Annotated in this window: 389 protein-coding genes, 3 tRNA genes, 4 rRNA genes, 1 other RNA gene, 3 pseudogenes, 4 riboswitches and 1 other annotated feature; of the genes and pseudogenes, 102 read left to right on the top strand and 298 right to left on the bottom strand. The window is 47.5% G+C overall.

The window, feature by feature from the left end; genetic code table 11:
* Positions 1 to 281: 281 nt before the first annotated feature.
* Together ACKTT9_RS36420 and ACKTT9_RS36425 are read right to left on the bottom strand one after the other, a co-directional pair.
* Positions 282 to 512, bottom strand: coding sequence for a hypothetical protein (locus tag ACKTT9_RS36420; RefSeq protein WP_090826664.1), 231 nt, complete (start codon positions 510 to 512; stop codon positions 282 to 284).
* 156 nt (positions 513 to 668) lie between these two features.
* The gene (locus tag ACKTT9_RS36425; RefSeq protein WP_164819777.1) at positions 669 to 1,280 is read right to left on the bottom strand and encodes a stage II sporulation protein M; all 612 of its coding nucleotides are present in this window, start codon (positions 1,278 to 1,280) and stop codon (positions 669 to 671) included.
* A 111-nt stretch (positions 1,281 to 1,391) separates the two neighbouring features.
* Between ACKTT9_RS36425 and pdaB the strand changes: the two genes are divergently transcribed.
* The gene (gene pdaB, locus ACKTT9_RS36430) at positions 1,392 to 2,174 is read left to right on the top strand and encodes a polysaccharide deacetylase family sporulation protein PdaB (protein WP_407869829.1); all 783 of its coding nucleotides are present in this window, start codon (positions 1,392 to 1,394) and stop codon (positions 2,172 to 2,174) included.
* Positions 2,175 to 2,200: 26 nt separating this feature from the next.
* Here the strand turns inward: pdaB and ACKTT9_RS36435 are convergent, their stop codons facing one another.
* The gene (locus ACKTT9_RS36435) at positions 2,201 to 2,797 is read right to left on the bottom strand and encodes a KinB-signaling pathway activation protein (protein ID WP_407869830.1); all 597 of its coding nucleotides are present in this window, start codon (positions 2,795 to 2,797) and stop codon (positions 2,201 to 2,203) included.
* A gap of 135 nt (positions 2,798 to 2,932) precedes the next feature.
* Here ACKTT9_RS36435 and gerD point away from each other — a divergent pair, with 135 nt between their 5' ends.
* Positions 2,933 to 3,706: a spore germination lipoprotein GerD gene (gerD, locus tag ACKTT9_RS36440; protein ID WP_407869831.1), complete on the top strand. Its 774-nt coding sequence runs from the start codon at positions 2,933 to 2,935 to the stop codon at positions 3,704 to 3,706.
* A gap of 47 nt (positions 3,707 to 3,753) precedes the next feature.
* Here gerD and ACKTT9_RS36445 read toward each other — a convergent pair whose 3' ends face one another.
* The 63 genes from ACKTT9_RS36445 to ACKTT9_RS36755 all read right to left on the bottom strand — a co-directional run bounded on the left by ACKTT9_RS36445 (position 3,754) and on the right by ACKTT9_RS36755 (position 50,841).
* Positions 3,754 to 4,860 carry a P-loop NTPase gene (locus ACKTT9_RS36445; protein WP_407869832.1) on the bottom strand — a complete coding sequence of 369 codons (1,107 nt, stop codon included), beginning with the start codon at positions 4,858 to 4,860 and terminating at the stop codon, positions 3,754 to 3,756.
* Positions 4,861 to 4,917: 57 nt separating this feature from the next.
* The gene (gene cwlD / locus ACKTT9_RS36450) at positions 4,918 to 5,679 is read right to left on the bottom strand and encodes an N-acetylmuramoyl-L-alanine amidase CwlD (protein WP_157326741.1); all 762 of its coding nucleotides are present in this window, start codon (positions 5,677 to 5,679) and stop codon (positions 4,918 to 4,920) included.
* Positions 5,680 to 5,750: 71 nt separating this feature from the next.
* Positions 5,751 to 6,923: a sulfate adenylyltransferase gene (sat, locus tag ACKTT9_RS36455; RefSeq protein ID WP_407869833.1), complete on the bottom strand. Its 1,173-nt coding sequence runs from the start codon at positions 6,921 to 6,923 to the stop codon at positions 5,751 to 5,753.
* Positions 6,924 to 6,953: 30 nt separating this feature from the next.
* The gene (locus ACKTT9_RS36460; RefSeq protein ID WP_407869834.1) at positions 6,954 to 7,646 is read right to left on the bottom strand and encodes a phosphoadenylyl-sulfate reductase; all 693 of its coding nucleotides are present in this window, start codon (positions 7,644 to 7,646) and stop codon (positions 6,954 to 6,956) included.
* A 265-nt stretch (positions 7,647 to 7,911) separates the two neighbouring features.
* Positions 7,912 to 8,304: a 30S ribosomal protein S9 gene (gene rpsI, locus ACKTT9_RS36465; protein WP_090826682.1), complete on the bottom strand. Its 393-nt coding sequence runs from the start codon at positions 8,302 to 8,304 to the stop codon at positions 7,912 to 7,914.
* Positions 8,305 to 8,322: 18 nt separating this feature from the next.
* Entirely contained in the window at positions 8,323 to 8,760 is a 438-nt protein-coding gene (rplM, locus tag ACKTT9_RS36470; protein WP_127457525.1) for a 50S ribosomal protein L13, read from the bottom strand.
* Positions 8,761 to 8,932: 172 nt separating this feature from the next.
* Positions 8,933 to 9,694 (bottom strand): tRNA pseudouridine(38-40) synthase TruA, encoded by a 762-nt coding sequence (gene truA / locus ACKTT9_RS36475; RefSeq protein ID WP_407869835.1) that lies wholly within the window; start codon positions 9,692 to 9,694, stop codon positions 8,933 to 8,935.
* A gap of 108 nt (positions 9,695 to 9,802) precedes the next feature.
* A complete protein-coding gene (gene rplQ, locus ACKTT9_RS36480; RefSeq protein WP_057304263.1) occupies positions 9,803 to 10,168 on the bottom strand; it encodes a 50S ribosomal protein L17 in 366 nt (121 codons plus the stop codon).
* Between the two features lie 24 nt (positions 10,169 to 10,192).
* The gene (locus tag ACKTT9_RS36485) at positions 10,193 to 11,137 is read right to left on the bottom strand and encodes a DNA-directed RNA polymerase subunit alpha (RefSeq protein ID WP_029196443.1); all 945 of its coding nucleotides are present in this window, start codon (positions 11,135 to 11,137) and stop codon (positions 10,193 to 10,195) included.
* 126 nt (positions 11,138 to 11,263) lie between these two features.
* A complete protein-coding gene (gene rpsK / locus ACKTT9_RS36490; protein ID WP_028557470.1) occupies positions 11,264 to 11,659 on the bottom strand; it encodes a 30S ribosomal protein S11 in 396 nt (131 codons plus the stop codon).
* Positions 11,660 to 11,677: 18 nt separating this feature from the next.
* Positions 11,678 to 12,046: a 30S ribosomal protein S13 gene (gene rpsM / locus ACKTT9_RS36495; RefSeq protein ID WP_145669519.1), complete on the bottom strand. Its 369-nt coding sequence runs from the start codon at positions 12,044 to 12,046 to the stop codon at positions 11,678 to 11,680.
* 19 nt (positions 12,047 to 12,065) lie between these two features.
* Positions 12,066 to 12,179, bottom strand: a complete 114-nt coding sequence (gene rpmJ, locus ACKTT9_RS36500; RefSeq protein WP_029196444.1) for a 50S ribosomal protein L36 — start codon at positions 12,177 to 12,179, stop codon at positions 12,066 to 12,068.
* Positions 12,180 to 12,286: 107 nt separating this feature from the next.
* Entirely contained in the window at positions 12,287 to 12,505 is a 219-nt protein-coding gene (gene infA, locus ACKTT9_RS36505) for a translation initiation factor IF-1 (protein WP_009676800.1), read from the bottom strand.
* A gap of 2 nt (positions 12,506 to 12,507) precedes the next feature.
* Positions 12,508 to 12,813, bottom strand: coding sequence for a KOW domain-containing RNA-binding protein (locus tag ACKTT9_RS36510; protein ID WP_157326744.1), 306 nt, complete (start codon positions 12,811 to 12,813; stop codon positions 12,508 to 12,510).
* 10 nt (positions 12,814 to 12,823) lie between these two features.
* Positions 12,824 to 13,576 carry a type I methionyl aminopeptidase gene (gene map / locus ACKTT9_RS36515; RefSeq protein WP_157326745.1) on the bottom strand — a complete coding sequence of 251 codons (753 nt, stop codon included), beginning with the start codon at positions 13,574 to 13,576 and terminating at the stop codon, positions 12,824 to 12,826.
* Positions 13,576 to 14,226 carry an adenylate kinase gene (locus ACKTT9_RS36520; protein WP_127457530.1) on the bottom strand — a complete coding sequence of 217 codons (651 nt, stop codon included), beginning with the start codon at positions 14,224 to 14,226 and terminating at the stop codon, positions 13,576 to 13,578. Before ACKTT9_RS36520 ends, map begins: the two co-directional genes overlap by 1 nt.
* 85 nt (positions 14,227 to 14,311) lie before the next feature.
* Positions 14,312 to 15,616, bottom strand: coding sequence for a preprotein translocase subunit SecY (gene secY / locus ACKTT9_RS36525; RefSeq protein ID WP_157326746.1), 1,305 nt, complete (start codon positions 15,614 to 15,616; stop codon positions 14,312 to 14,314).
* Positions 15,616 to 16,056: a 50S ribosomal protein L15 gene (rplO, locus tag ACKTT9_RS36530; RefSeq protein WP_127457532.1), complete on the bottom strand. Its 441-nt coding sequence runs from the start codon at positions 16,054 to 16,056 to the stop codon at positions 15,616 to 15,618. Before rplO ends, secY begins: the two co-directional genes overlap by 1 nt.
* Positions 16,057 to 16,092: 36 nt before the next feature.
* Positions 16,093 to 16,281, bottom strand: a complete 189-nt coding sequence (rpmD, locus tag ACKTT9_RS36535; RefSeq protein ID WP_079417994.1) for a 50S ribosomal protein L30 — start codon at positions 16,279 to 16,281, stop codon at positions 16,093 to 16,095.
* A gap of 11 nt (positions 16,282 to 16,292) precedes the next feature.
* Entirely contained in the window at positions 16,293 to 16,790 is a 498-nt protein-coding gene (rpsE, locus tag ACKTT9_RS36540) for a 30S ribosomal protein S5 (RefSeq protein WP_029196451.1), read from the bottom strand.
* A gap of 28 nt (positions 16,791 to 16,818) precedes the next feature.
* Positions 16,819 to 17,187 (bottom strand): 50S ribosomal protein L18, encoded by a 369-nt coding sequence (gene rplR, locus ACKTT9_RS36545; protein WP_157326747.1) that lies wholly within the window; start codon positions 17,185 to 17,187, stop codon positions 16,819 to 16,821.
* Positions 17,188 to 17,287: 100 nt separating this feature from the next.
* Positions 17,288 to 17,830 carry a 50S ribosomal protein L6 gene (rplF, locus tag ACKTT9_RS36550; protein WP_315955990.1) on the bottom strand — a complete coding sequence of 181 codons (543 nt, stop codon included), beginning with the start codon at positions 17,828 to 17,830 and terminating at the stop codon, positions 17,288 to 17,290.
* A 29-nt stretch (positions 17,831 to 17,859) separates the two neighbouring features.
* Complete coding sequence (gene rpsH, locus ACKTT9_RS36555) at positions 17,860 to 18,258, bottom strand: 30S ribosomal protein S8 (protein ID WP_029196454.1); 399 nt, start codon at positions 18,256 to 18,258, stop codon at positions 17,860 to 17,862.
* A 32-nt stretch (positions 18,259 to 18,290) separates the two neighbouring features.
* Positions 18,291 to 18,476 (bottom strand): type Z 30S ribosomal protein S14, encoded by a 186-nt coding sequence (locus tag ACKTT9_RS36560; protein WP_029196455.1) that lies wholly within the window; start codon positions 18,474 to 18,476, stop codon positions 18,291 to 18,293.
* A 36-nt stretch (positions 18,477 to 18,512) separates the two neighbouring features.
* Positions 18,513 to 19,055 (bottom strand): 50S ribosomal protein L5, encoded by a 543-nt coding sequence (gene rplE, locus ACKTT9_RS36565; protein ID WP_157326749.1) that lies wholly within the window; start codon positions 19,053 to 19,055, stop codon positions 18,513 to 18,515.
* Between the two features lie 33 nt (positions 19,056 to 19,088).
* Positions 19,089 to 19,442: a 50S ribosomal protein L24 gene (gene rplX, locus ACKTT9_RS36570; protein WP_209856245.1), complete on the bottom strand. Its 354-nt coding sequence runs from the start codon at positions 19,440 to 19,442 to the stop codon at positions 19,089 to 19,091.
* 51 nt (positions 19,443 to 19,493) lie between these two features.
* Positions 19,494 to 19,862 (bottom strand): 50S ribosomal protein L14, encoded by a 369-nt coding sequence (gene rplN, locus ACKTT9_RS36575; protein WP_028557485.1) that lies wholly within the window; start codon positions 19,860 to 19,862, stop codon positions 19,494 to 19,496.
* A gap of 35 nt (positions 19,863 to 19,897) precedes the next feature.
* Complete coding sequence (rpsQ, locus tag ACKTT9_RS36580; RefSeq protein WP_157326750.1) at positions 19,898 to 20,161, bottom strand: 30S ribosomal protein S17; 264 nt, start codon at positions 20,159 to 20,161, stop codon at positions 19,898 to 19,900.
* A 27-nt stretch (positions 20,162 to 20,188) separates the two neighbouring features.
* The gene (rpmC, locus tag ACKTT9_RS36585; protein WP_028557487.1) at positions 20,189 to 20,386 is read right to left on the bottom strand and encodes a 50S ribosomal protein L29; all 198 of its coding nucleotides are present in this window, start codon (positions 20,384 to 20,386) and stop codon (positions 20,189 to 20,191) included.
* Complete coding sequence (gene rplP / locus ACKTT9_RS36590; RefSeq protein ID WP_157326751.1) at positions 20,376 to 20,810, bottom strand: 50S ribosomal protein L16; 435 nt, start codon at positions 20,808 to 20,810, stop codon at positions 20,376 to 20,378. The genes rpmC and rplP overlap by 11 nt, the downstream gene beginning before the upstream one ends.
* A 3-nt stretch (positions 20,811 to 20,813) precedes the next feature.
* Positions 20,814 to 21,476, bottom strand: coding sequence for a 30S ribosomal protein S3 (rpsC, locus tag ACKTT9_RS36595; RefSeq protein ID WP_167067701.1), 663 nt, complete (start codon positions 21,474 to 21,476; stop codon positions 20,814 to 20,816).
* Positions 21,477 to 21,489: 13 nt separating this feature from the next.
* Positions 21,490 to 21,822 (bottom strand): 50S ribosomal protein L22, encoded by a 333-nt coding sequence (gene rplV, locus ACKTT9_RS36600; RefSeq protein WP_028557490.1) that lies wholly within the window; start codon positions 21,820 to 21,822, stop codon positions 21,490 to 21,492.
* A gap of 31 nt (positions 21,823 to 21,853) precedes the next feature.
* Entirely contained in the window at positions 21,854 to 22,132 is a 279-nt protein-coding gene (gene rpsS / locus ACKTT9_RS36605; RefSeq protein WP_029196461.1) for a 30S ribosomal protein S19, read from the bottom strand.
* A 48-nt stretch (positions 22,133 to 22,180) separates the two neighbouring features.
* Entirely contained in the window at positions 22,181 to 23,011 is an 831-nt protein-coding gene (rplB, locus tag ACKTT9_RS36610) for a 50S ribosomal protein L2 (protein WP_315955991.1), read from the bottom strand.
* 30 nt (positions 23,012 to 23,041) lie between these two features.
* On the bottom strand, positions 23,042 to 23,332 hold the full coding sequence (gene rplW / locus ACKTT9_RS36615; RefSeq protein WP_127457540.1) for a 50S ribosomal protein L23: 291 nt from the start codon (positions 23,330 to 23,332) through the stop codon (positions 23,042 to 23,044).
* Positions 23,329 to 23,955 (bottom strand): 50S ribosomal protein L4, encoded by a 627-nt coding sequence (rplD, locus tag ACKTT9_RS36620; protein WP_127457541.1) that lies wholly within the window; start codon positions 23,953 to 23,955, stop codon positions 23,329 to 23,331. The genes rplW and rplD overlap by 4 nt, the downstream gene beginning before the upstream one ends.
* A gap of 16 nt (positions 23,956 to 23,971) precedes the next feature.
* On the bottom strand, positions 23,972 to 24,595 hold the full coding sequence (rplC, locus tag ACKTT9_RS36625) for a 50S ribosomal protein L3 (RefSeq protein ID WP_029196463.1): 624 nt from the start codon (positions 24,593 to 24,595) through the stop codon (positions 23,972 to 23,974).
* Positions 24,596 to 24,640: 45 nt separating this feature from the next.
* Positions 24,641 to 24,949: a 30S ribosomal protein S10 gene (rpsJ, locus tag ACKTT9_RS36630; protein ID WP_028557496.1), complete on the bottom strand. Its 309-nt coding sequence runs from the start codon at positions 24,947 to 24,949 to the stop codon at positions 24,641 to 24,643.
* A gap of 239 nt (positions 24,950 to 25,188) precedes the next feature.
* The gene (tuf, locus tag ACKTT9_RS36635) at positions 25,189 to 26,379 is read right to left on the bottom strand and encodes an elongation factor Tu (RefSeq protein ID WP_145669490.1); all 1,191 of its coding nucleotides are present in this window, start codon (positions 26,377 to 26,379) and stop codon (positions 25,189 to 25,191) included.
* A gap of 39 nt (positions 26,380 to 26,418) precedes the next feature.
* On the bottom strand, positions 26,419 to 28,494 hold the full coding sequence (gene fusA, locus ACKTT9_RS36640) for an elongation factor G (protein WP_315955992.1): 2,076 nt from the start codon (positions 28,492 to 28,494) through the stop codon (positions 26,419 to 26,421).
* Positions 28,495 to 28,533: 39 nt separating this feature from the next.
* Positions 28,534 to 29,004 carry a 30S ribosomal protein S7 gene (gene rpsG, locus ACKTT9_RS36645; protein WP_127457544.1) on the bottom strand — a complete coding sequence of 157 codons (471 nt, stop codon included), beginning with the start codon at positions 29,002 to 29,004 and terminating at the stop codon, positions 28,534 to 28,536.
* 44 nt (positions 29,005 to 29,048) lie between these two features.
* A complete protein-coding gene (gene rpsL / locus ACKTT9_RS36650; RefSeq protein WP_028557500.1) occupies positions 29,049 to 29,468 on the bottom strand; it encodes a 30S ribosomal protein S12 in 420 nt (139 codons plus the stop codon).
* Between the two features lie 162 nt (positions 29,469 to 29,630).
* The gene (locus ACKTT9_RS36655) at positions 29,631 to 29,882 is read right to left on the bottom strand and encodes a ribosomal L7Ae/L30e/S12e/Gadd45 family protein (RefSeq protein ID WP_145669483.1); all 252 of its coding nucleotides are present in this window, start codon (positions 29,880 to 29,882) and stop codon (positions 29,631 to 29,633) included.
* A 174-nt stretch (positions 29,883 to 30,056) separates the two neighbouring features.
* Positions 30,057 to 33,677 carry a DNA-directed RNA polymerase subunit beta' gene (gene rpoC / locus ACKTT9_RS36660; RefSeq protein WP_407869836.1) on the bottom strand — a complete coding sequence of 1,207 codons (3,621 nt, stop codon included), beginning with the start codon at positions 33,675 to 33,677 and terminating at the stop codon, positions 30,057 to 30,059.
* A gap of 69 nt (positions 33,678 to 33,746) precedes the next feature.
* The gene (gene rpoB / locus ACKTT9_RS36665; RefSeq protein ID WP_407869837.1) at positions 33,747 to 37,286 is read right to left on the bottom strand and encodes a DNA-directed RNA polymerase subunit beta; all 3,540 of its coding nucleotides are present in this window, start codon (positions 37,284 to 37,286) and stop codon (positions 33,747 to 33,749) included.
* 380 nt (positions 37,287 to 37,666) lie between these two features.
* Positions 37,667 to 38,263 carry a class I SAM-dependent methyltransferase gene (locus ACKTT9_RS36670; RefSeq protein WP_407869838.1) on the bottom strand — a complete coding sequence of 199 codons (597 nt, stop codon included), beginning with the start codon at positions 38,261 to 38,263 and terminating at the stop codon, positions 37,667 to 37,669.
* A gap of 134 nt (positions 38,264 to 38,397) precedes the next feature.
* Positions 38,398 to 38,763 carry a 50S ribosomal protein L7/L12 gene (gene rplL / locus ACKTT9_RS36675; RefSeq protein ID WP_127457549.1) on the bottom strand — a complete coding sequence of 122 codons (366 nt, stop codon included), beginning with the start codon at positions 38,761 to 38,763 and terminating at the stop codon, positions 38,398 to 38,400.
* Positions 38,764 to 38,826: 63 nt separating this feature from the next.
* Positions 38,827 to 39,333 carry a 50S ribosomal protein L10 gene (gene rplJ, locus ACKTT9_RS36680; protein ID WP_145669473.1) on the bottom strand — a complete coding sequence of 169 codons (507 nt, stop codon included), beginning with the start codon at positions 39,331 to 39,333 and terminating at the stop codon, positions 38,827 to 38,829.
* A 65-nt stretch (positions 39,334 to 39,398) separates the two neighbouring features.
* Positions 39,399 to 39,552: a sequence feature (ribosomal protein L10 leader region), on the bottom strand.
* A gap of 54 nt (positions 39,553 to 39,606) precedes the next feature.
* Positions 39,607 to 40,299, bottom strand: a complete 693-nt coding sequence (gene rplA / locus ACKTT9_RS36685) for a 50S ribosomal protein L1 (RefSeq protein WP_127457551.1) — start codon at positions 40,297 to 40,299, stop codon at positions 39,607 to 39,609.
* A gap of 115 nt (positions 40,300 to 40,414) precedes the next feature.
* On the bottom strand, positions 40,415 to 40,840 hold the full coding sequence (gene rplK, locus ACKTT9_RS36690; protein ID WP_029196472.1) for a 50S ribosomal protein L11: 426 nt from the start codon (positions 40,838 to 40,840) through the stop codon (positions 40,415 to 40,417).
* Positions 40,841 to 40,929: 89 nt separating this feature from the next.
* On the bottom strand, positions 40,930 to 41,463 hold the full coding sequence (nusG, locus tag ACKTT9_RS36695; RefSeq protein WP_126144113.1) for a transcription termination/antitermination protein NusG: 534 nt from the start codon (positions 41,461 to 41,463) through the stop codon (positions 40,930 to 40,932).
* Between the two features lie 24 nt (positions 41,464 to 41,487).
* Positions 41,488 to 41,700, bottom strand: a complete 213-nt coding sequence (gene secE, locus ACKTT9_RS36700) for a preprotein translocase subunit SecE (RefSeq protein WP_127457552.1) — start codon at positions 41,698 to 41,700, stop codon at positions 41,488 to 41,490.
* A 19-nt stretch (positions 41,701 to 41,719) separates the two neighbouring features.
* Complete coding sequence (gene rpmG / locus ACKTT9_RS36705) at positions 41,720 to 41,869, bottom strand: 50S ribosomal protein L33 (protein ID WP_079418041.1); 150 nt, start codon at positions 41,867 to 41,869, stop codon at positions 41,720 to 41,722.
* A gap of 232 nt (positions 41,870 to 42,101) precedes the next feature.
* Entirely contained in the window at positions 42,102 to 42,746 is a 645-nt protein-coding gene (gene sigH, locus ACKTT9_RS36710; RefSeq protein ID WP_028557511.1) for an RNA polymerase sporulation sigma factor SigH, read from the bottom strand.
* A 118-nt stretch (positions 42,747 to 42,864) separates the two neighbouring features.
* Positions 42,865 to 43,377, bottom strand: a complete 513-nt coding sequence (locus tag ACKTT9_RS36715; RefSeq protein WP_407869839.1) for an NYN domain-containing protein — start codon at positions 43,375 to 43,377, stop codon at positions 42,865 to 42,867.
* Between the two features lie 5 nt (positions 43,378 to 43,382).
* Complete coding sequence (gene rlmB / locus ACKTT9_RS36720; protein ID WP_127457554.1) at positions 43,383 to 44,123, bottom strand: 23S rRNA (guanosine(2251)-2'-O)-methyltransferase RlmB; 741 nt, start codon at positions 44,121 to 44,123, stop codon at positions 43,383 to 43,385.
* A 54-nt stretch (positions 44,124 to 44,177) separates the two neighbouring features.
* Positions 44,178 to 44,609 (bottom strand): Mini-ribonuclease 3, encoded by a 432-nt coding sequence (locus tag ACKTT9_RS36725; RefSeq protein ID WP_407869840.1) that lies wholly within the window; start codon positions 44,607 to 44,609, stop codon positions 44,178 to 44,180.
* Positions 44,606 to 46,006: a cysteine--tRNA ligase gene (cysS, locus tag ACKTT9_RS36730; RefSeq protein WP_407869841.1), complete on the bottom strand. Its 1,401-nt coding sequence runs from the start codon at positions 46,004 to 46,006 to the stop codon at positions 44,606 to 44,608. Before cysS ends, ACKTT9_RS36725 begins: the two co-directional genes overlap by 4 nt.
* Positions 45,987 to 46,658 (bottom strand): serine O-acetyltransferase, encoded by a 672-nt coding sequence (cysE, locus tag ACKTT9_RS36735; RefSeq protein ID WP_157326758.1) that lies wholly within the window; start codon positions 46,656 to 46,658, stop codon positions 45,987 to 45,989. The genes cysS and cysE overlap by 20 nt, the downstream gene beginning before the upstream one ends.
* A gap of 346 nt (positions 46,659 to 47,004) precedes the next feature.
* Positions 47,005 to 48,459 (bottom strand): glutamate--tRNA ligase, encoded by a 1,455-nt coding sequence (gene gltX / locus ACKTT9_RS36740; RefSeq protein ID WP_407869842.1) that lies wholly within the window; start codon positions 48,457 to 48,459, stop codon positions 47,005 to 47,007.
* A 30-nt stretch (positions 48,460 to 48,489) separates the two neighbouring features.
* Positions 48,490 to 48,975 carry a 2-C-methyl-D-erythritol 2,4-cyclodiphosphate synthase gene (ispF, locus tag ACKTT9_RS36745; protein ID WP_157326760.1) on the bottom strand — a complete coding sequence of 162 codons (486 nt, stop codon included), beginning with the start codon at positions 48,973 to 48,975 and terminating at the stop codon, positions 48,490 to 48,492.
* Complete coding sequence (gene ispD / locus ACKTT9_RS36750) at positions 48,972 to 49,676, bottom strand: 2-C-methyl-D-erythritol 4-phosphate cytidylyltransferase (protein ID WP_407869843.1); 705 nt, start codon at positions 49,674 to 49,676, stop codon at positions 48,972 to 48,974. The genes ispF and ispD overlap by 4 nt, the downstream gene beginning before the upstream one ends.
* Before the next feature lie 97 nt (positions 49,677 to 49,773).
* Positions 49,774 to 50,841 carry a PIN/TRAM domain-containing protein gene (locus ACKTT9_RS36755; protein WP_127457561.1) on the bottom strand — a complete coding sequence of 356 codons (1,068 nt, stop codon included), beginning with the start codon at positions 50,839 to 50,841 and terminating at the stop codon, positions 49,774 to 49,776.
* Positions 50,842 to 50,997: 156 nt separating this feature from the next.
* Between ACKTT9_RS36755 and ACKTT9_RS36760 the strand changes: the two genes are divergently transcribed.
* Positions 50,998 to 51,393 carry a DUF1573 domain-containing protein gene (locus ACKTT9_RS36760; protein WP_127457569.1) on the top strand — a complete coding sequence of 132 codons (396 nt, stop codon included), beginning with the start codon at positions 50,998 to 51,000 and terminating at the stop codon, positions 51,391 to 51,393.
* Positions 51,394 to 51,480: 87 nt separating this feature from the next.
* Here the strand turns inward: ACKTT9_RS36760 and pssA are convergent, their stop codons facing one another.
* From pssA to rpoE, 28 genes are all read right to left on the bottom strand, one after another.
* Positions 51,481 to 52,230, bottom strand: a complete 750-nt coding sequence (pssA, locus tag ACKTT9_RS36765; protein WP_127457562.1) for a CDP-diacylglycerol--serine O-phosphatidyltransferase — start codon at positions 52,228 to 52,230, stop codon at positions 51,481 to 51,483.
* An 86-nt stretch (positions 52,231 to 52,316) separates the two neighbouring features.
* Complete coding sequence (gene disA, locus ACKTT9_RS36770) at positions 52,317 to 53,396, bottom strand: DNA integrity scanning diadenylate cyclase DisA (protein ID WP_407869844.1); 1,080 nt, start codon at positions 53,394 to 53,396, stop codon at positions 52,317 to 52,319.
* A 40-nt stretch (positions 53,397 to 53,436) separates the two neighbouring features.
* Positions 53,437 to 54,804, bottom strand: a complete 1,368-nt coding sequence (gene radA / locus ACKTT9_RS36775; protein WP_157326762.1) for a DNA repair protein RadA — start codon at positions 54,802 to 54,804, stop codon at positions 53,437 to 53,439.
* A 156-nt stretch (positions 54,805 to 54,960) separates the two neighbouring features.
* Complete coding sequence (gene clpC, locus ACKTT9_RS36780; protein ID WP_157326763.1) at positions 54,961 to 57,402, bottom strand: ATP-dependent protease ATP-binding subunit ClpC; 2,442 nt, start codon at positions 57,400 to 57,402, stop codon at positions 54,961 to 54,963.
* Between the two features lie 59 nt (positions 57,403 to 57,461).
* Positions 57,462 to 58,481 carry a protein arginine kinase gene (locus ACKTT9_RS36785; RefSeq protein WP_157326770.1) on the bottom strand — a complete coding sequence of 340 codons (1,020 nt, stop codon included), beginning with the start codon at positions 58,479 to 58,481 and terminating at the stop codon, positions 57,462 to 57,464.
* 66 nt (positions 58,482 to 58,547) lie between these two features.
* Positions 58,548 to 59,060: a UvrB/UvrC motif-containing protein gene (locus ACKTT9_RS36790; protein WP_127457567.1), complete on the bottom strand. Its 513-nt coding sequence runs from the start codon at positions 59,058 to 59,060 to the stop codon at positions 58,548 to 58,550.
* A gap of 13 nt (positions 59,061 to 59,073) precedes the next feature.
* The gene (locus ACKTT9_RS36795) at positions 59,074 to 59,535 is read right to left on the bottom strand and encodes a CtsR family transcriptional regulator (RefSeq protein ID WP_127457568.1); all 462 of its coding nucleotides are present in this window, start codon (positions 59,533 to 59,535) and stop codon (positions 59,074 to 59,076) included.
* A gap of 466 nt (positions 59,536 to 60,001) precedes the next feature.
* Positions 60,002 to 60,118: ribosomal RNA gene (gene rrf, locus ACKTT9_RS36800) — 5S ribosomal RNA — on the bottom strand.
* Positions 60,119 to 60,258: 140 nt separating this feature from the next.
* Positions 60,259 to 63,173 (bottom strand): 23S ribosomal RNA (locus ACKTT9_RS36805).
* 196 nt (positions 63,174 to 63,369) lie between these two features.
* Positions 63,370 to 63,445: transfer RNA gene (locus tag ACKTT9_RS36810), tRNA-Ala, on the bottom strand.
* Between the two features lie 12 nt (positions 63,446 to 63,457).
* Positions 63,458 to 63,534, bottom strand: a tRNA-Ile gene (locus tag ACKTT9_RS36815).
* Between the two features lie 82 nt (positions 63,535 to 63,616).
* Positions 63,617 to 63,733, bottom strand: a 5S ribosomal RNA gene (rrf, locus tag ACKTT9_RS36820).
* Between the two features lie 122 nt (positions 63,734 to 63,855).
* Positions 63,856 to 65,391, bottom strand: a 16S ribosomal RNA gene (locus ACKTT9_RS36825).
* Together the 16S, 23S and 5S rRNA genes with 2 tRNA genes alongside form the textbook arrangement of a ribosomal RNA operon.
* A gap of 292 nt (positions 65,392 to 65,683) precedes the next feature.
* A complete protein-coding gene (locus tag ACKTT9_RS36830; protein WP_407869845.1) occupies positions 65,684 to 65,953 on the bottom strand; it encodes a pro-sigmaK processing inhibitor BofA family protein in 270 nt (89 codons plus the stop codon).
* A gap of 2 nt (positions 65,954 to 65,955) precedes the next feature.
* Positions 65,956 to 66,243, bottom strand: coding sequence for a DUF2508 family protein (locus tag ACKTT9_RS36835; protein WP_127457619.1), 288 nt, complete (start codon positions 66,241 to 66,243; stop codon positions 65,956 to 65,958).
* A 142-nt stretch (positions 66,244 to 66,385) separates the two neighbouring features.
* Positions 66,386 to 66,982 (bottom strand): recombination mediator RecR, encoded by a 597-nt coding sequence (recR, locus tag ACKTT9_RS36840; RefSeq protein ID WP_127457620.1) that lies wholly within the window; start codon positions 66,980 to 66,982, stop codon positions 66,386 to 66,388.
* 45 nt (positions 66,983 to 67,027) lie between these two features.
* Positions 67,028 to 67,339 (bottom strand): YbaB/EbfC family nucleoid-associated protein, encoded by a 312-nt coding sequence (locus ACKTT9_RS36845; RefSeq protein WP_127457621.1) that lies wholly within the window; start codon positions 67,337 to 67,339, stop codon positions 67,028 to 67,030.
* 25 nt (positions 67,340 to 67,364) lie between these two features.
* Complete coding sequence (dnaX, locus tag ACKTT9_RS36850) at positions 67,365 to 69,101, bottom strand: DNA polymerase III subunit gamma/tau (protein ID WP_407869846.1); 1,737 nt, start codon at positions 69,099 to 69,101, stop codon at positions 67,365 to 67,367.
* A 174-nt stretch (positions 69,102 to 69,275) separates the two neighbouring features.
* Positions 69,276 to 69,539: signal recognition particle sRNA large type (ffs, locus tag ACKTT9_RS36855), an RNA gene on the bottom strand.
* A gap of 67 nt (positions 69,540 to 69,606) precedes the next feature.
* Positions 69,607 to 70,020 carry a hypothetical protein gene (locus ACKTT9_RS36860; RefSeq protein ID WP_127457623.1) on the bottom strand — a complete coding sequence of 138 codons (414 nt, stop codon included), beginning with the start codon at positions 70,018 to 70,020 and terminating at the stop codon, positions 69,607 to 69,609.
* 91 nt (positions 70,021 to 70,111) lie between these two features.
* The gene (gene rpmE, locus ACKTT9_RS36865) at positions 70,112 to 70,309 is read right to left on the bottom strand and encodes a 50S ribosomal protein L31 (protein ID WP_029197218.1); all 198 of its coding nucleotides are present in this window, start codon (positions 70,307 to 70,309) and stop codon (positions 70,112 to 70,114) included.
* Between the two features lie 128 nt (positions 70,310 to 70,437).
* A complete protein-coding gene (locus tag ACKTT9_RS36870) occupies positions 70,438 to 71,712 on the bottom strand; it encodes a radical SAM protein (RefSeq protein WP_407869847.1) in 1,275 nt (424 codons plus the stop codon).
* Between the two features lie 43 nt (positions 71,713 to 71,755).
* Complete coding sequence (rho, locus tag ACKTT9_RS36875) at positions 71,756 to 73,060, bottom strand: transcription termination factor Rho (protein ID WP_157318257.1); 1,305 nt, start codon at positions 73,058 to 73,060, stop codon at positions 71,756 to 71,758.
* A 69-nt stretch (positions 73,061 to 73,129) separates the two neighbouring features.
* Positions 73,130 to 74,389: a UDP-N-acetylglucosamine 1-carboxyvinyltransferase gene (locus ACKTT9_RS36880; protein ID WP_127457668.1), complete on the bottom strand. Its 1,260-nt coding sequence runs from the start codon at positions 74,387 to 74,389 to the stop codon at positions 73,130 to 73,132.
* A gap of 273 nt (positions 74,390 to 74,662) precedes the next feature.
* Complete coding sequence (gene fba, locus ACKTT9_RS36885; protein WP_157318258.1) at positions 74,663 to 75,517, bottom strand: class II fructose-1,6-bisphosphate aldolase; 855 nt, start codon at positions 75,515 to 75,517, stop codon at positions 74,663 to 74,665.
* Positions 75,518 to 75,649: 132 nt separating this feature from the next.
* A complete protein-coding gene (locus tag ACKTT9_RS36890; protein WP_079418635.1) occupies positions 75,650 to 76,042 on the bottom strand; it encodes a response regulator in 393 nt (130 codons plus the stop codon).
* A 156-nt stretch (positions 76,043 to 76,198) separates the two neighbouring features.
* On the bottom strand, positions 76,199 to 77,803 hold the full coding sequence (locus ACKTT9_RS36895; RefSeq protein WP_181646500.1) for a CTP synthase: 1,605 nt from the start codon (positions 77,801 to 77,803) through the stop codon (positions 76,199 to 76,201).
* A 327-nt stretch (positions 77,804 to 78,130) separates the two neighbouring features.
* Positions 78,131 to 78,712 (bottom strand): DNA-directed RNA polymerase subunit delta, encoded by a 582-nt coding sequence (gene rpoE / locus ACKTT9_RS36900; protein WP_407869848.1) that lies wholly within the window; start codon positions 78,710 to 78,712, stop codon positions 78,131 to 78,133.
* Between the two features lie 389 nt (positions 78,713 to 79,101).
* Here rpoE and ACKTT9_RS36905 point away from each other — a divergent pair, with 389 nt between their 5' ends.
* Entirely contained in the window at positions 79,102 to 80,280 is a 1,179-nt protein-coding gene (locus ACKTT9_RS36905; RefSeq protein WP_407869849.1) for a S8 family peptidase, read from the top strand.
* A gap of 55 nt (positions 80,281 to 80,335) precedes the next feature.
* Here ACKTT9_RS36905 and argS read toward each other — a convergent pair whose 3' ends face one another.
* The 4 genes from argS to speE form a co-directional block, all read right to left on the bottom strand.
* Complete coding sequence (argS, locus tag ACKTT9_RS36910) at positions 80,336 to 82,009, bottom strand: arginine--tRNA ligase (RefSeq protein ID WP_157318261.1); 1,674 nt, start codon at positions 82,007 to 82,009, stop codon at positions 80,336 to 80,338.
* Between the two features lie 5 nt (positions 82,010 to 82,014).
* Entirely contained in the window at positions 82,015 to 82,425 is a 411-nt protein-coding gene (locus ACKTT9_RS36915) for a DUF1934 domain-containing protein (protein ID WP_407869850.1), read from the bottom strand.
* A gap of 217 nt (positions 82,426 to 82,642) precedes the next feature.
* A complete protein-coding gene (locus ACKTT9_RS36920) occupies positions 82,643 to 83,146 on the bottom strand; it encodes a DinB family protein (protein WP_407869851.1) in 504 nt (167 codons plus the stop codon).
* 1,154 nt (positions 83,147 to 84,300) lie between these two features.
* Complete coding sequence (gene speE, locus ACKTT9_RS36925) at positions 84,301 to 85,128, bottom strand: polyamine aminopropyltransferase (protein WP_407869852.1); 828 nt, start codon at positions 85,126 to 85,128, stop codon at positions 84,301 to 84,303.
* A gap of 284 nt (positions 85,129 to 85,412) precedes the next feature.
* Between speE and ACKTT9_RS36930 the strand changes: the two genes are divergently transcribed.
* Positions 85,413 to 87,515 carry a transglycosylase domain-containing protein gene (locus ACKTT9_RS36930; RefSeq protein ID WP_407869853.1) on the top strand — a complete coding sequence of 701 codons (2,103 nt, stop codon included), beginning with the start codon at positions 85,413 to 85,415 and terminating at the stop codon, positions 87,513 to 87,515.
* A 182-nt stretch (positions 87,516 to 87,697) separates the two neighbouring features.
* Here ACKTT9_RS36930 and ACKTT9_RS36935 read toward each other — a convergent pair whose 3' ends face one another.
* On the bottom strand, positions 87,698 to 88,189 hold the full coding sequence (locus ACKTT9_RS36935; RefSeq protein WP_407869854.1) for a YwhD family protein: 492 nt from the start codon (positions 88,187 to 88,189) through the stop codon (positions 87,698 to 87,700).
* A 250-nt stretch (positions 88,190 to 88,439) separates the two neighbouring features.
* Here ACKTT9_RS36935 and ACKTT9_RS36940 point away from each other — a divergent pair, with 250 nt between their 5' ends.
* From ACKTT9_RS36940 to ACKTT9_RS36955, 4 genes are all read left to right on the top strand, one after another.
* Positions 88,440 to 90,395 carry a M1 family metallopeptidase gene (locus ACKTT9_RS36940; RefSeq protein WP_407873184.1) on the top strand — a complete coding sequence of 652 codons (1,956 nt, stop codon included), beginning with the start codon at positions 88,440 to 88,442 and terminating at the stop codon, positions 90,393 to 90,395.
* A 57-nt stretch (positions 90,396 to 90,452) separates the two neighbouring features.
* A complete protein-coding gene (locus ACKTT9_RS36945) occupies positions 90,453 to 91,271 on the top strand; it encodes a hypothetical protein (RefSeq protein ID WP_127457636.1) in 819 nt (272 codons plus the stop codon).
* 168 nt (positions 91,272 to 91,439) lie between these two features.
* Positions 91,440 to 91,578: riboswitch (cyclic di-AMP (ydaO/yuaA leader) on the top strand.
* Between the two features lie 3 nt (positions 91,579 to 91,581).
* Positions 91,582 to 92,055, top strand: coding sequence for a C40 family peptidase (locus tag ACKTT9_RS36950; protein ID WP_127457637.1), 474 nt, complete (start codon positions 91,582 to 91,584; stop codon positions 92,053 to 92,055).
* Between the two features lie 130 nt (positions 92,056 to 92,185).
* Positions 92,186 to 92,288: riboswitch (guanidine-I (ykkC/yxkD leader) on the top strand.
* 94 nt (positions 92,289 to 92,382) lie between these two features.
* Positions 92,383 to 92,703: a multidrug efflux SMR transporter gene (locus ACKTT9_RS36955; RefSeq protein WP_127457638.1), complete on the top strand. Its 321-nt coding sequence runs from the start codon at positions 92,383 to 92,385 to the stop codon at positions 92,701 to 92,703.
* Positions 92,704 to 92,740: 37 nt separating this feature from the next.
* On the opposite strand, the gene ACKTT9_RS36960 is transcribed toward ACKTT9_RS36955, so the two are convergent.
* Positions 92,741 to 93,634, bottom strand: a complete 894-nt coding sequence (locus ACKTT9_RS36960; protein WP_407869855.1) for a methyltransferase domain-containing protein — start codon at positions 93,632 to 93,634, stop codon at positions 92,741 to 92,743.
* Between the two features lie 178 nt (positions 93,635 to 93,812).
* Here ACKTT9_RS36960 and ACKTT9_RS36965 point away from each other — a divergent pair, with 178 nt between their 5' ends.
* The gene (locus ACKTT9_RS36965; protein ID WP_407869856.1) at positions 93,813 to 94,409 is read left to right on the top strand and encodes a hypothetical protein; all 597 of its coding nucleotides are present in this window, start codon (positions 93,813 to 93,815) and stop codon (positions 94,407 to 94,409) included.
* A gap of 60 nt (positions 94,410 to 94,469) precedes the next feature.
* Here the strand turns inward: ACKTT9_RS36965 and ACKTT9_RS36970 are convergent, their stop codons facing one another.
* The 3 genes from ACKTT9_RS36970 to ACKTT9_RS36980 all read right to left on the bottom strand — a co-directional run bounded on the left by ACKTT9_RS36970 (position 94,470) and on the right by ACKTT9_RS36980 (position 98,656).
* Positions 94,470 to 95,426 (bottom strand): hypothetical protein, encoded by a 957-nt coding sequence (locus ACKTT9_RS36970; RefSeq protein ID WP_407869857.1) that lies wholly within the window; start codon positions 95,424 to 95,426, stop codon positions 94,470 to 94,472.
* Positions 95,423 to 96,499 (bottom strand): ABC transporter permease subunit, encoded by a 1,077-nt coding sequence (locus ACKTT9_RS36975; RefSeq protein ID WP_407869858.1) that lies wholly within the window; start codon positions 96,497 to 96,499, stop codon positions 95,423 to 95,425. The genes ACKTT9_RS36970 and ACKTT9_RS36975 overlap by 4 nt, the downstream gene beginning before the upstream one ends.
* 441 nt (positions 96,500 to 96,940) lie before the next feature.
* Positions 96,941 to 98,656, bottom strand: a complete 1,716-nt coding sequence (locus tag ACKTT9_RS36980; protein WP_407869859.1) for an ABC transporter ATP-binding protein — start codon at positions 98,654 to 98,656, stop codon at positions 96,941 to 96,943.
* 136 nt (positions 98,657 to 98,792) lie between these two features.
* Here ACKTT9_RS36980 and ACKTT9_RS36985 point away from each other — a divergent pair, with 136 nt between their 5' ends.
* From ACKTT9_RS36985 to ACKTT9_RS36995, 3 genes are all read left to right on the top strand, one after another.
* Entirely contained in the window at positions 98,793 to 99,572 is a 780-nt protein-coding gene (locus ACKTT9_RS36985) for a lipase family protein (protein WP_407869860.1), read from the top strand.
* 91 nt (positions 99,573 to 99,663) lie between these two features.
* The gene (locus ACKTT9_RS36990) at positions 99,664 to 100,167 is read left to right on the top strand and encodes a hypothetical protein (protein WP_407869861.1); all 504 of its coding nucleotides are present in this window, start codon (positions 99,664 to 99,666) and stop codon (positions 100,165 to 100,167) included.
* On the top strand, positions 100,164 to 100,685 hold the full coding sequence (locus ACKTT9_RS36995; RefSeq protein WP_407869862.1) for a hypothetical protein: 522 nt from the start codon (positions 100,164 to 100,166) through the stop codon (positions 100,683 to 100,685). Before ACKTT9_RS36990 ends, ACKTT9_RS36995 begins: the two co-directional genes overlap by 4 nt.
* Before the next feature lie 58 nt (positions 100,686 to 100,743).
* Here the strand turns inward: ACKTT9_RS36995 and ACKTT9_RS37000 are convergent, their stop codons facing one another.
* Both ACKTT9_RS37000 and ACKTT9_RS37005 read right to left on the bottom strand, forming a co-directional pair.
* A complete protein-coding gene (locus ACKTT9_RS37000) occupies positions 100,744 to 101,205 on the bottom strand; it encodes a DinB family protein (protein ID WP_407869863.1) in 462 nt (153 codons plus the stop codon).
* A 28-nt stretch (positions 101,206 to 101,233) separates the two neighbouring features.
* Complete coding sequence (locus ACKTT9_RS37005) at positions 101,234 to 101,743, bottom strand: HugZ family protein (protein ID WP_407869864.1); 510 nt, start codon at positions 101,741 to 101,743, stop codon at positions 101,234 to 101,236.
* Positions 101,744 to 102,615: 872 nt separating this feature from the next.
* On the opposite strand from ACKTT9_RS37005, the pseudogene ACKTT9_RS37010 reads away from it, so the two are divergent.
* Positions 102,616 to 103,898 (top strand): annotated as a pseudogene (locus tag ACKTT9_RS37010) (putative bifunctional diguanylate cyclase/phosphodiesterase).
* Positions 103,899 to 103,958: 60 nt separating this feature from the next.
* Here the strand turns inward: ACKTT9_RS37010 and cysK are convergent.
* Positions 103,959 to 104,891: a cysteine synthase A gene (gene cysK, locus ACKTT9_RS37015; RefSeq protein ID WP_407869865.1), complete on the bottom strand. Its 933-nt coding sequence runs from the start codon at positions 104,889 to 104,891 to the stop codon at positions 103,959 to 103,961.
* Between the two features lie 226 nt (positions 104,892 to 105,117).
* On the opposite strand from cysK, the gene ACKTT9_RS37020 reads away from it, so the two are divergent.
* On the top strand, positions 105,118 to 105,873 hold the full coding sequence (locus tag ACKTT9_RS37020; protein ID WP_407869866.1) for an exodeoxyribonuclease III: 756 nt from the start codon (positions 105,118 to 105,120) through the stop codon (positions 105,871 to 105,873).
* Positions 105,874 to 106,022: 149 nt separating this feature from the next.
* Here the strand turns inward: ACKTT9_RS37020 and ACKTT9_RS37025 are convergent, their stop codons facing one another.
* Complete coding sequence (locus ACKTT9_RS37025) at positions 106,023 to 106,817, bottom strand: VOC family protein (RefSeq protein ID WP_407869867.1); 795 nt, start codon at positions 106,815 to 106,817, stop codon at positions 106,023 to 106,025.
* A 279-nt stretch (positions 106,818 to 107,096) separates the two neighbouring features.
* Between ACKTT9_RS37025 and ACKTT9_RS37030 the strand changes: the two genes are divergently transcribed.
* Positions 107,097 to 107,675: a TetR/AcrR family transcriptional regulator gene (locus tag ACKTT9_RS37030; protein ID WP_407869868.1), complete on the top strand. Its 579-nt coding sequence runs from the start codon at positions 107,097 to 107,099 to the stop codon at positions 107,673 to 107,675.
* A gap of 95 nt (positions 107,676 to 107,770) precedes the next feature.
* Here ACKTT9_RS37030 and ACKTT9_RS37035 read toward each other — a convergent pair whose 3' ends face one another.
* The 3 genes from ACKTT9_RS37035 to ACKTT9_RS37045 form a co-directional block, all read right to left on the bottom strand.
* Entirely contained in the window at positions 107,771 to 108,607 is an 837-nt protein-coding gene (locus ACKTT9_RS37035) for a sulfurtransferase (RefSeq protein ID WP_407869869.1), read from the bottom strand.
* Between the two features lie 522 nt (positions 108,608 to 109,129).
* Complete coding sequence (locus tag ACKTT9_RS37040; RefSeq protein WP_407869870.1) at positions 109,130 to 109,603, bottom strand: N-acetyltransferase family protein; 474 nt, start codon at positions 109,601 to 109,603, stop codon at positions 109,130 to 109,132.
* A 75-nt stretch (positions 109,604 to 109,678) separates the two neighbouring features.
* The gene (locus ACKTT9_RS37045) at positions 109,679 to 110,350 is read right to left on the bottom strand and encodes a hypothetical protein (RefSeq protein ID WP_407869871.1); all 672 of its coding nucleotides are present in this window, start codon (positions 110,348 to 110,350) and stop codon (positions 109,679 to 109,681) included.
* Between the two features lie 39 nt (positions 110,351 to 110,389).
* Here ACKTT9_RS37045 and ACKTT9_RS37050 point away from each other — a divergent pair, with 39 nt between their 5' ends.
* Positions 110,390 to 110,893, top strand: coding sequence for a GNAT family N-acetyltransferase (locus ACKTT9_RS37050; protein ID WP_407869872.1), 504 nt, complete (start codon positions 110,390 to 110,392; stop codon positions 110,891 to 110,893).
* Here ACKTT9_RS37050 and ACKTT9_RS37055 read toward each other — a convergent pair.
* From ACKTT9_RS37055 to ACKTT9_RS37065, 3 genes are all read right to left on the bottom strand, one after another.
* Positions 110,890 to 111,198 (bottom strand): 4a-hydroxytetrahydrobiopterin dehydratase, encoded by a 309-nt coding sequence (locus tag ACKTT9_RS37055; protein WP_407869873.1) that lies wholly within the window; start codon positions 111,196 to 111,198, stop codon positions 110,890 to 110,892. The genes ACKTT9_RS37050 and ACKTT9_RS37055 overlap by 4 nt on opposite strands.
* Before the next feature lie 65 nt (positions 111,199 to 111,263).
* On the bottom strand, positions 111,264 to 113,072 hold the full coding sequence (gene recQ, locus ACKTT9_RS37060) for a DNA helicase RecQ (protein ID WP_407869874.1): 1,809 nt from the start codon (positions 113,070 to 113,072) through the stop codon (positions 111,264 to 111,266).
* A gap of 35 nt (positions 113,073 to 113,107) precedes the next feature.
* On the bottom strand, positions 113,108 to 113,401 hold the full coding sequence (locus ACKTT9_RS37065; protein ID WP_157318283.1) for a hypothetical protein: 294 nt from the start codon (positions 113,399 to 113,401) through the stop codon (positions 113,108 to 113,110).
* Positions 113,402 to 113,592: 191 nt separating this feature from the next.
* On the opposite strand from ACKTT9_RS37065, the gene ACKTT9_RS37070 reads away from it, so the two are divergent.
* A complete protein-coding gene (locus ACKTT9_RS37070) occupies positions 113,593 to 115,185 on the top strand; it encodes an SWIM zinc finger domain-containing protein (protein ID WP_407869875.1) in 1,593 nt (530 codons plus the stop codon).
* Positions 115,173 to 118,046, top strand: coding sequence for a DEAD/DEAH box helicase (locus tag ACKTT9_RS37075; RefSeq protein WP_407869876.1), 2,874 nt, complete (start codon positions 115,173 to 115,175; stop codon positions 118,044 to 118,046). Before ACKTT9_RS37070 ends, ACKTT9_RS37075 begins: the two co-directional genes overlap by 13 nt.
* A gap of 611 nt (positions 118,047 to 118,657) precedes the next feature.
* Here ACKTT9_RS37075 and ACKTT9_RS37080 read toward each other — a convergent pair.
* Both ACKTT9_RS37080 and ACKTT9_RS37085 read right to left on the bottom strand, forming a co-directional pair.
* Positions 118,658 to 119,773: an IS110 family transposase gene (locus tag ACKTT9_RS37080; RefSeq protein ID WP_407869224.1), complete on the bottom strand. Its 1,116-nt coding sequence runs from the start codon at positions 119,771 to 119,773 to the stop codon at positions 118,658 to 118,660.
* Between the two features lie 302 nt (positions 119,774 to 120,075).
* The gene (locus ACKTT9_RS37085) at positions 120,076 to 121,263 is read right to left on the bottom strand and encodes an EAL domain-containing protein (protein WP_157318286.1); all 1,188 of its coding nucleotides are present in this window, start codon (positions 121,261 to 121,263) and stop codon (positions 120,076 to 120,078) included.
* A gap of 217 nt (positions 121,264 to 121,480) precedes the next feature.
* On the opposite strand from ACKTT9_RS37085, the gene ACKTT9_RS37090 reads away from it, so the two are divergent.
* The 3 genes from ACKTT9_RS37090 to pyrH all read left to right on the top strand — a co-directional run bounded on the left by ACKTT9_RS37090 (position 121,481) and on the right by pyrH (position 126,821).
* Positions 121,481 to 124,390: an ATP-binding protein gene (locus tag ACKTT9_RS37090; protein WP_407869877.1), complete on the top strand. Its 2,910-nt coding sequence runs from the start codon at positions 121,481 to 121,483 to the stop codon at positions 124,388 to 124,390.
* 157 nt (positions 124,391 to 124,547) lie between these two features.
* Positions 124,548 to 125,843 (top strand): MFS transporter, encoded by a 1,296-nt coding sequence (locus ACKTT9_RS37095; protein WP_407873185.1) that lies wholly within the window; start codon positions 124,548 to 124,550, stop codon positions 125,841 to 125,843.
* A gap of 237 nt (positions 125,844 to 126,080) precedes the next feature.
* Positions 126,081 to 126,821 carry a UMP kinase gene (pyrH, locus tag ACKTT9_RS37100; RefSeq protein WP_127456781.1) on the top strand — a complete coding sequence of 247 codons (741 nt, stop codon included), beginning with the start codon at positions 126,081 to 126,083 and terminating at the stop codon, positions 126,819 to 126,821.
* A 114-nt stretch (positions 126,822 to 126,935) separates the two neighbouring features.
* Here the strand turns inward: pyrH and ACKTT9_RS37105 are convergent, their stop codons facing one another.
* Positions 126,936 to 127,835, bottom strand: a complete 900-nt coding sequence (locus ACKTT9_RS37105; RefSeq protein ID WP_407869878.1) for a GNAT family N-acetyltransferase — start codon at positions 127,833 to 127,835, stop codon at positions 126,936 to 126,938.
* Positions 127,836 to 128,005: 170 nt separating this feature from the next.
* Here ACKTT9_RS37105 and sigY point away from each other — a divergent pair, with 170 nt between their 5' ends.
* Genes sigY through ACKTT9_RS37120 form a run of 3 tightly spaced genes read left to right on the top strand, consistent with a single transcriptional unit; the run spans position 128,006 to position 129,119 of the window.
* The gene (sigY, locus tag ACKTT9_RS37110; RefSeq protein WP_407869879.1) at positions 128,006 to 128,527 is read left to right on the top strand and encodes an RNA polymerase sigma factor SigY; all 522 of its coding nucleotides are present in this window, start codon (positions 128,006 to 128,008) and stop codon (positions 128,525 to 128,527) included.
* A complete protein-coding gene (locus tag ACKTT9_RS37115; protein WP_407869880.1) occupies positions 128,528 to 128,905 on the top strand; it encodes a DUF5345 family protein in 378 nt (125 codons plus the stop codon). It abuts the gene before it with no gap.
* Positions 128,895 to 129,119: a sigmaY antisigma factor component gene (locus ACKTT9_RS37120; protein ID WP_127456785.1), complete on the top strand. Its 225-nt coding sequence runs from the start codon at positions 128,895 to 128,897 to the stop codon at positions 129,117 to 129,119. The genes ACKTT9_RS37115 and ACKTT9_RS37120 overlap by 11 nt, the downstream gene beginning before the upstream one ends.
* A gap of 55 nt (positions 129,120 to 129,174) precedes the next feature.
* Here the strand turns inward: ACKTT9_RS37120 and ACKTT9_RS37125 are convergent, their stop codons facing one another.
* Complete coding sequence (locus tag ACKTT9_RS37125; RefSeq protein ID WP_407869881.1) at positions 129,175 to 129,975, bottom strand: DUF6597 domain-containing transcriptional factor; 801 nt, start codon at positions 129,973 to 129,975, stop codon at positions 129,175 to 129,177.
* Between the two features lie 92 nt (positions 129,976 to 130,067).
* Between ACKTT9_RS37125 and ACKTT9_RS37130 the strand changes: the two genes are divergently transcribed.
* A complete protein-coding gene (locus ACKTT9_RS37130; RefSeq protein WP_407869882.1) occupies positions 130,068 to 130,517 on the top strand; it encodes an SRPBCC domain-containing protein in 450 nt (149 codons plus the stop codon).
* Between the two features lie 52 nt (positions 130,518 to 130,569).
* On the opposite strand, the gene ACKTT9_RS37135 is transcribed toward ACKTT9_RS37130, so the two are convergent.
* The 7 genes from ACKTT9_RS37135 to ACKTT9_RS37165 all read right to left on the bottom strand — a co-directional run bounded on the left by ACKTT9_RS37135 (position 130,570) and on the right by ACKTT9_RS37165 (position 138,069).
* A complete protein-coding gene (locus ACKTT9_RS37135) occupies positions 130,570 to 131,241 on the bottom strand; it encodes a GNAT family N-acetyltransferase (protein WP_407869883.1) in 672 nt (223 codons plus the stop codon).
* Positions 131,242 to 131,258: 17 nt separating this feature from the next.
* Entirely contained in the window at positions 131,259 to 131,957 is a 699-nt protein-coding gene (locus tag ACKTT9_RS37140; protein ID WP_407869884.1) for a GNAT family N-acetyltransferase, read from the bottom strand.
* A 26-nt stretch (positions 131,958 to 131,983) separates the two neighbouring features.
* Complete coding sequence (locus ACKTT9_RS37145; protein WP_157318295.1) at positions 131,984 to 132,841, bottom strand: carbon-nitrogen hydrolase family protein; 858 nt, start codon at positions 132,839 to 132,841, stop codon at positions 131,984 to 131,986.
* 59 nt (positions 132,842 to 132,900) lie between these two features.
* Positions 132,901 to 133,890, bottom strand: a complete 990-nt coding sequence (locus tag ACKTT9_RS37150) for an acryloyl-CoA reductase (protein ID WP_407869885.1) — start codon at positions 133,888 to 133,890, stop codon at positions 132,901 to 132,903.
* A gap of 404 nt (positions 133,891 to 134,294) precedes the next feature.
* Positions 134,295 to 135,875: a UDP-glucose--hexose-1-phosphate uridylyltransferase gene (locus ACKTT9_RS37155; RefSeq protein WP_407869886.1), complete on the bottom strand. Its 1,581-nt coding sequence runs from the start codon at positions 135,873 to 135,875 to the stop codon at positions 134,295 to 134,297.
* 25 nt (positions 135,876 to 135,900) lie between these two features.
* Entirely contained in the window at positions 135,901 to 136,887 is a 987-nt protein-coding gene (gene galE / locus ACKTT9_RS37160) for a UDP-glucose 4-epimerase GalE (RefSeq protein ID WP_157318298.1), read from the bottom strand.
* A complete protein-coding gene (locus ACKTT9_RS37165; protein WP_407869887.1) occupies positions 136,888 to 138,069 on the bottom strand; it encodes a galactokinase in 1,182 nt (393 codons plus the stop codon).
* A gap of 198 nt (positions 138,070 to 138,267) precedes the next feature.
* On the opposite strand from ACKTT9_RS37165, the gene ACKTT9_RS37170 reads away from it, so the two are divergent.
* On the top strand, positions 138,268 to 139,125 hold the full coding sequence (locus ACKTT9_RS37170) for an AraC family ligand binding domain-containing protein (protein WP_407869888.1): 858 nt from the start codon (positions 138,268 to 138,270) through the stop codon (positions 139,123 to 139,125).
* A 503-nt stretch (positions 139,126 to 139,628) separates the two neighbouring features.
* Here the strand turns inward: ACKTT9_RS37170 and ACKTT9_RS37175 are convergent.
* From ACKTT9_RS37175 to ilvA, 6 genes are all read right to left on the bottom strand, one after another.
* On the bottom strand, positions 139,629 to 140,612 hold the full coding sequence (locus ACKTT9_RS37175; RefSeq protein ID WP_127456797.1) for an ABC transporter permease: 984 nt from the start codon (positions 140,610 to 140,612) through the stop codon (positions 139,629 to 139,631).
* Between the two features lies 1 nt (position 140,613).
* Positions 140,614 to 141,693, bottom strand: coding sequence for an ABC transporter permease (locus tag ACKTT9_RS37180; RefSeq protein ID WP_157318301.1), 1,080 nt, complete (start codon positions 141,691 to 141,693; stop codon positions 140,614 to 140,616).
* A complete protein-coding gene (locus ACKTT9_RS37185; protein WP_407869889.1) occupies positions 141,686 to 143,227 on the bottom strand; it encodes an ABC transporter ATP-binding protein in 1,542 nt (513 codons plus the stop codon). Before ACKTT9_RS37185 ends, ACKTT9_RS37180 begins: the two co-directional genes overlap by 8 nt.
* A gap of 127 nt (positions 143,228 to 143,354) precedes the next feature.
* Positions 143,355 to 144,425 carry a BMP family protein gene (locus tag ACKTT9_RS37190; RefSeq protein WP_407873186.1) on the bottom strand — a complete coding sequence of 357 codons (1,071 nt, stop codon included), beginning with the start codon at positions 144,423 to 144,425 and terminating at the stop codon, positions 143,355 to 143,357.
* 265 nt (positions 144,426 to 144,690) lie between these two features.
* Positions 144,691 to 146,220 (bottom strand): putative bifunctional diguanylate cyclase/phosphodiesterase, encoded by a 1,530-nt coding sequence (locus ACKTT9_RS37195; RefSeq protein ID WP_407869890.1) that lies wholly within the window; start codon positions 146,218 to 146,220, stop codon positions 144,691 to 144,693.
* Positions 146,221 to 146,306: 86 nt separating this feature from the next.
* Positions 146,307 to 146,395, bottom strand: a riboswitch (cyclic di-GMP riboswitch).
* A 70-nt stretch (positions 146,396 to 146,465) separates the two neighbouring features.
* The gene (gene ilvA / locus ACKTT9_RS37200) at positions 146,466 to 147,722 is read right to left on the bottom strand and encodes a threonine ammonia-lyase IlvA (RefSeq protein ID WP_315954518.1); all 1,257 of its coding nucleotides are present in this window, start codon (positions 147,720 to 147,722) and stop codon (positions 146,466 to 146,468) included.
* Between the two features lie 171 nt (positions 147,723 to 147,893).
* On the opposite strand from ilvA, the gene ACKTT9_RS37205 reads away from it, so the two are divergent.
* Entirely contained in the window at positions 147,894 to 148,055 is a 162-nt protein-coding gene (locus ACKTT9_RS37205) for a hypothetical protein (protein ID WP_186456555.1), read from the top strand.
* A 162-nt stretch (positions 148,056 to 148,217) separates the two neighbouring features.
* Here ACKTT9_RS37205 and ACKTT9_RS37210 read toward each other — a convergent pair whose 3' ends face one another.
* From ACKTT9_RS37210 to ACKTT9_RS37220, 3 genes are all read right to left on the bottom strand, one after another.
* Positions 148,218 to 150,575, bottom strand: coding sequence for an S-layer homology domain-containing protein (locus ACKTT9_RS37210; RefSeq protein ID WP_407869891.1), 2,358 nt, complete (start codon positions 150,573 to 150,575; stop codon positions 148,218 to 148,220).
* A 153-nt stretch (positions 150,576 to 150,728) separates the two neighbouring features.
* Positions 150,729 to 151,457, bottom strand: coding sequence for a 23S rRNA pseudouridine(2604) synthase RluF (gene rluF, locus ACKTT9_RS37215; RefSeq protein ID WP_407869892.1), 729 nt, complete (start codon positions 151,455 to 151,457; stop codon positions 150,729 to 150,731).
* A 145-nt stretch (positions 151,458 to 151,602) separates the two neighbouring features.
* Positions 151,603 to 152,709: a hypothetical protein gene (locus tag ACKTT9_RS37220; RefSeq protein WP_407869893.1), complete on the bottom strand. Its 1,107-nt coding sequence runs from the start codon at positions 152,707 to 152,709 to the stop codon at positions 151,603 to 151,605.
* A gap of 185 nt (positions 152,710 to 152,894) precedes the next feature.
* Between ACKTT9_RS37220 and ACKTT9_RS37225 the strand changes: the two genes are divergently transcribed.
* Entirely contained in the window at positions 152,895 to 153,515 is a 621-nt protein-coding gene (locus tag ACKTT9_RS37225) for an NAD(P)-dependent oxidoreductase (RefSeq protein WP_407869894.1), read from the top strand.
* Positions 153,516 to 153,844: 329 nt separating this feature from the next.
* Here ACKTT9_RS37225 and ACKTT9_RS37230 read toward each other — a convergent pair whose 3' ends face one another.
* From ACKTT9_RS37230 to ACKTT9_RS37240, 3 genes are all read right to left on the bottom strand, one after another.
* Positions 153,845 to 154,150, bottom strand: coding sequence for a hypothetical protein (locus ACKTT9_RS37230; RefSeq protein WP_407869895.1), 306 nt, complete (start codon positions 154,148 to 154,150; stop codon positions 153,845 to 153,847).
* Positions 154,151 to 154,271: 121 nt separating this feature from the next.
* Positions 154,272 to 156,326 (bottom strand): ABC transporter ATP-binding protein, encoded by a 2,055-nt coding sequence (locus tag ACKTT9_RS37235; protein ID WP_407869896.1) that lies wholly within the window; start codon positions 156,324 to 156,326, stop codon positions 154,272 to 154,274.
* A gap of 43 nt (positions 156,327 to 156,369) precedes the next feature.
* Positions 156,370 to 158,115, bottom strand: a complete 1,746-nt coding sequence (locus tag ACKTT9_RS37240) for an ABC transporter ATP-binding protein (protein WP_407869897.1) — start codon at positions 158,113 to 158,115, stop codon at positions 156,370 to 156,372.
* Between the two features lie 543 nt (positions 158,116 to 158,658).
* On the opposite strand from ACKTT9_RS37240, the gene ACKTT9_RS37245 reads away from it, so the two are divergent.
* A complete protein-coding gene (locus tag ACKTT9_RS37245) occupies positions 158,659 to 158,835 on the top strand; it encodes a hypothetical protein (protein WP_181646511.1) in 177 nt (58 codons plus the stop codon).
* Between the two features lie 254 nt (positions 158,836 to 159,089).
* Here the strand turns inward: ACKTT9_RS37245 and ACKTT9_RS37250 are convergent, their stop codons facing one another.
* The 3 genes from ACKTT9_RS37250 to ACKTT9_RS37260 form a co-directional block, all read right to left on the bottom strand.
* Positions 159,090 to 159,629: a DUF2231 domain-containing protein gene (locus tag ACKTT9_RS37250; RefSeq protein WP_407869898.1), complete on the bottom strand. Its 540-nt coding sequence runs from the start codon at positions 159,627 to 159,629 to the stop codon at positions 159,090 to 159,092.
* A gap of 87 nt (positions 159,630 to 159,716) precedes the next feature.
* The gene (locus ACKTT9_RS37255) at positions 159,717 to 160,559 is read right to left on the bottom strand and encodes a M56 family metallopeptidase (protein WP_407869899.1); all 843 of its coding nucleotides are present in this window, start codon (positions 160,557 to 160,559) and stop codon (positions 159,717 to 159,719) included.
* A gap of 2 nt (positions 160,560 to 160,561) precedes the next feature.
* Positions 160,562 to 160,981 carry a BlaI/MecI/CopY family transcriptional regulator gene (locus ACKTT9_RS37260; protein WP_157318316.1) on the bottom strand — a complete coding sequence of 140 codons (420 nt, stop codon included), beginning with the start codon at positions 160,979 to 160,981 and terminating at the stop codon, positions 160,562 to 160,564.
* A 163-nt stretch (positions 160,982 to 161,144) separates the two neighbouring features.
* Between ACKTT9_RS37260 and ACKTT9_RS37265 the strand changes: the two genes are divergently transcribed.
* Positions 161,145 to 161,924 carry a pirin family protein gene (locus ACKTT9_RS37265; protein ID WP_407869900.1) on the top strand — a complete coding sequence of 260 codons (780 nt, stop codon included), beginning with the start codon at positions 161,145 to 161,147 and terminating at the stop codon, positions 161,922 to 161,924.
* A gap of 694 nt (positions 161,925 to 162,618) precedes the next feature.
* Here ACKTT9_RS37265 and ACKTT9_RS37270 read toward each other — a convergent pair.
* From ACKTT9_RS37270 to ACKTT9_RS37290, 5 genes are all read right to left on the bottom strand, one after another.
* Positions 162,619 to 162,873: a hypothetical protein gene (locus ACKTT9_RS37270; RefSeq protein WP_157318318.1), complete on the bottom strand. Its 255-nt coding sequence runs from the start codon at positions 162,871 to 162,873 to the stop codon at positions 162,619 to 162,621.
* 66 nt (positions 162,874 to 162,939) lie between these two features.
* Positions 162,940 to 163,416: a VanZ family protein gene (locus ACKTT9_RS37275; RefSeq protein ID WP_407869901.1), complete on the bottom strand. Its 477-nt coding sequence runs from the start codon at positions 163,414 to 163,416 to the stop codon at positions 162,940 to 162,942.
* A gap of 114 nt (positions 163,417 to 163,530) precedes the next feature.
* The gene (locus tag ACKTT9_RS37280; protein ID WP_407869902.1) at positions 163,531 to 166,038 is read right to left on the bottom strand and encodes a S1C family serine protease; all 2,508 of its coding nucleotides are present in this window, start codon (positions 166,036 to 166,038) and stop codon (positions 163,531 to 163,533) included.
* Between the two features lie 95 nt (positions 166,039 to 166,133).
* Positions 166,134 to 166,955, bottom strand: coding sequence for a formate dehydrogenase accessory sulfurtransferase FdhD (gene fdhD, locus ACKTT9_RS37285; protein WP_407869903.1), 822 nt, complete (start codon positions 166,953 to 166,955; stop codon positions 166,134 to 166,136).
* A gap of 5 nt (positions 166,956 to 166,960) precedes the next feature.
* Entirely contained in the window at positions 166,961 to 169,318 is a 2,358-nt protein-coding gene (locus ACKTT9_RS37290; protein ID WP_407869904.1) for an FdhF/YdeP family oxidoreductase, read from the bottom strand.
* Positions 169,319 to 169,555: 237 nt separating this feature from the next.
* Here ACKTT9_RS37290 and ACKTT9_RS37295 point away from each other — a divergent pair, with 237 nt between their 5' ends.
* Positions 169,556 to 169,828: a hypothetical protein gene (locus ACKTT9_RS37295; RefSeq protein WP_407869905.1), complete on the top strand. Its 273-nt coding sequence runs from the start codon at positions 169,556 to 169,558 to the stop codon at positions 169,826 to 169,828.
* Between the two features lie 308 nt (positions 169,829 to 170,136).
* On the opposite strand, the gene ACKTT9_RS37300 is transcribed toward ACKTT9_RS37295, so the two are convergent.
* Entirely contained in the window at positions 170,137 to 170,499 is a 363-nt protein-coding gene (locus ACKTT9_RS37300; protein ID WP_127456818.1) for a DUF2294 domain-containing protein, read from the bottom strand.
* A 367-nt stretch (positions 170,500 to 170,866) separates the two neighbouring features.
* Here ACKTT9_RS37300 and ACKTT9_RS37305 point away from each other — a divergent pair, with 367 nt between their 5' ends.
* From ACKTT9_RS37305 to dgoD, 10 genes are all read left to right on the top strand, one after another.
* On the top strand, positions 170,867 to 171,313 hold the full coding sequence (locus tag ACKTT9_RS37305) for a MarR family winged helix-turn-helix transcriptional regulator (RefSeq protein ID WP_407869906.1): 447 nt from the start codon (positions 170,867 to 170,869) through the stop codon (positions 171,311 to 171,313).
* Between the two features lie 33 nt (positions 171,314 to 171,346).
* On the top strand, positions 171,347 to 173,104 hold the full coding sequence (locus ACKTT9_RS37310) for an ABC transporter ATP-binding protein (protein WP_407869907.1): 1,758 nt from the start codon (positions 171,347 to 171,349) through the stop codon (positions 173,102 to 173,104).
* Positions 173,097 to 174,878, top strand: a complete 1,782-nt coding sequence (locus ACKTT9_RS37315; protein WP_407869908.1) for an ABC transporter ATP-binding protein — start codon at positions 173,097 to 173,099, stop codon at positions 174,876 to 174,878. The genes ACKTT9_RS37310 and ACKTT9_RS37315 overlap by 8 nt, the downstream gene beginning before the upstream one ends.
* 883 nt (positions 174,879 to 175,761) lie before the next feature.
* Entirely contained in the window at positions 175,762 to 177,111 is a 1,350-nt protein-coding gene (locus ACKTT9_RS37320) for an ABC transporter substrate-binding protein (protein WP_407869909.1), read from the top strand.
* A gap of 98 nt (positions 177,112 to 177,209) precedes the next feature.
* Positions 177,210 to 178,094 carry a carbohydrate ABC transporter permease gene (locus ACKTT9_RS37325; protein WP_407869910.1) on the top strand — a complete coding sequence of 295 codons (885 nt, stop codon included), beginning with the start codon at positions 177,210 to 177,212 and terminating at the stop codon, positions 178,092 to 178,094.
* Complete coding sequence (locus ACKTT9_RS37330; protein ID WP_157318326.1) at positions 178,091 to 178,906, top strand: carbohydrate ABC transporter permease; 816 nt, start codon at positions 178,091 to 178,093, stop codon at positions 178,904 to 178,906. The genes ACKTT9_RS37325 and ACKTT9_RS37330 overlap by 4 nt, the downstream gene beginning before the upstream one ends.
* 120 nt (positions 178,907 to 179,026) lie before the next feature.
* Complete coding sequence (locus ACKTT9_RS37335; RefSeq protein WP_407869911.1) at positions 179,027 to 180,787, top strand: sensor histidine kinase; 1,761 nt, start codon at positions 179,027 to 179,029, stop codon at positions 180,785 to 180,787.
* Entirely contained in the window at positions 180,784 to 182,400 is a 1,617-nt protein-coding gene (locus tag ACKTT9_RS37340; protein ID WP_407869912.1) for a response regulator, read from the top strand. Before ACKTT9_RS37335 ends, ACKTT9_RS37340 begins: the two co-directional genes overlap by 4 nt.
* A gap of 18 nt (positions 182,401 to 182,418) precedes the next feature.
* Complete coding sequence (locus tag ACKTT9_RS37345; RefSeq protein WP_407869913.1) at positions 182,419 to 183,051, top strand: bifunctional 4-hydroxy-2-oxoglutarate aldolase/2-dehydro-3-deoxy-phosphogluconate aldolase; 633 nt, start codon at positions 182,419 to 182,421, stop codon at positions 183,049 to 183,051.
* Between the two features lie 32 nt (positions 183,052 to 183,083).
* Complete coding sequence (gene dgoD, locus ACKTT9_RS37350; RefSeq protein ID WP_407869914.1) at positions 183,084 to 184,232, top strand: galactonate dehydratase; 1,149 nt, start codon at positions 183,084 to 183,086, stop codon at positions 184,230 to 184,232.
* Positions 184,233 to 185,602: 1,370 nt separating this feature from the next.
* Here dgoD and ACKTT9_RS37355 read toward each other — a convergent pair.
* The 6 genes and pseudogenes from ACKTT9_RS37355 to ACKTT9_RS37380 form a co-directional block, all read right to left on the bottom strand.
* The gene (locus ACKTT9_RS37355) at positions 185,603 to 185,704 is read right to left on the bottom strand and encodes a hypothetical protein (RefSeq protein WP_181646528.1); all 102 of its coding nucleotides are present in this window, start codon (positions 185,702 to 185,704) and stop codon (positions 185,603 to 185,605) included.
* Between the two features lie 896 nt (positions 185,705 to 186,600).
* Positions 186,601 to 187,017: pseudogene (locus ACKTT9_RS37360) on the bottom strand (S-layer homology domain-containing protein); the annotation flags it as partial.
* Positions 187,018 to 187,068: 51 nt separating this feature from the next.
* Positions 187,069 to 188,634 (bottom strand): DHA2 family efflux MFS transporter permease subunit, encoded by a 1,566-nt coding sequence (locus tag ACKTT9_RS37365; protein WP_407869915.1) that lies wholly within the window; start codon positions 188,632 to 188,634, stop codon positions 187,069 to 187,071.
* An 11-nt stretch (positions 188,635 to 188,645) separates the two neighbouring features.
* The gene (locus ACKTT9_RS37370) at positions 188,646 to 189,962 is read right to left on the bottom strand and encodes an efflux RND transporter periplasmic adaptor subunit (RefSeq protein ID WP_407869916.1); all 1,317 of its coding nucleotides are present in this window, start codon (positions 189,960 to 189,962) and stop codon (positions 188,646 to 188,648) included.
* 21 nt (positions 189,963 to 189,983) lie between these two features.
* Positions 189,984 to 190,643 (bottom strand): efflux RND transporter periplasmic adaptor subunit, encoded by a 660-nt coding sequence (locus tag ACKTT9_RS37375; RefSeq protein WP_127456831.1) that lies wholly within the window; start codon positions 190,641 to 190,643, stop codon positions 189,984 to 189,986.
* A complete protein-coding gene (locus tag ACKTT9_RS37380; RefSeq protein ID WP_181646513.1) occupies positions 190,640 to 191,077 on the bottom strand; it encodes a MarR family winged helix-turn-helix transcriptional regulator in 438 nt (145 codons plus the stop codon). The genes ACKTT9_RS37375 and ACKTT9_RS37380 overlap by 4 nt, the downstream gene beginning before the upstream one ends.
* Positions 191,078 to 191,274: 197 nt before the next feature.
* Here ACKTT9_RS37380 and ACKTT9_RS37385 point away from each other — a divergent pair, with 197 nt between their 5' ends.
* Complete coding sequence (locus ACKTT9_RS37385) at positions 191,275 to 191,721, top strand: MarR family winged helix-turn-helix transcriptional regulator (protein WP_127456833.1); 447 nt, start codon at positions 191,275 to 191,277, stop codon at positions 191,719 to 191,721.
* 66 nt (positions 191,722 to 191,787) lie between these two features.
* Here the strand turns inward: ACKTT9_RS37385 and ACKTT9_RS37390 are convergent, their stop codons facing one another.
* A complete protein-coding gene (locus tag ACKTT9_RS37390; RefSeq protein WP_407869917.1) occupies positions 191,788 to 192,621 on the bottom strand; it encodes a DUF72 domain-containing protein in 834 nt (277 codons plus the stop codon).
* Positions 192,622 to 192,693: 72 nt separating this feature from the next.
* On the bottom strand, positions 192,694 to 193,188 hold the full coding sequence (locus tag ACKTT9_RS37395) for a CBO0543 family protein (RefSeq protein WP_407869918.1): 495 nt from the start codon (positions 193,186 to 193,188) through the stop codon (positions 192,694 to 192,696).
* A gap of 162 nt (positions 193,189 to 193,350) precedes the next feature.
* Here ACKTT9_RS37395 and ACKTT9_RS37400 point away from each other — a divergent pair, with 162 nt between their 5' ends.
* Positions 193,351 to 194,460 carry a winged helix DNA-binding domain-containing protein gene (locus ACKTT9_RS37400; protein ID WP_407869919.1) on the top strand — a complete coding sequence of 370 codons (1,110 nt, stop codon included), beginning with the start codon at positions 193,351 to 193,353 and terminating at the stop codon, positions 194,458 to 194,460.
* 304 nt (positions 194,461 to 194,764) lie between these two features.
* Here the strand turns inward: ACKTT9_RS37400 and ACKTT9_RS37405 are convergent, their stop codons facing one another.
* The 4 genes from ACKTT9_RS37405 to ACKTT9_RS37420 all read right to left on the bottom strand — a co-directional run bounded on the left by ACKTT9_RS37405 (position 194,765) and on the right by ACKTT9_RS37420 (position 199,732).
* Positions 194,765 to 195,673 carry a hypothetical protein gene (locus ACKTT9_RS37405; protein WP_407869920.1) on the bottom strand — a complete coding sequence of 303 codons (909 nt, stop codon included), beginning with the start codon at positions 195,671 to 195,673 and terminating at the stop codon, positions 194,765 to 194,767.
* Between the two features lie 93 nt (positions 195,674 to 195,766).
* Positions 195,767 to 197,155 carry a sensor histidine kinase gene (locus ACKTT9_RS37410; protein ID WP_407869921.1) on the bottom strand — a complete coding sequence of 463 codons (1,389 nt, stop codon included), beginning with the start codon at positions 197,153 to 197,155 and terminating at the stop codon, positions 195,767 to 195,769.
* Entirely contained in the window at positions 197,149 to 197,853 is a 705-nt protein-coding gene (locus ACKTT9_RS37415) for a response regulator transcription factor (protein ID WP_407869922.1), read from the bottom strand. The genes ACKTT9_RS37410 and ACKTT9_RS37415 overlap by 7 nt, the downstream gene beginning before the upstream one ends.
* Before the next feature lie 217 nt (positions 197,854 to 198,070).
* Entirely contained in the window at positions 198,071 to 199,732 is a 1,662-nt protein-coding gene (locus ACKTT9_RS37420; RefSeq protein ID WP_407869923.1) for a glutamine--tRNA ligase/YqeY domain fusion protein, read from the bottom strand.
* An 84-nt stretch (positions 199,733 to 199,816) separates the two neighbouring features.
* Between ACKTT9_RS37420 and ACKTT9_RS37425 the strand changes: the two genes are divergently transcribed.
* Positions 199,817 to 201,046 carry an aminopeptidase gene (locus ACKTT9_RS37425; protein WP_407869924.1) on the top strand — a complete coding sequence of 410 codons (1,230 nt, stop codon included), beginning with the start codon at positions 199,817 to 199,819 and terminating at the stop codon, positions 201,044 to 201,046.
* 76 nt (positions 201,047 to 201,122) lie between these two features.
* Here the strand turns inward: ACKTT9_RS37425 and ACKTT9_RS37430 are convergent, their stop codons facing one another.
* Positions 201,123 to 201,959 (bottom strand): hypothetical protein, encoded by an 837-nt coding sequence (locus ACKTT9_RS37430; RefSeq protein ID WP_407869925.1) that lies wholly within the window; start codon positions 201,957 to 201,959, stop codon positions 201,123 to 201,125.
* Between the two features lie 86 nt (positions 201,960 to 202,045).
* Positions 202,046 to 203,494 (bottom strand): amidase family protein, encoded by a 1,449-nt coding sequence (locus tag ACKTT9_RS37435; RefSeq protein ID WP_407869926.1) that lies wholly within the window; start codon positions 203,492 to 203,494, stop codon positions 202,046 to 202,048.
* A gap of 131 nt (positions 203,495 to 203,625) precedes the next feature.
* Here ACKTT9_RS37435 and ACKTT9_RS37440 point away from each other — a divergent pair, with 131 nt between their 5' ends.
* The 5 genes from ACKTT9_RS37440 (at position 203,626) to ACKTT9_RS37460 (ending at position 207,379) form a co-directional block, all read left to right on the top strand.
* Entirely contained in the window at positions 203,626 to 204,165 is a 540-nt protein-coding gene (locus tag ACKTT9_RS37440) for an NUDIX hydrolase (RefSeq protein ID WP_407869927.1), read from the top strand.
* Positions 204,166 to 204,181: 16 nt separating this feature from the next.
* Positions 204,182 to 205,117, top strand: coding sequence for a helix-turn-helix transcriptional regulator (locus ACKTT9_RS37445; protein ID WP_407869928.1), 936 nt, complete (start codon positions 204,182 to 204,184; stop codon positions 205,115 to 205,117).
* Positions 205,118 to 205,186: 69 nt separating this feature from the next.
* Positions 205,187 to 205,687, top strand: a complete 501-nt coding sequence (locus tag ACKTT9_RS37450; RefSeq protein ID WP_407869929.1) for a DinB family protein — start codon at positions 205,187 to 205,189, stop codon at positions 205,685 to 205,687.
* Positions 205,688 to 205,754: 67 nt separating this feature from the next.
* Positions 205,755 to 206,606, top strand: coding sequence for an SDR family oxidoreductase (locus tag ACKTT9_RS37455; protein ID WP_407869930.1), 852 nt, complete (start codon positions 205,755 to 205,757; stop codon positions 206,604 to 206,606).
* A 50-nt stretch (positions 206,607 to 206,656) separates the two neighbouring features.
* Entirely contained in the window at positions 206,657 to 207,379 is a 723-nt protein-coding gene (locus tag ACKTT9_RS37460; protein ID WP_407869931.1) for a DUF421 domain-containing protein, read from the top strand.
* A gap of 37 nt (positions 207,380 to 207,416) precedes the next feature.
* On the opposite strand, the gene ACKTT9_RS37465 is transcribed toward ACKTT9_RS37460, so the two are convergent.
* Both ACKTT9_RS37465 and ACKTT9_RS37470 read right to left on the bottom strand, forming a co-directional pair.
* On the bottom strand, positions 207,417 to 208,007 hold the full coding sequence (locus tag ACKTT9_RS37465; RefSeq protein ID WP_407869932.1) for a TVP38/TMEM64 family protein: 591 nt from the start codon (positions 208,005 to 208,007) through the stop codon (positions 207,417 to 207,419).
* 224 nt (positions 208,008 to 208,231) lie between these two features.
* Entirely contained in the window at positions 208,232 to 208,771 is a 540-nt protein-coding gene (locus ACKTT9_RS37470; RefSeq protein ID WP_407869933.1) for a GbsR/MarR family transcriptional regulator, read from the bottom strand.
* A 251-nt stretch (positions 208,772 to 209,022) separates the two neighbouring features.
* Here ACKTT9_RS37470 and ACKTT9_RS37475 point away from each other — a divergent pair, with 251 nt between their 5' ends.
* Positions 209,023 to 210,726: a hypothetical protein gene (locus tag ACKTT9_RS37475; RefSeq protein ID WP_407869934.1), complete on the top strand. Its 1,704-nt coding sequence runs from the start codon at positions 209,023 to 209,025 to the stop codon at positions 210,724 to 210,726.
* 306 nt (positions 210,727 to 211,032) lie between these two features.
* Here the strand turns inward: ACKTT9_RS37475 and ACKTT9_RS37480 are convergent, their stop codons facing one another.
* The 5 genes from ACKTT9_RS37480 to ACKTT9_RS37500 form a co-directional block, all read right to left on the bottom strand.
* A complete protein-coding gene (locus tag ACKTT9_RS37480; protein ID WP_407873187.1) occupies positions 211,033 to 212,736 on the bottom strand; it encodes a glycerol-3-phosphate dehydrogenase/oxidase in 1,704 nt (567 codons plus the stop codon).
* A 149-nt stretch (positions 212,737 to 212,885) separates the two neighbouring features.
* Positions 212,886 to 214,385, bottom strand: coding sequence for a glycerol kinase GlpK (gene glpK, locus ACKTT9_RS37485; RefSeq protein WP_157318354.1), 1,500 nt, complete (start codon positions 214,383 to 214,385; stop codon positions 212,886 to 212,888).
* 17 nt (positions 214,386 to 214,402) lie between these two features.
* Positions 214,403 to 214,966, bottom strand: coding sequence for a glycerol-3-phosphate responsive antiterminator (locus ACKTT9_RS37490; protein WP_407869935.1), 564 nt, complete (start codon positions 214,964 to 214,966; stop codon positions 214,403 to 214,405).
* A gap of 197 nt (positions 214,967 to 215,163) precedes the next feature.
* Entirely contained in the window at positions 215,164 to 215,595 is a 432-nt protein-coding gene (locus ACKTT9_RS37495; RefSeq protein ID WP_407869936.1) for a hypothetical protein, read from the bottom strand.
* Positions 215,596 to 215,622: 27 nt separating this feature from the next.
* Positions 215,623 to 217,164, bottom strand: coding sequence for a GTP-binding protein (locus ACKTT9_RS37500; RefSeq protein WP_407869937.1), 1,542 nt, complete (start codon positions 217,162 to 217,164; stop codon positions 215,623 to 215,625).
* A gap of 106 nt (positions 217,165 to 217,270) precedes the next feature.
* Between ACKTT9_RS37500 and ACKTT9_RS37505 the strand changes: the two genes are divergently transcribed.
* Entirely contained in the window at positions 217,271 to 218,014 is a 744-nt protein-coding gene (locus ACKTT9_RS37505; protein WP_407869938.1) for a DNA-3-methyladenine glycosylase family protein, read from the top strand.
* Between the two features lie 293 nt (positions 218,015 to 218,307).
* Here ACKTT9_RS37505 and ACKTT9_RS37510 read toward each other — a convergent pair whose 3' ends face one another.
* Complete coding sequence (locus ACKTT9_RS37510) at positions 218,308 to 218,877, bottom strand: TetR/AcrR family transcriptional regulator (protein WP_407869939.1); 570 nt, start codon at positions 218,875 to 218,877, stop codon at positions 218,308 to 218,310.
* 20 nt (positions 218,878 to 218,897) lie between these two features.
* The gene (locus tag ACKTT9_RS37515) at positions 218,898 to 219,623 is read right to left on the bottom strand and encodes an MBL fold metallo-hydrolase (RefSeq protein ID WP_407869940.1); all 726 of its coding nucleotides are present in this window, start codon (positions 219,621 to 219,623) and stop codon (positions 218,898 to 218,900) included.
* Positions 219,624 to 219,777: 154 nt separating this feature from the next.
* Here ACKTT9_RS37515 and ACKTT9_RS37520 point away from each other — a divergent pair, with 154 nt between their 5' ends.
* The 3 genes from ACKTT9_RS37520 (at position 219,778) to ACKTT9_RS37530 (ending at position 221,847) form a co-directional block, all read left to right on the top strand.
* Positions 219,778 to 220,854 (top strand): M42 family metallopeptidase, encoded by a 1,077-nt coding sequence (locus tag ACKTT9_RS37520; protein ID WP_407869941.1) that lies wholly within the window; start codon positions 219,778 to 219,780, stop codon positions 220,852 to 220,854.
* A 119-nt stretch (positions 220,855 to 220,973) separates the two neighbouring features.
* Positions 220,974 to 221,411: a GNAT family N-acetyltransferase gene (locus ACKTT9_RS37525; RefSeq protein ID WP_407869942.1), complete on the top strand. Its 438-nt coding sequence runs from the start codon at positions 220,974 to 220,976 to the stop codon at positions 221,409 to 221,411.
* A 43-nt stretch (positions 221,412 to 221,454) separates the two neighbouring features.
* The gene (locus ACKTT9_RS37530) at positions 221,455 to 221,847 is read left to right on the top strand and encodes a DUF2500 domain-containing protein (protein WP_407869943.1); all 393 of its coding nucleotides are present in this window, start codon (positions 221,455 to 221,457) and stop codon (positions 221,845 to 221,847) included.
* A 510-nt stretch (positions 221,848 to 222,357) separates the two neighbouring features.
* On the opposite strand, the gene ACKTT9_RS37535 is transcribed toward ACKTT9_RS37530, so the two are convergent.
* Positions 222,358 to 223,437 carry a sensor histidine kinase gene (locus ACKTT9_RS37535; RefSeq protein WP_407869944.1) on the bottom strand — a complete coding sequence of 360 codons (1,080 nt, stop codon included), beginning with the start codon at positions 223,435 to 223,437 and terminating at the stop codon, positions 222,358 to 222,360.
* Positions 223,434 to 224,111, bottom strand: a complete 678-nt coding sequence (locus ACKTT9_RS37540; protein ID WP_407869945.1) for a response regulator transcription factor — start codon at positions 224,109 to 224,111, stop codon at positions 223,434 to 223,436. The genes ACKTT9_RS37535 and ACKTT9_RS37540 overlap by 4 nt, the downstream gene beginning before the upstream one ends.
* 172 nt (positions 224,112 to 224,283) lie before the next feature.
* Here ACKTT9_RS37540 and ACKTT9_RS37545 point away from each other — a divergent pair, with 172 nt between their 5' ends.
* Positions 224,284 to 224,769, top strand: a complete 486-nt coding sequence (locus ACKTT9_RS37545) for a hypothetical protein (RefSeq protein WP_407869946.1) — start codon at positions 224,284 to 224,286, stop codon at positions 224,767 to 224,769.
* Between the two features lie 16 nt (positions 224,770 to 224,785).
* On the opposite strand, the gene ACKTT9_RS37550 is transcribed toward ACKTT9_RS37545, so the two are convergent.
* Complete coding sequence (locus ACKTT9_RS37550) at positions 224,786 to 225,328, bottom strand: PadR family transcriptional regulator (protein ID WP_407869947.1); 543 nt, start codon at positions 225,326 to 225,328, stop codon at positions 224,786 to 224,788.
* Positions 225,329 to 225,483: 155 nt separating this feature from the next.
* On the opposite strand from ACKTT9_RS37550, the gene ACKTT9_RS37555 reads away from it, so the two are divergent.
* Positions 225,484 to 226,920 carry a DHA2 family efflux MFS transporter permease subunit gene (locus ACKTT9_RS37555; RefSeq protein WP_407873188.1) on the top strand — a complete coding sequence of 479 codons (1,437 nt, stop codon included), beginning with the start codon at positions 225,484 to 225,486 and terminating at the stop codon, positions 226,918 to 226,920.
* Between the two features lie 598 nt (positions 226,921 to 227,518).
* Here ACKTT9_RS37555 and ACKTT9_RS37560 read toward each other — a convergent pair.
* The 4 genes from ACKTT9_RS37560 to ACKTT9_RS37575 all read right to left on the bottom strand — a co-directional run bounded on the left by ACKTT9_RS37560 (position 227,519) and on the right by ACKTT9_RS37575 (position 231,563).
* Complete coding sequence (locus ACKTT9_RS37560; protein WP_127453829.1) at positions 227,519 to 228,313, bottom strand: ABC transporter ATP-binding protein; 795 nt, start codon at positions 228,311 to 228,313, stop codon at positions 227,519 to 227,521.
* Positions 228,313 to 229,227, bottom strand: coding sequence for an ABC transporter permease (locus ACKTT9_RS37565; RefSeq protein ID WP_407869948.1), 915 nt, complete (start codon positions 229,225 to 229,227; stop codon positions 228,313 to 228,315). The genes ACKTT9_RS37560 and ACKTT9_RS37565 overlap by 1 nt, the downstream gene beginning before the upstream one ends.
* Positions 229,228 to 229,334: 107 nt before the next feature.
* The gene (locus ACKTT9_RS37570; RefSeq protein WP_315954448.1) at positions 229,335 to 230,384 is read right to left on the bottom strand and encodes an ABC transporter substrate-binding protein; all 1,050 of its coding nucleotides are present in this window, start codon (positions 230,382 to 230,384) and stop codon (positions 229,335 to 229,337) included.
* A 192-nt stretch (positions 230,385 to 230,576) separates the two neighbouring features.
* Complete coding sequence (locus ACKTT9_RS37575; RefSeq protein ID WP_407869949.1) at positions 230,577 to 231,563, bottom strand: Gfo/Idh/MocA family protein; 987 nt, start codon at positions 231,561 to 231,563, stop codon at positions 230,577 to 230,579.
* A 171-nt stretch (positions 231,564 to 231,734) separates the two neighbouring features.
* On the opposite strand from ACKTT9_RS37575, the gene ACKTT9_RS37580 reads away from it, so the two are divergent.
* Positions 231,735 to 232,349 carry an FMN-binding negative transcriptional regulator gene (locus tag ACKTT9_RS37580; RefSeq protein ID WP_407869950.1) on the top strand — a complete coding sequence of 205 codons (615 nt, stop codon included), beginning with the start codon at positions 231,735 to 231,737 and terminating at the stop codon, positions 232,347 to 232,349.
* Positions 232,350 to 232,672: 323 nt separating this feature from the next.
* Here ACKTT9_RS37580 and ACKTT9_RS37585 read toward each other — a convergent pair whose 3' ends face one another.
* Both ACKTT9_RS37585 and ACKTT9_RS37590 read right to left on the bottom strand, forming a co-directional pair.
* Entirely contained in the window at positions 232,673 to 234,499 is a 1,827-nt protein-coding gene (locus ACKTT9_RS37585) for an ABC transporter ATP-binding protein (protein ID WP_407869951.1), read from the bottom strand.
* A 159-nt stretch (positions 234,500 to 234,658) separates the two neighbouring features.
* A complete protein-coding gene (locus ACKTT9_RS37590; protein WP_407869952.1) occupies positions 234,659 to 235,054 on the bottom strand; it encodes a VOC family protein in 396 nt (131 codons plus the stop codon).
* Positions 235,055 to 235,193: 139 nt separating this feature from the next.
* On the opposite strand from ACKTT9_RS37590, the gene ACKTT9_RS37595 reads away from it, so the two are divergent.
* The gene (locus ACKTT9_RS37595) at positions 235,194 to 236,357 is read left to right on the top strand and encodes an iron-containing alcohol dehydrogenase (protein ID WP_157318368.1); all 1,164 of its coding nucleotides are present in this window, start codon (positions 235,194 to 235,196) and stop codon (positions 236,355 to 236,357) included.
* Between the two features lie 152 nt (positions 236,358 to 236,509).
* Here ACKTT9_RS37595 and ACKTT9_RS37600 read toward each other — a convergent pair whose 3' ends face one another.
* Positions 236,510 to 238,825, bottom strand: coding sequence for an ATP-dependent DNA helicase (locus tag ACKTT9_RS37600; protein ID WP_407869953.1), 2,316 nt, complete (start codon positions 238,823 to 238,825; stop codon positions 236,510 to 236,512).
* An 84-nt stretch (positions 238,826 to 238,909) separates the two neighbouring features.
* Here ACKTT9_RS37600 and ACKTT9_RS37605 point away from each other — a divergent pair, with 84 nt between their 5' ends.
* Positions 238,910 to 239,944 carry a potassium channel family protein gene (locus ACKTT9_RS37605; RefSeq protein WP_157318370.1) on the top strand — a complete coding sequence of 345 codons (1,035 nt, stop codon included), beginning with the start codon at positions 238,910 to 238,912 and terminating at the stop codon, positions 239,942 to 239,944.
* Between the two features lie 67 nt (positions 239,945 to 240,011).
* On the opposite strand, the gene ACKTT9_RS37610 is transcribed toward ACKTT9_RS37605, so the two are convergent.
* The 3 genes from ACKTT9_RS37610 to ACKTT9_RS37620 form a co-directional block, all read right to left on the bottom strand.
* Positions 240,012 to 241,412 carry a M23 family metallopeptidase gene (locus tag ACKTT9_RS37610; protein WP_407869954.1) on the bottom strand — a complete coding sequence of 467 codons (1,401 nt, stop codon included), beginning with the start codon at positions 241,410 to 241,412 and terminating at the stop codon, positions 240,012 to 240,014.
* A 104-nt stretch (positions 241,413 to 241,516) separates the two neighbouring features.
* On the bottom strand, positions 241,517 to 241,744 hold the full coding sequence (locus ACKTT9_RS37615) for a cold-shock protein (RefSeq protein WP_157318371.1): 228 nt from the start codon (positions 241,742 to 241,744) through the stop codon (positions 241,517 to 241,519).
* Between the two features lie 94 nt (positions 241,745 to 241,838).
* Entirely contained in the window at positions 241,839 to 242,039 is a 201-nt protein-coding gene (locus ACKTT9_RS37620; RefSeq protein ID WP_127453854.1) for a cold-shock protein, read from the bottom strand.
* A 339-nt stretch (positions 242,040 to 242,378) separates the two neighbouring features.
* Here ACKTT9_RS37620 and ACKTT9_RS37625 point away from each other — a divergent pair, with 339 nt between their 5' ends.
* Positions 242,379 to 244,532 (top strand): multicopper oxidase family protein, encoded by a 2,154-nt coding sequence (locus ACKTT9_RS37625; protein WP_407869955.1) that lies wholly within the window; start codon positions 242,379 to 242,381, stop codon positions 244,530 to 244,532.
* 94 nt (positions 244,533 to 244,626) lie between these two features.
* Positions 244,627 to 244,726: riboswitch (purine riboswitch) on the top strand.
* A 70-nt stretch (positions 244,727 to 244,796) separates the two neighbouring features.
* Positions 244,797 to 246,137, top strand: a complete 1,341-nt coding sequence (locus ACKTT9_RS37630) for a 5'-deoxyadenosine deaminase (RefSeq protein ID WP_407869956.1) — start codon at positions 244,797 to 244,799, stop codon at positions 246,135 to 246,137.
* Between the two features lie 52 nt (positions 246,138 to 246,189).
* Here the strand turns inward: ACKTT9_RS37630 and ACKTT9_RS37635 are convergent, their stop codons facing one another.
* A complete protein-coding gene (locus ACKTT9_RS37635) occupies positions 246,190 to 247,302 on the bottom strand; it encodes an amidohydrolase family protein (RefSeq protein WP_407869957.1) in 1,113 nt (370 codons plus the stop codon).
* A gap of 420 nt (positions 247,303 to 247,722) precedes the next feature.
* Between ACKTT9_RS37635 and ACKTT9_RS37640 the strand changes: the two genes are divergently transcribed.
* Positions 247,723 to 249,492 carry a methyl-accepting chemotaxis protein gene (locus ACKTT9_RS37640; protein ID WP_407869958.1) on the top strand — a complete coding sequence of 590 codons (1,770 nt, stop codon included), beginning with the start codon at positions 247,723 to 247,725 and terminating at the stop codon, positions 249,490 to 249,492.
* A gap of 329 nt (positions 249,493 to 249,821) precedes the next feature.
* On the top strand, positions 249,822 to 250,895 hold the full coding sequence (locus ACKTT9_RS37645) for a YncE family protein (RefSeq protein WP_407869959.1): 1,074 nt from the start codon (positions 249,822 to 249,824) through the stop codon (positions 250,893 to 250,895).
* Positions 250,896 to 251,095: 200 nt separating this feature from the next.
* On the opposite strand, the gene ACKTT9_RS37650 is transcribed toward ACKTT9_RS37645, so the two are convergent.
* From ACKTT9_RS37650 to ACKTT9_RS37685, 8 genes are all read right to left on the bottom strand, one after another.
* Complete coding sequence (locus ACKTT9_RS37650) at positions 251,096 to 251,866, bottom strand: hypothetical protein (RefSeq protein ID WP_407869960.1); 771 nt, start codon at positions 251,864 to 251,866, stop codon at positions 251,096 to 251,098.
* Positions 251,867 to 251,914: 48 nt separating this feature from the next.
* The gene (locus tag ACKTT9_RS37655) at positions 251,915 to 252,838 is read right to left on the bottom strand and encodes an FTR1 family protein (protein WP_407869961.1); all 924 of its coding nucleotides are present in this window, start codon (positions 252,836 to 252,838) and stop codon (positions 251,915 to 251,917) included.
* An 89-nt stretch (positions 252,839 to 252,927) separates the two neighbouring features.
* Positions 252,928 to 254,409, bottom strand: a complete 1,482-nt coding sequence (locus ACKTT9_RS37660; RefSeq protein ID WP_407869962.1) for a copper amine oxidase N-terminal domain-containing protein — start codon at positions 254,407 to 254,409, stop codon at positions 252,928 to 252,930.
* A 44-nt stretch (positions 254,410 to 254,453) separates the two neighbouring features.
* A complete protein-coding gene (locus ACKTT9_RS37665; protein ID WP_407869963.1) occupies positions 254,454 to 255,527 on the bottom strand; it encodes a hypothetical protein in 1,074 nt (357 codons plus the stop codon).
* Between the two features lie 107 nt (positions 255,528 to 255,634).
* A complete protein-coding gene (locus tag ACKTT9_RS37670) occupies positions 255,635 to 257,170 on the bottom strand; it encodes a nucleoporin-interacting protein (RefSeq protein ID WP_407869964.1) in 1,536 nt (511 codons plus the stop codon).
* The gene (locus tag ACKTT9_RS37675; protein WP_407869965.1) at positions 257,167 to 257,916 is read right to left on the bottom strand and encodes a glycosyltransferase family 2 protein; all 750 of its coding nucleotides are present in this window, start codon (positions 257,914 to 257,916) and stop codon (positions 257,167 to 257,169) included. Before ACKTT9_RS37675 ends, ACKTT9_RS37670 begins: the two co-directional genes overlap by 4 nt.
* Positions 257,909 to 259,369, bottom strand: coding sequence for an alkaline phosphatase family protein (locus tag ACKTT9_RS37680; RefSeq protein ID WP_407869966.1), 1,461 nt, complete (start codon positions 259,367 to 259,369; stop codon positions 257,909 to 257,911). The genes ACKTT9_RS37675 and ACKTT9_RS37680 overlap by 8 nt, the downstream gene beginning before the upstream one ends.
* Positions 259,366 to 260,337: a YbhN family protein gene (locus ACKTT9_RS37685; protein WP_407869967.1), complete on the bottom strand. Its 972-nt coding sequence runs from the start codon at positions 260,335 to 260,337 to the stop codon at positions 259,366 to 259,368. Before ACKTT9_RS37685 ends, ACKTT9_RS37680 begins: the two co-directional genes overlap by 4 nt.
* Positions 260,338 to 260,558: 221 nt before the next feature.
* On the opposite strand from ACKTT9_RS37685, the gene ACKTT9_RS37690 reads away from it, so the two are divergent.
* The 5 genes from ACKTT9_RS37690 to ACKTT9_RS37710 all read left to right on the top strand — a co-directional run bounded on the left by ACKTT9_RS37690 (position 260,559) and on the right by ACKTT9_RS37710 (position 267,252).
* Entirely contained in the window at positions 260,559 to 261,521 is a 963-nt protein-coding gene (locus ACKTT9_RS37690; protein ID WP_407869968.1) for a carbohydrate ABC transporter permease, read from the top strand.
* Positions 261,518 to 262,369 (top strand): carbohydrate ABC transporter permease, encoded by an 852-nt coding sequence (locus tag ACKTT9_RS37695; protein WP_157318378.1) that lies wholly within the window; start codon positions 261,518 to 261,520, stop codon positions 262,367 to 262,369. Before ACKTT9_RS37690 ends, ACKTT9_RS37695 begins: the two co-directional genes overlap by 4 nt.
* A gap of 87 nt (positions 262,370 to 262,456) precedes the next feature.
* Entirely contained in the window at positions 262,457 to 264,208 is a 1,752-nt protein-coding gene (locus tag ACKTT9_RS37700; protein ID WP_407873189.1) for a sensor histidine kinase, read from the top strand.
* Positions 264,186 to 265,784, top strand: a complete 1,599-nt coding sequence (locus ACKTT9_RS37705; protein WP_407869969.1) for a response regulator — start codon at positions 264,186 to 264,188, stop codon at positions 265,782 to 265,784. Before ACKTT9_RS37700 ends, ACKTT9_RS37705 begins: the two co-directional genes overlap by 23 nt.
* Before the next feature lie 151 nt (positions 265,785 to 265,935).
* The gene (locus tag ACKTT9_RS37710) at positions 265,936 to 267,252 is read left to right on the top strand and encodes an ABC transporter substrate-binding protein (RefSeq protein WP_157318381.1); all 1,317 of its coding nucleotides are present in this window, start codon (positions 265,936 to 265,938) and stop codon (positions 267,250 to 267,252) included.
* 389 nt (positions 267,253 to 267,641) lie between these two features.
* Here ACKTT9_RS37710 and ACKTT9_RS37715 read toward each other — a convergent pair whose 3' ends face one another.
* From ACKTT9_RS37715 to ACKTT9_RS37800, 18 genes are all read right to left on the bottom strand, one after another.
* Positions 267,642 to 267,842 carry a cold-shock protein gene (locus ACKTT9_RS37715; protein ID WP_126140957.1) on the bottom strand — a complete coding sequence of 67 codons (201 nt, stop codon included), beginning with the start codon at positions 267,840 to 267,842 and terminating at the stop codon, positions 267,642 to 267,644.
* Positions 267,843 to 268,012: 170 nt separating this feature from the next.
* Positions 268,013 to 268,231, bottom strand: a complete 219-nt coding sequence (locus tag ACKTT9_RS37720) for a helix-turn-helix transcriptional regulator (RefSeq protein WP_315954431.1) — start codon at positions 268,229 to 268,231, stop codon at positions 268,013 to 268,015.
* A 24-nt stretch (positions 268,232 to 268,255) separates the two neighbouring features.
* Complete coding sequence (locus tag ACKTT9_RS37725) at positions 268,256 to 268,651, bottom strand: HAD family hydrolase (protein WP_407869970.1); 396 nt, start codon at positions 268,649 to 268,651, stop codon at positions 268,256 to 268,258.
* A gap of 65 nt (positions 268,652 to 268,716) precedes the next feature.
* Positions 268,717 to 269,259, bottom strand: a complete 543-nt coding sequence (locus tag ACKTT9_RS37730; protein WP_407869971.1) for a C40 family peptidase — start codon at positions 269,257 to 269,259, stop codon at positions 268,717 to 268,719.
* A gap of 179 nt (positions 269,260 to 269,438) precedes the next feature.
* Positions 269,439 to 270,614, bottom strand: coding sequence for a response regulator (locus ACKTT9_RS37735; protein WP_407869972.1), 1,176 nt, complete (start codon positions 270,612 to 270,614; stop codon positions 269,439 to 269,441).
* 4 nt (positions 270,615 to 270,618) lie between these two features.
* The gene (locus tag ACKTT9_RS37740; RefSeq protein WP_407869973.1) at positions 270,619 to 272,442 is read right to left on the bottom strand and encodes a histidine kinase; all 1,824 of its coding nucleotides are present in this window, start codon (positions 272,440 to 272,442) and stop codon (positions 270,619 to 270,621) included.
* A gap of 84 nt (positions 272,443 to 272,526) precedes the next feature.
* The gene (locus tag ACKTT9_RS37745) at positions 272,527 to 273,369 is read right to left on the bottom strand and encodes a carbohydrate ABC transporter permease (RefSeq protein WP_127454106.1); all 843 of its coding nucleotides are present in this window, start codon (positions 273,367 to 273,369) and stop codon (positions 272,527 to 272,529) included.
* Positions 273,370 to 273,425: 56 nt separating this feature from the next.
* On the bottom strand, positions 273,426 to 274,316 hold the full coding sequence (locus ACKTT9_RS37750; RefSeq protein ID WP_181646517.1) for a carbohydrate ABC transporter permease: 891 nt from the start codon (positions 274,314 to 274,316) through the stop codon (positions 273,426 to 273,428).
* 100 nt (positions 274,317 to 274,416) lie between these two features.
* Positions 274,417 to 275,763, bottom strand: a complete 1,347-nt coding sequence (locus ACKTT9_RS37755; protein ID WP_407869974.1) for an extracellular solute-binding protein — start codon at positions 275,761 to 275,763, stop codon at positions 274,417 to 274,419.
* A gap of 744 nt (positions 275,764 to 276,507) precedes the next feature.
* Positions 276,508 to 278,811 carry a DUF4962 domain-containing protein gene (locus ACKTT9_RS37760; protein WP_407873190.1) on the bottom strand — a complete coding sequence of 768 codons (2,304 nt, stop codon included), beginning with the start codon at positions 278,809 to 278,811 and terminating at the stop codon, positions 276,508 to 276,510.
* Positions 278,812 to 278,828: 17 nt separating this feature from the next.
* Entirely contained in the window at positions 278,829 to 280,841 is a 2,013-nt protein-coding gene (locus ACKTT9_RS37765; protein WP_407869975.1) for a heparinase II/III family protein, read from the bottom strand.
* The gene (locus ACKTT9_RS37770) at positions 280,838 to 281,605 is read right to left on the bottom strand and encodes an SDR family NAD(P)-dependent oxidoreductase (RefSeq protein ID WP_407869976.1); all 768 of its coding nucleotides are present in this window, start codon (positions 281,603 to 281,605) and stop codon (positions 280,838 to 280,840) included. Before ACKTT9_RS37770 ends, ACKTT9_RS37765 begins: the two co-directional genes overlap by 4 nt.
* A gap of 477 nt (positions 281,606 to 282,082) precedes the next feature.
* Positions 282,083 to 283,930 (bottom strand): sensor histidine kinase, encoded by a 1,848-nt coding sequence (locus ACKTT9_RS37775; RefSeq protein ID WP_407869977.1) that lies wholly within the window; start codon positions 283,928 to 283,930, stop codon positions 282,083 to 282,085.
* Positions 283,927 to 284,967 (bottom strand): response regulator, encoded by a 1,041-nt coding sequence (locus tag ACKTT9_RS37780; RefSeq protein WP_407869978.1) that lies wholly within the window; start codon positions 284,965 to 284,967, stop codon positions 283,927 to 283,929. The genes ACKTT9_RS37775 and ACKTT9_RS37780 overlap by 4 nt, the downstream gene beginning before the upstream one ends.
* A gap of 92 nt (positions 284,968 to 285,059) precedes the next feature.
* Positions 285,060 to 286,643, bottom strand: coding sequence for an extracellular solute-binding protein (locus ACKTT9_RS37785; RefSeq protein WP_407869979.1), 1,584 nt, complete (start codon positions 286,641 to 286,643; stop codon positions 285,060 to 285,062).
* A gap of 161 nt (positions 286,644 to 286,804) precedes the next feature.
* The gene (locus tag ACKTT9_RS37790) at positions 286,805 to 287,686 is read right to left on the bottom strand and encodes a carbohydrate ABC transporter permease (protein WP_127453910.1); all 882 of its coding nucleotides are present in this window, start codon (positions 287,684 to 287,686) and stop codon (positions 286,805 to 286,807) included.
* Between the two features lie 18 nt (positions 287,687 to 287,704).
* Positions 287,705 to 288,637 (bottom strand): sugar ABC transporter permease, encoded by a 933-nt coding sequence (locus ACKTT9_RS37795; RefSeq protein ID WP_246238890.1) that lies wholly within the window; start codon positions 288,635 to 288,637, stop codon positions 287,705 to 287,707.
* Between the two features lie 870 nt (positions 288,638 to 289,507).
* Positions 289,508 to 290,539 (bottom strand): fatty acid desaturase, encoded by a 1,032-nt coding sequence (locus ACKTT9_RS37800; RefSeq protein WP_407869980.1) that lies wholly within the window; start codon positions 290,537 to 290,539, stop codon positions 289,508 to 289,510.
* 269 nt (positions 290,540 to 290,808) lie between these two features.
* Here ACKTT9_RS37800 and ACKTT9_RS37805 point away from each other — a divergent pair, with 269 nt between their 5' ends.
* The 7 genes from ACKTT9_RS37805 (at position 290,809) to ACKTT9_RS37835 (ending at position 298,756) form a co-directional block, all read left to right on the top strand.
* On the top strand, positions 290,809 to 291,483 hold the full coding sequence (locus ACKTT9_RS37805; RefSeq protein ID WP_407869981.1) for a response regulator transcription factor: 675 nt from the start codon (positions 290,809 to 290,811) through the stop codon (positions 291,481 to 291,483).
* Positions 291,484 to 291,486: 3 nt separating this feature from the next.
* The gene (locus tag ACKTT9_RS37810; protein WP_407869982.1) at positions 291,487 to 292,923 is read left to right on the top strand and encodes an ATP-binding protein; all 1,437 of its coding nucleotides are present in this window, start codon (positions 291,487 to 291,489) and stop codon (positions 292,921 to 292,923) included.
* A 43-nt stretch (positions 292,924 to 292,966) separates the two neighbouring features.
* Positions 292,967 to 293,752 carry a DUF3919 family protein gene (locus ACKTT9_RS37815; RefSeq protein WP_407869983.1) on the top strand — a complete coding sequence of 262 codons (786 nt, stop codon included), beginning with the start codon at positions 292,967 to 292,969 and terminating at the stop codon, positions 293,750 to 293,752.
* Between the two features lie 24 nt (positions 293,753 to 293,776).
* The gene (locus ACKTT9_RS37820) at positions 293,777 to 294,811 is read left to right on the top strand and encodes an ABC transporter substrate-binding protein (protein ID WP_407869984.1); all 1,035 of its coding nucleotides are present in this window, start codon (positions 293,777 to 293,779) and stop codon (positions 294,809 to 294,811) included.
* Positions 294,812 to 294,909: 98 nt separating this feature from the next.
* On the top strand, positions 294,910 to 296,568 hold the full coding sequence (locus ACKTT9_RS37825) for an ABC transporter permease (protein WP_407869985.1): 1,659 nt from the start codon (positions 294,910 to 294,912) through the stop codon (positions 296,566 to 296,568).
* Positions 296,569 to 296,582: 14 nt separating this feature from the next.
* Positions 296,583 to 297,665 (top strand): ABC transporter ATP-binding protein, encoded by a 1,083-nt coding sequence (locus ACKTT9_RS37830; RefSeq protein ID WP_407869986.1) that lies wholly within the window; start codon positions 296,583 to 296,585, stop codon positions 297,663 to 297,665.
* Positions 297,666 to 297,745: 80 nt separating this feature from the next.
* Positions 297,746 to 298,756 carry an extracellular solute-binding protein gene (locus tag ACKTT9_RS37835; protein ID WP_407869987.1) on the top strand — a complete coding sequence of 337 codons (1,011 nt, stop codon included), beginning with the start codon at positions 297,746 to 297,748 and terminating at the stop codon, positions 298,754 to 298,756.
* Positions 298,757 to 299,829: 1,073 nt separating this feature from the next.
* Here ACKTT9_RS37835 and ACKTT9_RS37840 read toward each other — a convergent pair.
* The 4 genes from ACKTT9_RS37840 to ACKTT9_RS37855 all read right to left on the bottom strand — a co-directional run bounded on the left by ACKTT9_RS37840 (position 299,830) and on the right by ACKTT9_RS37855 (position 305,098).
* Positions 299,830 to 301,356 (bottom strand): DHA2 family efflux MFS transporter permease subunit, encoded by a 1,527-nt coding sequence (locus tag ACKTT9_RS37840; RefSeq protein ID WP_407869988.1) that lies wholly within the window; start codon positions 301,354 to 301,356, stop codon positions 299,830 to 299,832.
* Between the two features lies 1 nt (position 301,357).
* Positions 301,358 to 301,894, bottom strand: a complete 537-nt coding sequence (locus tag ACKTT9_RS37845; RefSeq protein ID WP_407869989.1) for a PadR family transcriptional regulator — start codon at positions 301,892 to 301,894, stop codon at positions 301,358 to 301,360.
* A 145-nt stretch (positions 301,895 to 302,039) separates the two neighbouring features.
* The gene (locus tag ACKTT9_RS37850; RefSeq protein WP_407869990.1) at positions 302,040 to 303,179 is read right to left on the bottom strand and encodes a glycoside hydrolase family 88 protein; all 1,140 of its coding nucleotides are present in this window, start codon (positions 303,177 to 303,179) and stop codon (positions 302,040 to 302,042) included.
* Between the two features lie 23 nt (positions 303,180 to 303,202).
* Positions 303,203 to 305,098 carry a heparinase II/III family protein gene (locus tag ACKTT9_RS37855; protein WP_407869991.1) on the bottom strand — a complete coding sequence of 632 codons (1,896 nt, stop codon included), beginning with the start codon at positions 305,096 to 305,098 and terminating at the stop codon, positions 303,203 to 303,205.
* 238 nt (positions 305,099 to 305,336) lie between these two features.
* On the opposite strand from ACKTT9_RS37855, the pseudogene ACKTT9_RS37860 reads away from it, so the two are divergent.
* A pseudogene (locus ACKTT9_RS37860) lies at positions 305,337 to 306,567 on the top strand (MFS transporter).
* 111 nt (positions 306,568 to 306,678) lie between these two features.
* Here ACKTT9_RS37860 and ACKTT9_RS37865 read toward each other — a convergent pair.
* The 8 genes from ACKTT9_RS37865 to ACKTT9_RS37900 all read right to left on the bottom strand — a co-directional run bounded on the left by ACKTT9_RS37865 (position 306,679) and on the right by ACKTT9_RS37900 (position 317,096).
* The gene (locus ACKTT9_RS37865; RefSeq protein WP_407869992.1) at positions 306,679 to 309,921 is read right to left on the bottom strand and encodes an Ig-like domain repeat protein; all 3,243 of its coding nucleotides are present in this window, start codon (positions 309,919 to 309,921) and stop codon (positions 306,679 to 306,681) included.
* Positions 309,922 to 310,053: 132 nt separating this feature from the next.
* Entirely contained in the window at positions 310,054 to 310,665 is a 612-nt protein-coding gene (locus ACKTT9_RS37870; RefSeq protein ID WP_407869993.1) for a flavin reductase family protein, read from the bottom strand.
* A 25-nt stretch (positions 310,666 to 310,690) separates the two neighbouring features.
* Positions 310,691 to 311,299, bottom strand: coding sequence for an alpha/beta hydrolase (locus ACKTT9_RS37875; protein ID WP_407869994.1), 609 nt, complete (start codon positions 311,297 to 311,299; stop codon positions 310,691 to 310,693).
* The gene (locus ACKTT9_RS37880; RefSeq protein WP_407869995.1) at positions 311,296 to 312,249 is read right to left on the bottom strand and encodes a ring-cleaving dioxygenase; all 954 of its coding nucleotides are present in this window, start codon (positions 312,247 to 312,249) and stop codon (positions 311,296 to 311,298) included. The genes ACKTT9_RS37875 and ACKTT9_RS37880 overlap by 4 nt, the downstream gene beginning before the upstream one ends.
* A 70-nt stretch (positions 312,250 to 312,319) precedes the next feature.
* Complete coding sequence (locus ACKTT9_RS37885) at positions 312,320 to 312,721, bottom strand: DoxX family protein (RefSeq protein WP_157318409.1); 402 nt, start codon at positions 312,719 to 312,721, stop codon at positions 312,320 to 312,322.
* Between the two features lie 98 nt (positions 312,722 to 312,819).
* Positions 312,820 to 313,263, bottom strand: coding sequence for a MarR family winged helix-turn-helix transcriptional regulator (locus ACKTT9_RS37890; protein ID WP_157318410.1), 444 nt, complete (start codon positions 313,261 to 313,263; stop codon positions 312,820 to 312,822).
* Between the two features lie 319 nt (positions 313,264 to 313,582).
* The gene (locus ACKTT9_RS37895) at positions 313,583 to 315,331 is read right to left on the bottom strand and encodes an ABC transporter ATP-binding protein (protein ID WP_407869996.1); all 1,749 of its coding nucleotides are present in this window, start codon (positions 315,329 to 315,331) and stop codon (positions 313,583 to 313,585) included.
* Between the two features lie 22 nt (positions 315,332 to 315,353).
* Entirely contained in the window at positions 315,354 to 317,096 is a 1,743-nt protein-coding gene (locus ACKTT9_RS37900) for an ABC transporter ATP-binding protein (RefSeq protein ID WP_407869997.1), read from the bottom strand.
* A gap of 176 nt (positions 317,097 to 317,272) precedes the next feature.
* Between ACKTT9_RS37900 and ACKTT9_RS37905 the strand changes: the two genes are divergently transcribed.
* Together ACKTT9_RS37905 and thrC are read left to right on the top strand one after the other, a co-directional pair.
* Complete coding sequence (locus ACKTT9_RS37905; RefSeq protein ID WP_407869998.1) at positions 317,273 to 317,977, top strand: hypothetical protein; 705 nt, start codon at positions 317,273 to 317,275, stop codon at positions 317,975 to 317,977.
* Between the two features lie 130 nt (positions 317,978 to 318,107).
* A complete protein-coding gene (gene thrC, locus ACKTT9_RS37910; protein WP_407869999.1) occupies positions 318,108 to 319,496 on the top strand; it encodes a threonine synthase in 1,389 nt (462 codons plus the stop codon).
* Between the two features lie 60 nt (positions 319,497 to 319,556).
* On the opposite strand, the gene ACKTT9_RS37915 is transcribed toward thrC, so the two are convergent.
* Positions 319,557 to 320,216, bottom strand: a complete 660-nt coding sequence (locus tag ACKTT9_RS37915) for a glycosyltransferase (protein WP_407870000.1) — start codon at positions 320,214 to 320,216, stop codon at positions 319,557 to 319,559.
* 237 nt (positions 320,217 to 320,453) lie between these two features.
* Between ACKTT9_RS37915 and ACKTT9_RS37920 the strand changes: the two genes are divergently transcribed.
* Positions 320,454 to 320,966 (top strand): hypothetical protein, encoded by a 513-nt coding sequence (locus ACKTT9_RS37920; RefSeq protein WP_407873191.1) that lies wholly within the window; start codon positions 320,454 to 320,456, stop codon positions 320,964 to 320,966.
* Between the two features lie 45 nt (positions 320,967 to 321,011).
* Here ACKTT9_RS37920 and rlmN read toward each other — a convergent pair whose 3' ends face one another.
* The gene (gene rlmN / locus ACKTT9_RS37925) at positions 321,012 to 322,094 is read right to left on the bottom strand and encodes a 23S rRNA (adenine(2503)-C(2))-methyltransferase RlmN (protein WP_407870001.1); all 1,083 of its coding nucleotides are present in this window, start codon (positions 322,092 to 322,094) and stop codon (positions 321,012 to 321,014) included.
* Between the two features lie 238 nt (positions 322,095 to 322,332).
* Between rlmN and ACKTT9_RS37930 the strand changes: the two genes are divergently transcribed.
* Positions 322,333 to 322,764: a VOC family protein gene (locus tag ACKTT9_RS37930; RefSeq protein WP_407870002.1), complete on the top strand. Its 432-nt coding sequence runs from the start codon at positions 322,333 to 322,335 to the stop codon at positions 322,762 to 322,764.
* Positions 322,765 to 322,846: 82 nt separating this feature from the next.
* On the opposite strand, the gene ACKTT9_RS37935 is transcribed toward ACKTT9_RS37930, so the two are convergent.
* Together ACKTT9_RS37935 and ACKTT9_RS37940 are read right to left on the bottom strand one after the other, a co-directional pair.
* The gene (locus ACKTT9_RS37935) at positions 322,847 to 323,200 is read right to left on the bottom strand and encodes a hypothetical protein (protein ID WP_407870003.1); all 354 of its coding nucleotides are present in this window, start codon (positions 323,198 to 323,200) and stop codon (positions 322,847 to 322,849) included.
* Positions 323,201 to 323,418: 218 nt separating this feature from the next.
* Positions 323,419 to 324,468 (bottom strand): NAD(P)/FAD-dependent oxidoreductase, encoded by a 1,050-nt coding sequence (locus ACKTT9_RS37940; protein ID WP_407870004.1) that lies wholly within the window; start codon positions 324,466 to 324,468, stop codon positions 323,419 to 323,421.
* A 178-nt stretch (positions 324,469 to 324,646) separates the two neighbouring features.
* Between ACKTT9_RS37940 and ACKTT9_RS37945 the strand changes: the two genes are divergently transcribed.
* From ACKTT9_RS37945 to ACKTT9_RS37960, 4 genes are read left to right on the top strand one after another with little or no spacing between them, the layout of a single operon-like run.
* Entirely contained in the window at positions 324,647 to 325,495 is an 849-nt protein-coding gene (locus ACKTT9_RS37945) for an ABC transporter ATP-binding protein (protein WP_407870005.1), read from the top strand.
* The gene (locus ACKTT9_RS37950) at positions 325,443 to 326,378 is read left to right on the top strand and encodes an iron-hydroxamate ABC transporter substrate-binding protein (RefSeq protein ID WP_407870006.1); all 936 of its coding nucleotides are present in this window, start codon (positions 325,443 to 325,445) and stop codon (positions 326,376 to 326,378) included. Before ACKTT9_RS37945 ends, ACKTT9_RS37950 begins: the two co-directional genes overlap by 53 nt.
* 22 nt (positions 326,379 to 326,400) lie before the next feature.
* Positions 326,401 to 327,399 carry a FecCD family ABC transporter permease gene (locus ACKTT9_RS37955; protein ID WP_407870007.1) on the top strand — a complete coding sequence of 333 codons (999 nt, stop codon included), beginning with the start codon at positions 326,401 to 326,403 and terminating at the stop codon, positions 327,397 to 327,399.
* On the top strand, positions 327,396 to 328,406 hold the full coding sequence (locus tag ACKTT9_RS37960) for a FecCD family ABC transporter permease (protein ID WP_407870008.1): 1,011 nt from the start codon (positions 327,396 to 327,398) through the stop codon (positions 328,404 to 328,406). Before ACKTT9_RS37955 ends, ACKTT9_RS37960 begins: the two co-directional genes overlap by 4 nt.
* Positions 328,407 to 328,477: 71 nt before the next feature.
* On the opposite strand, the gene ACKTT9_RS37965 is transcribed toward ACKTT9_RS37960, so the two are convergent.
* From ACKTT9_RS37965 to adh, 6 genes are all read right to left on the bottom strand, one after another.
* Positions 328,478 to 328,936, bottom strand: a complete 459-nt coding sequence (locus ACKTT9_RS37965; RefSeq protein WP_127453974.1) for a hypothetical protein — start codon at positions 328,934 to 328,936, stop codon at positions 328,478 to 328,480.
* A 36-nt stretch (positions 328,937 to 328,972) separates the two neighbouring features.
* Complete coding sequence (locus ACKTT9_RS37970) at positions 328,973 to 329,401, bottom strand: hypothetical protein (protein WP_407870009.1); 429 nt, start codon at positions 329,399 to 329,401, stop codon at positions 328,973 to 328,975.
* The gene (locus tag ACKTT9_RS37975) at positions 329,398 to 330,591 is read right to left on the bottom strand and encodes a hypothetical protein (RefSeq protein WP_407870010.1); all 1,194 of its coding nucleotides are present in this window, start codon (positions 330,589 to 330,591) and stop codon (positions 329,398 to 329,400) included. Before ACKTT9_RS37975 ends, ACKTT9_RS37970 begins: the two co-directional genes overlap by 4 nt.
* A 206-nt stretch (positions 330,592 to 330,797) precedes the next feature.
* Positions 330,798 to 332,087: an RNA polymerase factor sigma-54 gene (rpoN, locus tag ACKTT9_RS37980; RefSeq protein WP_407870011.1), complete on the bottom strand. Its 1,290-nt coding sequence runs from the start codon at positions 332,085 to 332,087 to the stop codon at positions 330,798 to 330,800.
* A 387-nt stretch (positions 332,088 to 332,474) separates the two neighbouring features.
* Positions 332,475 to 332,837: a DUF779 domain-containing protein gene (locus ACKTT9_RS37985; protein WP_407870012.1), complete on the bottom strand. Its 363-nt coding sequence runs from the start codon at positions 332,835 to 332,837 to the stop codon at positions 332,475 to 332,477.
* A 13-nt stretch (positions 332,838 to 332,850) separates the two neighbouring features.
* Positions 332,851 to 334,371: an aldehyde dehydrogenase gene (gene adh, locus ACKTT9_RS37990; RefSeq protein WP_407870013.1), complete on the bottom strand. Its 1,521-nt coding sequence runs from the start codon at positions 334,369 to 334,371 to the stop codon at positions 332,851 to 332,853.
* Between the two features lie 236 nt (positions 334,372 to 334,607).
* On the opposite strand from adh, the gene ACKTT9_RS37995 reads away from it, so the two are divergent.
* Positions 334,608 to 336,353 (top strand): sigma-54-dependent Fis family transcriptional regulator, encoded by a 1,746-nt coding sequence (locus ACKTT9_RS37995; protein WP_407873192.1) that lies wholly within the window; start codon positions 334,608 to 334,610, stop codon positions 336,351 to 336,353.
* Positions 336,354 to 336,530: 177 nt separating this feature from the next.
* Positions 336,531 to 337,376, top strand: a complete 846-nt coding sequence (locus tag ACKTT9_RS38000; RefSeq protein ID WP_407870014.1) for an aldo/keto reductase — start codon at positions 336,531 to 336,533, stop codon at positions 337,374 to 337,376.
* Positions 337,377 to 337,464: 88 nt separating this feature from the next.
* Here ACKTT9_RS38000 and ACKTT9_RS38005 read toward each other — a convergent pair whose 3' ends face one another.
* On the bottom strand, positions 337,465 to 337,833 hold the full coding sequence (locus tag ACKTT9_RS38005; protein ID WP_407870015.1) for a DUF4180 domain-containing protein: 369 nt from the start codon (positions 337,831 to 337,833) through the stop codon (positions 337,465 to 337,467).
* A gap of 18 nt (positions 337,834 to 337,851) precedes the next feature.
* A complete protein-coding gene (locus tag ACKTT9_RS38010; RefSeq protein ID WP_407870016.1) occupies positions 337,852 to 338,868 on the bottom strand; it encodes an SDR family oxidoreductase in 1,017 nt (338 codons plus the stop codon).
* A 337-nt stretch (positions 338,869 to 339,205) separates the two neighbouring features.
* On the opposite strand from ACKTT9_RS38010, the gene ACKTT9_RS38015 reads away from it, so the two are divergent.
* Positions 339,206 to 342,259 (top strand): chondroitinase family polysaccharide lyase, encoded by a 3,054-nt coding sequence (locus ACKTT9_RS38015; RefSeq protein WP_407870017.1) that lies wholly within the window; start codon positions 339,206 to 339,208, stop codon positions 342,257 to 342,259.
* Between the two features lie 78 nt (positions 342,260 to 342,337).
* Here the strand turns inward: ACKTT9_RS38015 and ACKTT9_RS38020 are convergent, their stop codons facing one another.
* The 6 genes from ACKTT9_RS38020 to ACKTT9_RS38045 form a co-directional block, all read right to left on the bottom strand.
* Entirely contained in the window at positions 342,338 to 343,507 is a 1,170-nt protein-coding gene (locus ACKTT9_RS38020) for a Ger(x)C family spore germination protein (protein ID WP_407870018.1), read from the bottom strand.
* Positions 343,504 to 344,601 (bottom strand): GerAB/ArcD/ProY family transporter, encoded by a 1,098-nt coding sequence (locus ACKTT9_RS38025; RefSeq protein ID WP_407870019.1) that lies wholly within the window; start codon positions 344,599 to 344,601, stop codon positions 343,504 to 343,506. The genes ACKTT9_RS38020 and ACKTT9_RS38025 overlap by 4 nt, the downstream gene beginning before the upstream one ends.
* A 27-nt stretch (positions 344,602 to 344,628) precedes the next feature.
* Positions 344,629 to 346,095, bottom strand: a complete 1,467-nt coding sequence (locus tag ACKTT9_RS38030) for a spore germination protein (protein WP_407870020.1) — start codon at positions 346,093 to 346,095, stop codon at positions 344,629 to 344,631.
* A gap of 134 nt (positions 346,096 to 346,229) precedes the next feature.
* Positions 346,230 to 348,659: an EAL domain-containing protein gene (locus tag ACKTT9_RS38035; protein WP_407870021.1), complete on the bottom strand. Its 2,430-nt coding sequence runs from the start codon at positions 348,657 to 348,659 to the stop codon at positions 346,230 to 346,232.
* Positions 348,660 to 348,801: 142 nt separating this feature from the next.
* On the bottom strand, positions 348,802 to 349,488 hold the full coding sequence (locus tag ACKTT9_RS38040) for a DUF4956 domain-containing protein (protein ID WP_407870022.1): 687 nt from the start codon (positions 349,486 to 349,488) through the stop codon (positions 348,802 to 348,804).
* Positions 349,485 to 350,222, bottom strand: a complete 738-nt coding sequence (locus tag ACKTT9_RS38045; protein WP_407870023.1) for a polyphosphate polymerase domain-containing protein — start codon at positions 350,220 to 350,222, stop codon at positions 349,485 to 349,487. Before ACKTT9_RS38045 ends, ACKTT9_RS38040 begins: the two co-directional genes overlap by 4 nt.
* A 213-nt stretch (positions 350,223 to 350,435) precedes the next feature.
* Between ACKTT9_RS38045 and ACKTT9_RS38050 the strand changes: the two genes are divergently transcribed.
* The 3 genes from ACKTT9_RS38050 to ACKTT9_RS38060 all read left to right on the top strand — a co-directional run bounded on the left by ACKTT9_RS38050 (position 350,436) and on the right by ACKTT9_RS38060 (position 353,050).
* Positions 350,436 to 351,113, top strand: a complete 678-nt coding sequence (locus ACKTT9_RS38050) for a response regulator transcription factor (protein ID WP_407870024.1) — start codon at positions 350,436 to 350,438, stop codon at positions 351,111 to 351,113.
* The gene (locus tag ACKTT9_RS38055) at positions 351,114 to 352,373 is read left to right on the top strand and encodes a sensor histidine kinase (protein WP_407870025.1); all 1,260 of its coding nucleotides are present in this window, start codon (positions 351,114 to 351,116) and stop codon (positions 352,371 to 352,373) included.
* A 95-nt stretch (positions 352,374 to 352,468) separates the two neighbouring features.
* Positions 352,469 to 353,050 carry a GNAT family N-acetyltransferase gene (locus ACKTT9_RS38060; protein WP_407870026.1) on the top strand — a complete coding sequence of 194 codons (582 nt, stop codon included), beginning with the start codon at positions 352,469 to 352,471 and terminating at the stop codon, positions 353,048 to 353,050.
* Positions 353,051 to 353,107: 57 nt separating this feature from the next.
* Here the strand turns inward: ACKTT9_RS38060 and ACKTT9_RS38065 are convergent, their stop codons facing one another.
* The 10 genes from ACKTT9_RS38065 to trpB form a co-directional block, all read right to left on the bottom strand.
* Entirely contained in the window at positions 353,108 to 353,491 is a 384-nt protein-coding gene (locus tag ACKTT9_RS38065) for an NINE protein (protein ID WP_407870027.1), read from the bottom strand.
* Between the two features lie 31 nt (positions 353,492 to 353,522).
* Complete coding sequence (locus ACKTT9_RS38070; protein ID WP_127454005.1) at positions 353,523 to 353,861, bottom strand: TM2 domain-containing protein; 339 nt, start codon at positions 353,859 to 353,861, stop codon at positions 353,523 to 353,525.
* Positions 353,862 to 354,023: 162 nt separating this feature from the next.
* The gene (locus ACKTT9_RS38075) at positions 354,024 to 355,511 is read right to left on the bottom strand and encodes a M56 family metallopeptidase (RefSeq protein ID WP_407870028.1); all 1,488 of its coding nucleotides are present in this window, start codon (positions 355,509 to 355,511) and stop codon (positions 354,024 to 354,026) included.
* A gap of 43 nt (positions 355,512 to 355,554) precedes the next feature.
* Positions 355,555 to 355,929 (bottom strand): penicillinase repressor BlaI, encoded by a 375-nt coding sequence (blaI, locus tag ACKTT9_RS38080; RefSeq protein WP_127454009.1) that lies wholly within the window; start codon positions 355,927 to 355,929, stop codon positions 355,555 to 355,557.
* A gap of 136 nt (positions 355,930 to 356,065) precedes the next feature.
* Positions 356,066 to 356,653 (bottom strand): YdeI/OmpD-associated family protein, encoded by a 588-nt coding sequence (locus ACKTT9_RS38085; protein ID WP_407870029.1) that lies wholly within the window; start codon positions 356,651 to 356,653, stop codon positions 356,066 to 356,068.
* A gap of 21 nt (positions 356,654 to 356,674) precedes the next feature.
* Positions 356,675 to 357,145 carry a phage tail protein gene (locus ACKTT9_RS38090; protein WP_407870030.1) on the bottom strand — a complete coding sequence of 157 codons (471 nt, stop codon included), beginning with the start codon at positions 357,143 to 357,145 and terminating at the stop codon, positions 356,675 to 356,677.
* Between the two features lie 138 nt (positions 357,146 to 357,283).
* Positions 357,284 to 358,480: an MFS transporter gene (locus ACKTT9_RS38095; protein ID WP_407870031.1), complete on the bottom strand. Its 1,197-nt coding sequence runs from the start codon at positions 358,478 to 358,480 to the stop codon at positions 357,284 to 357,286.
* A 117-nt stretch (positions 358,481 to 358,597) separates the two neighbouring features.
* The gene (locus ACKTT9_RS38100) at positions 358,598 to 360,409 is read right to left on the bottom strand and encodes a discoidin domain-containing protein (RefSeq protein ID WP_407870032.1); all 1,812 of its coding nucleotides are present in this window, start codon (positions 360,407 to 360,409) and stop codon (positions 358,598 to 358,600) included.
* A 274-nt stretch (positions 360,410 to 360,683) separates the two neighbouring features.
* Complete coding sequence (locus ACKTT9_RS38105) at positions 360,684 to 362,426, bottom strand: ABC-F family ATP-binding cassette domain-containing protein (RefSeq protein ID WP_407870033.1); 1,743 nt, start codon at positions 362,424 to 362,426, stop codon at positions 360,684 to 360,686.
* 150 nt (positions 362,427 to 362,576) lie between these two features.
* Positions 362,577 to 363,737: a tryptophan synthase subunit beta gene (gene trpB / locus ACKTT9_RS38110; RefSeq protein ID WP_407870034.1), complete on the bottom strand. Its 1,161-nt coding sequence runs from the start codon at positions 363,735 to 363,737 to the stop codon at positions 362,577 to 362,579.
* 283 nt (positions 363,738 to 364,020) lie between these two features.
* On the opposite strand from trpB, the gene ACKTT9_RS38115 reads away from it, so the two are divergent.
* Positions 364,021 to 364,680, top strand: a complete 660-nt coding sequence (locus ACKTT9_RS38115) for an FMN-dependent NADH-azoreductase (RefSeq protein WP_407870035.1) — start codon at positions 364,021 to 364,023, stop codon at positions 364,678 to 364,680.
* Positions 364,681 to 364,771: 91 nt separating this feature from the next.
* Here the strand turns inward: ACKTT9_RS38115 and ACKTT9_RS38120 are convergent, their stop codons facing one another.
* Positions 364,772 to 365,545 (bottom strand): SDR family NAD(P)-dependent oxidoreductase, encoded by a 774-nt coding sequence (locus tag ACKTT9_RS38120; RefSeq protein ID WP_407870036.1) that lies wholly within the window; start codon positions 365,543 to 365,545, stop codon positions 364,772 to 364,774.
* Positions 365,546 to 365,600: 55 nt separating this feature from the next.
* On the bottom strand, positions 365,601 to 366,338 hold the full coding sequence (locus tag ACKTT9_RS38125; RefSeq protein WP_407870037.1) for an SDR family NAD(P)-dependent oxidoreductase: 738 nt from the start codon (positions 366,336 to 366,338) through the stop codon (positions 365,601 to 365,603).
* Between the two features lie 189 nt (positions 366,339 to 366,527).
* On the opposite strand from ACKTT9_RS38125, the gene ACKTT9_RS38130 reads away from it, so the two are divergent.
* Positions 366,528 to 367,130 carry a TetR/AcrR family transcriptional regulator gene (locus ACKTT9_RS38130; protein ID WP_407870038.1) on the top strand — a complete coding sequence of 201 codons (603 nt, stop codon included), beginning with the start codon at positions 366,528 to 366,530 and terminating at the stop codon, positions 367,128 to 367,130.
* Positions 367,131 to 367,512: 382 nt separating this feature from the next.
* Here the strand turns inward: ACKTT9_RS38130 and ACKTT9_RS38135 are convergent, their stop codons facing one another.
* Positions 367,513 to 367,989: a MarR family winged helix-turn-helix transcriptional regulator gene (locus ACKTT9_RS38135; RefSeq protein ID WP_407870039.1), complete on the bottom strand. Its 477-nt coding sequence runs from the start codon at positions 367,987 to 367,989 to the stop codon at positions 367,513 to 367,515.
* 163 nt (positions 367,990 to 368,152) lie between these two features.
* On the opposite strand from ACKTT9_RS38135, the gene ACKTT9_RS38140 reads away from it, so the two are divergent.
* The 4 genes from ACKTT9_RS38140 (at position 368,153) to ACKTT9_RS38155 (ending at position 370,488) form a co-directional block, all read left to right on the top strand.
* Positions 368,153 to 368,851, top strand: a complete 699-nt coding sequence (locus ACKTT9_RS38140; RefSeq protein ID WP_407873193.1) for an SDR family NAD(P)-dependent oxidoreductase — start codon at positions 368,153 to 368,155, stop codon at positions 368,849 to 368,851.
* Between the two features lie 23 nt (positions 368,852 to 368,874).
* On the top strand, positions 368,875 to 369,141 hold the full coding sequence (locus ACKTT9_RS38145) for a DUF2316 family protein (protein WP_407870040.1): 267 nt from the start codon (positions 368,875 to 368,877) through the stop codon (positions 369,139 to 369,141).
* Positions 369,142 to 369,517: 376 nt separating this feature from the next.
* Entirely contained in the window at positions 369,518 to 369,757 is a 240-nt protein-coding gene (locus ACKTT9_RS38150; RefSeq protein ID WP_407870041.1) for a hypothetical protein, read from the top strand.
* A 377-nt stretch (positions 369,758 to 370,134) separates the two neighbouring features.
* Positions 370,135 to 370,488 carry a DUF421 domain-containing protein gene (locus ACKTT9_RS38155; RefSeq protein WP_407870042.1) on the top strand — a complete coding sequence of 118 codons (354 nt, stop codon included), beginning with the start codon at positions 370,135 to 370,137 and terminating at the stop codon, positions 370,486 to 370,488.
* Between the two features lie 753 nt (positions 370,489 to 371,241).
* On the opposite strand, the gene ACKTT9_RS38160 is transcribed toward ACKTT9_RS38155, so the two are convergent.
* The 9 genes from ACKTT9_RS38160 to ACKTT9_RS38200 form a co-directional block, all read right to left on the bottom strand.
* Positions 371,242 to 372,858: a hypothetical protein gene (locus ACKTT9_RS38160; RefSeq protein WP_407870043.1), complete on the bottom strand. Its 1,617-nt coding sequence runs from the start codon at positions 372,856 to 372,858 to the stop codon at positions 371,242 to 371,244.
* A 3-nt stretch (positions 372,859 to 372,861) separates the two neighbouring features.
* Positions 372,862 to 373,584, bottom strand: coding sequence for a hypothetical protein (locus ACKTT9_RS38165; RefSeq protein WP_407870044.1), 723 nt, complete (start codon positions 373,582 to 373,584; stop codon positions 372,862 to 372,864).
* Between the two features lie 220 nt (positions 373,585 to 373,804).
* Complete coding sequence (locus ACKTT9_RS38170; RefSeq protein WP_407870045.1) at positions 373,805 to 374,335, bottom strand: ATP-binding protein; 531 nt, start codon at positions 374,333 to 374,335, stop codon at positions 373,805 to 373,807.
* A gap of 11 nt (positions 374,336 to 374,346) precedes the next feature.
* Entirely contained in the window at positions 374,347 to 374,721 is a 375-nt protein-coding gene (locus ACKTT9_RS38175) for an ASCH domain-containing protein (RefSeq protein ID WP_407870046.1), read from the bottom strand.
* A gap of 106 nt (positions 374,722 to 374,827) precedes the next feature.
* Complete coding sequence (locus tag ACKTT9_RS38180; protein ID WP_407870047.1) at positions 374,828 to 375,373, bottom strand: GNAT family N-acetyltransferase; 546 nt, start codon at positions 375,371 to 375,373, stop codon at positions 374,828 to 374,830.
* Positions 375,374 to 375,403: 30 nt separating this feature from the next.
* Positions 375,404 to 376,390, bottom strand: coding sequence for a hypothetical protein (locus tag ACKTT9_RS38185; RefSeq protein ID WP_407870048.1), 987 nt, complete (start codon positions 376,388 to 376,390; stop codon positions 375,404 to 375,406).
* Between the two features lie 168 nt (positions 376,391 to 376,558).
* Positions 376,559 to 377,038 carry a 23S rRNA (pseudouridine(1915)-N(3))-methyltransferase RlmH gene (rlmH, locus tag ACKTT9_RS38190; RefSeq protein ID WP_127454027.1) on the bottom strand — a complete coding sequence of 160 codons (480 nt, stop codon included), beginning with the start codon at positions 377,036 to 377,038 and terminating at the stop codon, positions 376,559 to 376,561.
* Positions 377,039 to 377,096: 58 nt separating this feature from the next.
* On the bottom strand, positions 377,097 to 377,264 hold the full coding sequence (locus ACKTT9_RS38195; RefSeq protein WP_127454029.1) for a CxxH/CxxC protein: 168 nt from the start codon (positions 377,262 to 377,264) through the stop codon (positions 377,097 to 377,099).
* Positions 377,265 to 377,297: 33 nt separating this feature from the next.
* On the bottom strand, positions 377,298 to 378,521 hold the full coding sequence (locus ACKTT9_RS38200) for a S1C family serine protease (protein ID WP_246069074.1): 1,224 nt from the start codon (positions 378,519 to 378,521) through the stop codon (positions 377,298 to 377,300).
* A gap of 180 nt (positions 378,522 to 378,701) precedes the next feature.
* Between ACKTT9_RS38200 and ACKTT9_RS38205 the strand changes: the two genes are divergently transcribed.
* Positions 378,702 to 378,911: a hypothetical protein gene (locus ACKTT9_RS38205; protein WP_407870049.1), complete on the top strand. Its 210-nt coding sequence runs from the start codon at positions 378,702 to 378,704 to the stop codon at positions 378,909 to 378,911.
* Here ACKTT9_RS38205 and ACKTT9_RS38210 read toward each other — a convergent pair.
* From ACKTT9_RS38210 to ACKTT9_RS38235, 6 genes are all read right to left on the bottom strand, one after another.
* A complete protein-coding gene (locus tag ACKTT9_RS38210) occupies positions 378,880 to 379,680 on the bottom strand; it encodes an MBL fold metallo-hydrolase (protein WP_407870050.1) in 801 nt (266 codons plus the stop codon). The genes ACKTT9_RS38205 and ACKTT9_RS38210 overlap by 32 nt on opposite strands.
* A 70-nt stretch (positions 379,681 to 379,750) precedes the next feature.
* A complete protein-coding gene (yycI, locus tag ACKTT9_RS38215) occupies positions 379,751 to 380,575 on the bottom strand; it encodes a two-component system regulatory protein YycI (protein ID WP_407870051.1) in 825 nt (274 codons plus the stop codon).
* 40 nt (positions 380,576 to 380,615) lie between these two features.
* A complete protein-coding gene (locus ACKTT9_RS38220) occupies positions 380,616 to 381,905 on the bottom strand; it encodes a YycH family regulatory protein (protein ID WP_407870052.1) in 1,290 nt (429 codons plus the stop codon).
* Positions 381,902 to 383,734, bottom strand: coding sequence for a cell wall metabolism sensor histidine kinase WalK (gene walK / locus ACKTT9_RS38225; protein WP_407870053.1), 1,833 nt, complete (start codon positions 383,732 to 383,734; stop codon positions 381,902 to 381,904). The genes ACKTT9_RS38220 and walK overlap by 4 nt, the downstream gene beginning before the upstream one ends.
* Before the next feature lie 2 nt (positions 383,735 to 383,736).
* Positions 383,737 to 384,456 carry a response regulator YycF gene (gene yycF, locus ACKTT9_RS38230; protein WP_127454036.1) on the bottom strand — a complete coding sequence of 240 codons (720 nt, stop codon included), beginning with the start codon at positions 384,454 to 384,456 and terminating at the stop codon, positions 383,737 to 383,739.
* 135 nt (positions 384,457 to 384,591) lie between these two features.
* On the bottom strand, positions 384,592 to 386,136 hold the full coding sequence (locus ACKTT9_RS38235) for a peptidoglycan DD-metalloendopeptidase family protein (protein ID WP_407870054.1): 1,545 nt from the start codon (positions 386,134 to 386,136) through the stop codon (positions 384,592 to 384,594).
* Between the two features lie 311 nt (positions 386,137 to 386,447).
* Between ACKTT9_RS38235 and ACKTT9_RS38240 the strand changes: the two genes are divergently transcribed.
* Positions 386,448 to 386,711 (top strand): hypothetical protein, encoded by a 264-nt coding sequence (locus ACKTT9_RS38240; RefSeq protein WP_407870055.1) that lies wholly within the window; start codon positions 386,448 to 386,450, stop codon positions 386,709 to 386,711.
* Between the two features lie 29 nt (positions 386,712 to 386,740).
* On the opposite strand, the gene ACKTT9_RS38245 is transcribed toward ACKTT9_RS38240, so the two are convergent.
* From ACKTT9_RS38245 to rpsF, 10 genes are all read right to left on the bottom strand, one after another.
* On the bottom strand, positions 386,741 to 387,397 hold the full coding sequence (locus tag ACKTT9_RS38245) for a hypothetical protein (RefSeq protein WP_407870056.1): 657 nt from the start codon (positions 387,395 to 387,397) through the stop codon (positions 386,741 to 386,743).
* Positions 387,398 to 387,539: 142 nt separating this feature from the next.
* Positions 387,540 to 388,826: an adenylosuccinate synthase gene (locus tag ACKTT9_RS38250; RefSeq protein ID WP_407870057.1), complete on the bottom strand. Its 1,287-nt coding sequence runs from the start codon at positions 388,824 to 388,826 to the stop codon at positions 387,540 to 387,542.
* 468 nt (positions 388,827 to 389,294) lie between these two features.
* The gene (dnaB, locus tag ACKTT9_RS38255) at positions 389,295 to 390,659 is read right to left on the bottom strand and encodes a replicative DNA helicase (RefSeq protein ID WP_127454043.1); all 1,365 of its coding nucleotides are present in this window, start codon (positions 390,657 to 390,659) and stop codon (positions 389,295 to 389,297) included.
* Positions 390,660 to 390,757: 98 nt separating this feature from the next.
* Positions 390,758 to 391,207, bottom strand: coding sequence for a 50S ribosomal protein L9 (gene rplI, locus ACKTT9_RS38260; protein WP_127454045.1), 450 nt, complete (start codon positions 391,205 to 391,207; stop codon positions 390,758 to 390,760).
* Entirely contained in the window at positions 391,204 to 393,168 is a 1,965-nt protein-coding gene (locus tag ACKTT9_RS38265; RefSeq protein ID WP_407870058.1) for a DHH family phosphoesterase, read from the bottom strand. Before ACKTT9_RS38265 ends, rplI begins: the two co-directional genes overlap by 4 nt.
* Positions 393,169 to 393,186: 18 nt before the next feature.
* The gene (locus ACKTT9_RS38270; RefSeq protein WP_127454049.1) at positions 393,187 to 394,101 is read right to left on the bottom strand and encodes a DUF2232 domain-containing protein; all 915 of its coding nucleotides are present in this window, start codon (positions 394,099 to 394,101) and stop codon (positions 393,187 to 393,189) included.
* A 6-nt stretch (positions 394,102 to 394,107) separates the two neighbouring features.
* Positions 394,108 to 394,419 (bottom strand): MazG-like family protein, encoded by a 312-nt coding sequence (locus ACKTT9_RS38275; RefSeq protein ID WP_127454050.1) that lies wholly within the window; start codon positions 394,417 to 394,419, stop codon positions 394,108 to 394,110.
* 164 nt (positions 394,420 to 394,583) lie between these two features.
* Positions 394,584 to 394,871, bottom strand: a complete 288-nt coding sequence (gene rpsR / locus ACKTT9_RS38280; protein ID WP_029196139.1) for a 30S ribosomal protein S18 — start codon at positions 394,869 to 394,871, stop codon at positions 394,584 to 394,586.
* Positions 394,872 to 394,894: 23 nt separating this feature from the next.
* Positions 394,895 to 395,374 carry a single-stranded DNA-binding protein gene (gene ssb / locus ACKTT9_RS38285; RefSeq protein WP_407870059.1) on the bottom strand — a complete coding sequence of 160 codons (480 nt, stop codon included), beginning with the start codon at positions 395,372 to 395,374 and terminating at the stop codon, positions 394,895 to 394,897.
* Between the two features lie 35 nt (positions 395,375 to 395,409).
* The gene (gene rpsF / locus ACKTT9_RS38290) at positions 395,410 to 395,697 is read right to left on the bottom strand and encodes a 30S ribosomal protein S6 (protein ID WP_127454054.1); all 288 of its coding nucleotides are present in this window, start codon (positions 395,695 to 395,697) and stop codon (positions 395,410 to 395,412) included.
* A gap of 232 nt (positions 395,698 to 395,929) precedes the next feature.
* On the opposite strand from rpsF, the gene ACKTT9_RS38295 reads away from it, so the two are divergent.
* Both ACKTT9_RS38295 and ACKTT9_RS38300 read left to right on the top strand, forming a co-directional pair.
* Positions 395,930 to 396,112 (top strand): YjzC family protein, encoded by a 183-nt coding sequence (locus ACKTT9_RS38295; protein WP_127454055.1) that lies wholly within the window; start codon positions 395,930 to 395,932, stop codon positions 396,110 to 396,112.
* Positions 396,113 to 396,128: 16 nt separating this feature from the next.
* Entirely contained in the window at positions 396,129 to 396,401 is a 273-nt protein-coding gene (locus ACKTT9_RS38300; RefSeq protein ID WP_157326143.1) for a hypothetical protein, read from the top strand.
* Between the two features lie 63 nt (positions 396,402 to 396,464).
* Here ACKTT9_RS38300 and ACKTT9_RS38305 read toward each other — a convergent pair whose 3' ends face one another.
* The 10 genes from ACKTT9_RS38305 to ACKTT9_RS38350 all read right to left on the bottom strand — a co-directional run bounded on the left by ACKTT9_RS38305 (position 396,465) and on the right by ACKTT9_RS38350 (position 403,730).
* Positions 396,465 to 397,160 carry a response regulator transcription factor gene (locus tag ACKTT9_RS38305; protein WP_127454059.1) on the bottom strand — a complete coding sequence of 232 codons (696 nt, stop codon included), beginning with the start codon at positions 397,158 to 397,160 and terminating at the stop codon, positions 396,465 to 396,467.
* Between the two features lie 17 nt (positions 397,161 to 397,177).
* The gene (locus ACKTT9_RS38310) at positions 397,178 to 398,605 is read right to left on the bottom strand and encodes a sensor histidine kinase (protein WP_407870060.1); all 1,428 of its coding nucleotides are present in this window, start codon (positions 398,603 to 398,605) and stop codon (positions 397,178 to 397,180) included.
* 12 nt (positions 398,606 to 398,617) lie between these two features.
* The gene (locus ACKTT9_RS38315; RefSeq protein WP_157326146.1) at positions 398,618 to 399,370 is read right to left on the bottom strand and encodes an ABC transporter permease; all 753 of its coding nucleotides are present in this window, start codon (positions 399,368 to 399,370) and stop codon (positions 398,618 to 398,620) included.
* Positions 399,357 to 400,082, bottom strand: coding sequence for an ATP-binding cassette domain-containing protein (locus tag ACKTT9_RS38320; RefSeq protein WP_315954345.1), 726 nt, complete (start codon positions 400,080 to 400,082; stop codon positions 399,357 to 399,359). The genes ACKTT9_RS38315 and ACKTT9_RS38320 overlap by 14 nt, the downstream gene beginning before the upstream one ends.
* Before the next feature lie 65 nt (positions 400,083 to 400,147).
* A complete protein-coding gene (locus tag ACKTT9_RS38325; protein ID WP_407870061.1) occupies positions 400,148 to 401,389 on the bottom strand; it encodes a hypothetical protein in 1,242 nt (413 codons plus the stop codon).
* Positions 401,390 to 401,551: 162 nt separating this feature from the next.
* Positions 401,552 to 401,989: a hypothetical protein gene (locus ACKTT9_RS38330; RefSeq protein WP_407870062.1), complete on the bottom strand. Its 438-nt coding sequence runs from the start codon at positions 401,987 to 401,989 to the stop codon at positions 401,552 to 401,554.
* A gap of 250 nt (positions 401,990 to 402,239) precedes the next feature.
* Positions 402,240 to 402,327 (bottom strand) — tRNA-Ser (locus tag ACKTT9_RS38335).
* 71 nt (positions 402,328 to 402,398) lie between these two features.
* On the bottom strand, positions 402,399 to 402,614 hold the full coding sequence (locus ACKTT9_RS38340) for a DUF951 domain-containing protein (protein ID WP_315954342.1): 216 nt from the start codon (positions 402,612 to 402,614) through the stop codon (positions 402,399 to 402,401).
* A 22-nt stretch (positions 402,615 to 402,636) separates the two neighbouring features.
* Positions 402,637 to 403,476, bottom strand: coding sequence for a mechanosensitive ion channel family protein (locus ACKTT9_RS38345; RefSeq protein ID WP_246069075.1), 840 nt, complete (start codon positions 403,474 to 403,476; stop codon positions 402,637 to 402,639).
* Between the two features lie 17 nt (positions 403,477 to 403,493).
* Positions 403,494 to 403,730 carry a DUF3343 domain-containing protein gene (locus ACKTT9_RS38350; RefSeq protein ID WP_407873194.1) on the bottom strand — a complete coding sequence of 79 codons (237 nt, stop codon included), beginning with the start codon at positions 403,728 to 403,730 and terminating at the stop codon, positions 403,494 to 403,496.
* 99 nt (positions 403,731 to 403,829) lie between these two features.
* On the opposite strand from ACKTT9_RS38350, the gene yyaC reads away from it, so the two are divergent.
* Complete coding sequence (yyaC, locus tag ACKTT9_RS38355) at positions 403,830 to 404,453, top strand: spore protease YyaC (protein ID WP_407873195.1); 624 nt, start codon at positions 403,830 to 403,832, stop codon at positions 404,451 to 404,453.
* Here the strand turns inward: yyaC and ACKTT9_RS38360 are convergent.
* The 12 genes from ACKTT9_RS38360 to rpmH form a co-directional block, all read right to left on the bottom strand.
* The gene (locus ACKTT9_RS38360; protein WP_407870063.1) at positions 404,428 to 404,919 is read right to left on the bottom strand and encodes a DUF4446 family protein; all 492 of its coding nucleotides are present in this window, start codon (positions 404,917 to 404,919) and stop codon (positions 404,428 to 404,430) included. The two genes, yyaC and ACKTT9_RS38360, sit on opposite strands and share 26 nt — an antisense overlap.
* A gap of 15 nt (positions 404,920 to 404,934) precedes the next feature.
* Positions 404,935 to 406,095 (bottom strand): aminotransferase class V-fold PLP-dependent enzyme, encoded by a 1,161-nt coding sequence (locus ACKTT9_RS38365; RefSeq protein WP_407870064.1) that lies wholly within the window; start codon positions 406,093 to 406,095, stop codon positions 404,935 to 404,937.
* A 106-nt stretch (positions 406,096 to 406,201) separates the two neighbouring features.
* Positions 406,202 to 407,074, bottom strand: coding sequence for a ParB/RepB/Spo0J family partition protein (locus ACKTT9_RS38370; protein ID WP_127454077.1), 873 nt, complete (start codon positions 407,072 to 407,074; stop codon positions 406,202 to 406,204).
* A complete protein-coding gene (locus ACKTT9_RS38375; RefSeq protein ID WP_127454079.1) occupies positions 407,071 to 407,829 on the bottom strand; it encodes a ParA family protein in 759 nt (252 codons plus the stop codon). The genes ACKTT9_RS38370 and ACKTT9_RS38375 overlap by 4 nt, the downstream gene beginning before the upstream one ends.
* Positions 407,830 to 407,986: 157 nt before the next feature.
* Positions 407,987 to 408,805, bottom strand: a complete 819-nt coding sequence (noc, locus tag ACKTT9_RS38380) for a nucleoid occlusion protein (protein ID WP_157326155.1) — start codon at positions 408,803 to 408,805, stop codon at positions 407,987 to 407,989.
* A gap of 243 nt (positions 408,806 to 409,048) precedes the next feature.
* The gene (gene rsmG / locus ACKTT9_RS38385) at positions 409,049 to 409,777 is read right to left on the bottom strand and encodes a 16S rRNA (guanine(527)-N(7))-methyltransferase RsmG (RefSeq protein ID WP_407870065.1); all 729 of its coding nucleotides are present in this window, start codon (positions 409,775 to 409,777) and stop codon (positions 409,049 to 409,051) included.
* A 3-nt stretch (positions 409,778 to 409,780) separates the two neighbouring features.
* On the bottom strand, positions 409,781 to 411,673 hold the full coding sequence (gene mnmG, locus ACKTT9_RS38390; protein ID WP_127454084.1) for a tRNA uridine-5-carboxymethylaminomethyl(34) synthesis enzyme MnmG: 1,893 nt from the start codon (positions 411,671 to 411,673) through the stop codon (positions 409,781 to 409,783).
* Between the two features lie 48 nt (positions 411,674 to 411,721).
* Entirely contained in the window at positions 411,722 to 413,098 is a 1,377-nt protein-coding gene (mnmE, locus tag ACKTT9_RS38395) for a tRNA uridine-5-carboxymethylaminomethyl(34) synthesis GTPase MnmE (RefSeq protein ID WP_407870066.1), read from the bottom strand.
* A gap of 73 nt (positions 413,099 to 413,171) precedes the next feature.
* Complete coding sequence (gene jag / locus ACKTT9_RS38400; protein ID WP_157326159.1) at positions 413,172 to 413,789, bottom strand: RNA-binding cell elongation regulator Jag/EloR; 618 nt, start codon at positions 413,787 to 413,789, stop codon at positions 413,172 to 413,174.
* A complete protein-coding gene (gene yidC, locus ACKTT9_RS38405; RefSeq protein WP_246239727.1) occupies positions 413,786 to 414,559 on the bottom strand; it encodes a membrane protein insertase YidC in 774 nt (257 codons plus the stop codon). Before yidC ends, jag begins: the two co-directional genes overlap by 4 nt.
* Positions 414,560 to 414,630: 71 nt before the next feature.
* On the bottom strand, positions 414,631 to 414,990 hold the full coding sequence (rnpA, locus tag ACKTT9_RS38410; protein ID WP_181646286.1) for a ribonuclease P protein component: 360 nt from the start codon (positions 414,988 to 414,990) through the stop codon (positions 414,631 to 414,633).
* 137 nt (positions 414,991 to 415,127) lie between these two features.
* Positions 415,128 to 415,262, bottom strand: coding sequence for a 50S ribosomal protein L34 (gene rpmH / locus ACKTT9_RS38415; protein WP_028557239.1), 135 nt, complete (start codon positions 415,260 to 415,262; stop codon positions 415,128 to 415,130).
* Positions 415,263 to 415,798 lie beyond the last annotated feature (536 nt).

Below are 415,798 nucleotides of genomic sequence, written 5' to 3' on the forward strand. Positions count from 1 at the left end.
TACTCATTGACTTGCTAGCGAGATTATTCATCTCATTTATAGTCGATTGCTCGACTGTGCTTACTCACTCGTTGTTCAGTTTTCAAAGATCAATTTCTTTCGATTATCACCACCGCTGTTTAGCGGCGACTTTTTAAATATACCACATTCGCCCGGAACATTGCAAGTCTTTTTTCGAAATAACTTTTCGCGTCATTTGAAGTTGGCTTGCTTGTCCTTATTTTTCAAGGGGCGAGATATAAAGTAACACATAAGGAGAGGGTAAGTCAAGAACATACCCCCTATTTTTTTTGAGCCTGGTAATTGCGGTTTCTTGCATATTTCGAAATTTCTTTGGGAGTCGCTAAACGAGCATACATCCTGAAGATAACTTTATATCTGGATTCTATGGCCCCTTTAATTTCTTGATCAATTCGTTTGTCGTTCAAATCAAATAACATTTCATCTAATTCTTTACGTAATACGTAATCTAACTCTCTGCATTCCCGATCATTGAACAAAAATCCGAGCATACATCCACCCAAACCCCTCTCGACTGTAGAGATTAATGGCACTAACAGTAGAGTCGAAAGAAGCGGCCAACTAAAACCCTCGTTTGCCCGCCACCCGACTGCTTTACTGTTATGCTCAGATTTTGCCATTTTTATGACAAGCTTCCTGAAAAAATTTTACAGATGAACCAACCAGTAGGTGAGCGTACTTTCAATGATTGCCGCCAGGAACAAAAGAACGACGATTGCAACACTAAGAGGTTTGGTTAGAGTTAGTACTTTCTTAAGTTCTGGAATAGCCGTTCTATTGGCAGCAGGAATAAATATTTGCGCTGCGCTTTTCCAGACCAACATGCCTATTTTAAGTCCATAAGCACAGGCAAGAAGTATAACTGGGATTTCGATGATGCCATGCGGAAGAATCCCTTTGAGCACAATAGCTAGAGTACTCTCATGCGTTTGCAGCGATAATACATACCCTAATATCATGCCGTTTGCAACCAACATGAAGAGCGGTAGCACACCCAAAGGAAGCCCAAGAAAAATAATGGCCACAGATTTGATGGCATTATTCAGGAAGATAATAAAGAAAAACCATATTTGCGGATTGTCTTTCTTACTGAGCGATTGACTTATCGACTTAATCCCTTCTAGCTGATCTTTCAAAAAGTGTGAAAATTGATCTGAGTTTGCCCAGCCCAAATAGAAACTGACGCCAAACACTAAAACAACGACGATGAAATAGTGCTTCATTTCTTTAAAATGCTGCAATAAAGGTTTAAATGTCATTTCTCTTTCCTCCAATTTCGGAAGCATAAGTACTGTGTACGAGCATACATTATTTATCAAAGAGTATACAAGCCTTACCCGTTGTAAGGCATAAGGAGGTACAGGCTGTAAATGAACTATTTTTTTGTACTAAATGCCAAGAAATTCAAGCAATATGTATTTATTGCTCTTGCCATCGTATTCGCGGCAGCTATTGTCTATTCGGAGCAAAGCAATGTGTCTGTTTTTTCTAATGCTGAGCCTTCGGCGATTTATAGTGTGCAGACAGAGAAAAAGGTTATTGCATTAACCTTCGATATTTCCTGGGGAGAAAAACGAGCTGAGCCAATTCTGAACATTCTTAAGGATAAAGGGGTAAAAGACGCAACTTTCTTTCTCTCCTCGCCTTGGAGTAAAACCCACCCTGAGATCGTAGAACAAATTAAGAAAGATGGCTTCGAAATCGGCAGTCACGGTAATAAGCATGATAATTACAGCACACTTAGCGATGAAGAAATACGCAAACAAATAACGACAGCTCATGGTATATTGACGGAATTAATCGGAAAAGAGCCCAATCTAATTCGTATGCCCAATGGGGATTTCGACAAACGTGTACTCCGAATCGCTAACGATCTAGGTTATTCCGTTATTCAATGGGATACAGATTCGCAGGACTGGCTCAACAAAGGCGTGGATACGATTATTAACCGCGTTATTACTAAGGCTCATCCAGGAGACATTGTTTTGCTGCATGCCAGTGATTCCTCCCAACAAACCCATGAGGCCTTACCCGTTATTATTGATCAATTGAGATCCAAAGGTTATGAATTCGTCACGGTCAGTGAACTAATCAAACAAACTGAAGTACAAACAACCCCTGTCGAAGACAGAACGATGAAACAACTCAATTAATTTCCACAAAAAAAGAGCTAATTGAATTAGCTCTTTTTGTTATCTAATATTTTATGTAAAATCAGAATTTGCCATGCATTACAAACCAATAGTGGAGCTAACATAAACAAGCTCGAAGCAGCATTGTCTAATTTAAGCGCAGGAACGGCTTCAAGCACGGATACGGCGCACATAAAGAATAAGGTCGGGATAAAGGCGTTTCGATTCGTCATTTTGACTTTCCAGTAAGCAACTCCCAAAGAAATTATCAGTATGATCAGTGGCAATATAGAGTAACTTAATACGGAATCATTTCCTTCAAAATTGGTCATTCTGAGATACACAAGGTCAATCAGTACGACGATGACAATCGTTAGTTGTAAAAGATCCCACACCGTCTTGGATTTAATAATCCCCGCGGCAATAAATCTGACGATCAGATAAGCGAAAAAACCCATTTGACTTAGGACGCTAATCGTCGCTCCCCCAAGCAGCATATTTACCACATTGAAGCCTACAGCCGACAACCCCATCACAGAGAATTCTTTATCGGAAAATTGTAAAATTAGCCCGATTCCTATAGAGACAATCATTCCTAATAATAGTGTTGTCCAAAATAAATGAAACCATTTGCGAAGCGTCACGTGCATTCCCTCCATCATAGACTCTAATTGTTAATTGTACCAACGATTGAGATAAAAAGCCAATGATTTGCCCTTATAATCTATCCCTAACCACGCATACTAACATTACTTAGCTAGGGAAGGGAGCTTTTTCTCATGATAATAAGAAGGTTAAGCCCAATGATGGTCCTGCCGCTCATTACTATTGCTTTACTTCTTTCTTCGTGCGGGACTGACAAATCATCGCAGGGTCAATCACAAGCGGGTACGTATAAAGAACAAAAGACCATGATTCTTGATATTCTAAAGTCAGAAGACGGTAAAAAAGCAATCAGCGCGGCTAATCGCAGCATCATGAATGGTGATGTTGGCACCACAGGCGTAGCCGGCCAGTCTCAGATCAAACTACTCTCAGCCAACGAATCTTTGCAACTACAAATGGCTGTCAAAGATGTTTTAACAGCAAAAGAAAATAACATGTTTCTCACAGATATGATGAAGGATCCAAAATTTGCAGGAGATTTCGCAAAAGCCATTCAAAAAGAGACAAAACAAATGTTTAAAGAATTGTTAAAAGATCCTGAATATCAAAAGTCACTTGTTGATGTGATGAAAAATCCTGATTACGAGAAAATGATGCTCGATGTCATGAAAACTGCAGCCTATCGCCAACAAATGATGACCGTGATGGAAGAGTCGATTCAGAGCCCTCTTTTCCGTGCACATATGGTCGATTTGCTTAAATCCGCTATTGCTCAGCAGAGCAAGCCTGATCAAATGCCTACGGCAAAAGCCGCTCAAAAGAAAGATGAAAGTGGCGGGGATAGTAAAGATAAAGGTAGTGGAGACGATAAACAAAAAGATGAAAAAAGCGACTCTGAAGATACCGAGAAGAAGAAGAAAGAATCCGGTTCATCCGATTCGCAATAGGACACGAAAAAGGGCTAACGGAGAGGTTCTCCGTCAGCCCTTTTCTATTACTTTTCTAATTTGGCGATGATATTCGCGGCCACATCCAAATAGATTTGACCTGTTTTAGAGTCTTGCTTGTACACCGACGGTGAATAATCAATTTCTGAAATATGATTATCAGGAGCTCCTAGCGGAATCTGAGCTAATAATTCACTATGTAAATCATCCGCAAGTCTAGCTCCGCCGCCTTTGCCAAAGACGTAATCCTTGCTGCCGCAATCTTTGCACTCATAGTAGGACATATTCTCTACAATTCCTAATACTTCATGGTTCGTTTGAATCGCCATTGCGCCAGCTCTAGCCGCTACGAAAGCTGCAGTTGCATGTGGCGTAGTCACGATTATTTCTTTACTTTGTGGAATTAGTTGATGCACATCAAGTGCAACATCCCCTGTGCCTGGAGGAAGATCGAGAAGGATATACTCCACATCGCCCCAGTTCACTTCGTTAAAGAAGTTCCGCAGCATCTTCCCAAGCATCGGCCCGCGCCAAATAACGGGAGCATTATCTTGAACAAAAAAGCCCATAGAAATAACTTTGACGCCGAATTTCTCTACTGGCAGGATAACATTATCAACGAGCTTAGGCTGTTCTTCAATGCCCATCATATCCGGGATGCTAAAGCCGTAAATATCCGCATCGATGATGCCTACTTTTTTTCCTTGGCGTGCCAACGCAACAGCTAGATTCACCGTCACCGTTGATTTACCTACGCCCCCTTTACCACTGGCCACAGCAATAAACTGTACCTTGGACGCTTCACCCAATATGGGCTGGTCAATAGGAGGTTGTACGGGTTTAGTGTCATTTGGCTTATCAGAAGCACTTGAGTTTGGTTTATATAGCTCTTCAATCTGATTACGCTCATAATCTGTCATCAGTCTAAATCGAATATGAACCTGACCGGATCCTAGTTGTTCTATAGCTTCACGAATAAAGTTCTTCGCCGTTTCTTTATAAGCTTCATCTTCCGTTGCAACGATCAAACTTAGCGAGACACTTTCTTCTTTTATTAAAATATCCCGAACCAAATTCAACTCGACAACACTTTGGTTATATCGAGGCTCTTGCAGAGGTTTTAAAGCTTCTAATAGCTGCTCTTTATTTATCATAGCCACTCACCTTTATTAAGAGATCGTAATTATATTAGTGGCCTTTATTATAACACATTATGATTCAGAACCCACTTTCTCACCGGCATAAAATCTAAGAACGCCCTGATAAATGGCTGCGGCGACCATTTTCTGATATTTCTCATCGGCAAGAAGTCTTGCTTCATCCGGATTAGAAAGGAACCCTACTTCTACGAGTGCACTTGGAATTTTTAATGTTTTTAACAAATACACCGTTTTGTCCGCGGGCTTGGCGACACGATCTGTATTTTCCAAATTTCTTTTTAATTCGAGTTGAATTAGCGCAGCAAGGTTGGAGTTATTGGGATTATTCGTGTAGTAGAACGTTTGTGCCCCTTTCCACTTGGGTGATGGAATACTGTTCAGATGAACGCTCAGGAACATATCGGCATTTTTCTCATTTATCATATCCGCTCGATTGTGGAGATCTTCTGTTTTTCTTTTACTGTACCCTTTGGTACCTGGGTCTGCTAGATCTGTATCCGTTTCTCTGGTCATTACTACGAGCGCCCCTGCTTGCTGTAAATAATCACGCAATTGCAAAGTAATGGCTAGATTGATATCTTTCTCAATCACACCTTCTTTGCTCGAAGCACCGCCGTCCGGACCACCATGCCCGGCATCCAGCGCGATGGTTTTACCCGATAACGGTAATGTCCAGTCTGACCATGTTTTCGTCGCCGGAAGCTCATAGGCATAGATAAAAACGACGAGCGCAACCAGTAAAGTCGAAAGTGCTAGTTTGAGGCTACTGTGAAAAGTCAGCCATACGACCAACCGCTTCTTCCTTTTACGCATAAAAAATCCACCTCTGTTCCCCATAGACTCTGTATCATCTATATGGGACAGGGTGGACAAATATACCTTGCTTACACGTGATAATCAGGGTCGCGAAGCCCTTCAATTAAAACTTGAGCAACCTCTTGACGAGTAAACTCTGGCGGCGGGCACTGTCCATCTCTAAGAAGGCCGCGTACCTTCGTACCAGAGAGGTGCATGTGGTATGACTTATCATGTGGACAAGTTTTACTAGACGCCATGTTACCGCATTTGGTGCAGAAGAAGCTGTGCTCAAAGAATAGAGGGGTGATCCCCAATTCATCTTCCGTAAAACCGCTGAAAATCTCTTGCGCCTCATACGTACCGTAATAGTCGCCTACGCCCGCGTGGTCGCGTCCAACGATAAAATGAGTGCAACCATAGTTTCTACGCACTATAGCGTGCAGAATCGCCTCACGGGGCCCTGCATAGCGCATAGCGGCCGGATAAACACCAAGATGCGTACGATTCTTTGGATAGTAGTTCTCGAGGAGAACTAGATAGCTTTTCATTCGCACATCAGCAGAAATGTCATCGGACTTTGTTTCACCAACAAGCGGGTTGAGAAATAAAGCATCCACGATCTCCATCGCAGATTTCTGGATGTATTCATGCGCACGATGGACCGGATTGCGCGTTTGGAAACCAACAACGGTTTTCCAGCCCTTTTCCGCAAAAATACGACGCGTCTCCGATGGATCATAGTAGAACTCTTCAAACTTCTTCGGCTTAGGACGATTCAGCATCTGGATCGGTCCACCGATATTAGTAGAGGATCGAGAAAAGAGCTTATCTACTCCTGGATGTGCCATATCATCGGTTTTAAAAACTTTAACAGCTTCATTCATTTGGTCGACTTTGTAGATACTAGTCGTGTCTAAAATAGCGTAATGTACGCCATCTTCTTCGCCGACAAGCGCAACCTGCTCACCAATGGAGATGGAAGCAGCTACGTCTGGAGGAATGGACAATGTAATTGGAATACTCCAAACTGTCCCATCTGTTAGACGCATAGTTTCTACAACCGTATTGTAATTTGCTTCATCAAGAAAACCGATTAGAGGGGAGAACGCACCTACTGCAATAAGATCAAGGTCAGAAATGGTCCATGAGTTTACACGAATTTGTTTCAAGGAAGCCGCGACTTTGAGAAATTCTTCTCTATGCTCTGCCGGTACCAAGCGGTTGATTAATTCGCCACCATGTGGTTTGATCCTCGTCATTGACGTAGTCCCCCCATCATCCCGCTATTCTTATTTATGCAATCCGCATTCCGTTTTCTCCGTATTCGCCCAACGGCCTGCGCGTGGATCTTCTCCTTCTGCTACTTGACGTGTGCAATGCGTGCAGCCAATGCTGGGATAGTTACGATCATGCAGCGGGTTATAAATTACATTATTCTCACGAATGTAATTCCATACATCTTCTGACGTCCAGTTAGCCAACGGATTGAATTTAATCAAACCAAATTTCACATCATATTCTACTTTTTTAGCATTTGCACGAGTTGGAGCTTGATCGCGGCGGATTCCCGTAATCCAAGCATCGTAGTTTTTTAGAATATCTGTAAGCGGATCGACCTTACGAATGTTGCAGCACTGGTTTGCATCACTTTTCCAAAGCTCGTCGCCAAATTTCTCAGCTTGTTCTTCAAGCGTAAGTTTCGGCAGTACTTGGACGAATTTCGTTCCGTAATGCTGCTCAAGACGATCCCGAGTTTCATAGGTTTCTGGAAAATGAACATTCGTATCCAAGTAGAAAATATCTACGTTCAGATTAATCTTTTGAAGCATATCAACAAGCACAACATCTTCCGCTCCAAAGCTACATGCAAGTGTTAAACTAGGGAATTTTTCAACAGCTAATCTCAAAACAGCTTCAGCGGGCTGATTTTCAAATTCTTCAGCGGCTTTAGTAACAAAGGCTTCTTTTTCGAAAAGATTCATTGGTACGTTACCTCCATTTTTAATTCCGAGTTATATTGTATGATTTACACTTAATTATAGCTGAGTTATTCTTCCTGTCAATGACTTATCATCATTTTGGTATTAACTTTACCTTATTTACACACTTATATATATTCAAAACGGTAAAAATGGCGGGTATTGAGAATACTTTTCAACGAAAAAGATAAAAACCTGCGTAAAGACAGAAAAAACCTCCCCAGCAAGCTGCCAGGAAGGTTTCTTTCGAGCGCCGAAGCGCAAGATCTTAACGTTTGGAGAATTGAGGAGCGCGACGAGCGGCTTTCAATCCATATTTTTTACGCTCTTTCATACGGGAATCACGTGTTAGGAATCCAGCTTTCTTCAAAGATCCACGGTATTCAGGATCAGCTTTCAACAAAGCGCGGGAGATACCGTGACGGATTGCTCCAGCTTGTCCGCTGATTCCACCACCATTAGCAAGAACCAAAACGTCGTATTTACCGACAGTTTCTGTCAAAGCCAAAGGTTGTTTAACGATAAGTTTCAAAGTTTCTAGACCGAAATACTCATCTAGATCACGTTTGTTGATAATGATGCGTCCTTCACCCGGTACTAGGCGCACACGCGCTACCGAATGTTTACGACGACCCGTTCCATAATATTGAACTTGTGCCACGAACCGTTCCTCCTTATATTAACCGCGAAGATTCCAAACTTCTGGTTGTTGTGCTAGATGTGGGTGTTCTGCTCCACCGTATACTTTAAGCTTTGTTTTCAAGCTGTCGCCAAGACGGTTCTTAGGAAGCATACCGTGTACGGCAAATTCGATCATACGGTCAGGTTTGCTGTTAAGCAAGTCCTGAGCGGAAGTCACTTTCAAACCACCTTGGTATAAAGAGTGACGGTAGTACATTTTGTTTTGCATTTTTTTACCAGTAAGCTTAATTTGGGAAGCATTGATAACAACTACGAAATCACCAGTATCTACGTGTGGTGTAAACTCCGGTTTGTGCTTACCGCGGATAATGCTAGCAACTTCACTTGCAAGACGGCCAAGTGTTTGGCCTGCAGCGTCAACAATGTACCATTTACGCTCTACTTCATTTGGCTTCGCCATATATGTCGTGCGCATGCTGAATCCTCCTAAAAATATATCTCAAATACATATTTATTATAGTTAACTTACATAATCGATGGATGGTTGTGGCAGCTGCGGATCAGGGGCTGTGGGATAGCCGATCACGAAACGCCAAGTTATATTTTACACGAAACCTAGTGAAGAAGCAAGAAAAGTTTCAAGTTTTTTAATACTCTACTTTCCACAACATTAACCCCATCGCTTCGGCAGTAGGCCCTGCTTCAGCCCGGTTTCTGGCCTCAAGAATGCGCTGCATATCGCTGCTAGGTCTCTTACCTTCGCCAATCTGAATTAACGTGCCTACAATGATCCTAACCATGTTATAAAGGAAGCCGTTCCCCGTCACAATGATCCGAATCCTTTCAACCTGACCCCCACCGGTTAACTCGTCGGTTTCAAGCACCATACGAGCCTCGTAGAGGGTTCTCACCTTTACTTCCTTATCCGTTCTCACCGTGCAAAACGAAGTGAAATCATGCTCTCCTAGCAAACAAGGGAGCGCCTCACTCATGGCTTCCACGTTTAAATGCGTAGGGTGATGGTATTCATAATTGCGGTGAAAGACATCAGGGAAGCGCACCGAACGAATCGTGTAACAGTAAGTCTTGCGTTTCGCGGCTTTGCGGGAGTGAAAAGATGGGGGGACCTCCTCCGCCGTATGAGCGACGATGTCCTTGGGTAGTCTAGCGTTTAGAGCTAAACACCAACGTTCCACAGGTATCTTGGAATTCGTGGTAAAATTAATAACTTGCGCTTTGGCGTGAACACCCGCGTCAGTGCGCCCCGAGGAGGCCACTTTCACTTGCTCACCAGTCAACAGATAAACAGCCTGTTCTAGCCGCTGCTGGATGGTATCCGCATTGGGTTGAATCTGAAAGCCTGAGTATGCTGTTCCATCATAGCTTATGGTAAACCGTAGATTTCTCAAGGCTTGTTCCTCCATGAGTCATCCTTCCTACCGTATAGGTCAGGTAAAAGACTGCAAAAAAAGGGCTTCACCAGAATCTATGATTCCGTCCACCCTTTCCCATCCGTCTTATGCGCGATCTACTAGCTCTAGGTATACCATTGGTGCTGCGTCACCGCGGCGTGGTCCCAGTTTAAGGATACGCGTGTATCCACCTGGACGCTCGGAGTAACGAGTAGCCAAATCGGAGAAAAGTTTTTGAATCGCATCTTGGTTTTCGTTTGCAGCCTCTCTACGAACAAAAGCAGCAACCTGACGGCGTGCATGAAGATCTCCGCGTTTCGCAAGAGTGATTAACTTCTCAGCGATGGAACGAATTTCTTTTGCTTTTGCTTCTGTAGTTTGAATGCGTTCATGTATGAACAAATCTGTAACCAGATCACGGAACAATGCTTTACGATTACTGGAATCGCGGTTCAACTTCCTGTAGTTCATTGAATTAACCTCCTTCTGACAAGACTATTCCTCGGTACGAAGACCCAAACCAAGCTCTTCGAGCTTTTCTTGAACTTCTTCAAGCGATTTGCGACCTAAGTTCCGAACTTTCATCATGTCTTCTTCTGTTTTGGTAATTAGCTCTTGTACGGTGTTAATCCCTGCACGCTTGAGGCAGTTGTAAGAACGAACAGATAGATCCAGCTCTTCGATAGTCATCTCCAGAACTTTCTCTTTCTTATCTTCTTCTTTCTCCACCATAATCTCAGCATCTTTGGCTTCGTCCGTCAAACCGACGAACAAGTTCAGATGTTCAGTTAAGATTTTGGCGCCCAAGCTTACTGCTTCTTCTGGTCTAATACTTCCATCGGTCCACACTTCGAGGGTCAACTTATCATAGTTCGTCACTTGGCCGACGCGAGTATTCTCGATACTGTAATTTACTCGGGTAATAGGCGTGTAGATCGAATCAATTGGAATCACACCAATTGGTTGCTCTTCATGCTTATTTTTATCCGATTGGACGTAACCGCGTCCTCTGCCCGCATGAATCCTCATGTGAAGACGCGCATCCGGAGATAAGGTTGCAATATGCAGATCCGGGTTAAGAATCTCCACATCGCTATCACCGCGAATATCTGCCGCAGTAATATTACCTTCTCCTTCTGCATCAATTTCAAGCACTTTCTCCTCATCGGAGTGAATTTTCAACGAAAGTCCTTTAAGATTAAGGATAATTTCCGTTACATCCTCAAGCACGCCAGGAATCGTTGAAAACTCATGCAAAACGCCATCGATTTGGACAGAGGTTACTGCAGCCCCGGGTAAAGAGGACAGTAAGATACGACGTAGTGAGTTACCTAATGTTGTACCATAGCCACGCTCCAAAGGCTCTATGATAAATCTTCCATAAGCGCCGTCTTCACTCAATGCTACAGTTTCGATTTTTGGCTTTTCGATTTCGATCATGAAATGTACCCTCCATTCAATACGTCGTTTCCCTCTGGATACTTCGCTTCAAAATTTCATAGTATGCCTATCCTTCAAACCATTATTCACGTTTTTAAGATAATTATACTACAAAGTAATCCTGAATTATACGCGACGACGTTTTGGAGGACGGCAGCCATTGTGAGGAACCGGAGTCACGTCTTTAATCAGGTTTACTTCAAGACCTGCTGCTTGCAAAGAGCGGATTGCTGCTTCGCGGCCAGCGCCTGGACCTTTAACCATAACTTCAACAGTTTTCAAGCCGTGCTCCATAGCTGCTTTAGCTGCTTTTTCAGCTGCCATTTGTGCCGCAAAAGGTGTACTTTTACGGGAACCTTTGAATCCAAGGTTTCCTGAAGATGCCCAGGAAATTGCGTTGCCATGAGGATCCGTGATCGTTACGATCGTATTGTTAAATGTTGAACGGATGTGTGCAACTCCGGACTCAATATTTTTACGGTCACGACGTTTCGTACGGACTACTTTTTTAGGTTTTGCCATTAGCTCTAACCCCCTTTATTATTTCTTCTTATTAGCTACTGTACGACGAGGACCTTTACGTGTACGAGCATTAGTTTTAGTACGTTGACCACGAACAGGAAGACCACGGCGGTGACGAAGACCACGGTAGGATCCGATTTCGATTAGACGTTTGATGTTCAGGGAAATCTCACGGCGAAGGTCGCCTTCTACTTTAAGGGTTTTGTCAATTACATCACGGATTTTGCTCACTTCATCTTCCGTCAGGTCGCGAACGCGAGTGCTGCCGTCAATACCTGTTGAAGCGATGATTTTCTGAGCAGTTGTAGTGCCGATACCGAAAATGTAAGTCAACGCGATTACTACTCGTTTGTCACGAGGTAAGTCAACTCCAGCTAAACGTGCCATCTACAGATTGCACCTCCTTTTAACCTTGTTTTTGTTTGTGCTTTGGATTTTCGCAAATTACCATAATGTTACCTTTACGGCGAATAACTTTGCATTTCTCGCAAATCGGTTTAACCGATGGTCTAACTTTCATTTCTAAGCCCTCCTTATCATCGTAAGCAACCATGTTGCGTTTTCTGTTAGAAAACTTGCTTCGTAAGCATACGCCTTGAGAGAGTAACTTACATGTAAGCCGAACATTTATTTAAAGCGGTAGGTTATACGGCCTCTCGTTAAATCATAAGGCGATAATTCTACGGTAACCTTGTCTCCAGGTAAAATGCGGATAAAGTGCATTCTGATTTTACCAGATACATGGGCTAGGATTTTATGACCATTTTCCAATTCAACCTTAAACATTGCATTCGGAAGAGGTTCAATCACTGTACCTTCTACTTCAATTACATCTTCTTTGGCCACAGTCATTCTCCTTTCTCTTGTGCTTCAACTTGCTTGAGTTCAACGAATTTGGCAATTGCGAAGCGCAACTTTCCATTAGTAACACGACCTGTTTCCCTAATGCTTGACTCCACTTCACTACTAATCGTTTCTTGTATTTGAAGATGATTCAGGTTCTTCTTCTTCGGCTGATCGAATTTCCGATGTACGCCGTCTGCAAGCCAGACAAAGCGATCATCGACAATGCCAATCACGACCGCATATTCTCCGGGGTCTCTACCGCGAAGCACCTTTACGATTTGACCCACCTTCGGCATCAACCTATCCATTCATCATCACCTACGATCTAGGCAAGGTTAATATTTCGTAACCAGAAGCCGTTATAGCAACCGTATGTTCAAAATGAGCGCATAATGTACGATCCGCGGTGACAACAGTCCAATCGTCTTCGAGTGTTTGGACGAATCTTTCGCCAACGACCACCATGGGTTCAATGGCTAGGACCATGCCTGGTTTGAGACGGGGACCTTTGTCAGGCACACCGTAATTCGGAATTTGTGGCTCTTCGTGAAGATCCGTTCCGATACCGTGACCGACATACTCTATAACCACGGAGAAGCCTGCGTCTTCAATACAAGTTTGGATTGCATGCGACAACGTGTAGAGTCTAGCATCCGGTTTAGCTTCTGCTATGCCTCGATACAGTGATTCTTCTGTTACGGCTAACAAACGTTTGGCTGTTTCAGATATCTCACCGACAGGATACGTCCAAGCAGAATCTCCATGATAACCTTTATACTGAGCGCCAATATCAATAGAGATAATATCGCCCTCAACCAGCTTTCTTGGACCAGGAATACCATGAACTAATTCTTCGTTGACTGAAGCACAAATGCTTCCAGGAAAACCGTTATAGCCTTTGAAAGATGGAATTGCTCCCTGACTGCGAATGTAATCCTCTGCGATCTGATCAAGTTCTTTCGTTGTAATGTTCGGACGAATTGCCCTTGCCAATAAGCGGTGTGTATCAGCGACGATACGACCGGCTTCTCGCATAAGGTCTAGTTCAACCTCGGACTTACAAATGATCATTACGCTAGACCTCGTAGTAGTGAACTAATTTGTTCGGTTACCGCATGAATGTCTTGTTCCCCGTTAACCTCACGCAATAATTCCCTCTTTTGGTAGTAATCCAGCAGCGGAGCGGTTTTGTTGATGTACTCATCCAAACGCGTTCCGACTTTCTCTTCCGTATCATCAGATCGTTGGTACAACTCACCTGAACACTTATCGCATACGCCATCTTGCTTTGGTGGGTTGAAGATTACATGATACGTAGCACCACAGGATTTACAAATTCTTCGGCCGGTTAGTCGTGCGAGCAAAAAGCTGCGATCAACGGAAAGATTGATTACTAATTCAATCTTCTTGCCTAAGGAATCTACAATTTCAGCCAAAGCATCTGCCTGAGCAACAGTTCTCGGGAACCCGTCAAGCAGGAAACCTTTATCGCAGTCCGGTTGAGCAAGACGCTCTCTTACAATACCGTTCGTGATTTCATCAGGAACAAGAAGCCCCTTATCCACATAACCTTTGGCTTCAACACCAAGTGGTGTTCCTTGGCTCATCGCCAAGCGAAACGCATCTCCAGTTGAGATATGAGGAATTTGAAATTCACTTACGATCTTTTCAGCTTGCGTACCTTTGCCTGCACCAGGAGGCCCCATAAAAATTACGTTCAACTTTAAATCCTCCCATCGCACTCGGCATTACGAACAGCACAATAGGTGCCGATGTCGCATAATTTGCCCCATCAGAACCTATTTGCTATTTATTGATAAACCCTTTGTAATGCCGTTTAATCAATTGGCTCTCGATTTGTTTCATCGTTTCAAGACCAACGCCTACTACGATAAGTAAAGAAGTACCACCAATCCGAACCGAACTTGGCAAACCTGCAAGACCTCCAAAAAGCATAGGGAGAATCGAGATTGCTGAGAGAAACAGAGCTCCAGAAAGAGTAATTCTAGTCATTACACGAGTCAGATAAACAGAAGTTGTTTTACCAGGTCTGATCCCCGGTATGTAGCCGCCATTTTTCTTCATCTGATCAGCCATTTGAACTGGATTAATTTGTACGAAAGTGTAGAAGTATGTGAAACCGATAATCAACAGTACATACAAAACAATCGCTAACGGAGCAGTCTGGTTAATACTCAAGTTGTTAATAATCCATTCTGCAACGACATTACCTCTCCAATAACTTGCAATGGTTGGAGGGAACATTAATAACGAAAGTGCGAAGATAACTGGGATTACACCAGCAGCATTCACTTTAAGTGGAATGTGCGTAGTTTGACCACCATACATTTTACGACCAACTACACGCTTAGCATATTGTACAGGAATCTTACGAACCCCTTGTTGTACAAAGATGACACCAGCAATAATCAGCACAACAACGATAGCAATAATGATCAGTTTTACGATATTCAGGAACAAAGCTCCTTCGGTCGCAAACAGTGACTTGTAGATTTGCTGTATGCTTGTAGGAATCGCCGCGACGATACCTGCAAAGATGATAATGGAAATACCGTTGCCAATCCCAAATTCAGTGATTTGCTCCCCGAGCCACATCAAGAAAGCTGTACCAGCAGTCAATACGATAGCAATCAAAGCAAATGTTGCGAAACCTGGATCGATAACGAGCCCGCTATATAAGCGGTTGAACCCGATTGAAAGACCGAATGCTTGCACAATACCTAGGATGATCGTACCGTAGCGAGTTACTTGCGTCATCTTCTTTCTTCCAACATCGCCTTCTTTCGCCCATTGCGCAAAGCGCGGGACTACATCCATGGACAAAAGCTGAACGATGATAGAAGCTGTGATGTAAGGCATAATTCCCATCGCGAAGATGGAGAACTGGAAGAGCGCACCGCCGGAAAACGTGTTAAGCAAACCAAAGACATCGCTCTGATTCGCTTGGTCTTGAAGTTTAAGAACATCTGTATTTATATTAGGCACCGGAATGAACGCACCTAAGCGGTAGACGATTAACAAGATGAGTGTAAAAACAATCCTTCTACGCAAATCCTCTACCTTGAAGATGTTGGCTATGGTACTGAACATTAAATCACCTCGGTTTGACCGCCGGCAGCTTGGATTTTCTCAATCGCTGATTGAGAGAACTTATTCGCTTTAACGGTTAATTTTACTGTGATTTCACCGTTTCCTAAAATCTTGATGCCGTCTTTAGGAGCTTTAACAATACCAGACTCCATCAAAACTTCTGGAGTAACTTCGGTACCAGCTGCGAAATTGTTCAAATCTTCAAGGTTCACGATTGCGTACTCCGTACGGAAACGGTTCGTGAAACCACGTTTAGGTAAACGACGGTATAATGGATTTTGTCCACCCTCGAATCCAGGACGAACGCCACCACCGGAACGTGCGTTTTGACCTTTGTGTCCGCGAGTTGATGTTTTACCCATACCACTACTTGTTCCACGTCCAACACGTTTGCGAGTTTGACGAGCGCCTGTAGCAGAACTTAGTTCATGTAACTTCATCGTTGTACACCTCCTCTAGATCTTAATATCGTGCAATTATGCTTCGATTTCTTTAACTTCTACCAAATGGCTCACTTGATTAACCATACCTCTGATTGCTGCGTTATCTTGGTGAAGAACAGTTTGGTGCAGCTTGCGCAGACCAAGAGTTTTCACAGTAACACGTTGCGTTTCAGGGCGGCCAATCAGGCTGCGTTTTAGGGTAATTTGTAGTTGTTTCGCCATGTTTACCCCTCCTAACCTAGTAACTCTTGAACAGTTTTACCACGAAGCTTTGCAACTTCTTCCGCTTTTTTCAAACGGCTTAAGCCTTCAAGCGTTGCGTTAACCATGTTCATAGAGTTCGATGAACCCAGGGATTTTGTCAAAATATCGCCGATACCAGCAAGTTCAAGTACTGCACGAACTGGTCCGCCTGCGATAACTCCTGTACCTTGGGAAGCTGGTTTAAGCAGAACGCGTCCTGCTCCAAACTTACCAGTTACAAGGTGAGGAATAGAAGTGCCTACGATTGGAACATGAATCAAGTTCTTTTTCGCATCTTCAATTCCTTTGCGGATTGCATCAGGAACTTCGGAAGCTTTACCGATTCCTGCGCCAACCCAGCCATTGCCATCGCCAACGACAACAAGTGCGCTGAAGCTGAAACGACGTCCGCCTTTTACTACTTTAGCTACGCGATTAATATTAACAACTTTTTCTGTTAGCTCTAAAGTATTAGGATCTACACGCAAGTCTTTTACCTCCTTATATATCTATTTCCTAGAATTCTAGTCCAGCTTCACGAGCTGCATCAGCCAATGCTTGCACACGTCCATGATAAAGATATCCACCGCGGTCAAATACCACTTGGTTTACACCTTTTTCTTTCGCACGTGCTGCGATCAATGCGCCAACTTTACGAGCAGCTTCTACGTTACCACCGTTACCGATATCACTTTTCAGATCTTTATCTTGAGTGGATGCTGCAGCAATTGTAACACCAGTAGTGTCATCAATCAGTTGTGCATACATGTGTTTGGAAGAACGGAAAATGTTCAAACGTGGGCGAGCAGTAGTACCTTCAATTTTCTTACGAACGCGAAGGTGTCTTTTCAAACGTGCTTTGTTTTTATCGCCTTTAGTAATCATCTATACTTACACTCCTTTCATCACTTATGATGCGAGGCTTATGCTTAGATAGCAAGCTTTCTCACGAAAGCTCTTAGCTATTACCCGCGATCTTACGATCTTATTTCTTCTTACCAGCTTTACCTTCTTTACGAAGAATACGCTCGCCTTCATACTTGATACCTTTACCTTTATACGGCTCAGGCTCACGTACTGCACGAACTTTAGCTGCCATAGCACCAACAAGTTCTTTATCAATTCCGCGAACGATAATTTTAGTGTTTGACGGAACTTCAAACTCAATACCGCCCTCTGGAGTGATTTCAACTGGGTGAGAGTACCCTACGTTAAGAACCAGTTTGTCACCGCTTTTGTTAGCACGGTAACCAACGCCTACTAGATCCAAAGATTTCGCGAAACCTTCCGTTACACCACTTACCATGTTGGCAACAACACTACGTGTTGTACCATGCAAAGCACGGTGGAGCTTATTGTCGGAAGGGCGCTCAACGGAAATCTCGTTTTCTAGAACACTTACTTTCATATCTTTATGAAGTTCACGGGACAAAGAACCTTTAGGACCTTTAACCGTGATTTGAGTATTCTCTAGTGTTACATTTACACCACTTGGAATGGTGATTGGTTTGCGACCAATACGAGACATGTTTGCACCTCCATTCAATTACAATTGTATTACCAAACGTAGCAGATAACCTCTCCGCCAGCTTTGGATTGACGAGCATCTTTATCCGTCATAACTCCTTTAGATGTGGAGATGATGGCAATCCCTAATCCGCCCAATACACGAGGGATTTCTTGTGATTTTGTGTAAACGCGTAGTCCTGGTTTGGAGATTCTCTTCAAACCGGAGATAACACGCTCATTGTTTGAACCGTATTTCAGGAACAAACGAATGATACCTTGTTTGCTATCTTCAACGTACTCAGCATCACGGATAAATCCTTCTTTTTTAAGGATTTCAGCGATTTCCCTTTTCACTTTTGATGCAGGGATTTCAACTGTCTCATGACGTACGATATTCGCATTACGAATGCGAGTTAGCATATCTGCAATTGGATCTGACATGACCATTTGTGTAAACCTCCTTCCCGAAAATAGGGTGATTACCAGCTTGCTTTTTTCACGCCTGGAATCTGACCTTTGTGTGCTAATTCGCGGAAACAAATCCGACAAATTTTGAACTTGCGAAGCACTGAATGCGGACGTCCGCAGCGCTCACAACGTGTGTATGCTTGCACTTTAAACTTCGGGGTACGTTGTTGTTTGACTTTCATCGAAGTTTTTGCCACTTAATATAACACCTCCTGATAGGTACGACCTGGAACCTATTTAACGAAAGGCGCTCCGAGTTGTGTTAAAAGCTCGCGAGCTTCCTCGTCGGACTTAGCCGTTGTTACGATAACGATATCCATACCACGAACTTTATCAACCTTATCATACTCAATTTCAGGGAAAATGAGTTGTTCTTTCAAACCAAGCGTGTAGTTCCCACGGCCATCAAAAGCCTTGTTGGAAATACCGCGGAAGTCACGTACACGTGGAAGTGATACGTTGAAAAGTTTATCCAAGAAATGATACATGCGCTCGCCGCGAAGTGTAACCTTCACACCGATTGGCATGTTCTCACGAAGTTTGAAACCCGCGATTGCTTTTTTGGATTTAGTTACAACTGGTTTTTGACCAGCGATTTTTTGAAGATCTTCTACTGCAGTATCAAGCACTTTGGAATTCGATACAGCCTCACCAACACCCATGTTGATAACGATTTTCTCGATTTTAGGAACTTGCATAACTGTTGAGTAGTTAAACTTTTGAATTAACGCTGGAGTAATTTCGTTCAAATAACGATCTTTCATTCTTACTGCCATGACTCAATTGCCTCCTTTCCATGCTTGTTTGTATTAGTCGATAACTTCGCCGGATTTTTTCGCGATACGAACTTTCGTTCCGTTATCCAATACTTTGTATCCTACGCGAGTAGGTTTGCCGCTCTTAGGATCAATCAGCATCACGTTAGAAACGTGGATTGCAGCTTCTTGATTCAAGATACCGCCTTGTGGGTTTTGTTGGGATGGTTTCGCATGTTTCTTAACCATGTTTACACCTTCAACCAGTACACGGTTTTGACGAGGATAAGCAGCGATTACACGGCCCTTCTTACCTTTGTCTTTACCAGTGATTACAAAAACCGTATCGTCTTTTTTCACGTGCAGTTTATTGTTATGAGATTCTAATCTCTTTTTAGTTCTTGGCATTAGCTTCTACACCTCCTGAGGTTTCCCGTAAGGAAAACAGACTAACTGTTCTTAGATAACTTCTGGAGCCAAGGATACGATCTTCATGAAGTCTCTGTCACGAAGTTCGCGTGCAACTGGTCCAAAGATACGTGTACCACGTGGACTTTTATCTTCTTTCACGATAACAGCCGCATTCTCATCAAATGAGATATATGATCCGTCTTTACGGCGAGCACCGCTCTTCGTACGAACGATAACTGCTTTAACAACGTCACCTTTTTTAACAACGCCACCAGGTGTTGCTTCTTTTACTGAACATACGATCAAATCACCAATGTGACCAACGCGACGACCAGTACCACCCAAAACACGGATACACATCAATTGCTTAGCACCGGAGTTGTCAGCGACAGCCAAACGAGTAAATGGTTGAATCATCGTATTCCCTCCTTTCGGGGTTCATATCTAGATTATTAGATAACAACTGCAACTTCAAGAACTTCAACAAGTCTCCAAGATTTATCTTTGGACAATGGTCTAGTTTCGGAAATTTTCACAGTGTCACCGATTTTAGCTTGATTGTTTTCATCATGAGCTTTGAATTTCTTCGTATATTTGATTCTCTTGTGGTAGAGATCATGTTTTTTGTAAGTTTCAACAGCAACAACAATGGTTTTATCCATTTTATCGCTGACAACTTTACCGATCAGAACTTTACGATCGTTACGTTCAGCCATCTAAGGAAGCCTCCCTTCTAGATTTGGTTACCCAATACCCAATTCTCTTTCACGCAAAATAGTCTTGGCACGAGCGATCTCTTTACGCAAATCACGAATTTGAGTCGGATTGTCCAATTGACCAGTAGCTAGTTGAAAACGGAGGTTAAAGAGTTCTTCTTTAAAACCATTAACTTTTTGCTCGATTTCAGCAGTGGTTAAGTTCCGGAATTCACTACCCTTCATTTGCTTCACCGCCTACTTCTTCTCTTTTCACGAACTTCGTTTTGATTGGAAGCTTGTGAGCAGCAAGACGCATCGCTTCGCGAGCGACCTCTTCACTAACACCAGCAAGTTCAAACAAAATTTTGCCCGGTTTTACTACGGAAACCCATTTCTCCACGTTACCTTTACCGCTACCCATACGAACTTCAAGCGGTTTTTGTGTAACTGGTTTAGCTGGGAAAATTTTAATCCAAACTTTACCGCCACGTTTGATATAACGTGTCATGGCAATACGAGCTGCTTCGATTTGACGGTTGGTTACCCAAGCCGGTTCAACTGCTTGCAGACCATATTCGCCAAAAGCTACTTCCGTTCCGCCTTTAGCGCGACCTTTCATGCTACCGCGGTGTTCTTTACGGTGTTTTACACGTTTAGGTACTAACATGATTTAATTTCCTCCTTCCGGCTGAGCCTTTTTCTTAGCTGTCGGAAGCACTTCTCCACGATAGATCCATACTTTTACACCAATACGTCCGTAAGTAGTGTGCGCTTCTGCAGTACCGTAGTCGATATCAGCACGAAGCGTATGAAGTGGAACAGTTCCTTCGCTATATCCTTCCGTACGAGCGATCTCAGCGCCGCCAAGACGTCCGCTAGTTGCTACTTTGATACCTTTTGCTCCGGATCTCATTGTTCTTTGCATAGCTTGTTTCATTGCACGACGGAAAGAAACACGACGCTCCAATTGAAGTGCAACTGCTTCAGCTACTAGGATAGCATCAAGGTCAGGGCTTTTGATTTCAGAAATGTTGATGTGAACTTTTTTATTGGACAAGCCAGCGATGTAGTTGCGAATAACTTCAACTTCAGCTCCGCCTTTACCAATAACCATTCCTGGTTTTGCAGTATGAATCGTTACGTTCACACGGTTAGCCGCGCGCTCGATGTCGATGTGGGAAACTGCAGAATCTTTAAGTTTATTTTTTAAGTATTCGCGGATTTTGACGTCTTCAAGCAACAGAGTTCCGAAATCTTTCTCTGCAAACCATTTGGACTCCCAATCACGAATAATACCAATTCTTAGGCCTACCGGGTTGACTTTCTGACCCACACGTTATCCCTCCTTATTTCTCAGATACCACGATTGTAATGTGGCTGGTACGTTTTTTGATCGCGCTAGCGCGGCCCATTGCACGTTGTTGGAACCTTTTCATTGTTGGTCCTTGGTTAACAAACGTCTCAGAAACCACTAGCTTATTAGGATCTAATGAGTAGTTATGCTCTGCATTGGCAATTGCGGAGTTTAGAAGTTTCTCCAGGATTGGAGAAGCTGCTTTAGGCGTATGACGCAGAATCGCGATCGCTTCACCTACCGCTTTTCCCCGAATCAAGTCAACAACTAGCTTTGCTTTACGAGGAGCAATCCGAGCGTGGTTCAATATTGCTTTAGCTTGCATGGTAGTACCTCCTCTCGGTTAAAAATTAAAATTAACGTTTACCGGTTTTCTTATCGTCATCGTGACCTTTGTAAGTACGTGTTGGAGCAAATTCACCAAGCTTATGTCCAACCATATCTTCTGTTACGTATACAGGCACGTGTTTTCTTCCATCGTACACTCCGAAAGTGTGACCAACGAATTGCGGGTAAATCGTAGAACGACGGGACCACGTTTTGATAACCAACTTTTTGCTGGATGTGTTCAAGTCTTCTACTTTTTTCAGTAAGTATCCATCGATAAATGGACCTTTCTTTAAGCTGCGACCCATGGGTGTTCCTCCCTTCCTTGAACCTCAAGAAAATTCATATATCCTAGATTACTTCGTACGACGACGTACAATGTATTTATCGGATGCTTTACCTTTTTTACGAGTTTTGAAACCAAGCGTCGGTTTACCCCATGGAGACATAGGTGATTTACGTCCGATTGGTGCGCGTCCTTCACCACCACCGTGTGGGTGATCATTCGGGTTCATTACAACCCCACGAACTTGAGGACGATTGCCTTTCCAACGATTACGTCCTGCTTTACCGATTTTCACGAGTTCGTGATCTTCGTTACCAACAGAACCTACAGTTGCGCGGCAAACTTTAAGAACTTTACGAACTTCACCAGAGGATAGGCGAATTGTTACATAAGTTTCTTCTTTACCAAGAAGTTGAGCTTCCGTACCAGCAGCGCGCACTAGTTGTGCACCTTTACCAGGCTTCAACTCGATGTTGTGGATAACTGTACCTACTGGAATGTTTTCCAAAGGAAGAGCGTTACCGATTTTGATGTCGGATTGTGGTCCGGATACGATGCGATCGTCCACTTTAAGACCTTTAGGAGCGATGATGTATCTTTTCTCACCATCAGCATAATGGATCAATGCGATGTTTGCGGAACGGTTAGGATCGTACTCAATTGTAGCAACGCGTCCTGGTATTCCATCTTTAGTACGTTTGAAATCGATAATACGGTATTTACGTTTGTGTCCGCCGCCATGGTGACGAACTGTAATTTTACCTTGGTTATTACGACCAGCATGCTTGAACAAAGGAGCAAGCAATGATTTCTCCGGTGTTGATGTTGTGATTTCTTCAAAAGTAGAAACCGACATCGCACGACGAGCTGGTGAGGTTGGTTTATATTTTTTAATTGGCACTCTGATTTCCTCCTTACTTTAAGAAATGGTTTATACCGATTCAAAGAATTCCAATTCTTTGCTTTCTGCGCTTAGGGACACGATAGCTTTCTTCCAGATGGAAGTGTAACCAGAGTGACGACCATAACGTTTTGGCTTAGCTGGCATTCTAAGTGTGTTTACATTTGTAACCTTCACTTTGAAGATTGCTTCGATGGCTTGTTTGATTTCTGTTTTGTTAGCGCGAAGATCCACTTCGAAAACATACTTTTTATTAGCCATTAGGTCGCTTGTACGCTCAGTGATGATCGGGCGCTTGATAATGTCGCGTGGATTTTTCATTGTGCAAGCACCTCCTCAACTTTCTGTACAGCTTCTTGCGTAATGATCAATTTGTCATACAACATGACATCACGAACATTTACGCCATTAGCAGCAACGAATTTCACACCTGGGATGTTACGAGCAGACAAAGCTACGTTGGAGTCGTTATCTACGCCTACAACCAATACTTTGCGATCAACTTTCAGGTTGTTCAAGATTGCTACAAATTCTTTCGTTTTGGGAGCATTCAATTGAAGTTGATCCAATACGATCAAGTTGTTATCAAGAACTTTCGAGGACAAAGCGGATTTGATCGCTAAGCGACGAACTTTTCTTGGCAATTTGAAACCATAGCTACGAGGAGTTGGTCCGAATACGGTACCGCCGCCTTTCCACTGTGGAGCGCGGATACTACCTTGACGAGCACGGCCTGTTCCTTTTTGTTTCCAAGGTTTACGACCACCGCCGCGAACTTCCGAACGACCTTTTGTTTTGTGAGTTCCTTGACGCACAGCTGCTTGTTGCAAAAGAACAGCTTCGTGAATCGCATGAACGTGAGGCTCAATTCCGAAAACAACGTCAGACAGTTCAACTTCTCCTACCTGAGCACCTGTTACATTATATAAAGCTACTTTTGGCATCTGTCTTCCTCCTTTCTTACTTTTTAACAGCAGACTTCACGCTAACGTAGCTGTTTTTAGGACCCGGAATGGAACCTTTAACTAGCAATACATTACGCTCAGCATCTACTTTAATGATTTGAAGATTTTGTAAAGTTACAGTCTCGTTACCCATGTGTCCTGGCAACTTTTTACCTTTTGGAACGCGGTTCGCTTGAATGGAACCCATCGAACCTGGTCCGCGGTGGTAACGGGAGCCGTGAGCCATAGGGCCTGTTGACTGGTTATGTCTTTTGATATTACCTTGGAAACCTTTACCTTTGGAAGTACCCGTTACATCAACGAATTCGCCCTCTGTGAACAGATCTGCTTTCAATTCTTGGCCAACTTCATAGTCACCCAATTGAATGCCGCGAATTTCTTTAACGTAGCGCTTAGGCGTTGCCCCTGCTTTTTTCGCATGGCCAAGCTCTGGTTTAATGATACGGCTAGCTTTCACATCATCAAAACCGATTTGGATTGACTCATATCCGTCGTTATCCACATCTTTCTTTTGAAGAACCACACATGGTCCCGCTTGAATGACAGTTACCGGAACTACATTACCCTCCGGAGTAAACAACTGAGTCATCCCTAGTTTTTTTCCTAAGATACCTTTCATCGTTGACACCTCTTTTCCTTCCTAAACGTTCATTCTATAGTTGTTTTACAGTTTGATCTCGATGTCTACGCCAGACGGTAAGTCCAAACGCATTAGAGCATCAACTGTTTGTGGTGTTGGATTCACAATATCGATTAGACGCTTATGCGTACGCATTTCGAATTGCTCACGCGAATCCTTGTACTTGTGTACCGCACGAAGAATCGTGATGATTTGCTTCTCTGTCGGAAGCGGAATCGGACCGGATACACCTGCACCGGAACGCTTGGCAGTTTCCACGATTTTCTCAGCTGATTGATCAATGATTCTGTGATCATAAGCTTTCAAACGGATACGAATTTTTTGCTTTGCCATATAAGTCCCTCCTTCTATCGCCCAATTTAGTATCGGACATACTCCGCGAAAATTCTCCAACAACCTTTCCCATGGCAAAGGGTCCGGGTGTGTCGGCAACCTTTCGCATCATCGCAACGTCACAGACCAACGTTTTATATTATATAAAATTCAAAAAGGAAATGCAAGCAAAACTTTAGGCATTCGCATAAAAAAACACTCATCGCCTAAACGATGAGTGTTTCTTCTATAAAAAGGAATTACTTTTGAATTGTAGCAACCGCGCCCGCACCAACAGTACGTCCGCCTTCACGAATCGCGAAACGAGTTCCTTCTTCGATAGCGATTGGGTTGATCAGTTCAACTGTAACTGTGATGTTATCACCTGGCATAACCATTTCAGTACCTTCTGGAAGGTTGATGATACCTGTTACGTCAGTTGTACGGAAGTAGAACTGTGGACGGTAACCAGTGAAGAAAGGCTTGTGACGGCCACCCTCTTCTTTAGTTAGTACGTAGATTTGAGCTGTGAAGTTCGTGTGTGGTTTAACAGAACCTGGTTTCGCAAGTACTTGTCCACGCTCGATATCTTTACGGTCAACACCACGAAGAAGGGCACCGATGTTGTCACCAGCTTGAGCGGAGTCAAGCAATTTGCGGAACATCTCTACGCCTGTTACTACGCATTTGCGAGTTTCTTCAGCGATACCAACGATTTCAACTTCTTCTTGAACTTTAACAGTTCCACGCTCAACACGGCCAGTAGCAACTGTTCCACGACCAGTGATGGAGAATACATCCTCAACAGGCATAAGGAACGGTTTGTCAGTTTGACGCTCTGGAGTTGGGATATAAGTGTCAACTTGTTCAAACAACTCAACAATTTTATCAGCCCATGCGCCATCTGGGTTTTGAAGAGCTTCACGAGCAGCTCCACGGATGATTGGAGTATCATCGCCTGGGAACTCGTATTCGTTAAGAAGGTCGCGAACTTCCATCTCAACCAATTCAAGCAACTCTTCGTCTTCAACCATGTCACATTTGTTAAGGAATACTACGATGTAAGGTACGCCTACTTGACGGGAAAGAAGGATGTGCTCACGAGTTTGCGGCATAGGGCCGTCAGCTGCGGATACAACCAAGATCGCTCCGTCCATTTGAGCAGCACCAGTGATCATGTTTTTAACATAGTCAGCATGTCCTGGGCAGTCAACGTGTGCGTAGTGACGGTTAGGAGTTTCGTACTCAACGTGAGCTGTGGAGATTGTGATACCGCGCTCGCGCTCTTCTGGTGCTTTATCGATTTGGTCGAAAGCTACTGCAGCTCCACCGTATCTTTTGGACAATACAGTTGTGATAGCAGCTGTCAAAGTTGTTTTACCATGGTCAACGTGACCGATAGTACCGATGTTAACATGCGGTTTATTACGTTCAAATTTAGCCTTTGCCATTTTAAACGATTCCTCCTTAGAGTAACTATTAGTTTTATATTAAGCGCCTTTGCCTTTTGCAATGATTTCTTCTGCAATGGACTTAGGTACTTCTTCATAATGTGAAAGTTCCATGGAGTAAACACCACGGCCTTGTGTTCTCGAACGAAGTGTTGTGGAATATCCAAACATTTCGGAAAGAGGTACCTTAGCACGGATGATTTGAGCGCCATGACGGTTATCCATACCTTCAATACGTCCACGACGGGAGTTAAGGTCACCCATAACATCGCCCATGTACTCTTCTGGCACAGTAACTTCAACCTTCATGATTGGTTCAAGAAGAACCGGTTTACATTTTTCTTTCGCAGCTTTAAGTGCCATGGAACCCGCGATTTTGAACGCCATTTCATTGGAGTCAACATCATGGTAAGATCCATCAACAACTGTAGCTTTGATGTCCACAAGCGGGAATCCTGCGATTACACCGTTTTTCATGGACTCTTCGATACCAGCTTGAATAGGTGCGATGTATTCTCTTGGAATAGATCCGCCCACTACTTTGCTTTCGAAAATGAAACCTGCACCCGCTTCTTGAGGTTCGAACTCAACCCAACAATGTCCGTATTGACCACGACCACCGGATTGACGAACGAATTTACCTTCAACTTTAGCCGCAGCGCGGAATGTTTCACGATAAGCAACTTGTGGTTTACCTACGTTGGTTTCTACTTTGAACTCGCGAAGCATACGGTCAACGAGGATCTCAAGGTGAAGCTCACCCATACCTGCGATGATCGTTTGTCCTGTTTCTTCGTCTGTGGAAGCACGGAAAGTCGGATCTTCTTCAGCAAGCTTTTGCAATGCGATACCCATTTTATCTTGGTCGGCTTTCGTCTTCGGTTCAACAGCAAGCTGGATAACCGGTTCAGGGAAGACCATTTTCTCAAGAATAACTGGATTTTTCTCATCACATAGTGTATCACCAGTCGTTGTATCTTTCAATCCAACGGCCGCGGCGATGTCACCAGCGTATACAATGCTGATCTCTTGACGGCTGTTCGCATGCATTTGCAGGATACGGCCAACACGCTCACGTTTGCCTTTAGTCGCGTTAACGACATAGGAACCGGAGTTCAAGGTACCAGAGTATACACGGAAGAATGTAAGACGACCAACGAAAGGATCTGTCATGATTTTGAATGCAAGCGCTGAGAACGGTTGATCGTCAGCAGACTTACGAGTCACTTCAGTACCATCGTCAAGTACACCTTTAATGTCAGGTACATCAAGTGGGGATGGCAGGTAGTTAATAACTGCATCCAACATCAATTGAACACCCTTGTTTCTGTAAGAAGACCCTACGATAACTGGGAAGATTTTCACTTCGCAGACACCTTTACGTAGAGCTGCTTTGATCTCGTCGATAGTCAGTTCTTCACCTTCGAGATATTTCATTGTAAGCTCTTCATCAAGCTCAGCAACTTTCTCGATTAGTTCCAAACGAAGTTCTGCAACTTGATCTTTGAACTCAGCAGGAATTTCAACTTTCTCGATATCCTTGCCAAGATCGTCTTTGTACATATACGCCACTTCTTCAACCAAATCAATGATACCTTTGAAATCACTCTCAGCACCGATTGGAAGTTGAATAGCAACAGCATTTGCACCAAGTTTTTGACGCATGGAATCAACTACTTGCAGGAAGTCTGCACCGATGATATCCATTTTGTTTACGTAAGCAATACGAGGAACGTTGTATTTATCAGCTTGTCTCCAAACTGTTTCCGATTGAGGCTCAACGCCCTCTTTCGCACTAAATACACCAACTGCTCCATCCAACACACGAAGGGAACGCTCTACCTCAACGGTAAAGTCAACGTGCCCCGGGGTATCGATAATATTGATGCGGTGACCTTCCCATTGCGCAGTTGTAGCGGCGGAAGTAATCGTGATTCCGCGCTCTTGTTCTTGCTCCATCCAGTCCATCGTAGCAGCACCTTCGTGCACCTCTCCGATTTTGTGAACTTTACCAGTGTAGTACAGAATGCGCTCTGTAGTAGTTGTCTTACCAGCATCAATATGAGCCATGATCCCGATATTACGTGTGTTTTTTAAGGAGAACTCTCTAGCCATAGGTCGTTATGTCTCCTTTCTATAATCTGTTTTATTATTCTACCAACGATAGTGAGCGAACGCTTTGTTAGCTTCAGCCATCTTGTGTGTATCTTCACGTTTCTTAACGGAAGAACCTGTGCTATTGCTAGCATCGATAATTTCATAAGCCAATCTTTCTTCCATCGTCTTCTCACCGCGAAGACGGGAATAGTTGACCAACCAACGCAAACCAAGTGTCGTACGACGCTCTGGTTTAACTTCGATCGGCACTTGATAGTTCGCTCCACCTACGCGGCGAGCTTTAACTTCAAGAACTGGCATGATGTTTTTGATAGCAGCTTCGAACACTTCCATCGGCTCTTTACCTGTACGATCTTTCACGAGGTTAAAAGCGTTATATAGAATGGACTGTGCTACCCCTCTTTTTCCATCGATCATAATACGATTGATAAGACGAGTAACAAGTTTGCTATTATAAATCGGATCTGGCAATACGTCTCTGCGAGTAACTGGACCTTTACGAGGCATAGTTATCCCCCTTTCTTATAAGAATCATCCCTGATTATTATTTCTTATTTTTTTACTTTCGGACGTTTAGTACCGTATTTGGAACGGGATTGCTTACGGTTGTTAACACCGGAAGTATCCAGCGCGCCACGAACGATGTGATAACGTACCCCTGGAAGATCTTTAATTCTACCTCCACGGATCAATACAACGCTGTGCTCTTGCAGGTTGTGACCGATACCTGGAATGTATGCTGTCACCTCTACACGGTTCGTTAAACGAACACGAGCATATTTACGAAGTGCGGAGTTAGGCTTCTTAGGAGTCATAGTACCTACACGCGTGCAGACACCACGTTTTTGAGGTGCACTCAAATCCGTTGCTTCTCTTTTCAAAGCGTTAAAACCTTTTTGCAAAGCTGGTGATTTAGACTTATCCACCTTCGCTTGACGACCTTTACGTACTAGTTGGTTAATTGTTGGCATATCGCCACCTCCTCCCTACATTCATAACATGATAAACTTCTTGCAAGCCCACAGATCCAGGCGAGTCATAAATGAGCAAAGAGAAAGTCTTTGCCAAGGGCAGCAGCAAAAAGTCACGAAAACTTATGTACGCCATCCCACTAACAAAAACGTCTTGAGCGTTTATTCATTTACAACAGCTGCTACCGCAGCTCCAACTTCAATTCCACATGCTTTACCTAGCATCTTCATAGAATCTACGTAGGTTATTGGCACACCCTTTTGATTACAGAGAGCTACCAGCTTTATCGTCAATCGCGGATCTGCATCTTTAGAAACAAAAACTTCAACAGCCCTGTCTTGCTCGACCGTCTTAGTGACTTTCTTCGTCCCTACACTTATATTCTTCGCCTGTTTGACTTTATCATAAGACATAAGGCACCCCCTCCAGAGAAAGGAAAGAATATCAACTTAGGCACACTACGATATATTAGCATTTTGGTGTTCCAGTGTCAAGGAAGAACTTCTTATCTTTTGACATAATCATAGATTCCCAAGAAAAACCAAGAGGGACAGCACATGTGGCCATCCCTCTCAGATGAATAGTCGTTATTCAACGGCTACTGTTTCTTTTTCGAGATCCTCATCTTGCACGAGCACTTCGTTAGGATCCGTAATACGGATGTTCCGGTAACGAGGCATACCCGTTCCCGCAGGAATGAGTTTACCGATAATAACGTTCTCTTTCAGACCAAGCAATTGGTCGACTTTACCTTTGATAGCTGCATCCGTCAAGACACGAGTTGTTTCTTGGAAGGACGCCGCAGACAAGAAGGAATCAGTTTCAAGAGACGCTTTAGTGATACCGAGCAAGATAGGTCTTGCAACGGCTGGCTCATTGCCGGCGAACAAAGCTACTTTGTTGGCTGCTTCATATTCATGGATGTCTACGAAGGAACCTGGAAGCAGAGTTGTGTCTCCAGCATCAACGATGCGGATTTTCCGCAACATTTGACGAACCATAACTTCAATATGCTTATCGTTAATTTCTACCCCTTGGTTACGGTAAACACGTTGAACCTCTTGCAGAATGTAGTTCTGCACGCCGCGGATACCTTTGATGCGAAGCATTTCTTTCGGATCGATAGATCCGTCTGTCAGCTCGTCTCCGGCTTCCACTTGTTGGTTCAGGGATACACGTACGCGGGAACCGTAAGGAACTGCATATACCTTGGATTCCGCTTCACCTTGGACTTCAATTTCACGACGATCTTTGGCTTCACGGATTTCTTTGACGACACCGTCGATCTCGGAAATGATCGCTTGACCTTTCGGATTCCGAGCTTCGAAAAGCTCTTGAATACGCGGCAAACCTTGCGTAATATCGTCTCCGGCAACACCACCGGTATGGAACGTACGCATTGTCAACTGTGTTCCTGGCTCACCGATGGATTGAGCGGCAATAATACCTACAGCCTCACCGATCTCAACGAATTGGCCAGTCGCCAAGTTGCGACCATAACATTTCTTACAAACGCCGTGGTTCGTACGGCAGCTAAGAACGGAACGAATTTGAAGTCTTTCAATGCCAGCATCGATAATCGCATCCGCAATTTCAGACTCGATCAATTCGTTGCGTTGAACGATAACTTCACCTGTTTGTGGATTACGAACCGTTTCAAATGCATAGCGACCTTCAATACGGTCGTAGAGATCCTCAATAACCTCTTTACCGTCTTGGATTTTGCTAACCATGAAACCTTTATCCGTACCGCAATCGTCCTCACGAACGATAACGTCCTGTGCTACGTCTACGAGACGACGAGTCAAGTAACCGGAGTCAGCTGTACGAAGCGCTGTATCGGCAAGACCTTTACGCGCACCGTGCGTCGAGATAAAGTACTCCAGGATTGTCAGACCTTCACGGAAGTTCGATTTAATCGGCAACTCCATAATTTTACCGGATGGATTCGCCATCAAACCACGCATACCGCCAAGCTGTGTAATCTGAGATTTGTTACCCCGTGCTTTGGACTCAACCATCATCGAGATGGAGTTATATTTATCAAGGGATTTCATCAGAATATCTGTGATTTCATCCTTCGCTTTACTCCAGATCGCGATAACACGGTCATAACGCTCTTCATCCGTAATCAAACCGCGGCGGTATTGGTTCGTTACTACGCGTACTTTCTCTTCACAATCTTTAAGAATTCCTTCTTTTTCAGTCGGAACAACAACGTCAGAGACAGCTACGGTAATACCCGCTTTAGTGGAATACGTGAATCCAAGCTCTTTAATTTTATCAAGGATCATCGATGTTTGCGTCGTGTGGTATTTACGGAAGCACTCAGCAATGATGGAGCCAAGGTATTCCTTACCAACCGCTTTATTCTCAGGACGCTCAAGCATGATGGCTCTTAGATCAGCACCTTTATCAAACACAAAGTGAGAATCCGGAATACCATTCAGCAAGTTCGTTTTGGTAGGCTCATTTATGAACGGGAAATCACTTGGATAGATTTCGTTCATAATGATTTTACCGATAGTTGTAATCAACATTGCATTTTGTTGTTTTTCAGTAAAGCTAACTTTGTTCAACGCTTTAGCCGGAATTGCAACACGTGCATGTAACGCCATTTTACCCGATTGGTAGGACGAAATCGCTTCGTGTACTGTTCTAATGATAGAACCAGCACCTTTAGCAAATTTGTTATCCGTTGTTAAATAGAAGCTTCCAAGGACCATATCCTGTGAAGGCGTAACAACCGGTTTACCGTCTTTCGGGTTCAAAATGTTACCTGATGCCAGCATCAGCAGACGAGCTTCAGCTTGAGCTTCAGATGATAATGGTACGTGAACCGCCATTTGGTCACCGTCGAAGTCAGCGTTATACGCTGTACATACGAGCGGATGCAGCTTGATGGCACGACCTTCAACGAGAATCGGCTCGAACGCCTGAATCCCGAGTCTATGCAACGTGGGGGCACGGTTCAGAAGAACCGGGTGCTCCTTAATGACTTCTTCTAGAACATCCCAAACATCCGGACTTACGCGCTCAACTTTACGTTTCGCACTCTTAATGTTATGGGCCAAACCTTTATTCACAAGCTCTTTCATTACGAAAGGCTTGAACAATTCAAGCGCCATTTCCTTCGGAAGACCACATTGGTACATCTTCAGGTTAGGACCTACTACGATAACGGAACGACCGGAGTAGTCAACACGTTTACCGAGCAAGTTTTGACGGAAACGTCCTTGTTTACCTTTCAGCATGTGGCTGAGGGATTTCAATGGACGGTTACCAGGACCTGTTACCGGACGGCCGCGACGACCGTTGTCGATAAGAGCATCTACTGCTTCTTGCAGCATCCGCTTCTCATTTTGAACGATGATGTCCGGTGCCCCTAGGTCAAGCAATCTTTTGAGACGGTTGTTACGGTTGATAACTCGGCGATAGAGATCATTCAAGTCGGAAGTCGCGAAGCGTCCTCCGTCAAGCTGTACCATCGGACGAAGCTCCGGCGGGATGACAGGAAGTACATCTAGAATCATCCAACCTGGAAGGTTCTTCGAGTTACGGAAAGCTTCCATAACTTCCAAGCGCTTGATCGCACGATTACGGCGTTGGCCTTGCGCTGTTTTCAATTCTTCTTTGAGTGTATCTACTTCACGTTCGATGTCGATATCGATCAGAAGCTTTTTAACGGCTTCAGCACCCATACCAGCTTGGAACGCGTAGCCATACTTCTCACGGTAGCTGCGGTACTCTTTTTCGGAAAGTAACTGCTTTTTCTCCAAAGGTGTATCCCCTGGATCAGTTACCACGTAGGAAGCGAAGTAGATGATTTCCTCCAAAGATCTTGGAGACATATCCAACGCAAGACCCATGCGGCTTGGGATACCTTTGAAGTACCAGATATGGGATACAGGAGCAGCAAGCTCGATGTGTCCCATACGCTCGCGGCGCACTTTTTGGCGGGTTACTTCAACACCACAACGGTCACAAACGACGCCCTTGTAGCGGACGCGTTTGTATTTACCGCAGTGACATTCCCAATCTTTGGTTGGCCCGAAGATCTTTTCACAGAAAAGACCTTCTTTCTCAGGCTTTAAAGTTCTGTAGTTAATGGTTTCCGGCTTCTTTACTTCCCCACGGGACCAAGAGCGAATTTTATCGGGTGATGCCAAACCGATTTTCATAAACTCGAAGTTGTTAACGTCCATCAAGGAGCAACCCTCCTTTAAGAATTTAAACCCACTATGCAGTGAATCGATCTCGATCTATTGTGGCGTTCTTTATTCGTTGACTCCTAATTCAGAGCCCTCTAAATTTAGGTTTAATTTATCGCTAGTGACTTCATCGTCATCATCGGCTTCTCGCATTTCGATCTCTTCTTCGTCGCCGGAAAGGATTTTGACATCCATACCCAAGCTTTGAAGCTCTTTGATCAAAACTTTGAATGATTCCGGAACGCCCGGTTCTGGAACATTCTCACCTTTGACAATGGACTCGTATGTTTTCACACGGCCTACGACGTCATCGGACTTCACAGTAAGAATTTCTTGCAGCGTATAGGCAGCACCGTATGCTTCAAGCGCCCATACCTCCATCTCCCCGAAACGTTGTCCACCAAACTGTGCTTTACCACCCAGCGGCTGCTGAGTAACAAGGGAGTAAGGTCCTGTGGAACGGGCATGGATTTTATCATCAACCATGTGTGCCAATTTGATCATGTACATGACGCCAACCGTAACTTCGCGTTCAAAAGACTCCCCTGTACGACCATCGTACAGAATCGTTTTACCGCTACGTTGCATGCCGGCTTCTTCCATTGCATCAAATACGTCGTACTCACGCGCTCCGTCGAATACAGGCGTAGCTGCGTGGATACCAAGGTACTTGGAAGCCATACCCAAGTGAACTTCAAGCACTTGACCGATGTTCATCCGAGAAGGAACCCCTAGTGGATTCAGTACAACTTCAACCGGCGTACCATCCGGAAGGAAAGGCATATCTTCTTCAGGGAGAATACGTGCTACTACCCCTTTGTTACCATGACGTCCCGCCATTTTGTCGCCTTCGGAAATCTTCCGTTTTTGCGCAATGTAGACACGTACGAGTTGGTTCACGCCTGGAGGCAGCTCATCGCCGTTCTCACGAGTAAATACTTTCACATCAACAACGATACCATCTGTACCATGCGGTACGCGAAGGGATGTATCACGAACTTCACGAGCTTTCTCTCCGAAGATCGCATGCAGCAATCTTTCTTCCGCAGTAAGTTCAGTCACACCCTTAGGTGTTACTTTACCAACCAGGATATCGCCTGCGCCGATCTCGGCACCGACACGGATAATTCCGCGCTCGTCAAGATTCTTGAGTGCATCTTCCCCAACGTTCGGGATATCGCGAGTAATCTCTTCAGGTCCAAGCTTCGTGTCACGTGCTTCTGACTCATATTCCTCAATGTGAATGGATGTGTAAACATCTTCTTTCACAAGTTTTTGGCTTAACAAGATCGCATCCTCGTAGTTATAACCTTCCCAAGTCATGAAGGCAACGACAACGTTACGACCCAAAGCCAATTCGCCTTGCTCAGTCGATGGTCCATCAGCAAGAATATCTCCAGCTTTAATCAATTGACCCTTCTTCACGATCGGGCGTTGATTAATGCACGTACCTTGGTTAGAACGCATGAATTTGTGAAGCTTATATTTGACGATGTTGCCGCTGACCAATTTGCCGTCTACCATTTCCTGGCGGCGCAGCCAAATTTCATTTGCAGCAGCTTTCTCAATAATTCCATCAAATTTGGAGACAATACATACTCCCGAGTCCTTAGCGACTTTATGCTCCATACCTGTACCAACAAGAGGTGCTTTTGGAATCAAAAGCGGTACCGCTTGACGCTGCATGTTGGAACCCATCAACGCACGGTTGGAGTCATCGTTTTCAAGGAACGGAATTAACGCAGTCGCAACGGATACAACTTGCTTCGGAGAAACGTCCATATAGTCGACACGTTCAACCGGCAGCGTTAAGTTATCATCTTTGTAACGTACGATAATCGCTGAATCTACGAATTTGTTGTCTTCTGTCAATTCAGCGTTTGCTTGCGCGATAACATAATTATCTTCTTCATCCGCAGTCAGGTAGGCGATTTGGTCAGTAATAGTTCCCGTCTTAGGATCTACCCAACGGTAAGGAGCTTCAATGAAGCCATACTCATTAATACGGGCAAAAGTAGACAGGGAGTTGATCAAACCAATGTTCGGTCCCTCTGGAGTCTCAATTGGACACATACGGCCATAGTGAGAGTGATGCACGTCACGAACTTCCATCCCTGCGCGCTCTCTCGTCAAACCGCCCGGTCCGAGTGCAGATAGACGTCTTTTGTGCGTCAGCTCAGCAAGCGGGTTCGTTTGGTCCATAAATTGAGAAAGTTGAGAACTACCAAAGAACTCTTTGATCGACGCAATAACTGGTCGAATGTTGATCAATGCTTGTGGCGTAATAACATTCGCGTCTTGAATGGACATACGTTCGCGAACAACACGTTCCATACGGGATAAACCGATACGGAATTGGTTCTGCAGCAATTCACCAACGGAACGAAGTCTACGGTTACCTAAGTGGTCAATATCATCCGTATTCCCGATGCCATGCAGCAAGTTGATGAAATAGTTAATGGATGAAATGATATCGGCAGGCGTGATGTTTTTAACTTGTTTGTCGATAACCCCGTTAGAGATTACTTTAACAACCTTGCCTTCTTCTGTAGGTGAATACACATTAATGCACTGAACAGGGATTGTATCCGCGCCAGTTACACCTTTTGGAATGGAGAACTCTTTGTAGCCTGCTCCTTTTTCGATAAAAGGAAGGATTTCGTCTAATACACGACGATCCAGCAATTGTCCTGCTTCGGCGATGATTTCTCCTGTTTCGGAATCTACCAAAGTTTCAGCCAGACGTTGATTGAACAATCTATTTTTGATGTGTAATTTCTTGTTGATTTTGTAACGACCTACGTTAGCCAAATCATAACGCTTCGGATCAAAGAAACGAGCAACGATCAAGCTTCTTGCATTATCAAGCGTAGGCGGCTCACCCGGACGAAGACGCTCATAGATTTCGATTAACGCTTTTTCCGTAGAATCCGTGTTATCTTTATCGAGCGTATTACGGATATATTCATTGTCACCAAGCAAATCCAAAATCTCTGCATCTGTGCCAAATCCTAAAGAACGAAGCAATACCGTAACTGGAATTTTGCGCGTGCGATCGATACGAACATAGATAATGTCCTTCGCATCCGTCTCAAGCTCCAACCAAGCCCCACGGTTCGGAATAACCGTTGCCGTGTAAGTTTTTTTGCCGTTTTTATCCACTTTCGTGCTATAATAAACACTGGGGGAACGAACGAGCTGGGAGACGATTACACGCTCCGCACCGTTAATAATGAACGTTCCCGTATCGGTCATAATAGGGAAATCCCCCATGAACACTTCCTGTTCCTTGACCTCGCCGGTTTCCTTATTAATCAAACGGACTTTGACTCTTAACGGCGCCGCATAGGTTACGTCGCGTTCTTTGGATTCATCAACCGAATACTTAGGATCGCCTAAGCTATAGTCAATAAACTCCAGTACTAGGTTACCTGTGAAATCTTGAATCGGAGAGATATCCTGAAACATCTCACGTAATCCCTCTTCCAAAAACCACTCATACGATTTTTGCTGGATTTCAATCAGGTTTGGAATGCCCAGCACCTCATTAATTCGTGCATAAGTCCTGCGTTTACGTCGTCCAAATTGAACAAGATGTCCCGCCAACTTTCATTCACCCCTCAACTCTACTCAATAAATAAAAAGAAGAAGAAAAACTTCGACCGACGTACACTCAGGACGCCTCCGTTATTGGAGCCCGTCCGAATTAAGCGACTGTATGGATGAAGATTTTTCCCTGTAATCAATAAGACTTTCCAAATATTTCTTCCCATCCTGTTAGAATTTCCTAAAATTCAAACATTATACGTTACAAGTTCAAATTTTATTCATCCTGGAGGAAAAAAAGACTTGACATTTTTTGTTAACTAAAGACATGTGTCCCATCTTAATACTGACATTTTTTAATAATACCACATATGAAATATCAAGTCAAACTAATTTCCACGATTGTCAGATAAGACTTCCACTTACAAAATACTGGAGCCTTACTTTGTGGCCTTGAGTATTTTGTACCCTTTGTCCTTGGATACTTCGGCAACTTCGCTGTAGATAGACTCAAGTTTCTTCATAGCAGAAGGCGCGCCTTGTTTTTTCTGAATGACAACCCAAATCGATCCACCGTCAACCAAACAATCATAGGCATCTGTAAAAATGCGATGCACAACTTCCTTGCCGGCACGAATCGGAGGATTGGTGAGCACGACGTCAAAACGCTGTTCTTTCACCTGCTCCAGAAGATCACTCTGTAGGATCGACACATTAGCAATCCCGTTGCGCCGCGCATTTTCAGTACTTAGCTCAATAGCCCGTTCATTAATGTCGACCATTGTCACATGCCCCTTCGGACACATCACCGCTGCCGATAAACCAATCGGACCATAACCACAACCGACATCAAGCACTTTCGCATCCTCTTTCAACTGCATCGTTTCAATTAAGTGCTTACTTCCATAATCCACACCTTTTTTCGAAAAAACGCCAGCATCCGTCAGGAATGTGTACTTTCTGCCACGCAGTTCCTCTTGCGCTACATTGACATCATGCTTAACTGTAGGACGCTGCGTATAATAATGCTCTGACACGTTAAGATTCCCTCCTCATTTTTACCAATAGGAAAATCATATAACTGTGAGCGTTCCTAAGGCTTTCCTAAGGGTAAAAGCTTAGGTAAAAAAACCTCTTGAAGGCAAGCTTCAAGAGGTTTCCTGAAAAGAAATTACTTAACTTCTACAGATGCGCCAGCTTCTGTAAGCTTAGCTTTAACAGCTTCTGCTTCTTCGGAGCTAACTTTTTCTTTTACTGGTTTTGGAGCGCCGTCAACTAGGTCTTTCGCTTCTTTCAGGCCAAGACCTGTGATTTCGCGAACTACTTTAATTACGTTGATTTTGGAAGCACCAGCGCTAGTCAAGATAACATCAAACTCAGTTTGAGCTTCTTCAACTGCTACTGCTGCGCCACCGCCAGCTGCTACTGGAGCTGCTGCTGTTACGCCAAACTCTTCTTCAATTGCTTTAACCAGGTCGTTCAATTCCAAGATTGTCATGCCTTTGATTGCTTCTAGGATCGTTGCATTTGTGCTCATGGTTAAACCTCCATTATCATTAATAAATTAGTTTGTTGTTTTAAATCGATTCGTACACTGAAATTAAGCTTGACCTTCAGCTTCTTTTTTCTCAGCAACTGCTTTAACAGCAAGTGCAAAGTTACGAACTGGAGCTTGAAGAACGCTAAGCAACATGGAGAGCAAACCATCTCTGGATGGAAGTTCAGCAAGTGCTTTAATTTGATCGTATCCAACTACGCGGCCTTCGACCACGCCACCTTTTACGCTCAATTGATCATTCTTTTTCGCAAATTCAGTCAAAATTTTCGCCGGAGCAACTAGATCGTCTTTGCTGAAAGCAATAGCGGTTGGACCTGTTAGGTACTCATCCAATCCTAGTTCAGCATTTGCCGATGCGCGTCTAGCCAACGAGTTCTTGAGAACTACGAATTCAATACCAGCTTCGCGCAAAGTTTTACGTAGTTGTGTTACTTGAGCTACGTTCAAACCGCGGTAGTCAGCGATGATTGTAGAAGCACTAGCTTTGAACTTTTCAGTTACTTCAGCTACTGCCTGTTCTTTTGCTGCAAGAATTTTCGCGTTTGCCATAGTACACCTCACTTCTTATGCATTTATGTTTCAATATCACAAACAGTAGGAGCATCAGCATTCCTTATAACAATAAGAAATGCCTTCGTAGACGCTACGAAGGCATGATGTGTTCACTTTTTCCCTGATGTACAAAGAAATCGCTATATATATCATAACACCTCGGTAGGAAATTAAGCACATGGCACCTACTGTCTACGGTTTGCATATTCATTTTTATGACCTTTGATAGAGTATCACGCCCAGCAACCGAAGTCAACTGGAAGCTATTACTTATCTGAAGGAGCTTACGTTTACTCGAACACTTGGTCCCATTGTGGAGGATACAGCAATGTTTTTCAGGTAAACACCTTTAGCAGCTGCTGGTTTCGCTCTTACAAGCGCATCAACCAATGCTTTGAAGTTTTCGTTCAACTTGTCTGCATCGAAAGATACTTTACCAAGTGGAGCATGGATTTGTCCTGCTTTGTCAAGACGGTACTCGATTTTACCAGCTTTGATCTCCTGAACAGCTTTCGTAACGTCGAAAGTAACTGTTCCTGCTTTAGGGTTTGGCATTAAACCTTTACCCCCGAGGATACGACCCAGTTTACCAACTTCGCTCATCATGTCTGGAGTAGCTACGCAAACGTCGAACTCGAACCAACCTTGTTGAATTTTGTTGATCATGTCAGCATCACCAACAAAATCTGCACCAGCTGCTTCAGCTTCTTTCGCTTTCTCGCCTTTAGCAAATACAAGTACACGTTTCGTTTTACCAGTACCGTGTGGAAGTACTACAACACCACGAACAGCCTGATCTTGTTTTCTTGGGTCTACACCCAGACGAACTGCAACATCTACAGTTTCATCAAATTTAGCAGGAGCTGTTTTCTTAACAAGCTCGATTGCTTCTGACGGATCGTACAAAGTTTCAGCATTAACAAGCTGAGATACTTCGCGGTATTTCTTACCGTGTTTAGGCATAATGTATATCCTCCTTAGTGGTATTAGCGGATAATCCTCCCACCGAGCGACCTCGAAGTTTTCCAAGAAAACTTCTACGTAAACCGCGGTTTACACAGCCGCATTCCTTGCGGAATTAATCTTCGATAGTGATTCCCATGCTGCGAGCTGTACCTTCAACCATACGCATTGCAGCCTCAACGGATGCAGCATTCAGGTCAGGCATTTTTTGTTCTGCGATTTCACGAACTTTTGCACGTTTCACAGTTGCAACTTTCTTTTTGTTTGGTTCACCGGATCCTTTTTCGATACCAGCAACGACGCGAAGAAGAACTGCAGCCGGAGGCGTTTTAGTGATGAATGTAAAGGAACGATCCTCGAATACTGTGATTTCAACCGGAATGATAAGGCCTACTTGATCAGCAGTACGAGCGTTAAACTCTTTACAGAAAGCCATGATGTTCACACCTGCTTGACCCAATGCTGGACCGATCGGTGGTGCTGGATTTGCTTTCGCAGCTTGAACTTGAAGCTTCACGATTTTAATAACCTTTTTTGCCATGATAGACACCTCCTGTTTATAATATAGATCCCACTAACGAAGGTCTATCCCGAGGAATAGACCTGGTAGAAACCCTTGGTTGTCTTGTGTTATAGCTTTTCCACTTGGTCGAAATCGAGCTCAAGCGGGGTTTCCCTACCAAACATGTTGACATGCACCTTAAGTTTACCCTTGTCAGCCACAATTTCCTCAACAGATCCGACAAAGTTTGCGAAAGGTCCCACCTTGACGCGTACGGTCTCTTTGAGTTCGAAGTCGATCTTCGCCTTCGGCTCTTCCATTCCCATATGCTTCAAAATAGATTCAACTTCCTCAGGTAATAATGCAGTCGGTTTAGAGCCGGATCCCGTAGAGCCTACGAATCCGGTAACTCCTGGCGTATTACGAACTACGTACCAAGAATCGTCCGTCTGAATCATTTCTACGAGAACATACCCTGGATAAACTTTACGCATGACGACTTTTTTCTTGCCGTCTTTATTCACCAGTTCCTCTTCCATAGGCACAAGCACACGGAAGATCTTGTCCGTCATTTCCATGGATTCAACACGTTTCTCCAGGTTGGCTTTCACTTTGTTCTCATACCCTGAATAGGTATGTACGACGTACCATCTTTTTTCCATGAATAAATTCACCTATAGTCCTGTTTATTTAAAAACAAGGCGCAGCAACTCAGAAATTCCAAGATCCAGCACAAAAAAATAAATAGCAACAAAAGCTACAGTACCCAACACAACAAGCGTATAGGTAATCATCTCTTTGCGACTTGGCCACTTGACCTTTTTGAGTTCTGTCCAACTGTCGGTGAAGAAGGAAAAAGTGGATCCGAAGCTTTGTCTCATTCTAGCCAAGAACCCCACAAACTACACCTCCAAAGAACTACCTAGTCTCGCGATGAGCAGTATGTTCATTGCAAAATTTGCAATATTTCTTCAACTCAATACGGTCGGGATTGTTGCGCTTATTTTTAGTGGATGCATAGTTTCTTTGTTTGCAATTTGTGCACGCTAATGTGATGATGACCCGCATGATGTACACCTCCTACAGACACGTTCTAATTAAAGCCCTTCGAAGCGCGTCAAAAAGAAAGCGACTTTTAGGGCTACCTGAAATACTTTATCACAACCAGTTACAGAGTGTCAAGGCAGAAGTCTCACAATTGCAAGAGTAATATCAGTATAGACGCTCCGGTATGATAATAAACCTCGTACAAATAAAAGGCCCGCGCAGCCAAGACCAAGCAAGGCAGCGCGGGCACATTCTACAAATCTCTAACTTCCAAATAGCGTTCAAGCTTGCGTTTCACACGTTGAAGAGCATTGTCAATCGACTTGACATGACGATCAAGGTCTACCGCAATTTCTTGGTAGGATCTCCCATCGAGATAGAGCATAAGAACCCTGCGCTCCAAGTCACTCAATATCTCTCCCATTTTATCTTCAAGTCCCGTAAATTCTTCTTGATTAATCACAAGCTCCTCAGGATCTGTGACCCTGGAACCGCTGATGACGTCAAGCAGCGTACGATCAGAATCTTCATCATAGATAGGCTTGTCCAGTGACACGTAGGAATTAAGAGGAATGTGCTTCTGACGTGTTGCTGTCTTAATCGCCGTGATGATCTGTCGGGTAATGCACAGTTCAGCAAAGGCTTTAAAAGAAGCAAGCTTGTCTCCTCGGAAGTCGCGGATAGATTTATATAAACCTATCATTCCTTCCTGCACAATATCTTCTCGGTCTGCACCTATCAAAAAATAAGAACGTGCTTTGGCACGCACGAAATTCTTATATTTGTTGATAAGATATTCCAACGCTTCGCTACTGCCTTCACGGACTGCTTCGACAATGTCTTCATCTGGCTTGAGGTCATAATCATACATTCTCAGTTCTTTGAGGTCGACACTCACCAACAATCCCTCCGGCCTGCAGGACTACCCAGATTCACATTAAAAGTTTAGGTTAAGTATACATGATGAAATCTCACACCGTCAACGGGGACCCCCACCATTTCTAGCATTTGGAGGATTACTCCCCTCTTCGCCAGCGTTCGAACTGCGCCTTTAACTCGTTGCTCAATTTGCCTTCAAACGGATTGCGTTTCGCTGTCGTCTCCGGTTGAATGCGATCTCGAACTTCTTTGCGATTCTGTTTGATTTTGACGAGAAGTTCACCAGCTGGCAATCGAAGAGCTCCTTTACCGAAAATAACATGCTGCTCAATCATATCGGAGGTGGCCACATAGATTTGCTTACGTCTTCCCATCAGATTCGTAACCAATCGTTCGATCCGTTCATCCGCGGTTTCCTTCTCTTTGGTGTAGAGGACGTTCAACTTGCTCTGTACATACTTCTTCCCAAGTCCAGGTACCATGTAAGCATCAAAAACCAGGTATACCTTCATACCTGAGTACGATTGGTATTCAGCCAGCATATGAATTAACTTATCGCGTGCCCCTTCCAAGTCGGATTCCTTCAGCTTATTCAGTTCAGGCCATGCCCCTATGATATTGTAGCCGTCTACGATTAGAAACTCTTCCATCTGCTTTAACTCTTAGTTCGTTGGCGAACCACTTCATACATCAATACACCCGCGGCTACAGAGGCATTCAGAGAGTTCACGTGTCCCGCCATCGGCAGCTTAACTAGGAAGTCACATCTCTCTTTAATCAGCCTTCCAACACCTTTACCTTCATTGCCGATGACAAGAGCTATGGGCATACTGAAATTCGCTTTATATACATCTTGCGCTGCTGTCACATCCGTTCCCGCGACCCAAACTCCTTGCTCTTTGAGCTGTTCGATGGTCTGCGAGATATTCGTTACTCGAGCAACAGGAACATACTCTACCGCTCCCGCAGATGTCTTGGAAACCGTTGCTGTTAGCCCTACGGAGCGTCTTTTGGGAATAATGACACCGTGAACTCCCGTGCAATCCGCTGTTCGCAGGATCGAACCCAGGTTGTGCGGGTCTTCAATTTCATCAAGAATAAGGATAAAAGGATCCTGGCCAAGCGCTTTGGCTTTAGCAAGAATATCCTCTACTTCTACGTATTCATAGGCTGCTACTTGCGCTATAACTCCTTGGTGCTGAAGTCCTTCTACCATTTGATCAAGCTTACGCTTATCTGTAAATTGTACAAGAATCCCTAAATTTTTGGCCTCCGCTACAATCGGGCCAGCGAATTGCTTCTGTGCATTCTCAGCAATCCAAATTTTGTTGATTGTTCGACCAGCACGGATCGCCTCCATTACGGAGTGCTTCCCGCCAATATATTCCTCATCCATCTCTTGCTTCCTCCTAAAAATTCCTCGTTTAACATAACTTACATCCGTAATGGACTAAGCTTTATTCTTGTGAGCCAGAACAAAATCCAATATTTCCTTCAACCGCTCAAAAGATTGCTTGTAATACAAATATCCAATTAAGCACTCAAACGCGGTGCTGTGCCGGTATTCAAGCACATCCGCGTTCTTGGCTGTCGTTCCTGATTTGGCATTGCGTCCGCGCTTTACCATGTCAATCTCTTCTTCCGTCAGCATCGGCATCAGCGCATCCAACACCTTGGATTGCGCCTTAGCCGATACATAGCCGGTGGCTGCTTTGTGCAAATGATTGGGCCGATGGTTCCCGCCAGAAATCACATATTGCCGAATATAGACCTCATAGACCGCATCGCCAATATAGGCAAGCACAAGAGGATTCAGCAAATGAGGACTCTTGGACGGCGGAAAAACGAACAGATTCGCAGCATCAGTAAAAGTCTCACTCATTTGCGGCGCCAACGAATTCCCTGCGGTGTATCCTCAAGGAATATTCCTTTCTCTGTGAGCAGATCGCGGATTTCGTCCGCGCGCGCCCAGTTCTTCGACTTCCTCGCTTCCGTCCGGTCGACAATCAGCTGCTCAATCTCTTCGTCCAACAATTCGTCAGCCTGTTTCGACAAAATTCCCAACGTTTGATCAAAAACCTGCAGCTGATCCAGGAACATTTGCAAAGCGGCAGCATTCACCCGCTCCTGCTGCAAGTACAGGTTCGCTTCAGCAACGAGATCGAACACCGCTGTGATCGCATCCGGAGTATTGAAGTCGTCGTTCATCTTCTCGACGAACTGAGCAGCGATCGCCGCTACACGCTCCGTATGAGCAGCTTCGATCTCGCCTGTTACTGAGGCTGTGGCCAGACGATGCTTCAGGTTATCATTTGCATTTTGAATGCGCTCCAACGCATTGGCCGCTTGCTTGAGGCTCTCATCGCTGAAGTTCAACGGATTGCGGTAGTGAGCGGATAACATAAAGAAACGGAAAACTTCCGGTTTGATTTGTTTCACAAGATCGCGGATGAGAATGCCATTCCCCAGCGATTTGGACATTTTTTCATTATCAATGTTAAGGAAAGCATTGTGCAACCAGTAATTGGCCATTGGATGGCCAGTCACCGCTTCGGTTTGCGCGATTTCGCACTCATGATGCGGGAACGTCAGATCTTGACCCCCGCCGTGAATATCAATCGTTTCACCCAGATATTTGCGCACCATAGCGGAGCACTCAATGTGCCAGCCCGGACGGCCTTGGCCCCAAGGGCTATCCCAATAGATCTCTCCCGGTTTCGCCGCTTTCCAAAGAACAAAATCCTGCGGATTCTCTTTGCGGTCATCCACTTCAATGCGAATGCCGTATTGGAGTTCTTCCAGATTTTGATGTGAAAGCTTGCCGTATTCGGCGAATTTGGTCGTCCGATAATAGACGTCGCCGCGGGCTTCATAGGCGTAGCCTTTTTCAACCAAAGCAGCGATGAATTCGATAATTTCCTGAATATTGTCCGTGACACGGGGATTCATTGTAGCCTCATGCACCCCAAGTGTTTGGATATCCTCCAAGAAGGCGGCAATAAAAGTTTCAGCCAGCTCCGGAACGGTAACAGCCATTTCCTCGGCTTTACGAATCATTTTATCATCCACATCGGTAAAGTTTGTAATATAAGTGACTTCATAGTTCTGAGTCTCTAAAAAGCGGCGTACGACATCAAAGAAAATAACCGGTCTGCCATTTCCAATATGGATATAATTGTATACGGTCGGGCCGCACACATACATCTTTACCTTACCTGGTTCTAAAGGTACGAACTCTTCCTTCTTGCGTGTTAACGTATTATACATTCTGAGCGTCATGTTCTCTCGCTCCTCCATTCTTAACCCGTTCTAGTTCTAGCTGTCTTCGCAATTCATTAATTTGCTGCTGCATTTCCTGAAATATATCAATAATGGGATCCGGCAAATTACCATGATCCAACCGGTTCACACGCACACCATCCCGCTTCACAAGCTTAGCCGGCATCGTTACAACGGTACTGTTCGAAGGAACCTCTTGGATAACCACCGCATTGGAGCCAATCCGTGAATTCTCGCCAACAAGGAAGGAGCCCAAAATCTTGGCACCCGAACCAATAACTACATTATTGCCAATAGTTGGATGTCTCTTACCTTTCTCTTTCCCTGTTCCCCCCAGTGTGACCCCTTGATACAAGATAACATCGTCGCCAATCTCACAGGTTTCCCCAATGACGACACCCATCCCATGGTCAATAAACAATCTTTGCCCAATCGTAGCACCTGGATGAATCTCGATGCCTGTCATGAAACGGCTCCACTGGGAAACAACACGGGCAATCGTGAACATCTTCCTTTTATAAAACCAATGACCGACTCGATGTGCCCATATGGCGTGAAGGCCAGAGTAAGTAAACACAACCTCAAACCAGCTGCGTGCAGCCGGGTCGTTATCGAATACGGCGGAAATATCAGATTTGATCGTTCGCCACATGCTCTCACCTTCTTTTGTAGGAAATCATACTCCTGCGTATAATAAAAAGCCCCCGCAGCCATATGGCTGCAGAGGCGTGATTAATCGCGGTTCCACTCTGCTTGGTGACTCGGAAGTCTCCCAACTCAAAAACCCGTAACGTGGGCATTTCGGCTGCGCCTACCCTACTCTGAATCCGAGTATTCGGCGCGGCAGCTCCCAGGTGCATTTCCGGTTAGAGGGAATGGATAACTCACAGCCAAAGCCTGATGGCTTCGATTATCCTCTCTGATAAATCCCTAAATAATCGTACTCTCCTGATCATTGCATTCCTTATTGAACTAAGTATAGCGAAAAGAACCCTGTATTACAACAAGTTCCGTAGACGCGAAGCGACTTTTTCTTTTCCAAGCAGATAAAGCGACACATTGAGGTCAGGTCCATGCACTTGTCCTGTCAGCGCAGAACGGATCGACATAAACAATTGCTTCCCTTTATAGCCCGTATCCTTCTGAACTTGCTTCAACAAAGCAGGGATCGCCTCTACCGTGAATGACTCAGCTTGCTCGACTTGCCCCAAGAAGCTGGTCAATACAGCAGGCACATGCTCTTCTTTCAAAACTGCTGCCGCTTCCTCGTCGATAACAAGCTCTTCCTTGAAAAAGATGCCCGACAGTTCGACAATTTCCGCCGCGAAGCGCATTCTCTCTTGATTGAGGCCGACTAGAGCCGTCACCCACGCCTGGCCCGCTTCATCCAATTGCGGCTCGATGTATCCGGCCTTTTGCAGGTGGGGTACACACAGCTCAACAACACGCGAAAGCGGAGCTTTTTTCAAATAGGCGTTGTTCATCCAGTTCAATTTATCCATATCAAACACAGCTGGACTCTTCGACACACGGTCGAGGTCAAACTGGGCGATCAATTCTTCCTTCGTAAACATTTCTTCTTCGCCGCCAGGAGACCATCCCAGCAGAGCGATAAAGTTCACAACAGCTTCCGGTAAATAACCTAACTCCCGGTACTGCTCGATGAACTGGATAATAGACTCATCCCGTTTGCTCATTTTCTTCCGGTCTTGGTTAAGAATCAGCGCCAAGTGCGCAAATTCCGGAACAGGCATACCGAGAGCTTCGTACATCAGAATTTGTCTAGGCGTATTGGACAGATGCTCTTCCCCGCGAATAACCAAATTGATTTTCATCATGTGGTCATCCACGATAACAGCAAAGTTATACGTCGGAATCCCGTCAGGACGCGCGATAATAAAATCGCCGATGCCATTGGATTCAAACTCAACGTGCTCGCGAACCTTGTCTTCGAAACCGATAATGCGGTCTGCCGGCACAAGGAATCGAGTCGAAGGCTTGCGGCCTTCCGCTTCAAAAGCGGCAATTTGCTCAGGCGTCAAGTGACGGCATTTCCCGGAGTAACCGCCCATCTCGCCGCGTGCTTCCTGCTCTGCCCGCTCCTGCTCTAGATCGGCTTCCGAACAGTAGCAAGGATACGCATGGCCGCTTTGAAGAAGCTGGTTAAGGTGAGTTTGATAAATATCAAGTCTTTCCATCTGGCGATAAGGACCGTATGGACCCCCGATATCCACGCTTTCATCCCACTCTAATCCAAGCCATCTTAGACCATTCAATTGATCCTCGATGCCGGATTCTTTATGACGGGTTTGATCCGTATCTTCAAAACGCACAACGAAAGCTCCGCCATGGCGACGCGCCAATAAATAATCAAAAAGTGCTGTACGAGCACCGCCTATATGTAAATGTCCCGTTGGACTTGGTGCATAGCGCACACGTAAAGGTTGGTTCATGACTATACCCTCTCTCCCCAATAATACCTGCTATTCTAGCACATCTCGAATTAAACAAACAACCGATTGCGCTGCAATCCCTTCGCCTCTTCCCGTGAAGCCTAGCTGCTCCGTCGTAGTAGCTTTCACATTGACTTGCTCCGGCTTCGCTTCTAGGGCATCGGCAATAATTTCAACCATTTGCGGGATGTACGGTGCCATCTTCGGCTTCTGGGCAATAATCGTGGAATCTGTGTTCCCCAGACGATATCCTCTATCTTTGGCAAGCTGCCACACGTGTTTCAAAAGGACCAGACTGTCCGCATCCTTGAATTCCGCCGCCGTATCCGGGAAGTGCTTCCCGATATCTCCTAAGCCCAGAGCGCCTAGAATCGCATCGCTAACCGCGTGCAAGAGCACATCCGCATCGGAGTGGCCGAGCAGCCCCTTTTCATAAGGAATCGTTACGCCTCCAATAATGCATTTACGGCCTTCCACCAACTGATGAACATCAAATCCTTGTCCTACACGAATCATTGTTGTTCCTCTCCCCTTACGTTCTGTAGTATCCATTCTGCCCATGGCAAATCTTCCGGTGTCGTTATCTTGATATTGTAATAGTCCCCTTCAACAACATGCACCGTTGTTCCTATACGCTCTACCAGCATAGCATCGTCTGTCCCCAGAAAGCCTTCCTGAAGTGCACGCTGATGCGCCTCCTGTAAAAGAGAAAGCCGAAAAGCTTGCGGGGTTTGGATGGCCCACAAGCTTCGTCTATCCGGTGTAGATTGTATTCGCTTTTCGGAATCTACGACTTTGATCGTATCCTTCACGGGTACCGCCAGCACAGCTGCGTCCTGTTCTTTCGCCTTTGCCAGACAATCGAACACATGTTCTTTTTTGACGAAAGGACGAACGCCGTCATGTACGAGCACCCAAGCGGTATCCTGCTCCAGGGCTTCTAAGCCCCGTCTGACGGAGTCCTGACGCTCCGCCCCGCCTGCCAGCACATGAGTGACCTTGGAAAGCGCATAGCTCTGCACATAGCCTGTACAGCGCTCTACGTCATTTCCGCCTACAACTAAAATGATTTCATTCACTTCATGTATGTTTTGAAATAATTGCAACGTATGTACCAGAATTGACTTCTGTCCCAGTTGTAAATATTGTTTGCTTTCCGCCGTTCCCATGCGCGAGCCCTTGCCCGCCGCCACGAGGATAACCCCTAGCTTCCCCATAAGTCCTAAGCCCTCCAACTCCACCTGAGCGCTTTCTATTCGAAAGCTTTCCTATCAACTAGTAAGTGTTATGTTACATCTCCCTATCATACTGGTTTTATTGAGCTTTTTCCAATAATTTCGGTTTCGCGAAAATCATCCTGCCCGCTGATGTTTGCAGCACACTAGTCACCATCACTTCGAGCGTCATGCCAATGAATTCACGACCGCCTTCCACGACAATCATCGTGCCATCGTCCAGATAAGCGACACCTTGTCCATGCTCTTTGCCATCTTTAATGACTTGAACAATAATTTCTTCACCCGGCAGAACAACAGGCTTCACGGCATTCGCCAAATCGTTAATATTTAGCACGGAAACACCTTGCAATTCACAAACTTTATTCAGGTTAAAATCGTTCGTAATCACTTTGCCTTGCAGCACCTTCGCCAGACGAACCAACTTGCTGTCTACTTCGGAGATCTCTTCGAAATCGCCTTCATAAATCAGCACTTTCACTTCGAGTTCCTTTTGAATTTTGTTCAAAATATCAAGTCCCCGCCGCCCGCGATTCCTCTTGAGCAAGTCCGATGAGTCCGCAATATGCTGAAGCTCTTCAAGTACAAACTCCGGTATCACGAGGGTCCCTTCGATGAAACCTGTTTTGCAAATATCCGCAATGCGCCCGTCAATAATGACACTTGTATCGAGAATCTTATGTTCCTCGTAAGGACGGTGTGTCTGCTTCTCTGGAGCGACTACCCGGCTCATCGCAATAATCTGAACCAGCTCTTCCCGCTTGCTGTAACCAATGCGAAACCCCATAACTGCTAGAACCCCCGAAACGACGAAGGGTAAAATAGGGCTTGCCCACTTCACCTGATCGAGTACAGGGAACACCAATACCGATATAAGCAGTCCAATAACTAGTCCTAATGTACCTGAAAGCAGATCGGACACAGGAATGTCCGCAACGTTTCTTTCCCCTTTGACAAGCAGCTTCATCCCCTTGCCTGCAACCCATGCTGAAAGAATGAACATAACTACCGCGCATAAACTATTGATGACTATTGCTTTTCCTGACTCATTCATGAAACCTGTCGTTCGAAGGATGGCGTCACTCCAGCCAAATCCTAAACTAGCACCCATGATGGCCAAAATGAACTGTACCCATTTCCTCATCATAGATTCACCCCCTGCATCAACATATTAATAAAGCTACATTACAATTATGTTCCAATTTATCCATCGTTAATCACTTCTTCAGATGTAAAATTGAAATATTAAGGGCCTTCCATTATAATGAAATTGGAAGTTACCAACACACCCGAGGTGGATGGAATGAGCTCCTTGACTTTAAAGCAGTTTCAAGATCAAGTATCCGAATTGTTGCTCCGTCACCGAAGTCTGCTTGATGTCTTATCCAAATTTCAACAGTCCGGTGCAGCTGCTAACCGTTCCGTGGTGAAATCCATTACAGAATGTGGCTGTATTCAGGTCAACGCAGCGAAGCAAGAGTACCATCCAGAGATGACTTTGAATGAGGCTAAGGATGTGCTGGGCACTCATGTATCCGGTCACCTGTGTGAACAATGCATCGAGGTTGTCAGTAGTGAACTGGGCAGGAACTTGTTCTATATGTCCGCACTAAGCAACATTCTTGATGTTAACCTGGAGCAAGTCGTTGAGAATGAATCCAAGAAATGCACAACACTAGGACTTTTCAACATGTCATGAACATGAAGATGAACAAACAAAAAAGCATTTATTTTCTCTGAGATCATCAGAAGAAAATAAATGCTTTTTATTTTTGCTATTTGCCGATTAAACATCGGACTTAACGGAATTTGAATCGTCTACACCGCGGCGTTTGTTCTTTCTGCGGATTCGGATGAAAAAACCATCAACGTTTTTTTTTAAGCCATAAAGCGCGTACAACAAGAGCGGTACGAAGATCATTTTGGAAATGGACTCAGGCCATTTGATTGCAATCAGGACAGCTACAGCAACGATAACGGGTGTAATCCAGATAGCCGCTTTAGGAATACCCGCTTTCTTGAAGTTCGGGTACTTCACAGTACTTACCATTAAGTATGACAACATGATCGTACTTACCAAAAGCACGTAGACGTTAATTTCATTAACGAACAACGCTAATGTACAAAGCACACCGCCAGCAGCCGGAATCGGCAAACCGATGAAATAACCAGGTGTACCAGCAACAACGTTGAAACGAGCCAAACGAAGCGCTCCACAAATGGGGAAGATCGCCGTGACGATCCAGGCAAATGCTGGACTGATCACACTCGGATCATTAAAAGCGACTACATACATGATAAAGGCTGGTGCTACACCGAAAGAAATAACGTCGGACAGCGAGTCTAGCTCTTTACCAAATTCACTTTGTGCATTCAATGCCCTTGCTACACGGCCGTCAAGACCATCAAGCAGCATGGCAACGATGACAAGTACAGCTGCGACTCCATGCTCACCACTGAAAGCAAGAATAATCGACAGAACACCTAGGAATAAGTTCCCTACTGTAAAAAGACTGGGAATTGATTTCGTTAACATATGTTTTTGTCCACCTCTGGATTTACTATGCCCTAAACTTGACTTTATAAAACCTCAACATTAGATACTTTATGATTGTATCCACTTTAAATATGTCTGTCAATGAACACTTGTTCTTGAATTCTTTTGAGGCCTTCTTTAATAGCGCGCGCCCTCACTTCTCCGATTCCATCAACTTCATCCAGTTCTTCAATCGTTGCCATCATCATGTGCGGCAGGTAGCCAAACTTCTCTACAAGATTCGCAATAATGATCGAGGGAAGCCGCGGTATTTTCCCAAGAACCCTGAATCCGCGCGGGGAAACCGGTTCTTCAACAATAGAATTTGTATGCGGATAGCCGAGTAATCGAATGATTTGGTGCGGTTCCAACAACTCATCCGAAGATAATCGTTTCAAGCCAGCTTGCATTTCTTTGACTCGATCTTCGGATAATTCCCTTACATAATCTTTTACGAGCAAACGCGCTTCAAGTTCCGCATTGCCAACAAGTTCTTCCAATTGCATGCTAATTAAACGGCCTTCATTCCCCAACTCGTTAATATAGCGATTGATTTCCGCTTTGATTCGCAGCACCATTTCAAATCGGGCAATGACATTGGTGACATCGTGCAGCGTAACCAGCTCTTCAAACTCCGACGCACTCAGGTTCGTCAGCGACTGATCCAAAACCACTTTGTACCGTTCCAAAGTTTGGATAGCTTGATTGGCTTTCGTTAAGATAACGCCTATATCTTTGAGCGCATAGCGCAAGTTTCCTTGATAAAGGGTGATGACATTGCGTCGTTGCGAGATCGAAACAACCAGCTTATTGGTTTGCTTCGCAACACGTTCAGCAGTCCGATGACGGATTCCAGTCTCCGACGAGGAAATGGAGGAATCCGGGATTAATTGCGTATTTGCATAGAGAATACGTTTGATATCTTCGCTGAGGATGATCGCTCCATCCATTTTGGCAAGTTCATATAAATAATTGGGTGAAAAATCACAATCGATTGAAAAGCCGCCGTCGACAATTTCCCTTACTTCCGCGCTATATCCAACAACAATAAGTCCGCCCGTTTTGGCGCGTAATACATTCTCCAAACCGTCGCGGAACGATGTGCCAGGGGCTACCATTTGCAGCAATTGGCTCATGACGTCTCGCTTTATCTCTTCTTTACTCATAGTTTCCTCCTGAAGGCTTGCAGGTTGAATGATTCAAGAGCTAATCCAGTGCCGCTTTCAATGCTTCTGACACCGTGTTCACCCCAATAATCTCCATACCGGGCGGATGCGTCCACCCCTTCAAACTTTTCTCTGGCATAATGACTCTGCGGAATCCTAATTTCTCCGCTTCCTTTACCCGCTGATCAATCCGTGACACACCACGGACTTCACCGGTCAACCCGATCTCACCGAACACGACATCAAAAGGTCTCGTTGCATGATCCCGGAAGCTGGATGCGATACTAATCGCAATGGCTAAGTCAACAGCAGGCTCATCAAGCTTGACGCCGCCAGCCACGTTCAGGTAAGCATCCTGATTCTGCAAGAACATGCCCATGCGTTTCTCTAAAACGGCGATGATCAAAGAAAGTCGGTTGTGATCGACACCAGTCGCCATCCTTCTTGGGGATGGGAAATTCGTCGAAGAAACCAACGCCTGAATCTCTACCAATACCGGACGCGTTCCTTCCATACTCGCAACCACGGTGGAACCGGCAACACCGAGTGGTCTCTCGGACAAGAACAGTTCAGAGGGGTTGCTCACTTCGACAAGTCCTACTTCCTGCATCTCAAAAATTCCGATCTCATTCGTAGACCCGAATCGATTCTTGACTGCACGGAGCACGCGGTAGGAATGGTGCCGCTCTCCTTCGAAGTAAAGAACACAATCAACCATGTGCTCCAGCATCCTAGGTCCCGCAATGGCGCCTTCCTTCGTCACATGGCCGACAAGGACCGTTGCAATCCCTTTCCCCTTAGCTATTCTCATAAAGTGACCCGTGCATTCCCGAACTTGCGAAACGGTGCCCGGGGCCGATGTGATAGCAGGGTGGAAGACAGTCTGGATAGAGTCAATCACCAGGAAATCGGGTTCAATTTCTTGAATGGCTTCTTCAATAAGCTCAAGGTTCGTTTCACAAAGAACATACAGCAGCGGAGATGAGGCATTCAAGCGATCCGCACGAAGCTTCGTCTGTTTAACGGACTCTTCCCCCGATATATAAAGCACCTTCTGATGTGCTTGCGTCAGCTCGAAAGAAGTTTGGAGCAGTAACGTTGATTTCCCGATTCCCGGATCCCCACCTACGAGAATTAAAGATCCAGGCACAATACCTCCGCCTAAGACGCGATTCAATTCCTTGTTGCTGGTCACAACCCTAGGCTCTGGGCTACTTTCTATATGTATGATGGGGGTGGGTTTTTCTTTCGTGCGAGGGGCAGAAGAATTCATCCCCTTTGTACGTACGACCGTTTCAACTTCTTCCACCATCGTATTCCAAGACTGACAACCTGGGCATTTGCCCATCCATTTTGGCGATTCATACCCGCATTCTTGACAGCAAAATTTCGTCTTCTGTTTACTCATGACGTAAGTGACTCCTTAGATCTTTAAATTCATTATTTGGCTATCCTTACCAATAAAGTTTACCATTTTTACGAAGTCCATGAAAGGTCATCTGAAAATAAAAAGCATTTTGCCACACCCAGGAACGGATGCAGCAAAATGCTTCTTTGCTTGCTTTTATTTAGCTGCTACGCCTTCGCCCTTCCGGACAACCAGCTCGCCTTCACTCTCATCAATCGTTAAGGAGTCGCCCTTCGCGATATTGCCTCTGAGAAGCTCCTCAGACAGACGGTCCTCAATATGCTTCTGGATGGCTCTGCGAAGCGGTCTTGCGCCGTAAGTCGGATCGTATCCTTCTTTGGCCAGGAAGGCTTTGGCTTTATCTGTCAACAAGAAGTCCACCTCTTGTTCTTTCAGGCGTTTGCGAAGATCATCCGCCATCAGAGAAACGATTTCAGCGATATGTTTCTCATCCAAGGAGTGGAAGACGATGATTTCGTCGATCCGGTTAAGGAACTCAGGACGGAAACTTTTCTTAAGCTCGCCCATCACTTTATCTTTCATGTTGCTGTAGTCTTTACCAGCATCCAGAGCGGCTGTAAAGCCAAGTGAGGAGTTTTTCTTAATCATATCCGCGCCTACGTTGGACGTCATGATGATCAGTGTATTGCGGAAATCGACTGTACGTCCTTTGGAATCCGTCAGACGGCCATCTTCCAGCACTTGCAGAAGAATATTGAAAACTTCCGGATGTGCTTTCTCGATCTCATCAAGCAATACAACCGAGTAAGGTTTGCGGCGAACTTTCTCCGTCAATTGGCCGCCTTCTTCATAGCCAACATACCCTGGAGGCGCTCCGACCAAACGAGAAGTCGAGTGTTTCTCCATGTATTCCGACATGTCGATCCGTACTACCGCGTTGTCGTCTCCGAATAGAGACTCAGCTAACGCACGAGCTAACTCGGTTTTCCCCACACCAGTTGGTCCCAAGAAGATGAAGGAGCCCATTGGACGCTTCGGATCTTTGAGGCCTGCTCTAGCACGGCGAATCGCGCGGCTGACGGCTTTTACCGCTTCTTCCTGTCCGATAACACGCTCATGGAGAATGTCTTCCATTTTGAGCAGACGATCTGTTTCTTCTTCCGCCAGCTTGCTCACAGGAATTCCTGTCCAGCTTGCTACGATTTGAGCGATATCATCCGGCGTTACTTCTGTATCCAAACGACCTTGTTTTTCTTTCCAGTCGTTTTTCGTTGTATCCAGCTCTTCACGAAGCTTCTGTTCGGTGTCGCGAAGCCCTGCTGCTTTCTCGAACTCCTGGCTTTGTACCGCGGCATCTTTCTCCTTGCGGATATCCTCCAGCTTGTTCTCCAGCTGTTTCAATGAAGGCGGTATTGTGTAGGAGCGAAGTCTCACTTTGGAGCTAGCCTCATCAATCAAGTCAATCGCTTTGTCCGGCAAGAAACGATCCGTGATATAGCGATCAGAGAGTTTAACAGCCTCTTGAATAGCGGCATCCGTAATTTTCACACGGTGGTGAGCCTCGTAGCGGTCACGCAGTCCGTAGAGAATTTGAATAGCTTCTTCTGGGGATGGCTGATCCACTGTGATTGGTTGGAAGCGGCGTTCCAGCGCGGCATCCTTTTCGATGTATTTACGGTACTCATCCAACGTCGTAGCACCGATGCACTGCAGCTCGCCTCTCGCCAGAGCCGGCTTCAAAATGTTGGAGGCATCAATCGCACCTTCCGCACCACCAGCGCCGATCAAAGTATGAAGCTCATCGATGAAGAGTACGATGTTACCTGCTTGACGAATTTCGTCCATGATTTTTTTGAGGCGATCCTCAAATTCACCGCGATATTTGGTCCCTGCTACCACAGATCCCATATCGAGTGTCATTACTCTTTTATCCTTCAACGTTTCCGGGATTTCATTATTAATGATTTTCTGAGCGAGGCCTTCAGCAATTGCCGTTTTACCAACCCCTGGCTCACCGATCAACACCGGATTGTTTTTCGTTCTGCGGCTTAACACTTGAATCACGCGTTCGATTTCTTTGCTGCGGCCGATAACGGGATCCAAATGACCTTCTTTGGCGTAGGCGGTCAGATCTCTCGCTAAACCATCCAATGTAGGTGTATTCACATTCTGAGTGTTGCCGTGGCTCGGAGACACTGTCTCGCTGCTGCCTAGCAATTGAAGAACTTGCTGACGAGCCTTGTTCAAAGAAACACCTAGATTGTTAAGGACTCTAGCAGCAACGCCTTCACCTTCACGAATTAGCCCCAGTAAAATATGTTCAGTCCCCACATACGTGTGACCTAATTTTCTTGCCTCATCCATGGACAACTCAATGACTTTTTTCGCTCTAGGTGTATACGCAATGTTGGTAGGCTGCTCTTGTCCTCTGCCGATTAGGGATTCGACTTCATCTTGAATTTTTTCAAGACCTAAGCCCAAAGCAACGAGTGCTTTCGCGGCGATACCTTCCCCTTCACGAATAAGACCCAACAAAATGTGCTCAGTACCAATATTGTTATGCCCTAAGCGAACTGCTTCCTCTTGAGCCAAAGAAAGCACCTTTTGCGCACGTTCTGTAAATCTGCCAAACATCATAGAGAACACCTCCAAAAGTAGTATATCTATGGAAAACCTAAAGGATGAATCTTAACTGACTATATCCTGCCGAATTTCTCTCGAATCAGCTCGGCCCGGCGCATATCGCGCTCATCGGCGTTCAGCTTCTCGCCAGCGAATTGCTGTAGAAAGCCAGGTTGTGTCATAACCAGCAGTTCATTCAAAACATTAGAAGAAACATTATTGATAATCCCCAAGTCTATGCCTAATCGCACGTCCGACAGGCGCTGCGCAGCCTCCTTAGAGTCCATAATTCCTGCATAAGACAAAATACCAAGCGAGCGGTTCACGCGATCAATGATACGCATTCTAGACTCTTGCATCAGCTTATGCCTTGCAGCACGCTCATGCTCAATAATTTGCCTTGCGACACTGTGTAAATTATCAATAATCTCGTCTTCGGATTGTCCTAGTGTAATCTGATTCGAAATTTGGAACAGATTACCTAATGCTTCGCTGCCTTCCCCATATAATCCTCTAACCGTCAATCCAACTTGTGTAACAGCGGATAAAATCCGATTGATTTGTTGGCTGAGCACCAGAGCGGGCAAATGCATCATTACCGAAGCGCGAATGCCGGTTCCGACGTTCGTAGGGCAACTTGTAAGGTAGCCCCTCTTTTCATCATAGCCGTAATCCAGCTGGGTTTCAAAAATATCATCAATCTGGTTCGCCAAGTCCCAAACTTCTTTGATTTGGAAGCCTGGGCACAAACATTGTATGCGAAGATGATCCTCTTCATTGATCATAATGCTGATGGATTCATTTTCGCTTAAAATAACAGCACCATTTCTGGATTCGTTAGCTAAGTTAGGGCTAATTAAATGCTTCTCAACAAGTACCATTCGCTCAAGCTCGTTAAGGTCAGACAGCGGAATAAGCGAAAAATTACTGATCGTCTCCAGCTCATCATTCTCCAGCACGCCGGACAACTGATCAAGTACTTCTTGTGATTGTTGATTGGTAGCTAGCATCGGGTAAGGGTAGTCTCTGAGGTTACGTGCAATACGGATTCGACTGCTGATGACGATATCCGACTCCGGTCCCTCTCCCTTCATCCATTCGCTCAATGCATCTCCTGTAAACCGCTGTAGTGTCACTGGATTCACACCTTCCTTACAAAATCACAATCCGGCAATTTTCTTCTCTATCTCGCGAATTTGGTCCCTGATCTTCGCCGCTTGTTCGAATTCTTCTGCTTCAATGCAGGTCATCATATCCTTCTTCAGCGTATCAATCTCCCGCTTGCATTGGATAATGCCACCGCTTCGTTTGGGGACTTTCCCCACATGCACGGTGTTCCCGTGCACTCTTTTGAACAGAGGATCTAACTTTTCCGAAAAGCTCTGATAACAGGATCCGCATCCAAAACGGCCTAATTTACTAAACTGCGAGTACGTTAACCCACAATTCTCACAACGGATCGCTTGGGACTTCGCGGCGGATAAAGAGGAAGGGTCGAAATCAAGTAATCCTGATAAAAGATTATGAATCGAAAACCCGCCAGATGTCCCAGGAATCATTTCACCCTTCTCGCGGGCGCAATTCTCACAAATGTGGAACTCGTTCTTGTCTCCATTCACAATCTTCGTAAAATGAAGAGTCGCCGGTCGTTTCCCGCATTCCTGACAAATCATTTCAAATGCCTCCTCATCTGCTAAGCAAGGATATCAGCATCGCTTTAAGGATTCTAGCTCGAATTTCATCGCGCAGCGGGAGCTTGAAGGTCAACACGTCTCTGGATATCGCTGCCCGAATCAAATTGGCTTCTCGTGTTGAAATATAGTGGCCCTCCAGCAGCTGGTAAATGAGTCCTTCAGAAGCGACTTGATCTATGTGTGTATGAATCGTTCGAAAAATATGATCCAATATCGATCCATGGCTCTTAAGCTCAATCTTCTGGATACGAATGTACCCGCCACCGCCACGCTTACTCTCCACGAGGTAACCCTTTTCCAGCGTAAACCTGGTGCTAATCACGTAATTGATTTGGGAAGGCACACACTGGAATTGATCGGCCAGATCGTTTCGTTGAATCTCGATGGCTCCTTCAGAGCTTTGTTGAAGGACATGCTTTAAATACTGCTCAATAATTTCTGATACGTTACGCATCAATTCATCCTCCCAGACTGCTAGAAGTAAATTGACTTTGATTGACTTTGACTTTCTTTGACCTTAACTAGATTATAATCATTTCCTTTCTTTTTGACAAGTGCTGCCGTTAAACATTGGCCGTATATAAGAAAACTGAGCATTTTCACAGCTTACTCTCAGTATTTACAAAAAAACCCCTGCTTAACGTCAGGGGCTGTTCCTTTTTTTGGGGAGTAAGATTGATGGGCTTCTGCTTTGAGGAAGTGGGAACTACGTTCCGCTATTTTGTTTGTTTGGCTAAAAGCCTGCCTTTTTAGGTGGAATAAGGGCCTGTGGTTCCACTTAACCTCTGAAAGGTGCAAATCAGATCAATAAGCGGCCTACAGTTCTCTTGTGCCGCTTTGCGGGAATCTCACCTTAAAGTTGTCGTAAGAGATGCAAAAAAACCTTTCTGAGATTTCTCTCAAAAAGGTTTTTCTTCTGTGCTTGGCAACGTTCTACTCTCCCAGAACCCTGCGGTTCAAGTACCATCGACGCTGGAGGGCTTAACGGTCGTGTTCGAGATGGGAACGCGTGGATCCCCTCCGCCATCATCACCAAACGTGATGCTTCTGCCAGGAAACATCTATAAACCAATTCAGGACGTCTTGCACCCTGAAAACTAGATACGAAACTTGCGTAAAGTTACAACTATAGGATTCAAGCAGAGAGACTTTTGACTTCGTCAAAAGATCCCTATATTAGGTTAAGCCCTCGACCGATTAGTATTCGTCAGCTGCATGCATTGCTGCACTTCCACCTCGAACCTATCAACCTCGTCGTCTACAAGGGGTCTTACATACTGGGAAATCTCATCTTGAGGGGGGCTTCGCGCTTAGATGCTTTCAGCGCTTATCCCCTCCGTACATAGCTACCCAGCGGTGCCTCTGGCGAGACAACTGGTACACCAGCGGTACGTCCATCCCGGTCCTCTCGTACTAAGGACAGCTCCTCTCAAATTTCCTACGCCCGCGACAGATAGGGACCGAACTGTCTCACGACGTTCTGAACCCAGCTCGCGTACCGCTTTAATGGGCGAACAGCCCAACCCTTGGGACCTACTTCAGCCCCAGGATGCGATGAGCCGACATCGAGGTGCCAAACCTCCCCGTCGATGTGGACTCTTGGGGGAGATAAGCCTGTTATCCCCAGGGTAGCTTTTATCCGTTGAGCGATGGCCCTTCCATTCGGTACCACCGGATCACTAAGTCCGACTTTCGTCCCTGCTCGACTTGTAGGTCTCGCAGTCAAGCTCCCTTATGCCTTTGCACTCTGCGAATGATTTCCAACCATTCTGAGGGAACCTTTAAACGCCTCCGTTACATTTTAGGAGGCGACCGCCCCAGTCAAACTGCCCACCTGACACTGTCCCCATACCGGATCACGGTACCAGGTTAGAACTCCGATACGATCAGGGTGGTATCCCAACGGCGCCTCCACCCAAGCTGGCGCTCAGGCTTCAAAGGCTCCCACCTATCCTGTACAGATCGTACCAAAGTCCAATATCAAGCTGCAGTAAAGCTCCATGGGGTCTTTCCGTCTTGTCGCGGGTAACCTGCATCTTCACAGGTATTAAAATTTCACCGGATCTCTCGTTGAGACAGCGCCCAAGTCGTTACGCCATTCGTGCGGGTCAGAATTTACCTGACAAGGAATTTCGCTACCTTAGGACCGTTATAGTTACGGCCGCCGTTTACTGGGGCTTCAATTCATAGCTTCGGATTGCTCCTAACCACTCCTCTTAACCTTCCAGCACCGGGCAGGCGTCAGCCCGTATACTTCGCCTTGCGGCTTCGCACAGACCTGTGTTTTTGCTAAACAGTCGCTTGGGCCTTTTCACTGCGGCCCCCTCGGGCTATTCACCCTACCGAGGCACCCCTTCTCCCGAAGTTACGGGGTCATTTTGCCGAGTTCCTTAACGAGAGTTCTTCCGCGCGCCTTAGAATTCTCTTCTCACCCACCTGTGTCGGTTTGCGGTACGGGCACCTTCGCCTGGCTAGAAGCTTTTCTTGGCAGTGTGAAATCATGACCTTCGGTACTTAAAATTTCCCTCCCCATCACAGCCCAGCCTTACGGTTAGCGGATTTGCCTACTAACCAGCCTCACTGCTTGGACGAGCATCCATCAGCTCGCGTCACTATCCTTCTGCGTCACTCCATTGCTCATAACGGCTACGGTGGTACAGGAATTTCCACCTGTTGTCCATCGACTACGCCTTTCGGCCTCGCCTTAGGTCCCGACTTACCCTGAGCGGACGAGCCTTCCTCAGGAACCCTTAGGTTTTCGGCGGATCAGATTCTCACTGATCTTTTCGTTACTTATACCGGCATTCTCACTTGTATGCGCTCCACCTGTCCTTACGGTCAGAATTCAACGTACATACAACGCTCCCCTACCCATGCATTGCTGCAAGCCATAGCTTCGGTGGCGTGTTTAGCCCCGTTACATTTTCGGCGCAGAGTCACTCGACCAGTGAGCTATTACGCACTCTTTCAATGGTGGCTGCTTCTAAGCCAACATCCTGGTTGTCTGTGCAACTCCACATCCTTTCCCACTTAACACACACTTGGGGACCTTAGCTGATGGTCTGGGCTGTTTCCCTTTTGACAATGGATCTTAGCACTCACTGTCTGACTCCCGGATTTAAGTTTGTGGCATTCAGAGTTTGACTGGACTTGGTAACCCTTGGCGGGCCCCGCACCCAATCAGTGCTTTACCTCCACAACTCACAACATCCGAGGCTAGCCCTAAAGCTATTTCGGGGAGAACCAGCTATCTCCGAGTTCGATTGGAATTTCTCCGCTACCCCCACCTCATCCCCGAATTTTTCAACATTCGTGGGTTCGGGCCTCCAGTGAGTGTTACCTCACCTTCACCCTGGACAGGGGTAGATCACACGGTTTCGGGTCTACGTCCACGTACTCAAGCGCCCTATTCAGACTCGCTTTCGCTGCGGCTCCGTCTCTTCGACTTAACCTCGCACGGGAACGTAACTCGCCGGTTCATTCTACAAAAGGCACGCCATCACCCATATAGAGGGCTCTGACTTTTTGTAAGCACACGGTTTCAGGTTCTTTTTCACTCCGCTTCCGCGGTGCTTTTCACCTTTCCCTCACGGTACTGCTTCACTATCGGTCACTAGGGAGTATTTAGCCTTGGCAGATGGTCCTGCCGGATTCCGACGGGGTTTCACGTGACCCGCCGTACTCAGGATACCTCTAGGCATACGTTCATTTTGGGCTACAGGGCTTTTACCTTCTATGCCGGACCTTTCCAGATCACTTCGCCTAACGAACTTTTGCCACAACGAGGTCCTACAACCCCAAGGAGCAAGCTCCTTGGTTTGGGCTATTCCGCTTTCGCTCGCCGCTACTGACGGAATCACTTTTGTTTTCTTTTCCTCCAGGTACTTAGATGTTTCAGTTCCCTGGGTCTGCCTCCAATGTAGCTATGTATTCACTACATGGTAACTGCGCATTACCACAGCTGGGTTCCCCCATTCGGACATCCCCGGATCAAAGCCTGCTTACGGCTCCCCGAGGCATTTCGTCGTTCGCCACGTCCTTCTTCGGCTCCTAGTGCCTAGGCATCCTCCGTGTGCTCTTTCTAGCTTAACCTAGAAAAAATACATTTGGTATTACTACCTAAGTTCTTACTTTACGTTTTGTTTCGTTATCTAGTTTTCAAGGAACAAAGTGTTCATTGTGATTCAATTTCCCTTGCCCTATCTCAGCGGCGAAAGTTATCTTATCACAACTCTCGATCTCATTTCAAGTCGAAATTCCTTGGAAATCTCTGTCTGAAAATGATAATTGGTGGAGCCAAGCGGGATCGAACCGCTGACCTCCTGCTTGCAAGGCAGGCGCTCTCCCAGCTGAGCTATGGCCCCAAAGTATAAAATTGGTTGGCCCTAGTGGACTCGAACCACCGACCTCACCCTTATCAGGGGTGCGCTCTAACCAGCTGAGCTAAGGGCCAATATGTGTTTCGGGGAAACTCCCCAAAATAAAAACCCACCTACAAGCTTTCGAAGCTTTCTTCGAAAGCTTGCCATGGGTCCGCTTGGCAACGTTCTACTCTCCCAGAACCCTGCGGTTCAAGTACCATCGACGCTGGAGGGCTTAACGGTCGTGTTCGAGATGGGAACGCGTGGGTCCCCTCCGCCATCATCACCAAACGAGTGCAACATGATTTCCACCATCTTGCTGAAAGAGCTTGCTCTTTCAAAACTGAACACGAGTGAGTAAGCGATGTGTGCTTTCGCACTTGACTGGTCTTATCAAGACCGAGTCTCCATAGAAAGGAGGTGATCCAGCCGCACCTTCCGATACGGCTACCTTGTTACGACTTCACCCCAATCATCTACCCCACCTTCGGCGGCTGGCTCCCTTGCGGGTTACCCCACCGACTTCGGGTGTTGTAAACTCTCGTGGTGTGACGGGCGGTGTGTACAAGACCCGGGAACGTATTCACCGCGGCATGCTGATCCGCGATTACTAGCAATTCCGACTTCATGCAGGCGAGTTGCAGCCTGCAATCCGAACTGAGATCGGCTTATAAGGATTGGCTCCACCTCGCGGCTTCGCTTCCCGTTGTACCGACCATTGTAGTACGTGTGTAGCCCAGGTCATAAGGGGCATGATGATTTGACGTCATCCCCACCTTCCTCCGGTTTGTCACCGGCAGTCATCTTAGAGTGCCCACCCGAAGTGCTGGCAACTAAGATCAAGGGTTGCGCTCGTTGCGGGACTTAACCCAACATCTCACGACACGAGCTGACGACAACCATGCACCACCTGTCTCCAATGCTCCGAAGAGGGCACCTATCTCTAGGTGTTACATCGGGATGTCAAGACCTGGTAAGGTTCTTCGCGTTGCTTCGAATTAAACCACATACTCCACTGCTTGTGCGGGTCCCCGTCAATTCCTTTGAGTTTCACTCTTGCGAGCGTACTCCCCAGGCGGCATACTTACTGTGTTAACTTCGGCACCGAGGAATCGAATCCCCAACACCTAGTATGCATCGTTTACGGCGTGGACTACCAGGGTATCTAATCCTGTTTGCTCCCCACGCTTTCGCGCCTCAGCGTCAGTTATAGGCCAGAAAGTCGCCTTCGCCACTGGTGTTCCTCCACATCTCTACGCATTTCACCGCTACACGTGGAATTCCACTTTCCTCTCCTACACTCAAGTTAACCAGTTTTGGATGCGAACCGGGGTTGAGCCCCGGGCTTAAACACCCAACTTAATTAACCGCCTGCGCGCGCTTTACGCCCAATAATTCCGGACAACGCTTGCCCCCTACGTATTACCGCGGCTGCTGGCACGTAGTTAGCCGGGGCTTTCTTCTCCTATACCGTCACACAAAGCGCAGTTACTCGCCTTGCTGTTCGTCTAGGGCAACAGAGCTTTACGATCCGAAAACCTTCATCACTCACGCGGCGTTGCTCCGTCAGACTTGCGTCCATTGCGGAAGATTCCCTACTGCTGCCTCCCGTAGGAGTCTGGGCCGTGTCTCAGTCCCAGTGTGGCCGTTCACCCTCTCAGGTCGGCTACGCATCGTCGCCTTGGTGAGCCGTTACCTCACCAACTAGCTAATGCGCCGCAGGCCCATCTATAAGCCACAGATTGCTCCGTGTTTCATGATTCTCTCATGCGAGAAAACCAGTTATCCGGTCTTAGCTATCGTTTCCGATAGTTATCCCAGTCTTATAGGCAGGTTGCCTACGTGTTACTCACCCGTCCGCCGCTAAGCACCGAAGTGCTCCGCTCGACTTGCATGTATTAGGCACGCCGCCAGCGTTCGTCCTGAGCCAGGATCAAACTCTCCATAATAGAAAAGCTGATTGTACTCATTGACTTGCTAGCGAGATTTTACAATCTCATTTATAGTCGATTACTCGACTGTGCTTACTCACTCGTTGTTCAGTTTTCAAAGATCAATGACTCTTGTCCTATCCGCTCTCTTTCGAAAGCCGGAAGTTCAATATACCACACTAACTTTAGTTTTGCAACTTGTTTTTCTTAAGTTACTCGTTATTCCCGCATGTCTCAGCGGCAACTTTTATAAGATAACATAGATGCTGCTTCCGAGTCAACCCATATGACAACTGTATTTTCCTTCCACCTATAACAAGGTCAGTTTTAATCCAACAAGCAGAATAACACCCGGTACACCTAGCACTGTTACTGTCCCTAGTGTAGCTGTATTAATCGGCAAATCCACCTGCGTATAGGCGCTCAGCAAATTTAAAGCATATAGCAGGAAGGCTGCTACAACAACATTCAATGTCAGACCAGACAATAATCTGCCAGCCCCTCTGTTACGCAATACGGTAACTAGCAGCAATAGTGAGGATAGTATGAGTAATCCCCATACCGCATATTTAATATACACGTCTACACCTCCAGTAATCGATCAGTGTCAATCATGCTCAGATTCAGCCTTTTAGCCTGCTTGATGAGCATTTCGAATCTCTTCTCAGCCGCCTCCATCGCATAGATGGCATAGTCAATCTGATCCTTGTCCAAGGCAAACTCAAAATGCGCCTGAGCTGCCACCCAATTCGCATGTGCCGAACGGATCTCTTGCAGCAGCAATTGCTTGTCCCGCAGAAGTTCCTCTTTTGCCCCTTTTTTCGTCTGTGGATTCTTCCTTCCGTGCATGCCTAATAGTGCTGGTCTCATCAGCAAACCTCCATGACCCCAAATGCGGGTTAATCTACCCTTATGCTTATGGGAGAAATAGAGCAATTAGAACTAACGCACTGCTTTTACACGAAACAAAAAAAGAGAGCTCTTCAGCTCCCTTTTGCATGATTAACGCTATTTATAATTCCCTGCGGCCTTCCATGGCTTTGGACAGTGTTACTTCATCCGCATATTCCAAGTCGCCGCCAACAGGTAGTCCGTGCGCGATACGCGTAACCTTCAGGCCAAACGGCTTCACTAACCGAGACAGGTACATGGCCGTAGCTTCACCTTCAATGTTCGGGTTCGTGGCCAAAATTAATTCCTGTACGGTTTCATCCCCCAACCGCTTGAGTAACTCGGCGATATGAATTTGATCGGGGCCGATCCCTTCCATAGGGGAAATTGCCCCATGCAGGACATGATAGTAGCCTTCGAACTCTTTGGTGCGTTCCAAAGCAACCAAATCCTTAGGCTCCTGTACGACGCAAATGACGGAACCATCCCTGTTCTTATCTTGACAGATCCGGCAAGGATCTACATCGGTAATGTTGCAGCAGACGGAACAATAGTGGAGGTTTCTTTTCACGTTGACGAGCGCCTTCGCAAAATCAATCACATCTTCTTCCTTCATACGAAGTACATGAAAGGCAAGGCGTCCCGCCGTTTTGGGGCCTACCCCCGGCAGACGGGAGAAAGCATCGATTAACTTAGAAATCGGTTCGGGGTAATACAAAGGAAGTTCTCCCTCATCTTTCAGAATCGTAGCTCATGGTTGTGACTAGAACAAACCAGGGATATTCATGCCACCTGTGAATTTGCCCATATCTTTGTTCGCGATTTCTTCCGCTTTCGTCATCGCATCATTGACAGCTGTAAGCACAAGGTCTTGCAGCATTTCAACATCATCCGGATCAACAGCTTCAGGTTTAATTGTGATGCTTTGTACTTTCTTGTGTCCATTCACTGTACAAGTAACAACGCCGCCGCCAGCTGTGCCTTCAATGATTTTCGTGCCCAGTTCTTCTTGAGCCTTCATCATTTGCTCTTGCATTTTCTTCACTTGTTTCATCATTTGGTTCATGTTATTCATTTTTGTTTGCTCCTTTGTATTTAGTTTAGTCTTCTTTAATGGTCACTAAATCTTCGCCAAACAGTTGAATTGCTTCGGAGATCCACTCCTCTTTGGGTGGAGATCCTGGGCTTCCTTCTTCTGCCACAAACTCCAGAACTTCAGGCGTACTGCTAGTCGCATCACTCTTGGCGTCGTCCCACTCTTTACGCATAACCGTAAGCAAGCGCATGGACTTGCCGAATACTGAGCTGAGCACTTGCTCGATAATGAGTTTGTTCTCCGGTTTCTCTGTGGTGTTACGGTGCATTTCATTCTTGAACGCAACCAATACCACATCATCGAGCATCGAGACCAGATCACCATTCACAAACCAAGCATGGACAGTAATCTTCTTCTCCTTGACCAGACCCAGTACCTGACTCCATTTCATTAGAGCTGCCTTGGTATCCGGACCTTCCGAGGCCTTCAGGTACCCATCGAGCTTAATCCCTGACTTCTTGGACGGAGCAGAGGCCACCGGCATTTTGGGAGCTGGTTTCGTTTCAACGGCCGCACCCGATACTCCCGATTTTAACAGTCCTGCTATCTGATCTTCAAGTTGTTTGAGCTTCTGGGTCATTTGAGCAAAAAGATCGCCTTGCGGCATCCGGCTTCCCTGATCTACCCCTGCGCTGACAGCCGTATGTCCTTCGCCGCTATAACCGCCGCACATTTTCATAATTGAAATCTCGAGCAGGGTTTGGGGCTGGACGGAATACTTCATCTCACTCTGATAATGATTCAGTATTTCTATCATGCCCATCATTTCGTTTGGCGTAAAATGGCTGGCAATTTCACTGAGCTCGCGCATATCAAACACGCGTTCTGTAATGACCGGCGAATTCGGCACCATGCGAACCATGAGCAAATCGCGGAAATAATTAATCAAATTCTCGATACATTTGTCAGCGCTTTTGCCTTCCTGCATGAACGTATCGATTAACTCTAGCGCGGCGCCAAGGTTCTTGTCTTTGATACAAAGCACGAGCTTCTTGAATTGATCGGAAGCCACCCCGCCGGTGATGGACAATATGTCCGAGAGCTGTACTTCCCCTGTTGCAAAAGAGGTCGCTTGATCCAGAAGGCTGAGCGCATCGCGCATCCCGCCATCAGACAATCTCGCAATATAATGGAGCGCTTCCTCGTTAATGGAAATCTGCTCCTGATCACAAATATATTTCAGCCGCTGCACCTGATCATCCATCGAAACACGGCGAAAGTCAAAGCGCTGACAGCGAGAAATAATCGTTGCCGGAATCTTATGCGGCTCCGTCGTCGCTAGTATGAACATCACATGGGCGGGCGGCTCTTCAAGTGTTTTGAGCAATGCGTTGAAAGCCTCTGTAGTCAGCATGTGCACTTCATCGATGATATAGACCTTCTGTCTGACTTCGGTAGGAGCATACTTGACTTTATCCCGAATATCCCGAATTTCTTCAACACCGCGGTTAGAAGCGGCGTCAATCTCAACGACATCCATGACAGCGCCGTCGGTGATGCGTTCACAGGCAGAGCAAGCGTTGCATGGCTCTTCAGCCGGACCGTTTAAGCAGTTAACTGCTTTGGCTAATATTTTGGCCGTACTTGTCTTCCCTGTTCCCCGCGGACCGTTGAACAAATAAGCATGGGTAAGGCGATTTTCTCGCAAAGAATTCTGCAGTGTCTGCGTGATATGTCTCTGACCGACAACCTCACGAAACGTCTGAGACCTCCACGTTCGATATAGAGCAATATGTGCCATAGTGTTCCTCTCCATTAATCCCTGCGTGGAATGCTGAATCCATTATACTATATCGCAACAGGGGATGAAATAGAGGATCAAACATGGAATCCGGATCTGATGCGGATAGACAAAATAAAAAACGCCTCATGAGAAGGCGTCCAAGTTCAAAGTCATATGAAATTTCATTATAAACCGTGCACCTGTTATTGATAAAGTGATACAAGCGAACTCTTATCGTTAGCTCAAGTCAGGCAGCCCCTCGGCACATGAAACATCTCACTTACGGCTGCTTCCTTCCAGACCTGACCGGGTTCATGAGCATTCATTGCGAAGGACCCAACTCTCAACACCACGTGTAAGAGCCAGACCTCACATCACAGTACCGCTAACAGGAATTCAACCCCGCTACAGCGGATTGCGAGTTACAGGGCACCGCTACCTCCCCGTCTAGCACAGTAAAAATAGTATAGCTGATTCACCTGTAAATAGCAACTAAGGGGGAAAATATACCTGTTCGCCTTGATCACCGTGACATTTTCACTGTTGTTTTGTAACGCGGCATATTGGTATCAAAAGCGTTTTGCACTTGAGAGCGAAGCTCTTCAACTTGCGCCGCCGTCAAGTGCGGTTTTGCTTTTATTTTCACGCGAGCATTGGGTCCGTTGATGGCAATATTGGATTTCTCGATTCCTTGAAACTGTGCAAGCACGTTTTTCATTAAGTTCGAATCATCCTCATAGTGATGATACGTTGGATTCAGCGGGTCGTTCGGATTCACATTGGTGATGCCCAAATACCCGTCCCGCTTGTAATTTTGCGCTTTATAATTGCCCGTATCCGTCTGCGGCGGGTTTTTGTTACTCGAATTGATGCCGCACCCGGCCAAGCTCATGGTAAGCAGGATGGCTAAGGTTATTCTTCGCATACCTTTGAACATAAAAACACCTCCCATTGGACTCTAAGTCTAAACTTAGGATGACCAAGGGAGGACGTCTTATGCTGATTGGCAGCAAAGTAATTGATACCAATTAGATTCCGTATTTCTTTTTGAACTTGTCGACACGGCCGCCTACATCGATAAACTTTTGTTTACCAGTGTAGAAAGGATGGCAATTAGAGCAAATCTCAACGCGAAGATTTTGCTTGATTGAACCCGTTTCGAACACATTACCACAAGCGCAAGTCACTGTGGTTGCATGATAAGTAGGATGAATACCTGCTTTCATGTTGGTTCACCTCTTTCCGCCCTGAATCATTTGCTGAATCAGAGTTAATGGACGTACCTTAGGTACTTTTGCATTGTAGCATATTCGCAAGTTCGAATGCAATGGAAAAACGAGTGGAAACCCCTAACTTAGAGGACCATTGTCGTATTTCTGTCGCTGGCGTAGAACTTTGGCGTATGCGAGTAAGATCCAAGCACAACATCCGGCAATTCCTGCTCGAAAATCTCAATCATTTGCTTCATGCCAAGCAGCTCGCCCCGAGCCTTAGGGATAATCCCCAAATAACTTTCAGGGTCAATATTCAGGTTGCGCAATTGAATTAATTTTAATCCCGTTCTTCGCACGAATTCGATCATAGCCTCAATCTCTTCCTCCCGATCCGTTACCCCCGGGAATACAAGATAATTGATGGATGTGATGACACCTTTGTCCGTTGCGTAGCGAAGGGATTTTTCTACATTTTTCAGCGTGTAAGCTCTAGGCTTGTAATAGGCATTGTAGTGATCATCCAAAGCACTGATCGTACTCACACGCATCAGGTCAAGCCCGGCGTCTACGATGCCGCGAATATGGTCTGTCAGCCCTGCATTCGTGTTGATGTTGATGTAACCCATCTTCGTCTGCTCACGAACCTGCTTGATAGCCGGAATAATAAGCGCCGCTTGTGTACTAGGCTCACCTTCACACCCTTGTCCGAAGGAAATGATGCTATCCGGTGTACGTAGATGCTCCAGCATGATCTGCGTGATCTCTTCGATCTGAGGTTTAAAATTCATACGCGTCTGTGGAGCCACAAAGCCGCTCTCATCCGGCTGTTCCGAAATACATCCGAAGCAACCTGCGTTACAGGAATAGGAGACCGGAACAGCGCCTTCCCAACGCTGCAGGAAGGTATTCGAAGCGGTCAGGCACTCATAACCGAGTGCGCAGTTGGATAAGTGCGCGTACAAGCGGTTTTCCGGATACTTGGCCGTCAAGGTTTTGACCTGGGACTCCAGCTCCGTTACATCGCAATGAATCGGATTCCAGAAGTAGGGATTATCCGTTAGTCGAGCAGCTACATAGAAAGCGTCATCCTTCCATACAACAGCCGTATAACCGAACAGCGGCAGCGCCTTGGTCTTGTCGGATTTGACGTAACCGGGCAGCAACAAACGGGTAAACCCTTGCGGCAGCAGCGCACCGACAGCATGATAATCGCCTGGCACCAGCTTCATATCGCCAGTCTCAGCATCTATGCCTACTGGCCGTGTAAAAGGAAGACTGACAAGCGTCGCCCCTTCGGGCAGCGGAATCAACTCGTCTTCCATAATTTCTGTGATCATTTCAGCATTTCGACCAAGCGCCAAAAAATCCGGATGGTCAAAAACGTTTCCTTGTGAGTCTGAATAAACCAAATTCATAACGGTACTCCTCTTTATGCGTTAACGCATCTTCCGCATCTGATTAAGATGCTGAGTTTTTCACTTTTCCTTTGCTTGCCCCTGTTGACGTTGAAGCGCCTGTCGATGGAGAAGCCAAAGAATCCAGGAACTCTTGATTCGTTTTCGTTTCGGCAAGTTTTTTGATGAAGGACTCGGTGTATTCGTGCGAATCGTTCATACCTTTGCGGAGCGCCCATACCTTCTCGAGTTCATCTTTGCTCAGCAGCGCCTCTTCGCGGCGCGTACCGGATCTGCGAATGTCGATAGCAGGGAAAATACGGCGTTCCGCCATTTTACGATCCAGATGCAGCTCAAGATTACCTGTCCCTTTAAATTCCTCGTAGATGACGTCGTCCATACGCGAACCCGTCTCCACAAGTGCTGTAGCGAGAATCGTTAAGCTGCCGCCTTCCTCGATGTTACGGGCAGCCCCGAAGAAACGCTTCGGACGATGAAATGCGCCAGGATCGATACCACCGGATAGTGTCCGGCCTGTTGGCGGAACTACAAGGTTGTAAGCCCTAGCCAAACGAGTGATGCTGTCCAGCAAAATAACAACGTCTTTCTTATGTTCAACTAGACGCATAGCGCGTTCCAGGACTAATTCAGCAACTTTAATATGATTCTCAGGCAGCTCGTCAAAAGTAGAAGCAACAACTTCTCCTTTCACAGAACGCTGCATGTCCGTAACTTCCTCTGGACGCTCATCGATCAGCAGTACGAATAGCTCAATGTCAGGGTAGTTCGTAGAAATACTGTTGGCAATTTCCTTCAGCAGCAATGTTTTACCGGCTTTGGGAGGTGCAACAATCAATCCACGTTGGCCTAGACCTACAGGCGCAAGCAAATCCATGATACGCATGGAAACCTTGTTAGGCTCTGTTTCAAGCGTAATACGCGTATCCGGATAGAGTGGCGTCAAGGCAGGGAAATGAAGCCGCTCGGCAGCTGTTTCCGGTTTCTCGCCATTAACCGCTTCAACCTGAAGAAGCCCGAAATAACGCTCATTCTCTTTAGGAGGACGGCATTTGCCTGATACAATATCCCCGGAGCGCAAATCGAATTTGCGAATCTGGGAAGCAGAAATATAAATGTCTTCTGAGCTTGGAAGATAGTTAATGGGACGCAAGAAACCAAAGCCCTCTTGAAGAATTTCGAGGACACCTTGCATAAACATTAGACCACTTTCAGCAGCTTGTGCACGTAAAATTGCAAAGATGAGTTCTTTTTTCTTCAGCGTACCGTAGTATGGAATCTGATGTTTCTTAGCTAGTTTATATAATTCAGTAAGCTTGAGTACTTCAAGCTCAGCAAGCTGCATGCTCATGTTTCAACCACCAAACTATTAAATTTTCAATTGGATTCTAGCATTGCCTGTTGTCTGGAACTTTATTCCTTACTCTTCGCTCTCGCGCCAAACCTCGGCACCCAGGGAAGATAAATTGAAGACCAAGTTCTCATACCCACGGTCAATAAACTCAACGCCGGACACCTCGGTAATACCGCCTGTTCTTACGCTAAGACCAGCCAGCACAAGGGATGCTCCTGCTCGTAAATCCGTTGCCCGAACCTTCGCCGAGCTAAGCTCGGATCCTTCGATAATGGCGGAGCGTCCTTCAACTTTCATCTTAGCGCCCATCCGCACGAGCTCAGGAATATGCTTGAAACGATTGCTGTAAACATGATCCGTTAGTATACTAACTCCTCTAGCTTGGCACAATAGGCTTGCCATTGGAGATTGCAAATCTGTTGCAAACCCTGGGTAAATTAATGCTTTTACATCGACGCTAGAGTACTCAGGCTGACCTACTACACGAATGGATTCATCCATCTCGTAGATATGTACACCCATTTCTTGAAGTTTCGCTGTTAATGCTTCCATATGTTTAGGAATGACGTTATCTACAGTCACATCGCCGCGCGTAGCAGCTGCTGCAATCATATACGTTCCCGCTTGAATCCGGTCAGGAATGATGGAATGGCGGCAGCCATGCATCTCCGTTACCCCTTCGATCCGAATGGTATCGGTACCAGCACCCTTGATTCTTGCACCCATCGAGTTCAACAATGTAGCTACATCTATAATTTCAGGCTCTTTCGCCGCATTTTCAATAATTGTATTACCCTTGGCACGTGAAGCCGCCAACATAATGTTGATCGTAGCCCCTACGCTCGCCATATCCAAATAAATCTTCGCTCCACGCAGCTCTTTGGCCCGAATTCTTAATGCGCCATTCTCATTGCTTACTTCAGCCCCTAAAGCTTCAAAGCCTTTGATATGCAAATCGATTGGACGTGGTTCAAAATTGCATCCGCCCGGCAAACCGATATTCGCTTCCCCGAACCTTCCGAGCAGCGCTCCCATCAAATAATAGGAAGCTCTTAACTTCTTAACTTTTCCATTAGGCATTGGAAGAGACTTCATTCTGCTAGGATCGATCGTCATCCGATCTTCGTTCCAGTCGATGGTAGCTCCTAAATCCGTCAAAATTTCTGTATATGTAGCCACATCGCTTAAATGCGGCAGATTATCCAACGTTACCGGCGTTTCAGCAAGAATCGCAGCTGGAATAAGTGCAACCGCACTATTCTTAGCTCCGCTAATTTGAACAGTCCCTCGTAGTGGACGTCCCCCGACCACCATTAATTTCTCCAACATGATTCTCCCCCTAAATCCAGGTGCCTTCCTGTAACGCAAACTCCACAACCTAAACGCCAATTGCAACCAAAATTGTATCACAATCTATTGAAATGAACATGAACAAATAAAAGGAAATAAGAACATCAATAACAAAAACGCTTACAGTCCTAGTAACAACTGAAGACAAAAAATAGAAGAAGGAAACGCCCGCAAGCATGCAAACGGCGGACATTTCGCATCCTCCGTTTGCGTCTTGCGGCATTTCCCACTGCATCTATACAATTATAATTAAGCTTGGTTGCTGCTTCCGAACAATTGAATTTTGGATTTTACAACTTCGACCATTGCGTTACGAGCTGGGGTTAGATATTTACGAGGATCATAAATTTTAGCGTCCTTGTTCAGAACTGCGCGGATCGTTTCTGTGCATGCTACTTGGTTCTCAGTGTTAACATTGATTTTACCAACGCCTGCAGCGATCGATTTACGAATCATTTCGTCAGGAACACCGGAACCACCATGTAATACAACTGGAACTGGGATTGCTTTGGAAACTTGCTCGATAATGTCAAAATGGATGTTAGGCTCGCCAGCGTACATACCATGTGCTGTACCTACTGCGATTGCCAAACAGTCAACGCCTGTCTCTTCATAGAAGCGGATAGCTTCTTCAGGTTTTGCAAGGTTAGCGTGCTCTTCGTCTACCGAGATGTCATCCTCAACACCACCGATTGTTCCAAGCTCACCTTCAACGGATACGCCCATTGCACGAGCCGCTTTAACAACTTCTTTCGTCAAACGGATGTTTTCTTCGAAAGAGTAGTGTGAACCGTCAAACATAACGGAGCTGAATCCTGCGCGGATACATTTCATTGCTACTTCAAAGGAGCTGCCGTGATCCAAGTGCAAAGCGATCGGCAGACCGGATTTTTTGGCTGCAGCTTCAGCAATTGCTACTGTAAATTCGATACCCATATATTTCAGTGCGCCTTCGCTAACACCGTAAATGAAAGGGGATTTCAGCTCGATTGCAGCATCCACAATCGCTTGAGCGAACTCAAGGTTGTTCATGTTAAATTGACCCACCGCGAATTTGTTCGCTTTTGCTTTAGGTAAAAACTCATTCATTGAAACCAATGCCATGTTTCTCTTCCTCCTAGAACCTTTTTGTAGTTTTGCGTTGACCGCTCTTGTCATACCTGAGTTATTATAGCACATATACTTTCAAATGATAACCAAGCCCACGCTTCTCAGCCACAAAAAAAGACCCTATGACTAGGATCCCACGGCAAAACCACTGCTTGACTCATTATTTAACTGCATATTAACCGCCATGCGCAACTCATCAATGTCAAACGGCTTCGTAAAATGCATGATAGCACCCAGGTCCGTCGCTTCTTTAATCATATCCAGCTCACCATAAGCTGTCATCATGATCACTTTGATCGAGGCATCAATTGCTTTAACGTGCTTGAGAATATCTAGGCCATCCATACCGGGAATTTTCATATCCAGTAATAGTAGGTCCGGCGAAGAATTTTTGACGATTTCCAAAGCCAATTTACCATTAGAGGCTTGATAGGTATCGTATCCTTCGTTGCTGAAAACCTCCATTAGCAGTACGCGAATTCCATTTTGATCATCGACAATCAGTACCTTTTTCTTCATCCGCCTAGTTCCCTCCCGAAAACGAATAACAAATCCCCTGCACTTCACAGATACATAACGTATTCGCTATTCATTTCCGTTTTCCTTCATGAGAGAGAACCAAATTGAAAACTTTTACAAATAAGTTGTTTTACAGGAGGTGGTTCACATAGCGAGTTAGCTACGCGCAATTCCTTGAGCAGCCTTCACGAATTCACGGAATAGCGGCTGCGGACGGTTCGGACGGGATGTGAATTCCGGATGGAACTGTACCGCCAAGAACCAAGGGTGGCCTGGAAGCTCCACCATTTCGACCAAACGGCCGTCCGGGGACGTACCGGAAATGCGCAAACCAGCGGATTCGATCAACTCGCGGTATTCATTGTTGAACTCATACCGGTGACGGTGTCTCTCGTAAACAAGTTCATCATTGTAGCATTTCTCCGCCAATGAACCTGGAACAATTTTGCACGGATAGAGACCAAGACGCATAGTACCGCCCAAATTCTCAATATCCTTCTGTTCTGGCAGAAGATCGATAACCGGATAAGCCGTAGTCGGATTAATTTCGGAGGAGTTCGCTCCATCCAAACCTGAAACAGAACGCGCATACTCAATAACAGCCACCTGCATACCCAAGCAAATGCCGAAGAAAGGTATTTTCTTCTCGCGAGCATAACGAATAGCAGATACTTTACCTTCAATACCACGATCACCGAAACCGCCTGGCACCAAGATACCTTGTACGCCGGAAAGCAGATCATCCACGTTGTGGTCATAAATTTCTTCTGCATTTACCCAACGAATGTTGATCTCGGAGTCGTTATCAATGCCGGCATGTCCAAGTGCTTCAACAATGCTCAAATAAGCATCATGCAAAGCAACATATTTCCCGACAATGGCGATTTCTGTCTTCTTCGTCAAGGATTTCACTTTACGAACAAGACTTTCCCACTCGGTCATATCCGGTTCATTCGTTTTGAGCTTCAAGTGGTTAACGACATAATCGTCAAGTCCTTGTTCGCGAAGCATCATTGGCACTTCGTAAAGTGTTTCTGCATCTTTACACTCGATTACAGCCGCTGGATCAATGTCACAGAATAGAGCAAGCTTACGCTTCATATCTTCTGTCAAAGAATGTTCGGTACGGCAAACAATAACGTGAGGCTGAATGCCTAAGCCGCGCAGTTCTTTCACACTGTGCTGTGTCGGTTTTGTTTTCACTTCACCTGCAGCTTTGATATAAGGAATCAGCGTAACGTGAATATACATCACATTCTCGCGGCCGATATCATTTTTCATTTGACGGATAGCTTCCAAGAAAGGAAGGCTCTCGATATCACCAACGGTTCCGCCGATTTCAGTAATAACAACGTCGGATTGTGCCTCACGGCCCGCTCGCAATACACGATCTTTGATTTCATTCGTAATGTGAGGAATAACTTGTACCGTACCCCCGAGATATTCCCCTCTACGCTCTTTGGTAATAACGGAGGAGTACACCTTGCCTGAAGTTACGTTCGAGCTTTTGGACAGGTTGATATCGATGAAACGCTCATAATGGCCTAAATCCAAATCCGTTTCAGCTCCGTCATCGGTTACGAAAACTTCACCATGCTGATAAGGACTCATTGTCCCTGGATCCACGTTGATGTACGGATCAAACTTTTGAATCGTAACTTTCAGACCTCTGTTCTTCAGCAATCTTCCTAAGGAAGCTGCAGTAATTCCTTTGCCAAGGGATGAAACTACGCCCCCCGTAACGAAAATGTATTTTGTCACTATGTACGCCTCCTAATAGTTTTTTAGTTGAAAAATTGCAACGTACGCATACGTTTAGTAGTGCCAGATCACCGGCCTGTGTCTTTCTATGCAAAAAGCTTACACCGTAAGCATTCGCTATCGTTGTCGTGGTGCCACTGCCTCAGATTTAGTGTCTACTAAATGAGGGTTTTCATGAAAATCTGGTGAAAAAAACAGCCTGAAAACAAAAAAAAGTGACACCCGTGAGTAGACGGGGCACTTTTTGAACGCTTGCGCGATTTGTTAAGATTCTTTTAAAGCCCATGCAATAGTTTACTCTGAACGGGCAGCGGCTGTCAAGACAAGTTATTTGTCGTCTTCATCCTCGTCATCCAGATCGGAATCGTCCTCATCCAAATCGGAATCTTCGTCCAGATCGTCTTCATCCTCTTCGTCGGACTCCTCGATACCTTCTTCGCCAAGATCCTCTTCGATCTCTTCATCCTCAAAGAATTCTGTATCTTCTTCCGCTTCTTCCTCTTCGGATTCCGTACCAAACGCATCGTACTCGTCTTCCTCTGCGTATGTATCTTCTTCCTCCGCGTAGATGTCTTCATCCAGATCGTCGTCTTCATCATTGATGATTCTTGGACGCTTCGCGTTACCAACCGCATCATCTGATTTCTCGACAGGGTACCAACGCTTCAAGCCCCATAGATTCGTACCTACGCAAGCAAAACGTCCATCGATGTTGATTTCCGTATATAGTTGGGCAATCACTTGCATAACGTGCTGCTCGGATAACCCTTTAATTTTTGCAATTTCTGCCATCAAGTCACGGTAATAAAACGGCGTATTCGCCGATTTCAATAATTCAAACGCCAAATCCACCATTGGCATTTCGCGTGCTTGTTCTGTGGTGATTTTGAGTGTGTATTCGCTACTCATCTAAGGCACATCCCTTTCGACCGTCTTCTTCACTTCTTCTATCTACCTTATCCAATATCTTCATTAAGTAAAACCTATTTTTTCTAAAATTGCAACTACCCGCAAAAAACCTTTCGGACAGGCCCACCGAAAATGAATACAAGCGAAGGTCCCCCTCCGCTTGCGACTGTATCCTAAGGAAGCGGTATGAGCGAGTCACAGCCGTTTCCAGTACCTGAGGAAGAGACACTCCTGCTCGCGCCTCTCTATTTATCCTATGTAAAACCAGCACATCTGACACGGCTTCGCACCCATTTATTTCTATAAAGGCTATCACACGGTCAGAAGGGGTGACCTGTACATAGGATAGGGGAGACTCGATTATTAGCTGTCATGGGGGGATGGCACGTATGGATATAGCCACCTTTCTTCATTCGCTTCATGAGGAAATCGGACTCACCAAGCAATCCGGGAAGAAGCATTTGATCCGTTTCTCATCAGCCAAGGACTACTACGCATGCAAATCCGAGCTGAAGCGAATGAGATCCCGCCTGGCCAACCTGTCCAAGGTTCGCACGATCGACATCATCCATGCCTTCTCCTGCACGCTCCGTTCCGACTCGAAACTCAAGCAGTTCACAGGCAATCCGGTCATCGAAGAAGATACCAAAATTACCGTTCACCAATCGGTCGGAAGCAGAACCCTCATCAAACGTGCAAACACGCTATCTGGCTCCGGCTCCCACACCATCCCCTGGGGCGTTGATCAAATTGGCGCACCTGAAGTTTGGAGCAAGTCGCTAGGCCAAAACATCCATGTAGGCGTCATCGACACAGGCATCGACTATAATCACCCGGACTTACGAAATTCAATCTCACGGGGAATCAATTTATTAAATCGCAGCATGCTCCCCTATGATGATAATGGCCACGGCACGCACATTGCAGGCACCATTGCCGCGACTGGCCGCAATTCGGGAATCGTCGGTGTCGCACCCAGATCGATTATTCACCCTGTCAAGGCATTTGACCACAGCGGAAGCGCTTATGTCTCAGACATTATTGCCGGAATCGACTGGTGCGTAAACAATGATCTCGATATTATCAACATGAGCTTCGGCATGAAGTCATACAACCGTGCGCTGGAGCAGGCTGTTTTGAACGCGTATTACAGAGGAAAAGTCATTGTCGCTTCATCCGGTAATGACGGCAAACGGAAAACGATTGATTATCCTGCTCGCTTCTCCCAGGTCGTTTCCGTTGGAGCCACAACACGGCTAGGCCGAATAGCTCCCTTCAGCAATCGCGGCAAACAAATTGACATCTATGCACCAGGTGAACGAGTTTACTCGTCCTGGCTTCACGGCAAATACAACGAGCTTAGCGGCACATCCATGGCCACGGCTCACGTCAGCGGCGTTATCGCGCTGATGCTGGCCATCAAGCCTTTGTCGCCGCAGCAGATCAAAACCGCGCTGCGCCGGTGCGCGCTCGGCATCAACAAGCGCGAAAGCACACGCTGGCAGCCAGGACACCTGAATGCCAGACGGGCTTTGCGGGCTGCGAGGCAGATCAGAGACTCGCAATGAAAAAGGAGTTAAGCGGCTCATGGCTGCTTAACTCCTTTTTGGTGGGAGCGGAGACTTACATCCGCTCCGGTGCGGATACGCCGACTACGCGAAGCGTGTTGGCGAGGGTCGTGCGCAGTGCGCCTAGCAAGGCAAGGCGCGCTTGCGTCAAGGCCGCGTCATCCGTGATGACGTAGTGGCCTCTGTAATAGCTATGGAACTGGCTGGCCAGTTCGTAGACATAGCGGATCATCCGATGCGGCGCGTACTGCTCCGCCGCAATCGCGATCTCTTCCGGAAGCTCGCCGATCTTGCGCAGCAAGTCGAACTCCGCTTCCGAGGAAAGCTGGGCAAGGTCAACCTGCTCCAGCGGGAGCACCGCGATGCCTTGCTCCTCCGCCTGGCGGAAGATGGAGCAAATCCGTGCATGTGCGTACTGCACATAGTAAACCGGGTTCTCATTGGACTGAGAAACCGCTAAGTCCATGTCAAAATCCAGATGCGAGTCCATGCTGCGCATTGCGAAGAAATAACGGATCGGGTCGACGCCGACCTCGTCCATGAGATCCTCCATCGTGACCGCTTTGCCGGTACGTTTGGACATTTTGACCTTTTCCCCGTTTTGGAAAAGGCTCACCATTTGCGCGATCAACACGACGAGTCGATCCGCTTCGAAGCCCAGCGCCGTCATGGCCGCTTTCATCCGCGGGATGTAGCCGTGGTGGTCGGCGCCCCAAATGTTAATCAAGCGCTCAAAGCCGCGCCCGAACTTATTGCGGTGGTACGCGATGTCCGGCGTCAGGTACGTGAAGGAGCCGTCATTTTTGATCAAAACGCGGTTCTTGTCGTCACCCAGCGGTGTCGTATTCAACCAAGTAGCGCCTTCTTCTTCATAGATATGTCCATTGTCACGCAGTTCTTGTAGAACGGGTGGAATCAGGTTATCTTCATAAATCGACGTCTCGGAGAACCAGTTGTCGAAACGTACACCAAAGCGGCCTAAGTCGCGTTTGATTTTGTCGAGTTCTTTTTTCAAGCCATACGTACGGAAAAAAGCACGGCGCTCATCGTCCGGCAAGCTCAGCAGACGATCTCCTTCTTCTGCGGCAAGATCAGCCGCAAAGCCTTTGATATCTTCCCCGAAGTAGCCGTCTTCCGGCATTTCGGCATCTTGTCCAAGCGCTTGCAAATAGCGAGCTTCAATGGATTTGGCCAGATTCACGACTTGGTTCCCCGCATCGTTAATATAGTACTCCCGGGATACGTCGTACCCCGCAAGGTCCAGCACGTTACACAGCACATCTCCCACAGCTGCTCCGCGGGCATGTCCGAGATGCAAGGAACCTGTCGGGTTGGCGCTGACAAACTCCACTTGCACTTTCAGCCCTTGGCCCACGTTCCTTGCCCCGTAACGCTCACCCTGTGCGAGTACGTCCGCGATAACAGGATAAAGGTAAACCTTGTTCATTTTAAAATTAATAAAGCCCGGTCCGGCAATCTCTGCTTCCGCGATATTCGCTTTGTCTTTCTGCAGGTTCGCAATGATCTGCTCGGCGATTTGTCTTGGATTCTGCTTGGCAATACGGGTCAATTGCATCGCAATGTTCGTTGCGAAATCCCCGTGTGTTTTTTCCTTCGGTACTTCCAGAATGATTTCCGGTAACTGCGCGGCATCCACAATGCCAGCAGCAGCAACTGCATCTGCTATCGCTTGCTTCACGATGACTTTGACTTCGTTTAATACGTCCATTCTTCTTACTCCTCCTGAATTAACAACTTAATCCTGTATGTCCCCGCATGCGTGCCGGATGCATATAAATCGTATTTCCATCGCGTGATTCCGATGCCCTGTTCCGCTTCGCTTGTCAGCTCGTGCGTCTCGATTTCGAGTTCCAGGCGACCTTGCGGCGTATGATAAAATCCGAATCGTTTCTCGCCAGGCGCAAACGTTTGCTCCGCTTGCACATCTCCTTGGCGGACGATGCGGATCTGATTCTCTTCCAGCTTAATAAGCGTCACTGTTCGTCCAAGTTCGCTGCGCTCTTCTTCATAGCGGATGTAGGTGTGATTGCCTTTGCGGTACAGGTCTCCCCGCGCCTTCTGCACAGTTGTCTCGCTCCCGCTCCGGCTCTCAATGCGAATGCGCACACGCGCTTTATCCGTCATGATTCGTCATTCTCCTATTCTGCAGGTCCTCTTTGCACCTTATGTCAAGATAAGGCAAGTTAGGTATTAGTTTATATGAAAGGTTCGACGAATTCAATGTATCACTGCGATCAGCGTTCAGGAATGATGTCGAAGTCGGTCCTTTCTTCATGCCAAAAAGCCCCAAATCTCACGAATGCGTGAAATCTGAGGCTTTCCTTGGCGTGCTTTGTCGTTGTTAAATGGCTGGAATTGGCATCCCAATGTTTGCCCACTGCTCTTTGGCAGGACCATAGGCTCCGATGACAGGCACGCCTGCTTGGCGCATCAAAATCGTGAGCTGTCCACGGTGGTGGATTTCATGCTTAAGGAATGCGAACAGCGTTTCGCCGATCGTCCACTGCTGGCCGAACATGTTCACGACTTCAAGCATTTTTGCGTCTGTTAGCTGTGTGCGGGCAGCTTCCAGGATCCCGGCTGTTGTTGAGCGGTAAGCATCCGCTACGGTTGCAGCCTCTGATGGCGGGCTGATGGCGGCAGAAGGCGCATCGAATTTGAGCCCTGCTACGAGCAGCATACCGCGGTCATTGTGCACCAAGTGCCACGCGATGAAACCTAGCGACCTATAGCCTTCGGCTTGAGGTTGTTGTAGGGAAGCGTCCGTTAAAGCGTCGAGCAGTTGCTGTGTTGTGGCGGATTCGCGTTGGTATTCGTTAATAAAGCTATCTACGGTAGTGAACATAGGAATTACCTCCATGGTTGTGTGATTTCATACTTCATGTAATCAGTATAGTGGAGTGTGGCTGACAACAGTATGGCAGTGTTTGTGGAGGTGGGGGAATTATTTTAGGCGGCGAGTGGGGGAGTCGATCTCAGCTTGGCAGGCCCCTGCGAGCACCATCTGTCGGCTAACGGACTGAGGGGACTCTATTCGCCGCTTTTGGGACAAATTTAGCTTCTAACGGACTCACGTGCCGTTATTGCTCATGATATGGCCTAAAACAGTGACAAAATCACTGAATAACGGCTCCTCAGTCTGATAGCACCTCAAATTCGCTGAATTCCGCAGAATAACGGCTCCTGGGTCCGTTACAGAACATTGGCTACTTGGGAGGCTGGCGGGTGAGCTGCTATTGGTGGGATTCATGGTACTTTGACTAGCTGGCTTCTACTGGTGGGTTTCATGCTCTTAACTAGCTTGCTTCTACTGGTCGGTCTTATGACACTTAATTAGCTGATTTCTACTGGGGTCTCATGTTACTTAAGTAACTCACTCCAATTGGTGGATTCTGTTACTTCGATCACCAGCTTTCCCCTGCGAGCACTACTTCTCGGCTAACGGACTGAGGGGACTCTATTCGCTGCTTTTGAGACAAATTTAGCTTCTAACGGACTCACGTGCCGTTATTGCTCATGATATGGCCTAAAACAGCGACAAAATCAATAAATAACGGCTCCTCAGTCCGATAGCACCTCAATTTCGCTGAATTTCGCAGAATAACGGCTTCTGAGTCCGTTACAGAACTGTGGCTACTTGGGGAGGGGACTGACGGGTGAGCTGCTATTGGTGGGATTCATGGTACTTTGACTAGCTGGCTTCTACTGGTGGGTTTCATGTTACTTAACTCGCTTGCACTTATTGGTGGATTTTTGTTACTTCGACCTCTATCTTACCCCCTGCGAGCACTTTCTATTGGGGTTGGGGTTGGGGTTGGGGTTGGGGTTGGGGTTGGGGTTGGGGTTGGGGTTGGGGTTGGGGTTGGGGTTGGGGTTGGGGTTGCACTCGCACCTGCACCTGCACTCGCACCTACACTCACGACCAAGCTCCGCCCCGCTTTGCGACACCACAAACAAAAAAGCCGCCTTCCCTCTCGCAAGGGCTGACGGCTTTTTCAATTATTTGATCAAATCTTCAACAAATTTAGGCAACACGAATGCTGCTTGGTGTAGGCGTGCTGTATAGTACTTCGTCGGGAATTCCGGAATGGAAGCTTCCTCGACTTGAAGAGGGTCATGCTTTTTGCTGCCCATTGTGAAGGTCCAGAGACCGCTTGGGTATGTTGGGATATTCGCGCTGTATACGCGTACGATCGGGAAGATTTCTTTGACGTCACGGTTAACGGTTTGGATCAGATCTGCTTTGAACCAAGGGTTGTCCGTTTGTGCAACGAAGATTCCGTCTTCTTTTAACGCATCATAGATGCCTTGGTAGAAACCTTTGGAGAACAGTTCAACCGCGGGGCCAACCGGCTCTGTGGAATCGACCATGATAACGTCGTATGTATTTTTGTGATCATGAATGTGCATGTAGCCATCGTTTACGATCACTTCAACGCGCGGGTTGTCCAATTCGCCGGCAATAGTCGGCAGGTACTTTTTGGAGTACTCGATTACTTTACCGTCGATGTCGACCAGAACGGCTTTTTTCACTTTCGGGTGCTTCATGATCTCACGGATTACGCCGCCGTCGCCGCCGCCCACAACAAGAACTTGCTCAGGGTTCGGGTGAGTCACAAGTGCAGGGTGAGCAACCATTTCATGGTATACGAACTCATCTCTTACCGTTGTCATGACCATGCCGTCTAGGGTAAGCATCGTTCCCCACTCTTCGGTTTCGATCATCGACAGGTCTTGGAAATCCGTTTGCTCTCTTACGTAAGTCTCTTTTACTTTCGCTGTAATGCCGAAGCTGTCTGTCTGTTTCTCTGTGTACCACAAATCCATGTTCATACCTTCTTTCGCTTCTATATTGGATGAATAATTACTGACATTCGTTATCTCTAACAGTGTTCCACCGGTCCAAAATGTCATGCAAGGTCGGCTAAAATTTCCCGTCCCTTCACACGCACAAATTGTATTATAGTTCATTACCCCCAAATTGCAATAATTTCCTAGGCCTTTTCCCGAATTCACAAAAAATATTTACAATTTATTGAATACGGAAACCCATGCTTTTCCATACTGGTTAATACGTCCTTAGGGCGAAGCAAGAAAGGAGGTAGGAATCGATGTCCGAAAATGAAAACAATCGTCAGCCTGCTTCAGGCACTCCGCAAAAACAAAGGGAGCAAGAGGTGCCTGCGTCCATGCGATGGATGCGCCGTATTAAAAAAATGTTCTCCTTCTTCTTCACTACCTGTGTGTTCATGCTCATTGCTGCGGCCATCTTTTTCGTATATTTACGCTCGCAGACGCTGCCTGTCACGAAGATGCTGCAAACTTCCCAAATGTTTGATACACACGGCGAACTCATCGACACATTCTATTCCGGGCAAAATCGGCAGGTCGTTCCATTAAATGAAATCTCCCCATACCTTATCAAAGCTACGCTTGCCGTGGAGGATCAACATTTCTATGATCATTTCGGTGTCGATGTGAAAGCTGTTGCCCGTGCAGCGATTGTCAATGTGAAAGCGATGGCGAAAGTGCAGGGCGCAGGTACCATCACGCAGCAGCTGGCGCGAAACTTGTATTTGACGCATGACCGTACCTGGGCGCGTAAAATCAAAGAAACGATGTATGCCGTTCAATTGGAGATGCAGCTAAGCAAGGATGAAATTCTTGCGGATTATTTAAATCAAATTTACTACGGTCATTCGACCTATGGCATAGAAACAGCTTCGGAGCTATTCTTCGGCAAACACGCCAGTGAATTGACGTTAGCCGAGAGCGCTTTGATAGCCGGTGTCCCGAAGGGGCCACGTTACTACTCCCCTTATTATGATATGAAAAATGCGCTGGACCGGCAAAAAATCGTGCTCCAAACGATGGTCCGCAGCGGATTCATCACGCAAGATGCCGCAGACGCTGCCGGCAAAGAGAAGCTGACCATCCAACCGCTGACGAAGAAAAAGCCGGCAGCCGCCCCATATTTCAGAGATTATGTACGGACACTGGCCACCGAAAAGCTCGGGATCCCTGAGGAGCAATTCGACGAAGGCGGCATTCGCATTTACACGACGCTCGACAAGAAAGCGCAGGAAATTGCTGAAAATGTCGTCAACCAGCAGTTGACTGGCAAAACAGAGCTGCAGGCGGCTCTCGTCGCCATTGATCCGCGTACCGGAGAAATCAAAGCCATGGTCGGCGGACGCGACTATTCAGAAAATCAGTTCAATCGGGCTTTGTCGAATACAAGGCAGCCGGGGTCCTCTTTTAAACCAATTGTGTATATGGTAGCTCTGCAAAATGGGTATACCCCCGTCACACAGGTGAAAAGTGAACCGACGGTGTTCACCTATGATGAAGGGCGGCAACGTTATACGCCGAGAAACTTCAACGATCAATATGTAAACGCGAATATCGATATGCGGCAGGCGATCTCCAAATCCGATAACATCTATGCGGTTCATACGATTCTGGACGTTGGCCCTGCGAAGGTAATTGATCTGGCCCACAAGCTGGGCATTGACTCACCGATGAAGCCTCTGCCTTCACTGGCGCTCGGTTCCTTCCCTGTTAGCCCGCTAGAAATGGCGTCCGCTTTCGGAACCATTGCGAATCAGGGTCTGCATAAGGAAGCGACAGCGATTGTGCGGATTGAGGATGCGAATGGTCAGATTTTATATCAAGCAGCTCCGAAAGAAGAGCAGGTGATTGATCCTGCGGTTGCTTATGTGATGACGAATCTCTTGGAGAGTGTGTTCGAGGAAGGCGGTACGGGTAACCGTGTTGCCAGTACGATCAAACGGCCGATTGCCGGTAAAACCGGAACGACCGATACGGATGCTTGGCTGGTCGGCTTCACACCGGAGCTCGCTACTGCGGTATGGGTCGGCTATGATAAGGACCGGGACATCTCTACCGTCGAGTCTCATCTGGCATCGCCGATTTTTGCAGAATTCACGGAACAAACGCTGGAGGCCATTCCACCTAAACTTTTCCAAATTCCAGAAGGCGTAGCCAATGTCTATATTGATCCTGTGAGCGGAAAGCTGTCCAACGAGGATTGCCCGAACGCTCATCTTGAGGCTTTTCTCGCCGGGACGGAGCCAACGACTTATTGTACAGGCAAGCCCGCCAAACCCGCCTCGGGTGATGATAAAAAAGACGCGCCAAAAGGCCAAAACGGCTCTTGGTGGAACGACCTCAAACGCTGGTGGAACGACTGATTTCCAGCCTCCACGCGGCTTTCCGAGAACACAAAAAGGCAGAACTAAGCGCGTCTTAGTCTGCCTTTTTGCTGTCCTAGTATATGAGGTAACATACACTAGGGTCTAGTATACTCGGTTCACATGAACGTAACAATGGATGACACATAATGTTCATAACTTCCAATTATGCCTTGCTACAATTACGAAAGGGCATCTTTCAGCACTTGATCCGAGCGGTTCCACCATTCTTCGTTATGGCTGATCAGCTGTTTTTTCAAGGCTGCACGTTCGTTGTCGGACAAGCCATCCAGGATAAATTTACGCTTCATGGCGCCATCCATCTTGTTAACATGATCGGCCAGGATCTTCCATCCCCGGCGCGCCTCCGTATCGATCAGCATCTCGCAAGCAGACATGCCGGCATAATACGCTCCCTCTTCGGTGCGGTCGACGGCAACCCATACGATCCACGCTTTGCGTCCGTTCGGCACATCCTCTTTGTTCGTCGAAAATTTAATGCCTTTCTCGATTTTACTCTTGGCATGCAGTGTGCCCTCATCGAGATAGGCTTCATCTCCATCGATAATTACTCCTGATACATTGCTAAGATCGATTGCTCCAGCACCGAACCCTTTGTGATTGACTTTGGAGCTTACTATATTCAAGGCCAGCTTCTTTTTATCCGCTTCCATCGTTGCACCTTCCACTCATCGTAATGTTAAAATGATACCTTTGCTTTTATTGTAGCTAAAGTACTCCATGAGAACAAGAGCAGAGAACCGGGGCTTGGCCAGCGCCTATTTCAGCCGTGTTAACAAATCTTTTCCACTCACAGAAATATTCCCTAGGTTGTCTACATATACATGCTGTAGATGCTTGTTAGGCGGGGTGAATCTATTGAGTGTTTTATTCAAAAACCGAAAGCTACAATGGTTGGTTGTCATGCTCCTTGCAGCAGGCACTGTCTTGCTGTCTGAAACTTTGCTCCCATCTGCAAGTAAACTGACGGTGCCCGTCGTCTCTAAGGAGGAACCGTCAGCTCCGGCGCCGGACATGCAGCCTGCTGATCGCGGCAAATCTTCGGACAAACAAACACAGGAACCGCTGAGCTACCGCATTGCGGAGTATCACATGAATGTTGCCTACACACCCGAAACGAGGCAGCTCAAAGGGCAGCAAGCGTTATCGTGGGAAAATCCGGGAACGGTTCCTGTGCAAGAGATTTATCTGCATTTATATCCGAATGCATTCGCATCTAAGAAAACCACGTTTATGCGGGAGTCCGGCGGCAAGCTAAGGCAGGATGAAGCTACGGCGGATAGTACCGGTTGGATGGACTTGCTTTCCGTAAAAACGGAAGATGGCGAGGACCTTACGCCACGCATGTCGTTTGTACAACCTGATGACGGCAATAAAGACGACCACACGCTGATCAAAATACCGCTGTCAAAGCCGGTGGGAGCCGGCGAACGAGTCACACTCAAGACGGAATTCCTCGTCAAACTGCCCCAGGCCTTCGCCAGAATGGGCTATGTGGACGACTTCGTGATGGCTGGCCAATGGTTCCCTAAGGTCGCTGCTTATGAACGAGCCGGCACAAGGGGACGCACCGAGCCAGGCTGGAATCTCCACCAATACCATGGGAATTCGGAGTTTTATGCGGATTTCGGCTTGTATGACGTGAAAATTCAAGTGCCGGCGAATTACACGGTTGCCGCGACAGGCTTCCCTGTGAAACCGGCGGTGACGGAGAACGGGACGAAGACGTACCAATTTTATGCCGATGATGTGCATGATTTCGCTTGGTCAGCTTCGCCTCACTTCGTGTATGTGGAAGAACCTTTCTCTACGCCGCAAATACCCGGTGTGAAGATCAAGCTTTATCTGGATCCCAATCATCAGGATTTGAAAGACCGTTATATGTACGCTGCCAAAAAAGCGCTATCCCGCTATAGCCAGTGGTACGGATCGTATCCTTACTCGACCTTGTCTATCGTTGTACCTCCTCCGGGGGGCAGCGGTGCAGGCGGGATGGAGTATCCTACGCTCATCACCGCTTGGGGCGCGGACGACAAAACGCCGGATCAGGAATTGGAACGCGTTGTTGTGCACGAGATCGGACACCAATATTTCTATGGCCTCGTGGCAAGCAATGAGTTTGAAGAGGCTTGGCTGGATGAGGGCTTTACCTCCTACGCCGAGGATAAAGTGATGGAGGCCGACTTCGGGGCAACCGCTAATTTGCCTGTGGAGTCCAGCTACATTACTTCTCCGAATGCCCTGCGGCAAAACGCATGGGCCTATACCGGACATGATCAATACGCAGAAAATGTGTATACCAGAGGCAAACTCGTGCTGAAAGCCATCGAGAAACAGGTCGGCACCAAAAACATGGATCGTATCATGCGGACTTATTTTCAAAAATGGCAGTTCAAGCATCCCTCCACCAAAGACTTTCAAAATGTGGTCGAGGATGTAACCAAAACAAAGTGGGACGACTTCTTCAATGAATATGTCTACGGCTCGATGATGGTTGATTATTCGGTTGAAAGCATCCATGTGAAAGCCACTGGCAGCAAAGGATCCGGCCCTTACGAGAGCACGGTCCTCATCTCCAAGCGCGGCGGAAATTCACCTGAAGTGCCGATTCAGTTCCATTTCGCCGACGGTACGGTGCTCGACAAAACATGGGACGGCAAAGAGAGCAGCATTGAGTACAAACTAACCCACGCGACGCCTATAGACTGGGTTCGTATCGATCCGAACTACTCGCTCATTCTGGAGAACAAGCATATTAATAACTTTATGCAAGCAGAAGTGAACACCAAGTGGAAACTCCGCCTGAATCTCGGCATTATTCAATTCCTGCAAGCTATTTTCGGGTGGGTAGCCTGGTAGGCGCCCACTCTACAAGGCAAGTTTGCCTTCAGAAAACAACGCTTAGGAGGGACACCGGTGACAACCTATCTCAAATCCGGCTTCAGGGCGGCGCTACGGCAACCCTTCGCTACGATTGTCTTGTTCATCTACCAAATGTGCTGGGGGATGCTTCTATATAAGCTTGTACAAGGGGTATTAGTGCCCCTCATGCACCGGTTTCCCGGCGGCGACCAGCCGAAGCAAGCACTCCAGCTTTTTCTGGCCGAAAGTCAGTTTCAGTTATTCAAAACGGATCTTAGCCATTCTTACTTGTGGTGGCTGGCCGGCCTGCTCCTGGCGCGCATGTTCCTTACCCCGATGCTGAACGGCGGTGTCTATTATTCGCTCACCCATTCCGATCAAAATGCCGGCTATCGCTTCGTCCGCGGCATCAAGGAACTCACGCTCCCCTTCTTCGCCGTGTATTTGATTCGAATCGCTTTGTCTCTGCTCCCGCTCATCTGGGTGCTGCCCAAAGCGCAGAAGGTGTTCGCTCACAGCACGTCTTATGAGCAGGCTTCCCTCGATTTACTGCCTTGGCTGCTGGGCATGCTGGTGTACGGGTTTCTGCTGCATCTACTCTTTATGTATGTGCAGTTCGCCATTGCCGCACGTCTCGGTATAGTATCCACGGTCCTAACGTTCATGCGGTACTCGCTTCCCATTATCGGCCTTTCTCTGATACTTTTGCTGAGCTCGGGACTTTTGGCAGGGATCACGGTCACAACGACCTATATCTGGGCAGGTCTGGTAGCGCTAATCATTTATCAACTTTTCCCGCTCTTCCATATTTTCATGCAAATGTGGTCCATTACGTCGCAATTCCAGCTTCTTTCCGCCAAATTAAGCCGTTAAAAAGCAATAAATAAAACCATAAATGGTTTAGATTTGTTCAATCCCCTTGCAAAAGGGGATTTTTTTGTCTGTAAAGCGAACCTTTACACATTTTTTCAGACCCAATTGCACGAAAAAGGAGGAATTTCGATGTTTATGACGAAATTAAGAGACTAGCATTAAAAAACCAAATATTTCATGCCGAATTCCTCATTTCTTGGGGAAACGGGGGAACCATACCGGGTGAATTGATCTTGCAAGACAGGGATCATAGGGAACCTTCAACCGAACCCTCCAGCTAACCTCGTAGGCACCGGAAGGAGACAAGCAGTTGAAAAAGGTTGTTGCTCTTCTTTTTAGTCTTGTTTTGTTTTTGAGTGTAGCTTTAGGGAGTGTGTCTGCGTCAGAATCCACATTGGACTCAACGGTTGACGAATTGATGGGAGTACCGTACCGCGATGCGGGAACGACAACAAGAGGCTTTGATTGCTCTGGTTTCACCGCGTACGTATTCAACAAATTCGGCATTGACCTTCCTCATAGTTCAGCAGCTCAAAATAAAGAGGGCTACTGGATCGACAAAAGTGATCTTCGCAAAGGTGATCTTGTGTTCTTCGACACAGGGGGCAAAGGCATTTCTCACGTTGGTATCTACTTGGGTAACGGTGAATTTATTCATTCCGCATCCAATGAAGGTATCGTGAAAAACAAGCTAAGCGAATCTTATTATGCGAAAAGATACGTATCCGCTAGACGTGTTCTGTGGGATGATATCTACAATCAACTAACTGCTGAATCCAAGTAATTTTCTTGTTTCATCATGAATAAAGCCCAGACAAGCGTTAGCTCGAATGAGCCGCTTCTCAGGGCTTTTATTCATTTCTTGTGGCTATTTTGTAACTTGACATAGCGTGTAAGCCGTCCTATAATTACGGCATCATGTTTCTAGGGTTCCGTGGCGCTGCAGCGCCAGTCTGGTCCGAGAGAAAACACACAGCGAATACGCTGTGATCACGGAGGGGAAAAAGCCCGGGAGTCTTATCGCACCAGCGATATTGCTTCCAGGCTTTTTTCTTTTTGCCGCGGTCAGATAGGCATCTTCGCATATTCTTTCTTAAGGAGTGATTCACAGATGGCATGGCTTTATTTGGTCATTGCAGGTGTTTTTGAAGTAGTTTGGGCGATCTCATTGAAGTTCTCCAACGGTTTTACACGGCTGGTTCCGTCCAGCATCACCATTGTCGGCATGATTATCAGTTTTTATTTTCTGGCGGTAGCTACAAAAACCCTTCCCATCGGCACAGCCTACGCGGCTTGGACGGGAATTGGCGCTGTAGGCGCAATTATTATCGGCACCCTATTTCTGAATGAGCCCGTTAGTTTACTGCGTATCCTATTCATGATCCTCATTCTGGTCGGTGTTCTCGGCCTTAAATTCACATCCGGTCATTAAGACGGGCGTTTAGATCTTTTTCTTGGGCCGATGATTCCTAAGCCACGATGTAGCTAACATACCAGAAGGAGCTGCCGACAAATATGCGCAAATGCTCCGACAGCGGTTTAAAGATTTCATTCAACTCTTCGTACGAATAGTAGTTTTTAATAATTTCATGCTTGGAGCCATCGGCCAGCTCCCTTCTTTTGTACGTATCTTCGCTATGTTCACTCGTAATCAGCTCGCCGCCTCTTCCCGGGACATACACATTATCCGCAATGAACACGCGGGCTCCCCGACCAAGCCGCTCGTGAAAACCTTGCAGGAACGAATCCAGTCGATTTTTCGGGATATGCGAAAACCAGAAGTTGGCGAGTCCATAGTCAAAATCCCCTTGTACTTCCGAAAGCCGGTAAGCGTCTCCCTCGACGAAAGAGGTATTATGCAGCGGCCAAGATTTGGCTGCAGCAATTTGCAGCACCTCCGGTCGAACGTCCACCCCAACGATGTGCTTGGCTGTCTCCGCCATGAACTGCGTCCAATATCCGGTACCGCAAGCCACCTCCAGGACACGGCTCCCAGCGACCTGCTTCTTCACGATATCCGCCAGCATCGCAAGCTCTTGCTGATAGTCCGCATCCTCGCGGGCATAAATCCGTTCATATTCCGCTGCTCGCGCGCCGTAGTAATCCTGCATGCCTTCTTTCTCTTCATTTAAAAGCCGCTGCCTATCCTTCACCTCGTGTACGATCCGCTGCTTAGCTGCCAATAAGTCGGCAAAAATTGCTCCGCCCTGCGAAGCATAATTCGCGAGTAGACCATGCGTCGCCATCACAATCAGCTGTGTCATCGATAAGCCGGTTTCCTCAGCCATGCGCTCCAGATCGGTCTTCACCTTTTCAGGCAGGTAGACGGAAAGTCTTTTGGTCTTATCATTCTTATCATCCATTGGGAGATTCCTCCTTTTCATTTTTATTATATTAACACATATTATGTGTCATTAAAACATATTAATTGTACTTTTACATACTACTAAGGGAATTTAGGCTGCATGAAAAAGCCGACACCGGCCACTCACCCTCGCATATCGCTCTAGTAAACATAGAATACAAAGCAAGTATATTCATATGTTGATAGGAGATGGAGAAATGATTCCAAAACAACGAATGGCTGGAAAACCGAGCAAAATTATTCGGCTCCCCAAGAGCGCAGGCCTGCCAAGAAGCAAAGCCATGCTGATGTACCGTACGCAGCTTAGAAAATACCATAAGCCCGGTTCGGGTCGCTTTCTAAGCCAACGCACGGTTTCGATCGGTACCGACAACTCGTGGTTCAATGCGCAAATCATTCCCCGCGATCCTGCGTGGGTGCCTGTTACTAATGCCAACTACGTTTGGTATTCCGGCAACTTGAACAGTGAGAATGCGATTATATCGACACGTTTCACGCTTTCTGAACGTAGAGCCATTCTCGGCGCTTCTCTCTTCCTATCTGTCGACAATTATGCCGTTGTCATCATCAACGGCGTGCCGCTCCTCTTTGACGGACCGCAGAATACTCCTTCGTTCTACAACCCGGGACGTACTTTCGACATTCGCCGATTTGTACGGCGCGGGCGCAACGATGTCGTCATCATCGCCTTTAACCTTGGCGGGCAGCGCACCGCGGAAAACCCTGCCGGCGTTGCCGCCAGGCTTGATTTTCGACTCAGCAACTTGCAGTAATAGATCATCTCCATAGGAAAAGGCCGGGCCTCCATCCTTAGATGGAACCCGACCTTTTTTTTACATGAACTGTCGTTCGTTCCCGTAGCGGCGCTTCAATTGACTCAAGAAGAACTGCAACGATAGGAATAACAAGGCGAAGCTGGTCCCTACACTCAAAATAATCCAAGGATGCAGCCTAATATATCTGGAGCCGTACGCGATAAGGGACAACCATTCCCCCGATGTCGTAATGGTAATGGAGAAGCCAGCGTCGCTGTCGCCAATTGTTTCCGTCCCGCCAAGTACGATGTTAAAGACGGCCAATTGCCCCAGCAGGAAGAGCACTTGCATGAATTCACTAAGGAACATGAACGTCATTTCATTCCTCATGCAGGGGATTAAATGCCGGACTGTACGATGAAAAACAGAACCGCCCATTAAACGCGATGCTTCAATAAATAATTTATCATTATAATAACGCGTTCGTTCAGCAATCTGATGAGCTAGCGGAAATACGCCGATGAACGTGACGAGAATGATAAAGGTGGCGGAGAACAACATCTTGTAGTGCGCGTCCGCTTTCATCCACTGATCGAGCCTCAGCCCGAAATACATCCCGGCCAATGGCGGAAATAGAAATACAAACGCAGGCACGGAAGCCACTACCCACTGCATGGCTTTTAGAACACCCCACCTTCGGCCGGTGGTCCCGCTCCACAATCCCCAAGGGAGCGCGATAACAAAACGGAGCAGTGTTAGAACTAAAGTCGTCCCCAGCGTATATTTCAAACCGTTAAGCAGCAGGCTTAACACGTCAAAGCCCCGGTGATCCGTCCCCAACAGGAACGTGCTGTTCGGTGAAAACGGCGGAATGTTGTAGCGGGTTTTCCCATCTTGCTGATACTGAATCATGTTGATTTTGTCCTCCGGCGCGATGCCGTGCGGTTTCAGCCATGTACCAAATATCGCAACAAGAAGGATAAGCACGATAAGAGCAATAGAGAGATAAAATGCGCTAGATGAACGTTTGATCATTGTGAGGCGACCTCCCCTGTGCGAACGACAAACTTTTTACGCAGCAAGGCATACAGCACGTGAAAAGCCATCGCGAGCAGCACGAGCGACATACAAATGACGGACATCGATGTGACGCTTTGCATAGCAGGCGAAGTAATGAAGCCGCCCAGGCCGAATATGCCGCAGATTGCTTCCGCAACAGCCATACTTGCCAGTGCCAGCGTCGTCGCCTTCGGCAGAATCGAGAGCAAATCGAGCATGACGTTGCGCAGTACGTGAGAGATCAGCACCTCACCGCGGGTCAATCCTTTGGCTTGTGCGGTAACGACATAATCCTGCCCCAACTCCCTTGCAATCGCGACCCGCATTGTACCGTAAATCGTAACTGACGGGATTAGCGAAATGGTAAGAAATGGGATGAGAAACGGCGTTCTATCACCGACTTGTACAATCAGCAGCACGTAATGACCTAGAAACTTCGTCGCATAGATTGCGCCTAATTGAATAAGAACAATTAAAAAGAAATCGGGTAAGCCTACAAGCAAAGCCTGTGCGCCATCCAGTACAAGACCTAATCGCCGCCACAATGACGCTGACATCGCCATGAGCATGCTAAGCACAATTGCCAGCAGCAAGCCTGGGATGAAATATGTACAAGTTCGAAGCAGCATGTGAGGTAGCTCTCCGATGACAGAGAGTTCATTGCGGTTATATGGACTGCGGAATTTACCGAAATCGCCATGGAAAAAGCCCTGAATTTGGTCTTTCACGGAGTATCCATAATACCGCCATGAGATGATGGGACGCTCCAATGGAACCGCTGACGCGCGGTAAATGCCTTTGATCGTCAACGCTTTGCTGACGTAATCCCATGACTCGCCATAAGGAACGGACAGCAAGCCCGTTTTGTCATTGAGGACGCGGCTTCCTGGGAGTTGATCGCTTATTTTGTGAATGCTTGTATCCGGTCCGAGCGTGACCCGAATTTGATCTGGCTGGGTAGATAAGAAGGCATTTCGGATGTTGCTCAGAAAGAAGATGCACACAAGTGTAAACACCCCGAGCAACAACCACCGAATCGTTGACTTCAAAACCGGTCACCTCATTCTATTATTCACCGTTGGTAGATAACTATTTCATAGTTTACCATGATTCATTTGGGAGTACTATCCATTTAAATGGTTTTCTTCCTTAGGTGAAGGGAACTACAGGGCCCTATTCGTGCTAAATCCGCTCCATTCAGCTGCAGGAGGGAACTACGGGATGCTAATTCCTCGAGAAAGCCGGAATTTAGGCAGATATCTGTAAAATAGAGGACGGTAGTTCCCCTCCAGTTACGTACATATCGATTCCTGGCAAAATAAAGGACCAGAGTTCCCTTACGCTGGGTGCATCTATCGGTGCTGCAATCGGCGCTGTATCTGTGCTGCCTCAGTCCGTTCCCGCCTGACTGGCCACCAAGCCCAGAAATATAAAAAACCTGGCACACGATCACAAAGATCGCTGCCAGGTATCATTCAAACTCCGCTCGCTTAGGAGCTAAACTGCGCTTGATGCAGACGGCTGTAAACGCCGCCCACTGCGATAAGCTCCTCGTGACCGCCTTGCTCCGTAATGCCTTGCTCCGTCACGACGACGATGCGGTCGGCATTCTTGATCGTCGCCAGCCGGTGGGCGATCACAAGCGTGGTCCGGCCCTGCGACAGCTCGGCAAGCGACTGCTGAATCGCCGCCTCGGTCTCGGTGTCGAGCGCTGATGTCGCCTCATCGAGGATGAGAATCGGCGGATTCTTCAAGAACATCCGCGCGATCGCGAGGCGCTGCTTCTGTCCGCCCGAGAGCTTGACGCCGCGCTCGCCAACGACCGTGTCCAGTCCCTTCGGCTGGGACTGGATGTACCCCTCCAGCTGCGCACGCCGTGCTGCTTCCCAGATCTCGGCATCCGTCGCGCCCAGCTTGCCGTAAGCAATGTTCTCCCGCAGCGTGCCGGAGAACAAGAACACATCCTGCTGCACGATGCCGATTTGCCGGCGCAGCGATTCCAGCTGGATACTTCGTATATCCATGCCATCAATGGAAATGCTGCCTTCATTTACATCGTAGAATCTCGGCAGCAAGCTGCAGATCGTTGTTTTGCCTGCACCGGAAGGACCTACGAACGCAACGGTTTCTCCTGCCCGAATGGTTAAGGAGATGTCATTCAAAACCCGGTCTTCCTGCCCGTATCCGAAGGAGACAGAATCAAATGATATTTGGCCGACCAGATGGTCGACTTTCACGGCGTCAGGACGATCCGACACTTCCGCCTCTGTATCCATCACTTCGCAATACCGCTTAAACCCGGCAATACCCTTGGGATAACTCTCAATGACGTTATTAATTTTCTGAATCGGACCTAGAAACACATTGGTCAAAAGAACGAAGGCAATAAATTCCCCATAAGAAATTTGCTTATCAATCACGAACCAAGTTCCGCAAATCAACACGAACACTGTCACCAAACGCATGAGAATATAACTTAAGGAGACATTCCATGCCATGATTTTATATGATAGCAGCTTTGTGATCCGAAACCGCCCATTGTTATCCTCAAACAGTTTTTTCTCATGCGACTCATTCGCAAAAGCCTGAACTACACGAATACCGCCAATGTTATCTTCGACTCTGGCATTAATGTCGGCGAGATCGCCCATCATCCGGCGGAACGTTTTGGTCATTTTTTGATTAAAATACACGGCGATCCAGAGCAGCACAGGTACAATCACAAAAGTTAGCAGTGCCAACTTCACATTAATGCTCAACATCAGTAACAGCGCTCCGATTAGCGTCATTACCGCAATAAACAGATCCTCAGGACCATGATGCGCTACTTCGCCAATCTCCAGCAAATCATTCGCCATACGCGACATTAATTGGCCTGTTTTGTTATTGTCATAGAACCGGAAGGAAAGCTTCTGCAGATGGTCAAACATTTTTTTCCGCATATCCGTCTCAATATTAATTCCCAGCTTATGGCCCCAATACGTAACGATAAAATTCAGCACGGTGTTCAGCCCGTAGACGGCAAGCAGCCCTGCACAAGCCCAAAGAATCCAAGCCCAATTCCCGGCAGGCAGCAATTTATCGACCACTTGATTAACAGCTAGCGGAAAACCAAGCTCCAGAAGCCCAGCTACAACCGCGCAGGTAAAATCCAAAATAAATAAGTGCTTATACGGCCTATAGTACGAAAAGAAACGTTTCAACACGTTAGTTCACACCTCCATCGATTATTATACATCAAAGAAATTGAATGAGGAAAAAAATAGGCGGTTACCGGACGACAGCTGTCCACAATTCTCATATATATAGTTGAACAGCATTCTGTGTGTGGAGGAACGGATAATGCTTATCAACACTTTGGACACACGAACCGCGATCTTCCTTGCCGCTATGTGCAGTCAAAGCTACGGGCAGTTTGCGAATGGTCCGGAAAGCGTCATTTTACCACGCAATTATCGGATGGTTTCTTCCTTTACGGCCACCTCGGTTTTTAGCAATAAAGAGTTATTCGGTTTTATCGCTGAGTCTGATACGCAGATTGTGATTGTTTTTAGAGGCACGAGCTCAACGTCAGACTGGATTTCCGATGCGATAGCCAGACAAACGGCATACCCCTATGCCAAAGATGGAGGCCTTGTCCACAAAGGCTTTCTCGACATCTACAATAGCGCACGCAAGCAGATTATAGCTGCCATGTCCAAACTTTCTCCCCGCAAAACCCTTTATCTCACTGGACACAGTCTTGGAGGATGTCTCGCCAATTTGTGTGCCCTCGATCTTACGGCTAACACGAGATTTAAGGAGCCCTCTGTCTACACCTATGGTTCACCGCGCGTTGGAAATCCGGCATTTTCCAGCCTTTTCAACCGCAGAACCGGGCCTCGTTATCGTATATATAATACCAATGACATCGTCCCGGAGCTTCCGCCTTTCATCTATCGATCTCCCCGAACCGACCAAGTCTACCACTATCTGCATGTCAAAAAAGGCGTCGAGCTCACCTACCAGGCCGGCTCCGTGTCCGCGAACCACGCGATTAGCGGCTACTTTGCCGAATTGGCAAAGCTGGATCCCCGCTATGCGGAACAATTGCAAAATCGAACACCGGGATTTTGTCCGTGATCCTTGATCCATGATCCATGATTCGAGACTCGTGAACCCGTGACGTACCCGCAAGGTTTAAACAGCGCAATAACGGCAAGGATAGAGGTTGATGCTTATTTTCATGCAAAAGGGGAGCTCAGCCTTGGTCCTGGTTTATTTCCTTGTTTTAGCTTGGTATTGCCTGCATGTGTTAGTCACACTGCCCAAAAAACTGCCGCTCATGACGAATGTGCTGCTCTACATGCTTTTGTCCATCATTGACATTAATCGCATGACATTATTCAGTGTAAGTCTACACTTCTACCACTTTAGCAAACAAATTCCTGAATTCCTTTCGGTTGTCCTATATCGAGATTTTATCTATTGTTTTACGCTGCTTACTTTTGCCAATGTGTATCTCACTGCTTCTAGATTTCTTACGAAAGTGCTTATTTCCCTCTATTCCTTCCTCTTTCTCCTTATGTGCTGCTTTATCCTCAAGTGGACAGGAAGCATAATTACTCTGACATGGAACGCCTATTATGACAGTATCACGCTGCTGATCATGTTGGTTGTGACGTATGGTCTAGGTCGCTGGCTGCTGCACTTCACGCGGAAGGAGAAAAAAGCATGAATGATGAAGTCTATTATGACAACCACTTCAATGCGAATGAGTGGTTTGTTATCGCTATGATCGTTCTCGGGCTTCTAACCGTTGTGATATTGCCCAAAAAATTCACCCCTGTACAAACCTTGTTCACCTTACTGATCGGGATTGTATTTGGTCTTATTTTTGATCATACAATTGGACTGCCTCCCTTTGATCTCTACGATGTCGGAGATGATTCCAATTACCATTGGTTCGATATATTTTCCTATATCATGTATGCTCCATTTGGCTACCTCTTCATTTATCTATACAAATGGCTTGGACTTAAAGGTTATTACATCATTCCTTACATAGTAATCTGGTCACTCATGAGTGTAGGCATTGAATGGCTGAGCTTGTTGCTTGGCGTCTTTCATTACAAAAATGGGTATCGGCTCATGTTCTCCTTCCCTATTTACTTGTTTCTGCAGTCGATTCATTACCTGCTGTTTCAGACACTGCTCGTGAACAAAAGCAGCGGAAACGAAAATAAAAATGCGTAAAAAAACAAAAGGTCCCCTTCCACTCAACATCGAGCTGGATGGGGATCTTTCTTCATTTTTATACGTTTTCCTTCACAGCAAAATGTTTCTGAATCAATGAAATTTGACCGGCATGGATTCCTGTGTGATACATCAAGCGCCCCACCGCTTCCAAAGGCGTCGATGTCCCAATAGCCGTCTCAACGGGGATATGCCATTTTTCCTCCGGTAATTCACGCATAGCTTCAATTAAGTAAGCGTTGGACGCGGCCAGAAGGTCGATTAATTCCTCCTTGTTCGTAAAGACGGCTTTACTGGCGGAAGGACCTCCGCTGGTTTGCAGCTTAAGCCCCTCTGGAAAGCTTCGACCAAAAAACCAGTTGGCGAACATATATTCCACTTCCGCATTATGTCGAAGCATATAGCCAATCGAAGCAGAACCCAATTCAAGGGTCAGATCGGCCTCCGGCAGTTTTTTCATTGAAGCATGGAAACGGTCTTGAATCGCGTTCCAAATCGGTAATACGGTTGCAAAACTCATAGTAATTACACTCCCTTATTCCAATAAATTATGAGGACTTTGGTTGCTGGTGGCCATCTCTTGCTACATGATCAAATTGCTCCGCCGTTAAGTTGATATCAAATGCTTGACCAAAACCTGCCACATATCGGCCTTGCAGAGTTGTCAGTTCAAACAGCGAGAAGTCCAGCGTCTTCAGCATATTAATCGTCGGCTTGCCGAATGCTTCTCCGAAGAGTTCAAAAATGTCTTCATGCCCCTCATTGCCGATGTTTGCAGCTTGGCATACGAAGCGCGCCCGTTGTCTGGCGAACATATTCTCAGTGGAAGTTTCATCCTCAATCAGCATGACATCCACGGAGGGATTGGACTCCATATAGCGGTAATGGTTGGCAATCCGGCTGAGATAGATATACAACTTGCCCTCTTTTTTAACAAAAGGGGCATATGAAATAAAAGGCTTGCCCTGCTCATCTACTGTGCTCAGCATAAGGGATTTCAGGCTGTCGGTAAATTTTAAATACTGAAGTTTCATACTTTCTTTGTCCAGTTGTTTCATAGGGAGTTCCTCCGCATTTCTTTAAGTTATGTACGATAAAGCTTACTTTCATTGAGGCAGTTTCACTTCATGTTCCCCACCTAGTAGATGATAATGGTTTTCATTATCATTATATTGATAATGAAAACCATTATCAATAGCAAAATGAACTTTTGGTCAATTTATTATTTATCGACGACATTCGCCCAGATTTCTGGCAAAGGTTTACAAATATCTTGTTTTAATTTACAATTTTCAACAGGAACATTACTTATTCGACACAAACCTACAGAAGACAAATTTTGATAGGGGCCTTTATACAAATGGATCTTTTAATAAGCGAGAATCGCCGTCAAAGAAATACGATTGCCTTGCGATTATTGCTGCTAAATTTCACGATCATCATCCTTGTCATCACTTTTGCCTACATGAGGCTTGGGTTAACTGCCCCCCATTATTTGTGCATGGCTGCCGCCAATGTCTTGACCCTTACCACCTATATCATCTTTTATTCCTATCAAAAGGATTCCGGTTGGATCGGCTATATCCCTATTGGGGGACAGTTTCTCAACACAATGCTTCTAATGATGTTTGTGCCTGCTGTAACGAATACATTTAGCAGTATTTACATCGTTGTTATCGCCGCCGTTTTTATGCGCAGAAAAGTGATGTTTGTCGCCATTTCACTTGTCTTGGCAGCGGACGCCTATTTCTTCTTTTTTGTAGAAGCCAAGAACTTCGTGCTGTCGTCACAAATCCTTGCAGGCATTCTTACGTGGTCACTGCTCATTATCATCAGTTTGCTCCTGGTTTCCAGCAATAACAGAAAGCTTATGGAACGCTTCTTCACGCTTCAGAAAGATACGCTGGATAAAGCCGAGCAGATCAAACATATGGCTTCCACCGATCGATTAACGCTGCTACCAAACCGGTTCTCCGCTTATGAATTTTTGGAACAGGCGATTCAGCAAGCCAGTACTGTTAATGGCCGAGTGTGTGTGATTTGGGTGAATATTGATAACTTCCAAATGATTAATGATTCTGTGGGGTATGCCACAGGTGATCAATACTTGCGCTTTTTTGCCCGTAAAATGGTACATATGTTCACTCCCGGCATGCATGTTTCGAGATCAGGGGGAGATGAGTTTAACCTCATTATGGATGTAGGCGGCCATGATACGGATTTCATAAGCACTGTTCATGCCATCTGGAAAGCTTGCCAATCCCCTTTTCAAGTTGCCGGCGTTTCCTTTCCGCTCAAAGTGAGTATGGGGGTCGCCTTGTATCCGGATCATGGGCAAACGGCCGAGCAGCTGCTCAAATGTGCCGATGTCGCTATGCGTAAGGCCAAAGCCGGCGGGAAGCATCAGTTCCGTATTTTTGATGAAACGATGCGATTAGATCAGCTTTACAAGCGGAAGCTGGAAGATGCGCTGCAGGGCGCATTGGCACAGAATCAGTTTACGCTGCATTTTCAGAAGCAAATTCATGTGCCCAGCGGAGAGGTCAAAGGATATGAGGCTTTACTGCGTTGGCAGCAGCCCGATGGGGTGTACATTCCCCCTAGTGAATGGATACAACTGGCCGAAGAGACCGGGCTCATTGTGCCGATCGGTTACTGGGTGCTGCAAACAGCTTGTCATACAGCTAGGAAATGGCAGATTGCCTCGCAGATGTCTTTTACCATATCCGTCAACATCTCTGCGCTTCAATTGATGCAGTATGACTTTGCGGATCAGGTTCTAGCCATATTGGAGGAAACCGGACTCGATCCCCGCCACCTAGTGCTTGAACTCACAGAGACTCTGCTCATTCAATCGATTGAAACATCGACCAACCACCTCAACCTCCTTAGGGATAAAGGGGTGCGTATCGCGCTCGACGACTTCGGCAAGGGCTTCTCTTCCCTTAGTTATATTAAGCAATTGCCCGCTGACATTATCAAAATTGATAAATCTTTCATTGATCATATTGACGATTCAACCGTAGATCGGGTGATCATGGAGTCGATATCTCACTCGTTCAGCGAATTGATAAAGAGGTAGTCGCCGAGGGCGTAGAGAAGCATGAGCAGCTGCTCATCCTGCAGGCGGTCGGCTGTGATTTTGTACAGGGGTACTATTTCAGCAAACCGCTGCCTGAGCATCAAGCTTTCCATGCACTCGTTCAAGTTTAACGACAGAAAACCGCTCCCAAGTCGGGGGCGGTATTTTTTTTATGTGAAGTAACATCCCCCTTATTCGTCAAAAAGTGCCGTAGATAAATACCGCTCTCCGGTATCCGGGAGGATGACCACGATGGTCTTGCCTTTATTTTCCGGCCTTTTGGCGATTTCCGTCGCCGCATAAGCAGCTGCCCCGGATGAGATGCCGACCAGCAGACCTTCAGTCTTCGCCAGCGCGCGAGCCGTGGCGAAAGCATCCTCGTCGGATACGCTGAAGACTTCATCGACGAGGGAACCGTCGTAATTATCTGGCACGAAGCCGGCGCCGATGCCCTGAATCTGGTGTGCGCCACGCTGGCCACCCAGCAGAACCGGTGAATTGGCCGGTTCTACGGCGATGACTTGCACGGATGGGTTCCTTTTCTTCAGAACATCCCCCACACCCGTAATCGTCCCCCCCGAACCTACACCGGCAATAAAAATATCAACGTTTCCGACTGTATCCCGCCAAATTTCCTCTGCCGTCGTCTTTCTGTGTACCTCAGGATTAGCTGGATTGCTGAATTGCTGCGGAATGAAAGCATCTGGCAGCTTCGCTGCGAGCTCCTCTGCTTTCTTCATCGCCCCCATCATTCCTTCTGAAGCAGGCGTAAGCACCACTTCCGCACCCAGCGCTTTCAGTAATTTCGTGCGTTCCATACTGAACGATTCTGGAATCGTAATGATTAAGCGGTATCCTAGTGCCGCTGCGGCAAACGCAAGGCCTATCCCTGTATTCCCGCTGGTTGGCTCTATAATAACGGTATCCGGTTTGATTTGGCCGGATTTTTCGGCTTCTTTGATCATGGCGAAACCGATACGATCTTTGACACTTCCGGCCGGATTAAAATACTCCAACTTCGCCATGATTTTGGCTTCAAGAGCCTGCCGTTTATTGTAATTCCAGAGCTCTAGCAGCGGCGTGTTGCCGATTAGCTCTGTCAAATTATTGTATATGGTCGCCATCTCGTATGACCTCGCCTTCTATATTTATTAAACCCATGAACTTACTCGGATAATATAAGATAAGAAAAGTATAGCTTGGAAATGGCGAAAAATGAAATCAGTAATGTTGATAAGGGAGTGCGGTATTTTCTTATATATGCGGATTACCGCTCACTTAATGTAGCAATAGTGATCTTATGTTACACTGTGATGAGAAATCATCGCGAACGTTAGGAGAAATTGACGAATGAAATTAGTATCGTGGAATGTAAATGGGCTGAGAGCATGCGTGAATAAAGGCTTCGTGGATTACGTCAAGGAAACGGAAGCCGATATCGTTTGTGTCCAGGAGACGAAGCTGCAAGAGGGGCAGATCGCCCTCGAACTTGGCGAGGACTACAAGCAGTACTGGAACTACGCCGTCAAAAAAGGCTACTCCGGCACAGCGGTTTTCACCAAGCTTGAGCCGCTTTCCGTACGCTACGGCATGGAAGAGGACGAAGAGCCCGAGGGTCGGATCATCACGCTCGAGTTCGAGGATTTTTATCTGGTGACGGTGTATACCCCGAACGCCAAACGCGATCTTTCCAGGCTGGACTACCGCCTGGAGTGGGAGGATCGCTTCCGCAGCTATCTCAGTCAGCTTGACGCGAAGAAGCCGGTTATTGCCTGCGGCGATCTGAACGTCGCTCATCAGGAGATTGACCTCAAGAATGCCAAAGGCAACCACAACAACTCCGGCTTCACTCTAGAAGAGCGCGGGAAAATGACCGAGCTGCTGGAGGCCGGCTTCATTGACACTTTCCGGCATCTCTATCCGGACCGCACCGACGTCTACAGCTGGTGGTCCAATATGCCCGGCGTGCGGGCACGAAATGTCGGATGGCGCATCGACTATTTTATTGCCTCAGCGAGGCTGAGCACCAACATCGTCAGCGCTGACATCGACTGCGCAATTCTGGGCAGTGATCATTGCCCTGTTCGTTTGGAAGTAAGCTTTTAACCCGCCCCAACGTGAAAAACCAAAAAGCGCTCTCTCACCATCCGGTGGGAGAACGCTTTTTAGCTAGGAATAGTCATAGGTCAGGTTACGTCGTTGACGAACGAAGGTAATGATTCATCTAGCAATGAAGTTAGGATGAGGATCTAGCTTTACTTACTAGAGTTGGGTAATTGCAAAAGCGCCGGAATGTTTTCAGGAAAAGCCGTGACTTGTATATGAAGGTTATAGTCTCCTATTTGAAAATGAAGCCTATCTTTTTCCAGGGTGTACGGGATGTTTTTATCGTCTAAATTATTACTAATTCTGTTCAGCACTTCGGCACTTGGTACCCCGAATGTCACGTTCATAGCAGGCTGCAGGGCCGTCATGGCAATAGGAAGCCATTTTCTCTTTTTCGAAACAACAACGACATGTGCGGTTCCCCCAATAGCAAAAGTAAAGTTGTCTTCCACGTTATCCAATTTAAAGTCAAAAAGCTCCACAAGCAGCGCTCTGAATGCATTCACGTCGTCAACCGGAAAGCCGATTTCTCTCAAATACAGGATCTTTAGATAACCGCTAGGAGGAAGGGCTCCTTCTTGTACATAGGTATGCGCAAGAACTTCTAATAAATTGCCGTCACCGTCCCGAAAATAAACATTTTTGCCTGTTTCGAACTCGTCGACAGACCTGCTGTCAGACCATTGCAGAAGCGTTACCCCGGCTTTTTGAAAGAGGCTCACTATGTCATCAAACGCTGTGAAAGGAACCTCAAACGCCATATGAGCAGGACATAGCGGACGGTCGCCCTCTTTAAAAACCAACGTACAATGGTTTGAAGGTTGAACGTGTATTTCATCCACGGCTTCGAAACTGATGGGAAATTGGAGCTGGTTGCCATAAAATTGTTTCACGCCCTGAATGGATACGGTGTTCAACTCTACTCTAGCAAAATGTGTGATCACGGTCGCTACTCCTCCCTTGCTGATGTGTATGAAACAACATATGCATCAGAATAGCAGCGGTATAGGGCAGTTTTGTCCCATATTTTAGAATGGCTCAGTTAGAGGGACAGCGGCTTCGCCGTTCGAGACGGACGAATAGTGTCCGAATTGCTAAGGGGATAATAAATTGACAGTAACCGTGTTCTTATCTAAAATAATATAGACAGACCTGTCTCTTTTTTATCAATAGACATTCTTTTTTAACATATAGAAAAATATCTTTGGGTAGGTGAATTTCAGATGGAAAAGAAAGAAACAGCCAAGGAGCGCATTTTGCGGGTTGCCGATGAGTTGTTTTATCGTGAGGGTGTGCGTGCGGTCGGCATCGATCGGATCATTCATGAATCCGGTGTGGCCAAAGCCAGCTTTTATCGAAGCTTCGCCACCAAAGATGAGTTAGTAGCTGCGTACTTAGAGCTGCGTCGCCTCCAGTTTCTAGGGAATATCGAGCATGCACGGAAGGAGCATCCGGAGTCCAAGCTCGAGCAGCTCCTTTTTTTGATGGACTATTTAGCTGAACGCATGAAGCGCCCTACGTATCGGGGGTGTTCCTTCATGAATACAATCGTGGAGTTTCCTGAACCAGCGCACCCTAACCATGCCAAAGCACTTGAGAGCAGAAGCGACATCTGGGACGAGGTCACATTATTGGCCGAGGAAGCTGGCCTTCCCAATCCCCGTGACCTCTCCGAGCAGATTCGGATGTTATGGAGCGGCGCCGCCATGGTAGCTTATATCAACAAGGATGATTTCAAGCCTGAGTTGTTTTCCGTTGCAGCTAAGACGCTAATCAACAGCCATCGCGTTGCGGCAGTATGAGGCATCAAGATGACACGGCAAGGTGAAAAAAGCCCGACTCCCATTAAAGGGAATCAGGCTTTTTTGTTTGTTCGCTGAGTCTGCTAAGCTAACTCCTATTCCTCACCCGTCGCAATCGGGTTATCTTCCCAACTGATCCAGTCACTCCAGCTTCCGCTGTAGAGCTTCACGTTGTCAAAGCCCGCTTCGCTCAGGCCCAGGACGTTCGGGCAAGCCGTCACACCGGAGCCGCAATAGACGATGATTTCATCGGCATCGCGCAAGCCGGCAAAATGCTGCTCCTGCTTCGTCGCAGGCAACCAAGCGCCGTCAGCGCCGAGCACACCTTTCCAGAAGTAGTTCCGTGCGCCGGGAATGTGACCGGCCACTGGGTCAATCGGCTCTTCCAAGCCGAGGTAGCGGCGCTCCTCACGCGAGTCCACGAGCACAACACCTGGGCGGCCGAGCTTATCCTTGACCTCATCCATGGAAGCCAGCATGGTGCGCTGCACTTTCGGCGAGAAGGTACGCGGGTACGCGGCGGTCACTTCATCTGTGACCGGGTAGCCCGCTCCTTTCCATGCGGAATATCCTTGGTCGAGCACGTACACCTCGGAGTGCCCGAGGAATTTCAGCATCCACCATAGGCGCGAAGCCATGGCTCCGCCTTGATCGTCGTAGGCGACGACGGTTTTGGTACTGTCGATTCCGAGGCTGCCCACGAGGATGGAGAATGCACCGAGATCAGGAAGCGGGTGCCTGCCTCCGTGCGCCATAATGGCACCGGACAGGTCCTTTTCCAAATCTACGTATACAGCTCCCGTTATATGATCTTGCTCATAAAGTTTTCTGCCAGATTCAGGTTGTCCTAACGCAAAACGGCAATCCGCAATGACGATATTGGCATCGCCCAGTTGTCCAAGCAGCCATGATTGACCTACGATATTTTCCACAGATTATGCCACCTTTCCCTACCTGCAATTAATTCCAGTTACCTCCACTTATTTTATCGTAAAAATGTTGCGCACGGAAGTTATGTTTCGGACGTACAAAAAAGACCGTCGAGGCGTTAGCCTGACAGTCCGACCAGTTGAGACGACCGAGGGGTAACGTTTGCCTGGGAGGAGACAGTCCAAGAGGCCGAGACGACCGAGAGCAACGATTGCCTGAGATCGGCGATAGTTTATGCAATCTCGAGGCGCAGGAGCGGTGACCTTTTGCTGCCCCCACAGAAATAGAGGAACTGCGGTCCTCTATTTCTGCAATTCTCGCGAGTTCCACTTCCTCAGCGGAACTACAGGGCTCTATTTGCCCCAGCAGCACCACATTTCCGCCAATTCCGGCGAAATAGCGGCTCATAGTTCCCCTTCATCCATCAGAGGGGCAACTATCTCACGAATAGCGGACTGTAGTTCCCTCCGCGCCCCCCCTACCTTGCTGCCCACCAGGCAACAGTCAGTCGCAGCAAGCTACAATTAATCCCCGATACCAATCGTAGGATTCACGGAATAAGTGAGCCAATCGCTGCGATCTCCGCCCATTTTATCATAAAAAGCCTGCGCCCGCAGGTTATCCGTAGCCGTGGTCCATGATAGATTCGAGTAGCCATGTCTGGCCGCATACCCTTTGCAGGCGGCGAAAAGCTTCGCAGCCGCGCCCTGACCGCGTTCCGCTTCGATAACGTAGAGATCGTTCATAACCGCTACTTTGGAGGCACGCAATGTACTGAAGGTAAAATATAAGGTCGCAAAACCGACCAATTTCCCATCTTCCGATTCCGCTACAAATTGGATGCCGTCCTTTTGCTCCAGCAGATGGTGGATCAATCCGTTCAACTTCTCATCCTCTGGCTGGCGATATTGGTAAAAGTCCACGATATAAGCGATCATTAACGTTTTTAACTGGGAAATATCTTGTCTAACAGCTTCACGAACTGTAACTTGGGCCATGGAAATGACCTCCTCATCCAAATAAAATCGTTATCGTTATTGTATCCAGAATCCAAAATCTCCAAAATCCGTCTTTCACTGCTCTTCCATCTCCTTGCGATACAGCAGGTAAATCATCCACGCTAACACGAGGCAAAATCCCGCAGCCCAATAGAAAATGGACGCCACATGCATGGATACGCCATAATAAGCTGAAGAACAAAGAATAAAAGCAGTTAAAAGAGCGGGAAAAAACACATGATTCCGGGGGCGCCACGCTTGATTAGCATGTTTGAAATCATTACGTTCCAGCCGCATCGTGAAGCCTAATCGGTTCTTATTCAAGAGCAATGCCGTCAGGCACGCAAGCAGTGCGGCATAGATTTTCAGAGGACGATACCAGGAATCCAGGCTGTCAAAATAATCGTAAACGGGAACATCCGTTACAAGCGCCACCCCGATTAGAACAATGAATAAATAAATCGTATAGCCCACAGCTCCAAGCAATACGATCATGAGTGCATGCAGCTTGCGCAATCGTAATACATAGTGAACACAGATGGCTTCCAGCACGATAGCAAGCATGGGACTCCAGGACTTCGTATCCACAAGGAACGTAAATAGTTCGACCAAACAGGAGATAATCAAGGTGAAGATGAGCACAAGTGGCCATTTCTTATTCACAGAAATTCGAAATGTATGTAATCCCAGCATGAGCATAGAAAACAGAATACATGTAGTAAATGGAATATGTAAAAGCCAACCCATGCGATCCTCCAACCGATAAAAGAAAAGGTGATAATAAAAGTGGTAAAAGCAAGCTTACCCTGGCGAGTTGTACCGTTAACTAACGCGCAATGCGAGGAGTTATGCACGTGGAAATATCCGTCTCCCTACGAGTTGTACAATTGGCCCTCTTGGGAAACCATGCTGCGGGAGCAAACGGAATTCGCTGACCCGCACATTCGGGCGGAACAGTACCGAGCCATCGTCGATGATAGTGGCGTGCTAGCCGGCTTCGTTCAGTTCTTCCCGATTGTCGGCGTCACGCGTTTAGGTCTGGGACTCCGACCGGATCTCTGCGGGAAAGGCAGCGGAATTGGCGTCCAATTCGTGCAGCTCCTGACCCGTGAAGCGCTAAAGCACGCTCCCGGGCAGGAGGTCGACCTTGAAGTGCTTGTCTGGAATGAGCGCGCCATCCGCACATATGAGCGTGCTGGTTTCACCATCACTGATACCTATGAAAAGCAGACGCCCACAGGCGTATCGAATTTTCACTGCATGGTGTACGACGGGAGCTTACACAATTAAGCATCCCTGGAACCTGCAACAACCTCTTCAAATACTTGATCAAACCTGGCAGCAGATTGAAAATCCAACTCTGTTAAACCGCCTGCATGCCATGAGGTAAGCCGCAAGGTCACCATTTTATAATCAATGGCGATCATGGGATGATGGTTATCCACTTCAGCGATACGGGCAACATGATTTACAAAAGAAATGCCCAGCATGAACTCCGCGAAACGATATTTTCGCAAAATCCATTTATGATCGTCCGTCGTCCAGCCTGCGAGCGCCCCAAGCCTTTGATCAATTTCGCTATTCTCAAGTTTCACGCACTTCCGCCCCTTCCAGCCTTACTCGTTCTCCCGGATTCCCCTACTAATCCCTTACTTACCCCTTACTCAAAATCATAAGCGACCGCCTCGGCTTCGCTCTCTCCCGCATACGTGCGCAGCAAATCAAGGAACGGCTTCCCGTAGTTGCGGTATTTGACCTCGCCGACACCCTTGATGCGCAGCATCGCAGATTCCGAGGTCGGGCAGCTTTCACTCATCTCACGCAGCGTGCTGTCGGAGAATATGATATACGGCGGCACTTTCTCGCGTGCGGCAATTTCCCGGCGAAGCAAACGCAGCTGCTCGAACAAGGTATTGTCGACAGCAGCAGCTTTGACCGGCTGTTTGCGCACCTTTTGGTACACAGGCAGCTTCCCTTGAAGCACTTCCGCTGCAGGCTGCATTAATCGGACCACAGGGTACTGGCCTTCGGACAGCTGCAAGAACCCTTCCGAGATCAATACATTGATCAGATCGGAAATTTCTTTTTCCGGCAAATCCCGCATAATGCCATGCGTCGGCAGTCTATCGAACCGATATTCGACAATTTTCTTCGCTTTCGAGCCCTTCAGGACAGAAGCAACCATCGAAATCCCGAAACGTTCATTCATGCGGCGGATGCAGGAAAAAATTTTCTGCGCTTCAACCGTAATATCCACGGTATCGCGATCGTCTTTGCACGAGCTGCAGTTGCCGCAGGTGTCTTTCACATTCCGCTCATCGAAATAATGCAAAATAACATTCCGCAGACATCTCGGCGAATAGCAGTAATCGATCATCGTCTGCAGCTTTTTGTATTCGTTGGCTTTGCGTTCAGGCGAAAGCTGGTTCTGCTCAATGAGGAACTTCTGCGTCATAATATCCTGTGCGCTGAACAGCAGGATGCACTCGCTCGGCTCCCCGTCACGTCCTGCGCGACCAGCTTCCTGGTAATAAGCCTCCATATTTTTCGGCATATTGTAGTGGATGACATAACGCACGTTCGACTTATCGATGCCCATCCCGAAGGCATTCGTGGCGATCATCACCCGAACATCGTCATAGAGAAACGCTTCTTGCATGTAGGAGCGCTCATCATCCGTTAATCCAGCGTGGTACTTGCCTGCGGCGTAGCCTTTTTTCCGCAATGACTCGTACAGCTCCTCCACATCCTTGCGGGTAGCGGCATAGATAATGCCCGGCTGGTGCGTATGCTCTTTCACATAATTGTGAATGTAATCCCGCTTGTTCTCTCCACGAAGAATCGTCAGCTCCAGATTATCCCGCGAGAAACCGTTCACAAAGATGCCCGCATCCGACAGGTCGAGCAGCCTTGCAATATCTGCCGTCACTTCGGCTGTCGCTGTAGCAGTAAAAGCCGCGACAATCGGGCGATTCGGGAGCTCGCGAATAAACGGAGCAATCGATACATAGCTGGGACGGAAGTCATGCCCCCACTGGGACACGCAGTGCGCCTCGTCAATAGCCACAAAGGGAAGATTCAGCGCCGACATCCGCGCGCGAAACCGCTCTGACTCCAGCCGCTCGGGCGCGATATACAGCAGCTTGTATTTGCCCTGCATCGCGCCTTGCATCCGCTGTTCCACTTCTCTGGCTTCCAGTGTACTATTAATGAACGTCGCCGGAACTCCGAGCACGCCTAGGGCATCCACTTGGTCCTTCATCAAGGAAATCAGCGGAGAGATGACGAGGGTCACGCCCTCCATCAGCATCGCAGGAACCTGATAGCAGATCGATTTACCGCCGCCCGTTGGCATAATGCCAAGCGTATCCTTCCCCTCAAGCAGGTTGGAAATGATATTTTTCTGCCCCTCGCGGAATTCCGGGTACCCGTAAACTTGTTGTAAAACCTTCCTTGCCCCATCCAGCATAACTTTTATACACCTTTCTTTAGTTCACTCAAAAATCAGACCAAATAGATGACGGAAACGAGCTTTTCCCCGTCGTGAACCTTCAACACGTGATTACTCGGATCATGGCGAACCGAGCCTGCACCAACATGCATCACTGGGCTGTTACCCAATCCATAGAAAATATCGTCAGCCAGCGTACGCAGGCACTCTTCCTGTTCTTCGGGCTCAAGCTCCTCCCAATCGTCCGCACTCATCTCCAGCAGCTCATAGAAACCATTCACCATCTCAATGCCGCGTACAAAATCAGTGACAATATCCTTATATTCTCTTCCGAATTTAATACCCATTGTAAAGTCTCCCTTCGGTAGCTAACCTTCTAGCTTCACTTTATCATATTATAGGTTTGAATGCAGGGTTAACCGTTTTTCCCCCGGATAAAAAATTACCCTTTGGCATAAACTGTGGAAATGGGCAATTTCGGAAAAAATCTGTTACTATGGAAGAAGGAATGTACCGCTCGGAGGGTAGGAAAGCACACATGCTGAAACTGCAGATTCCCAAAAATCGAATGAACTACCTAATCAAGCAAATCCCGCTGCACTTCGATGCTGCCGTACTGGAGCAGGGCTGGGAGTACTATCATAAAGGCCGCGTGGCGGATGTCGATCTGAAGGGCACAAGCATTCAATCGACGGTTGCAGGCAAGAGACTGCACAACACGACGGTGAACTTAGAGAATTTTCAGGACAGCTCATGCAGCTGCTCCTTCGATGGTTTTTGCCAGCATATCGGTGCTACGTTCTTCAGCTTATACGCTCCCTATGGACGGCCCGAACTGCTGCTGCAACAGTTAAAGCAACAAATATTCGCCCGCAAAAAACCATTGCGAGGCGCCTCCCCGGCACAGGAACGCAAAGAAGCCGCCAAGGCTACGAAACCCGAAGAAGCGGCTTTGCCTGCTGATTGGCATCGTTTTTTTGAGGGGAGATTTCATGGATTCTCGATTTCGCATCAGCACTCCATTGAAACGTTTTATGACTCTGCGTTAGAGTCTTTGCCTGGCTTTGCCGCCGATTGGAAAAGCTCGATGCGCGAGATCTATATGCTTCATATCGTGCTGTTCATGATGCGTAAGATCGAACAGTTTTATCAAGAGACCAAAAGCTCTTACTTGTCTTATTATCACGAAAACGGGTGCAAAATCGCCGCAAAAAACTGTGAGGATAAGCTCGCCCAGCTTACACAAGGGATGGATCTGAACGCCTCCTTCGCGGCTGAGCCCAAACATATGCTGGCTACGCTCAAAATGCTCGGTGAATTCGCGCTGCAAGGAAAAGACAGCCCGATTGACTGGCTTTTCGTGTATCGCTTCATCTGGTGGAGGCTGTCCGCGCAAACAACCGCGCAGAAAGAGGAGATTCAGCGCCTCGACGCCCTGCTGTCCAAGAAGGATCAGCCTGCCAAGAAGAAAGATGCGCTGATTGCGGCTAGAGCCCATTTTCACATTATTCAGGGAGATACAGACAGTGCCTTCAAGCTGCTGGAACTTTTGGCTCATCCTCATGCTAAGGATTACTTCCTGTACCTGAATTATTATTACAACGATCAGCAGTGGAATGACATGCTGGTCTGGCTCCGCTGGCTGTTCAAGTCGATTGCGCAGGCCAATCATGATGATTTCCGGACCTTTTGCCAATACTGGCTTGACACGACCAAGCATTTGGAATCCGACAGCGAATGGGTACAGGTCATGGAGTCCCTGCTGCCTCGCTCCTATTACTATTACACCGCCTATTTGCTGCAGACCAAAAGGTATCGGCAATGGGTTGATTTGCAGCTAGCAAACCGTATTTCGCCATTGAATCTATATACGCTGGAGCTAAAAGCGATTGAAGAGCACGATGCCGCTTTGCTCCTCCCTCTGTATCATCAAGCGGCGGAACGTGCGGTTTTGGAGAAAAACAGAGCTTCCTACAAAACGGCTGTCCGGCTGCTGAAGAAGCTGCACAGCATTTACAAACAATTAGGCCAGAACGATCGCTGGGAGCACTATGTGTATCGTTTAGCGGATAAATTCTCACGCTTGCGTGCCTTCCAAGAAGAGCTCAAGAAAGGAAAATGGATTCGATGATCGAAACCAGCGCGCTGACGGTTCATGTAAGCTCCCTCCCCAGCGGCTCCTTGTTTCTATGGGGATCCCGCGAGAACGGCGGCATTTGGGACGCCCTTGATTTGAAAAATATGCTTTTTGCCTGGCACCGCGCTTCCTTCTATGGCACTTTCATGGAACCCAGTGAATGGCAAAATCGCGAAGGCATTGAGCTGCAGCCACTTGAGGCGCTCGATTATTTCAGCGATCCGCAGCCTGTGCAGCATTTGCAGCTTAGCTGGCATCAGGACTCCGCGGATTTCATCCGGTTGGCCCCTGCGGTTCGCGAGGCATTAGCCACCGGAAGCTTCATGCCGGATTACGAGAAATGGAAGGCCGGCGAGATGGGTTGGAAGCTGCAGCTCCCAGAGGAGCTGCAGTCTCTGGAATCGCCAGCCGTTTCCCGCTGGATTCATGCGCTCATCCCCGAATGGGTGGACGCAGACGGCATCATGAAAGACAATCTGCGCAAGCTGGAGGCGGCGTACCCGCTCATGCGGCGAGGCGAAATCGCCGCCGACCTCTGGCTCGACGAGGAAGACTGGCTCGTCGCCATCGGCTGGCGCCAAGACCGGTCGCCGATGCGCACGTGCCTGCAGCTCGCAGAGCCGGACCTGGCGCACGGCGCAGGCTGGCAACTGCGCGTGCTGCTGCAGGACCGGCTGGCGCCGGACGTGCTGCGCACGGTGACGCCCACCGGCGAGCCGGTGGCGGGCGAACTGCCGCTGCCAGAGGCGTGGCAGCCGGAGCTGAGCCGCGTCGAACGTGACGCGGCCAAATGGCTGCGCATCCTGCCTTGGCTGGATGCGGGCGAAAGCACCCTCCGTCAGACGTTGACGGAGGAAGAGGCTTGGCGCTTCCTCGCAGAGGGAAGCGTGCGGCTCGTGGAGGCCGGGACCAGTGTATTCCTCCCGGCCTGGTGGGATCGCATCCGCAAGATGAAGCCGAAGCTGCGCGCGAAGATCAAGTCTTCCGTCGGTTCGGGACGGGAGACGATGTTTGGGCTCACCCAGCTGATGCAGTTCGACTGGAAGCTGGCTGTGGGTGATCTGGAGCTGACGGAGGAAGAATTCCGGCTGCTGCTGGAAGAAAAGCGCAAGCTGATCCAGATTCGCGGCAATTGGATTCAGCTTGATCCAAAGTTCATGGCTCAGGTCGAGCAGATCATGAAGCAGGTGCAGAAGAAGCAGGGCCTCTCCTTCCGCGACGTGCTCGAGCTGCACTTCGCAGGCGATGCCGCCGGGTTGCTGCCTGCGGAAGATGATCCCGATGCGATGCGCTACATCGAGATGGAAGTCGAGCTGAACGAGCAGCTGCGCCACATGGTCGATCAGCTGACTCAAACGGCGGCGATTCCTACCGTGGAACCGCCGCCAAGCTTCCAAGGCTCGCTGCGCCACTATCAGGTGGACGGCATCTCTTGGCTGCTGTTCTTGCGCCGTTTCGGCCTTGGCGGCTGTTTGGCCGATGATATGGGGCTCGGTAAAACGATCCAGTGGATCACCTACCTGCTCACCGTCAAAGAGACGGAACAGCCTGCGACCCCTTCTCTGCTGATCTGTCCTACTTCTGTTCTTGGCAACTGGCAGATGGAGCTGAAGCGTTTTGCCCCTTCGCTCAAGGTACATCTGCATTACGGACCTCAACGGTTCAAAGGAGCCGCGTTCACGGAAGCTGTCGGCAAAGTTGATTTAGTACTAACTTCTTATACGCTGTCCCATCTGGATGAGGCGGAGCTGGGTGAAATCACTTGGAACTCCATCTGTCTGGACGAAGCGCAAAATATAAAAAATGCTTATACCAAGCAAGCCTCGGCGATTCGCCGTTTGAACGCTTTTCATCGCATTGCTTTGACGGGTACTCCGATCGAGAATCGGCTCACGGAATTATGGTCGATCTTCGACTTCGCGAATCCCGGCTATCTGGGAACGGTGCGCGAGTTTACGCATCGCTATGTGAATGCGATCGAGAAAACGCGCGATGTTGAGATCATCAATAAGGTGCAAAAATTGATCCGTCCCTTCCTGCTGCGCCGCGAAAAGAAAGATCCGGCGATTCAGCTGGACCTGCCGGAAAAAAACGAGTCCAAAACGTTCATCTCACTGACCGCCGAGCAAGGCTCATTATACGAAAACTACATCCAGGACATGTTCGACCGGTTGGATACGCTCTCCGCCATGGAGCGGCGCGGACTCATTCTCGCCGCTCTGACGAAGCTCAAGCAGGTGTGCAACCACCCTGCTTTGCTGCTCAAGGAAGGCCTGACCGCGCCGTGGAGCGGTCGTTCGAACAAGCTGGAGCGCCTGCTCGAGATGGTGCAGGAGCTGCGCCAAGAAGGCGACAAATGCTTGATTTTCACGCAGTTTGTCGAGACCGGCAACCTGCTTCAGCATGTGCTGCAGCAGGAGCTGGGCGAGACCGTGTTGTTCCTGCATGGAGGAACAACCAAAGCGGGTCGCGATGAGATGATCGCGAACTTCCAGGACAATGCTGAGCGGCCGACAGAGGAGCAGCGAAATGTGTTTATTCTTTCGCTGAAGGCCGGCGGCATCGGGCTCAATCTGACGGCGGCGAATCATGTGTTCCACTATGATCGCTGGTGGAATCCCGCCGTCGAGAACCAAGCGACGGACCGCGCCTTCCGCATCGGGCAGACGCGCCATGTGCAGGTGCACAAGTTCGTCACGCTCGGCACGCTCGAAGAACGCATCGACGAGATGATCGAGCGCAAGCTCGGTCTGAGCCAGCAGATCGTCGGCACGGGCGAGAACTGGATCACCGAGCTGTCGACAGACGAGCTGCGCGACTTGTTCTCGTTGCGACGTGAGTGGGTCGAGGCGTAGTTGGTTGTGCTCGCCACGGTGGAACTCATGTTGCGCTAGTCGACCTTGCTTGAAACGTACACCAGCCCACGCAGACGATTGTGTTTAAATGAGAGCACATTGTTTCAGGTTTGAGGCAATATAAGGGAACCGTAGACCCCTATTCAAACTAAAATGGAATTCTCACAGTTTCAGGGGAACTACGGGGCCTTGATATGAACGCACTCTGTCAAGCCCCCAATTTAGTACGAGAGTAATTGAGTGTTTTTTGTAAGCAAATAACTCGGCACAGGAGCAAAATGCAAGCAACGGCTAGCATCCTGATATTCGCGGGCTGGTTACCGCAGTTAATGACTTTCGTTAAGAAGAGCTTCCTGTAAACTATTGTCGCACGCAGCTATTAGCAAACCTATAGTTGTGCATAAGGCCTCACACGGACTCTCTTCAACCCCTACTTTGCTCCTGGGCCCAATTATTGCTTTTGTTTCACCATACTTAGGTATCTTATTCCTGCTAAAGTATCGACTGTCAAGGCCGCGAAGCGCAACGTTTAGCCTTGACAGCTCGGATGATTTGAAGACTATGTCTTGTCCCAGCCTGTCGGCTGGGCACTCTAAACCCTGTTGTCGGTTTTAGGCCGTTACAGATCGTTCGACTTTACACGCGATTTCCCAGATGAATCCGACTAGTTCTCGCGCAACTGCTGTTACAGCTACATTAGATTCTTTTCCACGGTACACAAGTTTACAGTATTTGCTGTTCAGCCGTATTTGCGCTCTCCATGAGACAGCCAGAAGTTCGCCTTCCTGACCTTCCATTCGTTTTCTAAGTTCCCTGCCTATCGATGGCTTATGACGATAACTCCAACTTGATTCAACCAAAGTGCGACGAACTCCACGATTACCCGCCTTGGTAATACTTCCTCTTCGCGTACTAAGTCCTGTAGAATGCTCTCGTGGGACCAAGCCAAGGTAAGCCATGAGCATGGCAGGATTTCGGAAACGTGTAAAACAACCTATTTCAGCAACAAGCGTAAGCGCCGAGATGATGGCTACCCCTTTTAATACCTGAAGTGCTTTAACGACTGGACCCAAAGCCCCTTTTTGAGCATATTGAATAATGCTCGCTTCCAGACGTTGAAGGCGACTTTCGGATTCATGAATCGCCTGCAAATATTCTTGAAACATGAGCTGATCAGATTCTCTTTCCCATTTCAAGCTGGTCAACCACTCTCTGTAATTTCGTGTCCAACGATTTTTGATGGCAGGTGGATGAGAAATTTGACGCCGCAGAAGTAACTTTAATACCCGCTGGCGATCTCGATGGAGATCCTCTTTCGCATCCTCTCTTGAGCGAACAAGATCGCGAAGAGCTTCTTGTTCAGGAGTTGGTACGTGCACAGCTGTTAGTTCTCCCGCGCGAAACAGTGTAGCAAGACGAAGGGCATCTCGTTTATCTGTCTTAATTTGATCGCCTGTCCGGACTGGAATGAGGGAAGGGGCGATAACTTTACAAGTAATACCGAGCGCAGTTAGCCAGTGAAAGAGTACATAACCCGTTGGGCCAGCTTCGTAACAAACTTCTAAGTTTTCAGCATTGCCGAGTTGTCTCATTATTTTCTTTACGAACTCCAGTTTATGAGGGAAGTGCCCAACGAAGCGAGGTTCGTCGCGTCCAGCGTCTGCAACAGCAACAGAAATCTTGTCTTTAGATACGTCTAAACCTATGAATTTTGTGGTATGCTTCATATTAACAGCTCCTATTTTGCTTATTAGCTCTGGATTGGTATGGATTGATTGTTCATTACCAGTTTAGCCTACGATTCAGCAAATATTAGGGGCTGTTGTGCGTTCATCATAACTATTTCAGTGAAATTAGCGCGTTTCTAAGCGAAATGGAGCAAATAGAGGAACGTAGTTCCCCTCTGTTTGCCCAAATGGCTATTTTAGGTAAAATAGCGCCCTGTAGTTCCCCCTCTACTGTGAGGGGACCCCTATCCACACAAAAAGACCGTCTAGGCTAAAGTGCCAGACGGTCTTTTCTATTTAACCTATATCAGTAAATCCAAAAACAAATAATACCCATCACCCAGCGCACAGGAATAGGTCTGAATCTGATGCGAGGTATCCAGATCTGTGTATACTTGTGATAAGATCCCCTGCTTTTGCAGGTTCATCATAAGGATGTTAGAGATGAAATAAGGGCGCCACGTCCAGTTCGCCCCGCGATAACTGTCGTCTTTGTTCCATGCATCCTCTTTGCGTATGTAGTTGGATGAAATTTGATAGCCATCCTCCATGCAGATGTAGATCCGTATGCAGTTTTCAGTCACAGTTGTCGTCGTATGTTCAATAAGCTGATCCGCGTCTTCTGCCGTTAGGATGCGAATAGCCGATTGAGTGACTGCCTCCAGGCTTTGATGAATGACGGAGAGATGGCGGTTCCGCTGAAATTCTCCTTGGCTAAAGAGGCCCATCTCTTCTTTCAGCATGGGTTTAAACCCATCCTTATGCTGCAAATACGGCTCTGCCTTCGAAAAGAGATAACCCTGCACATATCTCGCACCGACTTGCAGTGCACTGTGCAGCTCTTGCTTCGTTTCAATACCCTCGACCAGCAGGGAGGCGCCCATTTGAGCCGCCAAAATGGAAAAAGATTGCATCAATGCTTTGTAACCCGCATGAATAGCGCTTTTTTTCAGTATATTAAGATCGATTTTCAATATTTTCGGCTGCAAACTGGCGATACGATCGAAATTGCTGAACCCGCTGCCTACATCGTCTATCGCGATAATGCAGCCGAATTGCCGATATAACTCTACAATTTGGGTAAGTTCTTGCAGCTTTCCTGTAAATTCTTCTTCGGTAACCTCTATCACGATACGCGCAGGATTGATGTCATATTTCCGCAATAGTTCAATCGTCGGCAGCACGCCTGTGCGCTTATATGTCCGATAGATCCATGAGGGTTTTAAGTTAATGAATAATAAACTTTCATCTTGCGTAGAGGCAAGCTGTTCAATAGCCCGCTCTCTTAAGTGTCGATCAATGAGAAGCTGCACATCTTCCGGAATGTCAGGATTTTTGAAAAAAGGCCCCAAGCTTTCGACAATATCCTCTCTAATTCGCCTTCCCAACGTCTCATAGCCGATGATTTCCTGCGTCTGAAGCGAGAGTATAGGCTGGAAGAACGGACGTACTTCATGTCTCAGCGGAATCCTGCTGTCTTTAACCTGCACGGTGTGCGCCCTCCTCCTGTGAAACCTTCATGTAGTTAAATGTCACATAAACTATGTAATGTATAGTATTGTAAACGACATTGTCGCTTCTTGCAATGAATTCATGGAAGAAAACATAACATGATTGATTTTTAGAGGGATATTGTTGAGCCTTGTCGAATTTCAAACGAATTCCGATTCATTTTATTCTATGTAGAATTCAGGTGACCAAGTGGCTATGAAAACATTCACGAGATCGCGAATCTCCATGTTATACGTTATTTTAATCGTGGCATTACTTGCTTTTGTCAGTGTATCGAACTATATTGCTTCCCGTAACATGGAAAGTGAGAGCAATGCGATCGTGAATGATGCCATTCCGATCTCCAAGACCACGAACAGCCTGCTGACCGACCTGATTAATCAGGAAACGAGCATTCGCGGTTTTGAATTAACGGGCAATGAGCAATATTTGGACCCCTATACCGCAGGCAAAAAACAGTTGGAAGATGATCTGAACAACATCCGTATTTATGATAAAAAATATCCGACTCTCCAACTCATTATGGATACGCAGGCCATACCGGCGATCACCAATCTGCAGCGCTTTTTTGACAGTCAGTTGGAACTCATTCGCGCAGGTAAAACGGATGAAGCTCGAACCCGGATTAACTCAGGCAAAACGATGATGGATCGTTACCGTGTCATCCATTCCAGTATTGAGAAGACGATTGTACAAATCACAGAAGACGCCTACAACTCCTCTCTCAAAGCTGGCCAAACATCTCGTACGATTACCATGGTTAGCGGCATTATTGCACTCATTGCAGGTGTGATGTCCATCTTCATCTCCTTCCGGGCTATTCATGCCGAAGAGGAGCTTCGTAAAAGCGAAGAGACCTACCGGTATATGGCCGAGAGTCTTGAAACCCAGAACGAGGAAATCATTGCACAACAGGAAGAGCAGCAAGTCACTTTGGCCAAGCTTTCCGAAAGAGAACGGGATCTTGAGCTGATTTCTTCCTACCAAGAGAAACTGACCGGTTACGTGGAGCTCAAGGATTTCTTGAAGCACACGCTGCCTGCTCTGCTGAATTCGCTCCTGCAGGATGCGGCTCTCGTTGTTATGAAACGTGACCCCGAACCGGGCAATGGCGATACTGGCAGTACAGGAAGTACTGGCAATCCCACCTACGAAGTCATCCATTCTATCGGATACCCGAAGGAACATATTCGTGTTCATCAGGACGAGTTATTTGGACCGGCAAGGCGTGTATTTGAAGAAGGCACGAACCTGGTGCACACGCGGGATGTAACCGGGCACGAGAAAGGTGTCCATGGCGGGATGATGCATGCCGTCGATCATTACGTTCCTCTGCTTGACGACAAACAGACGGTCATCGGCTTCTTGCTCCTAACGAGCTACCAAAGCTCCGTGTTCCAAGAAAACAACCAACGCCTGACGAAGGGCTTGGTCCGTCAGTTCGGCTTGGCCTTTTTCGCTCAAGTGATGAATGACGAGAGAGTGAAGCAAGCCGCTCATTTGGCAGAATTAAACGACGAGCTTATTGCCGAGAAGCTCTTAATTGAAGGGCAGCGCGACTTGATTCAAAATATTTTGGAATCGGCGCACGAAGGCATGATGATGTGTGATTCCGAGGGGACCATCCTTTTCGCGAACCATCGGATGAGCCGCTATTTTGGCTTAAATGAGCGCATCGGCGAGAATTTGGTAGCTGGCTGCCACGAGATCGCAGCTGAAACGCCGAGCTTCTTCGGCGCAGCTTCTTCCATCGAAGCGCTGATTAACGGCACGCATACGCATCTGACACAGCGATTTGGTTTTGTATTAGATGATCAGCCTCAGCATGCTGAGCTGTATGCGACTGTCGTCAGTGAAGATACGGAGCAGCAGGGTTATCTCTTCGTTTTCCGTGATCGAACGGAAGAAGAGCGCGTTGACGAAATGAAAAATGAGTTCATTTCCATCGTCTCCCATGAGCTGCGGACTCCTCTGGCGAGCGTGCTTGGCTTTATTGAGATTCTGCTCCATCGTGAGCTGCCGCAGGATAAACAGAAGAAATACATGGAGACCATTTATAAGGAAGCTCATCGCCTCTCGAATTTAATCAATGATTTCCTTGATTTGCAGCGCATGGAGTCCGGACGGCAGTTATACCACTTCTCCCCGATCAACTTGCTGCCGACCGTTCAGGATATTGTTGATCAGTGGCAGGATAAGCAAAACCACAACATCGTCATCCATCGGCAAGAATCGGAACTATGGGTGCGGGCAGATGCGGATCGGATCCGGCAAGTTTTCCACAACCTGATCAGCAACGCAATTAAGTATTCTCCAGGCGCGGATCGGATCGACATTTATTTATCCGCAGCGAACGGCAAAGTTGTTGCTTCCGTGCAGGATTACGGGCTCGGCATCCCTGAAGAAGCGCATGACCAGATGTTCTCCAAGTTCTTCCGTGTCGATAACTCCGACCGACGTCAAATTGGCGGAACCGGCTTAGGGCTAGCCATTGTGAAAGAGATCGTTGAAGGGCACAGCGGACAGATCTCCTACGAATCTAAAATGGGTGCGGGAACTACCTTCCGGATTGAATTCGATCAGTATGAGCTATCTTCCATGGAGGGGAAAATCGTTATTTTCGAAGATGATGATGACCTCGCCAAGCTGATCCAAATTGCGCTGAATAAGCTGGATCTTCCCTCCATCCAATTGCGCTCTGCCGAAGAGGGAATTATCGCTTTGAACCGTTGCAAAGGTGAGCCGATTCTGTTTATCGTGGATATCCATCTCGAAGGTGTAAAAAACGGATGGGATTTCATCGCTGACTTATCCAGGCATCCGTTGTACTACCAGACTCCGGTTATTGTCTCTACCGCACTGGATCAACCACATGATTTTCATGAGAAAGAAATTCAGAAATATCTCAAAAAACCTTTCTCCATGGAGCGTCTAGTCCAAGTAGCGAAAAATTTGCTCGATAATAAGAAAAGCAATGCGTACGTTTTTCCGGCTCAAGACAAAGATTCTCTCTCTACTACTTTGCAGCGCAACGGCATCGACGTGGTTGAAATGAAGGAAAATATGGATATGATTGAGGTCGAAATCAAAAAGCCTTCTAGCTAGTTTGCCATCTCTCCCCCTCCTTGTTGAGGGTGGGGAGATTTTTTTATTGTAAAGCAACAGGGATTTCTCTGCCCGGCAGCCAATATACTAGAGAAACTAAGTCATTTACGCAGGAAGGGTGACCCCGGTGGCAAAACTTGAACTCGCTTCCAATCCCATGCAGACACGCAGCGCTTGGACACTGTTCTTCTCCTTACCGATATTCGCTTGGGCCATGTACGATTTCGCGAACACCATCTTCTCCTCCAATATCGTGACGGTCTTTTACCCTTTTTATTTAAAAGAAACGTTAGGAAAAAGCGAAGAGTTGAATCAGATAGCCAGTACTTTCATCACGTATTCCAATGCTTTATCCAGCTTATTTCTCGTCCTGCTTTCGCCTTTATTCGGGGTGTGGATCGATCGCACGGGCAAAAAGAAGGCCTACCTCGTCCCCTTTACGCTCATTGCCATCGTGGCGACTCTGCTCATGGGCGCTTCGGCCATCTGGCATACCGATCAACAGTGGATGGGGCTTAACACCTCGATTCTAGGTGTGATTTTCTTTTTCATGATCGCCAAATTCTTTTATAATTCCAGCTTAATCTTCTACGACTCCATGATTTCGGATTTGGGCAGCGAGCGTGAAATCCCCATCATTTCCGGTGTAGGCGTAGCCGTTGGTTATGTAGGCACGCTAGTCGGACTTGTCGTTTTCCCCCTAATTAACGGCAATCATTATGAAAACACATTTATTCCTAGTGCGCTTATGTTCTTACTATTCTCCCTGCCGATTATGTTTCTCTACAAAGAGAAACCTTCCAAGCCGGTAAGCGAAAAAAAGACGCTTCTGAGCGGCTACCGCGAGATTTGGGCAACATTCAAGGAGGCGCGAAAATATCAAGCCGCTTTCTTGTTCATGATCGCTTACTTTTTCTTTAATGACGCCATTGCTACAGCCATTGCTGTCATGGCGATTTATGCGAATACGGTGATGGGCTTCACAACGGGGCAGTTCATTCTCCTCTACTTGGTCTCCACCGTATCCAGCATTATCGGCTCCTTCCTCTTCGGCTATGTCACCCGCAGTGTCGGGCCTAAAAGAGCCGTCACGATCGTTGCCTTCGTACTTATCGTCGCGATCGCCATCGCGGCTTTAGCGACCAGCCAAAGCTTGTTCTGGGCTGCCGGCAGTCTCTATGGTGTATCAATGGGCGCCATGTGGGTAACGTCCCGAACCATGATCGTGCAGTTGACGCCTGTGGAGAAACGCGGCCAGTTTTTCGGCCTTTTCGCTTTCTCCGGCAAGGTATCCTCGATTGTTGGGCCTGCTCTGTACGGATCCATAACCTTGGCGCTCGCCTCCACAGGGAACTTCGCCAGCCGCGTCGCGCTTGGCTCGCTTCTGCTGCTAGTCGTGATCGGACTCATCGTGCATATGCGGGTTCCGCAGAAATTGCATTCTTCCACATAGTTCGTGTACAATAGCTTTTAATCATAAGCGGAAAGGAGTGAGGGATATGAAGGGTCCTGTGATCGTGCAGAAACAGCATCGTTTCCTATTTCTCATTTCTATTAAACACTAAAGCATTCGTTGCTTTAGTGTTTTTTTTCGCTCTGAAGCCGTCCTAATCTATCGGGCAGCGTTGATTTTGAAACAGTACAAAGATAGGGAAGAGAAACCATTTGTCTGATGGGAGGAGAGATCCATATGCGGTACAAACGAGTCCTCATTAAGCTAAGCGGCGGGGCTGTTGCGGGGGAAAGCGAGTTCGGTTTCGATCCGAAACAACTGGATCATATTGCCAATGAAATTATGACGGTTGTTCAGTTAGGTGTCGAAGTGTGTCTTGTGATTGGCGGGGGCAATATCTTCCGCGGCAATATGGGCGAGAGCTGGGGCATTGAGAAAGCGGAGGCTGACAATATCGGAACTCTCGCTACCGTAATCAACAGCTTGATGCTTCGTGGTGTGCTGAAAGCGAAGACCGACGCGGAAGTCCGCGTCATGACGGCCATTCCGATCGCCTCCGTGGCGGAGCCTTTTATCCGGCTTAGAGCCATTCATCATTTGGAAAAAGGGTACATCGTTATTTTCGCAGGGGGCAATGGACAGCCTTTCGTCACGACAGACTACCCCTCGGTCCAGAGAGCTATCGAAGTAAACTGCGAAGCGATCCTCGTTGCGAAACAAGGCGTTGACGGCGTGTTCGACAAAGACCCTAAACATCATAAAGAGGCCCTCCAATACAAATCTCTCCACTACAACGACGTTATCCACCACAATCTGAAGGTCATGGATCAATCTGCCTTTATTCTGGCGCGGGATTATCACATTCCCATCCATGTGTTCAATTTCGACAAACCCGGCTCCATGAAAGAAATATGCGCAGGGCAAAATACAGGCACGATCATCAGCGGCTCCTCGGAGCTTATTTATCAGCAGGGCTAATAGAGCTGTATTTTCGACGAAATAACGCCCTGTAGTTCCGCTCACTAAGCACGAGAAGACGCAAAAAAGGATAGAGCACAGTATCTAGCAACTGACGCTCTATCCTTCTTTATTTTACTCGTTTTGGTCCAGCATCAACACATAGTAATCATTCGCATTCTTCGTCTTAAAGCCGCAAGATTCGTACAAACCCAGCGCCTTCTCATTTTCGACCGAAACTTCGAGTTTGATCAACCCCGCCTGATGCTTCATCTTCAGCTCACCGATTGTCAAACTCAAGATCTGACGTCCATAACCCTGGCCCCGACGCTCTGGCAGAACGCAAAAGCCATAGATGAACCCGCTGGCATCCGTTTCGATCATGGCTCCAATTTTCCCAATCGGCACTTTCTGTTCTCCGTGCCCGAGCTCTGCGATCCAGGTTTTTTCCTTATCGCCGGTAATCGTTTGGTTCACGTATTCTCTCGTATCCGCTTCGGGCATATTAAAGCCAGACATGTTCAGTTGAACGAGCAGCTCGGTATCCTCTACATTGGCGGAGCGCAGCGTCAGCACTTCTTCACCGTTTTGTGGCACTCCTTCCGCTCCCTCTTGAAGCTCCATCACGTATTCCGAGAACCGATAGTCTGCGCCAAGCTTCGTCAAAAAAGCCTTCCCGCTCGCCGATCCCCGTTCATTGATGAAAATGGCCTTCGGCACCCCTCGGCTTCTGCACGTTTCCAGCGCTGTCTGAACCAATTGCCCAAAGATACCTTGGTTTCGTGCTTCCGGGTGCACCATTCCGCTAATTTCCACTTCCGTGGACAGAAAAGAATATATCGCCAGAAAACCGACAATCCGGTCATCCCGGTAAAATAAAAAGTCATTCGTCACACCCGGCGGACGATCCGATAATGTCCCCCAGTTTAGTTTAATCTCAATATGGTCATGGCGGTTACATGTCTCCCATAGAACCCTAACTTCCTTCAGCTCCTGTGGTGACAATCCTGCCCTTGCAAATATGCCTCGTTTCAATAGATTGTCCTCCATACCTACTTAGTTGCTTGCCTACTGTCATTATACATGTCTATTCTTCGGCGTGGTAAGCTAATAAATGATTTTACATAAAGTTTCGTGCACCGTGAACGATTGATCCCTGTTGTTCGTACTATCTAAGAATTCAGGCAGAGAGGGTGACCCTTGACTTGGAAGAGCAAGATTGGCTTGATCGGGCAACGCGGGGAGATCGCACCGCTCTGTCCCGGCTGTTACAGCAGCATTATGATTTTGTTTACAAATATTTGTTGAAAATAACGCTGAATCCGTCCATGGCGGAGGACCTGACGCAAGATACCATGATTCGATGCATCGAGAAAATAAACTTGTACAACGCAAAATCCAAGTTCTCCTCTTGGCTGATCACGATAGCCACCCGTTTGATGATTGATCAGGCGCGGCGGCGCAAACGCGAAAAAAAGTGGCAGGAGGAACAGCAGGTGCAGGCCCTGCGTCAGATGCAGTGGCACGCCGAAAGCCGGAACGAGGATTGGCCCGATGTGCTGAACACCTTGGCTGAAATGCCTGAGGAAAGCCGCATTCCGGTTATTCTCAAGCATTACTACGGCTACACCTATGAAGAAATCGGTCAAATCCTTGCCATCGCGGAAGGGACTGCCAAATCGAGAGTGCATAACGCTTTGAAACATTTGCGAAAGGAGCTCGAGTAGATGGACGACTTTCAGGACGCTAATCATAAAAAGCCTCAGCAAAGCGGATCTTCAGAGGATGAGACCGAAGCTTCTGCCAATGAGGCTGACGTTCTTAGGCTGCAGCAGGGGCTAGACGCGTTCGACGGCTTATTCCCTGCCTCGCGTCCAAACAGCGCTTGGTTCGATCAACAAATCGCCGCCGTACAAAGAAAGCAGCGTTCGCGGCTGCTCGGTGATCTGCTCAAGCTGTGGGGCACCGCCCTGCTGCTGTTCTATCTCCTCTTCATGGTCGCAGCTGCACAGCCGGTTACTTTCATTACCTTCCAAGCTTTGGCGATCATTGCGCCGCTAGCTTGGCTACTCTTCAGAAAGCAGGTGGATTCACATGAAACATGAAAATTGGGATGCACTACCTATATGGGCTTGGATTGGCATCGCCCTTATTCTGCTCGTGCAAAGCACATGGCTATTCGTTGATGCGCGCAAGAGGAGTGCTCGGTATCCTTGGTTTTGGGGGATTTGGGGTATCCTTCAGGCACCGACGCCGCTCATCGTGTACTTGTTTGCGGTGCGCAAGATTCACCGCACCTTCTCGGGCAAGGGGAATTGAATAGCCTTTAACAGTGAAAAGAGCCAGCCCACTTATGGGCCGGCTCTTTTCACTATTACTGCGCCTGCCGGGCATATTCATCCGGCGTCTGGCCGATAATGGACTTGAAGTCCTTAATAAAATGCGACTGGTCGTGATACCCCAGATCCATCGACAGCTTCGACCAGTTTGGTCTGACGCTCACATCGGTCATTTCCGCCGCATTCTGAATGCGGGCCAGCTTAATGACCCACTTGGGCGTAACGCCCACATAGTGGTCGAAAAGCCGTTGCAGCGTCCTTTTGTTCACATGGAAGTGCTCGCAGAGACTGTCTACCTTCGTGATATCCGGCTGCTCGTTAATATAATCAATGATCTCATTGATAAAGGTTACCTGCGCATCTTGTTCCGGCAGCTTAGGCCGGATCATTCGTTCAATCAGCGCTACCATTTGCGGTTCATCCGTCTGCGCAAACATGTCGCTCTCTAACCTCCGCGGTTCGGTATCAAAGACGTTCTGAACGCTCAGCGGGCTTGCCTGCATACCGGAAACCGGCCGCTTGAATAACGGGTAGAAACCGCCGGGCTTGAATTTCACGCCAAAAACGCATCCCTGCCCCTCCAAGTGGTGGCCGTATTTCTCTTTTCCAGGACCATAAATCGCCGATTGACCCGGCTCAACGACCAAGTTGACGCAAGGATTCGGAATGACGTGCTGGGTATAAGGCTCTTGGCCTCTTAAATCCCATCGAATAATCCAATAATGGCGAATGAAAAAAGCCAGATCCTCCGAGGGAGCCACCCTGGAAAGCTGAAATTTCCGTGCAGTTTGCTGCAGATTCATAATGCCTAGACTGGGCTTGATAAGGTCTGACATGACGCCGATCACTCCTTGTCGCGTTTTTACAATACTTGGAGCGTACAAACTTCTATCATAAACTTAACACATGCCGAGGGAGTGAGTTTAAGTTGGAATTAAAATACGAATTTTATATTGGTGCAACTTGCAAAGAAGTGTGGGATATTCTGGTGACACCGGAGGGGACGCGTAAAATTCTTTTCGGCAGCGTACTGGAGACCACGTTCGAGATCGGCTCTGACTTCAGGTACATTGGGCCAGGCAATGACGGTGATGAAACGGTTCATGTCTATGGCACGATTCTCGCCTATGAACCGGAGAAACTTCTCTCCTGCATCGAGCATGCAGGCCCGTCCTATAATCCGAATCATGCGGATTTTCAGTCACGGATGACGTTTACGTTAGAGACGGTCGGCAGCTGCACCAAAATGACGCTCATCAATGATGAATGGACACCGAACCACCCAAGTTTCGAGAGAACGAAAGCAAGCTGGTGGATGATTTTAAGCAATATTAAGACACTAGCGGAGACTGGCAAAACATTAGACTTTGGTTGGTAAAAAAGCGGCTATCTTCAAGGAGCAACACGCCTTAAGATAGCCTTTTCTCCAATTATAAAGGTAAAAGTGCAAGCGAAGCTTTCCCCTCAAGCCCCTCGACCATGACATGCCAAGCTTGCGGTTTATTCGCAAGAACGGCATAGTAACGGCGCAGGAACGTCGCAACCAGCTTCGCGCTGATCTCCTCCGCATCTTCATCCGTCGGAAGGAAGCAAAGATCCAGCTCTTCCACTGCTTCCCCGTTGTTTTCCCATGAAGGATGCACATACGGGAAATCAATCCGCTTGTAACCGAGATGCGACAAGACTTCTCGCCGTACGTAAGGGTCCATCGGCTTCACGCCGCCGAACGGATGCCCTTCGATCCGATACGGATCGTAGATCTCAGCGAACATCCCCAGCATCGGCTTGCCCGACTCAGCCGCCAGAGCCACCAGGTCATTCCAACGTTTGCGTGCCAGAAAACGGCCAATGCCAAGACCCGCTTGACCAATAATCGTAAAGTCCGTCATCGCCACTTGAAAATCGTCATAATAGCGATACTCTGTCGTACCAACGACCTTCCCTTCGTGCACAGCGACGAACACCCGAATGCCCGGGTCCTCCAACGGTTCTTTCCACAGGGCATATTCCAGCACCTCTTCCGGTGGGAATACCTCCTTCATCAGATCATGCATCGCACGAAACAAAGGGTTGTCTATACTTGTTATCCGTATGTATTCCATTAGTTCCTCAAGCTCCTTTACGTCCTATTTCGAAATGGATTCCGCCACTCCATCAAAAGTGCATAATTCAGTGACTCCTCGTCCTGCAAATAATCCGGCACAACCTGCACCGGCGTCCTCCCGCAGCGCAGCAGGAACGTTATCACCGGGTCCTTGCAGACCCCTGCCATGACCGCTTTCACATAGTCCTCCACGGTCATCGTTTCAGCCTGCTTGTGGTACCCCGGCATCCGCCCTCCGCCAAGCAATCTGCGCAGCCCCAAATGCACAACGACCTCATACATGGACTGCATCATCCATTTGCCAAGACCGAACTTGCGGTATGCGGGCATCACGCAGATATCCACAATATACAGGGTATCGCCGTCTGGCCGGTGCGTACGGATGTAGCCATCGTCGGTTAGCGTCGACCAGCTGTGATCAGCAGCATGCTCTTCGTCATAATCGACAAGCAATCCCGTAATGGAGCCAACAATCCTCCCCTCCACCTCTACACAGAGTGCGCCTTGGGGGAATCTTGTAATGTGCTCCGTGAGCTGCTCCTCATTCCACCATAACTCCGACGGAAAAGGCGGTGGAAAGCTTTCCTGCTGAACGCGAATCAGCGCGTCCATATCCGCTTTTTCATAATTGCGTATGACCGCCTCAATGGGCTTGTGGTCGTCGAAGACGTACAACTTTTTAGCGTAAAATTTGTTCGCATTCGTATCCACCATGCTAGGCATACCCCCCCTCGCCCTGATTAGGACCAATCGGTGTACAGATCCGTCCTGCGGTCACGCCATGTGGTGACAGAGCCTTTTTCGCGGACGAGGGTTAACAAATCCAGATCCAAATCGGCTGTGACCACCATATCACCGTTGATTTCCCCTTCGACCATGATCCCTTTTGGAGGGAAAGGCACATCATTCGGAGTAAGCACCGCGGCTTGCCCGAAATTCGCCCTCATGAAATCAACTGTTGGCAGAGCGCCGACTGTACCTGTCGTAACGACGTAGATTTGATTCTCAATTGTTCGTGCATGGCAGGTATAACGCACTCGGTGGAACCCGTGCCGGTCATCCGTACAGGAAGGAGCAAACAGCACATCAGCGCCGCGGGCTCTAGCCATTCGGACGATTTCCGGGAATTCTACGTCATAGCAGACGAGTATCGCGATACGGCCTTTGTCCGTGTCAAAAACCTGCAGGGAATCCCCAGCCCCCATATTCCATTCCTTCACCTCGGTCGGGGTGATATGCAGCTTTTTCTGCTCGCCGACACGCCCGTCCGGATAAAATAAAAAGGCCGTGTTATACAGCTTGCCCTCCTCAGAGGTAATATGCGTGCCGCCAATGATGTGCATGCCCGTTTGCTTCGCCAGTCCTTGGAAAAGCGTCCGATAGGCCTCAGTAAACGACGGCAGTGCCTCAATCGGCAGCGCTTTGCCATGCTCATCGCCAATGGACATCAACTGTGTCGTGAACAGTTCAGGAAACAGCACAAAATCCGCCTCAAACTCCTGCGCCACCTTCACATAATGCTCCACCTGCGCCGCGAACTCTTCAAAATTGTGTATCGTGTGCAGATGGTACTGCACCGCCGAAACTCGCATTTTCAACGTCATCTCTCCCAACTTGTCATCATTTCTGTAAACCAGAATTACAGGAATTACCAGAGTTACAAGCTAACAAGCACTCGCCCTCTCACTTTCCCGTCCAAAACCTCTTGCGTCGCCTGAACAACCCCGTCTAATGTCACTTCTTTGTACATCATCCGCTCAAGCAGCTGCGGTTTTAATTCCCCAGCCATCCGCTCCCACAGGGACTTCCGAACCTCGGATGGGCAATACACCGAATCAATACCCAACAGGTTCACGCCTCGCAGTATAAAAGGAAACACTGTCGCGGCAAATTCACCGCCACCTGTCACTCCGCTCAGCGCTACGGACCCGCCGTACTTCATCCGGCTCAGGACATAGGCAAGCGATTCGCCTCCTACTGGGTCGACGCAACCCGCCCAATATTCCTTGTCCAGCGGTTTCCTGACGGATGGAGCTAACTCCTCCCGAGGCACTACACGCTCCGCGCCCAATTCGAGCAAATACGCATGATCGGCGGACTTGCCCGTACTGGCTTCCACCACATAACCGAGCGCGGCCAGCATCGATACACTGTTACTACCTACTCCGCCGGTAGCGCCACGGACGAGGATTGGCCCCTTCTCCTTGCTCAGCCCGTTCTCTTCCATGCGCTGAATCGAAAGAGCCGCTGTGAAGCCCGCCGTTCCCAGTATCATCGCTTCACGATGGGACAGCCCCTCCGGCAAAGGCACAACCCAGTCGGCCGGGACGCGCGCATAGTCGCTGAACCCACCGTAATGTCCAGTTCCCAGCTCATAGCTGGTCACAAGCACCTCATCGCCCTCGCGAAAGCGCGGGTCTGACGAAGCCGCAACTGTACCTGCCAGATCGATCCCTGGCACGATGGGGTACTTCCGCACAACGCGACCGTTCGGCGTGCAAGCCAACGCATCTTTATAATTAATACCCGAGTAGCGCACGCGGATCGTCACTTCACCCGGAGGTAAATCTTCTATTCGTAGCTCTTTCACTTGGGTGGAAAAATGCTCCTCCGTCTTCTCCACCACTAACGCCTTAAAGCTATCCATGCTGGTTTAGCCTCCTCGGTCCTCATAGGATTCAATCAAGTGAATTTTCCATCTACTACCCATTTAGTTTACTAAAATCGTGTTCAGTATTCAAAGGTTTCGACGCTGCGATGAAAATTGTAAGGGGCGGTTGCACGAGTGGAACTACGGGGCCTTATTTCTGGGGAATCGGCCTATTTGTGGGTTCAGGTGGAACTACAGGGCTTTATTCACGCTCAAATCGGCTTAGTTCCACCAAAATTGACAAAATAGTGGACTGTAGTTCCCCCTCGCCGGCTCCATGCGCTATTCCCATTGAAATAGCGCCCTGTAGTTCATCTAACGGCACGCGGAATGGGAATGCTACTCCCCCACCACAAATCGCAAAAAACTCCCCGGCCGACATGACCAGGGAGTTCCTCTTATTACTGCTGCTGCGCAAAGCCAGCAGCTATCAAAAACCGTTCGAAAGCCGCTTGCCCGGCTTCATCGCGTTTAAACACGCCGGCGTCGAGCAGCACGTCCATGAACTTGCTGCCGACTTCCTCCTGCAGCACCGCTTTCGCGCCGTCTGCCGTCAGCGCAGCACCGTGCTTCGCAATCATCGCCTCGATCCAAGCCGCATGCTTATGCAGCGGATGAGCGGTCTCTTCGCGGATTGCGCTGCCGAAGTCGGCTTCGCCCGTGAGGATCTTGGCGATATCCGCCAGCTCCTCTTGCAAGCGGCCTGGCAGTACCGCCAGCCCCATTACCTCAATCAAGCCGATGTTCTCCTTCTTGATGTGATGCAAGTGCTGATGCGGATGGAAGATGCCATCCGGATGCTCGGCGCTGGTGCGATTATTCCGCAGCACCAGATCAAGCTCGTATTCGCCCCGTGCGTTGTTGCGGGCGATTGGGGTGATCGTGTTATGCGGGATCCGCTGTCCGTCCTTCTCGCTGAAGGCGAGGACGTCCGCTTCCGCATCGCTGTAGGCGCGCCAGTCTTCGAGCAGCTTGCTCGCCAGCTTGTAGAGCTGCTGCTTGTTATGGCCGCTCAAGCGAATGACCGACATCGGCCATTTCACGATGGCCGCTTTCACGCCAGCGAACTCAGCGTTCGCGAATGTTTGCTCGCTTGGAGCTTTCTCCATCGGGAACTGATGGCGTCCGCCCTGGAAGTGGTCGTGATTCAGAATCGAACCGCCCACGATTGGCAGATCCGCGTTGGAACCGATGAAGTAATGCGGGAATTGATCGATGAAATCGAGCAAACGATAGAACGTATTCGGCGTTGTTTTCATCGGAATATGTTTTTCATGGAAAATAATGCTGTGCTCGTTGTAATACACGTAAGGCGAATATTGGAAGTACCATTTCTCGTTATCCAGCTCTAAGGGAATGAACCGCAGATTTTGCCTTGCCGGGTGATTCACACGTCCGGCATACCCTAAGTTGTCTGCGCAGAGCAGACAGGCGGGATAGCTGCTTTGTGGCAGCGTTTTGAGCAGGGCAATTTCCTTCGGATCCTTCTCCGGCTTGGAGAGATTGATCGTAATCTCAAGATCACCGTAAGCGGTCCCCGCCAGCCAGTATTCATTTTTCTGAATACGATCCATTCGGATATAATTGGAATCAATCGATTGTTTATAAAAATAATTCGTTGCCGCCTCGACCCCACTGGTCTTCGCCGTGTTCCAGAATTGATTGACAACCTCGGAAGGACGGGGCATGAGCAGGCCCATAATCCGTGCGTCCAACAGATCCCGATACGTGGCTGTGTTCTCTTCCAGAAGGCCTGCCTCGAAAGCTGCATCCAGCAGATCTTCCAACAGGGATACAGGGCTGCTTAACTTCTCATCCGGCACTTCTCCTGCATAAGGCTCAGCAAGCCCGAATAAATCAAGCAATGCATTTCGTGAAGTATAGACATCCAACTGCTCGATAAGTCCATTTTGCTTCGCAAACTGAAGGAGCCTCTCTATGGTCAATGCCGTTAACTGCGATGCTTCAACTGTCCGTTCCATGTGCTTCATTCCTTTCTAAACAAGCTTACTCCGCGTAACCGCTCGGGTTATTTTGGTGCCAATTCCATGCGCTCTCAATGATGGATTCCAAAGAATCGCGGCTAGGCTTCCAGCCTAGTTCCGTTCTTGCACGCTCAGAGGAGGCGATCAAGGTAGCAGGGTCACCTGCTCTGCGCGGTTCGATAACTGCAGGGATCGCATGCCCTGTTACTTTGCGGGCGATATCGATCACTTGTTTTACCGAGAAGCCTGTGCCGTTGCCCAGGTTATAAATATTGCTTTCTGCTCCGCCGCGCAGCTTCTCTACCGCAAGCACGTGGGCGCTCGCCAAATCGCTAACGTGGATATAGTCGCGCACGCAAGTGCCGTCTTCCGTTGCATAGTCATCGCCATAAATGGAGATATGAGCTCTCTGACCAAGTGCTACTTGCAAAATAATTGGAATCAGGTGTGTCTCCGGGCTGTGATCCTCGCCGATTTTGCCGCCGGCGTGTGCGCCCGCTGCATTAAAATAACGAAGGGATACATATTTGATGCCATGGGCCGTGTCGAACCATTTCATCATTTTTTCCATTGCCAGCTTCGTTTCGCCATACGTATTCGTCGGCAGGGTACGATCACTTTCCAGGATCGGAATGTTCTCAGGCTCGCCGTAAGTCGCTGCTGTCGATGAGAACACGATATTTTTCACGCCATATTGGTTCATTTTTTCAAGCAGGCAAAGCGTTCCGTACACGTTATTGTGATAGTATTTGGCAGGATTCGTCATGCTCTCGCCAACTAGCGAATTTGCTGCGAAATGGATGATAGCGTCAATGCTGTTTTCCGAAAAAACAGTATCCAGAAACGCGCTGTCCCGCAGATCACCGACATACAGCTTGCCACCAAGCACGGCATCTCTATGCCCTTGCTGCAAGTTATCGACAATAACAACCTCTTCCCCTTTTTCCAGCAGCTCAGCCACTGCATGCGAACCGATATAGCCAGCTCCACCCGTTACTAGAATCGCCATTTACAATACCTCCCCGATTTGTTCGACGCCATTCCCGATATCACATACATAGAAACTTGGCGTCAATCCTGTTTTTTCCGTATATTCTTTGCCAACTTGATCGATAAATGTTTGTACGCTGTCTTCGTGAACCAAGGAAACTGTACATCCGCCGAAGCCTGCGCCAGTCATACGAGCACCTAGCACACCTGGAACTTTCAGAGCTGCCTCAACCATTGTATCCAGCTCAACGCCTGTTACTTCATAGAGATCACGCAGTGAGTTATGGGAGCCAATCATCAATTGGCCAAAAGCTTCAAGATCATTCTGCTCTAGAACTTTAATCGACTTGAGTACCCGATCAATTTCCTCTACAACGTGTTGCGCTCTGCGGCGAACAGTTTCGTCCGGGATCAAGTATTTGAATTCGTTGAACTGCTCCAGGTTTAACTGACCAAGCAATGTGAGGGATGGGAACTGCTTTTGCAAATAAGTGACCGCCTGCTCACATTGGCTTCTTCTTTCGTTGTAAGCGGAGTCGACAAGGCCTCTGCGTTTGTTCGTGTTTCCGATCACCAGCTTGTAGCTGCCGCTATGGAACGGCACATGGCGGTACTCCAGCGTATCGCACATGAGCAGGATCGCGTGATCCTTTTTCCCATTGGCTACTGCAAATTGGTCCATGATCCCACAGTTCACGCCAACGAATTGATTCTCTGTTTTTTGCGCCAGAAGGGCGATTTTCACCGTATCAATCGGATACTTCTCAAGCGTCTCCAGGGCGTAGGCCGTTACTACCTCGATGGAAGCCGAAGAGGAAAGTCCAGCGCCGTTCGGAATTTCACCGTGGAACAAAAGATCGTAGCCCTTCGTAACCGGCATACCTTCTTTGGCCAAGTGGGCAAAGATTCCTTTCGGATAGTTGATCCAGTTATCTTCCTCTTGATAGGTCAAGTCATCTATGGAAATTTGTTTGCGAAGGGCCAGATTGGTCGATGCAAATCCGATGACACGGTCTTGTCTTGGACGGATCAGCAGTGTCGTTCCGAACGTTAATGCAGCAGGGAATACATAACCGCCATTATAATCCGTGTGCTCACCGATCAGGTTAACCCGGCCTGGAGCATGGAACGCTGAAATTTGTGCTGCGGATTCCCCGTAAATTTCAATAAACGTGTCTTTTAAAGCTTGCAAATCTGCCATTCTGGCACCGCCTTTAGTTTTTTATGAGTATGATGTAGGAGCAAGTTTGTAACTTCAGTATAAGAGAAGAATCCAGTGTTGGCTATGGAAGCATGTTATTTTCACATGGAAAAATGTGATTTCAACATTTCTACTTAGCTGCTAAGTATGGTAAATTAAAAGGAGCATAAGGACATATCAACGGAGCTGAAGAAAGCCATGCCCAAGCAGGAAAGCTATTATGTCGTTTCGAACCCACTGCCATCCTCAGAGAGTGCTTTGACCGTGCTCTTTGCAGGTGAGAGTCAGACTAAGCCCGTGCATCGGTTAGGCCCTAAAGTGTACGATTACTACTTAATTCACTATGTCATTTCAGGGAGGGGCGTATTTTCCACGCAGGGGGAAGAGTATGCGCTAGGCGCGGGAGACAGCTTCATCATCGAGCCGGAGCAGCTTATCAGCTATGTTTCGGATGACAACGATCCGTGGCATTACTGTTGGATTGCCTTTACTGGCGAACAAGCTTCCTCTTTGGTCGCTTCAACAGGCATCAACCCTTTGCAGCCTATCCTGCACAACAAACGCAATCGGCATATCCCCGTCTTGTTTCGCCATATTCAGCAAGCTTTGCGAGCCAAGAAAGTGAGTGCCCAGCTGAAGTCCATCGGCTATTTACTCCTTCTATTAGGCGAGTACTGCGAAGCTCTATCCGCGTCTACAATAGCCGGCGTCGTCTCAGAAGCAGAGAGCGACCGGATCGTGCAGCAGGCCATTCACTACTTGTCCACCCAATATGCCGAGCCGATTACGATTGAAATGATGGCAGAGAGCCTGGGTTATAACCGCGCCTATTTGTCTCGCCTCTTCAAGCGCCACACCAAGGTCACGCCCGTGACATTTCTGCTCAAGCTTCGTGTGGATAAAGCACGCCAACTGCTGCGCGAACGGCTGGAACTGACGATTGAGCAGATCGCAGCTTCTGTCGGCTTTTATGATCCGTTATATTTTTCCAAACAATTCCGCCGCTTATACGGCGTTTCTCCGAGTGAGTACCGGAATCAGATCAAATCGCTGTGAAGATGCGTGATTGGTGTCTGTTTAGGGAGGCTCGCGGGGGTTCCGGGGGCGAGGGGCGAGGGGCGAAGGTCGGGGGTTTGGGGTTTGGGAGGGTGAGTTACGGTTCGGGATTCAAGGGGGCGGCGGTTCGAAATTCGAGGTTCGCGATTGAGAGGTCGCGGTTGCGGGCTGTGTGCGGACTGCGGACTTGCGGATTTGAGGACTTGTACCACCACAGGCTACCCGAGCCACTCAATGGGAACTACAGTCCCTTATTTCACAAGAAACCCCCATCATACGTCCCTCAAGGGAACTGTGATCCTTTATTTTGCTGATTTTGGTCGAACCACTCCGATTCGGGTGCAAATAAGACCCTGTAGTTCCGCCCGCCACCTCAAATCGGCTCATTTCGCCGAAATAAGGCCCTCTAGTTCCCTACACACAAAAAAACACCCCTTAGAATTCCATAGAATCTACCCCAAGGGGTATTTTCAATGTCTTTTCTAAGAGGTGTTTCATAGTTCTTATCGTTTACCCGGATCGTAAGGCTCGCCAAGAGCCGATGGCGCTTTCGCCCGGCCTACTGCGCCTGCCAGAACCAAGATCGTTAACACATAAGGCAGCATGTAGAGGAACTCCTGCGGGATATTCTTGGAGAAATCGAACAACCGCATGAAGTTGTTGAGCGCCTGCGCCATACCGAAGAAAACGGCAGCGCCAAGTGCGCCAAACGGATGCCACTTGCCGAAGATCATCGCAGCCATCGCAATAAAGCCTTGGCCGGAAATCGTACTATGCGAGAAAGTACTTGTTGTCGTCAATGTGATGGTTGCACCGCCAAGGCCACCAAGCAGACCGCTGATCAAAACAGCGATGTAACGCACGCGCTTAACCTTAATCCCTACGGTATCTGCGGCACTTGGGTGCTCACCGACGGAGCGAAGGCGCAGACCGAATGGTGTTTTGAACAGCACATAATACGTAACAGCAACGAGAATTAGAGCAATATAGGTTGTCGGATAAGCAGTAAAGAAAGCATATCCGATATAAGGAATTTTCGACAAAAGCGGAAACTCCCATTTTGAAAATACATCATTTAACGTTTCCGTTTGACCAGCGCCATTGAATAACACTTTAACCAGGAACAGCGTGACGCCGGCAGCCAAGAAGTTAATCACGACACCGCTGATAACTTGATTCGCTTTAAAAGTAATAGTCGCTACTGCATGAATGAGCGCGAAGATAAGCGCAAACAGCATGGCCGTCAGCAAGCCGATCCACGGGGACCAAACCCCCATGTTCGCCTCTTCCGCATAATAAGCGCCAACCGCGGATGCGAAGGCTCCGGAGACCATAAGCCCTTCAATCCCGATATTCACCACGCCGGAGCGCTCCGAGAAAATACCGCCAAGAGCACCGAAAATCAGCGCTGTCGAGTATACGAGCGTTGTGTTAATAAGTTCACTGAATTTCGTGAAAAACGCGTTAAGCATTGTGAGCAGGTCCATGTTACGACGCCCTCTCTTTCTTGCGTTTGCTATAGAACGGGATGAGCACCCATTTGACGATGCCTTGTGTGGCTACGAAGAAAATCACCGAGCCGATAACGATGCGGATAATTTCCGGCGGCACGTCGGCCCCGAAGCTCATTCCCGCCGATCCGTAGGATAATCCGCCGAACAGCGCGGCCCCTAGGACAATCCCGAGCGGATTGTTAGCGCCCAGCAAGGATACTGCAATCCCATCAAAGCCGTAACCAGGCGAAGCTGCCGCAACGACTTGATAATGAAACACACCGAGAATTTCAAATACGCCGCCAAGGCCGGCAAAAATACCCGAGATAAACATCGCTTTCACAATGTTGCGATTCACGTTCATGCCCGCATACTTCGCAGCATCAATATTATGGCCTACGGCACGCAGCTCGTAACCTTGTCTTGTTTTCCAAAGAATGATATAGAAGACGATGGCCGCGAGGATCGCAATCACGGTGCCCCAGTGAATCCTGGCATGGTTCATTAGTTCCGACAACCAAGTAATGCTAAGCGAAGCCGAGTCCTGAATCATATAAGAACGCTGCTGCTTCGGCTCCAATAAGAATGTATTCACGATATAGTTCGACAGGAATAACGCGATCCAATTGAGCATGATCGTTGTGATTACCTCGTTAACTCCGCGTTTTGCTTTCAAGTAACCCGCAATAGCTCCCCAGAGTCCGCCAACAAGCGCTCCGACGATAACGGCCAACGGCGCATGAATAATCCATGGAAGACCTGTCACTTTCACACCGATAAAAGTAGCCCCCGTCATTCCCATGACGAACTGCCCCTCAGCTCCGATGTTGAATAGGCCTGTCCGGAATGCAAATGCAACGGATAACCCCGTCAAAATCAAAGGCGTGATCGCACGAATCGATTCCCCGATGTCATACGAATTTCCGAAAACACGGGCAAATAACGCTCCGTAGGCAGCAATCGGATTATAGCCACCTGCCAGCATGACGAGCGCTCCGAATAACAGCCCGAGCACAATCGCCACGATGGGATTCACCGCAGATTCACTTGTAAAAATACGAGCAACCTTATTCATGAGCAGCTCCTTTCCCTGTGCGCTTACTGCCAGCCATCAGAAGTCCGATCTCTTGATCGTTCGTCTCTTGCGGCAGCACTTCTCCCACAATCTGTCCTTCGTAAATAACGGCAATACGGTCCGATACGTTCATAATTTCATCCAACTCAAAAGAAATCAACAAAACCGCTTTGCCCTTGTTGCGCTGCTCGATCAGTTGACGATGCACGAATTCAATCGCCCCTACGTCTAATCCGCGCGTTGGTTGAGCAGCAATGAGCAGGTCCGGATTCTTGTGTATTTCCCTGGCAATAATTGCTTTCTGTTGGTTTCCTCCCGACAAAGAGCGAGCCTTATTATAAATGCTTGGCGTCCTTACGTCGAACTGCTTGATCAGAGCCTCCGCATGGCGGTCTATCGCTTCATAATTGAGGAAACCCGCTTTGTTATAGGCAGGATGGAAATAAGTTTCCAACACCATGTTCTCACTCATGGAGAAATCAAGCACGAGTCCATGCTTATGCCTGTCCTCCGGTATATGCGACAAACCTGCCTCCGAGATCTCTCGCGGCGTATGGTTTGTAATATCGCTTCCGGTTAGCAATACCTGCCCGCTATCAATAGATCGCAGCCCTGTCAGCGCCTCGATCAATTCACTTTGGCCATTGCCGTCTACACCCGCGATACCCAGAATTTCTCCGGCTCTCACTTCGAAATTAAGTTCTTTCAATGCAGCCAGTCCCTGTTGATTCCGAACAACCAGGTTCTTAACCTGGAGAACAGGTTCCCCAAGCTTCACATCTTTTTTATCCACTTTAAAGGAGACATCGCGCCCGACCATTTTCTCAGCCAAAATTTGTGGATTCGCGTCTTTGCTTGCAATGGAATCGATCACTTTCCCGCGGCGAATGATGGTTACGGTATCAGCAATCTCCATGATTTCTTTCAGCTTATGTGTAATGAGAATGATGGATTTGCCCTCTTTCACAAGATTGCGCATAATGACCATCAATTCACTAATTTCTTGCGGCGTCAGTACAGCTGTTGGTTCGTCAAAAATGAGAATATCGGCGCCGCGATACAGCGTTTTCAATATTTCTACGCGTTGCTGCATGCCGACGGAAATATCTTCAATTCTTGCTTTTGGATCAACGCGAAGCCCATATTGCTCAGATAGCTTGCGCACCTTCTCTTGCGCTGTTCTAATATCGACATTAAGCCCTTTTTTCGGCTCCATGCCCAAAATAATGTTCTCCGTTACGGTAAACGGTTGTACAAGCTTAAAATGCTGATGCACCATCCCGATGCCCAGCTCAATCGCCCGATTCGGACTATCAATGGAAACCTCGTTGCCTTGCACTTTTATAAAACCCTCGTCCGGTTGATACAGCCCGAACAAAATATTCATCAATGTGGATTTACCCGCACCATTTTCGCCTAGCAAGGCATGGATTTCACCCTTCATCAGCTTCAAGCTGATCGCATCGTTCGCCACGATGCCCGGAAACCTCTTCGTAATGTTGTTAAGCTCAACAACAGGGACTATTTCACTCATCAGATCACCCTAAGGATCAATTTTTTTTAAAACCCTCAAAACTAAGAACAAGGCTAGTTATTGTAACTAGCCTTGTTTGAACAAAGGAAACCTATCGTTCGTAACCGCTATGCTTATTATACCCGTATTATGGAGTTTCTGGGACTTTAATTTCGCCGCTGATGATTTTTGCTTTGTACTCGTCAACTTTTTTCAAGATATCCGGAGTCACGTTTTTCTTGGAAGTTTCCGGAAGGCCTACACCGTCATCTTTCAGACCCAGTGTAACGTTTTTGCCGCCTTGGAATTTGTTGTCGATAACGTCTTTGGAAACACGAGCAACCGCGTTGTCAACACGTTTCAACATGGAAGTCAGTGTTACTTCATCGCCGAACTCAAGGGATTGGTCTTTATCTACACCGATAACCCAAACTTTTTTACCGTTTTTCGCACGGTCTTTTGCTTCGTTGAATACACCGTTACCTGTGGAACCAGCTGCGTGGAAAATGATGTCTGCGCCATCGTTGTAGATAGTTGCTGCCGCCGCTTTACCAAGGTCAGGTTTGTCGAACGCGCCTGTATAGTTGATTTGAATTTTCGCATTAGGGTTAACTGCTTTCACGCCGGCTACGAAACCAGCCTCAAAGCGTTTGATAACCGGGATGTCGATACCGCCAACGAAACCGATTTTGTTGGATTTTGTCGTAAGACCTGCAACCACACCTACAAGGTAAGAACCTTCTTGCTCGGAGAATGTTACGGATTCTACGTTTGGAGCTTCTACAACGTTATCAATAATCGCAAGTTTAGCATTCGGGTTTTGAGTTGCAACCGTTTTAAGCGCGTCACCCATCAAGAAGCCAATACCCCAAGTCAGGTTATAGCCGTCTTTTACGAATTGGTTCAAGTTCGGCGTGTAGTCCGCATCGCTTTTACTCTCTAGGTTCTTAACGTTTGCGCCAGTTGATTTCTTCAATTGTTGCAAACCTTCCCATGCGCTTTGGTTAAAAGATTTATCATTTACGCCACCAATGTCTGTGACCATGCCGATTTTGAAATCTTTACCGCTGTTGTTGCTTGGTGCTGCGGATGCTGCGCTACTTGCTGCTGGTGAAGCGGAAGCGGCCGGTTTGGTTTCTTCTTTTTTGGCACCGCAACCTGTCAAAGCAACTGCGGACACAGTGACAGCCATTAGCGCTGTTGTGAATACTTTTTTCATCATCTTTACCCCCAAAAATAAATTTAAAATTGTACCTTAAATCCCACATTCTAGGTTGACCAGAATCAGTTAAAATATGTATGTCTGATCATAGACCGAGTGTATCACTTCGGTACTTCAGTGAAAAGCAATCCTACGGCAAATGATCATAATTCGTGATGTTAACCAAGTTGACATGGTCTTTTTGTGTAGCCCCACAATATAGGTTTTAAGCCCCAATTATTTATTATACTACCGCCGGTCAATAAAATCTAGATGACCAATTTTAATTTTTTTTGGTCATCAATGTGAGGAATTGTCCCGAGGATAGCGGACTGCTGAACAGTTTTCCTTGCACCTCCGTACATTGCAGAAATTTCAAGTATTCGAATTGCTCTTCCGTTTCGACACCTTTCGCAATTAACTTCAATCCTAATCGGTGGGCCATCCGAACGATAGCAGCTGCAAGCAGTTGATTCTCGTCATCATCGACTAGGTCTCTGATCAGCGTGCTGTCCAGCTTCACACTATCCAGCGGCATACCCTCCAGCCCGCTTCGTGTAAAAAGCCCCGTACACAAGTCATCCATGGCAATGCGTACGCCTAGCCTTTTCAGCATCGTCAGCTTCTTGCTAGCTTCCTGCACGTTGGAAGACGTGATGCTTTCCGTAAGGTCCAGCTCGACCAACCTGGGATCGATACCTGTTTCTTGCAGTACATCAGCTATATGTGCAATAAAATGATCATCTTTGAACTGCGAAGATTTAATGGTGAACGTCATTCTGAGCGGTTCTTGCCCAGCGTTCTGCCAGTCCCTCATCTGCCGGCATGCAGCCTGAAACGCCCACTTGCCAATAGGGACCATGAATCCCAGTTCATCGGCTGCCTTCCGCCAATCCATGAGCTTGCTCAGCTGCTTGGACCCCTTCTCCCAGTGGAGGCTGACCTCCGTACCGATGAGCTTACGGCCTGCGATTTCATATTGCGGCTGATACCGTAATTCGAACTGTTCCTGCTCCAGAGCCAAGCGCAGCTCATTCTCCATGTGAGCTTTACTCTTCACCATCGTATCAATATCTGAGGCATAAAATTGGAAGCGGTTATTCTCATGGTTTTTGGCCTCGTACATCGCTTCATCCGCACGCTGAAGAAGCTGTTCGGGCTTAGTCCCATCGAGCGGATATAACGCAATCCCCATACTAGCGGTTATCGTAACGGTTTTTCCATCCAGGATAAAAGGTTCATCCAGCACATTTTGAATGCGTATAGCCACTGCTCTGACGTCTTCCGGCTTGGTAAAAGATTCAAGCAAAATAATAAACTCGTCGCCGCCCTGCCGATACACCGTATCAGAACCACGCAGACAACCTAACAATCTCTCCGCAGCCAAACGAATGAGCTGATCGCCAGAGGCATGGCCGTAAGAATCATTAATCTCTTTGAATCTGTCCATGTCGAGAAATACAACTGCCGCAAGCTGGTCATAACGCTGAGCATGAAGAAGCACACGCTTTAAGCGATCCTCGAACAGCCGTCGATTTGGCAAGCCCGTTAATGTATCATGGTAGGCCAAGTAAGCCAGCTGCTTACTCTTTTCCTCCTGTTCGATGCTGTTAAGCCGCAAGTAACGGATGCGAATGGCAAAAAAGAAGCAAATGAGTGCTTGAATGAGGACGAACAAGATCATCTTCGGGGTAAATGTAAAAGAAGCAGCAGCAAGTAGATTAGCCGTCAGCAGAAAGAAACCAAGGATGCCCACATAGCGCAGCTCCTGATCTTTCATCTGTTGAATCCACTTTATAAAAAGGCTTCTCATTCGTGGGGAACCTCCATTCCGGTCATCAAAAAAGGCTATTCCATTTGGAATAGCCGTAGGCGTACCTGTATCGGTAAACTGCTCCTCTCGGCAGCCCAGCCGTCATCGTTGCGGCGGCAACCTAAGACCCGGAGCTTTGCGTCCTTACCTTTCGGCAAGTTTGCCTTTTACAATATTCAGGTAAACAAAGAAAAAGCAGGACTATTTAACTATATCATAATTTTTTCTACTCTGCCTATTTTTAGTTAAATTAGCAAATTGAAAAGTTTAGGATCTTTATTGATCTCGATGTAATCATAGTCCTTGCGGGACAAACGCTCAATAAGGCCCTCATAATCATCTTTATTTTTCAACTCGATGCCGACTAGTGCTGGAGCATCATCCCGATTATTCTTTTTCGTATACTCAAATCGGGTAATATCGTCGGTCGGCCCCAAAACTTCCTCCAGGAATTCACGCAAAGCGCCTGCACGCTGAGGAAAATTAAGAATGAAATAGTGTTTCAAGCCCTCGTACACTAGCGATCTTTCTTTGATTTGCTGCATCCGGTCTATGTCATTATTACCACCGCTGATGATGCAAACTACGTTTTTGCCGCGAATTTGATCTCGGTAAGCATCAAGCGCCGCAACAGGCAGAGCCCCTGCAGGCTCGATCACGATGGCGTTGTTGTTGTAAAGCTCCAGGATCGTCGTGCATTCCTTGCCTGAAGGAATAACAACGATATCGTCCAGCTTTTCTTTGCAAATATCAAAGGTAAGCTCGCCTACCTGCTTCACAGCTGCACCGTCTACAAATTTCTCAATCGTAGACAAGGTTACGACTTTGCCTTGCTTGAGCGACTCCTGCATACTTGCAGCGCCCTCTGGCTCAACGCCAATAATCTTGGTACGCGGAGAAACGCTGTCCACATAAGTCGCCACACCGGCTACAAGACCGCCGCCGCCGATAGTTGCAAAGATAAAGTCCGGCGTATCGGACATCTGATTCATGATTTCCAGACCGACAGTCCCTTGTCCCGCGATCGTACGAATATCATCGAAGGGGTGAATAAACACCTTGTTCTCTTTGGCGCAGTAGGCCTTGGCGTGATTGGAGGAATCATCGAAAGAATCCCCTGTCAGAATGACTTCTACAAAAGAGCCGCCAAATAATTTCACCTGCGAAATTTTTTGCCTAGGCGTCGTCGTTGGCATGAAGATTTTCCCTTCAATCCCTAACTGCTTACAGGAGTAAGCAACGCCTTGCGCGTGATTGCCGGCGCTTGCGCACACGACTCCCGCTTCGCGTTCTTCCGGCGTCAAGCTTTGGATCACATTGTACGCTCCGCGAATTTTAAAAGAACGAACGACCTGCATATCTTCACGTTTCAAATAAACGTTACATTCATACAAGTTAGAGAGCAGCTCATTGCGTTGCAGAGGCGATGGTTCGATCACCTTGCTGAGCACATGATTGGCCCTAATAATTTCTTCCAAACCTACTTTTCCGGAAACAACCATTTTCTCTTACTTCCTTTCTCTCCAATATGCGTAATAAATTTTAAAGATTATTGTAGCATACTGAGGAGCGCCTGTAAGAAAATATTATTGGAACATTTTATGAATGCTAATGTTTCACTCCAAAATATGGCGGGTATTAACTAGCAAGATACTTATAAGGGAGTGATTGCTATGTCGACACAGCCACGTAATATTGACATTGAAGAACGCCATGTGGAGAAAAAATCGGATTCCAGCTTAGTAGCCTCCACCTTCATCAAGTATGCTGCTTACATTATTATCATCTTCGGAGTTCTATATTTCTTAGTTCATTATGTATTTCCAATGTTTTAGAACATGAATAAGCGCGTGAAGAAAGGGCTATCTTGCGGGTCTATGACCTGTAAGATAGCCTTTTTTCAGTGTACACGTTAATGGCCACGCGAATCTCGCATCATTGGGGAACTGAGGTGACACGAGATTCATATGCCTTTCATCCGTCTTCTTGCCCGCTTCCTAGTAGTAATAACGTGGCTGGTCCTGCAGTTCCGCCCGTTTCTGCAAGAAGCGGTAAAACGCGCTTGCTGCTTGAGCCCTTGACACTTCTTGTTGCGGCGCAAACTTGCCGTCGTTGAGGGACATAATGTTAAGCCCTACCACAATCGCAGCGGTACCTACTTGCTTAACTTCAGCGGCATCCGCGAATTGGCTGTTGAACACGCCGTCGAATTTCGCTAGGTTTTTGTACCCAAGTGCCTTAACGATCAATTGTGCCATTTCTTCGCGACTTAGCGTAGCCTCTGGGTTGAAATCAGCGCCAACGTCCAGCAAACCGCGGTCAACCGCATTTTCGACATAGGCAAAATAAGGGGAAGCGTTGCTCACATCCGCAAAGGAAGCTTTGCGATCCGCTCCATAATAGATGCCGCCGTTCCCGCCATTCATCGCGATAACCAGCATTTTAACCAGCTCGCCCCGCTTAATCAATTGATCAGGATTAACCTTGCCATCCTGCACATCAAGCGCTTGATAGTCCAGCATCAGCTGAAGCTCGTTCTTAGCCCAGTGGTTGTCAATGTCACTGACAGTCACTTTATCCAGGGACATAACCTCACCTGTTTGGCTGTTTCTCCATTGTCCAGTTTGCGCATCAAGCAGGAAGGGTTCCCGGTTGAGTTTTGGAATAAGCGTGTAGACAAGCTTGGCTTCTAATTTCTCATTTGCGTTGGTGACTGCTGCAGTTGGAGGAATTTCTCCCGCAGCGATCATCAGGTTGTATTTCTCAATTGGCATTACGCCATTGGATCCGCCATATTCGAGCACATAGTTCAGTTTAATATCGAACTGGGAAAGCCACAGTTCCTTGGCCTTGTCGAGCGCCAGAATCTCCGGTTTTTGCTTCGGATAAGGCATGTCACTGAGTCCGAATTGATAGTTCATAATTTGGCCCGTCACGCGGTCGATGCTGATGGTTACACCCTCACCACCTGCACTGACACCATCAATGACGCGATTAAAGCGAATATCCCAATTCCGCATATGCTTCAGCTGCTCTTCCGAGTAATCCTTGGCGGATGGCTGGCTGAGCACCAACTGGTCCGTGTAGGAAGGAATCTGCGTTTTCACGAAATCTACGCTTTTGGTAACAGCATCCTCTAAGGAAACCTTACCTTCAATGTCCTTATTGTTATCAGGGCTGTACGGCACATAGCTGTTAAAATTGGTGATTTCTCCGGTTTTGCTGTTTACATTGGCCCAGACTCCGCTTCCGGCAATCTTGCCAGTCGGGTCCTTCTCAGAAACGGTGTTCCAGCTTAAGTTCCAATTCGAGTTGGTTTCCCCGGTTTCAGGGTTCGTCCCTTCATTGTAGGTAGCCTCTTGGAGCTTGTAGTCCGAGGAAAGATTGAACACCGTAATGACTTTCTTCACGGCTTCCTCCTTCGTCAGGTTCAAAGCAGCCGTCGGACGTTCAGCCAGCGGTTTGTCCGTTAAAGGCTTGGAATCTTCCGTACGCGGAACCGGATTCCATACTTCACCGGTTAGCGCATTCAGCGAAAACGCTCCCATCATGTAAGAAATAATCGGTAGTTTTTTGCCTTTAGTACCATATGGAATCTGATAGAGTAGCGAAAGATCCGCTTTGTCATGGAATAATTGAGCAGCTTTTTCTTTCGTAACAGGCCCGGTATTCGCTTGGAAGGTAACGTCATCAGACCAATTGTAATTATAATTCGTAACTAGGCCATCGCCGTTCACACTTACTGAGATACCATTCGCAGTAAAAGGAACACCGTCAACCGAACGATCGAAGCGGATGTTGTACTGATAATTCCCGTTCAACGGTGTGCGGAACGCTTTCTCTTCCGAATCGTCGTACAGCAGCTCTTTCTGCTTGTCTGGATTCACTTTAGCAATAAAGGCGGAAGCGACATCTTTGGCTGCAGCGAAGTCAACCTTCGGCGGATACGCCGGTTTATGATCCGGATCATTGTCATTCATTGAATAAGCCGTCAGCGTTCCATCCAGGCCATTAATCGATACGTTCAAATAACCGTAGGTCTGATCTTTTACCTTTTTCACATAATTAATGTTCCATGTCGGGATATTTCTGCCATTTGAGCCATAGTAAGCATTTAAGCTAATCGATTGAAAGTTGAAGCCTTCAGGCAGCGTGATATACGCTTTGGCCCGCTCTATCGCTTGTTCTTTCGTAATTTTGGCATCTAACATCTTGCTGTCGACGACGCCGGGATAGGCAGGCACTGCAATGGCTTTACTGTCTACACTTACTTCACTGGCCCAAACGGCTGGAGCAGCCGTGAGCAACAAACTTGAAGCTAGTACTAACGTTCCTGCTTGTTTGACTAATTTCAAAGTCCTCTTCCTCCTTTAGGAATTAAAAATTACCATAATAACCCTTGACGCTGGAGAGAAAGAAAAAGTTGCTTTAAACCTACAAAAAAAATTTAAAAATAAAAAACACATCTCCAAGCCCCTAGCAAAGAGGCATGAACATGTGCTGCTGGTTTAACTGCCGTTAGGCATCTTGCTCGTTTTGGCGTTTTCTTGGCTAAGGGTGTGCATGAGATCTTTCATTTCACCTTGCGTCAAATCGCGCCATTTGCCTACCTTTAAGCTCCCCAGATGAATATGCATAATCCGAACGCGCTGCAGGCGCACCACCCGATACCCGAACGCTTCGCACATCCGACGAATTTGCCGATTAAGTCCCTGCGTCAGGATGATGCGAAAAACGCGATCGCCCACTGGATAAATTTCGCATGGCTTCGTTACCGTGCCCAGAATGCGCACTCCGCTAGCCATCCCCTTGAGGAACATCGGCGTAATTGGCCGGTTCACCGTCACGATGTACTCTTTGTCATGATTATTTTCTGCACGCAAAATCTGGTTCACAATGTCTCCGTTATTCGTTAAAAGAATGAGACCTTCCGAATCCTTATCCAGTCTGCCGATCGGGAAAATACGTTCCGAATGCCCCACAAAGTCAACAATGTTGCCTCTGATATGAGCTTCCGTCGTACTCGTGATCCCTACTGGTTTATTGAGCGCAATATAGACATGTTCCTTCTTCTCGCCAATCGGTTTGCCATCGATTCGAACTTCATCGCCAGGACCTACAACGCTTCCAAGTCCGGCAACCTCGCCGTTGATCGTGACACGTTTCGCTTCTACCCACTTGTCCGCTTCCCGCCTGGAGCAAACCCCTGTCTCGCTAATAAATTTATTGATTCTCATGCTTGGGAAATCCCTTCTATGCCGTAATCCTATTTTTCTGATATCCCCTATTATGATGGATTCCCCAAGTTCGTTCAAGTCAGGTGTCAAATGGCAAAAAGAAAATCGCCCTTCATCCTGTGAACGGGAGCGATCTACCAATGATCTATTTTTTCGGCATAGCGCGAACGATACGCACCAATTTGCGTTGTGCCACCGTCAATGGCCGGGTATAAGCATAGTTGCCTTTCGGCGAAGGGTTAATGGCCGCACCGCTTTTGAAAGTGCCTGTTCCCGCAAGAACGGCTACTCGAATATTGAATGTATTCATTACGCTAGCAATCGGTGTCGAGATAGAACGAGGACCGCTACCTGCGAAGTTCAAAGCCGCTGCAAATTGTCCTCTCATCCATACAGACCCGGAGTCGCCAGGCAGAGAGATGTTCGTAGGAGCCGTGAGGATCGTCTGATTACGGAACTGCAGCGTAGCGCCCCCCAACTCAGGATAAGGTCCGATATTAATTTGTACGCCTATACTCTCCACCGTGCCGATAACAAACCCTGTGGTACGTCCTGATTTAAAGAAACGGTCTCCCACACGGTAGCTGAGCAAATGACCTTGTGGATTCACGAATTGCCCTGTATTACTGACCAAATATCTCGGAGTGAGCAAACTGTTGTTAAAAGGTATCGCCGTAGCAGCATCCATGAAGTTCGGTCCTGTTAGATTAAAAGGAACAAACCGGAATGCCGTACCGACACGGTCTGTTACATTTACGCCTCCGTCGAGGTTCCCCGGTTGTACAATATTCGCGCCGAATCTGTTCGCTTCAATAAGCACATGGTTGTTGCTCAGCATCAGCAGTTGGCCATTCTGAATGACGATCAGACCGCAAGTCCCTGTCCCCCGATTCTCTCGGCCAATGCTAACGCCGCCCGGAACGGGACGATGTTTGCCGCGGAATTGCGTGGCTCTGAAACGCTTCACCGGAGCTTTCACAGACCGGCTCATCTTCTTCGGTGCCGCTACGGAGTTAGGCCTGAAGGGAGCTCCAGCAATATAACGGACAGGGATGCTAGTGCCGACAACTTTTGCGATGCTTTTACCGATTGCTGTCGTAACCGCGCCTTTACGCGTGTACACGATAATTGCCGCACCGCTTCCAGGTTTATCCGGGTCGGCATAACCAACACCAGTACCCAGAACACCCGGCATTTGCAGCGTTGCGAAAAGCCTGTCATTTTGCCTTAAAGCCTCATAAAAAGTCGCCATGTGCATTCTCCTTTGTAAGGGGATGCATTCAACTTATGCTAGTCTATGTGAGTTTGTCTCCTCTACGAACCTATTTTCAAATAAATAGATGAATCACTCTGAGACGCCTGTAACAGGAGCATTTCTCTAAGACAAACAAGAAGCGTATAATAGAATTCACAACGTTTGAACCATGGAGGCTAGTCATGCATTTTCTTCTATTAGGAGCAACAGGAAGAGTCGGAACTCGCGTTTTAGAGCGAGCTTTGGCAGATAATCATAAAGTAACGGCATTGGTACGCAATCCGCAAAAGGTCAACCAGCGCTCTGAACAGCTTACCTTGCTGCAAGGTGACGCCTGCCATCCCGGTGACATTCGTCGCTCCTTGGAGAGTATAGACGTTGTCATCAGCTGTCTCAATACCGATGGCGGTACGGTGCTGACAGAGTCCACACCTCTTCTCATCGAGGCTATGAAGGCACAAGGTGTAAGCCGGATCGTCACCATCGGCACAGCCGGCATCCTGCAAAGCCAAGAGCACCCCGGCCTGCTGCGCTACGAGACGCCGGACACAAGGCGTTCCTCTACGCGAGCCGCTGAGGAGCATCGCAAGGCCTGGGAGCTGCTGCAGGCCTCCGGACTCTCTTGGACAGTCGTCTGCCCAACCTACCTGCCAGACGGCGAGGCGCTCGGCACCTACCGTGTCGCGCGCGAATTCCTGCCGGAGGATGGCAAGTCGATCTCCGTGGGCGATACGGCGGCTTTTACCTACAGCGTTGCGTGTTCGCAAGAGTATGTTGGTTGTCGCGTAGGACTGGCCTACTAACGGAAAAGAGGCTTTCAGGACATGGCTCTTCAGATTAACTGGAAATGCTACAACTATTTTGAGGAGAAACACTGCTATTGCATCATTAAAATGGATGTTCTCCTGTTAATAGGGATGATCGTGCTTGGTAGCAGGGTTGATGGAGCAGATTAACGGGAGCTTCTCCTGCAAAGTTACTCTTTATGGCAGTTCCCGCTTAAAATAGCTGGAGAATTTCCATTTAAGTTGAACCAACTTAGTGGGACCCGTTCCTTCGGTGCACGAAGTAAAGAGGCTTTCCCAAAGTCATCCAATGACCAAGGGAGAGCCTCTTTTGCCTTTTAATAACGTCATCTTCTTTCTTTGGCCAAAGCAGCAATGTTCAGCCATGAGATTACGATACCGACAATGCGGAACACGTACCCCGCAACCGGGATAAAGCTCAAAAATGCCATAATGATGTTAATGACTGTCTTTGTCGTCGTTCCATTATGGGTGAGGATCGCAAAGACCAAGTTCACAAACACGAGCGGAATTACCCAAGTGTACGACCACAGGTAAACGAATGGGATCAAGCCTAGCAAATATCCCACAGCGATCGCGATTTCCGACAGCAGCTGAAGCAAATTCAGTAAGCGAAGTGTATCTGGACGCATACAACCCCTCCATTTCAGTGAGGAAATGATTTATTGCTGTTATTGTAGCATAGGCGGCACAAAAAAACCGCCCAGGCAGCATGGCCTGACGGTTTTTTCTCGTTTGCGCCTAAAAAGCCGCCTACAAGCTGCTCCGCACCCTGTCCTCGTCGGCCGCTGCCGTCTCCGGATGTCCCTGCTGCAGCTGGTACATCTGGTAGTACCGCCCGAGGTGCGCCATCAGCTCCTCGTGGTTGCCGCGCTCGACGATTTCGCCATGGTCGAGCACCAGAATTTGGTCGGCGTTTTTGATCGTCGACAGTCTGTGGGCAATGATGAAGGTGGTCCGCCCCTTCGACAGCACCTCGAGCGCCGCCTGGATGACGGCCTCGGTCTCCGTGTCGATGGAGGCCGTCGCCTCATCGAGGATCAGGATCGCCGGATCGAACGCCAGCGCCCGAGCGAAAGAGATCAGCTGCCGCTGCCCGGCCGACAGCGTGCTGCCCTTCTCGATCACGGGCTCGTCGATGCCGTGCGGCAGACTTTGAAACATAGCCGCTGCGCCGACCTCACGCAGCGCCGCCTCGACCCGTTCCCGGGTGATGGACGGATCATCCAACGATACGTTGGATGCGATCGTCCCTGTGAACAGGAACGGATCTTGCAGGACGATGCCCATATGCTGCCTAAGCAGCTGTTTGGGCATCTCGCGCACATCGCGGCCGTCGACCGTGATACGGCCCTTGTTCACATCGTAGAAGCGGAACAGCAGATTCAAGATGGAGCTTTTGCCTGAGCCGGTGTGCCCGACAAGCGCAACGGTTTGCCCTTGTTTGGCCTCGAACGTGATGTCCTTCAGCACGTCTTCGCCTTCTTTGTAAGCAAAACGAACATGCTCGAACTTCACGTTGCCCAGATAACGCTCCGATTTCTCAGTCGCCACAGGAATGCCCTGCTCATCCAGCAGTTCAAATACACGATCGGCCGATACAATGGCTCGTTCCAGGTTCGGCAGCTGATTCACGATCCCTACCATGGGGTGGAACATCCGGTTCAAGTAATCAACGAATGCGTATAGCACACCAACCGTAATTAACGAATGCAAGGAACTTCCCCCGACGTACCAGATGAGACCGAAAAAGAACAAATTCCGCACAACGTTCATCAGGTTATGGGAGGTCAGCGAGTTCAGGCTGAGCAATTTATTTTGATAATGCGTGTATTCCTCGTTCAATTGCTCGAATTCTTCCGTCGTTTCCTTTTGTCTGCGGAAAGCTTGAATGATCGTCATGCCTTGAATCGCCTCATTGATCATGCCGTTAATAGAACCGATCCGTTCACGAATCTCATGATTATAGTGCGAGGCATATTTACGGTAAACGATAATCCACACATAAAGCAGAGGAAGCACCGGCAGCGTGAATAAAGCCAAACGATAGTCCAGTATGAACAAAGCTACAATAATACCAACGATATAAATCGCCCCTGTAAAAAAGTTCGCCAACACCTGAACGTACAGATCTTTGACAGACTCCGTGTCGTTGGTGATCCGTGAAACAATTTTACCTGCAGGCTGATTGTCAAAATAATTGATCGGCAGCCGCTGAATTTGCGCAAACACATCGCTCCGCATGCGCTGAATGATCCGATTCGCCGCGGACTGCAGCAGATACCGCTGACCATAGGTAAAACCGGCGCCAATGAGAATTAACACGAAGTAGACACCAGCCAGCTTCATCAAACTGAAAAATTCAGGCTCATAAAACGTATAAAGTTCCTGAATACTGAGCTTTTTAGCCGGATACTCCGCTTGGTCTGCTCCCTGCGTAATCGTCAACTTCCCATCTTCCGTCAACTTACGGACGCCGTCAAAGACGAGCGCTTGGTCCACCCACACAAACTGGGTGCCCACCTGGAGAATCCGAATTTCATGCCCCTTCGGCTCCCCTTCCGCAAAATGATCGCTCCGTTTATAAAAACCTCCGTTCATCGGAACTGCGTTTTCTGTTTTCGTTGCCGATGTGGTCTCGAACCACGGCTTCTCAATGCCGAGAATGTGCGTGTCGATCATCTTCTTGGCGATGAACGGACCTGCCAGCTCCGTCGCAACGGCGACAGATAAGCATAACAGCGCGATCAGCAGAGGTTTTTTAAACAATGCTGCATATTGAAATAATCGCTTGCTTGTATGTTTCATTAGGGTTTTCACCTTCTTTTCATGAGATCATCGATTTGTCCGTTCAGCCAACCTGCTGCTCTTCTAACTGCTGACGGTCATACTGCTCTTTGTACCACCCGCCGAGCGCGAGAAGTTCCTCATGCGTGCCTTCTTCCACGATATACCCTTCATCGAGCACGAGAATCCGATCGGCATGTTGAACCGCTGACAGGCGGTGCGTTGTGATGAGTGTCGTTTTGCCGGCACGTTCAGAGCGAATCCCGCGGATGATTTCGGCTTCTGTCTTGGCATCCACGGCAGAAAGCGCATCATCCAGAATGAGAATTTCCGGATCTACATAAAGCGCCCGCGCGATGGATACGCGCTGCTTCTGACCCCCGGATAAAGCCACGCCTCGCTCGCCAACCAAGGTTTCTAAACCTTCCGGCAGGAACTCCACGTCTTTGCGGAAGGCAGCCAGTTCAAGCGCTTGAATAAGCTGCTCCTCCGTGCCTTGGCTTGCGCCGAACTTGATGTTTTCCTTCACCGTTTTGGAGAAAAGAATCGGCTCCTGCGGCACATACCCGATCCATCCGTGTACGGTGTCGATCGTCAACTGCTCTATCGGCGTATCGGAAATGGCGATTGTGCCTTTGCCAGTCGGATATTCGCGCAGCAGTTGTTTGAGCAGCGTCGTTTTGCCGCTTCCTGTCCGCCCTACAATGCCTAGCGTCTGTCCGCGTTTGAGCTCAAAAGAGATATTAACGAGATTGTCAATAGAAGATGACGGATAGCGGAAGGTGACTGCTTGGAAGCTAACCGAATTGGGCAGCAGCATGGTTGTTGCATTCGGTTCGTCTGTGACATCCGGTTTGTAGCCCAGGGTCTCATTCACCCGATCCAGCGAGGCATTGCCGCGCTGCATGATGTTCATGAGTTCTCCGATTGCGAACATCGGCCATATCAACATGCCGAGGAACGTATTGAAGGAAACGAGTTCCCCAAGTGTCAATTCACTATGAAACACCATGTATCCGCCGTAACATAATCCAATTAAATACGAGATGCCGACCAGGATTTTGACCGTTGGTTCGAATAGCGCATCGATAAGTGCGACGGCAATATTTTTACGAAAAACATCGTCTGTCATCGTTTTAAAACTTTGTTCACTAGCTTTTTCCTGTACAAAAGCACGTATGACACGCACGCCGGCGATCGTTTCAAGCACCCGGTCATTCATTTGACCGAAAGCATCTTGAGCGAGAATGAATCTTTCGTGAATACGTCCGCCGTAAATGGTGATCGCAGCAGCCATGAAAGGCAGTGGAAGGATTGAAGCAAGCGTCAGCTTCCAGCTAATGAAGAAGCCCATCATGCTCAGAATAGTCAGCATAAACAACGTGGAGTCTACGAAGGTTAAAATCCCGAAGCCCGCTGTCGTCGACACCGCTTGCAGGTCGTTCGTAGCTCTAGCCATGAGATCGCCCGTGCGGTTGCGTTCATAGAACGTTGGCGTCATGCGCAGCAGCTGCCTCATCAAACGGGAGCGGAGCACGCGCTCCAGGACGAAGGCGCCTCCAAACAGCTGATACAGCCAAACATACGACAAGCCATAGCCGGCTACAATCAGCGTCCCCCAGAAGGCGAGCAGCTGGAACAGCTTGCTGCCTGTTAAAGTCCCCATGTGTATACCATCAATCGCATAGCCGATCAGCTTCGGAGGTATCACATCAATAATGCCGACGATAATGAGCAGCCCAATCGCCAGCGTATATCGCTTCCAATTCATGCGGAAGAACCAACCTAATTTTTTCAATACGATAAACATTGCTTTCATCACTCCTTTACTTTACTTATCCACGCAAAAAGGCACACCGCACGCAGCGATATGCCTTTTCTTTTCAAAAATCAGAAAAGCGCTCGTTACGAACTTCTTCGTAACCCGCGCTCTTCTTCATTAGCGTATATGAAGGGGTGCAGCCGCCGAACAAACACCATCAAGGCGTTGCAGTATCGGCTAACAGGCGGGTTACTCCGTATGAATTTGTATGGTCGTTCTCTTTGTGCTCAAAATGCGCGTTTGGATCCAGAACCAATTTAATCATCTTGAAACCCTCCTTCTCTACCGCAACCCAGCTTGCGTCCTTTATCATTTTCCAAAAGTTGTATAACTGCGCTTACAGAGGTGATCTTAACACCCTTTTCAAGCCCCTGTCAATCGGAGAAAAAGACTATAAAAGAACTATCTTACCCTTCCATTTTCGGATCAGAATACTTGCTTTTTCCCCTTGTGCGAATGTCACACATGTTTCAAATTCTCGCGGCATATTCATTACATATGAGTTCATATCGCGCAGGGGAGTGGATGGGCATGGTCGATCAAGTGTTTGCCTTGTTAGGATGGATTGCCGCATTCGGAGTCGTAATTGGAGGCGTTGTTGCACTCATTGCCAGGTTCGTTTCGCGCGATTCGACGAAGTACGATATGATTTTTCTGTGGGATAATCGGTATACGCTGGAGGAGTTAGAGTTGGACGAGCCTGTATGAGGATTAGAAAAAAACAGGGCTATCTCAACGGGTCTGAATCGGCCTGATGGATAGCCCTGTGTTTATGGAGTGGGAACTATGATCCGCTATTTTGGCAAATTTGGTCCTTTATCAGATGAAAGGGAACTAGGGGCCTCTATTTGACCGATTCTTGTGGAGAATCAAGTAATTTCGGATAAATAAGGCCCTGTAGTTCCTCTCACCTCAAAATGCAGCCGTTTTGGCTTAAATAGCGGACTCCAGTTCCCTTTCATTTACTTATTTGAAGGTACTGACGACGATGCCGCAGGTGATGCCACAGGCCCCTTAGCTCCTTGAGCTCCAGGTCCTTGGCCATTTGGCTCACCTTGCCCGCCGGGTGCTTGTCCAACTCCGCTCCCTGGTGCCATGACCGGCATCGGTCTATGTACCATTTGACCGCCAAGATGGCCCGTATAACTGACGAGGATCACAGCCGCGAGCGAGCCGATCAAATACATCGGATGCCGGCCGGCGTCTTTCTTTTTCCAAATGAGCAAACCGACACGAACGACCGCAAGAACAATCGCTGCAAGCATAGTTAATTTCGCATAAAATTCATGAGGGACAACCAGGGGATTACGCCAAGGAGACGGGCCCGTCATGACAGCGGCAACCGCGCCAAGCGCACCTACCACAAGGCAAAGCATACCGGCAGAGTGCCACTCCCGTTTTTTCATAATCATCGCAATGATATCAAAAACAAAACTGAAAATAAGAAGTGCGATAGGGACATGCGTCACTATGAAGTGCAGATTGTTCAAGATATAATCCATTAATCTCTCTCCTCACTCATCTATTTTGTTTACACTACAAAGTGTAGTGTTAAATAAATGGAAAGTCAAGCCATGCCAATCAGGGCTCTAAATGAGCCCCATCAGCAGGATAACGATGAGCAGGGATACCGCTATTCGAAGCCGTGGCCATGGTATTAACAAGGTCATTTGCGGGTCAAGAATATGTTTGATGCGAACATTCATGGATGTTTCAGCGAAAGAGGCGTGAGATAAGGATAGATTCGGTGCCGGTGATTGTAGTTTGAGTAGTTTGAGGAGAGCGCTGCCCAAATCGGCAGGTTGATTCATTTGACCAATGGCATACTTATCTGCCCTTAGTTCAATCATAATGGGGTATTTCTTGGCAAGCCATGCAAAGATCGGGATATACCACAGCGCTTTAGACATGATGGAAAGCAGGAAAATAGCGAGCGGATCGCGATGCTTCATATGGCACTTCTCATGGTCGATAACGGCATGAAGCTCTGTAGGGTCCAGCATGTCGAGCAACCCCGTCGATAGGATGATTTGCGGCTTCCGAAAGCCTATCGTCATGGCGGTTGGCGCTTTGGAAGAAATAATGCGCAATTGATGCTCAGCAAGCTGGTACATGCCGCGGTATTGCAAGGTGAGCGCAGCATCCTGGTGTTTGGTAACCAGCTTCTTGGCTTTCATCGCTTGAAAGGCTTGCCGTGTGATTAGCAAAAGGACCGCGCTAAGGGTATAAAGGATCACAACATTCACCAAATTAAGCGCAATGGGTGCAGGGATATGAAGATTTTTGAATAAGATGACGCACAAATCAAAGATGTTATAGCGTGCATGCCATTTGAAGAGATGCTGTCCCACAAAAAGCAGCATTTGTCCCAAGACAAGCCCCGACAAGGCTAAAGAAGCAGCGTACAGCCATTTCAATCGCTTTTCCATCATCGTTATCGATCCTTTTTCATTTCTTTGATTTTTTGCTCCAGTTGGTCGAGCAGACCGGGATCTACTTTATCCAGCGCATCCACCATATGCGTCACCGCCAAGGAGCCGAACTCTTCAATCAGATCAAGCGTGAGCTCTTTGGACTGAGCTTCCATGAAGGCTTCTCTTGTAACAACCGGTTTGTACTGGTACGAGCGGGCAAGCGCCTTTTTCTGCAAAATACCTTTGTCCACCAAGCGGTTCATCACTGTCATGACGGTGTTGAAATTATTTGCTTTGCTGTCGTTGTCGAGCTTCTGTTGAACATCTTTAATCGTCATTTCCTCGACGCTGTTCCAAAGGATCTCCATAATCTTGGCCTCTAAAGGACCAAAAAAACGGTTAAGCCCGCTTCCTTCATATTTAAAATTTTGCATTTTCATGATAGACACACTCCTTACACTACAAATTGTAGTAGGAGTCGTGCAGCGAAGTCAAGATATGCTGTTAAAAGAGAGGGATTTCACTTTACATTTCGTTAAAAGAGATCTATAATACTTACATATAGTAAGTAATTAATTATTTTAAAGCAAAGGAGCGATTCTTATGCATATACAAATATTTTCGGCTGATCAACAAGGTGTTGGGGCATTTGATGGCGGCAATTTTATCGAGCAGCGAGCCATTAGCTTTCCGCGTGAGAAAACGGCTGTAGATCGTGTAGGACCGTTATTTTATTGGGCTTGGGGCCACGCAACCGATGTTGCTGAGATTGGCATGCATCCGCATAAAGCGTTCGAAATCGTCACTTATGTGATTGAAGGTCTCGTGGAGCACCGTGATTCTCTTGGTTCTTTAGAGACTGTTTCTGACGGCGGCGCTCAAGTCATTCAAGCCGGATCCGGCGTCTCTCACGCGGAAGCCTTCCGCACCGCCGGCACCGAAGGCATGCAAATCTGGTTCGAGCCTCACCTCAGTCAATCGGTGAAAAAGCCCGCCACCTACAATCAATACGGACATGAGCAATTCCCGGTCGTCCAACAAGATGGCGTGACGGTGAAAAACGTCATCGGCGGAAAGGCTCCGATTCAGCTGGATACAGACGCCAACATGTTTGATTGGAACCTCGAACCGGGTGCAACGTTCACGTACTCCCTTCAATCGAAGCGGCAGCTTGCTTTCCTCGCTATTCGAGGACAAGGCAGCAGTGAAGCCGCCGCGGATGGCAATGATCCTCAGGCCATCTCCCATAAGGATTTCGTCGTTGTCCAAAATGATAAACAAGCGGATGAAATCCTGCTGTTGAAGGCAGATGACGAGCAGGGTCTGCGCATCATCGCGATTGAAGTGCCGGTAGATCCGGGCTATGCGTTGTACCATAAATAATATGATATTACAGTCGGTGGGGCTATCTGAGCAGATCAGGAATGATCTGATGGATGGCCTTTTCGGCTTGGTTGGTGGGTAGTGGCGTGAGTGGCTCAAGTGATGGAGTAATCGGGAGTCAGAATGGCTTGAGTGGAGTAGCGGGAGTGCTTAGGGGCTTGAGGAGATGGAGTAGCTGGTGGGGCATGAATGGCAGAAATAGCTTGAGGCTGGTGGGGCTTAGATAGATGAAGTAGCTTGTTTACTTTATTGGCTTGGAGAGACGAAGTAGCTAGTTTGCTGTATTGGTTTGGGCAGGTGGAGTAGCTAGTTTACTTTATTGGCTTGGATAGCAGGAGTGACTGGGTTGGCGGAGTGTAACTAGTATGAGGTGGGTGCTACTTTGTACAAAATCGACCAAATGGGAACTACGATCCCTTATTCTGTGATCATACGCCCCATCAGCTAGCGGATGGGAACTACGAGCCTCTATTTTGCCACTTATCCGCCAAATGTGAGCTTTTCGAGGCAAATAAAACCCTGTAGTTCCGTCTACCCTTAAAAACTGCCTATTTCCCCAAAATAGCGCCCTGTAGTTCCCTCACTCCCCGAATTACGGTAAAGACAGAGCCTCCCACGCACAACCTACCGCAGAAAAATCAAAAGAGCTACCCCACAAGTAGTTGAACTACTTACAGGATAGCTCCCTTTGATGCTATTCCAACGATTGAAGCCTAGCTTCGTCCTCGCTGAGCGATTCAGCAGCTTGCTGCACGGCCGGCGCGTCAGATTGATCGGTTGCTTGATCCAACGCGTTCTCGGCTTTACCGATAGCGTTCCGGGCCTCTTGCAACGTCTGCGGTGTTGGATGGGACATCGCATGGTTCACCGCTTGATGGACATTATCGGCTGAATTTTGCGCGGAAGAAATCGGATTCTGTGACTGTAGACTTGAATCGGTCTTGGTCATCGTTTCAATGAGCCTCCTCAAATTAAAAATCATTACATGGGCTATATTGAGACAATTGGTCACATTTTATACCCTGTATTTCATTTCAACCTGATCTGAAGCGTTCCATCGGAGGAAAGCCGCAAAAATCCAATAGGCCAGACTCGCCCCAAATATGTTCAAAATCAAATCATCCACATCCAAACTCCCCACTCTGAGCAGCATTTGCAACACTTCCAAGCCTACCAACGGGCAACCAAAAAGCAGTAGAAACACCCTGTACCGCCTCGCCACCCTAAACAAATACGGCAGGATAAACCCATATGGCATGAAGACGCCTACATTACCAAATAAATTGATCACCCATGTCCGCATAGAAAATAAATGAGCATGAAGAATATACATCCCAATGGTCCTGAAAGGGACTATGTTGTAGTTATACTCCAAGTGCCCCCCGCTTCGCAGGCTCTCACGCCCGAATCCCCAAAACATCCAATACAGCAAACAGCCCGTATAACCGATAAAAAGCAGCCACACGAGCCCCCGGATAAGCCTCTTCCTCATGATGATCGCCCTCCCCTGCTCTCTTTGCGCTCCCCGCTCTGCTCTGCCAATAAAGAACCCTCCCTTCAGTCACGACTGATGAGAGGGTCATTAACTCCCTGCTGTTTCCGCAGGCTATTTGTTCACTGCATCCAAAAATTTGAGAGAGTCAAAAGCTTTTTTCAAACGAGCTTCATTAGCCTCTGTTCGAACCGCTTCGTCCATGCGCAGCGTAACGGTATAAGTCATTTGATTTTGGCTGAAAATGTACGTCGTTTCTTTGTAAGGCACTTTGGCGCTCACATAATTAACTTCGTATTTCTTCGCCTTCACGCCGCCAAGCACTGTCGTTTCCTCTTCGGTATAGGCATATTCGCTATCGCTATCGTGACTCTTCTTCTGCGCTGCGTCCTCTTCTTTTACCGCATCCTCATAAGGTGTGATGGTATCTGCGTTGATGGTCAAGTAACCTCCGGTGAAAAGGAAGGACTTGCTCACTTGGTCTTTGTTGTCGTAGGACTTGCTGCTTGTCCACATTTCAGGAATTTGCAGCGTGTATTTATATTTCTCATTCTTGTAGGCAATGGTACGATTCGGATCCATCAGTTCGTCCAGATCTTGAATGAAACCAAGCTCTTGGTCCATGTGGTCTTTATCCACTTCGATCGTGGTGGTTAAGGTGTGCAAGAGATCATTGATCTCAGCCCCCTCCTCCTGCGGATAGCTGACTTCAACCTCATACTTATATTTATCCTTAATGAAAAAGAGGGAGTACCCCGCGGTCCATTTGTTGCCCAGTGTTTCGGCATGAGCTGTCTTTAAAGCTGGAACGCCGGCCAAAGTAAGCTCCTCAGGGGCGCTGATCTTACGATATTTCTGCACATACTGCGCTTCAAGCTGCTTGCGCTCTCGATCCGCCCACGCGGCTAACGTGTCGCCGGATGAAGCCGACGTCACCTCAACCTGCAGCGATTGCGAATAATCAGAATTAAAGAAGGAGGAGTTTCCGGTATAACTGCTTTTCTGCCAGCTGGAAGGCAGGGCAAATGATAATCCATACTCATTCGTGTAGGTCGTATTGCCATTAGAATAGACCGAAATATCTTTGAGCGATTCATCTTGCGCATTAAAGGAAAGCTTAAATGAATCAAGTAAATCATTATAGCTATTCTGTTTAAAATCGTTATTATAGTGATCCTTCATTACAAATAATTGCACTTTATACAGGCGCCCTTGGTGAAGATAACCCCGCGTTTGAATGTAGCCGTCATCTCCGGAGCGGCCAACAATTTTGGCAAACGGACCGCCTTCGCGCTTGACATACTGGCGCTCCAGAATCGTGGATGCCGCCATATCACTGTAGTCATCCTCTTCGTTACCGGTCAATTTGTTCAAAAGCGCCGACGGAGACAGCTCATCGCTCTCGTTATCAACCTGGATGGACAAGGAGAACTCCCCTTTGGCATCCACGAAGCTAACCGAGTCACCCTCCTCGGATTGGTGCCCTTTCACCAAACCTGCCGGGTATTTCATCGACCAGCCGAAATGGCTGTCGCCGATCTTGGTTTTACCGCGGTCCGCGTCCAAATCAGACCCCTCCGCGTCTTCCTTCCACTTCGTTTCCGGATGCAGCACTTCGCCGAGCGTAACAGACTTCGTCACGGACGCACCCTCTGACTGAATGGTGATATCCACTTTTTCATCCGGCAAATACTTCTTAATCGCCTCATTGTAGTCGACCAGCGTCTTCACCTTGTTCGCCCCGATGGAAACGACCAGATCGTCCTGCTCAATGCCAGCTGCCGCAGCCGGTGAGTCAGGGTCGACGTAAGCAACACGAAGTCCTGTTGAGCTAGGTAAACCAACGACAGCCTCCCAGCTTTCTTCGAGCTCCAGCCCCAAATAAGGGCGTTTCACTTTCCCATACAATTGAAAATGCTTCAACACATACTTGACGGTGTCTACCGGAATGGCAAAGCCGAGATTTTCAACCCCGAAATCGGCATATTTCATCGTATTAATACCGATAACCTCACCGTTCATGTTAATCAACGCGCCCCCGCTGTTGCCAGGATTGATCGCCGCATCCGTTTGAATGAGCTGATATTGCGAGCTAACCGAGCGGTCAAGTCCGCTGACAATCCCTACGGTAACGGAATTTCGCAAAGCGAAAGAAATCGGCGTTCCGATTGCCGCGACGGTTTCCCCCACTTTAATATCCGAGGAAGAAGCGAAAGTCGCGGGCGTTAAGCCGGTGGCGTCGATTTTGACCAAAGCCAAGTCGCTCTCCTCATCGATATTCGTCGCATGCCCGTTATAAGTAGTGCCGTCCGATGTAACAACGACGATATTTTTCATATCTTTGACTACATGTGCATTCGTCACGATGACGCCATTGGACTCGACGATTACACCAGTGCCGTGCGCAAGATTAAAACGATTTTTCTCTAGCGTTTTATCTGAATCGTAGGATGGCTTGCCGATAATCGCAACAACCGACGGTGAGGCTTTTTCAATCACTTTAGGAACCTCGGCATTTATTTCGGATGCATAAGAAGGTGACGGCCCCTGCAGGGATACAAGCAAGAAGGCGGCCAGTAGCGCTGTTGCCCCTTTTTTAGCAACGGTATTCCAATTCCCCATGACGGTCTTCCTCTCTTAACAAAATATGACAGTGACTAGAATCTAGCATATTTGTGATAGAGAGACAATACAAATTTTCCCACATAAAAAGGGGTTTATCGACATTCCGTTATACGCTGCGGGTGGGTGTAGACCGTTAATTGGTCCCTACGGATGAAGCCGACGACCGTAATCCCTAGGTCCTGCGCCAATCTAAGCGCCAAGTCCGTTGGGGCAGATTTCGACAGCAAAATACCGACTCCGATTTTGGCAACCTTAAGCACCACCTCGGATGAGACCCTCCCGCTGAAGGCAATCACTTTATCGCGAACAGATATTCTCTGCCTCAGGGCATGACCGTATATTTTATCCAAAGCATTATGCCGTCCGATATCCGACCTGCTCAAAAGCAGCTCACCCGCCGTGCACAGGGCCGCATTATGCAGTCCCCCCGTAGCCCGAAAATCCGCCGACTGCTCCTGCATGAGGCTCATAAGATGAAAACACTGCTGAATCGTAATCTGGAGTTTCGTAGCAACGGTTTTGGCCGTTCGAGCGTCATTGTGAAAATAAAACTGACGGCTTTTGCCGCAGCAGGAGCCGATGAATCGTTTGGACACCATTTGTTTACTTAGCTGGTGCAAGTGCCGCAGCTTCACGTGGGCGAAGCCGCGCTTTTCCTCCAAGGTGAGGGACTCGATCTGATCGACGAATCGAATCAAGCCTTCAGAAGCAAGAAAGCCGGTAACCAGATCAACCGAATCCGTTGGTGTGTACACCAGCGTAGCGAATTCCTCGCCATCTACCTTGATCGTCAACGGCGTCTCCGTCGCGATCGTGTCCTCTTGAGGAACAATTTCCGTGCCATTATAGCGGTAAATGTTCCATGTTGTCGTTGAAGAAAGCCCTGGCCCAACCTGATCTTGTTCGTTTTCCATCGTCCTCACCCCGCTTCGATCTCCAGCTCTTCAATCCGCTTCTCGACGTATCGCGTGTCTTTGTGGGCATGGTACGTTTCTGCCTTCTCCACAATAACCGCTGTATTATATTCCGGGATGCCGGCATGCGGCTCATAAACGCCCTTCGGGATCAAGCTGTTCCCTTCTGGCCAGTGGACTTCAATATTACCGGTTTTGATCTCGGCAAACTTCACCCTGCCGTGCATGCTGCCGAACCGGTTGTAGACCACAATCGCCTCCCCTTCGCTTAGAGCAAGAGGCGCCGCGTCCCCGGGATGGATCAGCACATCGTAACGATCCGCTTCGTTGAACGGATCGATGTCGCTGTAGATCATCGAGTTGAACTGTTTGCCGCGCCGCGTCGTTACGGCAAAGTGACCCTCCGGCTTCCGCAGCTGCGGAAGCTCAATCGGCAGCAGCGCGCCACGACCATCCGGCGTCGGACAGACGCCGTCCTCGCACAGCCAAGCGCCGCCGTATTGAAACACATCACCACGCTCGCGCAGGTGTTGAATGCCGTTGTAGCTTGGCGCGGCCAGCGCAATCTCCTCGCGAATGGCCGCGGCGCTGCCGCAGCCGAGATGGCGGGCGGCGTCTTCGGGTTTCACGCGGCGGGCCAGATCAGCGTAGATCGCCCACTCCGCGCGGGCTTCGCCGATCCGCGGGCCGGCGATCTCGGGAGAGAAGTACACCATCCGCTCCGTCGAGGTGGACGTGCCTCCCCCGGGCTGCTCGTAGCGCGTCATCGCCGGCAGCACCACCACGGCCTCCCGCGCGTCCAGCAGCGTGGAGGTATTAAGGATGATGTCCTGGTGAACACGGACATCGACAGCGGTTAGCGCTTCGCGGACGAATGCCGGATCAGGCATCGTCTCCAGGAAGTTGCCTCCGGATGTGTAAAACAGCCGGAGCTTCCGCTCCTGTTCCTCGGGCAGGAGCGCGTTCTCTAGGGTGACACCGACGATGTCACCCTGCCAGCTCGGCAGTGCGAAGCCCCAGAGCTGCTCGATGCGGCTGCGGTCGGCGGCATTGCTGATGTCGCCGCCGGGTAAAGAGAAGGGATCCGCGCCCATTTCGCCGGAGCCCTGCACGCCGCTGTGGCCGCGGATGGGCATCAGCCCGCAGTGTTCGCGGCCAAGGAAGCCGCGCAGGAGGGCGAGATTCGCCACCTGCGAGATGTTGTCCGTGCCGAAGCGGTGCTGTGTGAGCCCCATGCTCCACACGAAAACCGCGGACGCGGCACGCGCCAGCAGCTGAGCGAACTCGCGCATGCGTTCGCGGGAGAGCCCGGACGACTGCTCAAGCGTCGTCCAGTCCTGCTGCGCCACGTGGGCGCGCAGCTGCTCGTAGCCGTTCGTGTGCGCCTGCACGAACGCGTGGTCGATGGCGGAGCCGGGCGCAGCCTCCTCCATCTCGAACCATACCTTCATGACGCCGTTCATGAAGGCAATGTCTCCGCCGATGTTCACTTGGTACACATCGTCGGCAAGCTTAGTCCCGAATAAAGCCGATTCGGGAATGGAAGGGATCCAGTACTGCTCCATAGAGGGCTCATAGTACGGGTTAATGACAATGATCTTCGTCCCTTTGCGTTTGGCCGCATACATATACTTCGTCGAGACCGGCTGATTGTTCGCGGCCACACTGCCCCAGAACACAAGGACGTCCGTTCCGATCCAGTCCTTGTAATTACATGTCGAAGCGCCCACACCGACGGAGCGCTTCAAGGCCGTCTTCGACGGCGAGTGACAAATGCGCGAGGCGTTGTCGATATTGTTCGTACCCAGCAGCCTCGCCACCTTCGCCGCCGCATAATACGACTCGTTCGTGATCCCTCTGGCCGTCAGATAAAAAGCCATCCCCTTCGGGTCAATCGTCCGCGCCTTCGACGCAATCGTATCCATCGCCTCATCCCATGTGGCGCGGCTGAATTTCCGCTCCCCGTGCCGCCGTATGAGCGGATAGGGAATACGCCCGAGCTGCCTTAGCTCCGTGCTGCTCATGCGGCTCAGTTCGTCGATGTCCGCATGGAGCAGCTCCTCCCGGATCGCCGGCATCGTATTCAGCCGAAGCACGTTCAGCCGTGTCGTGCAGAGATGCGGCCCTGCCAGCGTCTGGTCGTAAAGCCCCGACACGCCTAATGCACAGCCGTCGCAGACGCCTTGCGTCAATATTCGGTAGGCATAAGGAAGATTATCCCGATTCTGCCAAGCAATTTTGGCCGTTTCCCGAATATGCTGCGGCTTCACTTTGCCTAGCCCGAACGGCACTTTGCTGACCCACAGCTTCGGATCCGGTTTGGACGGCAGCTTGATTGGTCCTGTGTGCTTCGTTTTCCCCATTATAAGCAGCTCCTTTATCGCGATATTGGATTGGTATGATGCAAAAAACCACCGCAAAACACGCCCTGCAAACTTCCTTTTTCGAAAGTTACAAGCGATGTTCTACAGTGGTTAGTCTCCGGCAGGTTCGCTACCAAGTGCCAAGCACTTTTAATATGTATATGCCACACTCGTCTAATCTAGCTGGCATTCTTTTCTTTAGGCAGTCTTCGGGATCAGAACCCTTAGTGGGGACTGATGATGATCGTGTTACTGAACGTGTTGAATGCTGTCGATGTTGATGTCGAGTCTCGTGCTGATACTGCTGCAGTTGATGCCGTTGTCGATATTCGTGTTGATACTGCTGCTACTGTCTATGATGTTGTCGATGCTCGTGTTGATATTGCTACTGTCGATGTTGATGATCCTGTTGACGCTGTTACTGCTACCGTTGATGTTACTCTAGCTCCTGCTGCTGCTCCTGCTGAGTCTAACGGACTGAGCTGCCTCTATTCGCGCCTTTTAAGGTGAAAATAAAATCTAACGGACACCAGCGACGCTATTTGCCATGAAATGACCTCAATCGGCCATTATTCAAGTAAATAACGGCTCCTCAGTCCGATAGCCCCTTCTATTTCGTCGAAAAGTCGACAATAAGGTATCCGTAAGTCCGTTACATTCTGCGAGAGCCCCGAAGGTTCATTATCAGCACGGTATGCGTCTTCCGCAACTCAATCCCACACGGTTCCAATGTCCACAATTCCCGCATTTCGGCGCAACCATGTTCCACTGTTTCACGTCTCACCATTTCCGTGTGTTCAGCACCACGAAGTCACAGCCTACTTCCCGCCAAACTTCTTCTCCAAATCCTGATCAAAAACGAATACGGACATCCCCAAGTCCTGCTCAATGTCGATGTCAACGAACAGCTGGACGAATTTCGCGCCGAGCAGTTCTTCCATCTCCACAGGGGGATGGTCGCGATACATCTCTTTGACCATTTCCGTGCGAGCCGTGCGGAGCATTTGTCTGCCATCGCCCGTCTTCGCCATAAACTTCTCCACCGGTGATAGGTTGCCAGCCATTTCGCAGATTGCCCAGCACTTGCAAAAAGTCGTCGTGACGCGCTCCGGCCCTTTGCCCATATGCCTTTTGCGATAAGCTTTGACCAGGTTACTGAATTCGGCCTCCATTCGGTTCATCGGCCAGCCACCTTTATGTTTGCTCCTTCAATCATAGCAAGAAAGCGCATACCTGACTAGGGGGAGGTTGCGCCTGCGAGCTGCTCCCCTCAATCGCGATCCTCTTCATCCCATCTGCGGGAGTACGCCTTCCGAGTTACCCAGAACGTGGCTCCAAGTATGATAACAAGGGCAATTACGCCCAAAATAATAGCGCCGGTCATTTCCTTCCACTCTCCTTTTATGCCTTATCTATACAATACCTGAAATGTGTGGAGCCGTGCAAAGAGCATTTTACAAGGAGTGAAGTAGTGAAATCGTGTATTGACAGGATCGAAATACGTATCTAAGATATTAATTAGTCACCTAACAAAAAGGAGGATATCCGTTGTCGCGTCACCATAATCCTGAATCACTCACACATATGATGTCTCATTTGCTGAAGATGCACCGCCGAACGATCGATCAAATCATTCATCCGTATGACGTTTATCCCGGACAACCGCCGTTGCTCCTTGCCCTGTCCGCCGAAGACGGACTCAGTCAGCGCGAGCTTGCCGCGCGCATACACAATAAGCCGGCAACACTGACGGTTATGGTTGACCGCATGGAGAAAACAGGCCTTGTTGAACGCCGGCCAGACCCCACGGATCAGAGGGTTACCCGTGTTTATTTAACCGATAAAGGCAGGGGAGTCACTATCCATGTCAAGGAAGCTATTAAGGCGACGGATGAGCTGACCTTTTCGCATTTTCTGCCTGAGGAAATCCTCCTATTTCGCCGTCTCTTGCTTCAAATGCAGGCGAATCTGCGTCCGAAAGAGGAAGAAAATTAGTTAGCCACCAAACAAAAGAAAGGACTTCTTGCGATGTGGAAACTACGATCATTTGTTAAACCTTATTGGCTGATCACCCTGCTTGCCCCCTTACTCATGGTGATGGAGGTCTGCATGGATCTAACTCAGCCTCGCCTCATGGCGGCAATTGTGAATCACGGCGTAGCCGAAGGTAACCTGGCGCTAGTTTGGTCAACGGGCTTGCACATGTTAGGCGTTGCTTTTCTCGGGCTTATCGGCGGGGTGGGCTGTACGTTTTTCACAGTGAAAGCCGCACAGAACTTTGGGGCAGACCTAAGGCTCAGCGTTTTTGAAAAGGTGCAATCCTTCTCATTCCGGCAACTGGATACTTTTTCAACCGGATCGCTGATTACTCGTTTGACCGGCGATGTGATGCAAATGCTGAACATCCTGCAAATTCTGCTGCGCCAGTTTACACGTGAGGCTTCACTGCTTATTGGCAGCATTATCATGGCGATTGTTATTTCGCCAAGGCTTTCTTTAATTTTGCTGGCTGTCGTCCCGATTCAATTTCTTATTTTATTTGTGTTGATGAGACGCTCTACGCCACTTTTTCGGCTGATGCAGACGAGGCTCGATCGCGTTAACACCGTTATGCAGGAAAGCACCTCAGGCATTCGGGTGATCAAAGCTTTCGTTCGCGCCGCCTTCGAGCGAACCCGCTTCGGCAAAGCAAACACCGCCTTGCTGGACGCAAGCCTCAGCTCCGCCCGCGCTCTGGCGACTAGCGGACCGCTGATGACATTGATTTTGAACATCAGCATTGTTGCGGTTCTATGGTTCGGCGGGGGACAGACCTGGAGCGGTTCTATGGCGATTGGCGATTTGGCCGCTTTTATCATTTATATCACTCAAGTGCTCTTCTCACTGGTTTCAATCAGCAATACGCTGATGAATATTTCCCGCGCCCAAGTTTCCGCCGAGCGAATCCGTGAAGTATTGGAGACAGAACCGGATATGAACGAACCTGTGCAGGAACACAGCGAAGTACATACAGAGCGGAATTCACTAGGGGCAGGCTGTGAGTTGGAATTCGAACATGTATCCTTCGTGTATGATTCAGCTCCCGATCAGCCTGTGCTTGAGGACATCTCTTTCAAGGCGCTGCCGGGTCAAACAATCGGAATTCTCGGGGCGACGGGCTCCGGTAAATCCACGCTTGTCAGCTTGATTCCACGGCTTTATGACGCAACGAAGGGCCGCATTCTTTTAGGTGGCGTTGATATTAAGGAAATGCCCGTCGAACAGCTTCGCAGTCAAATCGGTATTGTTCTGCAGCAGTCCATCTTGTTTAGCGGGACCATTCGCGAGAACCTTCTTTTCGGCAGGCCGGGGGCTACTGCGGCCGAGATTGAAGAAGCCGCCAAGGCTGCAGAAGCGGATAGCTTCATTCGCCAGTTACCCGAAGGGTACGAGGCGAAGCTGGGACAACGCGGGGTGAATCTATCCGGCGGTCAGAAACAGCGCATAGCGATTGCCCGAGCTCTGCTCCTGCGCTCACCGCTGCTTGTCCTGGATGACAGCACCAGCGCCATCGATCTTGGCACGGAGAAGCGCATCCAGCGATCCCTGCAGCAGTTGATGGCCGGCAGCACACGCATCATCATCGCGCAGCGCGTCACATCGGTGCTGCACGCCGATCAAATTCTTGTCCTGGATGAGGGCCGCATCGCCGCACGGGGAACTCACGAGGAGCTGCTGGCGACAAGCGCGATCTATCAAGACATTTACCGCTCGCAGCAAGGAAAGGAGACCGCCCTTCATGGCTAAAAAGCAGACACCGGCGCAAAAGCCGCGCGCCAAGCACATCGGTGCTACCCTCCTTCGCATGTGGGGTTATCTTCAGCAGCAGCGCATCGGGCTGATCACGGTTATTATCCTTACTGTTGTCGGCAGCGGTCTTGCGCTGCTCGGGCCTTATTTGATAGGCGTCGCGATCGATGACTATATCGTACCGCGGGACCGCAGCGGACTTCTTGGACTCTGCCTTCTTTTGCTTGGCTGTTATTTGTTCAGCGGTGCCGCTACTTGGATTCAATCCTATGTGATGGCAGGGGTATCTCAGCGGACGGTTTGGGAAATGAGACAGGATCTATTTCGCCACTTGCACAAGCTGCCGATCAGTTATTTTGACAAGACCTCTCACGGTGAACTTATGAGCCGCACGACGAATGACGTCGATAACGTAGCAACTACGCTCAGTCAAAACTTAACGCAGATCATTACAAGTATCGTTATGATAGTCGGTTCTTTTATTATGATGATTACTTTGAACATTTGGCTTACTCTCATTACATTGATTACGGTTCCCATCGTTCTATTCACAACGAAGCAGATTACGAGGCACACTCAGCGCCTGTTCAAGGAACAGCAGCAGCGGCTCGGTGAACTCAATGGCTTAATTGAGGAAACGATCTCCGGGCAAAAAGTAGTCAAAACGTTCCGCCGTGAAGCCGCGACGGTCCGCCAGCTGGGTACGATTAATAAGCAGCTCCGCACAGCTGGTACAGGAGCCCAGCAGCTTTCGGGTATGATGGGACCAAGCATGAACATGATCAATCATTTCAGCTTCATTCTGCTGGCTGCCATAGGTGGCTGGATGGTGCTCAAGGGTTGGACGATGGTTGGCGTTATTATCAGCTTCCTCAACTATTCCAGGCAGTTCAGCCGCCCCATCAACGATCTCGCGAATCAATATAATATGATTCAGTCCGGCATCGCGGGTGCTGAGCGTGTGTTTGAAGTGATGGATCGCGAGACGGAATACGATCCTGGCACAAGTTCCGAGCAGCTAACCAACGTGAAAGGTGAAGTCGTTTTTCAAAACGTCTCCTTCCGCTACACCGACGACGTGCCTACGCTGAACGATGTCACGTTCGCCGCAGAGCCCGGCGATTTGATCGCCTTGGTTGGCCCGACGGGCGCCGGCAAAACGACGATCATCAACCTGCTGACCCGCTTCTACGATGTCGGCGAAGGCTCCATCACCATCGACGGCCGCGATATTCGCAGCCTCGATAAAGACAGTTTGCGCAGCCGCCTCGGCATCGTGCTGCAGGATGTGTACCTTTTCTCGGATACGATCCGAGAAAATATCCGCTTCGGCCGTCTGGACGCGACGGACGAAGAAGTCGAAGCCGCCGCGAAGCTTGCCAACGCGGACGGGTTCATTCGCAAGCTGCCTAACGGCTATGACGCCATGTTGACCGCCGGAGGCGGCAACCTGAGTCAAGGCCAGCGGCAGCTGCTCACGATCGCGCGGGCGATTCTCGCCGACCCCGCGATCCTGGTGCTCGACGAGGCGACGAGCTCCGTCGACACGCGCACGGAGCTGCACATCCAGCAGGCGATGGGCGTTCTGATGAAAGGGCGCACGAGCTTCGTGATCGCCCACCGGCTCAGCACGATCCGCGAAGCGAGTGCGATTCTGGTCATCCACGGCGGCGAGATCGTGGAACGGGGCACGCACGAGGAGCTGCTTGAGCTCCGCGGGCATTATTATGAATTGTATGCCAACCAATTCAGCCAGGTTAGCTCGCTTTGAGGAGCCGTTAGGGTTGAAGGCTGCCTCCATGGCTGAGGCGGTCAAGCTGTCCGTTATCTCTAATTATTTAACGGACACCAGAGACGTTATTCTCGTTTATTTCCCTATTTCTCAAACGTAACGGACACCAGAGTCCTAATTAGCTAATAAAACAAGCAAAACGCACATTTTTGGTGTGAATAGCGGCTTTGGAGTCCGTTAGAATTTGAAAATGCCCCAAATTCATTGAATAAGGGCTGCTCTGTCCGTTAGAAATGCAAAAAGGGGGTTCCCATTAAACTGGGGGCCCTCTTTTTTCGTATTTTCAACCGAGTAGCTTAATATTTGGTATTATATGGATTAATAAGGGCAATTTACACTATATCTGGGAGGATGATACACTTTGGACTTTTCGGAACTGCACCAGTTTTTTAACGATATCAGCGGTAGGATTGGAAATGTAGCGGATCAAACCAGCAACCTTTCACAACAACTACAAACAGATATATCTCAATTACAGGCAGAACTGCACACCACGAATATTTTACTCACTATTTTTTTAATCGTGAACATTATTAGTTTAATTCTCAATTACGTTAAAAGAGCGAAAAAGTAAAACTATCAGCAGCGCGAGAGAAGTGCAAGCGTAACGCCCTATTGGGTTGCATCTAAGTGAAGTATGATTATTCGCTTAAGAATTGCCCTCCTAATAGGGCTTTTTTTATACTTTCAAGGGGCAATCGTTATTCCCTCCTCAAATCAGGGCACCCTACCCCTAACACGAATTATATTCATCCCTAGTTATCCATCTTAAATCTTAGTTATATCAACACCCTACAGGATTCAGGTACTCTTAGAGATGTAAACACAGTCATTTCTAAGTACATGGGAGGTCACATATTAGATGAAAAAATCATTCAAACAATGGATTGGCGTTGGCACGACGGCTGTTATGGCTGCAACGGTATTAGCAGGCTGCGGAAGTACAGCGAACACGGCTCAGCCATCTACGCAGCCAAGCGCCGGTGCTGCTGCAACCGCTAACGCAAAGCCGTTCGCAGGTAAAACGATCTCGCTCGTCACAGCCAACCACCCTTGGGCAGACGCGATCAAACCTTTGCTGCCGGATTTCGAGAAGGAAACAGGCATCAAGGTGAATGTCGAAAGCTTTTTCGAGGATCAGCTCACACAAAAGCTGACGGTTCAATTCACATCCGGCTCCGCAACGCCTGACGTTTTCATGTACCGACCGCTTCAGGAGGGTAAGCTTTTTTATAAAAACGGCTGGGTGCAGCCTTTAGATGACTATGCGCAAAAAGCGAATGATTACGATTTCAACGATTTCTCCAAATCAGCCATCGGCTCCACAACGGTTGAATCCAAATTAGCGGGCATTCCTATTATTACGGAGCAAGAGATTTTGTACTACCGCAAAGACTTGCTGCAAAAGGCCGGCATCGCCGTACCGAAAACATTAGACGAGCTTAATGCTGCGGTGAAAAAATTACACGATCCGAAAAACGAAATGTACGGATTCGTCGCAAGGGGCCAGCGCTCACCGCTCGTCACGCAGGTGTCGTCCTTCCTGTATTCGGAAGGTGCGGACTTCACGACAAGCGAGAAAGCGAGCATCAATACGCCTGAAGCGATCAAAGCTTTTACCACATACGGTACGCTGCTGAAAGACTACGCACCTCCAGGTGTGCTTAACATGTCCTGGCCGCAAGCCTTTGGTATTTTCGCACAAGGAAAGGTTGCTTTCTTAACGGATGCCAACTCCTTGTACCAGAACGCAACGGATCCTGCCAAATCTAAAGTAGCTGACCAAGTCGGATTCGCTGTATTCCCTGGCGGTAAAGCGGGCTCCAAGCCTTACAGTATCACATCTTGGGGTCTTGCCATGAATGCCAAATCCGGCAATAAAGATGCGACTTGGGCCTTCATTCAATGGGCGACAAGCAAAGATGTTGTGTTGAAAACGCAGCAAAAAGGCAACCCCGGCGCCCGCGCTTCGGTATGGGATAAACCGGAAGGTACGACCGGATTCCCTGCAGAGCTGGTTCCGATCATCAAGGAAAGCGCCAAAACAGGTGTTGACCACGACCGCCCAACGGTTATCAGCGTAGGTGAGGCTCGTGATGCGGTTGGTGAAATCGTGCAGAAGGTGATGTCCGGCGAAACGAACCTCCAACCGGTTGCCGATAAAGCTAACCAAGCGCTGCAAACGATCATTGATAAAGATAAAACGAGATAAATAGATGTTTGATGGGTGAAAAGGGTCATCTGATGGCCCTTTTTCCTTTCAATCTTTCATACGGCTTCTATACGAAACATCAGAAAGGGTGACTTCAGGTGCAATACAGCTGGTTTAACCGCAACTTAAAATGGATTTATACCCTTCCGGCCGTCATCTTCGTCCTGCTCATGATGCTGTTTCCCATCATCTACACGGTACGCATCAGCTTTTACGAGTGGAGCATGTCCGCTACGACGCCACCTCTGTGGGTGGGCTTAGCCAACTACGCAGCTTTACTAAAAGACGAGCGCTTCTGGCATGCCGCAGGCTCAACGTTTTATTTTACCTTTGCAGCACTCGCTTTGGAGGTTATTCTTGGCATCGCCATCGCCTTACTGCTCTCTAGAGAATTTCGCGGAAAAAACCTCGTCAAAACAGTTTTCCTGCTTCCGATGGTTGCGACACCGGTCGCCATGGGCTTGGTCTGGATGCTGATATACGAGCCAACAATCGGCGTCGCCAACATGATGCTCAAATCATTTGGGCTAGAACCCTTGCTATGGCTGGCTTCTCCCAATCAGGTCATTCCGTCTCTGGTCATCGTAGATGTCTGGGAATGGACGCCGATGATCGCGCTCATCATCATGGCCGGGTTGGCTACACTGCCAACTGACCCCTATGAAGCCGCTGATGTGGACGGCGCAAGTACATGGAGAAAGTTCGTTTCCATCACACTTCCGCTTTTAAGACCAACGATTATTGTGGCAGCTATGCTTCGTTTGATCGACGTATTGAAAACATTCGACATCATCTACGCAACAACCCAAGGCGGACCGAACTTCGCTTCGGAAACGCTGAATCTTTACGGTTATGTACTTGGCTTCCAGTACTTCAAGCTCGGTATGGCGTCGTCCCTGCTTGTCATTTTCTTCGCGCTGGTGATGGGCCTTACGTTATTTATGATTTGGATGCGTAAACGAATGGAGGGAGCAACTTCATGAAGAAAAAAAGAGGTTCACGATTGCTGCAAACCCTGCTCACCTTCATCGTGCTGATTGTTTTTGCATTCCCGTTTGTCTGGATGCTGCTCGCTTCCTTTAAAACACAATCGCAAATTTTGTCGACCGGCCAATTGTTTATTTTCAAACCGACTTTTCATAACTATGTCAGTGTGTTCAAGGAATACGATTTCTTAAAATTCATCTGGAACAGCTTCCTTGTTGCTTTCGGTTCGACGCTGCTGTCCCTTATTCTGGGCCTTCCGGCAGCCTATGCAATTGCGAGACATCACCTACAAAAACTTGGGCTCCTCATTCTAGTCGCAAGAATCATCCCAGGGATTACGTTCCTGATCCCTTGGTTCATTTTATTTTCCAAAATCCACTTGGTGGACACGTATACAGCCCTTATTTTAAGCCACATGCTCGTCGGTTTGCCTTTCATCATCTGGATCATGATCTCCTTCTTTGAAGCTTTGCCAACGGAAATCGAGGAATCCGGCCTTATTGACGGCTGTACGCATCATCAGGTTTTCCTGCGGATTATTCTGCCGATCTCCGGACCTGGCGTGATTACGGCGTCTCTGCTTTCATTTATCTTCTCGTGGAACAATTTCATGTTCTCTGTCATTCTGGCTGGGGACAAAACGAAAACGCTGCCAATCGCCGTATTTAACTTCATGTCTTATTCAGAAATTAACTGGGGCGCTCTTATGGCTGCAGCCTGCATCATTACGCTTCCGGTGCTGATTATCGCCTTAGTCTCGCAGCGCTATGTTGTCAGCGGGCTTTCCGCAGGTGCTGTAAAAGGTTAATTCCGATGGGATATAGCTGGATACAATGATGAGAGAGGTTTTTCCCTCCATTTGGAGGACTTCTCTCGTAGGCGTATACTCTAAGGTATAACGCTTAGCGGACCCGGAAGGTGATTTGGCATGCCCTATAAACTTAATATTTTTAGCAAAATCTTAATCATGTTGATCTTACTCCTCATTCCTATCGTGCTGCTGTACAGCTATACGAACCGGATTACAAATAACGTTGTGCAGGATCAGATTCAATCTTCGAATTTAAATCAGCTCTCTTTCTTCATGCATCAGTTGGATGCGGATGTGGAGCGGTTGGCCATGTCCCCCGTCATTCTCGGGAGCGATCCTTATATGAGGGAATACATCAACCGGAGCGATTCACCGGACTATGATGTGCTGAAGGAACAGTCGCGGATGATTCAAAAGCTCAGCTTACAAAGCGTCTCCAGCGGCTGGGTCAATGAACTCACGGTTGCCATACCCAAAGGAAAGCAGGTGCTTTCCTCCAGTATTTTCGTCAACGGCACGGATGTATGGCCTTGGCATCGAGCCATTCAGCGCACCTGGACCTATGAAATACGGGAGGGCGACAAAGGAATTGGGTCGTTCATCCGGGAAATTAGCGAGCCGATTCGTGCGCAGACGGTGGATCAAGCGAATGTACTTTATCAGGTAAGGTTCAGCGTGCAGAATATGGTGAATCTGATGGACGTGTACAAGCAGGATAAGCGCAGCGACCCTTTTTTAGTGGATGGCAAAAACGCTTTGATTGATAACAGCTCTTCCAATCAGCAGATTACGAATGCCATTAGAGAGCAGCTTATCCTTGATGGGGACCTTCCCAACTCCGGTCAAGTCCAGTTCGAGATCGATCATCAGCAGTATTTGATCAGCTATGTGAAATCTACGCAGCTAGGTTGGTATTTAGTTGATTATGTACCTGTGGAAAAAATACTTTCACCCATTACCATGACGCGCAAATTGTTCTACACCACCATCGGACTTCTGCTCGTTATGAGTGTGCTTGCTTCTTTCATGCTGTACCGAAACGTGCAAATACCGATTGGCAAAATGATGCAAAGCGTGCAGAAAGTGAAGCGCGGCGATTTATCCGCCCGCATCCACTATAAGGCCAAAAATGAATTTGATTTCCTCATTCAGCGGTTCAATGAAATGGCTGAGCAAATTCAAGTGCTGGTCGAAGACGTCTATGCCGAGAAAATCCGGTCTCGCGAAGCGACCTTGAAGCAGCTGCAATCGCAGATTCATCCGCACTTTTTGTATAACTCCTTGTTCTTCATCATTAATTCGGCTGAGATGGAGGATAAGGAATCTGTCGTGGCTATGGCGCAAAATTTGGCAGAATTCTACCGCTATACGACCAGGGTTGAGAAACAGGCCGTTAAACTGTCAGATGAACTTGATCTGGTCCGCCATTACCTGAATATTCAGCACCTGCGTATCCATCGTTTGAAATACGATATTTCCGTTCCCGCGAATATGCTGGATGAATGGGTTCCGCGGCTGATCCTCCAGCCTTTGGTGGAGAATGCCATCCTGCACGGCATCGAACGCAGCGTGGAAGGCGATCTTATCACCATAACCGGTGAGCAAGATGAGAACTGGAACCGCGTCATCGTCGAAGATAACGGCGCAGGGCTGAACGAGGCGGGACTGGCCCGGCTGCTGGAACAGCTGCATTCCCCGATGTCGGATGACATTGGTTGCGGCACTTGGAATGTGCACCACCGGCTGTATTACCAGTTCGGAGAAGGATCAGGGCTTACTTTTTATCCCGGTGAAAAAGGAGGCTTGAAGGCTGTGTTAACTTGGAAGCGCGGTGCGCAGATGAACCTTCCGGAAGCTGGCGGGGAGAGCAAACGATGATTCAACTTTTGATTGTCGATGACGAAGCGCATGTCGTAGATCGGCTTCATGCCACGATTGACTGGGCATCCATTGGGATTGAACAAGTATTCAAAGCCTACTCAGGCAAGGAAGCATTGGAGCTCCTGGAGCAATTCTCCATCGATATTGTCCTTACTGACATTCAGATGCCCGGTATATCGGGCTTGCAGCTCATTGCCGAAATTAACCGCAGATGGCAGAAAACAAAATGCATTCTCTTATCGGGTTACTCCGATTTCAATTATGCCAAAGAAGCGATTCTTCAAGGTACCGAGGATTATTTGCTGAAACCCGTGACCGAACCGGATTTGCTGGCTGCTGTCGGGCGGGTCATGGATAAACTTCGGAGCGAGTGGCAGGAAGTTTTCTCCAAGCAGAGACTAAGCTATACAGTGAAAGAGAACCTCCCTCTACTGCGGGGAAATTTACTGAGCGACCTTCTTCAGGGGCGCAAACTTACCGAGCAATCCCTCCGGGACAAAATGCAGATGCTGGAGCTTCCGGATTTCCATGAACACCCCTGTGTGCTAATGATGATTCGGCTCGAGTCGGATTTCCTGGAGTACGATATGAGCCGTCTATCCCTTATGGAGTATGCCATCAGCAACATGGTTGAGGAGCTGTTCGCGGAGAAATTTGATAGCTGGCACACGAAAGATGCGCATGATTATTTGATTTTTGTGATGAAAAAGAAGCCGCTGGCCGCGGATCAAGAAGACTCCTCCTGGCTCGAGAGAACCGCTTCCGTCCTGCAATCTGCCGTCAAAAATTATTTAAAAGGTAAAATCTCCATTCTGCTGAGCAGCTGGGGACAATTTCCCAGTGAGGTTACCTCCCTGTATAACGCCTCTTTGAACGCTTTTCGCAAACAAATTGGCAGTGAACATGAGCTATTGATGCGGCTCGGCGACGAATCCGTTCAGCCAGAGCTCTCCGCTCTTCAAAGACTGTACGAACCGCCTACGCTCAATCATCTTCTGGAAGCCGCCCGTTGGGAGGATACGGAGGATAAACTGACTCTGATTTTCGATGAAATGGAAGCGAAATTCTCCGAGTCTCAGGAGCATTTGCTGGAGGTTTACTTCTCTGTCGCGTCTGCCTTTGCTTATATTGCCCATAAAAATGGCCGGCCTCTGCACCAACTCATCGGCGGTGATTACGATCGGATGACCGAAGGCATCCCGTTTCGTACGGTCAACCAGCTGCGTGATTGGACGATTCGCTCTTTGCATCGGATGAGAGAAGACATGGATCAAGAGCGGAAAGACAGCCGTGTCACCTTGATTAATGACATCAGATCCTTTATCGATCAGCATCTGGCCAACGATGTCTCGCTGCAGTCTATTGCCGATCATGTCTTTTTGCACCCTGTGTACGTGTCTAAAATCTATAAGCTGGAAACCGGCGATAACCTCAGCGATTATGTCAATCGCGTACGAATGGATCGAGCGGCCTATCTGCTGAAGAACGGTCACGATAAAATATACGAAATCGCCACACAGCTCGGGTACCAACGTCCTCACTCCTTCAACCATGCCTTCAAAAAGCATTACGGCATGACCCCGCAGGAGTACCGTGATCAATATTCTTAGAAGAGGAGGATGTACGGTATGTCGTCGGAAGTTTTACAGCAGTTGAAAAAATCAAAGGTCATTGCCATCATTCGCGGAATTGAGCCTTCACAGGCGCAGCCTCTTTTTGAGGCGCTTGAGCGCGGCGGCATTACACTGGCCGAAGTAACACTGAATACGCCAAATGCGCTGCAAATCATCCAAATGATGCGCAAAAAGTATGAGGGCCGCATGGTGATTGGTGCCGGAACCGTGCTGAACGCCGCTTATGCAGATGAAGCCATTCGGGCAGGCGCCCAGTTCCTGATTTCCCCGAATGTGGATCAGGGCATGATTGAAAAGGCTTTGGCTAGCGAGGTGCTTCCGATTCCGGGAGCCCTTACTCCAACAGAAATTGTGCAGGCTATGAACTTCGGTGCATCCACTGTGAAATTATTCCCTTGCTCCAGCTTGGGACCTTCTTATCTGGAAGAGATCAAAGGACCTCTGAACGATGTGAACCTGCTCGCCGTTGGCGGGATTACGAAGGACAATGCTGCCGCTTATCTCGACGCAGGTGCTTTTTCTGTCGGTGTGGGAGGAAGTTTGGTCTCACTTAGCGAAATTCAAAGAGGGAATTATAAAGCGATTACAACATATGCCGAGCAGCTCATGGCGGCAGTAAACCAGTAAGACATTCTAGGTTATGGGAGAGGAAATTTACCATGAAGATTACGAAATTAGAACTGTTTAAGGTGCCGCCAAGATGGTTGTTTTTGAAAATCGAAACCGATGAAGGCATTACGGGTTGGGGCGAGCCAATCGTCGAAGGGAAAGCGGATACAGTCGCAGCCGCTGTCATGGAGATGAGCGAGCACATCATTGGCCAAGATCCCATGCGGATTGAAGATATGTTTCAGGTCTTGTACCGCGGCGGTTTCTATCGCGGAGGCCCTATCCTGACCAGCGCGATCTCCGGCATCGAGCAAGCGCTTTGGGACATTAAGGGGAAATTCTACAATGCCCCTATTTATGATCTGCTTGGCGGTGCGTGCCGTGACCGCACACGTGTGTATTCGTGGATCGGCGGCGACCGTCCGAGCGACGTTGGGTTGGCGGCCAAACAGCAGGTGGCCGCGGGCTTTACAGCCGTGAAGATGAATGCCACGGAAGAAATGCACTACATCGACTCGCTCAGCAAAGTGGACGAGGCTATCGCTCGTATTGCCGCTGTCCGCGAAGCCGTCGGCCGGGATGTCGGCATTGGCATCGACTTCCACGGACGCATTCATAAGTCCATGGCCAAAATCCTCGTCAAAGAACTGGAGCCGTACCGTCCAATGTTCATTGAAGAGCCTGTTTTGCCGGAAAACAATGAGGCGCTTCGGGAGATCGCCCGCCACACCTCATGCCCGATCGCAACCGGCGAGCGCATGTACACACGCTGGGGCTTCAAAGATCTGCTGGCGCAAGGTTATGTAGACATTATTCAGCCGGATCTTTCCCATGCCGGAGGCATTCTGGAGACTCGCAAAATCGCCGCGATGGCGGAAGCTTACGACGTTGCGGTTGCGCCGCATTGCCCGTTAGGCCCTATTGCCTTGGCCTCCTGCTTGCAGCTGGACACGTGCTCCCCGAACGCTTTCATTCAGGAGCAAAGCTTGGGTATTCACTACAATCAGGGCAGCGACTTGCTCGATTATTTGAAGGATCCAGCGGTGTTCCAATACGAAGACGGCTTCGTCAAAAACCTGACCGCGCCAGGGCTCGGCATCGAAATCAACGAGGACAAAGTTCGTGAAATGGCCGCTATCGGGCACACTTGGAAAAACCCTGTTTGGCGCCAAGCGGATGGTACAGTGGCGGAGTGGTAGGATCCTGGTTCTAGCTTCCTCCCCCCTCTTCTGGTGATTAGGCATAACGTGAGGCTGTTCCCGAAGGTCTGCAAGGACCGGTGGGACAGCCTTTTTGCCTTTTACGGCGAGAGCATGGTGACGGTTGCATAAGAATCCCGCTCACCAAAAGCAGCTCAATCGCCTGAACTCCCAAGTAGCCACTCTTCTGTAACGGACTCAGCAGCCGTTATTCTGATGATTTCAGCTTATTTCGCGGAGCTAACGGACTGTGGAGGCGCTATCTGTGAATTTCCCCGCTGATTTAGGCATTTTCATAGCCAATAGCGGCTCGTGAGTCCGTTAGATGCTGAATCTACCGCAAAAGCAGCGAATAACGTCATCTCAGTCCGTTAGCGTCGACAGCTAGCGTTCGCATACCCTCGAACAAACCAAAAACGGAGCCACGCAAATTCTGCGGGCTCCGTTCTCATTTTAAAGATTATTTCAATTCTGTAATAAATCTGTCCATGTCACCATTCGGTGTAGTCACCGATTCGTAGACTCTGATGGACACGTTATTTTGAACTTGGTTTTGAGTCAAGTTGCTGAAGCTCAGCGATTGCGTGCCGCTCACCAAACGATTTGTTCCACTGAAAGGGAACGAACTCGAGCCTAATGAGCTGCCGGAACCATCAACCAATTCAAATTTCAATTTGGAGAAGTTATTATCTACAAGGACTTCAGGGTCACGTGTAATGTCCAAATCAAGATTTAATTTGTAGGAATAAGATAAGGACGGAGTCGTGATTGTCAGCTGAGATAATGTCCAGCTTTTGAAGTTCAACTTGAATGGATATAAGGAAACATTGTTATGATCGTTGTCGCTTTGCGTGCTGACCGTGTAGCTGGCAATGGTGGATTTATAACCCGTTTGGCCTTGCGAAGCTCCTGCAAGGACGCCCTGCACATTCAATTTGTATTGATCACTTTGGTCTGTCGTTGGAATCGTATAGCCATAGCTAACTACAACTCCAGTTCCTGGAGCGATGTCCGAAGTACCCAACGTTTGACGGCTTCCCGTATACGTGAAACCATCTTTCCCTGTTAAATCCGCGGCAAGTGCCGGTACTGGAATCGGCTTATCACCTTTATTGACCAGCTTGAACTTCGCTAATCCCGTTTTATTTCCGGTTTCTTCGTTATTCGTCACATGCAATTCTTCCAACGATACAGCCAGATTAGGATTGATGAACTCATTCCCTTGCTCGAATACCATCGGTGTACCAAAGGTATAGTTGCCTCCGGAAGGAACTGTGCTTGTTTCTGTTCCGCCATTAGCCGGAAGTCCGAATCCGATGCGTCCTGTATAGTATTGAAGCGGCGTTGTTTGGCCTTGTTTCAAGAAACTTTCAGGTGTAAGAACATAGAAAGCATTCAATTGCGTACTTGCTTCCGTCGTAACCGCAAAATGGATATATTTCTGTTCTCCCGCATTCAGAGTTATTGGGGATTCCTCAACTCTTTTTCCAATAAAAGATTGCCCATTCGATTTCCCGCTAAGCGTAAAATCCGGAATGGTTTCCGCATAACTTCCCGAGTTCTGAACTTTCACTTGTACGATATAGGTTGGCGACTGCCCCGAGAACTGCTTGGACAAGCTTGTCGCCGAATATTTCAAAGATGAAGTCACGCCTGGAATGGAGAAGGTCGCTCCCCACTCTCCCATGAGCGAAGCGTCATTGATCACCGCATCATTACCGCGCCATACAATCGATCCAACAGGAGAATCTGCAAGCTGCGTTTCCTGCTTAGGATATACTTTTGTATCCACATCGATCCAAAGAACATCCGTTAAACTTACGTCCGATTTCACATTAATATCGGTCATATAACTTAGTGTCACATCACTCTGAGGCAAAATCGAACGAGCATTGCTTGCGCTTGGCACTAACGTGTAGTCCGTGCCGTCTGACGTTCTGACACGCAGTTCGTAATCAGGAACCCGAATCGTGGAATTGGACGAATTAGTTAACTTAACGACGGTTCCGACTCTCCAGCCATCCGTTGTTTTTTCCTGCAGGACGCTCTTGACTTGAGCCTGTGAACCTCCTGGAAGGCTGTAGGCTTTCAAATCTTCTGCATGGATTTCCGAATGCTGTCCGGAAGTTATACTCCCAGGTACATATTGCTGCTTCGCTGCATAAGAGGAAGTAACCAGCAGGTCGCGTGTCGCAGGTTGAATTCCCCCGAATGTACCGTCAGCTTGGTTGCTGAGCAGGTTCAATTGAATAGCCAACGCGGCATAACCTTTAGCCCAACTGGAGACGGTGTTATCATTAACCCCTGTAGTTCCTTTAGCTTGGGCATCTTTATTCAATCCCCGAATTAGGAAGGCTGCCAGCTGCTCTTTCGTCACTTCGCCTGCCGGGTTGTAGGTGCCTTGGCCAAAGCCGTCGGTAAGGTTAGCTGCTTTCAGCGCTTCGATATAAGGTAGGGCATAACCATTTGCCGGATCTGAGCTGCTCACATCGCTGAAACTGGATACCTGCAAAGTAGAATCTACCTTCAATCCGAAGATTAAAGCCGCCACTTTAGCGAATTGAGCACGGTTCATTTTATCATGAAGGCCAAAAACGCCATTGCTTACTCCATCAAAAATACCTGCGGAAATCATCGCATCAAATTTAGCTTTGGTTCCCGCATCAAGACCACTTAAATCACTGAAATCCGCTGAGGATTTAGCGCCAGTCGCACCTAGAGCTACAGATGCAAACAAAGTAACAGCCATAGCTGAGCTCACGATAACGGATAAACTTTTCTTCATTGTCGTACTCCTCTCAAAAGCTGGATATAAATCTGGATATCATAAAATCATTTACTTTTTGACCTCGGTTGGTGCCTTTTTTCTCTGAATAAAGAAAAGGACAAAAGGGATACATATGAAAGCAGGGATTGCAGAAATATAGAACGTATCGGCGATTGACCTGACCAATGATTCTTTTTGCATGATGCCGGCCAGATAGCTAGCCGCAGTTCCTGAGGCTGTTGCCATATCTACCGACCAGGAGTAAATGGAGCCTGAAAGCATAGATACCGTACTATTCGCTGTAACCGAATCAACGGGTACATTATCACTGATGTGTTGAAAGTGTTGAATTTGACGATTGCTCATAAGCGCTGTAAAGATGGCAATCCCCAGGGAACCAGCTACTTGACGCACGACGTTAGATAGCGGTGAAGCATTCCCTACTTGCTGTGGAGATACCGCACGCATACCCGCTGTAGTTAGTGGCATCATACATAGCCCAATTCCGATACCGCGGATCGTTAATACGGTATTTAGCCAATGGTTAGGCGTATCCGTCGTGAGATGGTGCAGATCCAATGTCGTGACACCAAGGATGGTAAGCCCCGTGATACACAAAGGGACAATCCCGAATTTATCGGCGAGCTTGCCACTGATCGGCATCATAAGTGCCATCGCGATGGACTGCGGCATCATCACAAGCCCGGTCTGCATGGCGGAGAGCCCTTGAATATTTTGCAAATATAAAGGGGTCAAGAACGTACCGCCCATCATACCCATCATAACTAAACTACCTGCAATAACGCTAATGGCAAATTTTAAATTCTTGAAAAGCTTCAAGTCAAGCACAGGCTGTTCGACTCCGAGCTCCACCCAGATCAAGAGTAGCAAACTGAAGAAGGCAACAAACAGCAAACTAATGATGAACAATGAAGTCCATCCTTGCTGCTGGCCTTTACTTAGCGCCAATAGCAGGCTTCCAAAGAAGACCATGGACAGAATAGCTCCGGTTAAGTCGAACTTCAATCCTTCTCTTCGCGGAGATTCTTTCAGCAAGACCTTCCCAAGTATGACGGCAAGAATCCCGATAGGTACATTGATGAAAAAAAGTAATCTCCAGCTGTAATTCTGGATAAGATATCCGCCGAACGTCGGCCCGAGTGCAGGGGCACACATCGCTGCTACCCCCCACAGGCCAATCGCCGTACCGGTTTTCTCCCGGGGAAACGTAGTATAAATAATGGACATCCCGATTGGCATAATAAATCCGCCGGCAAAACCTTGAATGATTCGGAATAAGATCATTGTACTAGAGCTCCAAGCCAAACCGCAAACTATGGAAAATAAGGTAAATCCGGCTACAGAGTAAATAAATATATTTTTATTTCCGAATTTGGCACCGAGAAAGCCGCTCATCGGAATAACCATCGCAGATGCCAAGGTATATCCTGTAATGACCCACTGCATCGTATTGATGTCCGAGCCGAAAACGGCAACGAACTTGTTCATAGCTACATTCATTAAGCTGCTGTTCAAAACGGCAACGAAGGTACCCATGACGATGGCGATAAGCGACAGCCACATTTTACCGGAGCCTTCTGATTCTTGTTGTTTCACTGCCGATGCATCGGCCATAGCTGCGCCTCCTATTCGGCTTTTACCTTCGTGCCTTCAGCAATCTTGTCTGCAGGATTCACGACAATTTGTTCATTAGCCTTTAATTTATCCGTAGGCAGCACGTACGACCAATCCTGGTTTTTTTCCTCTGTTTTTACTTCAACAAGGTGGGCTGTGTTGTCGGTTACGGTGAATACATATTCTTTTTGATCTTTTTTAATAATTGCGCTTTTCGGAACTTCCAAACGGCTCTCTTGTGCTGCGTTCAGTTTAACTTCCGCTACCATACCTGCAAAAAGTAAACCATCTTTATTGTCTACCTTCACTTTGACAGGGAACGTATTGCTGTTCGCGTTAGCAACAGGACTTACGAAAGAAATCTCGCCTTTAAAGGTTTGATTCGGCAAATTTTGAATCGCAACATCTACTTGCATGCCCGCTTTCACTTGCGTGATTTGGCTGTCGGACACACTCAGTTCTACTTGAACTTGATCCATGTTCACCAGAGAGAGGATCTGCACGCCCGGTTGAGCGAGTTCACCCACGGAAATGCTTTTTTTGACAATAAGTCCGTCGATTGGCGCGGTAACTGTCGCATTGCTTAAACCGCTGTTAGCAAGCTCTAAACCTGCATTTAAACGGTCAACATCAGCCTGAAGCGCTGAAATGGTATTATCAGTTGGTCCTACTTTAGCCAATTGCAGCTTAGCCTCTGCTCCTTGAAGTTGCGCTTCAGCCGCTTTTTGGGCTCCCTGTGCTTGTTCAGAGGCAGCTTTCGCTTTCTCAAAATCAAGTGTTCCTTTATCCAAATCTTCTTGTGTTACACCGGAATTGCTGTCGTAGGAATTTCTTAAACGGTTATAAGTGCTTGTGGCAAGATCGAGTCCTGCTTTGGCTTGCTCCATCGCCGCGGTTGCCTGTTGATAGGCCCCTTGAGCTGCACTAACTGCGCTTTGAAGCCCTTGAATTTCCTGGGAACGGGCACCTGCTTTGGTATCGACAAGTTTCGCCTGCGCCGCAACAAGGGCAGATTCCGCTTGTTTCACTTGCTGTGTCAGATCGTTTGTTTCCAGTTGAACCAGCACATCGCCTTGTTTAACTTTGCTACCTTCTTGCACGTTTACGCTGGCAACTTTACCAGCAACTTTGGATACAATTTTAATATCCTGATCCGGAATAACTTTACCGCTTAAGCCTGCAGTTGCAGGTTGTCCCACTTTAATAACTTGAATCGGTACGGCTGCAGAATCCGCTTGTCCTGAAACTTTGGCGCCACATCCAGGAAGGATTGCAATAGCTGCCAATATGAGAATCGCTGGAACGATTATTTGTTTTCGTATATGCATCGTCGACTAACTCCTCTTGTTTTAGTTGCCCTTCAAATGAATTTTGATTGAAGTGCTGATTCCGGGTGATAATTCAAGCCCTTGATTGTCATCAATCGAAATTTTGATAGGGATACGTTGGGTGACTTTTGTAAAGTTCCCGCTGGTATTCGTAGCAGGCAGCAGCGAAAAGGTCGACGCCGTGGCTTTACTAATTTCTTGCACTTTGCCTAGCAGCACTTTGCCAGGGAAATTGTCCAAATTGATTTCTACGACTTCGCCTTCCTTGACCTTATGAATCTCTGTTTCCTCCACATTGGCCGACACGTACAACTTGTTCGTATCTACGACCATCGCTACCGTTTGACCTGGTGAGGAAACTTCTCCGGCTTTCACCAATGTTTTAATGACAGTTCCTTCAATTGGTGAGCGTAGTGCCGCTTGATCGAGGCTGCTTGTGGGCAAATTATTGTTGTCTTGCTGCCCAATGATCTGATCGGCCAACACATGATCTCCTTCGCTAACTTGCAACGAAGTCACTTTTCCGGTAATTCGCGGCATTACTTTGTAGATGTCTCCGGCAAGCCTGGAATCATCCGTAGTTAGGTAGTTTTGGCCTTCATACCAAAAATAACCGCCGATACCTCCACCAACGACGACCAAAGCGGTCAATATGATATACAACATTACTTTACGCTTCATGATTTCTCCTCAACCTTCTTTTCCAAATGTCTTGTAATCAAATCAAAAGAATTATGAATGGTGACTAATTCTTCTTCTGAGAATCCATTTAAAAACTTAGAATAATTAGCTTCTTGAAAAAAAGAATTTTCCTCAAACCTTGCCAGTTTCTTCTCCGACATATAAATCCAAGTCACGCGGCGATCCACTTCGTCTTTCACACGTTCAAGCCAACCATCGCGTTCAAGCCGATCTATGATACCCGACACGGTACTGTAAGATAAATCAACAGCGTCGACAATCTGCCCAATCGTCTTGGGCTCCTTCTTAATTTGACACAACGTCATGAATTGGGGAGGTGTTAAACCCAAACAATTAATCCTTTTAGCTAACGACTCTTTATGGTATCTCGTCAATTGCCTCAGAAGTTTAGCAATATTGGTTTCAAGATACATCCACACACCTCATTTCAGACGAATAGAATTGAAGAGCGACATTGACTCCCCCAAAAACAAGTTGTATCATAAAACTACATTGTTGTATTATACAACTTTATAGAGGGTTGTCAATCATCATTTTCAGCCTCTTTTCAGATTCAAAATTGGAGTTGGGTATGTTACCATAGTTCATATAGCTAATGAGGTGAAGAAGGATGAAAATAGATTCATTGGAGATCATAGAACTTGAAATGGCCATATTCGTTCGCCGCCTCACGTCCCTGTCATCCGACAAGAAATTCGGAAATATCGATCGCTCTGCTTATCTGCTGCTGCACCAAATATCGGCCCATGGCTGTGCTGGCGTAAAAGCATTGGCGGATATTTTTCAATTGGATATTTCCACCGTTAGTAGACAAGCATCTTCATTAGAGCAGAAGGAATACGTGTACAGAATCCCTGACCCCCAAGACCGAAGAGCATACACCTTGCAAATAACGGATTTGGGCAAACATGAATTAGATGAATATAAAAAGGCAAGGTCGGTTCGATTTAAGGAAGTACTCAAAGAGTGGTCAGATGAAGAATGCCAAACATTCGCACAATTGTTACGCAAATTCAATATTACGATCAATGAAAGTCGTGCCAAAGAGCCCAGCTAGTATTAGTTGGGCCAAAAAAAGAGGTCAACCAGAAAAGATCCGGTGACCTCATACAAAGTGAAACCTTTAAAACAAATCCAGCTGCCTCGGCGCCAGCCCTTCATAATCAAGCCCCAGCATCGCCATCAACTGCTTGGCATTCCCAGCCGCGTGCCCGCCCGAATTGTTGTTGAACACCACACAGACTTCCCGCGTTTTCTCCTGAAGTTGCAGAAGCCAATCCTTCCATTCCAATAATTCCTGTTGATTGTAGTCGTATAAATATCGCACATCGCGCCAATTTGCTTCGTTGTTTTGCACCCAGCCGCCGACATTTCGTCCGTGGAATCGTACCATTGTCATATCGGGATGCGTGACCTCTAGCACGGTAGGAACGGAGCCCACTCCCGCTTGCGGCTCGTCACAGATGCTATGCATCCAACCTTCGCGCTTCATGAACGTGAGCGTCTTCTCCTGCATGTCCTCCTTGAACCAACTCTGATGGCGGAATTCCAGAGCTACAGGCACATCCCCCATTCGTTCTCTCGCATCGCGCAGCACATCCACATTTGCTTTATTGCAATCGAACCAAGGAGGGTACTGGAACAGCACCGTCTTCAGTTTTCCTGCTTCTTGAACGGGTCGAATCGACTGCAAGAAAGTCTCAAACATCTCTCCGATCCCACCGGCAAAAGGATTCGCCCCCCGCAAATGCCCTGTCATTCCCTGGTACGCCTTAATGATAAAGCCGAATCCTTCCGGAGTCTCTTGATTCCACTTGATGTAGTTGCGTTCCGGCTGAATCGCATAAAACGAAGTGTCCACCTCCACAACCGGAAAGTGTGCGCCGTACTCCCGCAGCTTCCCTCTGCTGCCGCCCAACTCGTGATCGCCCCATCCGGCGAGACCGATATTGATCATTGTAAGTTCCCCTTACATCGCTGATTTTCTTTTATTGTAGCTTTTTGAAGGGGAGCTGGACAACTGAGGGGCCTAAAACGAAACATGAAACATTTTCATCCAAAATACCGTCAACAGCATTGAAAAACCATAAGCTAATAGAGGTTTGACCGAAAACAATTTGAGCATAGGAAACATGATGATATTAAAAATAATCGACCATCCTAAAGACCAGCCGTATTGATACTCGATTCTACCCGTCAAAGAGTAAATGTACTCCACCCCGCCATAGATGAGCACCCATTTGACATAGTGAAAAAAGACCTTCATCCGGCCCTTCGGGAAATTCGTCAGAAACAGGAGTGCCGTGGCGGGGAAAGTGAGAAAGGTGTAAATCAATTCCGTGAGGCCTGTATCCCCGAACCAGTCGGGAGTCAGCGTCCAGAGCATACGCTCAGCGCATAAATAGTTGTATAATAAATTACCTATAGCGAAATACATCATCGTAGGTTGATACTTCTGCCAGTTCCGCCAATCGCCCCATCGATACGAAGCCCAAACACTAAAAATAGCCACAAATAAGTGCATAACGACATGTCTCCTTCTCGTTGTATCTATTATACAAATAATTTACAATTATATACAAATAAGTTACAGAATTATACATTTTGAGCCTTGTAGCTTTTCCTGACATAAAGCTGTCAGTGAGCTTGCTATATAGTGGAATAAAAGTGTATAGGAGGCCTATGCATGACTGAACATACGGATAAAATCCTCAGCCGCCGCGATCTCAACCGGGCCCTCCTGGCCCGGCAGCTGCTGCTGCGGCGATCGGACATGCCGGTCCTCGCGGCGGTCCGGCATCTCGTCGGACTGCAGGCGCAAGCCCCCAACCCACCCTACGTGGGGTTGTGGACCCGCCTGCAAAGCTTTCACCATGAGCAGCTGTCGCAGCTCATCCTGGATCGAAGCATCGTGCGCATCGCCTTGATGCGCTCGACCATCCACCTCGTCACGGCAGATGACTGCGTGACGCTGCGCCCGATCCTGCAAGCCGTGCAGGATCGCGGCTTGCAAGGCGCGTTCGGCAAGAAGCTTGCCGAACTGGACCTGGACGCGCTTGCCGCCGCCGGGCGAGCGCTGCTGGAGGCGCAGCCGCTCACGCTAGGTGAGCTCGGCAAGCGCCTGGGGGCCCAGTGGCCGCAGCGCGACGCCACGGCCTTGGCGCAAGCGGTGCGCTGCCGCTTGCCGCTGGTTCAGGTGCCTCCGCGAGGCATCTGGGGCGCCGCCGGGCAGGCCGCCCACACGACCGCGGAGGCGTGGCTTGGCCGCCCGCTGGCGGAGGGGGCCAGTCTGGATGCCATGTTGCTGCGCTACTTGGCGGCATTTGGGCCTGCATCCGTGAAGGATATGCAGGTATGGTCCGGGCTGACCCGGCTGCGCGAGGTCATGGAGCGGCTGCGCCCCAGCCTGCTCGTCTTCCGCGACGAGCACGGCAGTGAGCTGTTCGATCTGCCGCAGGCGCCACGGCCGGACGGTAGTACGCCTGCTCCCCCGCGCTTCTTGGGGGAGTTCGACAATATGCTGCTTTCCTACGACGACCGCTCCCGCATCATGGCGGAGGAGCTGAAGCAGCGTGTGTTTACGGATAACGGCATTATACGCGCAGCGCTGCTTATTGACGGTTTCGTCAGCGGCATTTGGTCCATTGTGAGACACAAACGAAAAGTGTGCGTGTTAACAATCACGCTATTTCGGGAGATATCTGAGGTCGAACGAGCTAGTGTTGAAGCCGAGGCTGAGGGGCTCTGCGCCTTTCATTTTCCTGAAGCTGATTCCGTGGAAATTTGCTATAACTAAAAAGGCTGCCCCACAAGGTCGGAAACAACCTTTGAGACAGCCTTCTGGGCTATATGAGTAGTTATCTTGGGGGTGGAGGGGAACTGTGGTCCGCTATTTCCCAATATATAGCCGATTCTTCGATCCGATGGGAACTACGTTCCGCTATTTTAGCAAAATTGACCTAAACACAAGTAATTTAAGCGAAATAAGGCCCCGTAGTTCCGCTCACCTTGAAATGAGCCTCACTTGGCTCAATTAAGACCCTGTACTTCCCCTATTCCGCGTTGCCAACCACCTGTCGCACATAAAACGCACAACCGGCCTATTTCGCAGCTTTTTCAGCCCATTTCGCCTTCAATGCGCTTTCTACTTCTGCAAGAATCTGATCGGCTGTTTTACCGTCCGTAGAAATACCCAGCTTCGCAGCACGTTTATTCAATGCTGCGGCTTTATTCGCATCTTTGCCTGCTGAGAGAGCTGCACGAAGCTCTTTCGCTGTTTTGCCGTCTGTTGCAATACCCGCCGCTGCCGCTTTTGCTTGCAGTTTCGTCAACTCCGCCGCCTTCATTGCTTCTCTCAGCTCTTTGTTCGTCTTCCCATCCGTGCTAATCCCCAGCTTCGTTGCTTTCGCCTGCAGCTTCGTCAACTCAGCCGCCTTCAATGCCTCTCTCAACTCTTTATTCGTCTTCCCATCCGTGCTAATCCCCAGCTTCGTTGCTTTCGCCTGCAGTTTCGTCAACTCAGCCGCCTTCAATGCCTCTCTCAGCTCTTTATTCGTCTTCCCATCCGTGCTAATCCCCAGCTTCGTCGCTTTCGCCTGCAGCTTTGTCAATGCCGCCGCTTTCAATGCCTCTCTCAAATCTTTGTTCGTCTTCCCATCCGCGCTAACGCCCAGCTTCTTCGCTTTCTCTTGCAGTTTTACCTGCACCGCTGCTTGGATATCCGCTTTGAGCTGCTCTGCTGTTTTGCCTTCTGTGCTGATGCCCAGTTTTGCTGCGGCTTTGTTCAAGCGCTCTGTGTTTTGGGCTGCATTTGCAGTTTTTAGTTCATCTTTGATCTGTTTGTTCGTTTTACCGTCTGTTGATATGCCAAAAGCTTGCGCTTTATCCAGCAATAATTGTTTAAGTGGATGAAACGTGCTGCTGCTCTGCGTTTCCGCCGCAAAAGCCGCCACCGGAACAGTTAATGCAATCGCGCCCACCAAAGCTAGTCCTGTTAATTTTTTCAACATAAGTATCACTCCTCGATTGGTCTATGGTTATGTTTACCTTACGAACCCTATCTTAGCGGATAATTATGTCATAAGTTTGTCATGGTGCACAGCTTAGGCAGTCGGCAAAAATATTTTAAAAACCGTCCCTACCCCAACCTTCGACTCAACTCGAATGGAGCCTCCATGGGCTTCAATGATATGTTTGCAGATCGTCAGCCCGAGGCCTGCGCCGGAGCGATTGCGGCTTTCATCCGCTTTATAGAAGCGGTCAAACAGATGCGGCAGCTTCTCCGGCGCAATGCCCTGACCGTTATCCCAGACTTCGATCCAGCGCTCATTTCGGACCGCTTTCACCCGAATTCCCGCCTCTGATCCCTCTGGGATATGATTAATCGCATTATCCAGTAAGTTGATGAATACCTGCCTCAAACGATCCGCATCCCCCTGCACCCTGAAAGACATCTCCGCCTCCGAACTCAGTTCGATCTGTTTGGACTTGGCTTTCATTTTCAACTGGGTGACCACGTGGGCAATGACATCAGATACATCCATAGGTTGAAAACTCAACTTCACCTGCTTCTCCTCAAAAGACGACAGCTCCATCAAATCATCCACCAAACTGCTCAGTCGCAGCGTCTCTTGGAGAGAAACCTGAATGAACTCCTTGGCATCCTCCGGCTCCACAACACCGTCCGTTATCCCCTGCAGGGAGGCTCGAATCGTCGTCAGCGGCGTCCGCAGCTCGTGCGAAATTTCAGAGAGAAACCTTTTGCGTCCCTCTTCCACCTTCTGCAGCTTGCCTGCCATACGATTCAGCGATCCCGACAGCGATGCTATCTCGTCGTTTCCTCGAACGGGGACCCTTCCGCTAAAATCCCCCAAAGCCAGCGCCTCCGCTGTCTTGCTCATGAGCTGAATCGGCTTCACAAAATGCCGTGAAACAAAGTACAGCACAGCCATCGCCAGCAGCGCCACCGATACGGCCGAGATGTAGATCGCTCGATTGATATCGTTGATCGTCCCTTGGATATTCATAATTGGCGTATATAGAAAAATAGCCCCAACCACACGGCTGTCCTGCACCACAGGACGTCCGACAATCAACATTTTGACCGTACTATTCTGGGTAAAATTGCTCCGCACCGTCACCTGATTCCCTGCCAGCACTTTATCCAGCCATTCCTTGCGTGCCGGGGACTCTCCGATGGACTGGAGTTTGTCCGCATTCACTTTTGGATGCTTGATCAGAGACACGCGAACGTTGGACGATTTCTCTATCGCACTTATTTGTTTGCGGAAATCCTTCTGCAAGGTGGACCCGTCGAATAACTCTTTGGCTAGCTCATCGACCTGTTCCACTTTCTCCAGCAAAAGCTTTTCGCTGCGGTCATATGTCTTCTGTTTCATGGAATAACCGATCGTTCCTGAAATCGCAAGAATAGACACAACTGTGATGGACATGTAGATAAATAAAAGCTTGCGGTAAAAAGAGTTCAGCATGACTCAGGTCCCTCGAACTTGTAGCCAATGCCCCACACGGTCCGAATGCTCCAATCTACTTTTCTTTCTGTATGCGCCGATAGCTTCTGTCTTAGACGTTTTATGTATAAGTCAACGACACGGTCTTCCCCCTCAAAATCCCAACCCCAGATCTTGGCGATGAGATCTTCGCGAGTGAATACCTGATTCGGATTGCGCACAAAAAATAGCAGGAGCTCGTACTCCTTTTTAGGCAAAGCGACCAGTTGACCCTCTACGGTGACATCGTGGGACAGAGCGTCCACCTTCAGGCTACCGGCTTCATAAATGTTTGAGGGCGCCGACGCTTCCGTGCGAATCAGCGTTCTGCGAAGTATCGTCGTCACGCGAGCGACCAGCTCGTTCGGGTCAAAGGGCTTGACCAGATAATCGTCTGCACCCATCTGCAAACCTTCGATTCGCTCATCTACGTGAGCTCTGGCTGTCAGCATCAAGATCGGTACGTCGCTCATGGCGCGAATCTTCTGGCACACGGACCAGCCGTCCCGCTTCGGCAGCATAATGTCGAGCACGATGAAGTCGGGCTGCAGCTCTTCGAACTGCGTGAGAGCCTGCTCGCCGTCATTTGCGGTCATCACCGCATAGCCGCTTTTTTCCAAGTAAAGCTTCGTAATGCGGCAAATATTCAGATCATCGTCCACCACCAAAACGGTTTTCACAAGGCACACTCCCCTGAAGTTAGGTTCTATGACACCATCATACTGGATATTTGTGAATAAAAAATTTATTATTTGCGGATTGCCACCGCTTCCCCCGTTGCCGAGACGGCTTTTTGGGGCGGCTCATTTCGCTTCCGCCACCTTCTCGCTGCCGAGTTAGTGTTGCCGAGCACCAAACAAACAAAAAAAATCCTAGCCTAAGCTAGGATTTTTAAAATTACACTTCAAAAGAGCTTTTCAGCGAAACAATCAGGTTGAACACCAATTTGTCGCTAGTTGTATGCTTCGGATCCACGTTGAAATAGCCATGGCGGAAAAATTGGAACTTATCATGCGGCTTCGCTTCTTTCATACCCGCTTCCACGAAACCTTGCACGATTTGCAGGGAGTTCGGGTTCAGGTTTTCCAGGAAGGAGGCATTTTCGTCCTCTTGGTCATCCAAGATAAGCGGTTCGTACAAGCGGAACTCCGCAGGTACGGCACTTTTCGCATCGACCCAGTGGATCGTGCCTTTGACTTTACGGCCTGTAAAGCCGCTGCCGCTTTTCGTTTCGACGTCATACGTACAGTGGAGCTCGATCACTTTGCCGCTGTCGTCTTTGACGAAGTCGTTGCATTTGATGAAGTAGGCATTTTTCAGGCGCACTTCATTGCCGGGAAATAAGCGGAAATATTTGTTCGGCGGATTTTCCATGAAATCCTCTTGCTCGATGTAGATCTCACGGGAGAATGGAATTTGGCGGCTGCCCATTTCCGGGTTCTCCGAGTTATTCTCGGCATCCAGCATCTCAACGCTATCCTCCGGATAGTTGGTGATGACGACTTTCAGCGGATTGAGAATACCCATCGTGCGGAGCGCCTTCAATTTCAAATCTTCGCGGATAAAATGATCCAGCATTTTCGCATCAACCGTGCTGTTACTGCGGGCAACGCCGATTTCACGGGCAAAAGTGCGAATCGATTCCGGTGTAAACCCTCTGCGTCGCAGTCCGGAAATGGTCGGCATCCGCGGATCGTCCCAACCGTCAACGGCCTTCTCGTCTACGAGTTGTTTCAGCTTTCTTTTACTCATCACGGTGTTCGTGAGATTCAAACGTGCAAATTCGTATTGTCTCGGCACATTTGCCATTTCGCACTCGCGGATGACCCAGTCGTAGAAAGGTCTTTGATCCTCGAACTCCAGGGTACAGATGGAATGCGTGACACCCTCGATCGCGTCTTCAATCGGATGCGCATACGCGTACATCGGGTAGATGCACCAAGCGTCACCCGTATTGTGGTGGTGAGCATGAACCACACGGTAGATCACCGGATCGCGGAAGTTAATGTTCGGCGAGGACATGTCGATCTTCGCGCGCAGCACGCGCTCGCCATCTTTGAACTCACCGGCGCGCATGCGCTCGAACAAGCTGAGATTTTCTTCCACGCTGCGATCACGGTGCGGACTGTTCGTACCAGGGGCAGTCAAGGTACCGCGACTTTCACGGATTTGATCCGCTGTTTGATCATCTACGTAAGCCAAACCTTTACGAATCAGAATGACAGCGCGGTTGTACATTTCCTCGAAATAATTCGAAGCAAAAAAGAGACCGTCCCATTTAAATCCGAGCCACTCGACATCAGCTTTAATGGATTCCACATACTCTGTATCTTCCTTAACGGGATTCGTATCGTCAAAACGGAGGTTCGTTAGCCCTTTGAACTCGTCCGCTAATTCAAAGTTAAGAACAATTGACTTCGCATGTCCTATATGAAGGTATCCGTTCGGCTCTGGGGGAAAACGGGTGACCACCTGGCTGACTTTGCCTGAATTCAAATCTTCGATTACAATATTCTTAATGAAATTGGACGGGGTGCTCGTTGGAGTCTTCGTTTCCATATTGCGCCAGCCTTTCTCCCAATGGTTAAAGTTTTATTTTCTATCATACACTAAAAGTTACTAAAATATAAAGGAGCCCGAGCGATGGAAACATTCGATCATTATCTGGATAAGTACGCAGAACTCGCAATTCGTGTAGGATTAAACGTACAGAAGGACCAAACCGTCGTCATCATGACGCCAATTTCATGTGCAGAATTCGTGCGCAAGCTGACTAAAAAAGCCTATGAAGCAGGCGCGAAAGACGTCGTAATCGACTGGGATGACGATGAAGTAAAAGCGCTGCGCCTTAAGCATGCGCCTGAGTCAACACTTCGTGAATACCCGATGTGGCGCGCGAACGGCCTGGAAGAAATGGCGAAAAACGACGCTGCATTTTTGCAAATTTACGCACCGAACTCCGACTTGCTTAAAGAGGTAGACCCTGAGCGTGTTGCTATTTCCAGCAAAACAGCAGCTACAGCGCGCGAAGGCTTCCTCAACTACATGCGCAACAATCAAGTCAGTTGGTTAATGGTCTCCTACCCGACGGCCGAATGGTCCGCTAAGGTATTCCCGAATTTGAGCGAAGCTGAGCGTGTTAAGAAGCTTTGGGAGCAAATTTTCAAACTAACTCGCGTGGATAAAGAAGATCCTGTTGCCGCATGGAATGAACACATTGAGACTTTGACCGGTAAACAGGATATGCTGAACAGCAAGAAATATAAGCAGCTTCATTTCAAAGCAGAAGGCACTGATCTGTATATTGAGCTTGCGCCCAAGCACCAATGGGTTGCTGCAGGAAGCGAAACCGAGAAAGGTGTTTTCTTCATTCCGAACATTCCAACGGAAGAAGTGTTCACCATGCCTGCCAAAACAGGCACGAACGGAACAGTACGCAGCACGCTGCCTCTGAGCTACCAAGGTTCCCTTATCGATGGCTTCTCGCTTACTTTCGAGAACGGCAAAGTGGTAAAAGCAACCGCAGAAGTAGGCCAAGAAGTGCTGAACAAAATGCTGGATATGGATGAAGGCGCCCGCTATTTAGGGGAAGTGGCACTTGTGCCGTATGATTCGCCGATTTCCAACTCCGGATTGATCTACTACAATACATTATTTGATGAAAATGCCTCCTGCCACATCGCGTTAGGTAATTCGTATCCTTTCACGATTGAAGGCGGAACGTCGATGAGTCTCGAAGAGCTCAACCAGAATGGTTTTAATAAAAGCTTGATCCACGTCGATTTTATGATTGGTTCAGCCGACATGGCCATCGATGGCCTATCGGAAGATGGAACTCGCGAGCCTTTGTTCCGCAATGGCAACTGGGTGTAAGATCAACTAGTCATCCTCTCTCAACAAGAAGACCGCCAAATCAGGAGCATGAGCCCCTTAACCTGGCGGTCTTTCTTCAATGATTGTGGTAGTTTTTGACGACTGCTGACTCTTTCAATACCCATCTGCCCTTCTTCCACTGCCACAATGAAGTGGCGTAACCAAGCGTATCCGAGTTCGCAATGCCGGTAATACGCTGCACTCCCCTCAGATCACATTTCCCGTTTCCACTCTTATCAACAGGCTTCAATAGGCTGTATGCATCCACATTCACGATAATCGGCTTAACCACCTTGCCGTCTTTGTACACGCCGAACTGTTCGTAATCGTCTTTCCGGTCTTTGATATCGATATTGAACGATTTACCGCTCTCTTCGATCTTCATTTTCACCACATAGTTGTTCTTAAAAGTCGCATAGACGCGAAGCGGTGCAGGCAGCGGAATTGCGGTCGGCACATTATTTTTCAGTGAATAGTGGTAAAAGGTCGATAATCCGCCGCTTCCTCCATTTTCCGCGGAAACATAAATCTGAGGCAGCTTCTCGCCGATAAAATCGCAGAACTGCATGTTCGGATTGTATCCGCCTTGCAGAGGGATAACGACTTGCGTTTGCCCGGGGCTCGTTACAACAATGAACAACTGATCATAGTACGGACTGTTCATGTCCAACTTTGTACCGGAAAGAGCCACCTGATCCAGCACGCCGTCGCCTGTCACGTCGATGTCGCGCGTCTGAATGAGCTGCGCTTGTCTAAGCTGTCCGGGCTGCTGCTGAGACGATGGCGGCGCTGGAAGGTCTTCGTTGTTCACCGCTTGAGCCACAACCGTGCCCTGGCCTCCAAGGGATAGGCACCCCAGAAGCAAGCCTACTACCGCTGTTTGCAGCGCTATTTTAGCGCTTTTTTGAAACATGTGAATCATCAGACTCCCTTTGACTTGGATTTGAACTCGGCTTATTGTTTCAAATTTTTCCAAGTTGTATGCGGGAATCTGGTGTTTTACAGATTAGGAGGCCGACGATATTTCGTTGCCTGCTCAAAGGCATACCCCAAAGCCAATAGCTTCCCTTCACTGAACGCGCCAGCGGAAAACATGACGCCCATAGGTCCTTCAGCTGTATAGCCCGCAGGCACGTTCAGCAGCGGATAGCCGGCACGAGCCGCAATGTCATACCCTTCATCGCCAGGAAAAAACAGCGCATCCAGCTGATGCTCCTCAAGCACATGATCAATACCGCGAGAACGCGTAAGCTCCTGATATTTGGCTAAATTGCTGTGATATTCATCCTCTGTCAAGGTACCGCTAGTTTCATTCGACCAAATCAGTGTATTTTGCCCATAAACCAACGCCTTCTCTGCATGCTCATGATTGAACGCAATAACTTCTTGCAAAGTATGTACAGGGACCGATGCATCGAGTTTGGATAAGTAGTCGTTAAGGTCTTTTTTAAATTCGTATCGCAGTACGTCTGAATTCCACTCCTCCCGCTCGCATGGAAGCGATACGGGATCAATCACAACAGCACCCTGCTCGCGCAGCACCTGGATAGCATTTTCGGCAATACGTTGCGCTTCCTCGTTTAAATCTTTGTAGAACCATCGAGGAATACCAATTCTAGCCCCTTGAAGACTATCAGCATCCAGAAAGGCTGTGTAATCACTCTGCCTAGGACTGTTCCCTTCGCTGGCCAGACTCAAAGGGTCACGTGCATCCACGCCAGTCAGCGCTCCGAGAAGCAGCGCCGCGTCCGTAACTGTCCGTGTCATCGGCCCTGGGGTATCCTGCGAGTGAGAGATGGGAATGATGCCAATACGGCTAAGTAATCCTACCGTAGGCTTCAGACCGACCAAGCTGTTATGATGTGCAGGGTTCACGATAGAACCGGACGTTTCCGTCCCGATAGCCGCTGCTGCAAAGCTGGCTGCGGTTGCTGCGCCGGAACCTGAGCTGGACCCGCCAACCTCAATCCGTCCCGGACCATAAGGGTTCAGGACTTGTCCGCCTCTGGAACTATAGCCTGACGGCATCGGTCCGGACATGAAATTGGCCCATTCGGTCATATTCACTTTCCCTAATAACACAGCCCCGGATTCCCGCAGTTTGGCGGCGATAAAAGCATCCTCAGCTGCAAATGATTGCGCTAAGGCCATAGAACCGGCACTCGTATGCATGCGGTCACCCGTATCTATATTATCTTTAAGCAGGATCGGAATGCCGTGCAGTGGGCCTCGGCTTCCCTGCTTTTGACGCTCATCATCAAGCGCTTGTGCGATTTGAAGGGCATCCGGATTGATTTCCAGCACGGCATTGATAATCTTATTCAATTTTTCAATTCTTTTTACATAGAAAGCAACCAGATCGACGGCACGAATTTCGCCCGCTTCCATAGCTTCTTGTAATGTTTTGATATCGGCTTCTACAATCCATTCATCCGGTTTTTCAGACAAATTTGATCGCCTCCTGTAAGTTTCGAGACATGACTGCCTAAGTTATACTATACTCTTGGTGTGGGTATTTTTGGAATGCATTCCAGCGGATATTTTCCGCTCTTCAAATAAGGCAGGTGATCCTCGTGCAAATGATCAAACGAATAACAGACAGCGATATGTTGGGCGGCGATCCTGTATTGATAGACCGCGTTTCCCGCTATTCATCCCGGGGCATTCTCATTGATGGCTTGATGAACATTGCGATGATGTATTTATCAGAATCAGATTTGTACAAGCTGCCTGGCGGCGGGATTGAGGACAACGAGCTGCCGAAAGCTGCTTTTTTACGAGAAATCAAGGAAGAGACCGGCTATGAGGCGGAAATTACGCATGAATTAGGCATTATCGAGGAGCATAAGAACCGTAATCATTTTATGCAGCTTTCCTACTGTTACATTGCCAAAGCGCACCACCCTTCCAGCGCCCCTTCACTAACCGAAAATGAATTGAGACTGGGGATGTCCGTCGCCTGGATGACACTCGATGAAGCATTGGACGTGATGGCTGCCTCCCTGCACAAATGTCAGCGTTATTCGGCCAAATTCATGCTTTTACGCGATAGAATCATTTTGGAACATGCCGTTAACCTTTTAACCGGACAAGACGGGGCGAAAGGAACGTATTTTTAAACCGTGAGGTGTTTTTTTGAAAATCGACCGTTTACTAGCGATCACCATGCTGCTGTTGAACCGCCGAAGAATAAGTGCGAAGGAGCTTTCGGAGCGTTTTGAAGTGTCTCTACGAACCGTATACCGAGACGTGGAAGCCATTAACCAAGCGGGTATCCCTATCGTGTCATTTGCCGGGTTGACCGGTGGGTACGAGATTATGGACCAATACCGATTGGAGCGCCAATTCCTCTCCCTGGAAGAGCTGCAATCCATTATCGTCGGATTAAAAGGAATCCGTTCCACGGTCGGCGACCAGGAAATCGGCAACCTGCTTGATAAAGTCGGCGCACTCGTAGCGAAGTCGGAGCAAAACACGGCCGCCAGATTGGACGACCAGCTCATCATTGATATGAATCCATGGCGACGAGGCAGCGAGGATAAAGAGAAGCTGAACATGCTGCGATCCGCCATTAAGGAATCGAGGCAGATCTCCTTTCAATATATTTCTTCGCAAAGCGAGCAGTCCATTCGCACAGCGGAGCCTATGAGCATCGTCGCCAAAGGTTTTGGCTGGTACTTGTACGGCTACTGCCTGCTTCGTCAGGACTTTCGGATTTTTCGGCTAAACCGCATGAAGGAAATCGAAGTGCTGCCAGAGACGTTTGAACGCCGGGCAGAGGCTAAGGAACCGTTTCAGCATGGTTGGGGCAAAAGAGACCCTTCCACATTGATTAATTTGGTATTGCATGCGCAGCAAAGCATCCAGGCGCAAATTGAGGATTATTTCCAGCCTCAGCAGATCACTTATCAGACGGATGGCTCCATGATCATTACCGCCAAACAGCCGGACGAGCCCTGGCTGCATAGCCTGTTGCTCGGTTATGGGCCTAGTGTGCTAGTTCTCGAACCTGCCCATCTGGCGGCTGCCATCAAAGAAAAAGCTGAAAAAATTGTTCAGCTCTATTCCTAACACTGACATTATGCTGTCAGTCATGGTTGTCTATACTTAGGGTATATCCAATCTAAGGAGGCTTTCCTCATGTTTAAATCAATTCAAGATTTCGTGAACGAATGGAACGAAGAATCCACAGCGACACAACGTGTACTCGACACACTGACAGATGCATCCCTGAAGCAACAAATCGCGCCAGAATTCCGCACACTCGGACAGCTAGCTTGGCATATCGCCACAACCATCCATGAAATGTTATCTCGCGTAGGACTCGAATTCGAAGCACCGGAAGGGGATGAGCATGCGCCTGCCTCAGCCAAAACCATAGCCGATGCTTACCGCGCTACATCATCGGCACTGACGAGTGCCATCCAGTCCCAATGGACGGATGCCAAGCTTACAGAATCCACCGACATGTACGGCCAAATGTGGCTGAATGCGACAACGCTGCGTATGCTGATCTCACACGAAATCCACCACCGTGGCGAAATAATCGTTCTAATGCGACAAGCCGGTCTACGCGTTCCGGACATTTACGGACCCACTCGCGAAAATTGGATAGAAAGAGGCATGCAGCCGCTAATCTAATTGACAACTCGAGCCTTGCGACCCTTCTTGGGCTATAATGGAAGAAAAGCCCAAGGAGTGGTCTCGCTTGCACAATCAAACCGTTATCGTTACCGGCGCTAATTCCGGAATGGGACTTGCAACAACCGTGGAGCTCGCCCGTCAGGGCGCTTACGTGATCATGCTGTGCCGCAGTCAGCCAAGAGGCGAGCTCGCCCTTGCCGAAGCACGCCGTCAGAGCGGCTCAGACCGCATCGAGCTTATGCTTTGTGATCTTGGCTCTCTCGCCAGCATTCGTGCGTTCGCTGACGCCTTCCTCGCCAAACATAACGTGCTGGACGTACTTGTGAACAACGCAGGCGTCGTCACCGTCAAACGGCAAACAACGTCCGACGGTTTCGAAGCGATGCTAGGCGTCAACCATCTGGGCCACTTCCTGCTGACCCAGCTGCTGCTCGAAGCCCTGGTTCGCGCCCCGCAGGGGCGGATCGTTAATGTCTCCTCAGGCGCCCACAAGATCGGGCGCTTCGACTTCAACAACCCTCACCTGACCCGAGGGTTCAGTGTCTGGAGAGGCTATTCGCAATCCAAGATTGCGAATATTTGGTTTACACGCGAGCTGGCCAAGCGGCTTGCAGGCACAGCAGTGACGGTGAACGCGCTGCATCCCGGCGCGGTCGGTACGAATATCGGTGTCGATCGGGACACCGGATTCGGGAAGGCCGTTCACCGCTTGCTGCGGCCTTTTTTCCTAACGCCGGCACAGGGCGCGGATACCGCCATTTATTTGGCGTCCAGTCCGGATGTGCGCTCCGTTAGCGGCGAATATTTTTATAAGAAGAAGATTGCACCTATCTCCGAGAAGGCCAGAGATGATGAATTCGCTGAGCGGTTCTGGGCATGGAGCGAGCGGGAAGTCGGATTAAATCTTGGAAAATAAGGGGAGAATAATCGAGGTTTACGATTCTGATACACGGAGTGTGGCTTCGATTGGACTTCTTTCATAGCCAGGAATCCTTAACTGCGTTTGAATGGATGATGAGAGCTGTTGTGGGCTACTTTTTCCTGCTCATTGCCGCTAAATTGCTCGGACAGCGCTCCATTTCTCAGCTTAGATTCCTGGATTTCATCATTGCACTAATTTTGGGAAATATTATTGCCCACCCTCTCTCAGATGAGCGTTTATCGTTGACCGGCTCTATGATTTCCACCACCGTACTTGTAGTCTTGTACATCTTGACATCCTGGTTAAGCCTGAAGTGGAACGTGCTTAAGCATTTTCTGGATCCGGCGCCTTTGACGCTGATCAAGCACGGGAATATGGTCATGAAAAACTTGCGCAAAGCGCGCATTTCGGTAGACCATCTCTTTTCTGAACTGCGGAAGCAACAGATTGAGGATATTGATACGGTGGCTCTTGCTTTATGGGAGCCAGGGGGAACGATTTCCGTATTCCTTGAGCCGCAGCACCAACCGGTTACGCCCAAAGACATGCACATTCCCACCTCCGCTTTCTCATTGGTGAAGCCGATTATTGTTGAAGGTACGATGAATGAGAAACAGCTGATCCAGCAAGGAAAGAACAGAAAATGGCTGGAAGCCCAGATTCATGCTAATCAGGTTGATTGGGAGGATATCGTGCTGGCCACCATGGATGATCAAGCTCAAATACGCGTATATACAGAGGCCGATACGACCGAAATAAATAAATGAACGAACGTCTTCCTGAGAAGCGTTCGTTCATTTTTAATTAATGACTAAACCGTTTCTCGATTCTTTTACTAATCACCATCGAAGCCCCTACGAATAGAACGACGTAGATCAGACGGGCTGGATTCTCGATAAACCGATGAATATCGTAGCCGATAAAGGAAACCGACATCACCATAACCGCTTTGCCGGCAAGCACAGCAACCAGAAAGGAACGGAATCTCATTCCGACTAACCCTGCCGCCATATTAATAACGACGAACGGTCCTACGGGAAAGAGACTCAGCAGAAACACATAATTAAAAGCCTGCCGGCGAGCCCATACCAGACTTTTCTGCACCTTCGGCTTCTGCGACCACCGCACTAAATAGGGATGCCCAGCCACTTTTTTCACAATCGCGAACGTCACCAAACATCCGCCTACGATTCCGATCCATGAGTACAAAAAGCCGAGCCATAGCCCGTATACAGCCGCGTTCACGCTAATAATGACAAGTGTCGGGAGAGGCGGGATGAACGATTTCATAAAAGGTAGAAGAAGACCCGGCAACGGGCCCAGCGATCGGTATTTATCGACCAGCATGGCCATGTTCTCTTCCGTCATATAAGACAGAAGCTCTGATAATCCCATTGGGAAACACCTACTTTACTTGCAAGAATGAATGGCGGAAGCGCCGCCGTCTATAGGCATGATAGCATATTTTACGAGATTGGAGCACGTTTTGGAATAAGCGCAGACAACGAAAACGGGGCTGTCTCAACATGTCAGGAATGACCAGTTGGATAACCCCGTTCCAATTCAAGATATTCGGACAAAAAAAGCCCACCGAGCCGTGTAAACGGTTACGATAGACTTTACGTGTTCGTGTTCTTCTCCCTGGCTTTCTTGCGATCAACTACACACTGTTCCCACTTCTCCTCTACTTCCTTGATCATAGGATGCAGCATATCGTACATCGCAGCCAGCAACGAAAATCTTTGGGAAAAATGCTCCAGCGATTCCTTCTGCTCCGAACTGCAAGTTTCGATGTTGGGGATTTCTTGTACGGTTTTCTCCGCCCATTTATGAAATAATTCCAAATCCTGCACGATTTTGCGAACGTGATTCAGACTATAGCTTTCAGAAACATAGTAATAATCTCTTCGATCATTACTAGAAGGCATCTTCTTGCACATGCCCATTCTTTCCATATTGCGTATTTGAATGCTTACAGCAGCTTTGGTAACGCCAAGCTGTTCCACAATATCCTGCAAACTAAGAGGACAAGTAGCGAACATAAGCTGTGCGAATATTTTCCCAACAAGCGGGCTAAAGCCTTTTTTTTCGTAATTCAGTGACATAAAATCGCTAATTGTTTGCTTCCACTCAGAGAAAGACTGTTCATGTTGATCCATCGCTACTCTCCTCCTCTGTGAAAAATTAAGATGTTAGTGATAATTGTAGTCAAAAAAAAACAGCCAGTCAACTTTAATGTCGAAATATTGACAAAAATCGATATTGTGAACATTGTGTAACATTTCACAATCCGGAATTGACAATACCATTCCACGGATTTATATTATGATCATTAACAACGTTGTTAACGATAAATACTAACGCAATACAGTTAGTGACATTTTATAGATATACAAGGGAGATGTTTCGAGTGAAGAAACCATTCAAAATTTTATCAACAGGCACACTTGCTGCCGCAATTCTGCTTTCCGGCTCTGCCCTTACTGCAGGTAAAGCATTCGCTGACGAAGCGGTTCCAGCAACAAAATCAACTTTGGAAGCAAATTCTTTTGCAAGCCAACTTATCAACTATCACCTTTCTATCCTTGCTAAGGATGCCGCTCAAGCCACAGGCAAAGACGAAGACGATATTAGAGACGCTCTTGCTGTTGGTGACACGCTGCCTGAAGCTACTGGAATTAGCAACGCTGATCTGCTTTCTGATTTAACACCTATCATTACCTTTGATTTACATAAGGCAAGCAGCTACGGCATCATTTCAGCTGACGAATTGTTAGCTAGTGAAGCCGCTGTTGCTGAACAACTGGGTGCCATCCTGGAAACAAAAGGCGATAAGCTCCCTACTGCTGACAACAACGCAACTCTGGCTCATCTTGTTATGAATCGATTGGATAACGTCGTGCGTGATACAGCCAGCTTTGCAAGAAAAGATCAAAATGACATTTCCGAAGCTCTTCGCCAAGGGAATACACTTGTTCAATCCGCAACATCTTTGGATCCAGGCGAGTTAAAAGATGATTTACTGGGCTTGCTTAAACAAGATCTGCAATTCCAGGTCTCTACGTACGGAGTGTCTCAAGCTGATGCCGATCGTTTCTACGCCCTAGGCGCAGGTAAACTTTCCGAAATCATGAATACATCCGGCTACAATCCAGATAGCGTGAAATGGGCAGCTAAAGATTTAAGTAAACTTGTTGCTAGTCGCATTAACCATGTTATTACCGACACAGCTTTCTTCGCTAGAAAAGATGAGAAAGACGTTCGTGAGGATTTGCTACAAGGCAAAACACTTGTCGCTTCGGCAGCTAATTTAGATCCAGGCGAACTCAAAGAAAAAATTTCGAATGTCATTCGACAAGATCTTGATTTCGTAGTCGCTATGGGTCAGGCTACTCAAGAAGATGCTAACAAGTCTTATGCAGAAGCAGTTTCCAAAATTGCGGATATCATTAATACGCCTGGTTACACGCCTGAGACTGTCGCGGTTCAAGCGGATCTGCAAAAGGTCATTCAAGCTCGTATCGATCGCGTGATCAATGATGCAGCTGTCTTCGGTAAAAAAGAGGAGCGCGATGTTCGCGAGGACCTTCGTCAAGGTAAATCACTTGTTGCCTCTGCAGCAAGATTGGATCCAGGCGAATTCAAAGAAAAAGTTTTGAACCTTCTGAGACAGGATCTTGATTTCCAAGTATCTTTGAATCGCGCAACACAAGAAGATGCTAATAAATATTATTCCGAAGGTGCAGCGAAGCTTACGGACATTATCAACACACCTGGTTACACACCTGAATCTGTTACAGCCCAGGCCGATCTGGAAAAGGTCATTCAAACCCGTATCGATCGCGTAATCAACGACACCGCTGTTTTCGGTAAAAGAGAAGAGAAAGACGTGCTTGAGGATCTTCGCCAAGGTAAAACCCTTGCAGCTTCTGCGGCTAACCTGGATCCAGGCGAACTGAAAGAAAAGGTTCTGAAAGTCCTTAGACAAGACCTTGATTTCCAAGTTTCTATGCACCGTGCAACACAAGCAGATGCAGATAAGTACTATTCCGAAGGCGCTTTGAAGCTCTCAGAAATTATCAACACACCTGGTTACACACCAAGCAAAGCGTAATTGTTAATTGAAAAAGAGCTGTCTCATAGGTCAATCCCGACCTTTTGAGACAGCTCTTTTTGGGTTTTCCGTAACGCCGATTTCTCCTGTTATTCACCGCATCTAGTCCACTTTAAACAACTTAAATGGAATTCCTGCAGTTAATTCCACGAAATCCAGCAATTTTCGTCCATTATCCGATGAATTAGCTGGAGCTTCTCCTGCAATTGCTTAGCCCAGACCAACGCAGCTCCGATTAGCGGTAGTTTTTCCTTCTATATATAGCAGAGGCAACAATAGTCATCCTAGGGGAACCCCCGCTCGAGCTCACGCCTCGAGCGGGTTCACCGCCTCATGGAGCAGCTGCTCCAACTCGGCGGTGTAGGTCGCCTGCTGCGCTTCGTTCCAGCCGAAGCGCTCCGCCATGAAGGCGATGGCTGGCGCCTTCCACTGCCGTGCCCACGCGATATCGAAGAAGAGGGCCCCCGTGCGGCGGATGAAGAAATCCGCCGGCTTCACGGCCATCTCGCACTCGATCGCGTACACGAGCGAAGCGAGCACAGCGGCGGGCATCTTCCGGCACTCCGCCTCATTCCAGTACTGCGCCACCAAGGCAAACACGGCATCCACATTGGAGCCGTAACGCCGCGCCAGCAGCGCAGCCTCAGGACTCGTCAGCCCAAGCCGTTGGCCTTGGCTGATCTTGCTCTGCAAGAACGACTCCAGCTTCGCGGAGCCGCCAACCTCGCCGCCGGAAATCGGCAGCGTGCGGGTACGGCTCGGCGACAACGCCGTCGCCGAAACCAGGCCCTCCGCCACCAGCATGGCGGCGATCTTGTCTACGACCGTCTCCGCCATTTTGCGGTAGCCGGTCAGCTTGCCCCCGGCCATCGAAATGAGGCCGGAGTCCGACACGAAGATTTCATCGCGGCGCGAAATCTCCGAAGGATCTTTGCCCTCCTGATGGATCAGCGGGCGCAGCCCGGTCCAGCTCGACTCCACGTCCGCTTCCGTCAAGCCGAGGGTCGGGAACATCTCGTTCGCGGCGCGCAGCACATAAGCGCGGTCCGCCACGGTAATTCGGGGATTCACGATATCCCCTTTATAATTCGTATCCGTCGTCCCGACGTAAGTTTTGCCGTCACGCGGAATGGCAAACACCATGCGTCCATCCGGCGTATCAAAATAAATCGCCTGACGCAGCGGAAATTTGCTCTGATCAAACACCAAATGTACCCCTTTGGTCAGATGGAGCGTTTTTCCTTTCTTGGAGTGGTCCATTTCACGCAGCGTATCCACCCAAGGTCCAGCTGCATTCACAATCTTGCTCGCGTATAGCGAATAGGACGATTTCTCGTTGTCACCATCCAGCTGATCCGCCACCCGAACGCCAACTAATTTGCCGTTTTTCATCAGCAGCTCTTCTACTTTGGCATAATTCACAGCTTGTGCGCCAAGCTCCACAGCCTTTTTCATAACCTCAATCGTCAGACGCGCATCATCCGTGCGATATTCCACATAGTAGCCGCCGCCTCGCAGATCTTTCTTTTTCAATAGCGGTTCATGCCCCAGTGTTTCTTGTGGACGGAACATTTTACGGCGCTCCGCTCGTTTCACTCCCGCTAAGAAATCGTAGACCCTTAAACCAAGAGACGTAGACAGCTTGCCGAACGTACCCCCTTTATAAAAAGGCAGCAGCATCCACTCCGGTGTCGTGACGTGCGGACCGTTTTCGTACACAATCGCACGCTCTTTGCCTACTTCAGCAACAACCTTCACATCCAGCTGTTTCAAATACCGCAGCCCTCCGTGCACAAGCTTCGTCGACCGGCTCGACGTTCCCGCAGCATAATCCTGCATATCGATTAGCGCCGTGCGCAGCCCTCTGCTCTGGGCGTCAAGCGCGATACCCGCGCCAGTAATTCCCCCGCCGATTACGATTAAATCAAAAGTCGTCTCCGACATGGTTTGCAGCATTTCTTGTCTTTTTAACCCACTAAAGCTATGTGTCACTTCTCGCATCTCCGTCATTACAGTCATCTCAATGATCTCCCTTCGTATATGAAAAATAAAAAGCCGCAACAAACCTAACACGCTATCACGTGCAGGCCGCTGTGGCTTCTCCCTAGTCTCCAACCAAATTATTAACTTGTTATAAGTATATCATAGCATTGCCCAAATTATTTAAAAGCCATCGCGGCTCCAACTGCTTTTTTCCAACCACTGTACAATTGTTCTTGGCGTTCCGCTTCCATCACGGGCTTGAATGCCTCATCCACCTGCCATTGCGCCGCAATTTCCGCTTGATCTTGCCAAAAACCTACAGCCAGCCCAGCCAAGAAAGCTGCCCCAAGCGCCGTCGTTTCACTGATGACCGGACGCTCCACCGTGACGCCTAGCATGTCGCTTTGGAACTGCATGAGAAAGTTGTTTCTCACGGCGCCGCCATCAACCCGCAGCTTCGTGAGCTGAATACCGGAATCGTCTTCCATCGCCTGCAGCACATCTTTCGTCTGATAAGCAAGGGATTCGAGTGTTGCCCGGATAAAATGCTCTTTGGACGTCCCCCGCGTCAACCCGAAAATCGCGCCTCGAACGTCGCTATCCCAATAGGGGGTACCCAGACCAACAAAAGCCGGAACGACATAAACACCATCCGTCGACTCCACACGCTGGGCGTAAGCCTCGGTGTCCTGCGCCATTTTGATCATCCTCAGCCCGTCTCGCAGCCACTGAATCGCAGATCCCGCAACGAAAATACTGCCTTCCAGCGCGTACTCTACTTTCCCGTTCAGCCCCCAAGCAATCGTGGTCAAAAGCCCGCTGCGCGAAGGAATCGCATGATTGCCTGTGTTCATCAGCATAAAACAGCCGGTGCCATAGGTGTTCTTGGCCATCCCTTTTTCAAAACATGCCTGCCCGAACAAGGCCGCCTGCTGATCACCCGCCGCACCCGCAATCGGGATCGCCGAGCCGAACAAAAGATTTTCCTGCGTATGGCCGTATACTTCCGAAGAAGAGCGCACCTCTGGCAGCATGGAAGCCGGGATGTCCAGATAACCCAACAGCTCTTCATCCCACTTCAACTCATGGATATTATAGAGCAGCGTTCGCGAAGCGTTGGAATAGTCCGTCACATGCGCCTTGCCGCCGGTCAGCTTCCAAATCAGCCAAGTGTCCATCGTGCCAAACAGTAAATCTCCTCGCTCCGCTTTCTCTCTTGCGCCATCCACGTGATCCAGAATCCACTTGATCTTGGTCCCCGAGAAGTAAGCGTCAATTAAAAGCCCCGTGCGCTCGCGAAAAATATCATTAAGCCCTTGCGCCTTAAGCGCTTCGCAAATATCTGCTGTCTGGCGAGACTGCCATACAATGGCATGATACACCGGCATTCCCGTATGCCGATCCCAGACGACCGCCGTTTCACGTTGGTTCGTGATGCCAATACCTGCGATCTCCGCTGGCTGAATGCCGGATTCCGACAAAACCGCCGCGATGACTCCTTGAATCGATAGCCATATTTCATTGGCGTCATGCTCTACCCAGCCCGGCTTCGGAAAATGCTGCTTAAACTCCTGCTGGGCCGTGTGCACGATGCTCCCTTTTTGATTAAATAAAATCGCTCTGGAACTTGTCGTTCCCTGATCCAGCGAAAGAATATAGGAAGAGGCTTCTGCCATTGTTCTACCTCCAAAAGTTAGGATCGTTGATCATACTGCTGCCACAATTCTGTGTTCGACGTCGTGACGGCTGTCGCTCCAGCTCCTAATGCCTGCTCCACATCGCTTACAGAACGAATAAGTCCTCCTGCAAAAATAGGAATACCCGAACGTTCCTTCACTTCCTTAATAATGTGCGGAATAATGCCAGGAAGGACCTCGATGTAATCTGGCTGCGTTCGTTCCAAGAGCGTATAGCTCTTTTCAAGTGCGCTGCTGTCCAGGAGAAAAAGGCGCTGAATGGCGATGAGCCCATTCTGTTTCGTCTTCGTGATGACCGTGCCCCGTGTAGAAATGATCCCGGCAGGACGAATGCTCTGACACAGGAACTCAGCTGCATACTCGTCATTTTTCAGCCCTTCAATCAAATCCGCGTGCAGCAGCAGCTTTTTGCCGTTTGCCCGGCCCAGATCCACGATGTTTTTCAACTGTCCCACATGGCTGTCCAGCAGCACAATATAGGTATAAGAAGTTTTTAGCAGCTTCTCTAAATCCTTCATCTTGCGAATCGCCGGTAAAATCCGTTGCTCCTGCAAAGACAAGCTCATCATCTCCGTTCACACGTTCCTATGCACGCCCCTGAGGGATGACAACAAAAAAACTCACCAAAAGATATGCCCATTCCTATGAAAATGGCAATCCTCTGTGAGTCTCCTGTTCTCCGTCACATGTTATTAACTTACTTCCCATTGTACTGACACCTGCTCCACCTGTCAATGAGAACAGCGCCCATCTTACATCAGGTTGATAGCGCCTTGCGTACGGCTAAAATGTATTTGGATTGATCGAGCGGATTCACGCCTCGCCGCTTCCGCTCCGCGTGCACATCCGGCGGACTCGGCTGGTAGCCCCCGAACGACGAAGTGATAACCCCTCTGCCTCCGGACATCGCACTAAGCTTCACTGGATAGTCCAGAGAAGTAGCCACGGGCAGCCGACCTTCTACGACAAATCGATCACCGCTCAGCTGCGGCGGATCAAAACTCGCTCGCATTTGCACCAAATCGCTAAGCACCTTGCCTCCGTAAACCTCTGGAACGGTAATGCGCACTTGCAGCATCGGCTCAAGCAGTGTAGTCCCCGTTTGCGCCAAGCCTTGCATAAGACCCATCGGTGTCGCCACAGCAAAATCAAGCGGGTGCGTATGCCATACATGATGCTCACCCTCCACGAGCGTTACCTTGAGATCGGTAACTTCTCAGCCGAGTAGCCCTTGTTGCAGCGCTTCCGGCACTCGGCGCTCTACTTCGCTCTGGTACTGCGCCAACAATTGATCGGCGCGTACCTGCGACGAATACACGAGCCCGCTGCCCGGCGCCCCGGGCTCGATGCGGAAGCGCAGTATGGCCCAGCACGGCTTGGGCATCGTATAAGCAATGAAGCCTTCACCTGGCTGAGAAGGCGTTTCTTTGTAGATCACGGAAGGCTGATCGAACCTTGCTTGCAGCCCGAATCGCGAAGCCAGCAGACTGGTCAGAATCTCAAGCTGGATGGCGCCCATCACCTTCACATGCAGCTCGCGTTCCTCTTGCAGCCACTGGAGATCAAGCAGCGGATCCTCGTCCGTTAGCTCCTGCAGCGCAGCGACGAGTGCCGGATACTGCGCGTCGCTCTCCGCATGCACCTGCACGGTCAACAGCGGCACGGCAAGCCGTGGAGCCGGCGGCACCGCATCAGGCCGGCCCAGCACGTCGCCGATGCGCACCTGCGTCAAGCCGCAGATCGCCGCGATGTCGCCTGCCGCAACATAACCGATATCTTCGGCGCGGCGGCCGTCGATTTTGCGAATCTGGGTCACCTTCTCCTCCACGCCCCGCGTGGCATTGAGCACGGTGTCCCGGTTGCGGATCGCCCCCTCGTAGAGGCGGACGTACGCCATTCTCCCCATGGTCTTGTCCCGCTCGACCTTGAACACCACGGCCGATAGCGGCTGCTCCGCGCCGCCGCTCGGCCCGGGCAAATAATCGAGGATAGCTTCCATCAGCTCCTCGATCCCCAACCCTTTGCTCGATGCTCCAACGAGCAAAGGAAAGGCCTTCCCCTGCCGCGCATAGCGCTGCAGGGTTGCTTTTACATCGCGTGCCGGGATGGGCACGCCTTCGATGTAGCTCGTGAGCAGCTGCTCATCGAGCTCGGACAGCTTTTCGACCGCTGCCGCGAGGTCGAAGCCGGGCGCGCCGGGCGCGCCCTCGATCAGCACGTTCTCCGCGCCGCGGAACGTGTCTTCGACGCCGAGCGGTGCATAGATCGGCACCGCCATGCCCGTAAGCTGCTTCTCTATGTCGCGCAGCACTCTGTCCGCGTCCGCGCCAACGCGGTCCATTTTATTCACATAGAGTAGAGTTGGAATTTGGAGTGACTGCAGCGCATGCCAAATCATCTCGGTCTGCGACTGCACCCCTTCAACGGCAGAAACAATCAAAATCGCGCCATCCATCACGCGCAGAGAACGCTCCACCTCGGATAGGAAATCTACGTGTCCAGGAGTGTCTACCAGATTAATAGAAGTTTCTTTCCATGTAAAAGTGGTTGTCGCGCTGCGCACCGAAATGCCGCGCTCCCGTTCCACATCCATAGAATCCGTTTGCGCGGTGCCGCTATCTACACTGCCTAAGGCGCGAATTCGCCCGCTATGATAAAGCAAATGCTCGGTTGTCGTCGTTTTGCCCGCGTCCACGTGAGCGAAAATGCCCACATTTCTTCGCGGAATAGCTTGATCTTTGCCCATTTCGTCGGTCATTGAAGTGCTCTGCTCCTTCTATTTACCAGCCTTTGTCTCCCTATTATACTTGAAGAACAGACACCTACGTACATTTACCCGTAAACTTTTGAGGAGGTAAGCGGCTATGTTGGATATTGATCCCTCTAACTCTGATTCTGACTCCAATGAACAAAAACCACCCGTCTCTTCGCGTACAGCGATCCTGCTGCATAAGGAACATCCGGCTATCCTGGCGCTTTCTGAAGCTGACCACCGTTTAGCCTGCCTTATTCGCCTGGTTGGCGAGCTGACTTTGACACCGAGTGCCTCTCCTTTCGAATCGCTGGCAATGTCAATTATTTCCCAGCAGCTATCCACCAAAGCGGCAGCTACCATCAAAGCCAGAGTGAAAGAGATCGTTCCCGAATTCACTCCGGAGCTTGTGCTCGCCGCGGATGAGACTGCTATCCGGCAATGCGGAGTCTCTTTTCCCAAGATTCGCTATATTCGCGATCTTAGCATGAAAGTCGTAGCCGGAGATCTGCGATTGGACGCCTTGCATGAGCTGGATAACGAGGAGCTCTTGAAGAAGCTTACAAGTGTCAAAGGCATTGGAATATGGACAGCAGAAATGTTCATGATTTTTGCTTTGGGCCGTCAGGATATCATGTCCGTCGGCGATGCCGGTCTCCAGCGCGCTGCCCGCTGGCTGCACCAATTGGAGGAGCGCAAGGATGGCAACTACTTGGGGCAAATCGCCCCGGCATGGTCCCCGTACCGAAGCTTCGCCTCGCTTTACTTATGGCGCGCCGTCGATATGGGCTTCGTTGATTCCGGGCTTTCGGTGGAAGCCTGTCTGGACTCGTCGGTGATTGTGGAGGAGACGTGAGGTTGAAGCAGATCAGCTTCATTGGACAATTTCCAATGAAAACACCAATAATGAACTCCAATTGCTTATTTGGTTGGACATAATCCAATGAGACTGTAATATCCGGTGCTATAGAAGCTTGATTAACTGACTTCATTGGATTTCATCCAATAGAATCGCAAATCAACCCTTCATATCACTGTGTTCGTTGGATTTGGTCCAATGAACACAACTAACAGCAAAGCCTGACGGATCAATTTTTCCGTCAGGCTTCATTATGTCGCTTGCTATGTTGCACTTTCTGCAATACACTATCACAACTCCGCCGTCCGCAGTCCCCTCAAATAAGTCTGAAGCAGCCGCCTCAAGCTCTCATCACGCTCAAGCCCCATGCGGAACCCATTCCTGTGCTCAAGCGATGCGAAGCCATGCACCATACTCCGAAAGCCGCGCACCACATGCAGCGCATCCTCCTCACTGAGTCCATACGGTTCAAGAATCCGCAGTAAAAAGAACACAACATCATTGCCCGCCTCCTTCAACTCCGGATCTTCATAATCAGGCAAGATGGAAATAGCCTCATACAAACCCGGATGTTTCCGGGCAAAATCTACATAAGCAAAACCTACAGCTAACAAAGCATCGTCTTTCGCTTTGCCAATTACCGCATCGACCATGGCCGCTTTGATGAGCATCAGTCCACGCCGGGAAAGCTGCGTCCGCAGGTCTGGTAGACCTTTAATATGGTTATAAAGCGATGGCGTTTTTACATTTAATTTGGCTGCTAATGCTGCTAATGTCAGCCCTTCGACACCCTGTGTATCTGCCATTTCCACAGCTGCTTGCAGCACGTTTTCTGCGTCTAGTCCTTGTCGTTGCGCCATGGATGTCCCGTCCCTTTTATCTAAATGTTTGCCGCTGTCATCTGAAATTTCTGAGCTGCCTCCGCAATGGCGCGATCGATCACCGCAAGCGGCTGTTCGATCATTACACCGTGCCCGACCGCAAGAAGACTCGGAGACAGCTGTCTCAATTTGCGTGCGCTCTCCAGCGACACTTCTTTGTTCCATGTGGCCATGGCCGGGAATGGAAACCAGAACTTCATCAAACCGGAAACCGCCACCCCACCGCGAACTTGAAAAGCATCACCGGCAATCAACGCACGGCTGCGTACATCCAGAAATGCCATCGATCCCGGTGTATGTCCTGGAGCCGAAATGGCTTGAAGCGAGCCAACGTAATCGCCATCTTTTAACAACACATCCGGCTTCGTCTGCACCGACTTGGGAACGTCTCCTTTGATCGGTAAATTTGCCTCGCCGTCCTCCAGTTCCTTGCTGCCCGCCAGCAGCTTGGCATCTCTTCGCGAAATATACACCTTCGCCTGCGGCAGGACTTTTTTCAAACCATCCAATGCGCCAATATGATCGCCATGTGCGTGCGTTAGCACGATGCGGGTAATGGGTTTCCCGATGCTCTCTGCAGCCTGAAGAATACCTTTCACACTGAATGGCAAAGCCGCATCAACCAGCGTCAATTCATTCTCTTCCTCCACCAAATAACAATTTACCGGAAAAAATCTCGGCATAAAAGACACCTGATACAAAAACCCTATTTTCGTTACCTTCATTTTGAACGCCTCCCGCTTATTATCTATATAAGTATAATAACTAAGGTCATTAGTTTTGTAAAGCTGTCTTTGGCCTAAATCTCATTTATTTTTCTAATATGATAAAATAACAGTTATCGCACTACCTAATCATGTAAAAAAGTGAGGATTTCCAATGAACACTGAAACTTTAGAGCTTTTTCGTACATTGACTGAACTCCAGGCAGCTCCTGGCTTCGAACGGGACATCCGTAAGTTTGTCCGTGGTGAAATGGAGAAATACACCGATGAGTTCGTCCAAGATGGCCTCGGCAGCTTGTTTGGCATCCTGCGTGGCGACGAGACTGGTCCGAAAATCATGGTTGCCGGTCATTTCGACGAGGTTGGCTTCCTGGTTAGCGGCATCACCGAGCACGGCACCATCAAATTCCAGCCCCTCGGCGGCTGGTTCAGTCAAGTGCTGCCCGCCCAGCGCGTGCAGATCATGACCGAGCAAGGGCCGATCATCGGCGTGATCGGCTCGGTGCCCGTGCACTTGCTGGACGAGGCGGCACGCAGCAAGCCCGCAGACATCAAGACGATGTACATTGACATCGGCGCAGAAGATAAAGCCGATGCCCTCGCCATCGGCATCAAGCTCGGGCAGCAGATTGTTCCCATCTGCCCGTTCACGCCCCTGGCCAATCCGAAGCGGATTATGGCCAAAGCTTGGGACAATCGTTACGGCGTAGGCCTGGCGATTGAACTGCTGAAGGAGCTTCACGGCGGGCCGAAGCTCCCGAATGTCCTGTACGCGGGCGCTACCGTACAGGAAGAGGTTGGCGTGCGCGGCGGACGCACGGCGGCGAATCTCATCCAGCCGGACTTGTTCTACGCGCTGGATGCCAGTGCCGCCGGGGATATGACCGGCGACCGCAATGCTTTTGGGCAGCTGGGGCGCGGAGCGCTGCTGCGCATCTTTGACCCTACGATGATCACGCATCGCGGCATGGTGGAGTTCATTCTGGATACGGCGGAGACGCATAAAATCCCGTATCAATATTTTATTTCAGCCGGCGGCACTGATGCCGGACTGGTGCACGTGCAGGGTACCGGCATTCCTTCTGCCGTGATCGGTGTCTGCGCGCGTTATATCCATACTTCCGCTTCGATTCTTCACGTGGATGACTATGCCGCAGCGAAAGAACTGCTCATTAAGCTCGTGCAAGCGAGCGACCGTACGACGTTAAACACGATCCATGCGCAAGCGTAAATCGTGCTCAAGACGATCACCCCGCCCTTCGGCGGGTTTTTTTTATGCAAATGTAGAACTTATGTTCCAATATATGGTATAATTAGCAGAATCATAGGATCATAGAAAGAAGGCCCGTAATGACGTATATCATTCGAGAAGCAAAACCCCAAGATACGAAAGAGATCAGCAATTTTGTTTCCAAGCGGACAGGCAAGATGATTTCCCCTTTGCACATTGAAAATAGGCTGCATTTTATGCGTGACAATCCCGATGAATCCCTCTATGTGTACGAAGAAGAGAACCAAATACTTGGCACTCTAGGGTTTCGTATTCGTCAAGCGGATGATGCCGTTGTGAAGTTTAGCGAAGTCTCCGTGATATCTATGGAAGAAACAGACAGCAGCCAAGCAGCAGCCGATAAGCTAAAAAGCTATGCAGAGCAGCTGGCCCAAGAACACGCCTGCTCAGGGATGTGGTGGATCACAGGTTCGGAGAACCATGGGGATCGCCGGAAAGCGCAGCAACCGCTTGGGTTTCATGAAACCGGATATCGATTCGTCAAAAGATTCCTCTAAAAAAGTCCGCGAATTGACTACGAAACTTTGAGGAGTGATTATTATGTCAACAGGCTTCAACACAGGAGCTTTTCCTAATCAGGGCAGTGCAGGCCTTTTTATGATTATTTTTACAATTGTGGCGGTGCTTATTGGCGGCTTTATTTTATTTGTCATTATCAAAGGATTTATCACATGGACTTCCAATAACTCAGCCCCCATCGAAAATCTGACCTGTAAAGTTGTAGCCAAAAGAATGCAGGTTAGCGGAGGATCCGGGGATTCGAGTGCTAACACGAGCTATTATGCGACCTTTGAATTTGAGGATCGCCAACGATTAGAATTGCGTGTCGGACGGGATCAGTTCGGTTATATTGTTGAGGGAGATCAGGGAATACTGACTTACCAAGGAACCAGATTCAAAGGGTTTTCTCGCCATTTATCTTTTCAAGCTTAAGAGAGTTCGGTACCCAAAAATAATAGATTTACAAAACCTTTACAAAAACTAAGCAATTTGAAGAAAATCAAAGAAAACACGAAGATAGTCAGTAATAATCTCTTTTTAGCAAATATTCTGAATATTTACAATATTATAATAATGGTCTATAGTTGGGTTAGGCTCACTTGAAGGACAAGCCTTACAGCTGGTAAGGACCCCTAAGGGTAGCCAGGATATTCTCAACTTAGGAAGGGGATAGTCCAATGGACAAGGTTAGCGAAACATGCCCACTTTTCCTTCAAACGACGGAAGAAAAGGTGCGGGAACGCGTTACGTTCATCGGGCATGTGGGAATCCAGAAGCGGTAAATGTGATCAGCGTTTATTCGAGGAAAGGATCCTTTTATAGTCGTAATTTCAACGGAAGTTGGTTTGATTGGAGTGTGCGTAGGGACAATTGAATACGATGTGTGAAACTTAGAGACCTCCGGTTATCAGTGATAAGCGGAGGTCTCTATTTGTGCTCCTTCTAAGACTCTTGCAACGAGAACCGAACAATAAACGTCGTCTTTTTCTCCGGTTTACTTTCTACGGATATCGTACCTGCATGCATATCAATGATCTTTTTCACAATCGATAGTCCTAGTCCGTTGCCTCCTGAGGTTCGATTTCTCGATTTATCCGCTTTGTAGAAACGCTCAAAGATATGAGGCAAGTCTTCCTCAGTAATATTAGCGCCATTATTGGAGATTCGAATAATAACTTCTTTTCGGGTGCTTTCAACATGGACCCCTATGGTGCCGCCAACAGGCGTGAATTTGACCGCATTATGAATTAAATTCGTCCACACCTGGCTCAATAAATCTTCATCGGCCAATAGCGTAACGGGTTCCAGATCAATATCCATTTCGATATTTTTCTCTATCCACTGCGGTTCACAGGCAAGAATATGATTGCGGATCTGCTTATCCAGCCGGTAACTTTTCGGTTCAAAAGGGTGATGCTGTGACTCTAATGACGATAATTTAAGCAAGTTATCACTTAGCTTGGAAAGGCGTGTGCTTTCGGCTTCAATAATTTCCAAATAATGCTTGCGTTCCTCTGGCGTGATGCTCTCGTTCTGGAGCGCCCTTGAGAAGCCGCTGATCGAAGTGAGAGGGGATTGAATTTCATGCGACACGTTAGAGATGAATTCCTGCCTCATTTTCTCCAATTGGCCCAGCTCTACCGCCATGTTGTTAATGGAATCAACCAGTTCTACAAAGGGGCCATTGTGCGGATTATTATCAACAGACACATTGAAGTCCCCTCTGGACATACTTTGGATCGCCGCAATCATAGTTTTAAAAAATTTCATCTGCTCGCTGCGAAAGAACCTGCCCAAGCATGTCATGGTAACGCCCCATAGAAACATGCCGCTGATACAGTTAATAAGCTGAACAATGACCTCACTTGGGCGCTTATCGATATGGGTGTAAATCCACTCTGTCCCGTAAAAGGCAGCCAGCCAGTAAAGAATGATGAGCAGAAAAAAACCTACGGCGAACAAAGTACCGCGTACACGCTGTCCGCGACTTCTGGGGTCCTTTCTCCGCACTTTCTGTTTCATGATTGCAGGACCTCCATCCGGTAGCCTAGCCCCCGAATCGTCGCAATGCGAAAAGCGTGCCGTTCTTCCGGGAACCGCTCGCGAAGCCGATTGATATGCACATCGATGGTCCGTTCGTTGCCTTCATAATCGAAACCCCAGATTTGCTCGATCAGCTGGTCGCGCGAAAATGTTTTTCCCGGGTAACTCGCCAGCTTATAAAGCAGCTCAAATTCTTTGAGCGGCAGTGTCAAGCTCTCGGAGCCAACGGTTACCTCGTAGGTTTTTTTGTTCATGCTGAGGTCGCCGACCTGAACCGTCTGTGATGCAGCAATTTTATAGCGCTTCAGCAGTGCTTTGACCCGCATCGCAAGCTCGACAGGTTCGAAGGGCTTAACAAGATAGTCATCGGTGCCCAGCTCAAAGCCTTTGACCTTCTGCGAGGTCTCGCCTTTGGCGGTGAGCATGAGCAGTGGGATATCATAGTGCTCCCGCAGTTCTTTGCATAATTCCCATCCGTCCATATTCGGCATCATGATATCCATAATGACCATGTCGACTTGGACGGTTTCCAGCAGCTTGAGCGCTTCCGCGCCATCCGAAGCTTCAACCACCTCGAAGCCTTCGTTCAGCATAAAAACGCGAACCAGCTCACGAATATAAGGATCATCATCTACGATCAGGATTGGAGCCATTTTATATCAAACCTCGCTTCATGTTAGGTCTAATTTTCACTTATTTTAGCATAAAGCACTTTTATAAACTGAATTTAAACCAACGGAGGGTCCATTACTATGTAAGGGCTTTTTTTGGTAAAAAAATTGTGATACATTTTGGAGAAAGTATGTTTTGGGGGGACCTCACCGTATGATAACGAATGCGTATACCGAGTTTTCCATGCTTCAAAGCGCTGAAGCCGAAGTTGCTTATCAGCAAGAGGTATGTGCCGAGGGTTATGCCGGCTTTCGCCGCCTGCTGGACGGCTTAACTGAAGCTATTAAAGCAGCCGCAGATGCGGACATCCCTGGCCTGGAGCTGGCACTCGCCAAAGCTGGCCGCCTCTTTCCTGAGCCGGTGCAATTCAGCCCGTCGTGGGAACGCATTTGGGCCGAGCTTGAGGCTACTTTAGCAGCGAAGAAACACGTCCTGACGACCATTTCACCACCGGAACGCACGGGAGAATGGCAGGTCATTATGGATAACCCGAACTTGGTCCAAGAAGTCGTGTGTTACCCCGGCCTGGACTTCCATGACGCGGCGTATTTATACGCCTATTTTCGCCCCCAACTGGAAAAATCGGAATATATCCGCCTTCAGAAGATTCAAACCGTCATTCAAGAGCTTGGCCACTAAGGACGCGGCCACCCATTCATGTTTTCAGCTTCGATCTCATCCACTCGCACCAATGCAGGTCTGCATCTACTTTGAGCATAGCTTTTTTTACCAGAACGTAATTAGCGAACATAGGGTCATGAAACTCTAATTCCTCAAGCGGTTTCTCACTTTGTCCTTTAACCTTTTCGAAGGACTCCATAAACCGCTCTTTCTTCCCTTTATAATAGCTCGCGCGCTCAACCAACATCTTCAGGGCTTCTTCTTTGTTTACAAGGCCAATGCAGTATATTTTCAGCGCAAATTCATCACGCGTTACCGGCGGGTCTGTAGGCAGCCCGATCCACTCCTGAAGTGCTTTTAATCCGGCTTCTGTTAATGAATAAACTTTTTTATCCGGCTTATCTGACTGTACAACGTGTACAAATTCAACATACCCCTTCTGCTCCAGTTGAGCAAGGAGAGGGTATATTTGACTATGCTTTGCTGGCCAAAAAGGCTGAATATGCTGCATAAGCTCATAGCCCGTTCGAGAATCTTTAGATAGCAGGCTGAGCAATCCATAGGAAAGGGTATTCATAGGAACTCCTTGTTATGTCATAATTGACATATGTCTACTTTGGTAGTATGATGATTTTCATTCAAATTATAGAGAATCCGGCGAGTAAGATCAATGGAGAGTGGAGGTATCAAGTGAGTAAGGATGATTTACAGCAAGTTCGTTTCTGGCCGATTATGATTGCCATCTTCTTCGGATCATTCGTTTCGATCTTAAGTATGAGTACAATCAACATTGCTATACCGATTTTGAGTGAACATTTCAATGCTGATTTGAGTAAAATCCAATGGACCATCACCGGATTTATGCTGGCGAGTGGTACAATTGCTCCTATTACCGGTTACTTAGGTGAGCGATTCAGTTATAAGCGACTGTATGCTTTGGCTCTTGTGGGCTTTACTGTCTTTTCATTACTATGTGCAATTGCCTGGGATGCTTCTTCCCTCATTGCTTTCCGTATTATCCAGGGGGCATTCAGCGGTCTCATCATGCCGGCGACAATGACAATCGTGTATCAGGTCATTCCTCGCGACAAGCAGCCTATTGCGATTTCCCTATGGTCGTTATCCGCTATGATGGCTCCTGCCATCGGGCCGACATTGAGCGGATGGCTTCTGCAGAATTGGAGCTGGCACTGGTTATTCCTTCTTAATGTACCTGTTGGACTTATTGCTATTTTTCTCGTTATCAAACTGATTCCCTTCTACCGTCTTTCTGTGCCAAAAAGGTTTGATGCGATCGGTTTAATCACCGTCGTCCTTGGAAGTCTCTCTTTGCTCGTTGCATTCTCTCAAGGCCATGCCTGGGGATGGACTTCGGGTCGCGTCATCGGGTTGTTCGCAGGAGGTGTCCTTATGCTTGGCCTCTTCATCTGGAGGGAGCTGAAAGCCGATTCACCTTTGCTGAATGTTCGCGTCTTGGCTAATGCGCGCTACTCTTTGACACTTATCATTTCTAGTATTGTTACCATCAGCTTATACTCGGGGACTTTCCTGACACCTATTTTCCTGCAAAATATTCAGCATGTAACGCCACTCGATACTGGCTTAATCCTGCTGCCGGCTTCCCTAGCCATGGCGCTCTGTATGCCGATTGTAGGGAAACTATATAGCATTTTGGGTCCGCGTATTCTTCTGTTTGTCGGAATTTCTTTGATTGCGGTAGGCACATTAACACTTAGCTGGTTGAGTGTCGATGTATCCCGCGGCTATATCTTATTTTGGATGATCGTACGTAACGTCGGGATCGCTTTTGCAACAATGCCAGCGAGCAACGCCGGTATGGAGCAAATTCCGCGCACATTGTCCGGTCATGCAACCTCCATGAGCAACTGGGTGCGCAACGTTTTTGGTTCTTTCGCTATCGCCCTTTTCACTTCTGTTCTGGCGTCCCAAACCGCAACTCATTCCCAAGACCTCGCAACTAGCGGGATCACGGATAAAGCCGTTATCGGTATGCAGTCCTTTACAATGAGCGTGAACGATGTGTATCTACTGGCTACGTTCATCGTGTTAGTTGCGCTGCCGCTCAGCTTGTTCGTCGGCAAACGTCCGATCGAGAAAGAATCTCCTGCTGCGATTGCTGCGGTGATTAGCCCTAAAGCGGCTAAATGATTGATGAAAAGTCCTCGCCTTTGCTGTGTGCTGCACAGTTAGGCGGGGACTTTTCTTATTTGAGAGGGCTTATTCATTCGGACTTCTCAGCTGCTTACTTGAATGCGTTCAGGGCTGAGACGACCTTTTTGGCCATGTTGGCTCTTGGATGTGAGGCTACGTTGTACTTTATGCAACAATTTGGTCACTTTTATACGCTGAAACCACTCTTCATTGTATAAAATACAACTATTTCGCCAAAAAGTGCTGTATATCCACCTTTATGAAGCAAATGGTTGTATTAAATGCAATATAGCGTGCTTTAGCAGCATTATTAGGCGTATTTGATTGTATGAAGTGCAATCAAGGGATGGCACGCATCTGCACATTGACTAGAACGAGCAGCCTGCACTTATGGAGCATCAGCTCCGATTCATTTTAACTTGTATAACCCCCTCTTCTCGCACCATTCTCTCTAATAAGCACATCTGCTGCATCTTTGTCACTTGGAGTAGCTAGTCTCTACATCGGTAGTACAGCGCGCATTCTCAGCCACTCTACCCAAACGCAAAAAAAGCCCTCAGCCAAGGAGAATTCCTTAGACTGAAGGCTTCTATTATTAACCCAGCACTACGCGGTCATCCGACAGCTTGCTGCCGCTGATGTTTTCGAACTCACCGAGCAGCTGCTCCACGGTGAGGTCCTTTTTCCGTTCCTCGCTTACATCGAGGATGATGCGGCCCTTGTCCATCATGATCAGGCGGTTGCCTAGACGAATCGCCTGCTCCATGTTGTGCGTGACCATCAGCGTGGTCAGCTTCATTTCGCGCACGATTTCCTCGGTCAATCGTGTGATCAGCTCCGCCCGCGCAGGGTCGAGCGCGGCGGTATGCTCATCCAGCAGCAGAATCTGCGGCTGGGTGAAGGTCGCCATCAGCAAGCTGAGGGCTTGGCGCTCTCCGCCGGAGAGCAGACCCACCTTTGCGCGCAAGCGATTCTCCAAGCCGATGCCGAGGCGCTGCAGCTGTTCCAGGAACAACGCGCGTCTCCGCGCGTTAGTGCCGAAGCTAAGCCCGCGCTTCTTACCGCGGGTATACGCCATGGCGAGATTCTCCTCGATGGTCATTCGAGGAGCGGTCCCCGCCATGGGATCTTGAAAGACGCGGCCGATCCAGCGGCTGCGCTCATACTCGGGCAGGTGGTGGATCGTCTCACCACTGATCGCCACCTCGCCGGCATCCGGCGTCATCACACCGGAGATGATGTTCATCAGTGTCGATTTGCCGGCGCCGTTACTGCCGATGACCGTGACGAAGTCGCCGGGCTTCAAGGTTAAGTTAATGCCGATCAGCGCGATTTTCTCATCAGCTGAACCAGGGTTAAATAACTTGGAAACATTCGAAAGCTTCAGCATCAGCGTCCACCTCCCTTATTCATTTGAATGGCGTGGGCGATGAGCTCAGCGGAGCGCCGTTTGGCGGTTGCTTTTTGCCGGATAGAACGCTGCACGGATGGCAGCACCAGGGCGATGATAACGATAATTGCAGTGATCAATTTTAAATCGGAAGCATTGAGCCACTCCACCCGCAGTGCCAAAGCGACCACGATACGGTACACAATGGAGCCAAGAACAGCCGCAAGAGTCGCTCGGAACACGCTCTGGGAACCAAAGATCGCTTCCCCGATAATGACCGAAGCCAAACCAATAACAATCATTCCGATGCCCATGGAAATATCGGCGAATCCAGATTGCTGAGCAATCATCGCACCGGAAAGTGCTACTAATCCATTAGATAAGCTGACACCAAGAATGGTGGTATTGTCTGTATTTGCCCCAAAACTGCGAATCATGCGGGCATTATCGCCCGTTGCACGCAGTGACAGTCCCAAATCGGTATGCAGAAACCCGTCCATCAACAATTTAAACAAAATCACAACAATGAATCCCACCGCAATCGGAGAGATGGACGTGAACATGGTATCTGCACCAAGCAATGAAATGTTTGGTTTGCCCATAATCCGCATATTAATCGAATACAAGGCAATCATCATCAAGATACCGGACAAAAGCCCGTTAATTTTCCCCTTCGTATGAAGCAATCCCGTACAAGCCCCGGCAGCCAGTCCCCCTGCAAAAGCAGCCAAACAAGCGAGCAGCGGAGAATATCCGTGTGAAATCATAATGGCTGCAATTGCGCCGCCAGTCGTGAAACTCCCGTCCACCGTCAAATCAGGGAAATCGAGAATGCGAAAAGTGATGTAGACACCAAGCGCCATCAGGGCATAAAGAAGACCCAGCTCGACAGCACCGCTCATGGAATCCATCATGTTGAAACAACCTCCTAGTTTAAAATAAACAACGCCTAACCTCAGGTAGACGGGAGAAAAAAAGAGATGAACGAAAGTGACGTCCACCCCTTTTGTATCCCAAAATCTTACTGAATAATGTTTTTCTCTTTATCTTTTACAGCATTTTTCATAGCATCCGTTACTTCAACGCCTTGCGCCTTAGCTGCTTTCAGGTTCAAGATCAGATCGAGCTTATCAGGAACAGTTACTTTCATGTCCGCTGTTTTCTTCCCGTTTTTCAAAATATCAACAGCCATTTGTCCAACTTGATAACCATGATCGTAGTATTTGAAGCCAACCGTTGCAAATGCTCCTTTTTCCACGGTATCGCGGTCACTGGAGAAGAACGGAATGTGCTTTTCGTTAGCAATTTGAATGATGCCATCTACACCACTAACAACGGTGTTGTCGAGTGTAATCAAGAATGCGTCTGCGCGTCCAACAAGGGATTGAGCAGCTTGTTTTACTTCAGATGTATTCGTTACTGGCGCTTTTATAAGTTTGATGTTGTTTTTCGCCAAAGCTTGCTCAGCATTTTTCGCCATGATCACGGCGTTCGGCTCACCTTCGTTGATAACAAGACCGACTGTTTTCACTTTAGGCATGTTAGCTGCAACGAAATCCATCAATTGTGCGACCGCCATTGGGTTCGTGTCCGATGCTCCGGAAACCGTACCGCCTGGTTTGTCTACATTTGTTACGATTTTAGCTGCAACTGGATCCGTAACGGCTGCAAAAAGAACCGGAGCTTTTTTCACTTGCTGTACAACCGCTTGAGCGGATGGTGTTGCGATACCTAGCACCAGGTCGTTGTCTCCGGAAGCGATTTTTTGCGCGATGGATAAATTGTTCGTTTGATCGCCCTGCGCATTGTTGTAGTCAACCTTCAGGTTCGTGCCTTCTACGATTCCAGCGTCTTTAAGCGCTGCCAAAAAGCCCTGACGAGTCGCATCCAAAGATGGATGTTCCACGATTTGCGAAATCGCGATTTTGTACGTTTTTGCCGCAGCTGCCGTTGCTGCTGGAGCTGTTGATGCGCCGCCTGCTGCAGGCGTTGTCTCTGTCTTTTGACCACAACCGGCTACGACCATAAGAGCTGCTGATAATACAAGTGATGCAAGTGCTTTCTTTTTCAACCTAATTACCCCTCTCTTTTTTCCCTTTTGGTTGACTTGAACCCATTGCCCGCTCACCACTTTAACGCTTTTGCTCGGCAAAGTATGTAGGCGCTGTTTGGCATCCAAGCTGTGATTCTAATTTACCATAGTTTAATTGGCTCGCGTGTTTCCGTCAATCGTTTTATCCATTCTGCTAATATATGGACGGGATTAGAGCTGATTTTGGCGATAAAAGTCGCGAAGCAGCTCATCCATAACCCGATTTGTCCGCGCGGCCGTCTGTCCTGTACTTGGGCTTTTCCCCACACCTCTAAGCTCATCCACGACCATCCCGATCAAAGGCTGTTGCACATGGGCCGGATTCGGAATCGTGAACTCCTGCACTTGACCGTCCGCTGTCTCCAAACGAAGATCCCCGCCAAACGTTGAAAAAATGACTTTGCCGAGACTTCCGACAATCTCGTTCACATCACTGCGCTTGTAGCTGTTAAAGCTCCAAATGCCCGTTCCCATCACACCTGATTCAAAAGCATACGCCGTTGTCACGATATCTTCGACTTGCAGTTGTCCGCTCTGATTGCGAGCAAAGCCTTTGACCTCGCCAATCGGCCCCAGCAAATAGTCCAAAACATCCAGCGTGTGGCTAGCTAAATCGACGAAAAGTCCGCCTCCCGAAAGCTCAGGCTGCAATCGCCACGGCAGATCCTGACCCTGGTCTTCTCTGAGCATTTGCAGATAAGTCGTATGGACGAACCGGATTTCCCCCAAAACACCGCTGTCCAGCAGTTCTTTAATTTGAATAAACTTCGGCAGACCCCGGCGATAATAAGCAACGAAAAGCGGTACCCCAGCCACTTCACACGCGTCGATCATCTCCAGACACTCCCCGTGATTCCTAGCCATGGGCTTTTCCACATAAACCGGCTTCCCTGCTTTAGCCGCCATCAACGTATATTCATGATGAAAACCAGGCGGCGTGGCGACATATATGGCATTGACATCCGGATCATGAATAAGCGCATTCGCGTCATCATACCATTTAGCAACGCCGTGTCTTCTCGCGTAATCTTCCGCCAACGCGCCATTGCGCCGCATAACGGCCACGAGCTCAGAACCCGCCACCTTTTGGAGGGCCGGTCCGCTTTTAATTTCGGTCACATCTCCACAACCAATAATTCCCCAACGCACTTTATCCATTAACGCGTATCCCTCCAGATCATCTTTTGAATGCTACTTTACTTATTCGACAACAGCACTCTTCCTCCTTTTGTATAGTGGCACACTATTTTCCATTGAAATTGGCACTATATTTAGCCCATTTCCCTTGTTACAATACCGTTAAATTTAAAGAAGCAGGTGAAAAGCAACATGTACATTCCTTCCTATTTTAAAATAAAAGATGACGACATCATGTATGAGGTTATCGAACAAAATGGCTTTGCGACCCTGGTTTCGCAGCATGACGGCCACCCGATGGCAACCCACTTGCCGCTTACGCTTGATCGCACCAACAAATGCTTGTATGGACATGTTGCTCGTCCGAATCCGCAGTGGAGAGATCTTCAGCAGCAGGAGGTCCTGGTCATCTTTCAAGGGCCGCACAGCTATATCTCTCCCTCCTGGTACGAAACCAGCGATTCCGTTCCGACATGGAATTACATGGCTGTTCACGTATACGGGCAAGCCGAGCTCATCGACGATGAGGATGAAGTGATGTCCTCTATGAGAAGCTTGATTGAAAAATATGAGGAGCCCGATAGCCCCTATGATTTAGAATCCGTAGACTCCACCTACTTATCCGGTCTAAGTAAAGGCATTCAAGGCTTCAAAATCCACATATCGGACATGGAGGGTAAGGCCAAATTAAGCCAAAATCATCCCGTTCAGCGCCAAGAACTCGTCATTCAGAGGCTGGAAGCTCTCAATCGAGAGAATGAACGGAGTATCGCTGCTTTGATGAGAAAAAACCTTGAGCTTCTTTAAAGTCGAAGATGGGGAACTACGGGCCTCTATTCCGTGAGAATGAGCCAATCTCATCGGGGAATTGGAACTACGGGCCTTTATTTCTCCCATCCTGCTCCAAATGTAAGGTTCTTGGGCGGAATAAGAACCTGTAGTTTCGTTCATACCCTGAATACAACCAATCTAGCTCAAATAGCGCCCTGTAGTTCCGCCGAGCTGCCTGCTCTCAAGGGAAACATACTCTCGACTGCACAAAGGGCTGTTTCAAAAGCAAACTAATCTGCTTTTGAAACAGCCCTTACTTAGAAACCTGATCTGCAGCAAGCCGCTGCTGGTTATCCTAGTTACCGATGAGAAGGAGCCTCCATGGGAGCCAACGCCTCCTCAGGCATCAAACCTGAGTCCGCGGCGAATTGCTCCTGCAGTTGAAGCTGCTGCGTAGCAAACTCGCGGTACATGTCATGCGACTCCAGCAGTTCCTGATGCGTTCCGCTGTCGGTCACCACGCCTTTGTCCAGGAAGATAATCTGGTCGGCATCCACCACCGTCGATAAGCGATGCGCGATGACCAGCGTCGTCCTTCCTTGCATGAGATTCTGCAGCGCCTGCTGCACCACAACCTCGGACTTGCTGTCCAAACTGGACGTCGCTTCGTCCAGCATCAAAATCTTCGGATCGCGCAGCAAAGCTCGCGCAATCGCAATCCGCTGCCGCTGTCCGCCGGACAGCTTAATGCCGCGCTCGCCGACTTCCGTTTCATACTGCTGCGGCAGCTCCTCAATAAATGTATCCGCATAAGCCATCTGCGAAGCCCGCTTCAGCTCCTCCAGCGTTACCTCACGCTGCAAGCCATAACAGATATTATCCCGGATCGTACCTGCTATCAGCGGACTCTCCTGTGAAACATAACCGATCTGGCTGCGCCAGGAAATAAGCGAGAACTGATCAATCGGATCGGACCCTAAGGTAACAGAGCCCTTCTGCGGCGTATAGAATCTCTCGAGCAAGGAGAACGTCGTTGTCTTCCCGCTTCCGCTCGGCCCTACGATGGCCGTCACTTTGCCGGCTTCCATCGTGAAACTGACATTTTTCAGGACAGACTCCCCTTCTTTGTAGCCATAGGTCACATGATCAAAATGAATCGACTGTGAAGCATTCGCTACGGGCACACCTGCATGCGGATTTTCTTCTTCATGATCCAGCACTTTGAGGATGGTATCCGTTGCTCCCATCGCTTTTTGAGCCTGATTGAAAAACTGTGTGATCTGCGTAATCGGCATGACAATTTGGAATAAATAGAGCATGAACGCCACCAATTGACCTGCGGTTATCGCGCCTGAAGCCACTCGCATACCGCCATAACCGAACAGAACAACAAACAGCATCAGCATAACAAACGTTACAAGCGGCGCCATTAAGGCTTGAATCTTACCCTCGCGAAGTCCAAATTTAAACAGTCTTTGAATCCCTGAGCTGCCTTCTTGGTACTCTACAGGTTCGGCATTCGCTGCCTTCACCAAGCGGATCTCGGATAGGACACGATTGAGCACAGAAGTGAAACTTGCTGTCTCAGCCTGCATGCCCTTGGAGATTTTGAACATTTGCCGACCCAGTGGAAAAAGGATGAGGAAAGCTATCGGGAATACGCTGAACATGATGAGCGTCATTTTCCAATCCATATACAAGAGCACCGCAATAGAACCAATAATTGAAATAATACCTGTCACGAACCCTGACATATGCTCGGCGATTAGGCCCTTAATCACAGCGGTATCATTGGTCATCCGGGAGATCGTATCGCCCGTCTGATTATTATCGTAATAGCGAACCGGCAGCACCAGAAGCTTTTTCCATAGTCGCTCACGAATGCCGGCCACAACGCTTTGACCCGCGTGATTTAATAAATAAACCGAGACGCCCGAGGCAATTGCCGAACCAACAAAAGCGATCGCCATGCCGGTAATCTGCATCCAATTCAAATTGTCGAGCGAAAAGCTGTCGACCACATTTTTCGTAAATAACGGTATCACAAGCCCTGCCAATGTTGAAATAATGCTTAATCCTAATGCTATGCCTAGAAGAAGCTTGGGTGGATTCGCCTGCATGATCAAGCGGATGAATCCCCGCCAATTGCTTGCGCTCTGAGGCGCTTCTTTCCTTGTAACTGCCATGTATCTCTACTCCTTTACCCGATCGAATATTCATCCGTCATCTGAATGATTCTTTGCTTTTCAGTATCTCTTTGCAAAATGAATCATACACCTGTATTTTAAACGGAATATAAACAGGAACGAATCGGTCGGGGGATGTAGAGGGGCTCATCTCAAGCCTTATGCCTCCGTAGAAATCTGCCAAATCACACCGAACGGGTCTTCAAGTCGACCGAACATCGTACCCCAAAACATGCGTTCAAAGGGCATGATCACATGACCACCCTGGGATAACGCTTCGAAAATACGCCTCGCCTCTTCTTCACCCTTAAACTCCAATGTCAAATCCAACCCCTTGCCTCTATCCACCGATTCCGTACCTGCATCCGCCATGAAAAAGCGTAAACCAAGCGCCTGAAGTTCCAAATGAAGCACCCGATCCTTCATGGACTCATCAGCCCCCGGCATATCTGCGAACGTACGCAAGCTGACGATCTCTCCGCCAAACGCTTTTACATAAAAGTCCGACTGCTCTCTTGCATTTCTGCTATAAAAATAAGGTGTTAATGTCGCCACGGTGATTCCTCCTATTATGGTGTTGATACAAGCTAGAACCGGCTCTGCGCCTTCGTCCTTCTAATTTTGTTTTTTGCTGTTTCTTTCTATACAATATAGGGGTAAGACTACATATAGATGATCTCGAGGAGGTAATTCGATGAATACATTTACTTATTATAATCCAACCACGCTACATTTCGGACAGGGGACACTCGAGAAATTAACTGCGGAGGTACCCAAATACGGTAAGAACGTGCTGCTCGTATACGGCGGCGGAAGCATTAAACTAAACGGTATTTACACCCAAGTTGTTCACCTGTTGAAAGGCATCGATGCTTCAATTTTCGAGCTGAGCGGTGTTGAGCCTAACCCAAGGCTTACAACGGTCCACCGCGGTGTGGAAATGTGCCGAACTCAGAACATCGACTTAATCCTCGCTGTAGGTGGAGGCAGCGTCATCGACTGTGCCAAAGCGATTGCCGTCGGCGCCAAATATGAGGGTAACTTCTGGGATATCGTTACGCGTAAAGCATCCGCAACTGGGGCGCTGCCGTTAGGCACCGTGCTGACGATTGCTGCAACGGGTTCGGAGATGAACTCCGGCTCAGTGATTACTAATTGGGAGACCAAAGAGAAGCTCGGTTGGGGCAGCCCCTTCTCCTTCCCGAAATTTTCAATCCTGGATCCCGCTCACACAACTTCCTTGCCTGAAAATCAAACCGTATACGGTATGGTCGATATCATGTCACACGTTTTTGAGCAATATTTCCATCATGTCGATAATACACTTCTTCAAGATGGCTTTTGTGAAACCATTCTTCGCACCGTGATCGATACGGCGCCTCGCTTGCTGCAGGATCTCACGGATCTGGAGAACCGCGCGACGATTTTATACAGTGGCACAATGGCGCTGAACGGGACGCTTAGCATGGGAGTTCGCGGCGACTGGGCGACGCATAATCTCGAGCATGCGGTGTCAGCCGTTCATGATATCCCGCACGGCGGAGGCCTTGCCATTCTATTCCCGAACTGGATGACCTACACGCTGGATGCCAATGTAGCTCGGTACAAGCAGTTCGCGCAGCGCGTCTTCGGCGTTACAACTACCGGCAAAACGGACCGCCAGGTAGCTGAGGAAGGTATCGCGGAGCTTCGCGGGTTCCTTAACTCCATCGGCGCGCCAAGTCGCCTAGCGGATTACGACATCGACGATTCCACGATCGAGCTGATGGCGGACAAAGCGATGGTGTACGGCGATTTCGGCAACTTCAAAAAGCTTACACGCGAGGATGTCGTTAACATTTACCGGATGTCCCTATAAAAAGGAGCTATCCTTGAGCAGAGTCTTTGCTTGAGGATAGCTCTTTTTTTATAGCCAAGCGGCCGGATCCCAGCGAAATAGAGGCCCCTAGTTCCCTCCATTCTGCCAAATGGTGGATTCGGGGACAAATAGGGGACTGTAGTTCCCACTACCTACCGCAGCACCGTATAATCTCGCCACTCCTCCGGCAGCAACCGCTGATACAGCGGCTGCAGGTACCGGTCGTCAATCAGCAGCAGCACGCCATGATCCGTTTCGGAGCGGATGAGCCGGCCGCCGGCCTGCTGCACTTTGTTCATACCGGGAAAGACGTAGGCGTACTCGTAGCCGTTTTTGCCCGTGTCTTCGAGGTAAGCCTTAATCAGATTGCGCTCAGGTCCGAGCTGAGGCAGCCCTACGCCAACAACTGCCACTCCGGTCAGTCGCTCGCCAACCAAATCGATGCCCTCCGAGAAGATGCCGCCCATCACGGCGAAGCCGACCAGCGTGCCATCACGCCCTGCTTGGAATTCGGCCAAGTACTGCTCCCGCTCCTCTTCCGGCATCTGAACCGTCTGAACCAGGACACGCAACTGGCTATCCTCTCCCTGCTCACCTACAAGATCCGTAAAGGCCTCATAGACACTACTCATATACGCATATGAGGGGAAAAACACAAAATAGTTGCCCGAACGACGGGTCACCATCTGATAAATCGAACGGGCAATCGCCTCTCGGCTTCGCTCGCGATCCTGATACCGGGTCGACAGCGGCTGGACGAAAACCTCCAGCTGTTCCTTGGCAAAAGGCGAAGGCACGCTCACGGAGTAATCCTCTTCGCCCGCTCCCAGCGTGTCCATGAAAAAGGACAGCGGCGAAAGGGTCGCCGAGAAGAACACATGCGAGCGATAGCCTTTCCCCATCTGCCGGAGCAGATGGGAGGGATCCAGGCAGAAGAGCTTCACACTGACTTCGTTACGATCAGACGTGAACAATGTCATATAGCGTTCATCGTATAGCTTAGCAATGCGGACCAAATTGTGAGCTGCGAAGTAAGTCTCCAGGAGCAGCGGGCTCGCAGGGCTTCCGCCGCTTGCAGCCAGCTCCTTTTCAGCGCTTGCAAGAAAACCATCGAGCAGCGCCAAGAGATCCTCCGGCAGTTCCGGTTCCACCAGCATCTGGCGGTCTCCAATTCTTTTGCGCAGCGTAATGAAATATTGGTTGATGGCCTTAGCTGTATCGTGCAAATCTGCGCGAACACCTTTGAACTCCCGCTGCAGCGCAAGAAATCCGGATTTGGAGAGCGTGCTGCTGTACATTTCCCGCGCCCGGTCAATCAAATTGTGCGCTTCATCCACGAGCAAAGTCGTATGCCGCCTCTGCTCCTCGAACAACCTTTTTAAATTGACACGCGGGTCAAATATGTAATTGTAATCGCAAATCACCGCATCCGCGGCATAAGCGACATCGAGGGAAAATTCAAAGGGACAAACCCGATGCTTCCGTGCATACGACTCAATGACCGTACGCGTCATAATCGTCTCCGATTGAAGAAGATCGAGCACAGCGCCGTTAATGCGGTCGTAATAACCATCGGCGAATTCACAGTGCTCCTTGGTGCAGCGGACTTCGTCCTTCAGACACACCTTCTCCTTCGCCGTGATGGTCACGACATGCAGCTGAAGGCCATGTGCCTGAAGCAGGCCATACGCTTCCTCTGCCGCCGTGCGAGTGATCGTCTTCGCCGTCAAATAAAAAATCCGCTGCAGCAGCCCCTCGCCAATCGCTTTCACCGACGGAAACAAGGTCGACATGGTCTTCCCGATACCGGTCGGCGCTTTGGCAAACAGCTTACGCCCTTCGCTGATCGTTTTGTACACCGCTCCTGCCAGTTTCCGCTGGCCTTCACGATAAGCTGGAAATGGAAATGCCAGCTCTTTGATACTGCGATTCCTTCGCTGCTCATGCTCATAAATTGCTTGTGCGTAGGGGTAATACTGCTCCACTACGTCATGCACGAACTGCTCCAACTCGCTGAACGAAGCTTCCTTCACAAATCGGCGCGTATCTTCCGTCTCCACCTGCATATACGTAAGTTGAACCCGCATATGATGAAGCTCGCGATCTTTGGCTACCATATAGGCATAGCACATCGCTTGCGCCCAATGCACGGGATACGAATCTTCTTCGATGTCGCTGATGTCCGAGGAAGTAGACTTGATCTCATCCACCGTCACAGGACCGCCGTCCGCGTCTTGAAGAAGACCGTCGCACCGCCCGTCAATCACGAACAGGAGCTCCCGGCAAGCAATTTCAGCGGAAACATACACTTCATGCTGATCCGATTCGCCATATTGCTTCTGCAGTTTTTGGTGTGCCTTCGTGCCTTCAACCAGCGCAGCGCTTGTCCGAAAGCCGGACTCAATACTCCCTCTGCGAAATACATATTCGACCAGAGAGCGCACGGAAATGTTGATCGTTTCAGCCATTCGTCCTTCTCCGTTCTAGAACATTTGTTCTTTATTGTAGCATGCGGACGGACCAAATATCTACTTTTTCAGGAAGGGAGCCCCATGTTCTATTTCAGTAAGATCTTCCTTAAACTGCTGCGAATGAACAACAAGTTCATCTATAGTCTGGCCTTTCTTTTCATCCTTCTATCTGCTATCAGTGCTTATATGTTGGAAAAAGAAACCTTCGGCAGCGTCTTCAACGGACTTTGGTGGGTGATGACAACCGTGACCACCACGGGGTATGGAGACTATGCGCCAAAAACCGTGGCCGGCAAGTGCCTCGGCATCTTTCTGTATATTTTCGGAATTGGGCTCATCTCCGTCACGATCAGCAAAGTCGTCGATTCATTATTCGTATACAGACAGCGAAAGGAAGCGGGCAAATTGAGATATCAAGGTGAACAGCATTTCGTCATCATTGATTGGAGCAAAAATGCGGAGCTGGCGATCCAGGAGATTTTGAACACCGACACTTCAACTGAGGTCGTACTGATCGATACTCATGAGAAAACACCGATCGTACATAATAGGGTCCATTATATAAGAGGCAATCCTACCCATATGGAAACTTTGGAGATGGCGAATATGGAAAAAGCCCGCTCCGTCTTCATCTTCGCCAATGAGATCACAGAAGACCAAGCTATGCTGCGCGACCCTTCCTTTGTCGATGGCAAAACACTGCTAGTCGCCACAACCATCGAGCGCAATTACCGCAACGTCCACTCCATCGTCGAGATTAAAAACAGCGAAAATATGCAAAATTTCCAACATGTTAACGTGAATGAATTTATCCTCGGCTCCGAGACCATTTCGCAGCTTGCCGTTCGCTCGGCTTTTTCACCGGGATCGTCACGGATTGTTTCGCAGCTCTTGACTAGGCAGTCCAGCAGCAGCCTTCAAGTGCTTAGTAAAAGGAGCTCTTGGCGCACATACCGCGACGCTTTTGAGCAGCTGCTCCTTGAGGGGGCGACACTGATCTCCGACCGGGATCAACTGAATATTAACCAGAAGTTAGACCAGCTCATCCCCGAGGATGCGCAGCTTTTCGTCATCTGTGATGCGGAAACCTACGAGCGACTCTCTAAGCTAAAATAAAACAAATAGGACACCAACCTCTCCGCGCAGCGCAGAAAAATGGTGTCCTCTAACTTTACTCGTCTATTCAACCCTTCGGCTTAGTAGCCTGTGCCGGCTGAACCCAACGAAACGGTGTCGTATTCCAAAATAAATCCGGATTCACCTGTACATTATGCGCCCAAAATGTAAAGTGCAAATGCGGTCCTGTCGAGAACCCTGTCGTGCCCACGAGCCCGATAATGTCGCCCTGCTTCACCCGGTCCCCTGTTTTGACCCGCAGCTCGGAGAGATGCGCGTACTGCGAAAAAAGCCCCATCCCATGATCGAGATAAATGGAATTGCCGGTCAAATACAAGCTCTCGGCCAACGCCACGATCCCGTCATTGGTCGCTTTGATCGGCGTGCCTTCCTTCGCGGCCAGATCAACCGCCATATGAGCGCTATCGTACTTCCCGTTCACGTAACGGGTGTACCCATATGGCGTCGTCAAAATCCCCTCGATGGGCTTCACGAACGGCCCGCTGAACAGAAATTCCGGCTCGGACTTGCTTCGCGCCAGATCGATTTTCTTCTGATCGGCGTTGATACGCGCCGTATCCTGCTTCATGCTCTCCATCTCCGACGTAACCTTGAGATACTGCGTCTCGAACTTCTTCGCCACTATGGTGAGTGTCTGATCGCCGATCGGGTATTTGCCGGGCTTTGCACTCATTGAAATCGGCAAATAGGTGAAATACCCCGCTCCATATGGCTGGAGCGTGTACGTTTTGTTCAGCCAGGTAATCGTCCCTGGCTCATCGTGACGAACAAGCACCGCATCTCCGGGCGCCGCGCTCTCAGGTATGAGCTTCCATTTGGCGCTCATGATCCCTTTCGCCGCTTCCTTCGTGGCGTAAAGATCCTTTTCCTTCGCCAGCTGCTGCAAATGGCCCTTCTCCTTGAGGATGGCTTCCTTGACCTCCGCGGTCATGCCATCCACCCAAGATTGCCCGCCGTCTACGGTGATCAGCAGCGGATTCTTCGCATCCTTGCTGCTGGCCGGCAGCGCCCAACCAATACGCGGTGTCAGGAACTGTGTTTGCTTCACCGGTAACGCAGCCCCGCCTAACGTGGCCGTCGACGGGGTAGGGCTAGAACCATCTCCAGCTTCCAAGCTGAGCAGCTCAGCTAGCGTACCATCGACGGCTGTTTCCGCAGCAGCCACTTCTTCAGCGGCCGGTTGCCACATGCCGCCGCCATCCTCTGTCGCCGCGATCCCATCGGCGTATTTCACCCAGCCATGGTCCAGATCGACCATGCGGAATTCCAATGCCTCTCTAGGCGGAGGCGTGGGCACCGGTGTTGCTGCAGCCAGAGCATCCTTCCCGGCAACCTTCCAAGAAGAGACCGGACCAAACGGCGATTTGCCGATCACGATGACGACACATGCCGCAAGCACACAAGCGCCTACCAGCAGCGGCCATTGCCGGCGTTTTTTTGATTTCACAGCCTCTATTCCTCCCTCGCTTGCGATGGGCTAATTTCTTCCAATACGTGTCCATAATAACATAAAAAACCCGAAGACAGCAGGGTCTCCGGGTTTTTGTTATATTAAATTTGAACGCCTTTTTTGAGCGCTTTCTGATCAATGCTCGTGTTATTAACTAAAGGAAGTAACTTGACGCTTCGAACCATAGTGGACTGACACAAGTGGCAAGTCGGAACGTGATCAAATGTAAAATTATCTCGCATCCAGCCTTTACAACCTTCTTGTTCACAAGACCATATTGTCACATTTTCTAGAGGCATCTCTTCAAAGGACTTTTTTCTGGAATACATGATGGACCTCCTCAGCGTTTTACGTAAGTAAACTTCAATAGCTAAATTGAAAAAAGACTGCCATTACAAAGTAAAGGCAGTCTTTTAAATTATATTACAGTTTTACAACGTTTTCTGCTTGTGGTCCGCGGTTGCCTTGAACAACGCTGAACTCAACTTGTTGACCTTCATCCAAAGTTTTGAAACCTTCGCCTTGGATAGCGGAGAAGTGAACGAATACATCGTTGCCGCCTTCAACTTCGATGAAACCGAAACCTTTTTCTGCGTTAAACCATTTTACTGTACCAGTAGCCATGAGAAATACCTCCAAAAATTATTAACATGTTTTTTATTCTTCAAAGAGAAAAAATTCACACATTGCAAAAGGTTCACTAACAAAAATGAAAACCCTTTACAATATGTGAATTCAGGTTCTTTTTGTCGATTGGATTCATCATAACATATCACATTTGAAAACGCAAACTATTTCCAATTCTTACATGCTAATGAAATCGCTTACCCGACCCTGTTGATGAATAAAAAAGAATGCGTCCCCAACTTTAGTCTAGGTAGTTACTTGGTCCCCGGACCGTTTGCCGCTTCAGGCAGCGATTCTATACTGAAGGTATCGTAAACACTTAGGAGGGGCTTCATTTTGTACAACATAAGTATTGGAACTATTCTGGCAGCTTCGTTGCTATTCGTGATATTCACCTGGATCGGGAGTGTGAAAGCTTCTCGACTGCTCTATAGCCGCACCATTGAACGCATGCATCGCAAAACGCGCAAGCTGTTGTTTTGGGCCTGGTTCCCAATCATTCCGGCGGCCGCTATTCTAGGGGCTATCGCTTGGATACAGCAGACTATGCTCACTACCTTTTGGATCGATCACGTGTTCATCCAAGCACCGCTGATCCTTTTGCCGCTTCTAACCATCTGGTTCATAGCCGTGCCTAAACTGCTCAAGCTGCGCTCGATCACCAAACAGCCACAAGGTGACACGGAGCAGGAAGCGACTGTTGATTCAACAGCACACTTGAGAGCCGCCGCTCCAGGCCTCATCATTCCTTTTCAAATGACAGCGCTCGCCGCATTAACTTCCTTTTATTTCGCCCTAGTTCCGCCTGTTCCGTTCAAATGGCTTGATATTTCCATACCGCTGGCTGTCTTCGTCTTGGCAACGGCAGCACTTTGGTGGAGACATCAGTTCCGTTATAGGGAGGTAAGCAAAATGGAAGCTTATACGGCTCCGGCCTTTTGGAAACGAGGCTTGGCTATGCTCAGTGTACTCGCCGTGCTGGGAGCATCAGGTTATTATCTTTTTAACTATGCCATGGACAAAAGTGAGCTGCCACCCGAAATCGATATGGCAAGCGGGACGCATGATTACGGCGGTCTGATGCCGGCCGATATGAGTCAGCATAATCACCAAAGCGGAATGGCCGATATGAGTCAGCATAATCACCAAAGCGGAATGGCCGCAATGACCAGCAATTCAGGCAAAATGATCTCTGTTGCCGACCTGACGGGCCCGCGCGAGGGGATACCGGATCGTCATTTTACACTAACCGCTCAGAAAAAGACTGTCACACTCAGTTCCGGCAAAACTGTCGATGCCTGGACGTACAACGGGCAAATTCCGGGACCCGAGCTTCGCATGAAAGAGGGTGAGTTAATTGAGGTTACACTCATTAACCAGGATATTGAGCAAGGTGTTACCGCACATTGGCATGGTCTGGATGTGCCGAATGCCGAAGATGGCGTTGCCGGGGCCACGCAAAACGCGGTCATGCCAGGTGAAACGTATACGTACCGCTTTCGCGCCGAGCAGGTCGGCACATTCTGGTATCACTCTCATCAGGACTCACGCGAAGCCGTCAGCATGGGACTCTTCGGGGCGTTAATCGTGGAGCCGAAAACGGAACCTTTTCAGCCTGTAAAAGACATTACCGTGATGACGCATCGTTGGAAAGGGGCTTCGATTGCCGTTGGCGCCTCAGATCAACTCGAACGCATGGCGATCGCTCCAGGAACGCCTGTCCGAATGCGGCTGATTAACACGGACGATTGGGTGAATCAGAACTACACGCTCGTTGGCACACATTTTGAAGTGGCGGCTATTGATGGAACAGAACTGAATAAGCCCGATGTGTTAACGAATACCCACGTAGTTGTGCCTACAGGTGGACGGTATGATATCACGTTCATCATGCCTGAGCGTCCAGTCTACTTAAATGTAGGAGAGAATCGGAGCGGAGGCATCCTTATGTCTTCCGATGGCAGTGGGGACGTCCCCGAGATTCCGCCTACCGTAGCATTCGATCCTCTTATCTATGGTAGCCCCGCGGCAACCGCTTTTGATGCAAGCAGCCGCTTCGATAGAGAATTTACGCTAATTCTGGACAATAAGCTCGGCATTTTTAACCGCAAATTTGATTTCCTCTATACTTTGAATGGAGGAGTATTCCCGAATGCGCCGATGTTTATGGTGAAGGAAGGGGATCTCGTTAAAACAACCTTCATTAACCGAGGGAATGTTGACCACCCGATGCATTTGCACGGACATCACGTGCTTGTCCTGTCGCACAATGGCAAGCCCTCAACTGGCAGCCCTTGGTGGTCCGATACGCTGGACGTACTGCCTGGGGAGACGTATGAGGTCGCCTTTGTAGCCAATAATCCGGGATTATGGATGGATCACTGCCACAACCTTGTGCATGCCGCCGCAGGCATGTCGATGCACCTCATGTATGAAGGCGTGACGCCCCCTTATGCCGTGGGCAGCGGAACACAAAATCATCCCGAGTAAAAAGAGGGAGGGGATGTAGGGTTTGTGTTAGCATTCATAACATTTCGTTGACAAAATACTGATGTCCGTTTACGCTAGAGAAAAGCAGGAACGACACGAACTGAATAATCTCTTTCGTATAACCTTAATAATTGGATTAAGGGTCTCTACTTAGAAACCGTAAATTTCTAGCTACGAAGAATGTGCGCATTTGCATATTTTTCGTGGCTAGTTTTTTTATGTTCCTGACGTCATACAATAAACAGAAGTAGGAGGTTTATGCCCATGGCGACAATTCTTATTAAGCAGGCAGAAATAGTAACAATGAACCGCGACGGGGATATTTTCGTTGGGGATATTCTCATTGAAGATGACAGGATTAAGGCCATTGGACCTGACTTAGATGTGGACGCCGCACAGGTGGATAAGGTGATTGATGCCAAAAACCGAACGGTCATTCCAGGCTTCGTGCAGACTCATATTCATTTATGCCAAACGTTGTTCCGAGGCAAAGGGGACGATCTGGAGCTGATGGATTGGCTGAAACAGCGGATTTGGCCGCTGGAAGCTTCCCACGACGAGGAATCCATTTATTATTCCGCCTTACTCGGCATCGGCGAGTTGATTCAAAGCGGTACAACGACCATCGTAGATATGGAGACGGTGCATCATACCGACTTCGCCTTCCAAGCCATCGCATCGAGCGGGATCCGCGCTTTGTCCGGCAAAGTGATGATGGACAAGGGCGATGAGGTGCCATTTCCCTTGCAAGAAAAAACATCCGAATCGATTCAGCAAAGCGTCGATTTGCTCGAAAAATGGAACGGCCACGACGGCGGCCGCATCCAGTACGCGTTCTCGCCGCGATTCGTCATCTCTTGCACAGAGGAGCTGCTGCGTGAAGTACGCAGCTTATCCGAGCAGTACCAAGTGAAAGTGCATACGCACGCATCCGAGAATTTGGGCGAGATTGAGATTGTGCAGGCCGAGACCGGCATGCGCAATGTCGTGTATCTCGACCATCTGGGCTTAGCGAATGAGCGCCTCATTCTGGCGCACTGCATTTGGCTGGATGATGAGGAGAAGCGCATCATCCATGAGCGAGGCGTCCATGTGAGCCACTGCCCAGGCTCGAACCTGAAGCTTGCTTCGGGCATTGCCGAGACGCCCGACATGCTGAAGCTCGACATCTCCGTCTCGCTTGGCGCTGATGGCGCACCGTGCAACAACAATCTCGACATGTTCAACGAGATGCGGTTGGCTGCGCTCATCCAGAAGCCCGTGCACGGACCGACGGCGATGAACGCGCAGACGGTCTTCCGCATGGCGACCATCGGCGGTGCCCGTGCGGTCGGTATGGAGCAAGAGATCGGAAGCCTCGAAGTCGGCAAGAAAGCCGACTTGGCGATCCTCGATCTCATCAATTTTCACACGTATCCGTCCTTCGACGTGGATCCGATCTCGCGCATCGTGTACTCTGCGACACGCGCGGATGTGGAGACAACGATCATTAACGGTCGGATCGTCATGGAAAACCGCATCATGCGGACGATCGACAAGGACATTGTCCTGCCTGAGGCCAACCGCTCGATCCAGCGCCTGCTGAAGCGCGCTAATCTGCGCTAACAAGCAAAAGCCAGCCTTCCACCGTATTCCGGTGAGGGCTGGCTTTTATCCACTACTTACCCCAAAGCAGCTTCCCAGCCTCCAGCTTCGTAAGTTTCGTAACATCGCGCCCTGCGTCTTTCTTCAGAATAGCTTCCTTCTGCGTTTTAGTAGCCGGTTCATTCCGAAGGATCGCATCTAAATTATCATATGCCACTTTCTTGATCAGTGCAGGATCTCCGATAGCATCCATGACACGATACATCGCCTCGATGGCAGCATCCTCGCTTGCAAGTCCAAAGCCGGAGTCAGTGCTGAGCATAAACTTGTCAGGGAACTGTTTCATAACAGGTAGAAAATCCTCGATCCGATTCGAACTTTCCAGATTAAACACGGTAAATCCAGCAAAAAAATCCATATAGATGTTATCATATTTCTCTAATAATCGTTTAATATTCTCAGGTGAATTGTAGGCATTTGCATGACCGAAAATGAAGGTTGTTTTGGGATGCGCAGCCAAGGCTTCCTCCAATTTATCAATCACAAAGCCATTCGGCGGGTCGATATGGATTAGAATCGGCGCTTGATACTCCGCGCACAACTCATAAATTTGCGGTAGAAAGCCGTCCATAGGGTCCTTAGCCTTCCATTGCACTTTCGATACAACGGGAGAATTATACGAAGCGGCAGCAATTTCACCTAGTCCAAAATAACCTTGTTCCAGATTATTCCTCACGGTCTCCAAACTAGAAGGATCATGCAGATCAAAACCTGAGAAATACGGCACGAAGAAATCAGGCCTTTCTATATAGGCATCCCAGGCATAGGCATCGGTTCGAATTGCACTTGATTCCGATACATCCCCGAAAAGAATCACGCGATCCATCGCATCCCGCTTCCACATATTTTGCATGCTTATGTACTTCGAGTCGCTCGCATCATGGTTATGCGCATCCGAAAGCGGTATAGAGCTGTACAACTTAAGTAAATCGTTGAAACTTTTTTTCACAACCGCGGGTGGTGTAGTCTCAACAGGTGTTGCCTCGGTTGCCGCCAGGGAGGTTACAACCTCTGTCGGGTTACTTGTGCTTTCTCTGAAATTAAGTGAGCTCAGCCCCCAAAGCCCGCCCCCAATACATACGCAAACGCTTACACCAACTAGCATGCTTGACCTTTTTTTAGGCATCTTAGACACTCCACTCCTTTAGCCAATCCCCTAACGTGAGTTATGCACTTCGAGCGAATCTACGTTGATTTTAACATTAATTAATTACATATATTTCAATTATTTTTCCATATGTTGGTTTACCGCTATGTATCTTACTTTAAATATCCTTCATATGAAATAGGCTGATCCTACTATTTGAAAACATTATAATATTTGAGAAATATTTTCCTTTTTATGGAAGTATACAGTAGATGGTAATCATATACGTCGAAGCACTTTTAATGAAAAAAGTAATTCGAAAAGTACCGTTTTCGTAACACATGCCTGCTCAGTTTAAGAAAATATCAAGTATAATGCAGGTATAATTACCTAAATATTTAGATATTTATACCTAGGTTATTAATTGTGTGCTTGCGAGCTGCTCAGGAGGCGAAGAAGATGCAGAAAGTTAACAGTACTCCCTTGAAATGGGGCTGGACAATTCGGAAGAAGCTTATGGCCTTTTGTCTATTGTTGTTATTGATCCCTACACTTTCACTATCAATAACCGGTTACTTTAACGCCAAAGATGAAACCGACAGGCTTATTGAGAAAAACCTCGAGAACAGCGTCAAACTAATGGTTCAAAATATCATTCAACTGGATACTCTGGTGAAGAACGGTCAATTAACCAGGCAGCAAGCGGAGGAAGACGCTAAACTTATCATGCTAGGCAGCAAGCAGGCAGATGGGACAAGACCGATTAATCGCAATATTGATTTGGGTGTGAATGGCTACTATTTTGTGCTTAATGACAAGGGAGAGCTGCAAGCGCATCCGAGTCTGGAAGGCCAGAACATCTGGGATAAACAGTCGTCGGACGGCATTTATTACATACAGGACATGATTAAACAGGGGCAAAACGGCGGCGGGTTTACGTTTTACAATTGGCCGTTGCCGGGTAGCAGCAAGGAAGCGCTGAAAATCGCTTATGCGCTCAAGGTGCAGGAGTGGAATTGGATTGTTGCGGCGGGATCCTACTACCAGGACTACAATGAAGGGCAGGCTCGCATGTTGCACTCCACGATCACGGTGCTGGTGATCTGCCTTGTGCTCGGAGCGGCGGGAGTTATTTTATTTTCAAACCATATTTCCAAACCGATTAAAAAGATTGCCGCCGAAGCTCGGAAGATGGCGACAGGCGATCTGACTTCGGATGCCTTGCGCATTAAGAACAGGGATGAGATCGGCAAGCTGGCCAGTGATTTTACGACGATGAGTACGAATTTAAAATCGCTTGTGAAGCAAGTGATGCATAGCTCGGATCAAGTTTCCAGTGCCTCCCAAACGCTGCAGTCCTCTATTGAGGAAACGACGCAAGCTTCAAGGAACATAGCGGAGTCCACGCAGCAGATTGCGGCCGGCATCGAAACCCAAGCGATGAGCTCGGAGCAAAGTTCCAAGGCGATGGAAGAAATGACGCAGGGCATTCTGCGAATTGCCGATACCTCCTCGCAAGCTTATGAAACATCGATTCAATCGAAGACGGAAGCGGAATATGGCTTCGGGCTGATCGAGCAGTCGATTGCCAAAATGCAGTCTGTGCAGCAAGCGGTCAACAATATCTCCAAGGTGATGGAGACGTTGAATGTGCGCTCCCAGGAAATTAGCGGCATCGTCACTGTGATGTCGGATATCGCCTCGCAAACGAGCTTGCTTTCGCTGAATGCGTCCATTGAGGCCGCACGGGCTGGGGAACAGGGCCGTGGGTTTGCCGTTGTTGCGTCCGAGGTGAAAAAGCTGGCGGAAATGTCGAAACATTCGTCCGAGCAGATCAATGAGCTTGTCTTCCAAGTGCAGGCGGACATCGCTTCGGCTTCCAGTTCGACCGTTCAAGGCATCGATGAATTCCAGCAAGGCATGCTCGCTATCGAACAAACAGGAACAGCATTTGCTAAAATTGTGGAAACGGCCCAAGGCGTCGTAGGCCAAATTCAGGAGGCTTCGGCAGCATCTGAGCAAATGTCGGCAAGCTCCCAAGAGATTACCGCCACGTTGCAGGAACTGGATCGCATTGCCGGGCATTCGGCCAGAAGTTCTGAAGCGATTACCGCTGCCACAGAAGAACAAATAGCCACGATGGATGAGATCGCGATATCCTCCAGCTCTCTGAATCACATGGCGACGACCCTCAAGGAGATGGCACATCGGTTTCATATTAAAGAATAGGCGGTATAGCAAATGTCTTGTATACGCGCAGTTCTATAAAAAGAGCGACTGGAAAATTTTCCAGTCGCTCTCTGTTTAATTGAAACCTCACTGCCCGCACGGCCCACTCGCAGCTGTTCCTGACGAGTTCCCGGTATACGGGATGCTGGAAGGACGCCGCCTGATGCCCTGGCATCAGGTAGACGACCCGGCCCAAGCCAAAGTTATGCGACCAGCCTAGCGGACCTATAGTTCTCTAAAACTCACCTGAGACTAAAGTACAAGTTTCCGATTCCCTTCTTCGACCATATACTATTGCATTCATTAAATACAGGGAAGGAGGGACTACAATGGTCCACTTCTCAAAGCCCCTTATACAAACTAAGGTCCAAGTAAAGATTATACAAACCCATAACCCGCAAGTTATCAAAATTGTGCCTGTGGCTGGCCAAGTCGGCGATATTCGCGTTAATTCATCTACAAACCGCGTCTATTATGTCTTTGGCGAAAATCTAGTAGGCGTGCTGGACGGTAACACGAATAAAGTGATCGGCAGTGTGCAGACGGGGGAGGGCGCTACATTTCTGGCAGTGAACACGCGTACCAACCTAATTTATTCAACAAACTTCCGAGCTGCTAACGTCACTGTTATTAATGGAAAAACGAACAAGGTCATCACTAACGTACCTGTCGGCGAGCGCCCTTTTGGCATTGCTGTTCATCGCATAAGCAACCGCATTTATGTCGCCAATACGAGTGGAACGATAAGCGTGATCGACGGCGGCACCAACCGTGTTCTGAAAACCATAAGAGTCGGCGGATCACCGGCCCTTATCGCTATCGACGAACGAACCAATCGGATCTATGTCACAAATGTAATGAAGGACTCCGTTCATGTGATCGACGGCTCTACATTGAGCGTAATCAAAACGATTAAAGTAGGCAAAAATCCGATTATCACGCCAGGTATCATCCCCGAGAAGAATCGGATTTATGTAGCTAATAATCTAAGCCGATTTGCCTCTGTGATATCAGGGACAACGCTCGGTAAAAGCACGCCCATTCAACTCGGAGAACTCCAAAGCGAGCTTGCCGTAAATGCCCTGACGAATCGCATCTATTTAACAAGCGCTCAGCAGGAGGGGAAAGGCAAGTTGTTCGTTGTTAGCGGGCTAACCAATACAATTACGGCAACCTTGTCCATTCCCACGTTCTCTTCACTTCTCGTCAACCCGTTGACGAACCGTTATTATGTCGGAGATACAGACACCCGAAATTTGTTCGTGTATAGCGGATTAACGAATCGGCTGCTGGTCAAGCTGCGAACGGGGCAGTCAGCAGGGAGCATGGCCTTGAATAAACGAAGCAACCGGATTTATGTCGGCAACGAAAACTCGATCACTGTCATTCAAGATTACAAATAACAAATAAGCCCCAAAACCCACAGAAGGTGGGCTTGGAGGCTTGTTTGCGTTGATGCTGGTCTTGGTTGGTCTTGGTTGGTCTTGGTTGGTCTTGGTTGGTCTTGGTCGTTCATGTTGGTCTTGGTCGGTCTTGGTCTTGGTTGATCTTGGTCAGTCTTGTCCTTGGTTCGTTTTGGTCTTGGTTTGCGTTGAATTTGGTCTTAACCCTCGCTGCTTGAGCGAAGAGTGGTATTTTTGCGCTGTACAGCTTTCATCAGATCAGCGTTGGTTGCATGTTCATCAGCCATATGAATCAACGCACCGACATCTTTCGGCAAACATTTGCCGCCGTAGCCGCGATTGTCCTCATAGACGAAGGTGTGGCTTCGCCCTATTCTTGGATCCTCCAGCCACACCTCGCGCAGTTCATTGTAATCAATGCCGTGGGCTCCGGCAATATCATAAAACTCGTTGCAAAACGATACTTTAAGCGCAAGGAAGCAGTTCTCCATATACTTCGCCAGCTCTGCGGTACGGGCATCCGTCTGCCGAATTCGAACCTCTGCGTTGTACACTTGCTGGTAGGCGCGAATGACGAAGGAGATGTCAGCCGATTGTCCACCAAATGTTAGCCATGTCCGGTGACGCAAATCTGAGAAATGATGGTCGACGGTTTCCCCATAATATTCGGGTTGAAACACGATTCTTTTCCCTGTCCGTTCCTTCATTGCATCTGTAAAGCCGACAGGGACGGTCGATCGAATCACAATCACAGTAGCGCTCAGCCACGAGATTACTTCCTCTACAATTGAGGTATCACATTGACCGTCCGGAAGCGAGGGAGTTGGCACACACACAAAAGCTACCTCGCAAGCGTTTACCTCCGATTTGCTGCCTATTTCCATAGGTGCATCATACACAGACGCATTCGGAAATAATACGTGAATCGCTTTTCCCACATGTCCGTAGCCAACAATACCCATTTTTATCATATAACCCTCGCTCCTTCTCATTCGCTGTTTACAACGCGCTAGATGCTGCTAAGCTGCAACCTGATCTTCCTTTTCCTGCTCCCGCTCATGGCGCTTTTTCTGTACACCCAGCAGGATGAAGACCAAGAAATAATATCCCCAATAACCAACGAACTCCTCTAAGGAAGGATTTTGCGTATAGCCTAGGAATGCTTTAAAAAATATCCCAACTTGACCGCTAAGCAGCGGCTCTTTGCCGTAATCCCGAAGATACTGCACTCCGTCGATAGGGTGTTCCGGCATAAAGCCCGTTATATTATAGATTTCACCTATTTGGTGACCTGCTGTTCGATATAAACTACCCATAATACCTAAGTCTTGCATGATTCCAATCGCCTGAACGAATAGGCCTGCTGAGATCATCATCAGAAATACAGCGGTTATGCGGAAAAATGTACCTAAGCGAATCTTTTTTGTTCCTTTGAAAAAAAGAAGCCCAACCACGATCGCCAATATAAGTCCAAATAGTGCTCCCCAGCTTTCAAGCGCCTTCTGAATGTTGCCGCCTGTGATTGCTGCGAAGAAGAAAACCGTTTCCACCCCTTCACGCACAACGACCAGAAAGGAATGAACAATCATATTCATTGCGCCGCCAATGGTCAGAATATGAGCAACCTTACTCTGAACTTTTCCTTGCAGCTCACTGCTTTGCTTGCCCATGAACATGATCATATGGGTTAACAGACCGGATGAAATCAGCATAATCCCGATTTTCATGTAATTCTGACTGCCCATACTTGCAAATCCCGTTAACAACACCTGGAAAGCTAGGGCTAATCCATAACTAACGATTACGGCGAAAAACACGCCAACCCACACCCATTTATGCCACTTCATCGCATCAATACGGGTTAAATAGGTAAGGATGACACCAACAATAAGAATAGCTTCAAGCGCTTCACGAAACGTAATGAGAAATGCCTGTAAATCCATAGTTCTCCCCCAGTCCTCTATCATCCCTTCATACGGAAAGACACTTGCGCGTTAGTAGCGGCACAAGTGTCTTTCTATGAGCGAAAAGATTAACGAAGGATAATGATGTCCCCGTTTTGGTAGAATACGCCGTATCCGAACAATTCAGCTACTGCACGTAATGGAATGAAAGAACTGCCGTTTTCAAGAACAACCGGTTGATCCAGTTTGACCTTCTCATTCACTTTCCCATTCTCAACAACTTGGTCGGAACCAGCCACGATTTCTGTTTTCTTGCCATCTTTCGTAATAACAATAGTCTGCGTAGCTTCTACCCATTCAATTTGCGCATCAATCGCTTGAGCAATAACACGAACCGGTACTAGTGTACGGCCGCTCTCTTGATTGACGAACGGAGCGTTCTCAGCTGTGAATGCAGCGCCATTGACTTTATAAGCCTTGTCGCCAACTTTTAAGCTTGAACCATCTTTGTCAACGAGGTACTTTAAGATTTCGAAACCAGCTTCTCTGGTAGCCGCAACATCGGATTTATCAACCGCTTCTGTTAATTCCGTGGCTGCAACACTTGCAGCAGCATATTTCTCTTTACCTAGGAAAACTTCCTGGCTAGCAAGGAACATAGTGCCTTCCGCTACATAACCACGAGCACCTTGTAAGTCCCCAGCATCTTGCTTAACAAATACTTGATTGATGTACTCGGATACTTTCCCAATCATTGTACGTTGAAGCGCATCGCCGATCTCATCCTTCTTGATTTTGCTAGCATCGCCTGAAGCGAAGGCATTTTTCACGAAATCAGCATCAGCTGGGCTTCCGCCTTTAAGGTATGTATACACAGGCATGAAAAGGAAGTAGCCTTCAGTAATAGCTTTCGGTTGATCAGCCGGTGCAGCTAATCCAACGTTTTCAGCGTAGGTATAGGCGGCTAATGCGTAGTTCTTAATTAACGTTTTGTCAAGAATTTGACGGTGGAAGTTGAAGTCGTTCAAGTTGTTATCTTTGATATCTTTCTGGATTAATTCAATCGTTGTTTTCAAAAGAGGAACCATGTTCAAGCTGAACTTTGTATCACGTTTCGTAACGTTCGCCTGCAAAGCGCCTTCATAGACTTGAACCACTTTATCGAAAGCAGCCGTTGCTCCAGCAACGTCACCTTTGGTCAACGCAGGACGAACTTGGTTGCTCATCAGATCACGAAGGTAAAAGAAGAAATACCATTGCAAACCTTTGTCGATAGCTTCTTTGGCTTGGCCTACTTGCAAATCGCCTTTAATGGCTGCGTCCAGTACAAGCAGGATGTTTGCATCGATTTTAGGATCATCAGCTTTAATGTTCACGTCAAGACGTTTTACATCCGTTTGGAATTTATCTACGTATAATTTCTTAACATCAGCAAGTACGGTTTTATCTGTAAAAAGAGCTTTGATATCCGTGAACGCTTGAAGTTTATCAGAAATCGTTTGATCTTCTTTGATTTGGAATTTAGTTTCTGCAAAAGCAACGGATGTTACAGTAACGACACTGGATAGAGCGATGGATGCACTTAAAACTACAGCTAGAAATTTACGCATGAGTTTCTCCCCTAATCATTCAATTTATTGGTTGACCTTACGATTTAAATCCACTTCCTCTTGCGGGCAACCCATATACCCCCACCTAGTAAAACAATGACCCCACCGATGACGGCTATGCTCACAAATGAGTTTGTTTTGTCTGTACGCTGCATAGGTGCGTGTGCGGACGCTTCTTTGACAGGCTCGGCTTGTTTCGCTGTTGTGCTTGCAGTGTCAGCTGCTTTAGCAGGCGCTGCAGTAGCTGCTGCTGTTGCAGCAGGCATTGTCGAAGCTGCTTCTGTAGTCGGCGTTGCACTTGGACTCGGACTCGGGCTTGGACTAGCCGATGCAGACGCAGACGGCTCGGGCGCCTTCGTCTCCACGGCAGCTGCCGCATCCGGTACTATTGTTTCCGTTGGTTTAGCTTCTTTCTCCGCAGCAACAGGCTGATCTGGCTTAGCTGTCGGCTCAGACTTCACTACGGGCTCCGTTCTAGGTGTTTCTGTCGGTTGAGCGACAGGCGTCGGCTCACTTGTCGCAGCAGGCGCTGCAGCCGCTTGGTAAGGAAATACCGGCTTCACTTTACTGTAGATGAAGTTAACCTTCTCTTTAAAAACGTCAGGCTGTACCGGCTTCTTCCCGACTCCGAACAAACCTGGGTTCCCTAAGGCATCGAGCGCCTCATCAAAAGCTTTCTCGATATCCGCTTTGCCTGAACTCATATAAGGCTGCAGCGTATCATAGGTCGCTTTGGCCTTAGCAAGCAACAGTTTGGATGCTGCATAATCGTCGATCCCCTGTATGGCGTAAGTAAAACGCCGATCCAGGTTCATGACGAGCACCCCTTTAAAATTTGCAATGACCGCCTTGCTGTCTTTCGCCTTAAAATTAGCATCTAAGGTGCTGCCAACCGCTTCGCCAAAGTGAGATATGATTTCTGCTCTTCTCTCTTGATAGGCGCTCTCCGCAGCGTTCCAATCGTTCGCCCCGTTACCAATGCTGGATTGCACTAGCTTGAACGTTTCAGCTACATCTTCTGTATTGGCATCCCCGTAGGAATAAGCCAGAGCTGATACCGGCAGAATGACTAACGTTGTCAGAATTACCAGTAGACCAGCCAAAAAATGTCGTTTCAATTCTTCACCCCCAAACCATTTTTTAAATATTTAGAATATTTTTTATTCCGAGTCTATTACTCGATGATAATGATATTCAATATCATTTAAAGTGTCAACAAGTATTTTTAATCACTTTTTCTGTCTTTTTCGCTTACCCATTCGTATAAAATGATGTCGTGATAGGCGGGGTCAAACAAAGGCTCCGAAGTAAATTCCGCGATCCGTTTCAAGTGCCCCTCTACAGGCTTCCCCTGCTGAATAAACCCTTGTACAACATGGTCGGTCAGCAGGACACGCCGGCCCGAATCCGATTCTGCCAACGCTTGAAAATAAGCGTACGTATAAATCCGCTCATGGTCATAGTCCGCTTTCAAATAGTGCAGCACCCGCGTCTCCTCCCATGTAAAAAGGACGAAAGGCTCCCGAATCTGACGGACATAGTCATGCAGCTGGTAAACAGCCGGTTCCTCTACGGCTTGACGTTTTTGCAGCGCGGAGCCGTAAATCGTTTGTATGACAATCAGACAAACTAACAGACTATACAGCAGAGTACGTATAGCGCGCATAAGCGGCTGCTTGGCTGTCTTCAACCGTTCTGCTAAGCGGACAGTTAGCACAAAAAGCAGAAGGAAAATAGGGGCAAGCAGCGGTACAATGTGGCGTGGCTTTTCAATATTTTGACCTAACAATGCCCAAAGCCCGTATAGAATGGCGCAGCCGACTAGTCCATATATAAACCGTTGGTTCTCCCTGCTCTGCGTTTCTTTTCCGAGGAGCAATCGACCAGCGCCTGCCGTGATGGCAAGCATGCCAAAACCAACAGCTATAAGCGTTGAACCTCCAGTTAATGCAGATCCTAATAAATTTTTGAAAAATAGCTGCGTTATGCGCTCCCAAATAGGCATGGGTGTAGAGATAACTCCACCGCCCCATTCGGAAAAGTGGCCTTCGACGAAGGCTAATGACAGCTTCCAGAAGCCTGCTAATGTACCTTCGGACATAACCAAACCGGTTACCCACAGAAGTTGAAATAGCAGCGCAACCAAAGCCGCAGTTCCCACTCTGCGCCATCTGCGTGGTCCCTGCCACAGGCTGTGCCATAGAGGTACAAGCGCAAAAGCGAATGGAAAAAATGATAATCGTGTACCCATTAAAAAACCGAGCATCATGAGTGCCAAGCCATGTCGAAACAGCAAATCTTGGCGCTCCATGGCGTAACGTACGCTCCACAGAAACCACCAAAGCAAAGCCATTCCCGCACATTCCGACATGGGACGCGAGGACATCAGCCATAGATAAGGGCTGCTTAAAACAAGAGCTGGGAGCAAAAAACTCATCGTCCCATTGCCGCTTAAACGACGCGCCAGCCAAAATATCGGCAGCACGGCGCTTAATACAGCTAAATTGTTAAAGATGGATAGCGCTTTCAACCCGTTGTGTATCCATAGGTTAATTATCCATCCACCCAAAATAAAGTAAGGGTATCCTGGAAAGTGAGGCTGCATAGCAAGAAGATCAAAGCGCTCTAAAGCCAGCGTGAAATCCACCTCATCCCATGTTCGCACATAGGGACTTGCATAGAAGATGCTAAGGCACGCCACTATTCCGAGAACAGCAATGGCCTGCAGCATCAGCAGACTATTCACTGCCTTATGCTTCATACACGCGCTTCATCCCGCTTCAATCGAAGACTCGCTTGGCGTTTCTTGGAGACTGGGCGTCTCATTTCCTTATAGATTGCGGGAAGAACAGAGGAAACGTACTGTCTGAACTTAATGAAGGATTGACCTTTCGTCCGTACTTGGTAGGAGATCGGAATCTCCTCCAGCCTGTAGCCTTGACGAACGAGATTAATCGTCAGCACCTGGGCGTAGTTGTAATCATGAATAATGACGGCATTCTCCATGGCGTCGCGAGAGAAACCGCGCATCCCCGATTGGCCGTCGTAAATCCACCTGCGCAGAAGAATCGCCTGCAGCAGAGTGAACGTATAGTTGCCAAGTCTCCGATGCAGCTTCATGCCTTTGATGCTCCCTTTGAAGCGCGAGCCAAAGGTATACTCCGCACGTCCAGCGATGATAGGCGCCAGGACGTCAGGAATTTGTTCCGGCGGATACTCATTATCCGCATCGATCATGATGCCAATGTCGGCGCCGAGCAGGCAGCATTGCTTCAGCCCTTCGCGGACGGCAGCGCCGAGTCCTTGATTGTGCGGAAACGACACAATGTGGTCGGCTCCCGCTGCCTTGGCGACGGCGACCGTACGGTCCTTGGAGCCGTCGTTGATCACCAGCACTTCCACCGCATAGTCGGGGTGGAAGTATCTCGGGACGCGGGCAATGACCCCGCTGATGTTCTCTTCTTCGTTATGTGCCGGCATGAAAACGACAATTTTCTTCTTAGTCATGTTGGTCAATAGCCTCCGTTAGTACAGGTCCTCGACTATGGCTTGGAAACGGTGCGCCGAGCAGATAGGCGAGCGTAGGAGCCATGGAAACAAGGGAATGCTTTTCATCAATGCGGTGGCCTCTTTTAATCATTGGACCATGGAGGAAGAAAGGCACGTAACGCTCCCCCTCATCCAGATGACCATGACCGCCGATGCCGTCTGCTTGGCCGTGATCTGCGCAAAGAATGAGCGTTGTGTTCTCCATCATCCCCTGTACCTCCAGCCAGCCCACGAACTCCTCGATCAACTTGTCGGCTTCTGCAATTTTCTGCGTATAGTCGTCATATAACACGCCACGGCTGTGTCCTGTTTGATCAACGCCAATCAGTTGGGCAACCAGCAAATCCGGATTTTGCTCGGCCATAATTTTCTTCGCGCGTTCGATAATATTGCGGTCGGCAACGTCATTATGCATGACGGCTGTTACGCTTTCCACATCGTCGCCCATGGAATCAATAAGGTGAGCAATGCCGAGGAGGCGCCCTTTTTTACCCACTTTCCGCAGGGAATCAAAGATGCTCTCCACCCGAATTCCCAGTCTCCATACCATATTAGAGCGAATACCATGCTCTCGTGGATACGTCCCCGTGAACATGGAGGAGAAACACACAACGGTACGTGCAGGATACACCGTCTCCATCTGAGCGTACTCCGTACCTTCCGAACGCAGTTTCTTCATGAACGGCGCGTCTGCTTCTTCGAAGCGCTCTTTGCGCATGCCGTCTACTACGATAACGATAACCTTCTTATTAAGTGCTTCGCCCCCAGCTTGAACCTTACTGGAATCACGGGTATAAGTTGGAATTTCCGCGGGCTTCCAGTCAAATAAGTACCGATGCAGAATAAAGCTGTACAACAGCAAACCGGCTGCGAAAAGCAGACCTGTGCCTACGTCGGAGGAAGTACCGTTTTCAAATTGCCGATAGTAATGGTTCCAGACAAACAACAACAGCAAGAACTTAGGCATCTGTTCCTGTGCATTGCCGCTAGTCGAATCACTATTCTTCAGAACAAGCTTCCAAAAGCGGGTAAAGTTCCACCAAGTTGTCCCAATTCTCAGACGATAATAAAAAGTTCCCCAGAAGTAGATGGTGAAAAATAAAAACAGTCCAATTGCTAATAAATAAATAAAAAATTCAGACGATTCCCAAACTAGCATGGCGGCAATGAGGGGCAGCCACAAGTAATTGCGTAAAAAAAGCGGAAAATCGAAGCAATAATACAGGACAAAAAGAGGGAGGGTCACAAGAAGTCCCAAGCCGCAGGCTGACCAAAAGCCGGGATCGGACCACTGGCCAATGTGATAGAGCAGGAAAACCCCTACAACGAAAATCGGAGTAAACGGTTTGCCTTCGTTAAGAAGGTTCCAGCACCTGGCCGCTACAATTTCAAATGATGAAGCTTTCTTCATACGATGTCATCCTTCCGTAGAAAACCATGTCTTGTTCTTGAGATAGTTGGCTTAAGTCGATGGATCCAATTTTTTATTTCATGCCAGTGCAGAGGCATTCGTATAAGGGAGTAAGTACCTAATGTAAATGCAAATAGGAACTTGAATGTATGCGAGACCAGCGCCGCCCGGTACGCGTCTCTTCCATCTACGCCCAGCAGCAGGAGCGATCCGCTCATTGTGCTTTCATATGTACCAATACCGCCGGGGGTAATATGAAAAATTTGACCGGCGATCGTCATGCTGTTCGCCCACACGAGGGAGATAGCACCCGGCTGTAGACTCACCATACGGACAACCGCGTGAATTACACCTGCCTCCAGCACCCAACTTAGCGTGATAAGCCCGATGATGGCGCCCCCTTTTAGCGAGAGAATTTGAAGATTAAAGTAGGCTGCATGCTTCGCTACGAATGGCATTCGGCGGATGACAGGCAGGAAATGAGCGATCGCCAGAAAAATGGCTCCACCGGTCATAACCGTCACCCATATCCAGGAGGAAGGCAATCCTAGTCGTATAATGCCGATGCCGCCTATTACCGCTAACACAAGCATATCAATCAACCGCATAACCGCCACTGAATGAAACGCCTCGTCCCATGTAGCCTTCCCGTGCTTCATAAACAAACCTGCGCGTACGCCGTCCCCCGCTTTGATCGGGAGTACATGATTAATTAACAAACTATAGCTGATGGCATGGAAATAAACACCGAACCGCACACCGGTTCCTGCATACAACCGCCAAGCTGCCGCCTTAAATAGGAAGGAAATCAAATAAACACCCGTCATAAACATGAACCACCGAGGCTGGCGGAAAATGAATACGACATCCTGCAGCCATTCCTCTGAATTGAACCATCGCCATGTTAAATAAAGCGAGCACATCACCAGCAGAATTGCGATAAAACGAATGAGCTGCTTCTTTGGCATTTCCTTAACCTTCTTCTATGTAAATATTTCTAACATATTTTTGATAATGATTATCATTACTAATTATAGAAGGTGCCTCGTCTACGCGTCAATGATAATATTTGATGTTTTACCAGTGTTCGATTGTGAATGATTTGTGTTCATTACTCTCATGTTTCAGGGAGCTGTTAGCTTTTATACTAAGCATAAAGGTGTTCTGACACGAAAGGCGGTTATTCCCGATGAAAGCTGAAACAAGTATTGCTCCACAAAGCGTTCAGTCCCGAAAAATAACATCATCCTTCACTTTGAAAGGCCGCTGGGAGTCGCCGTTTGCTGGGTATCTGTTTATTTCCCCGTGGCTCCTTGGGTTTCTGCTGCTTACACTTTGGCCGATGATCCAATCGATGTATTATTCTTTTACCAAATATACGCTGCTTGACGCTCCGGAATGGATCGGTTTGCGCAATTATGAGCGAATTTTTGCAGATGATGAGATTTTTCGACAGTCTTTGAAAATAACGATTTTGTTTGTCGTATTATCTGTGCCAATCAAGCTGTTTAGCGCGCTTATGGTGGCCATGATGCTCAACAAGAAAATTAAAGGAATTTCGGTCTATCGCACATTCATCTATCTGCCTTCTCTGATTGGAAGCAGCATTGCGGTAGCCATTCTTTGGCAGAATATTTTCGGCATAGACGGCTTTATCAATAAATTCCTAGGCATGCTCGGCATTAACGGCACCAGCTGGATCAGCAACCCCAAGACGGCTTTAGGAACATTAATTATTCTTGTCGCTTGGCAGTTCGGTTCGTCCATGGTGATTTTCCTTGCCGGCCTTAAACAAATCCCAACCGAATTATATGAGGCTTCCTCTGTTGACGGCGCTTCGAAAATAAGACAGTTTGTCAGTATCACCCTGCCTATGCTGTCTCCTGTTCTGCTGTTTAACCTTGTGCTGCAAACCATCGGTTCTTTTCAGATGTTCACGCAAGCCTTCATTATTACAAAGGGCGGCCCGATTAACTCGACTTATATGTACGCTTTGTACCTCTATGATCGCGCCTTTTCCCGATATGAGATGGGTTACGCTTCGGCGCTGGCCTGGATACTTCTCGTGGTAATCGCTGTTGTGACGGCAATCATTTTCGCCTCGTCCCGCTACTGGGTATTTTACGAAACAGAAGGAGCGAAAGGTAAATGAGAAACTCACTTATATCGGCTAAATCGTTTAGAACTCATTCCTTATTGGCTATATTCAGCCTACTCATGATCTATCCCATGCTGTGGTGGTTCGGAGCTGCCTTTAAGTCCAATGCAGAAATGAGCTCTCCTTCTCTTCTGCCCAATGAGTGGCTGTGGAGCAACTTCAGCGAAGGCTGGGTCGCCATTCCTAAATTTACATTCACCCATTTCTATCTCAATACCTTTGAGTTAATTGCCGGAGTGCTTATTACATCTGTCATTTCCTGCAGTTTGGTTGCGTTCGGCTTCGCGCGGTTGGATTTTCCGCTAAAAAACTTCTGGTTTGCCATCCTAATGGTTACACTGATGCTGCCAAGCCAAGTGACTTTGGTGCCTCAGTACATCATGTTTAATACTTGGGGATGGGTGAATACGTACCTGCCCTTCTATGTGCCGCATGCTTTGGCTGGAGGTATTGGAGGCCCCTTCTTCATCTTCCTGCTGGTGCAGTTCATCCGCGGCATTCCGCGTGAGCTTGATGAGTCGGCCAAGATGGACGGCTGCAACTGGTTCGGCATATACTGGCGAATTGTGCTTCCTCTTACAAAGCCAGCGCTCGTCACGGTCGCCATTTATTGTTTCCTTTGGAACTGGGACGACTTCTTCGGACACCTGCTTTATATTAACTCGGTTAGCAAATACACCGTCGGTCTTGCTTTGAAGCTGTTCGTGGACAGCCAGTCGGCACTGCCTTGGGGACAATTGCTGGCGATGTCGCTTCTATCCATCATCCCTTCGCTCATCATCTTTTTTATGGCGCAGCGCCATTTCGTTGACGGCATTGCCTCTGGTGCTGTGAAAGGCTAAAATGAAATAAATATGAAAAAGGTTGCGCATTTGGCAGCCTTTTTCCAGTTTCATAGCATTTTATGAGGGGGATCAGCCTTGTTTACTATGTTCAAGCGTGTCCGCATCGGCCGGCTGTTCTTCGGCAGCTTCGCCGCCTTCATCGCCGTGCTGCTGCTCGTCACCTCATGGATAAGCTACAGCCTCACTTCGCGCGAGCTGGCCAGCAATACCGCTAATTATCAGCAGGATCTATTAAATGAATTAAATAAACGCCTGGTCATTCAGTTAAACTCGATAGAGCAAATGTCGCTAGCGGCCTCCAGAAACATCGATATTATCGGATACGATCCGCTCGAAAGCGACTTATTTGAACGCAATCGCCGAAAGCAGGATTTGGAGAATTTGCTGGCGAGCATTACCTACAGCACAACCATGGTGCAGTCGATTTATTTGTATACGGAGCGACCTTTTATGCCGGATTCGCAGGGTCCTATTCGCGTCTATAATTTGCAAAAAGTACGGGAAGAAGACTGGTTTCCGGACATTCAAAATAACGATTCCGCTTGGATTAAAGAACGGACGATTCAGACTAACAAAGGTCCGCTCAATGTAATCGGCTATGCGAGAAAACTTTACAACAACTCCGGTATTTACTATGGCATGCTGATGCTGAACGTGAAGTCTTCGGACATTCAAGACCTGATTCGCGGGGAAACGGAAGGCCGAAGCCGCCTGTTATTCGATGCTAGCGGCAGGAAAATGACCTCGATTGGGGATCAAAGCCTGCAAGTTGATGAACTGGATAAATTGAAAGTCATGACTGAAAAGTCCGGAAGCACGCATCTATCAGCCAAACAGCAAAGCGATTCCTTACTGGTATGGAGCAAATCGCCTTCCAACTGGATGTTGGTTGAGGTCACGCCTTGGAAGAACATCATTAACGGCAGCATCCGTCTGGCACTGATTCTTTTAACGGTAGGGCTTTCCGCTATCATTATTGGATTTTTTGTCACGTTTTTTATTTCCAGACAATTTACCAAGCCCATCCGGTTACTGCTCGCCTTCATGAGCAAGCTGCCAGACCGGGGTTTTGCTGCAGACTTGCCTCAAGACTATACCAATGAGTTCGGAAACCTGTTTAACGGTTATCGCAAGCAGATGGAACGCATTGAGGAGCTGCTGGATTCCTTGAAAGCTCAGCATAAACGCCAGCGTGAAGCGGAAATTCAAGCGCTGCAAGCGATGATTAACCCTCATTTTTTATACAATACGTTGGATCAACTAAACTGGCTGGCCATTGATTCAGGCCAAGATAAAATTAGTAAAATCCTCTCCTTGATGGGCAAAATGTTCCGTATCGGCCTATCTAACGGGGAGACGCTCATTCCGATCGCTGATGAGATCACACATGTCGAATGTTATTTGCAAATTCAGCAAATCCGCTGGGGCGACCGATTGTCATTCACCATTAACGTCGACGAGTCCGCCAGAGAGCTCTATATTCCGAGGCTAACGCTGCAACCTTTTATTGAGAATGCCATTATTCATGGTTTCCACGGCAGAAAAAAAGGCGAGATCCACGTAAACATACAGTTAATCAATCAAGACATTCAATTCCAGATTGAGGATGACGGTGTCGGGCTGCGTCCCGATTGGAATCAACCGAAGGTAAGAAAGACGGGCGGTTATGGTGTGCGCAACGTGAAGGAGCGGATTGAAGCCTATTTCGGGCCTCCCTACGGCGTCCAAATGACCAGTTCCAAAGGCAATGGCACGCTTGTCACGGTTCTGCTGCCACAAATCCAATACAAAGAACAGGTAGAGGAGCGGTATTATGTGGAAAATACTCATCATTGACGATGACTTTCAAGTGCTCGAAGGCATGAAAAAGGCGATTCCTTGGGAAGCTATTGACGCCGAATTCGCAGGCGAGGCCAGCGATGGCGCCGAGGGGCTGGAGATCATCAGCCAAACCCAGCCGGACATCGTCATTACGGACATTTATATGCCTGTGATGAACGGGCTTGAAATGATTGAAAAACTCCGGGAAGCGAACTTTCCAGGGGAGATTATTATCCTGAGCGGGTATACCGATTTCCAATATGCACGGCAAGCATTGCGGCTTCACGTCAGCGACTATTTATCCAAACCCGTTACCGTAGATGAGCTTCGGACTGTGCTGGAGAAAGTCATTAAAGAACTGGAAGCCAAAGAGCTGATCAAGATGGAACAAGAAGACATTAGAAAAAAGCTGATGCTCTATGAACCATTCGGCCAGCAGGAATGGCTGAAGTCGGTCATGACGGGGACGTCCCATAAGGTTTCCGGCCTAAATCTCCCTCCCGCTGAGCAGCAGCACTGGATTCATCGCCACCACCTTGTCATGGGCATTGAGCTGATGAGCACAATACGCACGGCAAACCTGTCGCTAATCGATTGGAATCTATTCCGTTTTGCGCTGGCTAATATCATTCAGGAAATTTTATCGGAAGATTGGCCTGAATCCGACTTCATCGAACTTCACAGCCATCATGCTGCGATCATGTTTCATATTGAGCCTTCGGAGCCTACTGACGCAGCCCTTAGCCGTATTCATGCCATCGGCAATCGGATTACTGACTGTGTGCTTATGTATCTTAAACTGAACATCCGGATCGGAATAGGTCAAATGAAAACAACTTGGCAGGAAATATCCGATTCCACCGAGGAAGCTTTCCTGGATCTGCTCCAGCAAACGATGACTCCGCAGCCAGGCAAACCAACCTCCCTGCCATCGGATTTGGCGATTCGGCCAATCAAGTTTTATCAGGAGCTTGCGGAGGCCATTGTGTATTCAAAGGAAGAGACTGCTTCGCAAATTGTAGATGCCTATATTCATCAATTGCAGCAAACACCAACGATAACGCCTGCTTACTTACAGTATCTATGCACAGAGTTATGGACGATCTTCGCCTATTCCCTGTACAGCGTTGGCATTGTGCTGGATGAACTGTTTCCGGACATGCATCTGCCGTCGGAAATCATGAAAATTCAAACGACAACCCACTTGCAAGAGTGGCTGCGCGCCAAAATTCATATCATCGCCACCAGCCGGCATTGGAATGAGAATTCGAAGCATAAAGAAGCTGTCGATTTCATGATTCAATATGCGCATGACCACTATGCCGAAGAGGTATCCTTGGAAGATATGTCGAAAAAGCTGTACTTATCCCGGAACTATTTGAACCAGATTTTCAAAAAATCGACCGGCGAAACGTTCACCAACTACCTGATTCAGGTTCGAATGAAGAAAGCGCAGGCCCTACTGGCCGAAGGCAAACATCTCATTTATGAAATTTCTGAGAAGGTCGGGTACAAGAACGTCCCTTATTTCAGCTCTATTTTCAAAAAGTATACAGGTATGAGTCCAAGCGAAGTGGGCAAAAGCGGATAACCATCCTTCGCCAAATCAAGCATATGTTTTGTGCTTTGTTATTTTGTGATCAAAAGTGAAAGAAGTGTGTTCATTACTATCATTCTTCATTTTTTCCGTTAATCCTATAATGAGATTGTAGGGACGACTAGCCAGCGAGAGGGGATTATCAATGAAAATGCAGATGAGACAATGGGGCATGCTCAGCATGACTGCTTTGATAGCGCTGTCTTTAAGCGCATGCGGTTCTGGGAATAAAGCAAGTACAGCAGGAGGCAGCACAGCTGCAACGACAGCGCCGAACGCCGCAAGCACGCAACCTGTGAAACTGCGTATTGTATGGTGGGGCTCACAAGCAAGACACGATGCTACGCTTAAAGCACTGGATGCTTATACGAAAAAACATCCGAATGTAACCTTCGAACCGGAATTTTCGGGATTCGACGGCTACGCCGATAAGCTTGCTACCCAAGCAGCCGCCAAAAATGCGCCTGATATCATTCAAATGGACCCGGCTTGGCTTTCCGAATATGCAGGCAGAAACCAACTTGCTGACTTATCCAAAGGCATTCACACCGAAGATATCGACAAGTCGCTCGTAGACTCAGGCAAGTACAAAGATAAACTTTACGCGATCCCTTTAGGCAATAACGCAACCGGCATGATTTATAACAAAAATGCGGTTGATAAACTCGGAATCACGCCACCTAAAAATAACTGGACATGGGACGAATATTTCCAATTCGGTAAAGATGCCAAAGCCAAACTGGAAAAAGATAAATATGTCTTAATGGACGCAACATCGGACTATACAGTCTACACCGCTTATCAACTGAGCCAAGGCAAAGGCTATCCGATTACGGAAGACGGCAAATTCAACATCGACAAAGACACCTATCTGACTTTTGTTAAAAAATATGCCGAGCTTCGCACAGCTGGTGTCATTCCTCCGGCAGAAATTGCGACCACGGATAAAGAGTCTGATGCAAAGCTTGATCTCATGAACAATGACAACGTATTTATGAAGCGTACTTTCGCTGCTCTGCTGCCTGGCTATGAGGCTGTAAAACCTAACGTTTATTCCCTTGTGAATCAACCAAAAGGCGTGCAATCCAGCGGTTGGCTGAAGCCTTCCATGTTCTGGTCTGTGAGCGCGGATTCCAAGTATGCCGAAGAATCCAAGAAGTTCATCGACTGGTTCGTGAATGACAGCGAAGCAGCAGATATCCTAACCACAACACGGGGCGTGCCGGTTTCCAAGAAAATGCTCGAGTATTTAACACCGAAACTCACCCCTGCGGATAAAATGCAAATTGAGCTTATTAAAAACGTAGCTCCTGACGCTCAACCTTTCAATGCCGGGGCTAAAGGCTGGAGCAACTACACAGCGAAGGATTTCAAAACGATCGGCGAGAAAGTCATGTTCGGCAAAGTTACCCCGGAAGCTGCTTATGACGAGCTAGTGAAAAAGGCGAAAGAGTATCAATAAATTCCCATAGATAGATAAACACCAAGAAGGGCTGCCCTGAAGTAGATCATCTACTCGAGGGGCAGCCCTTTTGCATGGCACGGGCGCCTCCTGAGAGGCGTCTGAGCACGTCTCTGTTCTGTTTATTACACAGTAGCGGACAAACCCTCTTCAGGCCTCGGAGCGCATCGCAAAATGCCTCGTACGGTCAGCATCTGTGAGGCGGGCCAATGACCTGCGGATGCCTGTTTTCAGGTGAAATTGCAAAATAGCGGAACCCAGTTCCCTCCCGGGTGAAAAACGCCATTTTTCATGAAAATAGCGCCCCGCAGTTCCCAACGGCAAAAAAAACAACTCTTAACATAATGTTAAGAGTTGTTCTCCGAACTGCTATCTATGCAAGCAAAAGCTTACAGCTTTACAACGTTCTCAGCTTGTGGTCCGCGGTTGCCTTGAACAACGTTGAACTCAACTTGTTGACCTTCGTCTAAAGTTTTGAAGCCTTCGCCTTGAATTGCGGAGAAGTGTACGAATACATCGTTGCCGCCTTCTACTTCGATAAAGCCAAATCCTTTTTCTGCGTTAAACCATTTAACTGTTCCTACTGCCATGGGTAATACCTCCAAAGTTTTAATTAACATGTCTTTTTTCTTGTTTCGAACAAAAAAATTACACATTGGAAAAGGTTTCACAGACTAAAATGATAACCCTTTGCAATAAGCAATTCAGGTTTTACCCCAAAGACTATTAATACTGTACCACACATATTTGGCTAATGCAATTACCCTTCAGAGGCATTTCTTACTAAGGATAAGAGTTCCTCTTTATCCTCTATTTTCAAGGCAATTGTTAGTGCAATTACGACATCATTCGACGGTTGTATTCGACCATTTTCGATGGCATTCAGGATGGAATAACTGACGCCCGCTTTCTCGCCAAGTTTGCGCAGCGTTAGATTTTGCTGTTGTCTCAGCTCTTTCAGCCTGGTATGAAATAACATGCCTCTTCCTCCTCCACTGAAAACTTATTTATCGTCCATCTGCCTGCGAATTTCTGCTCTAATTTTGTCGAAAGGGTCCTGCCAGTCGGGAGGCTTAATGGTTTTGCCAAATTCGTTCTTATGGACTAGACCGTCCGACCACACTTTGGACATGTTGGCGTGATGCACGATGTCAAAAATCGGCCCTGGCTCGACACCCATCTCAACTAAGGTACCCAACACGAAGTACAACTCATCAATCATGGCATCCACTTCATCTTCCAGTGTCGCCGCCTCTTTGAACTCGTCCAGCTCTTCCTGCATCCAAGCCAAGCGAGCTGCCTTGCGGCTCTCCGACAAGCGCTGCGGCGTCGTGCCTACCGGGTGCTCAAAGGTCTGGTGAAACTTTTTCACATCGTCAAAAGCATTTTTCAAAGTCATTCTCGTTTCCCTGCTCCCTTATGTAGGTTTTCTTTTATATAACACTAAAGGGAGCCATCGGTCAATTACAACCGACGGCCTGTGATAAACCGATTTTTCCAGTAGCTATCATTCATATCCAGCATGACGACGCCGGAGCTCGCCGTGTTGCTCACGAACTTGCCATTACCGACATAGATGCCCACATGATTAATCCTGCCGGGCTTGGACGTACTGAAGAAGACGAGATCGCCTTCGCGCAGGTTCGCTTTCTTCTTAACGGCTGTCCCCAACTTCGCTTGATCTGCCGAACTCCATGGGATCGTGATCCCGTTCTTCTTGAAGACCAGCTGTGTAAAAGAGGAACAATCCAGAATCAAACGCGACGTGTCTCTGACGCCAAATTTGTAACGCACTTTACCGATATAGGATCGTGCCGTGCGTACAACACCGCTTGCTTTGCTTGTACTCGTGCTTGTGGCACTATAGGCTGCAGTGGCTGAAGAATCACTCGCAGCAGCGAAAGCTGACTGAGGTCCGAATAACATGGTTCCGGACGTTAATAAGGAAAGCGCCAGGCCGATTCCCACGAATGATTTGCTAAGGCGGCTCTTTTTCACTAGTAACATGATGGGATATCCTCCTTCATGGATCATGGTGATGGGCTTGTTTGGCCCTGGGTCCACCATAACACACATAAAAGGACCGGTATTTACCAGTCCTTTGGGATATCCAAGCGGCGCCTAGCTTTAAGCGCTTTTATTAGAATTTGCTTAAAGTTGGCTGAGTCCCTACCTCTTGACAACACTCACACCGAGTTCGGTGTCTGCTCATTTCGGTACTCGGAGGGGGTCACACCGTATTTCTTGCGAAACACCTGGGAGAAATGACGCATGTCCTGATAACCGATCCGATCAGCGACGTCCGCCAATTTCAGCTTAGGGTTCAAAAGCAGCTGCTTCGCCTGTTCCAGACGAAGATGCGTGACATATTCCTTGAATCCCTGGCCGATCTTCTGTTTGAATAATTGACTGAAATAAACCGGATTCAAGTAAACGATCGCTGCGACCTTCTCCAGCGACAGGTCGTCATGATAATGCGTGCGAATATATTGCAAAGCCACATCGACCGAGCGGTCGCTGCCGCTCGCATGATGCTCGTAGACCTGCGTCGTCGAAGCTTGACGCATGCGCTGTACTTCGGCTGGCACCGCCTCGAAGCGGTTGATCTGTTCGGAGCTCATAATCTGAAAGGGCACCTTCAAATACTTCACGAGGTGGCTGCGCAGCTCATCCACGAGTGTGGTCAAGAGCGCTGCGTCCGGGAATGTGACGATGCCGAGCAGGCTTTTGCTGTCGTGGACCGTTACGAAACCTTTGCCGTAGCGTTCGATCAGTTCTTGGAGGACGTTCTCGATAATGAAATTTTCGAGGAAAACGGCCTTATCGCTCTCCATTTTCACCATAATGAGATGGAAATGCGGGTGCTGCTCCATGAAGGGCTTCATATCGATGCGCCCGGTATCCAGCCCTTGCGCAAAGCGCTGAAAGACAGCTTCCTGCAAATATTTGCGGTTCGCCTTCAGGAGCTCAGACTCCTCGTTCAGCTCAATTTCGTGAGCGATTTCCTCGCCAAGCTTCCGGATCATCTCGCTGAGCACCTCTTTGCCGATCGGCTTCAGCAAATAATCCTTGGCTCCGAGCCGCACAGCCTCCTGCGCATACGAAAATTCGGAATAGGCGGATATCACCACCCATTTCACATTCGGATGCCGGCTCCGGGACATATTCATGAGCTCCAGCCCTGTCATTCCCGGCATGAGAATGTCGGTGAGGACGATTTGAATGCGATGGCTCCGCAGCAAAGCAATCGCTTGCTCAGCGTTCGCCGCGAGATGAACCTGATGCTCGGGAAAGCGGTTGAGCAGCGTACGCTGGATGCCCTCCCGAATCACCGTTTCATCATCTACGATGAGAATGTCCATGGTTTTACTCTCCTTTCCGAGGAAGCGGCATCGCAATGACGACGGTCGTTCCTTCTCCTTGCTTGCTATGAATGCGAAGTCCATAAATATCTCCGAACATAAGAACGATCCGGCGATGCACGTTGGTAATGCCAATGCCTCGTCTCGTTTGGCCGGATGCATTGGGTGTCTGCGGAGATTGCAGGGATGCCATAGCCCCGTCAATATCCGCTGCGTCCTTGATGAGCTGCTCCTGCATGTTCTGGAGGGCACTCTCTTCGATGCCGACACCGTTATCCTCAATCACAATCCGCAGCTCATGCTCGCTGATCTCCGTGTAGACCCGCAGCACGCCAGGCCGATCAAGTGGTTCCAGCCCGTATTTGACCGCATTCTCAATGATTGGCTGAAGCGTCATTTTCGGAAGGACCACATCCAGACATTCCGGCGCAATGTCCAAAACAGTGCTGACCCTGCCTTCTAAGCGGCTCTCAATGATCGTCATATAATGCCGCATTTGATCCAGCTCTTGGCGAAGGGTTGTTTTCGAGGCCTCCTGCCAGTCGCTGCTGTAACGAAACATATGGGACAAAGCTAAAATCACTTTACCTAAACGGTCGTTCTCCCGCTCGTCTAACATCCAATAAATCATATCGAGCGTATTATAGAGAAAATGCGGATTAACTTGAGATTGCAGCGCCTGCAGCTCCGCATTCTTCTCACTCACGGTGGCGAGCGTGATGCGTTCAATCAGCTCATCCATCCGATTCACCATTCGGTTAAAGGAAGATACGAGCGAGTTGATTTCTTCGAACGATTTGACCGTTACTGACCCTTTGAAATTCCCCATCTCCACCTGCTTCATCTCCCGAATCAGCAGCTTAAGCGGCGAGGAAATGTTCTGGGAAATAATACTCGCAAGCACCAAGGACAGGAACACTACCGCTAGAATCACGAGGTACAGGTACTCTCTCGTTTTCACAACCTCAGAGTTAATATCGCCTTTGGGAGTTAAACCGAAGACAGTCCAATCAGACATCTTCGCTTTGGCCGAAACAATCAGTTGGTCTGTTCGGTCGTCCACGACGATCTCATTGTTTTGCGGGCGCGGCAGGCCTCCGAAAGAAGGCGGAATGTCCTTCTCCCCCGCGGTAGAGGCAATCATATGATCTTCCTTATCGACGATATAAACCTGGCTGTTCGGGGAAATCCTCACGTTCGAAAGCGCCGCCAGAATCGGCTGCGGGTTCGTTTCAATCACCAGAACGCCAATCAAGCGATGATCGGTTAAATCGTACAATTTGCGTCCAAATACGAAAACGGAGTCTTGCTGAAACCGGTTGATGATCGAGCCTTTGGATAGACCCAGCCAAACCATTTCACCGGAGGAATCCTGCAGCTTATGATACCAGGCCGTACTGGCATAGTCCGCATTAATCACACTGTCAAAGCCGCGTTCATAGTTATAGTTTTTGCCCGCATTCGTAATGATATGAATTCCGAAAATGTCATCTCTGGAGTAGTAGGCTGCTCCCATGATATTCGTAATGGTGCGCTCATTAATAATGTTAACCGCTTCATCTTTGCTTGTATCACGATCATGGATTAACCTGAGCATCTCATAATTGCTGTTGAGCGATTTCGTAATGCTGTCATAACCCTGCAGCAGCAATTCAAACAGGCCCACTGTTTGGGAAATATTTTTCTCCGCCAAATCACTGATTTTGCTATGAATAATGTCCGTTGTTTTCTTGTAATAGAGCACGCTTACCAAGGTTAAGAGGATCAGCATGCAGGAAATAAAAAGCAAAAACAGCCGGCTATGAATAGAATGAAGGCCCCGTGTCACTTCGAAATCGGTCCCCTTTCGTTAGTCGTTACAGGTTATCATATCACAGGCTGTTTCCTAAACGGCAAAAAGAGAGGGGTGAAGTTAACCCTTCACCGCTCCCGCTACCATACCTTTTGTAATTTTATCGGCTAATAAGAAATAAATGATAATGACCGGCAGCGCACCTAACACGAGAAACGCCCCGATAGCCCCGTAATTAACCGAATATTGACTCACGAAGCTGTTCACCCCGAAAGGCAGCGTTTTGAGCCGCTCGGACGAAATGAATGTCGCCGCAAGAATGTATTCGTTCCAAATATTGATGAACGTCAAGATACATACTGTCATCATTGGAGGAATCGAAATCGGAAGAATAATGCTTCCAAAGATTCGGAAAACCCCCGCGCCGTCTACGACAGCAGATTCTTCAATCTCAGCCGGAATGGATTTCATGAAACCGCTGAGGATAAAGACCGCAATCGGCGTCTGAAACGCGATATAAGGCAAAATGATGGATAGATGCGTGTTCAAAGCATTCAAGTTTTTGAAAATAATCATCAGCGGCAGCAATGTTGCTTGCATCGGAACCATCATCCCGATCAGGAAGATGATCATGACGACTTGGCCATATTTCCACTTGAACCTTGTAATCGCGAAGGAAACCAAGGAACTAAGCAAGATAACGCAGACCATTGTAACCGATGTGACGAAAAGACTGTTTTTCAAATACTGGAAGTAATGCCCCGCCTCTACAGCCGAGGAAAAGTTCTTCCATTGAAGCACTTGCGGGAGGGCGAAAAACCGCCCCGACAAGATTTCCTCATTCGTTTTTAACGAATAAATAAACAACCAAAGCAGTGGATACACTTGTGTAACTACGAGCAACGACAAGAGTGCAATGACCAAAACTTTCAGGATAGAGAAGCTTTTGCGTCTCCGAGTCATTGCAGGTGCAGCAACCGCTGCTTTCCTGACATCTTGCATGGTGACACTCCCCTTCCTTAAGTAAATCTTCTCTCTAGTTTATTAAAGATACCATTGATAATTACAGTTGCAATCAAACATAAGACAACCAAGAATGCAGCGATCGCACTACCATATCCATACTTCATGGATAGGAAGGACATGTTGTACATATGTGTAGAAATGACGTCTGTCGCGTGCGCAGGGCCGCCGCCGGTCATAACCATGACCATGTCAAACGCTTGTAAGGAGCCGATAAAGGCAAGAACGATCGATATTTTGAAAATCGGAATATTCATAGGGAAAGTGATATACCAGTCAGCTTTAAGGCCTTCCGCTCCGTCAATTCGCGCTGCTTCATAAATATCAGCAGGAATGTTCTGAATGCCGGTGAACTGGATCAAAGTGTGGTACCCCAGGTACTGCCACAGGGCCACGAAATACAGAGAGTACATAGCAATCTTTGGATCCGTTAACCAGGATCTCGACCAGCTATGCAGATTCAACATGTCCAATACTTGATTGAGCATACCGCCCATTGCGGCAGGGTTATAAATGGTTTTCCAGAGCTGTCCGACGATAACAACGGACAAAATAACCGGTAAGAAGTAAGCAGAAACTAGAAAATTCGGCTTTTTGATGAATCGGTTCAAGAGAACGGCTACACCTAAGGCAATTGGAATCTCAACCATTGAAAATACAGCAAACATTAAAGTCCGTTTCACAGACGGCCAAAACACAGGATCATGAAACAATAAGTTACGGAAATTATCCAAACCAACGAATTTTGCACCGCTGATCCCGTTCCAATCCAGCAATCCACTATATAACGATACTAGAATCGGTACAAAAACGAGACAGACATAAATCAACAAACATGGCAGTACAAACATGGCAATCGTCCACTTGGAGACTCTTAACACATTCACTTGGCTCGCCTCCTTCATGAGATATACCAATCGGAATTCACCCTCTACACCCTGCGGCGCTTAGGATAAATTCCGATTTGGCTGCTAAATGATTATTTATTTACTTTTTGTTCGTATCGTAAGCTGTTTGGTGCTCTTTGCCAACTTCAGCAGGATCTTTCTTCTGAACGAAAAGGTTTTGGATGCTTGCCAAGTGGCCTTGTGCTGTTCCTGGGTTCATTGTGTTATCGAACGCAAGGTCGCCGCCTTTAACTTGTTTGAACATATCCAGGACTTCCATCGCCATATCGGAGTATCCAGCTGCTTTGAAGTCACCATCAACTTTTTGAGCGATACCTACCGCGCCTTTAACCGCGAATGCTTCTTTCGGGAAGTTCAACATGAAGTAGTTCAAGAAATCTTTCGTTTCTTTCAAGTGTTTGCTGTTAGCAGAAACTGCGAACGCGCTTCCTGGTGCAAGCATGAACTCGTCAGGGTTACCTTTGCCTTTAACCGTTGGGAATTTGAATACACCGACTTTACCGTTAACGGAAGAAGTCTCGATACCGCCTGTTGCCCATGAACCCATGTAGTACATAGCGGCTTTACCTGTTTTGAACAAGTTTTCACCTGCGTTGTAGTCAAAAGAAGTTGCGCCTTCTTGGAATGCGCCAGCTTGAATCAGGTCTTGGAAGCTGCTTACAGCATCCGTGAATGCCGGGTCTGCGAATGTTTTCTTGCCATCAACAACAGCTTGCAGGAAGCCAGGGCCGCCATTTGTGCGAAGCAGCACGTTCATGAACAAGAAGGAACCGGTCCAGGAATCTTTTTCACCGATCGCCATTGGCTGAATGCCTTTGCCTTTCAGTGTTTTTACAGCTGCTACCATGTCTTCGAATGTTTTCGGTACTTCTACGCCAGCTTGTTTGAACAAGTCTTTGTTGTAGTAAACGAGACCGATGTTGTTACCATCCGGCAATGCATAGATGTTGTTGTTGAATGTGTACCAGTTCAAGATGCCCTCTTGGAACGTGCCTTTCAGGCCGTTTTGATCAACCATGTCGTTAAGCGGGGCGAACAATCCTGCATCTACGAAAGGTTTCATTTGAGCGGCTGGATTCACGATGGTGATATCCGGAACTTCTTTGGAAGCTGCTTGTGTTTTGAGCTTCAGCTTTTGTTGGTCCGTGTTCAGGGAATCAAGTTCGATTTTGATGTTCGGGTTTTTCGTTTGGTAGTCATTCACGATCTTTTTCAACATACCGTTTTTCGGATCCGTTGGATCGGGATATATGTTTTGGAACGTGATTGTTACGTTTTCTTTCGTCGTGCTTCCGCCGCTAGGAGCTGCTGATGCGCTTGCGCCCGGTGCCGGTGTCGTTGTGCTGCCGCCTGCGCCACATGCTGTTAAGGAGATAGCCAGTAAGCCTGCTGCTGTTAATTGAAGACCCTTATATTTTTTAATCAATGTGAATCCCCCTCGTTTGTTTGGTGAACTTGATGACCCTATTATCGCTCGAAATTGGCAACCCTTACAATGTGTGAACTTTAGGATTCATGTTTACTTTTTATAGGTTTATGTACCTGAATGTATCCTTTCATGGGCATGCGAAAGACCGGCGATAGGGTTTGAAGAGCTTTAAGTTGAGCTTGGAAAGTGTTTGAGAAGCGTTTGAAAAGAGCTTGAAAAGCGTTGAAAAGAGCTTGAAAGCGTTGAAAGATGTGACTGTCAAAGAGCGTGAAAGTACTGTTAAGATGTGCAGGGCAATCAGGAGCATGAAAGTACTGTTAAGGCATGAAGAGCTTTGAACGTTGAGCAAGGCTTGCCATAGCCCCGGTATTCAGTAGGATACCCCTTATTGTTGATTGTAGTGACGTACAGAGGCGGTAAGATGTGGTTTGATATCGCAATTTTTGGGGTGCTTGCACGAACAACTAACTGGAAAAACTACCGCTAATCCAGCTAGCTTCGAGGTTTTATCTTAAATAAATGGAGTTTCTCAGGCTAAATTCATATAATTGCCCTGTAAAGCATAGAAACCTAGCAGTTTAGTTGGAGTTTTTCCAGTTAATCCATATTCACGCCTCAGTAACGCTCAAATAACGGTAGATTTTCCCTTTATTTTCTAACAACTCAACTCAGCACATGCCGTGAAAATAAAAAACGACCCTCCCACCAAATTGGCAAGGGAGAGTCGTTCTAATAAATAGACTAATAAGCCTTAGGCACCTCAACACGATGAGTGACGCCATCTTCCGTGAAGTAAATATGCGTGTCAAACCCTTGATCGTCCATGAAATAGGACACATACTTCGGCTCGCCATGCTTAATCGGCACCAGGAGCGTAGCGATTCGATGGCTGCGCGCCGGCTTCGTCGTTGCCTTGAGATGCCAATGCAGCGGCAAGCCTTCGATCTCGCTCATGTCCACATCCGCGAAGCCCTCATGCTGCGTAAGCTCCAGCTCGCCGGAAGAGCAATAGACGAAGCGACCGTCCATATCGGCTTTGCGGCCTTGGACTTTGAAGGTCTGCCCGTTCAGCTTCATTTCGTATAGCGTCTGGAACAGCCAATCCACGGTGCCCGTCTGTGACAGATCGATGTGATCCACGACGACAACATAGGTCCCAAAGAAGTACAGCTCGCGTACGTACCGTTCCAGATAAGGAACGTACTCCTTATACGCTGCTGTGGCATTGCTGCGGGAGTAGCCGTAGCCTTTGCGCTGCTCAGCCACTTCAACGAACCCGTTCGCCGCCATGTTCAGCACTTTGTTCTTCTCCGCGTATTGACCAAGGCCATCGATCAAAATATTATTCGTCGAACGCGTCTGCCTGCGCCAGTTCATGTGCATCGTGGAGCTGAACGCCACGTAGTAGCCGCTCTCAATCGCAAGCGGTTCACCATAGGCGTGCAGCAGGAACCCGTTTTGGTCGCCATGGCTATGGCTGACGGAGCCATATTTGCTGCTCTTCGTAAGCAGCATAATGTGGCGCTCAGGATCCGCCATATTCGAGTGAAAAGCGACCCAACCGATGTCGCGGAACCATTTTACCTGCTCGATATTCGCATCCGTTGGCACAATGGCTTCCACTTGCGGATAGTCGTGACGGAAAACCATTTCGTCAAAGCGGAAGTCCCACCAGCCGTAGTTGTAAAACTTCATTTCAGAATCGGTATCCGTCTCACGTACCCGCTCAAAATACCACTGATACAGGCCGTTCCCGGTCACACCGGCGAATTGGCGAATGTTGAAACCTGTTTTCAGGCTAACAGGATCCCCCAGCGTGGATTGATCGCCAAAGCTTGCGCGAAGCGTATCCGGACTGAAAGCGTACAATGGGAAATCGCCCGTTTTCGTAAAAAATGGCCGTTTATAAAAGTTAATACCTGTATATTTTTTCAGCAAGTTCATCGCTTCCGTAACAAAAGCCATCCCGGTCGTCCAATACATCGGACCTTCCGCCCAGCCTCCATCCGGTCCGCCCCAAGGGGAATAGATGCATGCATAGTATTCAAGGGTATAATCCAGCCATTCGCGCGCTTCCGGCTCTTCCTCTAACAAGGCTATGCAGCTCGGGACCAGCACGCTGGAAAGCGAACGAACGGCGTGGCTATCAAATGGCACGTGATGAATTTTGGAGTGGTCTATCACATGTGTAGCAATCTGCCGGGCACGTGCAAGCAAAACCTCTCGCACAAGCTTCCGCTCAAGCTCCGTTAACCGCCCATGCAGCCAGTCGTAGCCCCATGCAATCGCTCCAGTCATGCGGAAAGAGGCCTCATCGTTGTAATCGCGGCTTGTTGTGCCGTTGACATCCCAATTGCAGACGTGCAGCAGCCACGTTTTGGCGCGGTCCAGCATCTCTTCGTCAGCCAAAATCGTTCCGGCTACCGCCAAATGGCGGATCGCATACAAGACTTCTTGCGTGTCCATGTACATTTGACGCCACAGCTTGGCAACACGTTTGTTGCCCGGATAAGGCTGCGGCTCAGCGATGAGTTCGCGATCCATCCACGGTTTCACAGACTTTTCATAAAAGACATCGAACCCGCAGTAAGTCGGATCAGCTTCCAACTCGCTTCGGAAAGCTTCAACCTCAGTGGACTGGAGCCATAGCCGAGGGTGCTGCAAAGAGGCTTCGGCATAACGGTGATCCCGACTAGGCAGCGGAGTTTCCGGTAAGTCCGCCGGGACTTCAAAGCGTCTCACCTTACTCCAAGCGGTTTGTTCGTCTTTCTCCCCGAGCAAAGCGTAGCGCCAGTAGTAAGTTCCTGCCTCAAAGGCATCATCCGGTGTATATAAATTATAGGGAATCGGCTTGATCGTTTGCGTGTCAGCCTCGGAAAATACGTCCGACTGCGAAATTTGCAGCACGTAACGGTCATTCTCCAGTTGGGCCGGAATCCACGTGAAGCGTGGCGGGTTCTCCAACAGTTTAGTTTGCTCATTCGGTTCGTATTGTACGGTTAATACGCCGCTCTGCGGTTCGTATAATGGCGACAGGGTTGTCATCACGATGCTCCCTTCTTCTATCTGAAAATTAAACCTTTATCTTCCGTAATTTGAATACGTGATGTGCCTTTCGGTTGACCGGGTACGGCAATCTCAATTTCCTGCTTGGAAACACGGGTAATTGAGGCGCTGCTATCTGCCCGATACACGTGGATGAAATCAGCTCTACGGTCATTACGACGGTGCAGGACCGCTGTCAACGGTTGACTCGGGTCGATAGAATCCCCTGGCGTATGTACCGCCAGCACTTCATCGCCTTGCTCTGTTAATGCCGTGTGGAACACGGTGGTGTTCTCACCTAGCGAATAAGACAACTGCACTTGGCCTGCATCCGGCACCAGTCCGCCAATGATCGGGTGCTTCTGTTCCGTTAACTCGGAAGCATCTTTCTCTTGAATCCGAAGTGTGTACACCTCGTCCCGTTCTTCAAGCGTTCCTGTTAGAGGCTGAACGGCCGGGTGCATCCACCATTCCATGCTTCGCGCCCCTTCGGCAAGCTCCACCTGGAACCAATCCAGCAGCCACTCGTCAGTAAGTAGCAGGTGGCGATTCATCGTGCAGCCTTCGTAGGCTTCGGTGGATTGCAGCCAGGCGTAGACGGACTTTCCGTCACTAGACGCCTCATAGCGAACGCAGCGCCCTTCATGCGGCGCTTGGGACATGCCGTCCAGAGCCACCGTATTGTGGCTGGACGTTTCGGCAAACCACGATTTCCGCATATGCGAGCCGTAAGGCACCATGCCAAAATCGGGAGTAAGCGTTTGCGCAGGATGCATCAACGTCAAATGCAGCTTGTCGTAGTGGCCGTGGGAACCGCCATGCTCGCCGAAATCGGCGAGGAATGACAGCGGGTTCCCCGCCACACGGCCGATGACGAATCCGGCATCCGGCCAGAGCCTTGAAGCCCGTGGAGCCGTAGGAGCCTGCGGGCGCTCGTCTGTGCCATAGATCAGCGCCTCCAGCTGCTCGCCGCCGGCAGCGCCCAGCTGCCGGTACGCTTCGCGCAAGACCGGCGCGAGGCCGGAAATGCCGTAGATCGCGAGCCCCTGCTCCGCGATCTCAGCGATTTCGCGGGCATAGGGAGCACGCGCGAGCGGCCCGTCATGCAGGGCAGGCAGCGCGCCTTGGTCGTCGGCCAGCTCGGCGAGCGCCTCCAGCATGCCGCGCATGGATTGGCCCTCTGCGCCTGTGACGCCGTAGAGGTCAATACCGAAACGCTGCGCCATCTCGGCAGCGATCAAGTACGCCCGAAGCACGAATACGTGGTAATACGTGCTTCCTTCGAATTCGAACTGATCGGGTTTCACGCCGATCGAGAGATGATGCTTGAAGCCGCCTTGGCCTTCAATCAGCGCCTCCAGCGCCGCTTGTTCGCCGCGCGCCGCGTAAACGCAAGACAATGACGCGTTCAGCCAAGCGGTGTAATTGTTCTCCGCATTGTTCCGCTCATGAATAAGAATGTGCCGGTATTCTTCCATACTCCCGGCAAGCAACCCCAAGAAGACGTCGATAGCCGCCTGCTCCTTCCCGTCGAACACAACGCCTTTATCGCGCAATAACAAGTAAGCGCGAATCAGGGTTGTGGACCAGATCGCCTCCGTGAGCGCTTGATGGAACGCGCGCCCTTTCAGCATCCAGCTTTGCGCTTCCGGATGCACGGGGTAGAGCGGGAACTGCTCGGCGTATTCGACGAGCAGTCTTTTGCTAAGCTGGGCGTAGGAAGCCTCGCCAAGTGCTGCATAGACAGCCGCTGCCTGCAACGCAACGCGTGCCAGCGACTGATGTTTAAACACGAGCCAAGCGCCGCGGTAGGCTTCGCCTTCAATGCTGCAGCCGTGCGGACACGCGAACTCGGCTGCATCGACTTGCCCATCATCGAACACCAGTTCGGTGTGATGATGTGGACAAACATACTGGTGCCACCAGCCACCAGGTTCTTTGGGAATCAACAGGCTGCCGGCTTGCTGCAGCTTGTCGATTTCCTCTTTTAAGATATGGGCTATACGGTCCGATCTAAGCGCGGTACTCATCGCATCATCATCCCGCCGTTGATTTCAATCGTTTCACCTGTTACATAAGAAGCCAAATCAGAAGCAAGGTAAAGCACGGCGCCAGCTACATCATCAGGTGCTCCTTCACGTCCAAGCGGAATGCCGTTAATGGTCGCAGTACGAGCTGCGTCCGTTGTAAACGTCGCGTGGAACATCGTGTTCCCAATAAAGCCAGGAGATACGTTATTCACAGTAATGCCGCTAGCTGCGACTTCTTTCGCCAAGCCTTTGGAGTACGTAAGTACGGCTGCTTTGCTTGCTGCATACACGCTCGAACCCGGTCCACCGCCGTTATGCGCAGCAACAGATGTCATGTTGACGATACGGCCGTAGCCTTTGGCTTTCATGCCGGCAAGCACTCTTTTGCACATGAACACGGTGCTTTTCAAATTAACGTCCATAATGCGGTCGTACATCTCTTCAAACATTTCGGAATTCGGCACACGCTGTACCAAATGGCCTGCATTGTTGACTAAAATATCAATGGTGCCACCTAGCGCTTGCTCCACTTCACTTACGAGTCTATCGATCTGCTCGATATTCGTCACATCGGCTTGCACTAACACAGCTTCGCCGCCCGCCGCTTGAATCGCTGCGACAACTTCTTGCCCTTGTGCTACGTTATTCAGGCAGTTCACGCCAACTTTTGCTCCGTTGCTAGCCAAAGCCAATGCGATGGCGCGTCCGATCCCCGCGTTTGATCCTGTTACCAGTGCAATTTTCCCCGTTAAGTTGATGTTCATATGAATTCCTCCCATGTTTTGTTTAAGATATATATGAATGGGAAAATAAGAGTCTCTAGCGACTTCTATTCCCCGTTTACCAACGAAAATTTTGATCGTTCGCCTTGACGACTAGCCGTCCCGATGAGTGTAACGGACTCTAGGAACGTTAAACGAGTCTATTTGCTTCCTTTTTAAAGGCTAACGGACATGAGAGACTCTATTCCCACTTCAGAGCATAGAAATGCCATCACATCCAGCAAATAAGGACTACTGTGTCCGTTAAAATTGTTGGTGGTAGACTTTTGACCCAATTAAGGTCATCTGAGTCCGTTAGCGTCGATGGTCAGAGGTGAAGGGGCGTGGCAGGATTGGCAGCGTGACTCAAGCGTTCCCCAGGCGTTCCTCCTCCGCCCCGCCACAGCCCAGCCCGCCATCTCCCACCTTGCCCGTAGATGAGCAGAGGTGAGGCGACGTGGCGGGATTGGCCCGCTTCCATCAGCTCCGCATCTTCGGCCGTGCCGTCTCCGGCATCGTCATCGTCAGGCACGAACCGCGTCCCCACTCGCTGTCGACAGACAGCCCGTAAGCCTCGCCGAAAACCATCTGTATGCGCCGATGCACGTTCATAAGGCCAATGCCGCCTCGCCGAGGCGAGCCGTTTTCTTCCGGCTCCGCCAATCGATTCTGCTCCAGCTTCTTCCGCAGTTCCTCAAGCCGCTCCGGCTTCATGCCGATGCCATTGTCCTCCACAAAAACTTGGAACAAGCCGTTTTCCTTCTTGGCATTAATACGGATAAAGTGATGCGGCTCCACGCCGTCCGGAAAAGCATGCTGAAAAATATTTTCAATCAATGGCTGCAGCGTCAACCGAACCATTTTCTCCAGCAGCAGATATGGCGGGATCGCCACGTCAATTTCGAACTCTTTGCCCGTCCGATGCTGCAAAACAATCATGTAATTGCGAACATGGTTCAACTCATTGGCCACAGTAATTTCTTCCAAATTGGTCTGAACGGAATAACGGAGCATGAACGCCATGGCCTCCACCATTTCGGTGATTTCCGTTGAATCCTGAACAATGGCATAACAGTTAATCGTTTCGAGCGTGTTATATAAAAAGTGAGGATTAATTTGCAGCTGCAGCGACTGGTATTCCGCCCGCTGCCGCTCCAGCTTCGTCTCCCCTAGCTCCAAGGCATTTTTCTGCTGTTCCAGCTCCGCCTCGTAGACCCGCTCAATCATATCGGAAAGGCGCGTCACCATCAGGTTGTAGCTGTGAATAAGTCCGCCGATCTCGTCCGTACGGCCGGATTCATCGATGTACTGCCAATTTCCCTTTTCCGTTTCTCTCATACTGTCTTTCAACCAACGAATCGGCGCAATAATCGAACGCCCGAAACGGGTTGCCAGCCACAACGCAATGGCCAGGGTAATCAAACCTACGCTGATCGTTGTCGTTCGAATCGTATTCGCTGGTCGCCGCAGCTCGTCAACCGGCATGGAAGCAACCAGATTCCAATCGGAGTAACCCGATTTGCGCGACACAAACATGCGCTCCTCACCGTCATACTTGTAAATGAAGGTCTGGTTGCCGCTTGCCAGCACATGCGAAGCCAAATCGTCCTGCGGCTTGCGCTCGCTCATGGAACGAGGGTAAATGTAGTTCCCGGCATCGTCTATGATGAAAAAGAAACCTTTTTTCCCCAGACTCACCCGATCCCACGTCTTTGCCAGCTCATCCAGCTTGATCTCGATGGCAACGACCCCGCGATTGGCATCCCCGTAAGAAGGTCCTCTCACTTTACGTGCCATCGTCACAACAGAGCCCTGATCCACCTCGCGAATGCTCATATTCAGCAGCGAGATTTTGCCGTCAACCGGCGTCATTTTCATCAAATAATCATACTTTTCTTTCACCAGTACGGGGTCGAAGTTCAGCAAATTCTGGTTCTCATAGATGACTGAGCGCCCATGCTGGCCAACCGCATAAATCATGTTCAACTGTTTATATAACGTCACAACGGAAATGACCGAAATACGTGCAAATTCCTTGATCTTTTCGCTGTAAACATAATACTCGTACGAATCATCCGGCTTAATTTCCATAAATGCGCGCACATCCGAGTTGGAGGAAAACGCGTTGCTGAGGAGCTCGTAAGCCTGCAAATAACTATCCGTCTGATAGTTGGCGCTGTCGATCATTTGCTCCATGTACTGCTTCACCTGGCCATCTAGCGCTCTGGAAGACTGCACATAGGAGAAAGCACCAACCGATACGAGGGAGAGCACAATCACAATGAGAAAGTTGGAAAAAATTTGCCGTGACAGCGTCTTGCCTCTCATGTACGAATCCCCATTTGCTGGCGATACTCGGATGGAAGGCAGCCTTCATACTTCTTGAATGTTTTCGTAAAATGCGGGTGGTCAGCGTATCCGACTTCCCCCGAAATATCCGTGATGCGCCATTGCGGCTGCTCCAGCAGCTTTTTCGCTTTTTCCATGCGCCTGCGTGTACGGTACTGCACGAACGTCTCCGATGTACTTTGCTTGAACAATTGGCTAAAATATGACGGGTTAAGTCCGATAAATTCAGCTACTTCCTCCAAGGAAACTTCCTCTGCGAGGTGCGTCTCAATGTATTGCTTCGCTACCTCTACAGGGTCTTTCAGCTTCCCTTTCCGCTTATTCCTCAGCTCATCCAAGTGGCCGTAGACCGCATCGGTGAATCGGAGCCAAGCTTCCTCTTCGCTGACAGCCCCGGTTAGGGCAAGCTCGCCTTGCATGAGATACACATCGCGCACATTCAAACGTTGGTGCAGCAGGGTATGAATTTCCTCCAAAATATCGAGAAGCCGATTCAGCTTCAGTTTATAATCTTTGAGCTCGGTATGAATTTCTTCGAGCAAGCTATCTAATTCCGCTTGATGCAGCATCCAGACCGCATGCTCCATGCGGCTTGCCCATTGTTCCAGCTTCGTTACGGCAACGAAAGATTCGGAGCTAACTTTGGACCTGGTGCGAATCAGCTTCTCCAACACGTTTTGAAACCCTTTGATATTTACAGGCTTCAGCAAATACTCTTTGACACCATAAGAAACACATTTCTGGGCATATTCAAAATCGCTATACCCGGAAATAACGACAACCTGGATGTCCGCATCCATTTCGGCAACGCGGGCACACAGCTCCAAACCGTCCATTTTGGGCATACGAATATCGGTAAACAGGAAGTCAGGTCGATCCTCTTGAATCCGCTGTAAAGCGACAACACCATTCTCAGCCGTTCGCAGGCTTTCGATCGGCAGCTCCGATTGTTCGACTAGCTTTTGTAATCCTTTGCGTATCATCGGTTCGTCATCGACAATGAGGATGCGGTACATGAGGCGGCAGCTCCCTTCTTACCCTTCTGAAATGCCCGCTCCCCACGCGCTGGTGTGCTCGTGAGGAGTCGGTCATGCTCAATTGCTTGAGCTTATTTACGCGGCATCGACACAGTCGTACCGGAATCTTTGCTATTGAATTTCTCTGTAGCTTCCTTGATCACTTCATTGCCGCCTTTGGACTTCCACTCTTCCAATACTTTCGGCCAATCGGAGATCGGCTCTTTGCCGTACACCATTTTGACCATGTGAGAAAGAATAACAGGTGGCGCTTGATCGGACAGCGGTGAAATGTCTGGATTTTTCATTAAGGACTCTAGGCGCGGCTCGAAGTTGATACCATCGCGTCCTTCATTTTTCAAAGTCGTATCGTACACATTCATTAATTTCTTGCCATCTTCTGTCATACTAAGTGTGCCTTTATTATAAGTTGTATCTTGAACCAACCACAAGAAGGATTGGCGGTAACGCTCTTCATCTACACCAGCCGAATCTGTCGGCGATTTGTAGTCGATTTTGCCGTCTACTGTTTTGTACGTGTCGCCTTCGATACCGAATGTGAAGAATTTCTCAGCTTCGTCAGACATCATCCAATCGTAGAACTGGATAATTTGCGCAGCATTTTTCACATTTTTGTTGATGAAGTAAGCACGCGGCGCAGGTCCATACAAGTAGTGTCCGCCTTTACCGTCCGGTCCTGTCGGAGATGCGATGATTTCGATATCGCCCGTTGGCACCGTCGTTTTCAACTGTGTTTCCCATTGCAGCATTTCATTGGCATTCATGGACCACATGCCTGCTTTACCGGCAAGGATTGTGTTTTTAAATACCGTTGCGTTGATGGTTGCGAACTCTTTGTTGATTAAGCCTTCGTCAAACATCGTTTTGTACGTTTGCAGCGCTTTGGTCATATTCTCTGTATCGAAAAACTTCGGCAAAATTTGATCGCCGGACTTCTCAAACATGGAGAGGTATGGATAAACGTCATAAGCTCCGAAGAACGAATCCGCATATTTAAAGTTCTCGCGGCCCATGTAAGGGTTCTCAACGCCCATTTCTTTGAACTTGCGAAGTACAGCCATGTACTCATCGACCGTTTTCGGCACGCCTAGACCGGCCTTATCCAGCAAATCCTTACGAACGAAGATCGCGCGACGGGACGGGTTGGACAAATACTCTGGAATCGCATAGATTTTACCGTTGTACGTTACGTTATCCCAAGCGTCTTTCGGCACTTTTTTCAGCAAGTTCGGGCCGTACTGCTTCAGCAAGTCGTCCAGCGGCATGAATACGCCTGCTTTCACGGAACCCGCCATTTCTTTCCCGTTCACACCGCCGCTGCCTTGAACAACATCAGGAATGTCGTTGGTTGCAAACATTTGGATCATTTTTTGTTCATATTCTTTGTGCGGAACAAGCACGATATTCAAATCGGAGTTTGTTAGTTCTTCGAGTTTCTTTACCCATTTGTCTTGGTTGATATCAGGAGACTTCTCCACGTGCCCGAATGCCAGTGTACGCAAGGAGATGGAGAACTTCGTTTTTTCCGCCGGCTTTGCGCTAGCTCCGTTAGCTGCTGCACTGGTTGCCGGTTGTTCTGCTGGCTTGGAAGAGCAAGCTGCCATCGTAGTGGCCAAGAGAACTGCGGCCATCGTCGTGGGAATCCATTTTTTCATTTCTACCCCTCTTTTCATTTCGCTAAAATATGACCTAATACACACACTCATTGTAAAAGCGTTTACAATTTGTCGATATGGGCTGTCTTTAGTTCGAATTGTCTTTTTTTTAGAATGTTGTTAAAACTCGCCATCTCATACATGATTTCACAATTGAATCCTTATGATTTGACGGAGCCTACCATCATCCCTTTGACGAAATGACGCTGCAAGAACGGGTAAATCAGGATAATCGGGATCGTCGCGATAATAATCGTCGCCATTTTGATCCCCTCCGGATCCATATGAGCCAGTCCGCTAAATTGCGATGAGTTAGGATCGATACTGATATCTTCGGATACAATGAGCTGGCGCAGCTTCACTTGAAGCGGCCATAACGCTGGTTTGTTGATATAGTAAAGCGCGCTTTGATACGTATTCCAGTGGCCTACGGCATAGAAAATCCCAAGGGACGCCATAACCGGCTTGGATAGAGGAAGCACGATGTTCCAGATCATTCTGAGCTCCGAGCAGCCGTCGATCCGGCCGGAGTCAATCAATTCGCTAGGGATCTGCAGGAAGAACGACCTCATCACGAAAAAGTTAAAGGCGCTGATCGCACCTGGAATCATAAGAGCCCAAAGCGAGTTCGTCAGATGCAAGTTTTTCATCAAAATAAAGTTAGGAATTAATGGTGCTGTGAAGACCATCGTAATTAGAACCATAATCACAACCGCGTTGCGTCCGGCATACTCGGGGCGCGACACTGGATAAGCCAGTGAAGCTGTTGCAATTAAGTTGATGAGCGTGCCCACTACCGTAATATACACGGTTACTCCGAAAGAACGCCAGATGGCCGCGTCGCTAAACACATATTGATAGTTGATCGCTGTAAATTGCACCGGCAGGAACAAAACCTTGCCATTCACGATAGCTTGAGATGAACTGAACGATTGAGCCAGCACGTTTAAGAACGGCAGGAGCATCGCCAATGATAGGAGCGTTAGAAATACGACGTTAAATATGTTAAAAACTTGCCAACCGGCTGTCGGCTTGCGATTCATATAGCGTTCACCTCCGTCTTAATACAAGCTTTCACCCGTTGTTTTTTTGCTGAGCACATTACCAGTTACGATAAAGATGACACCTACTACTGCTTTGAAAAGACCGATGGCCGTTGTATAGCTGAACTGTTGGCCTAATAATCCCGCGGTATAAATGTAGGTATCCAGAATTTCACCATTTTCTTTATTCAGCGGATTCAAGAACACATACACGCGCTCGAAGCCGAAATCTAAGAATTTACCAATGTGCAGCAGGAACAAAATCATAATGGTTGGCAGCAGTGATGGAAGCGTGATTGAAATGGTTTGTCTCCACCGATTGGCACCGTCCACTTCCGAAGCTTCATACAAATCCGGATTAATTCCCGCAAGCGCTGCCAAATAAATAATCGTGCCGTAACCCGAATCCCGCCAAATCCCTGACGAAATGAGAACCGTGCGGATCCAGGATTCTTCACCCAAGAAGTAAATCGGTTCAAACCCCAGCCAAGCAATGAAATGGTTCACCGCGCCAGTTGAAGGGGAAAGAATGCCGATGGCGATCCCGCTCACGATAACCCATGACAGGAAGTGAGGCATGTACACGACCGTCTGGAGAACGCGCTTGTATAGCACAACGCGCAGCTCGTTAAGCAAGAGAGCCAGGATGATTGGCGCAGGAAATGCAAGCACTAAATCGTAGATCCCGATTAAGACGGTATTTTTCAAAATTTTGATAAAATCATAATGGGCAAACATCCGTGTAAAATGTTCAAAACCCACCCATTTGCTTCCGGTGAAGCCGTCAAAAATGTTGTAATCCTGAAAGGCAATAACTGAACCTAGCAGCGGTACATACTTGAAAATAATAAAATATAAAATCCCTGGCACTGATATCAGATACAGCGCCCTATACTTCCAAAACGTTCGCAGAAAGGATTTGCCCTTTTTCGTCTGCGCACGCTTATTCATCTGTTCTACCGCTTGCGCGCCTACCGCCATCATCTAGCCCCCCTCACTATTTCTTCGTCGATGTTATACCCCTATGGTACCTTGCTAAAGCGCTTGCAACAATGGAATGTCTTTTCACCGACTTGTGTTTTTTTTAGGTTGTAGTTGTTGCGTGCTCTACCTTGTACAAAATACAATATGGGGGACTAGAGCAGCTCGTCAGCTGAGAAGAAACTTCAACCTCGCACCTACAACTGCACCCTTGTACCTCAAATAAACGGTTCGATGCCATGCGTTTCACCTCGCGTTTCGAGTCATCTAGCCTATATTGCACTCTGTGCAACGAAAAGGCTGATAACACACCCCCTGAGCACTCTACGTTGCACTTTGTGCAACGATATCGCTAAAATTAGCTACTTTAAGGGTGACTTTAGGCCAAATGATTGTACTTTGTGCAATGAGAGTAAGGCTTGTGCCCTTTTTGCGGCTTCTACGTTGTAGAAAGTGCAACGAAGAGTGACGCAGGCGGCTCGAGTGTAACTCCCCCTCCTCTCCCGATACTCCAAATCCATTAGATCATTTCCAATGGAAACACGCTTTATCGCCTTATATCCTCCGCTCCATTGGATGAAACCCAATCACTCACCGCAAAATGGCCTCATATCAGCGCCAAATCGAGCACCCCGTTGGATTTAGTCCAACAAACAGGGTCTAAAAGCACCCCAAATCGCCTTTTCGTTGGATTTCATCCAACGAGGACCAACACACTTATGAACGCCGAGCTCGCTGCCACGGTCCATCACCCTAGCTCCCCTCACCAATCCCAAACCCAACAAAAAAAAGCCAACAGCCAAAGTAAAATTTCCACTTTAACCGCCAGCTTTTCAACATTTAGTCCATTTCCAACGTTTTGACGAGGCCTCTCTTCACTTTTATAGGCTTCAAATCCTTGAAACGGATGAATTTTTTCGTGTCCTCGCACCAAATGCGGAACTTGAGCGATTCCAAGCTCGTCATCAGCGTAATCGTCTGCACGTTGCGCAGCAAAGCGTTTTTGTTATGAACCTTTTCCAAGTAATAGTTCGGAACTCGCGGGCTCAGGTGATGAATATGGTGGAACCCGATATTCCCCGTGATCCAGTGCAGCACTCTAGGCAGCTTGTAAAAAGAACTGCCATGCATCGCCGCTTTGACATAATCCCACTCAGGTTCATTTTCAAAATAAGTCTCTTCATAGTTATGCTGTACATAAAACAGCCAAATCCCCATCATGCCCGAAACGAAAAACATAGGACCTTGGATAAGGAGCACAGACTGCCAGCCAATCGCCCAGCACAGTAACGCTAAACTTCCCACGATGCTAACATTCGTGATATACGTATTCATGCGTTCTTTCATTCCCGCACGCTTGCGGTTAAAACGATAATCTATAAGAAAAATGAAGATCGGTCCAATGATGAACATGATCAGCGGATTGCGGTATAGCCGGTAGGTAAGTCTTTTTTTCCATGAGGATTTCTGATATTCATCAACCGTCAACGTCCAAATATCGCCTACACCTCTGCGGTCCAAATTGCCGCTGGATGCATGATGAATGGAGTGCGTGTAACGCCACTGATGATATGGCACGAATGTCAGAATTCCTGTCAACGTACCGACAATTTCATTCGCCCATTTATTTTTGAAAAATGATTTGTGACAGCAATCGTGGAAGATGATAAAGATGCGCACCAAAAAGCCTGAGGCGATAATGTCAATTACGAGCGTAAGCCAAATCGAGACTGAAAGGCTTAAATAGGCGAAATACCATAATGCAAAAAAGGGAATTAACGTATTCATAATTTGCCATAGGCTGTGTTTCATATGCGGTCTTTCGTAGGGCGCTATGTCTGAACGCCACCCATTTTTATCATCATGCTTCATTCCGTTTAGAACTCCTTCTCTCCACATCGTGTCGGATCTGATTTGTTGTCACCTGTTGTAGTACGTTGCAGATCAAATTAAGTTCCCTAATACGGAAAGAAATATTACATCGCACTTTCATCATACGGTTGAAAACGCTTTTTGTAAAATGCAATATAAGTCAATCGTATTTACATAACTCGTCTGTTGTGTAGAATGTATACACATAGATGATGCCTAATCAGACATACGTACGTTATGCAAAATGCTGCCGGAAAGGAACTTTCCAAATGACGATATTAATTATTGAAGACGATTCCAGCATCCAAATGCTGCTCAAATTAAGCCTGGAAGTTGAGGGTTTCCACCCTATCGTAGCCGGTACCGTCGCTTCCGGTCTCGACGTGCTCGCTGCGCAGCCGATTGATTTAATCTTGCTGGATCTGATGCTGCCGGATCAGTCGGGCTTTGAGCTTTTGAAAACGCTGCAACAATCGTATAAAGACATACCTGTTATCGTACTCACAGCGAAAAACGAAATGAACGACAAAATATTAGGCTTCCAGCTCGGCGCCGATGATTATTTGACCAAGCCCTTTGAAACGCGGGAGCTTATCATGCGAATTCGGGCGGTTATGCGCCGAATGACCCCGGATACCACAACACATGCGGTTGATATCCTCCAAGCCGGGGTCATAGAGATCGATCGCAATGAGCGGTCTTTGAAAGTGGCAGGCCAACTCGTCAAAACAACCAGCAAAGAGTTCGACTTCCTCTGGTTACTGTGCAAAAATCCGAAGAAGGTGTTCACGCGGGAGCACATTTTGGACCAGGTATGGGGGTTCGAATACTACGGACAAACCCGCTCCGTCGATATGATGGTGAACCGGCTCCGCGAGAAAATGAAACCCCACGATCATGTGCTGGCCACGGTTCACGGCATGGGCTACAAGCTGGAGGTTTAAGCCATGAAGCTGCGCAATAAGCTGTTCATTCAGCACACCATTACGATTATCATGCTGCTGGCCGCGATGTATGTGGTCGTCAACTATACGCTAAGCAAAAGTATGATTGAGCGGGATACCCAGACGCTTAGCCAATATTACGACCTCCACCGCATCGAGGCGTTAAAAATTGTAAACGATAAAAAAATTAGCATCGAGCAGCTTTTTTCCGGGACGTATGCCCCGCTGATCGCCTCACATCTTGCCGCCAACAGCAACTTCCAAGTCCAGCTCTTTGATCCGGAGGGCACCATTATCGGCGATAGCGGAAACCGGGAAGATCTGGTGAAGCGGAGCGATATCGACGCTGCACTCGCAGGGCAAACCGCCACCGTCATTACGGAAGGTGAGAACAGCAAGATGCTTATCTATGCCTCTCCCTTTCTTTACGAAGGCAAAATTGTCGGCGGGTTCCGCTACCTGCTCGATCTAAATAAACACGAAGAAACCCTGTCCGCCATGAGGACCTGGTTTATTGGCGTCGCGCTGGGCTGCCTGCTAGTCGCATTGCTCGCAAGCTACTCGTTCTCTTTCTTCATCATGCAGCCGCTGCACGCCTTGCAGCAAGCTTTGAAGCTAGTGACCGTAGGCGATTTCAGCCGAAAAATAACCGTACGCAGCCAGGACGAGGTGCGGGAGCTGGCCGATGACTTTAATCAAATGTCCGAGGCGCTGCAAGAGCATATCGAGCTGCTCCATTATGAGCAGAGCAAGCAGAAAAAATTTTACGACAATGTCACACACGAGTTGAAAACGCCGCTAACCTCCATTATCGGTTTCTCCGATCTGATTGATAAAATGGAGCGTATTGATGATATTCGAACCTGTAATGTATACATCCGCAAGGAAAGCACGCGACTGCTGCAAATGGTCGAAGAGCTGCTGCAATCGTCGCTCAAAGGCGATGAGGCTTGGCGGGTGCAGCTTGAACGTACAGATTTGGCTGCAATCTTGACAGATAGCTTGCGCATTTTGGAGCCTACACTGCATAAATCCGCCATTACGACTGCTGTACAAGTAGTACCGTGTGAGGTATACATGGATCCCAAACGTACACAGCAGGTTTTGTTCAACGTCATAGAAAATGCAATCAAGCATAGCGGTTGCACGCAGCTGAACATACGGTTGGAGCAGCAGGAATACCGTTGTCTGGTGCGTATTACCGATAACGGCAAAGGCATGGACGAAGAGGAAACTCGCACGCTATTCCATCCTTCTGCCGAAAAAGCCGAACGGCCTGTATCCGCCCACTCGCATGGACTTGGGCTGCTGCTTTGCAAGCAGCTGATGGAGCTGCAAGGTGGCGACATCACCGTGCACAGCCGTGAGGGAAGCGGAACCGAAGTCATTTTGAGCTTCCAAATGGAACCTATACGCCCTCAAGGTCTGTTACAAAATTGATACAAATCAATGATTTTTCTGAGATAAAAGGAGAGTAATCTACATGCAAGAGGAGAAGAAAGGGCTTTCATGGTTGCGTCTCATCTTATTGCAAATCGTAATCGGTTGTACGTTGATCGGCATTTTTGCTTATGTATTCCGAATCGGCGTCGATGAAGTTCGAACGGTCCCGAAGGACCCGAACAGCCGTGACATGTTCGACGGCGTTCCTATGAGCATGAATGTCACGTACCCCGGTATCGGCACCATCTCGATTGATGATCCCAAAGAGTTGATTGCGTGGAAAGCTTCGTTCACACGTTTATTAAACGGCAGTGGGCAGCCCACTCGTGCAAACGCTTCACGGCTGCTGCTAACAGGCTCCATGGCCTACTTGGATCAAGAGGATGTGCCTTTTCAAATCGGGACCAGCGGCTTCCGTTTCGGCAGTGACTTGGTGAACTCGCTGGATACTAGCGCGGAGATCCGCAAACTGCAAAACATGCTGATCGACAAAACGCTCACCGCAGAAACCGTCGGCAACGTAATTGCCAACCCGGTGCATCAAGTATTTCGCTTGCAGGACGGCGTTCTTGCCGCGTTATCCGAGACGGATCGGACTGCGCTGACAGCACAGATGCGAACGGCGGTCCGGTTGATCGACTTCAGCCATTTTGACTTCATGGCGGAGCGCCCGAGCGCTCACTATGTTGTACAGCTAAAGGATGAATCTTCGAGCGGGAAGCATTGGCTGCATATTGATCTCTATGATAACGCTTACTTCATCGTGTTCGATTTGCTGGACGAAACCAACCATAAAGCCTATTTCAAGTTAAGTGACGCCTCCTAACCTATCGAGGGGATGGTTGATGAAATGGCTAGAAAGAAAAGTAACAGCTCCGTTATGATTTTATCCGTTATTGTTGTCGTGCTTGTCGCAGGATTCTTCCTTTACAAGTCTGGTGTTTTTGGTGGGAAAGCGAAAGGTAAAATTACCGTATATTCCATTTTCCAAGAAGAAGAAGCGCGTAAGATTCTGGATAAATTCAAAGCAGAGACCGGAATCGATTACGACGTTCTTCGTCTCCCGAGTGGTGAAGCCGTGACACGCGTTCAAAATGAAATGGGCAAACCCCAAGCGGACTTCCTCATGGGCGGTCCGGCGGATTCGCACGAAGTATTGAAAAAAGCCGGCGCACTGGAGAATTACATTTCTCCGAACGCCAAAGATATTCCAGACAATATGAAAGATAAAGAGGGTTCCTGGACTGGTTTTTACCTGAATCCAATTGCTATTGGCATCAACGAGCAGCGTTGGAAAGAGAAATACGCTAGCGCGCCTTATCCGCAGACGTTCCAAGAGCTGCTTGACCCTAAATTTAAAGGCGAAATCGGCATGTCGGATCCGGCAACTTCCGGTACCGCTTACACAGCCGTTGCTTCTCTTGCTCAAGTATGGGGCAAAGACAAAATGCTGGACTATGTAGCCAAACTGCTGCCTAACCTGAAAGAAAGACCGAAGTCAGGGATCGAGCCGATTCAAAAAGCGGCTAAAGGAGAGTACACCATCGGTATCACCTTTCTTGGCGACCAGTTGAAAATGAAAAATCAGGGCAGCCCGATTATTTCGATCGTTCCGGAAGCCGCAGGTTATGAAGTTGGCGGACTGGCAATTGTCAAAGGCGGCGCAAACACGGAAGGCGCCAAGAAACTCATGGATTTCATGCTAACGAATGAACCTGGACTTCTTTATACCGAATCGGCTTTCGCAAGCTCCGTGAAACCTACGGTACCGATTCCTAAAGGCGGTATCGACATCAAAACAACCAAATACAACACAAGCTACAGCTTATGGAAAGCTGCCGAGCAGCGCAAAGAGCTGCAGGACGCGCTCAAGAACCTCAAATAAGTAAGCGTTTCCAGGGCATTGGTGCCGCAGATACCCGCATCTTCTGCGGACCAATGCCCATCTAAACCAAGAATGTGGAAGGCGGTCGTGAGCCCCTTATGATTATAGAAAAAAAAGGCATGGGCACCTCGATCAGCAAGCTGGTGAAAGATCCCTCCTCGCTGATCCTCGTACTCATCAGTTTCGCCGTACTCTGTCTCTTCGTCATTTATCCGCTTATTTACGTCATTGCCTTGCCGGGAGCAACGGATTGGACGACCTTCTTCAGCAAAAGCCGTTACGGCACCGCCCTGCTGAACACGGTCGTCAGTTCCTCCCTTTCCGCACTAACGGCAACAGTTTGCGGTTTTATTTACGCTTATTCGATTCATTACAGCAACATTGTGGGGAAAAAGTTTTTCCGGTTTATCGCCTTTCTCCCGATTCTCGCGCCTTCCGTTATGACCGGCCTCGCCTTCCTGCTTCTATTCGGCAGAGGCGGCATGGTGTCGCAAACACTCAAAGCTTGGTTCAACGTCGAGCTTGATTTATACGGCTTGCCGGGCCTCTGGATCGTACAAACGATCTCGTATTTCCCGCTTGCCTACATGACCATTACCGGCGTTCTACGCTCCATATCGCCTAATCTGGAAATCGCCGCCCAGAACCTAGGGGCACGCGGTTTCAAGCTTTTCCGCACCATCACGTTCAAATTAGCGCTGCCGGGCGTTATCAACGCGTTCCTGCTCGTGGCGATCAACTGCTTTGCCGACTTCGGAAATCCCAAACTGATTGGGGGCAACTACTCCCTTCTGGCTGTTGAAATTTACGGAGAAATCATTAATAACGAGCCTGGCCTCGCATCTGTAATGGGCGTCATCCTCGTGATTCCCGCCTTAATAGTTTTCGTCATTCAAAGCAAACTGCTGTCTAAGGGCTCCTATTCCACAATAACCGGAAAGCCCGTTTCTGGACTAAATCGAGTCAAAACGTCCCGCAAGACGGACATCCTTTTGTTTATTTTTAACAGCATTATGGCGCTTTTCATCCTGTCGATGTTCGCTATCACGATCTTGTTCGCGTTCACGAAGAACTTTGGGAGAGACAACACATTTACACTGAGCCATATCACGAAAATGGTGTTCAACCCGTCCAGCCCCGCTGTTCTTAACAGCTTGGTGCTGTCGCTCATCGCTTCTATTCTAGCCGTCGGCTTTGCCTTAGTTCTGGCTTATGTCGTGGTGCGCAAGCCTTTTCCAGGTAAAAAAGCACTCGATTTCACAGCCGTTCTGCCCATTGCTTTGCCAGGGACATTCGTTGGCTTGGCCTTAATCGTTGCCTTCAGCAACGGGCCCATCATGCTTCAAGGCTCCGCCATCCTGATCATCGTAGCCATGCTGCTTAAACAAATGCCCGTTGGGTATCGGGGACTCACCGCCTCCTTTAAGCAGGTAGATAAATCCATCGAGGAAGCAGCGACCAATCTCGGAGCGGACAGCCGCCGTACACTGACAACCATCGTGTTTCCGATGCTGCAAAAAACCATTGTCGCCAACTTCGTCTACGCTTTTATGAAAAATATGAACACCTTAAGCACCATTGTCTTTCTGATTACGCCCAAATGGGTCGTCGCCGCCGTATCGATCTTCAACTACGCTGAGACCGGGACCTACTACTGGGCAGCCGCTGTTGCCGTCGGATTGATGGGAACTACACTCGCTACGCTCGGTGTAATGAAGCTTATTTTCCGCTCGAAGGTTAAAATATTTGATTTCTAGATGAGGAGTGAGAAATGATGAGTACACAAGTTTTATTGGATTTAAAAAATGTCAGTAAAGTGTTCGGCAGTAACCACGTGCTCAAACAGATCGATTTGCAAATCGAACGGGGAAAGTTCATTACGTTTCTCGGACCTAGCGGATGCGGCAAAACAACACTGCTGCGCTCCATTGCAGGCTTTTACACCATAGATGAGGGTGAAATTAAAATAGACGGCCAGCTCGTCAACGATCTGCCGCCCTATAAACGCGGAACGCCGATGGTGTTCCAGGAGTATGCTTTGTTCCCGCACATGACCGTGTTCGATAATGTTGCATACGGGCTGGACATCCAGAAGCGCCCTGAAGCGGAAGTACAAGAACGCGTAAAGACGGCGATGGCCAAAGTGAAGCTGACTGGCCTGGAGGAGCGCTACCCGCACGAGATGTCCGGTGGTCAGCAGCAGCGCGTGGCTATGGCCCGTGCACTGGTCATGAACTCCCCGATCATCCTGTTGGATGAGCCGCTCAGTAATCTGGATGCGAAGCTGCGTGAAGAAGTCCGCGTGGAATTGCGCAGCATTCAACAAGAGCTTGGATTAACTGTCATCTACGTTACCCATGACCAACTCGAAGCTTTGTCGATGTCCGACTCCATCGTTGTTTTTAATAAAGGCGCGATTGACCAGTACGGTACGCCGCATGAGATCTACTACAAGCCTCGCACCCCTTATGTCGCCGATTTTATTGGTACAACCAATTTCGTTGATGCTATCGTGCGCAAAGTGACGGGTGGTACGGCCATAGTGGAGTACGGCGAGAGCGGCCGCACTGCTAGTGTAACGACGGATGAGGTTCTGGCACCAGGCGAAAAGGTTCTGCTTAGTATTCGTCCGGAATCCATGCGGATAAATGCGCCAGAGGCGGGCAGCTTTCTCGTTAGCGGTTTCGTGAAATCATCGATGTTCCTCGGTGAGAAAGAGCGGTATTTCATTATGGATGATAATATGAAAGAATGGATTGTTGATGCCTATGACATCGGATTAACCAGGTTTCAAGGGAATGTCACGATCCATGCCAGTGATGATAAAATTCATTTAATGAAGATAAATGAATAGGACATAAATACAACTAGCAGCTTGGCTGAAAAGGGAAACTTGAGTTTCCTTTTTTGGCTGTTCAGGAGGGATTTTGCAGGATGTTGAAAAAGAGTTTGCTTGTGCTCCTAGTGGGGATTGGGATCTTCTTTGGTTTTCGCTTCATCGGAGAAAAGAAAAGCAATCAGCCGCTCAAGGTGTATGTGATCTTCCAGGAAGATGCCGGGCGGATTTTGCTCGAAACGTTTAAGGAGAAAACGGATCAGTCCTACGACATCATCCGGATGTCGAGCGGCGAAGCCAGCTACCATCTGCTGACGCTAGGTAAAACCGGAATCGATGTAGTCCTCGGCGGCCCTGCCGATCTGCATGAGCAGCTCAAAAACAAAAGCAAATCCCTTCGCTACTCTCCGGCAGCTGCAAGCAGCATTCCAGCTGCATACAAAGATGCCGCCGGCTACTGGACAGGCATGTACATGGGGGCTCTCGCCATCGGCGTGAACCAGACCGTCTGGCAGCAGGACCCTCAGCTGAAGGGTCTGCCGCTGCCGCAGCGGTACGAAGATCTGCTGCGCCCCGAGCTCAAAGGCAAGATCGAGATTCCCGACCCCGAGACGTCGGGAACCGGCTACACGCTGCTCGCTTCTCTCGCCCAGCAGCGCGGCGACGGCGAAGCGATCGCTCTGATGCAGGCGCTGAAAAAGCAGAGCGCCTCCATGACGTTCGCCGGCAACACGAGCGCGCAGCATTTGGCAGAAGGCGAGATGGCGGCGGCCGTCTCGTTTTTGAGCGATCAGCTGCGCTTCAAAAACTCCGGCTACAACATCTCCTCCTTCATCCCACCGCAGGCCGGCTGGGAGATTGGAGCCGTGTCGATTCTGAAGGGCGGCAACAACACCGCTGCGGCTAAGCAGTTGGTCGATTTCATGCTCTCCCGCGAGGTGCAGACGGATTACATGAACACCGCCTTCTCCTTTCCAGTGGCGCCGGATATTCCGGTGAACCCGCTCCTTGCGCCAGTAAAGCTGGAGAATCTACTTGCCACCTACCGCTTCGATCTAGCTGCTCAGCAGCATGAGAAGCTGCTGAGCGCTTGGCGAACGGCAGAGTAACGGGAGGTGAGCGCTGGCAGCCCTCTGCTCTCCTCACGTTGTACTTTGTACAACATGATGGGCCCTGGCAACTCCCTGCCCTCCCTATGTTGTACTTTGTGCAACAAGATGAGCCCCAATTGCCCTCTGCCCTTCTCTATGTTGTACTAAGTACAACAATTTCAGCTAAAACAGGCTGTTTCTGGGCTTTTGGGGTCAAATCATTGTATTTTCTACAATGAAGAGCGGGTTTACAGGGCATAAACCTCATTTATGTTGCAGAAAGTGCAACGAGAACATAGTGCCGGCCTCACCAATTGGAGGTCGATCTCGTTTTAGAGTCCCCCTTCTCCATTCGATTGGACGATTTCCAATGAAACCTGCATTTATTGGGTCAAATCCCACTTTTCATTGGATGAATTCCAATGAGGTTCCTTCAAACCCTACTAAATTAGCTCAAAATCGAACACTAGGTTGGATTTCATCCAATGAGAGGTGCTTTTTGACCAGTTAAATCACCCTTTCGTTGGATTCTATCCAACGAGGCGAAACTCCGAAACTTTCCACTCTACTTCACCACTCTCTAGTCACACCCTATTATTTCACTTAACACTTGCTGCTTTCTGCTTTCTGCCTTCTGCTTGCTCCTTGCTGCTTTACATATACTGCTTACAGCTTATTGCTTACTCACCACTCCTTACTATTCACTATTTACTACTTAACACTTGCTCCTTAACACATTCCACTTACCCCTTATTACTTACTATTCCCTACTTCCTATCTACTTTTCATTATTCACTTCTCGCTTCTCACTTCTCATTGCTCAGTGCTCTCTACTCACTACTCACTATCTACTACTTAACACTTGCTCCTTGCTACTTAACACTTACTACTTACCTCCTACTATTTATCACTTATTACTTAACACACTCACTACTCACCAATCAGTCGCATTACCCACTCTACTCACCAATCCACGCCTTCTCCTCACCTCACGCCAAGTCATAACCATGCAAAAAAACTGCCAGCCCAAGCAAAAGTTCTGCTTCAAGCTGACAGCTTTATGACTTATCCCTCACGGTGAGGGCTGCCTTTTACACATGAACAGGACTAGCTTCCTGCCTTTTCTTCGTGGCTTCAAGTCTGCTTGAACCCACAAACATTGCGGTAATGAAGCCGATGATACCTACGCAAATGCTGAGGATAAAACCGTGATTAATCGCGGTTGCCAACGCACCTTGCAGGAACTGACGGATCTCAGGCGGAATCGTTCCGCCTGCATGCATCAGCAGCTCTGGATTCGCCAGAGTACTAATTTTATCGGCGGGAATGCCTGCTTTGGCCGCACCATCTGCTATCAGGTCACTCAAGTTATTATTGACTATGGTGGACATAATCGACGCACCCATAATACCACCAATGCTGCGCCAGAAGCCAACGATGGAGGAGCTGACTCCCATGTATTTAGGATCGACATTGGCGGCGATCGCACTCTGTGCAACGCTCATCAGCGGTCCGACTGCACCAATTCCAAGCAGAATCATAAGAGCGATCATATACCCGTTAGAGGCGCTCGGGCCAACTTTGGTCAGCAGCAACGCAACAACAATCGTCATCGTCATACTAACGAGCAGCAGCGGACGGAAGGCAAATTTGGACTGCAAGAAGCCGAAAAGAACAGCACCACAAATAAGAGAGGCCATCATCGGCGTAAGCACGCCATTAGAGTTGGTGTGACCTAGCACAGCGACGCTAAAAATAGGAAGATAGGTGATAGCCGAAAACATAAGCACACCTTGGCAGAAGACGATGATGCTGGTTCCTAGCACCATTTTGTTCTTGAAAATGGTGAGTGGAAGGACCGGCTCAGCAGCCCGCTTTTCAACCAGAATAAAGAAAACGGCAAAAACCACCGACACAGCGAACAAGCCAATTTCCTGCCACGAGCTCCAAGCGTAATCTTTCCCGCCCCATTCCAGCGCCAGCATGAGAGAAACGGTTGTGATAATGAGAAATAAGGTGCCAAGATAATCGATTTTCGGTTTGCGTTCCGAACGCGTCTCTTTCAAGGCAATGATCAGAACGAGCATAGAAGCAAGGCCGATCGGCACGTTAATATAAAAATTCCATCTCCAACCTAGATGTTCGGCAATAAAACTGCCCAGCTGTGGACCCGCTACGGAAGAAAGGCCGAAAATCGCTCCGAAAACCCCTGACATTTTGGCAGCATCCTTCGGATCGTTAAAGATTGTATAGATAATCGTGAAACTAATGGGCAACAGCGCGCCAGAACCGATTCCCTGAATAACTCTGAACAAAATGAGCTGATCCACGCTTTGCGCCATCCCGCATAAGGCCGAGCCAATCAGAAACAGGCCGATCCCGATCAGGTAAAACATTTTTCTGCCGAATAAATCCGACATTTTTCCAAACACTAGCATGGTACTCGTCGCCGCTAGCATATACGCGGTAAATACCCAGCTGATTTTATCAAACACGTTGAAATCCTCACTTAGCTTGCTAATGCAGGAAGCGACGATTGTATTATCCAGCGATGACATCAATAAGCCTAACGCCATGGCTAAAATAATCAGCTTCTTATTTGAACCTGAACCATTCATGTTAATCCCTCTCCTCTTGCTCTAAATTTCTAAGCCGAATCAGACCTTCCGTAATCATCTCGAGCTTAGCTTCATAATTCTTCATGCCAATTTGAATACAGATGACTTGCGAAGGATGCATTTTATCCTTGTACAACACGCACAAGTCTTTCAGCTGATCTAACTGTTCCATGATTTGGATCTGCGCTTTCTCCAGCCACTCGATGACCTTGCTATTCCCCACATATTCACCAAAAAACAGCCTCATCAGGAAATCTGATTTCACATTCTCCGCTTCAATTGGGCTTTGCAAGTATTCGTTAAACTGTTTTTTTCCTTTCTCTGTGATGGTGTAAACATTTTTGTTCGGCTTCCCATCCTGTAAAATGCTTTCCTTCGTCAGCAGCTCATCCTTCTCCATTCGGTGAAGCATGGGATAGATCGTTCCGTAACTAGAGCTATAGAAATAGGAATATAACGTTTCAAATAATTGTTTAATTTCATAACCAGTTAACGAACGATCCATTAATGTTCCTAAAATGACGTCCTGACTGTTCAAGGTGAGATCTCCTCCACATAAGCTCATATTTGATATTTCGATTGTTAATATATCATATTGATATATGACGTGTCTATATATGTATGACTACAAATAAAAAAGCTGCCCAAAGTCATCTCTGACCTCAGACAGCTTATTCGAATGCCTACCAGAACAACTCCCCGTGCCCTAATAGCCGGGATAATCCTTCCGCAAAGTAATAATCGCCGTAAATTAGCGGCACATCCACATTCTTGCCTTCCGGGTAATGGCTCGTACCATGAAGGATCAGTCCTTCCTCCGTCTCCGAGTCCCACGCGCCGTAGTTCGTATAGAGCGAGTGCAGGATGCGCTCACCCGCTTGACGGTACAGGCTGCTCTCTTGCCCGCCGCTAACCTGCTCCGCAATCAAAAGCAAACCGCAGGCCGCACAAGCGCCTGCCGACGTATCGCGATATGCCGTGATTCCCTCCGGCAAACGGAAATCCCAATGCGGCACATGATCCTCCGGCAAGTTGGCCATGAAAAAGTGCGCTGCGCGCTTGGCGGCATCCAGATACCGTTCATCTCCCGTGTGGAGATGACTCAGCGCCATGCCGTAAATCGCCCACGCCGTGCCGCGCGACCAGCCGGAGTCAGGGGCGAAGCCCTGCCCGCCTTTCACTTCGAGCTTCTCGCCCGTGTGCGGATCGAAGATCACGATATGGTTCACAGAACCATCCGGGCGAATGAAGTGCTCTAACGCCATGTCGGCATGCCGCACAGCGATATGCGAGTACCGCGGGTCTCCGGTCGTCCGGGAGGCCCAGTGCAGCAGCGGCAGGTTCATCATGCAATCGATGATGGCCCAGCCGGCATTGTCTTCGCCCTCGCGCCACGGGTTCCACGCGCGGATGTAGTTGCCCTGCACGTTGAAGCGTGCAGCGAGCAAATTCGCCGCGAGCAAGCCGCGGCGTTTAGAGTCCTCCGCGCCTAACAGCTTGTAGCGGGCAACGCTCGTCAGCGTCCACATGAAGCCGATATCATGGTCCAAGCGGTAATAATCCGCGATGACTTGATCGAGCTGCCCCTCACAGGACTCAGCCAGCAGCTTCAGCTGCTCGTCTTGCGTGTCGCGGTACAACAGCCACAGCAGTCCCGGCCAGAAGCCGGCCGTCCACCACGACGCAGGCTCCAGTTGGTATTCGCCCTTCACACTGGCATGTGGGAAGCGGTCTCCGATTCTTTGGCTTGTCTTTGCTACTTTTTGAACCGTCTTGTCCCAAGCTTCCTGAACCCAATCTAGTGAAGCACTTGAAGTACTCATGTTGATCACATCCTAAGTTAATTTTATTGAAAGTCAAATCTAAACGCAGCATGTATGTTCAGGTTTGAATCGGACAACACGCCCGGCTTCAACTTAAAATCAAGCGCATAACATGTCTCCGGCTGATCAAAATGATTCACGTGATGGAGAGTCTCGACCTCCCAATCAAACAGGTCCATATCATAAGAAACAAGAACCCGCGCTTCTGCCGATGCCGCTATGACAATTCGCCCATCCTCCGCTTGCTGCGGGTGATGCCATGCCATGAACCGCTCCACAACTGCTGTTGGGGCTTGTGCGAATTCGTAGCTGTCCGTCACCTCTAGTGTTGGCGGCTCTGTTTTGTGCCAAGTGAATCGACGTACAAGTTCATTAAGCTTCTCTGTCTCATAGGCGCTGGATATTTCTAATGCGAAATCATCCTGCTCCTCATTGCTGTTATACTTCAGCACCTCTGCCCGATGCTCCGCTCCAGCTTGTTGATACAAACCGTCAATGATCGGTACAGAGTGGCTTTGAGAGCCGTTGCACAAAATTTCATAACGCTCCGGTCCAAAATATTTCCGCGAATATTGCCCGCTCCCCAGATCCGGAAGCAGCGTTTCGCCTTGCGCATACAGGATGAAATGTCCGATGTCATTATGATTATGCGGTTCATTATTATGCCCGCCTTTGGCCGCGAAAACATAAGCGCCCTGCTCTTGAAGCTGTCTGGACACCAGCCACTGGGCATCCGGCAAATAGTAAGCCGCCGTTCGCCAAGCGCTTTCCTCGATGTCCTCTAAAGACCAGAGCAAATTCCTTAACGCAGGTGCCCATCTGCTGCAGTGATCATCACGGAAACCTGCACGCAGCGACAGCTCGGGATGCTCAATTTCCGGATAAAGCTGCTTCAGGTAGCCGCTTAATCCCATAAATATCCCGGCTTCCCCTTGCGAGTCGGAGAAATTCACAACCTTCCTCCCGTGGAGGAAGCTTTTCTGCTGGAACAAGGCCACTTGCCGCACCTTGTCCGCCTGGAACCAATTGACGGCGCCACCGGTACGCCTAAGGATCAAATCAGCGGCATAGGTGAAGTAACCGAAGCCGTACTGCCAATACATGTACCCTTCGGTACATGCTCCGTCTTCTTCGAAGCCGCTGAGGTACGAAGCGAGCGCGGGAAAAGCTCGCTCCAGCACCGCTGCGAGCTCGTCCTCGTCCTGCAGCGTGTAAATCGCTGCAGCGGCAATGGAGCCTCCGCAGACAGAGGCCCAGTTGTGAGTCGCGGTCTCCCAGTGGCTGGGAGCCTGCGTCACAAAGGGCCGCAGAATGCGGCGCAGCACTTCTTCGCGGATGCGTACGCGGAGAAGTTGCGGCAGCGCGTCGCCGAGCAGCGCGCTGATTTCGCTGAGCGCGAAGGCTGTCTCCGCCGCGAAGAGATCAATAGTGAACGACTCCGTGGAGCGGTTCACCAGCCCTTCTGCCGCATATTGCGCCTCTTCGGCGGGCCTCATTTCCGGCCCATGCAAAATATGCGCAGGCAAACACCATGTATACTCATCCAAAATGGACGAAATTGTATCAGAAAGCGCATCCAAATAGGGGCTGTCCACCCCATCTAACCAAGCTAATAAACCAAATGTCGTCAAACGATTGCGACGGCGGAAATAAACAAGCTCATATTCCCTTCGAGAACCCGTTGTGGAGAATAAACGAAACAAGGAATACGTCAACGCCGGTATCGTTTCCTGCAGAAGCTTGTCCCCTTCTTCTCGGATCTCCTGGATCAGCTGTTTGCTTTCCTTGCCTTGCAGTAAGTGCGCCTTTACTTTCAGAGGCGTTTCCTCATGAAACAACAGCTGTGAAGAGGGATTCGACGCAGCTAGCAGGGCTGCTTTTACATTTTCCAAGTTCAAGTTGTCTACAGATACACTCATCCTAATTCGACCCACTTTCCCATGTCATGTGAAGGCGGCTGGCCTTCCGTCCGAGCAGACTTCCTGGATCTTACCATTTACAAGCTACATATCTTTCATTATAAAGAATTAGAGGCCATTCGTTAGCCTGTTATTTTGACTTTTTTGACTATTATCTTGACCAGTTTGAGACTATGGCGCAACATGGTAGAGAGATAGAGAGAGAGACTAGACTTTACCGGAGAGGTTGGACTGAAAAATGAGTCATCAAGCCGTACAAGGAACCGATGCTCCCAAAGGGCGGTTTCCGGTTTCCCTGCTTTCTTTAACCGCTGGCGCCTTTGCCATTGGCATGACGGAGTTTGTGATTATGGGCCTTTTGCCCAATGTTGCGGAAGACTTGCATGTCACCATCTCACAAGCCGGCCAGCTCATCACGAGCTATGCCATGGGTGTGGCGATCGGTGCTCCAATTCTCGCTTTGTTCACGAACAAACTGCCGCAAAAGCTGCTGTTATGCCTGTTAATGGGTGTGTTCATTTTAGGCAACGCCATCAGCGTCATCGCACCCAACTATGCCATCCTGATGGGCGCTCGCATTGTGACAGCGTTAGCTCACGGGACGTTCTTCGGCGTAGGCGGAGTAATCGCCGTACATCTGGTTCGCCCGGATCGACGGGCGGCGGCCATCTCCATTATGATGGCCGGTCTTACGAATCGCCAATATTATGGGCGTTCCATTTGGCACTTTCATCGGGCAGCAGCTCGGCTGGCGTGCCTCGTTCGGTGCGATTGTGCTGATGGGCATTGTTTCGCTTATCGGCATTATCTTTTTAATCCCGCGCGTGCAGCAGGAGAAAAGCGCGGGTATTCTTCAGCAATTCCGTGCTTTAACGCAGCCCAAGCTGCTGTTGATGCTGCTCATGGGTGCGCTGGGCAGCGGGAGCTTGTTCACCGTTTTCACGTATATTACACCGCTGCTGGAACAAGTGACTGGCTTCTCGGAGCATCGTGTTGCGTGGATTCTCGTTCTCTTCGGCTTTGGCGTTACTTTCGGCAATATCATTGGCGGCAAGCTTGCCGACTGGAAGCTCATGCCGGCATTGCTGGGTAATTACGCGGCTTTGGCCCTCATTCTTATTATTTTTAATATCACGGTTCATCTGCCCGTTGCTGCTGTTATCACCATTTTCGTCTGGGGAGCGGCTGCGTTCGGCATTCTGCCGGGGTTGCAGCTGCGCATTATGACGATGGCGAAGGACGCGCCTATGCTAGCCTCCACTTCGAACCATTCGGCGAACAATCTCGGCAATGCCAGCGGCGCCTTTATCGGCGGGTGGGTCATCACCCATATGGGGCTGACCTATCTCCCTTGGGCTGGGGCTTTGCTGCCTGTGCTAGGGCTGCTGATCGGCTTCGTTAGCTATGGGTTGGAGCGGAAAGAGAAGCGCGCAAGCGCAAATCCTAGCGGGCAAAAACTGGCGGGGTAGTTCGCAGGACAAACCTGACCCTCAAATCGCGGACCCCAGTCCCCTCTGTCGATCAGAGAACAACAAAAGGCATACCCACCAGTAGTTACTACTGAGGGTATGCCTTTTCTGTTATGGCCGCTGCGATTCCGCGGTAACCGGCTCAATTAACTTCAATAACGCGATGACATCCGCTTTATCGAACGTTCTATTGCCATCCATATCGTAGCGCAATGGCGTCACGGCGAGAACGTTGGTGATGTCCCAACGTTTCTCCCCATTTTGATAAAAGAGGGAAACGATACGTTCCGTCGAAGCTGTACCGTCCGAGCTTATCACTTTGACTTGGAATCGGTTCAGTCCTTCCACGAAAGTGACAGGTTCACTCTGTCCGTTCGCCACTGTGATGGCTGCGCCCAACTCACCGCTCTGCGGATCCATTCGCTTGAGCGAGGTGCTAGTGCCTTCTTCCGAAGAGGCTGCGTGAAAGATGAATGCCGGGCTGGCGCCATGAACAACAGCTGCGGTCCACAACGTGGACGTTGGAAGCACTTTGCCATAGCCATCACTCGTGAGCGAAAGCTGTACCAAGGCAGGCTGTACAATAACTGTCACCGCTGGAGACTCCGTGCCGTCTGTGATGCCGCTTCTTTCGTACAGCGCTGTGAATCGGTGTGTACCGGAACTCACGCCTGTTAAGCTAATTTCGGCGTTCCCGTACACGTCTGTCGTTACCCTCGCTCGTTCAGTACCGTTCTCTCTCAATGAAATGTAGCCGGGTTGATTCAGGTCACCGATTAAGTTCCCTACAGATACGGAGAATTGAATAGGTTCCCCAAGCTGAACAATGCCACTCGGATGATTCAAAATGAGTACTGTCCCCTGCGTATTGGGTTTGATGATTTGGGTGATCGGGGCTGAACTCCGCTCCTCGTGCACCGAATCAGGAACGTATGCGGCTTGAATGACGTATGTTCCCGGCAGCAACGCTGCTGATGTAATTGTAGCAGTCCCTGTAGAGTCAACATCTATTGGTGTGCCTGGTAAATTACCACCGCTAAAAACAATATGGCCGCCAGGGATTTGCGGTTCTCCATTCGTATTCGTCACGTGAGCAGTAAATGTAATTGGACTTCCGTAATAAACAGCCTCCGTTACTGAAGCGGTAACCACGACGGTAACAGGGATCGGCTTGATCTGCAAGCTGCTGCTCGTTGACACCCCTTCAAGGTGCTCGTCATCCCCCAAGTAGCTGGCGAGGACGGTATGTGTGCCAACGGCAAGCTGCTCAGTCTCCCAAGTTGCTATCCCGTTCGTCAGCGTCATAGCCCCTGGCCAATTGCTGAAGCCCCCTGTACCTGAAAGTGTGACCGTCCCCGTAGGCACAGAACCTCCGCTGCCTGCATTAGCTACCTGCACGGTTACGCTAACCTTGTGCCCGTAGACGCTATCCCCCGATTGCGGTGTCATAGATAGGTGAACCGTAACAGGCGCTTTGGATACCGGCTGGGTGATCGACTGTGAAACACTCGTGACATGATTGCTATCACCGCTATATTCCGCCGTAATGACGAGATCGCCAACCGGCAAATCATGAGTGGTAAGCACCGCGGTGCCGTTGCTGTCTAGTGAGACTGGCACTTGCAAGCTTTCACCATTATTTTTGAACGTAACCGTACCTGTAGGTTTGATACTAGGATTGCTTGTATTTATGACCTGTGCCGTTAAAGTCGTCGTTTCACCAACTGAAATCCCACCCGATGACGACAGGGTTGTTGATGTGCTTGCTTTGTTTACGGTATGCCCGACAGCCGTTGCTAGACTAACCGCATGGTTGGCATCTCCGCCGTACTCCGCTTTAAACGCATGGGACCCCGCCGATAAAAGATTCGGCATCGTCCAATCAGCCGTTCCTGCATTTAGTGTCGCGGTACCCATAGTGGTTGCACCATCTTTGAATGTTACGATACCACTTGGCATAATCGAGCTGCCATTCGTATTCGCCACGGTTGCTGTTAACGTCAATGGAGTCCCGTAGGTGGAAGTCGCGTCCGTCGCTCCTGTAACCGTCAAAGTGGATGACGTAGGAATCAGATTGATCGTCACTGGCGTGGAGCTTGAACTATTCGCAGTATGGGTAAGACTTCCTCCGTAATTCGCTGTAATCGAATGGGTTCCCACGTCCAAATTGGAGGCCGTCCAGGTTGCCGTTCCCGAATTCAACGTCCCTGTGCCCAGCACTGTCGAGCCGTCCTTAAACGTCACAGTACCCGTCGGCCCAAAAATGCTTGCCAGGCCATTCGTCACGGTTGCCGTTAACGTTACCGAATTCCCGTAAGTTGTACTTCCCGGACTGGCGCTAACCGTCACTACGGTCGGTATCCCTAGCACGGATTGCGACAAACTGCTTGATGTACTGTCGAGGTGCTGACCATCTCCATCATAAGTAGCCGTAACCGAGTAACCGCTAACCGGCAACGACGACGTTGTGAAGCTGGCAACGCCACTTCCGTTGACACTCACAGTGCCCAGGACATTGCTGCCTTCTTTAAAAGTAACCGTCCCTCCGGGCTTAACCGGACTGCCGCCTGTGTTGGTAACTGTCGCCGTGAAAGTGATCGGCTCGCCGACGTAAATGAATCCGGCATTCGAGCTAAGCGTCGTATTGGTTTGAATTTTAGACACCGTATGTACAAAGCTAGACGTTTTTGAACCATGTATACCGTCACTGCTTGAATAATTAGCTGTTATCGTATGTTCACCGACGGCTAGACCGGAAAAAGACATGGCCGTGTAAGCGTTGAAGTTTTCAAGCTCTGCCCAAGTTCGAGTCGTGAGTACATTATCTTGACCGACAAGTGTAACTGTTTTGGCCACTTTATCTACTGTGATTGCTGTCACGTAACGATTCCCCGATAACTCCCAGGACTTTACCAGATTGTTATTCGCATCAAAGGCATTCAAATACACATAAAAATTGTTATTGTTATCGCTATACGCCCAGTAATTCAGTCCACCCCATTGAATCACAGGACAGTCCGAACAAGTCAATTTTTTGCCAGACTGCACCGGAGCAAGCCCAGCATTCTTTGTAACAACCTCCGGCTCTGAAGCAACAAGCTCCAACGGTCCCCCGATCAGTGTGCTCCCATCGTAGAATGTTACGTTCCCTGTGGGGGTAGACCCGTTCGCTGCACGATCCGCCACAACCGAAGTAAATGGCACTGACTCCCCATAAATGGACGAAGCCGGGCCTGTTATCGCTTGTTCCACTGTTGTAGATGCATAAGCTGCAGGCTGGTAAAAGTTAACCAGCAACGCGACCATTAGAACTGCGCCAATCCAACGCAGCTTATTCCCATTTTTCCGTTTCACTATCATTCCTCCGCCCTGCGTAACTCTAGTAAGTATACTAAATTTATCGGGTTTCCGGTGCATAAAATGAATAGAAAAAAGCCATCTGCCCCCATCAACCGCGGGTACAAATGGCTTTTCACGTCTCATACGTCAAACAGGACGCTCTATCTCAAACTGCTCTCCCAATTTCGCATAGGAGTTGCCCGCCAGCCGGCTCACCGGTCTCAATTTTTGAGCATCAATATGACCCTTGTCGTACAACTCATTGGCGATGTGAAAATGCACCACGCGGCCGATCAGCAAATCCGCAGAAGGGGCTTCTTCCGTCCCCCCAAGCGGTATGGCTCGCTCGAGAACACACTCCATCCGTATGCTGGCTTCCGAGATGCCCGGCACAGCTACCTTCACACTGGGAACAGGTGTCAGGCCAGCGAACACCACTTCGCTTTCATCAGAAGGTAGTGCAGCTGCCGTTTGATTGATCTCGTTGACATATGACTCATCAGAGATATGAACAACGAACTCCCCTTTGGCGATGGCATTACGCGATGTATCTTTGCGTTCGCCCTGCCGACGCTGCACCGACACGGCGATCATCGGCGGGTCCGCCGTTACAATCGTGAAGTAACTGAACGGTGCGGCATTAAGGACGTCCTCTGTCGATACAGTCGTAACAAAGGCGATCGGTCTAGGAATAATGCTGCCGATCAGCAGCTTGTAATTCTCCCGTTCGGTCTGATTCGAAGGGTCGATGGCGATCACAGACATCACCCCTTTTCTTAATTATTTAAGCTAAATTTGACTTAAACCAAGTTCCCGCTGCATCAACTTCCGAACGAGTCAATTGATGTCCGGCATTTTCCCAATGGACTTCGATCTCAGCCCCCGCCTCACCTAGCAGCTTTTGCAGCTCCTCGGTCTCTTCCGGCGAGCAGATCGGATCATTGCGGCCCGCCCCGATAAAGATAGGGGTGTCGGTCAAATCCGGAAGCTGGATGCCGCGCCGCGGCACCATCGGATGATGCAGGATCGCGCCACGGAGCGCATCCGGATAGTGGAACAACAGGCTGCCCGCAATATTGGCGCCATTGGAGTAGCCGATGGCCACCATATTTCGGCGGTCAAAACCGTGCTCTACGGCAGCTTCGTCCAAGAAGTCGTTCAGTTCTTTGGTGCGGAAGATGAGGTCCTCCTCATCGAAGATACCTTCTGCAAGTCGGCGGAAGAACCGCGGCATCCCATTCTCCAGCACATTGCCTCTGATGCTTAATACGGATGACGCCGGGGAGATCGCTTGAGCCAGCGGCAGAAGATCGCGCTCGGTGCCGCCGGTCCCGTGCAAGAGCACGAGCACCGGAGCCGTTACGTCTGTTCCTTGTTGGAAAATATGTCTCATTGTCCGTTACCCTCCAATTCACGCACCGTGATCGGTGGCAGATTGCGCTCGATTTGAGCACGATTCGCTTCGAACCATTCTGGCAGCATGATTTTCTCACCTAGCGCCTCAGGAGCTTCGTCTCTTGCGAACCCTGGAGGATCTGTCGCGATTTCGAACAGAATGCCGCCTTCTTCACGGAAGTAGATCGCGTTAAAATATTGACGGTCTACAATCGGCGTAGGGTGGTACCCACTGTTCTGCACATGATTTCTCCATAGTTCATGCTCAGCATCATCTTTGGCCCGCCATGCGATATGGTGGACTGTACCAGCCCCGCCTGCTCCATAAGGCATTGGATTCACAAGAATGTCGATGATATTCCCAATATCGCCAAAGGATTTGAAGCGAGCGTAAGCGCCCTCTTGCCCAACTTTCTCAAGCCCCATAACCTGCTCAAGCAGCTGCGATGTTTTGTCCGGAGCCGTACTGTAAAGGATAGCACCGCCGAAGCCTTTGATCGCTTTGTCCGCAGGAACGCCGCCAAATGACCACGTGCTAGGAGCTCCTTGCTCACGCTCAACGATTTCCAATTTCAAGCCGTCGTGATCTTCGAATTGCAGATAGGTCTCATGGAATCTTTCTGTTTTCTCAAAGGATACGCCGAATTGGTTCAGACGTGCTTCCCAAAAGGCAAGACTACCTGTAGGGACCGCATATGTTGTGATACCTACTTGGCCGCCGCCGATACGCCCTTTGCGGGAACCGGCCCAAGGGAAGAATGTGATGATTGTTCCTGGACTACCGTGCTCATCGCCGAAATAGAGATGGTACACTTCAGGTGCATCGAAGTTGATTGTTTTTTTGACCAGACGTAATCCTAGAATACCCGCGTAGAAATCTACAGTCCCTTGTGCACTTTGAACGAAAGCTGTTATATGGTGAATACCTGCTGTTTGTTGTTTTGTCATTTGAAAACACTCCTCTTTATTAGTTTAATTAGTTAGTTTTAGTTATGTCCTGCCCTGTGTAGAAAGAATCTTAGAATAATAATGCATCAATGGAGTAGGCGCCAGCGCCGGTTAGTGCTACACCTATAACAACTACAAGCAGCAGTAAATTGTACTCGTAACCGCCTGTTGTGTTCCAGTAGCCGTTTTTGCCATGCACTTTGGCAATGGCCATCACCATCGTCAACGCAATCAGCAAGGAAGCAAACACAGTACCTAAGCCTGCTGCGAACAATAACCCACCCGCAAACTCCATCAAACCAGCCAGAACCGCCATCGCGACACCAGGTTTAATACCAATCGACTCCATCCAACCGCCCGTTCCTTTCGGACCGTAGCCCCCGAACCAGCCAAACAATTTCTGAGAGCCATGGGCCATGAAACTGAGCCCTACAACCAAACGGATCAGCAGCAATCCTAATGCGATACTCATCACGGATCTCCTCCATTTCAAATTTAAGAATCTTTAATTTAAGATATTAGGTAAAAGGTAAAGTAGTTACGCCTCCGTTTTGGGGACAAACTACTTTTCTATTTGAAACCGTCTTGGGCGAACTTGCCGAGCTTTTTTAACAATTGACTAGCGACCCTTTTCTCTTCGGCAGTAAGACCAGCCACTGCACTCTCAATCACTTCAATATGCTGTGGAAAAACTTCTTCAATAAATTGCTTGCCTTTCACCGTAATTTCCGCAAAAACAAGTCTTCGGTCTTCCGTGGATGTCCGGCGGACAACAAACTCTTTCTTCTCCAGCTTATCGACCACGTAGGTGATATTTCCACTGCTCATCAGCACTTTGGATCCGATTTGTTGAATAGGCTGTGCCCCTTTGTGATAAAGAAGTTCCAGTACGCCAAATTCGGTCCGGTTTAATCCATGCTTGCGGATGTCGCGGTCGCCGTGTGCATTAACCCACTCACTTGCTCTTGAAAGCGCGATGTAGAGATCCAAGGAATCATTTCGCATTTCGCTCATTAGGTTCACCTCATTTCGTTGTTGTTTTTGTTTGTGTTCGATGTCTTGATTTAAAGATACTTTAATTTAAGATAAATGTCAACACCTGATTTTTAAATTTGTTATCTATCGATTTTAGCGTCTGTTACCTTCGAAAAACACAATTAACGACTTCTGTGTCCGTTACATTTTATTATAGCCCTAAAACGAGCAAATAGGGTCGCCTCAGTCCGTTAGCTCCAAGCTCCACACACTTTGACGGCCCTAACCTGCATCAACAGACACCCCCTCTTCCTAAGAAAGAGGGAGCTTATGCCTGAGTATGCCTTATGCCCTAAAATTAACCCACCACAGCCGACTCGCCCTTCTGCAGCTGGTACATCTTCGCGTACCGGCCATTCAGCGCCATCAACTCGTCGTGATTGCCGCGCTCCGCGATCTCCCCGCGGTGCAGCACAAGAATCTGATCCGCATCGCGGATCGTAGACAGCCTGTGCGCGATGACGAGTGTCGTGCGCCCTTCGCTGACAACCTTCAGCGCCTGCTGAATCAGCCCTTCGGTCTCGCTGTCGATGCTCGCTGTCGCTTCGTCCAATATGAGGATGGACGGGTCGAAGGCGAGCGCTCGCGCGAAGGAGATGAGCTGCCGCTGCCCGGAGGACAACGTGCTGCCCCGCTCCACAACCTGCTCATCATAACCATGAGGCAGCTGCTCGATGAAAGGCGCTGCGCCGACATCTTTCAGTGCGCTTTTTACCCGATCGATCGAAATCTCCTCATTATAGAGGCTTACATTAAACTTAATATCCCCTGCAAATAAGAATGGATCCTGCAGCACGATGCCCATATGTTTCCGCAGCGCCTGCTTGGACATCGACCGGATGTCACGCCCATCAATGGTAATACTGCCTTCATTGGGTTCATAAAAACCAAGCAGCAGGTTCATAATCGAGCTTTTTCCTGAGCCTGTATGGCCAACGAGAGCGATCGTTTCCCCTTTGCGAGCCTCGAAGGAAATCTGCTTCAGCACATTTTCCCCTTCTTTATAGGCAAAGGTCACTTGATCAAATTTCACAATTCCTTCCGGACGGCTCACCTTATCTGTTTTCTCAACGTCCTGGCCTTCCATATCCATGATAGCGAACACTTTATCTGCGGATACAAAAGCCCTTTGCGCATTCGTCAGCTGATCGAAAATCCCGATAATCGGTTGAAAAATACGCCCCAAATAATCGATAAACGCATAAAACACGCCAAAGGAAATAGCCGTTTGCAGTGATTCCCGGCCAAAATACCAAATGACCATCGCCGTCACCAAGCTCCCGATTGTCCCTACAATGTTACGGGAGGACAAGGAAAAAACGCGGAACTGCTTCAATTGATTCACATAGCGGTCTTTATTCAGCACTTCAAATTCGTCCAATGTCACCTTCTCGCGGCGAAAAGCCTGAATAATCGGCATGACGACGATCGATTCGTTAATCATTGCGTTCATGTCACTAAGCCTTGCACGCATGATGGTGATGAACACTTTGGAATATTTCAAGTGAATCTTCATAATGAGAGCGAAAATTGGCGGCAGCACCAAACAATAAACAGCTAAGTGCCAATCCAAAATAAACAAGGCGACGAAAATCCCGATAAGCTGCATCGTACTGACGACAAACGTCGCCATGAAACTCATAAATAAGTCGCGTATCGCTTCCGTATCATTGGCAATTCTCGACACCACCTGACCGATTGGCGTGTTGTCGAAATAACGCAGTGCGATGCGCTGGATGTGCTGCATTAAGTCCATACGCATGTTTTTGATGATTTGAAGCGCCGTGGACTGGAATAAATAAGCCTGAGAATAGTTGCAAATACTTGCTACTAAAAGCAGCCCCATATAGAGACCAATCAGTTTCAGCACAGAGGACATCTGACTTGTATCTACGGAAAGATGCTGGTCGATGATGGTTTTTGTAATGTAGGGTCCTGCAAGTTCGGCGCTTACCGCACAGCATAAAATAAGTAGTGCACCGATAATCCTGAATTTATAGACAAGCGCGTACGAGACGAGCCTTCTTGCCGTTGATGGTTGATTCATCGTGTTCTCCTCCCTTCTCCCATTATTCATCTAAACTTGCTTCCATCTGCTGACGGTCCCACTGTTCCCGGTACCAACCGCCAAACTGCATCAGCTGTTCGTGTGTTCCTTCTTCAATAATCCGTCCCTCGTCCAGAACGAGAATCCAATTCGCATGGCTTACCGCGGATAACCGATGGGTCGAGATCAATGTCGTTTTGCCTGCCCGCTCCTTGCGGATATTTTGCAGGATGCGGCTTTCCGTCCGGGCATCTACCGCGGATAACGAGTCATCCAGCAACAGGATCTCGGAATCAATAAGCAGGGCTCTGGCAATCGCCAAGCGCTGCTTCTGCCCTCCGGACAACATGACGCCGTTCTCACCGACGATGGTAGCAAGACCTTCCGGCATTTGCTCAATATCCTGGGTAAAAGATGCCATCTCCACCGCTCTAGCAATTTCATCCGCGGGAGCGTCATGTTTGCCGAGCGCGATGTTGTCGCGGATCGATTTGGACAGCAGCAAATGCTCCTGCGGAACATAGGCCACCCAACTTTTCACCCGATCAATCGCGATTTGCTCAATCGGTACATCGGAGATCAGCAGCTTCTCAGGAGGGATTGGGTACTGCCGCAGCAGCTGCTTGAGCAGCGTGCTTTTGCCGCTTCCCGTACGGCCTACAATGCCTAAGGTCTGCCCCCGCTCTAGCTCGAAAGATACATGCGCCAGGCTTGGGTGATTCGCAGTAGGATATGTAAAGCTGAGATCCTTCATTTCGATCCGATTAGGCACACTAACCGCTACCGGATTATCCACATCTACGATATCAGCCTTCTGTGTCAGAGCCGTATCCAGTCGGTCAGCAGAGGCGCTGCCGCGCTGCAGGACGTTGATAAACTCGCCGAAGGAGATCATCGGCCAGATCAGCATCCCCAGATAAATGTTAAATGAAACGAGTTGTCCCAGTGAAATCTCATGATGAAACACCAGATAGGAACCATATCCGATCCCAATGGAATAACTCAAGCCTACAATGAGGGAAGTCAACGGTTGAAAAAGCGCATTGAGCATCGATACACGCCTGTTCTTATTCATCACTTCGGATGTGACTTGATCAAAGGCTTTTAGATCATGATCTTCCTGCACATACGATCGAATCACTCGAATACCTGAAATCGATTCCAGTGCATGATCGTTCATTTTGCCGAAGGAAGCTTGTGCCGCGAGGAAGCGCACTCTCACCTTTTGACCCAATTTGCTGATCACAAAAGCTAGAAAAGGCAGCGGAATCAGCGCCGCAATCATCAATTTAAAAGAGATAAGGGAAACCATCATCACAATAACAACCGATGCCCCTACTATCGTGGACACCAACGTCATTACTCCATACCCCGAAGTTTGACCGATCGCCAGCACGTCATTCGTTGCTAACGCCATTAGCTGGCCTGTGCTGTTGCGTTGAAAGAACGCCGGCGTCATTTTCGACAAATGCGCAAGCAAACGGCCGCGAAGCACCTTTTCAACCAATGCCGAGTTGCCGAATAAAGTCGTGATCCACACATACGCCATGATGTATAGCAGAACAGCAAGTCCTATCAGCAAAAGGACCGTATGGTTGAGAGCAGTAGCGGACAAATCCCCGCTGCGGATATGGTCAATTGTATTTCCTATCATTTTAGGCGGGATAGTTGTCAATAAATTCACACCTATTAACAGACCGATCGCCAGCGCATAATATTTCCATCTTTCTTTGAAAAACCACCGAAGCTTGATGATAAAAGACAAGAATTCCACCTCTTTCCATTGTTACACACATAAATTGATTCTATAGTTTCGCTCGAGTGAAGTCCATGAGGAAGTTCGATTTAATCAAACTTTCCTGTTCCTGCAACATTTTGGAAATTTTTTATGTAAGAAGGACAAACTAAAGACAACTTTACATCTAGAAAGGAAGTCCTTCCATGAATCTTGTTATGAAAAAAAGTTTTGCCATCCTATCGCTTTCTGCCATGCTAACTGCGGGCACAGCTTATAGCGCGCCTAGTGACACATTTGCTGCAGATTTGATGAAAGGCAACCTCACTGTCTCATTTTCCATGAAGGAAGAGGCTAAAACAATCCAAGCGACAGGCGTCATCACTTCCATTCGTGCGGAAGGCGATCATGCATTAATCCACATTCAAGGTGTAGGTACAGACGGCCTTGTTCTTAACGTCGACAAGGATACGGTCTTTCAAATGGCTGATGGCACTAAGCTTAGTCTTGCCGATTTGCATATAGGCTTAACCGTTTTGGCTGAACATTCCATGGTGATGACGATGAGCCTGCCACCGCAAACGCCAACGTCCAAAGTAACGGTTCTGGATGCGAAAATACAAAAAGATCTGATGGGAACAGCCGGTGTTATTGAAGAATTGCGCAGCGAAAATAAGGATGATCTGCGAATCCGTGTGAAAGGCGAGGGCTTAACGGTAACTTCGCCAAGCGAAATCGTGCTGAATTTGACGAAAGATACGGCTATCGTTGACATGAATGGGAAGAAAGTTGCGACATCAAAGCTTGTGAAGGGCGCAAATGTGATTGGATTCTACGGACCTGCCTTAACAAAGAGCCTGCCGCCTATCGGTACTGCTTGGAAAATCGTTGTTGCGGACAAAGAAGAATAATTTTTTGTAAAAAGCTGAAATCTTCCATGCCTTATGGGAGGTTTCTTTGTTTAACGTGGCTGATCGCACTGTCCAAATGATTCGTTTTTTGATACAATAACTGAAAATTCATTCGAATAAGGGGACTAATATGGAATACATTAGCACACGCGGAAAAGTAGAACCCCTCGGTTTTATCGATGCCATCCTGATGGGATTGGCGAACGACGGTGGTTTGCTTGTTCCCAAAACGATCCCGCAACTATCTGCAGACACGCTCCAGAAGTGGCAAAACCTCTCCTACTCGGAGTTAGCCCTTGAAATTTTCTCCCTATTTATTGAAAACGAAATCCCGCGCGCAGAATTGAAACAGCTCGTTGAGGACAGCTACGGCACGTTCCGTGATGAAGCTGTAACGCCTGTTAAACGCCTGAACGATGGCACTTATGTGCTGGAATTGTTCCACGGCCCAACGTTTGCTTTCAAAGACATCGCGCTGCAATTCCTGGGCAATCTGTACGGCTATGTCTCCCGCAAGACGAACTCGATCATTCATATCCTCGGCGCAACTTCCGGAGATACCGGAGCTTCTGCGATTGAAGGTGTGCGCGGCAAAGAAGGCATTCGCATCTGTATTCTTCACCCGCACCAGAAGGTAAGCCGCGTGCAAGAGCTACAAATGACAACGGTTGATAGCGAAAATGTGCTGAATTTGTCCGTCGAAGGTACTTTCGATGACTGCCAACGCATTATCAAAGAGCTGTTTGCCGACGTTGAATTCAAGCATCGCTACCACTTGCGCGCAATCAATTCCATCAACATCGCCCGCATTTTAGCGCAAACGGTCTACTACTTCTATGCGTACTTCCAAGTTACAGCCAACGACGCAGGCGCTAAAGTTAACTTTAGCGTGCCGACTGGCAACTTTGGCGATATTTTTGCTGGTTATCTCGCTCAGAAGATGGGCCTTCCTATTCATAAGCTCATTCTTGCGACGAATGAAAACAACATCCTTGAGCGTTTCGTGAAGGAAGGCGTGTACCAGCCGGGAGCTTTCCGCGGTACGCACAGCCCTTCCATGGACATTCAAGTAGCCAGCAACTTCGAACGCTACCTGTTCTACCTATACGGCGAGGATGCAGAAGCCGTGACCACCCTGATGGCGCAGTTCAAAGCCGAAGGCCGCATTGTGATTCCTGCCGACAAGCTGCAAGTGGTGCAAGCGGATTTCGCTGCGTACGGCGTACAGAACGAGGAATGTTTGGATACAATCAGCTCCTATTACAAGGAGTATGGTTATTTGCTTGATCCACATACAGCGTGTGGTGTCGCTGCTGCCGACCGTATCGCCGCGGACAGCGAAGTGACGGTAGCCCTTTCCACCGCTCATCCGGCAAAATTCGATGAGTCGATCCGTTTGCGCGGTATTGAACAAACCTACCCGCAGCAAATTCAAGCTCTATTCGACAAACCGCAGTTCCAAACGGTTGTTGGCGGTTCGAATGAGGAGATCAAAGATCAGCTCGTGAAGTTCTTCTAAATCAAAGGGACTGTCTCTGAAAGTCTGAAATGACTTTCGGGACAGTCCCTTTTTCACTTTCTACTTAAACTTTTGCGGAAATTGCTTGATAATGCCGTCCGTCAGCACATCGGCGATCATTGTAAGATGATCCGCGCCTTTATCAAACCACAGGATATCGGCATCCCAGTCCTTAGCCAACATGGCTTTTACATCTTCCGTCAACATTTGCAAATGAACATACATCAAATCTTGCACCGTTTTCATCGGCCAATTTGGATTAGCTTTGCTTAAAAAGGCGGCGATATCGTCAGCGTTGCGGTACCACTCTTTGTTAACTTTGTCGAACTCAGCCGTATTCCCACTTTTCGCCGCATCCACCACCTTGCCTGCAAGCACAATGTGCTCCGTCAGCAGGTCACCCAGCTGGTTCCCGGCAGCCTCCCCGTAGAATGGCTTAATCGCATTCCCAATATCCTTCTGATTTCTTAACAGCCTGGCTAAGGTTTTATCTTTATTTTCTAGATTGGCAAGATCGCTGACCACATAGTTGCGGGTCCATATCGCATGATCCATCCATAGTCTTCTTAAATCGCCTTTCAACTGTACCATCGATTGCGTGTACATCATCTGCTTAGCGGCCACTGTACGATCATCCATATGCGCTTCTGCCCGAAGTGGAGCCGTACTGAAAGCAATAGAGAGAGACAGCAGCGTTAACTTGATCAACTTGCCTTGCATAGGTAAATTCTCCTTTTCATATAAATTGGAATCAGCTCGTTATATTGTGTACGCTCGAGTCGTTTTCATTCATAAAAGAGGGAGGAAGCTCCAGCATGAAGTGACCATGTAGAAATTCGGTATGGCAAAATCAGTCTGGAGACCGAGAAGTTCCTATACCTAAGCAAGAGGACGCGCTTCTTGCACCGTGATATGCTAGAGATAATGAATAATTCAATAGGAGTGAAAATAGTGAATATGAACCGCAGCGCTTTTCTTGGCCCGATCTTGATTCTTTTAGGCATCTTCCTGTTTCTAAAAGGGGAAATCACGTTCAGCACGGGTACCATTTTTGAATACTTCTGGCCAACCTTTTTCGTCATTCCCGTCGGTGTGTTCTTTCATTGGCTGTACTTCTTCATCATGCATCGCAGAGGCGTAGGGGTGCTAGTGCCAGGCGGCATTCTGCTTACAGCAGGGGTCGTTTGCCAAATATCCATGCTGTTCGATATTTGGCATCTCATGTGGCCTGGCTTTATGCTTGCGGTCGCCGTCGGTTTGTTCGAGCTGTATTGGTTCGGAGGCCGCAACAAATGGCTGCTTATTCCGATCAACATTTTGACCGTATTGTCCCTCTTGTTCTTTACGATTTTCTCGATCGGATCGCTCTTCTCCGGCATTTTCCACAATCAGCCCATCTTCGCTGCTCTGCTCATTGTTGCCGGTTTGGCCTTGATGTTTATGCGCGGTCGTGAAACTAGCAAGTATTGAAAAAAACCTTCCAAACCACGAAATTGTGGTCTGGAAGGTTCTTTTTTATTGAGCAACCAAGTTATCCTCTGTGGATTTCTTGATTTGTTTACTGCGTAATTGTCCACAAGCGGCATCAATATCGGTTCCGTGTTCTAGACGGACACTGCAGGAAATGCCTTGCTTTTTGAGCGTATCATAGAAAGCCCGCACGAACTCCCGCTCGCTCCGTTGGTACTGGCTATGCTCATCCACCGGATTGTATGGGATAAGATTCACATTGGCGAGTTGGCGGATGTGCTGAATCAGCTCAGCCAACTGGATCGCATGTTCCTTGCCGTCATTCACGTCTTTCAGCAAAATGTACTCGATCGTAATTCTCCGGTTTGTTTTCTCCAGATAGTACTCAATCGAACTCATCAACTTTTCAATCGGAATCGCTTTGTTAATTTTCATAATCCGCGTCCGAAGCTCGTTCGTCGGGGCATGCAAGGAAATCGCGAGGTTCGTCTTCAAATCGGAATCCGCGAATTCTCTGATTTTATCAGCAAGACCACTTGTGGAAACGGTGATATGTCTAGCGGCAATATCAAGACCCTTCTGATCCTTCACGACGCGGATGAAATCGACCATGTTCTTGAAATTATCGAAAGGCTCGCCAATTCCCATCACCACAATGTGGCTAACGTGCTCGTTCGCGACCTTGCCGTCCAAATGAAGCTGAACCTTCATAATTTGTTCCACGATTTCTGCGCTCGTCAGATCACGGCTCTTAGCCAACAGACCGCTGGCGCAGAAGCTGCATCCGATATTGCAGCCAACTTGTGTTGTTACACATACGGACAGCCCGTATTTATGCCGCATCAGCACGGTTTCGATCAGGTTGCCGTCCATCAATTTAAACAGGAATTTGATTGTCCCGTCCGCTGACTCTTGTTTCAGATGCTCCGTCAAGGTTTGGATGGCGAAATGATCCTCCAGCACCTGAAGGCAGTCTTGTTTGATATCCGTCATCTCCGAGAACGAGGTTACCCGCTTCCGATACAGCCAATCCCATACAAGTAAAGCCCGCGACTTTTTGAAGCCTTTTTCAGCGAGCCAAGCCACTAATTGATCAAACGTTAATCCATAAATGGATCCTTTATTCATGTGTTATCCTCTTTTCAAGACTTTCACTTGCAGTCCAAATTCTATGAAACAGCCGAAGCTTACCATCTACTTATTATTGTGCCAAAAATCGTCCATGAACACAAGAGGAGTGAGCTTCCAGTGTTTCATCAAAGATTTACAAATAAATCGAACATATGTTCTTTATTTTTCTCGCGTTTTGTGTTAATAATAAGAGGTAAGGTTTTTTATCAAATTTAACCCAAGGAGCTGAAGGTTGATGACATTACGCTTAGACCCTTATTTAGTTATGGAAGGAAACGCTAAGGAAGCCATCCAATTCTATGAGAAGGCATTAGGTGCCCAGCAAGTTTTCGTACAAACATTTGGCGAAATGCCTGCAAATCCTGACTTCCCGCTCCCTTCAGAAGCAAATGAACTTATCGGACATGCGATGCTGATGGTAGGCGATACGCGTCTGATGCTGTCCGACGCCTTCCCTGGACAACCTGTTCAGAAGGGTGCCAATGTGACCATTTGCATTTCGATCAAGGATGTTGAGAAATCCAAAGCGATCTACCATGCACTGGAAGATGGCGGACGCGTCATCATCCCACTGTCGGAATCCCACTTCAGCCCTGCATATGGCCAAGTCGTCGACAAGTTTGGCGTAGGCTTCCACATTTTCACTGACCAACCAACAAACAACTAAAGACCGAACGGAATGTCAAAAAGCCTTCATTCCATTTCTACCGTTGGATTGAAGGCTTTTTTATGTAGAACCCCTAACATGTTTATCGAACGATCTTCTCGAGGATTTTCATAGAAGAGGCTGCTATTTCTTCAGCAGCTGGTACTTGTAAAGGTGCAGGCGCTGAAGATGGTGCTGGCTGATCATGAAACATTTTATTCGCATACATCTTCTTGATTTGGCCGTAAAAGCTTGTCGTTCGTATGTAGGAAATCATCCTGCAAATCATTTGCATTTGCATCGTATCTTCAATCCCGGAGGCGATGTTGAAAAGTGTATTCAAACTGCCAATGGCTTGATCCCTAGTGATGATCCCACTTTCCAAATCCCTCACAACCCGCTCCATTTCACTTTTCACGAACATAACTGCTCTGCTCTTTATAGTCTTATCTATCAACCACTGCACCTCCTAGATGTATGTACTAAAATAGTACAACACCCTGCTTGGAATAGCTGTCGAAGCGAGGGGAGCAAGATTATAGTATTTTTCGGGAATGCCAAGGAATCTTGTCGTCTTTTGTTAGGAAAAATTTGTAAACGTGGGCCTTACCTGTATTTTTCTCAGATATTGCATGGTTCGCTCGCTCATTGACAATTCGAAGACCTGCTCTCCTGCTAGCTGAACATTTGCTTCACTAATTCCCGATTTCGTTCTTTGAAAACTTCATTATGCGAAGAAACCATAGCATACTTGTAGGCACCTGGCTGTATGTATTGTTTCGCTTTATTTACAGCATTTGCTGCATCATGGAACGCGCCTGCGATCAGGTGGACTTTCCCCTCATGATTGAGAATATCGCCAGCCGCATAAATCCCCTCAATAGAAGATTCGCTCGCTGCACTGCCTTTAATATAATAGTCGTCTACGATCTCGATCTTCACTTCGCTATTTTGAAGTAAAGTCGTATCCCGCTCATAGCCGTGATTAATGATAACTTCATCAATTTCCAAATACGAAATTTCACCCGTTTCGTGGTTCTCAAGCTGGACATGTTCTATCGTTTCGTGATTTACGCCGGCAATTAATTTAGAAATGGACGAATTAAAGATACATTGCACGGAGCTTTCCAAAAGCTGCTTAACTTGAGCCTCATGACCGGAGAGCGCATCCTTGCGATACGTTAAATAGACCTTTCCAGCCACAGGCTCCAGCTCATTAGCCCAGTCAACAGCTGAATTGCCGCCGCCAGAGATGACAACCGTTTTACCCTTAAAGCGCTCCAAGGACTTTACCGTATAATTCAAATTAGATACCTCATACCGCTCCGCGCCCTCGATTTCCAGCCTTTTGGGATTGAGAATGCCCCCGCCTACTGCGACTATCACTGTTTTCGACAAATGCTTAACACCGGATGCAGTGAGCAGTTCAAAGATCCCGTCTTCATTGCGCCTGATCGACTCGACTTTCTCACTTAAGACAACCTCCGGCGAGAAGGTTAATCCTTGTTCGACAAGTTTCTCGATTAGCTTTGCGCCAGGCAGCGGCGTATGACCGCCAACGTCCCAGATCATCTTTTCCGGGTAAACATGCACTTTGCCGCCAAGCTGTGGCTGATACTCAATAATCTTCGTTTTCATTTCTCTCAATCCGCTATAGAAAGCAGAGTAAAGCCCTGCCGGGCCTCCTCCGATGATCGTGACATCAAATAATTCCTGATTATCCATAAACGTTCACTCCTCATTACTTGTATGCAATTGATTATCATTATCAATTAAATATAAAGCTATTCTTTTCTTTTGACAACAAAATAATCATTGACAACCTTAAACTAGTGCCTTAAAGTATGTTTAGTTATCGTGATGATAATGATTATCACTATCGATGACATCATGGAGGTGTCTTATGGTTCGCCTGTATATAGATGAACTCAACATTGGTTATGGAGAACGTTCGATTGTCAAAAATCTTAGTGCCGCCATTCCCGACAAAAAAATTACAACCATTATCGGTGCTAACGGCTGCGGCAAGTCCACCCTTTTAAAAGCAACAACGCGGATTATTCCTCACCAATCTGGTCGTATCGTACTGGACGGAGCACTTATCTCAAAAGAAAACACCAAAGTGCTCGCCAAAAAAATGGCGATCCTGCCACAAACGCCTGAAAGCGCCAGCGGATTGACCGTCGGTGAATTAGTGTCTTATGGCCGCTTCCCTTATCAAACCGGCTTTGGCCGATTGACAAAAAAGGACTATGACGCCATCGACTGGGCGCTCGAAGTGACAGGCACCCAAGATTTTAAATACAGGCCTGTTGATTCCTTATCCGGCGGTCAACGGCAGCGCGTTTGGATTGCGATGGCAATCGCCCAGGAAACCGATATTATTTTCCTGGATGAGCCTACGACCTACTTGGACTTGGCCCATCAACTAGAGGTGCTGGAGCTATTGCAGCGCTTGAATCGGGAACAAGACCGAACGATTGTGATGGTGCTGCACGATTTGAACCAAGCCGCCCGCTTCGCGGATTACATCATCGCTTTGAAAGATGGCGAAATTGTCAAAGCCGGCGATTGCGAAGAAGTGATGCAGCCTGAAGTTCTCAAGCAAGTTTTCCACATTGATGCGGAGATCGGAAGAGATCCTCGGACCCATAAACCCATGTGCATTACTTACAATTTACTAAAGGGAGACAACTCAAGTGAAAAAACTACTGATTCCATTCCTGCTCTTCATCCTAGTACTAGCTACTAGCGCTTGCGGAGCTGCAGCACCTAAAAAAGAAAATGGCTCTGCAACACCGGCTGCTTCAACTGCGGCTGGGTCCAAAACAATTACGTATCAGTCCGAAGATGGGCCTGTTGAAGTGCCTGCCAATCCACAGCGTGTTATTGTCCTTTCTGCTTTTGCAGGAAACGTAATGGCGTTAAATGTGAAGCTTGTCGGTGTGGAGTCATGGTCCAAAGCTAATCCTAACTTTGACAAAACCCTAAAAGATGTGCAGGAAGTTTCAGATGAAAACTTGGAAAAAATCATTGAACTAAAACCCGATCTTATTATCGGTCTATCTACGATCAAAAATATTGATAAGCTAAAGAAAATCGCTCCAACCGTTACATACACGTATGGGAAAGTTGACTATCTGACCCAACATATCGAGATCGGAAAGCTTTTGAACAAAGAAAGCGAAGCAAGAGCTTGGGTTGACGATTTCAAGAAACGTGCACAAAAAGCAGGTACTGACATTAAAGCCAAAATCGGCGCGGACAAAACCATCTCCGTCATCGAGAGCTTCGACAAACAGCTTTACGTATATGGCGATAACTGGGGTCGTGGGACGGAAATTCTTTATCAGGAAATGAAATTGCCTATGCCTGCCAAAGTGAAGGAAACAGCTCTGAAAGAAGGCTATTATGCCTTGTCGACGGAAGTTCTGCCGCAATTCATGGGCGACTACGTGATTTTCAGCAAAAACCCGGATGCCGACAACTCTTTCCAACAAACGGAGACATACAAAAATACAACGGCTGCAAAAAACGGCCACGTTTATGAAGCTAACGCCAAGGTTTTCTACTTCAACGATCCGTTAACGCTGGAATACCAACTAGATTTCTTCATCAAAAGTTTGCTTAAATAACATCACGAAGGAGCCGTCTCGGATGAAACAATCCATTTCATTTGGTTATAAATTTGCCCTTGGGCTCCTTGTGTTTGTGGGAATGTTTGTTGTTGCTATGGTGTTTGGGGCAGCAGATGCTACCCTCACGGATGTCTGGCTGGCACTAACTTCACACACCACAAGTGATGCGATTACGATCATCCGTGAAATTCGATTACCCCGCGAAATCGCGGGGATTTTCGTTGGCGCGGCTTTAGGCGTCTCAGGCGCCATTATGCAAGGGATAACCCGAAATCCGTTAGCTGACCCCGGTTTGCTGGGGCTAACGGCAGGTGCTAACGCAGCACTCGCCCTAATCATTGCTTTATTCCCGTCAACAAGCTACTTGGGCATCATGCTCGCTTGTTTCATTGGAGCGGCCATAGGAGCGCTTCTGGTTTTTGGCATTGGAGCGATGAAAAAAGGCGGATTCTCACCCATCCGCATCGTTCTCGCCGGAGCAGCGATCTCGGCCTTTTTATACGCCGTTTCCGAGGGGCTCGGCCTTTATTTCAAAATCTCAAAAGATGTGACCATGTGGACAGCAGGCGGATTGATCGGCGCGTCATGGGACCAGCTGAAAGTGATCGTGCCTTTTATCGTAGTGGGGTCGCTGGTATCTCTCCTGCTCTCCAGACAGCTTACCATTCTTAGCTTAAGCGAAGAGGTGGCTGTTGGATTAGGGCAGAAAACGGCGCAAATTAAGGCGATTCTCTTCATCATCATTATTCTTCTGGCAGGTGCATCCGTTGCCCTGGTCGGCAATATGGCTTTCATTGGGCTTATGATACCGCACGTCGTACGTGCCATCGTCGGTACCGATTACCGGTTCATTATTCCAATGTCCGCGGTCTCAGGCGGTACCTTCATGCTGCTCGCAGATACTCTCGGGCGTACCATGAATGCGCCATACGAAACGCCTGTAGTAGCCATTGTCGCGATGCTGGGCTTACCTTTCTTCCTGTTTATCGTACGTAAAGGGGGCAAAGCCTTCCCATGATTCATCCATCCATTCTCAGAAAACAACGCCTGCTCGTAGTTGGGGCTCTGGCTCTTATCATCGTTACAATTGTGATCGGCATGGGGCTAGGCTACTCGTCATTGTCCTATAACCGGCTGCTCCCTACCCTGTTTGGTCAGGGAACCTTCAAAGAACATTTTGTCTTATTTTCAATTCGATTACCCCGGATTCTGATTACCTTATTAGCCGGCATGGCGCTTGCTCTATCTGGCGCGATCCTGCAGGGTGTTACACGCAATGATTTAGCTGACCCCGGCATTATTGGAATAAACTCCGGTGCGGGTGTCGCCGTTGCCGTCTTTTTTCTGTTTTTCCCGGTAAAAGCAGGCTCCTTCGTATATTTTCTACCGTTAATCGCTTTTATTGGAGCTCTACTAACGGCAGCCTGCATTTACCTGCTCTCTTATAGTCGAAAAGAAGGTCTTCAACCCGTCCGATTAGTGTTAATGGGCATTGGCTTCTCCATGGCCTTATCTGGCATCATGATTGTCATCATCTCATCCGCAGAACGTGCGAAGGTGGACTTTATCGCCAAATGGCTGGCAGGCAACATCTGGGGAACCGACTGGCCGTTCATTTGGGCGCTTCTGCCGTGGCTTATCGTGCTCATCCCGTTCACTTTGTACAAAGCCAACCGGTTAAATCTGCTTGGTCTTAACGAGCCCGTTGCAATCGGTGTTGGTGTGTCGGTGGAAAAAGAGCGTATCGTCCTACTTCTTACCGCTGTCGCACTTGCGGCTTCAGCCGTTTCCGTCACGGGAGGCATTACCTTTATCGGGCTTATGGCTCCGCATATCGCGAAAGCTTTGGTCGGGCCCAGGAATCAGCTGTTCATTCCCGTCGCTGTTCTAATCGGCGGATGGCTGCTGCTTCTGGCTGATACCGTCGGTCGCAATTTGCTCGACCCCGATGGGATTGCCGCTGGTATTATGGTCGCGTTGATCGGCGCACCTTATTTTATCTACTTATTGCTGAAAAAAGCATAAAGAAAAACAGCATGCCAAAAAAGCTATCCTCCCGAATGCGGGGAATAGCTTTTTTTGATCATTAATTCTGCTTAGTTCGCAATTTGACTCCAGACTGGATACTCATCCAAGTAACCATATTGGTGCAGCTCCGTAAGTGCCTTGCGGATACTGCTCTCGTCCTCGCCTGACTCACTGGAGAGATCCAATAAGTCGGTTAAGTCAATCTTAGGATGTTCTTTGCAAAAAGCGAGCAAACCTTTGGCCGCCCAGGATAACCGATCGTCCTGAAAATCACCGACCAACCGGCGAAACATTTTCTGGGAAATAATTTTCATCTCGACGAGATTCTGCATCGCCTTCGTTGCCTGCTTCAGATTCATCCGGCCCAGTTTTGCAATATCAACCAAATCGGGGACGTTTGCTTCTGAGGAGAAGCATTTCAATACGATGACAGTCATTTGCGAATAAACATCCATGCCAGGATAACGAAATATATCATCAGTCAATGTAAAATGCCTAGCTGCTTCTTTCCCCTGATTGTTATCCATTAGGTGTCCTCCTTATCCTGAATCATGGAGTTCCCCCTACTCAGGCTCCCTTCCATGATCCGAAGTAGGCACTAGCTTCCCTGAATTTTGCCGGGACTGCTGGAATATTTGTGCCAAGCTGAATTTCTTCTGTTCCCCTTCCGCACCTGCTGCTTGAGCTGGCTCTGGAGGCTCGTCCAATTCTGCCCTAGGTTCGTCCTCTTCCATTTCTCTGGGAGGGCTTACTATGTCTATATCGTGGAACATTTCTTTCCCGGGAAATAATTCGATTTCAGATGTTGCAGATGCAGACAGGCGCTCTTCGCGAACATATTTCGTAAGAATATCTATAATACCTTGGCTAAAATAGCCATCCATCTTCAACTGGTTTAAATAATCGATGACCTCAGTGGGCGTATCGGATGGAATATACAAAGTTACATCCTTGCCAGAGCGAACGTAGACGGTGGATCGGCGTTTTTTCAATCCTGACCGCTCCCGTTCTCGGAGACTCCTTTGGCATCTGTGCCTGCCGCGACTTCGTCCGCATGTTTCAGGGCGTGGTCCAGCATGAGGAACGTGCCTCGCACATTCCGGAATTGGCTGTGCTCGGCTGTATCAAACCGAATGGGAAGACCCAGCTCGGCGTTTATTTTCTCAATCCAGGGCTGCAAAACAACAGCTCCGCCACCGATAAACCAGAACTCGTTCGCATAACGAACGTGCTTCCAGGAGCTGCGGGCAAACTTCAGCACTTTCTCCGCTAATATGCGCATGTGCTTGTTGATCAGGCTCGTCATATCAAACACGACCTTGCCCTCGGCATAGATCTCATATTCTTTGTTGACGAGCATGAGCGTCAATTCGGCTGTGCTTGCAAGCAGCTCCTCACCTTGCGCATTCACCTCATTCCGAATGCTCTCCAGTGCATCGTTGAGATAGATTTTGGCGCCGGTGGAGTGCCTTTGATCCAGATCCAGGCCTGGTCGGAAGAACGCGATATCCATATCTACGCCGCCAACATCGGCAATACCGAAGCCCTTGTGCGACAGATGGGATTTCGAAGTGGCTTCCAAATCATAAACACCGGATACATCATCTATGCTGATATCAGTTGGAAGCATAAATTCCATTTCAACTGTGATCCCTTTGAAAACAGGGGTCGTTACGAACGTGACGGAGTGGACGCCTCCGGTGATTTTACGGGCAAATTCATCGCGGAATTTCGTAATTTCGCGAATCGGCAGGCCGGTGCCCAGGTTTACGGCAGCTTTGATCCGCTTTTTACCCCGTTTGATTGCGTCCTCATGTTGTTTGGCAATGGCATATGCGGCAGCCGTCAGGAGCGTCACCATGGTCTCCGGCCTCTGGGCTTTCTTTTGCACAGCTTTATCTCCGACAATCTCATGAAGAATACCTTCATCACCAATGGCGAGATTCCCCACGTAAACGTGTCGGTACTGATCGCTTTCAATGGCAGGCGATGTAATTTGAACGTCGAGGAAATCCAGGGGATCACCTTGTTCCATCAAAAGAAATCGTTCACCAAACGGTTGTGCTAGTACATTAGGGAAAATGAAGCTACAGTCCAGATGGTCATAGATGACCTTGACATGACTGCTGCCGTTATCTATGGACAGCGTGATGGTAGTGGTTAAGACTTCGTTCTTTGTCAAGTCAATTCCCCTCTCCTACCTTGATTTGAATCTATATACCTATTCGCAATAGGAACGTAGAATGAGTGGGTATTTGGAATATTTCGTTAATTTTACGCTTTCACTGGAATAAAGTTTAAAGTCTAAAGTTTAAACTTTAAACGGTAAAGTTCATGCCTTAAACTTCAAAATTTAAACCTTAAATCTTAAACTTTAAAGTTTAACCTTCAAACGTTAGATCGTCTTTTTAGAGCAGGTGGAAGATTCATCTGTTCTCGATATTTAGCCACTGTGCGGCGTGAAATGACGAGACCTTTGCTGATTAAGAGCTCAGATAGCTGTTGATCCGAGAAAGGCTGCTCTCGGTTTTCTCCCGCAATCGCTTCGCGAAGCTTTTCCTTCATGTAAAAAGAGGAAACCGATGTTCCATCGATCTGCTTCATCGAAGAGGAGAAGAAATATTTCAGCTCAAATATCCCCCACGGGGTTTGAACGTACTTCCGGCTGACCGTGCGGCTCACGGTGGATTCATGTACTTGCAGCGCATCAGCCACCTGCTTCATCGTCATCGGCCCGATATGAGCGGTGCCCCTCGCACAAAAATCGGCCTGGAGCTCGAACATTAGGCTTGCTGTTTGCAGCAGCGTAGCTTTTCTTCGCTCAATGCTGTCCATGAGCCCCCTTGCGGCCTGCCATTGCTGCTTCAAGTAGCGGTATACATCTTGCGATGCCTTCTGCTCCATCAGGCGAAGATAAGAATCGCTAAGAGTAATGCCCGGAATTGCAGCATTTTCGAGAAAAACAGTGTATGTCCCCTCCACCAGTTTCAACGTAAGATCTGGTATCACATAGTGCAGCTGTTCTCTGCTGTACACGGCTCCAGGCTTCGGATTGAGTGCTTTAATCTGTTTAATCGCCGCTTGGATGCGGGATTGCTCTGTATCGTATTTCACCGCTAACTGATGAATCCTGCCAGCGGCAATATCGGGCAAATCCTGTTGGATTAAATCTGCCACCAAGGGGTCTATTCCCTTCATCTGCTGCAATTGGAGGAGAAGACATTCCGCTAAGGTTGAAGCCCCTACACCGAATGGCTCTAAGCATTGGATGATTTGAACAGCTTGACGCACATGCTCCAGCGAGGAGCCTTGAATAGCGGAAATTTCATCTCTCGTATAGGGAAGGTAGCCCTTTGCATCCAGATTTCCGATGATCCATTTGCATAGCCCCTTTAGTCTATTGTCCAAATTCATACAGGCTATCTGTTCTAGTAAAACAGATTCTAACGTAGGTGCAGCGCTAGGATCGACATTAAGTCGCCAATCTGGATTTGAACCGCTGATATTACGGCCTGCCGGATTTCTATGCTTAAGCTCAAGAAAAGGGTTCTCATTCACTTGCTGCTTCACCAAGTCATGCAGATCCAAGGAGGACATATGGAGGATTTCCATAGACTGCCGCATATGTGGGGTAAGCTGCATTCTGTGATCCTGCCGTGCACCTAATGAAATTTCCATCCGCAAACGCCTCCTTTTAAACCATGAAATCGCTTACCACTAGTATATTCGTACTTTTGCTGTAAAATCCACCATGAAAAAGGACTGCACTCTTTAAGGCAGCTAGTCCCTGGTATCCCACCCTAAATAGGGGAACTCCACTCCCTTATTTAGTCAAAATGCAGAAATCCGAGGGCTGATGGAGAACTACAGGGTCTTATTTCCTCTCAATGGGCCCAGAATCCATCCACCGCGACGAAATAGCGGACCATAGTTCCTTCTCCCTCACTCAATGGCCTTTGGGGCTAAAATAGCGCCCTATAGTTCCCCTACCGACTAAATCGACGTGTAATTTATGAGGCGTAAAAAGACCTAGCGATAAACCATCGCCAGGTCCTGCGTACACTTTTACAAACCTAACTCGCGCCGCTCCTCCTCCGTAAACATCCGCGAACGCGTCAAAAACCGCCGGCCCTCCGGGCCTTCGAGTGAAAACATGCCGCCCCTGCCGGGAACCACATCGATGATCAGCATCGTATTTTTCCAATAATCGTACTGGGATTTACTCATATAAAAGGGGGCGCCGCCGATATCTCCCAACCAAACGTCGCTGTCACCGATCAGGAACTCTCCCTGCGCATAACACATGGGAGAACTTCCGTCGCAGCAGCCGCCGGATTGATGAAACATAACAGGGCCATGTTTGGCTCTCACGATTTCAATAAGCTCCAGAGCAGCCTCAGTAGCAACAACTTTACTTGCCTCTGTCATCGCGGCAGCTCTCTTAGAAGAAGCCCAATGCTTCAGGGCTGTAGCTGACGAGCAAGTTTTTGGTTTGCTGGTAGTGCGACAGCATCATTTTGTGATTCTCGCGGCCGATGCCTGAAGTTTTATATCCGCCAAAGGCTGCATGGGCTGGGTAGGCATGGTAGCAATTCGTCCATACACGACCCGCTTCAATGCTGCGGCCCATCCGGTAGGCTGTGTTCATGTCACGCGTCCATACGCCTGCTCCAAGACCATAGAGCGTGTCGTTCGCAATAGCCAAGGCCTCTTCCTGGTTCTTGAACGTCGTAACCGCAAGGACAGGGCCGAAAATTTCCTCTTGGAAAATTCTCATCTTGTTATTCCCTTTAAGAACAGTCGGCTGGATATAGTAGCCTTCCGAAAGCTCACCTTCCACTTTCCCTCTGTCACCGCCAATCAGACATTCCGCACCTTCTTGCGAGCCGATGTTGATATAACTCATAATTTTCTCAACTTGCTCAGTTGAAGCCTGGGCCCCAATCATCGTCGATGTATCAAGAGGGTTGCCTTGTGTGATCGAAGCGACCCGCTTCAGAGCTCTCTCCATAAATTGATCGTAAATCGACTCCTGAATTAATGCACGAGACGGGCTCGTACACACTTCTCCTTGATTGAGAGCGAACATAGCAAAACCTTCAAGCGCTTTATTGAAAAAAGCATCATCCCGCGCAAGCACATCTTCAAAGAAGATGTTCGGAGACTTACCGCCCAGCTCCAGGGTAACCGGTATCAAATTCTGCGAAGCATATTGCATAATCAAACGACCTGTTGTCGTTTCTCCGGTAAAGGCAATCTTAGAGATACGGCTGCTTGAGGCTAGCGGTTTGCCCGCTTCAAGGCCGAAACCGTTAACGACATTAACGACGCCTGGCGGCAGCAAATCTTGAATAAGCTCGAGCAGCACCAGAATGGAAGCCGGCGTTTGCTCAGCCGGCTTGAGAACTACGGCATTTCCTGCCGCAAGCGCCGGAGCGAGCTTCCACGTCGCCATCAGCAGCGGGAAGTTCCACGGAATGATCTGCCCGACGACGCCAAGTGGCTCATGAAAATGGTAAGCCACCATATTGTCGTCCAATTGGCTGAGCGTACCTTCTTGGGCGCGGATGCTCCCTGCGAAATAGCGGAAGTGATCAATCGCCAGCGGCAGATCGGCCGCGAGCGTTTCACGAACAGGCTTGCCGTTATCCCAAGTCTCGGCAACCGCGAGCATTTCCAAATTAGCTTCCATACGATCAGCAATTTTATTTAAAATAACAGCGCGCTCGGCAACTGACGTGCGCCCCCATGCCTCTTTGGCAGCATGCGCAGCATCCAAAGCCAGCTCGATATCCTCAGAAGTTGAGCGTGGAATCTCACAGAACACACGATTATTTACAGGAGACGGATTATCGAAATATTGCCCTTTAACAGGTGCAACCCACTGTCCACCGATAAAGTTTTCATACCGTTTTTTGAACGTTACTTTGGATCCGTTTTGTCCAGGTTGTGCATAAATCATTTTCGCTCAGCCTCCTTAAAATGGTATACATAAATAGATAAGCAAGAATCGTGCCAACGGACAAAATCCCGTCAAAATGGGGTTTATGTATGGCGTATTAACGTTTGATGTTCCGTTTTGATACAAAGGATGTGTTCCATTTTGGGACATTCTTGCCGGCAGCCCTCCATTAATAAAAGCAACTATGGTATGATCGGGTAAGATACGATTGCAATGGAGGGATCTTTTTGCTATCCGTGGAAAATAACTTTTTATCCGACGCAGCGGCAGCTTCTTGGAAGCGCTGTCACGAATTTGGTTTAGTGCCCACCGACCCCATTGACGATGACATTTTAACAGGAATTCACATGCAGTCTCTCCTCAAGCAAAATGAGCAAACCATCCAATACACCGAGCAAATCTTCGAACACATGCATACAGGCATCAAAGAATCCGGCCAGATAGCACTGCTGATCGACCCGAAAGGAACCATTATTCACACGGCAGGAGATATCGACTTCTCTCGGCGAGCATTGGCGGTTCAGCTGCAAGTAGGCGCCAATTGGGCCGAACATCGCAAAGGGACGAATGCCATCGGCGTCGCTCTTACAGAGCGGAAGCCCGTGCGTGTGCATGCCGAAGAGCATTATTTCAAATCGAACCATTTCCTGACCTGCGCTTCTGCTCCTGTCTTCAACGCGATCGGCGAGCTGATCGGAATCGTCAATATTAGCGGCAAGCAAGAGAATTTCCATGCCTATACCTTTACCCTCGCCTGTTTGGCTGCTCAATCCCTGCAAAACAAAATTTTGCTCGAGGAGTCGAAGAAGGAACACCTCATCACGCTAAGAGAGTTGGACTACTCCTCCATGCATCATCCTTTGCCCCTGCTTTCGCTCAGCCGAGATAACCGTATCCTCCGCGCCAATCACGCCGCTATGCGGATCATGGGCGGCGACGTCATCGGTAAGCCCATGCCGAAACTGGAGGGTTTTGCCGTTCAAACCTTACATAATGAACATCAAAAGCTGTGGCAGTCTGTCTCCATTCGAAGGGTGACTGGAAATGATCAGCATTTATACACGTTTCATGATCTTGTCGGCACGTGTCCGACATTCCTGCAGAGGAAAGAGTTAGCCCAGAAGGCTTCAACCGCGGACTTCCCTGTTCTGCTCTTAGGCGAAAGTGGCGTCGGCAAGGAATTGTTCGCCCAATCCATCCATACGGCAAGTGCCCGGTCGGGAGCGCCGTTCATTGCGCTTAACTGCAGTGCCATCCCAGACAGCCTGGTCGAGAGCGAATTGTTCGGCTATGCCCGCGGTGCTTTCACAGGTGCAAGCAAGGAGGGCAATATCGGGAAATTCGAGGCCGCGCATAAAGGCACGATTTTCCTTGATGAAATCGGCGATATGCCCCTTCGGGCGCAGGCTGCGCTTTTGCGTGTGCTCCAAGACGGGCGGATTACTCCGGTTGGGAGTGCGAAGAGCAAAGCCGTTGATGTGCGCGTAATTGCCGCAACGAATAAGGATTTGGCCGCAGAAGTGAAGGCTGGCGGATTCCGGGCCGATCTTTATTATCGGCTGAAGGGCATCCCGATTACGCTGCCGGCTCTACGGGAAAGAAGCGATATCCTGGCATTGGCGCATCATCTGCTCCAGAAGCATGCTTCATCATGCTGTGCCTTCACGGAAGCCGCCAAACGCAAGCTGCTGGCCTACAACTGGCCAGGCAATATCAGAGAGCTGAGCGGCATTCTGATGCAAGCGATCTTCCTGGCTGGCGATCAGCCGATTGATGCTGATCATTTAATGCTGGAAGAAGCGGATGAGCTTACAGGCGGAGCCCCCAGCGAAGATTACCCTCTAACGCTTAAAGAAGCGGAAATTAAAGCGATCAAGTTAGCGCTGACCGCCTCTGAGTGGAATCTCAGCAAGGCTGCCGCCAAATTGCAGATTGGAAGGACGACTTTGTACCGTAAAATCGAGGAATATGGGATCACTTAAGCACCAATAGTCACAGAAGAGTAACTATCGTACTAAAAAGTACGTACTTTTCATCTCCTCATGAAACGTTCATAATAGCAATTGCCAACAGGTGACATCCTACTGATGGTGAGGATTTATGATGCGATGACGGCCGGTTGGCCAACATATAAACAGTTACATGAGGAGGAATTACGCATGACGATCAACCATTTACAATCCACAACAACCCTGTTGAACGGCGTTCAAATGCCATGGTTCGGGTTAGGTGTTTTCAAAGTAGAAGACGGTTCAGAGGTAGTAAGCTCCGTCAAAGCAGCCATTCGTAATGGCTACCGCAGCATTGATACAGCCGCCATCTATGGGAATGAGGCCGGTGTTGGACAAGCTATTTCCGAGGCACTTGCGGAAACAGGACTCGCTAGAGAGGATCTGTTCGTAACCTCCAAGGTGTGGAACGCAGATCTTGGCTATGAATCGACAATTGCCGCCTACGAAGCCAGCTTATCCAAGCTGGGGCTGGAATATCTTGACCTGTACCTCATTCACTGGCCGGTCAAAGGGAAATATAAAGAAGCTTGGCGTGCTTTGGAAACTCTGTACAAAGAAGGCCGTGTGAAAGCGATCGGCGTCAGCAATTTCCAAATCCATCATCTCGAGGATGTGATGAAAGACGCGGAAATCGTGCCAATGGTGAACCAAGTCGAACTTCACCCGCTTCTGTCACAGCAAGAGCTGCTCAGCTTCTCCAAAGCGAATAACATTCAGTTAGAAGCCTGGTCTCCGCTCATGCAGGGTCAACTATTCGATCACCCGGTTCTTAATGACATCGCCGCTAGCCACAGCAAGTCGGTTGCTCAAGTCATTCTTCGCTGGGATCTGCAGCGCGGCATTGTGACGATTCCGAAGTCGATCAAAGAGCAGCGTATCATCGATAACGCCAACGTCTTTGACTTCTCGTTAACGGATGCAGAGATGGCTCGTATCGATGCCTTGAATGAGAATCGACGCGTCGGACCCGATCCGGACAACTTTGATTTTTAATCAGCGTATAAGCAGCAAAAAGCACCAATCCTTCCAATGTGGAGGGACGGTGCTTTTTCGTTTAGCGTGCGTTAGGAACGAAATAACCTTAATCGGCATTATGCAGAGCGTCCAGCGCTGCCCCTCTGTCTTTGAGGAAGAAAACCGAGTTTCCTTGATTGCTCTCATAGATAAAATCCTTCAGACTTTTACTGTTATACACGTCAAAATCGCCAACAATCGCAAATTTCACCTTGTAGTTCGTAAATTTCTGCAAAATCTCACCTGCAAGACGGGTCTTCAACTCGAAAAAGTCTTCCGAAATGTTGGATTTGTCCAATAAAATTTTGTGGCACTCTTCCAGATATTGAACAGATGCCATCAAATCCAATGCCTCTTGCACATTGCTTATGAGGATATCATCACTTTGCACAATAGCGACTCTGGAGTTATTTCTGATATCAACCGTGATTTTCATTCGTATTCTCCTTCAAATCTATTCCCGAATTGCCTGTACAGCCGCTTCTAAAGCACGAATCACCTTATCGCACCATTGATCGAATTCCTGATCTTCTCTTTGCAACTCGGGTTTAGCTAAAATATTGGCGACAGTTGCTTTAATGCCCTGATCAAAACGAGTCGTCGCAACGAACTCCGGAACAAGCCGTTTCAGCTTCGCATTGTCGAACACAACGGAATTCGCCTTATCTCCGAGCAGTCCGCCTCTGTAATTCTCCGTGCTGCACGCATCCAGAAATTCAGACGAAACATGAACTGCCTGCAGTTTGACTCCTAGCGCATCAGCAATCGCTTCATAGATTTGATTCCAAGTCAGCGTCTCATCGGAAGTGATATGTACGGACTCCCCAATAGCATGTATATTGCCCATTAGTCCAATAAAACCTTTAGCAAAGTCACTATTATGCGTCATTGTCCAGAGCGAAGTGCCGTCTCCATGAATGATCACGAGCTTGTTCTCCAGCATACGTTTGGCAATCTGCCAGCTGCCTTTACTGCCATGCACGCCAAGCGGTATGGAGCGTTCATCATAGGTGTGGCTCGGCCTTACGATCGTAATAGGGAAACCATGGTCGCGATACATCTTGAGCAAGTAATCCTCACATGCAATCTTGTTCCGCGAGTACTCCCAATACGGGTTCGATAAAGGCGTCCCTTCCGTAATTCTATAGTCAGACAGCGGTGTTTGGTAAGCAGACGCTGAACTTATGAACATAAATTGTTTGGTTTTACCTTGAAATAAGCGATAATCTCTTTCCAGCTGAGTCGGCTCGAACGCGATGAAATCCGCAACAACATCGAACTCCAAGTGTTCAATTAGACTAGCGACATGCTCTTCATCCCGAATATCCGCAGTGAGCAAGTTGGCCCCCGCTGGCAACGATTCATTTCTTGTACCTCTATTCAGCAGATAAAGCTCGCATCCACTGTCCAGCAGCTGTTTGGTAATTGCTGAACTAATTGTTCCTGTTCCTCCAATAAATAGCGCTTTCATCTTCCACCTCCGGCGTTCTTAAACAATCACTTATTTATTCGCCATAAGGACTCCGAAACCTCCTATGCTGACCACTCTCAGATGAAACCTAGTACAAAGGGCACCCCATGGGTGTCTTTTGTACTGATGGCATTTATTAGCATATAGATACATTTTTAGTTCCAAATATGCATTTTTATGTTTTTTTGTAATTTTCATAATATTTAATCAATACCCGTCCGATATTCAAGATAAGTTTGGAGGTGATCATGACGAGTACTTACCAACAGGGGACTATAGGTACGGATTCCCGAGCCATATAGAACCTTGCTATAAAAAATTGTAAGGAGGAACTAGTGTGAGATCAACATTGCAAAAAAGAAGAAAATACTACATGCTGCTTCTGGCGTCCAGCGTAGGGGCTTATCCAAGCGCCACGCACGCAGCCGACGATTATTCCCACACGGAGTCCTTCGAGGGCGCTGCACTGCCTTCCACCTGGAGCGTGGAGAATGGCGGCTCGGTTGAGCTATCAACAGAGCATTACAAGAATGGAGGCAGCTCCTTGCACTGGTCATGGTCGAGTGGCTCCAAGCTGCGCGACACACAGCCTGCCAATCTAGCCGCAGCGAACGTCAAGCATGGCGGCATGAAGGTATGGATTTATAATGAACATCCCGTCCATGATCAAGTGACTTTCAACTTCGGCAAAACGACAGAAATCAACAATGGCATCCATCATTATTCATTCAAAGTGAACCTGAATTTCAAAGGATGGCGAGCCGTCTGGATCAAATTTAGGGAAGAGGGTAAAAATCCCGCTTATACGCAAAACATAAACGAGCCGCTCGAGGCGATGCAAATCGTACCCCCTGCCTCCGTACCATCAGGGAGTCTTTATTTTGATAACTTGGAATTTTGGCCCTTCATGGTAACGGCAAGATCCGCAGATGATCAAATGCCCAAGACTGGCCTGAATGTCGGCCAAAGCTCTTGGGATAATGTCTACTACTACAGTCAACAACAACCTACGCTTCCGCTGCCAGCGACGATCACCCCGCAGGAAATTAATGCCTTTGATACGATCTCAAGCCGATATGAGAAGTGGATTTATGGAGATGCCCTACAGTATGCACAGTTAATCGGTCCGCTCAAAATGAGATATGATGCCCTCCAAAGCTTCATTCGAGCGGGCCTTGCTGCTTACAACGCGCTGCATATCGTCAGACACCCTGATGGGACAATGACCGGAGAAGCGCTTTATGCAAACGCAGACCCGCATTCGCTTAAATTCGGCGATGATGTCAGCCAAACGGTGCTGCTGCCGCTCGTTTTCGATTACAAAATCAACGTTAATCTGATAAGCAAGCAAAAAGTGATCGATGTACTCGATTATATGAACGACCAAGGTTGGGCGAACGGAAGTGCCATCGGCACTCAGGATCATGAAGCAAACAGGCACAGCGGGTACTTTCATGCCGTTTATCTTATGCGCAATGAGCTGAAGGCGGCAGGTATTTTCGAACGGGAGCTTGACACTATATTCTGGTATACGAATTTTGGTAAAACATTCGATAATTCCGTTTACGAAGAGACAACGGCGGATGAAATCCGAACAAAATTCATGTATGACTTACTTTACGTGCTAGGTATGGATAATACCCCTAAGAAAGCACAGTACATGAAAGGCCTCGTCGGCCTGTACGAACAAGCGCTGCAAATCGCACCTGGTTTCGCCGATACGATTAAGCCTGACGGTACCCTTTTCCATCATCGCGGCGTCTATATGAATGCCTATGGGGATCATGCGATGCAGACGGCTTCACTGATCGCCTACCTCCTGAGCGAAACTCCTTATGCCCTGTCCGATGGTGCAAAGAATAACATCAAAAAAGCCTTGCTCACTCTAGAGCTAGCCTCCAATACCTACACCATGCCCGTCGGGGCAACCGGACGTTTCCCCAATACGACCAGCCAGCTGACAAGTTTACTCGCATACTCCTATCTAGCCAAGGCCACTACCCCCATAGATACGGAACTTGCTTCCACTTTCACAAGACTTTGGAATCCGCAATCCAAGTTACTGCAAGGTCTGTTCAAACAAGCCGACTCGTACGGTGTTGAGTATATGGATACGCTTGGCGGCTTACAGCTTGCTGACGAACTGTCAAAGGCGGGGGTTCCGCCGAAAGCCAATCCGCAAGGATACTGGGTCATGCCCTATGGCGCAATGGCTGTTAATCGAGTAAATGACTTACTGATCGGAATAAAAGGCTGGAGTAAATATGCTTGGAACTTCGAATCTGCCAGCAATCAAAATGTGTATGGCGCATATCAGAATTACGGCAATATGCAGATCGTGAAGAACGGACTGACTTCCGGAATCGTCGAAAGTGGAATTAATCTTGACACCGGATGGGATTGGAGCCGTTGGCCTGGCACGACAGTCAAGCACCTGTCTCTGGCTGAGTTGGCACAAAAAGCTGATCAGATGCGGCTTTTCACGGATAGTACCTTCGTAGGCGGTGTGTCCTCTCAAAATAAATATGGCGTTTTCGCTATGAAACTGCATGATACCGTTTTTGACTCCAGTTTCCGAGCCAACAAATCCGTCTTCTTTTTTGGCGATAAAATGATTAGCTTAGGCTCCGATATTCAAAACACAGACTCCCTGCACAATACGGAAACTACCCTGTTTCAATCTTATATGCCAAACAGTTCGATGCCATTCTGGTATAATTCCACCGCCTCGGTTACTCAAGCAACTTATACGAGTACGATCACAAGTGCAGCCCCGGCCTGGATCGTAGACCCTTATGGGAATGGATATGTACTGCCGAATGCGGCTGGAACTGTCATTATGCGTGGTACGCAAAATTCTAGAAACAGCGCTGGCACGAAAAACACGTCCGGCAGCTACACCACAGCCTATATCAATCACGGTTCTGCTCCAGCATCGGCAGGTTACGAATATGCCATTAAAGTAGGGGCAGGAGCACAGGGGACAGCCGCATTCGCGAACAACACGCAATACACGGTTTTGCAAAAAAATAGCGACGCCCATATTGTCAAAAACACAGAGCCTGGGAAGGAAGTTACCGGCTATGCCATTTTTAACAGCAACGTGCCAGTCAATCAAGGCCTGATTCAAAGCAGCAGCATCCCCCTCATGGCGATGGTCCAGTCATTAAGTTCCGACAATATTGTGCTAAGCGTTGCGGATCCTGATCTGCGTCTTACCGGTTTGTTAACGCCGAGTAGGATGTTAAAGGCCACCGTTATATTAAATGGGGCATGGCATCTGAAAAATGCAAACAGTGAGGCGCGGGTAGTTAGCGCAAGTTCTGCGACAACGACTGTAGAGTTTGATGCCGTAAATGGGAAATCAATAGATATCGAATTGATTAAATAAACGGCAAAAGTCTGCGCAAAGCCGTTAAGAACGTATTGGCTTTGCGCAGACTTTTCAAATTCCTACCCTATGGTTGTCTTAGTTTTTGGGAACCTTGGGAACCTTCCTTCCTTTCGATCCAAACTCCCTAATGTGCACTTTTGCCTCTACCTCTACGTTTGAACGGCTGAACGCTTCGTCCCAGTCATCCTTTACTTTCTTCCATTCCTTGTAGTTCTTGATCCTGAATTGTTCACCAAAGCCAGCAACATCCACTTTATAGGTGTCTTTAATTTTGGCAATAGCCTGTTCTGCAATCCGTTTGACCTCATCTGCGATCAGCGCATCCGCTTTTTTAATAAAATCCTCTTTAAATGCATCGTTTACCGTCCAGTCCTCTCCAAGTCGGCCTTCGGATTCAATGGAAACTAGAAAGGAAATCTGTTCCCCTTCCACCTTCGGTTTAATTTTTGTGTTTATTTCATTAACTTCATAGACCAATTCTTTCTTTGTTTTTTTATCAACTACCGTCAAGACCCCTCCTCTACCTCCATTTCCGGTTCCCAACACCCAATTGATTCCCGACACTTCCTCTTTATCTAACCAACCGACTAACCGCGTCTTTTTTCCTGAAACAATAGCTGCTCCATGCATCTCGGATTCGTTCGTAAGATCAATTTCCTGAACGAGGAAACTTTGGCCACTAGACAGGTTGACGGACATCTCCCCCAAGGTCACCTGACGAGGGATTTCTAGCGTTTTGTAATGATTTCGCGATTTATAAAAAATATTAAAAGCCGGAATCTCTTTGTTTTCCGTCTTTTTTTCGAGCGCTGTTCTCGCAAGCCCTTTGGAAAAATATACACGAACGGTTCGTCTCATCTCATGATCTCTTTGAAAAAAGTTCATTAAGTCCATCAACTGAGAGGCAGACGTAATCTTATCGCTTAAAATGATGACCTTCAAATGCGTATAATACGGGGACCGATCTGTTCGAGATGACGTCCTTCTAATGATTTCGAATATATTGGAACCCTCATCCGTAAGGTTAAAATAGCCTTTCACGATCCCCTCCTTCGTTCCGATGGTCGTATTGACGAATTGTTGCGTCATTTTTATCCGATGGTCGGCTGAATCTTCCCCTTGATCGAGTCCGATTCCGGCGACCATGCCAATCTGTTCGATTTCCCGCTTATCCCAACACCCTGGGAGTACAAACAGCGACAGCATGGAGAGAAGTAAGACATTCCGTTTTGCACAAGTTTTCACGGGGTTTGTCTCCTTTTTCTAAGTGAAGCAATGAGCAGCAATAAGATCGGCATGACGCCTGCCGTGACTAACGATATATTGCCAATAAGTTCTCCGAGTTTTATACTGCCGTTCAAATCGCTTGGATAAATGCCAATGATATAAATAACAACCAACAAACCGATGTGTACATAGTTGATATTGATGCGAAACAGTTTGCTTATTCCAAGACTTGCGATGTAATGGGAAATGATATACGTAGTAAAAATTTCAACTAGCCAGACTCCGATAAAAATAACCTCAAAATTTTCTAAAAAGAACCCTGCCATTTCCACGTTTTTAATGAGTTCCAAAGTTGGCCAGGTTAACGTGCTGGATTCTGAGACGCCTAATACATCAATGACAATAACTGAATTTATCGTGTACAGGACAATGATCAGGGCAACGCCGATGATGGCTGAACGCACCATTTTTTTGGGCTTATCCACGAAAGCGGAGAACACCATAATACATTCAAAGCCTGAATAAGAAAGTGCTGTCGAAAGAAGGCCGTTAAAAACAGGGCGCATCCCTTCGCTCAGAACCGGGCGTAATTTATCGACGTCAAAGTCTTGGACGCTGAGCAGCATAACAAACAAAATGCTTATATAGGTAACCGGCAATAAAAATTCCATAAGTCGGGCAATAGGATTTATTTGTCCCAGAAGCAAATAACCGGCAACAAACAGAAAAGTGATCATTGTCACTTCAATCGGCGTTTGATCTAATAGAAATTGCCTGATCACCTCGGCTTGCATGCGTACCTCGAAGGCAGCCATCAAAATGTAGTAAACGCAGAACACCAGGCTGAAAGCAATCCCTATTGCTTTGCCGACAATCTGCTGATTGTATTCAAAAAATGTCTTTCCGGGAAACCGTTGGCTTACCTTCGCACACATAACGGCTAATGCCACAGAGATTAAGCCAGCTATGATGATGCTAATCCATACATCCGGGGTACCGATCTTCTCCGATGTAGCCCTTGGCAGCGTGAGGATGGACAGTCCGAGAATCATGGACGTATTTAAGACAGTTAATTGCGATATCGAAATCTGATCGCTTCGCACGATCTTCATGTCTCCATCCCCCTTTCCTCCGCTGCGTTAATTCGCACGCTTCTTGTCCTTGGGATCAATCAAATTCGGACGCTCTTTGATCCACTTCAAGGGATATTTAATGATCGAATCCTTCCAGTTTGAAGGGTGATAATGCACGAACACGCCGGCATAGTTGGTTCCAAAACTTTTTAACTTCATGATATGAGACAGCAGAAGCAGCGTAACCATGATGATGCCGTATAAGCCCAACATCGAGGCTGCAAACATCATGAAGAATCTTAGCATCCGCATGGCGATTCCTGCCGAATAAATGGGGATTGTATAGGAAGATATGGCCGTGACGGCTACAACAATGACCATGATTGGGCTCACAATACCCGCCTGTACCGCGGATTGCCCAATGACAAGACCGCCGACCATACCGATGGCCTGTCCAATTGGCCTGGGCAAACGAATAGCGGCTTCGCGTAGGATTTCAATGGTTATTTCCATCATCATAGCTTCTACAAAGGTAGGGAAAGGAACACCCTCTCTGCTGGAGGTGATAGATATAGCCAGCTTGGTGGGAATTAGACCTTGATGAAAGGAAATAAAGGCAATATACAAGGATGGCAGATATAGAGAAACGAAGGCTAGGATATACCTCATCATGCGGATTAAGCTTGAATACATCCAGCGTTCGTTATTGTCTTCCGGTGAGTAAAGCATCATGGGAAATGTCACCGGCACAATAAGCACAAAGGGCGTACCGTCCAGGAGGATCGCCACTTTACCCTCCATCAAAGCATTGACCACTCGATCCGGCCGTTCTGTGTTCATAACTTGAGGGAATGGAGAAAAGGTATTATCTTCAATAAACTGTTCAATAAACCCCGAATCCCCGGCATCGTCGATATGGATGGTCTCAATTCGGCGACAAACTTCCTCCACAATCTGATCGTTTGCAATATCCTTAATGAAAGCTATAACCAGCTCTCTCTCGGTACGCTTGCCAACGTGATATTGGAGCATCGTGAAGGTGGGATCCTTGATCCGCTGCCGGATGAGCGAAATATTTGTTGAGATGTTCTCAACAAATCCTTCACGCGAGCCCCGCACCACGGATTCCGACTTCGGTTCTTCAATGCTTCTTCCTTCTAAATGCGCCGTGCTGAGAATGATATAGCTGCTAATTTGGTCAATGATGAGTACGGTATTTCCTGATAAAATATTGCGGATACATACCTCCGCCGAGTCGTCTTCTACCAGTTCAGTAAGCACAATCGTGCCGTCTATGACCCTTTCTTTGAATCGATCCGAAATGGCATCTCCGTCGGCCGCTTTCATCTGCATGAGCGGTTGCAGCACGCTTTTATTAATAACCTCCGCATTTCCGAGTGTAGTAATATAGATAATGGCGGCTTTCCGTCCCGTATTTCCAAGTGCTATTTCTCGTAAAACGACATCATAATTGTGCCCGATAACATCCATAATCGATTTAATACTAGCTGAAAGGGACTCACTCACCATCATTTTCGGTCCCCACCTTCCAACGTGATTTGTCAGATCTTCATGGTATTATTTGTTTGGAAAGAATTACTTATACGCAAAAACCCGATCAGCTCTACAGAGCTAATCGGGCTTCTATTTTACAGATATGGCAATCTTTATGATCCACTTGCTCGCATCGGCGCGAAGAAAGCTTCCTCTACATCCTGAGCAGGCAACGGCTTGCTGTAATAATAACCTTGAATCTTTTTGCAATCATTATCCATAAGAATATCCAACTGTTCCTTCGTTTCAATGCCTTCCGCAATAACGTCCATATTCAAATGCTGCGCCATCGAAATAATCGTGGCCACAATCGCTTTATCATTATTGTTCTCCGTAATATCGCGGATAAACGAACGGTCAATTTTGAGCTTGTGGATCGGCAGAAGCTTCAGATAACTCAAGGAACTATATCCCGTTCCGAAGTCGTCTAGGCTGATTCGAATGCCTGATTCCGTCAATTCATTGAGAATACTTCTGGAAACCGTCGCATCCATCATCATGCTTTCCGTAATTTCCAGCTCCAAATATTGCGGCTCAAGTCCCGTATCTTCAAGAATTTCTTTAATGTACATCGCCAAATTGGTCTGGTGGAACTGCTGGGAGGATAAATTGACGGAAACAGGAATCAGCGGCCCGCCGCCGCGATGCCATTCTTTCATTTGCCGGCAGGCTTCTCTCAACACCCATGTGCCCATTTCATAAATAATGCCTGTTTCTTCGGCTATCGGAATGAATACGCCTGGAGAAATGGTGCCCTTCGTCGGGTGATTCCAACGAACGAGCGCTTCGACGCCAATCATCTGACCGTCCCCGGCTCGAATTTGCGGCTGGTAATTCAAGAACAACTGTTTGCGCGTAATCGCCTGACGCAATTCAACTTCCAGCTCAATTTTCTCCTGCAGCTGCGCGTTTAGTTCGCCCGTATAGAACTGGTACCCGTTCTTGCCGTTTTTCTTCACTTCGTACATCGCAGTGTCCGCATTTTTGAGCAGCTGCACGGCATCCGCGCCGTCGTTCGGATATACGGCAATACCGATACTCGCTGTGACGTAGAAGTCATTCTCTTTAAGTCGATACGGCACGCCAATCGCTCTGATGATTTGTTCAGCAAAATCGGCAACTTCTTCCCTCTCGTAACGGCTGTCACAGAGCAATGTGAACTCGTCACCGCCCATACGCGCCAAGGTCACATTCATGCCCTCCATGCATCGACGGATACGTTCACACATTTCCTGCAAAAATTGGTCCCCATATGTATGTCCAAGCGAATCATTGATTAATTTAAACCGATCCAGATCCATCACCATAACGGCGAACTGCTTAGCTTCGCTATCGATCATTTGGCCCAGCACTTCATTGAACATTCGCCTGTTAGGCATTCCCGTCAATTCATCATGAAAAGCGAGGTGTTGGATTTTCTCTTTGGACTGCTTTTCTTCTGTAATGTCTTTGGCAATGATGTAACTGCCGACAACTTGTCCATCGAGGATAACCGGCGCGTTAATCACACTAAGTTCAACACGATGCCCTTGCTCGTGGATAATCGCAGTCTGGTACGTCTGCATCTCGCCGCCGCGCGACTTTACAAACATCTCCCTCGTGCGCTCCTGATCTTCCGGTACAATGAAGGGTAGAATATTGTCGATGGTTTGATTGCGGAACCATTCACCGGTTAACCCTGTTAGCTGCGTGACAGCCGAATTGAACCCAATAATGCGATACTGCATATTGATTGAAATGATGCCATCCTGATTATTTTCAAATAAAGATCTATACCATTTCTCATGTTCCTCAATTTCGTTATCTTTGCGTGACAATCGATTCGATATAAATATGCCAAAAAGCGACAAACCTAACGTGAACAATGTACCCCCTGCAATCGTATAAGCCAAAAGCTTCTGATCCAGAAACATACCCTTCGTTTCGTCTAGCGCATCTAGCATTTGAAATTGTGCTGCATACATACCCGTATAGTGCATGCCGACCACGGCAGCTCCCATAATTAAGCCGCTGCCTAGCTTCTTCCACATTCTACTTGGCTCTGTGCCCTTGCGGAAATAGAATGCTAACCATAAAGCCGCGATGGACGCCACAATAGCAATGATGATTGATAGTACGAAATAAACAGGCTTATAGGAAATATGAATTTCCATAGCCGCCATCCCGATGTAATGCATGGCCGAGATGCCCGTTGCGAGCAGCAGCCCTCCTGCAAGTAATAACCGCCATGATAATTGACTGCGGCCCACCACATACAAGGCCAGGAAGGAAGCCGCGATAACGACCACGACGGAAAGTATGACTTTGACTAAGTTATAGGCAACTGAAATGTTCAGCGAAAATGCAAGCATCCCGACAAAATGCATAGACCATACGCCGAGCCCCATTGCGATCGCTCCAAAAAGGAGCCATAACCAGCGAAACATCCCCTTGGACGTGCTGATTCTTCCTACTAAATCGAGGACAGTATAGGATGCCACGACAGCAACCACATAGGAAAATGCAACCAAAACCATATCGTATGTACCATGCAAATGATGCACTGCTAGACCTCATTTCAACTATAAAATATTGGCAATCATTTATAATATATATATTACCTGATTTGTCGAAAGATATATAGCTTCCTAACATGTAAAAAAGGGCTAACTGTTTAACAGTTAACCCTTTCGACACAGATGGTTGTTAATACTGCGCTGCTTCCGTTGGATTCATCGTCAACGTAATATCCAAGTTCCCGTTCCTGCATCTAATGGCATCCAGGAAGTCTTTTTGATTCGTGAGATGGTCGATTGTGACCATATACACCAACTCGTACAAGCTGCCGAGCTCCGTCGTTTTCACTTTTCTCAGCTCATAAGCAATGCCGAATTTGTTGAAAATCTCATCAAATGCTTCCTCGTACCCCAGATTCTCCGGGATCGTAACTTTCAACAATCTTTGGGAGGATTTCTTAGCTCCAAATTTAATAGTTTTCAAGAAAAACATGAGTAAGCAAAGCGCCACGGTGAATAGCACCGCGTAACCGAAGGATCCAACGCCACAGGCCAATCCAGCGGCCATCGTAAATAAGACAAAGGCGATATCCTTCGGATCGCCGGGAGCGCTTCTGAACCGAATGATGGAGAATGCGCCGGCAAGACTAAATGCTCTGGCAATATTGCTGCCGATTAGCAGAATAATGACGGCTATGATCGCCGGAAGCACAATCATCGTCAACGTGAAGCTTTGATTGTACATAGGCTGTGTTTTCATATAAGTGAAGCTGATAATTGCGCCTAGCGCGAACGAAATTAGAATCGTTAGCAGTGCATGAACGAACGTTAAATTATCCGAATTGACCTGCATTGAAGTCAAAATAGTATCTATCATCTCTCCACGACCTCCCCTGCGAATCTTCTGTTTCGCATTTTTTTATATTCATTGCCGTATTTCGAGAAACTCGTCCGGAACATCTCATGTTCCGACAGCATTTTCGACAGCCAGACAGGTATCGTTTTCTCGGCCTTCACTTCCATTAACCATTGCCCGCCGCTGATCAGCGATTCCCCATAATCGCCATCCTCCAGCTTGAGATCATACCGCCTGGACCGAATATTCGTATCAAACGTAATTCGCAGGTCCCGATTATTTTTGCAAAACATGGCGATCCGGTCATAAGCCAGATACACCTTCGGCTGCAACTCGTAACGCTGGAGGAAATAGTCGATTTCATGAATAACCTGTTGATTCATATAAGGTTTGAGCTCCGGCACATCCCCTGTGCGGACAAACTCATAAGCCTCGTTCAGCTTGAGCGCAGTCCTCCGCTTGTTCACTAAGCCGAATACCTTCTTTTTAAGCTCCAAGTACACTTTGCCGTCTTTTTCAGGTATGCCGTAAGCTCTTATTCGCAGCTTCTCCCTGTATTTCGGCTTCGCCAAGCTGTTTCGGATTAAAGAATCATGTTCCGTATCGTAATACATGTTGCTTATCGAGTAGAATTTATCATTCTTGTTGTATTCATCAAGCTCCATATAGGCCAGCAGTTCGTTATACAACGTGGAAAATGATTGGGTATCCATAAGATATTTATTTTCATATCGGTTAAATACTTCTATGGCCATTAGGCTGCGCCCCTTTCGCATTTGCGTGTGTTTGCTGCTTCATGTCTGTATCTTAGCGGTCGAACCTTTAGTGAAACTTAAATGAGTATCGCTTTGTAAATTATTTGTTAAGCTCTAGACAAATGATAAGATTAAGTTTGATTAAAGGTTCGCTCCCTATAATGAAGGCATGCAATTGAGCTTCATCACACTGGCACAAAAGGGGAAACGAAAATGAGACTATTAATTGTCGAAGATGAAATTCATTTGGCCGAGGCCCTCACCCAGATTCTTAAAAAACATAATTATTCCGTTGATACGGTTCATGACGGTCAATCGGGATTGGATAACGCATTAAGCGGTATTTATGATCTGCTATTGCTCGACATTATGCTGCCTGAGATAGACGGCATTACCTTGTTGAAGACGATTCGCAGCAAAGGAATTGCGACTCCGGTGATTTTGCTGACTGCGAAAGGTGAAATTTCGGATAAAATCACAGGTCTGGATCACGGTGCGGATGACTATGTGGCTAAGCCGTTCTCGACAGAGGAGCTGCTCGCGAGAATCCGAGCAGCCTTGCGGCGCAAGGGAGAAGTCGTCGCGGAGGATGCTTTGAAATTCGGAGATATCGAATTGAATACAGGGACGCTCAAGCTGACGTGCAGCGGGAAGGAACTTAAACTCATTTTAAAAGAAAGTGAGTTATTGGAGCTTCTGATGTCGAGGAAACAAGCGGTCATCTCCAAGGAGCAGATCATTGAAAAGCTCTGGGGTTTCGATTCTGAGGTGGAACATAACAATGTCGAAGTGTACATTTCTTTTTTGCGGAAAAAACTCACGTTCTTGCAGTCATCTGTCCGTATCACGACAATCAGAGGCGTAGGCTACGTATTGGAGGCGAGCTCCTAAATGTTCCGTAAGCTGCGCAATCGATTTCTTATCGTCAATCTGGTCATCATCACGTTCATCATGCTTCTGGCCTTTGCCTCCATTTATACAATTACTTATCAGAATGTACGCAAAGGTATCGATATGGAGCTGCATCGTGTCACTGATTTCTATCATAATCCTGATGGGAACAAAGGCGTACCGCGGCCAGGCGGGAGTCCTCTCCCCCAGCAAAGCTATGATACCGCCGGTCCCCCGCCGGAGCGTTCCGTCTCTTTCTTGCTGCAAGCGGATGACCAGTGGAATCTTGTAGCCGCGAACTCCCGGTTCGACATGGATACGGATTTCTATACCCTTGCTTTACAAAAAGCCGTCTCCAGCAAGTCGGATAACGGCCAATTTCATTTGGAAGGCAATACGTGGGCTTATCTGGTACAAAAAAATGGCACAGGAAACTCCGTCGTCTATTTGGATATCACCGCTCAAATGGACATTCTTACGAATCTCATCTATACCTTCTCCGTTGTGGGATTCATTATGCTGATCGTCATTTTCTTTACGAGCCGGTTTTTCGCGAATCGGTCTATAGCGCCAGTGAAAGAAGCTTTCAATAAGCAAAAGCAGTTTATCGCTGACGCCTCTCACGAGTTGAAAACACCGTTAGCCGTCATTAATACGAATGCCGATGTTCTATTGGCCAATAGTGATGACACGATTCACAATCAGGTGAAATGGCTGCACCATATCAAGTCCGAAACGGAGAGAATGAAGACGTTAACCAACGATCTCCTGTACTTGACCGAGATGGAAGATTCCAGAGCAGGCTTGCTGTTTGCGAATTTCAATATCAGTGAAGCCGTTGAGGGCGTCATCCTCACGATGGAGGCTGTTGTGTACGAGAAGGATATCTCGCTCACCTATGGGATTGAACCCGATCTCAGCCTGCGCGGCAGCTGCGAGCAAATCAAGCAGGTGGTCATGATCCTTTTGGATAACGCGATCAAATACACCAAACCGAAAGGTTCGATTGCGCTTACCTTGCAGAAACGGCATAGCGATATTCTGCTCACGGTGACCAACACAGGCGAGGGTATCCCCTCCGACCATCTGGGGAGGATTTTCGACCGCTTCTATCGCGCTAATCAATCCCGTTCGCGTAAAAGCGGCGGCTACGGCCTTGGATTAGCCATCGCCAAATCCATTGTCGAACAGCACAAAGGGAAGATTTATGCGAAAAGCGTGCTGAATGAGACCACTTCGTTTTATGTTCAGCTTTCATAAGGCACCGATTATTTATCGCTTTTTAAGTTGCTCTTAAGGATCATAGGATACAATTTTTCCAAACGACTATCCTACTACAAAGGAAAATAAATACAATGATGCATGTGGACGCCTTATTTTCCTCTTTCCCTTTCATTTATACCGAACGGCTCGTCTTACGGCAAATGGATGTCGCGGATGCGGAGGATATCTATGCTTTTTACTCCGACCCTCAAGTCACCAAGCACTTGGATTGGCATGGCCCCTCTTCGATCGAGGACACCCGTATGCTAATCGACTCGTGGAATCAGGCTTTTTCAGACAGAAGATTAATTTCTTGGGGGATTTCCTTCTATCCTAGCGAATCTCGGCATATTATCGGGACCATCACAATTATGCCTACAAGAGGCATATTTGATGCCGATCACCGTTATCCTTTAACTGTCGGCTATGATCTACAGACCGATTATTGGGGCAAAGGCATTATGTCCGAAGCCATGCAGGCGGTTATCCATTTCAGCAAGACACATATAAGTCCTCATAGAATTCAAGCTGAAGTTTACCCTGAAAATGTGGCCTCACTGAAGCTATTAAAAAAGCTCGGGTTTCAAGAAGAAGGGCTGCTGAAGCAGTATTTAATGCATGAGGTTACGAAGACCTTTCTTGACGTGGTTTTACTTGCGTTGTTGATGAATTAGCGTGTGTATATAAAAGAGAGGCCGTTTGAAACCTTGTGGTTTCTGACGGCCTCATTTTTATTGGTTCATATTTGTTGCTTTGATACGACGAATCACTACACGTTCCTGCTCCTGATTCATCTCTTCTATTCTTCTGTTTAGAAAAAAAGCATCAATCCAGCTCCAAAGCAAAGATCCAGCTAATATGGCTATGCTGAACCATAAAAGAAAGTAACTAAATGCTTCTAATTCTGTGTAGACCGCCAATAGAATGATTGCAAGACCAGGAATAACCGTAGCCGTAAACATCAAGCTTGCATACAAATAATTCTCTGTATAATAACGGTGAGCTCCGAAATAATGCAGCACAGACCATAACGCCCATACAACTTCCTTAGATTTGCGCTTCTTCAGCAGTTCTGCTTCTAAGATAGCTAGTTCTTCCAATGTTAACGTACGCAATAAATTTAAATTATCCATTATATGATGTTCGTTATGCCTGCGCTACAGCAGCTTCTGAGTTGGCTCGTGCTTGGTGGATCAGACGGATTTCGGAAATAATCTCATTCTCAACTTTTTCATTCGTATCTCTAATCATCCCTGATAACAGGAACAAATCAACGAGTGACCAAATACCCAAACCGCCTAGTGTGAGTAACATAGCTACTCCTGTTCCAATTCGACCTAAATAGAAACGGTGACCCCCAAATGAGCAAGTGAAAAACCAGAGTAGCCATGCAATACCACCTGATTTCTGTTTCTTACTCATCTCGGATGCAAGCAATTGAAGCTGTTCCGATGTTAAACTCTGTTTTTGCAATAGTGACGACATAGTTCGACCCCTTCTCGTATAATGTTTAAATTATACCGTGAGGAAGTATCATTTTATATCAATTTTCCCTAAAATTTGGTCAAGTTTTCACAAAGATTCATATAGAAAAAGAAGAAAACACCCTTACAGGTGTCTTCTTCTTTGTTAACTTTGCCCCGAAGTTTACTGAGCCGCTCGCTCCGGAGTTAGCACGCTGGCGGTTGGCTCAACCTGTGCCGGCCGAGTATCCGGTACCGGTACAGGCGCTGCCGTCGGTCTTTTGACATCTCGAGATTCAGGCACTGCCGTTACCTCACTCGCTTGTCGTGATGTAGCAGGCACTTGTCTTGGACTCTCCGCTGCCTGAGCCGCGGCATTTCGTCTTGCCTCCGTGACGGATGCTACCGGTGAAGGCTTCGACTCGTCCGCCCTTGAAGCTGCTGCGTTTGATCTCGCCTCTTCCGCGGTAATCGTTGGCGGTGCAGTTGGTGTCACAGAGTCAACAGATTTTGTATCAGCTGTTGTTTCCGTCTTTTTATCCGTATCCGTTGTCTGCGTACTTGTATTTGTTGTATTTGTTGTATCTGTTGAGTTTGCAGTATTTGTTGTTTCTGTTGTCTTTTGATCAATAGTCGGAGAGCTCGGTGGAGCTGAAGCTTGCTTATCCGTATTCGTCGCATTCGTCAATGAACATCCGCTAATGATCAAAACAGCAGCTAAGCCAACGAACGACCAGCGGTACGAATTAAATTGAAACTGTTTAATCATGATAATTCTCCTTTTTAACTGTGACTTGCTGCCTGATAAATTAACATTGCCAGGTACACTTACAGGACGTATATAGCTCTCTAATAATTGAATGAGCGTATATCCGTAACTGTCTCTTCCCGCTGGTTCAAGATAAGAAAGTGCTAACGCGTCGCTTGCAATCTCCTGATCTTCACGCATGCGTTGATTCGCGTACCAAAGTACAGGATTAAACCAGTGAATAATCAATAAAAATTGCATAATCCAATTGATTCCAATATCATTCCGTTTGCAGTGGGCCAGCTCATGCAGAAAGATATGCCGCAGTTGTTCCTGGCTCAAGCTGTTAATCACACTCTGCGGTATAACTAACCGTGGTTTCCAGAATCCAAAAAGCGTGGGCATCGTCAATTGGTCCGATACGACTAGAGTGATTGGTTTATGTACCGACATTAGCTTTTGACATTGGGAGAATAACTGCAGGATGCCGGTGTCTGTCATCGGAGTCGTTTCTTTTGTTATTTTCTGCGCAAATCTACGGTTAATCACTAACGTGTATATGCCAAATACGGCAATACCAAGCAACCATACATACATGGAGTACCTGTACAAAATAGTACCTACGGAGTCCACAGCAGCCAATCTCTCTTGTGCTCCTATCTGAACTACGGAGTCGATTTCGTGAATGCCGCCAGAGTAAGATAGCCAATTGTAGATGCTTAAATCGCTTTCCAGATCCCAGGGTAGGAGCAGCCGCACCATGACCAACAACCACATGAGATAGTGCCATCTAGGTTTTATCCGTTTATGCAGAATACGTTGGGTTAGTAGGATCAACACGGCCGTAATGGCTGCCATTACCGATACCGACAAAATCCACTCAAAAATACCTTTGAGAAGTTCATTGGTTTGGTTCACTTTCACCCTTTCCTTCCTGAAGCCGCGCCGCCTGTTCTGGCATCGCTGTTTATTTGGATTTATTTTCGAGAAGTTGTTTTAACTCTTTAATATCTTCCTCCGACAGCTGCTCCTCCTTCAAAAAGTTAACCAGCATCGGCTTAAAGGCGCCGCCATACATTCTTTTCAGAAAAGATTGCGTCTCTGACTTCACACATTCACCCTCAGAAACTAAAGGGAAATAGGCATACACTCTGTTTTCTTGCGTAAATGACAACGCCTGCTTCTGCGTTAATCGGTTTAACAGGGTTCGAATCGTTTTCGGCTTCCAATCCGTCTGATCCTGCATAGCTTCAATCACTTCATTCGCCGTGCGTGGGGACTGGTTCCAGAGCACCTTCATTACTTCCCATTCAGCATCCGTAATATGTGGGACAGTTTTCACATTAGCTACCTCCTTTCCACTTGGATTACAAATGTAATACACACTCAGTATTACATTTGTAATCCATACTTGTCAAGTTCAACGACTAGGTCATGATATAGCAAAAAACCACCCTGCAGAAGGATGGTTTTCTTCTTTAATCGTTCAATCCCTTGCCTTCGAGAATTTTCGGCACATTTTTCTCCACCCGCGATTCTCGCGTTTTGGATTGTTTCGGCTCAGAAAAGTGAAGCAGATAATTTCGTTGCCGTCCAGGTGTTAAGGCTTCAAAAGCCGTTTTCAAGGCAGGGTTCTCATCCAGCTTCATTTGAAACTCTTCGGCAACGGTGAATTCTGTATGCTTTTTAAAACTGACTTCCAAACCGGCATTTTCAACTTCAATCGCTTCGTTAATGTAAGCTTTCAAAATCGGCTCCATAGCAAGGATTTCCCGAACATGCGTGAACCGAATCTGGCGCCCCGCCTGAACATTCTCCGTTTGTTGAATCAGGATACCCTGAGCATCCTTCAGCAAAACTCCTTTATGAAACAGAAGCGCACAATAGTCTTTAAACCCGTGTATGAGAACGACGTTTTTATCCTGAATCGTGTAGCAAGGATGCATCCACTTGTATTCCTCGGTTAGCTGGCAGTCAAGAACGATTCGCCTCAACTCTATGTATTCTTCCTTCCAGGTTTTGGCCTTACTGATAAATTCGTCAACCTTAGGATTGGTTTTTGTCATGAAAGATCACCTCATCAAGCTTCAGTTATATGCATATTCTCCTTTGATGACGAAAAACGAACCCCGAATCGTTCCAGCTAATTTAGACTTCTGCCTAGCGAACTTGAACTTCGGTTCTAGCTCCTTAGGTATCTCCATCCCCTCAGAAAGCTTAAAACCAACCGCCCGCTTCTTAGGGTCATCCACCGTATACATGACATTGATCGACAGGCCATCTTCGTAAAAAACATAGGTAAACTGAATATTCTCCACTTGAAAATGTGAGGTTTCCAAAGGTTTGGCGGCAAACTCAATGTCACGTTCTTTTAAAACTTTGTTCACATAATCAAGGTTTTCCTGACTTTCACTGGCGGGTATAACCTCGAATTCATGCTTGTATTTGTTCATGAAATAACGGGCTTCATTCGCGCGTAAACCGGCAAGCGCCTCTGCTACTGGTGAAGTTTCCAAACCTACTGTAGATACATTTTTAAAATCAACGATATACGACATTTCCATCCCTCGTTTTCTCTCATTATTTGATAGTACTAGGATTCCATATTTAACTAAAAGATAAACCGTCCAGCTATTCATATTATAGCAAAAAGTAGACCATCCTGAGGAAGGATGGTCTACTTTCGTGTTTTTGATTTATTTGGCATAAACCATTTTCTTATTGATCATCAGCGTAGACAGTAGCGTAATAAGCGCAATGGATCCGACCACAATAGAAAGCATCCATATTGCGTAACTAAAGCCGTAAGCAGTGGAAGCCAAACCACCGCCAAATGCGCTGGCTCCTTGGAACAGATAAGAGACGACAAAAACAGAGGATAAAAACTGCGCTTTGTTTTCGGGAGACGCGTACATGGCTGCGAGGCCAATCCCTCCGGTTACTGAGAATCCATAACCGAGTCCTCCAGTAATCGACGAAATGACAAATAGGATGAAAGAATGCATTTCCGACGCCATGACAAGAATAACCAATGTCGAGCCTATCAGAAGCGTTCCAACACGAATTGAAGGCAGTGGACTCATTCGTCCTGCAATCGTAGCCCCCACCGCAATTAGCACACTCAAAATCGATAACACCATACCGATCACAAGAATATCTTTCGTCCCAACGACATCGCGCGCAATTTGAGCCCCAAGAGATAAAAATATTCCTCCATAGGCAAAACCGATTCCTACGGCCAAAGCTGCCAGGAGATAAATGCCCCATAATCCTTTCGGTATCTTAATCCCCGCTGGTTTCCAGTTCGATTTACTGCCAGATCGAGATGTTTGATTTTTCGGCAGGAAGAGACATAGGATTATGCTGACAAATATGAGTAAGAATAAAACCCAATAACTTAAATGTAGCGGGAATGGCTCATATTTAATTAGAATTGCCCCAAGAATTAATGCAATGAACACACCAACTGCCTGAGTAATCGTGTTTATCGATCCGGGAAATTTCGTGTTCGATGTCGGATTAAACTCTACAAGCGCTGCGGCCCCCGCCCCCGAGGTCAATCCAACCCCAAAGCCCTGTAGTGCTCGGGCCACAAACAGCCAGTGCAAGTTCGGAGCTAAGGCAAAAACGACTGCGCCAAAGAGGAGGAAAATAAGTCCGATCATTAACGTCATTCGGCGTCCGATGTAATCTGAAATATTACCTACCATCACAAGCACAAAGATGATTGCAATAGGATACATAGCAAAGATACCTGTCGTCGTTGATTTCGAGAGGTGCCAATCCGTTGCATATAATGGAAACACAATGGAGGGCGCTGCACTCGACCATAAACAGAGCACGAGCACCCAGGCGACTATCCAAAATGCTGCTTTGGTTGACTTGCCTTTCATTTGTCATCCTCCAAGAAATAATAAGTTTTTGGCGAAAAAACCATATCGTGTAGTCTTCCCTTTTTCCAATCACTTATTATAAGAAGGCGACGTGTTAGTTAAGTCGAAAACCTTGCTCTAACTTGCTCCATATACCTCAAACTCATAGATTCGTGCCGCAACGTTTGTCGTTTGGGTAGGCGTCGTGACGTTCAACTTGATATATCTTGCTGATACGGAAGCGATATTATCTAACGTAATACCACTCGTATTGTTGGTTACGTTGACCACTGTGCTCCAGTTCGTACCGTCGGTGCTGACCTGAATATTGTACGCCTTCGCGTTGTAAGAGGCTGTCTCTCCTCCTTCCGATGCGTGCTTGATGACAAATTGGTTGACTTGTTTCACAGAGCCGAGATCGACCTGCAGCCAGCGGTTGCTGGATATTGAACACCACTTGCTATCATTGATAACGCTGCCGTCCACAGCTTTCGCCGCGATTTGCGAGGTGTTGCAAGCACTATCAGCTGTCGCCTGTTTATTTAATGCTAAATTGGGAGGTCCGTATACCTCAAACTCATAAATTCGTGCTGCAACATTTGTCGTTTGGGTAGGCGTCGTAACGTTTAACTTGATATATCTTGCTGATACGGAAGCGATATTATCTATCGTTACGCCTTTCGTATTATTCGTTACGTTGACCACTGTGCTCCAGTTCGTACCGTCCGTGCTGACCTGAATCGTATACGCCTTCGTGTTATAGGAGGTGGTCTCTCCACCTTCTGATGCGTGCTTGATGACGAATTGGTTGACTTGTTTCACAGAGCCGAGATCGATCTGCAGCCAACGGTTGTTGGATAATGAACACCATTTGCTATCATTAATGACACTGCCGTCCACGGCTTTTGCCGCGGTCTGTGAGGCGTTGCACGTGCTGTCAACCGTCGCGGGTTTATTTAATGCCAGATTGGGAGGTCCGTATACCTCAAACTCATAAATTCGTGCTGCAACATTTGTCGTTTGGGTAGGCGTGGTAACGTTTAACTTGATATATCTTGCTGATACGGAGGCTATATTGTCTATCGTCACGCCTTTCGTATTATTGGTTACGTTGACCACTGTGCTCCAGTTCTTACCGTCCGTGCTGACCTGGATATTGTAAGCCTTCGTGTTATAGGAGGCGGTCTCTCCGCCTTCCGATGCGTGCTTCACAACAAATTGGTTCACTTGCTTCACAGTGCCAAGATCGATCTGCAGCCAACGGTTGTTGGATAATGAACACCATTTGCTATCATTGGAGACGCTGCCGTCCACAGCTTTAGCCGCAGTCTGCGAGGGGTTGCAAGTACTGTCAACCGTCGCGGCTTTATTTAATGCCAAATTCGGAGAAATGACCGTAATCGTGTATGTAACCTTACTCGTTCCATTTAGCGAAGTTACAATGATCTTCGTGCCCGTCTCTAGCGTCGTCGCTTTCGTTATTCCATCTGCTTGGTAGATCTCGAAAGTTGCATTCGCTGCCGGCGTGATCGCAGCCTTCAACTCAGCTAACTTGATGCCACTCTCGATCGTTATCGTCTCATTCGCAGTCCCCCCGGCGCTTACCGTACCGATCGAAGAGGTTATTGTAGCAGAGCTGCACTGCGCGTTTGTGCTCAGAGCCGCCCACTTTGCATACAGCGTTAGATCTCTAGTGATTCGATCTGTCGACTTGTATGCTTGCGTCAAGGCACTGTCGTAAAACCAACCTTCAAAGCTGTAGCACTCTTTCACAGGGGTATGCTGAAACAACACTGTACCTCCGCCCGGAGATACAAATTCAGGACTAATCGTTGAGCCACCGTTCGAGTCGTAAGTCACGACCAGTTGGGAGGGGACATACCCTGGATCGCCTCCGGCAAATACAGGAGCTCCGACTGTCATTAATGAAATGATGATCACTACCACCATCAAGTAACCTCTTATCATCGTTGTAATCCTTTTCTTTCCCTGCCTACGTCCTGACCCTTCCATCATTCATGCCCCTTTCTCCTACCCTAATGAGTGCATCAGCAGCATAAAGACTACTGCACCATTCATAATGTTATTCACATAAACACAGAAGAATGCTTGGTTATCAGGGATCTAGAACGGTATGTTTAGAAGGAATTATGCGAAAACAGATGCCGCGCCAAAAGGGCTTTTCCTGTAATAGGAAGAGCCCTTTGTCACATTTTATTACGACCTAAAGCAACTTAATTAGCTCCTCTAGCTCCTCGACCAATACTTTTGCAAGTTCAAAATTCGTATCTTTTAAAGCCAATTCTATTTTCATTTCAAGTGATTTTTTATTTTGTTCATGTTCTAGATAGTCTTTATCAAAATGACTAGCATATATCATCTGTCTAAATTTCCGCATACTCATTTTTCTAATCGTCTTATCGTCAATGATTAAAACATAATCCATACCATTTACAACCGAATAGAAATCATGAGAAATCATGAGTATCGCACCTTTGTAGTCTTCAATGGCTTTCTCCAGTGCTATCTGCGTATACGTGTCTAAATGGCTTGTCGGTTCATCTAAAAGCAATACGTTTGCTTTGCTGGCAGAAACCTTAGCCAACTGAAGCATATTTTTTTCTCCACCAGATAAAGACTGTATCTTTTGATTAACGATTTCCCCTTCAAAGCCATAGTTTGAAAGATACGATCTAACCTCATCATACGTTTTAAATCCAGCATCGATGAATTCTTCTAGGATTGTATTAGAATCCTTTAGCACTTCACCTTGATTCTGAGATAAATAAGCCACTTTAACATCAGCGTTTATTTCAATTGAAGCATGCTTATTTGTAAAGATATCTCGGAGTAAAGTCGTTTTCCCGGTACCGTTTGGACCAATAATGGCTACTTTATCCGTAGATTTTATCTCAAAGTTAACATTGTCTAAAAGCAACTCATCAAAAGTAACACTATAATTATTAACTTTTACAACAACGCTGTCTTCAATTTCATTATCCATACCAAAACGAATATTCGGTTGCTTAATATCAACGAATGGCGCCTTAATTCTACGCGCTTCCAATCTTTCTTGAAACCTAACTCTAGCTTTTAATGCTCTGCCTCTAGATGCTTCTGAATTAATAGTTGCGATAACTCTAAGATTATCAATAATGTTATCGTATCTCTCAATTTCTTCTTGCTCAGCGACTGCGATCTCTTGCAACTCAATTTTTGTCTGAAGTAATGAGAACGTATACTCCATATATCGCCCATCAAACTCTTGGATCTCCATGTTTTCAAGGTGTATGATTTTATTGAAACAATGATTCAATAGATATCGGTTGTGCGTAACAACCAGCAGCATTCCTTTGTGAGAATTAATCAGATTTTTAAGCGCATTTAAGTTTTCGAAGTCTAAAAATACATCAGGTTCATCCATAATCATTAAGTCTGGACTACTAAGCATTTCCTTCATCACTTGAATAAGTTTGAATTCCCCGCCACTTAGATCGGATACCCTAAGATCCTTTAGCTTCATGAGGTTTGCTAGATTTAGTTTCTTATTGATATTACTTTCAAAATCAGCCCCACCGATTGAATCAAATGCGTCTAAAGCTAATTGATACTTTTCTAATAACGAATCCATATCATCCGGTGATGTTTCCATTTCCGCACAAATCGATGTTATTTCATCTTGTATCTTAATAAATTCTTCCCCTATATATTCAAAAACCGTTATTTCTTTCGTTTTGTCGAATTGTGGGAATTGACTTACATGCCTAATTTTGCAAGTCGGATCTATTTCTAACTTGCCCTCAAACAAATATCTTTCTGGATCCATAAGTATATCTATCAATGTACTTTTTCCACTGCCACTTGTTCCTATAAAAGCGCAATGTTGTGCCTCTTCAAGCGTAAATGAAATGTTTGTATATAGTTCTTTTTGCGGAAATGAGAAGGATAAGTTTTCAACTTTTATCATAGTGTTACCTTTCTATACAAACGTAGATTATGAGTTTACCGTTGTAAGAGTAACACTGTTTACTATCAACTACAATCCCATTCGGGGAATAGCAGCATTTACCTTACAAAACCAAATCAAAAGGCGTCCAATTGGACGCCCTTCGTCTCTCTATTTGAGCATTTGATAAACTTGCTCGACATCCTTATCCCCGCGGCCTGACAGATTGACGATAATAATTTGATCTTCGCTCATCGTCGGCGCCAACTGCTTCGCGTAGGCAACTGCATGCGCGCTCTCTAAGGCAGGAATGATTCCTTCCGTGCGCGACAGTTCCTGGAAGGCTTCCAGTACTTCCTCATTGGTGACCGTTGCATATTCAGCCCGGCCCGACACCTTCAGGTGGCTATGCTCCGGTCCAATGCCCGGATAATCCAGTCCTGCGGCGATGGAATAGGTCTTTTTCGGCTGCCCTTCCTCATCCAGCAGCACTAAACACTTAAAGCCGTGTATGATGCTCGGAACGCCTTGGGTCAAAGAAGGTGCTTGATCGGGCTCCACCCCGATTAAGCGAACGCTCGGCTCGTCGATGTAATGAGCGAACGCACCGATGGCATTACTGCCGCCGCCTGTGCAGGCCACAACCGCGTCCGGCAAACGGCCTTCTTTCTCTATAATCTGCCGCTTCGACTCTTCACTAATAATGGCCTGGAAGTGCTTGACCATCGTCGGAAACGGATGCGGACCTACGGCGGAGCCTAGCAAATAGAATGTATTTTTATAATTGCGAACCAGATCGTCCAGTGCCTCATCTACCGCATCTTTCAATCTTCCTTGTCCTTTATGTACCGGTACGACCGTTGCACCTAGTAGCTCCATACGGAACACATTAAGCGCCTGCCGACGTGTGTCCTCAGCTCCCATATAGATGACACATTCCATATTAAACATAGCGCAAGCCGTTGCCGTAGCCACACCATGTTGTCCGGCACCCGTCTCAGCGATGATCCGCTTCACTCCCATCCTCTTAGCGAGCAGGATTTGGCCAATAGCGTTGTTGATCTTATGCGCTCCGGTATGATTCAAATCCTCGCGCTTTAAGTATATTTTCGGCCCTCCCCAAGCTTTGGTCAGCCGCTCCGCATACGTCAATGGATTCTCACGTCCAACATATTCGCTCAGATAATAACGAAGCTCTTCCTTAAACTCCGGATCGTCTCTAAACTTGTAAAATTGCTCACTCAAATAACTCAACACTTCCTGTAATTCCGGCGGGACAAAGCTGCCGCCAAACTCCCCAAAGTATCCCTCTTGCTGCAATTGTTGGTCCATAAGTAAGCGCCTCCATTTTATGAGATAGGAATGGTACTCTCTCCTAATATCTTACCATAATTTTCTGGTGTCGTATTTAAAAGAAAATAGGCAAACTATGTCCTGAGGCTCGGCACGAATGCAGAGTGTACAGATAAAAATCATAGTAGCATCGATTTCATTTTGTTTATTTACATAAACTTCTTGCTTATCTAAATTGACATGCAGCTGGGGAAGATATATTATGGACTATATAAATCGTCGATTCAATAAGTCGACAATAAACGTCTAGGAGGAAATATACATGAGTAAATTACTTATCATCAATGCACACCCGGATTTTGATTCCAAAACCTCTGCAAGTCTCGATGTGTTTAACTACTTTCTGAAAGTATATAAAGAGAAGCATTCCAATGACGAGGTTATTGAACAAATTAATCTATACGACGATGGCGTACCCGCACTTGATAAAAATGTATTGAGCGCATGGTCGAAACTAGCGGAAGAGAAAGAATTAACGAGTGAAGAAAAAGAAGTAACCGATCGCATGAACACCCTATTAAAACAATTCAAAAGTGCTAATAAATACGTCATTGTATTTCCAATGCATAACTTCAGTATCCCCTCGAAACTAAAGGATTATATAGATAATGTTATGATTGCGCGGGAAACATTTAAATATATCAGTCCCCCAATGAGTAACGGAAGAGCATCTGTCGGACTTCTCAATGATGGAAGAAGCGTCGTTACCATTCAAGCCAGTGGGTCCATTTACACTAATAATGACTTCTATGCCGAGCTGGAGTTCACGAATAAATTTTTGAAGTCCATGTTTGATTTGATGGGAATTGAAGATTTTGAAGCAGTACGAATTCAAGGAACAGCCTTTTTAGACAGAAATGAAGTGCTGCAAAAGGGATATCGAGATGCTGAGGAGCAGGCTTTGAAGTTGGCGGGTAAGTAAGGAATTTTTTCTAAGTGTCAATTCGCAAGAGTCAGGTAAAAAAGAAAGACCATTCAACATTCAAGTGGATGGTCTTTTAACAGAATTTTGTTTATTGATTAATTTGACCGCCATCTACTGTGTAAATGGATTGGGACACATAAGAGGCGTCGTCGGACAGCAGGAAAAGTGCTACATTGGCTACTTCTTCCGCTTCGCCGTATCTTCCCAGAGGCACCGCAGCGCCAAATGCTTTTCTTGCTCCTTCGGCATCCTCGGGAACTGTATTTTTTTCGATATTACGCATCATTTTGGTATTAATTACACCAGGAGCCACCGCGTTCACACGGACACCGAACGGAGCCGCCTCTAAGGCAACCACTTTCGTCATTCCGATGACCGCATGTTTCGAGCTGTTATAGCCTATAAAACCAGGAGCACCGATTAGCCCTGCCCCTGATGCTGTATTCACGATACTTCCGAACCCTTGCTTCTTCATGACGGGTACCACATATTTTAGACCTAGAAACGCGCCTTTGACATTCACATTAAACACGAGCTCGAATGTTTCCGTAGGATAATCCTCAACATTTGCGGTCGTACCCTCGACTCCTGCATTGTTAAAGAAACCATCGATTTTGCCAAACTTTTCAACAGTTGCATCGACGTAAGCCTTAACCTCTTCCTCTTTAGCCACATTGGCTTGAAGAGCGATAGCACTTGAATCATCAAGGTCAAGATCAGCGATAACCTGTTGTACTGCATCCAAATTCAAGTCCACCAAGGCAAGTTTTGCTCCTTGCTCTGCAAGTTTTTTGGCTGTTGCTTTCCCGATCCCGCCTGCTGCGCCAGTAATAACGATGACTTTGCCTTCAAATCTTTTCATGAGTATTCCCTCCCGAAAGAATATAGTATATCTAGACTCGATGCCATAGACTCTATCATTGTGCTGTATATCCGCCATCTATAATCAGACTGTTACCCGTCATGAAAGAGGAATCATCACTAGCCATAAATAGTACCGCTTTTGCCATTTCTTCCGCTTGGCCGAGGCGCTTCATCGGAGTGAGGGCAGAAAGAGCCTGCTTGCTTTCTTCCGGAATAATCGGAGTATCAATGAAACCTGGACACAATGCATTAACTCGGATATTTTGTTCTGCATATTCAAGTCCGAGCGAGCGCGTTAAGTTTACCACGCCACCTTTAGCTGCATTGTAGGCTGCCGAACCAGGCGAACCCACCCATCCGTACATGGATGCCGTATTGACGATCGCACCTCCGCCGGTTTTCATCATCTCGCGGATCGCTTCTCTTGCTACTAAGAATACGCCATCCAAGTCAACGTTTACCGTGTTGCGCCACTCAGAGTATTCCAAATTATGCGTAGGATGAACCCGACCGATCCCTGCATTGTTGAATACGATGTCCACTTTTCCGAAAGCTTCTACCGTTTGTTTGAAAATATTCACTACTTCTTCTTCACTAGTAATGTTTGCTTTGATGAATAACGCTTCTGCATTCTGCGCCTTCAGTTCGGTTTCGAACGCCTTACCTTTTTCTTCATTTAAATCAATAAGAACCACTTTTGCTCCTTCTGAAACAAATAAACGCGCTGTTGCTACACCAATTCCCGATGCTCCCCCAGTAATCACGGCTACTTTGTTTTGCAGTTTGCCCATCGTTGATTCCTCCAGTACAATGTTTTAAATAGCGCTCAGTCCTCACGTATCACGTGAATAATTGTGCTATTTTGTTCACAACTTAATTGTACTCTTCTACTCTGAGTTAACCAATCATCAAGATAGACTGAAATGTCGATATAATAGACACAAATCGTATAAATGTCTTTTTTGAGAAGGAGATTTTTCGTGAATAACGAATCAATAGTGACATCTCAGCGTCGAAGCAGGACTCAAGAACATCTGAAGACTGCCCTTATCAAGCTCATCAAAGAAAAAGGTTACCATTCTATTTCAGTAAAAGACATTGTAGACGGTGCAGCTTATAATCGCAGCACCTTTTATGTCCATTACCAAGATAAGGTTGAACTAGCTGAACAACTACTTTCTTCCATGCTCCAGGGATTGGAGGATGCGGTAGGAAAACCCTACGTTCCCGGACAAAAAGTATATACAACAAAACTAAACATCCCGTCTTTCAATATCGTTACCTACATTTATGAAAACCAAGATTTTTTCGAGCTTATCCAATACGATGATACTTTACCAAGGCTTCATACGGCTTTCCCACAATCCATATTAAAGATCTATAATGAAAAATTTGTTTTCGAAACAATTAATAACATCCCCGTTAACATGGATTACTTTAAACTTTATACTGCCTATGGCTTCTACGGGCTTATTCTGAATTGGATTAAAAGCGATTTCAGGGAACCCAAAGAAGAGTTTATCCAAGAGGTAATTGATTTAACCAAAACACATATGTACTCGGTAAAGTATATAGGGAATTAGCGAGACCGAGTTTTGCTTTGCGAATCTGGTGGGTCTCACCGTTCCCCCCTTTACAGGCTATTTGGAAATTTGACTATAAAAAAACCGCCTTCAGTGAAAAGGCGGTTTTTTTAATTTCTATTACTGTGGCATAAATTCCGTGAACCCCATAGTCTTGCTTGCCGTGTTTTTCCTATGTCTATAAAGCTATGCTAATATATGATTTCGTATATTAAGTCAAATCTACCTTTGTAATATCTTCATGGGTATATCCACTCGCACCTTTAATCTGAATCTCATTCACATAACGGAAATGTTTAAAAACCCGTTCCAATCCCATTTCGCGCTTGGGGATTGGCGGTTTCTAAAAATTCAAGAACTCGCTCCAACAGCTCAATTAGCTCTATTGCTCTGCGTAGAGCACGCGATCGTCCAATGGTGTCTCAACATCCATACTTTGCTTTAAATTGTCACTTACTTTTTTTAATCCTTCCTTTAAGCTATCTATTTCTGAATCATGCAAGGAATTTAGTATCACATTTTCCAAGTCCAAGAATATTTTTTGAATGAAATGAGCTAGCTTTTTCCCCTCTTCCGTTATATATAATTCTTTTTGCCTTTCATTACCCACCGTAATTTTCCGTGTTATATATTTCTTCTTTTCCAAAATTTTTAAAATATTTGTAATTGTAGCATTCTGCTTTCCTAGATATTGAGCTAAATCTCTTTGTATAACCCCAGGATAAGTAAAAACATAATTTATTGTTCGTGCTTGTATCTCATTAAGCTCTATTTTGCTTAGCTGCTCAAGAATAAAATTTTTCTGTAAAATATTAAGAACGTGAATTTGTTCTGAAATATGATTAGATCCTTTTATCATAGATGAACTCCTTTTTTTAAGAATCATACCACAATAATTAGAAAAATAAACAGTTAAAAATACAACAATTAAATTGACAACAGTTTAAAATGGTAGTACGATTCTTTTCGAGTAGACGATTGTATTTCTCGATTTCACAATTCGTGCTTAAAGGAGCGTGCTTATTATGAAAGTTACCTTGATAACTGGCGGAAATACAGGTTTGGGGTTTGAAACAGCCCGACGGTTAAAAGAATTAGGACACAAAGTGTATATCAGCTCGCGCGATGAAAGTAAAGGAAAGCTAGCTGCCGAATCTCTTGGAATAGATTATGTTGTTCTAGATGTTACAGATGACGGATCGGTTGCAAATGCAGTTGAAGCAATAAGTCAAATTGAAGGCCGCTTAGATGTTCTTATAAATAACGCAGGAATCCCTGGACCCTATGCAAAACCTGAAGAAATTACGTCGGACATGATGTTACAAGTGTATAACACCAATGTTTTTGGAATCGTTCGCGTTACAAACCACTTCCTCCCTCTTTTAAAAAAATCCGAGGAACCTGCCATTGTAAATGTGAGCAGCGGCCTTGGCTCATTTGGACAAGTGCTGAACCCAGAGAAAATTGAGTCTAAGGTTAATGCCCTTGCCTATAGTTCATCGAAGGCTGCCGTTGGCATGCTTACCGTACAATATGCAAAAGCCCTTCCCGATATAAGAATTAATGCCATAGACCCGGGTCCAACTAAAACTGGAGAAAAATTTAGCAACGGTATGCAAACGTTACAAGAAGGCACCGATGCCGTTGTAAAAATGGCCACTATCGACAAAAATGGTCCAACCGGAACATTCACCAATAGAGATGGTATTATTCCCTGGTAATAACAATATTATGGAGACTAAACATGAGCTTAACTAAACAACAAATCATCGATACAAGCAATGAACTAAAAACCAATTACTTTATATCTGGTTTAACTCCAAGCGATATTAAAGCCACCCTAGGACTGAATTCCGATGAACTTAAAGAAACGTTGAATCTCGGCAACTCTTCCGACCCGGAAATGGTTTGGAAGTTACGCGATTACATGGAAGAGAAGATCAAAGAATCCGGTAAAGAACCTCATCCTTACTCTGTACTGATTAATAACATTTGGTACAGATACAAGTGACAAAATCGTAGTTTTTCAATACGGGTTTATAGGCAAAAATATGAAAGGAGCTGCCGCGGCAGCTCTTTCTTTGATGTTTACAGATTTTTATTTCATGATCTGCTCAATAGGCTGATGATTCGGTGGCGAGGCACTCGAAAAGTCGGTCTTTTTATTGATTTAACTCGTTGAGTTAACCGGCACGTTATCATAATCCCCAAATCGCGTCTCGTCAAGAGATAATGTGTGAATGAACGACATAGCGCGGGATCCCCCCTTATGCTTTCTAAATAGGAATGAAATTCCGCGTTTGCAGGGCGATATCGCTTTTTCCAATTCATCCGATGTCACGTAAAATATTCTTCAGATCATTGAGGAATAAGGAAAGGAGATCTGCATGAACAGCGTGTATAAAATCAAATTTTTGCTCTTTTACGGGGAAGCGCCCGATACAACTTGTTACGGGTATATGGAGCTGAATCAGGATGGCACTATGATCGCACTCTACAATAGTAGCGGCGAGGAAATCGACATGTTTGGCGGCCATGAATTTGTCAGAATACGGGCGATTGGCAAATTCAATAATGAAGACCGTGATAATTTCTACTCCTTGTTAGAAAGTGATGGGGTAGGTTAACCTGCACGACAGACAGACGAAGATTTGGAGTCAAGACACTACGTGGAACGCGATGAATTGGCTCAGCTTAACGGGTTTATCGGAGAAAAATGCGAAAAGAGCTTGCCACGCAAGCTCCTTTTTTTAAGATCAACTATCGAAACTCATTCAAAATTCAGTTACATCGACAAATTTTTTTAGGTTCTTCATGCCGTCTATGAAAGCAATTTTAAGGCCATTCTTATGATGAATAGTAATATTATCGAGCCGTACCGCATCCCCCACATATTGGAACAAGGAATCCGCCCATTGCACGCATTCGTGGAAGTTATCTGTCGAACAATCTCCGCTTTTGTCCTCCTCATGATCACATCGAGAATAAGCAGACGATATCCAATATGACCATCTATGACTTCGTGGGCGGCATTGCGGCAAATTTGGCGTTTAACGATAAGCTCAACCATTGGCTCATCATCGTATCGCTGCTGATGTTCTTCGGCATCTATTTCCTCGTGTCCAAGATCGCACTCAAAAGCCGGACGTGCAACCGGTTGGTATCCGGCACTCCGACCGTCGTCATCGAGAACGGCAAAATTCTTGAGGATAACATGCGAAAAATCCGTTACACGTTGGACTCCCTGGCACAATCTTTGCGTGAAAAAGATATTTTCAATATGGCCGAGGTCGAGTACGCTTGCTTGGAGGATCACGGGAAGCTGTCCGTCAAGAAAAAAGCGAGTTTGAGTGGGTAACGCGCAAAGATCTGAAGCTACACCCCACGGCCGTCCAGTCGTATTGACGGCATAGTCATGGAAGACAATCTCGCCCACAACGGGCTGACTGTCTAATGGCTGGAGCAGGTACTGCGGCAGCGGAACAAGTCTGTATCCGACGTGTTCTATGCCGTGAAAGGTACGAAAATCAGTTGTATTTTGACTACTATCGGGACCACATTGACAAGCCTATCGATTAGCCCCGACCTCAATACCGACATTGTCTGCACTCTTGCTCTACAAAATGCCGCCCCACGGAGTAAATTTCATCCATATTCACAGTCCATTTTAGGATATCAATTCGCAAATAAAAAGTGATAATTAATAAACAAAACAGCCGTGGGTAATACAATTCGCCGCCGCGTGAAGCTCGGGGTTGTTCGCTAAACCATAAAGCAGATTTAATTGGCTTTACCCCATTTCCACCAACCTTCTATTGTAAATTCTCTTAGTATTACTATTTAAATGGAAATATAAACGATCCAAATCTTTAGGCCATCTTATTATATCGACAAGCTGGAGGAGAATAAGCTCAAATACCTAGGTCTGTACGAGGTATATGGGATCGACCGTAACTTGTTCTCGTAGCCACTGAACGACCTGAACATTGATATGTAGTCTTAAATGAAAATATCCGCTGTCCATTACAAAATAAAGATACCTTGGTTTGCTTTCCAAGGTGCTGACAAATTACATATCTTCCACAAAATAACTTCTTTTACGAAATCGGAATCAACCCGATAAATACTCATATACTGCAGTCATTGCGGCGTTTCTTATCCTTCGAGCACGCTTAACACCTACTTGGGTGGCTTCAAGAAGTTTTGATTCTGGAGCTTTAAGAATATCCCCAACCGTGTTAAGCCCTAGTGAGAGTATCTTATCTATTTGCCATAATGTAAGATCTAAAACACCAACTGGTTTTTCAAGTTCTTGTGTTAAAAGAATTGTCATATCCGGCTCGTCAAACTTAGGATGTTCCACTAAAAGTGATTCATAGATTTTGTGATTCTCTCCATATTCAGTCATTTTTTTTATCGACAATGACTTAGCGATTGTAAGAGCTGTGGATGTAGGAGTAGTTTCTAAAGCAATCAAAGTCCCTAGGTTAACTGCATATCTCGTGCCTATTTGGGCTCTTGTTGCCTTAATGCCAGAAGCGTGCTCAATTACTATTCCTGTATACTCTAATAAACGCAATGCTTCTTTAACTGGTTGCGGTGCATCTCTATGTACCCAAAAATAACTAGACGTTCTTTTATCATCAGTTAAGTTATGAATGTTTTTTTGTTGTATATCAGGCAGTACATCACTCTCAATAAATCTCCTGCCCCAATCAATCAGTGGACGATGACCAATAAATTTTTCGGCCAATTTTGAATGCTCTGACCAGATATCAGTTCTATAATACTCCCTAATTACCTTATTTATTGCGTCACTATCAAGTTTCTGAGCAAGTAGAAGTGTTTTCAGTAAATGACGAGGATTTCCGCTAGCTGCATAGGCTAATATAGCGAAATTCTCACCTCGCTTCGAAATGGTTTTTATAATTGAACTGTCTTCGGCCTGCTTTGTTACGATCTCCCTCATATTAGCAACATACTTCTCGTCTTGGATATCTCGATGGAGTGACAGGACAGTTGCATCATGCATCGGTTGAAATGTCTCACCAAAAACTGTTACACCAGGGTAAACAGCTGCTTTGCAAGAAATATAAGGACTTCTGATATCCCTAAATAATGTGAAGAACTGTCTTTGTTGCTCTGGTAAAAATACATGTGCTGCCTCGTCAATAAACACGACGAACCTTGATATATCGACATCTCTACAAATATCCTCAACAGCATCTAAAAATAAATCAGTTGTAGGCATCCCTTCAATATCTACATCGGTTCCAGGGTTCTTCCACGAGTCCTCGAACGCTTGTGTGATATCTTCGATTTTTGTTTTTTTAAATACCTCTGCGGTAACGCTTCCCCCTGCTATTACATTTAAACTTGTTGGTGTAATTGTAAGCTTTCCACTTTTTGAGAGTACTCTTATTAACTCATGGCAAATTCTAGACAGCATCCAATGATGAAATTGTTGCGGATTATTTGTTTGAATTAAGGAACTGCCTCTGAAAGTAACATATATTGGCAATACTTTGTCTTTGACAAATGACTTTTGTAGCTCACTTTGAGCCACTCGAAATAAAAATGATTTCCCCACACCACGACTTCCAACTAATATTGTTGGGGTTCTAGATTTTAGTTGATCAATAATTTGTCGATCTTGTTTCGACTCGACAAAATAACCTTCAATTTCCTCTAACTTTATCTCTTCTGTTCTATAAAAGAACTCTGCCACTTATTAGAACACCTCCTGTGGTGTTTGAAAACTATCTCTAATGAATGATATATGCCCAATATGCTCCATAATGCTAGTTTCTAAGCGTACCTTTGCATCTGGTCCAAAAAAACTAAAATATCTCGAACATAAAGAAAAAACCACTAACATACTTGCTGTTTCCGCTTTTTCATGCCAGTCACGGAAGCTTGAATCGGAAAATGCCAATGTAGGTGGTAGTATTTTTGCAGTAACATAATTACCGTGTGTATATTCAGAACACTCACGATAAAGTTTCTTTGCCAATTGTAAAAACAGTGGAGATTCCTCAATTAAAGGGGGGGAAAATGCAGTAAAATAACTTTTTGAAAAGATCCCATTATTTTCATCTGTTATTGTACTCCAGTATATATCTTGTTGCCCGCACATCCATAGCCTTAAATCCAACTCTCTGAAAGAGAAATAAACTGCAGCTAGACTATGTTCAATAAAAAACCTTAAAGAATTATAGGCTTGTCGATAAGAGCCTTGAGAAATATTAATTAAACCTTGAGAATATTCTTTAAAAGCCATATTATACAATTCAAACTCTGGACGATCCTTCAAAACCTCTAACCATTCATGTAAATCATTAAGAAAATTATGATTTTGAGCATGAATCTCGCTTCTTCCTTCTACAAATGACATGTTTACAATATCCTTGCAACGTTCAACAATTCCCAAATAATGTTCGTGACATGTTGCCATTGACTTTAACCCCCTAATTGCATAACTCGAAATAATTATTTCAACATCGTATAATTTTTTCCTTCTTTTACCTCATTTTTTCTATACATCTGATAATCTGTAGCCTCAGAATAATTATTTGCGTCACTTATGATACAGCTCAGCTTAACGGGAATATTGGCGAACTCTGGGGTCTTATTTAAATTCTTGCAAGTCCAATAACATGTGCATCCAAACTGCGCTAGGTGACTATGTTATCAAAAAAACTCATTAGAGATTCCATTGAGGATTCTTTACTATGAATAATGCATGGTATCTGTAAAGATTGAGAAACTTCCTTTGCATAAGCTATCTCTTCTTCTTGAAAACTTTCTAAAAATGATTTATTAAATAATTGAGCATCTCTATTTCTTAAGCGAGTTGATATTTCTTCAACAGATTCTTTTAATAGAATAAAAGCCTTGGGGTATAAATTATAAAATGTCTGCTTCGGTATTCTAGTTATTTGTCCAAATTCATTAATTAAACAAAAATGACCTTCTAACAAAATAAATTTACTGTTAATATCAATTTGGTTTAGTGCTCTAATAAGTATCTCTTGATTGTTATCAATGTCTTTGACTCTCTTGTTATCTGCAAACTCAATATTTTTCGCATCGGATATCAATTTGCTGGCTGAATAACTAGGGATATTATATTCTTTTGATAGAAGTTTACAAAGGGATGTTTTACCTACCCCATGAATTCCACCAATAAAAATAAGGTTATACAAGTTACCACTCCTCATTTAATATAACAAAAAGATTGTGGCGCCTTGCCCGAATTAATAATCTCAATTAGCTCAATTGGCTTTTTAAACAAAACCGCTTTATTTATTTTTATAGCATATCCGGATTCCCTACCACTAAAATACTCTTGAAAAGAACTTTGGCTAATACCAGACACTGCGCATGTATTAATCCATATATTTCGGGGATCATCTACTATTATTTCATCAAAAAATATTTCACCAATTATTTTACCCACTGGTCTTGTAGAATAAACTAAAATTGATTCAACGTTTCCTTTTTTAAATATGCTTTTTCGATATTCATACTTCTTTTCACCGGTAAATATTTTGTCAGCGTACTCAGGTTTAATTGACAAAAGTACTTTCATCTTTAATATCCTCCGCTTATTTATTTCTTAATGTTCGCAAAATAAAAAACAGTCACAGATTGCATGCACAAATCGTAACTGCCTTTCTATAAACATTTTGTGGAAATTAACTTTTACCTTCCAAATGTCCATTATAAACGTACTCAATCGAATTTTTTTTATAATAATCCTCTAATACCTGTGTCTCAGCGAAATTGTAAAATTTAATGTGATGCTCAAACATTTCTTTCCTATCACTAGATATCGTGATAATAGGTTTCTTTGTTCCTAAATATTTAAAACACTCTTCGAAAAGTTCTGTACCGATTCCTTGACTACGGAAATTTTCGTGTATTCTAAAAGTACAAATTTTCTTTTCTTCATCTGTATTCTTTAAAATTGCAATCCCAGTTAATACAGACCCCGGAAAATCTTCAACCTCTGAAAGCGCTATAATGATTTCTCTTTTGCCATTTTTCAATTCAATATCTGGAATTACAACATTAAAAAACCATCCTTCAAATTGTGGGTAACTTTCTGTCAGATCTCTTAAATAGTTGTATAACTTATCCTTTGCTTTTTCTCCAACTTCATTGATTATATATGACCTTAGTAACTCCGGTTCAATTTCAGATACTCTTAAATAAACATTTTTTTTAATACTATTACTCACTGTCTCTCCCCCTTTAGGGAACCTATTCAATTACAAACCTATTGCCTTGGATATCAAGTTACCTAAAACACCACCCAAAGCTCCTAATATAACAATTACAATTACATACTTGAAAATTAGCATCTTCGTATCTTTTTGAGATTGAAACCTTGTCAAATCAGAAAAATCCTCTATGTATTTTTTCTCATATTCGTTTTTAGAGGAGTTATAAACGTTCTCTGCTTTACTTTTAATATGATAAGCGATAATTGTATAATCAGCTTCATCGATGTAGCTTTTCCATAAGTTGTTTTCCAAAATTCTACTATTTATGTCTTTACCATAATGAATTATAGTGTCATTTGCGTTCCTTAGGATTAAATAATGAACAGCCAATAACTGAAATTTTATCCCTTTATTAAACTGTTCCTTAAGCTCCTCACTATAACTTCTAACGTCATTTAATCTGAAATCAATTACTTCCGTGTTGGTAAACTGATTATTTAAAATACTTACACCTTTTATTTCGTCATTTATGAAAACTATTCCTTTTTTTGAGGCCTCAATACGAATTCTGAAGTAGTATCTCGAAACACTATTCAGATCTATACTATCTACCTTAATTTCAATTATTGTTCCTGGAGTTGTTCCATTCCTTTTAAAACTCACAAGGTCTATTTGATTTTCAACTTCTAAAGAATATATTACGAAAGCTGACTTTCCATTTGTTGCATTTACAATCAGCCTTTTAGGTTCTCCATCTGTTGTAGTAAAATTCTCATTAAAGATGGCATTCACCAAACGATTGTTTGAAATCACCATTCCTAGATCTTTTATTTGATTCTTCTGCACCTCAAATGGTGCATATAAAAATATACTCTTTATATCTTGCATGTCTTCAACTAAAACACCGAAGTCAAAGCAATATACTTCATCATTTTCATGAGGTTTATCCCAGATGTTTACATGTACTGTCGCTTTTTTTTCTATTTCTGTCTTATAGTCTTTCGCGGAATACCAAATAGCGAAGCTTCTCATCGCTTACCCCCTTTGAAAATGCTTATAGGATGGGATTTTATATTATTTGATTCAATTTCAATCACTGCTTAATATCAATTGTCCTTATCTCCTTATTATAAGCATTGAAAAAAGTAAATCAAACTATTACTATTTTTCCACTACACTCCCAGATTTATAAAATTTGCATCATTTATGGTAAGGCTCCCCCCGATTTATCCGCATAGCGCGATAAATCTGCTCCACCAGCACCAGCCGCATCAACTGGTGCGGCAGCGTCATGCGGCCAAAGCTCAGCCGCATATCCGCACGGCGCAGCAGCTCGCTAGAGAGCCCCAGCGAGCCGCCGATCACGAAGGCCACCTGGCTCCGCCCATAGGTGGCCAACTTATCGAGCGAGGCCGCCAGCTGCTCGCTCGACCACATCTCGCCGTCGATGGCCAACGCCACGACGTACACATCCGGACGCAGCGCAGTCAACAGACGCGCTCCCTCACGATCGCGCACCTGCTGCTCCTCAGCGGCGCTCATGTTCTCCGGTGCCTTCTCATCCGGCACCTCAATCATTTGCACCTTGGCATAAGGCCCAAGGCGCTTGACGTACTCCGCAATCCCATCCACAAGATAGCGCTCCTTCAACTTCCCAACCGTTAAAATCTGTATCTGCATAAACGAATACTCCCTCTTTTAATCTATTCAAAAACAAAAAGGAAGGCCTAAGCCTTCCTCATACAACTAGAAATCGCGCCAACTCCTGGCAATGCTCACAATGGGAAGGAGGCTCCCAGTTCGCGAAGTGGGTTTTCAGTAAATCCACAACGTCCGGCGCTTCCTCGTATTCATCGACAAACTCATCAATCGCGATTTCCACATGATCCTTACAAACTACGTGCATGCAACTACCTCTCATCCGCATTGTTTCTATATCTTATTTATCCGTTGCTTCCACTAACGTTACGACCGCATTCATCTTCTTGCCGCCGCGATAGAAAGTGACGTTCACTTTATCACCAATATGTTTCTCATTGTATAAATACTTACGCAGCGTGATCGTATTATCAATCTTCCGGTCATCCAACAACACGATGACATCCTGCGGCTTCAGACCCGCCTCTTTGGAAGGGCCGGATACTTCGAAGACGATAACTCCAGTTTTCACATCTGCGGGCAGCTTTAATACATCCGTCCCTTTAAAAGCTTGCAATTCCTGCGTCGAGACACCCATCAGCGGTCTTTTGACCTTGTGATCGGTGATCAAATTATCGATGATCGGCTTAGCGCTATTAATAGGAATCGCGAAACCTAATCCCTCAACGCCGGTGTCCGCAATTTTCATCGAGTTAATCCCAATCACTTTACCGTCGATATTGACCAGCGGTCCGCCGCTGTTTCCTTGGTTGATTGCCGCATCCGTCTGGATGACATCCATCTCCCAGTCATAATCCGTACCCTCGCGGGACAAAGCAACCGGTATCGTTCGCTTCGGCGACGAGATGATGCCCTGCGTGACGGTTGGTGAAAAGCCAAGTCCTAATGGATTACCGACGGCAATCGCCATTTCCCCTGCGCGGAGTGTCTCGGAATCGCCAAATTCCGCAAGGACCTTAATATCTTTTCCATCAGCTTCCAAGACCGCTAAATCCGTGATCCGATCACGGCCGACCAGCGTAGCCTTGCGATGTTCACCTTGAAAATTGACGATTTCAAACTGGTTCCCATTTTCGACAACATGGCTATTGGTTACGATGCGCACCTTATCTCCATTCCGGGAAAAAATGACGCCCGATCCAATCCCGATCCCGCTCTCTTGGCCCTTATCATCCTTCTTGGAGGAGATCACGCTGACCACAGCCGGCTTGATTTTCTCCGTTGCCGCCACGACAGAGTCGTTGATGTTCATCGGACGCGTCTCTGCATTCGCAACTGCAGCCGGTATCGCTATCGCATCGGTTTGCGATTCCTTATGACCCAAACCGCTAACTAAGCCAACTAGCAAAAGCATCGATAAAGCCCCGCCTACACCTGCGATAAGGGCCACATTTCGTCTGCGTTCCGTAAAGCCTGTAAATCCTCCCGACCGTTTAGGACGCCACACAGGCTCTCGCTGCTTGGTTCTTTTGGTCGAATAAAAATCATCATCAAACAAACTCACAGGGTGTCCCTCCTTGCTGACAGGGGGCGGGTCATGCCGCTCTTGCCTCAGAATCTTATTTGCAAAAAATAGGAATGTTTCGTTCCGTTCTTGCCTACAATAATAGTAAACCAAATCTCTCAAGGAATTACTAGAGTTAACAGTAACTTTAAATTGGAAAACCAAAGGAGAATGCACATTATGAATCGAATTCCATCCCATATGGACGAAATCAATATGATCGGGAAGCTCGCAGATCTCAAGGACAGCCTTTACCACCAATCCCTCGTGCTTTCATCTCTCATTCAAACACTGATTGATAAAGGTCTGATCACGCCGCAGGAAATACAGCTCAAATCCAAAGAAATCGACGCCGCGCTTACTCCGAATCCAACACATCCCATTTCGTAGAACGGTCGAAGTACGTATCCATTAATCGTAACTGCTTAGACTCCGGGGCGCGCTCTTGTACTATGTTATTCACCGTTAGCCTGGCCAAATCCATTAAATTATGGTCACGGCTTAAATGGGCCATATAGACGGACTTCGTCTTATTCGTCATCACGTCACAAAGCGCTTCTCCCGCGGCTTCGTTGGATAAATGCCCCTTATCCCCGAGAATGCGGCGTTTAATGCTCCAAGGATAATGCCCTACGCGCAGCATGTCTACATCATGATTCGTCTCTAGCACCAGAGCATCTGAATCTACGATCTTCTCTTTCACTTTCTCGCTCATATAACCGAGATCCGTGACGACACTTACTTTTTGCTCCCCATCATAAAAGCAATAGCCCACCGGTTCCGCCGCATCATGCGAAATCCCGAACGATTCCACACGCAGCGTACCGAATTCTTCGATGCTGCCGGTTTCCATAACCCGCTTATTCTCTTCCGCAATCACACCGATTTGGCGGTCCAATTCCACCCACGTCTTCTCGTTCGCATAAATGGGCAAATCATACTTACGCGCCAGCGCGCCTAGACCCTTGATATGATCCGAATGCTCATGTGTGATCACAATGGCGTCAATCGTATTCGCGGCAAGTTCGCGTTCCTTCATCAACGCCTCCATCTTCTTCGCGCTGAAGCCCACATCGATAAGCACCTTGGTCTCCCCATTGTCGACGACCGTCGCATTCCCCGTCGAACCGCTCGACAGCACTGTAAACCTCATACCCATCCTACCCTGCTCCTCTATGCATTCATCTACACATGTTTTAGTTATTTATGTAAAACGCTACGCTATCACTCTACTTCTTATCCGGCTTGTTCTTATCATCGTTGTTACTTGTACTTCCCGGTTTGCTGCCTTCCGGTGTTCCAAATGGAACGGGATCCGACCCTTTTTGCGGAGACTCCACCGCGCCGTTGAACGCTTGCAGATAATAAATATCGTGATTATCGATCGTAATCCGCCAATGCGGGAACATCGGCTGTGTCTGAGAATTGTAAGGCTGTCCATGGTACCCCAGTCTGACTTCTGTGATAACCGAGCCTTCGCTTAAATAGTTATCTACAAGGCTGCGCACCGCTAACTGAGCGGGAATCAGCTTTTGCTCCGTTTGTTCTACTCCTGATTCTACTTCAACGTAGGCTTGACGGTAACTGGTAATTTCTCCATTTTCCTCATTCAACTCTACCGTCACATCAAAAAGCGGAAGCTTGCCATACAGCTGATTAAATACATAAGTACCATTCGTTCTTACCGCCGAATCCAGCTGATACAGGTTAAAATTCGGAATTTCCGACTGAGCCTGAACTTCTTTGCTTGCCCCTTTGCCGAGCAGCGCGCTCATGCTTAACGGCGTTTTCAGCATTTTCTTGTCCCCAGGCTTTATACTATCGTCATATTTCACCGTAATAACCTTCAGCTTCGTAACATCCGTCGGCAATTCATCGGCTAATCGAATATTTTTACTGTGGAGTGCGCGATTCAGCTCCTCGATCGTCCCTGACGTGTCTAGCGAGATTTCCGTCTGATTGGAGCGATTGGTGGACCACAGCTGGAAGCCAAGAATCATATTGAGCAGCAAAAAAGAGCAAATCAGGATCGTTTTGGCCCTGCTCCAATTCATGGTCTCACCAACCTTTCCATAAAAATAGTGTTAATCAACCTTATTCGATGAAATCATACGTGCCATCTCGCAGCTCCAACGCCCATGCAGGAACTAACGTGAGGGTCTTTTCCGAAACAACCGGATGATACGCCGGAAAAATAGAGACGATGCTGGACCGCCGCTGATAATACTGCAACCGTTCTTCTAACGCGTCACCGGATAATATTTCCCCATCTTTCCGCTGAGCTGTCTTCAGATCCGGAATAATCATGGACCGTTCGAATCCAGAGATGATTCCCTTCTGTACCTGCATTTTCAGAGAACCATAGCCCTCAGGTTGTGAGGTCACAATCGGCAAGGATTCATAATACTGACGGAACGTGAAGGCCTGATTGTCAAAAAGCTGCTTCTGTGGCGTCCGAGCCACCATATATTTACCGTCCCAACCAATATGTTGGTTGATGAATTTAATACCCGCAAGCAAATTCTCAAGCACTTCACTTTTGCTCTCCACAGGAGCGACAGGGTCCGAGTAGGTCACCCACCGCAGGTCGCGATTAAGCTGAAAACCGCGTTTGCTGTCCGTGTAGATTTCCGAACCATCGCGCTCTTTGAGATAGCGGGTGATGCCAGGATCTACGAACAAGCTTTGCTTCAATTGATCCGCTGTAAGCAGGGTGTAATTGAAAGTAAAACTCGGCAGTCTGAGCGGCTTGACCGGAAGATAGTAATCACCGCTGTTCGTCGTCTTATACAGATTCGTAACATCACCGAAGGCTGCAAAATTCTCCACGTCTTTACTTGTAAAATCGGCCCCGATCACCTCATAGCCTACGCCTGGTGAATCCGTAAAGAAGAAAGCGCGAACATCTTCGTTATTGCCTTTCGAGTAAATCCATATCCGCGTCACTTTATCGTTATCCGCCGGCAGCTCGCCTTCAATCCGCAGCACCTGCTGCAAAATGGTGAACGGGATGCCGTCCCGGAACCGGATCTCGACGCCTTGCTGTTTATTGCGAACATCTTCCCAGTTCACATTCACCAAATACATCGATGTCTTGCGGAAGCCCTTAAAGCTCCGCTGCTTAATGTTATCAAGCAATCTTGTATAGTAATAATTCGTGGGATACAGCACGGAATGCTGTTGATTGCCCAAATGGACAATAATTTGATCGGGAAAAAGCATATCCTGCAGCTCTGCCTGCTTCCCAAGTGTCTCTGTCTGCACATAGTTGCTTTGTTGAATTGGCTCAATCTTGGGCGGGCTGTACGACGCCAACAAAAAACTTTGATACAGCGAGGTACCAATCAGGATGACAAGCGCGATAGATTTTAAACTCTCAATCATAGCTCATCCTCCTCCTCTTGCTGAATCGGCAGCGTAAATACAACACGGGTCCCTTGTCCCAACTCGGATTCTAAACTAATCGTACCGCCATGCGCTTTGACTATTTCCCGGGCAATGGACAACCCGAGTCCTGTACCGCCCATATTCCGAGAGCGCGCTTTGTCTACGCGATAGAAACGGTCAAAAATACGGGTCAAATCCTTTTTCGGAATCCCAATCCCATTATCCTGAACGGAAATCTCCAGCATATCCTTCTCGATCTTCCGAGCTTCCAGCCGGATTGCGCCTTCATCGCCCGTATACTTAATGGCATTGGACACCAGGTTATCGAGAACCTGATCTATTTTGTCACGGTCAAGCAGCAGGCCGGTTACGCCTTTCTCGACCCGAATCACAATCTCAATCTTGCGCTGCTGCAGCTGAAAAGAGAACCGATCGGCCACTTCCTCCAGCATTTCGCTCACAAGTGTTGTAGATTTACTCATCATCGATTGCTTGGAATCCAGCCTCGATAAGTGTAAAAGATCCGTCACCAAGCGGATCATCCGCTCTGTCTCGCTGCGTGTCACGCTGATAAAGCGCGAGGCCAACTGCGGCTCCTCGATGGCGCCATCATCAAGCGCTTCCAGATAGCTCTTGATCGTCGTCAACGGCGTGCGAAGCTCGTGCGACACGTTCGCGACGAACTCGCGTCTGGCTTGCTCCAGCTTCTCCTGATCCGTCACATCCTGCAGCACCGCAATAATCCCGCTCTGGCCTTCTCCCCGGCGATGAATCGGCGTGAATGTAATCCTTACGGAAAACTGCTCATCATCATCCGGCAATTCAATATTGAGAAGCGTCGTGCGCACCTCACCCTGAAGCAGCCCTTGAATCGTTTCGTCCGGAATCCCGAGCACCTTGGAAATATCGAGACCGATTGTCGTCTCTTCTTCCGCCTGCAAGATTTGCTTCGCCCTGCGGTTCAGGACGATGACATGGCCTTTATCATCCGTTGCGATGACCCCGTCGTTCATATTCGTCAAGATGGAGGCCAGCTTCTCCTTCTCCTCTTCATTGAGAGACAGGGCTTCCCTGAGCCGATTCATCATGAAATTAAACGTATGACCAAGCTGGCCGATCTCGTCGGTACCTTGAATAATGACCTGTTGATCAAAATTGCCCTCCGCAACCGCTGTCGCTTGTTTTGTGATCTCTTTAATCGGATTCGTAATCGTACTAGTGAGGATAACACCAAGAATAGCCGTTAATCCTAACGCAATCAGTGTACCCGAAATCAGGATGCGGTTAATCGAACGGATCGTCTTATAGACATCCTCCATGGACGCAATCAGATAAACAGCGCCCAGAACTCGCGCACCGCTGCCCACAGGCTTAGCGATAATGACCTTCCGATAACCATCCTCGTCGGTGAAGATCCGCTGGTTGTCCTTGATCCCTTGCAGCGCTCGAATGACTTCCGGCTGCGTATTTTTTTGCTTTAAATGATTGGGAACCGACGTGCTAATGACGTTCCCGTTGGCATCTATAATTTGAATTTCAGCATTATTAATCGAAAATAAATTGCTAACGAACTCGTTCAAATCCGCGTACGTTTTCTTGCCTTCGGCAGCGTTCTTGCTGTCTTGATCTCCTGTGAGGTAAGACCCCACGAAACCCGCCAGCAACGTAACCTGGCTATTGCGCGAAACCAAGAAGTCGTTCTTGAAATACGTCTCCACCGTTTTGTAGAAATACACCCCGATCAGCTGCATCGCAATCAAAATAAGCAGGACATACACAATAATCAGCTTCGCTTGGATCGATTGAAAGAAGCGGATGCCCTTCATGCTCAGAAGCCTCCGGCTTTAGGGCTGCGCATTAAATAGCCAAGCCCCCTGCGCGTCATGATGTATTCCGGGCGGCTCGGGTCCGTCTCCAGCTTCTCGCGCAGCCGGCGTATCGTCACATCGACGGTGCGCACGTCGCCGAAATACTCAAAGCCCCATACCGCTTGCAGCAGGTGCTCGCGCGTCATCACTTTGCCGGAGTTTTTGGCCAAATATTGAATCAACTCGAATTCGCGATGCGTCAAATCGAGCGGAACCCCATCTTTATACACCATGTACATGTCGTTATCGATGAATAAAGCATGAATTCGCATCCCGTTGCGCTGCGTATCCGACTCCGTCGGAGCTGTCTGCACTTTCGTCTGGCGGCGTAAATGCGCCTTGACTCGAGCCAGCAGCTCTCTTGTACCGAATGGCTTGGTGACATAGTCGTCCGCGCCCATCTCCAGGCCAAGTACTTTATCCAGCTCGGTATCTTTGGCTGTTAACATAATAATCGGTGTGTTCAGCTTCGAGCGCACCTCTCGGCACACATCCATCCCATCCTTCACCGGAAGCATGAGATCCAGCAATATAAGATCGGGCTGCTCGGAGAACGCAAGCTCTACAGCGCTTCCCCCATCATAGGCACAGACCACCTGATAGCCCTCTTTTTCCAAATTAAATTTCAAAATATCTGCAATCGGTTGTTCGTCATCCACCACGAGAATTTTCCCAAACAAACCTACCACCGCCTACTCCAGGATAAACTGCGAAGTCGTCCTATTCCTTGCATACTACCCTTTATTTTATCATATATTCAACTAAAAAGAGACAAGGCCCCCGAGTTGTCCGGTTTGACCTTGCCTCTATGTAAATTAACGATTTAAATACTTCAATGGATTCTCCAAGCTGCCGCTTTTGTGCACTTCAAAATGCAAGTGAACGCCTGTGGAATCGCCTGTACTTCCCATAATACCGATGGCATCACCTTTTTCAACGATTGAACCCTCGGTAGCAATAATTTTGTTCATGTGGCCATACAGCGTCTCGTAACCATTCAAATGATTAATAATCACATAATTGCCGTAATCTGATTTATATCCTGTTTCGGTTACTTTGCCATTGTCGGCTGCCATGATGTTTTTGTTACCCGTAATATCGATTCCCTTGTGAAGCTTGCCCCAACGCACGCCGAACGTACTGGAAATACTCGGGGAAATAACAGGCCATGCGAATTTTCCTGTGCCTTCGCCTTTCACGACCTTGGTCCCTTTTTTCACCTTCGCCGTGACAGGTTGATCAATAATTTCTTCGTCCACGAGCTGCTCGTTGGTCATTAACCCATCGACCTTCGTCACTTGGATCGTCACCTTCTTCAACCCATTTTTGCCGGGTGAAATCGGTTGAACGACGCCTACGCGCTGCGAATCATCTTTTACATATTCCGTATCGTATTGAATCTCTTGATTCTTCACAATCTTTTCTGTCGTTTTGACGGACAGCTTGGGCTTAAGCACCGTAACTTCCAGCTGATTGCCAATCTTCAGCTTGTCATCCTGAAGGCCAGGATTTTTATCATAGATGAATTGCTTCGTAACTCCTAATTTCTTCGCGATGCAGGAGACGCAGTCTCCCTCAACTACCGTGTATTTCGCAGGCGTCACATCGCCAGTCGTCAACTTCTTCACAACATCTTCCGGTTTAGTCAAATCTTCCGGCTCAATCGGCACTTCGACTGTATCGACTTTCTGAACAAATTCCACTTTCTCCAGCTCTGACGGCGCAGTGGAAATATCCTCGCCCTGGCTTGCAGATAGAGCAGAGACCTTAGCTGTTTCCTTGGCTTTTGGTGTAAAAGGCGCACTGACTTGTTCCAAGATCTGATCAGCTGTCTGCTGATCCTTCACAATTGCGATGGTATTTCCATCTACCTTCAATTCGACCCCGACCGGTTGGGGCACTAATGCCTTATTAAGCGTGGCGATTACAGCTGAATCTTCCGTAACCGGATTGTAAGCCTTTTCAGGCGTGTAGGTGACACCGTTTGTCTTAAGAACGACATGAACATCTGGGAAATTCTTTTGCACTTCTTCTGGCCTTTGTTGCTTATATTCATCAATCAATTTATTATCACTCACGACACCTACTTCTTTGCCGTTGAGCATAACGTGATATACATTTACCATATTCGCTTGCACATACTGATGACCTGCAAACGTAATAGCCCCTGTTAGCGCTACCGCACCAACTCCCAGAACTAGAGACCATTTATGTCGTTTGATTACCGTTAGCGTCGTAGTTGTCGATACTTCTTCCAGCTGCTTGTCTGATATTGATTCATTTCCGGTCAAGCTTTCTCGCTTCGGCGTGAATCTCTTGATGAGATCCTGAACAAAGCGCATACCCCTGAAACCTGTCATGATCTTCTCCCTTTGAACGGTTTTGCATCCATGAAGTAATTATTCAAATACATCCTAATGATTAATTACTCCAAAATACATAAATAAACCTTAATTAGACATAATATCCGTGAAGATATCTACCTTTTGTTAAATTTAACACACTTTCTCTGCTTATTTCAACAAAATACTCGATCTCCATGTGATAGATTCGTGTCCACCGCCAAAAGAAGCCGTTAAAGTTTCATTTTTTTGTACATAAATCCAATAGATTTACACCCAATTACGAGAAATGACGAATTTGAGTGAAAAATTGAAAGGGGAGCTTATGCATGGAAATTAATTTGGAAGCTACGTTCACAGATCGGTCTACAATGGAGAAAACAGCTGAAGTCCTTAGATCTCAAGGTGTGCTGGATATCAAGTTCAATTATGGCGGTGAGCCACATACGGACGACTTTGCCGGCGGTTTACTGCAATCGGTTGATAGCTTTTCGGCAGCTGAACCCTCTTACGCGCTCATCGTTTGTGTAGAGAAATCGCGCTACCGTCAAGCTGAGGACACGATTATGAAATTCGGCGGACAGCTCCACTAGGGCTAATCCAAGATCTCGAATGAGGAAAGCTAGTATTTGTTCAGGATAGCTGTTAACTGTTGAAGTTCCGTCTCGCTCAAATATTTCTTGAGCGTATCATTGACCTGCTTAAGTTCATCCGTTGTAATCCCGTCCTCAAGCAAAGCAGACAGATGCTGCACCTCATTTTGCGGCAGCTTAGCAACAACAAGAGAAAATATTTTCATCTTATCATCGCTGGATAACGCTTCTTTCTTCTTAGCGAAATCCTCGGTCGACATGACAAGTTCCTTCTTCTGCTCGTTTGCATCACTTACACGCCCCATGACGGCTACGGCATCATCATCCTTCACTCCTTGGGAAGCCGCTTCACCAGATGTTCCTGCGTCCGAATGTAAGGGATCACTCGAATTGGAACCAGGTACGCTTCCAGACGGGCTGGGACTAGGACTAGGCGTAGCTGCCGGCGGTGTTTCCACCGGGGTAGCTTGCTTCCCCCCGTCTCTACGCATAACTATATTCAAGTCTCCCGCCAATCTTGCAGCAAAATCACTAAATTGAATCTTTTTACCCAAAGCCGGTATCTGATATTGTCGAAATATATCCTCTACATACATGTTAACAACATACCATGTCGTAAACATTGTGATTGTTGTAATAAGTACACTACTTATGACGATTTTGCCCAGCCACGTTAATACTTTCATTCTCTCTATCACTCCTGCCGCTTAAATCTGTTCCCTCCTTCCCAGTATTGACGAAATCGTGCCCATTAAATCCCAATGGACAAAAAAGAAATCCTCTAGGCTGCTGATGAGCCTAGAGGATTTTGTATTTATCTCGAATGAATTAAGCGTAGATTGGACGAACCAAATTCGTTTGCTCACGGTTACGGCCTACGGAGAAAATCGCGATTGGAATGCCTGTCAGCTGAGAAACACGCTCAACGTAGTGTCTTGCATTCTCAGGCAGGTCACTCAATGTACGCGCACCAGACACATCTTCTGTCCAACCCGGAAGCTCTTCGTAGACAGCTTCACACTCTGAGATGGCTTTCAAGCTAGCCGGGTAGTGCTCGATAAGCTCGCCGCGGTACATATAGCCTGTGCAAATTTTAACCGTTTCAAGCCCTGTCAGAACGTCGATGGAGTTCAAAGACAGGCCTGTAATCCCGCTAACGCGTCTTGCGTGACGGACAACCACGCTGTCGAACCAGCCAACACGGCGCGGACGGCCTGTTACTGTGCCGTATTCGAAGCCTTTTTCACGGATCCAAGCGCCAATTTCGTTGTCGAGTTCCGTCGGGAACGGACCGTCGCCGACACGAGTTGTGTACGCTTTGGCTACGCCAATAATGTTGTGGATCTTCGTTGGACCTACGCCGGATCCGATACATACGCCGCCAGCCGTTGGGTTGGAGGAAGTTACGTACGGGTATGTGCCTTGGTCAATATCCAACATAACGCCTTGTGCACCTTCGAACAGGACTCTGCGACCTTGATCGATGTACTCATTCAGAACGACAGAAGTGTCCGTTACATATGGACGAATGATTTCTGCATATTCGAGGTACTGCTTAAGAATCGGCTCTACATCTAGTCCTGTGGAGCCGTATACTTGCTCGATCAATACGTTTTTCTCTGCGACGATGCGTCTTAGTTTTAATTCAAACTCTTCCGCATCCATTAGGTCCGCGATACGAATCCCATTGCGTGCTGCTTTATCCATATAACAAGGTCCGATCCCTTTGCGGGTCGTACCAATTTTGCTATCGCCTTTACGATCTTCTTCCAGACCGTCAAGCACCAGATGGTACGGCATGATCACATGCGCGCGGTCACTGATGTTTAAATTTTTTGTCGAAAAACCATTATCATGAATGTAGTTAATTTCTTCAATGAGTGCAGCGGGATTAATAACCATACCGTTCCCGATAACACATGCTTTATCTTGGTAAAAAATACCGGAAGGAATCATCGTCAGCTTATACTTCTTCCCGCTGATAATAATCGTATGGCCTGCGTTGTTACCACCTTGGTAACGAGCTACAACCTCAGCAGATTCCGCTAAGAAATCCGTGATTTTCCCTTTCCCTTCATCTCCCCATTGCGTTCCGACAACAACAACCGTTGACATATGCACTTACCTCCGTACGGTGACGAGTCACCCATAATGAGCCGTTATGGCTTTCGTATCACTGAAAAACATGGACTTCATTAAAGCACTAAAGTGTTCAGCGTCCACTACTCACCGAAGGAACCAGGTCTCCTCGGCAGTAATCTGCAGGAAGGGCACCTACCTTTCGGCATGAAAAACGACCTTAACTCGAAGCTGCCCTGCTTAGATCTGATCATGCAGGCAGACGAACAAGGTTTTTTTCACCGTCTTTAGTGTAGCAGTCCCCCTACGCAAAGTCAATGAAAAACGAACAATAATAAGTGCTCCTGTATAATCGTTCGGATATTGGTCATACTATGAAGTTGCGCCCGGCTTACCCCATTCGCATAACGGCCTCGTTGTCTTTATATGAAACCTTACGTTGGGAACTTCAGGCCCTTATTTCTCCTGAAAATTTGCACGAGTGCGAAAAAAAGCAGCAGGCCGTTAATACTGCGCGGCCGCTGCTTCTTGATGACTACGATCCATGTTCACGAATTTGTTAAATTGCTTCAAGAACGCCAACTCAACGGTTCCTACCGGACCGTTACGCTGTTTGGCGATGATAATCTCGATAATGTTCTTCTTCTCGGATTCTTTATCGTAGTAATCGTCCCGGTATAGGAAGGCTACGATGTCGGCATCTTGCTCGATGGAACCCGACTCCCTAAGGTCAGACATCATCGGACGTTTGTCCTGCCGCTGCTCAACACCCCGGCTGAGCTGCGAGAGCGCGATAACCGGTACATTGAGCTCACGCGCGATTTGCTTCAGCGTACGGGAGATCTCAGAGACCTCTTGCTGACGGTTATCGCCTTTGCCTCGGCCGGCAATCAGCTGCAAGTAGTCGATGAGGATCATGCCGAGCCCCTTCTCCTGTTGGAGACGACGGCATTTCGCACGAATATCCGCAACCGTGATCTGAGCCGAATCATCGATGAAAATATTCGCTTCCGACAAGGCGCCAATGGCCATCGTCAGCTTCTCCCAGTCATCGCCTTCGAGATACCCCGTCCGCATGCGATTGGCATCGACGTTCGCCTCGGCGCAGACCATACGTTGAACGAGCTGCGCCGCGCCCATCTCGAGCGAGAAAATCGCGACGGTTTCCTTGGCGCGTACCCCTACGTTCTGCGCTACGTTCAGCGCGAACGCGGTTTTACCTACAGAAGGACGCGCTGCCAGAATGATTAAGTCGGAGCGCTGAAAGCCCGACGTCATCTTGTCCAAGTCGATAAAGCCCGAAGGAACGCCTGTGGATCCGCCTTTATTCGAGTAGAGAGACTCTACCTTCTCGAAGACTTCCATGAGCACATCGCGAATGACCACGAAGCCGCTCGAGCTGCGGCGCTGCGAGATCTCAAGAATCTTCGCCTCCGCTTCGCTCAGCATGGACCCAACATCGTCTTCATTGGCGTAGCCATTGGTGACGATTTGGGTGGCTGTGCGGATCAAACGGCGAAGCATCGATTTCTCTTCGACGATAGCCGCGTAATAGTCGATGTTAGCAGCTGTCGGCACCGCGTTGGCGAGCTCGGATAAGTACGTAACGCCGCCGATCTCTTCCAGCTGCTGTTTGTTCTGCAGAAGCGATGTTAGCGTGATTAGGTCGACAGGCTCTTGATCCTCCGCCAGCTCAACGATCGCTTCAAAGATGCGCTGATGCGCCCCCCGATAAAAGTCGTCGCTCGTAATCCGCTCCATCGCGGTAATCAAAGCGTCACCGTTAATCAAAATGGCGCCGAGTACGGCTTGCTCGGCTTCTATATTTTGAGGGGGTACGCGATCCATAAACATATTGTCTCCGCTCATGCTTCAGTACCCGCCTTTCTTTTCATAGTTTAGTAGTCTTGGTACCAGACAATAGATAAGAGCCCCTCCTAGGGACTCTCATTTGCCTTCTCAGTCACTTATTTCTCTTCCAGAACCTGTACGTTCAAACTTGCTGTAACTTCGCTGTGCAGCTTCACAGGGACCTTCGTAACGCCTAGTGTACGAATTGGTTCGTCAAGGACGATTTTGCGTTTATCAATCACAATCTTGTACTGCTTCTCCAAAACTTCTGCGATTTGCTTGCTCGGAATTGCGCCGAACAATCGGCCGCCTTCACCGGCTTTCGCTTTGATTTGAACCGTCATTTCGTTCAACTTCTCGCCTAGCGTTTTGGCATCGGCTTTCTCTTGATCCTTTTTGCGTTGTTCCGCTTTCTTCTGATTATCCAGCACCTTCACTGTCCCCGTTGTCGCGGGAGCTGCAAGCCCCTGAGCAATGAGGAAATTCTGTGCGTAGCCCTCGGATACTTCTTTGATTTCGCCTTTTTTGCCTTGGCCTTTAACATCTTTTAGTAAAATGACTTTCATTCGAAAAGTCCCTCCTCTTCCTGCATCTCATCGAGTACTTTCTTCAATCGGTTCGTTGCTCCCTCTAATGTCGTGCCATCGAGCTGAGTTGCTGCATTAGTCAAATGACCGCCGCCGCCCAGCCGCTCCATCACGAGTTGGACGTTCATCTGCCCCAGCGATCTGGCGCTGATGCCGATCAGTCCATCCGGCCGTTCAGCGATGACAAAGGAAGCCATAATATTCGTCATATTCAACAATGTATCAGCAACCTGTGCAATCATCAACTGAGAATATTTGCGATTAGGCTCAGCAACTGCCAAAGCGATATGCTCATGGATCGTTTCTGTATGCTTGATTACTTCGGCTCGCTCGATGTACGAATCGAGATCTTCCTTCAGCAAACGCTGAATCAGCGCGGAATCTGCGCCATTACGGCGCAGATAGGAAGCGGCTTCGAAGGTCCTCGCCCCTGTGCGGAGGCTGAAGCTCTTCGTGTCGACTACGATGCCGGCCAGCAAAGTCGTAGCCTCGAGCACTTCCATCGTCAGCTTCTCATTGATGTACTGCAGAAGCTCGGTCACTAGCTCGCAGGTAGAGGACGCATAAGGCTCCATATAGACGAGTGTCGCGTCATTGATGAACTCCTCGCTGCGGCGATGATGATCGACCACAACGACCCTGTGCGTCTGCTGGAGCAGCTTAGGCTCGGCTACCATTGAAGCCTTGTGCGTATCCAGTACCACAGCCAAGGTCCGCTGCGTCGTAATCTGCATCGCCTGCTCCGGTGTTATGAACCAGCGATGCAGCCGCTCATCACCGGCAATCGTCTCCATCACTTTCTGGATCGAGGGATTCACTCCCTCAAGCACGATGTAACCTTCCTTGCCAATCACTTGCACAGCCTTCAAGATGCCGATTGATGCGCCGATGCAGTCCATGTCCGGAAAGCGGTGACCCATAATAATCACTTTATCGCTATCCTTCATCAAATCCCTTAAGGCATGGGAGATGACCCTGGCCCTAACCCGCGTGCGCTTCTCAACCGCATTCGTTCTTCCGCCATAAAAGCTCAGCCTCTGGCCCACTTTCACCGTCACCTGATCGCCGCCGCGGCCTAAAGACATGTCCAGGCCCATCTGCGCCATTTGACCAAGCTCCATTAATTGCTCCGCACCAGATGCGATCCCGATACTTAGCGTCATCGGCAGCTTGTTCTCTATCGTCAGGTCCCGGACATCGTCCAGAATTTCAAATCGCGTTTGCTCTAATTGACGCAGCGCTTTCTGATCCATCAGAATGAGGAAACGGTCGGAGGACGTCCGGCGCAAATATAGCTGATTTTTCTGAGCCCATTCAGTAATCTCACCTGTCACTTTGGCCAGCATAATGCTGCGCGTTTGATCATCCAGACCTTGCGTTGACTCCTCCAGATTATCCATCATGACGATACCGATCGCCGTCTTCTCATCTTCGTACTTTCTCGCCAAATTCGCATGCTCCGTGATTTCCCGGAAATAGAGCAGTCTTTCTTCGGCCCGAATCGAGACTTGATAAATGGACTTCCCGATGGTGAGATCTACTTTATCGCTTTTATCTTTTCGGTTTTTCAGGTCTGGCAAATATTCGTACAACGGCTCGCCGATGACGGAATCCTGCCCAAGCATTTTCGCCACAAACGGGTTGTGCCATTCGATGCGCTTCTCTTCATTATATAAAATAATTCCGATAGGAAGGCCGCTCATCACTTCATTGCCGGCTTTTTTGACCCGATGCGTAATCGTTCCGACATACATATTCAGCTCTTTGCGAAAAGCTGTTTCCGCTTGGAGCGTGAAGTACGCCAGAACGGCGCAGACCAGGAAGGCCGTAACGCCCAGCCACCATTTGAACATATAGATGGTAGCTGACATGATGATGAGCAGAACGAAAATCCACACGATGTGTTGACCGTGCCATCGCTTCAAAAGGAACTTCGGCATTCGAACTAGCTCCTAATCCTATAAATTTTTCTTAAACCGTTCACGGATTGGAAACGCAACATCAAATACCCCTAGTAAGCTGTAAACGATAAAAAGTGGCGGCATGAAACAAAGAATGATCATCGCCACGATCGGCAAAATTGGCTTCCACTTGTTCGCATGCGCAACAAAGAATAGAAAACAGATCGCTTGAATAGCGAACGCCAGCATCAATAGTGGCATTGCATTCATCATCAGCGTCGGAATGAGTGAATTGGAAGCTGGATTCATAAAGAGATCGAGCACAAACACGATCAAATAAATCCACACCAACGATTTCTGCAGCATCCACTCGCGCATTGGGCGCAGACCTGGGATGCCTTCTCCTGTTTTGTTGAGCAGCCAGCGGCTAATGCCGTGAGTGACAAAGGTGTAGAACAACGCCACAAAGATCAGATACAAAGGTATCACTTGCACAATGAAATTCACATACCAGTCCTGGTCCTTCGGTAGAACCTCCCGAATCCCCGGCGGCATACTTGCAATGCTGTCCATCATGAAAAGTTTGAATTTCGCTACCGGATCGAATCCAAGCGAATACCCAATGAGCAGACTAAGCAGTGACTCCGCCAGAATGGTGATAATTCCTGCTGTAAGTACAGTTCTAGCGGCGGCTTTGCGTTTATATAAGTTACCCATGACCAGTACCGGCGGCAAGAAGAACAGCGATACGGACATGAGCGATATCCCATGCCACTGGGTAAGCAAATAAACGACGAGCAAGCTGATGACATAACTGATGACGAAACGTTTGGTGCTTGATTTAACATATAACATCAATACAGGAATCATGAGAAAACTAAATGTGAAAATAATAAAAGGCGTCATTAGAGATAGCAATGAAAGGATCGTCACCGCACTCCAAATGATGCTTTGCCAACTTCGATTCCCCAACCGGGCTCACCTCTTACGTAAATGTTCTTCGAGCGATGAAATGTCGCCGTACCAGTCCTCAAGTTGATGGCCCTCTTGGCGGTGCTTCTTCATTTTCTCTACAATGGCTTCGTCCAAATCGCGATAAGATATACCCAGTCTTCTTCCCAAAATATAGCCGCTTGAAATTAAACTGGCTAAGCCATCCACAATTCTGACATGGCTGCCTTCCCATATGCCTTTAAGCAGGTGCGCTACGTGATCTACGACTTCTGTCTTGAGCCACTCAATGACTTTGGCTCGTCTGGCTAGGTCTACATCCTTTTCCCTATTCAGCAACCGTCATCTCTCCTCATCCTACAAAAGACTATAGCGTTAATTATACCACAAAATAGGGGGAGAAAAGAAAGCCTCTACAAAGCCGTGCGTTCTCTCCTCTCGCCTATGGACTTCTCGGCATACAAAAAAGACAGCCGTATAAACAGCTGCCTTCTTAGTAAACCCTATTCCGTTGTGTAAGGCAACAATGCGATTGTACGGGAACGCTTGATAGCGATCGTCAATGCACGTTGGTACTTAGCGGAAGTACCAGTTACACGTCTAGGAAGAATCTTCCCGCGCTCACTGATGAACTTTTTAAGAGTTTCGATGTCTTTATAGTCAATGTGCTTGATTTTGTTAACTGTGAAGTAACAAACTTTACGACGTTTACCTTTACCGCCTTTACCACGAGGAGCAAATTTGCGATCGCCGCGATCTTCACTATTGTTATCTCTTTTTTGGAAAGCCATGAATTTGTTCAGTCCTTTCTACTTTAGAATGGCAAGTCATCATCGGAAATGTCGATCGGTTTTCCGTCATCGATGAAAGGATCTTGCTGCTCGCGTGACCCACCGCCACGATTGCCACTGCCTCCGCTGCCGTAGCTAGCGTTTGCGTTCGATCCACCGTCTTCACGATTTCCGGCACCGTTACTGGATTCAAGGAAGCGTACATTATCGGCAATCACTTCGGTCACGTAAACTCTCTTGCCCTCATTGTTGTCGTAATTACGTACCTGAATTCGGCCTTCCACTGCTGTCAAACGACCTTTACGCAAATAGTTCGCGCATGTTTCGGCAAGCTGCCTCCACGTGACGATATTGATAAAGTCCGCTTCGCGTTCTTTCGAACCTCCGCTTGTGAAAGGACGGTCTACTGCGAGAGTAAACTGTGTAACCGCAACGCCGGCTGGCGTATAACGAAGTTCTGGATCTCTGGTCAATCTACCGATAAGAATGACACGGTTCAACATAGAACATTCCCCCTGACGAAAATACTGGCATGCAATTAAGCTACGTCGTTTGTGATTAAGTGACGGATAACTTCATCCGTAATCTTAAGTACGCGATCAAGTTCAGTTACAACAGCAGGTTCTGCGTTGAAGTGTACAAGCACGTAGTGCCCGTCACGGAACTTATTGATCTCATACGCAAGACGGCGTTTGCCCATCAGGTCATGTTTGGAGACTTCGCCTCCACCGTTCGTGATGATGCCTTGAAACTTTTCTACTGTAGATTGAACAACTTCTTGCTCAACGTCAGTACGAATGATGTACATCAGTTCATATTTGCGCATGTATGTCACCTCCTTTTGGACTAAGCGGCCCCTGTTCAAGCTTGTTCGCACAAGCGAAGGAGCAAGGAGCGAGGATTCTTTTTCAAAACTCGCACCTGAATACTATAGCAAATTGAACGCCAGATTACAAGTCTTTCTCTCAAGGATGAACATGGCAACGCCTATCGTACATGCTTCCCCTTCAGGAGGGTAATCTAAACCTGATTGAAAATCTTTCGAAGAGGTGATCAATGTGGGTGAATGGACACAGTTCAATGAAGGCGATCATGTACCTAACGACGGCGTATACATCGAGATGGGTGAGAATGCCGTCCACATGGGTATTGAGAACCCGAAAATAGTCACGTTAAAAAAAGGAGACAGATTTCCGGCCAACAGCAACCATAATCGGAAATGGCACCGCAAAAAGCCTTAACTAGGAGAAATTCACCATGAGAACATCCACGTTTACTTGGCTGTTTACCTTCATTGGTGCAGCCCTCTGTTTAGGTCATTATTTATTTCACGATCATGATGCCTTTTACATGATCTTCTATGCACTTAGCGTTCCTGCATGGTTTGCATCCACATTCACGGACATCTATGAGATCTCCATGTCTCGGATGCTCGTCATCTATGTATTAACAATCGCTACATGGGCGCTAGTCGGCTATGTCATTGATCGATTCTCTATCAGTTACAGAAACCGCAACAGGAGCTATTAGCGGCTGAAATGAAGGAAAGCTGGCCCCTAGGTAGTTTAATTTACCTGCTTAGGACCAGCTTTTTTACACAATAAACCTGTACCCGGATCCCCAAACTGTACCTATGTACTGAGGTTTCGACGGGGTCTCTTCGATTTTCTCTCTGATTCGGGCGATATGAACCGTGACGGTTGAGGCATCACTCATAGCATCCAAGCCCCAGATTCTCTCAAAAAGCTCTTCCTTGCCAAACACCCGATTGGCATTCTGCAATAGAAATAGAAGCAAGTCAAATTCTTTTTGCGCCATAACGACTTCATTTCCGTTCACAAAGACACGCCTTGCCTCCTTCTGAATCTCCAGACCTCTAACTTGAATCGTGCTTCCTTCATTCCCTTTGCCAAACCGCTCTTTCATCCGTTGGAACTTTTTCAAATGAGCCCCTACCCGCGCAACCAGCTCGCCGGAGCTGAAAGGCTTGGTAATATAATCGTCCGCACCAAGGCCCAAACCATTAATTTTATAAATTTCCTCTGCTCTAGCCGATACCAGAAGAACGGGAATATCGTCATGCTCGCGCACTCTCTTCAATACTTCAAATCCATCGATATCCGGCAGCATGATATCTAAAATGATCAGCTCAAAGTCTTCATCCTTGAGAGCTTTCAATCCCGCTAATCCACTGTTCACCGTCTTAACAGAGTAACCGCTCAACTCGAGGTAATCTTTCTGGAGATTGGCGATACTTTGATCATCTTCAATAATCAGAATTTTTTTCATCATAACCTCCAAGCCTACTAGAACTTCTTCAGAGATATCATTATCTGAGTACCCTCTCCTACGGCACTTTTCGCCCATATTTTCCCGTCGTGACCTTCTACAATTTGCTTGGCAATAGCAAGTCCTAGTCCACTGCCGCTTTTTCTTGAAGGGTCCACCTGATAAAATCGCTCAAAGATATGGGGAAGTTTATTTTCCGGTATTCCTTTTCCATTGTCCTTAATCTCTATGATCGCAGATGTTCTAGTTTCCCTGAGAATAATCTCAATCTTTCCATCCGCTTTCTCTACATATGTCATGGCATTATCAAGAATGTTCTGTATGACCCTCTTTAATCTTTCACGATCAATTAAAACTTTGACTGGCTCATTAAGTTCATTTATTAACGATAACGATAGGTTAGCCTTTTCGTATTCATATTTATGATCCGCGACACAATCCTCAAAATAGCTCTCCAAATCACTCTTTTCAAAATGGTAAGGAAGCTGGTTCAAATCAAGCTTGGAGTATAGAAGCAGATCATCGATCATAGCGTTCACGAGAATCGCTTTGGATCGTGCCGTTTCCAGATACTCGTCCATTTTCTCAGGTGTTTTGGCGACCCCATCGATAATTCCTTCAATATACCCTTTGATCGAGGTCACAGGCGTCTTTAAGTCATGAGAAATACTTGAAACCAGAAACTTTCGGTTATCATCATATTTTTGCTGCATATAAACCGATTCTTTCAGCTTAATTCTCATGAGCTCCAGCGTCCTGCATAACTCACGAACTTCACCCTCGCCTTCTTCTGCAATCCCTTGGCTTAAATCACCTTCGCTAATTTTATTAGCAGCAGCCTTGAGTCTGGAGATCGGCGAAATAATGCCGCGGGAGAATCGATACGACACCCAAAAGTTCGTTAACAAGAAAACAACGGTGAACACACTAACTGTAAATATGCCGAGCAGCACAAAAAAGTTCGTTTTCAGCTTGATTGGCGCAAGCAGCAGCAGAACACCGGGATCGCCAGCCTGCACCTTGTAATCCACTCTTGTAATCATATATGTTTTACCGGCAAGTTCGACCTCATCGCGAGTTGCCTGGTTGTCTGAGAGCATAAGGCTTCTCTCAATATCGATCCTGTTGAAATTTTGCGTAGCGTATACAACTTCTCTATTTTTTAAAATAATCGCACTGGCATCCAAAGCGTTAACCCGATTAGCAAGCTCTTGTTGAAATTTCGTATCCAAAAGCTGCTCGAACTTGAGGGGCTGTGCTTCTCTTTTGATCTCACTGATCGCCGCTCGAACTTCGAAGGCCTTCTGAACCTCCTTCGTATCGGCTTCGCGGCCAAAAACCTTCGTATAAGCAGCAACGAAAATAATAACAGCCAGAACTGTCAAACCAACGGAGAGCAGCACAGCCAGCGCATTCATCGTGAAGAAACGTTTGGTTAAATGCATGAAGATCCCTTCCTATATATCCTTACTGTCAAACAAATAATACCCTGTTGTAAATAACATCATACCACAGCCCGACATGATTAGAATCTGACGGAATATTTTAAAAACATTCATCGTTTCCGATATCCATAAAGTATACCAATCCAGCATCGAAGTAATGAAAAAACTGGAGTAGGACGAGAAGACAATACCCAATGAGTTAAAAACGATAAATATCAGAATCGAGAGGAAAAATACAGCTAGCCCCCCTTGTATCACGTTAGACAACAGGACGACAATTAGGGCAAACACAAATACGGGGAAAAAGGTTAATCCGTACGATAAAACAACCTTCAAGATCCCTGGCAAGCTAGCCGATGAGGGATTAAAAATAAACCCAGCTAATAACGAAAGAATCATCACAAATAAGAGGTTGCCGGCAATAAATAAAGCTAAATTCAACACTTTTGCGCTAAACACACTGAATCGGGAGACTGGTCTCAAAAGTGTTATTTTCATTGTATTCGATGAGGATTCACCGTTAAACATATCGATCGCCACAAAAATGGCAAACAGCGGCAAAAGCGTATAAGTAATAAACGATAGTACGACGATAGGAAATTCAACGCTTCCTACAACCCGCAATCCAAGCCCATGCTTGATGGTGGTTACAGCGATCTGTCCGACCAAAACAGCAAGGATAGATAAAATGGCAGCCGCCATCATTTTTTTCTTTTTCAACAACTTCACGGATTCATTGATAAATGCGGCCTTAAACCCTTCCATTCCGGTCCACCTCACTAACAAAAAAGTTCTCCAACGAAGAATAATACGAGAGGATATTCTGCGTATATTCTACATTAACAAGTTTGCCTCCATAAATGATGCCGATTCTTGTGCACGTCAGTTCCACATCATGAATCAAGTGGCTTGAGATAAAAAATGTCGTGCCTTCCTGAGAAAGTTGTTTGATCAATTTCCTCATCTCCAGCATCCCTTCAACGTCTAGTCCGTTTAGAGGCTCGTCCAATATTAATAATTTAGGTTTCGACAGTATAGCAGCCGCGATCCCCAGTCTTTGTTTCATCCCCAGTGAAAACTTCTGAGATTTTTCATTTTTATATTTCAACATGCCTGTGAGTTCCAGGCACTCATCAATTCTCTTCTGATCAACATGCGGATAAAATCTAGCGAACATCTTTAAATTATCATTAGCTGTTAAATAAGGATAAGACTCCGCTGTTTCAATCAAACAACCCACATGCTTCATGGCGTTAACATAGTCGTCTAAAATGCTGGCACCGAAAATTTTCACATCGCCACGGTCTGGCTTCATCAGTCCAGTTATCATTTTCATAGCTGTCGTCTTCCCTGCACCATTCGGCCCAAGGAATCCGAATATATCGCCTTGATCAACATCCAGGTTTAACTCTGTGATCCCTCGGCCATTTTTGAATGCCTTCGTTAATCCACTTATTTCAATCGCCTTGACTGTCAAATTCCATCATCTCCCCAAAAAAACGCTCAGGAAGCCGCACCGGCAGCCTCCTGAACCTCTCTCTTCTATTCAAATATGCGGCTAAACTCTCCATCGTAATATGGTTTCGAGACTGATCTGTATGAATTTTCGTTAACAATCTCAACATTCATTTCAAAATAAACTTTGCCTGTAGCGCCTTGATGAATAGAACCATTCTTCTGCTCGCCTTTTGCATCCTTATACGTGAATGTTGAGGACACGGCTGGATCATATTCAAAGTCGAAAACATCTTTATTCGGATATTCGCTCTCATAACCTGGAATAACCGTTTCGGAATATTTCCCTTTCACTTTATCGTTGTCTACGCTTGTGATCTCAACCATTCTTTCGCCGATTTTCACAAACTTGCCGTCTTTCTCCATCACGATATCGTTTTTATATTTACCTACATACTTACTGCTAAATCCATTGGAATAGCTAACTTTTTCAACTTTTGCGCCAGTTAGATCAGGTAGTGTGATTTTCGTATTGCCAACTTCAGAAAGCTTTACAATGACATTCAGGTTCAAATCGTGCTGAACACCGTTTTTATCTTTTCCGGACAGCGTAATATCGCCTGTTACATTTTCAAGGTAGCCAGCTTTATTTTCATTAGCCGAGCCTACCACCTTTTTCACAAATACATCGCTTTCTATAGTCGGCAAATCGCGCTCATCGTTCAGCATCTGTTTGATACCAAAAGAGGAGACAGCATTCAGGACGGCTGGTACCTGAGTTTCAGACAAGCTGCCCGAATATACTTTGCCACCTTCAGGTCCTTCCTCTACTTGCACGTAATCTTTCAAGCCGCCAACGACAGCGTCAACGATTTTTTCAATTTCTGGTGCTCCCTTTTCTTTAAAGGGGTTCTTGAAATCTACAGAACGAAATTTGGTCTCATTCGCTGGATATTCCATTACATAATAAGTATTGTCTGTTCCATTTTTATTAACTGATTTCGTTATGTCAGAATAATAGTATCTTGAAGTTGTTTCGCCATTGGCGTCTTTCGTCGTTGTATTCTCTTCCTTCTTATGGTTCTCAACATCCATCTTTTGCGACGTTGATCCTTGAATTAAGGTTTTATCGTTATCTTTCAACGTATACAGCGCTTCGAGCGTGTAATTCTTCATATCCTTTTCCATCATGTTTGCAGTTGTTTTTGCTGAACCTTTTAACCGGTCATAACCCGATCCAAGCAGCGTATCGGCAAATGCCGTGGATACGAATAAACACGCTCCAATCGTAAAGGACAGTACAGTAACGGATTTTTTACTAAGTTTCATCTCTTTTCTCCTTTTAACACAATGTACGGGAAACGTTTCCTTATATTTATATTAATATAACCTTATTGAATCCATCTAAATGGAATATTAACAAAGTATAAACTCTTTTTTATGAGGAAGGTACTAAAAAAGCCGCACAGCTTTCACGCTGCACGACTTGATTTATTTCCTAAATACTTTCTTTTCAGAGATCATCCCATCTGCAAAATAAACGATTTCCGCAATATAGCCAGGTTGATTAGAAATGGCGAAATCATAGGTTTTCTTACCATTCTCGTCTTTCACCAACTTGCCCTTTGCTCCTGTCTGCTTCACCAAATCATCATAGGTGCTTGTCATGCTTATCTTATCAGCTTGCTCCTTCGTTATCTGAGGAAGCGGCTCATCCTTAGTTGTATCGTTGCCACCGGCTGCTGGCGTTGCTGTGGCAGATGTTCCACCGCCTGTCCCATTTGTCGCACCAGGCGTCGCTGAAGCCCCTGTGGAAGGCGCTACGGTCGCTCCTGCTGTTGGGCTTGGCGATGCACTCTCTTCACTCTTTTTAGCGCATCCTGTGGCTACTACAGCTAGTACCAGAAATATCATCATCCATCTTTTCATTACGCTTACCTCCTTCTTGTTGCCAACACATCAATATGAACTTATTCTGCTTTTCCTTTAGCCTTTTTATCCCTACTAGTTAGACAAAGGACTGAAAGCAAAATAGCCTTCTACACCCTAATAGACGTTTTAAACTCCTAAAATGTTTCACGTGGAACTTAATAATGGAATTAATATGGTTCTGGACAAAATAAAAAAAGCCTCCTGCAGATGCAGAAGACTTTCATTCCTTAGCTAGTAATAGCTTGTACGGAAAGAGTGGGATTCGAACCCACGCACGCCTCGCGACGCCTAGCTGATTTCGAGTCAGCCCCCTTGGGCCTCTTGGGTACCTTTCCAATAAAACGCGAGAACAGGATTCATTATATCAAAAAAATCCTGTCCCCGCAAGTGCTTTTCCACAGCATTTTTATGAGGATTCTTCCTCTTTTTCTGCGTTGGATCGAAGCACTTTCTTCAGTTTACTTTCGAACTTCGTTCTTGGTACTAGAACACTGTGTTTACACCCTACACACTTAATTCTAATATCCATCCCCATCCGTATGATTTCCATTTCATTCGTGCCACACGGATGGGGCTTTTTCATTTGCACAATATCGCCAAGTTGATACTGCTTTTTCTCCATACGTCCGCCACCGCCTTTTCAACTACATCGTCTCAATTTGCACACTATCGAGTCTTTTCTTGATTTCTATGTTCAAAAGCCTCGTCACATTAAATTGTCGCGTTGGTTTACACTCTGCAATAATGCGAATCTTCAGATCCGTTGTACCCACCACTTGAACACCCAACACTTCGGGCTGCTTCACAATATCCTCCGTAAGCTCTTGCACGTGCTTGACGGTATCCTTGAGAATTTGCGTAGCATCGTCAATATTTATATGATGAGGAATCGTCACATCGACCACGGCTAAAGAATTGTACGTAGAAAAATTGGTCACCTGTTTAATATTTCCGTTCGGAATGATATGGACCTCACCCGTCCAGCTTTTAATCCTTGTGACTCGGATGCCAATCTCTTCAACAGTCCCTTTAAATGAATCAATTTGAATGACATCCCCTACTCCAAACTGATCCTCAAAAATGATAAAGAAACCCGTAATCACATCTTTCACCAAACTCTGCGCTCCGAAACCTATCGCGAGTCCAAGCACACCTGCCCCCGCCAGCAGAGGCCCAAGATTTAAACCAACTTGTCCAAGGATCAACATAATACAAATGAGATTCACGGTGTAGGCTATTAAATTATGTATAAGGCTTCCTATCGTATTCGTTCTACGTCTATCAAACTTCAGTGGCGACTTGTCTCTAGCAGCCATCATATGGGCAATCGTTTTATCCGCAATTTTGATACATACTCTTGCAACAACATATATGAGAACAATTTTTACGATAATCCAAAATAGGGAAGCTAGTATTTCAGGGTTCGATAGATGCTCTCGAATCCAGTTCATCAAATCCGTGAAATACTTCGTAATAAAGGCCACGGTTTAGACCTCCTTTTTCATTCCATGGTAACATATTTATCTTCTTTTTTAAAATAGATGCCTCTGATTTCTACGTTCTCAGATTCAATAATCTCTTGAACTAGTGCTAGATTTTCTCCAGGAAATTCAATAGAAAGGGCACAGCCGGCTGTAATTTCTTTCGGAGTAGGTCTGATGTCAATTTCTATGTCCGCATACTCTAGCAGCATCTCGGCGCGCAGAGCCTGCTGCGTAGAATCGAAGGCTAACAACATAACGGAAATATTCAAGGAAAATCCCTCCTCTCCTACGTATAAATGTCTCTATCTATCCATATACTAGTAAAAAAAGAAGAAGTACTTTGGAGGGATATGATGAAATTCCAAATTGGTTTCGACGGAATGAAAGACACGGAACTGACCCCACTCAAAATTAAGCACACAGACGCCGATACCCCTTTTCTTCTCTCTAAGCATTTGCAATCCATTTTTAGTAAGCTACCAACCTATCAACCTATCGTTGTTATCTGTGTGGGCACCGACCGTTCTACAGGAGATTCACTTGGTCCATTAGTTGGCTCTCATTTGAACCGTACGACAAATCTTCGTAACCTTCACTTATTCGGTACTTTAGATGAACCTGTCCATGCCATGAACCTATCTGAAACCGTTGATAAAATTCAACGTCAATTCGATAACCCTTTTATCGTTGCTGTCGATGCTTGTTTAGGTCAAGTATCCAGTGTAGGCTGCATTCAGGTTGCTGATGGTCCGCTTAAGCCTGGTGCCGGCGTTAATAAAGATCTTCCTCCCGTTGGCAATATTCATGTGACGGGGATCGTCAACGTAGGCGGCTTCATGGAATATTTCGTCCTTCAAAATACGCGGCTCAGTCTTGTCATGAACATGGCGAATGTAATTGGCGATGCTCTTCACTCAGCATTACGTCGCACTCAAGCCTATGTACCAAGCGCTAAGACGGCTTTACAGATTGATTAATTGCCTCTTTCTCTTCTGGACTTAATGTGTAAGTAGATTGTCCATTTTGAATCGGCTTCGCATACAAGTACATCTGCTCACGGCTATGTATTCCTGTCAAAACTACACCATCTTGAAAATCATCCAAAATGGCAATTGTGAAGCTCAGGTTACTTCCGCCATCATTGAAGGCGTTGTATCGATGGATCGCAACTTTGGATTTCATCTTCGTTAGGGATTGACGAATTGTATCAACCTGGGCTGACGTCATTGCTGACTCGGCCTTTTGATCGTTGATTGCTTGCTGCATTTCAATGAGGAGCTGCTCCATATTATCTGAACTTGAACCATTCATCATTTGCGTATATCGTTTACGCAAAGAAGATAATTTAACCGAAAGTATAATGACGATAAGGAATAAAACTAAAATCAATGCCAAAATGGCTAATACAACAAAGTTGCCATTCAATCCGAACAGTTCCCCCATGGTTGATCCCTCTTTCTACTTAGCATACTGCGATTGGATCTCTTTCACTGCATAAACAAGAGCTTCCACTTCTTCATCCGTTGTAAAATAACCTATGCTTGCTCTTACCGCTCCACTAGCTAATGTGCCTGCCGATTCATGAGCAAGCGGCGTACAATGATAGCCGGATCTAACGGCGATTTGAAAAGATTGATCCAATATGAAAGCCACTTCCGATGAATCCGCGTTGTTCACATTAAAGGAAACAATCCCTGTTTTATTTTGTCCAAGAGCCGGGCCAAGAATCGTGACTCCTTCAATTCCCAGTAAACCTTCCATCAGCATTTGCGTTTGACGCCACTCTTTTGCATGGATCTTCTCAATCGTTTCCGCTATTACAAATTTCACGCCTTCGTTTAATCCAGCAATACCAACTGTGTTTTGCGTACCTGCCTCATAGCGATCAGGCCTTACCTTTGGTTGATGAATGGCCTCTGATTGACTACCTGTTCCCCCGTGTAAGAGCGGCTCCAAATCAATGTCAGGATGGATATATAAACCACCCGTTCCCTGAGGCCCTAGAAGCCCCTTATGACCCGGGAAAGCCAACATATCAATATTCATATCGCCTACGTGAATAGGCAGTATACCAGCGCTCTGAGCCGCGTCTACAAGCAACTTAGCGCCATGAGCACGGCATATCTCCCCGATCTCTGCCACAGGCATAATCGTCCCCAATAAGTTAGAACTGTGATTAACAACTACAAGTGATGTATTTGTCTGTAATGCCTTTTTGAAAGCATCCAGCTGGATATTTCCTTCTTCATCATTACGGATATAAGTCAGTTCTATTCCAATCGTAGCCTTCAAATGTTCCAATGGTCTGCGAACAGAGTTATGCTCAATATTCGTGCAGATCACGTGATCCCCGGGTTTTACAAACCCTTTGATCGCTTGGTTCAGTGCATGTGTCGTATTCAATGCAAAAGATAGATCATTCGGGTTTTTGATCCCAAATAAGCGGGCTAAGTTTTTTCTCGTTTCAAATAAGACCCGACTTGCCTTCACAGCCATCTGATGGCTTCCCCGCCCTGGATTAGCCGCATATTCTTGCATACACGTCATCATCGCATCCATTACAGCCGGTGGCTTTGGCCAGGAAGAAGCAGCTTGATCAAAATACATAACACCTTTCATATGTTCACCCACCCTCTCTCGCGGATTCAGAATTCCACTCATAAATATAGCATACCTTAGTTTGATCTTTCTGCTCGAAAGAAAACCATCGGTATGCTATCTAATTTCAAGAGATTTTGCCTTGAAGCAATTCTAGCAAACGGTTCAAGTCGTCTTTTGAATAGTAGAGAAGTTCGATTTTACCTTTATCCTGCTGATTCTTGATTTTCACCGTAGTCCGGTAAATATCTCTTAATTGATCTTCAGCTTGGTTGATATAGGGATCTCTATTCTTTTCTTTTTGCTTCGTTTTTTCTTTTTCTTGACCTGGTGATTCCTCAAGCATTTTCACGGCTTCTTCAAGTTCGCGAACACTCCATTGCTTACTAATGGTGTTTTCCGCTAGCTCTTTTTTGATTTTGTCATCTTTAACACCAACGATAGCTCTTGCATGACCCATCGATAATGTTCCACGTGAAACATATTGTTTAATTGATTCCGGTAATTGAAGAAGTCTCAGGAAGTTGGCAATATGTGAACGGCTTTTACCAACCTTAGCAGAAAGCTCTTCTTGAGTTAACGAGAACTGATCGATAATTCCCTGATAAGCAAAAGCAATCTCCATTGCGTTTAGATCTTCCCGCTGAACATTCTCAATCAAGGCAATTTCCATGACTTGTTGATCCGTAAAGTTTCTCTCGACTGCTGGGATCGTTGCAATCCCCGTAACCTGAGATGCTCGGAATCTACGCTCACCGGCAATGATTTCATACCCTTTAAGAACCTTACGAACAATAATAGGCTGGATGACACCATGTTCTCTAATTGAATCGGCTAACTCTTTAATGCTATCTTCGTTAAAATGCTTTCTAGGTTGATAAGGGTTAGCTCTCAATTGTGCTAAAGGAATTTGAATGACTTTATCGCTCTCATCAATATGTAGTGATGTAATTAAAGCATCCAATCCTTTACCTAAACCTTTGTTTAGGCCTTTGGTCATATCGAGATCACTTCCTTCGCAAGCTCTAAATACACTTCCGCGCCTTTTGATCTAGGATCATAAGTAATAATCGATTGTCCATGACTGGGAGCCTCGCTCAAGCGAACGTTCCGCGGGATAATCGTTTGATATACTTTTGTTTGGAAGTATTTCTTTACTTCCTCAATGACTTGAATGCCGAGGTTTGTTCTAGCATCAAACATCGTCAATAAAACACCTTCAATTTGAAGCCCTGTATTAAGATGCTTTTGGACCAATCGAACTGTATTCAACAGTTGGCTTAATCCTTCAAGCGCGTAGTATTCACATTGAATTGGAATGATAACAGAATCAGCAGCAGTTAAAGAATTAATTGTAAGAAGACCTAAGGATGGTGGGCAATCAATAAGAATATAATCGTACATATGCTTAACCAGTTGCAAAGACTTCTTCAAACGCACTTCTCTTGAAATCGTTGGAACAAGCTCAATCTCAGCTCCTGCTAGTTGAATCGTCGCAGGTACAATCTTAAGATTTGGAACATTCGTATCCACTGTTGCATCTTTGGGGTGGACATCGTTAATAAGCACATCATAGATGCAATTCACGACATCGGCCTTGTTAACCCCGATCCCACTAGTCGTGTTCCCTTGTGGATCGATGTCAACGAGAAGCACTCTCTTCCCTAGTGAAGCCAAGGAAGCACCCAAATTCACAGAAGTTGTCGTCTTACCGACGCCACCCTTCTGATTCGTTATTGCTATAATTTTAGACAAAACCATTTCACCTCAATCGCTTATGTTCCAAATGCCATACTAAAGCAGTATATCTATCTTAACATATCTATCATTCAGTTACCTTATCTATATTTGATAGTTTTATCTCATAAGATGCAAAAAAACGGCTTGCGCCGTTTAAGGTAGCAATAAATGCTCAATTATTCTTAGGAATTTTAATTATAATTTCGTAGTGATCCTCATGATCTTTCTCAGACGTGTTAATATTCAGGCCCGAGCTTGTAACCATTTCAACGGATTGGCGAATGGTGTTTAAAGCGAGTCGAACATCCTTTGAAAAGGATACGCGACGTGACTTTTTAATCTTTGTTGCTTCCTTTAAAAAATTAATCTTGATCTCTGTTTGTTTTACGTTCAGCTCTTTAGCAATGACTTCTTCAAGAATTTTCACTTGCAGTTCTTCTTGATCCAATGCAAGCAAAGCTCTCGCATGACGCTCCGTAATTTTCCGCTCCATCAATGCCATCTTAACAGGTTCGCTTAGATGTAAAAGCCGGATCTTATTCGCAATCGTTGATTGGCTCTTACCGAGTCGCTGAGCTAAGCTCTCTTGCGTCAAATCATGCATCTCAATCAATTGCTGATAAGCAGCAGCTTCTTCGATTGCAGTCAAACCTTCACGCTGCAAATTCTCGATAAGAGCAATGGATGCAGCTTGAGAATCATTGAAATCTCTCACAATTGCAGGGATTGTATCAAGACCTAGCTTCTTAACTGCTCTTAGGCGCCGTTCTCCGGCAATGAGTTCGAATGTATTGTTTTTGACTCTGACAACGATTGGCTGAATAACACCATGCGTTCGAATCGTTTGGCACAATTCATCAATACGATCATCATCAAATAAGGTTCTAGGTTGATATGGACTTGGAATAATAGTATTAACCGGTATGTTTTTGACCTCATCCGTCGACGAACGATCAGCAAGTCCAAATAGCTTTGAAATTTGTTCTTTCATAGGAAACCCTACCACCAACTCTTCCCGTAGTTTAAGCGACCATTACGATCCAAAGATAGACGACCTCTTCGTCCTACAGAACGAAAACGCTTGTCAAGAATACGGCGAAGTATGACAAGTGCAATCACATAAACTCACTACAAATTGAATAGATTCTTACTATTATATATTCTTCATCGATAATAGATTTCCTGCTTTAAGCAATTGTGAAACTTAAATGAATAATGTTTCACGTGGAACATTTCACCTTTTCATAAGTGGCTCTTTCAGAGGAAGTCCAGCCTTCCTAGGATACTTAGCTGGTGTTGCAGCAAGCTTTTGAATTTCTACAAAATGCCTCAGCGATTCCTCAACAGGCAGCTGCATCTTAAGAACTTTAATAACTTTCCCCTTCAACTCAGATAAGCTATAAGCAGACTCACTTAGCTCTTCTTCTATCTCAGACCCCTTCATTGCAATAAACGTACCATCCTTCTTCACAAAAGGAAGACAAAATTCATTCAACACTTGAAGTCTAGCAACAGCTCTAGCTGTAACCAGATCAAACTGATCACGATACTTAGGAAGTCTAGCAATATCCTCTGCTCTACCATGAACACATTCCGTATCCGTTAAACCTAATTGTGAAACCAACTCTTTTAAAAACAAAATTCGTTTATTCAAAGAATCAATGATCGTAACTTTCAGATGAGGAAATGCAATCTTCAAAGGAATGCTTGGAAACCCGGCTCCAGAGCCAATGTCTGCAATCGTAGATATGGAGCTCATATCAAAATTAAAAGAAACAGAAAGAGAGTCGTAGAAATGCTTTAAGTATACCTGCTCTCTCTCCGTAATACCTGTTAAATTCATTTTCTCATTCCACTCTACAAGTGTCTTAAAATATTGCTCGAACTGTTCCAGTTGTAGAGCGGAAAGAGTAATCTGATGTTTCTCTAAAAAATGAACAAATTGTTGTTGAATAGCATCCATATGTTAACCTCTAGCCGCTGTGACTCTGTTATAGTGTTCCAAATAAACAAGAAGAATAGAAATATCGGATGGTGTCACACCTGCAATACGCGATGCTTGACCAATCGAAATTGGACGGATTTTAGCGAGCTTTTGCTTAGCTTCTGTTGCAATCCCATGAATTTCACTGTATTCGATATCATCCGGAATCTTCTTCTTCTCCATTTTACGGAGACGCTCTACTTGATTGCTTTGTTTCTCAATGTAACCTGCATATTTAACTTGAATCTCAACCTGCTCTTTCATTTCATCGTCCAGCTCAAGCGGTGAAGGAGACATTTGTTCAATATGTTTATATTCAATTTCAGGACGACGAAGCAGCGCGATTGCTGGAACAGAATTATTCAAAACTACACTTTCCAAGCTTTCCAAAAGCTGTTGAACATGCGGTTCCGGTCTAATTTTATCCGTATTCAAACGCTCGATTTCTTGATCTACCAATGCTTTTTTATTTAAAAACGTCGCGTAACGCTCCTCAGAAATCAGTCCAATATCATGGCCAATTGGGGTTAAACGCAAATCAGCATTATCGTGGCGAAGCAGCAAACGATATTCCGCACGGGATGTTAATAGACGATATGGCTCGTTTGTCCCTTTTGTAACTAAATCATCAATAAGAACACCGATGTACCCTTCGGAACGATCCAACACAACCGCTTCTTTACCTTGAACTTTGCGAGCCGCATTAATTCCAGCCATAACCCCTTGCCCAGCTGCTTCTTCATACCCAGATGTCCCGTTAATTTGTCCGGCAGTAAACAAACCGCTAATAAGCTTAGTCTCCAGAGACGGCTTCAATTGAGTAGGAACAACCGCATCATACTCGATGGCATAACCGGTACGCATCATTTCTACTTTCTCAAGACCTGGAATGGAGCGCAAAATACCAAGCTGCACATCTTCCGGCATACTCGTTGATAAACCTTGTACATAGTACTCAGATGTATTACGGCCTTCCGGCTCCAGGAAAATTTGATGCTTCGGTTTATCGGCAAAACGAACAATTTTATCTTCGATGGATGGACAGTATCTCGGCCCAGTACCTTCAATCGCACCTGAAAACATTGGAGCACGGTGCAGATTCGAGTTAATAATGTTATGCGTCTCTTCAGATGTGTACGTTAACCAACAAGGCAATTGCTCATTAGCAGCCCCTGATTTAGTCTCAAAAGAGAAAAACTTAGGCTCATCATCACCAGGCTGAATTTCCGTTTTACTAAAGTCGATTGTATCTTTATGAACCCGCGGCGGAGTTCCCGTTTTGAAACGCACGAGATCAAAACCTAATTTGCGAAGCGACTCCGATAGTTTCACCGAAGGTTGTTGATTGTTCGGACCGCTCTCGTACATAAGCTCACCCATGATAACTTTCCCTCTTAGGTAAGTTCCTGTCGTAAGGACAATTGCTTTAGCATAATACTCAGCGCCTGTTTTAGTAATAACACCTTTGATCGCGCCATCTTCGACAATGAGCTCTTCAGCCATACCTTGACGTAACGTTAAGTTTGGCGTTGCTTCAATCGTTTCTTTCATTTTATGCTGATATGAAAATTTGTCGGCTTGTGCACGAAGTGCATGCACAGCTGGACCTTTCCCAGTATTCAGCATGCGCATTTGAATATACGTTTTGTCGATGTTGCGACCCATTTCGCCGCCGAGCGCATCGATCTCTCTAACAACGTGGCCCTTTGCAGGACCACCGATAGATGGATTACAAGGCATGAAAGCAACCATATCCAAGTTAATTGTTAAAAGTAGTGTATTACATCCCATCCGGGCAGATGCCAGAGCAGATTCACAACCTGCGTGTCCAGCGCCAATGACAATAACATCAAATTCACCAGCATGATATCCCATAGTTCAAAGTCCCTCCCTCTTTTATGAAAACGAAAATGCTGTCGGTTTTCATTTACCTAAGCAGAATTGTGTAAAAATTTGATCGATCAACGACTCTCCAACAGAATCACCAATGATCTCTCCAAGCTGTTCCCAAGCCGCTCGAATATCAATTTGTATCATATCAATTGGCACGTATTGCTCGTTTGCTTCAAGCGCATCATGCAACGAACGTTTTGCTTGCTTCAATAAGGATATATGTCGAACGTTGCTAACGTACGTCAAATCACTTGACTCTAGTTTGCCCTCAAAGAAAATTGCCGCAATCGCTTTTTCTAAATGATCGATACCTTTATTCTCAATCAGGGATAGCTCGACAATACGTTCCTGTGGAAAATAACTCAACACTTGGTCGATATCGAGCTTACGACTGAGATCAATCTTATTCAAAATAACAATCGTTTGTTTATCCGATAATTGCTTCATTAAAGCAAGCTCATCCAATTGAAGTGCTTCATTGCTATTCAGCACCAGCAAAATCAGATCCGCTTCAGCCAAAGCAGTTTTCGATCTTTCCACTCCGATTTGTTCCACAATATCTGTCGTTTCGCGAATCCCCGCTGTATCCAACAACTTAAGCGGAATACCGCCTACATTGACAAATTCCTCAATAACATCCCTTGTCGTTCCTGGAATATCGGTTACAATCGCCCGATTCTCCTGCGCCAATTCATTTAACAACGACGATTTCCCTACATTCGGCCTGCCGACAATCGCGGTCTCAATACCCTCGCGCAAAATTTTGCCTTGCTCAGCGGTCACCAAAAGACGGTCAATTTCAAGCATTACCGTGTCACATTTACTCTTTATGAAAGCATTCGTCATTTCTTCAACATCATGCTCTGGATAATCAATATTGACTTCCACATGAGCCATTAATTCAACCAGCACATATCGTAAATGTTTGATTTGCTTCGACAAATTTCCTTCAACTTGCTTTAATGCCACTTTAAAGGCTCTGTCCGATTTGGCGCGAATTAAGTCGATTACAGCTTCCGCTTGCGTCAAATCAATCCGACCATTAAGGAAAGCTCGCTTCGTGAATTCACCGGGTTCCGCCAAACGTATCCTCTGCTGTAGCAATAAATCCAGCACCTTCTTCACAGAAACAATGCCGCCGTGGCAACTGACTTCAACCACATCTTCCATTGTAAAAGAACGTGGAGATTTCATTAAAGTAACGAGAACCTCCTCTACCTTTTCGGCAGAAGCAGGTTCTATAATGAATCCATAATGTACCGTATGCGTTTCAGCATCAGATAATTTCGTTTTTGAGCGAAAAACACGCTCCACTAATGGAACTGCCTCATCCCCGCTCACACGAATAACCGCTATCCCACCCTCACCGAGCGGCGTAGAAATAGCAGCAATCGTATCATTTAACATAGTATTAACACCTCGAATTTACCTCATCTTAAAGAAAAAGCAATGACTTATGCTCATGTCATTGCGGCTAAGGTTATTTGACGGCGATCACGACCCGACGGTTCGGTTCTTCGCCTTTGCTATAAGTTTTGACAACAGGATGCCCTTGCAATTCAGCATGAATAATCTTGCGTTCTTGCGAATTCATCGGCTCCAAAATAACTTCTTTTTTCGACTTTATGACACGATTCGCCAACCTTAAAGCTAGCTCCTCTAACGTCTTTTTACGTCGATCTCGGAAATTTTCTGCATCTAAAATAATCCGGAAATGCGAATTTGCATAACGATTTGCGACAATATTGACTAAATACTGCAGCGCATCGAGGGTTTGTCCTCTTTTACCGATCAAAATACCAAGCTCCGAACCACTCATATTCAACTGGTAGCCTTCGCGATCCTTTGTCGTGTCTATGGTGATGGAAATTTTCATCGCTTCGAACATATCTTGTAAGAAAGCAATGGCTTCCTCAAGCGGATCTGGTATCAATTCAAGCTCAACCTTAGCTTCTTTGGAACCAATAAACCCAAACAACCCCCGGGAGGGCTGTTCCAAAATATGAATCTTAACACGATCCTCCGAAACCTGCCATTGAGAAAGACCGGCTTTCACCGCGATCTCAATAGTTTTTCCAGTCACCACAATTTTTTTCATTTGGACAGGCCACCCTTATTATTTTGAGATCCAGGATTTTTTTGTTTTCCAGGAGAACCATAAATAAAGTAAGACTGAATAATGGTGAAGATGTTACCGTAGATCCAGTAAAGTGGCAGCGCAGCTGCGAAATTCATGGACATCACGAAAATCATAACCGGGAAAATGTATAGTAAGCTTTTCATTTGTTGATTCATTTGAGAAGACATAAACATTTGTTGAACGAATGTGGTTGCCGCGGCAATGATCGGAAGAATGTAATAGTGATCGGGCTGTCCTAAATTCATCCATAAGAAAGTATGCTCTCGAATATGGTCATTACGCATGATAGCTTGATAAAGCGCAATCAGAATTGGCATTTGAACAATGATTGGAAAACACCCAGCTAACGGATTCACACCATTTGACTGAAATAACTTCATTGTTTCTTCCTGCTGCTTCTTCGCATCATCTTTATACTTTTCTTTAAGCTTCTTCATCTCAGGCTGCAACTCTTGCATCCGTTTGGAGCTCTTATACTGTTTCAGCGTCAGAGGCAAAATAATGAGACGAATAATGAGGGTTACGACCAGAATGGATAAGCCATATTGACCCCACAACTTGACGGCGAACCAGTCGAGTGTCTGCGAAAGCGGGTACACAAAATATTTTACAAAAAAACCTGCCGTATTAGGATCAATTGGTGCCATAGCAGAGCTACTAGGACTACATCCTGACAACAATAAGATCAACGCAGAAAGAGCTGCAAGCAAATAAAGTCGACGAGTCAAAATGAGATCCTCCTAAATATCTTTTCCAACATAAACTATAACACAATTTAAGCGCGAAAAGAAATAATGCTTCACTTTTTTATTGTGTCATTTCTTTTTAATAAAGAAGCCTTTCGGATTACATGCCAAATGCTTTTCTCCATCTCGGCATATTCCATGTCTACCGCAGGTTTCCTAGCCAGCAAAATGTAATCATAATGCGGCGTCAAATTCTCTTTTTTCAAACGGATGATCTCTTTCACCATTCGTCTCAAGCGGTTCCTGACAACCGCGTTCCCCACTTTTTTACTCACCGAGATACCAAGTCGGAAATTCTCCATTTTAGGCTGAGGTAAATAGTAAAGAACGAATTGATGGTTGGCCATTGATTTGCCATATCGATAAATCTTATTGAAGTCTTCTCTTTTAGCTAATCTATATTCTTTTTCCACAGACATGTACGCTCCAGACCGTTAACTTCAGATAAGCGAAATTACCACTTAGGCATCTTATCTATTTTTGACCGAAATGACGGCATATAAACTGTCCATCCAAATGCAAAAAAAAAAGCCCCTTCCGGAGCCTCTTTTTACGCGCTAAGAACTTTTCTTCCTTTAAGACGACGAGCTTGTAGAACTTTACGACCGTTCTTCGTGCTCATTCTTTTACGGAAACCATGATTCTTCTTACGCTTTCTCGTATTCGGGTTAAACGTCGGACCCATCTATAGCACCTCCCTACCTGAGGATATCCATCCTACAAAATTTCTACTACTCATTAAATCATATATCACTCAAGAAAGTCAACCTACCCGAGCGTGCAGAAGGAAATGCCAAAAAGATCACAATAAATCGAAAAAGAATAACCTGTGTATAAATTTTATCCACCGAAAAGAGAAGCTTGTCGAAAATCAACAGAATATTAACAATATCTTGTGTTGTGAACAATTTCTATGCACAACTTGTTGTAATTGTGGATAATCCCAAACAATCCGTTGATTAACAAGCTATCTTTTGTTAAGATGATAATGTTTCTGTTGTGGATATACACGACCACTTCTCCGATTTATCAACAGTCTGTGGATAACATTGTGAACAAAATTCCCTCTACAAGAATAAGTCATTTTAACCGATTCTTAATAATGTGGATAAAACGACAAAAGCCGTCCTTTTTTGACCCCATCAGACATGTTGGTTCTTTTCGCAATAAATCGCGCAGAATATACTCTGATTGCGTTCAATCTATGCGTTTTTCGGATCG

Origin of the sequence: Paenibacillus sp. P36 (assembly GCF_045866505.1) — a bacterium.
Classification (GTDB): Bacteria; Bacillota; Bacilli; order Paenibacillales; family NBRC-103111; genus Paenibacillus_E; species Paenibacillus_E chondroitinus.

Excerpts from the sequence above, each read along its gene's own strand:
- ACKTT9_RS36870 (WP_407869847.1), bottom strand. The coding sequence starts at position 71,712 with ATGAATTTGGTTTATTCAGACTCACAAGGAAACGTTTTTGACCATCCG.
- galE (WP_157318298.1), bottom strand. The coding sequence starts at position 136,887 with ATGGCGATTCTAGTAACGGGTGGAGCTGGCTATATCGGTTCGCATGCA.
- ACKTT9_RS37915 (WP_407870000.1), bottom strand. The coding sequence starts at position 320,216 with ATGCAAGGCAAGTTGATCAAGTTAACGCTGCTGTCTCTCTCTATTGCT.
- ACKTT9_RS37585 (WP_407869951.1), bottom strand. The coding sequence starts at position 234,499 with ATGGCAGTTACAAGGAAAGAAGCGCCTCAGAGCGCAAGCAATTGGCGG.
- ACKTT9_RS37340 (WP_407869912.1), top strand. The coding sequence starts at position 180,784 with ATGATTCAACTTTTGATTGTCGATGACGAAGCGCATGTCGTAGATCGG.
- ACKTT9_RS37675 (WP_407869965.1), bottom strand. The coding sequence starts at position 257,916 with ATGACTAAGAAGAAAATTGTCGTTTTCATGCCGGCACATAACGAAGAA.
- ACKTT9_RS37680 (WP_407869966.1), bottom strand. The coding sequence starts at position 259,369 with ATGAAGAAAGCTTCATCATTTGAAATTGTAGCGGCCAGGTGCTGGAAC.
- ACKTT9_RS37255 (WP_407869899.1), bottom strand. The coding sequence starts at position 160,559 with ATGATGGAAAAGCGATTGAAATGGCTGTACGCTGCTTCTTTAGCCTTG.
- ACKTT9_RS37710 (WP_157318381.1), top strand. The coding sequence starts at position 265,936 with ATGAAAATGCAGATGAGACAATGGGGCATGCTCAGCATGACTGCTTTG.
- ACKTT9_RS37065 (WP_157318283.1), bottom strand. The coding sequence starts at position 113,401 with ATGGGTATTAAATTCGGAAGAGAATATAAGGATATTGTCACTGATTTT.
- ACKTT9_RS37695 (WP_157318378.1), top strand. The coding sequence starts at position 261,518 with ATGAGAAACTCACTTATATCGGCTAAATCGTTTAGAACTCATTCCTTA.
- ACKTT9_RS37630 (WP_407869956.1), top strand. The coding sequence starts at position 244,797 with ATGGCGACAATTCTTATTAAGCAGGCAGAAATAGTAACAATGAACCGC.
- ACKTT9_RS38000 (WP_407870014.1), top strand. The coding sequence starts at position 336,531 with ATGACGATCAACCATTTACAATCCACAACAACCCTGTTGAACGGCGTT.
- ACKTT9_RS37730 (WP_407869971.1), bottom strand. The coding sequence starts at position 269,259 with ATGTTACTAGTGAAAAAGAGCCGCCTTAGCAAATCATTCGTGGGAATC.
- ACKTT9_RS37235 (WP_407869896.1), bottom strand. The coding sequence starts at position 156,326 with ATGAAACATACAAGCAAGCGATTATTTCAATATGCAGCATTGTTTAAA.
- ACKTT9_RS37135 (WP_407869883.1), bottom strand. The coding sequence starts at position 131,241 with ATGGAATACATACGGATAACAAGTATAGACAACCCTTTGTTTCGTGCG.
- dnaB (WP_127454043.1), bottom strand. The coding sequence starts at position 390,659 with ATGAGCGGAGACAATATGTTTATGGATCGCGTACCCCCTCAAAATATA.
- ACKTT9_RS37280 (WP_407869902.1), bottom strand. The coding sequence starts at position 166,038 with ATGGGGAATTGGAATACCGTTGCTAAAAAAGGGGCAACAGCGCTACTG.
- ACKTT9_RS36425 (WP_164819777.1), bottom strand. The coding sequence starts at position 1,280 with ATGACATTTAAACCTTTATTGCAGCATTTTAAAGAAATGAAGCACTAT.
- ACKTT9_RS37295 (WP_407869905.1), top strand. The coding sequence starts at position 169,556 with ATGATGATCGTGTTACTGAACGTGTTGAATGCTGTCGATGTTGATGTC.
- rpsQ (WP_157326750.1), bottom strand. The coding sequence starts at position 20,161 with ATGGCTGAACGTAACGATCGTAAAGTTCTGATCGGTAAAGTTGTCAGC.
- ACKTT9_RS38310 (WP_407870060.1), bottom strand. The coding sequence starts at position 398,605 with ATGCATTTAACCAAACGTTTCTTCACGATGAATGCGCTGGCTGTGCTG.
- ACKTT9_RS38085 (WP_407870029.1), bottom strand. The coding sequence starts at position 356,653 with ATGACAAAAACCAATCCTAAGGTTGACGAATTTATCAGTAAGGCCAAA.
- ACKTT9_RS37265 (WP_407869900.1), top strand. The coding sequence starts at position 161,145 with ATGCATATACAAATATTTTCGGCTGATCAACAAGGTGTTGGGGCATTT.
- rplM (WP_127457525.1), bottom strand. The coding sequence starts at position 8,760 with ATGCGCACGACATATATGGCGAAGCCAAATGAAGTAGAGCGTAAATGG.
- ACKTT9_RS37575 (WP_407869949.1), bottom strand. The coding sequence starts at position 231,563 with ATGGATAAAGTGCGTTGGGGAATTATTGGTTGTGGAGATGTGACCGAA.
- ACKTT9_RS38185 (WP_407870048.1), bottom strand. The coding sequence starts at position 376,390 with ATGAGAAGCTTCGCTATTTGGTATTCCGCGAAAGACTATAAGACAGAA.
- rpmJ (WP_029196444.1), bottom strand. The coding sequence starts at position 12,179 with ATGAAAGTTAGACCATCGGTTAAACCGATTTGCGAGAAATGCAAAGTT.
- ACKTT9_RS38350 (WP_407873194.1), bottom strand. The coding sequence starts at position 403,730 with ATGTTGTTAGCCTTCGATTCTACGCAGCAGGCTCTGCGCGCCGAGATG.
- ACKTT9_RS37640 (WP_407869958.1), top strand. The coding sequence starts at position 247,723 with ATGCAGAAAGTTAACAGTACTCCCTTGAAATGGGGCTGGACAATTCGG.
- ACKTT9_RS36960 (WP_407869855.1), bottom strand. The coding sequence starts at position 93,634 with ATGGATGATAAGAATGATAAGACCAAAAGACTTTCCGTCTACCTGCCT.
- pdaB (WP_407869829.1), top strand. The coding sequence starts at position 1,392 with ATGAACTATTTTTTTGTACTAAATGCCAAGAAATTCAAGCAATATGTA.
- ACKTT9_RS37890 (WP_157318410.1), bottom strand. The coding sequence starts at position 313,263 with ATGAGCGAAATGCGAAATGATTCCTTGGATCTCTACATCGCGCTTTCA.
- ACKTT9_RS37765 (WP_407869975.1), bottom strand. The coding sequence starts at position 280,841 with ATGAGTACCGCGCTTAGATCGGACCGTATAGCCCATATCTTAAAAGAG.
- rpsG (WP_127457544.1), bottom strand. The coding sequence starts at position 29,004 with ATGCCTCGTAAAGGTCCAGTTACTCGCAGAGACGTATTGCCAGATCCG.
- jag (WP_157326159.1), bottom strand. The coding sequence starts at position 413,789 with ATGAAAAAAATTGTGGTGACTGGAAAAACTATTGAGATCGCGGTGAAA.
- ACKTT9_RS37505 (WP_407869938.1), top strand. The coding sequence starts at position 217,271 with ATGTTGGATATTGATCCCTCTAACTCTGATTCTGACTCCAATGAACAA.
- ACKTT9_RS37020 (WP_407869866.1), top strand. The coding sequence starts at position 105,118 with ATGAAATTAGTATCGTGGAATGTAAATGGGCTGAGAGCATGCGTGAAT.
- fba (WP_157318258.1), bottom strand. The coding sequence starts at position 75,517 with ATGGCATTGGTTTCAATGAATGAGTTTTTACCTAAAGCAAAAGCGAAC.
- ssb (WP_407870059.1), bottom strand. The coding sequence starts at position 395,374 with ATGTTGAACCGTGTCATTCTTATCGGTAGATTGACCAGAGATCCAGAA.
- rpoN (WP_407870011.1), bottom strand. The coding sequence starts at position 332,087 with ATGGAAATTTCATTAGGTGCACGGCAGGATCACAGAATGCAGCTTACC.
- rplN (WP_028557485.1), bottom strand. The coding sequence starts at position 19,862 with ATGATTCAACCATTTACTCGTTTGGCTGTCGCTGACAACTCCGGTGCT.
- ACKTT9_RS37090 (WP_407869877.1), top strand. The coding sequence starts at position 121,481 with ATGAAAACATTCACGAGATCGCGAATCTCCATGTTATACGTTATTTTA.
- rpsR (WP_029196139.1), bottom strand. The coding sequence starts at position 394,871 with ATGGCTTTCCAAAAAAGAGATAACAATAGTGAAGATCGCGGCGATCGC.
- ACKTT9_RS37945 (WP_407870005.1), top strand. The coding sequence starts at position 324,647 with ATGGTTCGCCTGTATATAGATGAACTCAACATTGGTTATGGAGAACGT.
- rpmC (WP_028557487.1), bottom strand. The coding sequence starts at position 20,386 with ATGAAGGGTAGTGAATTCCGGAACTTAACCACTGCTGAAATCGAGCAA.
- ACKTT9_RS37075 (WP_407869876.1), top strand. The coding sequence starts at position 115,173 with ATGGATTCGATGATCGAAACCAGCGCGCTGACGGTTCATGTAAGCTCC.
- ACKTT9_RS37955 (WP_407870007.1), top strand. The coding sequence starts at position 326,401 with ATGAAACAATCCATTTCATTTGGTTATAAATTTGCCCTTGGGCTCCTT.
- ACKTT9_RS37405 (WP_407869920.1), bottom strand. The coding sequence starts at position 195,673 with ATGTTGAAAAAATTAACAGGACTAGCTTTGGTGGGCGCGATTGCATTA.
- ACKTT9_RS38060 (WP_407870026.1), top strand. The coding sequence starts at position 352,469 with ATGATGCATGTGGACGCCTTATTTTCCTCTTTCCCTTTCATTTATACC.
- rlmB (WP_127457554.1), bottom strand. The coding sequence starts at position 44,123 with ATGGATGAGGAATATATTGGCGGGAAGCACTCCGTAATGGAGGCGATC.
- rpsH (WP_029196454.1), bottom strand. The coding sequence starts at position 18,258 with ATGGTCATGTCAGATCCAATTGCAGATATGCTAACTCGCATTCGTAAT.
- ACKTT9_RS37965 (WP_127453974.1), bottom strand. The coding sequence starts at position 328,936 with ATGGATAACAATCAGGGGAAAGAAGCAGCTAGGCATTTTACATTGACT.
- ACKTT9_RS37480 (WP_407873187.1), bottom strand. The coding sequence starts at position 212,736 with ATGACGGAGATGCGAGAAGTGACACATAGCTTTAGTGGGTTAAAAAGA.
- ACKTT9_RS38325 (WP_407870061.1), bottom strand. The coding sequence starts at position 401,389 with ATGAAACTTAGTAAAAAATCCGTTACTGTACTGTCCTTTACGATTGGA.
- ACKTT9_RS37220 (WP_407869893.1), bottom strand. The coding sequence starts at position 152,709 with ATGGCGACTTTTTATGAGGCTTTAAGGCAAAATGACAGGCTTTTCGCA.
- ACKTT9_RS37345 (WP_407869913.1), top strand. The coding sequence starts at position 182,419 with ATGTCGTCGGAAGTTTTACAGCAGTTGAAAAAATCAAAGGTCATTGCC.
- ACKTT9_RS36725 (WP_407869840.1), bottom strand. The coding sequence starts at position 44,609 with ATGAGTGAGACTTTTACTGATGCTGCGAATCTGTTCGTTTTTCCGCCG.
- ACKTT9_RS37540 (WP_407869945.1), bottom strand. The coding sequence starts at position 224,111 with ATGGCTCCAATCCTGATCGTAGATGATGATCCTTATATTCGTGAGCTG.
- ACKTT9_RS36985 (WP_407869860.1), top strand. The coding sequence starts at position 98,793 with ATGCTTATCAACACTTTGGACACACGAACCGCGATCTTCCTTGCCGCT.
- ACKTT9_RS37825 (WP_407869985.1), top strand. The coding sequence starts at position 294,910 with ATGATTATAGAAAAAAAAGGCATGGGCACCTCGATCAGCAAGCTGGTG.
- ACKTT9_RS38315 (WP_157326146.1), bottom strand. The coding sequence starts at position 399,370 with ATGGAAGGGTTTAAGGCCGCATTTATCAATGAATCCGTGAAGTTGTTG.
- argS (WP_157318261.1), bottom strand. The coding sequence starts at position 82,009 with ATGGACGTATTAAACGAAGTCAAAGTCATCGTGAAGCAAGCGATAGCA.
- ACKTT9_RS37470 (WP_407869933.1), bottom strand. The coding sequence starts at position 208,771 with ATGGATCAACATGAACAGTCTTTCTCTGAGTGGAAGCAAACAATTAGC.
- sat (WP_407869833.1), bottom strand. The coding sequence starts at position 6,923 with ATGACGAGGATCAAACCACATGGTGGCGAATTAATCAACCGCTTGGTA.
- ACKTT9_RS37465 (WP_407869932.1), bottom strand. The coding sequence starts at position 208,007 with ATGGGATTATCAGAGCTTCTGTCTTATATGACGGAAGAGAACATGGCC.
- ACKTT9_RS36795 (WP_127457568.1), bottom strand. The coding sequence starts at position 59,535 with ATGCGTAACGTATCAGAAATTATTGAGCAGTATTTAAAGCATGTCCTT.
- ACKTT9_RS36510 (WP_157326744.1), bottom strand. The coding sequence starts at position 12,813 with ATGGATAGGTTGATGCCGAAGGTGGGTCAAATCGTAAAGGTGCTTCGC.
- ACKTT9_RS37815 (WP_407869983.1), top strand. The coding sequence starts at position 292,967 with ATGCAAGAGGAGAAGAAAGGGCTTTCATGGTTGCGTCTCATCTTATTG.
- ACKTT9_RS37520 (WP_407869941.1), top strand. The coding sequence starts at position 219,778 with ATGAACACTGAAACTTTAGAGCTTTTTCGTACATTGACTGAACTCCAG.
- ACKTT9_RS37070 (WP_407869875.1), top strand. The coding sequence starts at position 113,593 with ATGCTGAAACTGCAGATTCCCAAAAATCGAATGAACTACCTAATCAAG.
- ACKTT9_RS37745 (WP_127454106.1), bottom strand. The coding sequence starts at position 273,369 with ATGACTCGGAGACGCAAAAGCTTCTCTATCCTGAAAGTTTTGGTCATT.
- ACKTT9_RS37850 (WP_407869990.1), bottom strand. The coding sequence starts at position 303,179 with ATGAGTACTTCAAGTGCTTCACTAGATTGGGTTCAGGAAGCTTGGGAC.
- ACKTT9_RS36835 (WP_127457619.1), bottom strand. The coding sequence starts at position 66,243 with ATGAGACCAGCACTATTAGGCATGCACGGAAGGAAGAATCCACAGACG.
- ACKTT9_RS36905 (WP_407869849.1), top strand. The coding sequence starts at position 79,102 with ATGGATATAGCCACCTTTCTTCATTCGCTTCATGAGGAAATCGGACTC.
- rpsS (WP_029196461.1), bottom strand. The coding sequence starts at position 22,132 with ATGGGTCGCAGCTTAAAGAAAGGTCCATTTATCGATGGATACTTACTG.
- rpmE (WP_029197218.1), bottom strand. The coding sequence starts at position 70,309 with ATGAAAGCAGGTATTCATCCTACTTATCATGCAACCACAGTGACTTGC.
- ACKTT9_RS37140 (WP_407869884.1), bottom strand. The coding sequence starts at position 131,957 with ATGGTGGATACGAATGCGAACAAATTTTACGCTAAAAAGTTGTACGTC.
- ACKTT9_RS37790 (WP_127453910.1), bottom strand. The coding sequence starts at position 287,686 with ATGAATCGCAAGCCGACAGCCGGTTGGCAAGTTTTTAACATATTTAAC.
- ACKTT9_RS38005 (WP_407870015.1), bottom strand. The coding sequence starts at position 337,833 with ATGAAAATCACGGTTGATATCAGAAATAACTCCAGAGTCGCTATTGTG.
- ACKTT9_RS37650 (WP_407869960.1), bottom strand. The coding sequence starts at position 251,866 with ATGATAAAAATGGGTATTGTTGGCTACGGACATGTGGGAAAAGCGATT.
- ACKTT9_RS37005 (WP_407869864.1), bottom strand. The coding sequence starts at position 101,743 with ATGAAACAACTGGACAAAGAAAGTATGAAACTTCAGTATTTAAAATTT.
- ACKTT9_RS36935 (WP_407869854.1), bottom strand. The coding sequence starts at position 88,189 with ATGGAAGCGGATAAAAAGAAGCTGGCCTTGAATATAGTAAGCTCCAAA.
- ACKTT9_RS37275 (WP_407869901.1), bottom strand. The coding sequence starts at position 163,416 with ATGAGGAAGAGGCTTATCCGGGGGCTCGTGTGGCTGCTTTTTATCGGT.
- ACKTT9_RS38040 (WP_407870022.1), bottom strand. The coding sequence starts at position 349,488 with ATGATAGATACTATTTTGACTTCAATGCAGGTCAATTCGGATAATTTA.
- cysS (WP_407869841.1), bottom strand. The coding sequence starts at position 46,006 with ATGACGCTCAGAATGTATAATACGTTAACACGCAAGAAGGAAGAGTTC.
- fdhD (WP_407869903.1), bottom strand. The coding sequence starts at position 166,955 with ATGGAAAACGAACAAGATCAGGTTGGGCCAGGGCTTTCTTCAACGACA.
- glpK (WP_157318354.1), bottom strand. The coding sequence starts at position 214,385 with ATGGCAGAAGCCTCTTCCTATATTCTTTCGCTGGATCAGGGAACGACA.
- ACKTT9_RS37080 (WP_407869224.1), bottom strand. The coding sequence starts at position 119,773 with ATGAAGCATACCACAAAATTCATAGGTTTAGACGTATCTAAAGACAAG.
- ACKTT9_RS37095 (WP_407873185.1), top strand. The coding sequence starts at position 124,548 with ATGCAGACACGCAGCGCTTGGACACTGTTCTTCTCCTTACCGATATTC.
- ACKTT9_RS37645 (WP_407869959.1), top strand. The coding sequence starts at position 249,822 with ATGGTCCACTTCTCAAAGCCCCTTATACAAACTAAGGTCCAAGTAAAG.
- ACKTT9_RS37550 (WP_407869947.1), bottom strand. The coding sequence starts at position 225,328 with ATGAATACCCTTTCCTATGGATTGCTCAGCCTGCTATCTAAAGATTCT.
- rplF (WP_315955990.1), bottom strand. The coding sequence starts at position 17,830 with ATGTCTCGTATTGGTCGCAAACCAATCACCATTCCAAGTGGTGTAAAT.
- ACKTT9_RS36955 (WP_127457638.1), top strand. The coding sequence starts at position 92,383 with ATGGCATGGCTTTATTTGGTCATTGCAGGTGTTTTTGAAGTAGTTTGG.
- walK (WP_407870053.1), bottom strand. The coding sequence starts at position 383,734 with ATGAAGGGCATCCGCTTCTTTCAATCGATCCAAGCGAAGCTGATTATT.
- ACKTT9_RS37515 (WP_407869940.1), bottom strand. The coding sequence starts at position 219,623 with ATGAAGGTAACGAAAATAGGGTTTTTGTATCAGGTGTCTTTTATGCCG.
- rplX (WP_209856245.1), bottom strand. The coding sequence starts at position 19,442 with ATGCCAAGAACTAAAAAGAGATTAGAATCTCATAACAATAAACTGCAC.
- ACKTT9_RS37225 (WP_407869894.1), top strand. The coding sequence starts at position 152,895 with ATGCATTTTCTTCTATTAGGAGCAACAGGAAGAGTCGGAACTCGCGTT.
- ACKTT9_RS36920 (WP_407869851.1), bottom strand. The coding sequence starts at position 83,146 with ATGTTCACTACCGTAGATAGCTTTATTAACGAATACCAACGCGAATCC.
- rpmH (WP_028557239.1), bottom strand. The coding sequence starts at position 415,262 with ATGGGTCCGACGTTTAACCCGAATACGAGAAAGCGTAAGAAGAATCAT.
- rplL (WP_127457549.1), bottom strand. The coding sequence starts at position 38,763 with ATGAGCACAAATGCAACGATCCTAGAAGCAATCAAAGGCATGACAATC.
- ACKTT9_RS37760 (WP_407873190.1), bottom strand. The coding sequence starts at position 278,811 with ATGACAACCCTGTCGCCATTATACGAACCGCAGAGCGGCGTATTAACC.
- rplC (WP_029196463.1), bottom strand. The coding sequence starts at position 24,595 with ATGAAAGGTATCTTAGGAAAAAAACTAGGGATGACTCAGTTGTTTACT.
- rpsF (WP_127454054.1), bottom strand. The coding sequence starts at position 395,697 with ATGCGCAAATATGAACTGATGTACATCATTCGTACTGACGTTGAGCAA.
- ACKTT9_RS36655 (WP_145669483.1), bottom strand. The coding sequence starts at position 29,882 with ATGTCTTATGATAAAGTCAAACAGGCGAAGAATATAAGTGTAGGGACG.
- ACKTT9_RS36995 (WP_407869862.1), top strand. The coding sequence starts at position 100,164 with ATGAATGATGAAGTCTATTATGACAACCACTTCAATGCGAATGAGTGG.
- ACKTT9_RS37525 (WP_407869942.1), top strand. The coding sequence starts at position 220,974 with ATGACGTATATCATTCGAGAAGCAAAACCCCAAGATACGAAAGAGATC.
- ACKTT9_RS37395 (WP_407869918.1), bottom strand. The coding sequence starts at position 193,188 with ATGCACTTATTTGTGGCTATTTTTAGTGTTTGGGCTTCGTATCGATGG.
- rho (WP_157318257.1), bottom strand. The coding sequence starts at position 73,060 with ATGAGCATGCAGCTTGCTGAGCTTGAAGTACTCAAGCTTACTGAATTA.
- ACKTT9_RS37715 (WP_126140957.1), bottom strand. The coding sequence starts at position 267,842 with ATGGCAGTAGGAACAGTTAAATGGTTTAACGCAGAAAAAGGATTTGGC.
- ACKTT9_RS38165 (WP_407870044.1), bottom strand. The coding sequence starts at position 373,584 with ATGGCAACATGTCACGAACATTATTTGGGAATTGTTGAACGTTGCAAG.
- ACKTT9_RS37960 (WP_407870008.1), top strand. The coding sequence starts at position 327,396 with ATGATTCATCCATCCATTCTCAGAAAACAACGCCTGCTCGTAGTTGGG.
- ACKTT9_RS37410 (WP_407869921.1), bottom strand. The coding sequence starts at position 197,155 with ATGCTGAACTCTTTTTACCGCAAGCTTTTATTTATCTACATGTCCATC.
- ACKTT9_RS37700 (WP_407873189.1), top strand. The coding sequence starts at position 262,457 with ATGTTCAAGCGTGTCCGCATCGGCCGGCTGTTCTTCGGCAGCTTCGCC.
- ACKTT9_RS38265 (WP_407870058.1), bottom strand. The coding sequence starts at position 393,168 with ATGCCGAAGTTCCTTTTGAAGCGATGGCACGGTCAACACATCGTGTGG.
- ispD (WP_407869843.1), bottom strand. The coding sequence starts at position 49,676 with ATGGGGAAGCTAGGGGTTATCCTCGTGGCGGCGGGCAAGGGCTCGCGC.
- ACKTT9_RS37895 (WP_407869996.1), bottom strand. The coding sequence starts at position 315,331 with ATGAATCAACCATCAACGGCAAGAAGGCTCGTCTCGTACGCGCTTGTC.
- rplO (WP_127457532.1), bottom strand. The coding sequence starts at position 16,056 with ATGAAGTTACATGAACTAAGTTCTGCTACAGGCGCTCGTCAAACTCGC.
- ACKTT9_RS37370 (WP_407869916.1), bottom strand. The coding sequence starts at position 189,962 with ATGCATATACGAAAACAAATAATCGTTCCAGCGATTCTCATATTGGCA.
- ACKTT9_RS37260 (WP_157318316.1), bottom strand. The coding sequence starts at position 160,981 with ATGAAAATGCAAAATTTTAAATATGAAGGAAGCGGGCTTAACCGTTTT.
- ACKTT9_RS37940 (WP_407870004.1), bottom strand. The coding sequence starts at position 324,468 with ATGGATAATCAGGAATTATTTGATGTCACGATCATCGGAGGAGGCCCG.
- trpB (WP_407870034.1), bottom strand. The coding sequence starts at position 363,737 with ATGGACCAACAATTGCAGCAAGAGGGATACTTTGGGGAGTTTGGCGGC.
- ACKTT9_RS38100 (WP_407870032.1), bottom strand. The coding sequence starts at position 360,409 with ATGGTGGTAGTGATCATCATTTCATTAATGACAGTCGGAGCTCCTGTA.
- ACKTT9_RS37125 (WP_407869881.1), bottom strand. The coding sequence starts at position 129,975 with ATGTCAGACCTTATCAAGCCCAGTCTAGGCATTATGAATCTGCAGCAA.
- ACKTT9_RS38330 (WP_407870062.1), bottom strand. The coding sequence starts at position 401,989 with ATGAAAAGATGGATGATGATATTTCTGGTACTAGCTGTAGTAGCCACA.
- rplJ (WP_145669473.1), bottom strand. The coding sequence starts at position 39,333 with ATGGCAAACGCGAAAATTCTTGCAGCAAAAGAACAGGCAGTAGCTGAA.
- ACKTT9_RS37685 (WP_407869967.1), bottom strand. The coding sequence starts at position 260,337 with ATGCCAAAGAAGCAGCTCATTCGTTTTATCGCAATTCTGCTGGTGATG.
- rplW (WP_127457540.1), bottom strand. The coding sequence starts at position 23,332 with ATGAAAAATCCACGCGACATTATCAAGCGCCCGATCATCACTGAGCGT.
- ACKTT9_RS37450 (WP_407869929.1), top strand. The coding sequence starts at position 205,187 with ATGTTTAAATCAATTCAAGATTTCGTGAACGAATGGAACGAAGAATCC.
- ACKTT9_RS37615 (WP_157318371.1), bottom strand. The coding sequence starts at position 241,744 with ATGTATTCCAGAAAAAAGTCCTTTGAAGAGATGCCTCTAGAAAATGTG.
- ACKTT9_RS38245 (WP_407870056.1), bottom strand. The coding sequence starts at position 387,397 with ATGAAAGTATTAACGTGGCTGGGCAAAATCGTCATAAGTAGTGTACTT.
- ACKTT9_RS38010 (WP_407870016.1), bottom strand. The coding sequence starts at position 338,868 with ATGAAAGCGCTATTTATTGGAGGAACAGGAACAATTAGTTCAGCAATT.
- ACKTT9_RS37290 (WP_407869904.1), bottom strand. The coding sequence starts at position 169,318 with ATGGGGAAAACGAAGCACACAGGACCAATCAAGCTGCCGTCCAAACCG.
- ACKTT9_RS37780 (WP_407869978.1), bottom strand. The coding sequence starts at position 284,967 with ATGTACCGCATCCTCATTGTCGATGACGAACCGATGATACGCAAAGGA.
- ACKTT9_RS36915 (WP_407869850.1), bottom strand. The coding sequence starts at position 82,425 with ATGACGGATAAAGCGCGTGTGCGCATTCGCATTGAGAGCCGGAGCGGG.
- ACKTT9_RS37985 (WP_407870012.1), bottom strand. The coding sequence starts at position 332,837 with ATGACAGAGGCAAGTAAAGTTGTTGCTACTGAGGCTGCTCTGGAGCTT.
- ACKTT9_RS37315 (WP_407869908.1), top strand. The coding sequence starts at position 173,097 with ATGGCTAAAAAGCAGACACCGGCGCAAAAGCCGCGCGCCAAGCACATC.
- ACKTT9_RS38120 (WP_407870036.1), bottom strand. The coding sequence starts at position 365,545 with ATGAAAAGATTTGAAGGCAAAGTCATCGTTATTACTGGCGCAGCAGGC.
- ACKTT9_RS37770 (WP_407869976.1), bottom strand. The coding sequence starts at position 281,605 with ATGAACATCAACTTAACGGGGAAAATTGCACTGGTAACAGGATCAAAC.
- ACKTT9_RS37880 (WP_407869995.1), bottom strand. The coding sequence starts at position 312,249 with ATGACAAAACAACAAACAGCAGGTATTCACCATATAACAGCTTTCGTT.
- ACKTT9_RS38240 (WP_407870055.1), top strand. The coding sequence starts at position 386,448 with ATGGAAATTAATTTGGAAGCTACGTTCACAGATCGGTCTACAATGGAG.
- rplE (WP_157326749.1), bottom strand. The coding sequence starts at position 19,055 with ATGGCAGTAAGAATGAAAGATCGTTATTTGAACGAAATTACTCCAGCG.
- ACKTT9_RS37230 (WP_407869895.1), bottom strand. The coding sequence starts at position 154,150 with ATGCGTCCAGATACACTTCGCTTACTGAATTTGCTTCAGCTGCTGTCG.
- dgoD (WP_407869914.1), top strand. The coding sequence starts at position 183,084 with ATGAAGATTACGAAATTAGAACTGTTTAAGGTGCCGCCAAGATGGTTG.
- rplP (WP_157326751.1), bottom strand. The coding sequence starts at position 20,810 with ATGTTAGTACCTAAACGTGTAAAACACCGTAAAGAACACCGCGGTAGC.
- ACKTT9_RS37855 (WP_407869991.1), bottom strand. The coding sequence starts at position 305,098 with ATGAGTGTATCTGTAGACAACTTGAACTTGGAAAATGTAAAAGCAGCC.
- adh (WP_407870013.1), bottom strand. The coding sequence starts at position 334,371 with ATGATTTATGCACAACCTGGACAAAACGGATCCAAAGTAACGTTCAAA.
- ACKTT9_RS37335 (WP_407869911.1), top strand. The coding sequence starts at position 179,027 with ATGCCCTATAAACTTAATATTTTTAGCAAAATCTTAATCATGTTGATC.
- ACKTT9_RS36715 (WP_407869839.1), bottom strand. The coding sequence starts at position 43,377 with ATGGAAGAGTTTCTAATCGTAGACGGCTACAATATCATAGGGGCATGG.
- rpmG (WP_079418041.1), bottom strand. The coding sequence starts at position 41,869 with ATGCGGGTCATCATCACATTAGCGTGCACAAATTGCAAACAAAGAAAC.
- ACKTT9_RS36420 (WP_090826664.1), bottom strand. The coding sequence starts at position 512 with ATGCTCGGATTTTTGTTCAATGATCGGGAATGCAGAGAGTTAGATTAC.
- ACKTT9_RS37185 (WP_407869889.1), bottom strand. The coding sequence starts at position 143,227 with ATGAGTGAAATAGTCCCTGTTGTTGAGCTTAACAACATTACGAAGAGG.
- ACKTT9_RS37045 (WP_407869871.1), bottom strand. The coding sequence starts at position 110,350 with ATGGGTTGGCTTTTACATATTCCATTTACTACATGTATTCTGTTTTCT.
- ACKTT9_RS38025 (WP_407870019.1), bottom strand. The coding sequence starts at position 344,601 with ATGAAGATCGTGCGAAGCGATCAGATTTCGATATCGCAATTAACTGTC.
- ACKTT9_RS37245 (WP_181646511.1), top strand. The coding sequence starts at position 158,659 with ATGGTCGATCAAGTGTTTGCCTTGTTAGGATGGATTGCCGCATTCGGA.
- ACKTT9_RS36940 (WP_407873184.1), top strand. The coding sequence starts at position 88,440 with ATGCTCCTTGCAGCAGGCACTGTCTTGCTGTCTGAAACTTTGCTCCCA.
- nusG (WP_126144113.1), bottom strand. The coding sequence starts at position 41,463 with ATGGAAAAAAGATGGTACGTCGTACATACCTATTCAGGGTATGAGAAC.
- ACKTT9_RS37795 (WP_246238890.1), bottom strand. The coding sequence starts at position 288,637 with ATGAATAAGCGTGCGCAGACGAAAAAGGGCAAATCCTTTCTGCGAACG.
- ACKTT9_RS36860 (WP_127457623.1), bottom strand. The coding sequence starts at position 70,020 with ATGTTCAAAGGTATGCGAAGAATAACCTTAGCCATCCTGCTTACCATG.
- ACKTT9_RS37600 (WP_407869953.1), bottom strand. The coding sequence starts at position 238,825 with ATGGCTGAAACGATCAACATTTCCGTGCGCTCTCTGGTCGAATATGTA.
- mnmE (WP_407870066.1), bottom strand. The coding sequence starts at position 413,098 with ATGTTAAATGATACGATTGCTGCTATTTCTACGCCGCTCGGTGAGGGT.
- ACKTT9_RS37420 (WP_407869923.1), bottom strand. The coding sequence starts at position 199,732 with ATGGAAACGAAGACTCCAACGAGCACCCCGTCCAATTTCATTAAGAAT.
- ACKTT9_RS37390 (WP_407869917.1), bottom strand. The coding sequence starts at position 192,621 with ATGATCAATATCGGTCTCGCCGGATGGGGCGATCACGAGTTGGGCGGC.
- ACKTT9_RS36890 (WP_079418635.1), bottom strand. The coding sequence starts at position 76,042 with ATGAAGAAAAAGGTACTGATTGTCGATGATCAAAATGGAATTCGCGTA.
- ACKTT9_RS37705 (WP_407869969.1), top strand. The coding sequence starts at position 264,186 with ATGTGGAAAATACTCATCATTGACGATGACTTTCAAGTGCTCGAAGGC.
- gerD (WP_407869831.1), top strand. The coding sequence starts at position 2,933 with ATGATAATAAGAAGGTTAAGCCCAATGATGGTCCTGCCGCTCATTACT.
- ACKTT9_RS38205 (WP_407870049.1), top strand. The coding sequence starts at position 378,702 with ATGAATCGAATTCCATCCCATATGGACGAAATCAATATGATCGGGAAG.
- ACKTT9_RS37670 (WP_407869964.1), bottom strand. The coding sequence starts at position 257,170 with ATGAAGCATAAGGCAGTGAATAGTCTGCTGATGCTGCAGGCCATTGCT.
- ACKTT9_RS37380 (WP_181646513.1), bottom strand. The coding sequence starts at position 191,077 with ATGTATCTTGAAACCAATATTGCTAAACTTCTGAGGCAATTGACGAGA.
- ACKTT9_RS38055 (WP_407870025.1), top strand. The coding sequence starts at position 351,114 with ATGTTCCGTAAGCTGCGCAATCGATTTCTTATCGTCAATCTGGTCATC.
- ACKTT9_RS37500 (WP_407869937.1), bottom strand. The coding sequence starts at position 217,164 with ATGACCGACGAAATGGGCAAAGATCAAGCTATTCCGCGAAGAAATGTG.
- ACKTT9_RS38365 (WP_407870064.1), bottom strand. The coding sequence starts at position 406,095 with ATGAAAGGTGTTATGTATTTTGATCAAGCTGCTTCTTCCTGGCCAAAG.
- ACKTT9_RS37720 (WP_315954431.1), bottom strand. The coding sequence starts at position 268,231 with ATGTTATTTCATACCAGGCTGAAAGAGCTGAGACAACAGCAAAATCTA.
- ACKTT9_RS36785 (WP_157326770.1), bottom strand. The coding sequence starts at position 58,481 with ATGAAGGGAGAGGGACCGGAGTCGGATATCGTCATCAGCAGTCGAATC.
- tuf (WP_145669490.1), bottom strand. The coding sequence starts at position 26,379 with ATGGCAAAGGCTAAATTTGAACGTAATAAACCGCATGTTAACATCGGT.
- ACKTT9_RS38135 (WP_407870039.1), bottom strand. The coding sequence starts at position 367,989 with ATGATAAAAGGATCTAATCATATTTCAGAACAAATTCACGTTCTTAAT.
- rlmN (WP_407870001.1), bottom strand. The coding sequence starts at position 322,094 with ATGAATAAAGGATCCATTTATGGATTAACGTTTGATCAATTAGTGGCT.
- ACKTT9_RS37510 (WP_407869939.1), bottom strand. The coding sequence starts at position 218,877 with ATGGCGCAACGACAAGGACTAGACGCAGAAAACGTGCTGCAAGCAGCT.
- ACKTT9_RS37535 (WP_407869944.1), bottom strand. The coding sequence starts at position 223,437 with ATGAAACAGAAAGTGCGGAGAAAGGACCCCAGAAGTCGCGGACAGCGT.
- ACKTT9_RS38155 (WP_407870042.1), top strand. The coding sequence starts at position 370,135 with ATGACCATCTATGACTTCGTGGGCGGCATTGCGGCAAATTTGGCGTTT.
- clpC (WP_157326763.1), bottom strand. The coding sequence starts at position 57,402 with ATGATGTTTGGCAGATTTACAGAACGTGCGCAAAAGGTGCTTTCTTTG.
- ACKTT9_RS37310 (WP_407869907.1), top strand. The coding sequence starts at position 171,347 with ATGTGGAAACTACGATCATTTGTTAAACCTTATTGGCTGATCACCCTG.
- ACKTT9_RS37595 (WP_157318368.1), top strand. The coding sequence starts at position 235,194 with ATGAATACATTTACTTATTATAATCCAACCACGCTACATTTCGGACAG.
- ACKTT9_RS38150 (WP_407870041.1), top strand. The coding sequence starts at position 369,518 with ATGAACAGCGTGTATAAAATCAAATTTTTGCTCTTTTACGGGGAAGCG.
- ACKTT9_RS37440 (WP_407869927.1), top strand. The coding sequence starts at position 203,626 with ATGATCAAACGAATAACAGACAGCGATATGTTGGGCGGCGATCCTGTA.
- ACKTT9_RS38300 (WP_157326143.1), top strand. The coding sequence starts at position 396,129 with ATGAGAACATCCACGTTTACTTGGCTGTTTACCTTCATTGGTGCAGCC.
- ACKTT9_RS36970 (WP_407869857.1), bottom strand. The coding sequence starts at position 95,426 with ATGATCAAACGTTCATCTAGCGCATTTTATCTCTCTATTGCTCTTATC.
- ACKTT9_RS38175 (WP_407870046.1), bottom strand. The coding sequence starts at position 374,721 with ATGAAAGTACTTTTGTCAATTAAACCTGAGTACGCTGACAAAATATTT.
- ACKTT9_RS37120 (WP_127456785.1), top strand. The coding sequence starts at position 128,895 with ATGAAACATGAAAATTGGGATGCACTACCTATATGGGCTTGGATTGGC.
- ACKTT9_RS37150 (WP_407869885.1), bottom strand. The coding sequence starts at position 133,890 with ATGGATAGCTTTAAGGCGTTAGTGGTGGAGAAGACGGAGGAGCATTTT.
- ACKTT9_RS38235 (WP_407870054.1), bottom strand. The coding sequence starts at position 386,136 with ATGACAGGTTTCAGGGGTATGCGCTTTGTTCAGGATCTCATCAAGAGA.
- rlmH (WP_127454027.1), bottom strand. The coding sequence starts at position 377,038 with ATGCAGATACAGATTTTAACGGTTGGGAAGTTGAAGGAGCGCTATCTT.
- ACKTT9_RS37565 (WP_407869948.1), bottom strand. The coding sequence starts at position 229,227 with ATGATGGATTCCATGAGCGGTGCTGTCGAGCTGGGTCTTCTTTATGCC.
- ACKTT9_RS37635 (WP_407869957.1), bottom strand. The coding sequence starts at position 247,302 with ATGCCTAAAAAAAGGTCAAGCATGCTAGTTGGTGTAAGCGTTTGCGTA.
- rpsM (WP_145669519.1), bottom strand. The coding sequence starts at position 12,046 with ATGGCACGTTTAGCTGGAGTTGACTTACCTCGTGACAAACGAGTAGTA.
- ACKTT9_RS37735 (WP_407869972.1), bottom strand. The coding sequence starts at position 270,614 with ATGGACATTCTCATCGTAGATGATGAAACGGTGATTCGGGAGGGCATC.
- rluF (WP_407869892.1), bottom strand. The coding sequence starts at position 151,457 with ATGAGAATCAATAAATTTATTAGCGAGACAGGGGTTTGCTCCAGGCGG.
- recQ (WP_407869874.1), bottom strand. The coding sequence starts at position 113,072 with ATGCTGGATGGGGCAAGGAAGGTTTTACAACAAGTTTACGGGTACCCG.
- ACKTT9_RS37920 (WP_407873191.1), top strand. The coding sequence starts at position 320,454 with ATGAACCGCAGCGCTTTTCTTGGCCCGATCTTGATTCTTTTAGGCATC.
- ACKTT9_RS37250 (WP_407869898.1), bottom strand. The coding sequence starts at position 159,629 with ATGGATTATATCTTGAACAATCTGCACTTCATAGTGACGCATGTCCCT.
- ACKTT9_RS37375 (WP_127456831.1), bottom strand. The coding sequence starts at position 190,643 with ATGAAGCGTAAAGTAATGTTGTATATCATATTGACCGCTTTGGTCGTC.
- ACKTT9_RS38105 (WP_407870033.1), bottom strand. The coding sequence starts at position 362,426 with ATGATAAAAGTTGAAAACTTATCCTTCTCATTTCCGCAAAAAGAACTA.
- ACKTT9_RS37580 (WP_407869950.1), top strand. The coding sequence starts at position 231,735 with ATGTACATTCCTTCCTATTTTAAAATAAAAGATGACGACATCATGTAT.
- ACKTT9_RS37040 (WP_407869870.1), bottom strand. The coding sequence starts at position 109,603 with ATGGCCCAAGTTACAGTTCGTGAAGCTGTTAGACAAGATATTTCCCAG.
- rplQ (WP_057304263.1), bottom strand. The coding sequence starts at position 10,168 with ATGAACTACAGGAAGTTGAACCGCGATTCCAGTAATCGTAAAGCATTG.
- ACKTT9_RS37930 (WP_407870002.1), top strand. The coding sequence starts at position 322,333 with ATGACATTACGCTTAGACCCTTATTTAGTTATGGAAGGAAACGCTAAG.
- radA (WP_157326762.1), bottom strand. The coding sequence starts at position 54,804 with ATGAGTAAACAGAAGACGAAATTTTGCTGTCAAGAATGCGGGTATGAA.
- ACKTT9_RS37175 (WP_127456797.1), bottom strand. The coding sequence starts at position 140,612 with ATGGACCTGCTCACAATGCTTAACGCGTTTTTCACGAAATTCAGTGAA.
- yycI (WP_407870051.1), bottom strand. The coding sequence starts at position 380,575 with ATGAATTGGAGCAGGGCCAAAACGATCCTGATTTGCTCTTTTTTGCTG.
- ACKTT9_RS37205 (WP_186456555.1), top strand. The coding sequence starts at position 147,894 with ATGTCGACACAGCCACGTAATATTGACATTGAAGAACGCCATGTGGAG.
- ACKTT9_RS37690 (WP_407869968.1), top strand. The coding sequence starts at position 260,559 with ATGAAAGCTGAAACAAGTATTGCTCCACAAAGCGTTCAGTCCCGAAAA.
- ACKTT9_RS37030 (WP_407869868.1), top strand. The coding sequence starts at position 107,097 with ATGGAAAAGAAAGAAACAGCCAAGGAGCGCATTTTGCGGGTTGCCGAT.
- map (WP_157326745.1), bottom strand. The coding sequence starts at position 13,576 with ATGATCATTTGTAAGTCCGAGGTTGAACTAGACCTTATGCGAGAAGCC.
- ACKTT9_RS37820 (WP_407869984.1), top strand. The coding sequence starts at position 293,777 with ATGGCTAGAAAGAAAAGTAACAGCTCCGTTATGATTTTATCCGTTATT.
- ACKTT9_RS36845 (WP_127457621.1), bottom strand. The coding sequence starts at position 67,339 with ATGAATAACATGAACCAAATGATGAAACAAGTGAAGAAAATGCAAGAG.
- cwlD (WP_157326741.1), bottom strand. The coding sequence starts at position 5,679 with ATGCGTAAAAGGAAGAAGCGGTTGGTCGTATGGCTGACTTTTCACAGT.
- ACKTT9_RS36460 (WP_407869834.1), bottom strand. The coding sequence starts at position 7,646 with ATGAATCTTTTCGAAAAAGAAGCCTTTGTTACTAAAGCCGCTGAAGAA.
- ACKTT9_RS37775 (WP_407869977.1), bottom strand. The coding sequence starts at position 283,930 with ATGAGAGGCAAGACGCTGTCACGGCAAATTTTTTCCAACTTTCTCATT.
- rpoE (WP_407869848.1), bottom strand. The coding sequence starts at position 78,712 with ATGAGTAGCGAATACACACTCAAAATCACCACAGAACAAGCACGCGAA.
- ACKTT9_RS37560 (WP_127453829.1), bottom strand. The coding sequence starts at position 228,313 with ATGCTGAAGCTTTCGAATGTTTCCAAGTTATTTAACCCTGGTTCAGCT.
- rpmD (WP_079417994.1), bottom strand. The coding sequence starts at position 16,281 with ATGGCGAAACAACTACAAATTACCCTAAAACGCAGCCTGATTGGCCGC.
- ACKTT9_RS37195 (WP_407869890.1), bottom strand. The coding sequence starts at position 146,220 with ATGAGAAGCCTTTTTATAAAGTGGATTCAACAGATGAAAGATCAGGAG.
- ACKTT9_RS36755 (WP_127457561.1), bottom strand. The coding sequence starts at position 50,841 with ATGATGAGGAAATGGGTACAGTTCATTTTGGCCATCATGGGTGCTAGT.
- ACKTT9_RS37330 (WP_157318326.1), top strand. The coding sequence starts at position 178,091 with ATGAAGAAAAAAAGAGGTTCACGATTGCTGCAAACCCTGCTCACCTTC.
- ACKTT9_RS37555 (WP_407873188.1), top strand. The coding sequence starts at position 225,484 with ATGATTGCCATCTTCTTCGGATCATTCGTTTCGATCTTAAGTATGAGT.
- ACKTT9_RS37835 (WP_407869987.1), top strand. The coding sequence starts at position 297,746 with ATGTTGAAAAAGAGTTTGCTTGTGCTCCTAGTGGGGATTGGGATCTTC.
- yyaC (WP_407873195.1), top strand. The coding sequence starts at position 403,830 with ATGAAATTCCAAATTGGTTTCGACGGAATGAAAGACACGGAACTGACC.
- ACKTT9_RS37000 (WP_407869863.1), bottom strand. The coding sequence starts at position 101,205 with ATGAGTTTTGCAACCGTATTACCGATTTGGAACGCGATTCAAGACCGT.
- ACKTT9_RS37660 (WP_407869962.1), bottom strand. The coding sequence starts at position 254,409 with ATGCGTAAATTTCTAGCTGTAGTTTTAAGTGCATCCATCGCTCTATCC.
- ACKTT9_RS36930 (WP_407869853.1), top strand. The coding sequence starts at position 85,413 with ATGTCCGAAAATGAAAACAATCGTCAGCCTGCTTCAGGCACTCCGCAA.
- ACKTT9_RS37725 (WP_407869970.1), bottom strand. The coding sequence starts at position 268,651 with ATGACTTTGAAAAATGCTTTTGACGATGTGAAAAAGTTTCACCAGACC.
- ACKTT9_RS38125 (WP_407870037.1), bottom strand. The coding sequence starts at position 366,338 with ATGGGCAAACTGCAAAACAAAGTAGCCGTGATTACTGGGGGAGCATCG.
- ACKTT9_RS38145 (WP_407870040.1), top strand. The coding sequence starts at position 368,875 with ATGAGCTTAACTAAACAACAAATCATCGATACAAGCAATGAACTAAAA.
- fusA (WP_315955992.1), bottom strand. The coding sequence starts at position 28,494 with ATGGCTAGAGAGTTCTCCTTAAAAAACACACGTAATATCGGGATCATG.
- ACKTT9_RS37805 (WP_407869981.1), top strand. The coding sequence starts at position 290,809 with ATGACGATATTAATTATTGAAGACGATTCCAGCATCCAAATGCTGCTC.
- ACKTT9_RS38050 (WP_407870024.1), top strand. The coding sequence starts at position 350,436 with ATGAGACTATTAATTGTCGAAGATGAAATTCATTTGGCCGAGGCCCTC.
- ACKTT9_RS37365 (WP_407869915.1), bottom strand. The coding sequence starts at position 188,634 with ATGGCCGATGCATCGGCAGTGAAACAACAAGAATCAGAAGGCTCCGGT.
- ACKTT9_RS37800 (WP_407869980.1), bottom strand. The coding sequence starts at position 290,539 with ATGAAGCATGATGATAAAAATGGGTGGCGTTCAGACATAGCGCCCTAC.
- ACKTT9_RS37385 (WP_127456833.1), top strand. The coding sequence starts at position 191,275 with ATGAAAATAGATTCATTGGAGATCATAGAACTTGAAATGGCCATATTC.
- ACKTT9_RS37300 (WP_127456818.1), bottom strand. The coding sequence starts at position 170,499 with ATGAACCGAATGGAGGCCGAATTCAGTAACCTGGTCAAAGCTTATCGC.
- rplK (WP_029196472.1), bottom strand. The coding sequence starts at position 40,840 with ATGGCAAAAAAGGTTATTAAAATCGTGAAGCTTCAAGTTCAAGCTGCG.
- ACKTT9_RS37545 (WP_407869946.1), top strand. The coding sequence starts at position 224,284 with ATGATAACGAATGCGTATACCGAGTTTTCCATGCTTCAAAGCGCTGAA.
- ACKTT9_RS37785 (WP_407869979.1), bottom strand. The coding sequence starts at position 286,643 with ATGAAAAAATGGATTCCCACGACGATGGCCGCAGTTCTCTTGGCCACT.
- rplD (WP_127457541.1), bottom strand. The coding sequence starts at position 23,955 with ATGCCAAAAGTAGCTTTATATAATGTAACAGGTGCTCAGGTAGGAGAA.
- ACKTT9_RS38045 (WP_407870023.1), bottom strand. The coding sequence starts at position 350,222 with ATGGCCATAGAAGTATTTAACCGATATGAAAATAAATATCTTATGGAT.
- ACKTT9_RS37840 (WP_407869988.1), bottom strand. The coding sequence starts at position 301,356 with ATGAATGGTTCAGGTTCAAATAAGAAGCTGATTATTTTAGCCATGGCG.
- dnaX (WP_407869846.1), bottom strand. The coding sequence starts at position 69,101 with ATGGCACATATTGCTCTATATCGAACGTGGAGGTCTCAGACGTTTCGT.
- ACKTT9_RS38305 (WP_127454059.1), bottom strand. The coding sequence starts at position 397,160 with ATGAAAAAAATTCTGATTATTGAAGATGATCAAAGTATCGCCAATCTC.
- ACKTT9_RS36990 (WP_407869861.1), top strand. The coding sequence starts at position 99,664 with ATGCTTATTTTCATGCAAAAGGGGAGCTCAGCCTTGGTCCTGGTTTAT.
- ACKTT9_RS37240 (WP_407869897.1), bottom strand. The coding sequence starts at position 158,115 with ATGTTTATCGTATTGAAAAAATTAGGTTGGTTCTTCCGCATGAATTGG.
- ACKTT9_RS37605 (WP_157318370.1), top strand. The coding sequence starts at position 238,910 with ATGTTCTATTTCAGTAAGATCTTCCTTAAACTGCTGCGAATGAACAAC.
- ACKTT9_RS38220 (WP_407870052.1), bottom strand. The coding sequence starts at position 381,905 with ATGATTGAGAGTTTAAAATCTATCGCGCTTGTCATCCTGATTGGTACC.
- rplA (WP_127457551.1), bottom strand. The coding sequence starts at position 40,299 with ATGCCTAAACACGGTAAGAAATACCGCGAAGTATCTCAGCTTGTTAAT.
- ACKTT9_RS36445 (WP_407869832.1), bottom strand. The coding sequence starts at position 4,860 with ATGATAAATAAAGAGCAGCTATTAGAAGCTTTAAAACCTCTGCAAGAG.
- ACKTT9_RS38340 (WP_315954342.1), bottom strand. The coding sequence starts at position 402,614 with ATGGAGAAAAAGCAGTATCAACTTGGCGATATTGTGCAAATGAAAAAG.
- pssA (WP_127457562.1), bottom strand. The coding sequence starts at position 52,230 with ATGTTAACGAAATCAATTCCCAGTCTTTTTACAGTAGGGAACTTATTC.
- rplV (WP_028557490.1), bottom strand. The coding sequence starts at position 21,822 with ATGCAAGCTAAAGCAATATTGAACCACGCTCGGATTGCTCCTCGTAAA.
- ACKTT9_RS38070 (WP_127454005.1), bottom strand. The coding sequence starts at position 353,861 with ATGTCGTCACTATTGCAAAAACAGAGTTTAACATCGGAACAGCTTCAA.
- ilvA (WP_315954518.1), bottom strand. The coding sequence starts at position 147,722 with ATGGTTGTTTCCGGAAAAGTAGGTTTGGAAGAAATTATTAGGGCCAAT.
- ispF (WP_157326760.1), bottom strand. The coding sequence starts at position 48,975 with ATGATTCGTGTAGGACAAGGATTTGATGTTCATCAGTTGGTGGAAGGC.
- speE (WP_407869852.1), bottom strand. The coding sequence starts at position 85,128 with ATGGATTTGTGGTACACAGAGAAACAGACAGACAGCTTCGGCATTACA.
- mnmG (WP_127454084.1), bottom strand. The coding sequence starts at position 411,673 with ATGGGATATCATGCTGGTGAATTTGATGTTATTGTCATTGGCGCTGGA.
- ACKTT9_RS38195 (WP_127454029.1), bottom strand. The coding sequence starts at position 377,264 with ATGCACGTAGTTTGTAAGGATCATGTGGAAATCGCGATTGATGAGTTT.
- thrC (WP_407869999.1), top strand. The coding sequence starts at position 318,108 with ATGGAATACATTAGCACACGCGGAAAAGTAGAACCCCTCGGTTTTATC.
- ACKTT9_RS36965 (WP_407869856.1), top strand. The coding sequence starts at position 93,813 with ATGTTGATAGGAGATGGAGAAATGATTCCAAAACAACGAATGGCTGGA.
- cysK (WP_407869865.1), bottom strand. The coding sequence starts at position 104,891 with ATGGCGACCATATACAATAATTTGACAGAGCTAATCGGCAACACGCCG.
- ACKTT9_RS38095 (WP_407870031.1), bottom strand. The coding sequence starts at position 358,480 with ATGAAAGGCAAGTCAACCAAAGCAGCATTTTGGATAGTCGCCTGGGTG.
- ACKTT9_RS37620 (WP_127453854.1), bottom strand. The coding sequence starts at position 242,039 with ATGGCTACTGGTACAGTAAAATGGTTTAACGCAGAAAAAGGTTTCGGT.
- ACKTT9_RS37830 (WP_407869986.1), top strand. The coding sequence starts at position 296,583 with ATGATGAGTACACAAGTTTTATTGGATTTAAAAAATGTCAGTAAAGTG.
- ACKTT9_RS36760 (WP_127457569.1), top strand. The coding sequence starts at position 50,998 with ATGAGCTCCTTGACTTTAAAGCAGTTTCAAGATCAAGTATCCGAATTG.
- ACKTT9_RS38250 (WP_407870057.1), bottom strand. The coding sequence starts at position 388,826 with ATGTCAACGGTTGTTGTTGTCGGAACGCAATGGGGAGATGAAGGGAAA.
- rpsJ (WP_028557496.1), bottom strand. The coding sequence starts at position 24,949 with ATGGCAAAGCAAAAAATTCGTATCCGTTTGAAAGCTTATGATCACAGA.
- ACKTT9_RS37400 (WP_407869919.1), top strand. The coding sequence starts at position 193,351 with ATGACTGAACATACGGATAAAATCCTCAGCCGCCGCGATCTCAACCGG.
- ACKTT9_RS38030 (WP_407870020.1), bottom strand. The coding sequence starts at position 346,095 with ATGATGGTGAGTGAGTCCCTTTCAGCTAGTATTAAATCGATTATGGAT.
- ACKTT9_RS38115 (WP_407870035.1), top strand. The coding sequence starts at position 364,021 with ATGAGTAAATTACTTATCATCAATGCACACCCGGATTTTGATTCCAAA.
- ACKTT9_RS37115 (WP_407869880.1), top strand. The coding sequence starts at position 128,528 with ATGGACGACTTTCAGGACGCTAATCATAAAAAGCCTCAGCAAAGCGGA.
- ACKTT9_RS37905 (WP_407869998.1), top strand. The coding sequence starts at position 317,273 with ATGAATCTTGTTATGAAAAAAAGTTTTGCCATCCTATCGCTTTCTGCC.
- ACKTT9_RS38370 (WP_127454077.1), bottom strand. The coding sequence starts at position 407,074 with ATGACCAAAGGCCTAAACAAAGGTTTAGGTAAAGGATTGGATGCTTTA.
- ACKTT9_RS37875 (WP_407869994.1), bottom strand. The coding sequence starts at position 311,299 with ATGAGACATATTTTCCAACAAGGAACAGACGTAACGGCTCCGGTGCTC.
- ACKTT9_RS37155 (WP_407869886.1), bottom strand. The coding sequence starts at position 135,875 with ATGGAACGGACAGTTGAAGCATCGCAGTTAACGGCATTGACCATAGAG.
- disA (WP_407869844.1), bottom strand. The coding sequence starts at position 53,396 with ATGAGTAAAGAAGAGATAAAGCGAGACGTCATGAGCCAATTGCTGCAA.
- ACKTT9_RS37320 (WP_407869909.1), top strand. The coding sequence starts at position 175,762 with ATGAAAAAATCATTCAAACAATGGATTGGCGTTGGCACGACGGCTGTT.
- cysE (WP_157326758.1), bottom strand. The coding sequence starts at position 46,658 with ATGTGGCGAACGATCAAATCTGATATTTCCGCCGTATTCGATAACGAC.
- secY (WP_157326746.1), bottom strand. The coding sequence starts at position 15,616 with ATGTTCAGTACCATAGCCAACATCTTCAAGGTAGAGGATTTGCGTAGA.
- ACKTT9_RS37810 (WP_407869982.1), top strand. The coding sequence starts at position 291,487 with ATGAAGCTGCGCAATAAGCTGTTCATTCAGCACACCATTACGATTATC.
- rpsK (WP_028557470.1), bottom strand. The coding sequence starts at position 11,659 with ATGGCAAAACCTAAAAAAGTAGTCCGTACGAAACGTCGTGACCGTAAA.
- ACKTT9_RS37270 (WP_157318318.1), bottom strand. The coding sequence starts at position 162,873 with ATGACCAAGACCGATTCAAGTCTACAGTCACAGAATCCGATTTCTTCC.
- ACKTT9_RS38090 (WP_407870030.1), bottom strand. The coding sequence starts at position 357,145 with ATGTCGTATATCGTTGATTTTAAAAATGTATCTACAGTAGGTTTGGAA.
- ACKTT9_RS38210 (WP_407870050.1), bottom strand. The coding sequence starts at position 379,680 with ATGGGTATGAGGTTTACAGTGCTGTCGAGCGGTTCGACGGGGAATGCG.
- ACKTT9_RS37425 (WP_407869924.1), top strand. The coding sequence starts at position 199,817 with ATGGAAACATTCGATCATTATCTGGATAAGTACGCAGAACTCGCAATT.
- ACKTT9_RS37655 (WP_407869961.1), bottom strand. The coding sequence starts at position 252,838 with ATGGATTTACAGGCATTTCTCATTACGTTTCGTGAAGCGCTTGAAGCT.
- ACKTT9_RS37165 (WP_407869887.1), bottom strand. The coding sequence starts at position 138,069 with ATGGCAGATTTGCAAGCTTTAAAAGACACGTTTATTGAAATTTACGGG.
- ACKTT9_RS37430 (WP_407869925.1), bottom strand. The coding sequence starts at position 201,959 with ATGTTTCAAAAAAGCGCTAAAATAGCGCTGCAAACAGCGGTAGTAGGC.
- rpsL (WP_028557500.1), bottom strand. The coding sequence starts at position 29,468 with ATGCCAACAATTAACCAACTAGTACGTAAAGGTCGTCAAGCGAAGGTG.
- ACKTT9_RS37530 (WP_407869943.1), top strand. The coding sequence starts at position 221,455 with ATGTCAACAGGCTTCAACACAGGAGCTTTTCCTAATCAGGGCAGTGCA.
- ACKTT9_RS36790 (WP_127457567.1), bottom strand. The coding sequence starts at position 59,060 with ATGATTTGTCAGGAATGCGGGAAACGACCGGCGACTCTTCATTTTACG.
- pyrH (WP_127456781.1), top strand. The coding sequence starts at position 126,081 with ATGCGGTACAAACGAGTCCTCATTAAGCTAAGCGGCGGGGCTGTTGCG.
- ACKTT9_RS37190 (WP_407873186.1), bottom strand. The coding sequence starts at position 144,425 with ATGAAAAAAGTATTCACAACAGCGCTAATGGCTGTCACTGTGTCCGCA.
- rplR (WP_157326747.1), bottom strand. The coding sequence starts at position 17,187 with ATGATTACTAAAGGCGATAAAAACAAAGCACGTTTGAAAAGACACCTT.
- ACKTT9_RS36485 (WP_029196443.1), bottom strand. The coding sequence starts at position 11,137 with ATGATCGAAATCGAAAAGCCAAAAATCGAAACTGTAGCATTGAGTGAA.
- noc (WP_157326155.1), bottom strand. The coding sequence starts at position 408,805 with ATGAAAGAACAAATTTCAAAGCTATTTGGACTTGCTGATCGTTCGTCG.
- ACKTT9_RS37180 (WP_157318301.1), bottom strand. The coding sequence starts at position 141,693 with ATGAATAAGGTTGCTCGTATTTTTACAAGTGAATCTGCGGTGAATCCC.
- rsmG (WP_407870065.1), bottom strand. The coding sequence starts at position 409,777 with ATGGATGCTATTCAACAACAATTTGTTCATTTTTTAGAGAAACATCAG.
- ACKTT9_RS37885 (WP_157318409.1), bottom strand. The coding sequence starts at position 312,721 with ATGAGTATCGCATTAGGATTGCTGCTGATCCGTTTGGTTGTAGGGCTC.
- gltX (WP_407869842.1), bottom strand. The coding sequence starts at position 48,459 with ATGAACCAACCTTTACGTGTGCGCTATGCACCAAGTCCAACGGGACAT.
- ACKTT9_RS37170 (WP_407869888.1), top strand. The coding sequence starts at position 138,268 with ATGCCCAAGCAGGAAAGCTATTATGTCGTTTCGAACCCACTGCCATCC.
- ACKTT9_RS38360 (WP_407870063.1), bottom strand. The coding sequence starts at position 404,919 with ATGGGGGAACTGTTCGGATTGAATGGCAACTTTGTTGTATTAGCCATT.
- rplI (WP_127454045.1), bottom strand. The coding sequence starts at position 391,207 with ATGAAAGTCATTTTACTAAAAGATGTTAAAGGCCAAGGCAAAAAAGGC.